Annotated in this window: 423 protein-coding genes, 3 tRNA genes, 3 rRNA genes, 2 pseudogenes, 1 riboswitch and 1 other annotated feature (1 of these 433 running past the window's edge); of the genes and pseudogenes, 239 read left to right on the forward strand and 192 right to left on the reverse strand. The window is 65.9% G+C overall.

The genetic code is table 11. The features are described 5' to 3' along the window. Positions 1 to 435, reverse strand: a pseudogene (locus GWK50_RS00005) (excinuclease ABC subunit UvrA); the annotation flags it as partial. A gap of 241 nt (positions 436 to 676) precedes the next feature. Here GWK50_RS00005 and GWK50_RS00010 point away from each other — a divergent pair. Both GWK50_RS00010 and ssb read left to right on the forward strand, forming a co-directional pair. Further along, positions 677 to 1,855, forward strand: a complete 1,179-nt coding sequence (locus GWK50_RS00010; protein WP_162017949.1) for an MFS transporter — start codon at positions 677 to 679, stop codon at positions 1,853 to 1,855. A gap of 92 nt (positions 1,856 to 1,947) precedes the next feature. Then, a complete protein-coding gene (gene ssb, locus GWK50_RS00015; protein ID WP_162014700.1) occupies positions 1,948 to 2,490 on the forward strand; it encodes a single-stranded DNA-binding protein in 543 nt (180 codons plus the stop codon). A gap of 101 nt (positions 2,491 to 2,591) precedes the next feature. Here the strand turns inward: ssb and mnmA are convergent, their stop codons facing one another. Then, positions 2,592 to 3,707 carry a tRNA 2-thiouridine(34) synthase MnmA gene (mnmA, locus tag GWK50_RS00020; protein WP_162014701.1) on the reverse strand — a complete coding sequence of 372 codons (1,116 nt, stop codon included), beginning with the start codon at positions 3,705 to 3,707 and terminating at the stop codon, positions 2,592 to 2,594. A 151-nt stretch (positions 3,708 to 3,858) separates the two neighbouring features. Here mnmA and GWK50_RS00025 point away from each other — a divergent pair, with 151 nt between their 5' ends. Continuing rightward, positions 3,859 to 5,349, forward strand: a complete 1,491-nt coding sequence (locus GWK50_RS00025; RefSeq protein ID WP_162014702.1) for a M20 family peptidase — start codon at positions 3,859 to 3,861, stop codon at positions 5,347 to 5,349. Here GWK50_RS00025 and GWK50_RS00030 read toward each other — a convergent pair whose 3' ends face one another. Beyond that, positions 5,350 to 5,835 carry an NUDIX hydrolase gene (locus tag GWK50_RS00030; protein ID WP_162014703.1) on the reverse strand — a complete coding sequence of 162 codons (486 nt, stop codon included), beginning with the start codon at positions 5,833 to 5,835 and terminating at the stop codon, positions 5,350 to 5,352. Positions 5,836 to 5,858: 23 nt separating this feature from the next. Here GWK50_RS00030 and GWK50_RS00035 point away from each other — a divergent pair, with 23 nt between their 5' ends. Further along, positions 5,859 to 6,947, forward strand: a complete 1,089-nt coding sequence (locus GWK50_RS00035) for a DUF533 domain-containing protein (RefSeq protein ID WP_162014704.1) — start codon at positions 5,859 to 5,861, stop codon at positions 6,945 to 6,947. Position 6,948: 1 nt separating this feature from the next. Here the strand turns inward: GWK50_RS00035 and GWK50_RS00040 are convergent, their stop codons facing one another. From GWK50_RS00040 to GWK50_RS00055, 4 genes are all read right to left on the reverse strand, one after another. Further along, entirely contained in the window at positions 6,949 to 7,485 is a 537-nt protein-coding gene (locus GWK50_RS00040; protein WP_242455242.1) for a GNAT family N-acetyltransferase, read from the reverse strand. A gap of 79 nt (positions 7,486 to 7,564) precedes the next feature. After that, positions 7,565 to 8,926: a sensor histidine kinase gene (locus GWK50_RS00045; RefSeq protein WP_162014705.1), complete on the reverse strand. Its 1,362-nt coding sequence runs from the start codon at positions 8,924 to 8,926 to the stop codon at positions 7,565 to 7,567. Then, positions 8,923 to 9,594 carry a response regulator transcription factor gene (locus tag GWK50_RS00050; RefSeq protein ID WP_162014706.1) on the reverse strand — a complete coding sequence of 224 codons (672 nt, stop codon included), beginning with the start codon at positions 9,592 to 9,594 and terminating at the stop codon, positions 8,923 to 8,925. Before GWK50_RS00050 ends, GWK50_RS00045 begins: the two co-directional genes overlap by 4 nt. Continuing rightward, the gene (locus tag GWK50_RS00055) at positions 9,575 to 9,934 is read right to left on the reverse strand and encodes a PepSY domain-containing protein (protein WP_162014707.1); all 360 of its coding nucleotides are present in this window, start codon (positions 9,932 to 9,934) and stop codon (positions 9,575 to 9,577) included. The genes GWK50_RS00050 and GWK50_RS00055 overlap by 20 nt, the downstream gene beginning before the upstream one ends. A 107-nt stretch (positions 9,935 to 10,041) precedes the next feature. On the opposite strand from GWK50_RS00055, the gene GWK50_RS00060 reads away from it, so the two are divergent. From GWK50_RS00060 to GWK50_RS00080, 5 genes are read left to right on the forward strand one after another with little or no spacing between them, the layout of a single operon-like run. Continuing rightward, positions 10,042 to 11,412 carry a ferric reductase-like transmembrane domain-containing protein gene (locus GWK50_RS00060; protein ID WP_162014708.1) on the forward strand — a complete coding sequence of 457 codons (1,371 nt, stop codon included), beginning with the start codon at positions 10,042 to 10,044 and terminating at the stop codon, positions 11,410 to 11,412. Between the two features lie 22 nt (positions 11,413 to 11,434). Further along, a complete protein-coding gene (locus GWK50_RS00065) occupies positions 11,435 to 11,863 on the forward strand; it encodes a PepSY domain-containing protein (RefSeq protein ID WP_162014709.1) in 429 nt (142 codons plus the stop codon). A gap of 47 nt (positions 11,864 to 11,910) precedes the next feature. Next, entirely contained in the window at positions 11,911 to 12,387 is a 477-nt protein-coding gene (locus tag GWK50_RS00070; protein WP_162014710.1) for a DUF2271 domain-containing protein, read from the forward strand. A 9-nt stretch (positions 12,388 to 12,396) separates the two neighbouring features. Further along, on the forward strand, positions 12,397 to 14,580 hold the full coding sequence (locus GWK50_RS00075) for a PepSY domain-containing protein (protein ID WP_162014711.1): 2,184 nt from the start codon (positions 12,397 to 12,399) through the stop codon (positions 14,578 to 14,580). Further along, on the forward strand, positions 14,561 to 15,526 hold the full coding sequence (locus GWK50_RS00080) for an FAD:protein FMN transferase (protein WP_162014712.1): 966 nt from the start codon (positions 14,561 to 14,563) through the stop codon (positions 15,524 to 15,526). Before GWK50_RS00075 ends, GWK50_RS00080 begins: the two co-directional genes overlap by 20 nt. A gap of 21 nt (positions 15,527 to 15,547) precedes the next feature. Here the strand turns inward: GWK50_RS00080 and GWK50_RS00085 are convergent, their stop codons facing one another. The 4 genes from GWK50_RS00085 to GWK50_RS00100 form a co-directional block, all read right to left on the reverse strand. Continuing rightward, complete coding sequence (locus GWK50_RS00085; protein WP_162014713.1) at positions 15,548 to 15,832, reverse strand: hypothetical protein; 285 nt, start codon at positions 15,830 to 15,832, stop codon at positions 15,548 to 15,550. 152 nt (positions 15,833 to 15,984) lie between these two features. Then, positions 15,985 to 17,985: an LTA synthase family protein gene (locus tag GWK50_RS00090; protein ID WP_162014714.1), complete on the reverse strand. Its 2,001-nt coding sequence runs from the start codon at positions 17,983 to 17,985 to the stop codon at positions 15,985 to 15,987. A 12-nt stretch (positions 17,986 to 17,997) separates the two neighbouring features. Then, entirely contained in the window at positions 17,998 to 18,480 is a 483-nt protein-coding gene (locus GWK50_RS00095; RefSeq protein WP_162017951.1) for a diacylglycerol kinase, read from the reverse strand. After that, positions 18,470 to 20,236: a phosphoethanolamine--lipid A transferase gene (locus GWK50_RS00100; protein WP_162014715.1), complete on the reverse strand. Its 1,767-nt coding sequence runs from the start codon at positions 20,234 to 20,236 to the stop codon at positions 18,470 to 18,472. The genes GWK50_RS00095 and GWK50_RS00100 overlap by 11 nt, the downstream gene beginning before the upstream one ends. A gap of 123 nt (positions 20,237 to 20,359) precedes the next feature. On the opposite strand from GWK50_RS00100, the gene GWK50_RS00105 reads away from it, so the two are divergent. Further along, positions 20,360 to 21,031, forward strand: a complete 672-nt coding sequence (locus tag GWK50_RS00105; RefSeq protein ID WP_162014716.1) for a response regulator transcription factor — start codon at positions 20,360 to 20,362, stop codon at positions 21,029 to 21,031. Beyond that, the gene (locus GWK50_RS00110; protein ID WP_162014717.1) at positions 21,028 to 22,470 is read left to right on the forward strand and encodes a HAMP domain-containing sensor histidine kinase; all 1,443 of its coding nucleotides are present in this window, start codon (positions 21,028 to 21,030) and stop codon (positions 22,468 to 22,470) included. Before GWK50_RS00105 ends, GWK50_RS00110 begins: the two co-directional genes overlap by 4 nt. A gap of 33 nt (positions 22,471 to 22,503) precedes the next feature. On the opposite strand, the gene GWK50_RS00115 is transcribed toward GWK50_RS00110, so the two are convergent. The 6 genes from GWK50_RS00115 to GWK50_RS00140 form a co-directional block, all read right to left on the reverse strand. Further along, positions 22,504 to 22,989, reverse strand: a complete 486-nt coding sequence (locus tag GWK50_RS00115) for a hypothetical protein (RefSeq protein ID WP_162014718.1) — start codon at positions 22,987 to 22,989, stop codon at positions 22,504 to 22,506. 35 nt (positions 22,990 to 23,024) lie between these two features. Continuing rightward, positions 23,025 to 24,716: an FAD-dependent oxidoreductase gene (locus tag GWK50_RS00120; RefSeq protein ID WP_162014719.1), complete on the reverse strand. Its 1,692-nt coding sequence runs from the start codon at positions 24,714 to 24,716 to the stop codon at positions 23,025 to 23,027. Between the two features lie 186 nt (positions 24,717 to 24,902). Continuing rightward, complete coding sequence (locus GWK50_RS00125; protein WP_162014720.1) at positions 24,903 to 26,450, reverse strand: polyamine aminopropyltransferase; 1,548 nt, start codon at positions 26,448 to 26,450, stop codon at positions 24,903 to 24,905. 59 nt (positions 26,451 to 26,509) lie between these two features. After that, entirely contained in the window at positions 26,510 to 26,731 is a 222-nt protein-coding gene (locus GWK50_RS00130; protein WP_162014721.1) for a DUF350 domain-containing protein, read from the reverse strand. A gap of 21 nt (positions 26,732 to 26,752) precedes the next feature. Then, positions 26,753 to 28,246: a DUF4178 domain-containing protein gene (locus GWK50_RS00135; RefSeq protein ID WP_162014722.1), complete on the reverse strand. Its 1,494-nt coding sequence runs from the start codon at positions 28,244 to 28,246 to the stop codon at positions 26,753 to 26,755. A 103-nt stretch (positions 28,247 to 28,349) separates the two neighbouring features. After that, on the reverse strand, positions 28,350 to 29,411 hold the full coding sequence (locus tag GWK50_RS00140) for an SPFH domain-containing protein (protein WP_162014723.1): 1,062 nt from the start codon (positions 29,409 to 29,411) through the stop codon (positions 28,350 to 28,352). A 217-nt stretch (positions 29,412 to 29,628) separates the two neighbouring features. Between GWK50_RS00140 and GWK50_RS00145 the strand changes: the two genes are divergently transcribed. After that, positions 29,629 to 29,892: a DUF2061 domain-containing protein gene (locus tag GWK50_RS00145; RefSeq protein WP_162014724.1), complete on the forward strand. Its 264-nt coding sequence runs from the start codon at positions 29,629 to 29,631 to the stop codon at positions 29,890 to 29,892. Here GWK50_RS00145 and GWK50_RS00150 read toward each other — a convergent pair. From GWK50_RS00150 to GWK50_RS00160, 3 genes are all read right to left on the reverse strand, one after another. Next, positions 29,876 to 30,178, reverse strand: a complete 303-nt coding sequence (locus GWK50_RS00150; RefSeq protein ID WP_162014725.1) for a flagellar basal body protein — start codon at positions 30,176 to 30,178, stop codon at positions 29,876 to 29,878. The two genes, GWK50_RS00145 and GWK50_RS00150, sit on opposite strands and share 17 nt — an antisense overlap. A gap of 61 nt (positions 30,179 to 30,239) precedes the next feature. Beyond that, entirely contained in the window at positions 30,240 to 31,049 is an 810-nt protein-coding gene (locus GWK50_RS00155) for a hypothetical protein (protein ID WP_162014726.1), read from the reverse strand. Between the two features lie 456 nt (positions 31,050 to 31,505). Further along, the gene (locus GWK50_RS00160; protein ID WP_197904951.1) at positions 31,506 to 32,444 is read right to left on the reverse strand and encodes a LysR family transcriptional regulator; all 939 of its coding nucleotides are present in this window, start codon (positions 32,442 to 32,444) and stop codon (positions 31,506 to 31,508) included. A 109-nt stretch (positions 32,445 to 32,553) separates the two neighbouring features. On the opposite strand from GWK50_RS00160, the pseudogene GWK50_RS00165 reads away from it, so the two are divergent. The 11 genes and pseudogenes from GWK50_RS00165 to GWK50_RS00215 all read left to right on the forward strand — a co-directional run bounded on the left by GWK50_RS00165 (position 32,554) and on the right by GWK50_RS00215 (position 44,520). After that, positions 32,554 to 33,914 (forward strand): annotated as a pseudogene (locus GWK50_RS00165) (aspartate aminotransferase family protein). A 69-nt stretch (positions 33,915 to 33,983) separates the two neighbouring features. Beyond that, positions 33,984 to 35,501: a CoA-acylating methylmalonate-semialdehyde dehydrogenase gene (locus GWK50_RS00170; RefSeq protein WP_162014727.1), complete on the forward strand. Its 1,518-nt coding sequence runs from the start codon at positions 33,984 to 33,986 to the stop codon at positions 35,499 to 35,501. A 242-nt stretch (positions 35,502 to 35,743) separates the two neighbouring features. Then, the gene (locus GWK50_RS00175) at positions 35,744 to 38,059 is read left to right on the forward strand and encodes an NADP-dependent malic enzyme (RefSeq protein ID WP_162014728.1); all 2,316 of its coding nucleotides are present in this window, start codon (positions 35,744 to 35,746) and stop codon (positions 38,057 to 38,059) included. A gap of 155 nt (positions 38,060 to 38,214) precedes the next feature. Next, positions 38,215 to 38,622: a ribonuclease gene (locus tag GWK50_RS00180; RefSeq protein ID WP_162014729.1), complete on the forward strand. Its 408-nt coding sequence runs from the start codon at positions 38,215 to 38,217 to the stop codon at positions 38,620 to 38,622. 126 nt (positions 38,623 to 38,748) lie between these two features. Then, positions 38,749 to 39,174, forward strand: coding sequence for a barstar family protein (locus GWK50_RS00185; protein ID WP_162014730.1), 426 nt, complete (start codon positions 38,749 to 38,751; stop codon positions 39,172 to 39,174). After that, positions 39,153 to 39,365, forward strand: a complete 213-nt coding sequence (locus tag GWK50_RS00190; RefSeq protein ID WP_162014695.1) for a hypothetical protein — start codon at positions 39,153 to 39,155, stop codon at positions 39,363 to 39,365. Before GWK50_RS00185 ends, GWK50_RS00190 begins: the two co-directional genes overlap by 22 nt. A 119-nt stretch (positions 39,366 to 39,484) precedes the next feature. Further along, positions 39,485 to 40,858 (forward strand): DNA repair protein RadA, encoded by a 1,374-nt coding sequence (gene radA, locus GWK50_RS00195; RefSeq protein ID WP_162014731.1) that lies wholly within the window; start codon positions 39,485 to 39,487, stop codon positions 40,856 to 40,858. Positions 40,859 to 40,957: 99 nt separating this feature from the next. Further along, positions 40,958 to 41,896, forward strand: a complete 939-nt coding sequence (locus tag GWK50_RS00200) for a branched-chain amino acid transaminase (protein ID WP_162014732.1) — start codon at positions 40,958 to 40,960, stop codon at positions 41,894 to 41,896. Between the two features lie 14 nt (positions 41,897 to 41,910). Further along, positions 41,911 to 42,939: a glycosyltransferase gene (locus tag GWK50_RS00205; RefSeq protein ID WP_162014733.1), complete on the forward strand. Its 1,029-nt coding sequence runs from the start codon at positions 41,911 to 41,913 to the stop codon at positions 42,937 to 42,939. Between the two features lie 62 nt (positions 42,940 to 43,001). Continuing rightward, positions 43,002 to 43,208 carry a zinc-finger domain-containing protein gene (locus GWK50_RS00210; protein ID WP_162014734.1) on the forward strand — a complete coding sequence of 69 codons (207 nt, stop codon included), beginning with the start codon at positions 43,002 to 43,004 and terminating at the stop codon, positions 43,206 to 43,208. Between the two features lie 73 nt (positions 43,209 to 43,281). Continuing rightward, the gene (locus GWK50_RS00215; RefSeq protein WP_162014735.1) at positions 43,282 to 44,520 is read left to right on the forward strand and encodes an O-antigen ligase family protein; all 1,239 of its coding nucleotides are present in this window, start codon (positions 43,282 to 43,284) and stop codon (positions 44,518 to 44,520) included. On the opposite strand, the gene GWK50_RS00220 is transcribed toward GWK50_RS00215, so the two are convergent. The 3 genes from GWK50_RS00220 to GWK50_RS00230 form a co-directional block, all read right to left on the reverse strand. Beyond that, positions 44,517 to 45,785: an ATP-binding protein gene (locus GWK50_RS00220; protein ID WP_162017953.1), complete on the reverse strand. Its 1,269-nt coding sequence runs from the start codon at positions 45,783 to 45,785 to the stop codon at positions 44,517 to 44,519. The two genes, GWK50_RS00215 and GWK50_RS00220, sit on opposite strands and share 4 nt — an antisense overlap. Before the next feature lie 165 nt (positions 45,786 to 45,950). Next, complete coding sequence (locus GWK50_RS00225; protein ID WP_162014736.1) at positions 45,951 to 46,667, reverse strand: response regulator transcription factor; 717 nt, start codon at positions 46,665 to 46,667, stop codon at positions 45,951 to 45,953. A gap of 154 nt (positions 46,668 to 46,821) precedes the next feature. Then, complete coding sequence (locus GWK50_RS00230) at positions 46,822 to 48,150, reverse strand: MFS transporter (protein ID WP_242455243.1); 1,329 nt, start codon at positions 48,148 to 48,150, stop codon at positions 46,822 to 46,824. A 69-nt stretch (positions 48,151 to 48,219) separates the two neighbouring features. On the opposite strand from GWK50_RS00230, the gene GWK50_RS00235 reads away from it, so the two are divergent. After that, positions 48,220 to 49,068 (forward strand): M48 family metallopeptidase, encoded by an 849-nt coding sequence (locus GWK50_RS00235; RefSeq protein ID WP_162014738.1) that lies wholly within the window; start codon positions 48,220 to 48,222, stop codon positions 49,066 to 49,068. 67 nt (positions 49,069 to 49,135) lie between these two features. On the opposite strand, the gene GWK50_RS00240 is transcribed toward GWK50_RS00235, so the two are convergent. Together GWK50_RS00240 and GWK50_RS00245 are read right to left on the reverse strand one after the other, a co-directional pair. Continuing rightward, positions 49,136 to 49,774 (reverse strand): MBL fold metallo-hydrolase, encoded by a 639-nt coding sequence (locus GWK50_RS00240; protein WP_162014739.1) that lies wholly within the window; start codon positions 49,772 to 49,774, stop codon positions 49,136 to 49,138. A gap of 40 nt (positions 49,775 to 49,814) precedes the next feature. Continuing rightward, positions 49,815 to 50,726, reverse strand: coding sequence for an EamA family transporter (locus GWK50_RS00245; protein WP_162014740.1), 912 nt, complete (start codon positions 50,724 to 50,726; stop codon positions 49,815 to 49,817). A 73-nt stretch (positions 50,727 to 50,799) separates the two neighbouring features. Between GWK50_RS00245 and GWK50_RS00250 the strand changes: the two genes are divergently transcribed. Beyond that, positions 50,800 to 51,297 (forward strand): Lrp/AsnC family transcriptional regulator, encoded by a 498-nt coding sequence (locus GWK50_RS00250; RefSeq protein ID WP_162014741.1) that lies wholly within the window; start codon positions 50,800 to 50,802, stop codon positions 51,295 to 51,297. An 18-nt stretch (positions 51,298 to 51,315) separates the two neighbouring features. Here GWK50_RS00250 and GWK50_RS00255 read toward each other — a convergent pair whose 3' ends face one another. Together GWK50_RS00255 and GWK50_RS00260 are read right to left on the reverse strand one after the other, a co-directional pair. Beyond that, positions 51,316 to 53,265, reverse strand: coding sequence for a type II/IV secretion system protein (locus GWK50_RS00255; protein WP_162014742.1), 1,950 nt, complete (start codon positions 53,263 to 53,265; stop codon positions 51,316 to 51,318). 83 nt (positions 53,266 to 53,348) lie between these two features. Beyond that, positions 53,349 to 54,152 carry an exodeoxyribonuclease III gene (locus GWK50_RS00260; RefSeq protein ID WP_162014743.1) on the reverse strand — a complete coding sequence of 268 codons (804 nt, stop codon included), beginning with the start codon at positions 54,150 to 54,152 and terminating at the stop codon, positions 53,349 to 53,351. Between the two features lie 12 nt (positions 54,153 to 54,164). Here GWK50_RS00260 and pyrE point away from each other — a divergent pair, with 12 nt between their 5' ends. Both pyrE and GWK50_RS00270 read left to right on the forward strand, forming a co-directional pair. Further along, complete coding sequence (gene pyrE, locus GWK50_RS00265; RefSeq protein WP_162014744.1) at positions 54,165 to 54,863, forward strand: orotate phosphoribosyltransferase; 699 nt, start codon at positions 54,165 to 54,167, stop codon at positions 54,861 to 54,863. Between the two features lie 40 nt (positions 54,864 to 54,903). After that, the gene (locus GWK50_RS00270) at positions 54,904 to 55,557 is read left to right on the forward strand and encodes a DUF4124 domain-containing protein (protein WP_242455437.1); all 654 of its coding nucleotides are present in this window, start codon (positions 54,904 to 54,906) and stop codon (positions 55,555 to 55,557) included. Positions 55,558 to 55,608: 51 nt separating this feature from the next. Here the strand turns inward: GWK50_RS00270 and gatB are convergent, their stop codons facing one another. From gatB to gatC, 3 genes are all read right to left on the reverse strand, one after another. Then, complete coding sequence (gene gatB / locus GWK50_RS00275; RefSeq protein WP_162014746.1) at positions 55,609 to 57,057, reverse strand: Asp-tRNA(Asn)/Glu-tRNA(Gln) amidotransferase subunit GatB; 1,449 nt, start codon at positions 57,055 to 57,057, stop codon at positions 55,609 to 55,611. A 113-nt stretch (positions 57,058 to 57,170) separates the two neighbouring features. After that, the gene (gatA, locus tag GWK50_RS00280) at positions 57,171 to 58,658 is read right to left on the reverse strand and encodes an Asp-tRNA(Asn)/Glu-tRNA(Gln) amidotransferase subunit GatA (protein WP_162014747.1); all 1,488 of its coding nucleotides are present in this window, start codon (positions 58,656 to 58,658) and stop codon (positions 57,171 to 57,173) included. A gap of 7 nt (positions 58,659 to 58,665) precedes the next feature. Beyond that, entirely contained in the window at positions 58,666 to 58,965 is a 300-nt protein-coding gene (gene gatC, locus GWK50_RS00285; RefSeq protein WP_162014748.1) for an Asp-tRNA(Asn)/Glu-tRNA(Gln) amidotransferase subunit GatC, read from the reverse strand. Positions 58,966 to 59,181: 216 nt separating this feature from the next. Here gatC and GWK50_RS00290 point away from each other — a divergent pair, with 216 nt between their 5' ends. The 4 genes from GWK50_RS00290 (at position 59,182) to mrdA (ending at position 63,770) form a co-directional block, all read left to right on the forward strand. Further along, positions 59,182 to 60,225: a rod shape-determining protein gene (locus GWK50_RS00290; RefSeq protein WP_162014749.1), complete on the forward strand. Its 1,044-nt coding sequence runs from the start codon at positions 59,182 to 59,184 to the stop codon at positions 60,223 to 60,225. A gap of 72 nt (positions 60,226 to 60,297) precedes the next feature. Then, positions 60,298 to 61,221, forward strand: coding sequence for a rod shape-determining protein MreC (mreC, locus tag GWK50_RS00295; protein WP_162014750.1), 924 nt, complete (start codon positions 60,298 to 60,300; stop codon positions 61,219 to 61,221). Positions 61,222 to 61,279: 58 nt separating this feature from the next. Beyond that, positions 61,280 to 61,795: a rod shape-determining protein MreD gene (mreD, locus tag GWK50_RS00300; RefSeq protein WP_162014751.1), complete on the forward strand. Its 516-nt coding sequence runs from the start codon at positions 61,280 to 61,282 to the stop codon at positions 61,793 to 61,795. Positions 61,796 to 61,826: 31 nt separating this feature from the next. Continuing rightward, a complete protein-coding gene (gene mrdA / locus GWK50_RS00305; protein ID WP_162014752.1) occupies positions 61,827 to 63,770 on the forward strand; it encodes a penicillin-binding protein 2 in 1,944 nt (647 codons plus the stop codon). Here the strand turns inward: mrdA and GWK50_RS00310 are convergent. The 7 genes from GWK50_RS00310 to GWK50_RS00340 form a co-directional block, all read right to left on the reverse strand. After that, complete coding sequence (locus GWK50_RS00310) at positions 63,757 to 64,647, reverse strand: DMT family transporter (RefSeq protein ID WP_162014753.1); 891 nt, start codon at positions 64,645 to 64,647, stop codon at positions 63,757 to 63,759. The two genes, mrdA and GWK50_RS00310, sit on opposite strands and share 14 nt — an antisense overlap. A gap of 64 nt (positions 64,648 to 64,711) precedes the next feature. Beyond that, positions 64,712 to 65,998 carry a DcaP family trimeric outer membrane transporter gene (locus GWK50_RS00315; protein WP_162014754.1) on the reverse strand — a complete coding sequence of 429 codons (1,287 nt, stop codon included), beginning with the start codon at positions 65,996 to 65,998 and terminating at the stop codon, positions 64,712 to 64,714. A gap of 54 nt (positions 65,999 to 66,052) precedes the next feature. Beyond that, entirely contained in the window at positions 66,053 to 66,802 is a 750-nt protein-coding gene (locus tag GWK50_RS00320; protein WP_162014755.1) for an amino acid ABC transporter ATP-binding protein, read from the reverse strand. Continuing rightward, positions 66,799 to 67,581 carry an amino acid ABC transporter permease gene (locus GWK50_RS00325; RefSeq protein ID WP_162014756.1) on the reverse strand — a complete coding sequence of 261 codons (783 nt, stop codon included), beginning with the start codon at positions 67,579 to 67,581 and terminating at the stop codon, positions 66,799 to 66,801. The genes GWK50_RS00320 and GWK50_RS00325 overlap by 4 nt, the downstream gene beginning before the upstream one ends. 41 nt (positions 67,582 to 67,622) lie before the next feature. Next, the gene (locus GWK50_RS00330) at positions 67,623 to 68,384 is read right to left on the reverse strand and encodes an ABC transporter substrate-binding protein (protein WP_162014757.1); all 762 of its coding nucleotides are present in this window, start codon (positions 68,382 to 68,384) and stop codon (positions 67,623 to 67,625) included. Between the two features lie 205 nt (positions 68,385 to 68,589). Continuing rightward, positions 68,590 to 69,348, reverse strand: coding sequence for a TSUP family transporter (locus GWK50_RS00335; protein WP_162014758.1), 759 nt, complete (start codon positions 69,346 to 69,348; stop codon positions 68,590 to 68,592). Positions 69,349 to 69,596: 248 nt separating this feature from the next. After that, positions 69,597 to 71,270 (reverse strand): GMC family oxidoreductase N-terminal domain-containing protein, encoded by a 1,674-nt coding sequence (locus GWK50_RS00340; protein WP_162014759.1) that lies wholly within the window; start codon positions 71,268 to 71,270, stop codon positions 69,597 to 69,599. A 211-nt stretch (positions 71,271 to 71,481) separates the two neighbouring features. Between GWK50_RS00340 and GWK50_RS00345 the strand changes: the two genes are divergently transcribed. Genes GWK50_RS00345 through GWK50_RS00360 form a run of 4 tightly spaced genes read left to right on the forward strand, consistent with a single transcriptional unit; the run spans position 71,482 to position 75,070 of the window. Beyond that, entirely contained in the window at positions 71,482 to 72,606 is a 1,125-nt protein-coding gene (locus tag GWK50_RS00345) for an ABC transporter permease (protein ID WP_162017954.1), read from the forward strand. A gap of 3 nt (positions 72,607 to 72,609) precedes the next feature. Beyond that, on the forward strand, positions 72,610 to 73,425 hold the full coding sequence (locus tag GWK50_RS00350) for an ATP-binding cassette domain-containing protein (protein WP_162014760.1): 816 nt from the start codon (positions 72,610 to 72,612) through the stop codon (positions 73,423 to 73,425). Continuing rightward, positions 73,425 to 74,411: an MlaD family protein gene (locus tag GWK50_RS00355; RefSeq protein ID WP_162014761.1), complete on the forward strand. Its 987-nt coding sequence runs from the start codon at positions 73,425 to 73,427 to the stop codon at positions 74,409 to 74,411. The genes GWK50_RS00350 and GWK50_RS00355 overlap by 1 nt, the downstream gene beginning before the upstream one ends. Continuing rightward, positions 74,408 to 75,070, forward strand: coding sequence for an ABC-type transport auxiliary lipoprotein family protein (locus GWK50_RS00360; RefSeq protein ID WP_162014762.1), 663 nt, complete (start codon positions 74,408 to 74,410; stop codon positions 75,068 to 75,070). The genes GWK50_RS00355 and GWK50_RS00360 overlap by 4 nt, the downstream gene beginning before the upstream one ends. Before the next feature lie 11 nt (positions 75,071 to 75,081). On the opposite strand, the gene GWK50_RS00365 is transcribed toward GWK50_RS00360, so the two are convergent. Then, positions 75,082 to 76,479, reverse strand: coding sequence for an aminopeptidase P N-terminal domain-containing protein (locus GWK50_RS00365; protein WP_162014763.1), 1,398 nt, complete (start codon positions 76,477 to 76,479; stop codon positions 75,082 to 75,084). Beyond that, entirely contained in the window at positions 76,476 to 77,279 is an 804-nt protein-coding gene (locus GWK50_RS00370) for a nucleotidyltransferase family protein (RefSeq protein WP_277950285.1), read from the reverse strand. The genes GWK50_RS00365 and GWK50_RS00370 overlap by 4 nt, the downstream gene beginning before the upstream one ends. An 88-nt stretch (positions 77,280 to 77,367) precedes the next feature. Here GWK50_RS00370 and tkt point away from each other — a divergent pair, with 88 nt between their 5' ends. Both tkt and gap read left to right on the forward strand, forming a co-directional pair. Next, positions 77,368 to 79,404, forward strand: coding sequence for a transketolase (gene tkt, locus GWK50_RS00375; protein ID WP_162014764.1), 2,037 nt, complete (start codon positions 77,368 to 77,370; stop codon positions 79,402 to 79,404). 36 nt (positions 79,405 to 79,440) lie between these two features. After that, on the forward strand, positions 79,441 to 80,439 hold the full coding sequence (gap, locus tag GWK50_RS00380; RefSeq protein WP_162014765.1) for a type I glyceraldehyde-3-phosphate dehydrogenase: 999 nt from the start codon (positions 79,441 to 79,443) through the stop codon (positions 80,437 to 80,439). Between the two features lie 233 nt (positions 80,440 to 80,672). Here the strand turns inward: gap and GWK50_RS00385 are convergent, their stop codons facing one another. The 4 genes from GWK50_RS00385 to GWK50_RS00400 form a co-directional block, all read right to left on the reverse strand. Beyond that, on the reverse strand, positions 80,673 to 80,891 hold the full coding sequence (locus tag GWK50_RS00385; protein ID WP_162014766.1) for a SlyX family protein: 219 nt from the start codon (positions 80,889 to 80,891) through the stop codon (positions 80,673 to 80,675). Continuing rightward, on the reverse strand, positions 80,888 to 81,235 hold the full coding sequence (locus GWK50_RS00390) for an HPF/RaiA family ribosome-associated protein (protein ID WP_162014767.1): 348 nt from the start codon (positions 81,233 to 81,235) through the stop codon (positions 80,888 to 80,890). The genes GWK50_RS00385 and GWK50_RS00390 overlap by 4 nt, the downstream gene beginning before the upstream one ends. A gap of 118 nt (positions 81,236 to 81,353) precedes the next feature. Beyond that, positions 81,354 to 83,330, reverse strand: coding sequence for an adenylate/guanylate cyclase domain-containing protein (locus GWK50_RS00395; RefSeq protein WP_162014768.1), 1,977 nt, complete (start codon positions 83,328 to 83,330; stop codon positions 81,354 to 81,356). Beyond that, a complete protein-coding gene (locus GWK50_RS00400; protein ID WP_162014769.1) occupies positions 83,311 to 86,847 on the reverse strand; it encodes a TonB-dependent receptor in 3,537 nt (1,178 codons plus the stop codon). The genes GWK50_RS00395 and GWK50_RS00400 overlap by 20 nt, the downstream gene beginning before the upstream one ends. A 187-nt stretch (positions 86,848 to 87,034) precedes the next feature. Here GWK50_RS00400 and GWK50_RS00405 point away from each other — a divergent pair, with 187 nt between their 5' ends. Next, positions 87,035 to 87,949 (forward strand): type 1 glutamine amidotransferase, encoded by a 915-nt coding sequence (locus GWK50_RS00405; RefSeq protein ID WP_162014770.1) that lies wholly within the window; start codon positions 87,035 to 87,037, stop codon positions 87,947 to 87,949. A 111-nt stretch (positions 87,950 to 88,060) separates the two neighbouring features. After that, positions 88,061 to 89,218, forward strand: coding sequence for an iron-containing alcohol dehydrogenase (locus GWK50_RS00410; RefSeq protein ID WP_162014771.1), 1,158 nt, complete (start codon positions 88,061 to 88,063; stop codon positions 89,216 to 89,218). Positions 89,219 to 89,277: 59 nt separating this feature from the next. Here the strand turns inward: GWK50_RS00410 and GWK50_RS00415 are convergent, their stop codons facing one another. From GWK50_RS00415 to GWK50_RS00425, 3 genes are all read right to left on the reverse strand, one after another. After that, complete coding sequence (locus GWK50_RS00415; protein WP_162014772.1) at positions 89,278 to 89,748, reverse strand: peptidylprolyl isomerase; 471 nt, start codon at positions 89,746 to 89,748, stop codon at positions 89,278 to 89,280. Positions 89,749 to 89,781: 33 nt separating this feature from the next. Next, positions 89,782 to 90,822 (reverse strand): pirin family protein, encoded by a 1,041-nt coding sequence (locus tag GWK50_RS00420; RefSeq protein WP_162014773.1) that lies wholly within the window; start codon positions 90,820 to 90,822, stop codon positions 89,782 to 89,784. Between the two features lie 150 nt (positions 90,823 to 90,972). Beyond that, on the reverse strand, positions 90,973 to 91,857 hold the full coding sequence (locus tag GWK50_RS00425) for a LysR family transcriptional regulator (protein ID WP_162014774.1): 885 nt from the start codon (positions 91,855 to 91,857) through the stop codon (positions 90,973 to 90,975). A gap of 46 nt (positions 91,858 to 91,903) precedes the next feature. Between GWK50_RS00425 and GWK50_RS00430 the strand changes: the two genes are divergently transcribed. Together GWK50_RS00430 and GWK50_RS00435 are read left to right on the forward strand one after the other, a co-directional pair. Then, positions 91,904 to 92,950: an NAD-dependent epimerase/dehydratase family protein gene (locus tag GWK50_RS00430; RefSeq protein WP_242455244.1), complete on the forward strand. Its 1,047-nt coding sequence runs from the start codon at positions 91,904 to 91,906 to the stop codon at positions 92,948 to 92,950. Positions 92,951 to 92,952: 2 nt separating this feature from the next. After that, positions 92,953 to 94,128, forward strand: coding sequence for a twin-arginine translocation pathway signal protein (locus GWK50_RS00435; RefSeq protein WP_162014775.1), 1,176 nt, complete (start codon positions 92,953 to 92,955; stop codon positions 94,126 to 94,128). A 110-nt stretch (positions 94,129 to 94,238) separates the two neighbouring features. On the opposite strand, the gene GWK50_RS00440 is transcribed toward GWK50_RS00435, so the two are convergent. The 6 genes from GWK50_RS00440 to GWK50_RS00465 form a co-directional block, all read right to left on the reverse strand. After that, positions 94,239 to 94,490 (reverse strand): hypothetical protein, encoded by a 252-nt coding sequence (locus GWK50_RS00440; protein WP_162014776.1) that lies wholly within the window; start codon positions 94,488 to 94,490, stop codon positions 94,239 to 94,241. 37 nt (positions 94,491 to 94,527) lie between these two features. Then, the gene (locus tag GWK50_RS00445) at positions 94,528 to 95,283 is read right to left on the reverse strand and encodes a tRNA-uridine aminocarboxypropyltransferase (protein ID WP_162014777.1); all 756 of its coding nucleotides are present in this window, start codon (positions 95,281 to 95,283) and stop codon (positions 94,528 to 94,530) included. Continuing rightward, positions 95,280 to 95,906, reverse strand: coding sequence for a class I SAM-dependent methyltransferase (locus GWK50_RS00450; protein ID WP_242455245.1), 627 nt, complete (start codon positions 95,904 to 95,906; stop codon positions 95,280 to 95,282). The genes GWK50_RS00445 and GWK50_RS00450 overlap by 4 nt, the downstream gene beginning before the upstream one ends. 66 nt (positions 95,907 to 95,972) lie before the next feature. Beyond that, entirely contained in the window at positions 95,973 to 96,719 is a 747-nt protein-coding gene (locus tag GWK50_RS00455) for a tyrosine-protein phosphatase (protein ID WP_162014778.1), read from the reverse strand. Between the two features lie 90 nt (positions 96,720 to 96,809). Further along, on the reverse strand, positions 96,810 to 97,157 hold the full coding sequence (locus tag GWK50_RS00460) for a DUF4124 domain-containing protein (RefSeq protein ID WP_162014779.1): 348 nt from the start codon (positions 97,155 to 97,157) through the stop codon (positions 96,810 to 96,812). A 3-nt stretch (positions 97,158 to 97,160) separates the two neighbouring features. After that, a complete protein-coding gene (locus GWK50_RS00465) occupies positions 97,161 to 100,106 on the reverse strand; it encodes a DNA topoisomerase III (RefSeq protein ID WP_162014780.1) in 2,946 nt (981 codons plus the stop codon). A 119-nt stretch (positions 100,107 to 100,225) separates the two neighbouring features. Between GWK50_RS00465 and GWK50_RS00470 the strand changes: the two genes are divergently transcribed. From GWK50_RS00470 to GWK50_RS00480, 3 genes are read left to right on the forward strand one after another with little or no spacing between them, the layout of a single operon-like run. Beyond that, a complete protein-coding gene (locus tag GWK50_RS00470; RefSeq protein ID WP_162014781.1) occupies positions 100,226 to 100,765 on the forward strand; it encodes an SET domain-containing protein-lysine N-methyltransferase in 540 nt (179 codons plus the stop codon). Beyond that, positions 100,762 to 101,604 carry a biotin--[acetyl-CoA-carboxylase] ligase gene (locus GWK50_RS00475; RefSeq protein ID WP_162014782.1) on the forward strand — a complete coding sequence of 281 codons (843 nt, stop codon included), beginning with the start codon at positions 100,762 to 100,764 and terminating at the stop codon, positions 101,602 to 101,604. The genes GWK50_RS00470 and GWK50_RS00475 overlap by 4 nt, the downstream gene beginning before the upstream one ends. A 13-nt stretch (positions 101,605 to 101,617) precedes the next feature. Next, on the forward strand, positions 101,618 to 102,355 hold the full coding sequence (locus GWK50_RS00480) for an SPOR domain-containing protein (RefSeq protein WP_162014783.1): 738 nt from the start codon (positions 101,618 to 101,620) through the stop codon (positions 102,353 to 102,355). Here GWK50_RS00480 and GWK50_RS00485 read toward each other — a convergent pair whose 3' ends face one another. From GWK50_RS00485 to GWK50_RS00495, 3 genes are all read right to left on the reverse strand, one after another. Continuing rightward, positions 102,356 to 103,804: a sensor histidine kinase gene (locus GWK50_RS00485; RefSeq protein ID WP_162014784.1), complete on the reverse strand. Its 1,449-nt coding sequence runs from the start codon at positions 103,802 to 103,804 to the stop codon at positions 102,356 to 102,358. It abuts the gene before it with no gap. Positions 103,805 to 103,886: 82 nt separating this feature from the next. Further along, a complete protein-coding gene (locus GWK50_RS00490) occupies positions 103,887 to 104,561 on the reverse strand; it encodes a response regulator transcription factor (RefSeq protein ID WP_162014785.1) in 675 nt (224 codons plus the stop codon). A 54-nt stretch (positions 104,562 to 104,615) separates the two neighbouring features. Next, positions 104,616 to 105,125 carry a MarR family winged helix-turn-helix transcriptional regulator gene (locus GWK50_RS00495; protein ID WP_197904952.1) on the reverse strand — a complete coding sequence of 170 codons (510 nt, stop codon included), beginning with the start codon at positions 105,123 to 105,125 and terminating at the stop codon, positions 104,616 to 104,618. Positions 105,126 to 105,254: 129 nt separating this feature from the next. On the opposite strand from GWK50_RS00495, the gene recA reads away from it, so the two are divergent. Together recA and recX are read left to right on the forward strand one after the other, a co-directional pair. Next, positions 105,255 to 106,337, forward strand: a complete 1,083-nt coding sequence (gene recA / locus GWK50_RS00500) for a recombinase RecA (protein ID WP_162014786.1) — start codon at positions 105,255 to 105,257, stop codon at positions 106,335 to 106,337. Positions 106,338 to 106,343: 6 nt separating this feature from the next. Further along, complete coding sequence (gene recX, locus GWK50_RS00505; RefSeq protein ID WP_162014787.1) at positions 106,344 to 106,796, forward strand: recombination regulator RecX; 453 nt, start codon at positions 106,344 to 106,346, stop codon at positions 106,794 to 106,796. A 58-nt stretch (positions 106,797 to 106,854) separates the two neighbouring features. Here the strand turns inward: recX and argC are convergent, their stop codons facing one another. Then, positions 106,855 to 107,787, reverse strand: coding sequence for an N-acetyl-gamma-glutamyl-phosphate reductase (gene argC / locus GWK50_RS00510; protein WP_162014788.1), 933 nt, complete (start codon positions 107,785 to 107,787; stop codon positions 106,855 to 106,857). A 168-nt stretch (positions 107,788 to 107,955) separates the two neighbouring features. Between argC and sucC the strand changes: the two genes are divergently transcribed. The 10 genes from sucC to GWK50_RS00560 all read left to right on the forward strand — a co-directional run bounded on the left by sucC (position 107,956) and on the right by GWK50_RS00560 (position 119,890). Further along, positions 107,956 to 109,116, forward strand: coding sequence for an ADP-forming succinate--CoA ligase subunit beta (gene sucC, locus GWK50_RS00515; RefSeq protein ID WP_162014789.1), 1,161 nt, complete (start codon positions 107,956 to 107,958; stop codon positions 109,114 to 109,116). Positions 109,117 to 109,131: 15 nt separating this feature from the next. Continuing rightward, positions 109,132 to 110,028, forward strand: a complete 897-nt coding sequence (sucD, locus tag GWK50_RS00520) for a succinate--CoA ligase subunit alpha (RefSeq protein ID WP_162014790.1) — start codon at positions 109,132 to 109,134, stop codon at positions 110,026 to 110,028. Positions 110,029 to 110,274: 246 nt separating this feature from the next. After that, entirely contained in the window at positions 110,275 to 111,978 is a 1,704-nt protein-coding gene (locus tag GWK50_RS00525) for a serine/threonine-protein kinase (RefSeq protein WP_242455246.1), read from the forward strand. Continuing rightward, positions 111,975 to 112,778: a Stp1/IreP family PP2C-type Ser/Thr phosphatase gene (locus GWK50_RS00530; protein WP_162014792.1), complete on the forward strand. Its 804-nt coding sequence runs from the start codon at positions 111,975 to 111,977 to the stop codon at positions 112,776 to 112,778. Before GWK50_RS00525 ends, GWK50_RS00530 begins: the two co-directional genes overlap by 4 nt. Positions 112,779 to 112,826: 48 nt before the next feature. Then, positions 112,827 to 113,483 (forward strand): FHA domain-containing protein, encoded by a 657-nt coding sequence (locus GWK50_RS00535; RefSeq protein WP_162014793.1) that lies wholly within the window; start codon positions 112,827 to 112,829, stop codon positions 113,481 to 113,483. A 20-nt stretch (positions 113,484 to 113,503) separates the two neighbouring features. After that, positions 113,504 to 115,786, forward strand: coding sequence for an adenylate/guanylate cyclase domain-containing protein (locus GWK50_RS00540; protein WP_162014794.1), 2,283 nt, complete (start codon positions 113,504 to 113,506; stop codon positions 115,784 to 115,786). A 24-nt stretch (positions 115,787 to 115,810) separates the two neighbouring features. Further along, positions 115,811 to 116,602, forward strand: a complete 792-nt coding sequence (locus GWK50_RS00545) for a 3',5'-cyclic-nucleotide phosphodiesterase (RefSeq protein WP_042421678.1) — start codon at positions 115,811 to 115,813, stop codon at positions 116,600 to 116,602. A gap of 180 nt (positions 116,603 to 116,782) precedes the next feature. Further along, on the forward strand, positions 116,783 to 117,316 hold the full coding sequence (locus tag GWK50_RS00550; RefSeq protein ID WP_162014795.1) for a pilin: 534 nt from the start codon (positions 116,783 to 116,785) through the stop codon (positions 117,314 to 117,316). A 62-nt stretch (positions 117,317 to 117,378) separates the two neighbouring features. Beyond that, positions 117,379 to 118,161, forward strand: a complete 783-nt coding sequence (locus tag GWK50_RS00555; protein WP_162014796.1) for a fimb protein — start codon at positions 117,379 to 117,381, stop codon at positions 118,159 to 118,161. 136 nt (positions 118,162 to 118,297) lie between these two features. Continuing rightward, positions 118,298 to 119,890: a Wzy polymerase domain-containing protein gene (locus GWK50_RS00560; protein ID WP_162014797.1), complete on the forward strand. Its 1,593-nt coding sequence runs from the start codon at positions 118,298 to 118,300 to the stop codon at positions 119,888 to 119,890. Here GWK50_RS00560 and GWK50_RS00565 read toward each other — a convergent pair. Continuing rightward, entirely contained in the window at positions 119,841 to 120,449 is a 609-nt protein-coding gene (locus tag GWK50_RS00565) for a Uma2 family endonuclease (RefSeq protein WP_162014798.1), read from the reverse strand. The two genes, GWK50_RS00560 and GWK50_RS00565, sit on opposite strands and share 50 nt — an antisense overlap. A gap of 60 nt (positions 120,450 to 120,509) precedes the next feature. Beyond that, positions 120,510 to 120,998, reverse strand: coding sequence for a cyclic pyranopterin monophosphate synthase MoaC (moaC, locus tag GWK50_RS00570; protein WP_162014799.1), 489 nt, complete (start codon positions 120,996 to 120,998; stop codon positions 120,510 to 120,512). 180 nt (positions 120,999 to 121,178) lie between these two features. Between moaC and GWK50_RS00575 the strand changes: the two genes are divergently transcribed. Beyond that, positions 121,179 to 122,660 (forward strand): M48 family metalloprotease, encoded by a 1,482-nt coding sequence (locus GWK50_RS00575; RefSeq protein ID WP_162014800.1) that lies wholly within the window; start codon positions 121,179 to 121,181, stop codon positions 122,658 to 122,660. Here the strand turns inward: GWK50_RS00575 and GWK50_RS00580 are convergent. The 4 genes from GWK50_RS00580 to purB form a co-directional block, all read right to left on the reverse strand. Continuing rightward, positions 122,628 to 122,981, reverse strand: a complete 354-nt coding sequence (locus GWK50_RS00580; protein ID WP_162014801.1) for a phage holin family protein — start codon at positions 122,979 to 122,981, stop codon at positions 122,628 to 122,630. The genes GWK50_RS00575 and GWK50_RS00580 overlap by 33 nt on opposite strands. Positions 122,982 to 123,176: 195 nt before the next feature. After that, on the reverse strand, positions 123,177 to 123,905 hold the full coding sequence (locus GWK50_RS00585; RefSeq protein WP_162014802.1) for a TerC family protein: 729 nt from the start codon (positions 123,903 to 123,905) through the stop codon (positions 123,177 to 123,179). Positions 123,906 to 123,933: 28 nt separating this feature from the next. After that, the gene (locus GWK50_RS00590; protein ID WP_162014803.1) at positions 123,934 to 124,494 is read right to left on the reverse strand and encodes a YaeQ family protein; all 561 of its coding nucleotides are present in this window, start codon (positions 124,492 to 124,494) and stop codon (positions 123,934 to 123,936) included. Between the two features lie 68 nt (positions 124,495 to 124,562). Continuing rightward, positions 124,563 to 125,942 carry an adenylosuccinate lyase gene (gene purB, locus GWK50_RS00595; protein ID WP_162014804.1) on the reverse strand — a complete coding sequence of 460 codons (1,380 nt, stop codon included), beginning with the start codon at positions 125,940 to 125,942 and terminating at the stop codon, positions 124,563 to 124,565. Positions 125,943 to 126,069: 127 nt separating this feature from the next. On the opposite strand from purB, the gene GWK50_RS00600 reads away from it, so the two are divergent. Then, positions 126,070 to 126,684 (forward strand): glutathione S-transferase N-terminal domain-containing protein, encoded by a 615-nt coding sequence (locus tag GWK50_RS00600; RefSeq protein ID WP_162014805.1) that lies wholly within the window; start codon positions 126,070 to 126,072, stop codon positions 126,682 to 126,684. A 10-nt stretch (positions 126,685 to 126,694) separates the two neighbouring features. On the opposite strand, the gene GWK50_RS00605 is transcribed toward GWK50_RS00600, so the two are convergent. From GWK50_RS00605 to GWK50_RS00645, 10 genes are all read right to left on the reverse strand, one after another. Further along, positions 126,695 to 127,312, reverse strand: a complete 618-nt coding sequence (locus GWK50_RS00605) for a MipA/OmpV family protein (protein WP_162014806.1) — start codon at positions 127,310 to 127,312, stop codon at positions 126,695 to 126,697. A gap of 12 nt (positions 127,313 to 127,324) precedes the next feature. Next, the gene (locus GWK50_RS19995; RefSeq protein WP_277950286.1) at positions 127,325 to 127,450 is read right to left on the reverse strand and encodes a hypothetical protein; all 126 of its coding nucleotides are present in this window, start codon (positions 127,448 to 127,450) and stop codon (positions 127,325 to 127,327) included. A gap of 42 nt (positions 127,451 to 127,492) precedes the next feature. Then, positions 127,493 to 127,945, reverse strand: coding sequence for a nuclear transport factor 2 family protein (locus GWK50_RS00610; protein ID WP_162014807.1), 453 nt, complete (start codon positions 127,943 to 127,945; stop codon positions 127,493 to 127,495). Further along, positions 127,945 to 128,727, reverse strand: coding sequence for an SDR family NAD(P)-dependent oxidoreductase (locus GWK50_RS00615; protein WP_162017959.1), 783 nt, complete (start codon positions 128,725 to 128,727; stop codon positions 127,945 to 127,947). The genes GWK50_RS00610 and GWK50_RS00615 overlap by 1 nt, the downstream gene beginning before the upstream one ends. 2 nt (positions 128,728 to 128,729) lie before the next feature. Continuing rightward, a complete protein-coding gene (locus GWK50_RS00620; protein WP_162014808.1) occupies positions 128,730 to 129,269 on the reverse strand; it encodes a DUF3833 domain-containing protein in 540 nt (179 codons plus the stop codon). Then, positions 129,269 to 130,567: an MFS transporter gene (locus GWK50_RS00625; RefSeq protein WP_162014809.1), complete on the reverse strand. Its 1,299-nt coding sequence runs from the start codon at positions 130,565 to 130,567 to the stop codon at positions 129,269 to 129,271. Before GWK50_RS00625 ends, GWK50_RS00620 begins: the two co-directional genes overlap by 1 nt. Positions 130,568 to 130,588: 21 nt before the next feature. After that, the gene (locus GWK50_RS00630; protein ID WP_242455247.1) at positions 130,589 to 131,089 is read right to left on the reverse strand and encodes a chalcone isomerase family protein; all 501 of its coding nucleotides are present in this window, start codon (positions 131,087 to 131,089) and stop codon (positions 130,589 to 130,591) included. 68 nt (positions 131,090 to 131,157) lie between these two features. Next, positions 131,158 to 132,378, reverse strand: coding sequence for a cyclopropane-fatty-acyl-phospholipid synthase family protein (locus GWK50_RS00635; protein ID WP_162014811.1), 1,221 nt, complete (start codon positions 132,376 to 132,378; stop codon positions 131,158 to 131,160). Between the two features lie 24 nt (positions 132,379 to 132,402). Next, complete coding sequence (locus tag GWK50_RS00640; protein ID WP_162014812.1) at positions 132,403 to 133,182, reverse strand: DUF1365 domain-containing protein; 780 nt, start codon at positions 133,180 to 133,182, stop codon at positions 132,403 to 132,405. After that, positions 133,179 to 134,483 carry an FAD-dependent oxidoreductase gene (locus GWK50_RS00645; RefSeq protein WP_162014813.1) on the reverse strand — a complete coding sequence of 435 codons (1,305 nt, stop codon included), beginning with the start codon at positions 134,481 to 134,483 and terminating at the stop codon, positions 133,179 to 133,181. Before GWK50_RS00645 ends, GWK50_RS00640 begins: the two co-directional genes overlap by 4 nt. Before the next feature lie 423 nt (positions 134,484 to 134,906). Here GWK50_RS00645 and GWK50_RS00650 point away from each other — a divergent pair, with 423 nt between their 5' ends. Beyond that, positions 134,907 to 135,860, forward strand: coding sequence for a MerR family transcriptional regulator (locus GWK50_RS00650; protein WP_197904953.1), 954 nt, complete (start codon positions 134,907 to 134,909; stop codon positions 135,858 to 135,860). Positions 135,861 to 135,879: 19 nt separating this feature from the next. Here the strand turns inward: GWK50_RS00650 and GWK50_RS00655 are convergent, their stop codons facing one another. The 7 genes from GWK50_RS00655 to GWK50_RS00685 form a co-directional block, all read right to left on the reverse strand. After that, complete coding sequence (locus GWK50_RS00655) at positions 135,880 to 137,082, reverse strand: phosphohydrolase (protein WP_162014814.1); 1,203 nt, start codon at positions 137,080 to 137,082, stop codon at positions 135,880 to 135,882. A 109-nt stretch (positions 137,083 to 137,191) separates the two neighbouring features. Further along, positions 137,192 to 140,269 (reverse strand): efflux RND transporter permease subunit, encoded by a 3,078-nt coding sequence (locus tag GWK50_RS00660; protein WP_162014815.1) that lies wholly within the window; start codon positions 140,267 to 140,269, stop codon positions 137,192 to 137,194. A 12-nt stretch (positions 140,270 to 140,281) separates the two neighbouring features. Continuing rightward, entirely contained in the window at positions 140,282 to 141,376 is a 1,095-nt protein-coding gene (locus tag GWK50_RS00665; RefSeq protein WP_242455438.1) for an efflux RND transporter periplasmic adaptor subunit, read from the reverse strand. A gap of 117 nt (positions 141,377 to 141,493) precedes the next feature. Beyond that, positions 141,494 to 142,912 carry an efflux transporter outer membrane subunit gene (locus GWK50_RS00670; RefSeq protein ID WP_162014817.1) on the reverse strand — a complete coding sequence of 473 codons (1,419 nt, stop codon included), beginning with the start codon at positions 142,910 to 142,912 and terminating at the stop codon, positions 141,494 to 141,496. Continuing rightward, positions 142,905 to 143,621: a CerR family C-terminal domain-containing protein gene (locus GWK50_RS00675; protein WP_162014818.1), complete on the reverse strand. Its 717-nt coding sequence runs from the start codon at positions 143,619 to 143,621 to the stop codon at positions 142,905 to 142,907. The genes GWK50_RS00670 and GWK50_RS00675 overlap by 8 nt, the downstream gene beginning before the upstream one ends. A gap of 49 nt (positions 143,622 to 143,670) precedes the next feature. Continuing rightward, complete coding sequence (locus GWK50_RS00680; RefSeq protein ID WP_197905041.1) at positions 143,671 to 144,090, reverse strand: divergent PAP2 family protein; 420 nt, start codon at positions 144,088 to 144,090, stop codon at positions 143,671 to 143,673. A 2-nt stretch (positions 144,091 to 144,092) separates the two neighbouring features. Beyond that, positions 144,093 to 145,007, reverse strand: coding sequence for a decaprenyl-phosphate phosphoribosyltransferase (locus tag GWK50_RS00685; protein WP_242455248.1), 915 nt, complete (start codon positions 145,005 to 145,007; stop codon positions 144,093 to 144,095). On the opposite strand from GWK50_RS00685, the gene GWK50_RS00690 reads away from it, so the two are divergent. The 4 genes from GWK50_RS00690 to GWK50_RS00705 all read left to right on the forward strand — a co-directional run bounded on the left by GWK50_RS00690 (position 145,007) and on the right by GWK50_RS00705 (position 149,006). After that, the gene (locus tag GWK50_RS00690; RefSeq protein WP_162014819.1) at positions 145,007 to 145,420 is read left to right on the forward strand and encodes a GtrA family protein; all 414 of its coding nucleotides are present in this window, start codon (positions 145,007 to 145,009) and stop codon (positions 145,418 to 145,420) included. The two genes, GWK50_RS00685 and GWK50_RS00690, sit on opposite strands and share 1 nt — an antisense overlap. Positions 145,421 to 145,443: 23 nt before the next feature. Then, on the forward strand, positions 145,444 to 146,718 hold the full coding sequence (locus GWK50_RS00695) for an FAD-binding oxidoreductase (protein WP_242455249.1): 1,275 nt from the start codon (positions 145,444 to 145,446) through the stop codon (positions 146,716 to 146,718). Next, positions 146,719 to 147,471, forward strand: coding sequence for an SDR family NAD(P)-dependent oxidoreductase (locus GWK50_RS00700; protein WP_162014821.1), 753 nt, complete (start codon positions 146,719 to 146,721; stop codon positions 147,469 to 147,471). A 110-nt stretch (positions 147,472 to 147,581) separates the two neighbouring features. Further along, entirely contained in the window at positions 147,582 to 149,006 is a 1,425-nt protein-coding gene (locus tag GWK50_RS00705) for a hypothetical protein (protein ID WP_162014822.1), read from the forward strand. On the opposite strand, the gene glnE is transcribed toward GWK50_RS00705, so the two are convergent. Beyond that, a complete protein-coding gene (gene glnE, locus GWK50_RS00710) occupies positions 148,974 to 151,742 on the reverse strand; it encodes a bifunctional [glutamate--ammonia ligase]-adenylyl-L-tyrosine phosphorylase/[glutamate--ammonia-ligase] adenylyltransferase (protein WP_242455250.1) in 2,769 nt (922 codons plus the stop codon). The two genes, GWK50_RS00705 and glnE, sit on opposite strands and share 33 nt — an antisense overlap. 82 nt (positions 151,743 to 151,824) lie before the next feature. On the opposite strand from glnE, the gene GWK50_RS00715 reads away from it, so the two are divergent. The 3 genes from GWK50_RS00715 to GWK50_RS00725 all read left to right on the forward strand — a co-directional run bounded on the left by GWK50_RS00715 (position 151,825) and on the right by GWK50_RS00725 (position 158,202). Continuing rightward, positions 151,825 to 155,952: a YhdP family protein gene (locus tag GWK50_RS00715; protein ID WP_242455251.1), complete on the forward strand. Its 4,128-nt coding sequence runs from the start codon at positions 151,825 to 151,827 to the stop codon at positions 155,950 to 155,952. Next, complete coding sequence (locus GWK50_RS00720) at positions 155,952 to 156,770, forward strand: carbon-nitrogen hydrolase family protein (protein WP_162014824.1); 819 nt, start codon at positions 155,952 to 155,954, stop codon at positions 156,768 to 156,770. The genes GWK50_RS00715 and GWK50_RS00720 overlap by 1 nt, the downstream gene beginning before the upstream one ends. A 283-nt stretch (positions 156,771 to 157,053) precedes the next feature. Continuing rightward, positions 157,054 to 158,202, forward strand: coding sequence for an MltA domain-containing protein (locus GWK50_RS00725; RefSeq protein ID WP_242455252.1), 1,149 nt, complete (start codon positions 157,054 to 157,056; stop codon positions 158,200 to 158,202). Between the two features lie 65 nt (positions 158,203 to 158,267). Here GWK50_RS00725 and GWK50_RS00730 read toward each other — a convergent pair whose 3' ends face one another. From GWK50_RS00730 to GWK50_RS00760, 7 genes are all read right to left on the reverse strand, one after another. Then, on the reverse strand, positions 158,268 to 158,657 hold the full coding sequence (locus GWK50_RS00730) for a hypothetical protein (protein ID WP_162014826.1): 390 nt from the start codon (positions 158,655 to 158,657) through the stop codon (positions 158,268 to 158,270). Further along, entirely contained in the window at positions 158,654 to 159,112 is a 459-nt protein-coding gene (locus GWK50_RS00735; RefSeq protein WP_162014827.1) for a lysozyme inhibitor LprI family protein, read from the reverse strand. Before GWK50_RS00735 ends, GWK50_RS00730 begins: the two co-directional genes overlap by 4 nt. 5 nt (positions 159,113 to 159,117) lie before the next feature. Further along, positions 159,118 to 159,480, reverse strand: coding sequence for a hypothetical protein (locus tag GWK50_RS00740; RefSeq protein WP_162014828.1), 363 nt, complete (start codon positions 159,478 to 159,480; stop codon positions 159,118 to 159,120). Then, complete coding sequence (locus GWK50_RS00745; protein ID WP_162014829.1) at positions 159,477 to 161,153, reverse strand: TPM domain-containing protein; 1,677 nt, start codon at positions 161,151 to 161,153, stop codon at positions 159,477 to 159,479. Before GWK50_RS00745 ends, GWK50_RS00740 begins: the two co-directional genes overlap by 4 nt. Before the next feature lie 153 nt (positions 161,154 to 161,306). After that, positions 161,307 to 162,473 (reverse strand): helix-turn-helix transcriptional regulator, encoded by a 1,167-nt coding sequence (locus GWK50_RS00750; protein WP_162014830.1) that lies wholly within the window; start codon positions 162,471 to 162,473, stop codon positions 161,307 to 161,309. A 115-nt stretch (positions 162,474 to 162,588) separates the two neighbouring features. Beyond that, entirely contained in the window at positions 162,589 to 163,368 is a 780-nt protein-coding gene (locus GWK50_RS00755) for a DUF3667 domain-containing protein (RefSeq protein WP_162014831.1), read from the reverse strand. Between the two features lie 209 nt (positions 163,369 to 163,577). Continuing rightward, positions 163,578 to 164,063 (reverse strand): Lrp/AsnC family transcriptional regulator, encoded by a 486-nt coding sequence (locus GWK50_RS00760; RefSeq protein WP_162014832.1) that lies wholly within the window; start codon positions 164,061 to 164,063, stop codon positions 163,578 to 163,580. A gap of 183 nt (positions 164,064 to 164,246) precedes the next feature. On the opposite strand from GWK50_RS00760, the gene GWK50_RS00765 reads away from it, so the two are divergent. From GWK50_RS00765 to GWK50_RS00785, 5 genes are all read left to right on the forward strand, one after another. Next, entirely contained in the window at positions 164,247 to 167,807 is a 3,561-nt protein-coding gene (locus tag GWK50_RS00765; protein ID WP_162014833.1) for an indolepyruvate ferredoxin oxidoreductase family protein, read from the forward strand. A gap of 275 nt (positions 167,808 to 168,082) precedes the next feature. After that, positions 168,083 to 168,415, forward strand: coding sequence for a preprotein translocase subunit YajC (yajC, locus tag GWK50_RS00770; protein WP_162014834.1), 333 nt, complete (start codon positions 168,083 to 168,085; stop codon positions 168,413 to 168,415). 134 nt (positions 168,416 to 168,549) lie between these two features. Further along, positions 168,550 to 170,436 carry a protein translocase subunit SecD gene (secD, locus tag GWK50_RS00775; RefSeq protein WP_162014835.1) on the forward strand — a complete coding sequence of 629 codons (1,887 nt, stop codon included), beginning with the start codon at positions 168,550 to 168,552 and terminating at the stop codon, positions 170,434 to 170,436. Between the two features lie 12 nt (positions 170,437 to 170,448). After that, the gene (gene secF / locus GWK50_RS00780) at positions 170,449 to 171,402 is read left to right on the forward strand and encodes a protein translocase subunit SecF (RefSeq protein WP_162014836.1); all 954 of its coding nucleotides are present in this window, start codon (positions 170,449 to 170,451) and stop codon (positions 171,400 to 171,402) included. Between the two features lie 33 nt (positions 171,403 to 171,435). Continuing rightward, a complete protein-coding gene (locus GWK50_RS00785; protein WP_162014837.1) occupies positions 171,436 to 173,778 on the forward strand; it encodes a DUF1631 domain-containing protein in 2,343 nt (780 codons plus the stop codon). 19 nt (positions 173,779 to 173,797) lie between these two features. Here the strand turns inward: GWK50_RS00785 and dprA are convergent, their stop codons facing one another. Then, positions 173,798 to 174,952, reverse strand: a complete 1,155-nt coding sequence (dprA, locus tag GWK50_RS00790) for a DNA-processing protein DprA (protein ID WP_162014838.1) — start codon at positions 174,950 to 174,952, stop codon at positions 173,798 to 173,800. Between the two features lie 54 nt (positions 174,953 to 175,006). Continuing rightward, positions 175,007 to 176,233, reverse strand: coding sequence for a LysM domain-containing protein (locus GWK50_RS00795; RefSeq protein WP_242455253.1), 1,227 nt, complete (start codon positions 176,231 to 176,233; stop codon positions 175,007 to 175,009). A gap of 181 nt (positions 176,234 to 176,414) precedes the next feature. On the opposite strand from GWK50_RS00795, the gene def reads away from it, so the two are divergent. The 14 genes from def (at position 176,415) to GWK50_RS00865 (ending at position 190,877) form a co-directional block, all read left to right on the forward strand. After that, entirely contained in the window at positions 176,415 to 176,924 is a 510-nt protein-coding gene (def, locus tag GWK50_RS00800) for a peptide deformylase (RefSeq protein WP_162014839.1), read from the forward strand. Next, on the forward strand, positions 176,921 to 177,406 hold the full coding sequence (locus tag GWK50_RS00805; RefSeq protein WP_162014840.1) for a hypothetical protein: 486 nt from the start codon (positions 176,921 to 176,923) through the stop codon (positions 177,404 to 177,406). The genes def and GWK50_RS00805 overlap by 4 nt, the downstream gene beginning before the upstream one ends. Positions 177,407 to 177,423: 17 nt before the next feature. After that, positions 177,424 to 178,413, forward strand: a complete 990-nt coding sequence (gene fmt, locus GWK50_RS00810) for a methionyl-tRNA formyltransferase (RefSeq protein ID WP_162014841.1) — start codon at positions 177,424 to 177,426, stop codon at positions 178,411 to 178,413. A gap of 59 nt (positions 178,414 to 178,472) precedes the next feature. After that, positions 178,473 to 179,153: an AzlC family ABC transporter permease gene (locus GWK50_RS00815; protein WP_162014842.1), complete on the forward strand. Its 681-nt coding sequence runs from the start codon at positions 178,473 to 178,475 to the stop codon at positions 179,151 to 179,153. Further along, positions 179,150 to 179,485 carry an AzlD domain-containing protein gene (locus tag GWK50_RS00820; RefSeq protein WP_162014843.1) on the forward strand — a complete coding sequence of 112 codons (336 nt, stop codon included), beginning with the start codon at positions 179,150 to 179,152 and terminating at the stop codon, positions 179,483 to 179,485. Before GWK50_RS00815 ends, GWK50_RS00820 begins: the two co-directional genes overlap by 4 nt. Before the next feature lie 109 nt (positions 179,486 to 179,594). Next, the gene (locus tag GWK50_RS00825; RefSeq protein ID WP_162014844.1) at positions 179,595 to 180,788 is read left to right on the forward strand and encodes a phosphoglycerate kinase; all 1,194 of its coding nucleotides are present in this window, start codon (positions 179,595 to 179,597) and stop codon (positions 180,786 to 180,788) included. Positions 180,789 to 180,969: 181 nt separating this feature from the next. Beyond that, the gene (locus tag GWK50_RS00830) at positions 180,970 to 181,653 is read left to right on the forward strand and encodes a hypothetical protein (protein ID WP_162014845.1); all 684 of its coding nucleotides are present in this window, start codon (positions 180,970 to 180,972) and stop codon (positions 181,651 to 181,653) included. Further along, positions 181,650 to 182,210: a FlgO family outer membrane protein gene (locus tag GWK50_RS00835; RefSeq protein ID WP_162014846.1), complete on the forward strand. Its 561-nt coding sequence runs from the start codon at positions 181,650 to 181,652 to the stop codon at positions 182,208 to 182,210. Before GWK50_RS00830 ends, GWK50_RS00835 begins: the two co-directional genes overlap by 4 nt. Positions 182,211 to 182,354: 144 nt before the next feature. Next, positions 182,355 to 183,797, forward strand: a complete 1,443-nt coding sequence (gene pyk / locus GWK50_RS00840) for a pyruvate kinase (RefSeq protein WP_162014847.1) — start codon at positions 182,355 to 182,357, stop codon at positions 183,795 to 183,797. A 120-nt stretch (positions 183,798 to 183,917) separates the two neighbouring features. After that, positions 183,918 to 184,982 carry a class II fructose-bisphosphate aldolase gene (fba, locus tag GWK50_RS00845; protein ID WP_162014848.1) on the forward strand — a complete coding sequence of 355 codons (1,065 nt, stop codon included), beginning with the start codon at positions 183,918 to 183,920 and terminating at the stop codon, positions 184,980 to 184,982. Between the two features lie 239 nt (positions 184,983 to 185,221). Further along, positions 185,222 to 186,829, forward strand: coding sequence for a Re/Si-specific NAD(P)(+) transhydrogenase subunit alpha (locus tag GWK50_RS00850; RefSeq protein WP_162014849.1), 1,608 nt, complete (start codon positions 185,222 to 185,224; stop codon positions 186,827 to 186,829). Between the two features lie 30 nt (positions 186,830 to 186,859). After that, positions 186,860 to 188,272 (forward strand): Re/Si-specific NAD(P)(+) transhydrogenase subunit beta, encoded by a 1,413-nt coding sequence (pntB, locus tag GWK50_RS00855; protein ID WP_162014850.1) that lies wholly within the window; start codon positions 186,860 to 186,862, stop codon positions 188,270 to 188,272. A 96-nt stretch (positions 188,273 to 188,368) separates the two neighbouring features. Then, positions 188,369 to 190,048: a long-chain-fatty-acid--CoA ligase gene (locus tag GWK50_RS00860; protein ID WP_162014851.1), complete on the forward strand. Its 1,680-nt coding sequence runs from the start codon at positions 188,369 to 188,371 to the stop codon at positions 190,046 to 190,048. A gap of 79 nt (positions 190,049 to 190,127) precedes the next feature. Then, a complete protein-coding gene (locus GWK50_RS00865; RefSeq protein WP_162014852.1) occupies positions 190,128 to 190,877 on the forward strand; it encodes a 5'-methylthioadenosine/adenosylhomocysteine nucleosidase in 750 nt (249 codons plus the stop codon). A gap of 47 nt (positions 190,878 to 190,924) precedes the next feature. On the opposite strand, the gene corA is transcribed toward GWK50_RS00865, so the two are convergent. The 4 genes from corA to tsaB all read right to left on the reverse strand — a co-directional run bounded on the left by corA (position 190,925) and on the right by tsaB (position 194,033). Next, positions 190,925 to 191,911, reverse strand: a complete 987-nt coding sequence (gene corA, locus GWK50_RS00870) for a magnesium/cobalt transporter CorA (RefSeq protein WP_162014853.1) — start codon at positions 191,909 to 191,911, stop codon at positions 190,925 to 190,927. Positions 191,912 to 192,085: 174 nt separating this feature from the next. Further along, positions 192,086 to 192,856 (reverse strand): hypothetical protein, encoded by a 771-nt coding sequence (locus tag GWK50_RS00875; protein ID WP_242455254.1) that lies wholly within the window; start codon positions 192,854 to 192,856, stop codon positions 192,086 to 192,088. Continuing rightward, complete coding sequence (gene rimI, locus GWK50_RS00880; protein ID WP_197904954.1) at positions 192,856 to 193,338, reverse strand: ribosomal protein S18-alanine N-acetyltransferase; 483 nt, start codon at positions 193,336 to 193,338, stop codon at positions 192,856 to 192,858. Before rimI ends, GWK50_RS00875 begins: the two co-directional genes overlap by 1 nt. Then, positions 193,335 to 194,033: a tRNA (adenosine(37)-N6)-threonylcarbamoyltransferase complex dimerization subunit type 1 TsaB gene (tsaB, locus tag GWK50_RS00885; protein WP_162014854.1), complete on the reverse strand. Its 699-nt coding sequence runs from the start codon at positions 194,031 to 194,033 to the stop codon at positions 193,335 to 193,337. Before tsaB ends, rimI begins: the two co-directional genes overlap by 4 nt. Before the next feature lie 267 nt (positions 194,034 to 194,300). Here tsaB and GWK50_RS00890 point away from each other — a divergent pair, with 267 nt between their 5' ends. The 7 genes from GWK50_RS00890 to GWK50_RS00920 all read left to right on the forward strand — a co-directional run bounded on the left by GWK50_RS00890 (position 194,301) and on the right by GWK50_RS00920 (position 201,823). Further along, complete coding sequence (locus tag GWK50_RS00890) at positions 194,301 to 195,854, forward strand: prolyl oligopeptidase family serine peptidase (protein WP_162014855.1); 1,554 nt, start codon at positions 194,301 to 194,303, stop codon at positions 195,852 to 195,854. A gap of 21 nt (positions 195,855 to 195,875) precedes the next feature. Next, positions 195,876 to 196,571, forward strand: a complete 696-nt coding sequence (locus GWK50_RS00895; RefSeq protein ID WP_162014856.1) for an OmpW family outer membrane protein — start codon at positions 195,876 to 195,878, stop codon at positions 196,569 to 196,571. Then, entirely contained in the window at positions 196,561 to 197,040 is a 480-nt protein-coding gene (locus GWK50_RS00900; RefSeq protein ID WP_162014857.1) for a hypothetical protein, read from the forward strand. Before GWK50_RS00895 ends, GWK50_RS00900 begins: the two co-directional genes overlap by 11 nt. Then, entirely contained in the window at positions 197,037 to 198,629 is a 1,593-nt protein-coding gene (locus GWK50_RS00905) for a GMC family oxidoreductase (RefSeq protein ID WP_162014858.1), read from the forward strand. Before GWK50_RS00900 ends, GWK50_RS00905 begins: the two co-directional genes overlap by 4 nt. Positions 198,630 to 198,674: 45 nt before the next feature. Beyond that, positions 198,675 to 200,114, forward strand: coding sequence for a D-alanyl-D-alanine carboxypeptidase/D-alanyl-D-alanine-endopeptidase (dacB, locus tag GWK50_RS00910; protein WP_162014859.1), 1,440 nt, complete (start codon positions 198,675 to 198,677; stop codon positions 200,112 to 200,114). Between the two features lie 23 nt (positions 200,115 to 200,137). Further along, positions 200,138 to 200,401 (forward strand): SemiSWEET transporter, encoded by a 264-nt coding sequence (locus GWK50_RS00915; protein WP_162014860.1) that lies wholly within the window; start codon positions 200,138 to 200,140, stop codon positions 200,399 to 200,401. 120 nt (positions 200,402 to 200,521) lie between these two features. After that, positions 200,522 to 201,823 carry a lipase family protein gene (locus GWK50_RS00920; RefSeq protein ID WP_162014861.1) on the forward strand — a complete coding sequence of 434 codons (1,302 nt, stop codon included), beginning with the start codon at positions 200,522 to 200,524 and terminating at the stop codon, positions 201,821 to 201,823. Positions 201,824 to 201,919: 96 nt separating this feature from the next. On the opposite strand, the gene GWK50_RS00925 is transcribed toward GWK50_RS00920, so the two are convergent. From GWK50_RS00925 to purE, 4 genes are read right to left on the reverse strand one after another with little or no spacing between them, the layout of a single operon-like run. Beyond that, positions 201,920 to 202,873, reverse strand: coding sequence for an SGNH/GDSL hydrolase family protein (locus tag GWK50_RS00925; RefSeq protein ID WP_162014862.1), 954 nt, complete (start codon positions 202,871 to 202,873; stop codon positions 201,920 to 201,922). Positions 202,874 to 202,927: 54 nt separating this feature from the next. Continuing rightward, the gene (locus GWK50_RS00930; protein WP_162014863.1) at positions 202,928 to 203,944 is read right to left on the reverse strand and encodes an L-threonylcarbamoyladenylate synthase; all 1,017 of its coding nucleotides are present in this window, start codon (positions 203,942 to 203,944) and stop codon (positions 202,928 to 202,930) included. Positions 203,945 to 203,952: 8 nt separating this feature from the next. Continuing rightward, positions 203,953 to 205,125 carry a 5-(carboxyamino)imidazole ribonucleotide synthase gene (locus tag GWK50_RS00935; RefSeq protein WP_162014864.1) on the reverse strand — a complete coding sequence of 391 codons (1,173 nt, stop codon included), beginning with the start codon at positions 205,123 to 205,125 and terminating at the stop codon, positions 203,953 to 203,955. Further along, positions 205,122 to 205,619, reverse strand: a complete 498-nt coding sequence (gene purE / locus GWK50_RS00940) for a 5-(carboxyamino)imidazole ribonucleotide mutase (protein WP_162014865.1) — start codon at positions 205,617 to 205,619, stop codon at positions 205,122 to 205,124. Before purE ends, GWK50_RS00935 begins: the two co-directional genes overlap by 4 nt. Positions 205,620 to 205,717: 98 nt before the next feature. On the opposite strand from purE, the gene trxA reads away from it, so the two are divergent. After that, positions 205,718 to 206,626 (forward strand): thioredoxin, encoded by a 909-nt coding sequence (gene trxA, locus GWK50_RS00945; protein ID WP_162014866.1) that lies wholly within the window; start codon positions 205,718 to 205,720, stop codon positions 206,624 to 206,626. A 13-nt stretch (positions 206,627 to 206,639) separates the two neighbouring features. Here trxA and GWK50_RS00950 read toward each other — a convergent pair whose 3' ends face one another. The 3 genes from GWK50_RS00950 to GWK50_RS00960 form a co-directional block, all read right to left on the reverse strand. Continuing rightward, positions 206,640 to 207,020, reverse strand: a complete 381-nt coding sequence (locus GWK50_RS00950) for a ribbon-helix-helix domain-containing protein (RefSeq protein ID WP_162014867.1) — start codon at positions 207,018 to 207,020, stop codon at positions 206,640 to 206,642. A gap of 82 nt (positions 207,021 to 207,102) precedes the next feature. After that, positions 207,103 to 207,684, reverse strand: a complete 582-nt coding sequence (locus GWK50_RS00955; RefSeq protein WP_162014868.1) for a DJ-1/PfpI family protein — start codon at positions 207,682 to 207,684, stop codon at positions 207,103 to 207,105. 106 nt (positions 207,685 to 207,790) lie between these two features. Beyond that, on the reverse strand, positions 207,791 to 208,714 hold the full coding sequence (locus GWK50_RS00960; RefSeq protein ID WP_162014869.1) for a phosphoribosylaminoimidazolesuccinocarboxamide synthase: 924 nt from the start codon (positions 208,712 to 208,714) through the stop codon (positions 207,791 to 207,793). A 324-nt stretch (positions 208,715 to 209,038) separates the two neighbouring features. Here GWK50_RS00960 and raiA point away from each other — a divergent pair, with 324 nt between their 5' ends. The 3 genes from raiA to hprK all read left to right on the forward strand — a co-directional run bounded on the left by raiA (position 209,039) and on the right by hprK (position 210,981). Then, positions 209,039 to 209,371 (forward strand): ribosome-associated translation inhibitor RaiA, encoded by a 333-nt coding sequence (gene raiA / locus GWK50_RS00965; protein ID WP_162014870.1) that lies wholly within the window; start codon positions 209,039 to 209,041, stop codon positions 209,369 to 209,371. 160 nt (positions 209,372 to 209,531) lie between these two features. After that, positions 209,532 to 209,999: a PTS sugar transporter subunit IIA gene (locus GWK50_RS00970; protein ID WP_162014871.1), complete on the forward strand. Its 468-nt coding sequence runs from the start codon at positions 209,532 to 209,534 to the stop codon at positions 209,997 to 209,999. A gap of 31 nt (positions 210,000 to 210,030) precedes the next feature. Continuing rightward, a complete protein-coding gene (gene hprK / locus GWK50_RS00975) occupies positions 210,031 to 210,981 on the forward strand; it encodes an HPr(Ser) kinase/phosphatase (RefSeq protein ID WP_162014872.1) in 951 nt (316 codons plus the stop codon). On the opposite strand, the gene fur is transcribed toward hprK, so the two are convergent. Beyond that, positions 210,982 to 211,410: a ferric iron uptake transcriptional regulator gene (gene fur, locus GWK50_RS00980; RefSeq protein ID WP_162014873.1), complete on the reverse strand. Its 429-nt coding sequence runs from the start codon at positions 211,408 to 211,410 to the stop codon at positions 210,982 to 210,984. Between the two features lie 87 nt (positions 211,411 to 211,497). Between fur and bamE the strand changes: the two genes are divergently transcribed. The 6 genes from bamE (at position 211,498) to lptE (ending at position 217,521) form a co-directional block, all read left to right on the forward strand. Next, positions 211,498 to 212,052: an outer membrane protein assembly factor BamE gene (gene bamE / locus GWK50_RS00985; RefSeq protein WP_162014874.1), complete on the forward strand. Its 555-nt coding sequence runs from the start codon at positions 211,498 to 211,500 to the stop codon at positions 212,050 to 212,052. A gap of 35 nt (positions 212,053 to 212,087) precedes the next feature. Then, complete coding sequence (gene dapB / locus GWK50_RS00990; protein ID WP_162014875.1) at positions 212,088 to 212,924, forward strand: 4-hydroxy-tetrahydrodipicolinate reductase; 837 nt, start codon at positions 212,088 to 212,090, stop codon at positions 212,922 to 212,924. 186 nt (positions 212,925 to 213,110) lie between these two features. Then, positions 213,111 to 213,788 (forward strand): MotA/TolQ/ExbB proton channel family protein, encoded by a 678-nt coding sequence (locus GWK50_RS00995; RefSeq protein WP_162014876.1) that lies wholly within the window; start codon positions 213,111 to 213,113, stop codon positions 213,786 to 213,788. A 16-nt stretch (positions 213,789 to 213,804) separates the two neighbouring features. Beyond that, entirely contained in the window at positions 213,805 to 214,251 is a 447-nt protein-coding gene (locus tag GWK50_RS01000) for a biopolymer transporter ExbD (RefSeq protein ID WP_162014877.1), read from the forward strand. Between the two features lie 74 nt (positions 214,252 to 214,325). Beyond that, positions 214,326 to 217,019: a leucine--tRNA ligase gene (gene leuS, locus GWK50_RS01005; RefSeq protein WP_162014878.1), complete on the forward strand. Its 2,694-nt coding sequence runs from the start codon at positions 214,326 to 214,328 to the stop codon at positions 217,017 to 217,019. A 1-nt stretch (position 217,020) separates the two neighbouring features. Continuing rightward, positions 217,021 to 217,521 carry an LPS assembly lipoprotein LptE gene (gene lptE / locus GWK50_RS01010; protein ID WP_162014879.1) on the forward strand — a complete coding sequence of 167 codons (501 nt, stop codon included), beginning with the start codon at positions 217,021 to 217,023 and terminating at the stop codon, positions 217,519 to 217,521. Here lptE and GWK50_RS01015 read toward each other — a convergent pair. The 4 genes from GWK50_RS01015 to GWK50_RS01030 form a co-directional block, all read right to left on the reverse strand. Continuing rightward, a complete protein-coding gene (locus GWK50_RS01015; RefSeq protein WP_162014880.1) occupies positions 217,508 to 218,656 on the reverse strand; it encodes a GGDEF domain-containing protein in 1,149 nt (382 codons plus the stop codon). The genes lptE and GWK50_RS01015 overlap by 14 nt on opposite strands. Beyond that, positions 218,653 to 219,792 carry a GGDEF domain-containing protein gene (locus tag GWK50_RS01020; protein WP_162014881.1) on the reverse strand — a complete coding sequence of 380 codons (1,140 nt, stop codon included), beginning with the start codon at positions 219,790 to 219,792 and terminating at the stop codon, positions 218,653 to 218,655. Before GWK50_RS01020 ends, GWK50_RS01015 begins: the two co-directional genes overlap by 4 nt. A gap of 76 nt (positions 219,793 to 219,868) precedes the next feature. Then, complete coding sequence (gene rocF / locus GWK50_RS01025; protein WP_162014882.1) at positions 219,869 to 220,807, reverse strand: arginase; 939 nt, start codon at positions 220,805 to 220,807, stop codon at positions 219,869 to 219,871. Further along, positions 220,804 to 221,883 carry an ornithine cyclodeaminase gene (locus tag GWK50_RS01030; RefSeq protein WP_162014883.1) on the reverse strand — a complete coding sequence of 360 codons (1,080 nt, stop codon included), beginning with the start codon at positions 221,881 to 221,883 and terminating at the stop codon, positions 220,804 to 220,806. Before GWK50_RS01030 ends, rocF begins: the two co-directional genes overlap by 4 nt. 167 nt (positions 221,884 to 222,050) lie before the next feature. Here GWK50_RS01030 and holA point away from each other — a divergent pair, with 167 nt between their 5' ends. Further along, positions 222,051 to 223,130: a DNA polymerase III subunit delta gene (gene holA / locus GWK50_RS01035; RefSeq protein ID WP_162014884.1), complete on the forward strand. Its 1,080-nt coding sequence runs from the start codon at positions 222,051 to 222,053 to the stop codon at positions 223,128 to 223,130. 75 nt (positions 223,131 to 223,205) lie between these two features. Here holA and GWK50_RS01040 read toward each other — a convergent pair whose 3' ends face one another. Next, positions 223,206 to 223,490: a hypothetical protein gene (locus GWK50_RS01040; protein WP_162014885.1), complete on the reverse strand. Its 285-nt coding sequence runs from the start codon at positions 223,488 to 223,490 to the stop codon at positions 223,206 to 223,208. A gap of 67 nt (positions 223,491 to 223,557) precedes the next feature. On the opposite strand from GWK50_RS01040, the gene GWK50_RS01045 reads away from it, so the two are divergent. The 12 genes from GWK50_RS01045 (at position 223,558) to rrf (ending at position 239,310) form a co-directional block, all read left to right on the forward strand. Next, positions 223,558 to 224,838, forward strand: a complete 1,281-nt coding sequence (locus GWK50_RS01045) for a glutamate-5-semialdehyde dehydrogenase (RefSeq protein WP_162014886.1) — start codon at positions 223,558 to 223,560, stop codon at positions 224,836 to 224,838. 66 nt (positions 224,839 to 224,904) lie between these two features. Beyond that, on the forward strand, positions 224,905 to 226,356 hold the full coding sequence (gene trkA, locus GWK50_RS01050; RefSeq protein WP_162014887.1) for a Trk system potassium transporter TrkA: 1,452 nt from the start codon (positions 224,905 to 224,907) through the stop codon (positions 226,354 to 226,356). Positions 226,357 to 226,374: 18 nt separating this feature from the next. Continuing rightward, positions 226,375 to 227,841: a potassium transporter TrkG gene (locus GWK50_RS01055; RefSeq protein WP_162014888.1), complete on the forward strand. Its 1,467-nt coding sequence runs from the start codon at positions 226,375 to 226,377 to the stop codon at positions 227,839 to 227,841. Positions 227,842 to 227,918: 77 nt separating this feature from the next. After that, on the forward strand, positions 227,919 to 229,214 hold the full coding sequence (gene gshA / locus GWK50_RS01060) for a glutamate--cysteine ligase (RefSeq protein ID WP_162014889.1): 1,296 nt from the start codon (positions 227,919 to 227,921) through the stop codon (positions 229,212 to 229,214). Between the two features lie 154 nt (positions 229,215 to 229,368). Beyond that, positions 229,369 to 231,237 carry a potassium transporter Kup gene (locus GWK50_RS01065; RefSeq protein ID WP_162014890.1) on the forward strand — a complete coding sequence of 623 codons (1,869 nt, stop codon included), beginning with the start codon at positions 229,369 to 229,371 and terminating at the stop codon, positions 231,235 to 231,237. Between the two features lie 149 nt (positions 231,238 to 231,386). After that, entirely contained in the window at positions 231,387 to 232,577 is a 1,191-nt protein-coding gene (locus GWK50_RS01070; protein ID WP_162014891.1) for a benzoate/H(+) symporter BenE family transporter, read from the forward strand. Between the two features lie 52 nt (positions 232,578 to 232,629). Further along, positions 232,630 to 233,583, forward strand: coding sequence for a glutathione synthase (gshB, locus tag GWK50_RS01075; protein WP_162014892.1), 954 nt, complete (start codon positions 232,630 to 232,632; stop codon positions 233,581 to 233,583). Between the two features lie 473 nt (positions 233,584 to 234,056). Further along, positions 234,057 to 235,585, forward strand: a 16S ribosomal RNA gene (locus GWK50_RS01080). 97 nt (positions 235,586 to 235,682) lie between these two features. After that, positions 235,683 to 235,759 (forward strand) — tRNA-Ile (locus tag GWK50_RS01085). A 40-nt stretch (positions 235,760 to 235,799) separates the two neighbouring features. Next, positions 235,800 to 235,875 (forward strand) — tRNA-Ala (locus tag GWK50_RS01090). A gap of 329 nt (positions 235,876 to 236,204) precedes the next feature. Beyond that, positions 236,205 to 239,084, forward strand: a 23S ribosomal RNA gene (locus GWK50_RS01095). Positions 239,085 to 239,197: 113 nt separating this feature from the next. After that, positions 239,198 to 239,310: ribosomal RNA gene (rrf, locus tag GWK50_RS01100) — 5S ribosomal RNA — on the forward strand. Together the 16S, 23S and 5S rRNA genes with 2 tRNA genes alongside form the textbook arrangement of a ribosomal RNA operon. Positions 239,311 to 239,416: 106 nt before the next feature. Here the strand turns inward: rrf and GWK50_RS01105 are convergent. After that, positions 239,417 to 240,184, reverse strand: a complete 768-nt coding sequence (locus GWK50_RS01105; protein WP_162014893.1) for a class II glutamine amidotransferase — start codon at positions 240,182 to 240,184, stop codon at positions 239,417 to 239,419. A 164-nt stretch (positions 240,185 to 240,348) separates the two neighbouring features. Here GWK50_RS01105 and GWK50_RS01110 point away from each other — a divergent pair. Beyond that, a protein-coding gene (locus GWK50_RS01110) for an IS3 family transposase (protein ID WP_162014894.1) occupies positions 240,349 to 241,583 on the forward strand; the annotation gives its coding sequence in 2 pieces (ribosomal slippage) (positions 240,349 to 240,637 and positions 240,637 to 241,583; 1,236 coding nt in all). After that, positions 240,627 to 240,743, forward strand: a sequence feature (AL1L pseudoknot). Its footprint overlaps the gene before it by 117 nt. Here the strand turns inward: GWK50_RS01110 and GWK50_RS01115 are convergent. Then, positions 241,580 to 241,861, reverse strand: coding sequence for a cysteine-rich CWC family protein (locus GWK50_RS01115; RefSeq protein WP_347339479.1), 282 nt, complete (start codon positions 241,859 to 241,861; stop codon positions 241,580 to 241,582). The genes GWK50_RS01110 and GWK50_RS01115 overlap by 4 nt on opposite strands. Positions 241,862 to 241,964: 103 nt before the next feature. Continuing rightward, the gene (locus GWK50_RS01120; RefSeq protein WP_162014896.1) at positions 241,965 to 244,166 is read right to left on the reverse strand and encodes a malate synthase G; all 2,202 of its coding nucleotides are present in this window, start codon (positions 244,164 to 244,166) and stop codon (positions 241,965 to 241,967) included. A gap of 264 nt (positions 244,167 to 244,430) precedes the next feature. Between GWK50_RS01120 and GWK50_RS01125 the strand changes: the two genes are divergently transcribed. Continuing rightward, positions 244,431 to 245,075 (forward strand): response regulator transcription factor, encoded by a 645-nt coding sequence (locus GWK50_RS01125; RefSeq protein WP_162014897.1) that lies wholly within the window; start codon positions 244,431 to 244,433, stop codon positions 245,073 to 245,075. Positions 245,076 to 245,181: 106 nt separating this feature from the next. Here the strand turns inward: GWK50_RS01125 and GWK50_RS01130 are convergent, their stop codons facing one another. Continuing rightward, entirely contained in the window at positions 245,182 to 247,860 is a 2,679-nt protein-coding gene (locus GWK50_RS01130; RefSeq protein ID WP_162014898.1) for a PAS-domain containing protein, read from the reverse strand. Positions 247,861 to 248,091: 231 nt separating this feature from the next. Between GWK50_RS01130 and GWK50_RS01135 the strand changes: the two genes are divergently transcribed. The 3 genes from GWK50_RS01135 (at position 248,092) to GWK50_RS01145 (ending at position 251,121) form a co-directional block, all read left to right on the forward strand. Further along, complete coding sequence (locus GWK50_RS01135) at positions 248,092 to 249,453, forward strand: dicarboxylate/amino acid:cation symporter (protein WP_162014899.1); 1,362 nt, start codon at positions 248,092 to 248,094, stop codon at positions 249,451 to 249,453. A 235-nt stretch (positions 249,454 to 249,688) separates the two neighbouring features. Further along, a complete protein-coding gene (locus GWK50_RS01140; RefSeq protein WP_162014900.1) occupies positions 249,689 to 250,645 on the forward strand; it encodes a LysR family transcriptional regulator in 957 nt (318 codons plus the stop codon). A 20-nt stretch (positions 250,646 to 250,665) separates the two neighbouring features. Further along, positions 250,666 to 251,121, forward strand: coding sequence for a DUF2214 family protein (locus tag GWK50_RS01145; protein WP_162014901.1), 456 nt, complete (start codon positions 250,666 to 250,668; stop codon positions 251,119 to 251,121). A gap of 66 nt (positions 251,122 to 251,187) precedes the next feature. Here the strand turns inward: GWK50_RS01145 and GWK50_RS01150 are convergent, their stop codons facing one another. Further along, a complete protein-coding gene (locus GWK50_RS01150) occupies positions 251,188 to 251,481 on the reverse strand; it encodes a PsiF family protein (protein WP_162014902.1) in 294 nt (97 codons plus the stop codon). 113 nt (positions 251,482 to 251,594) lie between these two features. On the opposite strand from GWK50_RS01150, the gene argS reads away from it, so the two are divergent. From argS to GWK50_RS01220, 14 genes are all read left to right on the forward strand, one after another. Further along, complete coding sequence (argS, locus tag GWK50_RS01155; RefSeq protein ID WP_162014903.1) at positions 251,595 to 253,292, forward strand: arginine--tRNA ligase; 1,698 nt, start codon at positions 251,595 to 251,597, stop codon at positions 253,290 to 253,292. Positions 253,293 to 253,306: 14 nt separating this feature from the next. Beyond that, on the forward strand, positions 253,307 to 253,939 hold the full coding sequence (locus GWK50_RS01160) for an SPOR domain-containing protein (RefSeq protein WP_162014904.1): 633 nt from the start codon (positions 253,307 to 253,309) through the stop codon (positions 253,937 to 253,939). 54 nt (positions 253,940 to 253,993) lie between these two features. Beyond that, positions 253,994 to 254,641, forward strand: coding sequence for a thiol:disulfide interchange protein DsbA/DsbL (locus GWK50_RS01165; RefSeq protein WP_162017967.1), 648 nt, complete (start codon positions 253,994 to 253,996; stop codon positions 254,639 to 254,641). A gap of 220 nt (positions 254,642 to 254,861) precedes the next feature. Then, positions 254,862 to 255,485, forward strand: a complete 624-nt coding sequence (lptA, locus tag GWK50_RS01170) for a lipopolysaccharide transport periplasmic protein LptA (RefSeq protein ID WP_162017968.1) — start codon at positions 254,862 to 254,864, stop codon at positions 255,483 to 255,485. 11 nt (positions 255,486 to 255,496) lie between these two features. Next, positions 255,497 to 256,264: an LPS export ABC transporter ATP-binding protein gene (lptB, locus tag GWK50_RS01175; protein WP_162014905.1), complete on the forward strand. Its 768-nt coding sequence runs from the start codon at positions 255,497 to 255,499 to the stop codon at positions 256,262 to 256,264. After that, positions 256,264 to 257,829 carry an RNA polymerase factor sigma-54 gene (locus tag GWK50_RS01180; protein WP_162014906.1) on the forward strand — a complete coding sequence of 522 codons (1,566 nt, stop codon included), beginning with the start codon at positions 256,264 to 256,266 and terminating at the stop codon, positions 257,827 to 257,829. The genes lptB and GWK50_RS01180 overlap by 1 nt, the downstream gene beginning before the upstream one ends. A 269-nt stretch (positions 257,830 to 258,098) precedes the next feature. Next, on the forward strand, positions 258,099 to 259,178 hold the full coding sequence (locus GWK50_RS01185; protein ID WP_162014907.1) for a hydrogenase small subunit: 1,080 nt from the start codon (positions 258,099 to 258,101) through the stop codon (positions 259,176 to 259,178). A 23-nt stretch (positions 259,179 to 259,201) separates the two neighbouring features. Beyond that, positions 259,202 to 261,058, forward strand: a complete 1,857-nt coding sequence (locus GWK50_RS01190) for a nickel-dependent hydrogenase large subunit (RefSeq protein WP_162014908.1) — start codon at positions 259,202 to 259,204, stop codon at positions 261,056 to 261,058. A gap of 34 nt (positions 261,059 to 261,092) precedes the next feature. Then, a complete protein-coding gene (locus GWK50_RS01195) occupies positions 261,093 to 261,695 on the forward strand; it encodes a HupE/UreJ family protein (RefSeq protein WP_162014909.1) in 603 nt (200 codons plus the stop codon). 42 nt (positions 261,696 to 261,737) lie between these two features. Beyond that, entirely contained in the window at positions 261,738 to 262,469 is a 732-nt protein-coding gene (cybH, locus tag GWK50_RS01200; protein WP_162014910.1) for a Ni/Fe-hydrogenase, b-type cytochrome subunit, read from the forward strand. 8 nt (positions 262,470 to 262,477) lie between these two features. Next, positions 262,478 to 262,813 carry a HigA family addiction module antitoxin gene (locus GWK50_RS01205; protein ID WP_162014911.1) on the forward strand — a complete coding sequence of 112 codons (336 nt, stop codon included), beginning with the start codon at positions 262,478 to 262,480 and terminating at the stop codon, positions 262,811 to 262,813. A gap of 341 nt (positions 262,814 to 263,154) precedes the next feature. After that, a complete protein-coding gene (locus GWK50_RS01210) occupies positions 263,155 to 263,781 on the forward strand; it encodes a HyaD/HybD family hydrogenase maturation endopeptidase (protein ID WP_162014912.1) in 627 nt (208 codons plus the stop codon). Positions 263,782 to 263,795: 14 nt separating this feature from the next. Continuing rightward, complete coding sequence (locus GWK50_RS01215) at positions 263,796 to 264,149, forward strand: HypC/HybG/HupF family hydrogenase formation chaperone (RefSeq protein WP_162014913.1); 354 nt, start codon at positions 263,796 to 263,798, stop codon at positions 264,147 to 264,149. Further along, positions 264,139 to 264,588 carry a hydrogenase gene (locus GWK50_RS01220; RefSeq protein WP_242455256.1) on the forward strand — a complete coding sequence of 150 codons (450 nt, stop codon included), beginning with the start codon at positions 264,139 to 264,141 and terminating at the stop codon, positions 264,586 to 264,588. The genes GWK50_RS01215 and GWK50_RS01220 overlap by 11 nt, the downstream gene beginning before the upstream one ends. 16 nt (positions 264,589 to 264,604) lie before the next feature. On the opposite strand, the gene GWK50_RS01225 is transcribed toward GWK50_RS01220, so the two are convergent. After that, positions 264,605 to 265,828, reverse strand: a complete 1,224-nt coding sequence (locus GWK50_RS01225; protein ID WP_162014914.1) for an IS110 family transposase — start codon at positions 265,826 to 265,828, stop codon at positions 264,605 to 264,607. Positions 265,829 to 266,249: 421 nt separating this feature from the next. On the opposite strand from GWK50_RS01225, the gene GWK50_RS01230 reads away from it, so the two are divergent. The 20 genes from GWK50_RS01230 (at position 266,250) to GWK50_RS01325 (ending at position 286,222) form a co-directional block, all read left to right on the forward strand. Continuing rightward, a complete protein-coding gene (locus tag GWK50_RS01230) occupies positions 266,250 to 267,131 on the forward strand; it encodes a hydrogenase expression/formation protein (protein WP_162014915.1) in 882 nt (293 codons plus the stop codon). Continuing rightward, positions 267,113 to 267,340, forward strand: a complete 228-nt coding sequence (locus tag GWK50_RS01235) for a rubredoxin (protein ID WP_162014916.1) — start codon at positions 267,113 to 267,115, stop codon at positions 267,338 to 267,340. The genes GWK50_RS01230 and GWK50_RS01235 overlap by 19 nt, the downstream gene beginning before the upstream one ends. Before the next feature lie 8 nt (positions 267,341 to 267,348). Beyond that, positions 267,349 to 267,831, forward strand: coding sequence for a [NiFe]-hydrogenase assembly chaperone HybE (gene hybE, locus GWK50_RS01240; RefSeq protein WP_197904955.1), 483 nt, complete (start codon positions 267,349 to 267,351; stop codon positions 267,829 to 267,831). Next, entirely contained in the window at positions 267,828 to 268,928 is a 1,101-nt protein-coding gene (locus GWK50_RS01245) for a nickel-dependent hydrogenase large subunit (RefSeq protein ID WP_162014917.1), read from the forward strand. The genes hybE and GWK50_RS01245 overlap by 4 nt, the downstream gene beginning before the upstream one ends. Next, positions 268,921 to 269,262, forward strand: coding sequence for a hydrogenase maturation nickel metallochaperone HypA (locus GWK50_RS01250; RefSeq protein ID WP_162014918.1), 342 nt, complete (start codon positions 268,921 to 268,923; stop codon positions 269,260 to 269,262). Before GWK50_RS01245 ends, GWK50_RS01250 begins: the two co-directional genes overlap by 8 nt. A 14-nt stretch (positions 269,263 to 269,276) precedes the next feature. Beyond that, positions 269,277 to 270,248 (forward strand): hydrogenase nickel incorporation protein HypB, encoded by a 972-nt coding sequence (hypB, locus tag GWK50_RS01255; RefSeq protein WP_162014919.1) that lies wholly within the window; start codon positions 269,277 to 269,279, stop codon positions 270,246 to 270,248. A 13-nt stretch (positions 270,249 to 270,261) separates the two neighbouring features. Then, a complete protein-coding gene (locus tag GWK50_RS01260; protein WP_162014920.1) occupies positions 270,262 to 271,425 on the forward strand; it encodes a carbamoyltransferase HypF in 1,164 nt (387 codons plus the stop codon). Continuing rightward, a complete protein-coding gene (locus GWK50_RS01265; RefSeq protein ID WP_162014921.1) occupies positions 271,416 to 271,646 on the forward strand; it encodes a HypC/HybG/HupF family hydrogenase formation chaperone in 231 nt (76 codons plus the stop codon). The genes GWK50_RS01260 and GWK50_RS01265 overlap by 10 nt, the downstream gene beginning before the upstream one ends. Next, positions 271,643 to 272,782: a hydrogenase formation protein HypD gene (gene hypD / locus GWK50_RS01270; RefSeq protein WP_162014922.1), complete on the forward strand. Its 1,140-nt coding sequence runs from the start codon at positions 271,643 to 271,645 to the stop codon at positions 272,780 to 272,782. The genes GWK50_RS01265 and hypD overlap by 4 nt, the downstream gene beginning before the upstream one ends. Further along, a complete protein-coding gene (gene hypE / locus GWK50_RS01275; RefSeq protein ID WP_162014923.1) occupies positions 272,779 to 273,837 on the forward strand; it encodes a hydrogenase expression/formation protein HypE in 1,059 nt (352 codons plus the stop codon). Before hypD ends, hypE begins: the two co-directional genes overlap by 4 nt. A 7-nt stretch (positions 273,838 to 273,844) precedes the next feature. After that, positions 273,845 to 275,644 (forward strand): enoyl-CoA hydratase-related protein, encoded by a 1,800-nt coding sequence (locus tag GWK50_RS01280; RefSeq protein WP_162014924.1) that lies wholly within the window; start codon positions 273,845 to 273,847, stop codon positions 275,642 to 275,644. Beyond that, a complete protein-coding gene (locus tag GWK50_RS01285) occupies positions 275,641 to 277,122 on the forward strand; it encodes a sigma-54 dependent transcriptional regulator (protein WP_162014925.1) in 1,482 nt (493 codons plus the stop codon). The genes GWK50_RS01280 and GWK50_RS01285 overlap by 4 nt, the downstream gene beginning before the upstream one ends. Further along, the gene (locus tag GWK50_RS01290; protein ID WP_162014926.1) at positions 277,115 to 278,131 is read left to right on the forward strand and encodes a HupU protein; all 1,017 of its coding nucleotides are present in this window, start codon (positions 277,115 to 277,117) and stop codon (positions 278,129 to 278,131) included. The genes GWK50_RS01285 and GWK50_RS01290 overlap by 8 nt, the downstream gene beginning before the upstream one ends. Positions 278,132 to 278,300: 169 nt before the next feature. Then, positions 278,301 to 279,752, forward strand: coding sequence for a nickel-dependent hydrogenase large subunit (locus GWK50_RS01295; RefSeq protein WP_162014927.1), 1,452 nt, complete (start codon positions 278,301 to 278,303; stop codon positions 279,750 to 279,752). A 4-nt stretch (positions 279,753 to 279,756) separates the two neighbouring features. Next, complete coding sequence (locus GWK50_RS01300; protein ID WP_162014928.1) at positions 279,757 to 281,106, forward strand: ATP-binding protein; 1,350 nt, start codon at positions 279,757 to 279,759, stop codon at positions 281,104 to 281,106. 126 nt (positions 281,107 to 281,232) lie between these two features. Next, on the forward strand, positions 281,233 to 281,637 hold the full coding sequence (locus GWK50_RS01305; protein WP_162014929.1) for a DUF2946 family protein: 405 nt from the start codon (positions 281,233 to 281,235) through the stop codon (positions 281,635 to 281,637). A 69-nt stretch (positions 281,638 to 281,706) separates the two neighbouring features. After that, complete coding sequence (locus GWK50_RS01310; RefSeq protein ID WP_162014930.1) at positions 281,707 to 284,031, forward strand: TonB-dependent receptor; 2,325 nt, start codon at positions 281,707 to 281,709, stop codon at positions 284,029 to 284,031. 77 nt (positions 284,032 to 284,108) lie between these two features. Continuing rightward, positions 284,109 to 285,386, forward strand: coding sequence for a sialidase family protein (locus GWK50_RS01315; protein WP_197904956.1), 1,278 nt, complete (start codon positions 284,109 to 284,111; stop codon positions 285,384 to 285,386). Further along, a complete protein-coding gene (locus tag GWK50_RS01320; RefSeq protein WP_162014932.1) occupies positions 285,370 to 285,894 on the forward strand; it encodes a hypothetical protein in 525 nt (174 codons plus the stop codon). The genes GWK50_RS01315 and GWK50_RS01320 overlap by 17 nt, the downstream gene beginning before the upstream one ends. Positions 285,895 to 286,003: 109 nt before the next feature. Further along, positions 286,004 to 286,222, forward strand: coding sequence for a YdcH family protein (locus GWK50_RS01325; RefSeq protein ID WP_162014933.1), 219 nt, complete (start codon positions 286,004 to 286,006; stop codon positions 286,220 to 286,222). A gap of 159 nt (positions 286,223 to 286,381) precedes the next feature. Here GWK50_RS01325 and GWK50_RS01330 read toward each other — a convergent pair whose 3' ends face one another. From GWK50_RS01330 to GWK50_RS01350, 5 genes are all read right to left on the reverse strand, one after another. Further along, positions 286,382 to 286,969, reverse strand: coding sequence for a response regulator (locus tag GWK50_RS01330; RefSeq protein ID WP_162014934.1), 588 nt, complete (start codon positions 286,967 to 286,969; stop codon positions 286,382 to 286,384). A 109-nt stretch (positions 286,970 to 287,078) separates the two neighbouring features. Next, positions 287,079 to 287,519 carry a CBS domain-containing protein gene (locus tag GWK50_RS01335; RefSeq protein WP_162014935.1) on the reverse strand — a complete coding sequence of 147 codons (441 nt, stop codon included), beginning with the start codon at positions 287,517 to 287,519 and terminating at the stop codon, positions 287,079 to 287,081. A gap of 22 nt (positions 287,520 to 287,541) precedes the next feature. After that, on the reverse strand, positions 287,542 to 288,597 hold the full coding sequence (locus GWK50_RS01340) for a 2-oxoacid:ferredoxin oxidoreductase subunit beta (protein WP_162014936.1): 1,056 nt from the start codon (positions 288,595 to 288,597) through the stop codon (positions 287,542 to 287,544). Continuing rightward, positions 288,594 to 290,426, reverse strand: coding sequence for a 2-oxoacid:acceptor oxidoreductase subunit alpha (locus tag GWK50_RS01345; RefSeq protein ID WP_162014937.1), 1,833 nt, complete (start codon positions 290,424 to 290,426; stop codon positions 288,594 to 288,596). The genes GWK50_RS01340 and GWK50_RS01345 overlap by 4 nt, the downstream gene beginning before the upstream one ends. Further along, a complete protein-coding gene (locus GWK50_RS01350; RefSeq protein WP_162014938.1) occupies positions 290,423 to 292,255 on the reverse strand; it encodes an FAD-dependent oxidoreductase in 1,833 nt (610 codons plus the stop codon). The genes GWK50_RS01345 and GWK50_RS01350 overlap by 4 nt, the downstream gene beginning before the upstream one ends. A gap of 292 nt (positions 292,256 to 292,547) precedes the next feature. Between GWK50_RS01350 and GWK50_RS01355 the strand changes: the two genes are divergently transcribed. The 3 genes from GWK50_RS01355 to GWK50_RS01365 are packed head-to-tail and all read left to right on the forward strand — an operon-like array spanning position 292,548 to position 298,197. Further along, on the forward strand, positions 292,548 to 295,097 hold the full coding sequence (locus GWK50_RS01355; protein ID WP_162014939.1) for a transporter substrate-binding domain-containing protein: 2,550 nt from the start codon (positions 292,548 to 292,550) through the stop codon (positions 295,095 to 295,097). Then, complete coding sequence (locus GWK50_RS01360; RefSeq protein WP_162014940.1) at positions 295,094 to 295,468, forward strand: response regulator; 375 nt, start codon at positions 295,094 to 295,096, stop codon at positions 295,466 to 295,468. Before GWK50_RS01355 ends, GWK50_RS01360 begins: the two co-directional genes overlap by 4 nt. Beyond that, the gene (locus GWK50_RS01365) at positions 295,468 to 298,197 is read left to right on the forward strand and encodes an EAL domain-containing protein (RefSeq protein WP_162014941.1); all 2,730 of its coding nucleotides are present in this window, start codon (positions 295,468 to 295,470) and stop codon (positions 298,195 to 298,197) included. The genes GWK50_RS01360 and GWK50_RS01365 overlap by 1 nt, the downstream gene beginning before the upstream one ends. Here GWK50_RS01365 and GWK50_RS01370 read toward each other — a convergent pair. From GWK50_RS01370 to GWK50_RS01390, 5 genes are read right to left on the reverse strand one after another with little or no spacing between them, the layout of a single operon-like run. After that, entirely contained in the window at positions 298,172 to 298,675 is a 504-nt protein-coding gene (locus GWK50_RS01370) for a hydrogenase maturation protease (RefSeq protein ID WP_162014942.1), read from the reverse strand. The genes GWK50_RS01365 and GWK50_RS01370 overlap by 26 nt on opposite strands. Then, positions 298,672 to 300,171: a Ni/Fe hydrogenase subunit alpha gene (locus GWK50_RS01375; RefSeq protein ID WP_162014943.1), complete on the reverse strand. Its 1,500-nt coding sequence runs from the start codon at positions 300,169 to 300,171 to the stop codon at positions 298,672 to 298,674. The genes GWK50_RS01370 and GWK50_RS01375 overlap by 4 nt, the downstream gene beginning before the upstream one ends. Continuing rightward, positions 300,171 to 300,746, reverse strand: a complete 576-nt coding sequence (locus tag GWK50_RS01380) for an NADP oxidoreductase (protein ID WP_162014944.1) — start codon at positions 300,744 to 300,746, stop codon at positions 300,171 to 300,173. The genes GWK50_RS01375 and GWK50_RS01380 overlap by 1 nt, the downstream gene beginning before the upstream one ends. Beyond that, complete coding sequence (locus GWK50_RS01385; protein ID WP_162014945.1) at positions 300,733 to 301,443, reverse strand: 2Fe-2S iron-sulfur cluster-binding protein; 711 nt, start codon at positions 301,441 to 301,443, stop codon at positions 300,733 to 300,735. The genes GWK50_RS01380 and GWK50_RS01385 overlap by 14 nt, the downstream gene beginning before the upstream one ends. Beyond that, on the reverse strand, positions 301,440 to 303,245 hold the full coding sequence (locus GWK50_RS01390; RefSeq protein WP_162014946.1) for an NAD(P)H-dependent oxidoreductase subunit E: 1,806 nt from the start codon (positions 303,243 to 303,245) through the stop codon (positions 301,440 to 301,442). Before GWK50_RS01390 ends, GWK50_RS01385 begins: the two co-directional genes overlap by 4 nt. 280 nt (positions 303,246 to 303,525) lie before the next feature. Between GWK50_RS01390 and GWK50_RS01395 the strand changes: the two genes are divergently transcribed. Genes GWK50_RS01395 through GWK50_RS01405 form a run of 3 tightly spaced genes read left to right on the forward strand, consistent with a single transcriptional unit; the run spans position 303,526 to position 308,524 of the window. Continuing rightward, entirely contained in the window at positions 303,526 to 306,747 is a 3,222-nt protein-coding gene (locus GWK50_RS01395) for an EAL domain-containing protein (protein ID WP_162014947.1), read from the forward strand. A gap of 42 nt (positions 306,748 to 306,789) precedes the next feature. Next, positions 306,790 to 308,079 (forward strand): THUMP domain-containing protein, encoded by a 1,290-nt coding sequence (locus tag GWK50_RS01400; RefSeq protein ID WP_162014948.1) that lies wholly within the window; start codon positions 306,790 to 306,792, stop codon positions 308,077 to 308,079. Beyond that, the gene (locus GWK50_RS01405) at positions 308,066 to 308,524 is read left to right on the forward strand and encodes a putative toxin-antitoxin system toxin component, PIN family (protein WP_162014949.1); all 459 of its coding nucleotides are present in this window, start codon (positions 308,066 to 308,068) and stop codon (positions 308,522 to 308,524) included. Before GWK50_RS01400 ends, GWK50_RS01405 begins: the two co-directional genes overlap by 14 nt. A gap of 32 nt (positions 308,525 to 308,556) precedes the next feature. On the opposite strand, the gene GWK50_RS01410 is transcribed toward GWK50_RS01405, so the two are convergent. From GWK50_RS01410 to GWK50_RS01420, 3 genes are read right to left on the reverse strand one after another with little or no spacing between them, the layout of a single operon-like run. Next, entirely contained in the window at positions 308,557 to 310,638 is a 2,082-nt protein-coding gene (locus GWK50_RS01410; RefSeq protein WP_197904958.1) for an acyltransferase family protein, read from the reverse strand. Positions 310,639 to 310,669: 31 nt separating this feature from the next. Beyond that, positions 310,670 to 311,341 (reverse strand): nitroreductase, encoded by a 672-nt coding sequence (locus GWK50_RS01415; RefSeq protein ID WP_162014950.1) that lies wholly within the window; start codon positions 311,339 to 311,341, stop codon positions 310,670 to 310,672. Beyond that, a complete protein-coding gene (locus tag GWK50_RS01420) occupies positions 311,338 to 312,174 on the reverse strand; it encodes a hypothetical protein (protein WP_162014951.1) in 837 nt (278 codons plus the stop codon). Before GWK50_RS01420 ends, GWK50_RS01415 begins: the two co-directional genes overlap by 4 nt. Before the next feature lie 95 nt (positions 312,175 to 312,269). Between GWK50_RS01420 and GWK50_RS01425 the strand changes: the two genes are divergently transcribed. Beyond that, positions 312,270 to 313,085 (forward strand): UPF0149 family protein, encoded by an 816-nt coding sequence (locus tag GWK50_RS01425; RefSeq protein ID WP_162014952.1) that lies wholly within the window; start codon positions 312,270 to 312,272, stop codon positions 313,083 to 313,085. A 48-nt stretch (positions 313,086 to 313,133) separates the two neighbouring features. Here GWK50_RS01425 and GWK50_RS01430 read toward each other — a convergent pair whose 3' ends face one another. The 6 genes from GWK50_RS01430 to GWK50_RS01455 all read right to left on the reverse strand — a co-directional run bounded on the left by GWK50_RS01430 (position 313,134) and on the right by GWK50_RS01455 (position 318,960). Then, on the reverse strand, positions 313,134 to 314,822 hold the full coding sequence (locus tag GWK50_RS01430) for a diguanylate cyclase (protein ID WP_162014953.1): 1,689 nt from the start codon (positions 314,820 to 314,822) through the stop codon (positions 313,134 to 313,136). Between the two features lie 81 nt (positions 314,823 to 314,903). After that, on the reverse strand, positions 314,904 to 315,326 hold the full coding sequence (locus GWK50_RS01435; protein WP_242455441.1) for a CinA family protein: 423 nt from the start codon (positions 315,324 to 315,326) through the stop codon (positions 314,904 to 314,906). A 113-nt stretch (positions 315,327 to 315,439) separates the two neighbouring features. Continuing rightward, positions 315,440 to 315,952, reverse strand: coding sequence for a phosphatidylglycerophosphatase A (locus tag GWK50_RS01440; protein ID WP_162014955.1), 513 nt, complete (start codon positions 315,950 to 315,952; stop codon positions 315,440 to 315,442). Between the two features lie 61 nt (positions 315,953 to 316,013). Beyond that, on the reverse strand, positions 316,014 to 317,681 hold the full coding sequence (locus tag GWK50_RS01445) for a DUF4139 domain-containing protein (RefSeq protein ID WP_347339480.1): 1,668 nt from the start codon (positions 317,679 to 317,681) through the stop codon (positions 316,014 to 316,016). A gap of 103 nt (positions 317,682 to 317,784) precedes the next feature. Further along, complete coding sequence (locus GWK50_RS01450; RefSeq protein WP_162014956.1) at positions 317,785 to 318,255, reverse strand: ABC transporter substrate-binding protein; 471 nt, start codon at positions 318,253 to 318,255, stop codon at positions 317,785 to 317,787. A 27-nt stretch (positions 318,256 to 318,282) separates the two neighbouring features. Next, positions 318,283 to 318,960, reverse strand: coding sequence for a Bax inhibitor-1/YccA family protein (locus tag GWK50_RS01455; RefSeq protein WP_162014957.1), 678 nt, complete (start codon positions 318,958 to 318,960; stop codon positions 318,283 to 318,285). A gap of 102 nt (positions 318,961 to 319,062) precedes the next feature. On the opposite strand from GWK50_RS01455, the gene GWK50_RS01460 reads away from it, so the two are divergent. From GWK50_RS01460 to GWK50_RS01480, 5 genes are all read left to right on the forward strand, one after another. After that, the gene (locus tag GWK50_RS01460; protein ID WP_162014958.1) at positions 319,063 to 319,956 is read left to right on the forward strand and encodes a LysR family transcriptional regulator; all 894 of its coding nucleotides are present in this window, start codon (positions 319,063 to 319,065) and stop codon (positions 319,954 to 319,956) included. A gap of 28 nt (positions 319,957 to 319,984) precedes the next feature. After that, positions 319,985 to 320,791, forward strand: a complete 807-nt coding sequence (locus tag GWK50_RS01465; protein WP_197904959.1) for a transporter substrate-binding domain-containing protein — start codon at positions 319,985 to 319,987, stop codon at positions 320,789 to 320,791. 228 nt (positions 320,792 to 321,019) lie between these two features. Further along, positions 321,020 to 321,715: a transporter substrate-binding domain-containing protein gene (locus tag GWK50_RS01470; RefSeq protein ID WP_197904960.1), complete on the forward strand. Its 696-nt coding sequence runs from the start codon at positions 321,020 to 321,022 to the stop codon at positions 321,713 to 321,715. Beyond that, positions 321,706 to 323,103 (forward strand): GGDEF domain-containing protein, encoded by a 1,398-nt coding sequence (locus GWK50_RS01475; RefSeq protein WP_162014959.1) that lies wholly within the window; start codon positions 321,706 to 321,708, stop codon positions 323,101 to 323,103. Before GWK50_RS01470 ends, GWK50_RS01475 begins: the two co-directional genes overlap by 10 nt. After that, positions 323,100 to 323,834 (forward strand): transporter substrate-binding domain-containing protein, encoded by a 735-nt coding sequence (locus GWK50_RS01480; protein ID WP_162014960.1) that lies wholly within the window; start codon positions 323,100 to 323,102, stop codon positions 323,832 to 323,834. The genes GWK50_RS01475 and GWK50_RS01480 overlap by 4 nt, the downstream gene beginning before the upstream one ends. Positions 323,835 to 323,848: 14 nt before the next feature. Here the strand turns inward: GWK50_RS01480 and thiL are convergent, their stop codons facing one another. The 5 genes from thiL to apaG all read right to left on the reverse strand — a co-directional run bounded on the left by thiL (position 323,849) and on the right by apaG (position 329,789). Next, positions 323,849 to 324,832, reverse strand: a complete 984-nt coding sequence (thiL, locus tag GWK50_RS01485; protein ID WP_162014961.1) for a thiamine-phosphate kinase — start codon at positions 324,830 to 324,832, stop codon at positions 323,849 to 323,851. A gap of 32 nt (positions 324,833 to 324,864) precedes the next feature. Then, entirely contained in the window at positions 324,865 to 325,986 is a 1,122-nt protein-coding gene (locus GWK50_RS01490) for a YbdK family carboxylate-amine ligase (RefSeq protein WP_162014962.1), read from the reverse strand. After that, positions 325,976 to 327,238 carry a cation:proton antiporter gene (locus GWK50_RS01495; RefSeq protein WP_162014963.1) on the reverse strand — a complete coding sequence of 421 codons (1,263 nt, stop codon included), beginning with the start codon at positions 327,236 to 327,238 and terminating at the stop codon, positions 325,976 to 325,978. The genes GWK50_RS01490 and GWK50_RS01495 overlap by 11 nt, the downstream gene beginning before the upstream one ends. A gap of 161 nt (positions 327,239 to 327,399) precedes the next feature. Further along, entirely contained in the window at positions 327,400 to 329,370 is a 1,971-nt protein-coding gene (locus GWK50_RS01500) for a site-specific recombinase (protein WP_162017975.1), read from the reverse strand. 8 nt (positions 329,371 to 329,378) lie between these two features. Continuing rightward, entirely contained in the window at positions 329,379 to 329,789 is a 411-nt protein-coding gene (gene apaG, locus GWK50_RS01505; protein WP_162014964.1) for a Co2+/Mg2+ efflux protein ApaG, read from the reverse strand. Positions 329,790 to 329,819: 30 nt separating this feature from the next. Here apaG and rpe point away from each other — a divergent pair, with 30 nt between their 5' ends. Both rpe and gph read left to right on the forward strand, forming a co-directional pair. Beyond that, entirely contained in the window at positions 329,820 to 330,500 is a 681-nt protein-coding gene (gene rpe, locus GWK50_RS01510) for a ribulose-phosphate 3-epimerase (RefSeq protein ID WP_162014965.1), read from the forward strand. Then, positions 330,500 to 331,192: a phosphoglycolate phosphatase gene (gene gph, locus GWK50_RS01515; RefSeq protein ID WP_162014966.1), complete on the forward strand. Its 693-nt coding sequence runs from the start codon at positions 330,500 to 330,502 to the stop codon at positions 331,190 to 331,192. Before rpe ends, gph begins: the two co-directional genes overlap by 1 nt. A gap of 1 nt (position 331,193) precedes the next feature. Here gph and GWK50_RS01520 read toward each other — a convergent pair whose 3' ends face one another. Both GWK50_RS01520 and GWK50_RS01525 read right to left on the reverse strand, forming a co-directional pair. Then, positions 331,194 to 332,846, reverse strand: coding sequence for a methyl-accepting chemotaxis protein (locus tag GWK50_RS01520; RefSeq protein WP_162014967.1), 1,653 nt, complete (start codon positions 332,844 to 332,846; stop codon positions 331,194 to 331,196). 251 nt (positions 332,847 to 333,097) lie between these two features. After that, positions 333,098 to 333,679 (reverse strand): chalcone isomerase family protein, encoded by a 582-nt coding sequence (locus GWK50_RS01525; RefSeq protein WP_162014968.1) that lies wholly within the window; start codon positions 333,677 to 333,679, stop codon positions 333,098 to 333,100. 356 nt (positions 333,680 to 334,035) lie between these two features. Between GWK50_RS01525 and trpE the strand changes: the two genes are divergently transcribed. From trpE to GWK50_RS01565, 9 genes are all read left to right on the forward strand, one after another. Next, complete coding sequence (trpE, locus tag GWK50_RS01530) at positions 334,036 to 335,535, forward strand: anthranilate synthase component I (protein ID WP_162014969.1); 1,500 nt, start codon at positions 334,036 to 334,038, stop codon at positions 335,533 to 335,535. After that, on the forward strand, positions 335,532 to 335,864 hold the full coding sequence (locus tag GWK50_RS01535) for a chorismate mutase (RefSeq protein ID WP_162014970.1): 333 nt from the start codon (positions 335,532 to 335,534) through the stop codon (positions 335,862 to 335,864). Before trpE ends, GWK50_RS01535 begins: the two co-directional genes overlap by 4 nt. Next, positions 335,861 to 336,433 carry an aminodeoxychorismate/anthranilate synthase component II gene (locus GWK50_RS01540; RefSeq protein ID WP_162014971.1) on the forward strand — a complete coding sequence of 191 codons (573 nt, stop codon included), beginning with the start codon at positions 335,861 to 335,863 and terminating at the stop codon, positions 336,431 to 336,433. Before GWK50_RS01535 ends, GWK50_RS01540 begins: the two co-directional genes overlap by 4 nt. Beyond that, positions 336,430 to 337,098, forward strand: coding sequence for a LysE family translocator (locus GWK50_RS01545; protein WP_162014972.1), 669 nt, complete (start codon positions 336,430 to 336,432; stop codon positions 337,096 to 337,098). The genes GWK50_RS01540 and GWK50_RS01545 overlap by 4 nt, the downstream gene beginning before the upstream one ends. Positions 337,099 to 337,120: 22 nt before the next feature. Further along, complete coding sequence (trpD, locus tag GWK50_RS01550) at positions 337,121 to 338,155, forward strand: anthranilate phosphoribosyltransferase (protein ID WP_162014973.1); 1,035 nt, start codon at positions 337,121 to 337,123, stop codon at positions 338,153 to 338,155. Between the two features lie 170 nt (positions 338,156 to 338,325). Then, positions 338,326 to 338,466: a hypothetical protein gene (locus GWK50_RS19605; RefSeq protein ID WP_242455257.1), complete on the forward strand. Its 141-nt coding sequence runs from the start codon at positions 338,326 to 338,328 to the stop codon at positions 338,464 to 338,466. Further along, positions 338,459 to 339,259, forward strand: coding sequence for an indole-3-glycerol phosphate synthase TrpC (gene trpC / locus GWK50_RS01555; RefSeq protein ID WP_162014974.1), 801 nt, complete (start codon positions 338,459 to 338,461; stop codon positions 339,257 to 339,259). Before GWK50_RS19605 ends, trpC begins: the two co-directional genes overlap by 8 nt. A gap of 58 nt (positions 339,260 to 339,317) precedes the next feature. After that, a complete protein-coding gene (locus GWK50_RS01560) occupies positions 339,318 to 340,040 on the forward strand; it encodes a uracil-DNA glycosylase (RefSeq protein ID WP_162014975.1) in 723 nt (240 codons plus the stop codon). Positions 340,041 to 340,093: 53 nt separating this feature from the next. Then, positions 340,094 to 341,101 (forward strand): sensor domain-containing diguanylate cyclase, encoded by a 1,008-nt coding sequence (locus GWK50_RS01565; protein WP_162014976.1) that lies wholly within the window; start codon positions 340,094 to 340,096, stop codon positions 341,099 to 341,101. Positions 341,102 to 341,122: 21 nt separating this feature from the next. Here GWK50_RS01565 and GWK50_RS01570 read toward each other — a convergent pair whose 3' ends face one another. Beyond that, on the reverse strand, positions 341,123 to 341,755 hold the full coding sequence (locus tag GWK50_RS01570) for a hypothetical protein (RefSeq protein WP_162014977.1): 633 nt from the start codon (positions 341,753 to 341,755) through the stop codon (positions 341,123 to 341,125). A 138-nt stretch (positions 341,756 to 341,893) separates the two neighbouring features. On the opposite strand from GWK50_RS01570, the gene GWK50_RS01575 reads away from it, so the two are divergent. The 3 genes from GWK50_RS01575 to GWK50_RS01585 all read left to right on the forward strand — a co-directional run bounded on the left by GWK50_RS01575 (position 341,894) and on the right by GWK50_RS01585 (position 343,415). Then, a complete protein-coding gene (locus tag GWK50_RS01575) occupies positions 341,894 to 342,493 on the forward strand; it encodes a DUF2975 domain-containing protein (RefSeq protein WP_242455258.1) in 600 nt (199 codons plus the stop codon). An 11-nt stretch (positions 342,494 to 342,504) separates the two neighbouring features. After that, entirely contained in the window at positions 342,505 to 342,732 is a 228-nt protein-coding gene (locus GWK50_RS01580) for a helix-turn-helix transcriptional regulator (protein ID WP_162014978.1), read from the forward strand. A gap of 257 nt (positions 342,733 to 342,989) precedes the next feature. Continuing rightward, a complete protein-coding gene (locus GWK50_RS01585) occupies positions 342,990 to 343,415 on the forward strand; it encodes a hypothetical protein (RefSeq protein ID WP_162014979.1) in 426 nt (141 codons plus the stop codon). Between the two features lie 71 nt (positions 343,416 to 343,486). On the opposite strand, the gene queA is transcribed toward GWK50_RS01585, so the two are convergent. Both queA and GWK50_RS01595 read right to left on the reverse strand, forming a co-directional pair. Further along, entirely contained in the window at positions 343,487 to 344,599 is a 1,113-nt protein-coding gene (gene queA, locus GWK50_RS01590; protein ID WP_162014980.1) for a tRNA preQ1(34) S-adenosylmethionine ribosyltransferase-isomerase QueA, read from the reverse strand. A 63-nt stretch (positions 344,600 to 344,662) separates the two neighbouring features. Beyond that, complete coding sequence (locus GWK50_RS01595) at positions 344,663 to 345,943, reverse strand: HD-GYP domain-containing protein (protein ID WP_162014981.1); 1,281 nt, start codon at positions 345,941 to 345,943, stop codon at positions 344,663 to 344,665. A 98-nt stretch (positions 345,944 to 346,041) separates the two neighbouring features. On the opposite strand from GWK50_RS01595, the gene recG reads away from it, so the two are divergent. Further along, positions 346,042 to 348,222 (forward strand): ATP-dependent DNA helicase RecG, encoded by a 2,181-nt coding sequence (gene recG, locus GWK50_RS01600; protein WP_162014982.1) that lies wholly within the window; start codon positions 346,042 to 346,044, stop codon positions 348,220 to 348,222. On the opposite strand, the gene GWK50_RS01605 is transcribed toward recG, so the two are convergent. Next, positions 348,212 to 350,989, reverse strand: coding sequence for an EAL domain-containing protein (locus GWK50_RS01605; RefSeq protein ID WP_162014983.1), 2,778 nt, complete (start codon positions 350,987 to 350,989; stop codon positions 348,212 to 348,214). The two genes, recG and GWK50_RS01605, sit on opposite strands and share 11 nt — an antisense overlap. A 118-nt stretch (positions 350,990 to 351,107) precedes the next feature. Between GWK50_RS01605 and GWK50_RS01610 the strand changes: the two genes are divergently transcribed. From GWK50_RS01610 to ubiA, 4 genes are all read left to right on the forward strand, one after another. Beyond that, positions 351,108 to 352,073: a LysR substrate-binding domain-containing protein gene (locus GWK50_RS01610; protein ID WP_162014984.1), complete on the forward strand. Its 966-nt coding sequence runs from the start codon at positions 351,108 to 351,110 to the stop codon at positions 352,071 to 352,073. Between the two features lie 287 nt (positions 352,074 to 352,360). Then, a complete protein-coding gene (locus tag GWK50_RS01615) occupies positions 352,361 to 352,861 on the forward strand; it encodes a Dps family protein (RefSeq protein WP_162014985.1) in 501 nt (166 codons plus the stop codon). Positions 352,862 to 352,877: 16 nt separating this feature from the next. Further along, positions 352,878 to 354,401: a CYTH and CHAD domain-containing protein gene (locus tag GWK50_RS01620; RefSeq protein WP_162014986.1), complete on the forward strand. Its 1,524-nt coding sequence runs from the start codon at positions 352,878 to 352,880 to the stop codon at positions 354,399 to 354,401. 103 nt (positions 354,402 to 354,504) lie between these two features. Continuing rightward, complete coding sequence (ubiA, locus tag GWK50_RS01625) at positions 354,505 to 355,374, forward strand: 4-hydroxybenzoate octaprenyltransferase (RefSeq protein WP_162014987.1); 870 nt, start codon at positions 354,505 to 354,507, stop codon at positions 355,372 to 355,374. 60 nt (positions 355,375 to 355,434) lie between these two features. On the opposite strand, the gene proC is transcribed toward ubiA, so the two are convergent. From proC to GWK50_RS01640, 3 genes are all read right to left on the reverse strand, one after another. Then, entirely contained in the window at positions 355,435 to 356,271 is an 837-nt protein-coding gene (gene proC, locus GWK50_RS01630; protein WP_162014988.1) for a pyrroline-5-carboxylate reductase, read from the reverse strand. Positions 356,272 to 356,340: 69 nt separating this feature from the next. Further along, positions 356,341 to 357,834: a glycerol kinase GlpK gene (gene glpK, locus GWK50_RS01635; protein WP_162014989.1), complete on the reverse strand. Its 1,494-nt coding sequence runs from the start codon at positions 357,832 to 357,834 to the stop codon at positions 356,341 to 356,343. A gap of 17 nt (positions 357,835 to 357,851) precedes the next feature. Then, positions 357,852 to 358,619: a DeoR/GlpR family DNA-binding transcription regulator gene (locus tag GWK50_RS01640; protein WP_162014990.1), complete on the reverse strand. Its 768-nt coding sequence runs from the start codon at positions 358,617 to 358,619 to the stop codon at positions 357,852 to 357,854. Positions 358,620 to 358,802: 183 nt separating this feature from the next. Here GWK50_RS01640 and GWK50_RS01645 point away from each other — a divergent pair, with 183 nt between their 5' ends. The 28 genes from GWK50_RS01645 (at position 358,803) to recD (ending at position 385,190) form a co-directional block, all read left to right on the forward strand. Beyond that, a complete protein-coding gene (locus GWK50_RS01645; RefSeq protein WP_162014991.1) occupies positions 358,803 to 359,882 on the forward strand; it encodes an ABC transporter ATP-binding protein in 1,080 nt (359 codons plus the stop codon). A gap of 2 nt (positions 359,883 to 359,884) precedes the next feature. Further along, positions 359,885 to 360,961 (forward strand): ABC transporter ATP-binding protein, encoded by a 1,077-nt coding sequence (locus GWK50_RS01650; protein WP_162014992.1) that lies wholly within the window; start codon positions 359,885 to 359,887, stop codon positions 360,959 to 360,961. A 148-nt stretch (positions 360,962 to 361,109) separates the two neighbouring features. Then, the gene (locus GWK50_RS01655; RefSeq protein ID WP_162014993.1) at positions 361,110 to 362,006 is read left to right on the forward strand and encodes a sugar ABC transporter permease; all 897 of its coding nucleotides are present in this window, start codon (positions 361,110 to 361,112) and stop codon (positions 362,004 to 362,006) included. Next, positions 361,999 to 362,811: a carbohydrate ABC transporter permease gene (locus GWK50_RS01660; protein WP_162014994.1), complete on the forward strand. Its 813-nt coding sequence runs from the start codon at positions 361,999 to 362,001 to the stop codon at positions 362,809 to 362,811. The genes GWK50_RS01655 and GWK50_RS01660 overlap by 8 nt, the downstream gene beginning before the upstream one ends. Positions 362,812 to 362,824: 13 nt before the next feature. Next, positions 362,825 to 363,133 carry a DUF2160 domain-containing protein gene (locus tag GWK50_RS01665; RefSeq protein WP_162014995.1) on the forward strand — a complete coding sequence of 103 codons (309 nt, stop codon included), beginning with the start codon at positions 362,825 to 362,827 and terminating at the stop codon, positions 363,131 to 363,133. Positions 363,134 to 363,221: 88 nt separating this feature from the next. Next, positions 363,222 to 364,955, forward strand: a complete 1,734-nt coding sequence (locus tag GWK50_RS01670) for an ABC transporter substrate-binding protein (protein WP_162014996.1) — start codon at positions 363,222 to 363,224, stop codon at positions 364,953 to 364,955. 101 nt (positions 364,956 to 365,056) lie between these two features. Beyond that, the gene (locus GWK50_RS01675) at positions 365,057 to 366,652 is read left to right on the forward strand and encodes a glycerol-3-phosphate dehydrogenase/oxidase (protein WP_162014997.1); all 1,596 of its coding nucleotides are present in this window, start codon (positions 365,057 to 365,059) and stop codon (positions 366,650 to 366,652) included. Positions 366,653 to 366,835: 183 nt separating this feature from the next. Further along, on the forward strand, positions 366,836 to 367,204 hold the full coding sequence (gene rplN / locus GWK50_RS01680) for a 50S ribosomal protein L14 (RefSeq protein ID WP_162014998.1): 369 nt from the start codon (positions 366,836 to 366,838) through the stop codon (positions 367,202 to 367,204). Positions 367,205 to 367,214: 10 nt separating this feature from the next. Next, positions 367,215 to 367,535: a 50S ribosomal protein L24 gene (gene rplX, locus GWK50_RS01685; RefSeq protein WP_162014999.1), complete on the forward strand. Its 321-nt coding sequence runs from the start codon at positions 367,215 to 367,217 to the stop codon at positions 367,533 to 367,535. Positions 367,536 to 367,545: 10 nt separating this feature from the next. Continuing rightward, the gene (gene rplE / locus GWK50_RS01690) at positions 367,546 to 368,085 is read left to right on the forward strand and encodes a 50S ribosomal protein L5 (RefSeq protein WP_162015000.1); all 540 of its coding nucleotides are present in this window, start codon (positions 367,546 to 367,548) and stop codon (positions 368,083 to 368,085) included. 8 nt (positions 368,086 to 368,093) lie between these two features. Then, positions 368,094 to 368,399 carry a 30S ribosomal protein S14 gene (gene rpsN, locus GWK50_RS01695; protein ID WP_162015001.1) on the forward strand — a complete coding sequence of 102 codons (306 nt, stop codon included), beginning with the start codon at positions 368,094 to 368,096 and terminating at the stop codon, positions 368,397 to 368,399. 20 nt (positions 368,400 to 368,419) lie between these two features. Beyond that, on the forward strand, positions 368,420 to 368,815 hold the full coding sequence (rpsH, locus tag GWK50_RS01700; protein WP_162015002.1) for a 30S ribosomal protein S8: 396 nt from the start codon (positions 368,420 to 368,422) through the stop codon (positions 368,813 to 368,815). A gap of 24 nt (positions 368,816 to 368,839) precedes the next feature. Further along, on the forward strand, positions 368,840 to 369,373 hold the full coding sequence (gene rplF, locus GWK50_RS01705; RefSeq protein ID WP_162015003.1) for a 50S ribosomal protein L6: 534 nt from the start codon (positions 368,840 to 368,842) through the stop codon (positions 369,371 to 369,373). Between the two features lie 11 nt (positions 369,374 to 369,384). Next, a complete protein-coding gene (gene rplR / locus GWK50_RS01710) occupies positions 369,385 to 369,750 on the forward strand; it encodes a 50S ribosomal protein L18 (protein ID WP_162015004.1) in 366 nt (121 codons plus the stop codon). A 17-nt stretch (positions 369,751 to 369,767) separates the two neighbouring features. Beyond that, positions 369,768 to 370,286 carry a 30S ribosomal protein S5 gene (rpsE, locus tag GWK50_RS01715; protein WP_162015005.1) on the forward strand — a complete coding sequence of 173 codons (519 nt, stop codon included), beginning with the start codon at positions 369,768 to 369,770 and terminating at the stop codon, positions 370,284 to 370,286. A 13-nt stretch (positions 370,287 to 370,299) separates the two neighbouring features. After that, positions 370,300 to 370,482, forward strand: coding sequence for a 50S ribosomal protein L30 (gene rpmD, locus GWK50_RS01720; RefSeq protein ID WP_162015006.1), 183 nt, complete (start codon positions 370,300 to 370,302; stop codon positions 370,480 to 370,482). A gap of 10 nt (positions 370,483 to 370,492) precedes the next feature. Next, on the forward strand, positions 370,493 to 370,924 hold the full coding sequence (gene rplO / locus GWK50_RS01725) for a 50S ribosomal protein L15 (RefSeq protein ID WP_162017977.1): 432 nt from the start codon (positions 370,493 to 370,495) through the stop codon (positions 370,922 to 370,924). 16 nt (positions 370,925 to 370,940) lie between these two features. Then, positions 370,941 to 372,254: a preprotein translocase subunit SecY gene (secY, locus tag GWK50_RS01730; protein ID WP_162015007.1), complete on the forward strand. Its 1,314-nt coding sequence runs from the start codon at positions 370,941 to 370,943 to the stop codon at positions 372,252 to 372,254. 140 nt (positions 372,255 to 372,394) lie between these two features. Next, complete coding sequence (rpmJ, locus tag GWK50_RS01735; protein WP_005793651.1) at positions 372,395 to 372,508, forward strand: 50S ribosomal protein L36; 114 nt, start codon at positions 372,395 to 372,397, stop codon at positions 372,506 to 372,508. A 24-nt stretch (positions 372,509 to 372,532) separates the two neighbouring features. Continuing rightward, entirely contained in the window at positions 372,533 to 372,898 is a 366-nt protein-coding gene (rpsM, locus tag GWK50_RS01740) for a 30S ribosomal protein S13 (RefSeq protein ID WP_162015008.1), read from the forward strand. 16 nt (positions 372,899 to 372,914) lie between these two features. Beyond that, entirely contained in the window at positions 372,915 to 373,319 is a 405-nt protein-coding gene (rpsK, locus tag GWK50_RS01745) for a 30S ribosomal protein S11 (protein ID WP_042427966.1), read from the forward strand. A gap of 92 nt (positions 373,320 to 373,411) precedes the next feature. Next, a complete protein-coding gene (gene rpsD, locus GWK50_RS01750; RefSeq protein WP_162015009.1) occupies positions 373,412 to 374,035 on the forward strand; it encodes a 30S ribosomal protein S4 in 624 nt (207 codons plus the stop codon). Positions 374,036 to 374,147: 112 nt separating this feature from the next. After that, the gene (gene rpoA, locus GWK50_RS01755) at positions 374,148 to 375,140 is read left to right on the forward strand and encodes a DNA-directed RNA polymerase subunit alpha (protein ID WP_162015010.1); all 993 of its coding nucleotides are present in this window, start codon (positions 374,148 to 374,150) and stop codon (positions 375,138 to 375,140) included. A gap of 88 nt (positions 375,141 to 375,228) precedes the next feature. Further along, complete coding sequence (gene rplQ, locus GWK50_RS01760) at positions 375,229 to 375,627, forward strand: 50S ribosomal protein L17 (protein WP_162015011.1); 399 nt, start codon at positions 375,229 to 375,231, stop codon at positions 375,625 to 375,627. A gap of 25 nt (positions 375,628 to 375,652) precedes the next feature. Then, positions 375,653 to 375,729: transfer RNA gene (locus GWK50_RS01765), tRNA-Met, on the forward strand. Between the two features lie 124 nt (positions 375,730 to 375,853). Further along, the gene (gene recC, locus GWK50_RS01770; RefSeq protein WP_162015012.1) at positions 375,854 to 379,432 is read left to right on the forward strand and encodes an exodeoxyribonuclease V subunit gamma; all 3,579 of its coding nucleotides are present in this window, start codon (positions 375,854 to 375,856) and stop codon (positions 379,430 to 379,432) included. Next, positions 379,429 to 383,193, forward strand: a complete 3,765-nt coding sequence (recB, locus tag GWK50_RS01775) for an exodeoxyribonuclease V subunit beta (protein ID WP_347339482.1) — start codon at positions 379,429 to 379,431, stop codon at positions 383,191 to 383,193. The genes recC and recB overlap by 4 nt, the downstream gene beginning before the upstream one ends. Next, positions 383,190 to 385,190 (forward strand): exodeoxyribonuclease V subunit alpha, encoded by a 2,001-nt coding sequence (recD, locus tag GWK50_RS01780; protein ID WP_162015013.1) that lies wholly within the window; start codon positions 383,190 to 383,192, stop codon positions 385,188 to 385,190. The genes recB and recD overlap by 4 nt, the downstream gene beginning before the upstream one ends. Positions 385,191 to 385,391: 201 nt before the next feature. On the opposite strand, the gene GWK50_RS01785 is transcribed toward recD, so the two are convergent. Next, a complete protein-coding gene (locus GWK50_RS01785; protein ID WP_162015014.1) occupies positions 385,392 to 385,748 on the reverse strand; it encodes a TraR/DksA family transcriptional regulator in 357 nt (118 codons plus the stop codon). 126 nt (positions 385,749 to 385,874) lie between these two features. Here GWK50_RS01785 and GWK50_RS01790 point away from each other — a divergent pair, with 126 nt between their 5' ends. The 4 genes from GWK50_RS01790 (at position 385,875) to GWK50_RS01805 (ending at position 389,138) form a co-directional block, all read left to right on the forward strand. Further along, on the forward strand, positions 385,875 to 386,234 hold the full coding sequence (locus GWK50_RS01790) for a hypothetical protein (protein WP_162015015.1): 360 nt from the start codon (positions 385,875 to 385,877) through the stop codon (positions 386,232 to 386,234). Positions 386,235 to 386,329: 95 nt separating this feature from the next. Then, positions 386,330 to 386,821 carry a copper chaperone PCu(A)C gene (locus GWK50_RS01795; protein ID WP_162015016.1) on the forward strand — a complete coding sequence of 164 codons (492 nt, stop codon included), beginning with the start codon at positions 386,330 to 386,332 and terminating at the stop codon, positions 386,819 to 386,821. Positions 386,822 to 386,956: 135 nt separating this feature from the next. Beyond that, positions 386,957 to 387,802, forward strand: coding sequence for a PhaM family polyhydroxyalkanoate granule multifunctional regulatory protein (locus GWK50_RS01800; RefSeq protein WP_162015017.1), 846 nt, complete (start codon positions 386,957 to 386,959; stop codon positions 387,800 to 387,802). Between the two features lie 43 nt (positions 387,803 to 387,845). After that, positions 387,846 to 389,138, forward strand: a complete 1,293-nt coding sequence (locus GWK50_RS01805; RefSeq protein WP_162015018.1) for an FIST N-terminal domain-containing protein — start codon at positions 387,846 to 387,848, stop codon at positions 389,136 to 389,138. 10 nt (positions 389,139 to 389,148) lie between these two features. On the opposite strand, the gene GWK50_RS01810 is transcribed toward GWK50_RS01805, so the two are convergent. The 5 genes from GWK50_RS01810 to GWK50_RS01830 form a co-directional block, all read right to left on the reverse strand. After that, entirely contained in the window at positions 389,149 to 390,075 is a 927-nt protein-coding gene (locus GWK50_RS01810; RefSeq protein ID WP_162015019.1) for a rhodanese-like domain-containing protein, read from the reverse strand. 94 nt (positions 390,076 to 390,169) lie between these two features. Next, the gene (locus GWK50_RS01815) at positions 390,170 to 390,823 is read right to left on the reverse strand and encodes a hypothetical protein (protein ID WP_162015020.1); all 654 of its coding nucleotides are present in this window, start codon (positions 390,821 to 390,823) and stop codon (positions 390,170 to 390,172) included. Positions 390,824 to 390,837: 14 nt separating this feature from the next. Beyond that, a complete protein-coding gene (locus GWK50_RS01820; RefSeq protein WP_162015021.1) occupies positions 390,838 to 392,466 on the reverse strand; it encodes a carboxypeptidase-like regulatory domain-containing protein in 1,629 nt (542 codons plus the stop codon). After that, positions 392,463 to 395,633 (reverse strand): hypothetical protein, encoded by a 3,171-nt coding sequence (locus GWK50_RS01825; protein WP_162015022.1) that lies wholly within the window; start codon positions 395,631 to 395,633, stop codon positions 392,463 to 392,465. The genes GWK50_RS01820 and GWK50_RS01825 overlap by 4 nt, the downstream gene beginning before the upstream one ends. Positions 395,634 to 395,678: 45 nt before the next feature. Then, positions 395,679 to 399,758 carry a tape measure protein gene (locus GWK50_RS01830; protein ID WP_162015023.1) on the reverse strand — a complete coding sequence of 1,360 codons (4,080 nt, stop codon included), beginning with the start codon at positions 399,756 to 399,758 and terminating at the stop codon, positions 395,679 to 395,681. A gap of 31 nt (positions 399,759 to 399,789) precedes the next feature. Here GWK50_RS01830 and GWK50_RS01835 point away from each other — a divergent pair, with 31 nt between their 5' ends. Then, positions 399,790 to 400,059: a hypothetical protein gene (locus GWK50_RS01835; RefSeq protein WP_162015024.1), complete on the forward strand. Its 270-nt coding sequence runs from the start codon at positions 399,790 to 399,792 to the stop codon at positions 400,057 to 400,059. Between the two features lie 77 nt (positions 400,060 to 400,136). On the opposite strand, the gene GWK50_RS01840 is transcribed toward GWK50_RS01835, so the two are convergent. The 30 genes from GWK50_RS01840 to GWK50_RS01985 form a co-directional block, all read right to left on the reverse strand. Further along, positions 400,137 to 400,937 carry a hypothetical protein gene (locus GWK50_RS01840; RefSeq protein WP_162015025.1) on the reverse strand — a complete coding sequence of 267 codons (801 nt, stop codon included), beginning with the start codon at positions 400,935 to 400,937 and terminating at the stop codon, positions 400,137 to 400,139. Between the two features lie 6 nt (positions 400,938 to 400,943). Then, positions 400,944 to 401,150 carry a hypothetical protein gene (locus GWK50_RS01845; protein ID WP_242455259.1) on the reverse strand — a complete coding sequence of 69 codons (207 nt, stop codon included), beginning with the start codon at positions 401,148 to 401,150 and terminating at the stop codon, positions 400,944 to 400,946. Between the two features lie 260 nt (positions 401,151 to 401,410). Beyond that, complete coding sequence (locus tag GWK50_RS01850) at positions 401,411 to 402,229, reverse strand: hypothetical protein (RefSeq protein ID WP_162015026.1); 819 nt, start codon at positions 402,227 to 402,229, stop codon at positions 401,411 to 401,413. After that, a complete protein-coding gene (locus GWK50_RS01855) occupies positions 402,226 to 402,840 on the reverse strand; it encodes a hypothetical protein (RefSeq protein WP_162015027.1) in 615 nt (204 codons plus the stop codon). Before GWK50_RS01855 ends, GWK50_RS01850 begins: the two co-directional genes overlap by 4 nt. A gap of 3 nt (positions 402,841 to 402,843) precedes the next feature. Then, positions 402,844 to 403,356, reverse strand: coding sequence for a hypothetical protein (locus tag GWK50_RS01860; RefSeq protein ID WP_162015028.1), 513 nt, complete (start codon positions 403,354 to 403,356; stop codon positions 402,844 to 402,846). A gap of 15 nt (positions 403,357 to 403,371) precedes the next feature. Continuing rightward, the gene (locus tag GWK50_RS01865) at positions 403,372 to 403,620 is read right to left on the reverse strand and encodes a hypothetical protein (RefSeq protein WP_162015029.1); all 249 of its coding nucleotides are present in this window, start codon (positions 403,618 to 403,620) and stop codon (positions 403,372 to 403,374) included. Next, positions 403,613 to 403,945 carry a hypothetical protein gene (locus GWK50_RS01870; protein ID WP_162015030.1) on the reverse strand — a complete coding sequence of 111 codons (333 nt, stop codon included), beginning with the start codon at positions 403,943 to 403,945 and terminating at the stop codon, positions 403,613 to 403,615. The genes GWK50_RS01865 and GWK50_RS01870 overlap by 8 nt, the downstream gene beginning before the upstream one ends. A gap of 3 nt (positions 403,946 to 403,948) precedes the next feature. Further along, positions 403,949 to 404,398: a hypothetical protein gene (locus tag GWK50_RS01875; protein WP_162015031.1), complete on the reverse strand. Its 450-nt coding sequence runs from the start codon at positions 404,396 to 404,398 to the stop codon at positions 403,949 to 403,951. Next, positions 404,395 to 404,907, reverse strand: a complete 513-nt coding sequence (locus GWK50_RS01880; protein WP_162015032.1) for a DUF1320 domain-containing protein — start codon at positions 404,905 to 404,907, stop codon at positions 404,395 to 404,397. Before GWK50_RS01880 ends, GWK50_RS01875 begins: the two co-directional genes overlap by 4 nt. 15 nt (positions 404,908 to 404,922) lie before the next feature. Further along, a complete protein-coding gene (locus tag GWK50_RS01885; protein WP_162015033.1) occupies positions 404,923 to 405,828 on the reverse strand; it encodes a Mu-like prophage major head subunit gpT family protein in 906 nt (301 codons plus the stop codon). Positions 405,829 to 406,071: 243 nt separating this feature from the next. Then, positions 406,072 to 406,284 (reverse strand): hypothetical protein, encoded by a 213-nt coding sequence (locus GWK50_RS19610; RefSeq protein WP_197904962.1) that lies wholly within the window; start codon positions 406,282 to 406,284, stop codon positions 406,072 to 406,074. A gap of 28 nt (positions 406,285 to 406,312) precedes the next feature. Continuing rightward, positions 406,313 to 407,422, reverse strand: a complete 1,110-nt coding sequence (locus GWK50_RS01895) for a phage protease (RefSeq protein ID WP_162015034.1) — start codon at positions 407,420 to 407,422, stop codon at positions 406,313 to 406,315. Positions 407,423 to 407,531: 109 nt separating this feature from the next. Then, positions 407,532 to 407,975 carry a Mor transcription activator family protein gene (locus tag GWK50_RS01900; protein ID WP_162015035.1) on the reverse strand — a complete coding sequence of 148 codons (444 nt, stop codon included), beginning with the start codon at positions 407,973 to 407,975 and terminating at the stop codon, positions 407,532 to 407,534. 3 nt (positions 407,976 to 407,978) lie between these two features. Further along, on the reverse strand, positions 407,979 to 408,422 hold the full coding sequence (locus tag GWK50_RS01905) for a regulatory protein GemA (RefSeq protein ID WP_162015036.1): 444 nt from the start codon (positions 408,420 to 408,422) through the stop codon (positions 407,979 to 407,981). Between the two features lie 14 nt (positions 408,423 to 408,436). Further along, complete coding sequence (locus GWK50_RS01910; protein ID WP_162015037.1) at positions 408,437 to 408,676, reverse strand: hypothetical protein; 240 nt, start codon at positions 408,674 to 408,676, stop codon at positions 408,437 to 408,439. Beyond that, positions 408,676 to 409,161 carry a hypothetical protein gene (locus GWK50_RS01915; protein WP_162015038.1) on the reverse strand — a complete coding sequence of 162 codons (486 nt, stop codon included), beginning with the start codon at positions 409,159 to 409,161 and terminating at the stop codon, positions 408,676 to 408,678. Before GWK50_RS01915 ends, GWK50_RS01910 begins: the two co-directional genes overlap by 1 nt. After that, positions 409,158 to 409,838 carry a phage antirepressor N-terminal domain-containing protein gene (locus tag GWK50_RS01920; protein WP_162015039.1) on the reverse strand — a complete coding sequence of 227 codons (681 nt, stop codon included), beginning with the start codon at positions 409,836 to 409,838 and terminating at the stop codon, positions 409,158 to 409,160. Before GWK50_RS01920 ends, GWK50_RS01915 begins: the two co-directional genes overlap by 4 nt. Then, positions 409,835 to 410,128 (reverse strand): hypothetical protein, encoded by a 294-nt coding sequence (locus GWK50_RS01925; RefSeq protein ID WP_162015040.1) that lies wholly within the window; start codon positions 410,126 to 410,128, stop codon positions 409,835 to 409,837. The genes GWK50_RS01920 and GWK50_RS01925 overlap by 4 nt, the downstream gene beginning before the upstream one ends. A 287-nt stretch (positions 410,129 to 410,415) precedes the next feature. After that, positions 410,416 to 411,033, reverse strand: a complete 618-nt coding sequence (locus GWK50_RS01930; protein WP_162015041.1) for a DUF3164 family protein — start codon at positions 411,031 to 411,033, stop codon at positions 410,416 to 410,418. Positions 411,034 to 411,065: 32 nt separating this feature from the next. After that, on the reverse strand, positions 411,066 to 411,461 hold the full coding sequence (locus GWK50_RS01935) for a hypothetical protein (protein ID WP_162015042.1): 396 nt from the start codon (positions 411,459 to 411,461) through the stop codon (positions 411,066 to 411,068). Further along, positions 411,458 to 412,051: a hypothetical protein gene (locus GWK50_RS01940; protein WP_162015043.1), complete on the reverse strand. Its 594-nt coding sequence runs from the start codon at positions 412,049 to 412,051 to the stop codon at positions 411,458 to 411,460. Before GWK50_RS01940 ends, GWK50_RS01935 begins: the two co-directional genes overlap by 4 nt. Continuing rightward, entirely contained in the window at positions 412,048 to 412,347 is a 300-nt protein-coding gene (locus GWK50_RS01945) for a hypothetical protein (RefSeq protein ID WP_162015044.1), read from the reverse strand. The genes GWK50_RS01940 and GWK50_RS01945 overlap by 4 nt, the downstream gene beginning before the upstream one ends. After that, positions 412,344 to 412,502 (reverse strand): hypothetical protein, encoded by a 159-nt coding sequence (locus GWK50_RS01950; RefSeq protein ID WP_162015045.1) that lies wholly within the window; start codon positions 412,500 to 412,502, stop codon positions 412,344 to 412,346. Before GWK50_RS01950 ends, GWK50_RS01945 begins: the two co-directional genes overlap by 4 nt. Before the next feature lie 3 nt (positions 412,503 to 412,505). Then, positions 412,506 to 413,399 carry an AAA family ATPase gene (locus tag GWK50_RS01955; protein WP_242455260.1) on the reverse strand — a complete coding sequence of 298 codons (894 nt, stop codon included), beginning with the start codon at positions 413,397 to 413,399 and terminating at the stop codon, positions 412,506 to 412,508. A 107-nt stretch (positions 413,400 to 413,506) separates the two neighbouring features. Beyond that, positions 413,507 to 415,279 carry a DDE-type integrase/transposase/recombinase gene (locus tag GWK50_RS01960; RefSeq protein WP_162015047.1) on the reverse strand — a complete coding sequence of 591 codons (1,773 nt, stop codon included), beginning with the start codon at positions 415,277 to 415,279 and terminating at the stop codon, positions 413,507 to 413,509. A 9-nt stretch (positions 415,280 to 415,288) separates the two neighbouring features. Next, the gene (locus GWK50_RS01965) at positions 415,289 to 415,624 is read right to left on the reverse strand and encodes a hypothetical protein (protein ID WP_162015048.1); all 336 of its coding nucleotides are present in this window, start codon (positions 415,622 to 415,624) and stop codon (positions 415,289 to 415,291) included. A 9-nt stretch (positions 415,625 to 415,633) separates the two neighbouring features. Beyond that, positions 415,634 to 416,533, reverse strand: a complete 900-nt coding sequence (locus tag GWK50_RS01970) for a hypothetical protein (protein WP_162015049.1) — start codon at positions 416,531 to 416,533, stop codon at positions 415,634 to 415,636. Between the two features lie 18 nt (positions 416,534 to 416,551). Continuing rightward, positions 416,552 to 416,866, reverse strand: coding sequence for a transcriptional regulator (locus GWK50_RS01975; protein WP_162015050.1), 315 nt, complete (start codon positions 416,864 to 416,866; stop codon positions 416,552 to 416,554). After that, positions 416,863 to 417,141 carry a hypothetical protein gene (locus tag GWK50_RS01980; protein ID WP_162015051.1) on the reverse strand — a complete coding sequence of 93 codons (279 nt, stop codon included), beginning with the start codon at positions 417,139 to 417,141 and terminating at the stop codon, positions 416,863 to 416,865. Before GWK50_RS01980 ends, GWK50_RS01975 begins: the two co-directional genes overlap by 4 nt. A gap of 3 nt (positions 417,142 to 417,144) precedes the next feature. Continuing rightward, the gene (locus GWK50_RS01985; RefSeq protein WP_162015052.1) at positions 417,145 to 417,606 is read right to left on the reverse strand and encodes a hypothetical protein; all 462 of its coding nucleotides are present in this window, start codon (positions 417,604 to 417,606) and stop codon (positions 417,145 to 417,147) included. Positions 417,607 to 417,720: 114 nt separating this feature from the next. Between GWK50_RS01985 and GWK50_RS01990 the strand changes: the two genes are divergently transcribed. After that, positions 417,721 to 417,999, forward strand: a complete 279-nt coding sequence (locus GWK50_RS01990) for a hypothetical protein (protein ID WP_162015053.1) — start codon at positions 417,721 to 417,723, stop codon at positions 417,997 to 417,999. A 177-nt stretch (positions 418,000 to 418,176) separates the two neighbouring features. On the opposite strand, the gene GWK50_RS01995 is transcribed toward GWK50_RS01990, so the two are convergent. Together GWK50_RS01995 and GWK50_RS02000 are read right to left on the reverse strand one after the other, a co-directional pair. Beyond that, a complete protein-coding gene (locus GWK50_RS01995; RefSeq protein ID WP_162015054.1) occupies positions 418,177 to 418,440 on the reverse strand; it encodes a helix-turn-helix domain-containing protein in 264 nt (87 codons plus the stop codon). 467 nt (positions 418,441 to 418,907) lie between these two features. Then, positions 418,908 to 419,105 (reverse strand): hypothetical protein, encoded by a 198-nt coding sequence (locus GWK50_RS02000; RefSeq protein ID WP_162015055.1) that lies wholly within the window; start codon positions 419,103 to 419,105, stop codon positions 418,908 to 418,910. 120 nt (positions 419,106 to 419,225) lie between these two features. On the opposite strand from GWK50_RS02000, the gene GWK50_RS02005 reads away from it, so the two are divergent. The 14 genes from GWK50_RS02005 to GWK50_RS02070 all read left to right on the forward strand — a co-directional run bounded on the left by GWK50_RS02005 (position 419,226) and on the right by GWK50_RS02070 (position 428,859). Continuing rightward, the gene (locus GWK50_RS02005; RefSeq protein ID WP_162015056.1) at positions 419,226 to 419,597 is read left to right on the forward strand and encodes a helix-turn-helix transcriptional regulator; all 372 of its coding nucleotides are present in this window, start codon (positions 419,226 to 419,228) and stop codon (positions 419,595 to 419,597) included. Between the two features lie 42 nt (positions 419,598 to 419,639). Further along, positions 419,640 to 420,698 (forward strand): hypothetical protein, encoded by a 1,059-nt coding sequence (locus GWK50_RS02010; RefSeq protein ID WP_162015057.1) that lies wholly within the window; start codon positions 419,640 to 419,642, stop codon positions 420,696 to 420,698. After that, positions 420,695 to 421,237: a hypothetical protein gene (locus GWK50_RS02015; protein ID WP_162015058.1), complete on the forward strand. Its 543-nt coding sequence runs from the start codon at positions 420,695 to 420,697 to the stop codon at positions 421,235 to 421,237. Before GWK50_RS02010 ends, GWK50_RS02015 begins: the two co-directional genes overlap by 4 nt. Before the next feature lie 129 nt (positions 421,238 to 421,366). Next, positions 421,367 to 421,735: a putative holin gene (locus tag GWK50_RS02020; protein ID WP_162015059.1), complete on the forward strand. Its 369-nt coding sequence runs from the start codon at positions 421,367 to 421,369 to the stop codon at positions 421,733 to 421,735. Next, positions 421,735 to 422,358: a transglycosylase SLT domain-containing protein gene (locus GWK50_RS02025; RefSeq protein WP_162015060.1), complete on the forward strand. Its 624-nt coding sequence runs from the start codon at positions 421,735 to 421,737 to the stop codon at positions 422,356 to 422,358. Before GWK50_RS02020 ends, GWK50_RS02025 begins: the two co-directional genes overlap by 1 nt. Then, positions 422,358 to 422,870: a hypothetical protein gene (locus GWK50_RS02030; RefSeq protein ID WP_162015061.1), complete on the forward strand. Its 513-nt coding sequence runs from the start codon at positions 422,358 to 422,360 to the stop codon at positions 422,868 to 422,870. Before GWK50_RS02025 ends, GWK50_RS02030 begins: the two co-directional genes overlap by 1 nt. Then, entirely contained in the window at positions 422,863 to 423,099 is a 237-nt protein-coding gene (locus GWK50_RS02035; protein WP_162015062.1) for a TraR/DksA C4-type zinc finger protein, read from the forward strand. Before GWK50_RS02030 ends, GWK50_RS02035 begins: the two co-directional genes overlap by 8 nt. Further along, positions 423,096 to 423,443, forward strand: coding sequence for a hypothetical protein (locus tag GWK50_RS02040; RefSeq protein WP_162015063.1), 348 nt, complete (start codon positions 423,096 to 423,098; stop codon positions 423,441 to 423,443). Before GWK50_RS02035 ends, GWK50_RS02040 begins: the two co-directional genes overlap by 4 nt. Continuing rightward, entirely contained in the window at positions 423,436 to 423,777 is a 342-nt protein-coding gene (locus GWK50_RS02045) for a hypothetical protein (RefSeq protein WP_242455261.1), read from the forward strand. The genes GWK50_RS02040 and GWK50_RS02045 overlap by 8 nt, the downstream gene beginning before the upstream one ends. 3 nt (positions 423,778 to 423,780) lie before the next feature. Continuing rightward, the gene (locus tag GWK50_RS02050) at positions 423,781 to 424,368 is read left to right on the forward strand and encodes a DUF3486 family protein (RefSeq protein WP_162015064.1); all 588 of its coding nucleotides are present in this window, start codon (positions 423,781 to 423,783) and stop codon (positions 424,366 to 424,368) included. A 2-nt stretch (positions 424,369 to 424,370) separates the two neighbouring features. After that, a complete protein-coding gene (locus GWK50_RS02055) occupies positions 424,371 to 426,026 on the forward strand; it encodes a hypothetical protein (RefSeq protein ID WP_162015065.1) in 1,656 nt (551 codons plus the stop codon). Between the two features lie 11 nt (positions 426,027 to 426,037). Then, positions 426,038 to 427,660, forward strand: a complete 1,623-nt coding sequence (locus GWK50_RS02060; RefSeq protein WP_162015066.1) for a DUF935 domain-containing protein — start codon at positions 426,038 to 426,040, stop codon at positions 427,658 to 427,660. Beyond that, on the forward strand, positions 427,653 to 428,351 hold the full coding sequence (locus GWK50_RS02065) for a phage minor head protein (protein ID WP_162015067.1): 699 nt from the start codon (positions 427,653 to 427,655) through the stop codon (positions 428,349 to 428,351). The genes GWK50_RS02060 and GWK50_RS02065 overlap by 8 nt, the downstream gene beginning before the upstream one ends. 4 nt (positions 428,352 to 428,355) lie before the next feature. Next, positions 428,356 to 428,859, forward strand: coding sequence for a phage virion morphogenesis protein (locus GWK50_RS02070; RefSeq protein WP_162015068.1), 504 nt, complete (start codon positions 428,356 to 428,358; stop codon positions 428,857 to 428,859). Positions 428,860 to 428,980: 121 nt separating this feature from the next. Here GWK50_RS02070 and GWK50_RS02075 read toward each other — a convergent pair whose 3' ends face one another. Further along, positions 428,981 to 429,259, reverse strand: a complete 279-nt coding sequence (locus GWK50_RS02075; protein WP_197904963.1) for a hypothetical protein — start codon at positions 429,257 to 429,259, stop codon at positions 428,981 to 428,983. Between the two features lie 243 nt (positions 429,260 to 429,502). Between GWK50_RS02075 and GWK50_RS02080 the strand changes: the two genes are divergently transcribed. The 6 genes from GWK50_RS02080 (at position 429,503) to GWK50_RS02105 (ending at position 440,548) form a co-directional block, all read left to right on the forward strand. Then, positions 429,503 to 430,717 carry a sulfite oxidase gene (locus GWK50_RS02080; RefSeq protein WP_242455262.1) on the forward strand — a complete coding sequence of 405 codons (1,215 nt, stop codon included), beginning with the start codon at positions 429,503 to 429,505 and terminating at the stop codon, positions 430,715 to 430,717. Positions 430,718 to 430,725: 8 nt separating this feature from the next. Then, the gene (locus GWK50_RS02085; protein WP_242455263.1) at positions 430,726 to 431,061 is read left to right on the forward strand and encodes a cytochrome c; all 336 of its coding nucleotides are present in this window, start codon (positions 430,726 to 430,728) and stop codon (positions 431,059 to 431,061) included. Positions 431,062 to 431,163: 102 nt separating this feature from the next. Next, positions 431,164 to 433,284: an ATP-binding protein gene (locus tag GWK50_RS02090; RefSeq protein WP_162015070.1), complete on the forward strand. Its 2,121-nt coding sequence runs from the start codon at positions 431,164 to 431,166 to the stop codon at positions 433,282 to 433,284. A gap of 28 nt (positions 433,285 to 433,312) precedes the next feature. After that, entirely contained in the window at positions 433,313 to 433,954 is a 642-nt protein-coding gene (locus tag GWK50_RS02095) for a response regulator transcription factor (RefSeq protein WP_162015071.1), read from the forward strand. A 124-nt stretch (positions 433,955 to 434,078) separates the two neighbouring features. Next, on the forward strand, positions 434,079 to 436,079 hold the full coding sequence (locus tag GWK50_RS20000) for a methyl-accepting chemotaxis protein (RefSeq protein WP_162015072.1): 2,001 nt from the start codon (positions 434,079 to 434,081) through the stop codon (positions 436,077 to 436,079). After that, positions 436,076 to 440,548 carry an EAL domain-containing protein gene (locus GWK50_RS02105; RefSeq protein WP_162015073.1) on the forward strand — a complete coding sequence of 1,491 codons (4,473 nt, stop codon included), beginning with the start codon at positions 436,076 to 436,078 and terminating at the stop codon, positions 440,546 to 440,548. The genes GWK50_RS20000 and GWK50_RS02105 overlap by 4 nt, the downstream gene beginning before the upstream one ends. Before the next feature lie 32 nt (positions 440,549 to 440,580). Here the strand turns inward: GWK50_RS02105 and GWK50_RS02110 are convergent, their stop codons facing one another. From GWK50_RS02110 to GWK50_RS02145, 8 genes are all read right to left on the reverse strand, one after another. Further along, complete coding sequence (locus GWK50_RS02110) at positions 440,581 to 441,885, reverse strand: D-amino acid dehydrogenase (RefSeq protein WP_162015074.1); 1,305 nt, start codon at positions 441,883 to 441,885, stop codon at positions 440,581 to 440,583. Positions 441,886 to 441,974: 89 nt separating this feature from the next. Then, positions 441,975 to 442,082: riboswitch (glycine riboswitch) on the reverse strand. A 162-nt stretch (positions 442,083 to 442,244) separates the two neighbouring features. Continuing rightward, a complete protein-coding gene (locus GWK50_RS02115; RefSeq protein ID WP_162015075.1) occupies positions 442,245 to 442,805 on the reverse strand; it encodes a YXWGXW repeat-containing protein in 561 nt (186 codons plus the stop codon). A 152-nt stretch (positions 442,806 to 442,957) separates the two neighbouring features. After that, complete coding sequence (locus tag GWK50_RS02120) at positions 442,958 to 443,338, reverse strand: hypothetical protein (RefSeq protein WP_162015076.1); 381 nt, start codon at positions 443,336 to 443,338, stop codon at positions 442,958 to 442,960. Continuing rightward, complete coding sequence (locus GWK50_RS02125; protein ID WP_162015077.1) at positions 443,335 to 444,675, reverse strand: AarF/ABC1/UbiB kinase family protein; 1,341 nt, start codon at positions 444,673 to 444,675, stop codon at positions 443,335 to 443,337. The genes GWK50_RS02120 and GWK50_RS02125 overlap by 4 nt, the downstream gene beginning before the upstream one ends. Beyond that, entirely contained in the window at positions 444,662 to 445,216 is a 555-nt protein-coding gene (locus tag GWK50_RS02130) for a DUF2867 domain-containing protein (RefSeq protein WP_162015078.1), read from the reverse strand. Before GWK50_RS02130 ends, GWK50_RS02125 begins: the two co-directional genes overlap by 14 nt. Continuing rightward, positions 445,213 to 446,061 (reverse strand): TetR/AcrR family transcriptional regulator, encoded by an 849-nt coding sequence (locus GWK50_RS02135; RefSeq protein WP_162015079.1) that lies wholly within the window; start codon positions 446,059 to 446,061, stop codon positions 445,213 to 445,215. Before GWK50_RS02135 ends, GWK50_RS02130 begins: the two co-directional genes overlap by 4 nt. Positions 446,062 to 446,252: 191 nt before the next feature. Continuing rightward, positions 446,253 to 446,984, reverse strand: coding sequence for a helix-turn-helix transcriptional regulator (locus GWK50_RS02140; RefSeq protein ID WP_162015080.1), 732 nt, complete (start codon positions 446,982 to 446,984; stop codon positions 446,253 to 446,255). A 42-nt stretch (positions 446,985 to 447,026) separates the two neighbouring features. Next, positions 447,027 to 447,359, reverse strand: partial view of a hypothetical protein gene (locus GWK50_RS02145; protein ID WP_162015081.1) — the 3' portion only. The gene runs 147 nt beyond the window's last position; only the last 333 of its 480 coding nucleotides appear in the window; its start codon lies off the right edge, out of view — the gene reads right to left on this strand; the stop codon is at positions 447,027 to 447,029.

Consider the following 447,359-nt stretch of genomic DNA (forward strand, 5'->3'; position numbering starts at 1 on the left):
GCAGTAGGGCGTACCGGCGCGCGCAAACAGCAGGCGCAGGTAGTCGTGGATCTCGGTCACCGTGCCCACGGTGGAGCGCGGGTTGTGGCTGGTGGCCTTTTGCTCGATGCTGATGGCCGGCGAGAGGCCCTCGATCAGGTCCACATCGGGCTTGTCCAGCCGCCCCAGGAACTGGCGTGCATAGCTGGACAGGCTCTCCACATACCGGCGCTGGCCCTCGGCGTACAGCGTGTCGAACGCCAGGCTGGACTTGCCCGAGCCCGACAGCCCGGTGATCACCACCAGTGCGTTGCGCGGAATGTCCAGGTCGATGTTCTTGAGGTTGTGCGTGCGCGCCCCGCGGATGCAGATGTGCGCCTGGGCGCGCAGCACCTGGGCCAGCGGCCGCCCGGTCTCCGGCGTGGCGGTGTCTTGCGGTGGGGATGGGGGGGGCAACGGGGTCACGGCAGAGGGCGCGGTGCGCCAGAAGGGGAACTCTCCATGATAGCCAAAAGGGCTCTGGACGGTAGCCGCCCTCCTGGCCGCGCCGGATCGCGGACAATCAGGGTTTTTACCAGCGCCGCCAGGCCTGCCCTGGCGGCCCATTCTCTGCGTGCCCGAATCCACCGTGTCCTCGCCCGCTTCTCCGACCGCTGCCCCGGCCGCACCGGGGCGCCCGCATGACAGTGCCAGCGCCATGACTGCGCAGGAGCGCCGCTCCAGCGTCAGCCTGGCGCTGATCTTTGCGCTGCGCATGTTTGGCTTGTTCCTGGTGTTGCCCGTTTTTGCGCTGGAGGCACGCAAGTACCCCGGTGGCGACGACCCGGCCCTGGTGGGCCTGGCCATGGGCATGTACGGGCTCACGCAGGCCTTCTTCCAGTTGCCGCTGGGCATGGCGTCCGACCGCTTCGGGCGCAAGCGCGTCATCGTCGCCGGGCTGCTGGTGTTTGCCGTGGGCAGCCTGTGGGCCGCACTGGCCAACGATGTGATGGGCCTGCTGCTGGGCCGGGCGCTGCAGGGCGCGGGTGCCGTGTCCGCCGCCGTCACGGCGCTGCTGGCCGACCAGACGCGCGAGAGCGTGCGCACCAAGGCCATGGCGCTGGTGGGCATCAGCATCGGGCTCATGTTTGCGCTGGCCCTGGTGGCAGCGCCGCTGCTGGCGGCGCAGTTCGGCCTGGCGGGGCTGTTCTGGCTGACCTTCGGGCTCACCGTGGCGGGCATTGCCACCGTGCTGTGGGTGGTGCCGCCCGAGCAGCCCCGCAGCACGCACGGGCAGCCCGGCCGCCTGGCCGACGTGCTGCGCAATGCCGACCTGATGCGGGTGAACTTTGGCGTGTTCGTGCTGCACACCGTGCAGATGGCCATGTGGGTGGCCGTGCCCGCCATGCTGGTGCAGGCCGGTTTGCTCAAGGGGGCGCACTGGCAGGCCTATCTTCCCGCGCTGGTGCTGTCCATCATCGCCATGGGCGGCCTGCTGGCCATGGAGCGGCGCGGTCGCCTGCGCGCGGCCATGCTGCTGTCCATCGGCCTGATCCTGCTGGTGCAGGTGGGTCTGGGCGTGGTGGCGCTGGGTGGCGGCATGCCATCGCTGTGGGGCCTGGGGGCGCTGCTGTTCGTGTTCTTCTGCGGCTTCAACATGCTGGAGGCCACGCAGCCCAGCCTGGTCTCGCGCATGGCGCCCGGCAGCCTGCGCGGCGCAGCCCTGGGGGCCTACAACACCCTGCAGTCGCTGGGCCTGTTTGCGGGCGGTGCCCTGGGCGGTGCGCTGGCCAAATGGGCGGGCGCCCCTGGCCTGTTCGCCGCCACGGCCCTGCTGGCGGCTCTTTGGCTGGCACTGACCTGGCCCCTGCGGCCCGTGGCCAAGGCGGGTTCTTAGCTGCGACGGGCAGCCCGGGCGCTTGCGGCACAATCGGGCGTTTGGCGCCGTGAGATACAGGCGGCGCCCATCCAACTTCGAGGTAGAGCAGCATGGCATCCGTGAACAAAGTCATCATCGTCGGCAACCTGGGGCGTGACCCCGAGATGCGCACCTTCCCCAGCGGCGACCAGGTGGCCAACGTGACCATTGCCACCACCGACAAGTGGAAGGACAAGCAAAGCGGCGAGATGCGCGAGGCCACCGAATGGCACCGCGTGGTCTTCAACGGCCGCCTGGCCGAGATCGTGGGCCAGTACCTGCGCAAAGGCTCCCAGGTCTATGTGGAAGGCAGCCTGCGCACGCGCAAGTGGACCGACCAGCAAACCGGCCAGGAGCGTTACGCCACCGAAATCCGCGCCGACACCATGCAGATGCTGGGCAGCCGCCAGGGCATGGGCGGCGGACAGGCGGGTGGTTATGACGACGGCGGCTACGGCGGCGATGCCGGCGGCTACGACCAGGCGCCGCGCCGCGCTGCTGCACCCCAGCGTCCGGCCCCCGCGCCGGCAGCACGCCCGGCCCCGGCCCCCGCGGCCCAGGCGCCGCGCGCGTCCTCGGGCTTTGAGGATATGGACGACGACATTCCGTTCTGATGCCCAGGCCCTGACCGCACGGCCGGCGGTCAGGACATCATATTGCTATTAAAATAATAGCTATCAGCGCTTAATTGGCGAGCGCTGGAGGCCAAAAAGACTCAAAGCGACGTATCAACTGCTGCAATCACCCCGCCCCCCAGGCAGACCTCGCCGTCGTACAGCACCGCGCTCTGGCCCGGGGTCACGGCCCATTGGGCTTCGGGGAATTGCAGGGCCACCCCGTCGGGGGAGGTCTCCAGCGTGCAGGCGGCGTCCTGCTGGCGGTAGCGCGTCTTGGCGGCGTAGGCGCCGGGCGCGGGGGCGTGGCCCGCGCACCAGCTCAGGTCCTGCGCCACCAGCCGGTGCGACAGCAGCCAGGGGTGGTCATGCCCCTGCACCACGCGCAGCGTGTTTTTCTCCAGGTCCTTGCGCGCCACGAACCAGGGCTCGTGTGAGCCGCCGCCGCGCTGGGCGCCCTTTTCCTTCACGCCGCCAATGCCCAGGCCCTGGCGCTGGCCCAGGGTGTAGAACGACAGGCCCACATGCTGGCCCAGCTTGCGCCCCCGGTCGTCCAGGATGGGGCCTGGCGCGTGGCTGATGTAGCGGTTGAGGAATTCGCGGAACGGCCGCTCGCCGATGAAGCAGATGCCGGTCGAATCCTTTTTCTTCGCGTTGGGCAGGCCAATTTCAGCGGCAATGCGACGCACCTCGGTCTTGTGCAGTTCGCCCACGGGGAACAGCGTTTTCGAAAGCTGGGCCTGGTTCAGGCGGTGCAGAAAGTAGCTTTGGTCCTTGGAGGGGTCCAGGCCCTTGAGCAGTTCGAACAATCCGGTCGTGGCGTTCTGGCGCACGCGCGCGTAATGCCCGGTGGCAATCTTCTCGGCGCCCAGGCGCATGGCGTGGTCGAGGAAGGCCTTGAACTTGATTTCGGCGTTGCACAGCACGTCGGGGTTGGGCGTGCGCCCGGCCTGGTATTCGCGCAGGAACTCGGCGAACACGCGGTCCTTGTACTCGGCGGCGAAGTTGACGTGCTCGATCTCGATGCCGATCACGTCGGCCACGGCGGCGGCGTCCACGAAATCGACGTTGGACGAGCAGTATTCGCTGTCGTCGTCATCTTCCCAGTTCTTCATGAAGATGCCGACCACCTCGTGGCCCTGTTGCTTGAGAAGGTGGGCGGTGACGGCGGAATCCACCCCGCCGGAGAGGCCCACCACGACGCGGTGCTTGTTCATGGTGCCAATTATCGCCAGGGTGGCCGCCATGGCGATTTCGCCCCGGTTGCTGGCGGTATTGCCATTGCGCGAGTGCGCCGGTGCCGCGTAGCATTCGGTAGCACCTGTGGTGGGGCACGCACATCTGCCGCAGACGATAGGAGACGCACCCATGACCAAGAAGATTCTCGGGGCACTGCTGGCCCTGTTCCTGCTGCTGGCCGCTGTGCTGGCCGTCAACACGCTGCGCAAGGGCTCGCGCCAGTTGCCGGTGGAGCCGCTGGCGCCGGTGGCGGTGGACGAGGTTGCGGCCGCCCAGCGCCTGGGTGCGGCGGTGCGTTTGCCCACCATTTCCGCGCGCGACGATGCACAGCTCAGCGCCGACCAGTTCCAGGCCCTGCATGCCTTGCTGGCGCAGCAATTTCCCAGGGTGCATGCCCAACTGCAGCGCGAGGTGGTCGGGGGCTTGAGCCTGCTCTACACCTGGAAGGGCACCGACCCGCAGGCCAAGCCCGTGGCGCTGCTGGCGCACCAGGACGTGGTGCCCATCGCCCCTGGCACCGAGGGTGACTGGGCGGTGCCGCCGTTCTCGGGCGCGGTGAAGGATGGCCACATCTGGGGCCGGGGCGCCTGGGACGACAAGGGCAACCTGCTGTCGCAACTGGAGGCGGTGGAGATGCTGCTGGCCCAGGGCTACCAGCCGCCGCGCACGCTGTACCTGGCCTATGGCGCCGACGAGGAGGTGGGCGGCCAGCGCGGTGCGGCGCAGATCGCGGCGCTGCTGCAGTCGCGTGGCGTGCAGCTCGACTTTGTGCTCGACGAGGGCCTGCTCGTGCTCGACGGCGTGATGCCCGGGCTGGCGCGGCCCGCCGCGCTGATCGGCGTGGCCGAGAAAGGCTACATGTCGGTGGTGCTGCGCCTGTCGGCCACACCGGGGCATTCGTCCATGCCACCGCCGAAGGGTACCAGTGCCATTGCCATGCTCAGCGCGGCGCTCAAGCGGCTGGAAGACGAGCAACTGCCCGGCGGCATCCGGGGCGTGGCGGCCGAGATGTTCGACACCCTGGCGCCCGAAATGGGTGGCTTCTCCAGGGTGGCGCTGTCCAACCTGTGGCTGTTTGGCCCGTTGGTACAAAAGCAGCTCGAAGGCGCTGCCAGCACCAATGCGCTGCTGCGCACCACCACGGCGCTCACCATCGTCAACGCGGGCAACAAGGAGAACGTGCTGCCCGGCCGCGCCGAGGCCACGGTGAATTTCCGCCTGTTGCCCGGCGACACCAAGGATGGCGTGCTCCAGCACATGCGCAACCAGGTATCGCAGGCCGCACCGCAGGACCGCTTCGAGCTGTTTGCCCTGCCTGGCGCCGTGGAGGCGTCCAAGGTGGCGCCCACCGATTCGGCCCAGTACCGGGCGCTGCAACAGACCATCCGCGAGGTCTTTCCCGACGCCCTGGTGGCGCCGGGCCTGATGGTGGCGGGCACGGACTCCATCCACTACGGCGCCATCAGCGACCATGTCTTCAAGTTCTCGCCCATCCGGGCCAACGCGGAAGACCTCAAGCGCTTTCACGGCACCAACGAGCGCCTGAGCGTGCAGAACTACGCCGAGGCCATCCGCTTTTACCACCGGCTCATCCCGCAGGTGGCAAAGGGGGCGCAGTAATCAGCCGTTGGGCTGCAGCACGCTGTCGTCGGTGTGCACCAGGTTCAGCGAAAAGCGCTGGCCCGCCAGGTAGTCGTCCAGGCAGCGCAGCAGCAGCGGGCTGCGGTGGCGCTCGCGTGTGGCACGGATTTCCTCGGGTGTCATCCACACGGTGCGCACAATGCCCTCGTCCAGCGCGCGCCAGCCGTGGTGTGTGCCCAACTGCCCCGCAAACGCAAAGCGCAGGTAGGTGATGTCGTCGCCCGTGCGCGTGCGCCGAAAGCGGTTGAGGTACACCCCCACCACGGCCGTGGGCGTAAAGTCGTGCGCGGTTTCTTCCAGCACCTCGCGGATGCAGGCCTGGATGGGCGATTCGCCCGGGTCCAGGTGCCCGGCCGGGTTGTTCAGGCGCAGGCCGTCGGCGGTGTCTTCCTCCACCAGCAGAAAATGCCCGTCGCGTTCGATCAGGGCGGCCACGGTGACGTTGGGTTTCCAGCGGTTTGGCATGGCGGCGATTATCGCCAGCATCGATGACAGGGAACTGCCATGCCCTGTGTGCACTCCGAGCACAGGAATCGCGCTGCGCTTCGGTGCTGTTGCGCAGCGCCGCTGATTTCACCACCGCCCAAAGGACTGGCATGCAACAAGACTCCCGCAACGCCCTGCTCACCCTGGCCCTGTTCGCCGCATTTGCCGATGGCCACAAGGCCGACAGCGAGCGCGAAGCCATCCGGCGCATCGCCGAATCGTTGAGCGACGACCAGGGAGGGCACCCCCTGGCCACCTTGTACCAGGACGTGTTGCTCCAGCGTGTGACGGTGCCGGGTGCCGTGGCCGCGCTCACCGACCCCGCGCACCGCCAGCTGGCCTACGAAATGGCCGTCTGCGTGTGCGATGCAGACGGCAGCCAGAGCGCCGCAGAGCAGCGCTTTCTGGCCGATCTGCGCAGCGCGCTGGGCTTGGCGCAGGACGCCGGGCTGCGCGACTTCGAGGCCCAGGCCGATGCGGTGGCCGCGCAGACCATGGCGGCGCCCCCGTCCTGGCGCGCCGGTGCAGCGGCAGCGGCCGCAGCCCCCACGGCTGCCGCTGGCACGTCCACCACACAGGATGCCGAACTGGACAAGACCATCCTCAACGCTGCCATCCTCAACGGCGCGCTCGAGCTGCTGCCGCAGTCGTGGGCTTCCATGGCCATCATTCCGCTACAGATCCGGCTGGTGTACCGCATTGGCCAGGCCCATGGCGTGGAGCTGGACCAGGGCCACATCAAGGAATTCATCGCTGCCGCCGGCATCGGCATGACCTCGCAGTACATCGAGCAGTTCGGCCGCAAGCTCCTGGGCGGCCTGGTGGGCAAGGCGCTGGGCAAGACCATGGGCAAGGTCGGTGGCGCGGCCACGGGCATGGCCTTCTCGTTTGCCACCACCTATGCGCTGGGCCAGTTGGCCAAGCGCTACTACGCCGGGGGCCGCGTGATGGATGCGGCCCTGCTGCGCTCGACCTACGAAGACCTGCTGGCACCCGCACGCCAGATGCAGACCCAGTACCTGCCGCAAATCCGCGAGCGTGCGGCCACGCTGGACGCAGGCAAGGTCATGGCGCTGGTGCGCGGCGGCTGAGCTACAGGGGCGCGCTGTCCAGGCGCCGCATCATGTACACCGCGTCGCGCCCATAGGCCGCCAGGCGCTCGCGCTGGGCGGTGTCCTGCAAGGTGTAGGCGACATAACCGTGGTGCTGCCAGAAGCCCTGCGAGCCCTGTACCGACACCAGGGCTGCACGCTGCAGCCCCCGGCGTTGCGCGCCCTGCCACAGCGTGTGCAGCAGGCGCGCGGCCATGCCCTGGCCCCCAAGCTCGGGCAGCACGGCCAGGTCGTGCAGGTACAGGGTGTCGGGGTGGGGGGCGGGTTCAAACTCGCCGTGCAGCTGTGTGACCTTGCCCATCATGGAGTCGTAGGCCGCCAGGTAGGCCATGACGCGGCCCTGCACCTCAAGCACCAGCGAGCACTGCGTCGGGCAGGCAATGCGCTGCGCAAACACCTCGGCGCTCTCCACGTATCCGCCGCCATAGCAGGAGCGCTGCACGTCCAGCAGACCGGGCAGGTCGGCCAGGGCCAGGGGGCGGATCAGCAGGCCGACGGGCAGGGGTGGGAAAGACACGGTGGTTCAGTGAAAAGGCGGGGAAACTGCCCGATTGTGCGTCAGTTTTCCGACGTGCCCACCGGTTGGGGTAACGTGCTCAGTCGGCGCCCGGCAGGCACAGCTGCAGGCGTGCGCCGCCCAGGGGCGAATCCAGCGCTTCCACGCTGCCGCCGTAGGTGTGGGCCAGGGTCTGCACGATGTTCAGGCCCAGGCCCGACCCTGGGTGCTGTTCGTCGAGTTGCACGCCGCGTTCAAACATGCGTTCGCGTTGGTCCGGCGCAATGCCGGGGCCGTCGTCGTCCACGGTGATGCACAGTGCGCTGCCTTGCGGCTGGATGTCCACCACCACGCGCTGGCGCGCCCACTTGCCGGCGTTGTCGATCAGGTTGCCCAGCATCTCGAACAAGTCCTGTTCTTCGCCCTTGAACGCCAGGTTCTGGGCCTGGGGTGCCAGCTCGAAACAGATCGCGCGCTCGGCGTGCAGGCGCTGCATGGTGCGCAGCAGGGCCTGCACCGGGGCCAGCGCAGGCGTGTGCAGGCCGGTCGCGCGCACGGCGGCCGCGGCACGGGCGTGGGCCAGGTGGTAGTCCACCTGCCGCTTGGCCAGGGCCACCTGCTCCTGCACCAATTGGGCCAGGGCGCCCTGTTCCTGGGCCGACGCATTGGCCAATATGGCCAGGGGCGTGTGCACGGCGTGGGCCAGGTTGCCCGCCTGCGTGCGTGCGCGCTGCACCATGTCGGCGTTCTGGGTCAGCACATGGTTGAACTCGTTGACCAGAGGTTGCAGCTCCTGGGGGTAGCGTCCTTCCAGGCGCTGGGTCTGGCCGCGGTGCACTGCGGCCAAGCCCTGGCGCAGCAGCGCCAGGGGCCGCAGGGCCAGGTGCAGTTGCACCGCAACGGCTGCCGCCAGGCACAGCGCCAAAATGCCCAGCGCGATGAGCAGCATCTGGGTGAAGCGATGCAGGGGCTCGGCCAGCAGCGCGCGGTCGCCCGCCACCACCAGGCGCAGTGGTGGTGCCTCCTCGTCGGGCAATTGCAGGCTGCGCTCCACGGCCAGCAGGGCATGGCCCTGGCTGTCCTGCAAGGCAAGGGGCCGGAAGCCTGTGCCTGGTGGGGGCGCTGCATCGGGCAGCTGCAGCACCTGGTCCCACAGCGAGCGCGAGCGCGCCAGCGCGGCCTGGGGCTGGGGCCCCAGCCGGTCGATCTGCCAATACAGGCCCGACAGGGGTTGCGACAAGCGTGGATCGGCGGCCATGCCGCCCACGCTGACGCGGTCAGGGGCCTGCCAGTCCACGGCGGCGCTCAACTGATCGAGCTGCACCGTCAGTTGGGCCTGCAGTTGCTGCGTGATGTGGTCCTGGAACAAGGTGCGCAGGCCCCACCCGACCAATGCGATGGTCAGCAGCATCCAGGCCAGCATGCCCGCCAGCAGGCGCAGGCGCAGGGAGCCGGCGTTCATTCCGCGCAGCCCGGTTCCACCAGGCGGTAGCCCAGACCGCGCACGGTTTCGATACAGCCGGCAGGGAGCTTTCTGCGCAGGCGCCCCACGAAGACCTCGATGGTGTTGGAGTCGCGGTCGCCATCCTGCGGGTAGATGTGCTCGGACAGCTCGGTGCGCGAGAGCACCTCGCCCTTGCGCTGCATGAGCAGGGACAGCAGCTTGAACTCGTGGCTGGTGAGCTGCAGCGGCATGCCGTCCACCAGCACGCGGGCCTGGCGTGTGTCCAGCAGAATCGGCCCGCATTGCCACTGTGCGCTGGCATGTTCGCCCAGGCGGCGCAGCAGGGCGCGCAGCCGGGCCAGCAGTTCTTCCATGTGGAAGGGTTTGGCCAGGTAGTCATCGGCACCGGCGTCCATGCCCGCGACCTTTTCGTGCCAGGCGCTGCGCGCCGTCAGGATCAACACCGGCATGTTGCGGTGGGCCGCGCGCCAGCGCCGCAGCACCGACAGGCCATCGAGTGCGGGCAGGCCCAGGTCCAGCACCACCGCGTCGAAGTCTTCCACGTCGCCCAGATGGTGGGCGGTGATCCCGTCGCTGGCGCATTCCACCGTGTGCCCGGCGGCGGTGATGGCGCGCTCCAACTGGTCGCACAGCGTGGGCTCGTCTTCAACGATGAGGATGCGCATCCCGGTCCTTTGTTTTTTCCTTGCGCCGCACTTCCAGCACTTTGCCGTCCACGGCATCCACCTTCAGCTTGGCCATGCGCCCGTCGTTCTGCAACAGGCGTATCTCGTAAATGTAGCGGCCGTCGTCCTCGTCGAAATCGACCTTCACTGCCTGGCCCTGGTAGTCGCGCTCCACCTTTTCGAGCACGGTGCGCAGGGGTTGCACCTTGCCCTGCACCAGGGCCTGTCGGGCCTTGTCGTGGTCGCCGTCGGCATGCAGCAGGGGGGTGGCGCCCGCCAGACACAGCGCCAAGGCGCGCGCCAGCAGGCGGCGATGGAAGGAAGTGGTGGACAGGTGCATGGACTGGTTTGTATCGCGCTGCCGATGAACCGCAGATGAACGCAGGTTTCAGCAAGCGTTCAAGCGGTATTTCCAACAATGGTCTGCAACAGGAAAGGAAGCATCGTATGCGGATCAAACTGGTCTTGGGTTTCTGGTTGCTGGGCATCACCCTGGCATGGTGGGCAGTGGCCCCTTCGGGGGCAGGCCTGGCGCCCGCGGCAGGTGCCGTGGGCGGGGGCGCTGCCTGGTGGGCAGCGCGCCAACAAATGATTTACCTCAGTGGCCTGTGGAGCGTGGGCCTGATGGTGCTGGCCATGCTGCTGGCGTTGCGCCTGCCCTGGATGGATCGGGCGCTCGGCGGCATGGACAAGGTGTACCGCTTGCACAAGTGGACCGGAATTGCCGCAGCGCTGACCGCCGTGCTCCACTGGGGAGCCAAGGAGTCGGGGGGCATTCTCAAGGCGCTGTGGGGCCGTGGCAGCAAGCCTGCCCGCGATGCCGTGCTGCCCTGGCTGACCGATGCGCGGGATTTCGCCAAGGACCTGGGGGAGTGGGCTTTTTACCTGCTGCTGGCCATGATCGCCCTCACGCTCCTGTCGCGCCTGCTGAACTACAAGCACTGGCGCCTGTTGCACCGTGCCATGCCGGTGCTGTTTCTGGCACTGGTGTTCCATTCGGTAGCTCTGATGCCCCTGGCTTATTGGTCCCAACCGTTGGGCCAGCTCATGGGTGCTCTGATGGCTGTGGGCAGCGGCGCAGCACTGTGGTCCCTGGCGGGCCGGGTGGGGCGCGCGCGCACCCATGCTGCACGCATCCAGTCGATAGAGCTGCTGGGCGAGGAGCGCACGCTGGCCCCCATCGAGGTGGTGTGCGCCTTGCCGTCCAGCTGGCCGGGCCACCGTGCGGGGCAGTTCGCCTTTGTGCGCTTTGACCAGGCCGAAGGCGCCCATCCCTTCACCATTGCCAGTGCGCCGGACGCCCTGGGCAGCAGCCTCCAGGGGGAGCCGCTCGTGCGCCTGGTGATCAAGCCCCTGGGTGACTACACGCGCACCCTGCACCAGCGGCTGCGCGTGGGGCAGCCGGTGGACATCGAAGGCCCCTACGGCCGCTTTGACGGCCAGGGCTCCGCCCACCGCACCCAGGTGTGGGTGGCCGCCGGTGTGGGGGTCACGCCCTTCCTGGCGCTGCTGGAGGCGCGGCAAAAAGAGTCTGCCGCCAGCGCGCCCGCCCACATGCATTACTGCACCCGCGACGCTGCGAGCGACCCGCTGCTGCCCCGCCTGCGCACTTTGTGCGCCCAGGCGCAGCCCGCGGTGCCGCTCACCGTGCACAGCGCGGCCCAGGGCCAGCTCCTGCGCCCGCAGGACTTGCAGGGCCTCGCTGGCCCCCTGGACATCTGGTACTGCGGCCCCCAGGGCCTGGGTGACACCTTGCATGCCCATGCCAGCACCCAGCGCTCCTGGCGGCTGCACCGCGAGTCGTTTGCCATGCGTTAACCCACCCCGAAGGAGAAGCACGATGAAACACACCTCCCCCCTGCGCACTGCACTGCTGGCCTTGGCCATGGGCCTTGCCACGCTGCCCACCTGGGCCGATGACGACTGCGATGCGCCGGTGGCCCGCTGGCAATCGCGCGAAGCCGTGCGCCAGATGGCCACCCAGCAAGGCTGGGACGTCCAGCGCCTGAAGATCGACGACGGCTGCTACGAGGTCTATGGCAAGGATGCACAAGGCCGGTCCTTCAAGGCCAAGGTGGACCCGGAGACGCTTCGGGTCGTCAAGATGAAGCGCCGCGACAAAGACCGGGACGGCGAGCGTTCCCGTGACCGCGACCGCCGCGCCGAGCGTGCCGCGCAGCCTGCTTCCGATGGCGCGGCTCCCGCAGCCGCTCCTGCCGCTTCACCTGTTTTCACCCCTGGCACCGCTGTGCGCGGCCAGGTCGAGTGAGGCCCGGCGCCTTGCTCTGTAACCCCCTCTGAACCGGAAAGAACACCATGTCCAAACCCCTTCTCACGGCCCTGGCCGCTGCCTGCGCGCTGTCCGTGCCTGCCTTGGCACAAGCGCGCCAGGTCACTCTGACCACCCAACTCAAGAACTATGGCGGCGACGGTGCTTATCTCGCCGTGTACCTGACCGATGCCAAGGGCGCCTACGCGGGCACGCTGTGGGTGGCGGGCGGCAAGGCCAAGTACTACAAGCACCTGTCCGACTGGAACCGTCTGTCGGCCGGCGACACCAAGCGCCTGGTGGGCGTGACGGGCGCCAGCGTGGGTGCGGGGCGCACGCTCAAGGTCACGCTCGATCTGGCGGACGCCCTGATCGATGCGGGCTACGAAATCCGCGTGGACGCCTCGGTGGAAAACATGCGTGACAGCCCCAGCGAAGTGCGCGTGCCGTTGTCGGCCAGCCAGGCAGGCAAGCCACAGGCGGGCAAGCAGTACATCCAGGCAGTGAGCTTCCAGCTTCAATAAAGGACAGGCATGAACTGGAAGACCCTCCACCGCTGGGTGGGGCTGCTGCTGGGTGCCCTGGTCCTGGTGCTGGGCATGACTGGCGCACTGCTGGCGTTCGACCCGGTGCAGCATGCCTGGCGTGCCCGACCGGCAGACCCTGGACTGACCGTGGCCACGCTGGCCGAGCGTGTGGCGCGTGGCGTGCCCGGCGCAGAGGAAATTCGCCGCCTGCCCTCGGGCGCCATCGTGGTGTTTGGTTTTGATGGCGAACAGGCGCAGGCATCGTATGTGGACCCGGCCGATGGCCGTGTTCTGGGCGCCTACCAGGCTTCCGCGCTGCCACGCTGGGTGAAGAACCTGCACCGCGCGTTCTTGCTGGGCGACGCTGGGCGCTGGGGTGCCGCAGGCGTTGCGCTGGGTCTGGGGCTGCTGTGCGCCTCGGGCCTGGTGTTGCTGCTGCGCCGCATGGGCGGCTGGCGTCACATGGCAGGGCGTGTGCGTGGCACGCTGGCGCAGCGCATCCATACCGTCACGGGCCGGGTGTTGCTGGCCGTGTTGTTCCTGACATCGGTCACGGCGCTCACCATGAGCGCCTCCACCCTGGGCCTGGTGGTGCTGGATGCCGGCGTCGAGCCCGAGGTGGCCTCCGTGCCCACCGGTCAGGCCGCTTTGCCCGTGGGTCAACTGGCGCCCTTGCAGGGCCTGGCGGTGCAGGACCTGCGGCGCCTCAACTTCCCGGACGCCGCCGACCCGCAGGACACCTGGAAGCTCGCCACGCGCCAGGGCGCTGGCTGGCTGGATCGCTACACCGGCCAGCGCTTGGCTTGGCAGGACGCCACCCTGGCGCAGCAGGCGGTGGACTGGGCTGTGGTGCTGCACACGGGCGAAGCCGCCTGGCCCTGGGCCGTGGTGCTGGGGCTGGCAGGTGCGAGCGTGCCGCTGTTCTGGCTCTCGGGCCTGCTCATCTGGTGGCAGGCACGCCGCCAGGCGCCGCGCACGGCCCACAACAGCACACTGGCGCAGGCCGATGTGCTGGTCTTTGTCGCCAGTGAAGGCGGCAGCACCTGGGGCTTTGCGCAGTCGCTGCACGAAGCGCTGGTGCAGCAAGGCCACCGGGTACACACGTCGTCGCTGGAGCAGTTTCAGACCACGCCCGCCACGCGCCAGGTATTCATCCTGGCTGCCACCTACGGCGATGGCCAGGCACCTACGCATGCACGCCTGGCCCTGCAGCGCATTGCCGCCGCACCGGTGGCCGCCACACCTGTGACCGTGTTGGGTTTTGGCGACCGCCAGTACCCTGGCTTTTGCGCCTACGCGCAGGCCCTGGATGAGGCCCTGCGCGCGCGGGGCTGGCCCACGTTGCTGCCGCTGGAGTGCATCCACCAGCAGTCCAGCCAGCAGTTCGCCCGCTGGGGCCAGGCGCTGGAGCAAGCGCTGGGGGCGCCCCTGCCCCTGCACTATGTGCCGCGTCTGCCACCCACCACGGCGCTCGCGCTGCAGGCGCGCCAGGACTACCCCGGGCGGCCCGGTCAGCCGACGGCCATTTTGCGTTTCGCCTTGCCCGCGCAAGGTGGGCTGGCGCACTTCGACGCAGGCGATCTGCTGGGTATCGTGCCGCCGGGCAGCAGCGTGCCGCGCTACTACTCGCTGGCCTCGGGCTGGCAGGATGGCTTTGTGGAAATCTGTGTGCGCCAGATGCCTGGCGGCCTGTGCTCCACGCACCTGCTGGGCCTGGTGCCAGGCGGCAGCGTGCAGGCCTTCGTCCGACCCAATCCTGGTTTTGCGCTGGGGCGCTCGCGGCGCAGCGTGGTGCTCATTGGTGCGGGCACCGGCGTGGCGCCGCTGGCCGGTTTCATCCGACGCAACGAGGGGCACAAGCCCATGTTCCTGTACTTTGGCGGGCGCGATCCGGCGTGCGACGACTACTTCGGGCCCGAGATCGCGCAGTGGCAACAGCAAGGGCGCGTGGCGGGTGTAGCCAAGGTGTTTTCGCGCATCCCGGGGGGCGGCGGCTATGTGCAGGACGCCCTGCGCCGTGACGCCGAACATTTGCGCGGCCTGCTGGCGCACGGTGCCCTGGTGCGCGTGTGCGGCAGCCAGGCCATGGCAAGCGGAGTGGCCCAGGCGCTGGATGAGCTGCTGGCCCCGCTGCACCTGAGCGTGCAGCAGCTCAAAGCGGAGGAGCGCTATGCCGAAGATGTGTTCTGAATCCGCAGTCGCTGGGCATGCCACGCTGCACGGGCCCACCATGGGTACGCGCTGGTCCGTCACCTGTGCACCTCTACCCGAGGCGCAGTGGCACACCCTGCGCCAGGACCTGGCCGCTGCCGTGGAGCAGGTGGATGCGCAGATGTCTCCCTGGAAGCCCGACAGCGACCTGGTGCGCCTGAACCACGCGCCGGTGGGTGCTTGGGTGAAACTGCCGAGCGAGATGCTGGAAGTCCTGACCTGCGCACTGGACATCGGCTGCCTGAGCCAGGGCGCCTTCGACATCGGCGTGGGTGCGCTGGTGGACGCCTGGGGCTTTGGCGCGGCGCGCACCGCGCCCGATGCCGCCGCCATCGGCAGCGCACGCAGTGCCGCCCATCCACCCACTCATACCTGCCTGGAGCTGGACGCCACCCAGGGCCGCGCACGCAAGCACGCGGCGGTGCAGATCGACCTGTGCGGCATCGCCAAGGGCTACGCGGTGGACCGCATGGCGGCGGTGCTGCAACAGCAGGGGGTGCGCCATGCGCTGGTGGCACTGGACGGTGAACTGCGCGCCGTGGGGGGGCAGCCGGGCGGTGGTGCCTGGCCCGTGGCGCTGGAGCAGCCCGAGGCCGGACGTCGCGCAGTGCGCGGGGTCATCGAGCTGCAGGATCTTGCCGTGGCCACCTCGGGCGACTACCGGCATTTCTGGGACGTACAGGGCCAGCGCCTGGCCCACACCATGGATGCGCGCAGCGGCGCACCCGTGCACAACGGGGTTGCTTCGGTCACGGTGCTGGCACGCAGTTGCATGCATGCCGATGCCTGGGCCACCGCGCTGCTGGTGGCCGGCCCTGGTGCTGGCCTGGCCCTGGCGCAGCGCATGGGGCTGGAAGCCCTGTGGCTGCTGCACCGTGAAGGCGCTCTGGTGGAGGTGGGGCTGGGGCGCTTTGCCCCAGCGTAGCCCCGCCCTCGGGAGCGCAGCTCAGGCGCCGGACTGCGCCGAAGCCACCCAGTGCAGCCCCTTGCCGCGGCTGAAGTAGTAGTCCCCTTGGGGGCTGATGACCACCGCGTGGTGGGTGGCCGGGTCGCTGAAATACTGCCATCCATAGCCCGGCTCCTGGGCGCTCACGCTGGTGGGCACCGGGCGCATGTCTTGCAGATTGCGTTCGGCCGTCGGGGTGCGGCGGTGGTCATGTTCGCCCGCCAGCAGCGGGGTGGACACCAGCGAGGCCAGCACGAAGGCGGAGATAAAGGGGATGGGGTTCATGGCGATCTCCTCGCAAGAAAGGCCAGTCGAAAGTGACTGTGCCTAAAGTCTGCGCCGGAGGGCATGAATCGCTGCTGAACGGCTTGTTGCACTGGCGTTCAGCAAGGGGGCGGCGCCGCCATCCATTCGGCGGGGCGTGCCCCGCCGTGCGGTCAAGGCAGACGGTAGAGCTGCGACCGATACAGCCATGCCCCCAGCTGGACATGCGCGAGCGCGCGCTCCTCCATGGCCTTGCCGTTCTCTGGTGGCTGCGCAGCGGTGGTCAGGTGCTTGCGCGCCGGGTCGTAGTCAGCGTGCGATGCTTCCTTGCCCGGACGCAGGATCACCACCTTCTGTCCCTCCATCCAGGCATAGTTCTGCTCGTACTGCATCATCGCCCGGCCTGGGAGGCTGTCCGGCTCACGGGTCAGGTCGCGTCCGATCATTGGGTGCTTGGCATCGACCCCCATCAAGGACAGCAGTGTGGGCGCAAGATCGATCTGGCTGGCCACCGTTTTGACCTTGCGCTGCGGAATGTCCGCGCCAAAGATCAGCCCTGGAATATGGAAGCGCTCGATGGGAACCAGGCTGTCGCCGCGCACGCGGATGTCATGGTCGGCGACGACGACGAAAACCGTGTCTTTCCAGTAATCGCTGGAGCGGGCCTTTTTCACAAACTGGCCGAGTGCGTAGTCGGTGTACTTGACCGCGTTGTTGTCCGTGCCCTTGGGCTGCTCGTACAGCTCGATGCGGCCGTCCGGAAACTCGAAAGGCGTGTGGTTCGACGAAGTGAACACGAGCGTGAACGAGCGCTTGCCTTCGGCGTGCTTGGCCAGCAGCCGTTCGTGTGTCTTGTTCAGGAGATCCTCGTCCGAAACACCCCAGCTTCCCTTGAAGACCGGGGATTCGTAGTCGTTCTGGTCCGTGACGCGGGAGAAGCCGTTGGCCATGAAGAAGCCGCGCATGTTGTCGAAATGGGATTCGCCACCGTAGATGAACTCCGACTCGTAGCCCTGCTTTCCGAGAATCTGTGCCAGCGTGGAGAAGTTGTTCTGCGCCAGCGACAGCTTCACCACCGACTGCGCCGGCGTGGGCGGGAATCCTGTGACCACCGCCTCGATGCCGCGCACCGAGCGGGTGCCGGTGGCATAGAGTTGTTCAAACCACCAGCCCTGTTCCTTGAGCTTCTCGATTTCCGGTGTCACGGGGACGCCCCCCAAGGATTCGACAAAGGTGGCGCCCAGGCTTTCTTCCAGAATGATCACCAGGTTGAGCGGCCGCTCGCGCCGGATGCTTGCTTTCTGATCGGTCAGCGTCGGGATGTCCTGGTCTCCGATCAAGGGCCGCGTGTCTTGCAGGAGTTGGCGTGTGGCCTGCACCTGCTGCAGGATGTCGCGCTCTTTCATCGACCCGTAGATTTCGCTGGAGCGTGCCTCATGCTTCATGCCGTAGATGGCGTGTGCCACCGACCAGGTCGAATTGAGGATCAGCGTGTTCACCATGGCATCGTTGGTGAGCGCGAACAGCGCGGGGTTGGCCGGGCGGTGGTCAAAGCTCGACCGGATGGCCACCAAGGCCAACAGCGCCAGCAGCGGCCAGGTCAGCCACAGTTTCAGGCGGGACCAGGACGGCGCCACCGTCAGCCACGCTCGGGTCAGCCGCACCATGGCCCACACGACGAAGATTGTGGCAAGCGTTCCGCCCACCAGGTGGAGGCGAAAGCCGTTCCACAGCATGGGGAACACTTCGGCGGGGTATTTCAGGTATTCGACGAACAGGCGGTTGGGGCGCGAGTCGTATTCGTTGATGAACGCAGGCGATGCCATCTCCAGCAGGGCCAGGAGCGCGACCGACAGAACCACCCAGTACCTGCTCAGCACACGCCAGAACCGCCAGGTCCGGTGCATGGCCAGCACCGGTGCCAGAAGCAGCAGCGGCAAGCCGAGCAGACTCAACTGGATGATGTCCACGCGAACGCCCTGGAGCAGCATGTCGGGCCAGATGCCGGTGGCGGCCACGCGATCCCACTGCCACAGCATCAGCGCGATGCGCGAGAGCGACAGCATCGGCAGGCCGACAAGGAACAACAGGCCGATCGGCGCGTAGGCGCCCAAAGGACTCAAGAGGGACCACAGGCGCGCAGTGGGCGCCTGGTGATTGCGGGGTTCAAACATGGGAGTGCGTCTTCATCCGGAATGGACCGGGCTCCAGAGCCGTGACCACAAGGCCCAGCCCCAGGTGCCTGCGCACAGCAGGAGCGCCAGCAGCACAGCGGCACTCCCCAGATCCTTGGCCTGCTTGGCCAGCGCGTGCCATTCCAGGCCCACCCGGTCCACGGTGGCCTCAACGGCGCTGTTGAGCAGTTCGGTGACCATCACGAACACCACGACAAAAACCAGCGCAAAAACCTCCAGCCAGGTCTGGCCCAGCCAGAAGGCCGCGGGCAGCAGCACGGCAGCCAGGCAGGCCTCCTGCCGAAAGGCGGTTTGTTGCCACCCTGCCTGCAAGCCTTGCAGCGAATAGCCGGTGGCGTACCACAGGCGTGTCAGGCCGGAGCGTAGCTTTTGGGGGTTGGCCGGGGTTGTGGGTGTGTCGTTCTTGGGGGAGGCTTGCACAGGCTGCGTTCCATGCTCGGGCGATGGTCTCGAAACCGCGATGTTACGCGGCATCTTGACGCGTTGCAGGGCGGCAGCTGGCAAAGGCATCCAACTGGGTCCGGTAGGTGCTGCTGCGCACGTCCAGCAGGCCCAGCACCGAGTGGTAGAAATGGTCGTGCGTCAGGGCTGCGTCGGTGCCTGCGCGCAGGCAGCGCTCGGCCACTTGCGTGCGGGCCAGCAACGTGCCGGGCCACAGAACCCAGGGCACATGCTTTTGCACATCGGGTGCAATCACATAGGGCAGGCCGTGCAGGTACAGGCCGTTCTCACCCAGGGATTCGCCGTGGTCGGACAGGTAGATCAGCCCGGTCTCAAAGCGATCCTGCTGCGTCTGGAGCCAGTCGATGGTGCGGCTGACAAAATGGTCGGTCTCGACGATGCTGTTGTCGTACACGTTGACCAATTGACCGCGGCTGCAGTCCGAGGTGACATGGGTCGCGCACTCCGGCAAGAAGCGCTTGTTGGCTGGGGACGAACGGCGGTGGTAGGCCGGGCCATGGCTGCCCATCTGGTGCAGCACCAGGACCGTGCCCTGGGGTTCGCCCGCAGCCTGGAGCGCCTTCAGGCGCTGGTCGAGCTGCTCCACCATGATCTGGTCCAGGCATTCGTCGTCCTTGCACCATTGGCTCAGGGCTGCAGCACTGGCGATCTTGTCCGCCTGGGCGTTCGAAATGCGGTTGCACACCCCTTTGCACCCGGCCTGGTTGTCCAGCCAGTCCACGCGCAGGCCGGCTTGCTGCAGCACGTCGAGCAGGTTCTCGTATTCAAACTTGCGGCCCTCGAAGCCCTCCTTGCCCAGGTGCGAGAACATGCAGGGCACCGAAGCCAGCGTGTTCGTTCCGCAGGAGCGCACATTGCGCCAGCTGATGACATGGCGTGCCTCCATCTCCGGCGTGGTGTTGCGTGGGTAGCCGTTGAGGCCAAAGTGGTCCGAGCGCGCGGTCTCTCCCACCACCAGCACCAGCAGGGGCGGTTTGTGGCCCGCTGCGACGCCAGCCGCCGTGGCGCGCTTCAGGGGTGGGGTGTAGCTGGCGCCCAGGGCGGCGTCTTCGCTGATGCGCTGGAACGGACGCTTGGACTTGAACAGCGGCTTGAGCGTGACGTTGCCCACGGACACCAACGTGGACAGCGGGTTGATCAGGAAGCGGATTTCCGTGTGGTTGCGCACCAGGGGCGCCATGGGCTTGTACAGCAGCTTGGCCCCCAGCCCGACCACGCCGAAGCCAGCCAGCACCAGCAGGGCAGAGCGCCACAGATCGCGGCGCCAGGCGCCGGGCTGCAGCCGCACGCCCGCCCACAGCACGGCCATGGGCAGCCCCGCATACAGCAGCACATGCAGCAGCAGGCCGCTGCCCATCAGTGCCATGGTCTCGCTGGTGTTGGTTTGCAGGGCGTTGCGCACCATGCTGGGGTCCACCACGATGCCGTAGTGCAGCATGAAGTACTGCACGGCGGCTGCGGTGACCAGCGTCACGCTCCAGCCGATGCGGCGCAAGCCCGGCCACGACAGCAGCATGAACCACAGGAAGGTGGCAGCGGTGAGCACCAGGGCGGTCCACAGTTGCTCGGTGCCGCTCAGGCTTTGTTCCTGTGCCAGTTGCGACAGCCTGGCCCACCAGGCCTGGTTCAGGCCCACGGTGCACCAGATGGCCAGCGCCAGCGCAGCCCAGCGCGGGGCGACGGTGGGGCGCGAAAAGGGGGGCAGCATGCGCTTTCGCTGCGCAGGGGCGGCAGGGGCCGCTGGGGAGGGCAGAACCAGTTCTTTCATGGTTGCGCAATGTAGAAAGCGCGCCTGAATATCCAGTGAAGCGGTCGTTCAGACTCCGTTCAGCTTTGCACGCATGCGCTGGAGCCCCATACACTGGCTACTTGTCACGCGTGGAGTCGTCAATTGCGCATCTTGTTGGTGGAGGATGATCGCCCCCTGGCCCAGGCCGTGCTGGGGTACTTGCAGGCCAAGCAGTTCAGCGTGGACTGGGCAGAGAACCTGCAGCAGGCGCGCGCCCTGGTGGCCGTGACGCACTATTCCGCCGTGCTGCTGGATCTGAACCTGCCCGACGGTGAGGGCCTGCAACTGCTGCCCGCGCTGGCCAGCACCGCCGCCGCGCAGGAGTCGCGTCCCACGGTCATTGTGGTCACGGCGCGGGACCAGGTCAGCGACCGCATCCGGGGGCTCGATGCAGGTGCCGATGACTACCTGGTCAAGCCCTATGACCCCGAGGAGCTGCTGGCGCGGCTGCGCGCGGTGGAGCGTCGGCGCGGTGCGCAAAGCAGCTCCACCGTGACCCGCGGCGAGGTGCAGATCGACCTGGCGCGCGAGGTGGTGCGCAATGGCATGGTGCCGGTGGTGCTCACCCCCAAGGAATGGGCCTTGCTGCGCGTGCTGGCCAGTCGCCCCGGCCAGACCTTTACGCGTGAGCGTTTGCTGGAGGCGCTGTACCAATGGGATGGCGCCAGCGACAGCAACACCCTGGAGGTCTTCATCAGCCGCCTGCGGCGCAAGCTGGGCAGCGATCTGATCGAAACCGTGCGCGGCACGGGCTACCGATTGATGGCGCAATGAACCGCACCCGTCCTCCTGCGCGCGCGCAGAGCCTGGCCCAGCACCTGAGCCGCACGCTCATCCTGGCGGTGGTGGCGGTGTGGCTGGTCAGCACCGGGTTGGTCGCCTGGTTTGTGGACCGCCAGATCCAGCACAACTTTGACGTGGAACTGGTGGAAAGCACACACCGCCAGCTCTACCCCGCGTTGCTGGATCTGAAGCTGGTGCGTCGCGCCGATTCTGCAGGTGCCTATGTCGCCGTCGATGAGCGCGGCGAGCCCCTGGAGCCGCAGGTCACGGGCGAGGTGCCCGGCGACTACCGCGAAGAGCCCTTGCTGCTGCAATTGCGCGACGCACAGGGTGGGGTGCTGCTGCGTTCCCCGGCCGCGCCGGGGGCGCCGTTTGCGGCGCCCTTGCAGGCCGGATTCTTCGATACCCCCGAGTACCGGGTGTACAGCCTATTTGATGCGCCGCACCGTGTCTGGTTGCAACTGGCCGACCCGCTGGAAGAGCGCAACGAGGCCAGCGAGCGCACGCTGCTGGGCCTGGTGGCTGTGTTGCTGGTCATGCTGCCGGTGCTGGCCTGGCTGATCCACTGGATCGCGCGGCGCGAACTGCACAGCGTCAGGCGCCTGCAGCAGCAGATCACCGCCCGCAGCGGCAGCAACCTGCAGGCGCTGGACCTGGCCCACATGCCGCAGGAGCTGCGCGCGGTGGGCGACGGCGTCAACCAGTTGCTCGGGCGCCTGGGCGAAGCGCTGAATGTGGAGCGTTCCCTGGCCGCCAATGCGGCGCACGAATTGCGCACCCCCCTGGCCCAGGTGCGCCTGCGCCTGCACACGGCCCTGGACCAGGCGCAGTCCCACCACAACAGCCCCGGTGCGACCGACGGCTGCGTGCCCGAGACCGAAGTGCGCGCTGCCTTGCAGTCGCTGGAGACCCTGAGCCATCGCACCGAGCGGCTGTTGCAACTCTCGCGCGCCGAAGGCGCAGATCTGGCCCATTTCGGCCGCGTGAACCTGGTGCAGTTGGCCGAACAGGTGGCGCAATCGTTCTGGCAGCAGCCCCAGGCGCAAAAGCGCCTGGACTGGTTGGCGCCCGACACCGACACGCCGGTCTGGGTGCAGGGTGACATCGACGGCCTGGCCATTGTGCTGCGCAACCTCATCGACAACGCGCTGCACCACACCGATGCCCAGGTGGAGCTGGAAGTCCAGCCCGGCGAGCGCCCCGCGCTGGTGGTGCGCGACCACGGCAGGGGGCTCACTGCGGCGCAGCTGGAGCAAATCCAGTTGCGCCATGCACGCATCGGCAGCCAGCACATCGGTTACGGCCTGGGCATGTCCATCGTGCGCACCCTGGCCGACAAGCATGGCGCCGAACTGGTGTTCAGCTCCCCGCCTGCGGGCTGTGCGCAGGGCCTGGAGGTGCGGCTCGTTTTCCCCGCCGCCGCTGGGTGAGAGCTGCGTACCCCGCGCGGGGCCCAGCGTGGACTATGGCAACGCTGAACAAGTCCCTCGCACGTCGCCCACGCCACGCCAGGCGGCCTCCTGCACCTCCAGGGGCAGTTCGTGGGCCAGGGCGGTGTGCTCGCGCTCGTGGTGGTGCTCCAGCACGTGGCGCAGTGCGTGCGCGGCGTCCAGCAGCATCAGCACCGCGTGGCGGCGTCCGGACTCGTCCTGCGGTGGCTGCTGCGCGACGGCTTGCACACGCTCCCGGTATTCCTCGGCCAGCAGGGCGATGCGCTCATGCTCCAGCAGGTACACGCGCGCCGCCCAGCGCGCACCCGCGGGCACATGGGGCAGCAGGCGGGTGTTCTCGATGGCGATGTGTTCCTGCAGGCCACCATGCCATTGCTGCAGGTGCTGTAGTGCGCTGGTGAAGTCCGCGCCCGCCACGTCGAGCAGGTGGGCGTGCAGCAGGGCATCCAGCCGTTCATGCTGGCGCTCGAAGTGACCGGGGCTGGGGGCGTGGGACATGGTGCGCTGGGTGGGGCTGTGGTGCACGCATTTTCTCAGCCCGCAGCCACCCCACCCGCCGCATGCCCGCGTGTGAAGGCTTCCTCGAACACCGAGTAGCCGGACCAGTCGCTGTGCGCAAACGCCAGCCGGTCTGTGGTGGGCGTGGGTAGCCAGGGCGTTTGCTCACCATTCGATAGCGCCTTGCGATGGGTGGATGGGCGCTGGAGGCCAATTTGGCTCATGAATTGCAGTGTTCCCGGCACCGGGATGGACATGGCGTGGCCATAGCGCGTGATCTCCACGCGCGTGGCGCGGCGTGCCAGGTCCGGGTGGGGCGCGCCCAGGGTGGCCAGTGCGGCGTCGGCCCAGTGCGTCCAGGGCTGGGTGGCCAGTTGTTCACGGGCCTGTGGCTGGTCGCCCAGCGCCTGGTAGTAGCTCAGCACGGTGGGTCCGGCCAGCAGGGCGCCGGTGTTCAGGCGTTGGTGGCCGGCATCCACATAGCCCAGGCCGCCGGGGTTGGCGTCCTGGTAGAGCACGTTGTCCCATGCGGGGGCGGCGCCGGGGCGGTCTTGCAGCGGCGCGTCGAGGTGTATGTTGGCCACCAGCCAGGGGGCCCATTGCAGGCGCTGGGCGGCGGCCTGCAGGAAGGCGGGTGCGGGCTGCACCACGCGTGCCGCCACGAACACGGGCAGCGCCACTACGCAGCGCGGCGCCTGCCAACGCTCGACCTGGCCGCTGGCGTGGTGCAGCGCGTCCACCTCCACACCGTGGCGTCCTTCGGCAATGCGCAGCACGCTGCAGCCGGTGCGCAACTGACCACCGGCGCGCAGCGGTGCGGCCAGGCGCTGGGTGAGCCAGCCGTTGCCCTCGGGCCAGGTGAGCACGGCTTCGCGCGCTTCGTCCACCGGCTCGCCAGGGGCATGGAACCCGTGGCGGCTGGCAAAGTAGTGGATGCCCGCCCAGGCCGACACGCGCGCCGTGCTGGCGCCGTAGTCGTCGCGGCAGCAGTAGTCCAGGTACCAGCGCAGGTGCGGGTCGTCGTAGCCGTGGGTGCCCAGCCAAGCTTCAAAAGTAATAGCATCCAGCGCTTGATGGATGGGCGCTAGAGGCCTTTTTTGCCCCAATGTCTTGAGCATGGGCATGGCAAAGCGGGCCGACTGCATGAGCGTCTGCACCTGCCGTGCAAAGCGCTGGTACTGCGCCAGCGTGCTGGGGGCCACGCCCTGTACGGGCAGCAGGCCTTCGTGCCATTGGCCCTGGAAGTACAGCCGCTCCTGCGGGCTGTGGCACAGGTGGCGCTCGTCGTACTGCCAGCGCCCGGCCACGCGCTGGCGCAGGCCCAGTTCTTCCAGTAGGTCCTGCACCTCGCGGGCGTCGTCGCCCGGTACGGGCAGGTAGTGCGCGCCCATGGGGCAGGGCACGCCGTTCACCGCACTGCCCCGGCTGTTGCCGCCGGCTTGGTCTTCCAGCTCCAGCAGCACAAAGTCGTTCACCCCTGCCAGGCGCAGCGCCCGCGCCGCGGCCAACCCTGCCACACCGCCCCCCGCAATCACCACCTGCGCACGCCGCACCAGCCCCGGCGCAGGCAGCGCGCCACGCGCCAGCAGGTCGCGCACCTGGTGCCCGCGCTCTAGGTCGATGCCCGCAAAGCCCCCTTGCAGCGCCCGCGGTGCCGGTTCACACCCCGCTGACAGCAGCGCGCCAGCGGCCGATGTGGCTGCGGTAAGGAACTGGCGGCGCTGCATGGCTTCAGCAGCCCAAGCCCAAGCCCAAGTGCCGGTGGCAGTGCCCCTGCTGCACAAAACCGGCGCGACCCAGCCCAGGGCTCCCGCGCAAGGGCCGCCCCGCCGCGCCGGGAGCGTCCCCCCTCCCGAATCGCGCAGCGATTCGAGAGAGGGGGGAAGGCGCGCAGCGCCACAGGGGGGTGTTCACTAGTGCTTTCCCCACTCGCGCTCAAAGGTATGCACCAGCGCCTGGTTGGACAGGCGGTTGACCTCGGTGGGCACGCGCGCCATGTCCAGCGGGAAGTCCAGCAGCAGCGGCAGCGTGCCCAGGGTCAGGAACTTCAGGCCGTCCGGCAGCGCCTCGGGCAGACGCCAGGGCCTGCGGCTGGCGATGATGAAGCCCCATTCGCCAAAGCTGGGCACATGCGCGTGGTAGGGCGTGGTGCGCAGCCCCACCGATTCGATGGTGTGCGCCACGGTCCAGAAGCTTGCGCGCGCCACCAGGGGCGAGGTGGTCTGCACCACGGCGTAGCCGCTGGCGGCCAGGCGCTGGTCCAACAGGGCGTAGAAGCTGTTGGTGTAGAGCTTGCCGATGGCAAAGTTGGTCGGGTCCGGAAAGTCCACCACGATCACATCGAACGTGTCCGTGCCCTGCTGCAGCCAGCCAAAGGCGTCGGCGTTGACGATGTGCACCCGCGCATCGCGCAGCGCATCGCCGTTGAGCCGGGCCAGCCGGGGGTTGTCGCGAAACTGTGCGGTCATGGCGGGGTCCAGCTCCACCAGCGTGACCGACTCGACCGTGGGGTACTTGAGCACTTCGCGCACCGCCATGCCGTCGCCGCCGCCCAGCACGGCCACCTTGCGCGGCCCGCCATGGGCGGCCATGGCGGGGTGCACCAGCGCCTCGTGGTAGCGGTACTCGTCGCGCTGGGCAAACTGCAGGTTGCCGTTGAGGTACAGCCGGTGCCCCGCCAGGCCCTGCGTCACCACAATGCGCTGGTAGGGCGAGGTGGTCGAGAACACGATGCGGTCCTGGTAGAACCGGTCCTCGGCCAGCGTGGTGATCTGGTCGGCGCCCACCATGCCTGCCGCGAGCAGCCCCACCACCAAGGCGCAAGCGGCAATGTGCTCGCCCAGGCGGTGCAGCTCTTGGCGGAAGAGCCACAGCGCCCACACAGCCACGGCGGCATTCATCAACCCGAACAGCAGGCCGGTGCGGATCAGCCCCAGTTGCGGCACCAGCAGCAACGGGAAAGCCAGCGACACTGCGAGTGCGCCCAGGTAGTCGAAGGTGAGCACCTTGGACACCAGGTCCTTGAGCACCACGTTGCGCTTGAGGATGCGCATGACCAGCGGGATCTCCAGCCCCACCAGCGTGCCCACCAGGAACACCATGCCGTACAGCAGCAGCCGGAACGACCCCGGCACATAAGCGTTGGCAAGAAACAGCGTGGCCGGCAGTGCACCGCCCACCAGCGCCACGAGCAGCTCGATGCGCAGGAAATGGGCAGGCAACTGCCGCTCGAAATAGCGCGACAGCCACGAACCCACGCCCATGGCAAACAGGTAGGTGCCGATGATGGTGGAGAACTGCAGCACCGAGTCGCCCAGCACATAGGAGGCCAGGGCGCCCGCCGCCAGTTCGTAGATCAGCCCGCAGGCCGCCACCACGAAGACGCTGGCCAGCAGCGCGATTTCGATGGGGCGGGGGCCGGTGGCAGTCTGTGGTGTTGAGGAGGGTGCGGAAGCGTTCAAGGAGCGCGCGGTTCAAGGCCGTGCTGCGCCGAGGTAGCGCGACACGGTAGGCAGGGCCGTCAGTGGATCGCCGCCGCCACGATGATGCTGATCCCCAGGCACATGGCGGCGACCACCATGGCCAGGGCCTTGTTCTGGTTCTCCACGATCTCGCGCCACAGGTCGTAGGGCGTGATCTTGTCCACCAGGATGAAGCACAGCCAGAAGATGACGACGCCGATCAGCGCGTAGAGCATGGACCCGAGAAAGGCTGCGGGCCGGAGCCATTCGATTCCCATCATGTGGTGTTTCTCCTCTTGAAGTTACTTGTGGCTGCCGCCGCTGGAGTAGCCGCCCCACGAGCCGCCGGAGCTGCGCGAGTAGCTGCTGCCTGATGAACCCGAGCAGTCGCTCAGGATGATGAGCACGATGAGTAGGATGACCGCGATCAGGATCACCGTGCCGCAGCCCGCGCCCTTGGCCGCCACAAAGGGGCCCACGTCGTCGCGCTGGAGCAGGTCTTTCTTGTTCTCCAGCCCGAAGGCCTTGGCCACGGTGTCTGCCGAGAGCTTGTCGCCGCTGGACCAGGTGACCTCGTTGGCGCCTTGCTCCATGGACAGCAGGCCCTTGCTGCTGGCGAAGTCGCGGTTGCTGGTTTTCTGCCCGCGCGTGACCTGCCAGTAGAACTCGCCCAGCACGTAGGTGGTTTCGGCCTCGTAGTTGTACTTCAGGTCGTACTTGGTGCCCATGTAGGTGGCACTGCGCCCGTTGCCCGACAGTTGCGGTGCGCCGGTGGTGGGGCGTACAAAGCTCCAGCCGTCTTCGGCGTCCACCAGGAAGGCGAAGCCGCGCTTCTGGTTGTAGAGCAGGTATTCGTTCCAGCCAAAGTGCTCGTCGTCGCCGGGCTCCACGCCCATGCGGTGCTGGAAACCCACCACCTGCCAGTGCACGCCCTTCAACTGGCCCTTGGTGCCCAGCGCGATGAGGGGCTGCACGGGCTCGTCCTGCTCGGCCGAGCGCAGTTCGCCGCCCACGCCGCTGTCCAGGCTGATGATGCTGGCGCAGGAGCCGCAGGTCAGGCTCTTGGTGCTGGCGAGCTGCACCTGCACGGGTGCGCCGCAGTGCGGGCAGTTGAACTGGCGGCCTTTTTCGTCCTTGGCCGATTCGTCCTTCAGGCCTTGCAGCTGGAGGTCTTCGAGCAGCACCGCGCGGCCGCGCTCCACCTGCGGCGGCTGGCGGCTGTAGTCGATGGAGAGCACCTCGCCGTCGCTGCTGCGCAGCTCGACCATGCCGAAGGGCTCGCCCAGCGGGGGCAGCTTGGGCAGTTCGCCCTGGGCCGAGATCAGGCTCGCCTGGCCGCTGAAGGCCACGCTGTAGGGCTTGCCGTTGATGGCGGTGGTGCTGCCCACGCGAAAGCGCGCGGCCTCGGGCAGCTCGCGTCCGGGATCGATGGGGCGGGTGAAGACATAGGCGCCGTTGTCCTCGCCCAGGCTGGCCATGGTGCCGTCTTCGAGGAAGGCGATCCATTCGGTCCAGGTACCCGCCTCGTTCTTGAACTGCAGGCGTCCGATCAGTGTGAAGGGCTGTTCCTTGCCGTCCAGCTGGACGCGCCCGCTGGCCATGAGCTGCAGCGGGCTGTGGTCGTCGAACAGCTCGGCCATCTTGCCGATGCGCGAGAGCACCTCGCCCTGGCGCACCACGGTGCTCTGGCAGTAGCCGCAAACGGCGTGGGTGGACTGCGCGCTGCGGAATTCAACCGGCGCGCCGCAGCCTGGGCAGGGCGCCCGGTAGCTGCGTTGGGTGGGGCTGGTGGCCATGCTGGGGGCTGCTGCTGGCGCCGCGCGCTGCGGTTTTATGAGGTTTTTGGCCTCTGGCGCTCATCCCTCCTGCGCCAACAGCTATTGTTTTTATAGCGTTTGCCTACACCAGCTTTTTGAGCAGTTCGGCCTTCTTGGCGTCGAACTCTTCCTGCGTGAGGATGCCCTTGGACTTGAGATCGCCCAGCTTCTCCAGCGTGGCCATCACGTCCTCGGGCTTGACGCCCAAGGCGGCTGCGGCGGCCGCCGGGGCTGCCGCAGCGGCTTGTGCGGCCTGGGCTGCGCCGCCCTGCAGGCCGGCCTGCAGGTTCTGCGCCAGCACCTGGCCCAGGGCCACACCGGCGCCCAGGCCCATGGCATCGCCCGCGATGCCGCTGCCGCCGCCACTGGCTTCGGCAAATTTGGGGATGGCCTGCGCGGTCTGGTACTGCATGAACTTGGCCATGTCGTTGCCGACCATGCCCATGCCGATCTTCTGGTCGAGGATCTTCTGCAGCTCCTCGGGCAGCGAGACGTTCTGCACCGTCAGGCTCTCGATGACGAGACCGATCTTGGCAAAGTGGGGCGCCAGCTCCTTGGCCAGTGCGTCGGCAAACATCACCTGGTTGGCCGCAAGGTCCAGGAAAGGCAGGCCGCTGCCGGCGATGGCGTTGCTGATGTTCTGCAGCACCATGCCGCGCAACTGGCCTTCCAGGTCGCCCACGGGGTAGATGTCGCGCGTGCCGGAGATCTCGGTGTGGAACAGCTTGGGGTCGGCAATGCGGTAGGCGTAGTTGCCGAACGCACGCAGGCGCACCGCGCCGAAGTCCTTGTCGCGGATCGTGATGGGCTGGGGCGTGCCCCACTTCTGGTCGATCTGCTGGCGCGTGCTGAAGAAGTACACGTCGCTCTTGAAGGGCGACTGGAACAGCTTGTCCCAGTTCTTCAGGTACGTGAGCACCGGCAGGGTCTGCGTGGTCAGCTTGTAGGTGCCGGGGCCGAACACGTCGGCCACCTGGCCTTCGTTGACGAACACCGCCATCTGCGACTCGCGCACCACCAACGTGCCGCCGTTCTGGATTTCCATGCCCTCCATCGGGAAGCGCCAGGCCAGCGTGCCGTCGCCGTCCTCGGTCCACTGGAGGATGTCAATGAACTGTTTCTTGATGAAGTCCATGAGGGCCATGTGTGCTCCCGTTCGCAAAGAAAGAGGGTGTAGAGGGACTGGCCATCATAGCAACCGCCCGCGGCATTGGAACAGCGGGCTTGCGCGATCTTTCGTGACGGATTGCACAGCATCCAGGGTATCGCCGCCATAGGCAGATTCGATAGCGCATGCAGATGATAATCGTTATCATTGAGTCATGCCGCTACGGCAGAACCCAACGCCACAGGAGGCCGCCATGACCCGCATCCGCCGCGCAGCCCGCGAAAACAAGACCATGCTGATGAAGACCGGCAGCTACTACGTCGTGCACGTTTGCGTGGCTGCGATGGTGGCCTACGCCGTGACGGGCAACCTGTGGGCAGCGCTCACGCTCAGCCTGCTGGAGCCCACGGTACAGGCCGTGGCCTTCTTCTTTCACGAAAAAGCCTGGGACCGCGCCGGGCGCAAGGCCCAGGCCGAAGCCTTGGCGGCGCAGGCCGCGCTCACGCCTTCACATTGAGCAAGCTGCCGAGCGTGCGTTCCTGGGTGCGCAGCACCTGCACGCTGGCCTTGAAGGCATAGGTGGCGGACATCTGATCCACCACCTCCTGCTCCAGTGCCACCCCCGTGCCGGGCGCGCGCTGCACGCTGGCGTCCACGCCGCCCTGCTCCGCCCGCGCCGCCTGGCTGACCACGCTGCGCCGGAAATTGGGCGTGTTCATGTTCGCCACGTTGTGCGCAGAGGCGTCCAGCCGCATTTGGGCGGCCGACAGACCTGAGGATGCGATGGAGAGCAAGGAGGACATGGTGTCAGCTTATCGGCATACCGGTGGAAAAATCAAGCGGATATTCGATGTTCAGCCTGGATCATCGGATTTCTGCCAGCCGCAGGCGATTGCCCGCCTTCCAGGCAATCCAGGCGCCTTGTTCCGTTGCTGCCGTGGTAGCCGGGCCTTGGTCAAGCTCCAGCCCAGCGGGGCTGACCGAAAGCCAGTGGCTTGCGCCGCTGCGCGAGAACAGCACACCCAAGCGCCGAGATGCCGTGCGGTCGTTGGCCTCCTGCTTGCTTGGCCAGTCGCCCCAAGATGCCAAGACGATGGAACCTGCGCAAGCCACAGAGACAAACTTGCCACTCTCGTCCAAGGGTTGGATTCCCGGTGAGGTGATTTGCGTGTCCACCTCGGTCCAGCCGGTGCCATCCTGGTTGTACGACAGGTGTGCATCGTTGGTGGTGCTGTGGTGGCCCAGCCAGCGCGTGCCCCCGCTGCGGCAAAAGCTGGGATCGAAAGCGTTGGACATCGCAGACCCTGCACCTTCCAACGTGCCTGCCGGGGTCACCTGGGCTGACCAGAGCGCGACCGCCATGCCTTGTGCGCCAGCACGATGGTCACGCCAGACAATTTCTGCGCCTGTGCTGGCGCTGCAGTGCAGACTGGCGCCCGAACTGCGGATGTCGCTGCGTATCACCGGGGGCAACCATTGCGTGCCATCAAACAGCACCAGCACCAATGGACCATCGCTTTCAGAGGGCTGCGCTGACCAGGCGACCACGCGCCGCAACTGCCCCTGGACGCTGTACACGCAGGCTGTGGGCAGGGGAGGCCCCGCAGGCCGGTCGCCCAGACGCACGGGGTCGCCCCATTGCTGCCCGCCATCCGTACTCACGCGGGCGCGCATGGCGTTGCCTGCCAGATCTGCGTAAACGACCAGTAGCTGCTGCCCTTCGCCTGCAAGGGTGGCACCGCCGGCGCCTGTGGCCAGCGGAGTTTTTTGGGTTCCAGAACTGCTCCATCGCGTAGCGAAAAGTGTGCCGTCTTCCGCGTGCAAGGTGACGGGCACATCCGCAATGGTCAAGCCACGGCCATTGGTCAGCGGAACCGAGATGCTTTGGGCAGTAGTGATCAGCTCACGCATGCTGACCTGGGGCGGATCAAAGGGTGCGGGGCCTGAAGGCGTTGTTGGCCCTCCTGGTCCTGTAGGGCTAGGTGGCTCAGGCGCCGGGGCAGACCCCCCACCACACGCATGCAACAGCAGACTCAGCGCCAAAACGAAAACACGCAGCATGGCAACCTCCGCAGTGGAGGCCAGTGTAGAGCCGCCTCTGCTGGTCGTGCAATAGCCTCTGCGCCGATTTCAGGAGTGTGCCGCCAGCAAACACTGCGCAAAGGCCTGCGCCGCGCGCGGCGGCTGGGGTGAGCGGCGCAGCACGCTGACGAACTGGCAGCGGTAGAAGAACTGCGCCGGCTGCACGGCCTGCATCAGGCCCTGGCGCTCGAAGGCCTCGGCGTAGTGGTCGGGCAGGAAGCCCAGGTAGCGCCCCGAGAGGATCAGCGTGGCGATCGACTCCTGGTCGAAACCCGTGGCCTTGCGCGGCAGGCGCGCGCCGTGGCTCAACTCCATGTTGGGCGAGTGGTAGCCCAGGCCCGCGAACTGCCAGGCGCGCAGGCTGTCCCAGTCCAGGCCGGCGTGGTCCTGGCCGAACAGTGGATGGCGTGCGCCGCAGTAGAGCAGCATGGTTTCGGTGAACAGGTTGGCGTACACCAGGCTCTGCGAGCTGCGGTGCGCCGGGATGATGCCGAGGTGGAAGCTCCCGTCGATCAGCCCGCGCTCGATGGCGGGGATGGCGGCCACATGCATCTGCAGGCTCACGTCGGGGGCCTTTTCGGAAAACAGCGCGATGGCCTCGCCGATGTGCGCCGCCGGGTTGCTGGCCGTCTTGTCGAACACGGCCACCTCCAGCCGCCCACCCATGCGGCGGTGGATGTCGTCGATGCTGCTGCGGAACGCATCGACCGCGCTGAGCAGGCGCAGGGTTTCGTCGTACACGCGCTGGCCCTCGGGCGTGAGGGCAAAGCCCGCACGGCCGCGCCGGCACAGCGTCAGCCCCAGGCGCGTCTCCAGGTCTTTCATGTGGCGGCTCACGGTGCTGGTGCCGATGTTCAGCTCCAGCTCGGCGGCCGACAGGCCGCCGCACTCGGCCACGCTCTTGAACACCTGCAGCAGGCGCAGGTCCATGTCGCTGAGCTGGCCGAGCACGGCGCGCTCGCGGGTGGGGGGTGGTTTTACTTGCATAAATCGTCAAGTAAACATTGATATTTGAGTATTTGAGAGATTAACACTTGTCGGAACAATGGCGGATTGCAAGCCATCCGGCTGCCGCACCCGAACCAGGAGACCCCCCATGAGCTTCGTCCACATCGAACAACCCGCCACCGACGCGCCGCGCCTCGATGCCGCCTGGCTCGACGCCCACTGGATGCCCTTCACCGGCAACCGCAATTTCAAGGCGAATCCGCGCATGGTGGTGGGCGCCAGCGGCGCCTACTACACCGACAGCGAAGGCCGCAAGATCTTCGACGGCCTTTCGGGCCTGTGGTGTTCGGGTCTGGGCCATGGCCGCCGCGAGATCGCCGAGGCCGTGGGCCAGGCCGCGGCGCGGCTGGACTACGCGCCGGCTTTCCAGTTCGGCCACCCGGCCTCGTTCGAGCTGGCCAACCGGATCAAGGACCTCACGCCCGCCGGGCTGGACTACGTGTTCTTCACCGGTTCGGGTTCCGAGTCGGCCGACACCTCGCTCAAGATGGCCCGCGCCTACTGGCGCGCCAAGGGCCAGGGCACCAAGACGCGCCTGATCGGCCGCGAAAAGGGTTACCACGGCGTGAACTACGGCGGCATCTCGGTGGGTGGCATCGTGGGCAACCGCAAGCTGTTCGGCCAGGGCGTGGAGGCGGACCACATTCCCCACACCCAGCCGCCGGCAGGCACCTTCCAGAAGGGCATGGCCGAGGACGGCGGCCGCGCGCTGGCCGACAAACTGCTGGACGTGATCGCGCTGCACGACGCGAGCAACATCGCTGCGGTGATCGTCGAGCCCTTCTCGGGCTCGGCCGGCGTGGTGATCCCGCCGGTCGGTTACCTTGCGCGCATCCGCGAGATCTGCACGCAGAACAACATCCTGCTGATTTTTGACGAGGTCATCACCGGCTTTGGCCGCTGCGGCACCTGGACCGGGGCCGAGGCCTTTGGCGTGACGCCCGACATCCTGAACTTCGCCAAGCAGGTCACCAATGGCGCCCAGCCGCTGGGCGGCGTGGTGGCCAGCAAGGAGATCTACGACACCTTCATGGCCGCAGGGGCGGCCCCGAGTACATGCTGGAGTTCCCGCACGGCTACACCTACTCGGCCCACCCCGTGGCCTGCGCGGCGGGCAACGCGGTGCTCGACATCCTGCAGAAGGAAGACATGCCGGGCCGCGTGAAGGCGCTGGCGCCCTATTTCGAGAATGCCGTGCACGGCCTGAAAGGGGCCAAGCATGTGGCCGACATCCGCAACTATGGCCTGGCCGCCGGCATCACCATCAGCGCCGTGCCCGGTGAGCCCGCCCGCCGGCCCTACGAGATCGCCATGAAGTGCTGGGACAAGGGCTTCTACGTGCGCTACGGTGGCGACACCATCCAGCTCGCGCCGCCCTTCATCAGCACCCAGGCCGAGATCGACCGCCTGGTCAGCGCGCTGGGCGATGCCCTGCACGAAACCGCCTGAACTCCTGTTTTGATAGCTGCTGGCGCCTGATAAATAAGCGCTAGAGGCACTTTTTGCTTGAAAATCATCATGAACCACGACAAGAACGTCACCACCACCATCGGCCACCTGATCGACGGCCAGATCGTTGCCGACACCGAGCGCACGCAGCCCGTCTTCAACCCCGCCACCGGCCAGTCGGCCACCAGCGTGGCGCTGGCGAGCCAGGCCACCGTCGAGGCGGCCATCGCCTCCGCCGAGGCCGCCTTTCCCGCCTGGCGCAACACGCCGCCGCTCAAGCGCGCGCGGGTGATGAGCAAGCTGAAGGTGTTGCTCGAAGAAAACGCCGACAAGATCGCCGCCATGATCACCGCCGAACATGGCAAGGTGCTGGCCGACGCGCACGGCGAGCTGCAGCGCGGCATCGAGAACGTGGAATACGCGAGCTACGCCCCCGAGCTGCTCAAGGGCGAGCACAGCCGCAATGTGGGACCCAGCATCGATTCGTGGAGCGAATTCCAGGCGCTGGGCGTCACGGCGGGCATCACGCCCTTCAACTTTCCGGCCATGGTGCCGCTGTGGATGTGGCCCATGGCCGTGGCCTGCGGCAACACCTTCGTGCTCAAGCCCTCCGAGCGCGATCCGACCAGCGCCCTGTTCATTGCTCAGCTGGCGTTGGAAGCGGGCCTGCCGCCCGGCGTGCTGAACGTGGTCAACGGCGACAAGCTGGCCGTGGACACGCTGCTGCAGGACCCGCGCGTGAAGGCGGTGAGTTTCGTCGGGTCCACGCCCATCGCTGAATACATCTACGCCGAAGGCTGCAAGCACGGCAAGCGCGTGCAGGCCCTGGGCGGCGCCAAGAACCACGCCGTGCTCATGCCCGACGCCGACGTCGGCAACGCCGTCAGCGCGCTCATGGGCGCGGCCTATGGGTCGTGCGGCGAGCGCTGCATGGCCATCCCGCTGCTCGTGGCCGTGGGCGACGAGGTGGGCGATGCCGTGGTGGCGGGCCTGAAGGCCGAGATCGCCAAGATGAAGGTCGGCCCGGGCACCGACAACGGCAACGACATGGGCCCGCTGGTGACGAAGCAGCACTTCGAGAAGGTGAAGGCCTATGTGGACAGCGGCGTGGCCGAGGGCGCCACGCTGGTGGTCGATGGCCGGGGCGTGCAGGTGGCCGGCCATGAGGAAGGCTACTTCCTGGGCGCCTGCCTGTTCGACCACGTCAAGCCCGGCATGAAGATTTACCAGGAAGAAATCTTCGGCCCCGTGCTCGGCGTGGTGCGCGTGAAGACGCTGCAGGAAGCCATGCAGCTCATCAACGACCATGAATACGGCAACGGCACCTGCATCTTCACGCGCGACGGCGAGGCCGCGCGCTACTTCACCGACCACATCCAGGTCGGCATGGTGGGCGTGAACGTGCCCCTGCCCGTGCCGGTGGCCTACCACTCGTTCGGCGGCTGGAAGCGCAGCTTGTTCGGCGACCTGCACGCCTATGGGCCGGATGCCGTGCGCTTCTACACCAAGCGCAAGACCATCACCCAGCGCTGGCCTTCGGCCGGCGTGCGAGAAGGGGTGGTGTTCAGCTTCCCGAGCAGCCGCTGACGGTGCGGCCCCGTGCGGGCCGCTTCCAGGCCCCTTGCCCTGCAGTCTTTCGGTCTGCAGGGCATTTTGTTATGTGAAATCGATTTTCACGAAAATGCGTCACAATGGCGACGCCCGGGTCCGCAAAGCTGCTTACCAGGGTATTTACTGAACGCCACCTACAATCAGACCCCCCCGGACCCTGGGGTCCGGCCGCGCAAAGCCCGCCGCAGGGCGCGCGGTTCCGCCAACTGGAGACTTCCATGCCCGAGAACGCACCGGCCCCGATCCCCCACCTCGACAAGCGCGCGCTGCTGCGCAAGGCCGCCCTCGAGTACCACGAGTTTCCGAAGCCCGGCAAAGTGGCCATCGCCGCCACCAAGCAGCTTGTGAACCAGCACGACCTGGCGCTGGCCTACTCTCCCGGCGTCGCCGCGCCCTGCGAGGAAATCGTGAAGGACCCGGCCGCCGCGTTCCGCTACACCAGCCGGGGCAACTTGGTCGGCGTAGTCACCAACGGTACGGCCGTGCTGGGCCTGGGCGACATCGGGCCGCTGGCGGGCAAGCCGGTGATGGAAGGCAAGGGCGTGCTGTTCAAGAAGTTCTCGGGCATTGATGTGTTCGACATCGAGATCAACGAGAAGGACCCGGACAAGCTGGTCGAGATCATTGCGGCGCTCGAACCCACCTTCGGCGGCATCAACCTCGAAGACATCAAGGCGCCCGATTGCTTCTACGTTGAGCGCAAGCTGCGCGAGCGCATGAAGATCCCGGTCTTCCACGACGACCAGCACGGAACGGCCATCGTGGTCGGCGCCGCCATCCTGAACGGACTGAAGGTGGCGGGCAAGGACCCGTCGAAGGTGAAGCTGGTCGCTTCGGGCGCGGGCGCGGCGGCACTGGCCTGCCTGGGTCTGCTGGTCAAGCTGGGCATCCAGCGCGAGAACATCTGGGTGACCGATCTGGCCGGCGTGGTCTACGAGGGTCGCACCGAGCTGATGGACGAGGACAAGCAGTTCTTCGCGCAGAAGACCGACCAGCGCACGCTCAGTGAAGTGATCGCGGGCGCCGACGTGTTCCTCGGCCTGTCGGCTGGTGGCGTGCTCAAGAAGGACATGGTGGCCAAGATGGCCGAGCGTCCGCTGATCTTCGCGCTGGCCAATCCGAACCCCGAGATCCAGCCCGAGGATGTGCAGGCCGTGCGCGACGACGCCATCATGGCCACGGGCCGTTCAGACTACCCGAACCAGGTCAACAATGTCCTGTGCTTCCCCTACATCTTCCGTGGTGCCCTCGATTGCGGAGCGACGACCATCACGCTGGAAATGGAAATCGCCGCGGTGCATGCCATCGCCGACCTGGCCCAGGCCGAACAGAGTGAGGTGGTGGCAGCGGCCTATGTGGGTGAGAAACTGGCCTTTGGCCCCGAATACCTGATCCCCAAGCCGTTCGACCCGCGCCTGATGATGAAGATCGCGCCGGCCGTGGCGCAGGCGGCTGCCGACAGTGGCGTGGCGCAGCGTCCCATCGCCGACATGGATGCCTACCGCGAGCAGTTGCAGACCTTCGTCTATGCCTCGGGCACGATGATGAAGCCCATCTTCCTGGCCGCCAAAACCGCCGCGAAGAAGCGCGTGGCCTATGCCGAGGGCGAGGAAGAGCGCGTGCTGCGCGCCGCGCAGATCGTGGTGGACGAGCGTGTCGCCCGTCCTACGCTGATCGGACGCCCGTCCGTGATCGCCCAGCGCATCGAGAAGTTCGGCCTGCGCCTGCAGGAAGGGCGCGACTACGATGTGGTGAACGTCGAACAGGACCACCGCTACCGCGATTTCTGGCAGACCTACCACCAGATGACGGCGCGCAAGGGCATCACCGCGCCGATCGCCAAGATCGAGATGCGTCGGCGTCTGACGCTGATCGGCGCCATGATGCTGCACAAAGGCGAGGTCGATGGGCTGATCGTGGGCACCTGGGGGCACACATCGCACCACCTCAATTACATCGATCAGGTCATCGGCCGCCGCGCAGGCGTGGCGACCTACGCCTGCATGAATGGTCTGATGTTGCCCGACCGCCAGGTGTTCCTGGTGGACACGCACGTCAACTACGACCCGACCGCCGAGCAGCTCGCCGAGATCACCATGATGGCGGCCGAGGAAATGCTGCGCTTTGGCATCAAACCCAAGGCCGCGCTGCTGTCGCACTCCAACTTTGGCTCCAGCGACCAGCCCAGCGCCGTGAAGATGCGCCAGACGCTGGAACTGCTGCGCGTGCAGGCGCCCTGGCTGGAGGTGGATGGCGAGATGCACGGCGACGTGGCGCTCAACGGCGCTTCGCGCGCGGCGCTTATGCCGCACAGCAGCCTCATTGGTGATGCCAACCTGCTGGTGATGCCGAACATTGATGCGGCCAACATCTCCTACAACCTGCTCAAGACGGCAGCAGGCGGCAACATCGCCATCGGCCCGGTGCTGCTGGGTGCGGCGCAGCCGGTGCATATTCTGACAGCCAGCGCCACCGTGCGCCGCATCGTCAACATGACGGCGCTGACCGTGGCAGACGCAAACGCCCAAAGATAAGCACAAAGAGAAAAGCAAGCGCTAACTTTCAGGGGCTGTCAAGCCCCGTATTCCTGCCTAAAGATTGGGCAAATGCTTGCTTTTTTCGGGGGGTTCAGTCACACTTACGGCTCGAAATTTCGGGTTAACCCGTAGTTTCTGAAAGGTGTCGATTGATGCTGAAGGCTTGGTCCAGCGGGGCGCACAAGGCTGTCGCTGCATTGATGTTGGGTGTTGTCTGTGCGTTGCTGCCCCAGCCGGGCATGGCGCGCAACCAGCCGTCCACCGGCGGCCTGGACACCATCCGTATTGAACAGTTGCCGCTCCAGGGGCGCCAGACCTATGCGCTGATCCGCCAGGGTGGCCCCTTCCCTTACGACAAGGATGGCACCGTCTTTGGCAATCGCGAAAGGCTGCTGCCTCAGCACAAGCGCGGCTACTACCGCGAGTACACCGTCAGAACGCCAGGTGCGCGCAACCGGGGTGCCCGGCGCATTGTGTGTGGAGGCCTGCAGCCCCGGACGCCGGATGCCTGCTACTACACCAGCGACCACTACGCCAGTTTTCGCGAAATTGTCGAATGAACCCCTGCACCCAGCGAGCCTGCCTGCTCTGTGCTTGGGGATCCATGACCGAGCCACAGCCTCCCGGGGACTTGCATTGATTGCCCCGGGTGTTATTTTTTGGACTTGAAAGAAAGAGAAGCGGAGATGGATACACCACTTCGTAAAGACCAGGAAAATCCTCTGCGCGGTGTTCGCCCCAACATCGTGCAGTCGATCCGCGCCTTCCGGGTGCACGATCTGCAGGACGCAGCCGCACGGCTGGGTCAGCATTTCCTGTACGCCAATCTGGCGCACGCACAGTCCAAGCAGGATGTGCTGGACCTGATCGCGCAGCAGTTCACCTTCCCCGCGCATTTCGGGAAGAATTTCGATGCGCTGTCCGACTGCCTGACCGATCCGCTGCACAAGTCCGGCCCGCAGCCTGGCTTCATCGTGGTGCTGGAGCAGATCCCTGCCACCGCCAAGTTCGACAAGGAAGCCCGCGAGCAGCTTCTGGACGTGTTCCGCGACGCAGCCGACTACTGGGCCGATCGCAAGATACCGTTCCGGTGTTTCTATTCTTTTCTGTAGCCCGTTCTGCAACCACCGGCCAAGCAGAACGGGCCAGCGAGGCCCAGGCGAACCCCGCCGCCGTACAGGGAATCGACATCGGCGGCGATTGCGCCGAGAAAATGCCCACCGACAAGCTGGTGGACATCTCTCCTCTGGCACTGCGCATGAGCAGTCCATTCAACTCGGGATACTGGCTCACCGCTGCCTGAGTGCGTTGGCGCCGACCCTTCGCAGCCCGTCCTCGTGACGGGCTGTGTCGTTCATGGAGCCGCATCAAGGTAGCGCACCTGCAGCCGCTATAGTCGCAAGCCAACGCCGACCTGTGCCCATGTCCCGAGACAAAACCCTCTACTCCTGCGCTGAATGCGGCGGAACCACGCCCAAATGGCTGGGCCAGTGCCCCCACTGCCGGGCGTGGAACACCTTGACAGAAGCCCTGGCCGAGCCCGCCACGGCACGCAACCGCTACGGGCAAGGCCATGCGCTGAATGCAGCGCAACCCGTGGCGCCGCTATCGGCCATCGAGGCTTCGGAAGTGGCGCGTGCGGCCAGCGGGATCGAGGAGCTCGATCGGGTGCTGGGTGGCGGCATCGTCGAGGGGGGCGTGGTGCTCATCGGCGGCGACCCGGGCATTGGGAAATCCACGCTGTTGCTGCAGGCGCTCGATGCCCTGCAGCGTGCAGGCCTGCCCACGCTGTATGTCACGGGCGAGGAAAGTGGTGCCCAGGTCGCTCTGCGCTCGCGCCGCTTGGGTTTGGAGCACAGCCAAGTGCAGGTGCTGGCCGAAACCCAGCTGGAGAAAATTCTGGCCACCGTGGAGGCCACACAACCGGCGGTCGCTGTGATCGACTCGATCCAGACCATCTATTCCGACCAGTTGGCCTCGGCCCCCGGTTCGGTGGCACAGGTGCGCGAATGTGCGGCGCATCTCACGCGTGCGGCCAAGGGCACCGGAGTGGCCATGGTGTTGGTTGGCCATGTGACCAAGGAGGGGGCGTTGGCCGGTCCACGCGTGCTGGAGCACATGGTGGACACGGTGCTGTACTTCGAAGGTGACACGCATTCCAACTTCCGTCTGGTGCGCGCCATCAAGAACCGTTTTGGCGCCGTCAACGAAATTGGTGTGTTCGCCATGACGGAACGCGGGTTGCGCGGCGTCAGCAACCCCAGTGCGATCTTTCTGAGTCAGCACAGCGAGCCGGTTCCAGGAAGCTGCGTGCTGGTCACGCTGGAGGGCACGCGACCCATGCTGGTGGAAATCCAGGCGCTTGTCGATGGTGGCGGTCCCTCGCCCCGGCGCCTGTCGGTGGGGCTGGAGCGCGACCGCCTGGCCATGTTGCTGGCGGTGCTGAACCGCCATGCAGGTGTGGCCTGTGGCGACCAGGACGTGTTCGTCAACGCCGTGGGCGGGGTGCGCATCAGTGAGCCGGCGGCCGATCTGGCGGTGATGCTGTCCATCACCTCCAGCCTGCGCAGCCGGGCGCTGCCCAAGGGCTTCATCGCTTTTGGCGAAGTCGGGCTGGCAGGGGAAGTACGGCCCGCGCCCCGTGGGCAGGAGCGCTTGCGCGAAGCCGCCAAGCTGGGTTTTACGGTGGCCGTGATTCCCAAGGCCAACGCACCGCGCCAGCCCATCGAAGGGCTGGAGATCCATGCGGTGGAGCGCATCGAGGAAGCCATGTCCGTGGTGAGAGGCCTGGGCTGATCCGTCACGCAAGCAGCCTGTCAGTCCCCTGCGGTCTGATGCCGGGGCGCCGCCGTAAAATCCCACGATTCGCGAAACCGCAAGCAAAGGACACCTCCCATGAGCCCCGTAGTTCCCTCGATGGCCGACCGTGACGGCAAGATCTGGATGGACGGCCAGATGGTCGATTGGCGCGACGCCAAGATCCACGTGCTGACCCACACGCTGCACTACGGCTGCGGCGCCTTTGAGGGCGTGCGGGCCTACAACACGGTGAACGGCACCGCCATCTTCCGCCTGCAGGAGCACACCGAACGCCTGTTCAACAGCGCCAAGATCCTGCGCATGAAGATCCCGTTCACCATGGACGAGGTCAACGAAGCGCAAAAGGCCGTGGTGCGTGCCAACAACCTGGAGTCCTGCTACCTGCGCCCCCTGACTTGGATCGGCGACAAGAAGCTGGGTGTCTCGCCCAAGGGCAACACCATCCACTTGATGGTGGCCGCCTGGGCCTGGGGCGCCTACCTGGGCGAGGAAGGCATGAAGCGCGGCATCCGCGTCAAGACCAGCAGCTACACGCGCCACCACGTCAACATCACCATGACGCAGGCCAAGGCGGTGAGCAACTACACCAACTCCATCCTGGCCAACATGGAAGCCACGGACGAGGGCTATGACGAAGCGCTGCTGCTCGACAGCGCAGGCTTCGTGTCCGAAGGCGCTGGCGAGAACCTGTTTGTCATCAAGAACGGTGTGATCTACACGCCCGACCTGTCGGCCGGTGCGCTCAACGGCATCACGCGCAACACGGTGTTTCACATCGCCAAGGACCTGGGCCTAGAGATCGTGCAAAAGCGCATCACGCGCGACGAAGTGTACATCGCCGACGAGGCCTTCTTCACCGGCACGGCGGCCGAGGTCACGCCCATCCGTGAACTCGATCGCATCGAAATCGGCGCGGGCAGCCGCGGCCCCATCACCGAAAAAATCCAGAGCGCGTTCTTTGACATCGTCAACGGACGCAATCCGAAATACGCCCACTGGCTCACCAAGGTATAGAGCCGTTGTAGGGTATGCGTATCGTCCACGTCATCCTGACCAACCGATTTGCCGGGAGCGAGCGTTACGCCATTGAGCTGGCCAATGCACAGTCTGCAAGCCACGATGTCACCCTCATCCTGCGCAGGACGGCGCACCGCGATCGTCCCACGGGCTATTCCCACAAGGTCGATCCGCGGGTGAAGATCCTCTGGGTGGGGCGGTGGCTGGGGCGTTGGCAGGCGCGCCGTTGGATACGTCGCTTGAGGCCCGATGTGGCGCATGCCCATTTGAGCGATGGTTGCAAGGCCCTCGGGGGCCTTCAGGATCTGCGTGGAACGGTTTTGCGTGTGGCTACATTGCACATGCGGTACAAGCCACAGCAGCACCAGAACCTCGACGCGCTGGTCGCCATCGCGCCCTGGCAGCTGAAGGAAGTGCCATCGCAACTGCGCGCCCATACGGTCCATATCAACAACTGGACGCTGCCGTATGCACCCAGCCCTGGCGCGCGCGCGCTCATGCGGGCGCGCCACGGCATTGCGGAGGATGCCTGGGTTCTGGGCTCTGTGGGGCGTGTGGAGCACACCAAGGGCCTGGACGTACTTTTGGATGCCTTCGAGATGGCTGCGTTGCCTGGGGCTTGTCTGGTGATTGTGGGACAGGGGGCCGAGGTCGAAGCCTTGAAACAGCGCAAGGTACCCGGCGTGTTGTTTGTGGGTTTTGCTGAAAAGCCTCAGGACTGGCTTGCCGCATTTGATGTGTTTGTGAGCTCCGCCCGCGAGGAGTCCTTTGGGTTGGTGATGCTGGAGGCCGCTGCGGCGGGCCTGCCTATCATTGCGACCGCGACCGAGGGCGCCCGGCATCTGGCCGATGACGTGGTGGAGACCATCGTGCCCGTGGAAGACCCGGCTGCATTGGCCAAGGCTTTGCGGGATGCGTTTGAGGAAAGGCCGCTCCGCCGGCAAAAGGACCTGCGCAAGTACGCTGTGGAAACGAGCGTTGCCGAGATCTTTTCCTTTTACCAGCGTGAGCGGTCCGTGGTGGTGAAGGCGGGTGCGTGATGTGCCTGCGGGCCTTGATACGGGCCGAATCTTGAAATCATAGTGAAATGGTGATGTGAATCATGAGCGAGAACAAAGCGATTCAATTGAATGCCGAGGACCTGGATGGGCAAGGCAATTTCCCTTGCCCCAACCCCAAGGCGGCCGTCAAGCAGTGGAGTGGTCATCCAAAGGTGTACCTGAGCGCGAAACCCGGACAAGTGGTTGCCTGCCCCTATTGCGGCACCCAATACGCGCTTGCGGCGGGAGTGAAGACGGGCGGTCATTGATACCGATGATCGGCCGGGAATATCCGTGCTTCCAGTCCGCGCGACAACGCTTCTTACTTCCCAACTGGCTTCGGTGTCGGCATTCTTGCTGGGCGCCTTGACCTTGCTGCTGCCCTCGGGCTACGCCTATGGGGCGGCTATCTTCATTGTTTTCGCGATGGCATCCTTTCCCCTATGGGCCAAGGAGCGTTTGAGCGATAGATCGGCCGTCTGGCTGGCCTTGGTGTTTGCGGTGATGGGTGCCGTGTGGATTTTTGGCGCCGACCTTGACCGTGGGCTGTCGGCGCTGAACAAGCCGTTCCGCTATGTGCTGGCGCTGGCATGCATTCCTGTTGCCTTTTTGTACCCCCCCAAGGGGCGATGGCTGCTTTGGGGCATTGCGGTGGGTGCTGCCTTCGGTGGGCTGAGGGCCTCCTACGATATCTTTGTCCTGGGGTACGAAAGAGCCTGGTACGACGCGGCCCACCAAAGCAGCAGTGGTGTCATTCAGTACGGAAACATGTCCGGGCTGTTTGGGCTCATCTGCTGGGTTCAGTGGGCGGTTTTCCATGAGCGCTGGAGCTGGCGCCGCTCGGCGCTGATGCTGGCCTGCGTCTTCCTGGGCGTCCTGGGCTCCTTGCTTTCTCAGACGCGTGGCGGCTGGGTCGCCCTGGTCTTGTGCATGGTTCCGCTGCTGTGGTTGATTTATCGCTATGTGGCGAACCATCGATTCATCTATGCCGTACTTGGCTTGCTGGCCGTGGTGATGGCCTTGCTGTGGCACCAGTCCTCGTACCTGCAGGAGCGCTGGAGCCTGGCGCGTGACGAGGTGGCGGGGTTTGTCAAGAACGGTGAGGCCGACAACTCCGTGGGCCACCGGCTGGCCCATTGGAAACTGGCCTGGGACATGGGGCTGGAAAAGCCGCTGACGGGCTGGGGCGAGGCGGGATACGCCGAGCAAAAGCGTCTGCGTGTGGAAAAAGGGGAGGCTCCCCCTTCGGTCCTGTACTACGGCCATGCGCACAACGAGTGGTTTGATATGTTTGTCAAACGCGGTGTGATTGGGCTGGTGGGCCTGCTGCTGTTCTATGCCGTCCCTCTGGCCTTGTTCTGGCCCACGCAGGCCCGGGTGCAGCGCCCCGATGGAACGATAGACCCCGAGGCATTGTGCCTGCGTTTGGCGGGCATGCTTTTTCCGCTGGCGTACCTGGGTTTCGGATTGACACAGGTGTACCTCGCGCATTTCAACGGCAACATGATCTATCTGTTCATGGTCCTGTTCTTCATGGCGGCCATCCGCGGCCATCAGCGCGGCCACGGGGGGAGCGTCTAGGCAAGCGGGGTGATGGGCAGGCGCAGCACAAAACAGGCGCCCTGGCCCTGCGGGTTGCCCTCGCAGTGCACGGTGCCTTGGTGGCGCCCTGCGATGGAGCGCACCAGGGCCAGGCCCAGGCCCACGCCACCGGCGCGCTCGCTGGCGCCGGGCAGGCGGTAGAAGGGTTCGAAGATGCGTTCGCGCAACTCTGCGGGCACGCCCGGCCCCTGATCGCACACCCGCACTTCTGCCATGCCCCCTTGCAGGTGCAGGCTGACGCTCACGGTGCCATCGCTGTAGCGGCGGGCGTTTTCCAACAGGTTGCGCAGCGCGCGGCGCAGCAGCTTGGCCACGGCATGCACTTCCAGCGGCTGGTTGCCTGCATCCAGCTCCGCGCCGGAGCGTGCGCATTCCTCTGCGGCCAACCCCACCAGATCCACCGCCTCGAACGAGCCCACATCGGCCTCGCGCGCGTCCAGGCGGCTGGCCAGCAGGATTTCGTCCACGAGCTGGTCGAGCTCGGCGATGTTGCGCAGGATCTCGGCCCGCGCACTGGCCGATGGCGCACCGTCCTGCATCAGTTCCATGCCCATGCGGATGCGTGCCAGCGGTGAGCGCAGCTCGTGCGATGCGTTGGCCAGCAGCGACTTGTGCGAACGCAGCAGCGCTTCGATGCGCCCCGCCGCAGCATTGAACTGGCGTGACAGATCGGCCACCTCATCGTGGCCCTGCACGGGCACGCGGGCTGCCAGATCGCCTTCGCCAAAGCGCTGCACTCCGCGCTGCAGTACCTCCAGGCGCGACATCAGGCGACGGATGATGGGAAACACCCCCAACGCCACAGCCAGCCCCACCAGCACCAGCATCCACAGGAAGCCAAACGGTGGCCGCGTCCAGAAGGCCAGGCTCTGCGGAGGGGGCGGTGCGCGCAGGGCGGCTGCGCGCTCATGGCGCTCGCGGCGATCCATGCGCTCGCGCCCTTGAAAACGGGGCTCCAACTCCAGCTCGAAGGTTCGACCGTCGGTGGTCTGCAACTGGTAGAGCACCCCTTCCGATGGATGTTGCGGCTGGCGTGTGGCCGTGCCTTGCAGCACCACGCGGCCCTGCAGATCGCGCAGCACCACCTCCCGCGCAGGGGGAGCAATGCGCAGCGCGTTCTGCTCTGCCGCCGTGCGCCAGGCCCAGCCCACCACCAACGTGAGCACCGCCACGCCCCCGACCACGGCCAGCCAGATGCGCAGGTACAGGCGCTGCGAAAAGGTGCGGGAGATGGAGCGGAGCATCGACATATCGATCACCGTGTGCGCGGTGCCCAGTCACGGGGGCAAGATACTGGCGCTGCCCAGGCCAGCAGACGCCGTGGAACTGGCTTTGCCAGGCCACTGGCGTCGTCCCCCCTCCCGCAGGAGAGGGGGGAAGGCGCGAAGCGACGCAGGGGGGTGTTCACATCACTCCTGCTGCTTGGCAAACACATAGCCCACGCCGCGCACCGTGAGAATGCGGCGCGGGTTTTTGGGGTCTTGCTCGATGGCGGCGCGGATGCGGCCCATGTGCACGTCGATGGATCGGTCAAAGGCCTCCAGCTCGCGCCCGCGCACGGCTTCCATGATCTGGTCGCGCGTGAGCACGCGGCCGGCACGCTCGGCCAGGGCCACCAGCAGGTCGAACTGGTAGGAGGTCAGATCGGCCGCCTGGCCCGCCACCGAGACACTGCGCGCATCGCGGTCGATCTCCAGCGTGCCAAAGCGCAGTACGTGGGCGACGGGCGCCGCGCCTGCGTTGCGCCGCCGCAGCAGGGCGCGGATGCGTGCCAGCAGCTCGCGCGGCTCGAAGGGCTTGGGCAGGTAGTCGTCGGCGCCGATCTCCAGGCCGATGACACGGTCCATGGGGTCGCCCTTGGCCGTGAGCATCAGCACCGGCATCTGCGCCACCGGCCCGGGCAGCGCGCGGATGCGGCGGCAGACTTCCAGCCCGTCCATGTCGGGCAGCATGAGGTCGAGGATGACCAGCTCGGGCAGTGTGCCGCCGTCCTGTCCCTGCAGGCGCGCCAGGCCGCTGGCGGCGTCGGGGCAGTGCGCGAGCTGCATGCCCGACTGGCCCAGGTACTCCCCCACCATCTGGGCCAAGCGCAGGTCGTCTTCGATCATCAGCAAGGAGGTGCTCATGGCGTCAGCAAAGGGGGTGCTCAGAGTGGGAGGATGGGGGCATCATGCCTGCTACCTGTCATGTCCCCTTGTCCTTGGCGTAAAGCACAGGTAAACGTGGCGCAGCTTCACGGTTACTTTTGCTATGTATTTTATAGCTGCTTGTGCTTATGTATTAGGCGCTGGAGGCCGATTTGGCCTTGGATGCTATCCACACCAGTCCCAGCACCGGCAGGCCCAGCAATGCGGTGGACGCAAAGAACTGTGCGTAGCCAAAGGCGTTGACGTAGTCGCCCGAAAAGCCCGCCACGAACTTGGGCAGCAGCAGCATCATCGAGCTGAACAGCGCGTATTGTGTGGCCGAATAGCTGACGTTGGTCAGGCTGGAGAGGTAGGCAATGAAGGCCGCCGACGCAATGCCGCTGGCCAGGTTGTCGGCAGAGACCACGGCGATGAGCGCCGTTACATCGTGCCCATGGCCCGCCAGCCAGGCAAACAGCAGGTTGGTGCAGGCGCTCAGCAGGGCGCCCAGCATCAGGATGCGCATCACGCCAAAGCGCATGGCGAGCGAGCCGCCCACAAAGGCGCCGACCAGCGTCATCACCACGCCGTACACCTTGGTCACAGCGGCCACCTCGTCCTTGGTGTAGCCCATGTCCACGTAGAAGGGGTTGGCCATGATGCCCATCACCACATCGCTGATGCGGTACACGGCGATCAACGCCAGGATCAGCGCCGCCTGCCAGCGGTAGCGGCGCACAAAGTCGGCAAACGGCTCCAGCAGGGCGCCGCGCAGCCATTCGGCCGCGTTGCGTGCCGGGGGCAGCTCCACAGGCCGGGGCTCGCGCGAGAACAGCACCGTGACCATGCCCACAGCCATGGAGGCCGCCATCACCAGGTAGGCCGTCTGCCAGGCGCCGTTCTGGTAGGCCGCGGCGCCCGTTGCAGCGGCGGCCGCGCCTGCCAGTGCGGGGGCTTCGGCACGCGCGGCAATCCACAGCACCCCGGCACCGGCCCAGATCATCGCCAGCCGGTAGCCCGTTTGGTAGGCGGCAGCCAGGGCCGCCTGGTGGTTGGCGTCGGCCGATTCGATGCGGAAGGCGTCCAGCGCAATGTCCTGCGTGGCCGAGGCGAAGGCCACCATCAACGCACAGGCCACCACGGGGCCCAGCGCCTGGCGCGGGTCGGTCAGCGCCATGCCCACCAGCCCCACCACCACCAGGCACTGCGACAGCAGCAGCCAGCTGCGCCGCCGCCCCAGCGTGTGGGTGAGCAGTGGCAGCGGCAGCCGGTCCACCAGCGGCGCCCAGGCCCACTTGAAGCCATAGGCCAGGCCCACCCAGCTCAGGTGCCCGATGGTGCTGCGGTCGATGCCTGCCTCGCGCAGGCGAAAGCTCAGCGTGCCCAGCACCAGCAGCAACGGCAGGCCAGCCGAAAAGCCGAGCGTCAGCATGCGCAGGCTGGCGGGTTCGAGGTACACGCGCAGCGTCTGGAGCCAGGACATGCGCGGTGCGGTGGGAGAAGGCGTGGTGGTGGGCGGCATGGGGTGTGGTGTTTTGACTATTATTCCCGCATGTGCTTTCTTTGCCCCGCTCCTTCCGTAGCCTCATCGTCCCCCTGGCAGGCGCGGCGCGCCTTTGTGCTGGCCGCCGCCGCCGGGGCTGCTGCGCCTGCGCTGGCCCAGGTGGAGGTGGGTTCGGCCTCGGGCATGCGCCGCCTGGTGCCGGCCGAAACGCTGGAGTCCTCGGCCACCCAGCAGTACAGCCAGTTGCTGGCCCAGGCCCGGGCGCAGGGGGCGCTGGTGCCGTCCGGTCATCCGCAGCTTGCGCGCCTGCACGCCATCGCACGGCGCCTCATCCCTTTCACCACGCCATGGAATGACCGGGCGCGCCACTGGCGCTGGGAGGTCAACCTCATTGCCAGCAAGCAGATCAATGCGTTCTGCATGCCAGGCGGCAAGATTGCGTTTTTCACCGGCATCCTGGATCAGTTGCGCCTGACCGACGACGAGGCCGCCATGATCATGGGCCACGAGATGGCCCACGCACTGCGCGAGCACGCCCGCGAGCGCCTGGCTAAGACCCAGGCCACAAACCTGGGCCTGCGCCTGGGCGCGCAGTTGCTGGGCCTGGGCGACGTGGGGCAGCTGGCCGCCAACCTGGGCGGGCAGTTGCTCACGCTCAAGTTCAGCCGCGGTGACGAGAGCGAGGCCGACCTGGTGGGCCTGGAGCTGGCTGCCCGTGCGGCCTTCCAGCCCGCCGCCAGCGTGAGCCTGTGGCAGAAGATGGGCCAGGCCACGGGCGGCAAGGACGGCCTGGCCTTCCTCTCCACCCACCCCAGCGGGCCCGACCGCATCCGTGAGCTGCAGCAGAACGTGCCCAAGGTCCAGGGCCTGTACGAAGCCGCGCGCCAGAATGGCTGAATGCTATTGAATTGATAGCTGTCAGCGCTTTATCCACGGGCGCTAGAGGCCAAAAACCATTGAAGTTTCAAGTGCCACCCACATAGGGGTTGCTCTGGCGCTCGCGGCCGAAGCTGCTCTCAGGCCCATGGCCGGGAATGAATACCGTTTGGTTCCCCATGGGCCACAGGCGCTGCGTGATGCTGTCGATCAACTGCTGGTGGTTGCCCTGGGGAAAATCGGTGCGGCCAATGCTGCCAGCGAACAGCACGTCGCCCACAAAGCAGCGCTCGATCTGTGGTGCGTGGAACACCACATGGCCCGGCGTGTGACCTGGGCAGTGGCGCACGGCCAGCGTCTCGTTGCCGATCTGCACCGTGTCGCCATCGGCCAGCCAGCGCGTGGGCGTGAAGTGCTGCGCGGGCGGAAAGCCAAACATCGCGCTCTGCTGCGGCAGGCCATCGATCCAGAACTGATCGCCCGGATGTGGCCCGACGATGGGCAGTTGCAGTCGCTCGGCCAGCTCGCCCGTGCCGCCGGCGTGGTCGATGTGCGCGTGCGTGAGCCAGATCTGGCTGAGCGTGAGCCCCAGGCGCTGGATTTCTGCCAGCAGCAGGTCGAGATCGCCGCCCGGGTCGATGACGGCAGCCTGGCCGGTGGCATCGCACCAGACGATGGAACAGTTTTGCTGGAAGGGCGTGACGGGAACGGTGAGGTAGCGCAGCATGGGGACGGAAAGCGGGGTTGCAGGATGCCGGGTGACCGGCTCAGGGCGCAAGTGTAGGCGCGGAGGCTGCACCGCTGCGCCGACTCTCCTGGGGCGCCGTGCGTGCCGTGGCGGCGCAACCCACCGAGGCCATCACGATGAGCCCGATGGCAAGCCACTGCATGACGCTCAGGCGCTCGTCCAGCAGCCCCAGTGCCAGCACGGCGGCCACGGCGGGCTCCATGCTGATCATGATGCCGAAGGCCTGCGGCGGCAGGCGCTTGAGCGCCACCATCTCCAGCGAGATCGGCACCGCGCTGGAGATGGCGGCCACGCCCAGCCCCACCGCCAGCACTTGCCAGGACAACAATGCCATGCCGGAATGCGCCAAGCCCACGGGCAGCACCACCAGCGCAGCCACTGTCAGGCCCAGCGAGACCGACAGGCCTGCATGCAAATGCCCGACCCGCTTGCCGAACAGGATGTAGGTCGCCCAGCACACGGCTGCCACCAGCGAGTACGCCACGCCCAGTGGGTCCAGCGTGCTCACGTCGTGCCCCAGCGGCAGCAGCAGGCCCAGCCCGGCCACGGCCAGCAGCACCCAGACGAAGTCCAGCGCCCGGCGCGACGACAGCACAGCCACCGCCAGCGGCCCGGAGAACTCAATGGCCACGGCCACGCCGAAGGGCAGCGTCTGCAGCGACAGGTAGAACATGAGGTTCATCCCACCCAGCGCGGCGCCGTAGCAGGCGATGGCGCGCAGGTCCGCGCGTGTGAGGCGCCAGCGCCAGGGGCGCCACAGCAGCAGGAGCAGCAGTGCCGAAAAGCCCACGCGCACGGCCGTGGTGCCCTGCGCGCCGACCAGCGGAAACAGCGTGTGCTTGGCCCACGAGGTGCCCAGGCCGAGGAAGGTGACCGAGCCGAAAATGGCCAGCAGCGGAATGAACGCAGAGGTACGCAAAGAAGACGACATGCGGAAAATATATTGCGCTACCCTTGCGTCTTCTGCTCTATTTCTGGGTTTTTCACGCAACTTTCGCTCCCATATGCCCGCCGCCGATCCTTTGAAGCTCGACGCCTTCGACCTCGCCATCCTCGACATCCTGCAGCGTGACAACACCACGCCGCAGCGCGAGATCGCGCAGGCCGTGCATCTGTCGGCTCCGGCTGTGCAGCGGCGCATCCGGCGCCTGCGCGAGAGCGGGGTGGTGCGGGCCGAGGCAGCCCAACTCGACGCCAGCCTGTTGGGGCGCCCGCTCACGTTGCTGGTGGAGGTGCATGTGCACGACGAACACCCGCTGCGCACGGCTGGCCTGCGCCAGCGCATTGCAGGCGAACCGGCGGTGCAGCAGTGCTACGCCATCACCGGCGAGGCGGACTACCTGCTGGTCATCACCGCCTCCACCATGGCCGACTACGAGGCGCTGACCGGGCGTCTGTTCGGTGGCGACGACAACGTGCGGCGCTTTCGCACCTCGGTCGCGCTGGGCTGCCTCAAGGTGGGCTTGCAGGTGCCGTTGGACCGCTGCGGCCCGGTCGCATAGCGCGCCCCGGCGCGCGGCTCACAGGTTGGTGGCCGCCGTCACTTCGGACATGTCGGTCAGGCCTTGCAGCACTTTCTCGATTCCGTCCTGGCGCAGTGTCTTCATGCCTGCGGCGAGCGCCGAGAGGCGGATTTCGGTGGCCGAGGAGCGGTGGCGGATGTGCTGGCGGATGGGCTCGTCGCTCAGCATCAGCTCGTGGATGCCCATGCGGCCCTTGTAGCCGTGCGATTCGCACTGAGGGCAGCCCTGGCGGCGCCACAGCGTGATGCTGCCGTCGTCCTTGCCGTAGGCCTTGCGCCAGCGTGCGATGAGCGCATCGCGCGCTTCGGCGCTGTTGGCGGCGCTGCTCTCCAGGTACTGCGAAGCCATGGCTTGCAGCGTGTCGTGGTGGGCGGCATGGGGTTCGCGGCACTGGGTGCACAGGCGGCGCACCAGGCGCTGGGCCAGGATGGCCAGCAGCGAGTCCGAGAAGTTGAACGGGTCCAGCCCGATCTCCAGCAGGCGTGCAATGCTCTCGGGCGCCGAGTTGGTGTGCAGGGTGGACAGCACCAGGTGGCCCGTGAGCGAGGCCTCGATGGCGATGCGCGCGGTCTCCTCGTCGCGCATTTCGCCGATCATGATCACGTCGGGGTCGGCGCGCAGAAAGGTGCGCATGGCCGCCGCGAAGGTCCAGCCGATGCGCGCGTTCATCTGCACCTGGCGCAGACCGCTCTGGGTGATTTCGATCGGGTCTTCGGCCGTCCAGATCTTGCGGTTGGAGGTGTTGAGATCGCGGATCACCGAATGCAGCGTGGTCGTCTTGCCGCAGCCCGTGGGGCCCACCACCAGCACCAGACCGTAGGGCTTCTTCACCATCTCGCGCAGCGCCTGCAGGTTGGTCGGGCTCAGGCCAATGTTCTCCAGCGGCAGCGGCTTGGCACCGGCCAGCAGGCGCAGCACCACGTCCTCCAGGCCGCGCGAGGTGGGCACCGTGACGACGCGCAGCTCCACCGGCGGCCCGCCAAAGCGCGAGAAGTCGATCTTGCCGTCCTGCGGTTTGCGGTGCTCGGAAATGTCCATGGTGGCCATGATCTTGATGCGCGCCACCATGGCATAGCGAAAACGTGCGGGCAGCTCCAGGTAGGGCACCAGGTCGCCATCGATGCGCAGGCGCACACGCACGTTGCCGGGCGCGGGTTCGGTCTCGATGTGGATGTCCGACGCACGGTGCGCAATGGCTTCGTCGATGATGGAGTTGATCAGCCGCACCAGCGTGTTGTCCGATTCGGTCACCACATCCGTCGCCACGGCGTCGGAGTCCGGCGCCATGCTGTTGAGGTTGCTGACCAGCTCTTGCGAGCTGGGGCGCGCCGCCGCGCTGGCGTTGCCTGTCGCGCCGTTGCGTGCGGCCCCATTGGCGTTGCCCTCCTTGGGGGCGTCGGTATGCACGCTGTAGGCCTTGGCAATGGCGGGCATCAGCGTGCCGGGGGCGGCCTGCAGCGGCACCAGGCGGCGCTGGCTCAGGAAGCGCAGTTCGTCGAGCAAGGCGCGGTCGTAGGGGTCGGCCATCAGTACCACCAGCGCGTCATCGCGCGCCAGCAGCGGCAGTACCGACTCGCGCTCGGCCACGGAGCGCGGCACCAGCGCCACGGCCACCGGGTCGGGCTGCAAGTGGCCGGGGTGCACCACATACTCGCCCAGCCAGGCGGCAATCGCCTGGCGCAACTGATCCTGCGATACCAGCCCCAGTTCCGTCAGGATCTGACCGATGGGCCGCTGGCGCCCGCGGTCGCGCTCGCTCTGCTGCATGCGCAGGCTCTGCATCAAATCGGTGGGCTGGAGCATGCCCGCGTTGATCAGCGCTTCGCCCAAATGCCGTGCCCTGCCCACCACGGGGTGCGGCGAAGTCACCAGGTCCCACAGCTCGTCGGTGTTGCGGGGCTCGAAATACTGGCTGGAGGCGGTGTCCTGCGTGGTGGTGTCTGCCATGGCGTGGGGCCGTCGGTGGATACAGCCCTACAGGTTACAACATGCAACCAGGAGGGGGTGGCTGGCGCCCTGCCGTCCCGGCGTTACAGAGCAAAGTCGTAGTCGATGGTCAGCGGCGCATGGTCGCTGAAGCGCTGCGCCTTGTACACCTGGGCCGTGCGGGCTGTAGTGGCCAGGCTGGGGGATGCCAGGTGGTAATCCAGCCGCCAGCCCACGTTCTTGGCCCAGGCCTGGCCCCGGTTGCTCCACCAAGTGTAGGCCTCGTCGGTGGTGTGGGGGTGGAGCTGGCGGTAAACGTCCACCAGACCGCCGTCTGGGTCAGTTGTGTGCAACAACTTTGTCATCCAGGCGCGCTCTTCGGGCAAAAAGCCGCTGTTTTTCTGGTTGCTGCGCCAGTTTTTCAGGTCGATCTGCTGGTGCGCGATGTTCACGTCGCCGCACAGGATGAATTCCCGTTGCGCCTTGGCGCGCATGAGGTGTGGGTGGAACTGCTCCAGAAAGCGGAACTTGGCCTCCTGCCGCTCTTCGCCCGAGGAGCCGCTGGGAAAGTACGCGCTGATGATGGACAGCTTGCGCTGGGGTGTGTCAAAGCGCAGTTCCAGGTAGCGGCCTTCGGCGTCGAACTCGGGGCTGCCAAAGCCGGCGATCACATCGCTGGGTTCGTGCCGGGTATAAACACCCACGCCCGAGTAGCCCTTCTTCTCGGCAAAATGGAAATGGCCTTGCAGGCCCGCCAACTGCTCGAAGCGCCCCTGGACATCGGCCGCCTGGGCCTTGACTTCCTGCACGCAAATACAATCCGGGACGGTGGCGGCGATCCAGGGCTCCACGCCCTTGGTGGCGGCGGAGCGGATGCCGTTGAGGTTGAGGCTGGTTAAACGGAACAAGGGAATCACTCCATGGTCGATCAAGGCACGCCCACCGGTTCGCAAGACGGTCTGGCGCAGGATTTTGTGCGGTTTGCCGTGGAGTCCGGCGTGCTGCGGTTTGGCGAGTTCAAAACCAAGGCGGGCCGCATGAGCCCGTATTTTTTCAACGCCGGGCTGTTCGATGATGGCGCCAAGCTGGGCCGCCTCGCGCAATTCTATGCAAAAGCCCTGCTGGCCAGCGGTATCGAATTCGACATGGTGTTCGGCCCGGCGTACAAGGGCATTCCCCTGGCCGCCACCGTGGCGGTGGAACTGGCGCGCCTGGGCCGCAATGTGCCCTTTGCCTACAACCGCAAGGAAGCCAAGGACCACGGCGAGGGCGGCACGCTGGTGGGTGCGCCATTGCGCGGGCGCGTGCTGATCGTGGACGATGTGATGTCCGCAGGAACGGCAGCGCGCGAATCCATTGCCCTGATCCGCAGCGCAGGCGCCACGCCCCATGCTGTGGCCATTGCGCTGGACCGCCAGGAAAAAGCCACCGAGAATGGCCAGGATGTGCCGTACAGTGCCGTGCAGTACGTGCGCGAGCAATTGGGGCTGAAGGTCTGCGCTATCGCTACACTGGCAGACTTATTGCTTTATCTATCGCACCATGGCGACGGCGAAATGGCGCCCCACCATGAAAGGGTGTTGGCCTACCGCCAGCGTTACGGTGTCCACCAAGGATGATGCATTGAACCATCTTCGCGGATGTCCTGCGGTTTTGGGCCTGCTGCTGGCGGCTCTGGGTTCTGCTGCCTGCGCGCAGGCGGTGGTGCCTGGGTCGGGCATCTACTCCTGTGTGGACAAAAATGGCCGGCGCCTGACCTCAGACCGCCCCATACCCGAGTGCATAGACCGTGAGCAGCGCGAACTGGGCCCCACGGGCACCGTCCGACGCGTGATCGGCCCCACGCTCACCGAGCACGAGCGTGAAGCCCTGGAAGTCCAGCGGCGCAAGGACCTGGAGGAGCGCAACCGCATTGCCGAGGAGCGCCGCCGCGAGCGTGTGCTGCTGGCGCGCTACCCCGACAAGGCCGCCCACGACGCCGAGCGCGCCACCGCCATCGCGCATGTCGATGAAGTCACGGCCACCGCAAAGAAGCGCATTGCCGAGTTGCAGGAGCGGCGCAAGAAGATCGACGTGGAGATGGAGTTCTACCGCAAGGACCCCGCCAAGGCCCCCATGCACTTGCAGCGCCAGTTGCTCGAAAACACCGAAGAAATGGCCGAGCAGCAGCGCTTCATTTCGGGGCAGGACCAGGAAAAACGCCGCGTGCACCAGCGCTTTGATGCCGAGCTGGCACAGCTCAAGGAGCTGTGGGCAGCGCGCGTGGTTCCGCCACAGGCCGCCACAGCCACGGTGCCTGCGGCCTCACGCTGAGCCTTCTGGCGGCCTGCGTGGCGCGGCCGCCCGCCTGCCACTTCCCTCGTTTCAGCCTTCCAGGCGTTTGCGCAGCAGTTCGTTGACCTGTGCCGGGTTGGCCTTGCCCTTGCTGGCTTTCATGGCCTGGCCTACCAGGGCGTTGAAGGCCTTGTCCTTGCCCGCCTTGAACTGCGCCACGTTGTCGGGGTTGGCTGCGATCACCTCGTCGATGATTTTTTCCAGGGCGCCGCTGTCATTCATCTGCTTGAGGCCCTTGGCCTCGATGACGGCATCGACCTCGCTGGCCTCGCCGCTCCACAACGCATCGAATACTTGGCGTGCAGCATTGTTGCTGATCGTACCGTCGCTGATGCGCTGGATGAGCGTGGCCAGCTTTGCGCTGTCAACCTTGGCATCCTCGATGCCGATTTCTTCGCTGTTGAGGCGGCGTGACACTTCGCCCATGATCCAGTTGCTGGCCAGCTTGGCTTGGCCACTGGCCTGTGCTGCCGCTTCGAAATAGCTGGCCATGGCCTTGCTCTGCGTGAGCGTGGTGGCGTCGTATTCGGGCAGGCCGTAGTCCTGCACGAAGCGCGCTGCCATGGTGCGGGGCAGCTCGGTCATCTGCGCGCGCGTGGCTTCCACCCATTCGGGCGCGATCACCAGCGGCGGCAGGTCCGGGTCGGGGAAGTAGCGGTAGTCGGCCGCGTCTTCCTTGGTGCGCATGGCGCGCGTCTCGCCCGTGTCGGGGTTGAACAGCACGGTGGCCTGCTCGATGGCGCGGCCGTCCTCCAGCTCCTCGATCTGCCAGCGGATCTCGTAGTCGATCGCCTGCTGCATGAACTTGAAGCTGTTGAGGTTCTTGATCTCGCGGCGTGTGCCCAGCGGCTGGCCGGGCTTGCGCACGGACACGTTGGCGTCGCAGCGGAACGAGCCTTCCTGCATGTTGCCGTCGCAGATGCCGATCCAGGTGACGATCTTGTGCAGTTCCTTGGCGTAGGCCACGGCCTCTTCGGTCGAGCGGATGTCGGGCTCGGTCACGATCTCCAGCAGCGGCGTGCCGGCGCGGTTGAGATCGATGCCGCTCATGCCGTGGAATTCTTCGTGCAACGACTTGCCGGCGTCTTCCTCCAGGTGGGCGCGCACCAGGCGCACGGTCTTCTTCTCGTCGCCGAGGAAGAAGCTCACCTCGCCGCCCTGCACCACCGGGATCTCGAACTGGCTGATCTGGTAGCCCTTGGGCAGGTCGGGGTAGAAGTAGTTCTTGCGCGCGAAGATGCTCCGGGGCGCGATATGCGAGCCCAGGGCCAGGCCCAGCTTGATGGCGCAGGCCACGGCCTCGCGGTTCATCACGGGCAGGGTGCCGGGCAGGGCCAGGTCCACGGCGCAGGCCTGGGTGTTGGGCTCGGCGCCGAAGGCGGTGCTGGCGCGGCTGAAGATCTTGCTGTGCGTGGCCAGCTGGGTGTGGGTCTCGAAGCCGATGACGACTTCGTACCCGTGGATCAGTTTCGCAGACATGGGGAGCTGTCCTTGGCTATCAAAAAGAGGAGCTGCCAGCGCTTGATTTAATTGGGTTTCAGCATGATTTGATGCTGAATTTGTTTGCTATCAAGCGCTGGTAGCTATGGTTTTCAGAGCGGACTGCGCAGGTGGAAATCCGTGGCCTGCTGCAGGCGGTGGGCTGCGTTGAGCAGGCGCGCCTCTTGAAAGTAGTTGCCGATCAGCTGCAGGCCCACGGGCATGCCGCCCTCGCCAAAACCTGCGGGCACGCTCATGCCGGGCAGGCCGGCCAGCGAGCCCGGCAGCGTGAAGATGTCGGCCAGGTAGTCGGCCAGCGGGTCGCTGCCATGCTCGCCGAGTTTCCAGGCCACACTGGGCGCCACGGGGCCGGCGATCAGGTCGCAGTCCTTGAAGGCGTTCTGGAAGTCGTCGGCGATCATGCGGCGGATCTTCTGCGCCTGCAGGTAGTAGGCGTCGTAGTAGCCGTGCGAGAGCACGTAGGCGCCGATCATGATGCGGCGCTTGACCTCGTCGCCAAAGCCTTCGGCGCGGGTCTTCTTGTACATGTCGAGCAGGTCGCCGTAGTCCTTGGCACGGTGCCCGAACTTCACGCCGTCGAAGCGCGAGAGGTTGGACGAGGCCTCGGCCGGGGCGATGATGTAGTACACCGGGATCGACAGCTCGGTGCGCGGCAGGCTGATGGGCACCAGCTTCGCGCCGAGCTTCTCGTATTCCTTCAGCGCGCCATCGACGGCGGCGCGCACGTCGGGCGCCAGGCCCTCGCCGAAGAATTCGGCCGGGATGCCGATGCGCAGGCCGTCGAGGCTCTCATGAAGCTTGGCGCTGAAGTTCTCGACGGGCAGGTCCAGCGAGGTCGAATCGCGGTCCGGATCCGGGCCGCACATGGCGGAGAGCAGCAGTGCGCAGTCCTCGGCTGAGCGGGCCATGGGGCCGGCCTGGTCCAGGCTGGAGGCGAAGGCGATCATGCCGTAGCGGCTGGCGCGGCCATAGGTGGGCTTGATGCCGGTGATGCCGCAGAACGAGGCCGGTTGGCGGATCGAGCCGCCGGTGTCGGTGCCGGTCACGGCGGGCGCCAGGCGCGCGGCCACGGCCACGGCGCTGCCGCCCGACGAGCCGCCAGGGATGCGGCTGGTGTCCCAGGGGTTGCGCACGGGGGCCGGGGCGTCAAAGCCCACCGGGGCGACGGCGGAGTTTTCGTTGGCCGAGCCCATGGCGAACTCGTCGCAGTTGAGCTTGCCCAGCGTCACGCAGCCCGCCTGTGCCAGGCGGGTGACGACGGTGGCGTCAAACGGCGAGCGATAGCCCGCCAGCATCCTGGAGCCTGCGGTGCTGGGGAAGTCGCGCGTGACGAAAATGTCCTTGTGCGCCAGCGGCACGCCTTCCAGGGCGCCAGCCGTGCCGGCGGCAAGGCGCGCGTCGGCGGCGCGTGCCTGGGCCAGGGTGGCTTCTTCGTTCAGGGCCACGAAGGCGCCCAGGTGCTGGTGCGTTTGGGCGCGATCCAGGAAGTGCTGGGCGGCCTCGACGGCGGAGACGCGGCGTTCGCGCAGTTCGGTGGCGAGCTGGGCCACGCCCAGGTCGTGCAATGCGGGTTGGGTCATGCGGGGCTCACTCGATCACTTTGGGCACCAGGAACAGGCCGCGTTCGACGGCCGGTGCGCTTTGCTGGTTGGCTTCGCGTTGGTTGGGCTCGCTGGCCACGTCTTCGCGCAGGCGCAGCTGCACATCCTGGATGGCGGCCACCGGGTGGGCCAGCGGCTCCACGCCCTGGGTATCCACAGCCCGCATCCGTTCCACGATGTCAAAAAAACCATTCAGCTGGGTAAGCATGCGCTCACTTTCCTGGGGTGCGAGTTCGAGCCGTGCCAAATGGGCGATGCGGCCAATGTCCTGGGGTGTCAGTGCCATAGAGAGGGGTACCTACAGAAACCGGATGTAAAGCTTGAACAACGGGATTTCCGGGGTGAGTTATTCACAGGGGATGCGGTATTATCCCGCCTTTGCCGCACGAGGCTGCACAAGGCTGTCTGTTAGCAGGCAGTTGCGCGCAATAGAGTCAATTTGAATGCCACAAAACCGGCGATGGCAAGCCGAAGCGCCTGCCCTGCCCGAGAGGATTTTTGAATGTTCGGAGCTTTCCGTCGGTATCTCTCCACCGATCTTGCCATTGACCTTGGCACCGCCAACACCCTGATCTTCGCCCGCGACAAAGGCATCGTGCTGGACGAGCCTTCCGTGGTCGCGATCCGCCACGAAACCGGCCCGCACGGCAAGAAGGTGATCCAGGCCGTGGGCCACGAGGCCAAGGCCATGCTGGGCAAGGTGCCCGGCAACATCGAGGCCATCCGCCCGATGAAGGACGGCGTGATCGCCGACTTCGTGATCACCGAGCAGATGATCAAGCAGTTCATCAAGATGGTGCATCCGCGTTCGCTGCTCACGCCCAGCCCGCGCATCATCATCTGCGTGCCCTGTGGCTCGACCCAGGTCGAGCGCCGCGCCATCAAGGATGCGGCCGAGGCCGCAGGCGCCACGGCGGTGTACCTGATCGAGGAACCGATGGCCGCCGGCATTGGCGCCGGCCTGCCGGTGTCCGAGGCCTCCGGCTCCATGGTCGTGGACATCGGCGGCGGTACCACCGAGGTGGGCGTGATCTCGCTCGGCGGCATGGTTTACAAGGGCAGCGTGCGCGTGGGTGGCGACAAGTTCGACGAGGCCATCATCAGCTACATCCGCCGCAACTACGGCATGCTGATCGGCGAGCCCACGGCCGAAGCCATCAAGAAGCAGATCGGCAGCGCCTTCCCGGGCTCCGAAGTGCGCGAGATGGAAGTGCGTGGGCGCAACCTCAGCGAAGGCGTGCCGCGCAGCTTCACGATTTCTTCCAACGAAGTGCTGGAAGCCCTGACCGAACCGCTCAACCAGATCGTCTCGGCCGTCAAGAACGCCCTGGAGCAGACGCCGCCTGAACTCGGCGCCGACATCGCCGAGCGCGGCATGATGCTGACCGGCGGTGGTGCACTCCTGCGCGACCTGGACCGCCTGCTGGCCGAGGAAACCGGCCTGCCGGTGCTGGTGGCCGAAGACCCGCTGACCTGCGTGGTGCGCGGTTGCGGCATCGCGCTGGAGCGCATGGACCGCGCGGGCAGCATCTTCACCAGCGAATAAGGCCCTTGGCCCCCACCCATCCAGCGCGCTGGTGGGGTCGGGCGCCCAAGCCACCGCACCGCCAGAACGCCCATGCCGCTCGGAACCCTGGAACGCAGCGCCCCTTCCTTGTTCCGGCAGGGGCCTTCGGCCCTGTCCCAATTGGTGCTCTACAGCGCGTTGGCGCTGTTTTTGATGGTGGCAGACACCCGGTTGCGCATCACCGACCCGCTGCGCAAGACGGTGGCTGCCATCCTGTATCCCGCCCAGTGGCTCATGCTCCAGCCAGTGGAGTGGGCCAGCCATGGAACCGGGTACGTCCAGTCCCTGCAGGATGCCAAGGCCCAGGCCGAGGCGGCGCGTGCGCAGATGGCACGGCAGGCCTTGCAGGCCCACCAATCGGACACCCTGGCCCAGGAGAACGAGGCGCTGCGCAAACTGCTGGGCCTGCGCGAGCGGCTGGCAGTGCCCTCGCTGGCAGCGCAGATCCTCTATGAAACGGCCGATCCCTACACCCGCCGGGTCATGCTGGACCGGGGGCAGGATGCTGGTGTGCAGCCGGGCTCTCCCGTGCTGGATGGCGTGGGGGTGCTGGGCCAGGTCACGCGGGTCTTTCCGTTTGTGAGCGAGGTCACGCTGGTCACCGACCGGGACCAGGCGATTCCCGTGCTCAATGCGCGCACGGGTGCGCGGGGGGTGGCGTATGGCGACCCGGTGGCCAGCCACGGCGGTGGCATGGAGCTGCGCTTTGTCTCGGCCAATGCCGATGTACAAGACGGGGATGTGCTGGCAACCAATGGCCTCGATGGTGTCTATCCTGCAGGCCTGCCCGTAGCCCGTGTGGTGCGTGTGGAACGCCGGGCGGACTCGGCGTTTGCGCGCATCTACTGTGAGCCGGTTGCCGCCACCCAAGGGGCGCGCCATGTGCTGGTGCTGCAACCGGAAGCTTTGCGGCTGCCCCAGCGCCCGGAGCCCACGGTCGAGGAAGCCCCTGTTCGCAAGAAGGGGCGTAAATGATGTGCAGGCGCTCGCGGTGGACGTCAGGCGGCACAGCTTGTGCTGATGGAGGCTGCGCATGATCATGCCCCGTGGGCAGCAACTGCTGCTGCCCGTCAACCCAGGCTTCATCACGGCCAGTCTGCTGTTGGCCTTGGCCATCAACCTGCTGCCTTTGGGGCCCATGGTCTGGATGCCCGATGCGCTGATTCTTGCCCTGGCTTTCTGGGGCGTGCACCAGCCATGGCGCGTGGGCATGGGCATCGGTTTTGTGCTGGGCTTGTGCATGGATGTGCACCAGTCTTCCCTGCTGGGCCAGCACGCTCTGGCCTACACCGTGCTGATGTACGGGACCCGCGTGTTCCATCGGCGGGTGTTGTGGCTGCGTCCGTTGCAGCAGCCCTGGCAGATGGTGGGTCTGTTCGCGGCCGCCCACACGGCCTACGTGTTGGCAGGCCTTCTGGCGGCGCGGGGCATGCCGGGTTGGGGTGTCGTGCTGGCGCCTTTGTTGGAGGCCCTCTTGTGGCCCGTGGTCAGTTGGATGCTGCTGGCGCCGCAGCGCCGCTCGGTCGATGGGCAGGACAAGCTTCCGTGATCGCCGTGCTTTCCAGGAGCGGGGCTGAGCGATGACTGAACTGCGCAACGTCGAAGCCGAAGCGCGCCGCTTTCGCGTCCGGGTGGTGGTGCTGGGCCTGGTGGTGCTGCTGGCGCTGGGCTTGTTGGTGGTGCGGTTGGTGTTCCTGCAGGTGCATCGCCACGACGACCTGGCAGACCAGGCCGAAAGCAACCGCACGGCGGTGGTGCCCATCGTGCCCAACCGCGGTCTCATTCTGGACCGCAACGGTGTGGTGCTGGCCACCAACTATTCGGCCTACACGCTGGAGATCACGCCTTCCAAGGTGGATCATCTGGAGCAAACCATCGACGGCCTGGCCGAGATCATCGAAATCCAGCAGCGGGATCGGCGCCGCTTCAAGCGGCTCATGGAAGAGACCAAGGGCTTCGAATCCTTGCCCATCCGTACCCGCCTGAGCGATGAGGAGGTGGCCCGCTTCACGGCGCAGCGCTACCGTTTCCCGGGTGTGGATGTGAAGGCACGCCTGTTCCGCAACTATCCCTTGGGCGAGGTGGGCAGCCACGCCATCGGCTACATCGGCCGCATCAACCAGGCGGAGAAAGCGCGAATTCAGGATTCCGAGGACGAAGCCAACTACCGTGGCACCGAGTACATCGGCAAGCTGGGCATCGAGCAGAGCTTTGAGGGGCCGTTGCACGGCACCACGGGGGTGGAGCAGATGGAGACCTCGGCGGGTGGGCGTGCCGTGCGAAAGCTCAACAGCTTTCCTGCCACACCAGGCAAGACCGTGGTGCTGTCGCTGGACATCAAGCTCCAGAAAATGGTGGAGGAGCTCTATGGTGAGCGCCGGGGCGCCCTGGTGGCCATCGATCCGCGCAACGGCGAGGTGCTGGCGCTGGTGAGCAAGCCCACCTTCGATCCCAACCTGTTTGTGGAGGGCATCGACGTGGACAACTGGAATGCCCTGAACACGTCGATCGACAAGCCGCTGCTCAACCGGGCGCTGCGTGGTACCTACCCGCCGGGCTCTACCTACAAGCCCTTCATGGCCATGGCGGCACTGGAAACGGGCAAGCGCACACCGTCTGCCATCACGCACGATGGCGGTTCCTGGACCTTTGGCGGCCATGTGTTCCGCAGTCATGGGGACCATGGGCTGGGCGCTGTGGACATGCACCGCAGCATCGTGCAATCGAGCAACGTGTACTACTACCAGCTTGCCAATGACATGGGCGTGGATGCCATGCACGACTTCATGAAGCCCTTGGGCTTTGGTCAGATCACGGGCATCGACTTGCAGGGCGAACTGCGCGGCGTCTTGCCCAGCCAGGCCTGGAAGCGCGAGGCCTACCGGCGCCCCGAGCAGAGGAAGTGGTACGCCGGAGAGACGATCTCACTGGGCATTGGGCAGGGCTACAACAACTTCACCATGCTGCAACTGGCCCTGGCCACTGCCACGCTGGCCAATGGGGGGACGCGCTACCAGCCCCACCTGGGCAAGGCCATGGTGGATGCGGTCTCGCGCGAGACCACGGCCCTGCCCCAGGTGCCCGGGGTGGATCTGGGCTACCGGCCCGCCCATGTCGATGTAGTGCGCAAGGCCATGGTGGGGGTGACGCAAAGCGGCACCTCCACACGTGTTTTTGCCGGGGCGCGTTACCTTTCGGGGGGCAAGACCGGCACGGCGCAGGCCGTCACCATTGGCCAGAAGGACCGCTACAACGCGGCCCGGATGGAAGAGCGCCAACGCGATCATTCGCTCTACATTGCCTTTGCACCGGCCGATGCACCGCGCATCGCGGTGGCCGCGATTGTCGAAAACGCCGGTTTTGGCGCGGCCCATGCAGCGCCCATCGTGCGCCGGGTGTTCGACTACTGGTTGCTGGGCGAATACCCCAGTGAAGAAGACATGGCCGCCGTGCGCAAGGGCCTGGCGTCGGCGCCGCTGGGCAAGCCGCGCCCCGTGGCCGACGTGCCACTCACTGCGCCTTGATGACGACCCTGGGGGCCGGTTGGGACTGGCTGAACACCAGGGCGGTGACGATCATGGCGGCACCTCCCCAGCCGGCCCAACCCAGGTGTTCGCCCAGCAGCGCCCAGGCCGTGAGTGCGGCAAACACTGGTTCCAATCCAAAGACGATGGCACTGCGCATGGCATCCACGCGCTGTTGACCCCAGGCCTGCAACGTCACCACCACCACACTCGCCAGCAGACCCAGGTACAACAGTGCCATCAGGGCCTCTGCGTCCAGCGACGGCAGCCTTGCCAGCGGCAGTTCGCCACCACGCAGCAACAGCAGCGCCGTCGAGGCGGCCAGCATCACGCTGGCCTGTGCCGCTGCCATGCGCGTGGCGCGCAGGGGTTGCAGCAGCGTGCGACGCGCACTTTCCTCCAGCGTCAGGATGTAGATCGCATAAAACACCGTGCTGGCCAGCGTGAGCGAGTCGCCCAGGTTCCAGGGCTCGTTTTCATGGAACATCAAGGCCATGCCCGCGCAGGCCAGGGCGCAGGCCGCCCACAACCGCCATCCGTAGCGCCGCCCCAGTGCCGCCATGGCAATGATGGGCACCACCAGCACGTTCAGGCCGGTCACAAAGGCATTGCGGTTGCTGCTGGTGCGCGCCAGTCCCTCGATCTGCAGCCAGAACGCCAGGAACAGCAGCGCCCCCAACAGCAGTCCCCAGCGCCGCTCGCTGCGCCGCATGCCCCACCACAAGGGTGCCAGCACCAGCAGCGCAATCGCAAAGCGGCCCCAGATGATCTGCAGCGCATCCAGTTGCGCTGAGAGCAGCTTCATGGCGGGAAAGGTGGTGCCCCAGACCAGGGTCACCACCAGCAAGGCCGTCAGGCCCCATCGTTCAGAACGCATGGCGGTCAAAAAAGAAAAGGCTGGCCGGTTGCCCGGCCAGCCTGGTGAATGGCCCAGGGCCGGATCAGTTGAACAGGTAGCGCGCCTGCAGGTTCAGGCGCGTCATGTTGCCCGTGGCGCCGCCGAAGGTGGTGCGGCGGCCGCCCAGCAGTTCGGTGCCGAGTTCGACGTTCTTGATTGGGGTGTAGTACATGCCGGCATGCCATTGGAACAGGCGCAGGTTGCCGGTGTCGCCGTAGGCGCTCACGTAGACATCACCCAGGCGGTTGCGCGAACGCACCCAGCCCATGGACAGCGTGCCACGCAGCTGTTCGCTGAACACATTGGCCAGCCCCAGCACCACGCCCTGGGCGCGGTCCAGGCGCAGGGTGGTGCCATCGACCACCGGGTAGTTGGCGCCCACGAGGTAGGCACCATCGTTGTCACCGTCCATCAGCGTGTACTGGCCCATCAGGGTGGTGGTGCCCGTGAGCTTGTACGAACCCGACAGGCCCAGGCCCATGCCGCGCTTGCTCACGCCGCTGATGCGCTGTTCGTGCGACAGAATCCGAGCGCTCAGGCTACCCCAGTCAAACGCCTTGTCCATGCGGGCCACCAGGTTGGGCGCGTGTGCGCCGTCAGAGGGTTCTTCCAGCGCGAACTGGAACTTGGCCAGCTGGGGGTTGTTGTAGGTGTAGCGTGCCTGGGTGGGCCGGCGGAAGGTGGCGCCCGGCGGGCCGTTGAAGTCCACCGTCTCGGGCAGGTTGTCGGTGTCCATGAAGGTGGACCAGGTCTGGCCGATCAGCCAGCCAGCGTATTCGCCATAGGCGTGGCGCAGGCGCAGGCGGTTGCGGTTGCACTCCGAACCGCAGTAGCCGTAGAAGTCGGCTTCGATTTTGGTGTTGAACGCGCCGTTGCCCATCGGGGTGGAGGTCTCGAAGCCGAAGCGCGAGGTCTGGCCCGTGAGCACGGTCTTGCCGTTGTCGCTCTTGCCCAGCGGCTGCTCGGCAAGGTTGGAGAAGTTGTCGCCCGGTGCCGTGCCCTTGAAGTCCTTGATCAGGTTGGCCTCGGCAAAACCGTACACGCGGATCGAGGTTTCGCTGCCCGGCAGGCGGAAGCTCCCGGGAATGTCGCCCAGCACCACGGCATCCTTCTGCTTGAGCTCCACGGCATCGATACGGTCATTCCAGGCCGATGCCGAGGCGGCAGGTGCCTGTGCCTGCTGGGCCTTGAGCTGGTTGAGCTCGGCGCGCAGGGCCTTGAGCTCGTTGCGCAGTTCTTCCAGCTCTTTGGCGGACTGCGCCAGGGCGCCCGCAGGCAGGCTGCACAGGCCGGCGGCCAGCAGGGTCACGAAGGTGTGGGTCAGTTTCATGGTCACTCCGTTGGGTTGTGTGGGAGGTAGCGAAGGAACGGTGGGCTCTGGATCTCAGGCGCCCATGCGGCCGATGAAGGCACGGATGCGGTCATTGCCGGGGTTGTCGAAGAACGAAGCGGGCGGTGCATCGTGCGCAATGCGGCCCTGGTCGAAGAACAGAACGCGGTCGGACACCTCACGGGCAAAGCCCATTTCGTGGGTCACCACGATCATGGTCATGCCGCCGCGCGCCAGCTCGCGCATCACGTCCAGCACTTCCTGCACCATCTCGGGATCGAGCGCCGAGGTGGGTTCGTCGAACAGCATCACCTTGGGCTGCATGGCCAGCGCCCGGGCGATGGCCACACGCTGCTGCTGCCCGCCCGAGAGCTGCCACGGGTATTTGTGCGCGTGCTCGTGCAGGCCCACGCGGCGCAGCAGCACCATGGCCTGCTCATTCGCCTGGGCCCGTGGGGTGCGCCGAATGCGCCGGGGCGCCAGCGTGATGTTGTCCAGCACGCTCAGGTGGCCAAACAGGTTGAACTGCTGGAACACCATGCCCACCTCGCAGCGTTGCTGCTGCAGCGTGTGCGGGTCGTCGGTCACGGGCACGCCACCGATGGAAATGGTGCCGCTGTCGTGCGGCTCCAGCCGGTTGATGGCGCGCAGCAGCGTGCTCTTGCCTGAGCCCGAGGCGCCGATGATCACCGTGACTTCACCCGTGTTGAAGTGCGTGGAGACGTCGCGCAGCACCTGGTGTGTGCCGAACGACTTGCACACATGCTCTGCCACGATGTAGGGGGTGGGTTGGGGGCGGCTCATCGTGCGCGCCCTTCCACATCGAAGCGGTACTCGATGGCGTTGGAAATCTGCGTGACCAGCGTGGTCAACAGCAGGTAGGTGACAGCCACCGTGGTCAGCGTGGCAATGGGCTGGAAGGTGGCCGACTGGATGCGGTTGCCCACGTTGGTCAACTCCACCACGCCGATGGCATAGGCCAGGGACGAATCCTTGAGCAGTGCCACAAAGTTGCTCACCAGCGGTGGCAGGGCAATCTTGAAGGCCTGCGGAAACACCACGTCGAAGAACACATGCATGCGCCCCAGGCCCAGGGCGCGAGCCGCCTCGGTCTGGCCACGTGGCACGGCCAGCAGGCCGGCACGGATGGCTTCGGCGTTGTAGGCGCCCACGTTGAGCGACAGCGCCAGCACGGCGGCGGCAAAGTCCGGCAGGTTCAGGCCTGGGACCAGCACCGGGAGTGCAAAGTAAACGAAAAGAATCTGCACCAGCAGCGGCGTGCCGCGGATGACCCAGATGTAGAAGCTGGCCACATAGCGCAGCGCGGCCCAGCGGGCCGTGCGCGCCAGCGCCGCCGCCGTGCCCAGCACCAAACCGATGCTGCCGCTGATCAGTGTCAGCCACAGCGTGGTGCGGGCGCCGTCGGAGAAGGCCTGCGCATTCGGGCCAATGGGTTCAGGAAGGAAGGACAGCACCTTGCCCAGCAGAATCAGGGCAAGCACCATCAGGGCCACGGCGCTCACCAGCGTCGCATTGCTGCGTTGCTGGCGGCTCCAGTGGCTGGGCCAAAGGGCAGTAAGCATGAAAGATCAGACCGGTGAGGGCGCGAGGAGCGCCCGCGTGCTTACTGGCAGCGCACGTCTTCGTTGAAGTATTTCTTGGACAGCTGCGCGTAGCTGCCGTCGGCCATGGTTTCGGCCAGGGCCTTGGACCAGCCCTGTGCGAGCGACTGGTTGCCCTTGGCCACGGCAGCGGCGATGCGCTCGATGAACAGCATGTCGCCCAGCTTGAAGCCCGCGCCGGGGTTCTTCTCGGCCACGGCCTTGGCGACGAAGCGGTCCGTGACCCAGGCGTCCACGCGGCGCGAAGCCAGGGCGCTGCGGGCGTCCACGTCGGTGGGGAAGTTCTTCATCTCCTTGATGGCGGAGACTTTCTGGACGTTTTCCAGGTAGCTGGTGCCGGTCTGCACTGCCACCACCTTGCCTGCCAGGTCCTTGGCGTTCTTGATGGCCGGGTCCATGGCGATGATCATGCCGCCCGAGCAGTAGTGCGGTTCGGTGAAGGTCACGGCCTTGGCGCGCTCCTCGGTGATCCCGTGCGAGGCAATCACCAGATCCCAGCGGTCCTGGCGCAGGCCGGTGAGCAGGGCGTCAAAGCCCAGCGTCTTCCATTGCACGGTCACGCCCATCTTTTTGGCCACCAACTCGGCCAGTTCGACCTCGAAACCGGTGAGCGTCGTGCCGTTGAAGAAGTTGAAGGGAGCGAACTGGCCTTCGGTGGCAATCAGGATCTTGCCGTCTTTCTTGACCTCGTCAAAGGTGCGGGCCTGGGCGCCGAATACGGCGCAAAGCGCCACGGCGGAAGCGACAAACTTGAGAAACTTCATCGTATGTCCTGTCGGGGTGTTCAGGTACAAAAAAATCCGGCCTGCGGATAGCGGGGCCGGAGCCAGGGAAAACGGCGTGGCCCGAGGGATGTCGGGCCACGGTGTCATCAAAATGTTGCAATTATAGGGGTCGCCCTTTTGCGCCTCGCCATCATGGAGAACCCCAATGGCCGAGTCTGAACGAGAGGTTTAGGGCGGCGAAAGATCAGCGCAAGAAGCCGTCGTACCCGGTCTTGAGGATGAGTGCACTGACCACCACGATGAAGATCCAGCGCACAAACCCCGCGCCGTGCTTGAGGGCCATGTGTGTGCCAAGCAGACTGCCCACCACGTTGGCCACAGCCAGCGGCAACGCAAAGTGCCACCACACATGGCCCTTGGCGGTAAACAGGATGAGTGCAGCGATGTTGGTCGAGACGTTCAGCAGCTTGGCCGAGGCCGAGGCGTTGAGGAAGTCGTAACCCAGCAGGCGCACGAACAGGAACACGAAGAAGCTGCCCGTGCCGGGACCGAAGAAGCCGTCGTAGAACCCCACGCTCAGGCCGATGGCGCAGGCGGCGGCGGCTTCGGCGCGCTCCGTCAGGTGGGGGGTGTGGTGGCGCCCCAGATCCTTTTTGGCCAGGGTGTAGAGCAGCACGGCCAGCAGCACCAGGGGCAGCAACTTGCGCAGGAAGTCGGGCGACACCACGGTGACGGCCCAGGCACCGGCAAAGGCACCGGCAAAGCCTGCAGCGGTGGCGGGCAGCATGGCGCGCCAGCGCATCTGCACGCGGCGGCTGTACTGCCAGGTGGCCATGGTGGTGCCCCACACCGAGGCGCTCTTGTTGGTGCCCAGCAGCGTGGCGGGGGGCGCGCTGGGAAAGGTGGCAAACAGCGCGGGCAGCAAGATCAGGCCGCCGCCTCCCACGATCGCATCGACAAAGCCGGCAAGCAGGGAGGCCAGCGAAACCAGTATCCATTCCATCGGCGCGATTGTCGCATCGCGTGCTGCGGCGCGTGCAGCAGGCAAAAAAAACGCCAGCAGGGCTGGCGGTTGGAAAGAAGATGGCACCTCACCGGGTGCTTGAAAAAGGCTTGTGGTTGTGGTGGTGGCGGTTTGTCTCCCCGGCCCCCCGTCCAGCGCACTGGGTGCGCGTTCGAGTGGTGCTAATGTAAAGGCCCAGTCGCCCGCGGCCCATAGGGGATTTCCCGGTCTGGCTCCATAGAGTTTGGCTATGGTGCGTGGTCCTCCAGAATCCATTGGGCGGCCTTCTCGGCCAGCATCAGCGTGGGGGAGTTGGTGTTGCCGCTGGTGATCAAGGGCATGGCGCCGGCATCGACCACGCGCAGTGCCTCGATGCCGCGCACGCGCAGGCGTGGGTCGAGCACGGCCAGGGGGTCATCGGCGCGGCCCATGCGCGTGGTGCCCACGGGGTGGAAGATGGTGGTGGCAATGTCGCCCGCCAGACGCGCGAGCTCCTCATCGCTTTGGTACTGCACACCAGGCTTGAACTCCTCGGGCTGGTAGCGTGCCATGGCGGGCTGTGCAACGATGCGCCGGGTCACGCGCAGGCTGTCGGCCGCCACCTGGCGGTCTTCGGGGGTGCTGAGGTAGTTGGGGGCGATGGCCGGAGGCTGGTGGAAGTCGGCGCTCTGGATCTGCACCGTGCCCCGGCTGGTGGGGTTGAGGTTGCACACGCTGGCGGTGAACGCGGGGAAGCCGTGCAGCGGCTCGCCAAAGGCGTCGAGCGAGAGCGGCTGCACGTGGTATTCGATGTTGGGCCAGGGCTGGTCGGGGCTGCTGCGCGTGAAGGCGCCCAGCTGCGAGGGCGCCATGCTCATGGGGCCGCTGCGGTTGAGCGCGTACTCCAACCCGATCTTGGCCTTGCCGACCAGCGAGCTGGCCAGGGTGTTGAGCGTCTTGACGTTCTGCACCTTGTACACCGAGCGGATCTGCAGGTGGTCCTGCAGGTTGGCGCCCACACCGGGCAGATCGTGCAGCACGTCGATGCCGTGCTGGCGCAGCAGCTCGCCCGGGCCGATGCCCGAGAGCTGCAGCAACTGGGGTGAGTTGACTGCGCCCGCGCACAGCAGCACCTCGCGCGTGGCGCGCACGGTGACCATGGACTTGCCTGTCCAGACCTGCACGCCGGTGCAGCGCAGCGGACCATGGGGCTGGCGCTCGACCAGCAGCTTGGCGGCCTGCGCGCCGGTCCACATCTCGAAGTTGTCGCGCCCGTAGCAGGTGGGGCGCAAAAAGGCCTTGGCTGTGTTCCAGCGCCAGCCCTTCTTCTGGTTGACCTCGAAATAGCCCACGCCTTCGTTGTTGCCGCTGTTGAAGTCGTCGGTGGCTGGAATGCCGGCCTGCTGCGCCGCGTGGGCAAAGGCGTCCAGCACGTCCCAGCGCAGGCGCTGCTTTTCCACACGCCATTCGCCCGTGCTGCCGGTGGCCTTGTTGCCGTGCAGGCGTTTGAAGTTTTCGTTCACATCGCCGGGCTGGTCCAGCCGCCAGTGGTCTTCATGGCGGCGGAACGCGGGCAGCACCTGGTCCCAGCGCCAGGTGTCGTCGCCAGTGATCTGGGCCCATTGGTCGTAGTCGCGCGCCTGGCCGCGCATGTAGATCATGCCGTTGATGCTGCTGCAGCCCCCCAGCGTCTTGCCCCGGGGGTAGCGCAGGCGCCTGCCGTTGAGGCCCGCGTCGGGCTCGGTCTGGTAGAGCCAGTCGGTGCGCGGGTTGCCGATGCAGTAGAGGTAGCCCACGGGGATGTGGATCCAGTGGTAGTCGTCCCGGGGGCCGGCCTCCAGCAGCAGCACGCGGTGGCGGGCGTCGGCGCTCAGGCGGTTGCACAGCAGGGCGCCGGCCGTGCCGCCGCCGATGATGATGTAGTCGTAGGTTGCGTCGCTCATGGCAGCATGGTAGGGCAAGAGGCGGGTTTGCAGGACAGGGTGAATGCTATAAAAATAATAGCTATCGGCGCTTGTTCTCAGGGCCTGAGTGGCCAGTTTTCATCATACCCCTGCTGCCCGCGCCGCCCCATAGGCGACAGTGTGGCGCCTGTGCCACTGCCAGCCGCTACCATGTGCGCTTTGTGTTCGCACCGTCCGTCGCCCCATGGCCATGACCGATCCGCAACCGCGCATTGCCTGCTCCGACACGCCCGAAGGGCCGTGCGCGCTGCTGCATGGCCGCTGGGGTGCGGCGGAGTTGGGCCAGCGTGTGCTGTGGCTCCCTTTGGCCGAACAACTGGCAAAGGTACCGCACCAGCCCGCGCTGGGCTGGGACCTGCGGGGCATGCTATGGCTGGACCATGTGGGTGCCCAGGTGCTGTGGAACCACTGGGGCCGCGCCTGGCCTGCACGGCTGTGGCTCAGCGACGCGCAGCGCGACATGCTGGAGCGCGTGGCGCGCTACACCGTCCCCGCGCCCGCACCGGAGCCCTGGCGCCTGGCCGACCAGGTGGACCACCTGGGCGTGCTGGTGCTGCATGGCGTGGACCACGCACGCCACCTGTTGCAAATGGTGGGCCAGATGCTGCTGGACACCGGCCGCCTGCTGCGTGCGCCGCGCCGCGCGCCCTGGCGCGACGTGTCGGGCCACCTCTACCGCATGGGGGCCACGGCACTGCCGATCACGGCCCTGGTGGGCTTTCTCATCGGGGTGGTGCTGGCCTACCTCACCTCGCTGCAACTGCGTCAGTTCGGGGCCGAGACCTTCATCGTCAACATCCTGGGCGTGTCGCTGATCCGCGAGCTCGGGCCGCTGCTGGCGGCCATCCTGGTGGCGGGGCGCTCGGGTTCGGCCATTACCGCGCAGATCGGTGTGATGCGCGTGAACGAGGAGCTGGACGCCATGCGCGTGATGGGCATCCCGCACGGCTTTCGCCTGGTGCTGCCGCGCGCGCTGGCCCTGGCGCTGGCCATGCCGCTGGTGAGCGTCTGGACCACGCTGTGCGCCCTGGCGGGCGGCATGCTGGCGGCCGACCTGTCGCTGGGCATATCGCCTGCGTACTTCTACCATGCCTTGCCCGCGGCGGTGGGCTTTGGCAACCTCACGCTGGCACTGTCCAAGTCGGTGGTGTTCGGCACGTTGATCGCGCTGATCGGTTGCCATTGGGGCCTGCGCGTCAAGCCCAACACCCAAAGCCTGGGTGAGGGCACGACGGCCTCGGTGGTCACGTCGATCACCGTGGTCATCATCGTGGACGCGCTGTTTGCCGTCGTCTTCAAAAACGTCGGGTTCTGAGCCATGGCAGACCAGAGCGCCCCCCCACCAGAGCCGTCGCCGGAAGTCGTCCGCATCCAGGGGCTGTGGTCGGTGTTTGGCAAGGGGTCCGAGGCCTTTGCCGTGCACCAGGACCTGGACCTGAGCGTGCGCCAGGGCGAGATGCTGGCGCTGGTGGGCGGATCGGGCACCGGCAAGACCGTGCTGCTGCGCCAGATGCTGGGCCTGCTGCACCCCGCGCGCGGCAGCGTCACGGTGCTGGGCCGCCCGGCCGAGGACATGGGCGGTGATGGCGCCGCCAGCCGCGTGGGCATGCTGTTCCAGCACGGCGCGCTGTATTCGGCCTTCAATGTGCTCGAGAACGTGGCCTTTGCCCTCAACGAACTGGGCACGCTGCCGCCGGATGTGGTGCGCGACGCCGCTATCGTCAAGCTGCAGATGGTGGGCCTCAAGCCCGAGCACGCCACGCGCATGCCCGCGGATCTGTCGGGCGGCATGATCAAGCGCGTGGCGCTGGCGCGTGCGCTCATCATGGACCCGCCGCTGTTGCTGCTGGACGAGCCCACCGCAGGCCTGGACCCCAACGGCGCCGACGAGTTCTGCGCCCTGGTGCGCGAGCTGCATGCCGAGCTGGGCCTGACCATGGTGATGGTCACGCACGACCTGGACACCTTGTTCTCCCTGGCCACGCGCGTGGCCGTGCTGGCCGACAAGCGCGTCATCGTGACCGACACACCGCAAAAAGTGGTGCAATTCGAGCACCCCTTCATCCGCCAATTCTTTCAGGGCGAGCGCGGCTTGCGCGCCATGGCTCCGCCCGCCATTGCCAAGGACCGCTGATGGAAAACAAGTCCCATGCCTTTGCCGCAGGCCTGTTCGTGCTGGTCGTCACCGCGCTGGTGGTGGGCCTGGGCGTCTGGCTCACGCGCGACCGGGGCAACTACCAGTCCTACGAACTCTCCAGCGGCGAAGGCGTCGCTGGCCTGCAGCCGCAGGCGGCCGTGCGCTACAAGGGCGTGTCCGTGGGGCGCGTCACGCACATCGGCTTTGACAGCCAGGCCAGCGGCAACGTGCTCATCCGCATCGCCGTGAGCGTGGACGCCCCCATCACCCCCACCACCTTTGCCGTGCTGGGCTACCAGGGCGTGACCGGTCTGGCCTACGTGCTGCTGGACGACGCGGGCGAGCCTTACCCTGCCATCGCTCCCGGCCCCAGCGGCCTGCCGCGCCTGCCGCTGCGCACCTCGCCGTTCACCCAGTTGTTCGACCAGGGCCCTGCCATCCTCAGCCGCGTGCAGGAGGCCACCGAGCGCATCAACCAGGTGCTCTCCGACGACAACCAGCGCCTGCTGCGTGAGCTGCTGGCCAACACCGGCCAGGCCGCAGGCAGCGTGCACACCCTGAGCCAGCGGCTCGATGCCACCGTGCAGCAGCGCCTGGACCCGGCACTGGCCGCCCTCCCACCGCTGGCGCGCGAGGCCACGGGCGCGCTGCAGTCCATGCGCCAGGCGGGCGAGCAGGTGTCGGGCATGGCCGCGGAAATCGGGCAGACGGCCAAGCGCATCAACGCCCCCGGCGGTACGCTGGAACAGACCGAGCGCGGCGCCCAGGCACTGGCCCAGGCGGTGGAGCGCTTTGGCACCACCACCCTGCCGCGCATGGAGCGCGCCGCCGACGAAACCGCCCGCGCCGCGCGCCTGACAGGCCGCGCCGCCTCCAGCCTGGGCGAGAACCCCCAAGGCATCCTCTATGGCCCAGGCCGGGGCCAGCCCGGCCCGGGCGAACCGGGCTTCACCGCCCCGCAGCGCACCGGAGTGCAACCATGAATGCTATTAAAACAATAGCTGCTCGCGCTTGTAAATCGGGCGCTACAGCCATTTTTGTGCTTGTTTCTGTGGCGGGTTGCTCGGCCCTGCCAGAGCCCCCGGTGCGGCCGGTGCTCTACGACTTTGGCCCTGCATCCTTGCCCGCCACAGCACCGGCCAAGGCCCTGCCGGCCCTGGCGCTGGCCACGCTGGACAACGCCGGCCAGCCCGACGGCAGCACTGCCGTGCATTACCGCCTGGCCTATGCCGACGCGCGCGAATTGCGCCCCTACCAGCAGGCACGCTGGAGCCAGCCCCCCATCCAGCTCATGCGCCAGCGCCTCCAGGCGCACCTGGGCCAGCAGCGGGCTGTCATCGGCACCCTGGGTGCCCAGGCATCGGTGCGGGTCGATGGACAGCCCCCGGCGCTTCTGCGCGTGGAGCTGGAGGAATTCAGCCAGGTGTTCGACAGCCCCGAGCGCAGCGTGGGCCTGGTGCGCCTGCGCGCCACACTGACCCGGCCCGGTTCTCTGGGCGAGAGCCTGCTGGCCCAGCGCCTGTTCGAGGCCCAGGCCCCCGCCCCCAGCCCAGACGCCACCGGTGGCACCCGCGCCCTGGCCCAGGGTGCCGACCAGGTGGCCGCGGCACTGGCGCAGTGGTTGGAGGCCTCCGGGTATTGAGGGCTGCTGTCTTACCCGCGCATCAGCGCTTCAATCTCGTCAGCTTGAACGGGCACCCCGCGCGTGATCAGCTCGCAGCCGTGGGCATGCACCACGGCGTCGTCCTCGATGCGAATGCCCAGGCCGTGGAAGGCTTCGGGCACGTCGGCTGCGGCGCGCACGTACAGGCCCGGCTCGATGGTCAGCACCATGCCGGGGCGCAGGATGCGGCTGGGGCGATCCTTGATGGTCTCGCCCGAGAGCGGGTCCTTGCGTTCCTGCACCGCGCCGATCTCGCCCGGCTCCACGTAGCTGCCGCAGTCGTGCACGTCCATGCCCAGCCAGTGGCCGGTGCGGTGCATGTAGAAGCGGAAGTAGGCGCGGCGCTCGATCACGTCCTGGGCGCTGCCATGCTGGTTCTTGTCCAGCAGGCCCAGGTCCAGCAGCCCCTGCGCCAGCACCGCCACGGTGGCGTCGTGGGGGGCATTGAAGCGTGCCCCTGCTTTGGTTGCGGCCACGGCGGCCTCCTGGCTGGTCAGCACCAGCTCGTACAGCGCACGCTGCGCACCTGAGAAGCGCCCACCGGCGGGGAAGGTGCGCGTGATGTCGCTGGCGTAGCCGTCGTATTCGCAGCCCGCGTCGATGAGCACCAGGTCGTTGCTGCCCACCGGCGCGCGGTCGGCGCGGTAGTGCAGCACGCAGGCGTTCGCGCCGGCCGCGACGATGGAGTTGTACGCCGGCGCCTGCGCACCGTAGCGGCGAAATTCGTGCAGCAGCTCGGCTTCCAGGTGGTATTCGCGCACTTCCTGCCCGGCACGCAGCGCCTGTGCGCAGTGCTGCATGGCACGCACATGGGCGCGGGCGCTGATCTGGGCCGCGTGTCGCATCAGGGCCAGTTCATGCGCGTCTTTCACCAGGCGCATTTCGTCCAGCAGCAAGCACAGGTCGGCCTGGCGCGCGGGGCACAGCGCGCCGTAGCGCACACGGGCACGCACGGGGGCCAGCCAGCCCTCCACGCGTGCCGCCAGCCCGCTGTGCGTGGCAAAGGGGTACCACACGCAGGCGCGGTTCTCCAGCAGGCGCGGCAGGCGCTGGTCCAGCTCGGCCACGGAGTAGGCTTCGTCCACCCCCAGTGCGGCCACGGCGGCCTCGGGGCCCAGGCGGTAGCCGTCCCAGATTTCGCGCTCCATGTCCTTGGGCTGGCACCACAGCGTGCTGCGGCCATCTGCCGTGAGCACCAGCCAGGCGTTGGGTTCGGTAAAGCCGGTGAGGTAGTGGAAGTAGCTGTCGTGGCGGTAGGCGTAGTCGCTGTCGCGGTTGCGCATGCGCTCGGGCGCCGTGGGCACGATGGCAATGCCGCCATCGCCCAGTTGCGCGGCCAGGTGCGCGCGGCGTTGCGCGTACACAGAAAGGGGAACAGTCAGGGTCATGGCGTGCTTGCGTTGAGTTCTTCCAGGCGCTGCGGTGTGCCTACGTCGGTCCAGGGGCCGGTGTAGAGCGTGGCGCTGACCCGGCCATTGTCCATGGCCCGACGCAGCAAGGGCGCCAGCGGGGCGGCAAGCCCCTGCGGGTTGCCGGGGGGAATATCGCACCACGGCGGCGCAAACAGCGCGGCGCGCAGCAGGGCGATGGTGCTGTAGGTGTAGCGCGGCTGGGTGGATTCGGGCGGCAGGTTCAGCGCCAGCCCTTCGGGCGACAGGCCGAAGTCGCCGCGCGGGTTGTGCGCCGGGTTGGGCACCAGCCACAGGTGGGCCAGCATGGGGCTGGCCGCAAAGGCCTGTGCGGCAGCGGCGTCAAAACCAAAACCGGGCACGAACACATCGCCCGCCGCGAGCCAGAACACATCGCCCAACTGCGGCAGCGCGCGCGCAATGCCGCCCGCGGTTTCCAGTGCGCCGCCAAAGTCACGGCCCTCGTGCGAGTAGAAAATAGATAGCGTATTGCGCTTGTCTGGTGAGCCCTGGAGGCTGAAAGCGTCTAGAAAATGCGCGCTGATCTGCTCGCCCAGCCAGGCCGTGTTGATGACCGCGCGGCGCACCCCGGCCGCGTGCAGCGCCTGCAAATGCCATTGCAGCAGCGGCTGGCCGCGCACGCGCAGCAGGGGCTTGGGGCAGGTGTCGGTCAAGGGCCGCATGCGCTCGCCCCGGCCTGCGGCCAGGAGCAGGGCGGGGGGCTGCGCAAGCGGGGGGCTAGAGGGTGCGGTGGCGAGCATGGTGGCACTGTAGTGCATGGTTTGGCGGGGTCGGGCGGTGCGCTCTGGGGCAGGCCGCTAAAATCAGGGGTTTTCCCCCACCTCACTCCCGACCGGAGCCGCCCTGATGGCCAACACTCAACAAATGGCGAATGCGATCCGCGCACTCGCAATGGATGCCGTTCAACAAGCCAATTCCGGGCACCCCGGCGCCCCCATGGGCATGGCGGACATGGCCGTCGGGCTGTGGGCGCGGCACCTCAAGCACAACCCGGCCAACCCCCAGTGGTTCGACCGCGACCGCTTTGTGCTGTCCAACGGCCACGCCTCCATGCTGATCTACGCGCTCCTGCACCTCACGGGCTACGACTTGCCCATGCAGGAGCTGCAGAACTTCCGCCAGATGGGCAGCCGCACCGCAGGCCACCCCGAGGTGGGCCACACCCCCGGCGTGGAAACCACCACCGGCCCGCTGGGCCAGGGCATCACCAACGCCGTGGGCATGGCCCTGGCCGAGAAGCTCCTGGCGGCCGAGTTCAACCGCGAAGGCCACACCGTGGTGGACCACCACACCTACGCCTTCCTGGGCGACGGTTGCCTGATGGAGGGCATCAGCCAGGAGGCCATTTCGCTGGCCGGCGCCTGGAAGCTGAACAAGCTCGTCGCGCTGTACGACGACAACGGCATCAGCATCGACGGCTCCGTGCAGCCCTGGTTCATCGACAACACGGCGCTGCGCTTCGTGGCCAGCGGCTGGAACGTGATCGGCCCCATCGACGGGCATGACGCCGACAAGGTGGCTGCCGCCATCGCCGAGGCGCACAAGCAGACCGAGCGCCCCTCGCTCGTCATTTGCAAGACGCACATCGGCAAGGGCTCGCCCAACCGCGCCAACACCGCCAAGGCCCACGGCGAGCCGCTGGGTGCCGAGGAAATTGCGCTCTCGCGCGAATCGCTGGGCTGGAGCCATGCACCCTTCGTCATCCCCGACGAGGTGTACGCCGACTGGAACGCCCGCGCCACCGGCCACGCCGCCGAGCAGGCCTGGAACGATCGCTTTGCCGCCTACCAGGCCGCCTTCCCCGAGCTGGCCGCCGAGTTCACGCGCCGCATGAACGGCGACCTGCCCGCGCACTTTGCCCAGACGGCGGTGGACACCGTGGTGGGTGCCCACACCAAGGCCGAGACCGTGGCCAGCCGCAAGGCCAGCCAACTGGCGCTCGAAGCCTTCACCGCTGCCCTGCCCGAACTGCTGGGTGGCAGCGCCGACCTGACCGGCTCCAACCTCACCAACACCAAGAGCACGCCCAACCTGCGCTTTGACCTGCAGGGCAACGTGGTCAAGAACGAGCACGGCGTGGGTGGCCGCCACATCAACTACGGCGTGCGCGAATTCGGCATGGCCGCCATCATGAACGGCGTGGCGCTGCATGGCGGCTTCATCCCCTACGGCGGCACCTTCCTCACCTTCAGCGACTACAGCCGCAACGCCATCCGCATGGCCGCGCTGATGAAGCAGCGCGTGATCCATGTCTTCACGCACGATTCCATCGGCCTGGGCGAAGACGGCCCCACGCACCAGTCGGTGGAGCACGCTGCAGCCCTGCGCATCATCCCTGGTCTGGACGTCTGGCGCCCCGCCGACACTGCCGAAACCGCCGTGGCCTGGAGCGTGGCCCTGTCCAACCGCGAGCAGCCCACCGCGCTGCTGCTGAGCCGCCAGAACCTGCCCTACCTGTCCAAGCGCGACCTGGGCGACATCTCGCGTGGTGCCTACGTGCTCTCCGAGCCCAAGGACGTGGGCCTGAAGAAGAAAGCCCAGGCCGTCATCATTGCCACCGGCTCTGAGGTCCAATTGGTCCTGGCCGCGCAAAAGCAACTGGCCGAGAAAAAGATCGCCGTGCGCGTGGTCTCCATGCCCAGCACCACGAGCTTCGACCGCGAGGACGTCAAGTACAAGAAGTCCGTGCTGCCCGCAGGGCTGCCGCGCATCGCCGTGGAAATGGGCGTGACCGATTTCTGGTGGAAGTACGGCTGCGCCGCCGTGGTCGGCATCGACCGCTACGGCGAATCGGCCCCTGCAGGCGTGCTGTTCAAGCACTTCGGCTTCACGGCCGAGAACGTGGCGGCCACCGTGCGCGCCGTGCTGGCAGGCAAGAAGTGATTGGGTTGTTTTTAACTTTGCAAGGAAGAGACTGACATGGCTATCAAGGTTGGCATCAATGGTTTCGGCCGCATCGGCCGCATGGTGTTTCGCGCTGCGGTGCAAAACTTCTCGGACATCGAGATCGTGGGCATCAACGACCTGCTCGAACCCGACTACCTGGCCTACATGCTGAAATACGACAGCGTGCACGGCCGTTTCAAGGGTGAAGTCTCGGTCGAGGGCAACACCCTGGTCGTGAACGGCAAGAAGATTCGCCTGACGCAAGAGCGCGACCCCGCCAACCTGAAGTGGAACGAAGTCGGCGCCGACGTGGTGATCGAGGCCACCGGCCTGTTTCTGGACAAGGCCAGCGCCGAGAAGCACCTGGCCGCCGGCGCCAAGAAGGTGCTGATGTCCGCGCCCTCCAAGGACGACACGCCCATGTTCGTGTTCGGCGTGAACCACGAGAAATACGCTGGCCAGGCCATCGTCTCCAACGCCTCGTGCACCACCAACTGCCTGGCCCCCGTGGCCAAGGTGCTGAACGACAACTGGGGCATCAAGCGCGGCCTGATGACCACCGTGCACGCCGCCACCGCCACGCAAAAGACCGTGGACGGCCCGAGCAACAAGGACTGGCGCGGTGGCCGCGGCATCCTGGAAAACATCATCCCCAGCTCCACCGGCGCCGCCAAGGCCGTGGGCGTGGTGATCCCCGAGCTGAACAAGAAGCTCACCGGCATGTCGTTCCGCGTGCCCACCTCTGATGTGTCGGTGGTGGACCTGACCGTCGAGCTGGAAAAGGAAGCCGACTACAAGGACATCTGCGCCGCCATGAAGGCCGCCTCGCAAGGCGCCATGAAGGGCGTGCTGGGTTACACCGAAGACAAGGTGGTGGCCACCGACTTCCGTGGCGAGCCCTGCACCTCGGTGTTCGACGCCGAAGCCGGTATCGCGCTGGACAAGACCTTCATCAAGGTCGTGAGCTGGTACGACAACGAGTGGGGCTACTCGAACAAGTGCCTGGAAATGGTGCGCGTGATCGCCAAGTGATCGGCGCCTGAGCTGCGCTCAGGAATCCAACCGGCCGGCCCGCGAGGGCGGCCGGTTTTTTTATGCCGCGATCCATGGTGATTGCACTATCCGCGGCCCATGAAGCGGGCATGCCCCTAGGCCAGCGGCCACCGCGCAAGGGCCGCCCCGCCGCGCGGGTGGCGTCCCCCTTCCGCAGCGCGCAGCGATGCCAGAGAAGGGGGAAGGCGCGCAGCGCCGCAGGGGGATGTTCTCTAGTAATGCGGCGGAATCTCGTCGCGCAGGTTGCGCGGCGCGCCGCCACCGGGCTCGGGCATCTGCTGGCGCAGATGGGTCAGCTCCTGCACCAGCCGGTCGATCTGCTGCTGTTGTCGGTACAGGGCCAGGTTCATCTGGTCCAGCAGATCCTCGGTGTAGCTGGCCTTGATCTCCAGCTCGGTCAGGCGCTGATCGGTGGCGTGCGGGTCGCTCATTCCTCCGCCGTGCGGATGGTGTCGCGGCCGTTGCGGTCTTTCACGCGGCCCAGGTCGTTGTCGAGGGCGCGGGCCAGCTTCTCCATGGCGCCGGTGAAGGCATCGGCCAGCTTGTCGGCATCGGCCGTCACACCCACGGGTTGGCGCCCTGCGGGGCGCGCCTCCATGCGGCAGCGCTTGTCGTTGGCGCCGGATTTGCCTGCGTCCACGTCGGACAGGAAAACTTCGATGCGGGTGACCTGGTCCTTGAAGCGCGCCAGGCGAGACACGGCCTCTTGCTGTACCCACTGGGCCAGCGACTCTCCGCCCTGGATCTTGTTGTCGGTATGGACTTGTACTTGCATGGGTTCTCCTTTCTGAGCGATGGGTCGGTGCGGCGACCGGGATGATGCGGTCCCCACGCCTACATCATGCCCGGATTTGCGGCGAGATTTCTGTAGTGGAGGGGGAAGTTCGTCTGGATCAGAGCTTGTCCAGTGCCACTGCAGGCGACCAAGCTGCCCCAGGCGGCAGCGTTCGTGCGGCCTGGAGGCGTTCCAGCAGCCGCTGCGCGGTGGTGTCGCCCGGCAGGCGCTGTAACAGGGCGTGCAGGTGGGTGCTGGCCTCATCCCAGGCGCGGGCATGGAAGGCCTGCAGCGCGGCGTGCGACAACTGGCACACCTGCGCGTCATCGCAGGGCGTGAACACGCGCACGGGTTCGGACTTGCCTTTGACGATCACATCGTCCAGCGGGCGCAGTGCGATGTCGTCGGGCAGTTGGGCCGCCGTGGCCCCCGACACCAGAATGCCGGTGCCAAAGGCCTTGTTGGCGCCTTCCAGGCGCGCCGCCAGGTTCACCGCGTCGCCAATGGCGGTGTACGAGAAGCGCTGCTCCGAGCCCACATTGCCCACCACCACGCGGCCCGTGTGCAGGCCGATGCGCATGTGGATGCTGGGCAGGCCGCGCGAGCGCAGCGCGGCCACCAGCGGCACCATGGCCTGCTGCATGGCGATGGCCGCGCGCACGGCATGCTCGGCGTGCTGGGCATCGGGCAGGGGCGCGCCCCAGAAGGCCATCACCGCGTCGCCGATGAACTTGTCCACGGTGCCGCCCGTGGCGTGGATGAGCGGCGTCATGGCGTTGAAGTAGCCCGTGAGCACCTCCACCGTCTGCTCGGCGCTGAGTTGTTCCGACAGGGTGGTGAAGTTCGCCAGGTCGGTGAACAACAGCGTGACTTCGCGCGTCTCGCCGCCCAGGCGCAACAGTTCGGGCTGGGCAATCAGGCGCTGGACCACTTCGGGGGGCACATACTGTGCAAACATGGCGCGCACCTGGCGCGCGTGCCGGCGCGCCGTGGCGTAGGCCACCAGGGCCGTGGCACCGTAGATGGCCACCACGGCGGCCAACGGCAGCAGCGGCGGCAGCCACAGCCGCGCCTGGGCAAACAGCCACCACGACAGCAGCAGCACCGCGCCAGACAGCCCTGCAGCCAGCCCTGCCACCGTACCAGGGTGCCAGCGCACGCTGGCTGGCACCAGCACGGCCAGGGCCAGCAGCACCAGCGCCAGGCTCCAGCCCTCGGGCACGGGGCGCAGGGCGGCACCGGTCACATGGTTGTCCAGCAGGGTGGCCTGCAGTTCCACGCCGGGGAACAGGCGTTCGCCGCCCAGCGCGGCAAAGGGGGCGTTGAAGAGGTCGGCCTGGCTGTGTTGCAGTTCGCTGGCCGTCAAGGCCGAGCGCCCCACCAGCACCACCTTGCCGCGAAAGTACCCCGCAGGCAGCAGGTCGGGCTCCAGGGCCTGGTAGTACGAGCGTGTGTCGAAGCTGCCGCGCGGGCCCCGGTAGGCCACCAGGCGGTCGGCGTCTGCGGAGGGCGCGGGCGCTGGGCGGACGCCCAGGTGCTGCGCGAGAGTGGCCGCAAAGCGGCCCGCGCTGGGGGGCATGCGGCGCACCACGAAGTCGTCGTCCGGCTCCACACCGGCGTCGCCATGCTGGGCTCCGGCATCGCGCAGGGTCTGCAGGGGCAGCACCTCGGTCCACAGCGTGGCGCTGGCGCTGTCCACCTTCTCGCGGCTGGAGGCCAGCACCACGGGAATGCCGGCGGCCACCGCGCGGCCCACCGCCTGGGCCAGGGCAGCGTCCTGCGCCGGGTCGGCGGCGGGGTCGGCAAACACCACGTCAAAGCCAATGGCGCGCGCGCCGTCTTCGCGCAGGCGGTCGATCAGCCGCGCGTGCAGGCTGCGCGGAAAAGGCCAGCCCTGGCCCAGTTGCTGAAAGCTGGGTTCGTCGATCGCCAGGATGGCCACGGGCACGCTGCTGCGCCCCGGCGCGGCGAGCGTGGTCCACAGGTCAAAGCTGCGGAACTCCAGCGCATGCCAGGGGCGGCTGTGCGCGGCGGCCCACACCAACAGCAGGGCCAGTAGCGCCGCGCCGAGCGGCTTAAAAACGGTAGCGCGCATCCAGCACGAAGCGGGCCTTCTGGCGCGCAGACTTGGGACCCCACAGGTTGAGCGCTGCCATGCCTACCACCCAGCGCTTGTCGGTGGATTCCCAGAAGCCCATCAGGTCCAGGTTCCAGCCCGGTGGGCGGCGGGTGAGGTTTTCCTTGTCTTCAAACCGTTCGGATCGGTACACCGCGCGGCCGCTGAGGTACCAGCGCGCACTGCTGGCCCAGGTGGCGCCCAGCACGGCGGTGTGGCGCGGAATATAGGGAATCATGCGCCCGGTCACGCGCTCGTCGCCTTCACCAAACGCACTGTGGCTGTGCTGGTACAGGTACTTGGCGTAGCCCGACCACTGGCGGCTGAACATGTGGTTGACGCTGCCTGCCAGCACCTTGAGGGTGCCGCCCTCGTAGCTGGGCGTGTCTTCGAGCAGGTCGGTGCTGGAGAGGTTGGTCAACTGGGCGTTGCGCAGCTCCTCCAGGAACGGCAGGCTGGGGGTGCGCAGATCCACGCCGATGGTGCCGGGGTTGGTCAGGCGCAGGTGGTCGGCGCGCAGCTTGATGAAGGTGGAAGCGCCCCATTCCTGGCTCCATTGCAGCACGGCGCGCTTGTGGCGGCCACCGGCTTCGAGCAACTGGTCTTCCACGGGGATGCCGGCTGTCTCGATGCCCGCGAGGGTCGAAGTGCTCAGCGGCCGCATCCAGTCCTGATAGGCCAGGCGCAGCGTGTGGCCGGGGGCGGGCTGCAGCACCAGGCCTGCGCGCGGGGTGAAGACGCGTTCGGTGTCGTGGCGTTGGGCGATGTCGCCGTCGATCTGATTCGACGCTACTAACCAGAAATTGTTTGCGCCATCGACCCGATGCCGGATCTGCTGCAACCCCAGCGCACCATCGACATTCAACATCGGGTTGTAGCGGTGGCTGCCCGCCAGGGTGAAGGCGGTGTAGCGCCGATCGATGGCATTCGTGCCACCAAATATCAACACATCGGTGGTCGCTGCGGCGACGACCCCGCCTGCGCTGGACTCGCTGGCCTGCTTTTCAACTACATGCTCCAAAGTGGCAGTCCAGCGCGTGCCTGGCGTGGGGTCAAAGGTGTGGTGCAACTGAAGGTCGGTGAACTGCTTGCGTGGCATCGAGTTCAAACTCAGAATGCCTCCAAGATTCGAGAGATTGAAGAGTGCGGGGTAGCCATTGATCTTTGCCTTGTCCACGCTTCGCCCCAGCTTGAGCGATGTCTGTTCGGTGGGGCTGAAGCGGTATGACAAGCCGATTGCACCTTGCCCCAGGCTTTTGTCGATAGATGTTTCCAGACCATCTGCGCCGCGCACATTGAAGTTGAACCAATTGGCATACGCAAACAGGTTCAATCGCTCGGTCGGTTGTATTCCTCCACCCAGACTCAGAACCTGAGCATCCAAAGCAGCGGTTCCAGCGTTAAAAGCCGGAAAGTTGACCACCCCCACATCCACCGGAAAGCGCAGCGCCCGCGCCGTCTGCGCCTTCACAAACCACGACACTGGCACATGGCGGTTGTCCATGCCGTTGAGCGTGAGGGCGGGCGATGCCAGGCGGTAGAACTCGCGGTCCAGCGTCAGCCCCACGGCGCCGTGGCTGCCAGGACGCTGCAACAGCGAGGCGTAGCGCTGGCTGGCGCCAAAGGCCATGGGGTCGGTGAGAAAGCCCTGGTACAGGGCCGAGTTCTTGTTGAACTCACCCGCGTAGCGGTCGGCCAGGAACAGGTGGCTGCCGCCCCAGTAGGGGTAGAAGCTCTGCTGCGCCAGCTCCAGCGCCCAGTCTTCCATGCCGAAGAAGGCCAGCGCCGCGCCCAGGTTGGCGCTGCCCTTCTGGTCGTTGGCCAACTGGTTGAGCGAGCGCAGGTAGGGCATGCGCTGTGCCCCGGCCCGCGCAGCCGCCACGGCCTCGCCGGGCTGGAACAGGTCGGTGTGGATCTGCGCCAGCAGCATGTGGGGCACGGGGTCCTTGTCGTCCAGTGCGGCAGCCTGGTACAGCGTGGTGATGGCGTCCTGGTGGCGCCCGAGCTGGTAGTAGGCGACGGCAGTCCAGGTCTTGGCACGGGCGTAGCGCGGCTCCATCACGCCAGCGCGCAAAAAGGCGTCGAGCGCCGCTTCGGGCTGGCCTTGCTTGAGCCGCAGCAGGCCCAGGCCGGTGAGGGCGACGTAGTCGGCGCTGTGGTCCTGCAGCGCAGCCTGGAAGGCGCTTTCGGCGTCGGTAAATCGGTTGGCAAAGGTCTCCAGCGTGCCGCGTTCGCCCTGGGCCTGCGCCAGGTGCGGTGCCAGTGCAAGCGCCTGCTGCAGGTGCTGGCGCGCGGGGCCGGTGTCCTCGCGCTCGGTGTGCGCGCTGCCCAGGCCCAGCCAGCCGCGTGCGTCCTGCGGGGCCAGTTGGGTGGCTTCGGTGTAGGCGGCCAGTGTGCTCGGCGCATCGCCCTGGCGGCGGGCCAGGGCGCCACGGGCGAGCGCCAGTTCGGGGTGGGGTGCCTGGCCCTGGGCGAGCGTGGCAGCGGCTTCGCCCGAGCGGTCCTGCAGCAACTGCGCGCGGGCCAGTTGGGCCAGCAGTGCGGGGTGGGCGGGCCACTGTTGCAGCGCGTCCTGCAGGGTGGCCACTGCGGCCTGGCCTTCGCCGCCCATCAGCAGCAGGTCGGACTGCATGAGCCACACCGGCAAGGGGGGGCGCTGGGGCATTTGCTGCTGCGCCAGTGCGCGTGCTTCCGGCCATTGGCCGGCCTGCAGGGCAATGGCCAATTCCAGGGCGGCGCCCCAGGCGGCAGGCGCCTGGGTGCGCGTCTGGGCCAGGGCGCTGCGCGCGCGGTCGATCTGGCCTGCCGCCAGCGCGGCGCGCACCGGCTCCAGCGCCGCAGGCAGGGGCTCGGCGGCCAGGTGGGGCAGTGGGTCGGGCTGCAGGGCGTTGACCCACTGCACGCTCTCGCGCGGCTGCACCAGCATGAGCTTGACCGGGGCCTTGCCCACTTCGGCATAGGCGGCTTCGTTGGCGTTCAGTGTCAGTGTGCCCTGGGGGTTGCCAAACTCCACCGTGCCCGACAGCACGGTGAGCAGTGTGCGCCCGTCGGGCTCCACGCTGATGTGCCAGTCGGTGCCACGGATGGCAGCGGTGGCGGCGGGGGTTTGCAGCTCCAGCGGGCTGCCGGGCGGGCGGCGTGTTTGCGTCCAGGCGCGCCCGGCCTCCAGGCGCAGCGTGGTGGTGCCCTGCCCGGCCGCCGCCAGCGCCTTGACCTGCAGCACCGTGTTCTGGTGCAGGCGCACCTGGGTCTGGTCGGCAAACAACAGGGCCATGCGCGCGGCCTCGCGTGTACGCACAAAGTCGCCAGCAGCCAGGGCTTGTGCGGTGCGCGCTGGGCTCCAGGCCGTGGCGCTGGCCGGGCGCTGGTCACCCGCGCCTTGCAGGTCCACGATCTCAGCGGCGGCGCCTGCGGGCAGGGCGGCCAGGGTGTGCGGGGGCCACGCCAGGGCCAGTGCGCAGAGCAGGGGGCGGGCGCGAAGGGGCGGCAAGGGCATGGAGCTTCCTTGGTGTGGGCAGGCCGCAGGGCCAGGTGGGGGATGGCGGAAATTATGCGACCGGCCGGTGACACCTGGATACAGGGGTGGCACGTAAAAGCAACAGCACCGTGAAGTCCGCCCGGTACAGGCCGCCCGACGGATTGCGCCTACAGACGCAGCGCCCGCGCAGTGCTACAACAGCCGCATGTTTGCACCGCGCCGCCTCAAGATCGGGCTGTCGGCCTGCTTTCAGCATGCCGACCCCTCGCGTTCGCTGTTCACCGGCAAGACGCTGCAGTACGTCGAACAGTCGATCGCGCACTGGATCATGTCGGCCGGCGCCATGGTGGTGATGGTGCCCTGCCCCACGGGCGAGACGGCGCGTGGCGACGTGACGCTGGCGCACTATGCCGAGTGGCTCGATGGTGTGGTGATGCACGGCGGCGCCGACGTGTGGCCGGGCAGCTACGGCGAGGAGCCGCTGCGCGAGGAATGGCTGGGCGACCGCGTGCGCGACCTGTACGACCTGGCCGTGGTCGAGGCCTTTGCGCAGGCAGGCAAACCCATTTTTGGCGTGTGCCGGGGGCTGCAGCTCATCAACGTGGCGTTTGGCGGCGCGCTGTACCAGGACATCGAGACCCAACACCCCGGTGCCCAGCAGCACCGCAACGCGCGCACCTACGACCAGCATTTCCACGAGATCGACCTGGTGCCCGGCTCGCGCCTGGCGCACCTGTACCCCGGCCAGCGGCGGGTGACGGTCAACAGCATCCACCACCAGGGTATCAAGCGGTTGGCACCCGGTTTTGTGGTCGAGGCCGTCAGCCACCCCGACGGCATCCCCGAGGCCATTCGCCGCAGCCCCTTGCGCGGGCAGGGCTACATCGCGGCCACGCAGTGGCACCCCGAGTTCCATGTGCAGGGCTCGCACACGCTGGACGATACGGCGCTCCTGCACGACTTTCTGGGTGCCTGCAGCGCGGCGCGCTTCCGGCCCTTCCCGGCCGTGAGCCCGCTGCACATCCGCGACCGGGCCGCACGCCTGCTGCGCCAGGCTTTGCTGCGCGACGTGTTCACGACAGAAAACACCATCGGGCGCTTGATGGGTAAGCGCAAGTAGCTATGGATTTCGTAGCAAATTATCCAGGTGACCTGCCGGGGCTGTCCGCCCAGCGACTGCCACCCGGCGGCCTCCCGCGCTAGCATGGCTGCCCCACAAGGAGCCCGACCCATGCTGAACTTTGAATTCCACAACCCCACCCGCATCGTCTTTGGCCAAGGCAAGGTGGCCGACCTGGCGCGCCTGGTGCCTGCGCAGGCCCGGGTGCTGGTGCTGTACGGCGGCGAGAGCGCGCGGCGCACCGGAACGCTGGACGAAGTGCGCGCCGCATTGGGCGAGCGCAGCGTGAGCGAGTTTGGCGGCATCGAACCCAACCCCAGCTACGAAACGCTGATGCGCGCCGTGGCGCAGGTGCGCGCCGAGCACATCGACTACCTGCTCGCCGTGGGTGGCGGCTCCGTCATCGACGGCACCAAGTTCGTGGCTGCCGCCGCCTGTTTTGACGGCGAACCCTGGGACATCCTGCTGCAGCGCGGGCGCAATGTGCAGCGCGCACTGCCGCTGGCCAGCGTGCTCACGCTGCCCGCCACGGGCTCGGAGATGAACAACGGCGGCGTGGTCACGCGCAAGGCCACGCAGGCCAAGCTGTCGTTCTCCAGCGTGCACTGCTTTCCGCAGTTCTCGGTGCTCGACCCGACCAAGACCTACACCCTGCCGCCCGCGCAAATTGCCAACGGCCTGGTGGACGCCTACGTGCACGTCATGGAGCAGTACCTGACCTACCCCGTGCAGGCACGCCCGCAGGACCGCTTTGCCGAAGGCCTGCTGCAGACCCTGGTGGAAATTGCCCCCGGCGCGCTGGCCGAGCCGCCCGACTACCACCACCGCGCCAACCTGATGTGGACGGCCACGCTGGCGCTCAACGGCCTGATCGGTGCGGGCGTGCCGCAGGACTGGGCCACGCACATGATCGGCCACGAGCTGACCGCGCTGTATGGCATAGACCACGCGCGCACGCTGGCCATCGTGCTGCCCTCGCTCATGCAGTCGCAACGCGCAGCCAAGCGCGACAAGCTCCTGCAGTACGCCGAGCGCGTCTGGCATGTCAGCGGCGGCACCGAGGACGAGCGCATCGACGCCGCCATCACGCACACCCGCGCATTTTTCGAGAGCGTGGGCATCCCCACGCGCCTGTCCGCCTACGGCCTGGGGCGCGAGGCCGTGGACGCCGTGGTGGCGCAGCTCACGGCGCACGGCATGCTCAAGCTGGGCGAGCACCGTAGCATCACGCCCGAGGTCAGCCGCGCCATCCTGGAAGCGGCGCTTTAAGGGTTTTATGGCTCTGGCGCTTGAATATCAAGCGCCAGCAGCTATCAAAACAATAGCAATCAGTGGTGGTGCCCGTGGGCGCCATGCACATGGCGGTGGGCGATTTCCTCGGCCGAGGCGGCACGCACATCCGTCACCTTGCAGGAAAAACGCAGCGCCTGGCCGGCCAGCGGGTGGTTGCCGTCCAGGTGCACCTCGGGGCCCTTGATCTTCACCACGTTGTACACCTGGGGCTGGCCGTCGTTGCCCACGCCCTGCAGCTGGCCGCCCACCTTCACGCCGGGCGGAAACTCACTCTTGGGGATGGTGCGCACGAGTGATTCGTCGCGCGCGCCGAAGGCGTCTTCCACCGCCAGGTCGATGGTGGTGGCAAAGCCCGTGGCCTGGCCTTCGAGCGCGGCCTCGACCTTGGGGAAGATGTTCTCGTAGCCGCCATGCAGGTAGGCCAGGTGGCCCGCGTCAAGCGGCTTGCCCTGGGGCGTGGTCACTTTGTAGCTGAGGGTGACGGCGGTGTCTTTGCTGATGTTCATGCGGCGCTTTCGGAAGGCAAAGCGGGGATTTTCTCACTCACCCGGCAGCGTGTCGGCCTGCGCGCCGGGGTAGCGCGCAAAGCGCCGTGGCATGCCGCCATGCACCGGGGCGCTGTCGGGCCAGGGCCAGCCGCCAAACTCCGTGCGGCGGTAATCCTGCATGGCCTGCATGATCTCCTCGCGCGTGTTCATCACGAACGGGCCGTACTGCGCCACCGGCTCGCCGATGGGGCGGCCCTGCAGCAGCAGGCATTCCACGGCTTGGGTGCCGGTGTTTTCCAGCGCCCAGTCCTGGCCCGCCACCAGCTCCAGTGCGGCGTGCTCGCCGAGGTGATGCGGCCCGATGCGCAGGCCATCGCCCGCAAAGAAGTACAGCATGCGCCGCGTGCCTTGGCCGCGCGCGGCGGGCAGCACCCAGCGGGCGCCCGGCGCCAGGTGCAGCGTCCAGATGGCCACGTCGGCGTCCGGCTGCGCGGCCCAGGATTCGGGCGGCGGCGCCAGCGGCGCGGCGGCACCTGGCAGGGCACCAGCCACCACGGTGACGGTGGTCAGGCGGCCGGCATCGTCGCGGTGCGCCAGGCGCGGAATGCGCTCGTTCCACAGCATGGTGAAGTGCGGCGCCACCATCTTCTGGCGCGCGGGCAGGTTCAGCCAAATCTGGAACAGCTCCAGCGGATTCGGGCCGTCGGTGCGCAGCAAGGGGAACATCTCGGAATGCTGGATGCCCCGCCCTGCCGTGACCCACTGCACGTCGCCGCCGCCAAAGCGCGCGGCCGCGCCGAGCGAATCGGCATGGTCGATCAGGCCCTTGCGCACCAGCGTCACCGTCTCGAAGCCCCGGTGCGGGTGCGCCGGAAAGCCAGGCACCGTCTCACCGTGGTACATGCTCCAGCCGTCCTGGCGGCTGAAATCGCTGCCGATCTGGCGGCCGCCCAGCAGGTGGGGCGCCGGGCCGAAGGCCCCGTTGCCCGCCGGGTAGGCGTCATCGTGATGGGCGCAGAACAGAAACGGGTCCAGCGTGGGCCACAGCGGGCCGAGGGGCTGGGCGTTCAGGATGGGCGAGGATGTGGTCATGGCAATGCTCCTGGGTGTATTGGAGCGGTCTTGGCTGCGCAGGACTAGGCCCTGGCTGCGCAACACTGCGTTCCATGGGTGTATTCAGAGAAAAAACAGCATTGGGGCCAATACAGATAAGCGCTATCAGCTATTAAAAGAGGAGCATTTCTACAGCGCCTGTGGCACCGCCTCCGCCAGAAAGTCATACACCGCCCGGATGCGCGCGCTGGTGCGGATCTCGCGGTGCACCGTGAGCCAGATGGGCAGCGTTGGCAGCGCGAGCTGGGGCAGCACCGGCTGCACCTCGGGGTCGGTGCGCGCCATGTAGTGCGCCACGAAGCCGATGCCCAGGCCCGCGCGCACCGCCTGCCAGTAGGCGATGAAATCGTCGGTGCGGAATGCGAACTGCTCGCGCCCCACCGGGTGCCCCAGGGCGGCAAAGCCGCGCAGGATGTCCTCGTAGCGGTCGTTGCCCACCAGCTCGTGCGCCAGCAGGTCGGTGGGTTGGCGCGGCGTGCCCCGGCGGCGCAGGTAGTCGCGGTGCGCGTAGGCGCCCAGCGCCACGCTGCCGATGCGCCGCGCCACCAGGCTGGACTGGTCGGGCTGCACCATGCGCAGGGCGATGTCGGCCTCGCGGCGCAGCAGGTTGCTGACCTCGTTGCTGGCAACCAGCTCCACCTGGATGTCGGGCAGCTGCTGGCGCATGCGCAGCAGCAGCGGCGGCAGCAGCAAGCAGGCCACGGGCTGGCTGGCGCTGATGCGTACCGTGCCGCTGGCGCCGGCCTGCGCACCCGAGACACCGCGTGCCAGCGCATGCGCGCCGGCCTCCATGGCGTGCGCCGACTCGGCCAGCCGCAGCGCCGTGGCGGTGGGCTGCAGGCCCCGGCCGGTGCGCTCGAACAGCACCGTGCCCAGTTGCGCCTCCAGCTCGGCGATGTGGCGGCCCATGGTGGGCTGGCTGGACTGCAAGGCGCGCGCCGCGCCCAGCAGGCTGCCGTGCTCCAGCACGGCCAGGAAAGAGCGCACCAGGTTCCAGTCGAACGGGGTATTCATGGATGAAATCCTGCTATGGGCATTTATGCAATTGTGTAACGTCGCGATGGTTCCCACAATCCAGCCCATCACAGAGCACATGGAGATGAGCATGGCCAAGACGGTATGGGTGCTGGGCGCCAACGGGCGCCTGGGGCGGGCGGTGGCGCTGGCCTTCGCGGCGGCAGGCTGGCGGGTGCGCGCGCCCTGGCGGCATGGCGCGGTGGCGCAGGCTCCGGCGTTGCCCGGCGTGCAATGGCTGGCGCCGGGCGCAGACCTGCAGGCGGCGCTGGACGAGGGGGCCGACGCCGTGGTCCACGCCATGAACCCCGCGCGCTACACCGCCAGCGCATGGCGCGCCGAGGCCCCGGTGCTGCTGCACCAGGCCATCACTACCGCGCTGGCGCTGCGTGCCGTGCTGCTGTTCCCCGGCAACGTGTACAACTTTGGCGCGGGCATGCCCGCCGTGCTGGATGCCCGCACGCCCCAGCGCCCCAGCACGCCGCTGGGCGCGGTGCGCGTGGCGCTGGAGCAGCAGCTCGCCCAGGCCGTGGCCACCCAGGGGCTGCGCGCCGTCATCGTGCGGGCGGGCGACTTTTTTGGCGCGGGCCAGGGCACCTGGCTGGATTTGGTGATCGCGCGCAAGCTGCGCCAGGGCGTGATGACCTGGCCCGGCCCGCTGGATGTGCCGCACGCCTGGGCCTACCTGCCCGACCTGGCCCAGGCCTTTGTGCGCGTGGCCGCCGCGCCAGCCCCCGCGCCGGGGCAGTTGCCCTGCCTGCCGTTTGCCGGTCACACCACTGCCGGCCACGACTGGCAGACGGTGTTGTCCGAATGGGCGCAGGAGCAAGGTGGGCTGCGCGGTGGCGCGCTACGGGTGCAATCCCTGCCCTGGGGCTGGATGCGCCTGGCCACTCCGGTGGTGCCCATGCTGCGCTCGTTGCAGGCCATGCGCTACCTCTGGCAGGTGCCGCATGCGCTCGACGGCACCGCGCTGGCGCAATACGCCGGCCCCGTGCCCCAGACGCCGCTGCGCGAGGCGCTGCGTGCCAGCCTGGCCTTGCTGGATGGCGCCGCGCAGCCCACCATCACCCCTATCGCCACAGGAGCCTGACCATGCAACGCCGCCCCTTTCTGCGCATCCTCGGCGGCGCCGCCGTGCTCGCCGCTACGCCCGCGCTGCCGGGCTGTTCGTCCGCCCTGCCCGCCGAGGCGCTGGCCGCGTGGCAGCCGCCCGCGCCCGTGCCGCCGGGGGGTGATGTGCGCCGCTGGCTGCTGGCGCACGCCATCCTGGCGCCGCATTCGCACAACCTGCAATCGTGGCTGGTGGACTTGCACACGCCGGGCGAGATCTGGCTTTACTGCGACCGCACGCGCCTGTTGCCCGAGACCGACCCGCACTCGCGCCAGATCCTCATGAGCCAGGGCACCTTCCTCGAACTGCTGCACCTGGCCGCGCTGCAGCAGGGGCTGCGTGCCGAGGTGGAGCTGTTTCCGCACGGCGTGTTCGACCCGGCCACGCCACCCGCGCCGCCGCACACCCACCACGCCACGGCCCGCGTGCGGCTGCTGCCCGACGCCAGCGTGCGGCCCGACCCGCTGTTCGCGCAGATTTTCCGGCGCCACACCAACCGCTCGGCCTACGAACCGCGAGCGCCCGAGGCGCAGGCGGTGCAGGCCATCGCGGCGGCCTGTGTGGCGCCCGGCCTGCGCGTGGACTTTGCCCTGCCGGGCAATGCGCGCCTGCCCGAGCATCGCGCCATCGCGCGCGATGCCTGGCGCGTGGAGCTGATCACGCCGCGCACCATGCTCGAATCGTTGAAGGTGCTGCGCGTGGGCCCGCGCGAGATCGCCCAGCACCGTGACGGCCTGAGCGTGAACGAGCCGCTGCCGCGCCTGCTGGCCGCCCTGGGCCTGTTCGACCGCAGCCGCGCGCCCGGCCCCGACGACATGGCGGTGACCCAGCAGGTGCAGGACTTCAACGCCAAGATCGAGGCCACGCCGGCCTTCTTCGCGATGGTGACCGACGGCAACGACCGCGCCACGCAGGTGCGGGCCGGCCGCGCCTACGCGCGTGCGCAGCTCGCCGCCACGGCGCACGGCCTGTCCATGCACCCGCTGCAGCAAGCCTTGCAGGAATACCCCGAGCAGGCGCCCCATTACGCGGCCATCCACGCGCTGCTGGGCGCAGGCGGTAGCCGTGGCACGGTGCAGATGTGGGCGCGCCTGGGCTACGCGCCGCCCGTGGAGCCCGCGCCGCGCCGGGGCGTGCAGGCGCACCTGTTGGGCTGAGGGAGTCTTTCAGCCTCTGCTGCGGCCCGCCCGCCTGGGTTTTGAAGAAAATCGGCCTGTGGCGCTCTGCCATCAAGCGCCAGCAGCTATTGAATCAATAGCAAACTCGATCAGCGCCCCACCACCGACCAGCCCGCCTGCTGGTTGTTCTTGTCGTTCTCGTACTCCCAGGCCGTGCCGCAGCGGTCGCATTGGTAGCGGGTGATGGTGACGGTGCCCGTCTCGCGGTCTTCCTTGCGGTTGCCGCGCTGCACCAGCTCGGCATGGCCGGGCGCCTTGCGCCAGTTGCGCTGGATGCCCTTGCAGGACTCGCACAGTTCCATCGGGTTCAGTTCGCGCTGTCGGGCCAGTTCTTTGCTCATGGGAGGGTGCCTAGGTGGTGTGCGGGGTGCAGGGGCGCTACTGTAAGCCACACAGGCCGTGCAGGCGCTGGTGCAGGGCATCTCCGGGGTCCACCGGCCGCTGGTTCTTGGCCTGCAGGTAGTGGTGGGTGAAGACCTCGAGGTAGGCCTCCATCACCTGGGCGGCCCGCTCCTCGCCCGCCAGCGCCAGGCACAGCGCCGCCACCTCCAGCGTGCACAGGTGCACCGCGTCGGCCGACTGGCGCAGCCGGTAGCGCGACGACTGTTCGGGCTGCAGGCTGAGCACCGGCAGGGTATCGAGGTAAGGGCTCTTGCGGAACATGCGGCGCGCCTCGGCCCAGGTGGCGTCGAGCAGCACGAACAGCGGCTTGCGATCGGGCGCCTCGCCCGAGGGTGCCGGGGGCGCCACCTGGGTCACCACCCGCTGCGGCTCGGCATAGTCGCCTGGAAACACCAGGTACGGCTGCCACTGCGGATCGGCCAGCAGGGCCAGCAGGCCGGGGGGCACCTCGGTGCGCGCCCAGCCGAAGGCAAAGGTGTCGGCCACCACATCGGCCACCAGCCAGCCGGTGTTGCTGGGCTTGAGCGCTTCGGTGTCGGCCATCAGCAGGCAGACGCCCGCGCGCGTGGGCACCTGCGGCCGCAGGGCGCACAGGCAGTGGCTGGGCCGCAGGCGGCAGCCCGGGCAGCGCGCGCCGCTGGGGCCGCCACGGGCCAGGAAGGGCTTGGCGCTGCGCGCCAGACGCTCGCTGCGCAGGCGCGCTACGGCGTGGGGCGATGAGGTGAGGGTCACGGCGCGCCCGCGTGTTCCAGCGCGAACAGCGGCACCTCGGCCCGGTGGCTCAGCCACAGGCCGCCGCCCATCTGGGTAAAGCCCTCGGACAGCGTGCGGCGGTACATCTGCGCGCGGTGGCGGAACTGGCGCGCATCGGTCAGCGTCTTGTCCACGATGTCCTGCTCCCAGTCCTCGCGCGTGACGGCCTCCAGGTACAGCGCGCCCCGGCACAGCCGGGCCAGGTTGCGCATGGCCGCCTGCGCGTCGGCCGCGTTCAGGTAGGGCAGCACGCCCTGGCAGATCACGAGATCGAAGGGCTCGCTGGCCTGGTAGTCGAGCACCGAGCCGCGCTCCCAGCCGAAGCGCTCGCACAGGTAGGCGCTGTACTCCACGCCGTGGAACGATGCCTGCGGAAAATGCCGCGCCACCACGTCGCGCCACAGGCCGATGCCGCAGCCCACGTCCAGCACGCGCCGCACCGGCACGCGCAGGTACTGCAGGTAGCTGCACACGAAGGCGCCCAGCCGCTCGATGTGCTGCGGGTCGGCCACGCTGGTCTTGGGGTCGAAGTAGTAGCGCTGGTAGTAGGCCTCGTCGAAGGCGATGGCCGGCTCGGGGCGGGGAATGTGGGGTGGGTGCACGTCGGGTTCCGGTGGGGTGGGGGCAGAGTATCGCCGCCAGCGCCCTGGTGCAGGGGCGGTGGCAGATCACTCCGCCTGCAGATATCGCTGGGCCAGTGCGCTGCGCGCTGCCGCATCCAGCCCCAGCACGTCCTCCAGGTAGGGCGTGATGCCGCCGTACTGGGCGTCCACCATGTGCAGTGCGGCGTCCAGAAAATCTTCTTGCACGCCGCACAGCACCTGCATGACCTCGGGCGGTGTGTGGCTGGCCAGGCTGGCGGGCGGGCGGTAGAGGGCGTTGGTGAGCAGGTAGTCCTGCATCACCACCTCGCGCGGCACGCCCAGGGCCAGCAGGATGAGTGCGGCGGCGAAGCCCGTGCGGTCCTTGCCTGCGGTGCAGTGGAAGACCAGCGGGTCGTCGCGCTCCACCAACATCCGCAGCAGCGCGGCAAAGCGCGGGGCGTTGTCGTGCACGAAGCCGCGGTAGGTGTCCTGCATCAGGCCAGCGGCGTCCTGGGGTGACAGGCTTGCGCCGCTGCGCAGTACCTCCTGGATGCGTTGCACCACCGTGGGCTCGATGGTGAGCGGGTGGTACTGCACCCCCGGCAGGGCATAGGCCAGGGCGTTGCGCTCGGCCTCGCCGCGCAGGTCCACGGCACGGGCAATGCCCAGCCCGGCCAGCGCCTGCTGGTCCTGCGCGCTGAGCCGGGCCAGATGGTCGGAGCGGAACAGCCGCCGCCAGCGCACCGTGCGCCCACCCAGGCCGGGGTAGCCCCCCAGGTCGCGGAAGTTGCTGGCGCCTTGCAGCGCGATGGAACGGGTGGGGCGGGTCATGGGGTCAGGCGTCCAGGGAATGCATCACCAAGCATAGTGGCCTCGGATGAAGCCTGCATGTCGCGCAGGCGCGATTCCCCACGCGCTGCACTACTTCTGCGGTGGCAGCACCGTCAGTGCCCCTTCGAGCGGTTTTTCGGCACTGCCGCTGGGGCAGGGCTGGTCGGTATAGACGGTGCGGCCGTTGACCAGGCATTTGCGCGCCTGCGTGGCGGGGGTCGAGGCGGCGTCGGCGCTGGGGTTTGCGGTGGCTGCGGCAGACCGGTGCTGCGGCGGCAGGCTGTCGGGGCCGGGGCGGGTGGTGCTGCGCCAGGCGCGCTCCAGCCAGGGGCCGGCGTGGGGGAGCCACTGGTCGGCGGTCCACCACGCAGCCCCGGCCGCAGCGGCCAGGGCCACGGCCAAGGCGGTCCACAGGGCGCGTTCACGCGGGCTGCGCATGGGTCAGCCCAGGTGCGGCCCCAGCAGACCGGCCAGCTCGAACATGCCGACCTCGGGCTTGCCCAGCACGGCCTGGAGCTTGGCGTCGGGGCGGATGGTGCGCTTGTCCTTGGGGTCTTGCAGGCCCTGGGCCTTGATGTAGTCCCACAGCTTCTTGACCGCCTCGGGGCGCGACACCGGTTCGGCCCCAATCACCGCCGCCAGGGCTGCGCTGGGCGCCTTGCCTGGCGCGCTCTTGCGCGGGGCCTTGGGGGCCGTGGCTTTGGGCTCTTTCGGGGATTTTTTGGCTGCGGCGCTCTTCTTTGCTGCGCCGGCAGCTATGGTTTTGGTAGCGGTGCGGGCAGCGGTCTTGCGCGGGGGGTACTTGCTTTCGCGCTGCTCGAACTCGAAGTTGACCTTGCCGGCGTCCTTGTCCCAGACCAGGAAGGCCTTGAATGCGCGGCGCGTGCGCATGCTCACAAACTTGTCGAGCAGGTCGGTCTTGCCGGTGGCAAGGAGCTTTTCCATCTGCGCGCGCTCCACGGGCTGCTGCAGGATGACCTTGCCGCTTTTGAAGGTGCAGGACGGCGTGGGCTGCGCCGCCGTGGGCACGGCGCGCGTGCAGACGTAGTTGCTGCCGTGCTCGTGCACGGCCGAGCCGCAGATGGGGCAGGCGCCCAGGGACGCGTCGGCAAACTCCACCAGTTCGCCGGTGTCCTCTGCGTTCTTGTCGTCGCCGAAGTCGAATTCGAGCTTGTAGTTGTTCGACTCCTCGTCGAAGCTGATGGTGATCTCGGCCGTGAACGGCCAACCCGCCTTGGAGCGGAAGCCCTCCAGCGGCCCGATGCGCTTGTGCGCCAGCAACTGCTCGGCCTCTGCCGTTTCAAACGTGCGCCCGGCAGGCGATTTGCCGAACGAGAAGCCGCAGCCCTGGCCGGAGTTGCCGCCCGCGCCAGCACCTGAAGCGTCGTCCGACCGGCCGACGCAGGCGTAGCGGCGGTAGTTTTCCTTCACCACGCCGCCGCAGTTGGGGCAGGGGTGGGAAAGCGTGGCGTAGTCGCCGGGGATGGTGTCGCGGTCGTACTCCTTGGCCTTTTTCACCATGCGCTCGGTCATGGCGGCGATCTCGCGCATAAAGGCCTCGCGCGAGAGCTGGCCCTTTTCCATCTGCGCGAGCTTGTATTCCCACTCGCCCGTGAGGTCGGCGCGGCACAGTTCCTCCACCTCCAGGCCGCGCAGCAGCGTCATGAGCTGGAAGGCCTTGGCCGTGGGGATGAGCTCGCGGCCTTCGCGCAGCATGTATTTTTCGGTCAGCAGGCCTTCGATGATGGCCGCGCGCGTGGCCGGGGTACCCAGGCCTTTTTCCTGCATGGCCTCGCGCAGCTCGTCGTCGTCGATCTGCTTGCCCGCGCTCTCCATGGCGCCCAGCAGCGTGGCTTCGGAGTAGCGTGCCGGGGGCTTGGTCTTGAGGCCCTTGGGCTCGGCCTGTTCCGTGCGCACCATCTCGCCGGGCTGGACGGGCACGAGGTTCTGGCCCTTGTCGCCGTCCTTGGCACCTTCCACTTCGTCGGCCGCTTCCTTGCCGTAAATGGCCAGCCAGCCGGGCTTGACCAGCACCTTGCCCTCGGTCTTGAAGTGGTGCTGCTGCACCTTGGAGATGCGCGTGGTCACCTGGTATTCGGCGCTCGGGAAGAACACCGCCATGAAGCGGCGCACCACCAGGTCGTAGAGCTTTTGCTCCGCCTCGGACAGGCCGTGCGGCGCCTGCGTGGTGGGGATGATGGCGAAGTGGTCGCTGACCTTGCTGTTGTCGAAGATGCGTTTGCTGGGGCGCACGTAGTGGCCTTCCAGCGCCTGGCGCGCAAAGGGTGCCAGGTGGGCCATGCCCGAGTCGGCCAGCACTTCAAAGGTCTGGCGTGCCACGCCCAGGTAGTCCTCGGGCAGGGCGCGCGAATCGGTACGCGGGTAGGTCAGGGCCTTGTGGCGCTCGTACAGGCTTTGCGCCAGGGCGAGCGTGGTCTTGGCGGAGAAGCCAAACTTGCCGTTGGCCTCGCGCTGCAGGCTGGTCAGGTCGAACAGCAGGGGCGATGCCTGCGTGGTGGGCTTGCTTTCCTCGGTGACGCTGGCGGGTTGGCCGCGCACCGCGTCGGCAATGGACTGGGCTTGGGCCTGCGACCACACGCGGTCGGCCTTGGCCTCGGGGTCTTCGCCCTTCTTCCACTGGGGGTCGAACCATTTGCCGGGGTAGTCGCCCGCCTGGGCGCCGAAGCTGGCGTGGATTTCCCAGTAATCGCGGCTCACGAACTTGCGGATCTTTTCCTCGCGCTCGACCACCAGCGACAGTGTGGGCGTCTGCACCCGGCCCACGGTGGTGAGGAAGAAGCCCCCGCCCTGCGAGTTGAACGCCGTCATGGCGCGCGTGCCGTTGATACCCACCAGCCAGTCGGCCTCGCTGCGGCTGCGCGCGGCGTCGGCCAGGCCTTGCATCTGCGCGTCGCTGCGCAGGTGTTCAAAGCCGTCGCGGATGGCCTGCGGCGTCATGCTCTGCAGCCACAGGCGCTGCACGGGCTTGCCAAGTGCCCCCTTGGCGCCGCCCGCGTACTGCTCGATCAGGCGGAAGATCAGCTCGCCCTCTCGGCCCGCGTCGCAGGCGTTGATGAGCTGGGTCACGTCCTTGCGCTTGGCCTGTTTGACGACGGCGGACAGGCGGCTCTTGGTCTTGTCCACGGGCTTCAAGTCAAAGTGCGGCGGAATCACCGGCAGGTGGGCAAAGCTCCACTTGCCGCGCTTGACGTCGTACTGCTCGGGGGCCTGGATCTCGACCAGGTGGCCCACGGCACTGGTGACCACGTACTGGTCGTTCTCGAAATGGTCTTCGTGCTTGTCGAACTTGCCCGCAACCGGCGTAAGGGCGCGCACGATGTCTTGCGCGACCGAGGGTTTTTCTGCGATGACCAGGGTTTTGCTCATGGATGGTTTCTCGAAACGGACGCCGCCCGGCACGCTGCCGGGCGCTTCTACAATCGGTGCTCTCACGCGCGTGCACGCGCACGCACACGTGTGCACCATCAAGTTAACAGAGTTTTGCCATGCCCCGCACCCGCACCGCCCTTGCCCCTGGTCGCCGCATCCAGACCCGCCGCTCGGGCGTGCATGGCAAGGGCGTGTTTGCGGTGCAGGATATTGCCGAGGGCGAGGTGCTGATCGAGTACACCGGCGAGATCATCACCTGGCAGGAAGCGCAGGACCGCCATCCGCACGACCCCGCGCAGCCCAACCACACGTTCTATTTCCACGTGGACGAGGACCGCGTGATCGACGCCAAATACGGCGGCAACGCCGCGCGCTGGATCAACCACAGCTGCAACCCCAACTGCTATGCCGATGAGCGCGACGGCCGCGTCTTCATCACCGCGCTGCGCAACATCGCGGCCGGCGAAGAGCTGAACTACGACTACGGCCTCATCATCGACGAGCGCTACACCAAGAAACTCAAGGCCGAGTACCCCTGCTGGTGCGGCAGCCCCAACTGTCGCGGCACCCTGCTGGCACCCAAGCGCGGCTGGGCGCCGCCGCACCCCGACAACCCGGTGCAGCCCGGTGGGGCACGTACCAAGGGGCGCTCATGAGCGCCGCCGCGCTGCGTTGGCCCGCCGAGGCCCTGTGGGAAGCTGTGGTGCCGCTGCTGCCCAGTTTCACGGTCGAGGTGCTGCCCGAAATCGACTCCACCAACACCGAGCTCATGCGCCGCGCCCGCGCGGGCCAGTGCGACCCGGTACTGCTGGTGGCCGAGCAGCAGACCGCTGGCAAGGGCCGCATGGGCCGGCCCTGGCGCAGTGCGGCGGGCGCTTCGCTGACTTTCTCGCTGGGTCTGCCGCTGGCGCCGCAGGACTGGTCGGGCCTGTCGCTGGCCGTGGGCGTGAGCGTGGCCGAAAGCCTGCAACCCACCTTGCCCGCTGCGGGCAGCAGCACGCCGCGGGTGGCGCTCAAGTGGCCCAACGATCTGTGGCTGGGCGGTGCCCAGGGCGACCGCAAGCTGGGCGGCATTCTGGTGGAAACGGCCAGCTTTGTGGGGGGTGCGTCCGCCGGTTCGCCTGCCACGGCCGCCCACAGTGGCCGCTACGTGGTCATCGGCGTGGGGCTGAACGTGCTGCCGCAGGACGCTGCGGGCCTGTCGCTGCCGCCGGGCAGCCTGCAAGAGGTGGAGCCCGGCCTGGATGCGCCCACGGCGCTGCTGCGGGTGGTGCCGCCTTTGGTGTCCATGCTGCAGGCTTTTGCCCAGTATGGCTTTGCGCCCCTGCAGCCGCGCTTTGGCCTGCGCGATGCGCTGGCGGGCCGCAGCGTGCAGCTCAGCGACGGCACGCAAGGCGAGGCCCATGGCGTGGGCGAGGATGGCGCACTGCTCGTGCATACTGCGCGGGGCATGCAGGCCGTGACCAGCGCTGAAATCAGCGTGCGGCCTTCCTGAACCGCTTTTTTACATGTTGCGTCTGACCGTTATCGTGCTTCTGCTGGCCAATGCTGGCTATTACGCCTGGTCCCAGGGCCATCTGGCCGAGTGGGGCCTGGCGCCTGCGCCCCAGGGCGAACCGCAGCGCCTGCAGCAGCAGATCCGCCCCGAGGCCGTGCGCCTGGCGGGGGAGCCTGCCACCCCGCCCGTGCGCCCGGCCCCGGCCGCTGTGCCCGCCCCAGAGCACAGTGCCGTCCAGGCCAGCGCCGAGGCGCCTGCCGCGTCGGTCCCAGTGGCGGCCACCGAGCCCGCCCGCCCTGCGGGCGAATGCCTGCAGGCCGGGGTGTTCGACGAAGAACAGGCCAACGCCCTGCGCCGCGTGGCTGGTGCGCTGCCCCAGGGCAGCTGGAGCCTGCAGCGCACCACCATCCCGGGCCGCTGGATGGTGTACATGGGCAAGTTCGCCGATGCCGACGCCCTGGCCAAGAAGCGCGCTGAACTGCGCGAGCTGGGCATTTCCTTTGATCGGCCCAGCACCGCGTCGCTGGAGCCGGGGCTGTCGCTGGGGCGCTTCTCCACCGAAGAGGCGGCCCAGCGTGGCATGGGCAATCTGGTGGCCAAGGGCGTGCGCACGGCCAAGGTGGTGCAGGAGCGCCCCGACACCCCTGGCTACCAGTTGCGCCTGCCCAGTGTGGACGATGCCTTGCGCCCCCAGCTGGACGTGCTGCGCCCGGCCATGGCGGGCAAGACGCTCAAGCCCTGTTCCTGATCAATCGTTCTGGTCGTCCCGTGCCGGGAAGCGCACGGTGAACCGCGCCCCGGGCGGTGTCTGGCCGGGCCGGGCGTCTTCCACGCTGATTTCGGCCTGGTGCTGGCGGGCGATCTCCTGCACGATGGGCAGGCCCAGTCCGGAGCCGTCGGCCTCGCTGCCCAGCGCGCGGTAGAAGGGCTGGAAGATCAGCTCACGCTCAGACGCGGGCACGCCGGGGCCGGTGTCCTCCACCTGCAGCAGCAGCACGCGGCCGAAGGTGTCTGCCAGCACGCGCACGGTCACCACGCCGGGTCTGTCGTCCGAGGAGGGGGTGTAGTTGATGGCGTTGTCCACCAGGTTGCGCACCAGTTCCTTGAGCAGGGTGGGGTTGCCGTCCAGCCACACGCCGGGGGCGCCGGGCTCGGCACCGTCGTAGCCCAGGTCGATGCGCTTGTCCATGGCGCGGGGCACCGAGTCGCGCACCACGTCCATGGTCAGGCGTGCCAGGTCGCAGCGCTGCTGGGTCATCTGCGCGCCGCTGGCTTCGGCCCGGGCCAGGGCCAGCAACTGGTTGACGGTGTGCGTGGCGCGGATGCTGGAGCGCCCGATCTGTTTGAGCGATTGCTTGAGCTCGTCGGTGTTGGTGCCCTCGCGCTGGGCCAGGTCGGCCTGCATGCGCAGGCCCGCCAGCGGGGTCTTGAGCTGGTGCGCGGCGTCGGCCAGGAAGCGCTTTTGCGTGGCCAGCGAATCGTTCAGGCGCGTGAGCAGGTCGTTCACCGAGTCCACCAGCGGCGCCACTTCCAGCGGCACGGTCTTGTGGTCCAGCGGCGAGAGGTCGTCGGGGCTGCGTGCGCGGATGCGCTCTTCGAGCTGGTTGAGCGGCTTGATGCCGCGCGCCAACGCCAGCCAGACCAGCAGCACGGCCAGGGGCAGCAGCACGAACTGGGGCACCATCACGCCCTTGATGATCTCGGTGGCCAGCACGCTGCGCTTCTCGCGCGTTTCGGCCACCTGCACCAGGGCCAGCGGGTTGCCCTCCACCGGCACGCGCACCCAGATGTAGGCCACGCGGATGTCCACGCCGCGCAGTTCGGCGTCGCGCAAGCGCACATCACCGGGCTGGGGGGTTTCTTCCTCCGGCGGGGGCGGCAGGTCGCGCTCACCCGAGAGCCATTCCCCGCGCGGCCCCAGCACTTGGTAATAGACCGAGTCGGAATCGTCGGCGCGCAGGATTTCGCTGGCGGACTGCGGCAGGTTGAATTGCGGCCTGCCGCGCTGCACCGTCACCAGTTGTGCGAGGGCGTGCGCGTTGTAGATCAGGGCGCGGTCAAACGGTTTGTTGGCAATGCCCTGTGCCACCAGCCAGGTCAGTGCCAGGCCCACAGGCCAGAGCAGCAGCAGCGGGGTGAGCATCCAGTCCAGGATCTCGCCGAACAGGGAGCGTTGCTCGCGCTGAAAGAGTTTCAAGGTGGCGGCCCTGGATTTGAATCAAATTGGCTTGTAAGGCAATGAAATCAAGCGTCACTAGCTATCAAAAACATAGCAACCTTCAGCCTGGAATTTTTTCAAGACAGTAGCCCAGACCGCGCACGGTGGCAATGCGGATCGGGCCTTTCTCGATCTTCTTGCGCAGGCGGTGGATGTACACCTCGATGGCGTTGTTGCTCACCTCTTCGCCCCACTCGCACAGGCGTTCCACGAGCTGGTCCTTGCTGACCAGGCGCCCGGCGCGCTGCAGCAGCACCTCCAGCAGGCCCAGCTCGCGCGCCGACAGCTCGATCATCTTGCCGTCGATGGTGGCCACGCGCCCGGCCTGGTCGTACACCAGCGGGCCGTGCTTGATGGTGCTGCTGGTGGCGCCCATGCCCCGGCGGGTGAGGGCGCGCACGCGCGCCTCCAGCTCCTGCAGCGAAAACGGTTTGGCCATGTAGTCGTCGGCGCCGTAGTCCAGACCCTTGACGCGCTCCTCCACGCTGTCGGCCGCGGTGAGGATGAGCACCGGCAGCGCCGTGCCGCGCGCGCGCAGGCGCTTGAGCACCTCCAGCCCGTGCATGCGCGGCAGGCCCAGGTCCAGGATCAGCAGATCAAATTCGTTGTTGGTCATCAGCGCGGCGTCGGCCTCGGCGCCGTTGGCCACATGGTCCACGACGGCGCCCGAACTGCGCAGCGTGCGCAGCAACCCGTCGGCCAGCACCTGGTCGTCTTCGGCTATGAGGATGCGCATGGGGGAGTCTCCTGGTTATGCAAGGATTTTAGGGCGTTGCCTCAGAGCACGTTCTCAGTACGAGGCGCCGCTGGCATAGGTCTCCAGCCCGATGGACACCACCGTGGCCACGGCGTCGCCCACCTCGGCACGCCATTCGGCCTCGGCCTGCGCCACGGCCGCCTCGAAGGCACGCAACCAGTCCAGCCCCGTGGGGGTGAAGCACACGCGCCGCGCGCGTGCGTCGTGCGGGTCAGGCAGGCGCTGCACCAGGCCCCAGGCCTCGCACTGGTCCACCAGCGTGCCCATGGCCTGCTTGGTCATGCCCGCCTTGGCGGCCAGGTCGCTGAGCCGGTTGCCGCGCAGCGACAGGTGGCGCGTGATGTGCACATGCGCCGCACTTACTTGCTGGCGCGCCGCCAGGTTGGACAGCGCCAGCGGCACCTCCACATTGCGCGCCATGAGCTGCAGCACCCGCGCATCAAAGCGGCGCAGGGCGTGGCCCATCAGGCGGCCCAGGTGCGTCTGGCGCCAGGCATCGTGGTGTGCGGCATCCATAGGCGTGGCGGCGAGGGTGTCAGTCATGCGGAAATGGTAAATCAAACTGACCAAATATTTAGCGATGTTTGATTTATTGCTGGATAAACTACTGTTCAAGCATCCAGCCTGTGATGAAAAACAGGCGACACCATCCCACCTTCCAAGGAGTCCACCGTGAACGCTACCGCCACCCGTACCTCTCCCGCTGACAACGACAAGGCCAAGGACGAAAAAGCCAAGGCCCTGCAGGCCGCGCTGGCGCAGATCGAAAAGCAGTTCGGCAAGGGCACCATCATGCGCCTGGGTGAGGGCGAGGTGATCGAGGACATCCAGGTCGTTTCCACCGGCTCGCTGGGCCTGGACATTGCCCTGGGCGTGGGTGGCCTGCCGCGCGGCCGTGTGATCGAAATCTACGGCCCCGAATCCTCCGGCAAGACCACGCTCACGCTGCAGGTGGTGGCCGAAATGCAGAAGCTCGGCGGGCAGTGCGCGTTCGTGGACGCCGAGCACGCGCTCGACATCCAGTACGCGCAAAAGCTGGGCGTCAACCTGCAGGATCTGCTGATCTCCCAGCCCGACACGGGTGAGCAGGCGCTGGAGATTGTGGACAGCCTGGTGCGCTCGGGCGCTGTGGACCTGATCATCGTGGACTCGGTCGCCGCCCTCACGCCCAAGGCCGAAATCGAAGGCGAAATGGGCGATGCCCTGCCCGGCCTGCAGGCGCGCCTGATGAGCCAGGCGCTGCGCAAGCTCACCGCCACCATCAAGAAGACCAACTGCACGGTCATCTTCATCAACCAGATCCGCATGAAGATCGGCGTGATGTTCGGCAGCCCCGAAACCACCACGGGCGGCAATGCGCTGAAGTTCTACGCCTCGGTGCGCCTCGATATCCGCCGCACCGGCACCATCAAGAAGGGCGAAGAGGCCATCGGCAACGAAACCAAGGTCAAGGTGGTCAAGAACAAGGTCAGCCCCCCGTTCAAGACAGCGGAGTTCGACATTCTGTTCGGCGAGGGCATTTCGCGTGAGGGCGAGATCATCGACATGGGCGTGAACGCACGCATCATCGAAAAGAGCGGCGCCTGGTACGCCTACAACGGCGAAAAAATCGGCCAGGGCCGCGACAACGCGCGCGAGTTCCTGCGCGAAAACCCCGAATTGGCGCTTGAAATCGAGAACCGCGTTCGCGAACAGTTGGGTATTGCGCTGCAGCCGTCTGTCGCTGGCGCGTCTGCTTCGGAAAACGCCGCGTAAGCGGGCATGGCACAGCCCGCCCTTTCGCTCAGGGCCCGCGCACTGCGCAGCCTGGCGCGGCGCGAGCACACGCGCTCGGAGCTGCGGCGCAAGCTGGCGCCGCACGAGGAAACCGAGGGGCAGCTCGATGCCCTGCTCGATGCCCTGCAGGCCCAGGGCTTTCTCAGCGACGAGCGCGCCGCCGCGTCGCTGGTGCACCGCCGCGCTGCCCGCTTGGGTACGCAGCGTTTGCGCCAGGAACTGCAGGCCAAGGGGCTGGATGCCTCCACGGTGGATGCGGCCCTGGAAGGCCTGGGCGGCACCGAACTGGAGCGTGCCCGGGTGCTGTGGGAGCGCAAGTTTGGCGCGCCCGCGCCCGACGCTGCGGGCCGCGCCCGCCAGGTGCGCTTTCTGCTGGCACGTGGATTTGCCTCCGACACCGTGCGCCGCGTGGTGCGGGGTGTGGAAGACGATTTTTAGTGTTTTTAGCTGCTGGCGCTTGATGATCAAGCGCCAGCAGCTATTAAAACAATAGCAATCAAAGCCCCAGCATCAGGCGCAGGTTCTGCACGGCGGCCCCGCTGGCGCCCTTGCCCAGGTTGTCCAGCCGGGCCACCAGCACGGCCTGGCGGTAGGTTTCGTTGGCAAATACGCGCAGCTCCAGCTGGTTGGTGTTGGCCAGGGTATCGGCAGCGAGTTTCAGGTCGTCGGTGGGAGGCAGGACCTTCACATACTGCTCTGGCGTGTTGGTGCGGGCGTAGTGGGCGGCCAGTGCATCGTGCAGGTCGGCGGCCTTGGGTGCGCCGGGCAGCAGGTCCAGGTGCAGCGGGCATTGCACCAGCATGCCCTGCGCAAAATTGCCCACGGCCGGAATGAACACCGGGCGCCGGGTCAGGCCGGTGCAATGCAGGATCTCGGGGATGTGCTTGTGTGCCAGGCCCAGGGCGTAGGCCTCGTAAGGCGCGGCCTGGCCGGCTTCATAGGCTTCGATCATGCTGCGTCCGCCGCCGCTGTAGCCCGACACCGAGGGCAGCGACAGCGCTGCGTCTTGCGGCAGCAGGCCTGCATCGACCAGCGGGCGCAGCAGGGCGATGGCGCCGGTGGCGTAGCAGCCGGGGTTGGCCACGCGCGTCGCCTGGCGCACGGCATCTGCCTGCCCTGCGCACAGCTCCGGGAAGCCATAGACCCAGCCTGCCGTGGTGCGGTGGGCGGTACTGGCGTCGATGATCTTGATGGCCTTGCCGGTCTCCTGGGTGATGGCGTCCACCAGCGCCACGCTCTCGCGCGCTGCGTCGTCGTGCAGGCACAGCACCACCAGATCGGCCTGCGCAATGAGTGCGCGCTTGGCCAGTGGGTCCTTGCGCTTTTCGGGCGCGATGCTCAGCAGTTGCACGCCCGCCATGCCTTGCAGGCGTTCTCGGATCTGCAGGCCGGTGGTACCGGCTTCGCCATCGATGAATAGGGTGGGCATGGTCTCTCCAGGGCCATGTGCGGCACGGGGGTGTCGCAGCATGTAAGTTTGCAAAAAGGTATGGTGCGCCGCACCATGATACATTTACCGGCTGCCATGTCCCAAGCCCGCCGCCAGAACAATCAGCCATGGTAGACGGGTGAAATCCCTTCCCTGAGAGAGACCCTCATGAAGATTCACGAATACCAAGGCAAGGAAATCTTGCGTAATTTTGGCGTGCCCGTACCCCGGGGCATTCCGGCATTCACCGTCCAGGAGGCCGTGGAAGCGGCCCAGAAGCTGGGTGGCCCCGTCTGGGTGGTCAAGGCCCAGATCCATGCGGGCGGCCGTGGCAAGGGTGGCGGCGTGAAGGTGGCCAAGAGCATTGACGACGTCAAGAAGCTGGCCGAGCAGATCCTGGGCATGCAGCTGGTCACGCACCAGACCGGCCCCGAAGGCCAGAAGGTTCGCCGCCTCTACATCGAAGACGGCGCCGACATCAAGAATGAACTGTACATCTCGCTGGTGACCGACCGCGCCACACAGAAGGTGGCCCTGATCGCCTCGAGCGAAGGCGGCATGGACATCGAGGAAGTGGCCCACTCCACGCCCGAGAAGATCATCACCGAGATGATCGATCCGCTGACCGGCATCACCGCCGACCAGTCCAAGAAAATCGCAGCGGCCATCGGCCTGACCGGCGGCTCGGTGGACCAGGCCGTGGATCTGTTCGCCAAGCTCTACAAGTGCTACATGGACACCGACGCGTCGCTGGTGGAAATCAACCCTCTGAACTGCGATTCCAAGGGCAACCTGATCGCCCTGGACGCCAAGTTCAACTTCGACGCCAACGCGCTGTTCCGCCACCCCGAGATCGTGGCCCTGCGCGACCTGGACGAAGAAGACCCCGCTGAGGTCGAGGCCTCCAAGTTCGACCTGGCCTACATCAGCTTGGACGGCAACATCGGCTGCCTGGTGAACGGCGCCGGTCTGGCCATGGCCACCATGGACACCATCAAGCTGTTCGGCGGCGAGCCGGCCAACTTCCTGGACGTGGGCGGCGGAGCCACCGCCGAGAAGGTCACCGAAGCCTTCAAGATCATGCTCAAGAACAAGAACGTCAAGGGCATTCTGGTCAACATCTTCGGCGGCATCATGAAGTGCGACACCATCGCCACTGGCGTGATCACCGCCTGCAAGGCCGTGAACCTGTCCGTGCCGCTGGTGGTGCGCATGAAGGGCACCAACGAAGAGCTGGGCAAGAAGCTGCTGGCCGAGTCCGGTCTGCCCATCATCGCTGCAGACACCATGGCCGAAGCCGCGACCAAGATCGTTGCTGCCGTCAAGTAAGCCCGGAGAACACACATGTCGATCTACATCAACAAAGACACCAAGGTCATCACCCAGGGCATCACGGGCAAGACCGGCCAGTTCCACACCGAAAAGTGCCAGGAATACGCGAACGGCAAGAACTGCTTCGTTGCAGGCGTGAACCCCAAGAAGGCCGGTGAGTCGATCTTCAACATCCCGATCTACGCCTCCGTCAAGGAAGCCGCAACGCAGACCGGCGCCACCGTGTCGGTGATCTACGTGCCGCCCGCAGGTGCCGCCGCTGCCATCTGGGAGGCCGTGGAAGCAGACCTGGACATGGCCATCTGCATCACCGAAGGCATCCCTGTGCGCGACATGCTCGAAGTGCGCAACAAGATGAAGGCCAAGGAAGCCGCTGGCGGCAAGAAGACGCTGCTGCTGGGTCCCAACTGCCCCGGCATCATCACGCCCGACGAAATCAAGATCGGCATCATGCCCGGCCACATCCACCGCAAGGGCCGTATCGGCGTGGTTTCGCGCTCCGGCACGCTGACCTATGAAGCCGTGGCCATGCTGACCGAAGTGGGCCTGGGCCAGTCCACCGCCGTGGGCATCGGCGGCGACCCGATCAACGGTCTCAAGCACATCGACGTGATGCGCGCCTTCAACGACGACCCCGACACCGACGCCGTGATCATGATCGGCGAAATCGGCGGTCCCGATGAAGCCGAGGCCGCACAGTGGTGCAAGGCCAACATGAAGAAGCCCATCGTCGGCTTCATCGCTGGCGTGACCGCGCCTCCCGGCAAGCGCATGGGCCACGCTGGCGCGCTGATCTCCGGCGGCGCCGACACGGCCGATGCCAAGCTCGCCATCATGGAAGAGTGCGGTTTCGTCGTGACGCGCAACCCCTCGGAGCTGGGCAAGCTGCTCAAGGCGCAGCTCAAGTGAGTGCAGCGCCTGTGGGCGCGCCCGACCGAAGCGCCTGTGGCCTGTGCCCAGGCGCTTTTTGTTTCTGGTGCTGACAATTTTGTCGGGTCAGGCGCGGGCAAACCCTGTCGCTATGGCTGGGTAACTGGTCATAGCCTCATGGCGTGGCCCCGGATGTCGGGGCGCAATTCTTGCTTGCCTAGAGTACGAACAACAGGGGTGCAAACAGTGGGTGGTCACCGAGGAGGGCGTCAGACATGGCAGCACGTGCTACGGCACGGGGCTGGGGCCGTGCTGGTGGCGCTGGTGCTGGGGCTGATGCATCTCTTGTCTGGCGGTGCGCTGGATCGCCATCTGTTCGACGCTGCAGCGACAGGTGTGCATTCTGCGGAGCAACTGCATGCTGTGCCAGCGTGGGTAGTGGCTCTGCCTTGGCTGGGTGTGCAGGCGGCTCTGCTGGTGCTCGTCGGGGTCTTGCCGGTGTTGAGCGCGGTTGCCGGGGCAGGACTGGCCCTCGGTCTGGCGGGCGCGCTGCTGGCTTTGCAGTGGGGCGCCATGCAAGCGGCTTCTGTGGCGCTGCCGCTCACTCTGCCGGCGGCGGTGCTGGTGCTGGGTGGGTTGGTGCAGGTCCTGCTGGTGCGGGTCGATCCGGAGCACAAGGCGGTGGCTGCGCCGTCGGCCGCAGAGGTCGAATCCGAGCGCATGATGGGCTTGGCCTTGATGGGCCAGGGTCAATTGGATATGGCTTTTGAGCGCCTGCGCCGTGCGCGCGGCTTGCCGCAGGTGCAGGGCGATTTGCTGAACCTGGCCCATGAGTTCGAACAGAAGCATCGCTACGACCAGGCCGTGGCGGTGTATGAACACCTCCTGCGTCACGACCGCCAGCATGCCGAAGCGCGCAAGCGGCGCAAGCGTGCACGTCACCTGGCCGAAATAGCAGCCCAGGCCAGCAAGCCCCAGGAACTGCCATCTGATTCTGCGGCGCACCCTGCCACGCTGGGGCGCTATCAGATTGAAAAGGAGCTGGGGCGTGGCGCCATGGGCGTGGTCTATCAGGGGCGCGATCCCAAGATCGGCCGGATCGTGGCCATCAAGGCGCTGGCGCTGGGGCAGGAGTTCGATGGTGCGGCCCTTGTGGATGCGCGGGCGCGCTTTTTCCGTGAGGCCGAATCCGCAGGGCGGCTGCAGCACCAGAACATCGTCACCATCTATGACGCGGGTGAGGACCAGGGCCTGGCCTGGATCGCCATGGAACTGCTCAAGGGCCAGGACCTGAGCGGCGCTACCCAGCCGGGCAAGTTGCTGCCGGTGGAGCAGGTGGTGTCGATTGCGGCGCGGGTGGCCGATGCGTTGGACTATGCGCACCAGCAAAATGTGGTGCACCGTGACATCAAGCCCGCCAACATCATGTATGACCCGCGCGCCGACGCGGTCAAGGTATCGGACTTTGGCATCGCCCGCATCACCGACAGCAGCAAGACGCGCACCGGTCTTGTGCTGGGCACGCCCAGCTTCATGGCGCCCGAGCAGCTCGCGGGCCAGCGCGTGGATGGGCGATGCGATCTGTACGCCTTGGGCGTCACACTGTTCCAGCTGCTGAGCGGCCAGTTGCCCCTGCGCGGCAACTCCATGAGCGAGCTGATGCACCACATCGCCCATACGCCTGCCCCTGATCTGCGCACGCTGCGGCCAGAACTGCCGGCGGACCTGGCGCAGGTGGTGGAACAGGCCTTGCGCAAGAGCCCGCGCGAGCGCTTTCAGACCGGACGGCAGTTTGCTTCCGCCCTGCGTGGCGTGCACGCCACCCTCGGGGGGGCAGGCACCCCCGCGAACGTGTCGCCAGGGCAGGCGCTCGTCTATGATGCGCTCAGCAATCCCCCTGGGCACAATATGTCGGATTTCCAAGAAACCGTGATGGACGCGGCTGCGCCGCGCACGCCCGCAACGGGCCGGGACAAGGCCACGCCATGACGGGTTTGTCCATCAGTTACCAGTTCTGCGCGCTCACCGACCCGGGCCGTGTGCGCGCCAACAACGAAGACGCGGTCACGGTCGATCCTGTGGCGCAGCTCGCCGTGCTGGCTGACGGCATGGGGGGCTACAACGCTGGGGAGGTGGCCAGCGGCATGGCCACCACGTTCATTCAGGCCGAGCTCTCCCGTTGGATTGCGCAGGCAGGCACGCACCTCAAGGCGCAGGATTTGCGGCGTGCCATCGAGATCTGTGTGGACAACGCCAACCAGGCCATCCTGGGCGCTTCGGAGGCCAACCCGCAGTACATGGGCATGGGCACCACGTTGGTGGTGGGCGTGTTCCAGGGCACTCGTCTCATGCTGGGGCATATTGGCGATTCGCGCTGCTACCGTTTGCGTGAAGGGGTGCTGGAGCAGATCACGCGTGACCATTCCTGGTTGCAGGAACAGATCGACGCAGGCCTCATCACGCCGCAGCAGGCGGCGCTGTCGAGCAGCCGCAATCTCGTGACCCGCGCGCTGGGCGTGGAAGAAGACGTGCTGGTCGAAATCAATGAATTCCTTGTGGAGCCGCAGGACTTGTACCTGATGTGCTCCGACGGCCTGAGTGAGATGGTCGGGCACAAGGAGTTGACCGATCTGGCTGCTGCCAGCGTGCCTCTGGCTGACAAGGCGCGCCAGCTCATCGACGCCGCCAACGCCGCCGGTGGGCGGGACAACATCAGCGTGGTGCTGGTGCAGGCGGCGGCAGACAGTCCCAAACGAGGTTTCATGTCGCGCCTGTTGGGTGCGGCATAACCAGCCACAGAGTCATTACACAAGCTTAGAGAACTACAGGAGTTGGTCATGCCCAAAATGATCGTGTCGATCGACGGTGTCGTCATCAAGGAAGTGCAGCTCACCAAGGAGCGCACCACCCTCGGGCGTCGTCCCTACAACGACATCGTGATCGACAACTTGGCCGTCAGTGGAGAGCACGCGGTGTTCCACATGCATGGCGAGGAAGTCGAGGTCGAAGACCTGGGCAGCACGAATGGCACCTATGTCAATGGCAAGGCCGCCAAGCGCCAACCTTTGCGCAACGGCGACACCATAGAGGTGGGCAAGTACAAGATCCGCTTCCATGGCGACGAAGAGGCGGGCGGGTTCGAAAAGACCATGATCTTCAAGCCCGGCATGGTGCTGCCCCCGGCCATGCCACGGCCCGCTCCAGCTGCGGCTCCTGCCGCCGCCGCAGCGCCGCTCCATGCGGTCATCAAGGTCATGAGTGGCGCGGCGGCCGGCCGCGAGGTGGCGCTCACCAAAGTAGTGACGACCATCGGCAAGCCTGGGCTGGCGGTGGCGTCCATCACGCGCAGAAACAACGGATTCGTGCTGGCCCACGTCGAAGGGCCAGATATGCCGTTGCACAATGGCCAGCGCATTGGTGGTACACCCGTGCCACTGCACAACGGTGACCGACTGGAGCTTGCTGGCACCGAAATGCAGTTCGTCCAGAGCTGACCAGTCCCTGGCCTGAGGCCATGACGCACCAGGCGCCTTCGGTCAAGGCCAGAAGCTGGGGCGCGGCATTGCGCCGCCGCGGGCTGCGCCTTCTGGTTGCTTTTTTGCCCATGCTGCTGGCGTTGCTGCACGCCAGTGGTGCATGGCGCATGCCGGTGCTCGATCGGCTGGACCAGATCATTTACGACATCCGCTTGCGCGCCACCATGCCGCGCACCCTGGACGAGCGTGTGATGATCGTCGATATTGACGAGCGCAGCCTGGAAGAAGTAGGCCATTGGCCCTGGGGGCGTGACAAACTGGCGCAATTGACCCAGGAGCTGTTGGAGCGCCAACAGGCGGCTGTCTTGGGTTTCGATGTCGTTTTTTCCGAGCCCGATGGCAGCTCAGGGCTGCGCCATCTGCAGCACCTGGCCCAGGGGGCATTGCGCGACGTGCCCGGCTATGGGCAGGCCCTGCAGAAGCTGGCCCCGGAACTCGACTTTGACCAACGCTTCGCTGAAGTGCTGCGAGGGCAGAGCGTGGTGCTGGGGTACTACTTCACCAGCGACCGCGACGGTGGCGCGCGTGGCCAGCTCCCCCAGCCTGTGGTGACCCGCCAGCAATTGATGGGCCAGGCATTGCGCGCCACGGCCTGGAACGGGCATGGCAGCAACATCCCCTCGCTGGCCCAGGCGGCGCCCGTGGCGGGTTTTTTCAATGCCATGTCCGATGTTGATGGCGTGGTGCGTTCATTGCCACTGCTGGCGCAGTACCAGGGGCAGTACTATGAATCCCTGGCGTTGGCCGTGTTTCGTACCCTGTTGGGCTTGCCGGAGGTGCGGCCCAGCTTTGCGGCGGGCGGCACGCAGGAATGGGCTGCCGTTCAGGGCATCGAACTGCACCAGGATGGGCGCAGCCAACTCATCCCCACCGACGATCGGTTGGCAGTGCTGGTGCCCTACCGAGGGCCCGGGGGACAGCGGGGCGGCTCGTTCAGCTATGTCTCTGCATCCGACGTGCTGCGGGGCAAGCTCCCGGCCGCGCAATTGCGGGACAAGGTGGTGTTGGTGGGCTCCACGGCGCCGGGGCTGCAGGATTTGCGCGCTACGCCTGTGGGGGGCGCCTATCCGGGCGTGGAGGCACACGCCAACCTCATCGCCCGCTTTCTGGATGGGCAGGGCCCAGTGCAGCCGGATTACGCTCTGGGCTTTGACCTGGCGCAGATTGCCATCGCCGGCTTGTTGCTGGGGCTGCTGTTGCCGTGGATGGGGGCTGGCCTCGCATTGGCGCTGAGCGTCTCGGTGTTTGCGGCCTTGGTCGGGTTGAATCTGTGGCTGTTTCTGTCCCACAGCCTGGTGTTTCCCTTGGCCACCGTCTTGGTGATGGTGCTGCTGGCCTTTGCCCTGAACATGAGCTACGGCTATTTTGTGGAAAGCCGCACCAAGCGCGGACTGGCCCATTTGTTTGGTACCTACGTGCCGCCCGAGCTGGTGGATGAAATGGTGCGCGAGCCCGAGCGCTACAGCATGCAAGCGGCCATGCGTGAGCTGACGGTGATGTTCTGCGACATCCGCGGTTTCACCACCCTGTCCGAGCGCATGGAGCCGGTGCAGTTGCAGGCCTTGCTCAACACCTTGTTCAGCAGACTCACCCATGTCATCCGCCAGCAGCGCGGAACCATCGACAAATACATGGGCGACTGCGTCATGGCCTTCTGGGGCGCCCCCGTGACCGCTCCCGACCATGCACACCTGGCGGTGCAGGCGGCGCTTGACATGGTGCAGGCTGTGCACGCGGTCAATACCGAACACCAGGCGCAAGGCCTGCCCGCCATCGGCGTGGGGGTGGGGCTCAACACCGGCCCCATGTGCGTGGGCGACATGGGCTCCGACGTGCGCCGTAGCTACACCGTCATCGGCGATGCGGTGAACCTGGGCTCGCGCCTGGAGGGTCTGTGCAAGGCCTACGGCGTGGAAATCGTGGCCAGCGAAAGCACGCGCGCGCAGGCCCCCGGCTTCGTCTGGCAGGAGCTCGACCGCGTGCGCGTCAAAGGCAAGGAGCAGGCCGTGGCCATCTACCGCCCCCTGGGACCGCGAGACGCCATCGGCGCGGCGGAGCACGAGGCCCTGGAGCGCTGGCACAGCTGGCTGGCCGCGTTCCGTGCGCAGGACTGGCTGCGCTGCGACGCACTCTGGCCCCTGCTGCCCACCGGCCCCGGGTGGGACGGACTGCGCAGCTTCTACGCCCAGCGCATCCAGGAGCGCAGGGTGTTACCCTACGACCCTGGCTGGGACGCCGCCACCCAGTTCGACACCAAATAACCTAGACACAAGGCCCTCACCACCATGCAAGTGCGCGTGCTCGGCTGCTCGGGCGCCATTGCCCGGGAATGCCGCACCACCTCCTTCCTCGTCGATGGGCATATCCTCATCGACGCGGGTACCGGCGTGGGCGACCTCACGCTGGAGGAAATGCAGGCCATCGACGACGTCTTCCTCACGCACTCGCACCTGGACCACATCGCCGCCCTGCCGCTGATGCTCGACGCCGTGGCGGCGTTGCGTCACCAGCCGCTGTGCGTGCACGCCCTGCCCGAGACCATCGCAGCATTGCAGCAGCATGTGTTCAACGGCGTCATCTGGCCCGACTTCGGGCGCATACCCAGCCAGGCGCAGCCCTTTGTGCGCTACGCGCCGCTGCGCGCCGGGGAGATCCTGCGGGTGGCAGGCACCACCATCGAAGTGCTGCCCGCCCGGCACACCGTGCCTGCCGTGGGTTACGCGCTGCAAGGCAGCCGTGGCTGGTGGGCCTTCAGCGGCGACACCGGCGGCTGCCCGGAATTCTGGCAGCGCGTGAACCAACTGCCCTTGTCTGCGCTGGTGATCGAAACCGCCTTCAGCAACCGCGAAAGCGCCCTGGCCCGCCGCGCCCAGCACCTGGCCCCTGAAACCCTGGCCCGCGAACTGGCCCAATTGAGCCCGGCACGCGCCTGCCCCATCTACATCGCGCACACCAAACCGTCGGAGACGGAACTGATCATGCAGGAGGTCCGGGAGTTCGACGCCATCACCCCGCATGGCTTTGATGCGCCGCATGACATCCGGTGGCTGAGTGCGGGAGATGTGCTGCAGGTGTGATGCCCCGCGCACAAATGGAGCTACAGGTTTGGCATGTTGCGCGACAAAAATGTCACCCAATCTATTGCCGCGCTGGGCCGAGGCAAGTACCGCAAGTGAGGTAGGCCCAAAGCAGCCTGGCACGATATCTGCTAATCAAATGTCGTCGATTGACTCTCTTAACTCTCCAAGGAGTGATATATGAAGCGTACTCTGCAACAAGGCTTTACCCTGATCGAACTGATGATCGTGGTGGCCATCATCGGTATTCTGGCTGCCGTGGCTCTGCCTGCGTACCAAGACTACACCATCCGTGCACGCGTAACGGAGGGCCTGGGCTTGGCAGAACCGGCCAAAGTCATGCTGTCAACCGAAGTGGCATCACCAGGTGACCTGACCGTGCAAGCCAACGAGTGGAATGCTCGGGCTGGTGGTGTGGGCGCTACGTCCAAATTTGTGACGTCGGTGCGGGTCAACAATGCCTCTGGCGTCATTACGATTACCTACAACGCAGGTGCAGTGGGTGTGGGTGCTGCAGCCAACACCTTGCTGCTGACCCCTTGGACGCGTGATACGGCAACCGGTCAAGCTTTTGCTACTGCACTTGCTGCGGGTGCTACGGGGTCGGTGGACTTTGCCTGCACTTCCGCGGGCACAGCGACTGCTGCCCAGCAGGGCATTACGGCCGCAGCAGGCACCTTGTTGGCAAAGTATGCACCGGCTCAGTGCCGCTAATTGACTAGCAGGTTCAAAAAGAGCGCCTCGGCGCTCTTTTTTATTGGTAAATTCTTTGATCCATGATGATGGAAACCGGCATACGAATTCGAGCAGCATTAAAAGCAACTCTGATACATACCAGCATCAGCATTGCAGTCTCTGCATCTGTCGCCATCCTGGTCTTTGGAGTCTGGTACCCATTTCCATATCGGGATCTCATGGGCGGATTTCAATTGGTTGGCTTGATTATTGCGATCGATGCAGTGTGCGGCCCATTTCTGACTCTATTGTTGTATTCACCATACAAACGACGCGCGACATTGATTTTTGATTTATCCGTAGTGGGCCTGCTGCAACTTGCGGCGCTGCTATACGGTTTGTATATTATTGCGCAAGCTAGGCCAGTAGCGTTGGTATTCGAGGTGGATCGCTTTGTTGTTGTGAGTGCCGCCCAGGTTGTAGGTCGAGTAGAAAGACAGCTAACAGCAATAAATCAGGTATCCTGGTGGGGGCCAAAGACCCTAAGCGTACGTGAACCCCGCAACACACAAGAAAGAATCAACAGCCTTGAGCTATCTCTGCAGGGTGTTGAACCCAGCGCGCTTTCGACTTGGTGGCAACCGTATGAGAGCAGCCTGGATTCGATTCAAAAGAGAATGAAGCCTCTGCGCAATTTATATGAAAACCGGGGGAATCCAGACCAAACAAAAATAATGACATCATTAAAAGAATTAGGACTATTGCTGGATTTAGTCTACTATCTTCCATTGGTAACTCAAAAATCTCTGGAGAGCTGCATCGTTCTATTAGATCGACAAGGCAAAATTCTTGGATTCACATTCGTGAATGGTTTTGATGATTAGGTAGCTTCAAATGCCAAACGCAACACATATTTAATGAGTTGCTTGATCATCTCATCGCCCAGGCTTTCGAATACATCCGCATAAAAGTCTCCCCCGTCGGTGGCAGGTCCATAACCGAATCGAACTGATCCGTCGAATGCATTTCTTGACCGGCCTGGGGCCCGCGCTGGCGCTGGCAGTGCCGTTTTTGTTCTCCAGCACCCGTGCGCCTCTGACCAATTTCTGGCCGCTGATGTGCGCCTGGCTGTGTGCCGGGGTGCTGGCGTTGCTGCTGGTGTGGCAGGCGCGGCGGCCCGATGCGCCGGGCCGGCACGCACTGGCGCGGCAATGCGCGGCGGGTGTGCTGCTGGCGGCTTTGCTGGGCAGTGCCGTAGGCCTGCTGCAGTACTTTGGCCAGACCGATGGCTGGTGGGGCTGGCTGCATCCCGCGCAACCGGGCGTGGCCATGGGCCAGTTGCGCCAGCGCAACCAGCAGGCGTCGCTCCTGAGCCTGGGCCTGTGGACGCTGTGGTGGCTGGTGGCGCAGGTGCCCCGGACCGGGCCGGACGGCGCGCGGGGCCATTCGGTGCTGGCGGTGGGGCTGGGTCTGCTGCTGGCCTGGGCGCTGGCCTTGCTGGTCGTGGGCAGCGCGGCCACGGCCTCACGCACCGGGCTGGCCCAGTGGCTGGTGCTGCTGGTGCTGCTGGCATGGTGGCGCAAGTCCCTGGGGGCGCTGCCGCTGGCACTGGCGCTGGCGGGCCTGCTGCTGTACGCCTGGGCCGCCTGGCTGCTGCCCGACCTGCTGCTGCGCTGGACGGGCGTGCAGGCCGAGGGCCTGTTCCAGCGGTTCGGCGAGGCCCCGGGCTGCACCAGCCGCCGCGTGCTGTGGGCGAATGTCTGGCATCTGATCCTGCAGCGGCCCTGGACGGGCTGGGGCTGGGGCGAGCTGGACTATGCCCACTACATCACCTTGTTCCCGGGGACGCGCTTTTGCGTGCTGCTGGACAACGCCCACAACCTGCCCCTGCACCTGGCCGTGGAGCTGGGCTTGCCTGTGGCGGCTCTGGCATGCGCGGCGGTGGCCTGGTGGGTCTGGCGCGCCAGGCCCTGGGCCGAAACGGACCCGGTGCGCCAGTGGGCCTGGGGCATTCTGGCCGTGGTGGGCCTGCACAGCATGCTGGAGTTTCCGCTGTGGTACGGGCCGTTCCAGTTGGTCACGCTGTGGGCCCTGGCGCTGCTTTGGCGCGGGCGTGGGCTGGATGCAGCCGTACAAGTCGTGCGGCGTGTGCCCTTGGGTCTGTGGGCGGTGGTTGCGGTGGCGGGTCTGGTGCTCTGGGGGGCGCTGGGGTGGCAGTACCACCGCATCAGCCAGATCTACACGCCTGTGGCGCAGCGCATGTCTTCCATGCGCGACAACCCCTTGGCGCAGGTGCAAGGCAGTTGGGTGTTCAAGGACGCCATTGCCTTTGCCGAACTGACCACCATGCCGGTCAACCGCGACACTGCCGAGCGGGCGCATGCGCTGGCCCTGCGCATGCTGCACTATTCACCCGAGCCCCGCGTGATCGAGCGCCTGATCGAAAGCGCCACCCTGCTGGGCCTGGACGACGAAGCCGCGTTCCATTTGCAGCGCTACCGGGTGGCGTACCCCAAAGACCATGCACGCTGGCAGAAGAAGAACGGGATGTCGGGCGAGCCGCTCATGCCTGGTCGGGCGCCGGGTGTGGTTGTGGCCCCGTCGTCGTCATAGGCACGTCTTCGTACAGGGCCTCCAGCGGCACTTGCAGGCCCACACTGGCCCATTCGACGTGGCCCCCAGCCTCGATGGGGTGCAGCACCCAACGCTTGCTGTCGCCTTCGCGGCGAAACAAATCGAGGCTCGGGCGCTCGGGGTCGATCAGGGCGTATTCGCGCAGTGTGGGCAGCTTGCGGTAGGCAGCAAACTTGGCGCCGCGGTCGTAGGCGCTGGTGGCGGGGGACAGCACTTCCACTACCAGCACGGGGGCACTCTTGCTGTGGCTTTGCCCACGGTCGCTCTCGGCGCAGGTGACGAAGACATCGGGGTAAAAAAATGCGTTGTCTTCTTCCACGCGCAGCTTCATGTCAGAGATGAACACGCTGCAGGGGCTGCCGCGCAGGTGGTTGCGCAGGGCCATGGCAATGTTCAGCGCTACAGTCACATGGGCATCAGAAGCGCCCGCCATCGCAAACACTTCCCCGTCGTGGTACTCGTGCTTGGTGCTTTGCTCGGCCTCCCAGGCAAGGTAGGCTTGGGCATCAAAAAACGGCTGTGGTGCGGGTAGGGACATGGCTCGCTCCGGGGTAGGTGGTCATGGTAGCAGTCTGCGCCTGGCAAGGAGCATCGCGCATCAGTCCGCCACATAACTCCCCGACTTGCCCCCGTGCTTTTCCAGCACGCGCACTTCGTGGATGGACATGCCGCGATCGGCCGCCTTGCACATGTCGTAGATGGTGAGCAGGGCCACCTGTACGGCGGTGAGGGCCTCCATCTCCACGCCCGTGGGGCCCACGGTTTCCACCGTGGCGGTGCAGGCAATGCCGGTGGCGCCTGGGTACTGTGCGCTGGCGGGGGCAAAGTCCAGCGCCACGCGGGTCAGTGCCAAGGGGTGGCACAGGGGGATGAGGTCGCTGGTCTTCTTGGCGCCCTGGATGCCTGCGATGCGGGCAATGCCCAGCACATCCCCCTTCTTGGCGTTGCCGGCCTCGATGAGCGCCAGCGTGGCGGGCAACATTTCAATGCGGCCGCTGGCCACGGCCACGCGGTGGGTGGCCGCCTTGGCAGCCACATCCACCATGTGGGCCTGGCCCTGGGCGTCAAAGTGCGTGAGGGGGTTCATAGGTAAAGCTGTGACTTGGGCGGAAACTTTGGCAAGACAGGGCATCATACGGGCATGCGCATCCCATCGCTCTCTTGCACTGGTCCCCAAGCCCTGCTGGCGGCACCACCCAAAAGATCAAAGCAAAAATGGCCTCTGAGGCAATGTGCGCAAGCGCTGGCAGCTATTGGTTTTATAGCGATGGGGCTGCTTGCGCCCGTATCGGCACAGGCGCAGAACCGACTCCCCACCCTGGGCGACGGCGCTGAACTGACCACCAGTGCCGAACGGCGGCTGGGCGATGGCATTGCCCGCCAGCTCTACCGCGACCCCGACTACCTGGACGACCCGGTGCTCGTGGAGTACGTGCAGACCCAGTGGCAGGCCCTGCTGGCGGCGGCACGGGCGCAGGGTGAGGTGTCGCCCGAGCTGGACGAGCGCTTTGCCTGGGAGGTACTGCTGGGCCGCGACCGCAGCGTCAATGCCTTTGCTCTGCCGGGGGGCTACCTGGGCGTGCACCTGGGCCTGATTGGCGTGACTGCCAGCCGTGACGAGCTGGCCTCGGTGCTGGCGCACGAACTCAGCCACGTCACGCAGCGCCACATTGCCCGTCTGGTGGCGCAGCAAGGCAAGCAGGCGCCGCTGTTGCTGGGCAGCATGATTCTGGCGGTGCTGGCGGCGAGCAAGAACCCCGAAGCTGCGCAGGCGCTGGCGGTGGGCGGGCAGGCGCTGGCGGTGCAAAACCAGCTCAACTTTTCGCGCGACATGGAGCGCGAAGCCGACCGCGTGGGCTTTGGTCTGATGGACAGCGCAGGCTTTGCGCCCCAGGGTTTTGTCGCCATGTTCGACAAACTCCAGCAGGCCAACCGGCTCAATGACAACGGCTCCTGGCCCTACCTGCGCAGCCACCCGCTGACCACGCAGCGCCAGGCGGACATGCAGGCGCGCCTGCCCGCCGGGGGCGCACAGGCGCAGCCCACGCTGGAGCATGCGCTGATGGCAGCGCGTGCGCGTGTGCAATCGCGCCCCGGCACCGACGTGCTGCGCCAATGGATGGCCGAGCCCCAGGGCAGCGGCTTTGCTGAACTGCCTGCGCCCCGCAGGGCAGCGGCCTTGTATGCAGCGGCGTTGGCAGCCAGCCATCTGCGCGATGTTGCGCTGGCGCGCAAGCTGCTTCCCCGCCTGCAGCAAACCGTGCAAGGCGATGCCGTGGCGCAGCGCCAGGCCGGGCTGCTGGCTGCGGAGGTGGAACTTGCGGGTGGCGACGCCAGCGCCGCCCTGCGCCACCTGCCGCCCCATCCGCGCACCCGGCCCGAACTGCTGCTGCGGGGTCAGGCCCTGCTGCAGGCGGCCACCAAGGCGCCGCAGCCCGATACAGCGGCCCTGGCGGCCCAGACCGAGTCCCTGCAGACCTGGCTGGCCTTGCACCCGCGCGATGCCGGTGCCTGGCTGCAGCTGGCCCAACTATGGCAGGCCCAAGGTGTGCCACTGCGTGCCGTGCGCGCCGAAGCCGAAGCCCATGCCGCCCGCTACGACTACGCTGCGGCGGTGGACCGTTTCAAGGCCGGGCAAGACCTGGCGCGCCGCAGCACCACGGCCGCCGACCATGTGGAGGCCTCCATCATCGACACGCGGCTGCGTGCCGTGGAGTCACTGCTTCGAGAACAGGCCGCCGAGCGCTGACTCGATGACCAGCCCCAGCACCGAATAGATCAGCGAGCCCAGCAGGGCCGCGCCGAAGCCGGTGACGTGGAAGCCGTCGAGCACGCTCGCAGCAGCCCAGAACATGAGCGCGTTGATGACGAACAGGAACAGCCCCAGCGTGACGATGGTGACCGGCAGCGTCAGCAGCACCAGCAGGGGCCGCAGCACCACGTTGAACAGCCCGATGACAAAGGCCGCGAGCAGGGCCGACGGGAAGCTCTGTACCTGCACGCCACCGTAGATGTAGGCCACAAACAGCAGCGCGCAGGCGCTGAGCAGCCATTTGGCAAGGAGTTTCATAGATTCAGCATAACGCAAACCCATGTCAGTTATCCATGGCGGCTCGCGCCGCCACCCGTGACGCAGGAAACCGGCGCTGCCCAGGCCAGGGCTCCCGCGCAAGGGCCGCCCCGCCGCGCCGGGAGCGTCCCCCTGCCCGCATTGCGCAGCAATGCGAGAGCGGGGGGAAGGCCCGCAGGGCCACAGGGGGGCTCTTCAGGCGGCTGCGCTTTGCTGGCGCGCCAGCATCCACTTGCCCAGTGCCAGCACCAGCAGGGCACCGGCCGCGCCCGCGCCGTACTTCAGGGCATCGCCCACGGGGGCGATCTTGGGCATCCAGGCCAGCGTGTCGGGGCTGACCAGGGCGGGGTCGGACAAGACCATGGTGCCCGCGATCCAGCCCAGCAACATGCCCCCCAGGGTGATGATCATGGGGAAGCGGTCCATCAGCTTGATGACGAGCTGGCTGCCCCACACGATGATGGGAATGCTCACCAGCAGGCCGAAGATGACCAGGGGCATCTGGTGGTGGCCCGAAGCACCCTGGGCCGCGCCAGCGATGGCGATGACGTTGTCGATGCTCATCACCAGGTCGGCCACGATGATGGTCTTGACGGCTGCCAGCAGCTTGTCGCTGGCCTGGATGTTGCCGTGGTCATCTTCCGGGTCGGGCGCCAGCAGCTTGACGCCGATCCATACCAGCAAGGCCGCGCCTGCCAGTTTGAGGAACGGAATCGCCAGCAGCGTGAGCGCAAAGAAGATCAGCACCACACGCAGCGCGATGGCGCCCGCCGTGCCCCACAGAATGCCCTTGGTGCGCTGGTGCGCAGGCAGCTTGCGGCAGGCCAGGGCAATGACGACGGCGTTGTCGCCGCCCAGAAGAATGTCGATCATGATGATCTGACCGACGGCGACCCAGAACTCGGGGGTCAAAAACTGTTCCATGCCATCTCCAGTGAAAAGGCCGAAGGGTTCACTTCCAGCGCACCGGCTCCAGGTGCACGCTGCCCATGGTGCTGCTGAGCGTGAGCGCGCCTTCCTGCACCGTGGCCTGCAACTGCATGCTGCGCTCGGCGAGCTGTGCCAGGGCCTGCGCGGACTCGGCGGGAATGCGCCAGACCTGCAACCGATCCAGGCGCGAGAGCTTGGTTTCAATGCCTTTCCACCACACCTCGGCCGCATGGTGGAAGCAATAGACGATCACGGCGTCGGCCTTGCTGCAGGCCTTGGCCAGGGGTTTGTCCTCGGGCTGGCCGACTTCGATCCAGACGCGCTTGCGGCCCGTGAAGTCGGTGAGCGAGGCGTCCGGGTCGTCCGGGTCCGACAGGCCTGCACCAAAGGCCAAGGTGCCATCGCCGTTGCACAGGTCGTTGAGCTGGTGCGCGGCCAGGGCCAGCGCCGCCAGCCGCACCATCATGCGCTCGTCGGTCTCGCTGGGGTGGCGTGCCAGGGTGAGCGCATGGTCGGCGTAGTAGCCGTGGTCGATGTCGGCGATCGCAAGGTTCGCCTTGAAGATGGTGGATTTGAGGGCCATGTGCTATAGAAAAGGTAGCTGCAAGCGCTTGTTGGATAAGCGCTGGAGGCCAAAATCATTCAAAAAAATCAGACGCGCCGTGCCAGCTCTGCCGCCTTGCCCACGTAGCTGGCGGGCGTCATGGCGAGCAGGCGGTCCTTGTCGGCCTGGGGAATGTCCAGGCCCTGGATCAGGCCGTGCAGCGCCTGGGCTGTCACGCTCTTGCCGCGCGTCACTTCCTTGAGCTTTTCGTAGGCGCCGGGCACGCCGTAGCGGCGCATCACGGTCTGGATGGGCTCGGCCAGCACTTCCCAGGCGGCGTCCAGGTCGGCGGCCAGGGCTTCCTCGTTGAGTTCGAGCTTGTTCAGCCCGGTCATCAGCGAGGAGTAGGCCAGCACGCTGTAGCCCATGGCCACGCCGATGTTGCGCAGCACGGTGCTGTCGGTCAGGTCGCGCTGCCAGCGGCTGACGGGGAGCTTCTCCGACAGGTGGCGCAAAAGCGCGTTGGCCAGGCCCAGGTTGCCCTCGGCGTTTTCAAAGTCGATGGGGTTGACCTTGTGCGGCATGGTCGAGGAGCCGATCTCGCCCGCCTTGAGCTTTTGCTTGAAGTAGCCCAGGCTCACATAGCCCCAGATGTCGCGCGACAGGTCCACCAGGATGGTGTTGGCGCGCGCCGTGGCGTCGAACAGCTGCGCCATGTAGTCGTGCGGCTCGATCTGGATGCTGTAGGGCTGGAAGGTCAGGCCCAGGCCCAGCGGCTCGGGCGTCTCCACGACCTTGCGGCTGAAGGCCTCCCAGTCGAAGTCGGGCCAGGCCGACAGGTGGGCGTTGTAGTTGCCCACGGCGCCGTTCATCTTGCCCAGGATCTTGACCTCGGCGATGGCGGTGCAGGCGGCGCTCAGGCGCACCACCACGTTGGCCAGCTCCTTGCCCACGGTGGTGGGGCTGGCGGTCTGGCCGTGCGTGCGGCTGAGCATGGGCACGTCGGCGTACTGGTGCGCCATCTCGCGCAGGCGCTGCACGATGCGCTCCAGCGCGGGCAGCAGCACCTGGTCGCGCCCGGCACGCAGTTGCAGCGCGTGGCTGGTGTTGTTGATATCTTCGCTGGTGCAGGCAAAGTGCACGAACTCGGCGGCCTTTTCCAGCTCGGGGCGGGCCTCGAACTTGGACTTGATCCAGTACTCCACCGCCTTGACGTCGTGGTTGGTGGTTTTTTCGATGTCCTTGATGGCGGCCGAATCCTGCTCGGAAAAATTCTTGACCAGACTCAGCAAGTAAGCACGTGCTCCGGTGGAAAGGGGCTTGAATTCAGCAAAACCGGCGTCCGACAGCGCAATGAACCAAGCGATTTCGACCTGAACGCGGCGGTGCATGTAGCCGTGCTCGCTCATGATGGGGCGCAGCGGGGCAAGCTTGGCGGCGTAGCGGCCGTCCAGCGGAGAAAGGGCGGTGATGGTGGTCTGGCTCATGGCGTGACATTGTAGGCGGGGCGCATCATTGGGTGCTTTGGGCGTCAGGCGGGCGTGGGCGGCTGTCGATAGAATCAGCGGCCCGGCGTCCCCCCGACGCCTCGACGCCCCTTGGGGAAGCAGAACCATGAAACTGATCGGATCCACCACCAGCCCCTATGTGCGCAAAGTGCGCATCGTGATGGCGGAAAAGAAGCTCGACTACCAGTTCCTGCTGGACAACGTCTGGTCTGCCGACACCCGGATCGCCGCCTCCAACCCGCTGGGCAAGGTGCCCTGCCTGGTCATGGAAGGGGGCGAAGCCGTGTTCGACTCGCGCGTGATCGTGGAATACCTCGACACCCTTTCCCCCGTGGGCAAGCTGATTCCATCCACCGGCCGCGAGCGCGCCGAGGTCAAGACCTGGGAAGCGCTGGCCGACGGCCTGCTCGACGCCGCCATCCTGGTGCGCCTGGAAAACACCTTTGAAGGCCGCAAGCCCAGCGAGCGCAGCCAGGCCTGGATCGACCGGCAGATGGACAAGGTGCACGCCAGCCTCAAGGCCATGGCGCAGGGCCTGGGCGACAAGCCCTTTTGCAGCGGCATCCACCTGAGCCTGTCCGACATTGCCGTGGGTTGCGCGCTGGGCTGGCTGGAGTTCCGCTTCCCAGACATCGGCTGGCGCGCCGAATACCCCAACCTGGCCAAGCTCATGGACAAGCTCGCGCAGCGCGCGAGCTTTGCCGACACCAAGCCCGCCTGACCCGCCGGTTTCAGAACCGGTACAGGTACCCCAGGCGCAGCGCCGACTCGGTGCTGCCGTCCACCAGCGGGCTGTGGCGCGCGCCGCTGCCCAACCGGGTGGCGCTCAGGTCCAGATAGACGCTGTGCTGCGGCGCCCAGGTGTAGGTGCTGCGCAGCCCCAGTTCGACATGGGTGGCCGCGCCCGCGCGGTAGGCGGGCCTGCCGGGCAGGGCCTCGCTGGCGCGCACACCGTAGTAGTAATCCATGGTCTTGCGGTCGTTCCACTGCACGGCCAGGCGCGGTGTCATGCCCACCGAACCCATGCGCCAGGTCCGTTCGGCGGACAGGCGCAAGCGCTGGCCCTTGCTGTGGCCCGAGGCGTCGGCCAGCCATTCGGCACCCAGGTCGGCCAGGCTGCCGCGCCACAGCACATGGGCGCCCAGCCACACCCCCGACTTGCGCTCGGCCATACCGTTGAGTACGGGCGCATCGTCGGGCTCATAGCCGTCCTCAAAGGCGTAGCGTGCGCGCAAGGCCATCACCATCGGGCCGTGCGCTGGGAGCTTGAGGTCCAGCACCGGCTCGGCCACCCGGACCCAGCGGTTTTCGTAGCTCAGCAAGGGAATCACCGTGGTGCGGGTGCCCATGCCGGCATAAGCCTATTGCTTGAGGTTGACGCCCAGCCCCACGCCCCAGGCGGATTCGGTGGCGGGCTGGGCCAGGGCGGCACCGGCGCCCAGCAGCGCGGCGGTGCACAGAAAAAGACGCGTTGGCAGCAAGAACATGGCTTCACACTCCTGGATGAACAAGAAACGAAAGGGGACGCGTCACTGGCTGGCACGCTTTTTCAGCCAGCGCATCAGCACGCGCAGGCCCGGCAGCTTTTCGTACAGCTCCTCGGCCGCGTCCCAGTAGTCGCGGTGCAGCGTGATGCGTTGCGCGTCGTCGAGCACCAGGTGCGTGGCGCCGTGGATGGTCTGTTCCACGCCCTGGGCGTAGGACCGGAAGGCGAAGCGGAACTCCCAGGTCAGAAAGCACTGTGGCCCCTGCTCCACGCGGCCGGTGATGACGAAGTGCGGGTGCTCCAGTGCCGCAAACATGTGGCGGAAGATGCCCTCGATTGCGGCCAGGCCCTGCACCTCGTTGAACGGGTCCTTGAAGCGGGCATTGCTGGCGTAAAACTGGCCCAGTTGCGCCAGATCGGCGGGCTGCAGGTGCTCGAAGAAATCCACCACGCGGGTGATGGCTTCGGAGGTGGGTGTGGGGCTGGAAGAAGTCATCACAGGCCTGTGAAACGGCGCACCGCCGCAAAGTACGCACGGTAGGGCAGCAGGCGCAGGCCCAGCAGTACGTTGGTGAAGCGGCGCGGAAAGTGGATGTGAAAGCGCCCCTGCTCCCAGCCGCGCACCACGGCAGCGGCGGCGGCTTCGGGCTCCAGCAGGGCGGGCATGCGAAAGTCGTTGCCTGCGGTCAGCGGTGTTTCGACAAAGCCGGGGTTCACGATGCTCACCCCCAGCCCCAGCGGGCGCAGGTCCAGGTACAGCACTTCGGCCAGGTGGATCAGCGCCGCCTTGGTCGGCCCGTAGGCCAGGCCCTGCGGCAGGCCGCGAAAACCCGCCACGCTGCCCACCAGGCTGATGTGTGCTGCCTGGCCCTGCGCTGCCGCGGTGCGCAGCGCAGGCAGCACAGCGTCCAGCAGGTGCAGGGCGCCGATGTAGTTCACGGCCAGGTGCTGTTGCATCACGCCCAGGTTCCAGGCGTTGGCGCGCAGCGGCTGGTAGGTGCCCGCGCAGTAGCACACCAGGGTGGGCGTGCCAGCGGCCAGCACCTGGGCCGCGCAGCGCTGCACCTGGGCAGGGTCGGTAGCGTCGCAGGGCAACGCCTGGCTGCCGGGGTGGGCGGCCACAAAGTCCTGCAGTGCTTGGGCGTTGCGTGCCGACACGATCACCTGCGCCCCGCGCGCATGCAGCAGGGAGGCCGTGGCGCGGCCAATGCCGCTGGAGGCCCCCACGATCCACACGCGGCGGCCCTGCCAGTGGCGCAGGGGCGGGTTCAGGGCCAGGGTCATGGGCTGCGCCGGGAGAACGACAGGGTGACTTCGCCCAGCGTGACGCCGAACTTGCGCATGGTGGCGCGGTTGAGCATCACGCGCTCGTCGATCAGGTACATCCAGTCGTCGAACTGCACCTCGATCACGCGCCCGTCCACCGGCAGCGCCAGCGTGTACTGCCAGCGGAAGGCGTTGCCCACGGTGCGCCCCTCGGCGGTGCCCACCACATCGTCGGCGCGGCCGGTGTAGCGCCCGTCGGCGTGGCGCGTGAGCCGCCACACGCGGCGCTGGGTGCTGCCGTCGGAATAGGTGAAGGCCTCGTCCAGCACGCCCTGGTCGCCCTCCCAGCGGCAGTCCATCACCACCGTGAAGCGGCGCACGATCTGGCCGCTGCGGTCCTGGAAGATGCCGTGTGCATCCACCACGCCGTTGAAGTAGCGCGCCAGGTCCAGCACCGGGCGCTCCTGGGCATAGCCCTCCAGCGACTGGCTGGCACAGGCACTCAGCCACAGGGAGGTGCTGGCCGTGGCGGCAATGAAAAGGCGGCGTCGCATCACAAACTCCTTGGGGCCACCAGGGCCGTGGGCGCGGCACGTGGCCGCAGGATCAGCAGGTACAGGCAGGCGGCGGCCAGCAGCTTGAGCGCGCAGGGCAGCACGGCGTAGGCCAGGGTCAGCGGCAGCAGCGCGTCTTCGCTGCGCGCACCGGGGGCATAGCCCCACAGGCCCAGCAGCGGCAGCGCCAGCCCGGCGGCCAGCGCCAGGTTGAGCTTGGCCGCCAGGTTCCACCAGCCGAAGTAGGCGCCGCCGTGGCGCGCATCGCCGCCGTCCTGCGCAATCACTCCGGCCAGCAGCGCGCCGGGCAGGGCCAGGTCGGCGCCCAGGGCCAGGCCCGAGAGCACGCACACCAGCGCAAAGGGCCAGGCATCGCCCGCGCCCAGCGTGGCCGCGCCGATGAACACCGCCACCGACAGCAGCATGCCTGCCAGCCAGGTGCGCGCCAGCCCCCAGCGCGGTACGGCGCGCAGCCACAGCGGCATGGACAGCGCCGCGCTCAGAAAATACGCACCCAGAAAGGCGCCTTGCACGTTGGCGGGCAATTGCAGCCGGTCATCGATGAAGAACAGCACCAGCGTGGCCGGTATGGCACTGGCAATGCCGCTGGGCACGAACACCGCCATCAGGCGCCGAAACGCCGCCTGGCGCCAGGGTTGCCAGAGGGCGGACCAGGGCATGGCCGCACCCGCACTCGGGGTCAGCGCCGGGCGTGGTGCCCGCGCCCAGGCCAGCCACCCGGCTGCCAGCAGCACGGCCAACACGGCCACCAGTGCGCCTACCCCTGCCAGCGATGACAGCACGGAGGCGAGTACCACGCCCACCAGCGCAGCCGCCTCGCGCCAGGCGACGATGCGGCTGCGCTGCGCCTCGTTGCCGCCCAGCAGTGCGCCCCAGGCCTGGTGCGCGATGCTGACCAGGCTGTAGGCCAGGCTGGTGACGAGCAGTGCCGCCAGCGCCCAGGCCGCCAGCGCCTGCACACCGCGCACGGGCGGCAGGAACAGTGCGGCCAGGCCCAGCGCCAGCACCGCGCAGGCCAGCGCAGCAGCAGTCAGCAGTGCGCCGTGGGAGCGTGCCAGCAGCCGGTCGCTCCAGCGCCCCAGCAGCGGGTCGGTGAAGGCGTCGAACAGCCGCGCCGCCAGCAGCACAGCGCCCAGCGTGGCCAGCGGCATGCCGTACTGGCTGGCGTAGTGGTGCGGCAGCAGCACGTACAGCGGCAGCGCCACAAAGGCCAGCGGCATGCCCAGCAGGCCGTAGTGCAGGCCCTGGGCGGTGCTGAGCGAGGTGGTGGCGGTCATGGGGGGACTCTCAGCCTGGCCTCAGCGCGGCAGGGCCAGCAGTGCCTCGCGCAGTGCGGGCTCCGAGGTTTGCGGCGCCAGCCAGATGCCCATGAAGCGCGCGCCAAAGGCGGCATCGGCCACGCTGCCATGGGGCTTGCCGTTGTGCAGAAACTGCACGCCTGCGCCGGGCCGGTACAGGCCCACCACGCGGTCGCCCGGCTGCACCTGCGGCAGTGCGGCGCGCAACTGCTGCTCCCAGCGCTGGGCCAGCGCCTCGTCCAGCGGCCCCTGGCGGCGCATTTCTTCGAGCGAGCGTCGGGCGATGGCAGCGGCGTCGAAGCCGCGCCGGTAGGTCAGCTCCAGCGCCAGCGGGTGGGCGGCCCAGTCCTGTGCATCAAACGCGGGTGGCACCCACAGGCGGGCGTGGTAGATCTCCAGGCCCCAAAAGCGCAGCACCCCTTCGCCCGCAGGCACTGCACCGGCCAGTGGTGCGCTGGCCTGCACCGGCGCACTGTGTCCGCTGGCATGGGCGGTTTGCATGCAAAAAAAGGCTGTAGCGCTTATGGATAAAGCGGCAATAGCTATGAATTTCATAGCATTCTGGGGTATCAGGGCTTGACCAGTGTGTACTGCACCACGTCGATGTCGCCCATGGCGAAGGCGGCCTCGCAGTACGCCAGGTAGAACTCCCAGATGTGGGCAAAGCGCTCGTCGTAGCCTTGCTGCAGCACCTGGGCGCGTTCGGCCACAAAGCGCTCGCGCCAGCGGCGCAGGGTCTCGGCGTAGTCGGCGCCAAAGGCAAACGCGTCTTCCACCTGCAGGCCTGCGGCCTGTGCCGCGCGGCGGAACTCGGCCGGGCAGGGCAGGCAGCCGCCGGGGAAGATGTACTGCTGGATGAAATCGGTCGAGCGGATGTAGCGCGGGAACAGCGCGTCGTCGATCACGATGCTCTGGATGCACGCCCGGCCACCGGAACGCAGCAGGCGCGCCACGGTCTCGAAGTAGGTCGGCCAGTAGTCCTGGCCCACGGCCTCGACCATTTCGATGGAGCAGATGGCATCAAAGGGCGCGTCGTCGATGTCGCGGTAGTCCTGCAGGCGCAGGTCGCCCTGCAGGCCCTGGCGTTGCAGACGCTCGCGCCCAAAGGCGAGCTGCTCGGTGGACAGGGTCACGCCGGTCACTTGTGCGCCGAATTCATCCGCGGCCTTTTCCGCCAGTGCACCCCAGCCGCAGCCAATCTCCAGCAGGCGCTGGCCCGGTTGCAGGCGCACCTGCTGCAGGGCGCGGCGCACCTTGGCGTGCTGGGCCTGGGTCAGGTCGCCTGCCAGGTCGCCCTGGAACCAGGCGGACGAGTAGTTCATGCTCGGGTCCAGCCAGCGCTGGTAGAAAGCATTGCCCAGGTCGTAGTGCGCCTGGATGTTGCTGCGGCTGCCGCGGCGCGTGTTGCGGTGGAGCAGGTGGCGCAGCCGGTACAGCAGCCGCCCGGCCCAGTGGCCATAGACCATGTCCTGCACGGCGTGGCGGTTGGCGATCAGCAGCTTGAGCAGGTCGGTGAGCTGCGGCGTGGTCCAGTCGCCCGCAAAGTAGCTTTCGGCAAAGCCGATGTCGCCCGAGCGCAGCGCCGCCGCAAACACGTTCCAGTTGTGCAGCGTGAGCGCAGCGCTCGGGCCGCCGCCGGGGCCGAAGTGTTGCAGGCTGCCGTCGGGCAGGCGCAGCGTGAGGCTGCCGTGCTGCAGGCGTTGCAGCAGGCGCAGGGCGGTGCGGGCGCTGGCCGGAATGCCTGGGGGCAGGCACAGGGGTGCGGTGGTGGAGGCAGAAGGGCTGTGCATGGCGGTTCTCCTGGGGCTGCGCGTTCAGCGCGTCACGGATTCGGTGGGGGCGGGCGGCTTGGTGTGGAAACCCACACGCAACAGCCACAGGCGCAGCGCCTGCCAGTGGATGCGTGCGATCACCGCCAGTGTCATGACCGGGTAGCGCCACAGCGCGCGGCGCAGGGTTTGGGGCGTCACGGGTTCGAGCCGACCGCTCACGCTGGTGTGCAGCAGCAGGCCCTGCTCGTCGTTCAAATCAATGTGTACCTGGCTGCGCGGCAGGCCGTCGCGGGTGCTGTGGGTCTGAAAGCGAAAGGCGTAGTTGCCACGCACCTCACAAAAAGGCGACACATGAAAGACCTTGCGTGCCGTCAGCGTGGCGCCGGTTGGGGGGTCTTCCAGCAGGTAGCAGTGGCGCTCGCCAAAGGTGTTGTTGACCTCGACCACGATGGCGCGCAGCGTGCCGTCAGCGCGGTGGCAGTACCAGAAGCTCACGGGCTTGAAGGTGTAGCCCCACACGCGCGGGTAGCAGTGCAGCCAGATGTCGCCGTCGGCATCGTCAATGCCTTCGCGGCGCAGCAGTTCCAGCAGCCAGGCCAGCGCGCCGCCTTGCTGTGGGCTGCGCCCGTCGCCATGGTCGCGGTCGTAAAAGCTGATGGGTGCGGGCCGGTTGCATGCCAGCGCAGTCTGCTGCGCCAGGGCGCGCATGGGCAGCAGCAAAAAGAAGGTGCGGTAGGTGAAGGCGTGGGTGCGCGGCCGCAGGCGGCGGTGGTGCACATGGCCAAAGCCCAGGTGCGGCAGTGCGGGCAGTGGGCGGTTCATGCGGCCTCCGCCAGGGGCTGCTGGGCGTGGGCCAGCAGAGAACGGGCGGCTTCCTGGCCGGCCTTGAGCCCGTCTTCGTGGAAGCCATAGCCCATCCAGGCACCGCAGAACCAGGTGTGCTGGCGCCCCTGCAACTGCGGCAGCAGCGCCTGGGCGCGGATGGCGGCCCCGTCGAACACGGGGTGGGCGTAGGTGTAGCGCCCCAGCACTTGCTCCTGCGCAATGGGCCGCACCGGGTTGAGCGACACGATCACCGGCTGCGTGAACGGCAAGGGCTGCAGGCGGTTGATGAGGTAGTGCAGGCACACGCGGGCCGACTCCTGGCCGGGATCGGCGGCGCGTTCGTAGTTCCAGGCGGCCCAGGCGCTGCGTGCGCGTGGCAGTACCTGCGTGTCGGTGTGCAGCACGGCTTCGTTGTCCTGGTAGCGGATGGCACCCAGCAAGGCGCGCTCCTTCGGGCTGGGCTGGGCGAGCAGGGCGAGGGCCTGGTCGGGATGGGTGGCCAGTACCACGTGGTCAAAATGCTCGGCATGGCCATCGGTGTGCACGCGCACGCCGCTGGCGTCGCGCTCGATGCGGCGCACGGGGGTGTTCAGGCGCTTGTCGGCAATGCCGCTCACGATCTTTTCCACATAGCGGCGCGAGCCCCCGGCCACGGTCCACCACTGCGGGCGGTCGGTGATCTGGATGAGCCCGTGGTTGTGGCAGAAGCGGATCATGGTGGCCACCGGAAAGCGCAGCATCTGGTCCGTGGGGCAGCTCCAGATGCAGCCCAGCATGGGCAGCAGGTACCAGTCGCGGAAGGCATCGCCAAAGCGGTGCGCCTGCAGAAAGTCGCCCAGCGGCTGCATCAGCGCGCTGTCCATGGGGCGCTCGGCCAGGCGTGTGCACAGGCGGTTGAAGCGCAGCAGGTCCGCCAGCATGCCCCAGAAGCGCGGGCGTGCCAGGTTGCCGCGCTGGGCAAACACGGTGGAGAGGCTGGTGCCGCTCCACTCCAGCGGCCCGCCCCCGCGCACGCCGGGCACCTGCACCGAGAACGACATGTCCGAGCGCGCCTGCGCCACGCCCAGATCGGCAAACAGCTTCAGGAGCTGGGGGTAGGTGCGTTCGTTGAAGACCAGAAAGCCCGTGTCCACCCCGTGGGTGACCGGGCCGTGGGCGCCGGGCAGCGTGACATCGACCGTGTGGGCATGGCCGCCGAAGTAGGCGCCCGCCTCGAACAGGGTGACCTGTGCCCGGCCGCGCAACTGGTGCGCGGCGCCCAGACCGGCAACGCCGGAACCAATGATGGCGACTCTCATGGCCGACCCCCGGTGCCGGGGGTCGGCAGGAAGAAAAAGGTTGCGAAGCGTCCCGAAACGAAGAAGAGAGGGAGGGAGGAGAAGCGCTCCAGGGTTTCAGTCACTGCCCTCAGGCAGGAAAGGCTTCGCAACACCAAAACCTGTGCTGCATAGAGTGGGGCCGGGTTGTCAAAGTTCCAGACCCTGTTGTGCAAATTTTTGCAAGGCGCGCCACCGACGCGCCGTGCTCCGGGGGCGTGCCACCCTGGAACCTGGGCGCCAGGGCAGGAGTGGGAGGTCAGGGTTCGCATTGGACAAATCCTTTTTTGTCTAGGACAGTGATAGAATTTAAGCACAGTTTGTCCAACTCTGCAGGGCCTGTGAATTTCCCCTGACAATGCGCAGTTCCGCAGCCGGACCTCCGACCCCTTGAGCACCTCACCTATGCAACACGACCCTGCCGGTATGGCGCCTGTGCTCTATTCCATTGCTGCGGTGGAGCGTGACACCGGCCTGTCCAAGGACACTTTGCGCGTCTGGGAGCGGCGCTACGGCTTTCCGCGCCCTGAGCGCGATGCGGCGGGCGACCGCTGCTATCCGGCAGACCAGGTCGAGCGCCTGCGCACCATCCGCCGCCTGATGGACGCGGGGCACCGGCCTGGCCGCATCGTGGGCCTGGCGCCGCAGGAGTTGCAGAACCTGGGGGGAGCCGAATCACCGCCAGAACCACCGGCCATGGTGCCGGCCCCCGAAGGCGTGGCCGAACAGGTGCTGGAGGGCTTGCGCGCCGTGGAGCAGCACGACATGTACGCGCTGCGCCACATGCTGGGCCAGGCGGCCTTGCGCATGGGGCTGGTGCGCTTTGTCACCACGCTGGTGGCGCCCTTGACCACCGCCGTGGGCGAGGCCTGGGTGCAAGGACGCATCCAGGTGTACGAGGAGCACCTCTACACCGAATGCATGACCGGGGTGCTGCGCAACGCCATTGCCGCCGTACCGGCACCGGCGCCCGACGCGGCCCCCCGCGTGCTGCTGACCACGCTGCCGCAGGAGGCGCATGGCCTGGGCCTGCTGATGGCACAGGCGTTGCTGGCGCTGGAGGGCTGCCACTGCCTGTCGCTGGGCCCGCAGACGCCGATTGCCGACATCGTGCGGGCCGTGCAGGCGGAGCGCACGGACATCGTGGCGCTGAGCTTTTCCTCGGTGATGGGGCCGCAGGCGGTACACGCCGGACTCAAGACCCTGCGGGCCCAGCTGGCGCCCAAGGTGCAGGTCTGGGCGGGTGGCCGGGGTGCTGCGCAGGGCGTGCGCGGATTGGCGGGGGTGCGCGCGTTGCCGGTGCTGGGCGAGTTGCACTCCGAGGTGGCGCGCTGGCGCGCCCAGCACGCCACCGCCTGACGCGGCCCGGAACCGGGCCTCAGACCATGGCGATCAGGCGGGTGACCGGAATCTGCACGCGCACATCCTTGTGCGCCACCGGGCCGGTGATCTTGCACGAGGGCTGCGCCGTGTTGCGCGGGATGAGTTCGCCCGTGGGCATGCCCGAGCGGTTCATCACCACTGCCACGCGCGGCGTGGTGGCCGACGGCCCGCGTTTGAGCACCACGGCGATCTCTTGCGTGGCCAGGCGCACGAACGCGCCGGGCGGGTAGATGCCCAGGGCCTTGACGATGGCGGCGCCTGCGGCGTCCACATGCTGCTCCTCGTCGTAGTAGCTGGCTTGCATTGCGGCGGTCACGGGCATGGGCCAGCGTGTCGCGCGCGGTGCCAGGCGGGCGGCAAAGATGTCGGCACGCTGTATCAGGCGTGCCATCTGCTGGGCTTCGGTCTTGTCGTTCAGCGGGCCAGGCAGGCGGTGGTGGTGGCTGCGCACGGCCTCCAGCCAGACCGGGTCGGCCACACCCAGCTGGCGCAGCAAGGCCTCGGAGCGGGTGGCGTGGTTCTCCACGATGGCGATCTGGGTGGCCGTCAGGGGGTGCGCCTGTTGCACCAGCTGGTCCTGCAGCTCGGTCATGGCCAGGTTCATGCTCAGGGCCGCGCGGCCCAGCGTCAGCACCTTGGCTTCGGGCCAGTTGAGCACCTCGCGCGCCGTCAGCATGCACACGCAGGACACCAGCATGGCGTGCGTGGCACTGTAGAGCCGGGTTTCCTGGGCCGACAGGTAGATCAGCGCCAGCACCGTGGCGTCCGGGGTCTGGGTCGTGTGGCGCAGCAGCTCCTCGTGCAGCGCCTGAAAGCGCGACCCGAAGTCACCCCCCTGAGGAAAGCGCAGCAGCTTGGTCGCGCGTTCCTGGAGCTCGGGCCAGTCGGCCGGGCCGGTGTTCGGGCGGTTGCGCTCCACGGGCTCCACCGCGCTGATCTTCATGCTGGCGATTTCACCGATGTTGGTGTCGGCGATCAGCATGCGCTGCAAGCCCGCGACATAGGCGCGGTGGCTTTCGCCGGACTCATCCGTGTCCACATACAGCTGCACCCCGCGTGCCAGCAGCAGCTTCAGGTCGTCGCGGTTGCGGATGATGTAGCCCTTTTGCGCCAGCAGCGTTCCATCGGCGCCGCGCAGCACAAAGGGCAGCGGCTGGCCGAAGTGGATGGAGTCGATGCTGAGCGGTACGAGGTTCATGGTGTGGCCGCATTATCGGCCGCCCCCCTGGGGGGCAAAAGCACGCAAACCCCAGGTTTCAGGCGCCATTTCCATGGACACCTGATTTACCGCAAGGTTCACGTCGCCTTCAGTGGCTTGCCGGGGGCGATCGGCGCAGCCTGCGTGCCATGCGGCCGAACCATTGGCCCAGGTCGTCCACACCGGTGAACACGGCCGGAATCACCAGCAGGCTCAGGAACGTGGAAGTGATCAGACCGCCAATCACCGCCACCGCCATGGGCGAGCGGAACGTGGGGTCTGCCGCACCAAAGCCGATGGCGATGGGCAGCATGCCTGCGCCCATGGCCAGCGTGGTCATGATGATGGGGCGTGCGCGCTTGTGGCAGGCGTCCATCAGTGCGTCAAAGCGCGAGAGGCCGTGTTCGCGCCGTGCCAGGATGGCGTACTCGACCAGCAGGATGGAGTTCTTCGTGGCAATGCCCATGAGCATGATGAGCCCGATGAGCGAGGGCATGGAGAAGCTCTTCTGCGCGATCAGCAGGCCCACGAAGGCCCCGCCCAGCGACAGTGGCAGTGCCGCCAGGATGGTGACCGGGTGCAGGAAGTCCTTGAACAGCAGCACCAGCACGATGTAGATGCACAGCACGCCGGTGAGCATGGCCAGGCCGAAGCTGGCGAACAGTTCGCCCATCACCTCGGCGTCGCCCACCGTCACCTGGCGCACGCCGGGCGGCAGGTTGCGCAGTGAGGGCAGTTGCTGCACTTCCTGCGTCACGTCGCCCAGCGGCCGGCCCGAGAGTTCCACCTCCAGGTTGACGTTGCGCGCGCGGTCGTAGCGGTCCACCACGGCCGGGCCGCCACTGAACTCCAGCTGCGCCACCTGGCCCAGCAGCACCGGCCCCTTGCTGCCCGGCACCGCCAGGCGTTCGAGCAGGGCCAGGTCCTGGCGCGCACCATCTTGCAGCTTGACGACGATGGGCACCTGGCGCGAGGCCAGGTTGAGTTTGGGCAGTGCCACATCGTAGTCGCCCAGGGTGGCGATACGCAGCGTCTCGCCGATCGCGCTGCTGGTCACGCCCAGGTCGGCAGCGCGCGCAAAGTCAGGGCGCACGGCAATCTCGGTGCGCACCAGGCTGGCGGTGGACGCAATGTTGCCCAGGCCGGGAATGGTGCGCAGGTCTTTCTCCACGGCCAGCGCGGCGCTGTTGAGCGCCTGCGGATCGTCGCCCGTGAGCACCAGAATGAACTTCTCGCCCGAGCCGCCCAAGCCTACCTTGTAGCGCACGCCGGGCAGGCTTTCCAGCGCGGTGCGGATGCCCTGCTCAATGCCTTGCTTGCGCGGGCGCTCGCCACGCGGTGCGAGCTGGATGGTCAGCGTGGCCTTGCGTGTTTCGGTGTTGCCGCTGCCCATGAAGGGGTCGGCCCCGGCCGTGCCGCCACCAATGGTGGTGTACACGCTCTTCACATGCGCCACACCCATCACGCGCTGGCGTGCGTCCTCGGCCACCGCGCGCGTTTGCGCCAGCGTGGCGCCGGGCGGCAGCTCCAGGTACACCTGGGTCTGCGAGTTGTCGTCGGGCGGGATGAAGCCCGTGGGAAGCAGTGGGATGAGCGCGAGCGAGCCGATGAAGAAGGCGATGGTGGCCGCGAACGTGGTCCAGCGGTGGCGCACGCACCAGGCGGCCCAGCGCAGGTACACGCCCATCCAGCGCGGTTCGTGGTGCGTGCCCACGATGGGCTTGAGGAGGTAGGCGGCCATCATGGGCGTGAGCAGGCGCGCCACCACCAGGCTGGCGAACACCGCGAGCGAGGCCGTCCAGCCGAACTGCTTGAAGAACTTGCCCGCAATGCCGCTCATGAAGGCCGTGGGCAGGAACACCGCGATCAGCGTGAAGGTGGTGGCGATCACCGCCAGGCCGATCTCGTCGGCCGCCTCCATGGCCGCCTGGTAAGGGGACTTGCCCATGCGCAGGTGGCGCACGATGTTCTCCACCTCCACGATGGCGTCGTCCACCAAAATGCCCACCACCAGCGACAGCGCCAGCAGCGTGATGACGTTGATGGAAAAGCCCAGCAGGTACATGCCGATGAACGCCGGAATGACCGACAGCGGCAGAGCCACGGCCGAAACGAAGGTGGCCCGCGCATCGCGCAGGAACAGCCACACCACCAGCACCGCCAGCAGTGCGCCCTCATACAGCAGGTGCATGGAGCCGTCGTATTCCTCCTGCACCGGGGCGACGAAGTTGAAGGCCTCGGTGATTTCCAGGCCGGGGTGCTGTGCGCGCAGCTCTGCCAGTGCGGCCTGCACGGCGGCGCCGACCTCGACCTCGCTCGCGCCCTTGCTGCGCGCTACTTCGAAGCCCACCACCGGCTGGCCGTCGAGCAGCGCCAGCGCGCGCGGCTCGGCAAAGGTGTCGCGCACCGTGGCGAGCTGGTCCAGGCGCACCGCGCGCCCGTCGGGCAGCGCCAGCGACAGGCCGGCCAGCTCCTGTGCCGTCTGCACCGTGGCCAGGGTGCGCACGGGCTGCTCGCTGCCGCCCAGGTCGGTGCGGCCGCCCGCGCTCTCCTGCTGCACCTGGCGCAGCTGGCGCGAGATGTCGGCCGCCGTGGTGCCCAGGGCCTGCAGCTTGAGCGGGTCGAGTGCCACATGCACTTGGCGCTCCACACCGCCCACGCGGTTGACGGCGCCCACGCCGCGCACGGTGAGCAGCTTCTTTGCCACGTCGTTGTCCACAAACCAGGACAGCGCCTCGTCGTCCATGCGGCTCGATGCAATGGTGAAGGCCAGCACCGGCTGCGCGGCCAGGTCCATCTTGGTGACGATGGGGTCGCGCACATCGCCGGGCAGGTCGCCGCGCACGCGCGCCACGGCCGAGCGCACATCGTCCAGCGCCTCCTGCGTGGGTTTCTCCAGGCGGAATTCGGCCGTCACCGTGGCGCCGCCGTCCTGGATCTTGGTGTAGATGTGCTTGAGGCCTTGCAGCGTGGCGATGCTGTTCTCGATCTTGCGCGCCACGTCGTTTTCGAGCTGCGCCGGCGCGGCGCCGGGCAGCGCCACGGTGACCGAGATGGTGGGCAGGTCGATGTCGGGGAAGTTCTGCACCTTCATGGCGTTGAAGGACAGCAGGCCGCCAAAGCACAGCAGCACAAACAGCATCAGTGCCGGGATGGGGTTCTTGATCGACCAGGTGGATACATTCATGCTGAATGCTCCTTATTTGATAGCTGGTTGCGCTTGATTGGCAGGCGCTGCAGCCGGTTTTTCTTCGGATTTCTCGGGGCCCGAGGCCACGCGCACCAGGTCCCCATCGTTGAGGAAGCCCGCGCCACGCACCACCACCGGCGCACCGGCGTCCAGGCCCGAAAGAATCTCTACCCGCTCGCCCGAGCGCCGTCCGGGCTGCACCTTGAGCCGTTGCACGCGCTGGTCTGCGCCCAGCACGAAGAGGTAGGTGAAGCCCTCACGCACCACCAGCGCATCTTGCGGAACGGTCAGCGCGTCGCTCTGGCCGAGCAGGAATTCACCGCGCGCAAACATGCCCGCGCGCAGGTCGGGGTGCGCGGGCAGGTCCACATAGACCAGGGCGTTGCGCGTTTGCGGGTCCACCGTGGGGGCCACCATGCGCAGCTGGCCCTGCACGCTGGCGCCGCTGGCCGCCGTGACCTGGGCTGCCGTGCCGGGACGCAGGCGGCCCAGCTCGGTGGCGGTGACTTCGGCGCGCCATTCCAGCCGCCCCTTGCGCACCATGCGGAACAGCTCGGTGCCTGCACCCACCACGGCGCCCACGGTGGCGCTGCGGGCGCTGATGACGCCGTGGTCCGGTGCGCGCACCAGGGTGTGCTGCAAGCGCAGCTGCTGCGCCTGCAGCAAGGCCTGGGCCGCCTCGACCCGGGCCTGCGCGGCCTGGGCGGCAGTGGTGTATTGCTCGATCTGCTGCGCGCTCAAGGCGCCGCTGGCCTGTAGCGTGCGTGCGCGCTCGGCGTTGGACGCCGCCTCGGCCGCATGGGCCTTGGCCTCCAGCAGGCTGGCGCGTGCCTGGGCAACGTCGGCCTGCACCATCTCGGCGGCAAAGGTGGCCAGCACCTGCCCGGCCTTGACGCTGTCTCCCACGTTCACGCGCACTTCGGTCAGGCGCAGGCCGTTGCTCTCGGCGCCGATGCTGGCTTCCTGCCACGCGGCCACATTGCCGTTGGCGGCCAGGCGCTGGGTCATGGCGGTGCGTTGCGGCGGCGCGGTCTGCACCGTGAGTGCGGGGCGTGGGGACTTGGCGCTGTCTTGCGCATGGGTGGCGCTGGAGTAGGTCCACAGGCCCGCGCTGGCCAGCAGGAAGACGGCCAGCGCCAGGGTGGCAGGGTGGGAGGTCAAGGTGTTGCGCATGAAGAATGCTCCGTGGATGGGGTGCAACCCAACAAGGGGGTAGGTGCGTCAGTGCTGAGCCGTGGTGATGGCGACGGGGGCCTGCCATCCGCCGCCAGCGGCGCGGTACAGGGCGACCCAGGCGCCAGCGCGCTCGTGGGCCAGCAGTGCCAACGACTGGTCGGCCGCCAGGGCGGTGCGACGTGCGTCTTCCAGCTCCAGTTGGCTGGCCAGTCCGGCGCGCCAGCGTGCCTCAGTGGCGCGGAAGGCGGTGCGGTAGCCCTCGGCGGCGGCCTGGGCGCTGGCCGTGCGGCCCACGCTGGCGTCCAGTCGGACCAGGGCCTGCTCCACCTCGCTCACGGCCAGGCGCACGCGGGCCCGGTACAGGGCCACAGCTTCGTCGTAGCGGGCGCGGGCAGCGTCTTCCTGCGCCGCGCGGCGGCCACCGTCGAGCAGCGGCAGGCTCAGGGCCAGTGGGCCGAGGGACCAGGTGTTCAGGTCGGTTTGCAGACCCTGCGTGCGCACCTGGGCGGCACCAATGGTGCCACTGAGCGCCAGGCGTGGGTAGCGCTGGGCCTGGGCCTGGCCCACGTCGGCGCTGGCGGCGGCCACCTCGCGCTCGGCGGCGTACACGTCGGGGCGTTGGGCAATCACCTGGGCGGGCAGCGTGGCAATGCGCAGCAGCGCGTCGGTCGGTGGCTGCAGCGGCGTGGGTGCCAGCCGGGTACGCAGCGTGGCTTCATCGCGGCCCGTGAGCGCCACCAGCGCCTTGAGTTCCAGCGCGCACTGCATGCGCTGCTGGGCGCTGCGCACCACGGCTTCGGCGGCGCTGGCCTGGGCCAGTGCGTGGGTCGCCGGGGCGGTAAAGCCGGCGCGCTCGCTCTGCTGCGACAGGCGCGCGGTCTGCGCGCGCGAGCGTTCATCGTCCTCGGCAATGGCCTGCTGTTGCAGGCAGGTGCGCAGGCTGCTGTACTGCAGCGCCACCTCGGCCGCCACGCTCACGCGGGCGGCATGCCATTGCGCCTGTGCGCCCTGCAGCCGCTCGCTGGCGGCGCGCTCGGCGGCGGCATTGCCGCCCCACAGGTCGATCTCCCATTGCGCCTGCAGGCCTGCCTGGGCTGTGCTGGCCACGGCGCGGACGGACTCGTTGAAGCCCCGGCTGGCGCTGGCTTGCGCATCCACCGAGGGTGTCAGCGCGGCGCGGCTGCCCGTCAGTGCAGCACGCGCCTGCACGATGCGCGACTGCGCCTGTGCCAGATCCGGACTCAGCGCTTGTGCGTCCTGTACCAACTCCACCAGCAGCGGGTCGCCCCACTGTGCCCACCAGTCGCCCAGGGCTTGCACCGATCCCTGGTGCGGCAGCGGGGCCTGCCAGGCGGTGGGGGTGGGTGCATCCACCTGTGGTGGCGGGGCCTGGGTGGCGCAGGCGGTCAGCACCAGGGGCAGGCAGATCGCCCGCCACAGGCGGCGGGGGGTGTGGTCAGGCATGGGGCGGGGCCTTTCGAGAGGAAGGTGCTGGGGATGCCAGTGCGCGGCGGCGTTCGGCCTCGCTGTGCACCATGGCCAGGGCGTAGCCGGTCAGGCGCTGCGCCCAGGCGGAAAGGGCCTGCGGCCGCGTCAGCCGGGGTGCCACGGCCTGCAGCACGTCGTGCTGGGTCCACATCTGCATCACCAGCGCGGCAATGGAAAAGGTCAGGCGGTGCATGTCGTCGTCCGCCCGGGTCACGCCCAGGTGCTGGCACAGCAGGCGCAGCAGGGCCATGTGTGGGGTGCGGCATTCGCGTTCGATCAGCTCGGGCCACACATGCGTGGGGTCCAGCAGCTCGCGCATGTGCAGCCGCAGCGACTGGCGCATCAGGTCGTCGTGGCGCAGCGGCTCCAGGTAGCTTTCAAAGTAGCGCTGCAGTGCCGTCTCCAGCGCTATGCCCGGTTCGCTGAAGTAGGCAATCGGCTCCTGGCTGCTGCCCAGGGGTTCGTAGAACGTGGCGGTGTAGAGCGCCGCCTTGTCGCCAAAGTGGTAGGCAATCGCGGCCACGTTGGCGTCGGCCTCCTGGGCAATGGCACGCACCGAGGTGCGGGCATAGCCCTGCTGCGAAAACAGCCGCAGCGCCGCCAGCAACAGCCGCTCGCGCGTGGGCTCGCTGTCGCTGCGCGGATCGCGTGGTGTGAATGCTTGGATGGGTTCACGGACGGCCATGGGGCCGCATTAGAACACCAAATTCAAACAGTTGTTTGAAAGTGCTGTGTCAACTGACCAAAGTCGCGTTGACCATTGCAGCGACAGCGATGCCTACGGCGATGCCGGCCGCAATCTCCCATCGGGTGTGGCCTATGCGTTCGCGCAGGGCTTGGTGATCTGCCGTATCGGCTGCCAGCTTGTTGATGGCGGTGGCGTGCTTCCCGACCTGTTGGCGCAAGCTGTTGGCGTCAAGCATCACGACAAAGGCCAAGGTGACGGCAACGCCGAAGGCGGGTGTTCCCATGCCATCCTTGAGTGCAATGAGCGCGGCCATGCTGCTGACGATGGCGCTGTGGTTGCTGGGAAACCCTCCATAGCCAATCAGGCCGAACGCGAGCTTTTTGGCCTTGAAGCTGTTGATGGCGAACTTGGAGACGCCAGCGACGAGCCAGGCAAGAAATGGAGTCAAGGCGTAAGAGAAGTCCAAGATCACCCCCGCACCGGCCAAAGCGCCCAACTGCAAGCGGCAATCCAAATCAGTATGGTGAGCAGCAACTGCCAGTCCACGAACAATGCGTCTGTGGGCGACTCTCCCGCATCCAGCGCCTCGACCACGAACCAGTAGCGGAACAGGCCGAACAGCACCAACGGCACCGTGATCACCAACTCGGGCTTGGTGGACATCACAAACATGCTGTAGAAGAGCAGTGCCCCGGTTGCAGACATCTCGGCATAGCGATCCACCAGTGCGACAGTGTATTTTTCGAGCACTTGGCGGCCCTCTGTGCCGCTCTGGCTGAGCTCCTGGCGCCGCTTGACGGCTGCCAGATACAGTGCCAGACACAGGGTCGTGATGAACATCCAGGAAGACACTGGAACCTCCAGGGCCATGGCTCCTGCGTAGACGCGCAGGACAAAACCGATGGCGATGGTGAAAATGTCAACCACTGGTTGGTGCTTGAGAACGAAGGTGTACGCCAAATTCAAAGCCAGATAGGCCGCGATGATCAGCCCTACCTTGGGGGCTGTGAACCAGCCCCATGCCAGTACTGCGTAAAGAATTGCCAGCAGAATCAATGCGCTGGGCAGCGCGACGACGCCAGAGGCCAGTGGGCGTGTCTTGGACTTCTTGGGGTGGCGACGATCGCGCTCAATGTCGTGCAGATCATTGACGACATAAGCGGCCGATGATGCGATGCAAAACAACAGCATGGCCAGCAGCGCATGACTGACAGCCCTGCCGTCCATGAAGGCACCGGAAAACATCAACGGAGCCAATACAAAGCCGTTTTTGACCCACTGCTTTGGACGCATGAGCTGGATGAGGCCCATCATGTGCATGCGAGATGAGTGGGTGGTTGCGGTACCATTCATTGATTTTTGAGCCTCGGCGGTGTCATCCAATGTTTGCCTTGTCCAAACTGGCAATTAACTATGCCATTTTTGCACTCATTGCAACCGCAGCAAACATCAGCGCTCAGGATCTGCTTATTCGTGCCTACAGTGGCGAATTTTCCGTTATTGCTTCGGTGGCACTTGGCACGGGAGTCGGGCTTGTCGTTAAGTACATTCTGGACAAGCACTATATCTTTCGTTTCCAGGCACGCAGCGTCGGGCATGACACCCGGATTTTTGCACTTTACACCGTCATGGGAATGGCTACGACCTTGATTTTCTGGGGTTTTGAATTTGGTTTTCACCATGTTTTCGAAACCAAAGAAATGCGTTACCTTGGCGGTGTGTTAGGTCTGGCAATCGGCTACTTGGCCAAGTACCACCTCGACAAGCGCTACGTTTTTCGGGCGGGGCTCGGATGAGGCCGGTGGGCTCGTGGGGGCGTTTGAGTGCCGATCCTCACCATGTTGTAGGTCTTTCGGATCTGCACAGTGTCAGGGATGTTGTTGCTCAAGGGCCTCATCCAGGTGTGGCCCATGGCATGGGCCGCAGTTATGGTGACGTCTGTCTGAATCCGGGAGGCACGCTTTGGGCCACGACCTCCCTCGATCATTTCATCGCTTTCGATAGCAGTACCGGGCGTCTCGTGTGCGAGGCCGGAGTCCTGCTCAAGGACATTCAGCGCTTGTTTATTCCTCGTGGCTGGATTCTTCCCGTCACTCCAGGGACACAATTGGTGACCGTGGGCGGTGCTATTGCGAACGACGTACACGGCAAGAACCACCACGTGGTGGGGTCATTTGGAGACCATGTCCAAAGTCTCACCATGGCACGTACGGATGGAGAAATCATCCAGTGCGGACCGGACCAGCGCGCAGAGTGGTTCCGCGCAACTGTGGGTGGGATCGGTCTCACAGGGGTGATCACTCAGGCGGAGATCCAGTTGCGTCCTGTGCGTGGCCCATGGTTGGATACGGAGACCATTCCCTTTGCGGGCCTGGATGAGTTTTTTCGGCTTGCGGATGATTCCGAGGCTGCTTGGGAGCACACCGTCTCATGGATTGACTGTCTGGCTCCGGGCCGTGGACGGGGGCTGTTCATGCGCGGCAATCACACCCATACCGAACACGGCCCGGCGCCCAAGGCACGCAGTTTCGGTGTTCCTGTGGCTCCCCCTGTTTCCATGGTCAACCAGCTGTCCTCGCGTCCCCTGAATGCAGCGTATTACCACCTCCAGCGGTGGAAGGCGGGGTGCTCTGTCGCTCACCACGAGTCATTTTTCTACCCTCTCGACCATCTGCACGATTGGAATCGAATGTACGGCCCCAAGGGTTTTTTCCAGTACCAAAGTGTGGTGCCGCGCGATGTGGGGCAAGACGCAGTTCAAGCCATGCTGAGAGAGATATCCCGATCAAGGGATGGCTCGTTTCTCGCCGTGCTCAAGACGTTCGGCAACCGCCAGCCCTTGGGGATGCTGAGTTTCCCGCAACCTGGAGTGACACTTGCGCTGGACTTTCCAAACCGGGGCGCGCGCATCCAAAAGCTGTTCGAGCGTCTGGATGCGATCGTCCGTGAGGCGAGAGGGCGTCTGTATCCGGCCAAAGATGCGCGAATGCCCAGAGATCTTTTCGAGGCTGGTTATCCGCGCTTGGCAGAATTCATGAAATACCGGGATCCGGGGATCAGTTCCGGTTTTTCGCGTCGCTTGCTGGGGAGTTGAATGCAGATAATCAAGAAGATCGTCATCGTTGGCGCCACATCTGCGATTGCGGAACGATGCGCCCGGCGTTGGTTGGAGCAAATGCCTATCGATCTGACATTGGTAGGACGCGATGCACAGCGCGTTGAACGGGTGGCGGCGGATCTCAGAGTTCGCAGTCCCCAATCAGAGATTCGGGTTGTTGAGGCAGACTTTTTGGACCCAGTAGCCATAGATGCGCTGGTCGGAGCAATTGCCCAATCAGGTCACATTGATGTCGCACTGATAGCCCATGGATCGTTGCCTGAACAAACCGAGTGTCAGTCCGACCTGACATCTTGTCGCGATGCACTGGAAATCAACGGTGTGTCGCCGGTTCTCTTTGCAGAGGCCTTCGCCAAGCAAATGGAGATGGCCCAACGTGGCACCCTGGCATTGATTGGGTCTGTGGCAGGAGACCGAGGGCGGAAATCCAATTATGTGTATGGCGCCGCCAAGGGGATGGTCGCACGTTATGCCCAAGGGCTGCAGCACCGTTTTTCAGGGACGGGTGTCAAGGTCGTGTTGGTAAAGCCTGGCCCGACCGACACCCCCATGACGGCTCACCTCAAGGCCAAGGGAGCCAGGCTGGCGAAGGTTGACGATGTTGCAAAGGCAATTGTCGATGCGGTCATGGTGGGAAAGCCCATGCTTTACACGCCAGGAAAATGGGTGGTTATCATGAAAATAATACAACACATCCCCAACAAAATATTCAATAAATTGAATATATAGCGCTGCTCAATTTTAATGGGGTGGCATCTTGTCTTTTTAATTATCAATATCCTGTGAAATATCGTGCTTCCATTAAAATCAAGGCGTAACCTGATATTTTTAATCGCTTCATGTGTCCAGAATTTCCTCAGTGGTTCCGCCTGTTTTCTAAAAAAACCTGGTTTGGCGCCAGTTTATGGGTCGTCATTGCGGTCGTATTGTGGTCCAGTGAAGGGCCCTCTATCAATACGGGTGACTGGGATCGCGTGACTGTGCCTGCCGGATTTTTGGCGCCCTCTTGGGAACCCATGCAAGCACAGTATTCGCTGGGTGCTTCGGCGCAAATTACCAATAACAGCAGCATGGGCGTTTTGCTCAGCACCATGGGTTGGATCATACAGCGCGTGGGACAAACTACTTTGCTGACAGCACCCATCTTTTTGGCCTTGGCATCGGCAATGGCGGTCGGGGTTTTTTTTCTCGCCCACCAAAAGCGGGAACCTTCCGGTCTTCTGGCGTTGAGCATTTTTTTTCTGGCTCTGCTGTGCTATGCGGTTTATCTCAAATCATTCTATGGTGAGGCGTTGGTCTTGGCTTTGGTGCCGGTGCTATGTGTTGGCATAAGGCAGTTGGTGTTGGAGAACAAGGCCTTGCTTTTTACGTTGAGCGCGGTGGTTGTTCTTTATGCAAAGCAGCAAATGATTTTTGTTGCTCCTGTTATTTTGATTCTGTTGCTCAGAAACATGTGGCTGCATGGGGCGGCCAATCCAAGGCTCTGGGCCTCCTTGTTTTGCATTATTTCTGTTTGTGCCATGCTTTTGAGGGCACATCCTGAAAACAAGGCGCCAAATCAATACAACCGCTATTTCAACGGTGTGGGTTGGAGTCTTTTGCAGTCGTCCAACTGGCCTGCACAGCGGTTTGAAGAGCGACACCCATATTTCTACCAGCACCAACAGCAGCTCAAAACCCTGTTCCCTGACGCATTGCCACATTACAACTACCTGGGGACTTCGTACTTGCCCACAGCCAGCACCTTGTTGGATACGGCCCGGCGCTCAGACAGCACCGACGCGCAGAAGACGCAGGCGCAGGACCTTTTTGATCAGCTTGTCGTCCAAGGCCGTCCGGATGTCTATCTGTTGACCTTGGTGCAACACCCGGTGATTTTGTGGCGGCTGGTAAAAAATACCTATCTGACCTTGGTGCGCTCAAACTATGCTGTCGACTACACCCGCTCAGGATTACGTCTGGCTCCAGCAGTAGCACAGGTTCTGATCAATGCACAAACCCTGCTCGCCCGTATGTTTGGCTGGGTATTTGTCGTGACGCTCCTGATGGCGCTGGTGTACCGTAGATCGCTGTTCTCCGCTGCGATTGCTGTATGGATGCTGCTCGCGCCTTTGGCGGTAGTGGCGGGCGACGGGTACTTTGAGTTCGAAAAGCATATGACAGCTTTTTTCGTATTTTTACCCTGCGCTGTGATGGCCGTCATATTGAGATCGCCCCAGGCATCCGCTGCCTCACCTTCCGAAAACGGCCTCCCACAAGGCTAGCACCGCTGCTTGTTCCGTTTGTAGTTCTGCCTGCGGCCGCTGCGTAGGCACTTCGTCCAGCCGCGCACGGTGTTGTACGCGGCGCAGTTCGCGGTAGGCGCTGGCAGCTGCCTGGCCTACGCCGGGGGGCAGCAGGCCTGCGGCCTCTGCGCGCTGCAGCAGGGCGATGTTGCCCACGTTGTCCACCAGCTCGGGGTGGGCTGCGGATTGCGACAGCACCAGGTACTGCACGGCGAATTCGGCGTCCACCATGCCGCCGGGGCTGTGCTTGACGTCGAACTGTCCCTCGGGTGCGGGGTGCGCTGCGCGCACGCGCTCGCGCATGGCGTGGATTTCCTGGCGCAGTGCTGCTGGATCGCGTTCTGCCGTGATCACTGCCTTGCGCACGGCGTCAAAGCGTTCGCGCAACGGGGGCTGGGTGGCTGCGGCGTCGCTGGGCAGGTCTTCGCTGCCCAGCACAAAGCGGGCGCGTGTCATGGCCTGGTGTTCCCAGGTCCAGGCGGTGTTGCTGCCGCGCTGTTGCTGGTACTTGGCATAGGCCTCGAAGCTGGTGACCAGCAGGCCGGAGTTGCCGTTGGGGCGGAGTTGGGTATCGATCTCGAACAGGTCGCCTTCGCCCGTCTTGACGGTGAGCCAGTTGATGAGCTTGCGCACGAAGGCGGCGTAGATCTCGGGTGCGCGTTCGTCGTCATCGTCGAACACGAACACGATATCGAGGTCGCTGCCGTAGCCCAGCTCTTTGCCGCCGAGCTTGCCGTAGCCAATGATGCCGAACTGCGGCGTGTCGCGGTGGCGTTGCTTGAGGCGGCTCCAGCACCATTGGGCGGTGATGCGCAGCACGCTGTCGGCCAGCAGCGAGAGGTCGTCGGCCACCTGTTCCACGGTGATGCGGCCCTCCACGTCGCGCGCCAGGGTGCGGAAGGTTTCCGCATGGTGCGCGCGGCGCAGCAGGTTGAGCAGGGCCTCGTCGTCGTCTTCCTGGGTCGAGCGCAGGGAGGCCAGGCGCAGTTGCAGGTCACGCTCGAAGTCGGCGGCCACAAAGCGTTCCGACAGCAACTGGCTGCCGGCCAGCTCGTCGATGACGCCGGGGTGCTGCAGCAGGTAGCGTGCGGGCCAGCGGGCGGCGCCCAGCAGGTGCAGCAGTTGTTCGTGTACGGCGGGGCGCTCCAGCAGCAGGGCCAGGTAGCTTTCGCGGCGCATCAGTGGCTCCAGCCAGTTGACCAGGCGCACGGCGGCTTCTTCGCCCACGCGGCCTTCGCGCACCCATTGGGCCGTGCGCTGCACCAGGCGCAGCAATCGCCCCCGGGCCTCTTCGCGCAGAGCGGCCACGCGGGGGTGGTTGCGCCACTCGGCCACGCGTTCGTGCAGCAGGGGGGGGAGCTGTTCGAGCAGGCTTTCCAGCTCGGGTGTGCTGGCTGCACCGTTGGCGGAGCCGCCGTTGCAGCCATTGCATTTCTTGGGTTCTTCGGCGCCCAGCAGCGTGTCGAACTCCTGCGCCACCAGTTCGCGGTGCAGGTTCAGTTCGTGCAGGAATGCAGGGCAGTCGGGGTAACCCATGGTCTGGGCGATCCAGGTCAGGTCGTCATCGCGCGTGGGCAGGACATGGGTCTGCTGGTCGTCCAGGTACTGGATGCGGTGCTCCACCTGGCGCAGGAAGGTGTAGGCGCGCGCCAGGGCCTGTGCAGACTGCGGTGGCATGAGGCCTGCGGTCGCCAGGCGTTGCAAGGCGTCCAGCGTGGGGCGGCGGCGCAGCTCTGGGAACTGCCCGCCGCGCACCACCTGCAACAGTTGCACGGTGAACTCGATTTCGCGGATGCCCCCGCGCGAGAGTTTGACGTCGTTGGCGCGCTCGGGGTGGCCTGCGCTGCGCTTGGTGGCGTGTTCGCGGATCTGGCGGTGCAGGCTGCGCAGGGACTCGAACACGTTGTAGTCCAGGTAGCGCCGGAACACAAAGGGCAGCACCACACCGCGCAAGGCCTGCACGGCCGTACCGGCAATGCTGTCGCTGGGCGCAACCACGCGGCTCTTGAGCCAGGCAAAGCGTTCCCATTCGCGGCCTTGCACCTGCAGGTATTCCTCCAGCGCTGCCAGCGATACGGCGGGCGGCCCCGAGTTGCCGTTGGGCCGCAGCGCCAGGTCCATGCGGAAGACGCAGCCATGCTCGGTGGTGTCGCCCACCGTGGTGTGGATGAGCCGGGCCACGCGGGCAAAGTATTCGGGGTTGGAGATGCGCCCGCGCCCGTCGGGGGTGCCGCTGGTTTCGCCGTCGTGCTCGTACACGTAGATCAGGTCGATGTCACTGGACACGTTGAGTTCGCGTGCGCCCAGCTTGCCCATGCCGATGATCCAGAACTCGACCGGCTGGCCTTCGGGGCCGCAGGGGTGGCCGTGGCGGCTGTCCAGTTCGGCGCGGGCCTGGCGGCAGGCCTGGTCGAGCGCGATCTCTGCCAGCTCGGTCGTTGCCTGGGTGATGGTGGCCAGCGGCGCCTGGGCGCAGCAGTCCAGCTCGATGAGGCGCGCCATGACCAGTTGGCGCAGGATGCGCAGTGCTGCGGGCAGGGGCTGGCCGCGCTCCTGCAGCGCCGCCAATGTCTGCAGCATGCTGGCGCGCACCGGTGCGCCCGGCGGCAGCAGGGACCATTCGTCGGCATAGCGGCGCTGCAGGCGTTGGTAAAAGCGCGAGTGCAGGGCCGGGTCGAGGGTGGGGGCGGCGGTGGTCACAGTGGTGGGCGACAAGACGGCTGGAAAACAAGTGCCAGGGAGAAGGAACCGGCACCGGGGGTGCGGGTCATAATCCCGGCCACATCCAATGCCTGCCATGAACGTGCCTGTTGCCCATCCGACGCGCCTGCTCCGAACGATGGCATGGCTCGCCCGTTGGTCGCTGGGGCTGTTGCTGGGTGTGGCATTGCTGATGGCGGTGGCCTGGGGGGCGCTGCATGGCTGGATTGTGCCGCGTATCGGAAATTACCGTGCGCAGCTGCAAGAGCAGGCCACGCAGGTGCTGGGGGTACCGGTGCGACTGGGCACGGTGACGGCGCGCACCGAAGGCTTGATCCCGACTGTGGAGCTCGGAGATGTGGCCTTGCTCGACCCCCAGGGGCGTGAGGCACTGCGCCTGCCGCGGGTGGTGCTGGCGCTCTCGCCCCGGTCGCTGTGGAAATTCGGTTTCGAGCAGCTGTACATCGACAGCCCCGAGCTGGACATCCGGCGCACGCCCGAAGGGCGCATCCTGCTGGCCGGGTTGGAGTTGCCCGACCAGGGGCCGAACGACGGGGCGGCCGCCGACTGGTTTTTCTCGCAACCGGAACTCGTCATCCGCGGAGGTACGCTGCGCTGGACCGATGAGCTGCGCGGCGCGCCGCCCTTGGCGCTGCGGGATGTGGACATCGTGGTGCGCAACGGCAACTGGCGCCACAGCCTGCGCATCGACGCTACGCCGCCGCCCGAATGGGGCGATCGATTCACGCTGGTGGGGCGGTTCCGCCAGCCACTGCTGAGCACCCACAGCGGGCGCTGGCAGGACTGGAGTGGGCAGTTGTACGCCCAGTTTGCGCGGGTCGATGTCTCGCGCCTGCACCGCCATGTCGACCTGGGCATTGCCGTGGCACAGGGGCGCGGGGCGGTGCGTGCCTGGGTGGATGTCGAGCGCGGCCAGTGGATGGGCGGCACTGTGGACCTGGCGCTGGCCGATGTGAACACCACCCTGGCCGAGACACTCCAGCCCCTGGTGCTGCCCTCGGTGCAGGGCCGCCTGGGGGCGCGGCGTCTGGCGGGGGGCATGGAGGTTTCGACCCAGGACCTGCAGTTCACCGCCGACGACGGGCTGCGCTGGCCCGGTGGCAATGCCCGCATCAAGCACACCGAGGCGCGCAAGGGCCACCCCGAGCAGGGGGAGTTCCAGGCCGACCGGCTGGACCTGGCCCTGCTGGCGCGCATCGCCGACCGCCTGCCACTGGACGCCCAGGCACACCAGGCACTGCGCACCTACGTGCCCCAGGGCCTGGTGGAAGCCATCGAAGCGCGCTGGCAGGGGCCGCTGACCGCCCCCCGCAGCTACCAGGCACGTGGGCGTGTGTCGGGCCTGTCGCTGGCGGGCAGGCCGCAGCCCACCGAGGTGAATGGTGCGCAGGCCCAGGCGATCGGGTTGCGTGGCGCGACCATGGACTTCGACCTGACGCAGCAGGGCGGCTCGGCCACGGTGTCCATGGAGCAGGGTGCCCTGGTGTTGCCGGGGGTGTTTGAAGAGCCAGTGCTGCCGCTGGACCAGTTCCACGCCAGCGTGCAATGGCAGATCGACGGCGAGCGCATCGGCCTGCAGATCAGCGACGCACGCTTTGCCAATGCCGATGCCCAGGGCGTGGCCCGCGCCAGTTGGCAGACCAGCGATCCGGCGCGTTCGGGCAGCCGCTCTCGCTTTCCGGGGGTGTTGGACCTCAGCGGCACACTCGAACGCGCCGACGGTACGCGCGTGCACCGCTACCTGCCACTGTCCATCCCGCCCGATGCACGCCACTATGTGCGCGACGCGGTGCTGGCAGGCAATGCCAGCGATGTGCAGTTCCGCGTGCGCGGCGACCTGTACGACATGCCCTTCAACGACCCGCGCCAGGGCGAGTTTCGCATCGCGGCCAAGGTGCGCGATGTGACCTTTGGTTTCGTGCCGCCGCGCCTGCAGCCCGCAGGCGAGTCGCCCTGGCCCGTGCTGGTGCAGTTGGGCGGGGAGCTGATCTTTGAGCGCTCGTCCATGCGCGTGCGCGACGCCAGCGGGCGCTTTGAGGGCCGCCCCGGCCTGCAGGCCAGCAAGGTGCAGGCCGAGATTCCCGACCTGGCCCACACCGTGGTGGGCGTGAGCGCCGATGCGCGCGGTCCCCTGCCTGAACTGCTGGCGCTGATGAAGGCCTCACCCCTGTCGGCCATGACCGGCCACGCCCTGGACGATGCCCAGGGCAGTGGCAATGCCGACCTTCGGCTGAAGCTGGAGCTGCCGATCAGCGATATGCACAAGTCGCGCGTGCAGGGAGCGCTCACCCTGGCAGGCAACGACCTGCGCATCACGCCCGACACCCCGGCGCTGGCGCGCACGCGTGGTACGGTGCAGTTCAGTGAGACCGGCTTTGCCCTTGCGGGCGTGCAGGCCCGTGCGCTGGGGGGCGATGTGCGCCTGGAAGGCGGCATGCGCCCGCCCCCCGCAGGCCCTGCGGCGCTGGAGGCGCCCCTGCTGCAATTGCGCGCCCAGGGCACCGCCAGTGCCGAAGGGCTGCGCCAGGCACGCGAGCTCGGCGTACTGGCCCAACTGGCCCAGAAGGCCACGGGAACCACCCCCTACAGCCTGGGGTTTGCCGTGCGCAGGGGTGTGCCCGAGCTGCAGGTCAGCACCAGCCTGCAAGGCATGGCGCTGGCCTTGCCCGCACCGCTGGGCAAGGCGGCCGAGTCGGCCTTGCCGGTGCGCTTCGAGAACCAGGTCACACGCGCGTCGCTGGCGCCTGCGCCCAACGGCGCGGCGGTGCCCTTGCAGGACCGACTGGTGTTGCGTGTGGAAGGCGTGGGCGCGGTGGACTACTTGCGTGACTGGGTGGGCGGAACGTCCCAGGTGGTCAATGGCTCCGTCACGCTCGGCCTGGGCTCTCAGGAGGGAACCCCCACGCCGGAGCGCGGCGTGGCCGCCAACCTCCAGCTGGGCGATGTGGATGTGGATACCTGGCAGGCATTGCTGGCGGGCACCCCGGCGCAGGGCGGAAAGGACGCCGCCAGCACGCTGCAGGACTATCTGCCCAACGTGCTGGCCCTGCGTGCCCGCTCGGTGACCGCGCAGGGGCGCACCCTGCACGACGTGGTGGTGGGCGGATCGCGCCAGGGCCTGGTCTGGCGCGCCAACCTCGACGCCCGTGAACTCGGCGGCTACGTGGAGTACCGCCAGGCGCAGGCGCCCGATGCAGGCAGTGCCCGCCTGCACGCCCGCCTGGCGCGCATGTCCATGCCGCAAAGCGCTGCCACGCAGGTGGAGGCCATGCTGGACGCGCAGCCGTCCAGCCTGCCCGCGCTGGACATCGTGGTGGACGACTTCGAGCTGCGCGGGCGCCGCCTGGGGCGCCTGGAAGTCGAGGCCCAGAACCGGGCACTTGATGGCGGCCAGCGCGAGTGGCGGCTGGCCAAGTTCAACCTGATCACTCCCGAGGCCCAGTTCCAGGCCAGCGGGAACTGGGCTTCGCTCCAGGCACCGGGGCTGGCAACGGGCGCGGCCGCCCCCCGGCGCACGGTGCTCAATTTCCGGCTCGACATCCAGGACGCCGGGCAACTGTTGGAGCGCCTGGGTCAGAGCGGTGCGCTGCGCCGCGGCAAGGGACGCATGGAAGGCATGGTGGCCTGGCGCGGCGCGCCCGTCAGCCCCGACTACGCGACCATGACCGGCCAGGTGCAGCTGGCCATTGAAGCAGGCCAGTTCCTCAAGGCCGACCCCGGTCTGGCCAAGCTCCTGGGCGTGCTCAGCCTGCAGGCGCTGCCCCGGCGGCTGACGCTGGACTTCCGCGACGTGTTCAGCGAGGGCTTCAGCTTTGACTTTGTGCGTGGTGACGTGCGCATCGACCAGGGGGTGGCCATGACCAACAACCTGCAAATGAAGGGCGTGAACGCCGCCGTGCTGATGGAGGGCCGCGCCGACATCGAACGCGAAACCCAGGATCTGCATGTGGTGGTGGTGCCCGAGATCAACGCCATGACCGCCTCGCTCGTGGCCACGGCCATCAACCCCCTGATCGGGCTGGGCAGCTTTCTGGCGCAAATGGCCTTGCGTGGCCCGCTGATCGAGGCGGCCACGCAGGAATTCCGTATCGACGGCACCTGGACCGACCCGCGCGTCACGCGCCTGCCACGCCGCGCCCGAGGCGCAGCCACCGAGCCGGGGGCCACCACGCCGGCCTCGGACGCCTTACCCGGAGAACGCTGATGAAGATCGCTGCCGTGCAAATGGTCTCCACCCCGCGCTGGGCCGACAACCAGGCCAGCGCCCGCGCCCTGCTGGAGCAGGCTGCCGCCCAGGGGGTGGAACTGGCGGTGCTGCCCGAGTACTTTGGCGCCATCGGCGCGCGCGACACCGACAAGCTCGCCCTGCGCGAGGCGCCGGGCGAAGGCCCCATGCAGGCTTTCCTGGCCGAAAGCGCCCGTGCGCTGGGCCTGTGGATCGTGGGCGGCACCGTGCCGCTGGCCACGCCAGACCCGCACAAGGTGCGCAACACTGTGCTGGCGTATGCGCCAAGCGGCGATTGCGTGGCGCGCTACGACAAGATCCATCTGTTCCGCTTTGACAACGGCAGCGAACGCTACGACGAAGGCAGCGTCATAGAACCGGGCAACGCACCCGTGCAGTTCAGCCTGCACAGCCGCGCGGGCCAGCGCTGGTGCGTGGGGCTGAGCGTGTGCTACGACCTGCGCTTTCCCGAGCTGTACCGCCAGCACGCCCAGGCAGGCGCCGACCTGCTGCTGGTGCCCAGCGCCTTCACCTACACCACCGGCCAGGCGCACTGGGAGGTGCTGCTGCGCGCCCGCGCCATCGAGAACCAGGCCTATGTGCTGGCCCCGGCCCAGGGCGGGCGGCACGAAACCGGGCGCCGCACCTGGGGACACAGCATGCTGGTCGATGCCTGGGGCAGCGTCCAGGCGCTGCAGACGCAAGGCCCGGGACTGGTGGTGGGCACGCTGGACGCACAGCACCTGCAGCAGGTGCGCGCGCAACTGCCTGCGCTCACGCACCGGGTGTTGAAGTGAAGCATCCCCCTGAGGTGCTGCGCACCTTCCCCCCTCTCTCCAATCGCTGCGCGATTGGGGAGGGGGGACGCTCCCAGCGCGGCGGGGCGGCCCTTGCGCGGGAGCCCTGGCCTGGGGCGTGCCAGTTTCATGCGTCGCGGGTGGTGCAAGCACCCTGAAAACTTGGATGGCCTACTTGTCTTCGTCCGGCGGCTCACCTCCGGGCCGCCCCGAAAACATGGTCCACCACACGATCAGCACCAGGATCAGCAGCGCTGCCAGGGCTTCAAGCAAAATCAGAACCATGACATGGAATCTCCTGCGCCTTGGGGCGATGGCACTGATTGTAGGAACGCTGGCGGCCTGCTCTTCGGCACCCGATGTGGACACCGCGCCCGAACCACCGCTGTCCACCCGAGCGCCCGTCGCACTGCCCGGTGATGCGGGGCCCCTGCCCCCGGCGCGCATGCAGCCCAAGAGCCGCTGGGTGCCGGTGCGCTGGGCCGAGCTGCCCGGCTTTTCCGACGATGCGCTGCACGAGGCCTGGAACGCCTGGGTGCGCAGTTGCGAGCGCCCCGCGCCCGCCTTCCAGGCGCTGTGTGGCGAGGTGCGCCAGCTCAGCATTGCGAGCAGCGACGAGCAACGCGCTTGGATGGTGGCGCGCCTGCAACCCTACCGCATTGAAACGCACGACGGCCAGGCCGAGGGCCTGCTCACCGCCTACTACGAACCCCTGCTGGACGCGGCCCGCACCAGCGGCAACGGCTACCAGGTGCCGCTGTACCGCCCCCCCGCCACGCTGGGTCAGCGCAAGCCCTGGTACTCGCGCCAGGACATCGACACCCTGCCCGAGGCGCAGGCGCAACTGGCCGGGCGCGCCATTGCCTGGCTGCGCGACCCGGTGGACGCCATGGTGTTGCACATCCAGGGCTCGGGCCGCCTGCGCGTGCAAGAGCCTGACGGCAGCGTGCGCATGGTGCGCGTGGCCTACGCAGGCAGCAACGACCAGCCCTACCAGAGCGTGGGCCGCTGGTTGCTGGACCAGGGGCTCACGCGCGACGCCACCTGGCCCGGCATCAAGGCCTGGATCGCCGCCAACCCGCAGCGCGTGAACGAGCTGCTGTGGAGCAACCCGCGCTACGTGTTCTTCAAGGAGGAGCCGCTCGATGCGCTCGACGCCGGCTTCGGCCCGCGCGGTGCGCAGGGCGTGCCGCTGACGCCGGGCCGCTCCATCGCCGTGGACCGCCAGAGCATTCCGTACGGCACGCCCGTGTGGCTGGCCTCCAGCGGGCCACAGGTGCAACTGGGCCGCCTGGTGCTGGCGCAGGACACGGGCAGCGCCATCCTGGGTGCGGTGCGGGCCGACTACTTCACCGGTTGGGGCCAGGAGGCCGGGGAGATCGCCGGGCGGCTCAAGCAGGGGCTGCGGCTGTGGGCGCTCTGGCCGCGCTGAATTTTATGCCAAATTGGCCTCTGGCGCTTATTTTATAAGCGCTGGCAGCTATCAAAATAATAGCATCAGTCGGTGCTTTCAGGCGCTTCTTTGACCACCGTCAGTTGCAGCGCCCCGCCCTCGATCCGGTAGGCAAAGGTGTAGCGGCCCGGCGCCAGCGCGGTGTGGCCGTGTGGGTAGGCCGTGTCGTTGACATGCACGAGCTGGCGCGCGGCCAGTTGCACGCGGGTCTTGCGGTAGTGTGGCGGCGCGGCCGGAAAGGCGTGCCAGCGGCTGGTCTGGCCCGGCGGTACAGGCCCCAGGTCCACATCGGTGCCTTGGCGCGGCAGGCCCAGCCAGACATGCTCAAAGGGCTGCGGGCTGTCGTTGCGGATGCGCAGCCGCACCGCCTCGCGGGCCTGCGCGAGCGCGGGGACCAGCAGGCCCGCCAGTTGCAATAGCGTGCGGCGCATCATCGCGTGGCCTGCAAGCCTTCCAGGTCGTTCAGCAGCTCGCACACGCGCGCACGGCGCCGCTCCAGCGCTGCGCCGCCGATGTTCAGTGCTGCTGACGTGCCTTCGTCGGCGTGCTGGACGGTCACCCAATGGCCCTGCGCCTTGTCGAACGCCAGCCATGCGCGTTGCGCGGCGCGCAGGGCCTCGCGCTGTGCAGGATCGGTGGCCTTGAGCAGTGCGGCGTACAGGCGGTTGAGTTCCTTGTCCCAGGCCTCATAGGCTGCGCTCTGGGCGTCGCTCAGGTCCACCGTGACTCCGCCGCTGCGCTGCGCAGCCGCCGCCAGCGTCTTGTCGATGGGGTGGGCCGCGCTGCGACCGCAGAAATGTGCGGTGGCTTGGGCGGGCAGGGTGGCCAGTGCCGCCAGTGCGGCGCAGACCAGTGCGCGGTGGCTGGGTGGTGTGTGGGGGGTGGGCATGGTGATCAGGGATTCTGGAGGATTTGCAGGAGCTGCAACCCATGGCATTGCAGTGCCTGGGCCTGCGGGGCGATGCCCCAGCCGCTCCAGGCGCCGTCGTCCATTGTGGGGCGGCGCTGCATCGATAGACCCAGGCGCGTCAGCAGTGGCTCGCTGGCGTGCCAAGGCCCGTTGCCGTGGCGCAGTTCGATGAAGACCTGACCGCGCTCGCGCGTGATGCACAGCGCAAAGGGCGCGCGTTCATACCGTGCCACGAAGTTGTCGAAGGCCTGGGGCTGGTCGGTGAATTCGACCAAGGCAAAGCCCCAGTCGGCTTCCACGAAACCGAAGTGGCGGCGCAGGTCTTGCAGGCCTGGGGGTGGGGTCATTCGGCCACGCTGTAGCTCAGCAGGTCGAGCGACTGCGTGTCCTTGGGGTTCCACGACAGGCCCGATGCACGCGCGATCACGGTGTAGGTCTTGCCTTGTTCCATCTTGCCGCCGGGCATCAGCGATTCGGTGCGCGGGTCGATGTAGAGCATGGCCGTCAGGCCTTCGCTGCTGCGCATCAGCACGGCCTTCTGGCCGTTCTTGACTTTCACATCGTTGACCCATGCCGCCTTGTTGCCGGGCGGCGGGTTCAGGCTCTCTACCGTGCCCGACAGGCGCACAATCTTGCGCCAGACCTTGCTGTCCTGCGGTGGCACGGCCTTGCCGTTCTCGGCGGCGTCGGCCTTCTGGATGTCGCCCAAGGTGTTGTAGGCGATGGTCCAGTCGGAGTGGCGGGTGTCGCGGCGGATGTGGTCGGCCGCGAGCATCAGGTTTTCCGTCCAGCCGCCGCAGGCGCTCTTCTTCTTGCACAGGGGCCAGGCGGTCTTGATCCAGCGCTCCAGTTGCGCGGCCTTGTCGTGGCTGCCCATGTCCAGCCGCACGCCCGCGCCCAGCACGGCAGCGGCCTGGTTCTGCTCGGGCGCCACCACCAGCACCGCACCGTTGCCCACATCGAGCTTGCCCACGCGCAACTGGCGCATCATGGCGTGGGCGTAGTCCTCGGCGCTCTTGCCGCCCAGGTCCTTGACCAGCAGGGTCACGATTTCCACGCCCGTGGCCTGCGCGTGCTCGTACATCTGCTTTTCAAACTGGGCACGGATGGCCGGGTCCAGGACGCTGAATTCGTCGTAAACGAATTGCCCGCCCTTGGAGGGCAGGGCGCTGGCGTCGGCCTTGGGCAAGACCTGCGCTGTGGCGGTGGCGACCACCGGGGCCGGTGCAGCGGGCGCTGCCATGACTGGGGCCACGGCCGGTTGGGTGGCAGGCTTGGCGGTGGGTACGGGGGCCACAGGCGCCTGGGCCGTGGCGACCGGCTTGCCGCCCTGGCATTGCGCGCCGCCGCCCTGCAGCTCGCAGGCTTCGATCCAGCCGCTGGCGATGGCCGCCAGGCGCTTGCGGCGGCCGGGATGGGTCTGGCCGTCGGCCTCGGGGATGAGCGTGGCGATGGCGTTCTGCGCGTCCTTCAGCGGTGCGCCCATCTTGTAGAGCACGAAGCCGCTGAACTTGTCCGACTCCAGTTCGATGGGCGGCTGGCTGCCGCCGGGGACGATGGTGTGGCCCGAGAGGTGGTGACCGATCTCGTGCGCCATGATGCTCACGGGCGCCCAGTTGTTGGCCTGGGTCGCGCGGATCACTTCGCCCATGAAGGCCGGGTTGTAGGCGATGACGCGGCGCGGCACCTTGTCCGGCCCGGCCATGATGACGGCCGCCGCGTTGGGCACTTGGCCCTCCACCACCACGAAGTTGGCGGGCAGGCCGGTGTAACGCATGATTTCCGCCACCACCTGCTTGCCGCTGCTGCCGCCCTTGGACAGGTCGGGCGGCGAAAAGGCCAGCGGGCTGCCGTCGTAGGAGCAGGCCTGCAGCGTGGCGGCCAGCTCGGCGGCCAGTTGCGCACGCTGGGGCTTGGCACCGGCAACGGTGGCTTTTTGCGCCAGGGCCAGACCTGTGCTGGCGAGCCCGATCAGGGCGGCGCAGGCCCATGCCACGGGACGAAGGTAGGGTTGCTTCATGGGTGCAGGTTCCTCAGATTGGATCGGTGAATTCAGTGGGCCGTTGCGTCGATACGGGCGCGCCCCAGGTCAGTGCTCCCGCGCAAGGGCCGCCCCGCAGCGCTGCGAGAGCGGGGGAAGGCGCCAAAGGCGACTCAGGGGGGTGTCCCATCGTCAAGCCACCAGGGCCGCCACGCGCAGCACGCGCTGGGCCAGCTCGGCCTGGCCCCGGGTGCCGGTCTTGGCGTACAGGCTGGCGAGCTGGGTGCGCACGGTGGGCAGCTTCACGCCCTGGGTGTCGGCCATTTCGCGCGGCGTCATGCCCTGCAGCAGCAGGGGCAGCAGGGCCGCCTCGGCGGGTGTCAGGCCGTAGAGCGCTCCGCACACGGGCATGGCAGCGTGGGCCTGGGGCAGGGTTTCGGGCACCAGGACGAATTGGGTGATCGGCTCCTGCGCTGCCGGGCCGCCGCGCAGCGGCGTGGCCAGCGCCACCAGGGCCAGGCCCTGCGGCGTGTGCAGTCGGGCCGAAACGGGCGTGCGCGCGCTCTGACTGGCCGCATGCAGCGGGGGGAGCGCGGTATGGAGGTCGGCCAGTTGCATGGGGGCGCGCGCCTGCCAGCCGGTGGCGTGGCGCAGCAGAATGCGGCCCTCGTCCTCCACGCCCAGCCAGGTGCGCGCATGGTTGTTGAGGTAGCGCAGCGTGCCCTGCCGGTCCACGTGCAACAGGCCCAGCGGGAGCTGGTCCAGCGTGCGCTCCAGCGCCTGCGTGTGGCGCTGGGCCTGCTGCAGGCGGCGCTGGGCGCGCATGAGGCTGCGCACCCAGGGTGTGACGGCGCGCAACTGGGCGAACTGCGCGGGCGTGAATTCGGGCTGGCCCAGCTCGTTGTACAGCGCCAGCACATGCACGCCCACCTCGGGCGAGGCTTCGACGATGCTGTTGACCATGGCGTCGATGCCCAGGGGGCGCAGGTAGTCGGCGTAGAAGCCACTTCGTTTCAGTGCACTGGTGGCGATGAGCTGCTGGCTCAGGGAGCCGCCGCGTGCCAGGGCCTGTTCGTGCTGGCGTTCCAGCGCTTCGCTCCAGGCGTCCTGCCCTTGGATCAGCCGGGCGTAGCGCTCCAGGAAGTCATCGGGCATGCCCCACTGGTGGGCTGCCAGCGGGTCGCCCTCGCCAGGCAGGGGACAGAACAGCACCACCTTGTGGCTGCCCAGTGCCTGGCCCAGATGGCGCAACAGGCGCGGCACCATGCCGGGCTCGCCCACGGCCTCCAGGCTCTCGGCGATGAGGGCCTCGAAACGGGGGATCGCCAGGTGCTGTGCGTGCCAGTTCTTGTTGCTCACTGCGGCCCTTCTGCGTTGGTTGCGTGGAATGGGCTGGATGGTAGGGGTGCGCTACCGAGGGGGCATCATCCAGGTGGATGATGGGGCGGACTTTTCGCACGCCATTTGCGGTTTCTTACATCCCCATCTGCCACAGCACCAGCTCCACCACCGCCCGGGCATAGAGCGCGGTGGCTTGCCACTTGAGCACGGCGAACAGCCCACCGGCCAGCAGCAGCCGCAGGCCATCGCGCCGCAGGTCCAGCACGAAGAACTGGCGCAGTGCCAGCATGAACCACAGCGCCTGCAGCGCCGTCATGTACCAGGGGGACCAGGCCTTGTGCCACTGCATCAGGCCGGGGGACGGCACCAGCACCAGGGGTAGCTGGTTGGCCATCTGCAGTGCGATGAACACGGCCTGGCAGTACAGCGCCAAGGCCAGCAGCTCGGTGGCGTTGTAGCCCATGCGGCGACGGAACAGCAGCCAGGCGCTGACGAAGGCGGCCAGCGCGCCCAGGGAAAACGACCACTTGGAATACGCGGCGACCAGCGCATACATGCGCGCTGCGGCCTCGCTGGGAAAGGCGGGCCGGAGGTAGTCGGTGTGGCCCAGCACGATCAGCAGGCAGCCAATGGCCAGGCACAGCAATGTGAGGGGGTGCGGGTGGTCCTTGCGCCGGCCGCGCACGTATTCACGCGCCACGGTGCCGGGCTGGGGCAGCACGCGCAGCGCGTTGCGCACCATGTCCCATTCGAACCAGCGAAAGCGCGCCCAGGCCTCCTTGCGCACGGTGGCAGCGCCCATGCGGCCCGCCTTCTTCTGCCCGCACTGGGCGCAGTAGGGGCCGGTGAGCGGGGTGGTGCAGTTCAGGCAATGCGCGGTGTCGAACAGGTTGTCGATGGCGGGGAGCGTCACAGGGCGGCGGGGCGGCAGGCAGGGGCTGCGCATGGTACGCCCGCGGGCCGGGGCCTGGCATCGTTCAGGTGGATGAAGCGGAGTCGGTTTGGGGGAGCTGGATTGCTATGAATTTTATAGCTTATGGCGCTTGTCGAATATGGCTTTCAAGCGCAAATCCATCTGGAGTTGCTCATTGATAAGCGCTGTATGCTATGAAAACAATAGCTTCACATGGCTCCCTGCCGCAGGTGGCTGAGCGGCAGCGCACCGCTGGCCTTGACCTCGCCGAGCGAGAAGCTGGTGTGCATGTCCTTCACGTTGGGCAGGTGCAGCAGCACATCGCGCGCAAACTGCGAAAAGCTGTCGAGGTCGCGCGCCACCACCTGCAGCTCGAAGGTGCCGGTGCCGCTGATGTAGTGGCACGACACCACCTCGGGGATCTGGCGGATGGCCTCCTCCATGGCCTGCGTGAGGCCGCCGGTGTTGCGGTCGGCATCCAGGCGCACGAAGGCGAGCACGCCCAGGCCGATCTTGCGCCGGTCGATTTCGGCGCGGTAGCCCTTGATGAAGCCCGCCTCCTCCAGTGCGCGCACGCGGCGCCAGCAGGGCGCGGCCGAGAGGCCCACGCGCTGCGCCAGTTCGGCGTTGGTCAGGCGCGCGTCGGATTGCAGTTCCTGCAGGATGGCCAGGTCGAATTTGTCCAGGTTGTTCAAAATATCCACCAAGTGAGAAAGGATCTTTCGCAAGATAGCGCAAATGCGGCATCAAAAGCAAACACCTATCGGCGACAAGGGCATACACTCCTCTGCACACTGGAGCCGCCACCCTAACTGGCAGGCGCCCACGTTCCGCCCCACAAGACGCGGCCCCCACGAACCCGCGAAGGAGACAACACGATGAACGCACCCTTGCCCGAATCCGTCCGCAAGGCCCTCGAAACCGTCACGCTGGAAGACAAATACACCCTGGGCGAAGGCCGTGCCTTCATGAGCGGCGTGCAGGCCTTGGTGCGCCTGCCCATGCTGCAGCGCCAGCGCGACGCCGTGGCGGGGCTGAACACCGCCGGTTTCATCAGCGGCTACCGTGGCAGCCCGCTGGGCACCTACGACCAGGCGCTGTGGGCCGCGAAGAAGCACCTGGCCGAGAACCACATCGTCTTCCAGCCCGGCGTGAACGAAGAACTGGGCGCCACCGCTGTGTGGGGCACGCAGCAGCTCGATCTGTACCCCGAGAAGAAGAAATACGACGGCGTGTTCGGCATCTGGTACGGCAAGGGCCCGGGCGTGGATCGCTGCTCGGACGTGTTCAAGCACGCCAACATGGCGGGCACGGCCAAGCACGGCGGCGTGATCGCCATCGCCGGCGACGACCACATCAGCAAGAGCAGCACGGCGCCGCACCAGAGCGACCACATCTTCAAGGCCTGCGGCACGCCGGTGTTCTTCCCGAGCAATGTGCAGGACATCCTCGACATGGGCCTGCACGCCTTCGCCATGAGCCGTTTCTCGGGCGTGTGGTCGGGCATGAAGACCATCCAGGAGGTGGTGGAGTCGTCGGCCAGCGTGTCGGTGGACCCGGACCGCGTGAAGATCATCCTGCCCGAGGACTTTGCCATGCCGCCGGGCGGCCTGCATATCCGCTGGCCCGATGTGCCGCTGGAGCAGGAGGCGCGCCTCATGGACTACAAGTGGTACGCCGCCCTGGCCTACGTGCGCGCCAACAAGCTCAACTACAACGTGATCGAAGGCCCGCACGACCGCTTCGGCATCATCGCCAGCGGCAAGGCCTACAACGACACGCGCCAGGCGCTGATGGACCTGGGCCTGGACGACGACACCTGCCGCCAGCTCGGCATCCGCGTGCACAAGGTCAACGTGGTGTGGCCGCTGGAGGCCACCATCACGCGCAGCTTTGCTGAGGGGCTGCAGGAGATCCTGGTGGTGGAGGAAAAGCGCCAGGTCATCGAATACCAGCTCAAGGAAGAGCTGTACAACTGGCGCGCCGACGTGCGCCCCCATGTGCTGGGCAAGTTCGACGAGCCCGGCGGCGACGCCTCGGGCGGCGAATGGAGCATGCCCAACCCGAGCCAGAACTGGCTGCTGCGCGCCAAGGCCGACCTCACGCCGGCCATCATCGCCAAGGCCATTGCCAAGCGCCTCAAGAAACTGGGCGTGCCCGACGACATCATCGCGCGCATGGACGCGCGCATCGCCACCATCGAGGCGCGCGAGCGCGCCATGCTGGAGCTCAAGACCGACACCGGTGAACGCACGCCCTGGTTCTGCAGCGGCTGTCCGCACAACACCAGCACGCGCGTTCCCGAAGGCTCGCGCGCCGTGGCCGGCATCGGCTGCCACTACATGACGGTGTGGATGGACCGCAGCACCTCGACCTTCACGCAGATGGGCGGCGAGGGCGTGTCGTGGGTGGGGCAGTTCCCGTTCACCCAGGACAAGCATGTGTTCGCCAACCTCGGTGACGGCACCTACTTCCACAGCGGCCTGCTGGCCATCCGCCAGAGCATCGCCGCGGGCGTGAACATCACCTACAAGATCCTCTACAACGACGCCGTGGCCATGACTGGCGGCCAGCAGGTGGGCGAGCGCCCCGAGGGCCACTCGGTGCTGCAGATCATGAACAGCCTCAAGGCCGAGGGCGTGGCCAAGCTGGTCATAGTGACCGACGAGCCGCAGAAGTACGACGGCGTGCCGCTGGCCGCCGGCGTGACGGTGCATCACCGCGACGAGCTCGACCGCATCCAGCGCGAGCTGCGCGAGATCCCGGGCTGCACCGCGCTGATCTACGACCAGACCTGCGCCACCGAGAAGCGCCGCCGCCGCAAGCGCGGCAAGCTCGCCACGCCCGACAAGACGGTGATCATCAACGAGCTGGTGTGCGAGGGCTGCGGTGACTGCTCGGTCAAGTCCAACTGTCTGAGCGTCGAACCCGTGGAGACACCGTTCGGCCGCAAGCGCCGCATCAACCAGAGCACCTGCAACAAGGACTACTCCTGTGTCAACGGCTTCTGCCCGAGCTTCGTCACCATCGAGGGCGGCCAGCTGAAGAAGCCCAAGAAGGAAAAGAAGGGCGACCTCTCCAGTCTGCCCGCCCTCCCCGAGCCGGTGCTGCCGGTGGCCGAGGAGGCCTGGGGAATCGTGGTGGGCGGCGTGGGCGGCACGGGGGTGATCACCATCGGCTCGCTGCTGGGCATGGCCGCGCACCTGGACGGCAAGGGCGTGGTCACGCAGGACGCCGGCGGTCTGGCGCAAAAGGGCGGCGCGACCTGGAGCCATATCCAGATCGCCAACCGGCCCGAGGCCATCTACACCACCAAGGTCGACACCGCCAAGGCAGACCTGGTGATCGGCTGCGACTCCATCGTCGCCGCGAACAAGTACACCCTGGCCGTGATGCAGCCGGGCCGCACCTTCGTGGCGCTGAACACCCACGGCACGCCGACGGCCTCGTTCGTCACCAACCCCAACTGGCAGTTCCCCGGCGGCAACTGCGAGAGCGCCGTCATCGCGGCTGTGGGCGCGGAGCTGGTGGGGCACTTCGACGCCGAGCAGGTGGCGGTGCAGCTGCTCGGCGACAGCATCTACACCAACCCGCTGCTGCTGGGCTACGCCTGGCAGAAGGGCCGCGTGCCGCTGTCCTACGCGGCGCTGATGCGTGCCATGGAACTCAACGGCGTGCAGATCGACAACAACAAGGCGGCCTTCGAGTGGGGCCGGCGCTGCGCGCACGACCTGGCGGCCGTGCAGGCGCTGTTCCAGGCGGCCCAGGTGATCGAGTTCGTGAAGAAGCCCGCGCTGGCCGAAATCGTGGCGCAGCGTGTGGAGTTCCTCACGGGCTACCAGGATGCGGCCTACGCGGCCCAGTACCAGGCCTTCGTCGAGAAGGTGCAAGCCGCTGAAGCCAAGCTTGGCAGCAGCACGCGCCTGGCCGAGGCCGTGGCGCGCTACCTGTTCAAGCTCATGGCCTACAAGGATGAATACGAGGTGGCCCGCTTGCACACCGACAAGGCCTTCACCGACAAGATCGCCGCCCTGTTCGAGGGCGACTACAAGATCGTGCACCACATGGCGCCGCCGATGCTGGCCAAGCGCAACGACAAGGGCGAGCTGGTCAAGCAATCGTTCGGCCCGTGGATGCGCCGCGCCCTGGGCGTGCTCAGTGGCCTCAAGGGGCTGCGCGGTGGCGCGCTCGACATCTTCGGCAAGTCCGAAGAGCGCCGCATGGAGCGCGCCCTGATCCAGGAATACCGTGCCTGCATCGAGGAGCTGCTCGCCGGCCTGACGCCCGAGCGGCTGGCGCTGGCGGCCGAGATCGCGCGCATCCCCGAGGACATCCGGGGCTACGGCCATGTGAAGGAGCGCCACCTCAAGGCCGCGCGCGCCAAGTGGGACGGCCTGATGGCCCAATGGCGCAGCCCAGCGCAGCGCCAGGCGGCCTGAGCGTCAGGACTGCGGGAGCAACCAGGGCCTGCACTGCGGTGCGGGCCCTTTTTTTGTCGGTATCGTCCTGTGCTTGCTCGCCTGATGTGCCATGGCCGCACCCCTGGTCTTGTGGGGCGGTGCATGGAGGCAGCAGCTGATGTGGGTTTTGAGGGCATTTCCCGCCTGGATTGGGGGCTGTGGGCGCCCGCATACAATGTTCTGTTGGCCGCCATGCATCCTTGGGGTGCTGTAGCGGCGTGTCTCGAGAAACCTCTCGTTTGGAGTTGATTCCTGTGTTTATTTCTTCTGCTATTGCCCAGACGGCACCGGCCCCCGCTGCAGGTGGCGACATCATGAGTTCCCTGACAGGCATGTTGCCGCTGGTGCTGATGTTCGTGGTGCTGTACTTCGTCATGATCCGACCCCAGATGAAGCGCCAAAAGGAGCACCGCGCCATGATCGACGCGTTGACCAAGGGGGATGAAGTGGTCATTGCCGGGGGCATGCTCGGCAAAGTGGCGCGCATGAGCGAGCAGTATCTGGGGGTGGAGATCGCCGCTGGTGTGGAGGTGCAGGTCCAGCGTGCCTCGGTCGTGCAAGTGTTGCCCAAGGGCACTATCAAGTAACTGATGAGCATTTCCCTGAGTCGCTGGGGCGCTTCTTCCTTCTCTCGCGTTGTTGGCGAGAGGGGAGGAAAGGCCGGCGCGGCGGGGTGGCCCTGGTGCGGCGTTTGCCGGCAGGGCGTGGAAAAGGCGTAAACATGAACCGTTATCCGATCTGGAAGTACGCGATCCTGGTGGTCGCGCTGCTGATCGGGGTGCTCTACACCCTGCCCAATTTTTTTGGTGAGGCACCTGCCGTGCAGGTGTCTTCTGCCAAGGCCACTGTGAAAGTGGACGCTGCTGTGCTGCAGCGGGTGGAGGAAGCCTTGCGTGCGGCAGGTTTGTCGCCTGACTATGTGAGCCTGGAAGGCAATTCGGTGCGTGCGCGCTTCGATACGCCCGACAACCAGCTCAAGGCCAAGGACGCGATCCAGAAGGCGCTGATACCCGATCCGGCCGATCCGGCCTACATCGTGGCGCTGAACCTTGTGTCGCGCTCGCCCACCTGGCTCACGGCGTTGCACGCCCAGCCCATGTACCTGGGCCTGGACCTGCGCGGTGGCGTGCACTTCATGCTGCAGGTGGACATGCAGGCGGCTCTGACCAAGAAGGCCGAATCGTATGCCGGTGACATCCGTACCACGCTGCGCGACAAGAACATCCGCCATGGCGGCATCAGCCGCGACGGCCAGGCCGTCGAGATCAAGGTGCGCGACGAAGCCACGCGCACGGCCGCGAACAACCTGATCGCCGACCAGTTTCCCGACCTGCAGGTGGCCGTCACGCCGGACGGCACTGAGTTCAAGCTGCGCGCCACCATCAAGCCCGAGGCCACGCGCCGTGTGCAGGAGCAGGCACTCAAGCAGAACATCACCACGCTCCACAACCGGATCAACGAGCTGGGCGTGGCCGAGCCCGTGATCCAGCAGCAGGGACTGGACCGCATCGTCGTGCAGTTGCCCGGCGTGCAGGACACGGCCAAGGCCAAGGACATCCTGGGCCGCACGGCCACGCTGGAGGTGCGCTTGGTGGATGAATCCACCGAGGCGCGCGCGGCGGAACGCGGTCAGGGCGCCGTGCCTTTCGGTTCTGAGCGCTATCTGGAGCGCAACGGTCAGCCAGTGATCGTGAAGAAGCAGGTCATCCTGACCGGTGAGAACCTCACCGATGCGCAGCCTGGTTTCGACGGGCAGACGCAGGAGCCGACCGTCAACCTGACGCTTGATGCCAAGGGTGCGCGCATCTTCAAGGATGTGACGCGCGAGAACATCAACAAGCGCATGGCCATCATCCTGTTCGAGAAGGGCAAGGGCGAGGTCGTGACAGCGCCGGTCATCCGCTCCGAGATCGGTGGTGGCCGCGTGCAGATTTCCGGCCGCATGACCACCATGGAAGCCAACGACACCGCGCTGCTGTTGCGCGCTGGCTCGCTGGCCGCGCCCATGGAGATCATTGAGGAATTTACCATCGGCCCGAGCCTGGGGGCCGATAACATCGCGCGTGGCATCAACAGCGTGGTCTGGGGCATGCTGGCCATCGCGGCCTTCATGTGCGTGTACTACATGCTGTTCGGTGTGTTCTCGAGCATCGCGCTGGGGGTGAATGTGCTGATGCTGGTGGCGGTGCTGTCCATGCTGCAGGCCACGCTGACCCTGCCAGGCATCGCCGCCATGGCGCTGGCCCTGGGCGTGGCCATCGACTCGAACGTGCTCATCAACGAGCGCATTCGCGAGGAACTGCGTGAGGGTGTGTCACCCCAGATGGCCATCCATGGCGGATACGAGCGTGCCTGGGCCACCATCCTGGATTCGAACGTCACCACCTTGATCGCTGGTCTGGCGCTGCTGGCCTTCGGCTCGGGTCCGGTGCGCGGTTTTGCCGTGGTGCACTGCATCGGCATCCTGACCAGCATGTTCTCCGCCGTGTTTTTCTCGCGTGGACTGGTCAATTTCTGGTACGGCGGCAAGAAGAAGCTCAAGAGCCTGTCCATCGGCCAGATCTGGAAACCCGAGACCGACGGCGCCATTGCCGCCAAGCCGGAATAAAGGAGGAAGACCATGGAGTTCTTCCGCATCAAAAAAGACATTCCCTTCATGAAGCACGCGTTGGTCTTCAACGCGATCTCCTTCATCACCTTTGCGCTGGCGGTTTTCTTCCTCTTCAGCCGTGGTTTGCATCTGTCGGTGGAGTTCACCGGCGGTACGGTGATGGAGGTGGCCTACAGCCAGCCAGCGGACTTGGCCAAGGTGCGCAGCACGGTGTCAGGCCTGGGCTATGGCGATGACGTGCAGGTGCAGAACTTCGGTACGGCGCGTGATGTGATGATCCGCCTGCCGGTGCAAAAGGGCGTTTCCTCGGCGCAGCAGAGCGAGCAGGTGATCGGTGCGCTCAAGGCAGCCGACCCTGAAGTCACGCTGCGCCGCACAGAGTTTGTGGGTCCGCAGGTGGGCGAGGAACTGGTCCATGGCGGGCTCATGGCCTTGGCCATGGTGGTCGTGGGCATCGTGATCTATCTGGCCTTCCGCTTCGAATGGAAGTTCGGTGTCGCTGCCATCATTGCCAACCTTCACGATGTGGTCATCATCCTGGGCTTCTTTGCCTTCTTCCAGTGGGAGTTCTCGCTGTCGGTGTTGGCGGCGGTGTTGGCGGTGCTGGGCTATTCGGTCAACGAGTCGGTCGTGATCTTCGACCGGATCCGTGAGGCGTTCCGGCGTTACCGCAAGATGACGACCACCGAGGTCATCGACCACGCCATCACCAGCACGATGAGCCGGACCATCATCACCCACGCATCGACGGAGGCCATGGTGCTGTCGATGTTCTTCTTTGGCGGTCCCAGCCTGCACAATTTTGCGCTGGCACTGACCATCGGCATTTTGTTCGGCATCTATTCCTCGGTGTTCGTGGCGGCTGCTATCGCCATGTGGCTGGGTGTCAAGCGTGAGGATTTGGTCAAGGCGCAGCGCAAGGAAGGTGACCCCAACGATCCCAATGCGGGCGCGGTGGTCTGACCACAAAACAGTGTTCCCGTATAACATTGTGTGATGCACGCTTCTTCCGCTCCTCATCAGCCGCAGCGCAGGCTTGCGCGGCAGGTGCGTGAGCGGCTGGTGGAGGGGCTGTGTCGGGGACAGGTTGATATCGACAAGGTGCTGCTGGAGTTTTTCAGCAACCTGATGGCGCAGACCGGGACCCAACGGGAGATGCAGCAGCGCCGTGATGCCTGGCAGTCGTTCCAGCAGCACAGTGGTGATTGGATGCGCAATGTGGCCGAGGCCTGGCGCTCGGCGCTGACCGAAACCCCCAGTTCCCAGCGCGGCAGTGGCTTTAACGCTTCGGAGTTGAGCTTTGAGCTGGTGGACGACGATGTGGTGGAGAACAAGATCGTCGCCTCGCGCATTGCCCTGACGGTCATGGAGGCCGTGAGTGCTGGCTTTGAGTCATTGCGTTTGCGCGTCCAGTCGGTGGAGGGGCGTGAGCTTCCCAAGGACGACATTCTTCGTCCCGAAACCGTGGCCCTCCATCTGGTGGAACAGTGGGTAAAGTCGGGCATGGCCCGTGATGACCTGCAGACGGTGCTGGATCCATTGCAGCGTGAGCTGGCTGCCGTTTTGTTGAAGGTGTACCAGGCCTGCAACGATCTCTTGCAATCCCAGGGCGTGGTGGCGCAGCAGGATTTGCGCGTGCGCGTGAATCGCTCGCCCGCTGGATCGGGCGCAGCGCCTCTGCAGAACAGCCCTGCCTCGCAGGCGCTGGCGCAGACCCAGCAAGCCATGGCCTCCGCGCGCGAAATGGCTGCGCAGGCCAGCCGGTTTGGTGCCTCACGCATGGCGCCGACCAGCATGCACCCCATGCAGCAGGCCATGCCATCGATGTATGCCGGGGCGTCTCCCCTGGCCCGTGCGCGACAGCGTGCGCAAGGCGTCATGGTTCAGCTCAAGCGCCTGCTCACCCAGCCCGCCACTGGCTTTGACATGGTGAATGCGCCCCCTGCATCGGCGGCACTGGCCCATGCATTGGCCGCCCATCGCGTGCAGGCGGAGAGCTACTACGGCACAGTGGGGGCTCCCATAGAGGATTACAGTCCGGCGGCCGTGGTACAAGTGACCAACGTGGTGCGCAATCGGTCCGCGGAGTTCAAGAAGAAGGCTGACAGCGAGGGTGAAAAGGCCATCATCGAGGTGGTGGCCTTGATGTTCCAGAGCATCCTGACGGAGGACCGCATTCCACCCGCGGTGCGAATCTGGTTTGCGCGCTTGCAGGTGCCGGTGCTGCGTGTGGCGCTGGCTGAGCCCGAGTTCTTCAGCAACATGGAGCACCCGGCGCGCAAGCTCATTGACCGGATGGGTTCGGTCGCACTGGGTTTTGACTCCACGGCACTTTCGGGCAGTGCGCTGGAGGCAGAAATCAAGCGCATCGTGCAGGTGATCGAGCAGTATCCTGAAACCGGCAGGCGGGTTTTTCAGCTGGTGTTCGATGAGTTTGAGGCCTTTCTGGCCAAGTTCCTCACGGCCAAGCAATCCACGGCCAAGCTCGTCAGCGTGGCACAGCAGGTGGAGCAGAAAGAGACACTGACCATCCAGTACACCATCGAGTTGCGCACCATGCTCAAGGACATGCCGGTGCGGGACGAGATTCGTGAGTTTCTTTTCAAGAACTGGGCAGAAGTGCTGGCCATGTCGGCCGTGCGTGACGGTCCGCAGCATGCCGATACGGTGGCCTACAAGCGCACGGCAGCCGACCTGGTCTGGGCGGCCAGCGCCAAGCCCAATCGCACGGAGCGGGCGCAAGTGATCCAAAGCCTGCCCGGGCTGTTGCAGCGTTTGCGCCAGGGGTTGACCTTGATGGGAATGACGGGGCAGGTACAGGACGCCCAGATCAAGGCATTGACAGACACCCTGGCAGAGGCGTTTCTGTCGAAGACGGCGGCCATTCCTGTGGAGCACATTCAAGCGCTGGCCAAGCGCCTGGCCAACCTGGAAGACTTCATCAGCGATGCCGACATGGGCGACATGCCGCTGGATGCCGAGAGCATCGAGATGATGACTGGCATAGACGCTTCGGCCATCCACGTGATTGCCGACAACGGCGCGCCGGTGGAGGAGGCCATGGTGGCCTGGGCGCTGGAGTTACCCAAGGGCAACTGGTTTACCCTGGACCACAATGGTGCCAGCCTGCAGGTGCAGTATTCGTGGCACAGCCAGCGCAAGCAATTGCACCTTTTCGCCGCCACTGACGGCACTTGCTACCTGATCCAGTTGCGGCGCTTGGCGGCTTATCTGCAGGCCGGGTTGTTGGTTGCGCGTGAAGAAGAGGGTCTCACGGTGCGAGCGACCCGCGATGCGCTGGCCAAGTTGCAGGCCAATCCGGAGCGCCTCCTGGGGTGATCATGGTGTGTGGCCGCCTTTAGGCTTGGGCCATGCGCTGGAACATCCCCCCAGGCAGTCGCATGACCAGGCCCTCGATTTCCAGTTCCAGCAATTGAACCTGCAGTGTCGGGGTGTCCATGCCCGTGCGTGCCTGCAGCGCGTCCAGTCCTGTGGGGTCGAAGCCCATTGCTTCCAGCACCGCAGAGTGCTTGTGGGGCTTGCAGGGGGATGCGGGAGCCGAACCGGCAGCAGAAAGGGGGGTGCAGAACCCAGGCAGCTCCTCCAATATGTCCTGCACGGTTTCCACCAGCTTGGCGCCTTGTCGGATCAAGGCATGGCAACCGCGCGATTGGATCGCATGGATGGAACCGGGAATGGCAAACACCTCCCGCCCTTGCTCCGAAGCCATGCGTGCAGTGATGAGTGATCCGGATGCGGGTGCTGCTTCCACCACCAGGGTACCCTGGGACAGGCCTGAGATGATGCGGTTGCGTTTGGGAAAGTTGGCCGCCAGGGGCGGCGTTCCCAGAGGGTATTCACTCAGCAGCAGCCCGTGCTGCGCGATTCTGTGTGCCAGTTCAAGGTTTTTTCGGGGGTAGACACGGTCCAATCCGGTTCCGACCACGGCGATGGTGGCAGGGGAATTGTTGTTGTCCTTCGAAGCAGACAGGGCGCCCTCATGGGCGGAGGCGTCCACCCCCAGAGCCAGCCCTGACACCACGGTCCAGCCTGCGCTGCACAGTGTCGACGCGAAAGAGCGGGCGTTTTCCGTGCCCTGGGGCGTGGGGTTGCGGCTGCCCACCACCGCAAGGCACTGAGGGGCCGCAAAGCTGTGCGACTGCAGAAAACGGGCCGGTCCCAATGCATAGAGCAGCAGGGGCGGATCTTCGGTTTGCAGCAAGGCTGGCGGATAGCGCGGATCGCCCAGTGTGATGATGCTGCGCTGCTCGCCATGTGGGCCGTTGGTCTCCAGCCATTGGGTAGTTGCGCGGTACTGGGCATCCAGTGCCTCAGGTACGCAAGCCAAGGCACCGGCCTGGGCTGCCGTGGTGTGATCCTTCAAGGCCTGCGTGCTTTGAAGGAACACCTGCTGTGGCAACCCGAACGCCGCCAGCAAGCGCCGGCCCGTCAAAGAGCCTACGCCCGGTGTCAGGCCAAGGCGTAGCCAAGCACGCAGCTCATCGCCATCCATGGTTTCTTCCGTGCAAGTAGAAGGCAATTTCCGCTTGCACGGTACCTGAGCATATCAATCCGGATTGACCAGCCGATCGCCCACGCTCACGGGCAGACGGGCTTCAAGGATCAAGGCATACGAAACCCGCTCAAAAGTCCTGAACACCATGGCCAGCCCATTGGATTCGCTGGGCAGCTTGATCGTCTGTTTGCCGTTTTCTGTCTTGTCCGTGATGCGGCTGCCTTTGGTCAGCAGACTCAGTACCAATCCGGGCTGCATGCCGTCTTCGGTGCCGAGGTTGATGGCTACCACATTGTTCTGGGCTGCGTTGGACATGCCAAAGCTGCCGTAGATGGAGACCACGCGTGCATCCACAGGCAGCTGGGGTGCGTGCGGAGCAAAGCTGACATAGGAGCGCGGCGGTGCTGGCAGCAGCCGATCGCCAGCACGCACTTCTTCCTTGCTGGATGCCAGGTCCAGCGTGGCGGGCACGTATTCAGAGATGTAGCCCCCCTTGCCGTTGCTGCTCTCTTCAAAACTCTCACCACGGACCAGATCGGCCTTGCCCAGGTAGTGGGCCTCGTAGCCGAGGATGGCGCCACTGGCCGGATCCTTGAGGGCCACGGCATCGCGGAAGATGCGGTACTGGCGCGGCTCACCAGGCTCTGCACGCAGCGGGTTGGCCGCATCGCCCCGGGCATAAATACGGTCTGTGGGGCCCATCAGCACCCGGTCTTCCATGGTGGCTACCACGCGCGCAGCGCGCAGCAGCGTTTGCTCGTCCACCACCAGAGGCTCAGCCAGGAAGGGTTCGATCAAGTGCTGCTTGAGGGTCGGCAGCGCTGTGGCGGACAGGCTGTCGGTGCGGGTGCGCGGAGAGACGCGTACGGTCTCGGGTTCGCCGCTGGCCATGGCACGGGTGCTCAGACGTGCGTAGCCATCTTTCTTTTCCAGGTACAGGGTCTGTCCAGGAAAGATCAGGTGGGGGTTGGCAATGGCCTGCATGTTCATACCCCACAGCTCGGGCCAACGCCATGGGCGCTTGAGGTACATGCCCGATATTCCCCAGAGGGTGTCGCCACGCTTGATGACGTAGGTGTCGGGCGCGTCGGCGGCAAGCTCTGCCAGGGGGATGCCTTGTTGGGCCACCTGTTCAGCGGTGGCCCGCTGTGCCGTGCTGACGGGTGCGGTCTGTGCCATGGCCGCCTGGCTGGTCAGCATGGCACAGACGAAGCCCACTGCGCCCAAGGCCACCCGCGGCATACCGGCCATTGCTCCCATGTCGTTCCTGTTCTGCATGTTTAAACGCCCCTCGCTGTAGCCATGTGCAGATCCGTGCAAGGGCTGCCATGGCAAAAATACGTCATAAATCGTCTGAGATTCTCTGCTCAAGCCCTTGATTCGGCAATGATTATTGTCCTCGGCGGGTGCGCAGAATGGAAAAAGTGGCGAAAATAACGACATTCTTCTGTGCGCAGCCATGGCCATTCTCCCTATTCTTTGTTATCCCGACCCTCGGTTGCATACTGTTGCAAAACCGGTTCGTGAGGTCGATGCGCGCATCCGCGGCCTGGTGGCGGACATGTTCGAGACCATGTACGACGCCCACGGCATCGGTTTGGCAGCCACACAGGTGGATGTCCATGAGCGCCTGGTGGTGATCGACGTTTCTGAAGAGCGCAATCAGCCTCTGGTGCTCATCAACCCTGAAATTGTCTGGGCCAGCCCGGAAAAGCAATTGGGCGATGAAGGTTGCCTGTCGGTGCCTGGCATTTACGACGGCGTGGAGCGCTCCACGGCGGTGCGCGTGCGTGCACTCGACGCGCAAGGCCAGGAGCAAACCCTGGAGGCCGAAGGCCTGCTCTCCATCTGCATCCAGCATGAACTGGACCATCTGCTGGGCAAGGTGTTTGTCGAGTATCTGTCGCCACTCAAGCGGACCCGGATCAAATCCAAGCTGGTCAAGCGCCAGCGCGAGGCACGCGCATGAGGGCCGCTGCACAAGGAATCGGCTGGCTGTTGGTTTGCGCCGTGCTGGCGGGGTGTGCCAGCGGCGGCGGCCAAGCCGTGCGCCCCGGTGTGCTGCTGGACGACGTGCAGGCGCAGTGGGGTGCGCCCAAGGCCGTGTACCAGCATGCGCAAGGCCAGCGGGTGTTTTACAGTCCGCAACCCTGGCAGGTTCGCCGACTGGATTTCGATGCCCTGGGCAGGTTGCAGCAGATCCACGAGCAGGTGCTCTCGGTGGCGCAGTTTGCTGCCATCGAGGCGGGCAAGTGGCGTGCGGCCGATGTGCAGCAGACCTTTGGCCCGCCCGCGCGTCGTGCGACCGATGCGGACAAGGGCAGCGTCTGGAGCTACTTTTTCCTGGAATATGGCGTGCACCGGCGCGCGCGCATCCATTTCGACGCTGGCGGCAACGTGGCGCGGGTGGATGTGGCCGAAGACCCGGCGGCCGACGACCGTTACCGCTGATCGTCAGCCTTCAGGTCATGAAAGTCATTTTTGCCGGTACGCCGGATTTTGCGCGCGTTGCCTTGCAGGCTTTGCTCGACGCCGGTTTCTCGGTGCCGCTGGTACTCACCCAGCCTGACCGACCTGCCGGACGGGGCATGAAGCTCCAGGCATCTCCGGTCAAACAGCTGGCGCAGGCACATGGCATTGCCCTGGCACAGCCGCGCAGCCTGCGATTGGATGGCAAGTATGCCGAGGAGGCTGCTGGCGCGCAGGCAGCCATCATGGCTGCGCAGGGCGATGTGATGGTGGTGGCGGCCTATGGCCTGATTCTTCCGCAGTGGGTGCTGGACGCGCCGCGCTGGGGTTGCCTCAACATCCATGCCAGCCTGCTGCCTCGCTGGCGAGGGGCGGCACCCATTCACCGGGCGATTGAGTCAGGTGATGCGCAGACCGGCATCACCATCATGCAAATGGATGCGGGCCTGGACACTGGCGACATGCTGTTGCGCGAGGCGATGGATATCCTGCCCCAGGACACCACAGCCACCCTGCACGACCGCCTGGCCGTTCAGGGTGGGCGGCTCATCGTTCAGGCGCTGCACCAACTGGACGCCGGGGGGCTGGTGCCGGTGCCGCAGCCGGAGGCGGGGGTGTGTTATGCCCACAAGATCGAGAGATCCGAGAGCACCGTGGATTGGTCTCTTTCGGCCGAGGCCATCGATCGGCGCATCCGTGCCTTCGACCCCTTTCCTGGTGCCAGCACCACGGTGCAGGGGGAGGTCATCAAGCTGTGGTCGTGCAAAATTGATAGCGCCTTGCGCCCGTCTGGCGTGCCCTGCGGCCATATTTTGGCCTTGAATGCTGATGCGGTGTTGGTGGCGTGTGGGCACGGCGTGCTGGCCATCACGGCCTTGCAGCGTGCTGGGGGCAAGCGCTTGGGGGCGGCAGATTTCGTGCGTGGATTTGGCTTGCAGCCGGGCATGGTACTGGGTGCGCACGGTGCGTCCGGCGAGGCCGGTGCGTGAGCGCCGTTGCGCAGCGCAGGACTTGGCGCCATCCCTTGTTCCGCCAGGGGGTGGCAGACATGCTGGGCACCTCCCTGGGCATCGCCGCCTGGGGCCTGGTCACCGGGGTCGCCATGGTCAAGAGCGGCATGTCGGTGCCTGTGGCCGTCGTCATGTCGCTCCTGGTCTACGCAGGCAGCGCCCAGCTGGCGGTGATTCCGCTGCTGGCGGCCGGAGCCCCGCTGTGGGTGGTTTGGCTCACGGCGTGTTGTGTGAATCTGCGCTTTGTGATCTTCAGCAGCCTTTGGCGCTCCTATTTTCAGCACTTGCCTTTGCGCCAGCGCTTGGCCATTGGGTATTTCAGCGGGGATGTCATCTTCGTGGCCTTCATGAAGCGCTTCCCCGAGCCGCGCCCTGGCAAGGGGCAGGTGCCTTTCTTCTGGGGGGCAGCCACCGTCAATTGGGTGGCTTGGCAAGTGCCTTCGTTGCTGGGCATCGCACTGGCCCACGCCATTCCCTTGTCTTGGGGGCTGGGTTTTGCCGGGGTGCTGGCCTTGTTGGGTGTGTTGTTGTCGCTGCTGGTGGACCGCGCCACCTGGACGGCGACGGGTGTGGCGGCCACGGCGGCCGTTGCAGCCTTCGCGCTTCCGCTCAAGCTCAATATCCTGGTGGCCATTGCCGCAGCCGTGGCTGTGGGCCTATTGGTGGAGGCTGTGCAGACGCAACGCACGCTGGCTGTGGACCAAGAGGGTGCGCCGTGAACAGCGATGACCTGCAGGCCATGCTGGCCATTGGGGGCCTGGCGCTCATTACCGTGCTGACGCGGGCCTTTTTCATGATTCCCCGGCGTGAGATCCCCATGCCGGGCTGGTTGCGCCGGGGCCTCAAGTACGCTCCGCTGGCGGCGCTGACGGCGGTGATCGCCCCGGAGGTGTTCATGACACAGGGGATGCTGCTGACCACCTGGCAGGACGCCAGGCTGCCCGCGGTGCTGTGTGCATGCGCCTACTACTTCTATCGGCGCGGCATTCTGGGCACCATCGTCGTGGGCATGCTGGTGTACCTGCCGCTGCATGTGGGGCTGGGCTGGTAGGTGCGGCATCGGGCTGCTGGTGCGCTTGCCTACAATGCGGTTCAGCCGCCGTTGGAATGGGTGACCACCGCTTCCAAGGGCGATCCGTCAGTCCCCTTTCTTCACACCGATGAACATCCTTCGCTTCTCCGATCTGTGCGCCAGCGGCCAAGTGGCCGGCAAGCGCGTCTTCATCCGCGCCGACCTCAATGTTCCGCAGGACGATGCAGGGCGCATCACCGAAGACACACGCATCCGCGCCTCGGTGCCCGCCATCGAGATGGCACTCCAGGCCGGCGCTGCGGTCATGGTGACCAGCCACCTGGGTCGTCCGACGGAAGGTGAGTTCAAACCGGAAGACTCTCTGGCTCCCGTCGCACAACGTCTGGGCGAGTTGCTGGGGCGCGAGGTCCCCCTGGTGAGCGACTGGGTGGATGGTGTGAGCGTCGCGCCCGGCCAGTTGGTGCTGCTGGAAAACTGCCGTTTGAACGTGGGTGAGAAGAAGAACAAGGAAGACCTGGCGCGCAAATTGGCTGCGTTGTGCGACATCTTTGTGAATGACGCCTTTGGCACCGCCCACCGCGCCGAGGGCACCACCTACGGCATTGCTCAGTTTGCGCCTGTGGCGTGCGCAGGCCCGCTGCTGGCGGCCGAGATCGACGCCATCAGCAAGGCGCTGGCTTCGCCCAAGCGCCCCTTGGCCGCCATCGTGGCGGGCTCCAAGGTGTCCACCAAGCTCACCATCCTGCAAAGCCTGGCCAAGAATGTGGATCAGCTCATCGTTGGCGGTGGCATTGCCAACACCTTTATGTTGGCGGCGGGTCTGAACATCGGCAAGAGTCTGGCAGAAGCCGACCTGGTGGGCGAGGCCAAGGCGGTGATCGAGGCCATGAAGGCGCGCGGCGCCGAAGTGCCCATTCCCACCGACGTCGTCGTTGCCAAGACCTTTGCCGCCGACGCCGCAGCCACGGTCAAGAAGGCCTCGGAGGTTGCCGATGACGACCTGATCCTGGACATCGGGCCCGAAACAGCGGCCAGGCTTGCTGCGCAACTCAAGGCAGCGGGCACCATCGTCTGGAACGGGCCTGTGGGTGTGTTCGAATTTGCGGCCTTTGAGAATGGCACCAAGGCCATCGCACAGGCGATTGCCGAGTCGCCCGCTTTCTCGATTGCCGGTGGTGGCGACACGCTTGCCGCCATTGCCAAATACGGCATTGAAGAGAAAGTGGGCTATATCTCCACTGGCGGCGGAGCGTTCCTTGAAGTTCTGGAAGGGAAAACCCTCCCGGCCTTCGAGATACTGGAAAAGCGGGCTGCAGCTTGATTTGAAACCGCCTGTTACAGGCGAGGTGGGTACTGTGACAAAAACAACAAAGCGTCTGCTGCAAAGCGCAGTTAGCGCATCTTTTTCTTGTTTTTGTTGAGGCCTGCACCCAAAATCAATTTCAATCGTGTAGTGGCTCGTTTTCTTGGCTTTCTACCGTCCAAGTCCGTAGGAGGGAATCATGGTGTTTTCAAGGGCAATCAGCCTGGCTGTTTTGGCTGGCGCTGTGGCTACGATGGTGGGTTGTGCAAACCGTGCGCCCATTCCCCTGGCCGAAAATTTTGAGTTGACCGTTCAGCCCAAGGTTCGCTCTGCCGGGCATTGGGAACTGGTGTCGCGCGATGTCGTGGCCCAGACGCTGGCAACGCTCGACAAGGCGGGTGTGGCACCCGGCACGCCTCTGCATGTGGCGCTGCCTCCCAACCCCAGCGCTTTTGACGTCGGCTTTCGCGATTTCCTGATCACCAAGCTGGTTCAGAGTGGTGCCACGGTGCAACAAATGCCCGGTCAAACCCTGGATGTGACCTACCACGCACAAGTGGTGCGTCACAACAGCGAGCGGCCTCATTTCATTCCCGGTCAGTTCACCATGATCACTGCAGGTCTGATGGCTGCTTATGGTTTGCGCCACGAGCACCTCGATGCCCAGATGCTGGGTGCGCTGGGCTTGGCCGTGGCGGCTGATTACGGTGCCAGCGTCAATTCCGGTGGTCCTACCAATACTGAAATGATCTTGACCACGACGGTGGCGCGTGGTGGCCAGTACCTCGCTCGCAAGACCGACGTGTATTACCTGGAAAACGCAGACACGCCGTTGTTTATGCGTCCTTCCAAGAGCGTCAACATGAAGGTGGTGTCGCAATGAGCTTCAAAACTACCGCACTCTTGACCGCGTTGGCTGCCGCGCTGATGGCAGGCTGCGCATCCAACACCGCTCCGGTGCGTACCGAGCCCACTTACCAGGAAGCCGCCAGCAGCCAGTTCTTGCAGGCCAACGCAGATGCCGTGGGCAAGCTGGTCACTGGTTTTGATGTCTCGACACTCGGTGGCGGCCCCGTGCTGGTGGCGACCGTGGTCAACGTCAACGACATGAGCCGTGCAGCCCCCTTGGGTCGTACCTTGTCGGAGCAATACGCTTCCGTGATGTCCGCCAAGGGCTTCAACGTGAAGGAAATCAAGCTGCGTGGTGATGTCTTCGTCAAGGAAGGCGCTGGCGAACTGTTGCTGTCCCGTGAAATCAAGGACATCGCACGCAGCCAGAACGCTACGCTGGTGCTGGTTGGAACGTACTCCGCTGCGGCCAACTTCACTTACGTCAGCCTCAAGCTGGTGCGTACCGAAGACAGCCGCATTGTGCGCGGTCACGACTACGCATTGCCCAATGACCGTGACGTTCAGCGCATGCTGACCGTGCCCCGCTGAGTGGCGAGGTTCTCCAAAAAAAAACCGCCTTTGGGCGGTTTTTTCTTGGGCGCCGTTTCAGCGTTCAGTACGTATCGTTGATGCAGTTCTGTAACTGATTCTGTGTGAAAATAGAAACCCGATTACATCGTTCAAAGGGCATCCATGTCTCTCTCCCCTCGCCGCGCCACGAAGATCGTAGCCACCTTGGGTCCTGCCTCGAGTGAGGTGGGGTTGCTGGAGCGAATGATCCAGGCGGGTGTCAACGTGGTGCGGTTGAACTTCAGCCATGGCAGTGCCCAGGACCATGTGGACAGGGCGCAGATGGTGCGCGAGGCAGCCCAGCGTGCGGGCAGGGAAGTGGCCATCATGGCCGACCTGCAGGGCCCCAAGATTCGGGTAGGCAAGTTTGCCCAGGGGCGCATCATGCTGGAAGCCGGGGCCTCGTTCGTGCTGGATGCATCGCGCACTGAACTTGGCGATCAGGAGGGTGTGGGCCTGGATTACAAGGAGCTCCCGCGCGATACCCGCCCCGGGGACGTGTTGTTGCTGAACGATGGTCTGATTGTCCTGACCGTGGAAGCCGTCCGTGGCGAGGCGGTTCATACCAAGGTGCGTATTGGTGGCGAGCTTTCCAATAACAAAGGCATCAACAAACAAGGCGGCGGACTGACGGCGCCCGCGCTCACGGCCAAGGACATGGAGGACATCCGCACAGCCATGCAGTTCCAGGCGGACTATGTCGCGGTGAGCTTTCCCAAGAATGCGACCGACATGGAAATGGCGCGACAGCTGTGCAATGTGGCCGCGGCGGAGTACCGCCACAAGCCCGGGCTGATCGCGAAAATCGAGCGCGCTGAAGCCATTCCGCACCTGGAATCCATCTTGCGTGCCAGCGACGGCATCATGGTGGCGCGGGGCGATCTGGCCGTGGAGGTGGGCAATGCCGCTGTGCCTGCCCTGCAAAAGAAGATGATCCGCATGGCGCGTGACATGGACAAGGTCGTGATCACGGCCACCCAGATGATGGAAAGCATGATCACCAATCCGGTCCCCACGCGCGCGGAGGTGAGCGACGTGGCCAATGCCGTGCTGGATGGAACAGACGCCGTCATGCTCAGTGCAGAAACGGCGGCCGGCAAGTACCCACTGGAAACCGTGCAAGAAATGGCCAAGATCTGCGCCGCAGCAGAGGCGGCAGAGGATCCGCAGCTCGACGCGGATTTCTCCGGTCGTACATTCACGAGCATTGACCAATCCATCGCCATGGGCGCCTTGTTCACCGCCTATCACCTGGGAGCCAAGGCCATTGTGGCCATGACGGACAGTGGATCCACGGCACTGTGGATGAGCCGTTATCGCATCCACATTCCCATCTACGCACTCACGCCCAAGGTGGCCACGCAGCGGCGTATGGCGCTTTTTCGCAACGTGCGCCCCTTGCTGATGGATACCAGTGCAGACCGCGATACCGCACTGGAGCAGGCCGAGAGCCATCTCAAGATGCGCAACATCGTGGGCAGCGGGGATGTGTACGCCATCACCTGCGGCGAGCCCATGGGGGCGCCTGGGGGAACCAACATGCTGAAGATCTGCCGAGCATCTTGAGCGCCAGGCATATGCCGGTAAGTTCGGCGCGCGGTTGGGGTCGGTAGAATTGCGGGTTACAAGGCGGTTACGGCCACTGGTCTGCCGCTCCCGTTTTTCAACCTTTACGGATCCACCACCATGCCTCTCGTCTCGATGCGCGAACTGCTCGACCATGCCGCTGAAAACGGTTATGGCATTCCCGCTTTCAACGTCAACAACCTGGAGCAGGTCCAGGCTGTGATGGCGGCCGCCGATGAGGTGGGTGCGCCTGTGATCCTGCAGGCCAGTGCTGGCGCGCGCAAATATGCGGGCGAGTCCTTCATCAAACATCTGATCCAGGCCGCCTGCGAAGCCTATCCCCACATCCCGCTGGTCATGCACCAGGACCATGGCACCAGCCCCAAGGTGTGCGCAGGCGCCATCGACCTGGGCTTCGGTTCGGTCATGATGGATGGCTCGCTCATGGAGGACGGCAAGACGCCTGCTTCCTTCGACTACAACGTGGACGTGACCCGGAAGGTTGTGGACATGGCACACAAGGTTGGTGTCACTGTCGAGGGTGAGCTGGGCTGCCTGGGGTCGCTGGAAACCGGCGAAGCCGGTGAGGAAGACGGCATTGGCGCTGTGGGCAAGCTGGACCACAGCCAGATGCTGACGGACCCCGAAGAAGCGGCCCGTTTTGTCCAGGCCACGCAACTGGATGCCTTGGCTATCGCCATTGGTACCAGCCACGGTGCCTACAAGTTCACACGTCCGCCCACGGGCGACGTGCTGGCGATCAGCCGCGTCAAGGAGATCAACGCCCGTATTCCCAATACGCACCTCGTGATGCACGGCTCCTCGTCGGTACCGCAAGAGCTGCTGGCCATCATCAACCAGTACGGCGGCAAGATGAAAGAGACGTACGGCGTGCCGATCAAGGAAATCCAGGAAGCCATCAAGTACGGCGTGCGCAAGATCAACATCGACACCGACATCCGCTTGGCCATGACCGGCGCGGTGCGCAAGTTCATGGCCGAGAACCCCGACAAGTTCGATGCGCGCGAATGGCTCAAGCCCGCCCGAGAGGCCGCCAAGGCCGTGTGCAAGCAGCGCTACCTGGAATTCGGCTGCGAAGGCCAGGGCGGCAAGATCAAAGGGTTCACCTTGACCGTGATGGCACAGAAGTATGTGGCGGGCGAGTTGGCGCAAGTGGTCAACTGAGTATCTGTCCCTTTCCTCAGACAAGACGGCAGCCAGAGCGCTGCCGTTTTTTCTATTGGAGGATGCACTCTATTGGATGCTGTCCTGTGCGAGATAGGAGCGCCTCGTTCTTCATGTAAGCTCACGGTCAGCAAAAAAACGCGGGCAAAGGGAGGACGGCAGCAAGCAAGTTCCTTCTCATAGCCCACGCAAGCGCCTCGGCGCTTGTGCCCCGGCCATGAACCTGGAGGAGATAACCCATGCAAACCAGCCCCACAGCAACGATGCAACGCATCGGTGTGCCCAGGGAGACCTATCCCGGCGAAAAACGTGTGGCCACCGTGCCCGACGTGGTGGAAAAGCTCATCAAGCTCGGATTCAAAGTTGCTGTTGAGTCGGGCGCCGGAGACGCTGCGAATTTCAGTGATGAGTCCTATCGTGCAGTCGGTGCCGAAGTGCTGCCCGATGCGGTCGCGCTGTGGTCGGCGTCGGACATCGTGCTCAAGGTTCGCCCACCGAGCAGCGATGAGGTGGCGCTGATGCGCGAGGGTGGGACGCTTATCGGCTTTGTCTGGCCTGCCCAAAACCCTGAACTGATGCAGCAGCTCGCCGCACGCAAGGTCACGGTGCTGGCCATCGACTGCCTGCCGCGCACCCTGAGCCGCGCGCAGAAAATGGACGCGTTGACATCCACCGCCGGCGTGAGCGGCTACCGCGCCGTTATTGAGGCGGCCAATGCCTTCGGCCGTTATTTCAACGGCCAGATCACGGCGGCGGGCAAGGTGCCTCCGGCCAAGGTCTTCATCGCCGGGGCCGGTGTGGCGGGCCTGGCGGCCATCGGCACGGCGGCCAACCTGGGCGCCATCGTGCGCGCCAACGACACGCGTGCCGAAGTCGCTGACCAGGTCAAGTCGCTGGGTGGCGAGTTCGTGAAGGTGGACTATGAGGAGGATGGCTCTGGCGGCGGCGGCTACGCCAAGGTCATGAGCGAAGGATTCCAGGCCGCCCAGCGCCAGATGTACGCCACCCAGGCCAAGGATGCGGACATCATCATCACCACCGCCCTGATCCCCGGCAAGCCGGCGCCCAAGCTCATCACTGCCGAGATGGTGCAGAGCATGAAGCCCGGCAGCGTGATCGTGGACATGGCCGCCGAACAGGGCGGCAATTGCGAACTGACCGTGCCCGGCGAGGCCGTGGTGCGCCATGGCGTGACCATCATCGGCTACACCGACCTGGCCTCGCGCCTGGCCAAGCAATCGTCCACGCTCTATGCCACCAACCTGCTGCGGCTGGTAGAGGAACTGTGCAAGGCCAAGGACGGCGTGGCCGTGGTCAACATGGAGGATGATGCGATCCGCGGCCTCACCGTCATCAAGGACGGCGCCGTTACCTGGCCCGCACCGCCCCTCAAGCAGGCCCCGGCGCCCGCGCCCAAGCCTGCGGCGGCCCCCGTGGAGCAGAAGAAGGGCGGCCATGGGCATGGCAGCAGCGGCCCCTTGCCCGCCAAGACCCTGGGCATCATCTTTGCCGTGGCGGCGGTGGCTTTCTGGTTCATTGGTGCCTACGCGCCGGCGGCCTTCCTGGGGCACTTCACGGTGTTCGTGCTGGCCTGTTTCATCGGCTACATGGTGGTGTGGAACGTTACGCCCGCGCTGCACACGCCGTTGATGAGCGTGACCAACGCTATCTCCAGCATCATTGCCATCGGGGCCCTGGTGCAGATTGCCCCGCCCGAAGCCGGGGTGAACGGGAGGCCTGACGGGCTGATCCTCTGGCTGGCCTTTGCCGCCATCGTGCTCACGGCCATCAACATGTTCGGCGGCTTTGCCGTGACGCGCCGCATGCTCGCCATGTTCCGCAAATAAGAACGAGACCCACAGCAAGGAAACAAACCCATGTCCCAAAGTCTCGCTACTGTCGCCTACCTCGGCGCTGCCATCCTCTTCATCCTCAGCCTCGGAGGCTTGTCCAACCCCGAAACATCCCGCCGCGGCAATCTGTTCGGCATGATCGGCATGGCCCTGGCTGTGCTGGCCACGGTGTTCGGCCCGCGCGTCAGCCCCTCGGGCATCGTGTGGATCGTTGGTGCCCTGGTCGTTGGCGGCAGCATCGGCCTGTATGCCGCCAAGGTCGTGAAAATGACCCAGATGCCCGAACTGGTCGCGCTCATGCACAGCCTGGTCGGTCTGGCGGCCTGTCTTGTGGGCTTTGCCAGCTATGTCGATACCTCGATCCAACTGCAAGGTGCGGAAAAGGCCATCCATGAGGTGGAGATCTACGTCGGCATCCTGATCGGCGCTGTGACGTTCTCGGGTTCTCTGATTGCGTTCGGCAAGCTCAACGGCAAGATCGGCGGCAAGCCCCTGCTGCTGCCTGGGCGCCACTGGCTCAACCTGGTCGCGCTGCTGGTGGTGATCTGGTTCGGCAAGGAGTTCCTGGCCGCGCACGATGTGCAGTCGGGCATGCTGCCCCTGGTGGTGATGACCGTGATCGCGCTGCTCTTCGGCATCCACATGGTCATGGCCATCGGTGGCGCAGACATGCCGGTGGTGGTATCCATGCTCAACAGCTATTCCGGCTGGGCCGCGGCGGCCACGGGCTTCATGCTGAGCAACGACCTGCTGATCGTGACCGGCGCGCTGGTCGGCTCCTCGGGCGCAATCCTGTCCTACATCATGTGCAACGCGATGAACCGCAACTTCATCAGCGTGATCGCGGGTGGTTTTGGTTCCGGCGGTGGAGCCCCGGCCAAGACGGGTGATGCGGCCGCGCCCCAGGGCGAGGTGGTCCCTGTGAGCTCCGCCGAGACGGCAGAGATGCTGCGCGAGGCCAAGAGCGTCATCATCGTGCCCGGCTACGGTATGGCCGTGGCCCAGGCACAGCACACCGTCAACGACATCACCAAGACCCTGCGCGACAAGGGCGTGCAGGTGCGTTTTGCCATCCACCCCGTGGCGGGCCGCATGCCCGGTCACATGAACGTGCTGCTGGCCGAGGCCAAGGTTCCCTACGACATCGTGATGGAGATGGACGAAATCAACGAGGACTTCCCGGACACCGATGTGGCCATCGTCATTGGCGCCAATGACATCGTCAACCCGGCTGCGCAGGACGACCCGACCAGCCCCATCGCAGGCATGCCCGTGCTTGAGGTGTGGAAAGCCAAGACCTCGATCGTGATGAAGCGCTCCATGGCATCGGGTTACGCCGGCGTGGACAACCCGCTCTTCTACAAGGAAAACAACCGCATGCTGTTCGGTGACGCCAAAAAGATGCTGGACGAAGTGCTGGGCGCGCTCAAAGGCTGACAGGGCATAATTCCCACAGGAAAAAAGCACGACCGTGCGGAGTTTTGGGCACGGTTTTCACACACAACAGAGATTGAACCATCAGGAGACTTGGAGATGACCGACCGCATTTGGCTCAAGAGCTATCCCTCTGGCGTGCCTGCAGACATCGACCCGGGGCAGTACCCTTCCCTCGTGGCGCTGATGGAAGAGGCCTTTCAGAAGTACGCAGACCGCGTGGCCTACAGCTTCATGGGCAAGGATGTCAGCTATGCGCAGACCGATTCTCTGAGCAAGGCCTTTGCGACATACCTGCAGGGCCTGGGCCTGGTCAAGGGCGACCGCGTGGCCATCATGATGCCCAATGTGCCGCAATACCCGGTCGCGGTTGCGGCCATCCTGCGCGCCGGCTTCGTGGTGGTCAACGTCAACCCGCTGTACACGCCGCGCGAACTGGAGCACCAGCTCAAGGACTCGGGCTCCAAGGCGATTGTCATCATCGAAAACTTCGCCACCACGCTGCAGCAGTGCATCACGCACACGCCGGTCAAGCATGTGGTGCTGTGCGCCATGGGTGACCAGTTGGGCTTGCTCAAGGGCGCGCTGGTCAACTACGTGGTGCGCAACGTCAAGAAGATGGTTCCCGCCTACGACCTGCCGGGGGCCGTGCGCTTCAACGAGGCCATTGCCCAGGGCACCCGTGGAACGCTCAAGAAGCCGGACATCAAGCCCGACGACATCGCCCTGCTGCAATACACCGGCGGCACCACGGGCGTGAGCAAGGGCGCAGTGCTGCTGCATCGCAACATCATTGCCAACGTGCTGCAGTCCGAGGCCTGGAATGCACCGGTGATGAACAAGGTGCCCGCAGGCGAACAGCCCACGGCCGTGTGCGCGCTGCCGCTGTACCACATCTTCGCGTTCACCGTGAACATGATGCTGTCCATGCGCACCGGTGGCAAGACCATCCTGATTCCCAACCCGCGCGATCTGCCCGCAGTGTTGAAGGAACTGTCCAAGCACACCTTCCACAGCTTCCCGGCCGTCAACACGCTGTTCAACGGTCTGGCCAATCATCCTGACTTCAACACCGTCAACTGGAAGAACCTCAAGGTGTCCGTGGGCGGTGGCATGGCGGTGCAGGGCGCCGTAGCCAAGCTGTGGCTGGACAAGACAGGCTGCCCGATCTGCGAAGGCTACGGTTTGTCGGAAACCAGCCCCTCGGCCAGTTGCAACCCGGTGACGGCCACCGAGTTCACCGGCACCATCGGTCTGCCCTTGCCCGGCACCAGCATGAAGCTGCTCGATGACGAGGGCAATCAGGTCACCGAACTGGGCCAGCCCGGAGAAATCGCCATCAAGGGCCCGCAGGTGATGGCGGGCTACTGGCAGCGCCCGGACGAAACCGCCAAGGTCATGACGGCGGATGGCTACTTCAAGACTGGTGACGTGGGTGTGATGGACGAGCGCGGCTTCTTCAAGATCGTGGACCGCAAGAAGGACATGATTCTGGTCAGCGGCTTCAACGTCTATCCCAACGAGGTGGAAGAGGTGGTCGCCAACTGCCCTGGCGTGATGGAATGTGCCGCCGTGGGCGTGCCCGATGACAAGTCTGGCGAGGCGGTCAAGCTCGTCATCGTCAAGAAAGACCCTGACCTGACCGAGGCCCAGGTGCGCGAATACTGCCGCCACGAACTGACGGGCTACAAGCAGCCCAAGGTGATCGAGTTCCGCACCGAGCTGCCCAAGACCCCGGTGGGCAAGATCCTGCGGCGCGAGCTGCGCGACAAGAAGTAAGCCGACGCTGAAGCCGTCGCGCATTCTTTGCGCCACAATGCCGAGCGGCCACCAGGGCCGCTCTTTTTTTCTCTTTCCCATGACTACAGCCATCCTCAGTGCCCTTCCCGAAGAACAATCCGGTTTGGTGGAAAGCCTGGAGCAAGCCCGGCGCGTGATGCACGCTGGGCGCTCCTTCTGGACGGGGGCGTTGCATGGCAAGCCGGTGGTGCTGGCGCTCTCGGGCATTGGCAAGGTGGCTGCGGCCACCACCGCCACGGTGCTGATTGAGCGTTTTGCATCCCAGCGCATCGTGTTCACGGGCGTGGCAGGCGGGGTGGGCGATGGCGTGCAGGTGGGCGATGTGGTGGTGGCGCACGACTATGTGCAGCACGACATGGATGTGTCGCCCCTGTTCGAGCGCTGGCTGGTGCCTGGCTACCCCGGTGTGCGCCTGGCCTGCGATGCGGAACTCTCGGCGCAGTTGGCGCAGGCAGTGCGCCACTGCCTGACCACCGAAGGGGCACTTCTGCACACGGGCCCAGCGGGCCGTGCGCCCCGTCTGCACCAGGGCCTGATGGCCAGTGGCGACCGCTTCATCACCTGTGCCCAGGTCTCGCGCGCGCTGCGCGAGCCGCTGCTGGCTGCAGGCCACGATGTGCTGGCCGTGGAAATGGAGGGCGCCGCGGTGGCCCAGGTGTGCCTGGACTACGCTGTACCCTTTGCCGCCGTGCGCACCATTTCGGACCGGGCAGACGACGACGCCCATGTCGATTTCCCGGTATTCATCCAGAACGTGGCCAGCCGCTATGCCGACCACATCGTGCGGCAATTGATGAATTTGCTATAAAAATGATAGCTGTCAGCGCTTTATTTATAAGCGCTGGTGCCATTTTTTTACTTCAACCAGCCTCGCTTGCGGAAATACCACATGGGGCCCAGCGCGCTGGCCAGCATGAGTGCCAGCGCAAACGGATAGCCCCATTTCTGGCCCAACTCGGGCATGTACTGAAAGTTCATGCCGTACACGCTGGCGATCAAGGTAGGGGGCAACAGCGCCACGCTGGCCACCGAGAAGATCTTGATGATCTTGTTCTGGTTGATATTGATGAAACCGACCGTGGCGTCCATCAGGAAGTTGATCTTGTCGAACAGAAAGGCCGTGTGGCTGTCCAGCGACTCGATGTCGCGCAGGATCTGGCGCGCCTCCTCGAACTGCTCGGCGTTGAGCATCTTGCTGCGCATCATGAAGCTCACCGCGCGGCGCGTGTCCATCACGTTGCGGCGGATGCGGCCGTTCAAGTCTTCCTGGCGTGCAATGGCGGCCAGCACCTCACCAGCGCGCGCGTCGGTCACATCGCCTGCCAGCACCTGGGTGCTGACCTTTTCCAGGTCGTCGTAAATGCCTTCGAGCGTGTCGGCCGAGTACTCGGCGTCGGCGTCGAACAGCTTGAGCAACACGTCGCGTGCATCCTCGATCAGCCCCGGTGCGCGTCGCGCACGCAGGCGCAGGAGGCGAAACACCGGAATGTCCTCGTCGTGCAGCGAGAACAGCACGCCCTTGCTGCGCAGACTGGGGTTGATGAGGTTCAGGATGAAGGCCACGCGCACCGAACGTGGCTGCTCGTGGTCGTCGATCAGGAAGTCGCTGCGGATGTGCAGTTCGCCGTTGTCTTCCTCGTAGAAGCGGGCCGATTCCTCGATGTCCTCGTCCATCGCATCCTCGGGGATGGACAGGCCGTAGTACTGCGAAACCCAGCGCTTTTCGTCCAGCGTGGGGGATTCCAGATCGACCCAGATGGGCTGGAAGCGAGACAGCTCTTCCAGCGATTCGATTTCTTCCTGGACGAGGCGCCCATTGGCGAGCGTGAAGATATTGAGCATGCGATTGCTCCCTGAAGGGGGTGGCCGGGGGCTGGGTTGGGGGCGCTTTCAGCCCCGGCACGAACCAGGGAGCTGAAAGCTATCGACTGGGATAGGCTTCCATGGCAAAGGCTCCAAATTGCAAGCTGGGAATTATCGCACCGGCTTTGTTGCAGTGCACGCTGTGTGGCGCGCTTACTGCGCTGCAGCGGCAGCCAGTGCACGGGCGCGGCACAGGTCTTCCCAGGACGCAGGTTTGAGGTGCGGTGAGCGCAACAGCACCGGTGCATCGAACGTGACCACTGCAGGCACCCCGGCCAGTGTAAAAGGCTGGCCGCGCAATTGCCCCAGGGGTTCGCTGCGGCCCAGGCAGTGGCGCACGGCGACGCGGCCCATCACCAGCACGACGGCGGGAGCCAGCCGTGCCACCACCTCGGCCAGCGCGTTGTCCACGCCGGTGCCTTCGGCGCCAGAGGGGGCCTGGTCGAGCGTGCACAGAGCCACCCGGGGGTGCTGGTGCAGGCCCAGTGCGCGCAGCATGTTGTCGAGCAGGCGTCCGGCCTGCTCCGCCAGGGCGGCGCTGCCGTGCACGCCTTCGGCCACCAGCAGCCAGGCCGCGCCCAGTGCGGGTGGGCACAGTGCGGGGTTGGCATCGGGGTACAGCGTGCGTGGTTCCTGCAGTACCGCTTGTGCCGTGGTGGCGTGCGTGGAGGGCGCAGGGCTTGCCGGTGTGGGTACTGCCGCGCTGGGTGCCGCAGTGGGGCGGGCTGGCGTCGGCGCAGCGGTGCTGCGGTGTAGGTTGCTCGCCGCGGGGCCGGGCACTGTGGTACCTGCGCTCCCGGTGCGCTGTGCCGAGGGAGCCTGCGCGTTCGCGCCTGCCTCCGGCAGCCACAGCCGCACGCCCATTTCCTGCAGCATGGCGCGCTGGCGGGGGTCGAGTGGCAGGCTGGGGGCCATAGTGCCCATCACAGTGCGCGGCTCATCACAATGGCGTCTTCGCGCGCATCGCCGGCCGCCGGGTAGTAGCGCTTGCGCAGGCCGACCTGCTGAAAACCGTTGGAATGGTACACCGCACGGGCCCGCTCGTTGCTGACGCGCACTTCCAGCCACAGCCATTGCAAGCCCTGCCCACGCGCCCACAGGGCCAGTGCGTCCAGCAGGATCTGCCCCCAACCCTGGCGCTGGAAGGCGGGTGCCACGGTCAAATTCAGCAGGTGGGCCTCTTCCACGCCGCGCATGGCCACAAAGTAGCCCAGCATCTGGTCGCCGCCCAGGAGGATGTCGATGCGGTAGCCGCTGGCCAGGGCGTCGGTGAAATGGCGGCGCGACCAGGGGTGGGGGTGGGCCAGGGCTTCGATGGCCAGCACCTCGTCCAGGCGTGCCAGGCTCAGGGGCTCCAGGCGCGCCTCCAGTGCCTGGGTGTCTGCGGGCATGGCAGCGGTGTTCATGCCGGCTTCCCCATGCGCAGGGCTTCGCGTTCGGCCGTGGTCTGCGCCACCTTGTCGCGCAGGTACAGAGGCATGGCGCCGTTGGCGTCCACATCCTGGCCTGCGGCCAGCAGGGCCGGGGCCAGTCGCAACAGGGCTGCGGCCGTGGGCAGGGCCCTCACATGTTCGGCAGTGGGTGCCAGCCGGGTGGGATAGGCTGCCTGGGCGTTGCCCGCTACTGTCCAGCCTGCGGGAGCGTGGATGTGCTCGGGGGCTGCCAACACCGGGCCGGATTCGGTGTGCCAGCGGTCCTGTTCCCAATGCAGGTGGGCGGCATAGACCTCGTCCATGCGGGCGTCCAGTACCGCTACCACCTGCTGGGCACCATGCTGGTGGCGCGCTTGTTCGGCCACGGCATGGAGCGTATCGATGGGCAGCACACGCAGGCCGCGCCCGCCACCCGCACCAAACGCCAGGCCCTGTGCCACCGCGCAGGCGGTGCGCAATCCAGTGAAGGAGCCTGGCCCCCGGCCGAAGGCCAGTGCGTCCAACGCTCCCAGCTCCAGCCCCGCCTGGGCCAGCAGACTCTGGATGGACGCCAGCAGCCCGTGTGAAGCCTGTGCGCCGCCCGGGCCGGTGTGCTCCCACACCGAGCTGCCGCGCTGCACGGCGACGGACAGGGTTTCGGTGCTGGTATCGAAGGCGAGCAGGTTCATGGGCCGGTCAGAAGGGGAAGCGGGCATTATCGCCAGACTTTCCGCAGACTTGAAAGCTGACCGAACGCGAAATCACCGTCAGGCCGTGGCGATGGTCCCTTTGGCGAGTCATGCGACGACACCAATCGAAAGAGGGTGCTGATCGCTGACGCAGATAATTTTTAGGTATCGGTACTTGTCCCTCGATAGAAAAACAACCGCTCCCCGTAGCATCTTCTCCAATTCACAACGGTGGTGCTGAGGCACCCAATAGAAGGAGACTGGCTTATGCGGCGGTTGTTTGGAGGGTTGGGTTTGGGCGCGGCGTTGGTGCTGGCGGCCTGCGGCGGTTCGGACATGGGGGCGCCCAGCACCCATGATACGAGCGGCGCGCGCGGTTCGCTGGTGTACAGCCCGCCATTGCGCATCACCGGCATGGATGCTGCCGAGTTCACGGCCCGGCTGCAGGGCAGTGCGGCTGGGCAGGGCTTGCTCCAGGTGACCGGCGCTCCGCGGTGCGGCGTGCTCTTCCATTACATCGAATACGGCACGGTCGGCGGCGCGGCAGAGCCCACCCGCGCCAGCGGTGCCCTTATGCTGCCCACCGGCAGTGATCCGGCCTGTACCGGTGCCCGCCCCATCGTGCTCTATGCGCATGGCACCAGCCCGGAAAAGGCCTACAACATCGCTGACATCACCGACCTCTCGCGCCCTGGCGCGAGCGAGGGGTTGTTGATTGCAGCCATGTATGCCGCGCAGGGCTTCGCGGTCGTGGCGCCCAACTATGCGGGTTACGACACCTCACCGCTTCCCTACCACCCCTACCTGAATGCAGAGCAGCAGTCGTCCGAAATGGTGGATGCGCTCACGGCGGCGCGCAAGGCCATGAAGAATCTGGGGGCGGGAGATTCGGGCCGTCTGTTCATCACCGGTTATTCGCAGGGCGGGCATGTGGCCATGGCCACGCACCGCGCGTTGCAGGCTGCCGGGCAAACCGTGACGGCCTCGGCCCCCATGTCTGGCCCCTACGCGCTGGCAGCCTTTGCTGACGCGGTGTACTACGGCAATGTCAACCTGGGTGCCACGCTGTTCACGCCTCTTTTGTCCACCAGCTACCAAAAGGCCTACGGAAACATCTACGGCAAGACGACCGATCTGTACGAAGCGGCCTATGCCGAAGGCATCGAGACGCTGCTGCCCAGCAAGATGGGCGCGGCGGAACTTTTCAGACAAGGCAAGCTGCCGCAGACGGCCGTGTTCAGCAGCACGCCTCCGGTGCCATCGATGGCGACCATCACGCCCCCCACGTCGCCTGCGGACCAGGCGGCACTGTTTGCGCTGGGCTTCGGCACCCCACACCTGGTCACCAACGCCGCCCGCCTGGCGTACCTGCAGGATGCCATGGCCCATCCGGATGGCGCTGTCCCTGTGCCGACCACTGGCGCTCCGGCCGCAGCGCCCGGCCACCCGATGCGTCAGGCCTTGCGCAAGAACGACATGCGCAGCTGGACGCCCAAGCGCCCCATGCTGCTGTGTGGCGGGCGCGCAGACCCGACGGTGTTCTATGGGCTCAACACCCAGGTCATGCAGGGCTACTGGTCCGCGCCGTCTCCGGCGGCGGCACCGGCAGGTCTGTTGAATGTGCTGGATGTGGACTCGGCGCCAGGCGTCAACGATCCATTCGCTGCCGTCAAGCTGGGTTTCGCCAGCGCCAAGGCGTCGGTCGCCGCAGCGGGGGGGGCCAGTGCCGTGGCGCAGGCCTACCACGGCACGTTGGTCCCACCGTTCTGCAACGCCGCAGCGCGTGCGTACTTTCAGCAGGTCCTCGCATCGGGCATGTGATATTTCGGAGGAGACAAAACCATGAAAAAAATGCTTTCCCTGGTGGGTGCCGCCATGCTGCTGGTGCCTTGCAGCGCGGTGATGGCGCAGCAGTATTTTGTGCGTGTGGGAGGGGCGCATATTTCGCCCCATTCCACGGCCTCCGATGTGGCGGGGCCCATGCTGCCACCGCCGCCTTCCGGTATCGGCCTGGAGGTGCAGTCGGCCAGCACGCTGTACTTCACTGTGGCGCGCTCGATCAACGACAACCTGGAAGTCGAGTTTGCGGCAGGCTACCCCCCCACCCACGCTTCGACCGCCAAGCTCTCGCCCGCACTGCCAGCGCATGTGCTGGCGTACCAGGGGCAGGTGCTGGCCCGGGTTCGGCAGATTGCGCCCACCGTGTTCCTGAACTACAAGTTCGGCGAGCCCACGAGCCGGTGGCGTCCCTCGGTGGGCTTGGGCATCAACTACACCAACTTTGACAAGCGCACTTCGACGGCGGCGGGCAATGCGCTGAACGGCGGGCCGACCCATATCTCGATGGGCGACTCCTGGGGCCTGGCCGCGCAGGTGGGGCTGAGCTATCGCATCGATGAACGCTGGTCGATCCAGGGCGCTCTGATGACGGCGCGGGTGAAGAGCCGCCTGACCGCCACCACCGCTGGCGTGCCGCGAACCATGGACATCCGGTTCCGGCCGGCCGTCTTCACCTTGACCGCGGGCTATGCCTTCTGAGCCGCTTTCGGCCCACGCGGCAGTGCCTGCGAGCCTGTCGTTGAACGAGCTGCGCCGTTTGTTTCAGGATCTGCCGGCGCCTGCGCCAGCCATGCGGGCAGGCTTCTACCAGGCGCGGTTCATCGGCCCCTGGTGGCTGCGTTGGTCGGGGCCTGTGGGTGTGGCGTTGGGTGGGCTGCCGGGTTGGCAGGGCAAACGCTTTCTGTCACCAGATCGCGCCACCAATGTGCTTGCGCGCCGCGGGGTGCAGACCGAGTGCCTGCACATGCAATGCTCGGAGGGGCCATCGCCCATGGATGGCCGACCGAGCGTCCTGCTGCACTACGGCGCCCAGGCGCCGCGACCTTGGCGCTGGGTGCGCGATGAGCTGCGCGCGCTGGATGCCAGCCATCTGCTGGGCATGACGGTGATCCACCTGCCAGGATTGCGCGGGCAGGCCTTTCCCTTCTTGCTGGAACGCCAGGCATGACGCCTTCTGCGGATGACTTCGACCACGATGTGGTGGTGGTGGGCTCCGGCTTCGGTGGCAGCGTCAGCGCCTTGCGTCTGGCAGAAAAGGGCTGGAAGGTGGCCTTGCTGGAGCAGGGGCGCCGCCTGTCGCCCGAAGACCTGGAACGCGCTGGAACCGATGCCCGCGCCCTGGCCTGGATGCCCAGCCTGGGCCGTAGCGGCCCGTTGGCGCAGGAGGTCTTTCAGCATGTGGGCATCGTGCGTGGCATTGGGTTGGGCGGTGGCAGCCTGGTCTATGCGGCCGTGCTGCTGCGTCCGCAGGAAGCGTTTTTCACCGACCCCGCCTGGCCCGACGCCGAGGGCGGCTGGCAGGCCGAGCTGGCGCCGCATTACGCCACCGCAGAGCGCATGTTGGGTTTGGCCACCAATCCCTACCCAGGACTGCAGGATGAATGGCTGCGCGAAACGGCCCGCCGGATGGGGGCGGAGCCCAGCTTCGGCCCTGTGCCACAGGGCATTTTCTTTGGTGCACCGGGCCGCGCACATGCCGATCCCTTTTTTGCCGGGCAAGGTCCGGCGCGCAAGGGGTGCGAGCGTTGTGGCCGCTGCATCACCGGCTGTGCGGTGGGCGCCAAAAACTCGTTGGACAAGAACTACCTTCACCTGGCTGAGAAGGCCGGAGTGGCGGTTCGGGTGGAATGCCAGGTCACCCATCTGGAGAAACTGCCGGGAGAGGGCTACCGGTTGCACCTGCGCCACCCTTGGCAGCGCAGCGTGAGCCTGCCGCCACTCCGTGCTCGCCGGGTGGTGCTGTCTGCCGGGGTGCTGGGGACGCTGGATATTTTGTTCGCATCGCGCGACCGCTATCGCACCCTGCCGGATGTGCCTGCTTCCCTGGGCCAGCATGTGCGCACCAACAGCGAGGCCGTGGTGGGCATCCTGGCGCAGGATGCACAAACCGACATCTCGCAGGGCACCACCATCTCGACCCACTTCCACCCGGATGCGCACACCCACATCACGCAGAACCGCTTTCCCCCGAGCTATGGCTTCATGCGCATGTACATGGGGCCCTTGGTCGATGGAGCGCGGCCCTGGCGGCGGGGGGCGCAGGTGCTGTGGGCCTTTGTGGCGCGGCCCGTGCGCTCCACGCGCTCCTTCTTTGCGCGCCACTGGTATCGGCGCATGTCGGTGCTGACCGTGATGCAGCATGCAGACAATGCCATGGCCTTCGGCTATGGGCGCACCTTGCTGCGCGGTGGGCGCTGGGGTTTGCGCTCACAGGTGCCCGGCGGGGCACGGCCGCCGTCCTACCTGCCGCAGGCCAACGCCGCCGCGCGGCATTTTGCGCAGGCCTGCGGTGGCCAGGCCATGAATGTGCTGTTCGAGAGCCTGGGAAATCTGTCGGTGACGGCGCATGTGCTGGGCGGTGCTGTCATTGCCAGCCGTCCGGAGCAGGGCGTGGTCGATGCACACCACCAGGTTTTTGGGTGTCCCGGTCTGTATGTGGTGGACGCCAGCGCCATCCCGGCCAACGTGGGGGTCAATCCAAGCCTCACGGTCACAGCCCTGGCCGAGCGCTTTGCCATGCGTTTTCCGCACCGGTGATCCAGGGCTGTCGAGGGTCGCTTGGCAAGCCCTTAGACTCGCCGCATGCTGTTTCCTGCTTTCGACCTGCGGTGCCTGCGCCGCATGCTCGGTGCGGTGCTGGCCGTTGGTGCCACCGCCGCCTGGGCGAATCCGGGCATGTCCTGGCCCGCTGAAGTGGAGGCGGCGCTGGCGCGCGCCAAGCTGCCGCGCGAGGCGCTGTCGGTGTATGTGGCCGATGCACAGGACGCCCGTGCGAACGCGCGCCTGGCTTACCGGGCCCAGGAGCCGGTCAACCCCGCATCGGTGATGAAACTGGTCACCACCTACGCCGCGCTGGATCTGCTGGGGCCTGCCTACACCTGGAGCACGCCGGTGTATATCGATGGCGTGGTGCAGGGCGGCAGCCTCAAGGGCAATGTGTACATCCAGGGCCAGGGCGACCCCAAGCTGGTGCTGGAGCGCCTGTGGCTGTTGCTGCGGCGCCTTCAGGCGCAGGGTGTCCAGGTCATCGTGGGCGATATCGTGCTGGACCGCAGTGCGTTCACCGTGCCTGCACACGACCCCGGACGCTTTGACGGCGAGCCGCTGCGCCCCTACAACGCGGCGCCGGATGCGCTGCTGCTCAACTACAAGTCGGTGGTCATGACTTTTGTGCCAGACCCTGTGGCGGGCGTGGCGCGCGTGCAGTACGACCCGCCGTTGGCTGGCGTGCAGTTGCAGCCCACCGTGCCGCTGGCCCCTGCGACGGCAGAGTGTGGTGATTGGCGGGCAGGTTTGCGCGCCGACCTGGGCAACCCCGAGCGCACGGTGTTCCAAGGCAGCTATTCCGCCCGCTGCGCAGAGCGTGTCTGGGCCGTCGCCTATGCCGACCCGGCAGGCTTTGCCGCGCGTGCCGTGGAGGGCATGTGGCGCGAGCTGGGCGGCAAGCTCACCGGGCGCGTGCGCGATGGCCAGGTGCCTGCGGGGCTGCGCCCCGCGTTCCAGTCCACCTCCCCTGCGCTGGCCGAGGTGGTGCGCGACGTGAACAAGTACAGCAACAACGTCATGGCGCAGCATGTGTTCTTGTCCTTGGCCTTGCAGAAAAACCCGGTGGCCAGCTTCGAGGGCGCGCAAGAGGTGCTGCTGCAATGGTGGCGCGCGCGCCTGGGCGATCAGGCGCCCCCGGTGGTCGATAACGGTGCGGGCCTCAGCCGCGAGGCGCGGGTCAGCGCGCTGGGCCTGGGGCGGATGCTGCAACAGGCCTGGGTGTCGCCCGTGATGCCTGAGCTGGTGTCCTCGCTGCCCATTGTCGGCATCGACGGCACCTTGCGCCGCAGCAAGAGCAGGGCGGGTGCGGCCCACCTCAAGAGCGGCAGTCTGCGCGATGTGCTGGCCGTGGCCGGGTATGTGCATGCCGCCAGCGGGCGCCGCTATGTGCTGGTGGCCATCGTCAACCACCCGTCGGCTGCGGCGGCACGGCCAGTGCTCGATGCGCTGGTGGACTGGACTGGACGCGACCAATAACACCACCAAGCTGCATTCTGACCATGCCCTGGATTGACTGGATCGGCTACCTGGCCGCTTGCCTGACCACCTTGAGCTTTGTGCCGCAGGCACTGCACACCTTCCGTACGCGCGACGTGCGCGGCATCTCCCTGGGTATGTACAGCGCATTCACGCTGGGGGTGGCCTTGTGGCTGGCCTATGGCGTGGCGCTGCGGGCCTGGCCCATTGTGGTGGCCAACGCGGTCACCCTGTGCCTGGCGGCGGCCATTCTGGCCATGAAGCTGCGTTACGGGCGCAGCCGTTGAGGTTTGGGTCAAAAATGTGTCGCAGACGCGTCTTTGGTGAGACCGGGTTCGCGTAATTCCCGATGTCCGAGTTCCTGCGGCTGGGCACCATCGGGCTTTTGTGACCAGAGGTATCAATCCATGAATGCTTTCCGTCTCTCCTGTGTGGCTGGTGCGGCCTTGTTGCTGGTGGCCTGTGGCGGGTCCGACGATCCTGTGCGGGGCTCGCTCATCGATACGCCCGTTGTGGTGACCACGCTGAGTGCCGCACAGATCAATGCAGCGACGGCCGCCAGTGGCCTGCAGGCGCTCAGTGGCCAGGCCAAGTGCGACGTCAAGGTGGTGGCACTCAACTACAACACCGTGGGCGCCAAGGGCAACGACAGCAGCAACGCCTCAGGCGTGATGCTGGTGCCTGCCGGAGCGGCCTGTACGGCGCCCGCTGCACTCGTGGCCTATGCCAAGGGAACCGATCTGGAGAAGCCCCGCACCCTGGCCAACCCGCAGGACAAGGAAACCTTCCTGCTGGCGGCCATGTACGCGGCCCAGGGCTATGCCGTGGTGGCTTCCGACTACCTGGGTTTCGCCAAGTCGCAGTACACCTACCACCCCTATCTGCATGCCGATTCCGAAGCCACTACCGTCATCGACTCGGTGCGTGCCGCGCGCAACGCTGCGGGCGCGGTCGGCGCCACGTTGTCGGGCAAGGTCATGTTCACGGGGTATTCGCAGGGGGGGCATGCGTCCATGGCGGCGCAACGTGCCGCCGAGCGCGACCACCCCACGGAATTCAACGTGGTTGCTGGCGCCCACCTGTCGGGTCCTTACAACCTGTCGGGATCGCTCAAATTGCCCGATGCGATCGCGGGCTTCCAGTTCTTTGTGCCCTATCTCGTCACCGCGTGGCAAAAGGTCTATGGCACGGTGTACACGGACGTCAAGGCCGTGTTCAAGGCGCCTTATTCGAACTACATCGAGAACCTGCTGCCCAACCCCACGCTCAACTACACCACCTTGGTGACCAGCGGCATGCTGCCGGGCGGCACGCCCAACCAGGCGCGCGATGCACTGTTCCAATCCGAGTTTCTGGAAGGTGCGCGCACCAGCAGCACCCATCCTCTGGCGGTAGCCGCCAAGAAGAACGACCTGCTGGGCTGGAACCCCAAGGCGCAGGTGCTGCTGTGTGGCGGTGCGGGCGATCCGACCGTACCTCCTGCCGTACACCAGGTGGTGATGAAGGCAGATTTCGATAGCCGTGGCTTGAAGAACGTCAGCTCGGTGGATGTGGATCCCATGATCCAGGCCACTTATGGCCCCGGCGGCAAGGCCCCGACCGATCCCACCTCGGCCGCCTTTGCCACGTATTACGGCTCGTACCACGGCACGTACACGCCGCCGTTCTGCCATGCCCAGGCGCGAGGCCTGTTCGATGCAGTGAAGTGACTGCGGACACGCAGGCACCATGAAAAACGCCCCGGCCTTGGCCGGGGCGTTTTGTTTGGGAGTCTGTCTCCGCCGGTGGAGCGGAGGGTCGCCGGGCTACCAGCGGGCGCGCAACTTGTCGTAGGCGTAATTGCCAAACTGGCGATGGGCCGATGGGCTGAGATACACCTTGTCGGCAAACACATAGGCGTCCACGTTGGCGCCGGACACCAGGGTGGAAGCGGTGCACAGTGCCGAGTTCACCTGGCCGGTACCGATGCCAATGCCATTGCCTGCGTCCACCGATGTGCACACCGGGTCGGCGGCGTTGGTGAAAAAATAGGCCCCCGGCACCGACGTGTAGAGGTTGACGTAGTACGCCGCATCCACGTACAGCACCTTGTTGCCCAGGTCGTTGAGGGCAATCAGCAGCCCTTCATTGAAGCGCAGGCTGGCATCGGCCAGCAGCGATTCCTGCTTGATGCTGACCGCCCAAGGCGTTTTGCTCAGATCGTAGGTGCCGGCCACCACCACGTGGGGGGCTCCGGCATTCACGAGCCTGCGCACCTGTGCCGCCAGGGCCTGGCCGCTCTGTTTGGCCTGCGCCACGAAATCGGCGCTGCTGAGCGTGCCCGCCTGCACGGCGGCCATGCCGACGATCAGGTCGCTGATGCCGCCGTTGACCACGGCGATGTCGTTGGGCTCAAAAGCCTTGCTTGCCAGAAAGCTGTCGATTTGCTCGGTGATGGTCGGGGTGCTCGCGTTGCCCGCGGCATCGGGCTTGCTGGAGACGCGTGCATTGCCCTGGGCATAGCTCAGGCCGCCTGTGGAAACCGGGGCAACGGTCTTGCCGTAGCGCGAAGCGAGCTGGACCGTCCAGTTGTTCACCGTGCCGTTGTTGACGGTGTAGCGCGAGCCCGTTTGCCCCGCATCGCTGAAGGCGTCGCCAAAGGCAATGAAACGGTTGGGCGTGATCGCCGACTCCGTGGTGCTGGAGCCGCAGGCCGCCAGAAGCATTGCCGACGCACATGCGGCGACCAAGGCGGTGCGGCGCATCCAATTTGCTGCCATGTTGTGTTCTCCGGTAAGGGTTCGGTAGTTTAACGAGTGGCGTGGCGCCGGGCCTCAGGCCGCGGCGGCACGTTGCAGGCGGTCGCGCACACCTTCCCAGTCGGGGGTGTCGGGCGGTGTCTCGATCCAGATGAGCCGTGCACCGGCGTCGTCGAAACTGCGCAGCGCGGCAAACAGCTGCTGGGCCGTGGCCTCGGCGTCGTCGGGCATGCGCCGCAGCAGCACCTGCGGCGACGCGCTGCGCAGCGGAGCGCGCGCATACACCGCCAGGTGCGCGGCCTCGGCGCCGAGCAGGTCCAGACCCGTCTGCAGCGCCTTGGCATCCATGAGGCGCACCTTGGCGTTCGGCGCGTAATGGGCTTCCAACGTGCCTGAGGCCCGTGGTGTCAGCGCGGGGAGCTCTTCTTTTGATAGCGGTTCGATGCCGCAGGCGGCCGCGATCTGGGTGCGCGTGATGGCGCCGGGGCGCAGCAGCACGGGCACGCCGCGCGTGCAATCGACGATGGTCGATTCGATGCCCACGCCGCAGGGGCCGCCGTCGAGCACCAGCAGCGATGCGCCGAACTCGTCCTGCACATGCAGTGCCGTGGTGGGGCTGACGCGGCCGAACCGGTTGGCGCTGGGTGCGGCCAGGCCCCACACGGGCGGGCCGCCGAACTCGGGGCCGTCGCCGGGCGCGGCGCAGGCCTGCAGCACGGCATGGGCCACGGGGTGGGCCGGGCAGCGCAGGCCCACGCTGTCCTGGCCGCCGGTGGCGGCCGTTGCCACGCCACTTAAGCGCGGCAGGATGAGCGTCAGCGGGCCGGGCCAGAACGCATCGACCAGGGCCTGGGCGAAGGCCGGCACCTCGCGCGCGAAGTGCGTGATGCCCGATGCGTCGGCCACGTGCACGATCAGCGGGTGGTCGCTGGGCCTACCCTTGGCGGCGAAGATCTGCGCCACGGCGGCGTCGCTGCTGGCGTCGGCCGCCAGTCCGTACACCGTTTCGGTGGGCAGGCCCAGCAACGCGCCGCCGCGCAGCGCGCGTGCCGCAGCGGCGATGGCCGAGGGATCGTTGCCGTCGAGGATCATGGGGCGGCTCAGAAAGGCGCGATGCCCAGGATGGCGGCCGCCTGCAGCGCCGTGGCGCGCGCCTGCGGTGCCGTGGGGGCGGTGATATTCAGGTGCCCCATCTTGCGGCCATGCTTGGCCAGCGTCTTGCCGTACAGGTGCAGGTGCGTGCCGGGCAAGGCCAGCACCTCGGCCCAGGGCGGCGTTTGCGCCGTCTCGCCGCGGGCGAACCACAGGTCGCCCAGCAGGTTGAGCATGACGGCGGCGCTGTGCTGGCGCGGCTGCGTCAGTGGAAGGCCGGCCATGGTGCGCACCTGCAGCTCGAACTGCGAGACGTCGCAGGCATTCTGGCTGTAATGGCCGCTGTTGTGCGGGCGCGGCGCGATCTCGTTGACGACCAGGCTGCCGTCCTGCAGAACGAAAAACTCCACACACAGCACGCCCACGTAGTCGAGGCCTTGTGCTATGGAAATCGCAGCGCTTACCGCTTGACTGGCAAGCGCTGGCGGCAGATTTTCTTCATGCACCTCGGTCACGGCCAGGATGCCGTCGCGGTGCAGGTTGCGCTGCACCGGCAGATGCACGGTGGCGCCGTCGGCGCCGCGCGCCACGATCACCGAGCATTCGAGCTGCAGCGGCAGCATCTTCTCTAACACGCAGGGCACCTGGCCGACCGAGCCCCAAGCGGCGGCCAGCTCGGCGGCGGTTTTCACGCGCACCTGGCCCTTGCCGTCGTAGCCCAAGCGGGCGGTTTTCAGAATCCCGGGCAGCAGATCGGCGGGCACGGCGGCCAGCTGTTCGGCCGTCTCGATCACGGCATAGGGTGCGCAGGGCACGCCGCAGCGCACGAAATGCGCCTTCTCCTGGGCGCGGTCCTGCGCCACGGCCACGGCGCGTGCGGCCGGCGCCACGGGGCACTGCCCGGCCAGCGCGGCCAGGGAGACGGCGGGCACGTTCTCGAACTCGGTGGTGACGGCGTCGCTGAGCGCCGCCAGCCGCGCCAGGCCGTCGGGGTCTTCGTAGCCGGTCTGGATGTGGTGGTGGCTCACCCGTCCGGCGGGGCTCTCCACGTCGGCATCGAGCACGGCGGTGAAATAGCCCATGGCCTGCGCCGCGTGCGCGAACATGCGGCCGAGCTGGCCACCACCCAACACGCCGAGCGTGCTGCCGGGGGGCAAATAGCGGATGGGGTGGGCGCTCATCGGGCAGCGGGGGGCAAGGTCATGTTGCGCGCCACCTCGGTCTGGGCGGCGCGGAAGGCTTCGAGCCGCTGGCGCAGCGTGGGGTTCTCGTTGGCCAGCAGCGCGACGGCGAACAGCGCCGCGTTGGCCGCGCCCGCCGTTCCGATGGCGAAGGTGGCCACGGGGATGCCCTTGGGCATCTGCACGATGCTGTGCAGCGAATCCACGCCCTGCAGGTGGCGGCTGGCCACCGGCACGCCCAGCACGGGCACGGTGGTCTTGGCCGCGATCATGCCCGGCAGGTGGGCCGCGCCGCCTGCGCCCGCGATGATGGCCTTGAGCCCGCGGCTGGCGGCGGCCTCGGCGTAGGCGAACATATCGTCGGGCATGCGGTGGGCCGAGACCACGCGGGCCTCATGCGCGATGCCAAATTGCTGGAGAATCTCGACTGCGTGCTGCATGGTGTCCCAGTCGCTGCTGGAGCCCATGACCACACCGATCTGGATGGGTGTCATAGTGTGAGGTGCGGAGCGCCGCGCTGGCCGCCTGTTGCAGAGTGTGAACCCGAGATTTTACTTTTTGCCACCCGGTGCCGGGGAAGGGCCATTGCCACATGATCGACATCACCGTAGAAAACTTTGAAGCCGAGGTCATCGCTGCCTCCATGAATGTGCCCGTGCTGGTGGATTTCTGGGCGCCCTGGTGCGGCCCGTGCAAGACCCTGGGGCCCGTGCTCGAAAAGCTGGAAACCGAGTACGCAGGCCGTTTTGTGCTGGCCAAGATCAACTCCGATACCGAGCAGCAAATTGCCGCCATGTTCGGCATTCGCAGCATCCCCACCTGCGTGCTGCTGATGAACGGTCAGCCCGTGGATGGCTTCACGGGCGCGCTGCCCGAGGGCAAGGTGCGCGAGTTTCTGGATCGCCACGTGCCCAGCGCCGAAGAAGCCCTCGCTGAAGCCGAGGAAGAGGAAGCCCAGGATGCTCTGGCCAGCGGCGACACCGATGCTGCACTCGAAAAGCTCCAGCACGCGGTGGCCACCGACCCGGCCAATGACGATGCGCGCTTCGACTACGTCAAGCTGCTGCTGCAACTGGGTCGCGACGATGATGCCAAGGTGGCCTTCGCTCCGGTCATCGCCAAGGCCGCTGGCTCGCGCCGCCTGGGGGCGCTCAAGGTGTGGATGGATGCTATAGATTTTGTAGCTATTGGCGCAAATCCAGAAGGCGCCATTGCCGAATTTGATGCAAAGATTGCTGCCAACCGGCGTGACTTTGAAGCGCGCTTCGGCCGCGCGCGCTGGCTGATGGCCCACCAGCGCTGGACGGAGGCCATGGACGAGTTGCTCGAAATCCTCATGCGCGACAAGGGCTGGAACGACGAGGCTGCGCGCAAGACGTATGTCTCCATCCTGGAAATCATCGAGCCGCCCAAGCCCAAGGTCGCCGAAGGCCAGATCCCGCCCGAAGACCCCGTGGTGGCCAGCTACCGCCGGCGCTTGAGTTCGGTGGTGCTGAGCTGAACGCCTGCCGCCTTCACGCAGCCCGGCGTGACTGCACCACAGGCTGCGCGGCGGGCACGCCCTCCGTAGCCAGCACCCGGCTGGGGTTGAGGCTGCGAATGGGAATCGAGCGGTCTTGCGGAATGCCGCCCGAGAGCTGCAGCGCCAGGTAGCGCCCGCAGCACACGCGCAGAAACGACGCAAAGTTGTCCACGCTGCCGCGCTCGGCCAGCAGTTCGTCGTGCAGCCGCGCGCACAACTGGGGTACACCCATGCCGTCGCGCGCGGCAATCTCCTCCAGCACCTGCCAGAACAGGTTCTCCAGCCGGATGCTGGTGGCCACCCCATGCAGCCGCACCGAACGGGCGCGGCAGCTGTACAGGGCGGGGTCGGCACTGATAAAGACCTGGCACATGGCGGGTATCTCCAGGGGGCTGAAAGCAGCCGCCATCTTGCGCGCCCGTACAGGGGCGTGCAAGCGGGCAAGCCCGGAGGACTCAGTGCGTGATGCGCGTACCCAGCACGGCCAGGAACTGCGCAATCCAGTCCGGATGTGCGGGCCAGGCCGGGGCAGTCACGAGCTTGCCGTCGGTGTGGGCCTTGTCCACCGCGATGTCGGCATACCGGCCGCCGGCCAGTTCCACCTCGGCACGGCAGGCCGGGTAGGCCGAGCAACTGCGGCCCTGGAGCACGCCCGCGCCCGCCAGGAGCTGCGCCGCGTGGCAGATGGCCGCCACGGGCTTGTCGGCCTCGAAAAAGTGGCGCACGGCAGCCACCACGGCGGGGTAGGTGCGCAGGTACTCTGGTCCGCGCCCGCCGGGCAGCACCAAGGCATCGTAGTCCTGGGGCCGCACTTCGGCAAAGCTGGCGTTGAGCGTGAAATGGTGCCCCGGCTTCTCGCTGTAGGTCTGGGCACCCTCGAAGTCGTGGATGGCGGTCTTGATCTGCTCGCCCGCCTTCTTGTCGGGGCACACGGCGTGCACCTGGTGGCCTACGGCCAGCAGCGCCTGGAAGGGCACCATGGTCTCGTAGTCCTCGCAGTAATCGCCACAGATCATCAGAATCTTTTTTCCGGCCATGCGTGTCTCCTGGGGTTGGATAGAGGAGTCCGCATTCTTGCGGCGCAGGCGCGATCTGTGGTGTTAGCCGGTTACTACATCGCCCGGCCGGGCGGTGCCAGGGGCATCAGCCCGTCAGGCGTTGCAGGGCTTCGCGGTACTTGGCCGCGGTTTTTTCGATGACCTCCTGCGGCAGGCGTGGCGCGGGGGCGGTCTTGTCCCAGGGCTTGCCGTTGACCTTGGCCTGCTCCAGCCAGTCGCGCAGGAACTGCTTGTCGTAGCTGGGTGGGTTTTCGCCCTTGGCCAGGGCCTCTGCGTAGCCTTCCACGGGCCAGTAGCGGGAGCTGTCGGGGGTCAGCACTTCATCCATCAGCACCAGGCGGCCCTGTGGGTCCAGGCCGAACTCGAACTTGGTGTCGGCAATGATCATGCCCTTGGTCCGCGCGATGTCTGCGGCGGCCTGGTAGATGGCAATGCTCACGTCGCGGATCTTGGCGGCCAGTTCGGGGCCGATCATCTCCACCGTGCGCTCGAAGGTGATGTTCTCGTCGTGCTCACCCACGGCGGCCTTGGCCGCTGGGGTATAGATGGGGCTGGGCAGCTTGGCTGCGTTGGTCAGGCCTGCGGGCAGGGGCACGCCGCACACGGACTGGCTCTCCTGGTACTCCTTCCAGCCGCTGCCGGCCAGGTAGCCGCGCACCACGGCTTCCACCGGAATGGGCTGCAGGCGCTGCACCAGCATGGAGCGGCCACGCACCTGCGCTGCCTCGGCTGGGCTGACCACGCTCTCGGGGGCTTCGCCGGTCAGGTGGTTGGGGCACAGGTGGCCCAGCTTGTCGAACCAGAACAGCGCCATCTGGGTCAGCAGCTCACCCTTGCCCGGAATGGGCTCACCCATGATCACATCGAACGCCGAAATGCGGTCGCTGGCCACCATCAGGATGCGGTCGGTGCCCACGGCGTAGTTGTCGCGCACCTTGCCGCGTGCCAGCAGGGGCAGGGAGCTGAGGGCAGAGGTGTGCAGGGCGGTGGGGTTGGACGGGAGGTTCATGGAAAAACGCTGTCAGGGGAGTGTGCGCGAATGGATGCCGCCGTGCGGCGGTCTGGGCCCAGGGGGCCTGCGCATTGTATGCGGCGTGCCTTTCCGTCCACGAGGTGGAGGCGGCGCAGGAGAGGAACCCAACCATTGTGCGCCGTTTTGGGGCGTTTGGCACCTGTTGCGGGAAAACCCGCTGCTCTGCACCGGAATGGGATTGCTTTTGGTACTTGGCGGGCGCATAGTGAAAGCACGGCGGGCGGTTGGAGCCGACTGCCGGGTCGCCACAGGGTGTGCTGTGGCGGCGCCTATCTTCCGAGTGCCACAGGAGACCTGTTTATGAACCTGACGATCAGCGGTCATCATCTCGAAGTCACCCCCGCCCTGCGCAGTTATGTCACCTCCAAGCTGGATCGGATCACCCGGCATTTCGACCAGGTGGTCGATGTCAAGGTCCTGCTCACCGTTGAAAAGCAAAAGGAAAAGGAAAAGCGCCAGCGCGCCGAATGCAATATCCACGTCAAAGGGACCGACCTGTTCGCCGAATGCTCCCATGCCGATCTGTACGCTGCAGTCGATGAACTCGTGGACAAGATGGACCGGCAAGTGATGCGCCACAAGGATCGCATCCAGGACCACCATTCCGATGCACGTCGCCGGATGGCCGCGTGATCTTCACGCAGTGCGACGGGCGGGCAGGCAGCCCCGCCGCCTCTCCAACCGCCCGATGGGGCGGTTTTTTCACAGGGGGTGCCGCAAGCCCGAACCGGCTTTGCGGCGCCAATTGTGAGCGTTTGTTCCAAGCGGTGCATAATCGCGCCCAGAAACTGCCATGAACCGCCTCGCCTCCATCCTGCCTGCCGATCAAGTGCTCGTGAGCGTTGATGCCACCAGCAAGAAACGTGCTTTTGAAGAAGCAGGCCTCTTGTTCGAGAGTCTGCACGGCCTGTCGCGGGCGCTGATCACCGACAGTCTGTTTGCCCGCGAACGCCTGGGTTCCACCGGCCTGGGGCATGGCGTGGCCATTCCACACGGACGCATCAAGGGGCTCAAGGCTCCGATGGCGGCCGTGTTCCAACTGGCGCAACCCATCGGGTTCGACGCGCCGGACGAGCAGCCTGTGGGCCTGCTCATCTTTCTGCTGGTGCCCGAAGCGGCCACGCAGAAACACCTGGAGATTCTTTCCGAAATTGCCGAGCTGCTCAGCGACGGGCCCTTGCGCGAGAGAATCAAGGGCTGCGCCGATGCGGTCGAACTGCATCGCATGATCGCTGGTTGGCAGTCCACGCAGACGGCCTGAGTTCTTCGCCCCTCCGCAGCGCTCCTTCCCCGTGAAACCCAACGTCGTCAGCGCCGATGTCCTGTTCGAGGAGTTTCGCGGCCTGCTCAAGTGGGAATGGGTCGCGGGCCTGGGGGCCTCGGAGCGCCGCTTTGACGAGGTGGCTGTGCGCTCGGCGCGCTCTGGCGCTGACCTGGTGGGCTACCTCAACTACATCCATCCCTACCGGGCGCAGATCCTGGGTGAGCGCGAAATCGCTTACCTGGCCAATGCCACGGTGGAGGACTGCAAGCGCAGGATTTCGCGCATCGTCACGCTGGAGCCTCCGGTGCTGGTGCTGGCCGACGATCAGGTGGCGCCCGACGAACTGGTGTCGATGTGCGAACGCGCCCAGATTCCCATGTTCGCCACGCGCGAGTCGGCGGCCTTCGTCATCGATGTGCTGCGCGCCTACCTGTCCAAGCATTTCGCCGATCGCACCACCATGCACGGCGTGTTCATGGACATTCTGGGTCTTGGCGTGCTCATCACGGGGGAATCGGGCCTTGGCAAGAGCGAGCTGGGGCTGGAGCTGATCTCGCGCGGCAACGGGCTGGTGGCCGACGATGCGGTCGATCTGTTCCGCATCAACCAGAACACGATTGAAGGCAAGTGCCCGGAGCTGCTGCAGAACCTGCTGGAGGTGCGCGGCATCGGTCTGCTGGACATTCGCGCCATTTTTGGCGAGACAGCAGTACGCCGCAAGATGCGCCTCAAGCTCATCGTGCACCTGGTGCGCAAGGAAACGCTGGAACGCAACTACGAGCGGCTACCCTACGAACCGTTGACGCAAGACGTGCTGGGCGTTCCGGTGCTCAAGGTGGTGATTCAGGTGGTGGCGGGGCGCAACATTGCCGTGCTGGTGGAGGCTGCCGTGCGCAACACAATCTTGCAGCTGCGCGGGATTGATACCTACCAGGAATTTGTCGAGCGCCACCGCCGCGCCATGGACAAGGGCGGCTGATTATTTGCCGCGTTGCTGCGCGGCACACTGCGCGCACTGCCCATACAGGGCCATGGAGTGGTCCTGAACGACCCAGCCCTTGGACTTGGCAACACTCTGCTGGCGCTTCTCGATCTCGGCGTCGAAGAACTCTTCCACCTTGCCGCAGGCGGTGCAGATGAAGTGATCGTGGTGCTTGCCTTCGTTCAGTTCGTAAACGGCCTTGCCGCTCTCGAAGTTGCTGCGGCTCAGAATGCCGGCCTGCTCAAACTGCGTCAGCACGCGGTACACCGTGGCCAGGCCGATGTCTGAATGCTCTTGCAGCAGCACCCGGAACACATCTTCAGCCGTCATGTGGCGCTGTGCGCCTTTCTGAAAGATTTCCAGGATCTTGAGCCGGGGAAGCGTGGCCTTGAGGCCGGTGCTCTTGAGTTCTTCGATGTTGGACATGGCAAGGGTTTGGGGTTGGGTGGTGCGCCGCGCTTGGGCGGGGCCTGCCGCTACAATGGCTTGCATCATATCCTCTGGCCTTTTCCCATGTCCGCCAACGCTTTTCACAGTGCCCGCCTGGGGGCGATCCTGCTGCTCGGTGCCAGCCTGGCTGCCTGTGGCAGCTTCGACGGTGCGAGTGCGCGCATTGCCAGCGTCGTGACACCCTACAAAGTGGATGTGGTGCAGGGCAATTTCATTTCGCGTGAGCAGGTCGAGGCCTTGCAGGCCGGTATGGGCCGCCAGCAGGTGCGCGACATCCTGGGCACCCCGCTGGTCACCAGCCTGTTCCATGCCGATCGCTGGGAGTATGTTTTTTCCCTCCAGCGGCCCGGGCAGCCGGTACAGTCGCGCAAGCTGACGGTGTTCTTCAAGGGCGATGTCCTGGAGCGTTTCGAGGGCGATGAAATGCCCACCGAGAGCGAATTCGTCGCTTCGCTCGACGCACGCAAGGGCAAGCGCAAGGTGCCGCAACTCGAAGCCACCGAGGAGCAGCTCGCCAAGTTCCCCGCACCCCAGGCCCCCGCCAAGGCAACCGAGCAGCAGCCTGCTCCCGCCCCCACGGCCACCCGCTACCCACCGCTCGAATCCAGCACCCGCTGAATGCGGCGCCGGTGCAACCGCATTCAAGGAACGCTATGACAGGGACTTCCTCCCCCGCTACTTCCCATGCCCCCTACCGCGTGGCGGTGGCCGGGGCTTCCGGCCGCATGGGCCGCATGTTGATCGAGGCCGTGCGTGCCAGCGGCGACTGTGTGCTGGCCGGTGCGCTGGACGTGCCTTCCAGCCCTGCCATCGGCTCGGACGCCACGGCGTTCCTGGGCGTGGCCAGCGGTGTGCCCATCACGGCCGACCTGCGCCAGGGGCTGCAGAACGCCGAGGTGCTGATCGACTTCACCCGCCCTGAGGGTACGCTGGCCCACTTGGCCATCTGCCGCGAGCTGGGCGTACAGGCCGTCATTGGCACCACGGGCTTTACCGACGCGCAGAAGGCCGAGATCGCCGCCCATGCACAGCGCACCGCCATCGTCATGGCGCCCAACATGAGCGTGGGCGTGAACGTCACGCTCAAGCTGCTGGAGATGGCGGCCAAGGCCCTGTCCACTGGCTACGACATCGAGATCATCGAGGCACACCACCGCCACAAGGTGGACGCGCCCTCGGGCACTGCGCTCAAGATGGGCGAGGTCATCGCAGGCGCGCTGGGCCGTGACCTCAAGGACTGCGCTGTCTATGCCCGCGAGGGCGTCACCGGCGAGCGCGATCCATCGAGCATCGGCTTTGCCACCATCCGTGGCGGCGACATCGTCGGCGACCACACGGTGCTGTTCGCGGGCACGGGCGAGCGCATCGAGATCACGCACAAGTCCTCCAGCCGCGCCACCTACGCCCAGGGCAGCCTGCGCGCAGTGCGCTTCCTGCGCGGCAAGCCCCATGGCATGTTCGACATGTTCGACGTGCTGGGTTTGGCGTGAACGTGAACACCCCCCTGAGCGGCTGCGCCGCTTCCCCCCGCTCTCGCAGCGCTGTGCGCTGCGGGCAGGGGGACGACGCCAGCTCCTGGATGCCGAGTTGCTGGCGGCCCTTGCGCGGGAGCACTGGCGTGGGCCGCGCCAGTTCCATGCGTCGCTGGGTTCGCGTTCGCGGAATGGATCACTGACATGGATTGGCTGCACTGGTGGCGCCAGGGCGACGCCGTGACCCAGGCCACGGCGCTGGCGCTGCTGGCCATGTCGGTGGCAAGCTGGGTGGTCATTGCCTGGAAGGCCCGCTTGCTGCACCGTGGCCGCACCGATGTGGCGCGCTGCCTGGCGGCCTTCTGGCAGGCGCCAGGCATGGACGCTGCCCGTCGAACGCTGGCCGCGTTCGACCGCGAAGCCCTGGTGCTGCCCTTGGTCGATGCCGCTGGATCCGTAGCCACTGCGCAAAGCGCGGGCACGTTGGCCCAGGCGGGAAGCCGCAGCCAGCAGCTCACGAGGGTGTTGCGTGATGCGCTGCACATTGTGTTGGCCAAGCTGCAATTTGGCCAGGTGCTGCTGGCCACCGTGGGCTCTACGGCGCCTTTTGTGGGCTTGCTGGGCACGGTCTGGGGCATCTACCATGCGCTGACCGAAATTGCCGGTGCGGGGCAGATCAGCATCGACCGCGTGGCCGGGCCGGTGGGAGAGGCCCTGATCATGACCGCCGCAGGCCTGGCCGTGGCGATTCCGGCGGTGCTGGCCTACAACGGCTTCGGCCGTGCCGTGGCCCGCATCGAGGCCGACCTGGAAGGCTTTGCCCTGGACTTGCGCGAACTGCTGCTGGGTACGGCGGCACAGGCCCCAGCCGAGGACGCCTGAGAAGGCGGGGTGCACCATGGCATTTGGCCGCCTTGAACGCACCCGTGGGGCCGAACCCATGAGCGACATCAACATGACGCCCCTGGTCGATGTGATGCTGGTGCTGGTGGTCATCTTCATCCTGACCGCGCCTTTGCTGGCCAGCGCCATCCGGCTCGATCTGCCACGCGCCGAGGGTACGGCGCCCGCTGCAGCGCCGCGTGCGCTCACCCTGGTGCTGGACCGCCAGGGCCAGTTGTTCGTGGACGACCAACCTGTGCCGTCGGCGGCTGCGTTGGCCCGCCGCCTGGGCGAGGTGGCGCAGGCGGCCCCCGACACCGAACTGCAGTTGCGTGCCGACGCTGCTGTGCCCTATGGCCGGGTGGTGGAGGTCATGGGCGCGGCACATGCTGCCGGGCTGCAGCGCATCGGTTTTGTAGCCGACCCGGCGGCTGCGCCCGCGCCCTCGGCGCCTGCACGCTGAGACGTCTTTCTCCAGCGCCTAAAATCCGGGCAGGGCCGCAGGCTGCGGTCATTCATCATCTGTTGCAGGCATCCATGCAAGACAAATACCAACACACCGAGGTCGAGCGCGCCGCGCAGGCCCATTGGACGGCCAACGACGCCTACCGCGTGACCGAGGACGCGGGTAAGAAGAAGTTCTATGCCTGCTCCATGCTGCCCTACCCCAGCGGCAAGCTGCACATGGGCCATGTGCGCAACTACACCATCAACGACATGCTCACGCGCCAGCTGCGCATGAGCGGCTACAACGTGCTCATGCCCATGGGCTGGGACGCCTTCGGCCTGCCGGCCGAGAACGCTGCGCTGAAGAATGGCGTGCCACCCGCGAAGTGGACCTACGAAAACATCGCCTACATGAAGAAGCAGATGCAGGCGATGGGGCTGGCCATCGACTGGAGCCGCGAGGTCGCCACCTGCGACCCCGACTACTACCACTGGAACCAGTGGCTGTTCCTCAAGATGCTGGAAAAGGGCATCGCCTACCGCAAGACCCAGGTGGTGAACTGGGACCCGGTGGACCAGACCGTGCTGGCCAACGAGCAGGTGATCGACGGCAAGGGCTGGCGCACCGGCGCCGTGGTGGAAAAGCGCGAGATCCCCGGCTACTACCTGAAGATCTCCGACTACGCCCAGGAGCTGCTGGACCATGTCCAGATCGGCAACGACAAGGCCACGCTGACCGGCTGGCCCGACAAGGTGCGGCTGATGCAGGAAAACTGGATCGGCAAGAGCGAGGGCGTGCGCTTCGCCTTCACGCACGACATCCGGGGTGAGGACGGCACGCTGATCCAGGACGGGAAGATGTACGTCTTCACGACCCGTGCCGACACCATCATGGGCGTGACCTTCTGCGCCGTGGCGCCCGAACACCCGCTGGCCCAGCATGCCGCGCGCGGCAACCCGCAGCTCGCCGCCTTCATCGAGGAATGCAAGAAGGGCGGCACCACCGAGGCCGAACTGGCCCTGAAGGAAAAAGAGGGCATGCGCACGGGCCTGAACGTGACGCACCCGCTCACCGGCCTGCCGGTCGAGGTGTGGGTGGGCAACTACGTGCTCATGTCCTATGGCGACGGCGCCGTGATGGGCGTGCCTGCGCACGATGAGCGCGACTTCGCCTTCGCGCTGAAGTACGGCATCGAGATCAAGCAGGTGGTGCTGGTCGATGGTGAGACCTTCAACTACCACCAGTGGCAGGACTGGTACGCCGACAAGCAGCGCGGCGTGACGGTCAACTCCGACAGCTTCAGCGGCCTGTCCTACGGCGATGCTGTCAACGCCGTGGCCCACGCGCTGAGCGAAAAGGGCCTGGGTGAGAAGAAGACCACCTGGCGCCTGCGCGACTGGGGCATCTCGCGCCAGCGCTACTGGGGCACGCCCATCCCCATCATCCACTGCGCAGACTGCGGCCCGCAGCCCGTGCCCGAAAAGGACCTGCCGGTGGTGCTGCCGCAGGATCTGGTGCCCGACGGCTCGGGCAACCCGCTGGTGAAAATCGAGGCCTTCCACGCCGGCGTGGTCTGCCCCTGCTGCGGCAAGGCCGCGCGCCGCGAGACCGACACCATGGACACCTTCGTGGACAGCTCGTGGTATTTCATGCGCTACTGCGACCCGAAGAACAGCGAAAAGATGGTGGCCGGCGGCGCCGACTACTGGATGCCGATGGACCAGTACATCGGCGGCATCGAGCACGCCATCCTGCACCTGCTGTACGCGCGCTTCTGGACCAAGGTCATGCGCGACCTGGGGCTGGTCAAGGTCGATGAGCCCTTCACCAAGCTGCTCACGCAGGGCATGGTGCTGAACCACATCTACTCGCGCAAGGGCGAGAAGGGCGGCAAGGAGTACTTCTGGCCGCACGACGTGGAGCATGTGCTCGACGAGGGCGGCAAGGTCATCGGCGCCCGGCTGAAGAACGCCGTCGGCGACTTGCCCGTGGGCACGGCCATTGACTACGAGGGCGTGGGCACCATGTCCAAGTCCAAGAACAACGGCGTGGATCCTCAGGACCTGATCGAGAGGTATGGCGCCGACACCGCGCGCCTCTACACCATGTTCACCGCACCGCCCGAGGCCACGCTGGAGTGGAACGACGCAGCGGTGGAGGGCAGCTACCGCTTCCTGCGCCGCGTGTGGAACTTTGGCGTCAAGCTGTCTGCTATGGATAGCGTAGCTGCCAACGCAAGTGTGGCGGGCGCTGCAAGCCTGAATGATGTGAAGTTCGGCAAGGAGGCCAAGGCCCTGCGGCTGGAGATCCACACCGTGCTCAAGCAGGTGGACTACGACTACCAGCGCATGCAGTACAACACCGTGGTCTCGGGCGCGATGAAGATGCTCAACGCGCTGGAGGACTTCAAGGCCTGGGACAGCGAGGGCGCCAGCGTCGCGCTGATCGAGGGCTTCGGCATCCTGCTGCGCTGCCTGTACCCGGCCACACCGCACATCACGCACCAGCTCTGGAGCGAACTGGGCTACGCCGCCCACCTGGGCGATTTGCTCGACGCCCCCTGGCCGCAGGTGGATGCGGGTGCGCTGGTGCAGGACGAAGTCGAGCTCATGCTCCAGGTCAACGGCAAGCTGCGCGGCTCCATCCATGTGCCCGCGGCAGCCGACAAGGCCGAGATCGAGCGCATCGCCCTGGCCAGTGAGGCCTTCGCAGCGCATTCGGGCGGAGCCCAGCCCAAGCGCGTGGTGGTGGTGCCCGGCCGCCTGGTCAACGTCGTCGTCTGACATGGACCGGCGTGCCCTGTTGACCTTCGCCACCGCCGCACTGCTGGCGGGCTGTGGCTTTCGCCTGCGCGGTGCGCCGGAATTTGCGTTCGACTCGCTGTTCCTCAATGCTCCCGCAGGCTCGCCGCTGGCGCGTGAACTGCAGCGCACGCTCGAAGCCTCGGGTGGGCGCCTGAAAGTGTTGCGCGAGCCCGCGACCCTGCCCAGCGCGCAGGCCGTGTTCGACCTGCTGGCCGAACAACAGGAGCGCGCCGTGGTCGGCCTCACGACCTCGGGCCAGGTGCGTGAGTTGCAGTTGCGTCTGCGCGTGCGCATCCGTTTGCGTGGTGCTGATGGCAGCGAGTGGATTCCCGACACCGAGCTGCTGCAGTCCCGCGACATCAGCTACAGCGAAACGATTGCGCTGGCCAAGGAGGCCGAAGAGGCGCTGCTCTACCGCAACATGCAGACCGACATCGTGCAGCAGATCGTGCGCCGCCTGGCCTCGGTCAGATCGCGCTGAACGCCGCTTCCACGCGGTTGCGCCCGGCCTGCTTGGCACGGTAGAGGGCCGCATCGGCCTCGCGCAGTGTGGCCTCGAACTCGCCCACCGAGCCCAGTGCCAGTCCGGCGCTGAGCGTGGCCCCGGGCTGGGGGGCAGTGTCGGCAAATTGCTGGCGTAGCCGTTCCAGCATCTGCCGCAGGTCGGGGCCGCGGCCCGAGCCCAGTGCTACGACGACAAATTCCTCGCCACCAAGGCGCGCGGCACGGCAGTGCTCCGACCCACAGGCCTGCAGCAGCCTCGCCAGGTGGCGGATCACCTGGTCCCCTATGCCATGGCCATGCAGGTCGTTGATTTGCTTGAAGTGGTCCAGATCGACCATGCCCAGGACCACGGGTTCCTCGGCTGACTGCGATGCCACCCAGTGGCGCAGCCCCTGCCGGTTGAGCAGGCCGGTCAGTGGATCGTGCGTGCGCTGTTGCTCCACCAAGGCCAGCAGGTCGCCCGACAGCACCAGTACCAAACCCACCACGCCACCAATGAGTGACATGCCTGCGGCCAGCACCGACGCAGCATTGACCAGCGTGGGCGTCACGGTGGTCTCGATCTGGCCCAGTGCCGCTGCCACGCCGCGCAAACCCATGAGCACCGCAAACACCATTCCCAGCAAGGCCATCAGGCGCATGCCAGCACGTAGCTGTGGGCGGGCTTCGTCCCAAGCTGTGCGGGCCAGCAGCAGGGCCAAAGCAGCGAGCAGCAGAGACAGCAGACCAATGCGCCAGCGCGCATCAGGCATCCAGACACCAAACCACAGTGCGATGGCCAGACTCGCCAGGCAGCTTGCCGCCAAGGGGCCTGGCCGTACGGGCAGGCCACGCAGTTGCCGGGTGCCGCCCAGCACCAGGGCCACGCCGCTCACCATGCACACCACCGCTAGCACCAGCCCCATCACAGGCAGCAGCCAGCTTTGCAGCATGTTCAGTGCAAAGCCCGCCGAAGCCAGCAGCAGGCCGAAAGCAGCGGGCTGCATGCCCGGCAGACGGCGGCCCAAGGCCCGGTGGGTGATCAACAGCACCAGTGCCAGTAGTGCAGCCGACAGCGACAGCGTGATGCCCATGCCCCGGGGGTCGAGAAAAGCCCAGGCGGTGGGCATCATGGTGTGCCCTCCGGTGCTTCGGTGCACTCCACACGGTTGCGGCCCAGGGTCTTGGCACGGTAGAGCGCACCATCGGCCTGGCTCCACAGCGCTGCAAAGTCAATACCCGGTGTGGCCAGGGCCACCCCCAGGCTGGCAGTGATGGGCAGGCCTGCACCCTGTGCAGCCAGGCGCTCCAGGTCGCAGCGAAGGCGCTCGGCCACGGCCTGCGCTGCGCTGGGGTGCAAGCCTTGCAGCAGTACAGCAAATTCTTCACCGCCCATACGCACTGCCAGGTCGCCCTCGCGCAGGTGGCGGCGCAACACTTCACCCACAAAGGCCAGCACCCGGTCCCCGGCGGCATGGCCATGCTGGTCGTTGACCTCTTTGAAGTGGTCCACGTCCACAGCCACCAGGGCCCACCCGGCCAGAGACAGCGGCAGGCGCGAGGCCAGCGCGTGGCGGTTGAGCACGCCAGTCAGCGGATCGCGCTCCGCTTCGAGGCGCAGGTCTTCGATCACCAGCAATTGGTGCACCAGCAGCAGCCCGGTCTGAATGGCTACAAAGGACATGGCGCCCACCAGGTACACCACCATATTGAAAGGCGTGCCCAGCGCGTACACCGGCTGGATCAGGCCCTGCAAGGCCCATACGGCCCGCACCACCATCAGCAAGGACAGCAGCAGCGCTGCGATGGCGACGAAGGCCAACCCCACCCCAATACCGCGCTGGCGCAGCGGCCACAGGGCCCGTCCCAGGCCTGCCATGAGCCACACCACCACTGCCGTGAATACCACGACCCGGTAGGGAAGGTGGGGGTACCACACCCCCCACCACAACGAGGTGCCCGCGAGGCACAGGGCTGGGATGGCCCACCACCACCGCTGCGAAGGACGGCCAGCCAGGCGGTGCGTGCCGTCGATCAGCAGGCCCACGCCGACCGCCATCAACGGGTTGCCCACGACGAGTGCCCAGTGCGACGCCACCAAGCCCTGCGACACATTCAACAGGGCAGCGGCCGACGCACACACCGAGCCTGCTGCCCACCACCGCAGCGCAGGGGCATAACGCGAGCGCGATGCCAGCCAGCCCGCCAAAGCGGCCAGCGTCAGCGAGGCCATGAAGGCCGCCATGGTGATGGCGCGAGGTTCCGGCAAAACCCGACTCCCGTTGCTGGCGATGGTCACCAGTATAGAAGTCGCCAAAGGCTTTGGGTGGCAGAAAATCGAGGCGCTACCGCCGCATCAGCGTGCTCTTGCCAAAGAGCGACTCCACCAGGTCCACGGCCAGCAGGGCCGTCTTGTTGCGAACGTCCAGCGCGGGGTTGAGTTCGACGATGTCGAGCGAGGCCAGGCAGCCGCTGTCGGCGATCATCTCCATGCACAGCTGCGCCTCGCGGTAGGTCGGCCCGCCGGGCACGGTGGTGCCCACGCCGGGGGCGATGTCGGGGTCGAGGAAGTCCACGTCGAAGCTCACATGCAGGTGGGTATGCTCGTCCAGGCCGCTGAGTGCCTGCAGCATGGTCTGGCGCATGCCCACCTCGTCGATGAAGCGCATGTCGAACACCTCCAGCCCCTGCTCGTGCACGAAGCGTTTTTCGCCTGCGTCCACGCTGCGGATGCCGATCTGGTGGATCTGCTGCGGCCGCAGCGCAGGCGCGCCGCCGGGCATGCCGGCGAGCTGGGTGAGCGCCTCGGGCCCGAAGCCGCACAGGCAGGCCACGGGCATGCCGTGCACGTTGCCGCTGGGCGTGAGCATGCTGGTGTTGAAGTCGGCGTGCGCATCGAGCCACAGCACGCGCAGCTGGCGGCCGGTGTCCTGGCAATGGCGCGCCACGGCGCTGATGCTGCCCAGGCCCAGGCTGTGGTCGCCGCCCAGCAGGATGGGCAGGCGGCCCTGGCGCAGTTCGTCCCGCACGGCGTCGAACACAGCGCGGTTCCATTCCACCACCTGGGGCAGGTGGCGGTAGCCGTCCACGGGCGGCAGCCAGGGGTTGGCCGGGCCGGCAAGGTTGCCCCGGTCCGCCACCTGCAGGCCCCGGCCTTCGAGCGCCGCCTGCAGCCCGGCCACGCGCAGGGCCTCGGGGCCCATGGAGGCGCCGCGCGCGCCCGCGCCGATGTCGGTGGGGGCGCCGATCAGGCTGACGGCGGGGGCGGGGCGGTTCGGGTTCATGCGGTTTGCGGCTCCGGTTGCAGGGCGGTGCGGGCCTGAGGCGCGGGGGTGTGCAGCAGGCCGAACAGGTCCTTGGGGTCGTTCATCTGCGGCACCAGGTCGATGGGTGTGCCCAGGTGCGGGTATTGTTGCAGCAGCGCGTGCAGCGTGCGCAGGGCGGAGAAGTCCTCCAGTGCGAAGCCCACGGAGTCGAACACCGTCACCTCCTGCGCCGTGCGGCGGCCCGGCGCCTGGCCGGTGAGGATGCGGTGGAACTCGGTCACGGGGAAGTCGGCGGGCATCTGCTGGATCTCGCCCTCGATGCGCGACTGCGGCTCGAACTCCACCACCACGCGCGCGTCGGCGCGGCGCAGGATGTCGGCGTGCAGTTCGGTCTTGCCGGGGCAGTCGCCGCCCACGGCGTTGAGGTGCATGCCGGGCTCGATCATCTCCGGTCGCAGAATGGTGGCGTTGCGCTTGTCGGCCGTGGCCGTGGTCACGATGTCGCAGCCGCGCACCGCCTCTTGCGAGCTCGCGCAGCGCTCAATGTGCAGATCCGGCAGCGCCAGGCGCGCCAGGTTGCGTTCCAGCTTGAGGCTGGCGCCGGGGTCGGTGTCGAACAGGCGCAGCGCGCGGATGCCCAGCAGGTGGTAGAAGGCCAGCGCCTGGAACTCGCTCTGCGCGCCGTTGCCGATCAGCGCCATGCGGCGGCTGTCGGGCCGGGCCAGGTGCCGAGCGGCCAGCACCGACATGGCGGCCGTGCGCAGCGCGGTGGTGAGCGTCAGCTCGGACACCAGCAGCGGGTAGCCCGTGTCCACATCGGCCAGCACGCCGAAGGCGGTGACGGTGAGCAGCCCTTCGGCCGTGTTCTTGGGGTGGCCGTTGACGTACTTGAAGCAGTACAGCCGCCCGTCGCTGGTGGGCATGAGTTCGATCACGCCCACGGGCGAATGGATGGCGTGCCGCGCCGACTTGTCGAACTGCTCCCAGCGGCGGTAATCGCTGTCCATGGCGTCCACCAGCTGCTGCAGGAAGCGGGCCAGCCCCACCTGCCGCACCAGTTCGCGCACGCTGTTCACGCCGAGGTAATTCACCATGACCATCTCCTTGACTTGTGTTCTGGGAGGAATTCTCCGCAGGGGCACGGCCAAAGAAAAGTGAGAAACCTGCGCAGTTAATGCAGCTTGCAGAGCAAATCGCCAATTAAAAATGGCGGTATGTCTAATTTCTGGGTCTGGATGGGCGCGGCGATACACTGCCGGGCATGCAAGTCGCCCTGGCCCAACTCTCTTCGCAACTGCAGCGCGGCCTCGCGCCGCTGTATGTGCTGCACGGCGACGAACCCCTGCTGCAGCAGGAGGCGGCCGACGCCATCCGCGCCGCGGCGCGCGCCCAGGGCTACACCGAGCGCAGCAGCTTCACCGTGGCGGGCGCGCATTTCGACTGGAGCGCGGTGCTGGCGGCGGGCGGCAGTCTGAGTCTGTTTGCCGACCGGCAGATCATTGAAATCCGCATCCCCTCGGGCAAGCCCGGCAAGGACGGCAGCGTGGCGCTGCAGCAGCTGGCCGAAGGCGCACGCGGCAACGACAGCACGCTCACGCTGGTGCAACTGCCGCGCCTGGACAAGGCCACCAAGACCGGCAGCTGGTTCACCGCGCTCGACGGCGCGGGCCAGTCCGTGCAGATCGACCCCATCGAGCGCGCCCAGCTCCCGCAGTGGATCGCCCAGCGCCTGGCCGCGCAGGGCCAGCGCGTGGCGGCGGGCGAGGAGGGACAGCGCACGCTGCAGTTCTTCGCCGACCGGGTGGAGGGCAACCTGCTGGCCGCGCACCAGGAAATCCAGAAACTGGGCCTGCTGCACCCCGTGCGGCAAGGTGACGCAAGCGTCACGGGCGAGCTGTCGTGGGCGCAGGTGGAGGCCGCCGTGCTCAACGTGGCGCGCTACGACGTGTTCAAGCTCTCCGAGGCGGTGCTCGGCGGCCAGGTGCTGCGCGTGCAACGCATGCTCGACGGCCTGGAGGCCGAGGGCGAGGCGCCCGTGCTGGTGCACTGGGCGCTGGCCGAGGACATCCGCGCCTTGAAGCGTGTGAAGGACGCCATGAACGCCGGCAAGCCCCTGCCCCTGGCGCTGCGCGAGAACCGCGTCTGGGGCGTGAAGGAGCGCCTGTACGAGCGCATCCTGCCGCGCGCGAACGACGCGCAGCTCGCGCGCCTGCTGCAGGCGGCGCACCAGGTGGACGGCATCGTCAAGGGCCTGAAGGTGGCCGACTGGCCCGCACCGCCCTGGCAGGCGCTGCAGCGGCTGGCCTTCCAGCTCGCGCGCCTGGGCATGGCGGCGCGCTGAGTGCGAGAAATTTTAAGAAAAATTGGCCTCTAGCGCACGTGCAATAAGCGCGAGTAGCTATTAAAACAATAGCAGTCAAGCGCCGGGCAACGCACTGCGCGCCTTGTCCACCCAGGCCTGTAGGTGGTCCAGCAGGTCCTTGTGGCTGAAGGAGCAGCTCTCCTCGGTGAACAGCGCGCTGGCTTCCAGCCGGTCGATCAGGTTCAGCAGCACTTCGCCATAGCGGGGCGGCAGGGCGGCCAGCAGGGCTTGCTGGGCACGCGCCGTATCGCCCAGGGCGGCGGCGCTCAGGCTGCCTTGGCCGTGGGCCGCCAGGGCGGATTGCAGGGTGGCGAGCTGGGTGGCGGGGTGGTCGGTCATGTCGGGTCTCCTGGCGGGATTACAGCCTGGGCCGCCGTCTTGTGTGCAACTGCGGCAAAATCCCCCCATGAACGCGCTCAACGTGGCTGAAACCACGCACACCCTCGGTTTACAGGCAAAAACGGCCTCCGCGCTGATGGCCAAAGCGCCAGCAGCTATCAAAAACAAAGCGCTGCGGGCGCTGGCACGCCTGCTGCGCGAGCAGACCGCGGCGCTGCAGGTGGACAACGCGCACGACCTGGAGCGCGCCCGCGCCGCCGGTTTGGCCGAGCCCATGGTGGACCGACTCAAGCTGACCCCCCAGGTGCTGGAGACCTGCGCCCAGGGCTGCGAGCAGCTCGCCGCCATGCCCGACGTGATTGGCGAGATTCTCGGCATGAAGCAGCAGCCCAGCGGCATCCGCGTGGGCCAGATGCGTGTGCCGATCGGCGTGTTCGGCATGATCTTCGAGAGCCGACCGAACGTGACCATCGAGGCCGCCAGCCTGTCCATCAAGAGCGGCAATGCCTGCATCCTGCGCGGCGGCTCCGAGGCCATAGCCTCCAACAAGGCGCTGGCGCGGCTGGTGCAGCAGGCGCTGGAAGAGGCCGGTCTGCCCCAGGACGCCGTGCAACTGGTGCAAACCACCGACCGCGCCGCCGTGGGCCACCTCATCGCCATGCCCGAGTTTGTGGACGTGATCATCCCGCGCGGCGGCAAGGGCCTGATCGAGCGCATCAGCCGCGAGGCCAAGGTGCCCGTCATCAAGCACCTGGACGGCAACTGCCACACCTATGTGGACGACCCCTGCGATCTGGAACTGGCGCTCAAGGTCACCGAGAACGCCAAGACGCAGAAGTACAGCCCCTGCAACGCCACCGAAAGCCTGCTGGTGGCGCGCGGCGTGGCGGGCGCTTTCCTGCCACGCATCGGCGCGGTGTTCGCGGCCAAGGGCGTGGAAATGCGGGTGTGCCCTGAAAGCAAGGCTCTGCTGGCCGCGGTGCCGGGCGCGAAAGTGCAGGACGCCACGGAACAGGACTGGAGCGAGGAGTACCTCGCGCCCATCATCAGCGTCAAGGTGGTGGCGGGGCTGGACGAGGCCATCGCCCACATCAACCGCTATTCCAGCCACCACACCGAGGCCATCCTCACCACGAACCATGTGCACGCCCAGCGCTTCCTGCGCGAGGTGGATTCGAGCAGCGTGATGGTGAACGCCAGCACGCGCTTCGCCGACGGCTTCGAGTACGGCCTGGGCGCCGAGATCGGCATCAGCACCGACAAATTCCACGCGCGCGGCCCGGTGGGCATCGAGGGGCTCACCTCGCTCAAGTGGGTGGTGCTGGGCGAGGGCGAAGTGCGCCACTGACGGCTCGGCGCCACACACAGGCCTGCCTGCATTGACGCCGGGCAGGCCGCAGTCGATCATTCCATTGTGAAAATCATCATCATCGGCGCAGGGCGGGTGGGCGAAAGCGTGGCGGACAGCCTGGTGTCCGAGCACAACGACATCACCGTCATCGACACCAGTGCGGCACGCCTGCGCGACCTGGAATCCCGTTTTGACCTGCGTGGCGTGGTGGGCAGCGGCATCGATCCGGCGGTGCTCGCCGAAGCCGGTGCGCGGGACACCGATTTGCTCATTGCCTGTGCGGCCGAGGATGAAACCAACCTCGTGTGCTGCAAGGTGGCGCAGCGGCTGTACGGAATACCCACCCGCATCGCACGCGTGCGCACCTCCGGGTTTGTCGATCAGGACCTGCTGCTGGGCCCCGATGGCTTTGCGGTGGACCGCATCATCTGTCCCGAAGAGTCGCTCACGCGCTACATCGTGCGCCTGGTCGAATACCCCGAGGCCATGCAGGTACGCGATTTTGCCGGGGGGCGTGCCAGTCTGGTGTCGGTGCGTGCACGTGCGGGGGCTCCGCTGGTGAGCCACAGCATCGGCGAGCTGCGCCAGATTCTTCCCGGTGTGGACATGCGCCTGGTGGCCATTTACCGGCGCTTTCAGGATGAGCCCGATCGCTTCATTGCCTGCGACGGCTCCACCCGGGTGGAGCCGGGCGACGAAGTGTTCGTGCTCGCCGCCAGCGAACACATTGCCCAGGTACTGACCGCGCTGCACCGGCGCCAGGGCCAGCCCGAGAGGCCCGTGCGCCGCATCATGATTGCCGGAGGCGAGGAGGTGGGCCTGCGGCTGGCCCGCCAGCTCGCACGCGAGAAGGGGCGCTTTCACCTCAAGGTCATCGAAGAGCTGCCTGAGCGCTGCGTGGCCCTGGCGTCGGAACTGCCTTCGGAGGTGCTGGTGTTGCAGGGCGACACCACCGATGAAGACCTGCTGGCAGGCGAAAGCGTGGAAGAGACGGACCTGTTTCTGGCATTGACCGAGGACGATGAGGACAACATCATGTCCTGCCTGCTGGCCAAGCGCATGGGCGCACGCCGCGTGTTGGCGCTCATCAACCGGCGCAGCTATGCCGACCTGATGCATGGCACGCAGATCGACATTGCGCTCTCGCCCGCGCAGGCCATGCTGGGTGAGCTGCTGGCCCATGTGCGCCAGGGCGACGTGCAGGCCGTGCACAGCCTGCGCCGCGGAGTGGCCGAGGCACTCGAGATCGTGGCGCGTGGCGATCGCAAGAGCTCGCGCGTGGTGGGGCGCAAGGTGAGTGAGCTGTCCTTGCCGCCCGAGGTGCACATGGGCTTGATCGTGCGTGGTCTGCCTGTGCCTGGCGAGGAAATGACCGAGGCGGTCGAGCCGCAGGTCATCATCCCGCACAGCACCACGGTCATCGAGACCAACGACCATGTGGTGTTCTTCGTGCCGCACAAGCGGCTGGTGCGCGAGGTGGAAAAGCTCTTCCGCGTCAGCGCCATGTTCTTCTAACGCACTGCGCCGCCACCCATGCTGGATCTGCTTCCCGTTCTGCGCGTGCTGGGCATTCTGCTCATGGTGTTTGCGCTGACCATGGGGCTGCCCTTGGGTGTGTCCTGGGTGCAGGGCGATGGTGTCTGGCGCGTGTACCCTGTGTCCATGGCAGTGACCATGGGGGTGGGGCTTGCGCTGTGGGTCGGGCTGCGACGTCATCAGCGTGAGCTGCTGCCGCGCCACGGTGTGATGCTGGTCACGCTGGTATGGGTGCTGCTGCCGCTGTGCGCCGTGCTGCCGCTGATGCTGGCCTTGCACCAGGTGGGGCGTCCGGTCTCGTTCACGCATGCGTATTTCGAGGCGGTTTCGGGCTTGACCACCACCGGCTCCACCGTGCTCAGTGGGCTCGACAGCCTGCCCGTATCGGTCAACGTGTGGCGCACCTTCCTGCAGTGGGTGGGGGGCATGGGCATTCTGATCCTGGCGGTGGCGGTGCTGCCGCTGCTGGGGGTGGGCGGCAGCCAGTTGTTCCGAGCCGAGGCCGCAGGGCCGGTCAAGGACACCAAGCTGACCCCGCGCATGACGGAAACAGCCAAGGGGCTGTGGGGCGTGTATGCCTTTTTTTCAGTGGCATGCGCGCTGGCCTATTGGTGGGGAGGCATGCGCCCGCTGGATGCACTCATGCACATGTTCACTACCGTGAGCCTGGGGGGGCTGTCTTCGTACGACGCAAGTTTCGGCCACTTCCAGTCGCCGCTGCTGGAAGCCATCGCGGTGCTCTTCATGCTGGTGGCCAGCTGCAACTTTGCCCTGTATTTTGTGGCGGTGCGCAAGCGTTCCACGGCGGGTCTGTGGCGTGACCCGGAGCTGCGCGCCACCCTGGGCGTGCTGGTGGGCAGCGGCCTGTTGGTGTCGGTGCTGTTGTGGGCCAAGGGCACCTATGCCCCTCTGGATGCCTTGCGCTACGGGGTGTTCAATGTGGTGTCCGTGGCCACCACCACCGGCTATGCCACGGCTGACTACCTGGTGTGGCCGGTGTTTGCGCCCGTCAGCATGCTGCTGCTGTCGGGGGTGGCGACCAGCGCAGGGTCCACGGGGTGCGGGATCAAGATGGTGCGGGTGCTCATCCTCCTCAAACAGGCGCGGCGCGAGATGACACGCCTGGTGCACACGCGCGCCGTGCAGCCCGTGCGCTTGGGAGATACGGTGGTGGACCACACGGTGATTTTCTCGGTCCTGGCTTTCATGCTGGTGTACGGGGGCACCGTGATTGGTCTGAGCATGGTGCTGCTGTTGACCGACCTGGACCCTGTCACCGCCTTTACGGCCGTGCTGGCCAGCGTCCACTGCACGGGGCCAGGCCTGGGGGCCGTGGGGCCGTCCTCCAACTTTGCGGTGTTGACCGACTTTCAGGTCTGGGTCTGTACGTTGGCCATGCTGCTGGGGCGTTTGGAGTTTCTCAGCGTGATGGCGCTACTGGCTCCTTCGTTCTGGCGGCGCTGAGGCAGCAGTCATCGCAGCGCCCAGGGCTGCCATGCGACGCCCCTACAATGGGCCGCACCCGACCCAAACGCACAGCCATGGTTCCGCACCTCATCACGGCCCTCACGGGGCCCATCAACGAGCTTGAACAGCGCATCATCGATTCCATGCCCGCCACGGAGCGATGGTTCCGGCTGGAATGGATGGAGCACACGCCACCGTTCTATACCTCGGTGGATATCCGCAACGCGGGCTTCAAGCTGGCGCCGGTGGATACCAACCTGTTCCCCGGTGGCTGGAACAACCTCACGCCCGAGATGCTGCCGTTGGCGGTGCAGGCGGCCATGGCGGCGATTGAAAAGATCTGCCCCGAGGCGCGCAACCTGCTGATCATTCCCGAGAACCACACGCGCAACAGCTATTACCTGAGCAACCTGGTGCAGTTGCAGCGCATCTTCAACATGGCGGGCCTGAACGTGCGCATCGGCTCGGTCAGCCCCGAGATCAAGAAGGACACCGTGGTGGAACTGCCCACGGGCGAAACCATCACGCTGGAGCCCGTGGTGCGCACGCGCAGGCGCCTGGGACTCAAGAATTTTGACCCCTGCACCATCCTGCTGAACAACGACCTGTCGGCGGGGGCGCCTGGCATCCTTGAAGACATCCATGAGCAGTACCTGCTGCCGCCGCTGCACGCAGGCTGGACGGTGCGGCGCAAGAGCCAGCACTTCCGCAACTACGAAGAAGTGGCCAAGCGCTTTGGCAAGCTGCTGGGCATTGACCCCTGGCTGATCAATCCGCTGTACGGCAAATGTGCCGGGGTGGACTTTGCGGCCGAGACGGGCCTGGAGGAGTTGCAGACGCAGGTGGATGCGCTGCTGACCAAGGTACGCCGCAAGTACAAGGAATACGGCATCCACGAGAAGCCCTTTGCCGTGGTCAAGGCCGACAACGGCACCTATGGCATGGGCGTCATGACCGTGCACGACGCCAAGGAACTGCAGGCGCTCAACCGCCGCACGCGCAACAAGATGGCGGTGGTCAAGGATGGGCAACCCGTGCACGATCTCATCATCCAGGAGGGCGTGCTCACGCAGGAGCGCATGAACGACGCCGTGGCCGAGCCCGTGGTGTACATGATGGACCGCTACGTGGTAGGCGGTTTTTACCGCATCCATGCCGAGCGGGGCGTGGACGAAAACCTCAACGCGCCCGGCGCGGGCTTTGTGCCCCTGGCCTTTGCGCATGGCGCACAGTTGCCCCAGTTGGGCGCACGCCCTGGCGCGAGCGCGCCCAACCGCTTCTACATGTATGGCGTGATCGCACGCCTGGCCATGTTGGCGGCCAGCTATGAGCTGGAAGCCACCAATCCGGACGCCGAAACCTACGACTGATCGGTCGATATTCGCTGTCGTTGCTGCATTGCAACAAGTTGTGTGATTTTTCTGCGGGCGGGCTTTCGGGCCTCTGCGCGCAGGCGCAGAATTCGCCTTCCCAAGACCACAGAACTCGTGTGGCGGGCCATGGCCCACCGCGCGGTGCATTGCAGTGAGCACCACCAAGTCCTCCACGGCTGCGTTGACGCTGGCAGCCATCGGCGTCGTCTATGGCGATATCGGCACGAGCGTGTTGTATGCCGTGAAAGAGGTTTTTGGCTCCGGTCACGTTCCCTTCACCCAGGCCAACGTGTACGGCATCCTGTCCATCCTTTTTTGGACGCTGACGGTCATTGTCTCGCTCAAGTACGTGGTGCTGGTGCTGCGCGCCGACAACCATGGCGAGGGTGGTCTGGTGGCCATGCTGGCACTGGCGTCCCAGTCGGTGAAAGACCGGCCCCAGTTGCGCGCAGGTCTGCTCGCGGCGGGAATTTTCGGCACCTCGCTGTTCTATGGCGACGGCGTCATCACGCCGGCGATTTCGGTGCTGTCGGCGGTGGAGGGGCTGGAGGTGGTGTCGCCGCACTTCAAGCGGTTTGTGCTTCCACTGACCTTGCTGGTCTTGTTCTGCCTGTTTGTCGTGCAGAAACGGGGCACGGCCGGTATCGGCCGTTTTTTTGGCCCCATCACGCTGGTGTGGATGCTCTCGATTGCCCTGCTGGGGGTCGCGCAGATCGTGCACCACCCGGAGATTCTGGCCGCGCTCAGCCCGCACTACGCCCTGGGCTTTCTGTGGACCCAGCCGGGCACCAGCTTCATCATCCTGGGGGCCGTGGTGCTGTGCGTGACGGGCGCCGAAGCGCTGTACGCAGACCTGGGACATTTCGGCAAGCGGCCCATCCGTATCGCGTGGTTCACGGTGGTCATGCCTGCGCTGGTGCTCAATTATTTTGGCCAGGGGGCGCTGCTGCTGGCTGAACCCGAGGCGGTCAAGAATCCCTTCTTCATGATGGCCCCGGACTGGGCCTTGCTGCCGCTGGTGGGCCTGGCCACCCTGGCCACGGTGATCGCCTCACAGGCGCTCATCACCGGGGCGTTCAGTGTCACCAAGCAGGTCATCCAGCTCGGCTATCTGCCGCGCCTGAACATCCTGCACACCAGCGTGCATGACAAGGGCCAGATCTACATTCCGTTCGTCAACTGGGGGCTGTTCGTGGCCATTGTGCTGGCGGTGGGTATGTTCCGCTCCTCGAGCAATCTGGCGGCAGCCTACGGCATTGCGGTCACGCTGGACATGCTCATCACCACGGTGCTGACTTTCTTTGTGTTGCGTTACGGCTGGCGCTATCCCCTGGTGTTGTGCGTGGCGTCCACAGGCTGCTTTTTTGTCATTGACCTGGCCTTCTTCAGCTCCAATCTGCTCAAGCTGTTCCAGGGGGGATGGTTTCCGCTGCTCATCGGTGGTGCGGTGTTCACGCTGATGATGACCTGGAAGCGGGGGCGCCAGTTGCTCAACGACAAGCTGCTTTCCGATGCCATCGATTTGCGCTCTTTTTTGGATGCAGTGTTTGTGAGCCCCCCCACCCGGGTGGAGGGTACGGCGGTGTTTCTCAGTGCCGAACAGGGAGTGGTGCCCAATGCACTGCTGCACAACCTCAAGCACAACAAGGTGCTGCATGCGCAGAACCTGTTCGTCACCGTGTGCAACCACGAGGAGCCTTGGGTGGGCCTGGACCGCCGTCTGCAGATCGAGGCCTTGGGGCACGACTGCTGGCAGGTCACCATCCACTACGGCTTCAAGAACGATCCGGACGTGCCGCGCGCGTTGCAGTTGTTGCGTGGGCATGGTTGTGCCGTCGAGCCCATGACGACCAGCTACTTTCTTTCGCGCGATACGGTCATCCCCTCGTTTGGTGGCGGCATGGCGCCTTGGCGCGAGAAGCTGTTTGCCCAGATGCACCGCAACGCCAGTGCGGCGGCAGACTTCTTGCATCTGCCCAACAATGCGGTGGTGGAGTTGGGCTCCAAGATCGAGCTGTGATTGGTTGGGTGCACAGAGGGGGTAATGCTCGGAAAATAAATTTGGCCAAATTGGCCTTTTGCGCCCGTCAATAAAGCGCAATCAGCTATGAAAACAGTAGCGACCTTGCAAAGCCTGTGCACGGAGCCTGGCAATGCCAGAATCGGCACATGCAGTTTTTCAAAGACCTGAGCCTTTCTGCCGTGACGGCAGGCTTCGTGGCCGTGCTGGTGGGCTTCACCAGTTCCGTCGCCCTCGTCTTCCAGGCAGCGCAGGCCTTTCAGGCCACGCCAGCGCAGATCACTTCATGGATGTGGGCGCTCGGGCTGGGCATGGGCCTGTGTACCTTGCTGCCATCGCTGTGGCTGCGCAAGCCGGTCATGGTCGCCTGGTCCACGCCGGGCGCGGCGGTGCTGGCCACGGCCGGGCTGGCGGGCGGATTCAGCATGGCCGAGGCGGTGGGTGCCTTCATGGTCTGCGCGGCGCTGATCACGGTGGCGGGAGCCACGCGCTGGTTCGAGCGTGCCATGAGCCGCATTCCCATGGAAATCGCCTCGGCGCTGCTGGCCGGAGTGCTGGCGCGTTTTGGGCTGCAGGCCTTTGCGGCAGCCCAGACGGCCTTGACGTTGGTGTTGCTGATGCTGGGGTGCTACCTGGTGGCGCGCCGCTTTGCACCGCGCTATGCCGTGGTGCTGACGTTGGCGGCGGCCATTGTGTATGCGGCCCTGGGTGGGCAGATGGAATGGTCGGTGGTCTCTTTTGAACTGGCCATGCCGCAATGGGTGGCGCCCCAGTTCAGTTGGAGTGCCATCGTCAGCCTGGCGCTGCCGTTGTTTGTGGTAACCATGGCGTCACAGAACCTGCCCGGTGTGGCGGTCATGCGTGCCACGGGGTACCAGATGCCAGTCTCCGCGCTGGTCACCATGACGGGGCTGGCCACCCTGGTGTTGGCACCGTTTGGCGCGTTTGCGCTCAACTTCAGTGCCATCACGGCCGCCATCTGCATGGGGCCGGAGGCCCACGAAGACCCGAACCGCCGCTACACCGCCGCCGCGTCCTGTGGTGCGTTCTATATTGCCATCGGCATCTTTGGTGCGGTGGTCACAGGCTTGCTCACGGCTTTCCCCAAGGAATTGGTGGTGGCCATCGCCGGTTTGGCGCTGCTGGGCACCATTGGCAATGGTCTGGCGACCGCCTTGCGCGACGAACCCCACCGCGAAGCGGCGCTGATCACTTTCCTGGTCACGCTCAGTGGCGTGGTGATTGGCGGAGTGGGCTCGGCGTTCTGGGGCGTGGTGGCCGGCAGTGTGGCGCTGTTTGTGCAACAGTACGCCAGACGAAACGCGCCGCGCAAGCACTGAGCGCGATGGCCTGCACATCGGTGCAGGCGCCTATTCATATTGGACATCCACCATGCAACTGTTGTTCATCGCCGATCCGCTGGAATCCTTCAAGACCTACAAGGACACCACCTTTGCCATGATGCGCGAGGCCCAGCGCCGTGGCCACACCATCAGCGCCTGCGTGCCGCAGGACATCATGTGGCAGCGGGGTGCGCCGGTGCAGGCCCATGTGCTGGACATTGAACTCACCGGCGACGCCAATGATTGGTTCCGTGTGCGCCGGCAGCGCGCGGCGCCGCTGGCGGACTTCGGTGCAGTGCTCATGCGCAAGGACCCGCCCTTTGACAGCGAATATTTCTACGCCACCCACCTGCTGGAGCAGGCGGAACGCGACGGCGCGCGGGTCTTCAACAAGCCGCGCGCCCTGCGTGACCACCCGGAAAAGCTGGCGATCATGGAGTTTCCGCAGTTCATCGGCCCCACGCTGGTGACGCGCGACGCGCGCGACATCCAGCGCTTTCACGCCGAGCACCGCGACATCATCCTCAAACCGCTCGATGGCATGGGTGGCATGGGCATCTTCCGTGTGGGGCCGGACGGGCTCAACCTGGGCAGCATCACAGAGACCCTCAACCGCGGAGGCGCCCAAAGTCTTATGGTGCAGAAGTTTCTGCCCGAAATCGCCCTGGGTGACAAAAGGGTGCTCATCATTGGTGGCCAACCGGTGCCTTACTGCCTTGCACGCATACCGCAGGGCTCTGAAGTACGCGGCAACCTTGCTGCAGGTGGCAAAGGAGTGGCACAGGCGCTGTCCGAGCGCGACTGGGAAATCGCCAAGGCGCTCGGTCCCATTTTGAGCCAACGCGGTCTGTTGCTGGCCGGGGTGGACGTGATTGGGGATTGCGTCACCGAGATCAACGTCACCAGCCCCACCTGTTTCCAGGAAATCCAGCAGCAAACCGGATTCGATGTGGCGGCCATGTTTGTCGATGCGCTGGAGGCCAGCTGCACGAAAACGCGTTAATGTCGGTCCGCAAGGGAAAACCCGTATTGGCTGTGATACACTAGCGGGCTTCGCTGCTTGGAGCTGACGGTTTTGTCGGATTTGGGTGGTGGGGCAAAAAAGTTCCTTGTGACTTGAAAGTTGGTTAAAAACCGATGTACAATGCAAGGCTTCGCTGAACAGAAGGTTGCTGCTTGCGGTGGTTCTGGTTGGTGGGGGTGCTGAAGAGACGAAAGACCTTCAGTGTTGACGGGAAATAAAAAATCCTGTTATAATTTGAGGCTCTGCTGATCGCAGCGGGGTTTGCAAAGAGAGAGATACTTTTTGCGGTGTACGTTAAAAACATACAGCCGATAAGCGTGGGCGTTTGAGGCGAGTGACCAAGTTCGAAAGAACAAAAGTCGCAAGACTGAAACGCTCATGGAAATAGAAGTGAAGTTCACTTCAATTCCGTTTTTATGAGTAATAGCCGAAAGGCTTTAAATTTTAAGATCGAACTGAAGAGTTTGATCCTGGCTCAGATTGAACGCTGGCGGCATGCCTTACACATGCAAGTCGAACGGTAACAGGTCTTCGGATGCTGACGAGTGGCGAACGGGTGAGTAATACATCGGAACGTGCCCGATCGTGGGGGATAACGCAGCGAAAGCTGTGCTAATACCGCATACGATCTACGGATGAAAGCGGGGGATCGCAAGACCTCGCGCGGACGGAGCGGCCGATGGCAGATTAGGTAGTTGGTGGGATAAAAGCTTACCAAGCCGACGATCTGTAGCTGGTCTGAGAGGACGACCAGCCACACTGGGACTGAGACACGGCCCAGACTCCTACGGGAGGCAGCAGTGGGGAATTTTGGACAATGGGCGCAAGCCTGATCCAGCCATGCCGCGTGCAGGATGAAGGCCTTCGGGTTGTAAACTGCTTTTGTACGGAACGAAAAAGCTCTCTCTAATACAGGGGGTGAATGACGGTACCGTAAGAATAAGCACCGGCTAACTACGTGCCAGCAGCCGCGGTAATACGTAGGGTGCAAGCGTTAATCGGAATTACTGGGCGTAAAGCGTGCGCAGGCGGTTATGTAAGACAGAGGTGAAATCCCCGGGCTCAACCTGGGAACTGCCTTTGTGACTGCATAGCTGGAGTGCGGCAGAGGGGGATGGAATTCCGCGTGTAGCAGTGAAATGCGTAGATATGCGGAGGAACACCGATGGCGAAGGCAATCCCCTGGGCCTGCACTGACGCTCATGCACGAAAGCGTGGGGAGCAAACAGGATTAGATACCCTGGTAGTCCACGCCCTAAACGATGTCAACTGGTTGTTGGGTCTTCACTGACTCAGTAACGAAGCTAACGCGTGAAGTTGACCGCCTGGGGAGTACGGCCGCAAGGTTAAAACTCAAAGGAATTGACGGGGACCCGCACAAGCGGTGGATGATGTGGTTTAATTCGATGCAACGCGAAAAACCTTACCCACCTTTGACATGTACGGAATCCTTTAGAGATAGAGGAGTGCTCGAAAGAGAGCCGTAACACAGGTGCTGCATGGCTGTCGTCAGCTCGTGTCGTGAGATGTTGGGTTAAGTCCCGCAACGAGCGCAACCCTTGCCATTAGTTGCTACGAAAGGGCACTCTAATGGGACTGCCGGTGACAAACCGGAGGAAGGTGGGGATGACGTCAAGTCCTCATGGCCCTTATAGGTGGGGCTACACACGTCATACAATGGCTGGTACAAAGGGTTGCCAACCCGCGAGGGGGAGCCAATCCCACAAAGCCAGTCGTAGTCCGGATCGCAGTCTGCAACTCGACTGCGTGAAGTCGGAATCGCTAGTAATCGTGGATCAGAATGTCACGGTGAATACGTTCCCGGGTCTTGTACACACCGCCCGTCACACCATGGGAGCGGGTTCTGCCAGAAGTAGGTAGCCTAACCGTAAGGAGGGCGCTTACCACGGCAGGGTTCGTGACTGGGGTGAAGTCGTAACAAGGTAGCCGTATCGGAAGGTGCGGCTGGATCACCTCCTTTCTGGAAAACTGTCACACAAATTGAACGCCCACACTTATCGGTTGTTGGAAGAAGTCGCTGCGAAGGCGGGAAACTGCCCTGAGGCGGTGGCCGGCTTGGGTCTGTAGCTCAGTTGGTTAGAGCACCGTCTTGATAAGGCGGGGGTCGTTGGTTCGAGACCAACCAGACCCACCAAGTGCGGTGCCATGCGAAGCGACACGACAATGCGATTCCTGGGGGATTAGCTCAGCTGGGAGAGCACCTGCTTTGCAAGCAGGGGGTCGTCGGTTCGATCCCGTCATCCTCCACCAACCCAAAAAAATGCTTCAACACCAAAGCGGCTTTGCAAAAGGCTGCTTTGTTGTTGATCGAGATAGAGCGATCAAACGGCTGTTCTTTAAAAATTCATAGAGTCGAATCAGCGTTGCCGGCGGAAAGCAGGAAACTGCACCGTGCCGCCGGTGACAAAAATTTGATTGCGTCAAAACGAACGAACTTTGTTTGTTCAAGTAATGACGAATAGTTCTCCAGGTAGAAATACCGAAGAAAGATTCACATTACGGCATAACGCGCGAGGTGAAAGACCTCGCAAGTCAAGACAGATGGCGGAGATGTTTCGAAAGAGACGTCAAAGTTATAGGGTCAAGTGACTAAGAGCATGTGGTGGATGCCTTGGCGATGATAGGCGACGAAAGACGTGATAGCCTGCGAAAAGCTTCGGGGAGCTGGCAAATAAGCTTTGATCCGGAGGTATCTGAATGGGGAAACCCACCTAGCGATAGGTATCGTTGACTGAATACATAGGTCAACGAAGCGAACCGGGTGAACTGAAACATCTCAGTAGCTCGAGGAAAAGACATCAACCGAGATTCCGAAAGTAGTGGCGAGCGAAATTGGAAAAGCCTTGCAGTGATAGCGCGCTGGTTAGCAAAACGGGATGGAAAGCCCGGCCATAGCAGGTGATAGCCCTGTATGCGAAAGCCAACGTGTGGTACTAGGCTGCAGACAAGTAGGGCGGGGCACGAGAAACCCTGTCTGAACATGGGGGGACCATCCTCCAAGGCTAAATACTCATCATCGACCGATAGTGAACCAGTACCGTGAGGGAAAGGCGAAAAGAACCCCGGGAGGGGAGTGAAATAGATCCTGAAACCGCATGCTTACAAAAAGTAGGAGCCCGCAAGGGTGACTGCGTACCTTTTGTATAATGGGTCAGCGACTTACATTCAGTGGCAAGGTTAACCGAATAGGGAAGCCGTAGAGAAATCGAGTCCGAATAGGGCGAATTTAGTCGCTGGGTGTAGACCCGAAACCAAGTGATCTACCCATGGCCAGGATGAAGGTGCCGTAACAGGTACTGGAGGTCCGAACCGACTAGTGTTGCAAAACTAGCGGATGAGCTGTGGATAGGGGCGAAAGGCTAAACAAACTTGGAAATAGCTGGTTCTCTCCGAAAACTATTTAGGTAGTGCCTCAAGTATTACCGTCGGGGGTAGAGCACTGTTTAGGCTAGGGGGTCATGGCGACTTACCAAACCTATGCAAACTCCGAATACCGATGAGTACAGCTTGGGAGACAGAGCACCGGGTGCTAACGTCCGGACTCAAGAGGGAAACAACCCAGACCGCCAGCTAAGGTCCCTAAAATTGGCTAAGTGGGAAACGAAGTGGGAAGGCTAAAACAGTCAGGATGTTGGCTTAGAAGCAGCCATCATTTAAAGAAAGCGTAATAGCTCACTGATCGAGTCGTCCTGCGCGGAAGATGTAACGGGGCTAAGCCAGTTACCGAAGCTGCGGATGCACAGTTTACTGTGCGTGGTAGGAGAGCGTTCTGTAGGCCTGTGAAGGTGTGTTGTAAAGCATGCTGGAGGTATCAGAAGTGCGAATGCTGACATGAGTAGCGTTAAAGGGGGTGAAAAGCCCCCTCGCCGTAAGCGCAAGGTTTCCTACGCAACGTTCATCGGCGTAGGGTGAGTCGGCCCCTAAGGTGAGGCAGAGATGCGTAGCTGATGGGAAACAGGTCAATATTCCTGTACCGATGTGTAGTGCGATGTGGGGACGGAGAAGGTTAGCTCAGCCAACTGTTGGACATGTTGGTTCAAGCCTGTAGTCGTGCCTGGTAGGCAAATCCGCCGGGCTAAGATGAGGGGTGATAACGAGGAAGCTTGCTTCCGAAGTGAGTGATACCCTGCTTCCAGGAAAAGCCACTAAGCTTCAGCTGCACACGACCGTACCGCAAACCGACACTGGTGCGCGAGATGAGTATTCTAAGGCGCTTGAGAGAACTGCGGAGAAGGAACTCGGCAAATTGATACCGTAACTTCGGGAGAAGGTATGCCCTAAGTAAGTGAAGTTGTACAAACGGAGCTGAACAGGGTTGCAAAAAATCGGTGGCTGCGACTGTTTAATAAAAACACAGCACTCTGCAAACACGAAAGTGGACGTATAGGGTGTGACGCCTGCCCGGTGCTGGAAGATTAAATGATGGGGTGCAAGCTCTTGATTGAAGTCCCAGTAAACGGCGGCCGTAACTATAACGGTCCTAAGGTAGCGAAATTCCTTGTCGGGTAAGTTCCGACCTGCACGAATGGCGTAACGATGGCCACACTGTCTCCTCCGCAGACTCAGCGAAGTTGAAATGTTTGTGATGATGCAATCTCCCCGCGGAAAGACGGAAAGACCCCATGAACCTTTACTGTAGCTTTGTATTGGACTTTGAACGGATCTGTGTAGGATAGGTGGGAGGCTTTGAAGTGAGGTCGCTAGATCTCATGGAGCCAACGTTGAAATACCACCCTGGTGCGTTTGAGGTTCTAACCTGGGTCCCTTATCGGGATCGGGGACAGTGCATGGTAGGCAGTTTGACTGGGGCGGTCTCCTCCCAAAGCGTAACGGAGGAGTTCGAAGGTACGCTAGGTACGGTCGGACATCGTGCTAATAGTGCAATGGCATAAGCGTGCTTAACTGCGAGACTGACAAGTCGAGCAGATGCGAAAGCAGGACATAGTGATCCGGTGGTTCTGTATGGAAGGGCCATCGCTCAACGGATAAAAGGTACTCTGGGGATAACAGGCTGATACCGCCCAAGAGTTCATATCGACGGCGGTGTTTGGCACCTCGATGTCGGCTCATCTCATCCTGGGGCTGTAGCCGGTCCCAAGGGTATGGCTGTTCGCCATTTAAAGAGGTACGTGAGCTGGGTTTAAAACGTCGTGAGACAGTTTGGTCCCTATCTTCCGTGGGCGCTGCAGATTTGAGGAAGCCTGCTCCTAGTACGAGAGGACCGGAGTGGACACACCTCTGGTGTACCTGTTGTCACGCCAGTGGCATCGCAGGGTAGCTAAGTGTGGAAGAGATAACCGCTGAAAGCATCTAAGCGGGAAACTCGTTCCAAGATGAGATCTGCCGGGGGCTCGACCCCCCTGAAGGGTCGTTCTAGACCAGGACGTTGATAGGCTGGGTGTGCAAGAGCAGCAATGCTTTGAGCTAACCAGTACTAATTGCCCGTGCGGCTTGACCCTATAACTTTGACTTAACCGTCAATCTGTTATGCCAAGCACGCAATCAAATTCAATCTGACAAGACTCTATGAATTCGCCAGCCAGACCAACCATCTGGCCAGCAACAAGTTATGCCTGACGACCATAGCAAGTTGGTACCACTCCTTCCCATCCCGAACAGGACAGTGAAACGACTTTGCGCCAATGATAGTGCGGATCCCCGTGTGAAAGTAGGTCATCGTCAGGCTCCTATTCCAGCCCAGCAGCGCCCCGCACTAATACAGTGCGGGGCGCTTCTGCTTGGGGAAACGACTTTCATCAACGGGGTGCCCCTCGTGGGGTATCTGCGGGATTCAGATGGCCAATGCTGCGCCGTCCACGAAGACCTTCAGCTCGTTGTGAGCAAAGGGCGTCCAGGGCTCGTCGCGTGTCAGCGGCGCTGTGACGATGACTGCCACCCGATCGGCCGGTGTCGTGTGTTGCGAGAAGTCGATACTCAAGTCTTCATCAGACAAATGCGCCTGTGCAAACGGATGCCTGCGTTCCGTGTAGCAAAGATTTGTGGATGCATGGGCCCAGAGGGCCTGGCCATTGGAGAGCAGGAAATTGAAGGTGCCATGGGGTGCGATGACTCCCGCCAGTTCCCGCAGCGTGCGCGTCAGTTCTTCGACGCAGGGCACGGTCGCATGGGATTTCGCCAGCTCCTGCATGATCCAGCAAAAGGCGTGTTCGCTGTCCGTTGAGCCTACCGGTCTGAACTGAGCGTGCAGACGGGGGCGAAAATCCTTCAAATCGCCATTGTGTGCAAATACCCAGTACCGTCCCCAGAGCTCACGCACGAAGGGATGACAGTTCTGCAGGCTCACGGGCCCCTGCGTGGCTTTGCGGATATGTGCAATGACGTTTTGGCTCTTGAGGGGATAGTTGCGGATGAGATCTGCGATGGGTGAATCGACCGCGCGGGCATGATCGACAAACAAGCGGACGCCTCGATCCTCAAAAAAAGCAATGCCCCAGCCATCGCAGTGATCGCCTGTGCGTCCGGCACGTTGGGAGAAGCCGGTGAAGCTGAAGGTGACATCGGTGGGCGTGTTGCAGTTCATTCCGAGCAACTGGCACATGGCAGAACGGCTCCCGATTGAAAAAAATTGGGGTGCGATGAATTGCCTGGAGCAACCAGCCGTTGGACTGGTCGAGGATCACGCGTGACTAATTGCCATTGTGCACAGGCGGGTTGAACCGCCCCGGGTTTTGAGGAGGCTCCAACACTTGAGAAGATGGAGCTATGAACAAGTCACCGAAGTTCTCCCCGGAAGTGCGCGAGCGCGCCGTGCGCATGGTGCAGGAGCACCGAGCCGACTACCCGTCGCTGTGGGCAGCGATTGAATCGATTGCCCCCAAGATTGGCTGCGTGCCACAGACCTTGAACGACTGGGTCAAGAAGGCCGAGGTCGACAGCGGCCAGCGCCCCGGCACCACCACCTCGGATGCGCAGCGCATCAAGGAACTGGAGCGTGAGGTCAAAGAATTGCGCCGGGCCAACGACATCCTGAAGACGGCCAGCGCGTTTTTCGCGCAGGCGGAGCTCGACCGCCGACTCAAGTCGTGAAGGCCTACATCGACCGCCACCGTGATGACTACGGGGTCGAGCCCATCTGCCGGGCGCTGCAGATGGCCCCGTCGTGTTACTGGCGCCACGCAGCCCGGCAACGCAACGCGCAACTGCGCAGTGCACGCGCCCAGCGTGACGAGGGTTTGAAGGCCGACATTCAGCGCGTGTGGCACGCCAACTGGCAGGTCTACGGAGCCGACAAGGTCTGGCTGCAGATGAACCGCGAGGGCATCGTGGTGGCGCGCTGCACGGTCGAGCGTCTGATGCGTGCCATGGGCTTGCAAGGGGCACGCCGTGGCAGGGCGGTGCGCACCACCACGCCGGATACCTCGGCCCCGTGCCCGCTGGACCACGTCAACCGGCACTTCCATGCCAGCCGTCCCAACGAGCTATGGGTGTCGGACTTCACCTATGTCTCCACCTGGCAAGGCTGGTTGTATGTGGCCTTTGTGGTGGATGTGTACGCTCGGCGCATCGTGGGCTGGCGCGTCAGTCGCAGCATGCAGACGGACTTCGTGCTCGATGCCCTGGAGCAGGCTCTGTACGAACGCCAGCCAGCGGCCCATGTCTTGACGCACCATTCCGACAGGGGCAGTCAGTACGTCAGCATCCGCTACACCGAACGCTTGGACCAGGCGGGCATACAACCTTCGGTGGGCAGCAGGGGAGACAGCTATGACAACGCGCTGGCCGAGACCATCAACGGTCTGTACAAGGCCGAGTTGATTCACCGCCGGGGACCTTGGAAGACCAGGGAATCCGTGGAACTGGCCACCCTGCAATGGGTGCACTGGTTCAACCACGTCCGACTGCTCACGCCGATTGGGGGCATCCCTCCGGCAGAAGCTGAGGCAAACTACTGGAGGCAACTCGCCGCCAGCGACACCTCGACAAAGGTGTCAACTTAAACCAACCGGCCTCCTCGATACCCGGGGCGGTTCAGGTTGCCTTGTGCGCAGGAGGGGCAGAGGCAGCGCAGTCCCCGCTCGGTGGCGGGCAGGGATGCCAGCACTGTAGGCGAGATCTCAGTGTGCATGCACCAACAATCGAACCCAGCGGCTTCGCTTGAAGGCGTGGCCATGCCGCACTGATTGGCATGCCCGCAGCTTGGGCAGATGCCGTCGTCGGGGGGATGTGGTGTATTCATCGTTTCGCAGCCGTTCCGGTTCACCGAGTGTAGGCCCATGAAAGAACGACGGCACCCGCAGGTGCCGTCGTATTTTTTGGAAGAACGAGCCTTTAGCGCCTATAAATAGTGCGCAAACCGCTACAGATTCAATAGCGTTTGATCAGGCAGATGCCTTGAGCTTGAGGCGCCAGGCGTGCAACAGGGGCTCGGTGTAGCCGCTGGGTTGCTGTAGGCCCTTGAAGACCAGATCGCAGGCAGCCTGATAGGCCATGCTGGTATCGAAGTGACCGGCCATGGGGCGGTACAGCGGGTCGCCAGCGTTCTGGCCATCCACCACAGCGGCCATGCGTTCGAAGGTCTCGCGCACCTGGGCCTCGGTCACCACGCCGTGGTGCAGCCAGTTGGCCATGTGCTGGCTGCTGATGCGCAGCGTGGCACGGTCTTCCATCAATCCAATGTTGTGGATGTCCGGCACCTTGGAGCAGCCAACCCCCTGGTCCACCCAGCGCACCACGTAGCCGAGGATGCCCTGGGCGTTGTTGTCCAGTTCCTGCTGCTTCTCGGCATCGCTCCAGCTGGGCGCAGCCGCCACGGGCACCGTGAGCAGCCCGGTCAGCAAGTTGTCGCGTTCGGCATTGGCGTCGATCTTTTCCAGTTCGATCTGGATATCGCTCACCTTCACCTGGTGGTAGTGCAGCGCGTGCAGCGTGGCGCCCGTGGGGCTGGGCACCCAGGCGGTGTTGGCGCCCGCCTTGGGGTGGGCGATCTTCTGCTTGAGCATCTCGGCCATCAGGTCGGGCATGGCCCACATGCCCTTGCCGATCTGCGCCTTGCCGCGCAGGCCGCAGGACAGGCCGACGAGCACGTTGTTGCGCTCATAGGACTGGATCCAGGCGCTGGTCTTCATGTCGCCCTTGCGGATCATCGGGCCGGCCAGCATGGCGGTGTGCATCTCGTCGCCGGTGCGATCCAGGAAGCCGGTGTTGATGAAGGCCACTCGGCTCGATGCGGCGGCAATGCAGGCCTTCAGGTTGACGGAGGTGCGGCGCTCCTCGTCCATGATGCCGAGCTTGACCGTGCTGTCGGGCAGGCCCAGGAGCTTTTCCACGCGGCCGAACAGTTCTGCGGCGAAAGCCACTTCCGTGGGGCCGTGCATCTTGGGCTTGACGATGTAGACCGAGCCCTTGCGCGAGTTGCGCAGACCGCCTGCGCCATGGCCCTGCAGGTCGTGCAGCGCGATGGTGGTGGTGACCACGGCGTCCATGATGCCTTCGGGGATCTCGCGCTGCTGGCCCTGCGCGTCCGTCCAGAGGATGGCCGGGTTGGTCATCAGGTGGCCGACGTTGCGCACGAACATCAGGCTGCGGCCATGCAGGCGCACTTCGCCGCCGTTGGGGCCGGTGTAGACGCGGTCGGGGTTGAGGCCGCGCGTCAGGGTCTTGCCGCCCTTCTCGAACGACTCGGTCAGCGTGCCCTTGAGGATGCCCAGCCAGTTGCTGTAGCCCAGCACCTTGTCCTCGGCGTCCACGGCGGCCACGGAGTCCTCCAGGTCGAGGATGGTGGAGAGCGCGGCCTCGAGCACCACGTCACTCACGCCAGCGGCGTCCGACTGGCCGATGGGCGTAGTGCGGTTGATCTGGATGTCCAGGTGCAGGCCGTTGTGCTGCAGCAGCACCGACGAGGGGTTGGCCGCATCACCCTGGTAACCCTGGAACTGGCCGGGGTTCTTCAGGCCGGTGCTGGCGCCGCCCAGCTGCACCACGAGCTGGCCGCCTTCCACACGGTAGCCGGTGGCATCCTTGTGCGAACCGCTGGCCAGCGGCGCGTTGTCGTCCAGCACCTGGCGGGCGAAGGCGATCACCTTGGCGCCGCGCACAGGGTTGTAGCCCTTGCCCTTCTCGGCGCCGCCCTCTTCGCTGATGGCGTCGGTGCCGTACAGCGCGTCGTACAGGCTGCCCCAGCGCGCGTTGGCGGCGTTCAGGGCGTAGCGCGCGTTCAGGATGGGCACCACCAGCTGCGGGCCGGCCTGCGTGGCCAGTTCATCGTCCACATTGGCCGTGGTGATCTTCACGTCGGCCGGCTGGGGCACGAGGTAGCCAATTTTTTCCAGGAAGCCACGGTAGGCCACCATGTCCTTGATCGGGCCGGGGTTGGCTTTGTGCCAGGTGTCCAGCTCGGTCTGCAGGCGGTCGCGCTCGGCCAGCAGGGCGATGTTGCGCGGAGCCAGGTCGGACACGATGGCGTCTAAGCCCTTCCAGAACGTGGCAGCGTCGATGCCGGTGCCGGGCAGCACCTGGTCTTCAATGAAGCGGTGCAGGTTGGTGGCCACTTGCAGGCCGTGGACGGTGGTGCGGTCGGTCATGGTGTAAGCCTCGGACGAAGTCGATGAAAACAATGGAGCCACTGGGGCATGACAACACTGTATTGCAGATACAGGGCGGCATAAATAGCCTCAATATCTCAAAACCAATGACTTTTTCGCAAAAATCGGCCGAGCTCAGAGCTGCAGTGCTCCCCAGCAATACCCATCGCCCCCAGCCCGGAAAAGGAGGGGCCACCACGAACGCCCGTTGCATCCCGATAACTCCCCCAGCAAATGCTCCCGGCGTCGTGGCAGACTCGGCCCATGTCCGAGCCCACGCTCCTTGTCGCTGACGACCACCCTCTGTTCCGCGCTGCCGTGTTGCATGTGCTGCGCGAACGCCTGCCCCAGTACCGCACGCTGGAGGCTGCCAGCGCCGCCACGCTGGGGCAGGCCTTGCAGGAACACCCGGAGGTGGAGCTGGTGTTGCTGGATCTGAGCATGCCCGGTACGCGCGGCTTTTCGGCCTTGCTGCATGTGCGCGGCGAGTACCCGGAGCTGCCTGTGGTCATCATCTCGTCCAACGACCACCCGCGTGTGATTCGCCGTGCACAGCAGTTTGGCGCCGCCGGTTTCATCCCCAAGTCTGCGCCCGCGGAGGCCATGGGCGAAGCCATTGCCGCGGTACTGGACGGCGGCAGCTGGTTTCCACCCATGGCGTCCGAGCGCTCTGAAGCCGACGCTGAGCTCGCAGCACGCCTGGCGCAGCTCACGCCCCAGCAGTTCCGCGTGCTGCTGTGCCTGGCCGATGGCCTGCTCAACAAACAGATCGCCGCAGAACTGGGCCTGGCCGAAAACACCGTGAAAGTGCACGTCACCGCCATTCTGAAAAAGCTGGAGTGCTACAGCCGCACCCAGGCTGCGGTGCTGGTCAAGAGCCTGGAGGCGGAGGACGGTGCGACGGGTTGATGGTGGGGTGGTTGAGAATGTCTTTTTATAAAAAGATGCTCTAGCGCTTATCAATAAAGCGCTAGTAGCTATAAAAATAATAGCATTTGTACGCTTCGAAAGCGCCTTAGCGCATCCGCAGCAAGGTTTGGCTGACCAGGGCCCGCAGCGCGGGCGCACGCACCGGCTTGGCCAGAAAGCCCCAGCCGCGCTCGGCGGCCTGGCGGCGCAGGGTGGCGTCGCGTTCGGCGGTGACCAGGATCACGGCGGGGCTCTGGCCCCAGCGCTGGCACAGCTCAGCGAAAACATCCGGGCCGAGGTGGCCTGCGCCCAGATGCACATCCAGCAGCACCAACTGGGGCGCCTGGCCTGGGCGGGCGTGCTCCAGCGCCTGTCGTGCACCACCGGCCAGCGGTACCGCGCAGCCCCAACGCTGCAGCAAGGCCTGGGTGGCAGCGCAGGTGGGGCCATCGTCTTCGATCACCCAGGCGCTGTGGCCCTGCAGCGGGGCGTCGTCGGGCGAATGGAGTGCGTTCGTCGCGGGCGCAGCCGGCTGTACCGCGGCGGCGTCACCCAGCGGCACGCAGACCCAGAACACGCTGCCGCGCCCCAGCTGCGAGCGCAGGCCGATTTCATGCCCCAGCAGGCGGCCCAGCCGCTCCACGATGGCCAAGCCCAGGCCGGCGCCCCGGTCATCGGCGCGGCCCTCGTCCAGGCGGCGGAATTCTTCGAAGATCTCGCGCTGCAGCGCCTCGGGGATGCCGGGGCCCTGGTCGTGCACCTCGATGCGCAGGTGCTCCCCCTCTGGGCGGCAGACCCGACGGCAGCCCACCACGATGCGGCCCCGGCGGCTGTAGCGGATGGCGTTGGAGACGAAGTTCTGCAGGATGCGGCGCAGAAGGTTTTCATCGGTGCGCACCACGGCGCGCGTGGGCACGCAGCGCAGGCTCAGGCCCTGGCTTTCGGCCAGCACGCCGAAGTTGTGGCTCAAGACCTGCAACAGCGGCCCCAGCGGCACGTCGCGGATGTGCACGTCGAGCTGGCCCGATTCCATGCGCGAAATGTCGAGCAGACTGTTGAGGATGGCGTCCTGCGCGGCCAGCGCGCCTTCAATGCTGTCGGCGGTGTGCCGCCCGGCCTCGTCGTGCAAATGGCTGCGCAGCAGCGAGGTGAACATGCGCGCCGCGTTCAGGGGCTGCAACAGGTCGTGCACGGCGGCCGCCACAAAGCGGGTCTTGGAGCGGTTGGCGCGCTCGGCCTCGCGCCGGGCGGCGTCCAGATCGCGCGTTCGGTCCGACACGCGCTGCTCCAGTGCATCGGCCAGTGAGCGCAGTTCGCGCGCCGCGTTCTTGTAGCTCGTGATGTCAGCATAGCTGGTGACGAACCCGCCTTCGGGCAGCGGGTTCCCCCGGATCTCCAGCACGGTGCCGTCGTCCTTGGCGCTTTCGTGCAGGTGGGGTGTGCCGCTGCGCAGGTGGGCCAGGCGTCGCTCGATGGCGTCCTCCACCGGGCCGGGGCCCAGCAGCCCCCGGCGTGCGTTGTGGCGCAGCAGGTCGGCGATGGGGCGGCCCACCTGCATCAGGTCGGCCGGAAAGCGGAACAGCTGCACATAGCGCGAGTTCCAGGCCACCAGCCGGAGGTCGGCGTCGATGATGACCACCCCCTGGGGCAGATGCTCCAGGCTGCGCGAGAGGCCCTTGTCCGTCTGCTCGGCGGCCTGTTGCGCTGCCTGAACGATGCCGTCCTGCGCGGTGCGCAGTTCCTGGGCGTGTTGCTGCAGCACGGTCTCCAGCTCCTGGCGGCTGCGTTGGCGCAAGCGATCCAGGCGCTGGCGCTGGCGCACAAAGAGCACCAGCAGCGAGAGCGCCAGCCAGCCGCCAGCGCCCGAGGCTGCGGCCCAGCGACTGTCGGTCAGGCTGCTGTGCGTTGCATGCACCAGGTGCAGTTGCCACGGGGTGCCGGGCAAGGGCTGGGTTTGCCACAGCACGCGGCCTGCGGGCGTGGGCATGTCGGAGGTCGGCTGCAGGCGCACCAGGCGGCCGCCGTTGTCCATATGGTCGTCCACGCGCAGGTCCAGGGGGCGCAAAGGCTGATCGGAATACTGGCGGGTGGCGTTCAGTTCGCGCCGCTGGTCGTCGTCCAGCGGCTCCAGCAGTCGGTACCGCCAGGCATCCTGGCTGGCAAGAAAGACAACGCCATAGGCGTCAGAGGCGAGCACGATATCGGGTGTCTGCAACCATTCGCGCTCCAGCTCCTGCAGCGCAATCTTGATGGCCACCAGTCCCAGGATCTGGCCGCTGTCGTCGCGGATGGCCTGCGACAGAAAGTAGCCTGGCTCCCCGGTGGTCACGCCAATGCCGTAAAAACTGCCACGCCCCTGGGCCAGTGCCTGCTGCACATAGGGGCGAAAACTGTAGTCCTGCCCCACGTTGCTGGTCGTGGAGCGCCAGTTGCTGGCGGCCACGGCCATGCCGCGGCGGTCGAGCAGGGTGAGGGTGGAGGACTGGCTGGCGCCGTTGGCCTGCTCCAGTTTGCGGTTGAGCTGCTCCACCTCTGCCGGGCGCAAGGGGCGGCGCAGGGCGTCTTGCAGCTGCGCGTCCAAGGCCAGCACTTCGGGCAGCGTGCGGTAGCGGTCAATGCGCTGGGCCAGCGTTTGTCCATACAGGGCCAGCTGGCGCTGCACGCTTTCGCTCTCGTCATGCAAAGACCTTTGCCAGGCCCACTGACTGGCCGCCCACATGCTGAGCACCGTGCCCACAAGCAGGGTGAACAGCGTCCAGAACTGGCGAAGGCGGGGCATGGGCATGGCAGGAAGGCAGGCTTGTCACACGGTGGTGGGGCCACGCGGGTGCGGTGGCGAGTGTGCCGGATTCATCTGGAAACTAGGGGATTACCCTGATTGGGCGCGCGTGATCTCCTCTGACGCCCTGTCGGACTAATACCAATAGGTTATCGGCACAAACGCATCGCAGCGGTACAAACGGCACCCTTGATGCACCACCGGCGGTGCAGCCCCGCGAATCCTGGAGATCTACCCATGCACACCCATTCCGCCCCCGCAGCGTCCACCTTGAAGCTGCCTTTTTACCGGCAGCTGTACTTTCAGGTGGTACTGGCCATTGTCCTGGGCGTCTTGCTGGGCCATTTTGAGCCTGCCTACGGCGAGGCGCTCAAGCCTCTGGGCGATGCCTTCATCAAGCTGGTGAAGATGATCATCGCCCCGGTGATCTTCCTGACCATTGTGACCGGCATTGCAGGCATGTCGCAGTTGAGCACCGTGGGCCGTGTGTTTGGCAAGGCCATGGCGTATTTCCTGTTCTTCTCCACGCTGGCATTGGTGGTGGGGCTGGTGGTGGCCAACGTGGTGCAGCCCGGCGCGGGCATGAACATCAACCCGGCCGACCTGGACCAGACTGCCGTGAAGGGCTACGTGGCCAAGTCGCACGAGATGACGCTGACCGGCTTTGCGTTGGACATCATTCCCAAGACGCTGGTCAGCCCCTTCGTGGGCGACAACATCCTGCAGGTGTTGCTGGTGGCGGTGCTGTTCGGCATTGGCCTGGCCATGGTGGGTGAGCCGGGCCGCCCCGTGCTGAACTTTCTTGAAGCCCTGACCACCCCGGTGTTCAAGGTGGTGGGCCTGGTCATGAAGGCGGCGCCCCTGGGCGCGTTTGGTGCCATGGCCTTCACCATCGGCAAGTTCGGCCTGGGTTCGCTGGTCAACCTGGCGTGGCTCGTGGGCTCGTTCTACATCACCTCGCTGCTGTTTGTGGTTGTCATCCTGGGCTTTGTCAGCCGCCTGTGCGGTTTCTCGGTGCTCAAGCTGTGTCGCTACCTCAAGGCCGAGCTGATGCTGGTGCTGGGCACCTCGTCGTCGGAGTCGGCCCTGCCTTCGCTGATGGAGAAGATGGAAAAGGCCGGTTGCAGCAAGTCGGTGGTGGGCCTGGTGGTCCCCACGGGCTATTCGTTCAACCTGGACGGCACCAACATCTACATGACGCTGGCGGCGTTGTTCATCGCCCAGGCCACCAATACCGAACTGACGCTGGGCCACCAGATCATGTTGCTGCTGGTGGCGATGCTGTCGTCCAAGGGCGCTGCGGGCGTGACGGGCGCGGGCTTCATCACCCTCGCTGCCACCCTGGCCGTGGTGCCCGAAGTGCCGGTGGCCGGCATGGCGCTGATTCTGGGCGTGGACCGCTTCATGAGCGAATGCCGTTCGCTGACCAATTTCATCGGCAATGCGGTCGCCACGGTGGTGGTTTCGCGCTGGGAAAACGCGCTGGACCCTGCGTGCCTGGAAGCTGCGCTCAACGGCCACCTGTCGCCCGTGCCCGCAGTGGCCGAGGCTGCCCCTGCCGAAGTACCCGCAGTCGCCGCAGCTCGCGCGGCGGTCTGATCCCCTGGCCGCCCAGGCTCTCATGGGCGGCCAAGACCTTCGGGTCTGCGCCGCAGTGCGGTGTTGCGGCACCGTGGAATTCCTCAGGATTTGTAGAGCAAAATGCTATACAAATCATAGCTACTGGCGCTTGTTGTACAGGCGCTGGATGCTGATTTTTCTTGAAAAATCTGGCCATCGGCAGCGTGGGGGCTCCACGGCGTGGGGGCGCACTTTGTCCCGATAATTCCCCCCCATGGACAAGCTCAAGGCCTTCGAGTCTTTCGTGTCGGTGGCCACGCGCGGCAGCCTGACGGCAGCGGCGCGCGCCGAGGGCGTGGCGCCCGCCATCATGGGGCGGCGGCTCGATGCGCTGGAGGAGCACCTGGGCGTCAAGCTCCTGGTGCGCACCACGCGGCGCATCAGCCTCACGCACGAAGGCGCCGCCTTCCTCGAAGACTGCCAGCGCCTGCTGGCCGACGTGGCCAACGCCGAGGCCAGCGTGTCGGCCGGGGGCGTGCGGGCCAACGGCCATTTGCGCGTCACGGCCCCGGCAGGCTTTGGGCGCCGCCATGTGGCGCCCCTGGTGCCCCGGTTCCTGGCCGAGCAGCCTGCGGTGACGCTCTCGCTCAATCTCAGCGACCGTGTGGTGGACCTGGCAGCCGAGGGCTTTGACTGCGCCGTGCGCGTGGGCGACCTGCCCGACTCGTCGCTGGTGAGCGTGCGCGTGGCCGACAACCGGCGCCTGTGCGTGGCCACGCCCGAATACCTGCAGCGCAACGGCACGCCGCGCCACCCCAGCGAACTGGTGCAGCACGATTGCCTGACGCTGTCCAGCGAAGCCTCGCAGACCCGGGGCTGGGCGTTTCGCATGCCCACGTCGGCGGGCGGCTCCGAGGTCGTGCACCTCAAGCCCGCAGGCCCCATGGATTGTTCGGATGGCCAGGTGCTGTACGACTGGTGCCTGGCGGGCCATGGCATCGCCTGGCGCAGCACCTGGGAGGTGGAGGGCGACATCGCCGCCGGTCGGCTGGTGGCGGTGCTGGAGGATTTCGCCGCGCCGCCCAATGGCATTTACGTGCTGTTCCCGCAGCGCAAGCATCTGCCGCTGCGGGTGCGCCTGTGGATTGATTTTCTGCGCCACCATTTCGCCCAACCGGCGTTCTGGTCGCGGTCTGCCGCCGCCGCAGACCCGTCAGCGCCACCTCATTGAAACCCCAAGGATCCCGTACCGTGATACTCGAAAGTCTGCTGGCCTACGCCCACATCATGGCCTTTTTGATGCTGGCCACCTTCATGACCAGCGAAACCGCGCTGTGCCGTGCCGAGTGGGTGAACCCGGCCGTGGTCCGGCGCCTGGTGTGGGTCAATGTGCTGAGCCTGGTGTCGGGCGCCCTGGTGCTGCTCACCGGGCTGGCACGCACCTACTGGGGCGTCAAGGGCGTGGCCTGGTATTGGGCGCAGCCTTTGCTGCACACCAAGATCACCCTGCTGGTAGCCATGCTCGCGCTGCTGGTCCTGGCCGCGCGGCAATACCGTGCGTGGCGCCGTGAACTCGACGCCCAAGGCAGCCTGCCATCGCCCGAGGCCCTGCGGCGCACGCGCAAGCTGGTGATGTGGTCCGCGCACCTGATGGTGGTGGTGGCCCTGCTCGCTGTCTTTTTGGCGCGGGGCGTTGGCACGCGCTGATGGGCCGATCCACAAGAAAGCCCCGTGGCAGAGCCAGCGGGGCTTTGTGACGCAGGGAGCAGAGTCTTACTTCTTCAGGCATTCGCTCATGAAGGCCTTGCGCTCGTCGCCCTTGAGGTCCTTGGCCTTGGCGTCGGCATTGCAGGTCTTCATCTTGTCCTGCTGTGTAGCGGGTTTGTTGCTGAGGCATTCCTTCATGAAGGCCTTGCGCTCGTCGCCCTTGAGGTCTTTGGTCTTGGCGTCTGCGTTGCAGGTGGCCATCTTGGTCTGTTGCTTGGTGGGGGCTTTCTCTTCGGCGGCGTGGGCGCTGCCCAGGGCCAGGGACAGGGCCAGTGCACTGAACGTAACAAGCTGCTTCATGGTTTCTCCAGGGTGGTGAAAAGGCTGGTGAAATTCCAACACACAAGCGCTCTGCGCACAACGCATGGCGAGGCGGGCGTGGGCTGGGCGCCACGGCCCCGTAAAATCCCGCGATGCTTTCCGTCAAGACCGAATTGCTCGCCGCCCTGGCGGCCGAGCTGGAACAACTTTCCCCCGGCGCAGGCGCCAAGGCGGCGTTCGAGTCGCCCAAGGTCGCCGCGCATGGCGACTTTGCCTGCACTGCGGCCATGCAACTGGCCAAGCCGCTCAAGCTCAACCCCCGTGCGCTGGGCGAACAGCTCAAGGCCGCGCTGGAGGCCACACCCGCCTACCAGCGCTGGGTGGACGCCATCGAGATCGCCGGCCCTGGGTTCCTGAACATCCGCCTCAAGCCTGCTGCCAAGCAGGAGGTGGTGCGTGAGGTGCTGGCCGCTGGCGATGGTTACGGCTGCCAGCCTGCGCGCGGTGAGCGCGTGCTGGTGGAATTCGTCTCCGCCAACCCCACGGGCCCGCTGCACGTGGGCCATGGCCGCCAGGCCGCCATTGGCGACGCCATCAGCAACCTGTTCGCCACGCAGGGCTGGAGCGTGCACCGCGAGTTCTATTACAACGACGCAGGCGTGCAGATCGACACCCTCACCAAGAGCACGCAACTGCGCGCCAAGGGCTTCAAGCCCGGCGACGACTGCTGGCCCACCGACAGCGACAACCCGCTGGCCAAGAACTTCTACAACGGCGACTACATCGCCGACATCGCCGAGGCCTTCAAGGCCAAGGCCACCGTGAAGGCCGACGACCGCGAGTTCACCGCCAATGGCGATGTGGAGGACTACGACAACATCCGTCAGTTTGCCGTGGCCTACCTGCGCAACGAGCAGGACAAGGACCTGCAGGCCTTCAATCTGCACTTCGACGAGTACTACCTGGAGTCCAGCCTGTACACCAGCGGCCGCGTCGAGGCCACGGTGAACAAGCTGGTGGCCAACGGCAAGACCTACGAGCAGGACGGCGCCCTGTGGCTCAAGAGCACGGACTATGGCGACGACAAGGACCGCGTCATGCGCAAGCAGGACGGCACGTACACCTACTTCGTGCCCGACGTGGCCTACCACATCGCCAAGTGGGAGCGCGGCTTTACCAAGGTCGTCAACATCCAGGGCACGGACCACCACGGCACCATTGCCCGCGTGCGCGCGGGCCTGCAGGCGGCCGACGTGGGCATCCCGCAGGGCTACCCCGACTATGTGCTGCACACCATGGTGCGCGTGGTCAAGGGCGGCGAAGAGGTCAAGATCAGCAAGCGCGCGGGCAGCTACGTCACGCTGCGCGACCTGATCGAGTGGACCAGCAAGGACGCGGTGCGCTTCTTCCTGCTCAGCCGCAAGCCCGACACCGAGTACACCTTTGACGTGGACCTGGCCGTGGCGCAGAACAACGACAACCCCGTGTACTACGTGCAGTACGCGCATGCGCGCATCTGCTCGGTGCTCACGGCCTGGGGTGGCGACGTGGCCGGTCTGCAGGGCGCGGACCTGTCGGCGCTCGACGGCCCGCAGGCCCAGGCGCTGATGCTGCAACTGGCCAAGTACCCGGCCATGCTCACGGCCGCCACCGAGGGCGAGGCGCCGCACGACGTGACTTTCTACCTGCGTGACCTGGCGGCCAGCTACCACAGCTACTACGACGCCGAGCGCATCCTGGTGGACGACGAAACCGTCAAGCGCGCGCGCCTGGCGCTCATCGCAGCCACCGCGCAGGTATTGCACAATGGACTGGCGGTGCTGGGCGTATCGGCCCCCCGCAGAATGTGAGTGGTAACTGACTTATGAAATCCCAACACCGGGGCGGAACCATTGTCGGCTTCATCGTCGGCCTGATCGTGGGCCTGGGCGCTGCCCTGGCGGTGGCCGTGTACGTGACCAAGGTGCCCGTGCCCTTCATGAACAAGGGCGCGGTGCGCAACGGCGACAACGACGAGGCCGAGGCGCGCAAGAACCGCGACTGGAATGTCAACGCCCCCCTGGCCGGCAAGACGCCTGCCAAGGTGACCGCGCCGCCCGCTTCGGCTGCGGCCTCCGGTGCTGTGGGGGCGGCGCCCGATGCGCGGCAGGCTGCCGCTTCTGCCGCCAAGCCCGCCGCCAGCAAAGCCGAGGGCAAGCCCGGTGCCGATCCGCTGGGGGATCTGGCCAGCGCCCGCGCGGCTGCCGCCGGGCAGGTGGATCCCTTTGATTACTACGTGCAGGCAGGTGCTTTCCGCAACCAGCAGGACGCCGATGCACAGCGTGCCAAACTGGCCATGCTGGGCTGGGAGGCGCGTGTGAGTGAACGCGAGCAGAATGGCCGCAATGTGTACCGCGTGCGCATCGGGCCGTTTGCCAAGCGCGACGATGCCGATCAGCTCAAGGAAAAACTGGCGGGCGCGGGGGTCGAGTCGGCCCTGGTGCGGGTGCAGCGCTGAACTTTTGCCTGCCCCCTTGCTCCCACCCCCACCTGTCATTGGAGAACCATGGATATGAAACGACGCAGCTTCACCCTTTCTGCCGCATCGGCACTGGCCGCTTCCAGCCTGGCCTTGCCCGTGTGGGCCCAGGCCCAGCCGAAGGAAGGCAAGGACTACACCCGCCTGGGCAAGCCCGTGGCCACCGACGCGCCCGCAGGCAAGGTCGAGGTGATCGAGTTCTTCTGGTACAACTGCGGCCACTGCAACACCTTTGAGCCGGTGTTCGAGTCCTGGGCCAAGGGTGCCGAGGCCAAGGGCGTGGTCGCGCGCCGTGTGCCCGTGGCATTCAATGCCAGCTTTGTACCGCAGCAAAAGCTCTTCTATGCGCTGCAGGGCATGGGCAAGGTGGCGGAGATCCATCCGCGCGTGTTCCGTGCCATTCACGTCGAGAAAATCAATCTCTCCAAGGAAGATGCCATCATGGCCTGGATGGCCAAGCAGCCCGGCATCGACATGGCCAAGTTCAAGGAAATGTACGCTTCCTTCAACGTCGCCAGCCAGGCACAGCGGGCCGCGCAATTGCAGGAGGCCTACGGGGTCGAAGGCACGCCGTCCATGGGCGTGGCGGGTCGGTTCTATACCGATGGCACCATGGCAGGCAGTCTGAATGCGGTGCTGCAGGTGGTGGACCACCTGGTGGCCGTGTCCCGCAAGGGCTGACGCGCTACCCCCCCGGTTTCCAGCGCCGGATTCCGCGGGTTCTGCGTCCCGGCCCCACGGGCCGGGGCTACAATGCTTGCAAGATTCGTGCCCTGCACAATATTTGCATGCCCCTGCGCGGCATGTCTGACAGGAAAGCCGCATGGACATTCGTTTTTTGACCCGCCCCGGCCGTACGACCACGGTACGGGCCCGGCGTGCATGGGCCGCAGCCCTGCTGATGGCTGCCGCCTTGGGCGGCTCCGTGCCTGCCCTGGCCGAAAAGGCCGATCGCAACAAGCCCATGAACATCGAGGCCGATGCGCTGCGCCACGACGACCTCAAGCAAACCAGCGTGTTCACCGGCCGGGTGGTCATGACCAAGGGCAGCATAGTGCTGCGTGGTGCGCGCCTGGAAGTGCGCCAGGACGCCCAGGGCTTCCAGTTCGGTACCGTCAGCGCCGAGCCCGGGCAGCGCGCCTTTTTCCGCCAGCGGCGTGACGTGGCGCCGGGCGCTCCCGAGGAGTACATCGAGGGCGAGGGCGAAGTCATCGAATACGACGGCCGCAACGACGCAGTGCGTTTCGTGCGCCGCGCCGAACTGCGTCGCCTGCGCGGCACGGCGGTCAGCGATGAGATCACGGGCGCCGTCATCGTCTATAACAACCTGACCGACGTGTTCACCGTCGATGGCCAGAAGGCCGCGCCCAGCGCGGCAGGCGACGGCCCGGCACCGGGCGGGCGTGTGCGTGCCGTGCTCTCGCCCAAGGAGCCACCTGCCGGGGCCGCGTCGGCCCCGGTGCAGGAACCTGCCGACGCCAGCCCGGCCCTGCGGCCCAGCAGCACGCTGGGCGGCACGCGGTGAACGGGGGCGGCATGGAGCACAACGAACCCGCAGCGGCGAACAGCCGGCTGGAAGTGCTGCACCTGGCCAAGGCCTACGGCAGCCGCAAGGTGGTCAAGGATGTCTCGCTCACCGTGCAAAAGGGCGAGGTCGTCGGTCTGCTCGGCCCCAACGGTGCGGGCAAGACCACCTCGTTCTACATGATCGTCGGCCTGGTGCGCAGCGACGCCGGCGACATCCGCATCGACGGCCAGTCGGTTGCACACATGCCCATCCACCGGCGCTCGCGCCTGGGGCTGTCGTATCTGCCGCAGGAGGCGTCGATCTTTCGCAAGCTCAGCGTGCAAGAGAACGTGCGCGCCGTGCTGGAGCTCCAGCGCGACGCCCAGGGCCAACCACTCAGCAATGCGGTGATCGAGGAACGCCTCACGGCGCTGCTGCAGGAGCTGCGCGTGGATCACCTGCGCGAATCGCCCGCCATGGCCCTGTCGGGCGGAGAGCGGCGCCGCGTGGAGATCGCACGCGCCCTGGCCACGCAGCCGCGTTTCATTCTGTTGGACGAGCCCTTTGCCGGCATCGACCCGATCGCGGTGATCGAGATCCAGCGCATCATCGGCTTTCTCAAGGAGCGCGGCATCGGCGTGCTCATCACCGACCACAACGTGCGCGAGACGCTGGGCATTTGTGACCACGCCTTCATCATCAGCGACGGGCATGTGCTGGCCCAGGGCACACCGTCCGAGATCGTGGACAACGCCGAGGTGCGCCGCGTGTACCTTGGCGAACACTTCAGGATGTGATGAAGCCAGGGCTCTCGCTCCGCGTATCGCAGCACCTGGCGCTGACGCCGCAATTGCAGCAGTCCATCCGGCTGCTGCAACTGTCCACCCAGGAGCTGTCGCAAGAGATCGAGCAGATGCTCGACGAGAACCCATTCCTGGAGCGCTCCAGCGACGAGGCCGAGCGCGAGGCCTTTGGCCTGAGTCAGGCCGACATGCCTGCGCAACGGGACGATGCCACCGCTGACGCCGCTATCATTTCAGGAGCTTCTGGCGCAGATGCAGCAAGCGTAGAGGGCCAAAATGATGCCGAAACTTCCGTCCTGGGTGAAGAACCCGGCTGGGAGGGCGACGGCACCACCGAGATCGCTCCCGACGACAGCGAATGGGGCGGTGACGCGCCCGCGCGCCAGCAAGGCGCTGCTGCCGATGAGGACACCGACGCCACGGAATGGGTGCACACCCAGGAATCCCTCACCGAGCATCTGCACCGCCAGGCCCTGGCGCTGCGCCTGTCCGACGTGGACAGGGCGGCGCTGCGCTTTCTCATCGAATCGCTGACCGAAGACGGCTACCTTGAAGACCCGATCGAGACCCTGGCCCAGGGGCTGGCGGGCACGGACGACCCGGAGCAACTGGATGAACTGGTGCACCACTTCACGGTGGCGCTGCGTCTGTTGCAAAGCCTGGAGCCCACCGGCGTGGGCGCGCGCAACCTGGCCGAATGCCTGGGCCTGCAACTGCGCGCGCTGTTGCAGGAGGGCGCGGCCGACGCCGAGACCGTGCAGGCGGCCCTGTGCATCTGCGGCCAGTCGCTGGACCTGCTGGCGCGGCGCGACGTGCGCCGCCTGGTGCAGCTGTGCGGCTGCAGCGAGGAACGCACCCGTGCCGCGATGGCGCTGATCACCCGGCTGGAGCCGCGCCCAGGCCGGCGCTTTGCCGATGTGGAGCGCAACGCCGTGGTGCCCGACGTGCTTGTCACGCGCAGCGGTCGCAGTGGGCAGAACTTTGTGGTGCAGCTCAACCCCGAGGTCATGCCCAAGCTGCGCGTGCACGACGTGTACGCGGGCGCCTTGCGCGGCCACCGCGGGGGCGAAGGCCACCAGGCGCTGCAACAGCGCTTGCAGGAGGCGCGCTGGTTCATCAAGAACATCCAGCAGCGCTTTGACACCATCCTGCGCGTTTCGCGCGCCATCGTCGAGCGGCAGAAGAACTTCTTCGTGCATGGCGAGCTGGCCATGCGCCCGCTGGTGCTGCGCGACATTGCCGACGAGCTGGGTCTGCACGAATCGACCATCTCACGCGTGACCACGGCCAAGTACATGGCCACGCCGCAGGGCACGTTCGAACTGAAATATTTCTTCGGCTCGGGCCTGGGCACCGACACGGGCGGCAACGCCTCCAGCACGGCGGTGCGCGCACTCATCAAGCAGTTCATCGCCGCCGAGAGCCCCGCCAAGCCCCTGTCCGACAGCCAACTGGCCGACATGCTCAAGGAGCAGGGCATCGAGTGCGCGCGCCGCACTGTGGCCAAGTACCGCGAGGCGTTGCGCATCCCCACCGCCACGCTGCGCAAGGCACTCTAGCCATCTGCGGCCGCTGCCAGCGGCCTTTCCACTTCGGCCCTTCCGCTGCCAAGCCGCTAGCCAGTGCGCAGGCGCAGCCGGGTGTGGCCGCGTGCGCGGCGGTTCGGCAGCGCCAATGCTGGCGCGGGTTTGCCACGTCCGCTCAGGGTATTCCCGAGGGTGTATCCGTTCTGGCACACAACTTGAGAAGTCTTGTGGGCACAGGACGGGTGCGCCGCTGCGCGCGCCCGCCTGCCCACAACAAAGACACCCTCACGAGGAGACCGACCGTGGAAACGTTTTACGAGGTGATGCGCCGCCAGGGCATCTCGCGGCGCAGCCTGCTGAAGTTCTGCTCGCTCACGGCGACTTCTCTGGGCCTGGGCCCGGCGTTCGTGCCGCAGATTGCCCATGCCATGGAAAACAAGCCGCGCACGCCCGTGCTGTGGCTGCACGGGCTGGAGTGCACCTGCTGCTCCGAGTCCTTCATCCGCTCGGCGCACCCGCTGGCCAAGGACGTGGTGCTGTCCATGATCTCGCTGGACTACGACGACCTGCTCATGGCCGCCGCAGGCCACCAGGCCGAGGCCGCGCTCGACGAGGTGATCGAAAAGTACAAGGGCCAGTACATCCTGGCGGTGGAGGGCAACCCGCCGCTCAACGAGGACGGCATGTACTGCATCCAGGGCGGCAAGCCCTTTGTGGAAAAGCTGCGCCGCGTGGCCAAGGACTGCAAGGCCATCATCTCCTGGGGCTCGTGTGCGTCCTGGGGCTGCGTGCAGGCGGCCCATCCCAACCCCACGCGCGCCACGCCGGTGCACAAGGTCATTCTGGACAAGCCCATCATCAAGGTGCCGGGCTGCCCGCCCATCGCCGAGGTGATGACGGGTGTGATCACCTACATGCTCACCTTCGACCGCATCCCCGAGCTCGACCGCCAGGGGCGGCCCAAGATGTTCTACAGCCAGCGCATCCACGACAAGTGCTACCGCCGTCCGCACTTTGACGCAGGCCAGTTTGTCGAATCGTTCGACGACGAGAACGCGCGCAAGGGCTACTGCCTCTACAAGGTGGGCTGCAAGGGCCCCACCACCTACAACGCCTGCTCCACGGTGCGCTGGAATGATGGGACGAGCTGGCCCGTGCAGTCGGGCCATGGCTGCCTGGGCTGCTCGGAAGAGGGCTTCTGGGACAAAGGCTCGTTCTACGACCGGCTCACCAACATCAACGCCTTCGGTGTCGAGTCCAACGCCGACAAGGTGGGCGTGGCTGCGGCCGGGGCCGTGGGCGCGGCCGTGGCGGCGCATGCGGCGGTGTCCATGCTCAAGCGCGCCTCCGACAAGAACGAGCCGGCCAAGGCCGACCACTGATCCAGCACAAGGAGCCACGCACCATGGGCGCCAACGACCAGACCCCCTTCGCACTCGACAACAGCGGCAAGCGCATCGTCGTCGATCCTGTCACGCGCATCGAGGGGCATATGCGCTGCGAGGTCAACCTCGACAGCAACAATGTGATCCGCAACGCGGTATCCACCGGCACGCTCTGGCGCGGGCTGGAGGTCATCCTCAAGGGGCGCGACCCGCGCGACGCCTGGGCCTTCGTCGAGCGCATCTGCGGCGTGTGCACCAGCAGCCACGCGCTGACCTCGGTGCGCGCCGTGGAGGATGCGCTGGGCATCAAGATTCCCAAGAACGCGCACCTGATCCGCGAAATCATGGCCAAGGCCCAGATGGTGCAGGACCATGTGGTGCACTTCTACCACCTGCACGCGCTGGACTGGGTGGACGTGGTCGCCTGCCTCAAGGCCGACCCCAAGAAGACCTCCGAGCTGCAGCAACTGGTGTCGCCCGCGCACCCGCTGTCCTCGCCGGGCTACTTCCGCGACATCCAGAACCGCATCAAGAAGTTTGTCGAGAGTGGCCAGCTTGGGCCGTTCAAGAACGGCTACTGGGGCTCCAAGGCCTACATCCTGCCCGCCGAGGCCAACCTCATGGCCGTGGCGCACTACCTGGAGGCGTTGGATCTGCAGAAGGAATGGATCAAGATCCACGCCATCTTCGGCGGCAAGAACCCGCACCCCAACTACCTGGTGGGCGGCATGCCCTGCGCCATCAACATTGACCGCGACGGCGCGGCGGGGGCGCCCATCAACATGGAGCGGCTCAACTTCGTCAAGGCGCGCATCGACGAGGGCAACGCGTTCTATCGCAACGTCTATCTGCCCGACGTGCTGGCCATCGGAACGCTGTACAAGCAGGCGGGCTGGCTCTACGGCGGCGGTTTGGCGGGCCTCAACGTCATGGACTACGGCGAGCACGCCAAGGTCAGCTACGACAAGAGCACCGACCAGTTGCCCGGCGGTGCCATCATCAATGGCGACTGGAGCAAGATCCATCCGGTCGATCTGCGTGACCCCGAGCAGATCCAGGAATTCGTCACCCACTCCTGGTACAAGTACGCCGACGAAACCAAGGGCCTGCACCCCTGGGACGGCGTCACCGAACCCAACTACGTGCTGGGCGCCAAGACCAAGGGCACGCGCACCGACATCCACGAAATCGACGAAAGCGCCAAGTACTCCTGGCTCAAGGCCCCGCGCTGGCGCGGCCATGCCATGGAGGTGGGGCCGCTGGCGCGCTACATCCTGGCCTATGTGCACGCGTCGCAAGGCAACAAGTATTGCCAGCGCGCCAAGGAGCAGGTGGACTTCCTGGCCAGCATGGTCAACAGCGGCATTCCCAAGGCGCTGGGCTTGCCCGAAACGCAGTACACCCTCAAGCAATTGCTGCCCACCACCATCGGCCGCACGGCAGCCCGCTGCCTGGAAGGCCAGTACCTGGGCGAGTTGCTGCTCGAAGACTGGCACTCGCTCGTGGCCAACATCAAGGCAGGCGACACCGCCACGGCCAACGTCGAGAAGTGGGACCCGTCCACCTGGCCCAAGGAGGCCAAGGGCGTGGGCACATCGGCCGCACCGCGCGGAGGCCTGGCGCACTGGATCCGCATCAAGGACGGCAAGATCGACAACTACCAGTGCGTGGTGCCCACCACCTGGAACGGCAGCCCGCGCGACGCCAAGGGCCAGATCGGCGCCTTCGAAGCCGCGCTGCTGGGCACACCCATGGTCAACCCGGAGCAGCCGCTGGAGATCCTGCGCACCCTGCACTCGTTCGATCCCTGCCTGGCGTGCTCCACGCACGTCATGGGACCGGACGGGCAGGAACTCACCTCGGTCAAGGTACGCTGAAGGCCTCGGAACGACATAGGAGACAAACATGCGAATGAACACTGTTGCAGTCAAGGGCCTGCTGACCATTGCCCTGTGTGCCCTGGGCGGAGCGGCCCAGGCCCATGTGGGCCACGAGGGCGGCCATGCCGCCACTTTTGTCAGCGGACTGGCACACCCCGTGTCGGGACTGGACCACCTGCTGGCCATGGTGGCCGTGGGTCTGTGGTCTGCCGTGACCCTGCCGCAGCGCCGCTGGCAGGCGCCCGCGGTGTTCGTGGCCGCCATGGCCCTGGGGGCCTTGCTGGCGCACCTTGGGGCTGCACTGCCCTTGGGCGGCGCGCTGGAAGTGATGATTGCCGCCAGCGTGGTGCTGCTGGGCGCGCTGCTGGTCAGTGGCGCGGCACTGCCCGCCGGGCTGGGCCTGGGGCTGGTGGGCGCGTCGGCCCTGTTGCATGGCACGGCCCACGGGCTGGAAATGGCTGCGGGTGCTTCCTTCCTGGCCTATGGCGCGGGTTTTGTGTTGTCCACGGCAGCGCTGCACTTTGGCGGCATGGGTCTGGGCGTGCTGCTGCAGCGTGTGCGGGCGGTGCTGCCGCGCGCGGCGGGAGCCCTGATCGGCGGCGCGGGCCTGGCATTGCTGCTGGCCCGCATTTGAGCGCACTGGCAGCGCACGGTCCCACCCCCCCAGGAGGCGCGCATGAACCCCTCGACCCCCCAGAACCTGGCCGACATCACCGGCATCGACGAACGTACCGTGGCGAATGCGCCGCAGGTGCGCTCGGTCTATGTGTACGAGGCGCCGGTGCGCGTGTGGCATTGGATCAACGCATTGGCCATCACCGTGCTGTGCGTCACGGGCTACCTCATCGGGTCCCCCCTGCCCAGCGTGAGCGGCGAGGCCAGTGACCATTTCCTCATGGGCTACATCCGGTTTGCCCATTTCGCGGCAGGCTATGTGTTCGCCATCGGCCTGGCCGGGCGCGTGTACTGGGCCTTCGTGGGCAACCACCATGCCCGCGAGATGGTCACGCTGCCCGTGCTGCGCCTGGCCTACTGGCGTGAGGTGTGGGCCATGTTCACCTGGTACCTGTTCCTGCGTCCGCGCCCCAACCAATACGTGGGCCACAACCCGCTGGCACGGCTGATGATGTTCGTGGGCTACTTCCTGCTCTCGCTGTTCATGCTGGCCACCGGTTTTGCACTGTATGGCGAAGGCCTGCAGGCCGGGTCCTGGGTCGACCGCATGTTTGGCTGGCTCATCCCTCTGCTGGGCCAATCGCACGGCGTGCACACCTGGCACCACCTGGGCATGTGGGCCATGGTGATCTTCGTGATTGCGCACATCTACGCCGCCGTGCGCGAGGACATCATGGGCCGCCAGAGCATCGTCAGCACCATGGTCTCCGGCTACCGCACCTTCAAGGATTGATTGCCGCCATGCCCGGCACCGCCCGTCGCCATGCCCCTGGGGCCCAGCGCCTGCCGCACCCGGCGGGTGTGCCCCTGCGCTGCCCACCCCATCCGGGGCGGTTTCTGGCGCGGCATTTCCTGCGTCCGCTCTCCCTGAGTCAGACCGAAGCAGCGCGCCTGCTGGGCGTGTCGCGGCGCAGGCTCAATGAAATCATCCAGGGCCACCGCGGCATCACCCCCGACACCGCCATCCGCTGCGCCATGGTGTTTGGCACCGATGCCCTGTTCTGGTTGGCCCTGCAGTCCCGCTGGGACAGCTTCCACGCCTGGAAGCACCTGCGCAGCATGGCGTGGGTTCACTGAGTCGTTCTTCCTCCCCTTTTTGAGTTCATTGCACACCATGGCCTCTCGCTCGCCTGAAAACGCCTGTAACCCACCCCGTGACAGCGCTAGGGCGTGTCATCATTCAATTCCCCCGCGCGCTGGCCCCGCAATGCGGATGGATGCGCGAAGGGCGGCTTGCCCATGGTCATCCATGGGCAAGCCGCCCGACAAAGCAGACGCCGCATTGCGGGGCCAGCCCGAAGGGAAAGCCAGCCAGGCCGCGCATTGCGTCGTTGCCCTTCGCTTGTGCAGCGCGGCTGCATGGCACTCAGGGCGCCTAGCACTGCACGGCCTGGTTGGCTTTCGCGTGGGGGAATTGAATGATGACACGCCCTAGCCTGCAGCGCATCGTCGTGCTGGGCATCGGCAACATGCTCTGGGCCGACGAGGGCTTTGGCGTGCGCTGCGTCGAGGCGCTGCAGCAGCGCTTTGAGTTCGCGCCCCATGTGGAACTGGTGGATGGCGGCACGCAAGGGCTGGCGCTGCTGCAGTACGTGCAGGAGGCCGATGCGCTGCTGATCCTCGACGCTATCGACTACGGGCTGGCGCCCGGCACGCTCAAGGTGGTGCAGGGCGATGAGGTGCCCTGCTTTCTGGGCGCCAAGAAAATGAGCCTGCACCAAACGGGTTTTCAGGAAGTGCTGATGGTGGCGCAGCTCACTGGGCACTATCCGCAGCGCATCGTGCTCATCGGCTGCCAGCCCGAGGAGCTGGAGGACTACGGCGGCAGCCTGCGTCCGCGCACCTTGCAGGCGCTGGAAGAAGCCCTGCCGCTGGCGCTGGAGCACTTGCAGCAGTGGGGCGCCTGCCCCGTGCCGCGCAGCCGCCCGCTGGAGCCCGCCCAGGCCACCACGGCGGCGCACCTGAGGCTGAACGCCTACGAAGCAGGCCGGCCCAGCGCCGAAGAGGCCTGCCGCATTGGCGATGCGCGCTTCATCCCGCGCTGAACAAAGGCCGAACCATGTGCATCGGAATCCCCATGCAAGTGCGCACCCTGCTGGAGGGCCATGTACTGGCCGAAGGCCCGCAGGGCCTGGAGCGGGTGAACACCGCGCTGGTGGGCGACTGCCTGCCCGGCGAATGGGTGCTGGTCTTTCTGGGCTCTGCGCGCGAACGCCTGAGTCCCGAGCGCGCCGCCGAGGTGCGCTCCCTGCTGGCGCTGGTCGAAGACACGCTGGCCGGGCGCTACGACCCCCAGTCCCCCGAGGCCCAGGCCGCTTTTGCACTGCCATCGGCCATGGGGGCCGAACAACTGGCGGCGCTGCTGGGCGCCGGTGCCGATCTCTCATCCCAAGGAAGCTCTCATGAACACTGAAGCAATGCAGGCCCCCGCGCTGGTGCAGCGGCTGGTCCAGTCCCACGGCGCCCAATGGGTTGGGCAGGACGACGCCGAGGCCTTCACCGCCGGGCCCGGTGTGCGCGTGCTGTTTTTCTGTGGCGACCCGGTGCGCTTTCCCGAGGGGCTGGATGTGGCTGTGGTGCTGCCCGAGCTGCACGCCGCCCTGGGCCGGTCTTTCACCATCGGCGCCGTGCCCGCGGACTGCGAAGACCTGCTGGCCCGACGCCTGGGCGTGCAGCGCTGGCCCGCGCTGGTGTTCTTCCGCGACGGCCAGTACCTCACCACCCTGTCGGGCATGTTCGACTGGACGGATTTTGTCCAGCGCGTGCAGCAGGCGCTGCACATGCCGCCCTCGCGCCGCCCTGGCATCGGCATTCCCGTCGTCACCGTCGGTGGTGAAAGCCACTGCCACTGAAATGAAACGCCCCCATTCAAGCCGGCACGGCGCTGACCTGGTAGCCGATCTGTTGCAAGCGTCGGATGAGGCGGTTGGCGGTCTTGGAGGCGTCTTGGCGGTCGAAGTGGGCCGCGCCCAGATCGTGCCATTCGGTGCCGTCCTTGAGCATGTGCCATGCGGCTGTGAGCATGGAGGCGGCCACGGCGATGATGGCCTTCTTGGCACCTCGTCTCGCTCGGATGCGATGGAACTGCGCTTGCAGGTAGCCTCCCTTGACTCGTACGGCCGCCCAGGCGGCCTGCACCAGCGTGGCCTTGAGCCACTTGCCGCCGCGGCGCAACCGGGTGCTGCGGCGCTTGCCGGCGCTCTCGTCGTTGCGCGGGCACAGGCAGGCCCAGGACAGCAGGTGGCCAGGCGTGGCAAAGCGGCCCATGTCGATGCCGACCTCGGCGATCAGTGCGTCGGCGGCCACGGTACTGATGCCCGGCATCGTGGTCAGCAGCTTGGCCGCTGCGCGAAAGGGCTCGAGCCCTTGGCCCACCTCCTTCTCGATGTCGCCAATGGCCTTGTCCAGCGCGTCGATGTGGCCCAGGTGCAGCTTGAGCATGAAGCGGTGGTGCCTTCGGATGCGCCCACGCAAGGCTTCGAGCAGTTCCTCGGGGCTGGCCTTCACGCGGGTGGTCACGCAAGCGGCCAATTCCTCGGGCTTGCTGTGTCCATCGATGATGGCCTGCAGCACGGCGCGCCCGGCCTTGCCCAGGATGTCGCTGAGCACCACCGACAGCTTCAGGTTGGCGTCCTCCAGCACCTTCTCGATGCGCTGCACGTGCGAGGCGCGCTCGCGCACGAACTGCTTGCGCGTGCGGGTGAGCGTGCGCAGTTCCTGCACCGCAGTGGGCGGCACGAAGCTGGCGCGGATCAGGCCGTGGGCCAGCAGGTCGGCCAGCCACATGGCGTCGTTCACATCGGTCTTGCGCCCTGGCACGTTCTTGACATGAGCGGCGTTGGCCAGCATCAGCTCGAAGTGGCCCTCCAGGATGTGCCACACCGGCTTCCAGTACACGCCGGTGGCCTCCATCGCCACGTGCTCGATACCCAGCGACTCCAGCCAGTCGGCCAGGGCCAGCAGGCCCGAAGTGGTGGTCTCAAACGTTCGCACTCCCTGACTCGCCGGTCCATCACCGGCAATGCGGGCACAGGCCACCACCGTCTGCTTGTGCACGTCCAGTCCCGCGCAGCGCGGATGAATCACGTCCATGACAGCCTCCTGTTCACGGTGGCATCGGCGTGCAGTCCACGTCGTCGGAGTCTGAAATGCGTGCTCGAGGGTCAAGAACCCAGGGCCACAGTATGGGGTGCTCGTGGGACTGCGGGTCCAACTGAGATTCGGGTTCGAAGCACCAAGTACAAACCGACCTCTGTGCCAGCCACCGCGTCCAACATTGGACACCCGTTTCATGCGATGCGGGTGGCGCACAGCGCTATGGATAACTGAGATGAAACAACACCCCCCTGAGTCGCCTTCGGCGCCTTCCCCCCGCTCTCGCAGCGCTGCGCGCTGCGGGCAGGGGGACGCTCCCGGCGCAGCGGGGCGGCCCTTGCGCGGGAGCTCTGGCCTTGGCCTTGCGGGCACCACGATTGTGGAACGTACCACTGACATGAGAGTTTGAGGAATCACCATGAGCACTTCATCGGGCCAGCGCCCTTTCCCCATTCCCCTGGTCAGCGCCATGGGGCCGGGCAGCCAGATCGAGGACGAGGAACTTGACTACCTGCCCATGCCCCAGGGCATGTCCACCTACCAGCCGCCGCGCCTGCCCGAACCCGATGCGCTGGACGGCCACGGCGCGGCCATTGCGGTGCTCGACCAGGTGCTGGCCGTGCTGCAAGCGGCCATTCGGGGCGAGTCCGTGGCGCCCGTGGACCTGTCGGGTCTGGGCGCGGCCGATCGGGAGATCGTCAACCAAGCCCTGGGCGAGGGGGAGGTAGGTGCGCAGGTGGCCGACGGCCAGGGCAGCGCCTTGGTGCAGGTGCAGGAATCGGTGTTTGCCGGTGTCTGGCGCGTCATTGAACGCCTGCCCGATGGCGGCCTGCAGGACCGCATCGAAGTCGGCGCCATCCCCGAGGTGCTCAAGACCTGCGCGCGCCAGGACGGCGCCAGCGGCCACCGGCCGGCCGCCCGCCTGCCCGAGGGCGTGATGAACGCCCCCACGCTGCTGCAGGAACTGCACGACCACCGCCAGCAGTGGCGCGTGGGCCAGAGCGCACACCTGGTCAACCTCTCGCTGCTGCCCCTGAGTCCGGCCGACATGGCCTGCCTGGAAGAGCAGTTGGGCACGGGCCGGGTGGTCATCCTCTCGCGCGGCTACGGTAACTGCCGCATCAGCAGCACCCGCGTGCCCAACACCTGGCGCGTGGTGTACTACAACTCGCAGGACGCGATGATCCTCAACTCCATCGAAGTGGTGGACATGCCCGAGGTGGCCTGCGCCGCCCCCGAGGACCTGGTCGATTCGGAACAACGCCTGCGCGAGGTGATGGCATGGGTGAACCGGATCTGACCCCCGGCAGCCCGGCCTGGGGCGACCGCTCGCAGGTGCCGCCAGACGCGCGGCTCGAATGCAAGATCTGCTGGTGGGTGTACGACCCTGCCGAGGGCGACGCCGTCTGGCAGATACCGCCGGGCACCGCGTTTGCCGACCTCCCCGGCCACTGGCGCTGCCCGCAGTGCGACGCTGAGGCCAGCAAGTTTCTGTTGCTCACGGAGTGAGGTCCACGGTGCACCAGGCTTTGCAGACCCAGGTGGCGCGGCTCGAAACCGTGTTCCGCGACATTGCCGCCACGCGCATGGAGGGCGTGCCCTTGCTGCACGCCGGTCTTCAGGTGCAGGCCGTGGACTTTGCGCCCGAGCCCGAGGGGGACTTTGCCCTGGGGGTGCTGGTCACACCCTGGTTCATGAACCTCATGCGCCTGCCCTTGGGCACCGCCGAGGTACTGGCCCTTGGGCAGGTGGGGCCCCAGCGCCTGGGGGAACACCGGCTGCGCTTCATTGGCGCGCACGAGGCGGCGTTTGGCGCCTACGAAATGTGCTCGCTCGCCTCGCCCATGTTCGATTTTGCCGACCAGCAAGCCGCCGTGGCCACGGCACGCGAGGTGCTGGTGCGCCTGCGCTCCAGTGCCACCACGCCGAGTGCACCTGATCCGCGCCGCCGTGGTTTCTTGTTGGGGCGCGGCAGCGCCCAGGGAGCGCCCCGCCCATGAGCCTGGAATTTGCCACCCAGCGTCTGCGCCTGGTTCCCGGTGCCGCCACCCCGGTGCAGGGTCTGCGCGAGCCCCTGGCCGAGCGCCTGTTGCATGGGCGTGCGGCGGCGCTGGCCCCCGCCTTGTTGGGCCGCTTGTACGCGCTGTGCGGGCAGGCGCACCGCATCTGCGCAGAAATGGCCTTGCAGGCCCTGCAGACGCCCGAGACCCCCATCCCCATGGATGCGCCGCAGCGCCAAGCGCTGTGGCGCGAAACCCTGCGCGAGCATGTGCGCCGCCTGTTCCTGGACTGGCCGCGCCTGCTGGCCAGTCCCGCCCACGAGGGCCAGGCGCTGGCCGCCAGCCCGGCGCTGGGCCACTCCGTGCTGCCGGGCGATGCGGCTCTGGTGGAGTGGGTGGAGCGCCAGGTGCTGGGCATGCCCTGGGCGCGCTGGCAGCAGGCCTGTCAGCAAAACCCGGCCCAAGGCCTGCTCCAATGGGCACATGCCGTACACAACCCCCTCACCCAGGCCCTGGTGCAGGCCCACCGCTGGGCGGGTGCCTGGCAGGTGCCGCTGCAGGCACTGCACACCCCGCAGCTGGGGGCGCAGGTGCTGACCGAACTGGCCGGCGCTCTGTGCGCCGATGGCGACTTTGCGCGCCAGCCCCGGTTGCGTGGGCAATGCCGCGAAACCGGCTGCTGGACGCGCGCCGACGATGCCTGGCTGCCCGTGCCCGATGTCTGGACCCGGCTGGCCGCGCGCGTGTGGGACCTGGCCCAACTGGCACAGGCCCAGGGTGCGCAGCGCCTGCACGCCGGGGCCTGTGCGCTGGGTGCGGGCGAGGCCATCGCCTGGTGTGAAATGGCGCGCGGCCTGCTGGTGCACTGGCTGTGCGTGGATGCGCAGGGTCGGGTCGAGCGCTACGGCGTGCTGGCACCCACGGAATGGAACTTCCACCCCCAGGGCGCTGCGGCCCAGGTGCTCCGCGGTCTGGACGCACAGCAGCCCGCGCCACAACTTGCTGCTGCTGTGGCCGTGCTGGTGGCAGCGTTCGATCCGTGTGTGGACTATGAATTGGCCCCGGCCTGCGGTGCGGAGGAGGTCTCTTGTGCATGAATTGAGCCTGGCCGGTGGCATCCTGCAGGTGGTGGAAGATGCGGCAGCGCGCGAGGCCTTTGCGCGCGTGCTGCAATTGCGCCTGGAAGTGGGCAAGCTCGCCGGGGTGGAGCTGCAGGCACTGCGTTTTGCGCTGGAGGCCATCGCCCCCGGCACCCTGCTCGAAGGGGCGGAAGTTCTCATCGATGAGCCGCCCGGCCGTGCCTGGTGCCTGGGCTGCAGCACGGCGGTGGAGATCGCGCAGCGCGGCGACGCCTGCCCGTCCTGTGGCGGGCACTGGCTCACGCCCCAGGGCGGTGACGCGTTGCGTGTGGTGGATATGCAGGTGGCCTAGAAAGGAAAAAACCTATGTGTGTCGTGTGTGGATGCAACAGCAAGGGGGAGGCAGCGCCCGTCCATCCAACGCCTGCAGCGGGCGGCGCGGTGGTCGATGCGCGCACCGGGGACCTGCACTTTGGCGCGGGCGCGGCGCGGGTGTCGGTGCCAGGGCTGAGCGAATCGCGCGCCATCCGTATCGAGCAGGACGTGCTGGGCGCCAACAACCAGGTGGCGCAGCACAACCGCGCGCATTTCCATGCCCATGGCGTGCGTGCGCTCAACCTGGTCTCCAGCCCCGGCTCGGGCAAGACCACACTGCTGTGCGCCACCATACGTGCCTTGCAGCAGCAACACCCCGAGCTGCCGCTGGCCGTGATCGAGGGCGACCAGCAGACCACGCACGACGCCGACCGCATCCGCGCCACCGGCGCGCCGGCCATCCAGGTCAACACCGGCAAGGGTTGCCACCTGGACGCCCCCATGGTGGCCCAGGCCTTCGCCCGCCTGGCGCTGCACGACCATGCGCATGAACACGGGCACCATCATCACGACCACGACCACGACCACGACCACGACCACGACCACGGGCACGGGCGCCACCACCATCTGCAGTCGCTGCTGTTCATCGAAAACGTGGGCAACCTGGTCTGCCCCGCGCTGTGGGATCTGGGGGAGGATGCCAAGGTGGTCATCCTCTCGGTCACCGAGGGCGAGGACAAGCCGCTCAAGTACCCCGACATGTTCGCCGCGGCGCAGCTCATGGTCCTAACCAAGACCGACTTGCTGCCGCACCTGAGCTTCGACGTGCAGCGCTGCATGGACTATGCGCGCCGCGTCAACCCCGGCATCCGCATCCTGCAACTGTCGGCCACCACAGGCGAGGGCATGAGCGCCTGGCTCGACTGGCTGCTGCACCCCGATGCCATCGAACCCACCAGCGTGCAGACACGCATCGCGCAGCTCGAAGCCGAGCTGGCGCGGCTCAAAGCAGGGCAGGGTTGAGGAGGTCTGCGCCATGGCACGCATCCTGGCCTGCGGGGCCTTCCTGAAAAACAGCGCCTGCCTGTTCGATACCCAGACGCCCCAGGCGCCGCTGTGGTCCGCCGTGCATGGCGACCTGTCCGACCCGGCCGCCTGCGCGGCGCTGGAGCAGTCGGTGCAGGACCTGCTGGCGCGCCCCGGCGCGCCGCTGGACGCCGTGGCGCACGACCTGCACCCGGACTTCTTCAGCACCCGCCTGGCGTTGCGCCTGGCGGGGGAGCGTGGCCTGCCCGCCGTGGCGGTGCAGCACCATCATGCCCACGCGGCGGCGGTGCTGGCCGAACACGGCGTGCTGGAGCCCGTCATCGCTCTCACGCTCGACGGCGTGGGCCTGGGGTGGGACGGTACGGCCTGGGGCGGCGAACTGCTGTGGGTGCACGGCGCGCGCTGTGAGCGCGTGGGGCATCTGGCGCCGCTCGCGCTGCCCGGCGGCGATGTGGCGGCGCGCGAACCCTGGCGCATGGCGGCGGCCCTGCTGCACGCCAGCGGCCAGGCCGAGCAGATCGAGCCGCGCTTCGCGCCCGTGGTGGGTGAAACGGCGGCGCGTACCGTGCAGGCCATGCTGGCACGCGGGCTGAACTGCCCGCAAACCACGGCGGCCGGGCGCTGGTTCGATGCCGTGGCGGGCCTGCTGGGCCTGTCGGTGCGCCAGGACATGGAGGCCCAGGCCGCCATCGCGCTGGAGCAGGCGGCCGCGCGCCACCTGCAGGCCCATGGCGGCATGCTGGCGCAGCGCACCGAACCGGCGCTGGCGCCGGTGGATGCCGCTGGATGCATCGATCTGCGTCCGCTGTGCCTGCCGTGGGTGCAGTGGTCTTCACCCAGCCCGGCGCAGGTCGAGGCCGCCGCCGCGCAGTTCCACCTCACGCTGGCCGATGCCCTGGTGGCGCGGGCCACGCAGGTGGCCAGCGAGCGCGGGGTGCGCAGCGTGGTGCTGGGCGGGGGCTGTTTCTTCAACCGCATCCTGGCCGAGCGTTGCGTGGCGGGCCTGCAGGCGCAGGGCCTGCGGGTGCATACGGCGCAGGCCTTGTCCTGCGGCGATGCCGGGCTCGCGCTGGGCCAGGCCTGGGTGGCCGCGCAGCAACTGGCGCAGGCCCAGCAATCCATGGATTCAGAGGAGACGGCCGCATGTGCCTAGCCATACCCGCCCGCGTGGTGGAACTGTTGCCCGGTCAGCAGGCCGTGGTGGACCTGTCCGGTGTGCGCAAGCAGGTCTCCATCGCCCTGGTGGACGATGCGCAACTGGGTGACTACGTGATCGTGCACGTGGGCTATGCCATCGGCAAGATCGACCCCGAGGAAGCCGAGCGCACGCTGGCGTTGTTCGCCGAACTCGCCAGTGCGCAGGGGGGTGCATGAAGTACATCGACGAGTACCGCGACGGCGAACAGGCGCGCCACATCGCGGCGAATATTGCCGCCGAGGTGCGGCCGGGGCACAGCTACCGCTTCATGGAGTTTTGCGGCGGCCACACGCACGCCATCGCGCGCTATGGCATTGCGGGCCTGCTGCCCGAGAGCGTGCGCATGATCCACGGACCTGGCTGCCCGGTGTGCGTGCTGCCCATCGGCCGCATCGACCTGGCGATCCGCCTGGCGCTGGAGCGCGGTGTGATGCTGTGCACCTACGGCGACACCATGCGCGTGCCCGCGTCGGAAGGGCTTTCGCTCATCAAGGCCAAGGCGCGCGGGGCCGATGTGCGCATGGTCTATTCGGCGGCCGACGCCCTGGCCCTGGCCGACAAGCACCCCGAGCGCGAGGTCGTATTCCTGGCCATTGGCTTTGAAACCACTACGCCGCCCACCGCCCTGGTGCTGCGCGAGGCGCGCGAGCGGGCGGTGCCCAATTTCAGCGTGCTGTGCTGCCATGTGCTCACGCCCGCAGCCATCACGCACATCCTGGAGTCGGCGGAGGTCCGGCAATTGGGTACTGTGCCCATCGACGGCTTCATCGGCCCGGCGCATGTGAGCATCGTGATCGGCTCGCAGCCCTACGAGCACTTTGCAGAGGAATACCGCAAGCCCGTGGTGATCTCGGGCTTCGAGCCGCTCGATGTGATGCAGGGCATCCTCATGCTGGTGCGCCAGGTGAACGCGGGCCGCGCCGAGGTCGAGAACGAGTTTTCCCGCGCCGTCACGCCCGAGGGCAACCTGGCCGCGCAGAACCTGGTGTCGCAGGTGTTCGAGCTGCGCGAGAGCTTCGAGTGGCGTGGCCTGGGCGAGGTGCCCTACAGCGCGCTCCAGATCCGTCCGGCCTATGCCGCGTGGGACGCCGAGCGCAAGTTCGCCTTGCAGTACAGCAGCGTGCCCGACCACAGGCAGTGCGAGTGCGGCGCCATCCTGCGTGGCGTCAAGCGCCCCACCGACTGCAAGTTGTTCGGCACCGTGTGCACGCCCGAGAGCCCCATGGGTTCGTGCATGGTGTCCAACGAAGGGGCCTGCGCCGCGCACTACGCCTACGGGCGGTTCAAAGACATTCCGGTGGTGTCCGCATGAGCATCCGCAAAGACTACGTCCGTCCCATCGACTTCAAGCAGGGCCGCGTGGACATGACGCACGGCGCCGGGGGGCGCGCCAGCGCGCAGCTCATCGACGAGCTGTTCGCCCGTGCCTTCGACAACGACTACCTGCGCCAGGGCCACGACGGCGCCCTCTTGCCGCTGCCCGGCAGCGGGCGCCTGGTGGTGGCGACCGACGGGCATGTGATCTCGCCGCTGTTCTTCCCCGGTGGCGACATCGGGGCGCTGGCGGTGCACGGCACGGTCAACGACGTGGCCATGTCGGGCGCCATGCCGCTCTACCTGACGGCCAGCTTCATCATCGAGGAAGGCTTTGCTCTGGCCGATCTGCGCCGCATCGTCGAATCCATGGCGGCGGCCGCGCGCGCGGCGGGTGTTCCCATCGTCACCGGCGACACCAAGGTGGTGGAGCAGGGCAAGGGCGACGGCGTATTCATCAGCACCACGGGCATTGGCTTGGCACCGCCGGGTCTGACCATCGATGGGCGGCAGGCGCGCGTGGGCGATGCGGTGCTGGTCTCGGGCACGCTGGGCGAGCATGGCGTGGCGGTGATGTCGCTGCGCGAGTCGCTGGAGTTCGAGACCGCCATCGTCTCCGACAGCGCTGCCCTGCACACCCTGGTGCAGGCCATGCTGCAGGCGCTGCCCGACCCCGCGCTGCTGCATGTGCTGCGCGACCCCACGCGTGGCGGCCTGGCGAGCACGCTCAACGAAATCACGCGCCAGTCGCAGGTAGGCATGCTGCTGCGCGAGGCCGACATCCCCGTGCTGCCCCAGGTGGCCGCCGCCTGCGAACTGCTGGGGTTGGACCCGCTGTACGTGGCCAACGAGGGCAAGCTGGTGGCCATTTGCGCGCCCGAGGCCGCCGAGCCCCTGCTGGCCGCGATGCGCGCGCACCCGCTGGGCCAGGGGGCGCAGCGCATCGGCACTGTCATCGAGGATGCCAACGGCTTTGTGCAGATGGACACGCGCTTTGGCGGCCGCCGCGTGGTGGACTGGCTCAGCGGCGAACAGTTGCCGCGCATCTGCTGAGATGGCCATGCGTGTTCTTTTGCTCACCCACAGTTTCAACAGCCTGAGCCAGCGGCTCTTCGGCCTGCTGCGCGCGCAGGGGCACGAGGTGTCGGTGGAACTGGACATCGCCGACTCCGTGACCGAGGAGGCCGTGGCGCTGTTCCGGCCTGACCTGGTGCTCGCGCCCTTCCTCAAGCGACGCATACCGGCATCGGTCTGGTCGCGCACCGTGTGCCTGGTGGTGCACCCCGGCGTGCCGGGCGACCAGGGGCCCAGCGCGCTGGACTGGATGCTCATGCGTGGCGACACGCACTGGGGCGTGACCGTGCTGCAGGCCGTGCAGGACTACGACGCGGGCGAGGTCTGGGCCTGGGAACCGTTTGCCGTGCGCCCCGGGGCCAGCAAGTCCAGCGTGTACCGGCGTGAAGTTACCCAGGCCGCCGTGGTGGCGGTGCAGCGGGCGTTGCAGCGCTTCGTGCCCGGCCAGTGGCAGCCCGCGCCCGAGGGCGCCGTGGCGCCGCACGGGCCGGGCCGGTGGCTGCCGCTGATGCCCCAAGCCGAGCGGCGCATCGATTGGCAGCATGACGACACTGCCACCGTGCTGCGCAAGATCGCGGCCGCCGATGGCTTTCCGGGCGTGCTCGATGCCTTCTGGGGCCAGCCTAGCCGCCTGTTCGACGCCCACGCTGCCAGCGGCGCCGTGGTGGCGCGCTGCGCAGTGGCGGCGCCGGGCGAACTGGTGGCCCGGCGCGGCCCGGCGCTGCTGCGTCGCACTGTGGATGGCGCGGTGTGGATCGGCCATGTGCGGCCGGACGACGGCCAGGCTGCGCGGGCCGATGGGGCCAGTGCGCTCAAGCTCGCCGCCACGCGCGTGTTTGTCACGCAGGCTGCCGCGCTGCCCCTGTGGGAGGTGCCGCTGCTGCGTGACGATGGCGAGTGGGACGAGCTGCGCTACCACGAGTTCGGGCCCGAGGGGGCGCGCGTGGGCTGGCTGGACTTCGACTTCCACAACGGCGCCATGTCCGAGCGCCAGTGCCTGCGCCTGCGCGATGCGCTGCGCTGGGTGCGCGCGCGGGCCACCCAGGTGCTGGTGCTGGCCGGTGGGCAGGAGTTCTTTTCCAACGGCATCCACCTGCACGACATCGAGGCGGCGCAGCGCATCGACGGCGACAGCGCAGCCGATGCCTCGTGGCGCGCTATCAACGCCATCGACGACGTGGCGCTGGAGATCCTCACGCTCACCGACCGCATCACCGTCGCCGCGCTGCAGGGCAATGCGGGCGCGGGCGGCTGCTTTCTGGCGCTGGCGGCCGACGAGGTCTGGGCGCACGAGGGCGTGGTGCTCAACCCGCACTACAAGAACATGGGCAACCTCTACGGCAGCGAGTACTGGACTTATTCGCTGCCCCGGCGCATCGGCGAGGCCGCCAGCCGCGCCGTCATGCAGCAGCGCCTGCCCCTGGTGGCGCCACTCGCGGTGCAGCGCGGCCTGCTCGACGCCTGCTTTGCCGTTGGTGGCCATGCCTTTGTGGAGCAGGCGCGCGAGCGCGCGCTGGCCTTGGCCGCCGCGTATGATTTGCCGCTGCGCCTGCAGGACAAGGCCCGGCGCCGTGCCGAGGACGAGGCACGCAAGCCCCTGGCACGCTACCGCGAAGAGGAGTTGCAACGCATGCAGCGCAATTTCTACGGTTTTGACCCCAGCTACCACGTGGCACGGCACCATTTTGTGTACCGCAAGCCGCACGCCTGGACGCCGCGCCACCTGGCGCCGCACCGCGACATCGCGCCCCGGCCGGTGCCACAGCCCGCGCCCCACACCGCATGAACGCCCCGGACCCTTCCCTGCTGCGCGACAGCCTGCCGCTGGTGCTGGTGGTGGACGACGAGGCGCGTTCGCTCGACGCCATCCGCCGCAACCTGGAGGAAGACTTCCGCGTGCTCACGGCGGCCAGCGCAGACGAGGCACGCGGCCTGCTGGAGCAGCACGAGGTCAGCGTGATCCTGTGCGACCAGCGCATGCCCGGCACCACGGGCGTGCGCTTCCTCAAGGAGGTGCGCGAGCTCTGGCCCGACACCGTGCGCATCATCATCTCGGGCTACACCGACTCGCAGGACATCATTGCGGGCATCAACGACGCGGGCATCTACCAGTACGTGCTCAAACCCTGGATGCCCGAGCATCTGCTTTCCACCGTGGCCCGCGCCGCCGAGGCACGCCGCCTGCAGATGCAGACCCAGCGCCTGAACCTGGAGCTGCGCACCAGCACCCCCGTGCTGCGCCAGCGCACCAGCGCCACGCTGGCCACGGCGCGGGCGGCCTTCGGTTTTGACCGCCTGGTGCGCGCGCCGGGCAGTCCGCTCGATGCCGTGTGCGAAATGGCGGCGCGCGTGGCGCGCTACGACCTGGCGGTGCTTATTACCGGCGAATCCGGCACCGGCAAGGAATTGCTGGCGCGTGCCATCCACTACGCCAGCCCGCGCGCCGAGCGCGCCTTCGTGCTGGAGAACTGCGCTGCCATGTCCGAGACGCTGCTCGAATCCGAGCTCTTCGGCCACAAGCGCGGCGCGTTCACCGGGGCCTTCGAGGACCATGTGGGCCTGTTCCAGCGCGCCGACGGCGGCACCATCTTTCTGGACGAAATTGGCGACACCTCGCCCGCGTTCCAGGTCAAGCTGCTGCGCGTGCTGCAGGAAGGCGAGGTCCGCCCGGTGGGCGCCAGCCGCCCCGTGGCGGTGGACGTGCGCGTGATCGCCGCCACGCACCGCGACCTGGAACAGGACGTGCGCAGCGGGCGCTTCCGCGAAGACCTGTACTACCGCATTGCCAGCATGACGCTCACCGTGCCGCCGCTGCGCGAGCGCAGCGCCGACGTGCTGCCCATCGCCGACATGCTGCTGGGACAGGCCTGCCAGGAGCTGGCGCGGCCTGCGCTGGGGTTCTCGCCCGAGGTGCGCGCCAGCCTGCTGGCCTACCCCTGGCCGGGCAACATCCGTGAGCTCAAGAACGAGGTGTACCGCGCGGTCGCGCTGTCCGAGGGGCCTCAGGTCTCGGCGGCGGCGCTGTCCTGCCGCGTGCTGCACGGCCAGCAGGGTGCCAGCGCTGCTGCGCAACCGGGTCTGCAGATTCCGGGCAGCGGCAGCCTGCAGGAGCGGCTGGACGCGATCGAGGCTGCCATTCTGCGCGAAACCCTGCTGCGCCACCGCTGGAACAAGACGCACGCTGCCAAGGAGCTGGGCCTTTCGCGCATGGGCCTGCGCCAAAAGCTTGCCCGCTTCGGGCTGGAGGGCCAGGCCGATGGCTGAACCTGCTTTCAATGTGCTGTGGCTGCAATCGGGCGGTTGCGGCGGGTGCAGCATGTCGCTGCTTTGCGCCGACACGGCCGACTTCGCCGCCCAGTTGCGCCAGCTGGGCATCCACCTGCTGTGGCACCCCTCGCTGTCGCTGGCCAGCGGGCAGGGGGCCTTGCAGGTGTTCCAGGACTGCCTGGAGGGCCGCACCCCTTTGCACGCACTGTGCATCGAGGGCGCCGTGCTGCGCGGGCCGGGCGGCACCGGGCGCTTTCACCTGCTGGCAGGCACGCAGCAGCCCATGATGGACTGGGTGCGCAGGCTCAGCGGCGTGGCGCGCCATGTGGTGGCCGTGGGCAGTTGCGCGGCCTATGGCGGCATCAGCGCGGGCGGCAGCAACCCCACCGACGCTTGCGGCCTGCAGTACGAGGGCGACCAGTGCGGCGGCCTGCTGGGCGCCGCCTGGCGCGACCCGCAGGGCCTGCCGGTGGTCAACGTGGCGGGCTGCCCCACCCACCCCGGCTGGGTGCTCGAAACCCTGGCCGCGCTGGCCGATGGCGCCCAGCCCTACGGCGCCGAGCAGCTCGACAGCCTGGGCCGCCCGCGCGCCTACTGCGACCAGCTGGCCCACCATGGCTGCGCGCGCAACGAGTTTTACGAATACAAGGCCAGCGCCGAAAAACCTTCGGACCTGGGCTGCCTCATGGAGCACATGGGTTGCAAGGGCACGCAGGCGCACGCCGACTGCAACATCCGCCTGTGGAACGGCGAAGGCTCCTGCGCACGCGGCGGCTATGCCTGCATCAGTTGCACCGAGCCCGGTTTCGAGGAGCCGGGCCATCCGTTCCACCAGACACCCAAGGTCGCTGGCATTCCCATCGGGCTGCCCACCGACATGCACAAGGCCTGGTTCGTGGCGCTGGCCTCGCTGTCCAAGTCGGCCACGCCGGGGCGCGTCAAGCGCAATGCCACGGCGGACCATGTGGTTGTGGCCCCCATGGTGCGAAAGACAAGGCTAAAGTGAAGCACCCCCCTGTGTCGCTTCGCTCCTTCCCCCCGCTCTCGCAGCGCTGTGCGCTGCGGGCAGGGGGACGCCGCCAGCGCGGCGGGGCGGCCCTAGCGCGGCGGCCCTGGCCTGGGGCGTGCCAGTTTCATGCTTCGCGGGTGCCGAGTTCGCGGAATGGGTCACTGAAATGAAGCGGTTACTGGTAGGTCCGTTCAACCGTGTGGAAGGCGACCTGGAGGTGCGCCTGGAGGTGGACGCAGGCCGCGTGCGCGAGGCCTGGGTGAATGCGCCCATGTACCGGGGCTTTGAGCAGATCCTGCAGGGCAAGCACCCGTTGGACGCGCTGGTGGTGGTTCCGCGCATCTGCGGCATCTGCTCGGTCACGCAGTCGGTGGCGGCGGCGCGTGCGCTCGCGGCGGCCTGCGGCGTGCAGGCGCCGCCCAACGGCGTGTGGCTCACCAACCTGATGCTGGCCTGCGAGAACGCGGCAGACCACCTCACGCACTTCTACCTGTTCTTCATGCCCGACTTCACGCGCGAGGTGTATGCGGGCCGCGCCTGGCATGCCCAGGCCGTGCAGCGCTTTGCGCCGCTGGCGGGAGAGCACGCGCGCGAGGCCCTGGCCGTGCGCCAGCGCTGGCTGCAGCTCATGGGCACGCTGGGCGGCAAGTGGCCGCACACCCATTCCATCGCCCCCGGCGGCAGCACGCGCAACCTGTCGGCGCCCGAGCGCTTGCGCCTGGGCGCGCGCGTGGCCGAGCTGCGCGGTTTTCTGGAGCGCGTGCTGTACGGCGCGCCGCTCGAAGAGGTCGCCTCCTGGCACAGCGAGGCGGCCCTGGCCGAGTGGCTGGAGCGCGATCCGCAGATGGGCGATCTGCGCCTGTTCCTGCACATCGCCGCCGACCTGGACCTGCAGGCCCTGGGCCGCGGCCCGGACCGCACGCTCAGCTACGGTGCCTTTGCAGACCCCGAGGGTCGCCACGCCATGGCGCCCGGTGTGTGGGATGGGCAGCAACTGCACGCCGTGGATCTGGCCCACATCACCGAAGACGCCCGCCACGCCTGGCTGGCCGAGGGCGCGGGGCCGCTGCACCCCGCGCAGGGCCTGACCGAGCCCGATGCCGACAAGCCCGGCGCCTACACCTGGAACAAGGCCCCGCGCCTGGACGGCCAGGTGCTGGAGACCGGCGCCCTGGCACGCCAGCTGGCTCAGGGCCAGCCGCTGCTGCGCGCGTTGTGGCAGCGTAGCCGGGGCAATGTGTTCACGCGCGTGCTGGCGCGCGCCATGGAGCTGGCGCAGCTCGTACTGCTGGCGCAGGACTGCCTGCGCGCCATTGTCCCCGGCGCTCCCTGCTGCGAGGAGGCGCACCTGCCCGAAGCGGCCGATGCCGTGGGCCTGTGCGAGGCAGCGCGTGGCAGCCTGGGGCATTGGCTCTCGATCCGCGGCGGGCGCATTGCCAGCTACCAGATCGTTGCGCCCACCGGCTGGAATTTCTCGCCGCGCGACCATGCTGGCACGCCCGGCGCACTGGAGGCCGCGCTGGTGGGGGCACCCGTGCTGGCGGGCGAGCGCTCGCCGGTGGCGGTGCAGCACATCGTGCGCTCTTTTGATCCCTGCATGGTGTGCACCGTCCATTGATGCCATGACCGACCGCACGCAGCCCCAGCCACCCAGCCACCCCGAGGGCGTGGGCGACGACACCTGGCTGGACGTCATCCACAAGATGGACGAGGTGTACTCGCAGTTGCTGCGCGACGAGGTGGCGCTGGAGCAGAAGAACGCGCAGCTCGAAGCCTCGCAGCAGTTCATCTACGGCCTGCTGTCGTCCATGTCCGATGTGTTGGTGGCGGCCGATGCGCAGGGGCTGATCGAGCAGACCAACCAGGCCTTGTGCGAACTGGCGGGCCGCAGCGAAGACGCCTTGCTGGGCGCGCCCATGCAATCGCTGTTGCACCCCAGCCAGGACGGCGCGGCCCTGCAGAACATGATGCACCGCGCCCTCATGCTGCGCCAGGGCCACAGTGTGGAGCTGATGCTAAGCGATGCCGCTGGGCAGCCCGTGCCGGTGGACTTCACCGCCACACCGCGTTACGACAGCCGCAGGCGCTGCATTGGCTATGTGTTCGTGGGCCGCCCCACCGCCGAGATCCAGCGTGCCTACCGCCAGCTGCACGAGGCGCACGAGGCACTCAAGCGCACCCAGCAGCAGCTGCTGCATGCCGAAAAAATGTCCTCGCTGGGCCGCCTGGTGGCGGGTGTGGCGCACGAACTCAACAACCCCATCAGCTTTGTGCTGGGCAACGTGCATGCGCTCAACCGCTATACCCAGCGCCTGCGCCAGTACCTGGAGGCCGTGCACGCCGCGCTGGGTGACCAGGAGCTGCCGGAGTTGCGCAAGCTGGCGCGGCAGTTGCGCATCGAGCACATCCTGAACGACCTGCCTTCGCTGATGGACGGCACCATCGAAGGCGCGCAGCGCACGGCCAGCATCGTCGATGGGCTCAAGGGCTTTTCGGCGCTCGACGGTGAGGAGCGCGAGACCGTGGCCATGGATGCGGTCGTCGAGCGCGCCATCCATTGGGTCAAGAAGGGCATGAAGCTGGACTTCGACGTGCAGTTCCAGCGCTGCCCCGGCTGTACCGTGCTGGGCAATGCGGGCCAGTTGCTGCAGGTGTTGATGAACCTGATCCAGAACGCCTACGACGCCGCCAGCAGCCAGGGCGGTGTGCTGCCGGTGCTGCGCATCACCGCGCGCCAGGAGCCGGGCTGGGTGGCCATCACGCTGCACGACAACGGGCCGGGCATTGCGCCCGAGGTGCTGTCGCACGTGTTCGAGCCCTTTTTCACCACCAAGCCCGTGGGCAAGGGCACAGGGCTGGGCCTGTCCATCAGCTACGGCATAGTGGAGCGCCACGGCGGCCAGCTCCTGGCCCGCAACCATCCCCAGGGCGGGGCCGAGTTTGCATTGCGGCTGCCTGCGCCAGGGGGCTGAGGCGCGTTGCATCACCGCAAGCAGGCCTGCGCCTGGGTGATCGATACAATCCGGGCCTGCTACCGCGCGGGTCTGTGCCTGCCATTCGGTGGCACCCCCCCACCTGCGCCTGAAGCTGTTTTCTCCATGACCGCGTTCCGCCCGTCAGCACTGCTCCGCCACCGGCTGGGTGTGTGGCTGCTCGCGGCGCTCACGCTGTGGGGCGCTTGCGCTCCCGTGCTGGTGCGCGCCCAGGCAGCGGGTGCGGGCATGGTGGGCATGGAGGTCTGCAGCGCCATGGTGGGGGGCATGCACGCCGACGCTGCGGTGCCGGGCGAAGACCCGGCGTCCCAGGCGGATCTGGCGATGCAATGTCCCTGGTGCCTGATGGCCCTGAGCCTGGCCCTGGCATTGCCCGCACAGGGCATGGTGACCTTGTTGGCCGACCCGGTGCAGGCCCCGCCCACCGCTGACCGCTGCGCCAACGGAGCGCGCAGCGCCTGGGTGGTGCTGCCGCCGCCCAGGGGGCCTCCCGCAACACAAACGCTATAAAAAACATAGCATTCAGCGCTTGATGGATCGGCGCCGCATGCCATTTTCATTTGTTTTTTGGAGTCGCTTGTGCGAAACCCCCGTTCGTCTTCCGGCGCAGCGTTGCTGCGCCTGTGCCCCCTGTCTGCCGCCCTGGCACTGATCCCTGCGGCAGCCCTGGCCCAGGGCGTAGCCACCGAGGCCCAGTTGCAACCCATCAGCGTGACCGAGTCGCGTGCGCAGCTCGATCCCAACCTGCCCAGCAGCACGGCCAGCAAAACCGCCGAGCAACTGCGTGAGCAGAACATCTTCAACCCCGAGGACGCTGCCGCCCTGCTGCCCAGCACCAGCATCCGCAAGCGCTACTTTGGCGACCGCAATTCCAACGTGAGTGGCCGCAGCCATGGCGTGCTGCAACCGGGCCGCGCGCTGGTCTATCTGGATGGCTACCTGATCTCCAACTTTCTGGGCCGCTTCGATGCGCCGCGCTGGAACATGGTCAATGTGGAGGCCATCGAGCGCATCGACGCGCTGTACGGCCCGTTTTCAGCCATCTATCCCGGCAACTCCATCGGCACCACCGTGGTGCTCACCGAGCGCAAGCCCAAGGGGTTCGAGGCCTCGGCCAGCGTCAAGTACAACCACCAGGGCTTTGACGAGTACGGCACGCACGAGAGCTATGGCAGCAAGCAACTGTCGGCCCGCCTGGCCTCGCGCCTGGACAGCGGCCTGTGGTACGTGCTGGGCGTGCAGCACCAGGACAGCCAGGGCCACCCCATGGGCTATGGCAATGCGGTGCGCGGCTCCACCAGCGGTGCCTTTGGCAACGGGTCCCTGGGTACACGGGTGAGCGGCATCCAGTACGACCTGGATCCCCAGGGCCGCGAGCGCGCCATCTTTGGTGCCACGGGTGCCGACCACAGCGTGCAGGACACGGTCAACCTGCGTCTGGGCTACGACCTGTCGGCCACCCAGGAGATCGAGGGCCGCATCTCGATGTGGCGCAGCGACAGCACCGTGACCAACACCACCTACCTGCGCGACGCCACGGGCAAACCCATCTGGAGCGGGGTGGTGAACGACGGGCGCTACAGCTTCAACATCCCGGCCAGCACCTTTGCGCCCAGCGAGCGCGACGAACTGCACCGCCAACTGGGCGCCACCTGGAAGACGCGCCACGCCACGGGCTGGAACGCTTCGGCCATGTTCACCCACTACCAAATGCTGCGCGATGCCAGCCGCCAGGCCAATCTGGCGCCGCCCCAGGGCGACCTGGGCGGTGCGGGCACGGTGACGCGGCGCGACGGCACGGGCTGGAACACGCTGGAGCTGCAGACCACCTACACCCCCACGGCCAACGATTTTGGCGGTGGCCGCCATGCGCTGGTGTTTGGTCTGCACCGCAACAGCTACCAGCTCGACAACGTGGTGAACAAGTCCACGGACTGGCGCCGTTCCGAATCCACGATGGACCAGAGCTACTACGGCAAGACCACCATCACGGCGTTGTATGGGCAAGACGCCTGGCGTTTCGCGCCCGACTGGATGCTCACCTCGGGTCTTCGTCTGGAGTCCTTCGAGGCCTCTGACGGCTCGCAGTATTTTGCCGGCCCCCCCGTGGCGCAGCAGGCCTTTGCCAAGCGCAGCCTGCATGCGGCCAGCCCCAAGCTGTCGCTGGCCTGGACGGCCGCTGACGACCTGCTGCTGCGCGCCAGTTTTGGGCGCGGCGTGCGCTTCCCCAATGTGGACGAGCTGTTCAACGGCACCAAGACGGGCAGCAACATCACCACCAGCGACCCCAACCTGCGCCCCGAGGTGTCGCGCTCCTTCGAGCTGGCAGCCGAGAAGTTCTGGGGTGAGCATTGGTTGCGCGCCAGCCTGTTCCGCGACGATGTGAAGGACACCATCCTGCGCCAGACGGACAGCACCGTCACGCCATCGGTCACCCGCGTGAGCAACGTGGACCGCGTGCTGACCAACGGTCTGGAACTCGCCTGGCAACTGCGCGACGCGGGCATCAAAAACCTGGACATTGGCGGCAGCGCCACCTGGGTCGATGCCGTGGTCAAGGCCAACGCCGCCAACCCGGCCCAGGTGGGCAAGCAATGGTTGCGCATTCCCAAGCAGCGCTACAGCTTGCAGGCCAGCTATCGCCCCAACGCCCAGTGGTTGCTGGGTGCGGCCTGGCGCTGGAGTGGCCGCATGTACAACACCGAGTTGAACATCGACACCCACCCCGACACCTACGGCGGAACCTCGCGCGTGAACCAGCTCGACCTCAAGGCCGCCTGGAAATTTGCCAAGCACTGGGAGTGGTCGCTGGGTATCAATAACGTGACCAACCAGAAGTCCTGGCAGGCACACACCATGCCGCAGCGCTCGGTGCAGACCGAACTGCGCTACGCCATGCAGTAAGGGCAGTCCGCCATCATGCGCCGGTAGTGGCGTGTGGTGGCGCGCTTCCCTGGTTTTGCCATATGGATGGGACTCTCATGAAGAACACCGCAATCTCTTTCGCACGCGCCGGCCTGCGCAGCGCACGCGCCCTGGGCGTGGCGGCCCTGGCGCTGGGTCTGCATGCCGCGCAGGCGCAGCATGCAGGCCATGGCGCACCCGCGCAGGCGGCTGCGCCCAAGCAGACCAAGGAGCGTGCCCCACGCCCGCAACTGGGCACCGGTGCTGCCTTTGCGCCCGATGGCAGCCTGTGGATGGCGGCGCTTGATGACCAGGGGCGTTTGTTCGTCCAGACCTCCCATGCCCAGGACAAGGGCTGGCAATGGGGTGCGCCGCGCACGCTGGACACCGGCACCGACAGGATTTCTGCCGACGGCGAGAACCGCCCCAAGTTGTTGTTTGGACCCAAGGGCCTGGTGCTGGTGTCCTACACGCAGGTGCTGGACAAGCCTTTCACCGGTTTCATTCGCATGCTGCGTTCCACCGATGGGGGCAAGACCTTTGGGCCGCCAGCCACGGTGCATGCGGATCGCCAGATCATCACCCACCGATTCGAGTCCATCGCCTTTGACGCCCAGGGCGCGCTGCACACCGTGTGGATCGACAAGCGCGACCTGGAGACGGCGCCGCGCGTGGGCAGCAAATCGACCTACCGGGGTGCGGCCATCTACCGCAACGTGTCGCTCGACGGCGGCGTCACGTTCGGTCCCGACATCAAGGTGGCCGACCACAGTTGCGAATGCTGCCGCATTGCCCTGGCGCAGGGGCCGGACGGACGCGTTCGCGCGTTGTGGCGCCACGTGTTCGAGCCCAATGTGCGCGACCATGCCCTGGCCGTGCTGGACGTGCAGGGCAAGAGTGCCGACATCGTTCGCGCCACCGAAGATGGCTGGCGCATCGACGGTTGCCCGCACCATGGCCCGGCGCTGGTGGCAGCGCAGGAGGGTTCTCATGCGGTGTGGTTTGGCATTCGCCAGGAAGGAGACGCTACAGTGGCGGGTGTGCGCTACGCGCGACTGGCGACCGATGGGCGCCCGGAGCCTGGCAGCGTGCAGCGCATCCCCGATGCCAGAGCAGAGCATGCCGATCTCCAGGCACAAGGCTCCAAGGTGGCTGTGGTCTGGCGCAGCACCGACGGCGCGACCAGTACGCTCAAGGCCTGGACGTCCACGGATGCCGGAAAGACCTTCCGTGCGCAGGTGCTGGGCCAGGCCGAGGGGGACAATGACTTTCCCCGGCTCGTTCGGCACGGTGAGCGCATGGTGGTGGTGTGGCGCAATTCCAAAGAGGTGAAGATTCATGACATTGGTTTCTGAGGTTTCAAGTCGTCCGCCCAATCGGCGCGCCGTGCTGGCCGCTGCGGCGGTCATGGCCACAGGCGGCTGGGCGCAGCAGGCGCTGGCCGCCCCGGAGCGCAAGCGGGTCACGCTCAACTCGGTGTTGCCGTTCGACACCAGCACCTGGCAGCGCCTGGTGGACAAGGGCCCACGCCCGGCGGCCTACATCTTTACGACCACGTATTGCCCCAGCTGCCCCGAGGCGTTCGACAGGCTTTTTGCCCACATCCAGGCCACCCGCAAGATGGCTGAACTGGTCGTGGTGCTGATGGATGTGCAGGGCGCCAAGGCGTTGGAGCATGCTGGGCACTATGTGGGTGCCACGCGCATGTACACCTTCAATGGTTTCGAGTCCGCCATCCGCCAGAGCGTGGACCCGCAGTGGCCCAACGTCACGCCCTATGTGGTGCTGCTGGGCAAGGACGGCTCGGTGCGCCGCAGCATCGGTGTGCCTGATCCAGAGTTGCTCGGCAAGTGGCTGTCTTGAACCAGGGGGTTTTGGAGACACCGGCCTGGGGCTGGAGTAAAGTGAAACAAGGACAAGCTCTGCTCTTTGGAGTGGGGCCTGGGATTGTTGTCACCTTTGGAGGCTTTGAATGTTCCCTGAATACCGCGACCTGATCACCCAGCTCAAGACCACTGACCGCCACTTCCTGCGCTTGTTCGACCAGCACAACGAACTGGACCAAAAGATCAAGAACATGGAAGCAGCCATCAGCTCGGCCTCGCACGAAGAGATCGAACGGCTCAAGAAGGAGAAGCTCTCGCTCAAAGACCAGCTTTACTCCGTGCTCAAGAAGGCCGCGGCCGCCTGAGTGCGTTGTTGAAGAAACAGCCCTGCGTTCGGGTGCCGCACCGCAGGGTGCGCGCGCACGCAGGCCGGCAGATACCGATGCTGCTCAACACATGCGCAGTGTCGGTGTCTTGGGCATTGCGCCATGCCTGCGCGGCACATGCAATTTACCGACAAGTTCTCAAGGCACGGGTGAAATGTGCCCTGTGGAGTGCGAAGCGGCCTCGGCACCATCCATCTTGCGGCGCGGCACCAACTCGGGGTCCAGCAAATTCTCGATGCGGGCAAAGATCTCGTAGCGCGAGAACGGCTTTTTCATGAAGTCGTCCGCCCCGATGCGGTTGGCGTAGAACTGCTCGGTGGCGTGTTCGTTGCCGCTGATCATGATCACCGGCACATGCTGCGTGGATGGGTTCTTGCGGATGGCGCGCAACGCGCCGAAGCCGTTCATGCCGGGCAGGATGATGTCCAGAAACACCAGATCCGGCACCTCTTGCTCCATCAGCGTCAGGCCATGCTCTGCGTCCAGCGCCTCGCGCGTCTGATAGCCCGCAGAGCGCAGCACCTTGCGCAGTGCTGCCACCACGGTGGGCGAGTCATCGATGATCAGTGCCTTGGTGCCCTTGCAGGCATTCTTGCGCGGTCGGACGCGGCGATCCACGGAGCCCGGCGCATCGGAGTCTTCCGCGCTGAGTGCGGCAGGGGTGGTCGCCTTGGGTTGGGGGGCTGTCTTGCGCCCACCACCCCACAGCCTGTCAAAGATGCTCATGGTGCTGCCTTGTCTGGATGCAGGTTCGTCCGATTACAGGGGGGCAGTATCCCAGATCAGACCGTTCATAAATGTCGCCGTGTGACTAATTTGTTGACATTTCAGGGTTCTACCCCAATGCGTCATTCACTTGGTCGTTGAACTCCGCCAGGCTCACGGCATCCCCAATCTCACGGGGCAGGGCATCGCGTACCGAAAAAACACCGAGGATTTTGTTCGCCGGAGTGACGATGGGCAGGTGGCGGAAACCCCGCTCGATCATGATGAGCACGGCCTCGGAGACTTTGGTGTGGGGCTCCACACAGTGCGGGTTGGGCGTCATCACCTCGGATGTCAGGGTGGTCTGGGGGTTGAGGGCCTTGGCCAGGACGCGCGTCATCAGGTCGCGCTCGGTCAGGATGCCCAGCAACACGCCAGCGCTGTCCAGGATCAGCACGCTGCCGCAATTGGCGCGGGTCATCACACAGGCGGCCTCCCAGACGCTGGCCTGGGGCCCCAGGCTGACGACATGGCGCTGGGAGAGGGACTGGAAAACGGTGCGTTCGGCCATGGGGTGCTCCTTGTGCAGCGGCTCAGCGCAGGGACGCGTTGATCTTTTCCAGGGCCCGTGGGCCGGGGCACAACTGCGCGGCACCCAAGGCGTTGAGCGGCGTGTCGCTGGTGTTGAGCGACAGGTGCAGGTCGGTGGCCACCGGGTCCAGGTACAACAGGCCTGTGACGACTTCGCCGCGCGCATGGTGGGCATTCATGTAGCTGAGCGCGGCATAGCGGTCGGTGGGGTCGTAGCCCTCATGGAGCTTGCGCAGGCGCAGCACACTGCCGTCGTGCTGCTGCACATCGATGGTTTCGCCGGGCGCGTACTGGGCGGTGATCTCACTGTGTTGCGGCATGAAGTCGATGCGGCTCACCGCCTCGTTGTGCTGGCGCACATAGTCGTAGCTCTTGGTGCTGCCTGCGTGGTTGTTGAAGGTCACACAGGGGCTGATCACATCGATGAACGCCGCGCCGCCGTGACCTATGGCGCCTTTGATGAGCGGCACCAGTTGTTCCTTGTCGCCGGAGAAGCTGCGCGCCACGTAGGTGGCGCCCAGTTGCAGCGCCAGACCCACCAGATCCACCGGGCTGTCGTTGTTGATGACGCCCTTCTTGCTGCGCGATCCTCGGTCGGCCGTGGCGGAAAACTGGCCTTTGGTGAGGCCATACACGCCATTGTTTTCGACGATGTAGGCCATGTTCACGCCGCGCCGCATGGCATTGGCAAACTGCCCCAGGCCGATGGAGGCCGAATCGCCGTCGCCCGACACGCCCAGGTAGAGCAGGTCGCGGTTGGCCAGGTTGGCGCCCGTCAGCACCGAGGGCATGCGTCCGTGCACGGTGTTGAAGCCGTGCGAGGCGCCAAGGAAGTAGTCCGGCGTCTTGGAGCTGCAGCCGATGCCCGAGAGCTTGGCCACGCGGTGCGGCTCGATGTCGAGCTCCCAGCAGGCCTGGATGATGGCGGCCGAAATGGAGTCGTGCCCGCAGCCCGCGCACAGCGTGGAGATGCGGCCTTCGTAGTCGCGCCGTGTGTAGCCGACCTTGTTCTTGGTCAGCGTGGGGTGGTGCAGCCGGGGTTTGGCCAGGTAGGTCATGCGGCCTCCTTGAGCGATGCCTGGGCGCCCTGCAGATGCTTCTGGATGGCCTGGGCAATGAAACGCGCGGTGATGGGTGTGCCGTCGTAGTGCAGCACCTTGATGAGGCGTGCCGGGATCACCTGCAGCTCGTTGACCAGCAGGGCGTGCATCTGGGCATCGCGGTTCTGTTCCACCACGAACACCTGTTCATGGGCAGCGATGAACTGGTCCACCACCTCGGGGAAGGGGAAGGCGCGCAGGCGCATGGCGTCCAGATGGACCCCTTCAGCCTCCAGCACGTCCAGTGCCTCCTGCATGGCCGGACTGGTGGAGCCGAAATAGATCACGCCCAGGGCCGTGGGCCGCGCCGCAGGGCGCAGCACCGGCTGGGGCACCAGGTCCGCTGCCGTGCAGAATTTGCGCAGCAGGCGCTCCATGTTGTAGATGTAATCCGGCCCGCGCTCGGAGTAGCGGGCATAGGGGTCGCGCGTGGTGCCGCGTGTGAAGAAGCTGCCCTTGGTGGGGTGGGTGCCAGGGTAGGTGCGCCAGGGAATGCCGTCCCCGTCCACGTCCTTGTAGCGGCCGAAATCCTTGCCGGCTTCCAGCTCTTCGGCGGTCATGACCTTGCCACGGTCGTATTGGCGCGCATCGTCCCAGGCGAAGGGCTTGCACAGGCGCTGGTTCATGCCGATGTCGAGATCGGTCATCACGAAAATGGGTGTCTGCAGCCGGTCCGCCAGGTCCAGCGCGGCGGCAGCGTGCTCGAAGCACTCGTGCGGGTCCTCCGGCAACAGCAGCACATGCTTGGTGTCGCCGTGCGAGGCGTAGGCGCAGGCGAGCAGGTCGGACTGCTGCGTGCGCGTGGGCATGCCGGTGGACGGTCCCCCGCGCTGCACGTTGATGATGGTGACCGGAATCTCGGCGAAGTAGGCCAGGCCGATGAACTCCGTCATCAGCGAAATGCCCGGCCCCGAAGTGGCCGTGAAGGCACGTGCGCCGTTCCACCCCGCACCCACCACCATGCCAATGGAAGCCAGCTCGTCCTCCGCCTGCACGATGGCATATTTGCTGCGGCCGGTATCGGGGTCCACGCGGAACTTGTCGCAGTATTTCTGGAAGGCCTCGGGCACCGAGGAGGACGGCGTGATCGGGTACCAGGCCGCCACGGTGGCGCCGCCGTACACGCAGCCCAGCGCAGCGGCGCTGTTGCCGTCGGTGAAGATGCGGTCGCCCACTTGGTCGGCGCGCTGCACGCGGATGCCCAGCGGCGCCTGCAGGTGCTCGCGGGCGTAGTCGCGCCCCAGGTGCAGGGCACGCACGTTGGAGTCGAGCAGCATTTCCTTGCCCCGGTACTGTTCGGCAAAGAGCTTTTCGAAGACTTCGGCCTCCACGTCGAGCAAGACCGACAGCGCGCCCACGTAGATGATGTTCTTGAACAGCTGGCGCTGGCGGGGGTCGGAGTAGGTGTTGTTGCTAATCTCGGTCAGCGGCATGCCGATGACTTCGATGTCCTGGCGGAACTTTGCGGCAGGGATGGGGCGCGTGCTGTCATAGAACAGGTAGCCGCCCGGCGTGATCTCGGCCACGTCGGCGTCCCAGGTCTGCGGGTTCATGGCCACCATCATGTCCACGCCGCCGCGCCGCCCCAGATAGCCTTTTTCGCACACGCGGGCTTCGTACCAGGTGGGCATGCCCTGGATGTTGCTGGGAAAGATGTTGCGCGGGCTCACCGGCACCCCCATGCGCAGGATGGCCTTGGCGAACAGTTCGTTGGCCGAGGCCGAGCCCGAGCCGTTGACGTTGGCGAACTTGATGACAAAGTCGTTGATGGCTTCGATGCGCTTCATGCGGCCTCCGGCATGCGTGGGGTGGCGCGGGTGTCCCGGCACAACGGCCCGGCCTGCGTGGTGTCGAGCCGGAACTTCTGCATGTCCCAGGCGCCGGTGGGGCAGCGCTCGGCGCACAGGCCGCAGTGCAGGCAGACGTCCTCGTCCTTGACCATCACGCGCCCGGTCTTTAGGGGTGCCGACACCAACAGGTCTTGCGCCAGATTGCGCGCCGGGGCCTTGAGGCGGCCGCGCAGGTCGGTCTCCTCACCGTTGCTGGTGAAGGTGATGCAGTCCATCGGGCAGATGTCGGCGCAGGCATCGCATTCGATACAGGTGGCGCGGTTGAACACGGTCTGCACGTCGCAGTTCAGGCAGCGGCTGGCCTCCTTGAAGGCGGTGGCCGCATCGAAGCCGAGCTCGACTTCGACGCGGATGCTGGCCAGTGCCACCTCGGCCTGTGCCCAGGGCACCTTGAAGCGGGCATCGTTGGAGACATCGTTGTCATAGCTCCATTCATGGATGCCCATCTTGGTGGAGCGCAGCAGGGTGCGTGGCGCAGGGCGCTGGCGCACATCCTCGCCGTGCAGGAAGCGGTCGATCGAGACCGCCGCCTCATGCCCCTGGGCCACGGCGGTGATGATGTTCTTGGGGCCGTAGGCCGCATCGCCGCCGAAGAACACCTGTGGCAGCGTGGACTGGAACGTGCCTTCGGTCAGTTGCGGCAGGCCCCAGCGGTCGAAGGCGATGCCCAGGTCGGGCTCGATCCAGGGAAAGGCGTTTTCCTGGCCCACGGCGATCAGCACCACGTCGCAGGGCACCAGCACATCGGGTTCGCCGGTGGGCAACAAGTGGCGACGCCCTTGTGCGTCGTATTCGGCGCGTACGACCTCGAAGGTCATGCCCGTGAGCTTGCCGTTGTTGTGCTCGAAGGTCTTGGGCAGGTGGAAGTTCAGGATCGGGATGCCCTCATGCAGGGCATCCTCTTTTTCCCAGGGCGAGGCCTTCATCTCGTCAAAGCCGCTGCGCACGATGACCTTGACGTTGGTGCCGCCCAGGCGCCGTGCCGAGCGGCAGCAGTCCACGGCGGTGTTGCCACCGCCAAGCACGATGACGCGCGGCGCAATCTGCGAAACATGCCCGAAGGACACCGATGCCAGCCAGTCGATGCCGATGTGGATGTTGTCCTGGATCTCGCGCCGCCCAGGAATGTCCAGGTCGCGCCCGCGCGGCGCGCCGCTGCCCACGAACACGGCGTCGTAGCCTTGTGCCAGCAGTGAACGCAGGGAATCCACGCGCTGGCCGCTGCGAAAGTGCACCCCCATGTCGAGGATGTAGCCGGTTTCCTCGTCGATCACCGACTCGGGCAGGCGAAAGCGCGGGATCTGACTGCGGATGAAGCCGCCCGCCTGGGTCTCGCCATCGAACACCGTGATCTCGTAGCCCAGCGGCGCCAGGTCGCGTGCCACGGTCAGGGATGACGGCCCGGCGCCCACGCAGGCCACGCGCTTGCCGTTGGGCGGCGCGATGGCAGGCATGCGCAGTTTCACGCCGGACTTGTGGTCTGCCGCCACGCGTTTGAGGCGGCAGATAGCCACGGGCTCGGGGTGCGCGCCATTGCTTTCTTCCACCCGGCCGCGCCGGCAGGCGGGTTCGCAGGGCCGATCGCAGGTGCGGCCCAGCACGCCGGGGAACACGTTGGAAACCCAGTTGACCATGTAGGCATCGTCGTAGCGGCCCTGGCCGATCAGGCGGATGTATTCGGGTACGGGGGTGTGGGCAGGACAGGCCCACTGGCAATCGACAACTTTGTGGAAGTAGTCTGGAGGGTCCGTGTGGGTAGGCTGCAAGGCGAGCTCCTGTCCTCGGGCCTGCAGCCACGATGGTGCAGGATGCCAAAGTCTAGGCGTGTGGGCAGGGCGGTGGCTCTCGGGTAAATCCCTGGGTTCGGCGTGCGCAGGGCGGGGTCTTTGATGCGGATCAGTGAAACGGTGCATGGACCCGGCATGCTGGGGCGAATCACCAACGCGTTCCCGCCAGGCACCGTGGATACATTTTTGCCATTGTTGTCCGACACGGTGCGCGCGTATCATGTTTTCGATGCAAGCGTGGGCGTCGAATGCCCGCAGGGAGGATCGTTCCATGTCGCATCAACGCCGGGCTCGTGGGTTGGATGGCGTCTGCCTGGGCGTCGTGAGGGGGGTGTTGGTCAGCCTTTGCCTGTGTTGGGTGCTGGCGCCTGCCTGGGGTGCAGACAAGCTGCGCATCGGGGTGTACCAGAACAGTCCCAAGGTCGCCTTCACTGACGGGAAGGCCGAAGGCATTTTTGTGGATCTCTTGCAAGGCATAGCGCGGCAAGAGGGCTGGGAGTTGGAGTTTGTGCCCGGAACCTGGGCCGAAGGCCTGCAGCGTCTGGAGCGGGGCGAGATTGACCTCATGCCCGATGTGGCTCGCAATCCGGAGCGTGAAGGGCGCTACGCCTTCCATGATGAGCCGGTGCTGTCGAGCTGGAACCAGGTCTATACACGCAAGGACAGTCCGATCCGCTCCATTCTGGATATGCAGGGTCAGCGGGTGGCCGTGCTGGGCGGTTCCGTACAGGAGCGCCAGCTGGACGACATGGCACGCAGCTTCAGCCTGCAGGTGCAATGGGTGGTTCGGCCCGATTACGACGCCGCCTTTGGCGCCGTGGCCAAGGGGCAGGCCGATGCGGTGGTGACCAACCGTTTCTATGGGGTGCGCAACGCCCCGCGCTATGGCCTGCAGGACACGGCCATCATCTTCAGTCCCTCACAGTTGTTCTTTGCGGCGCCGCGCAACGGTGACCCCGCATTGCTGCAGACCCTGGATCGCCATCTGCGGGCGCTCAAACAGGATTCTGACTCGCTCTATTTCCGCTCCTTGCGGCGTTGGGCCGTGGATGAGGTGCGCACTGCCACCCCGTCCTGGCTGCTGCCTGTGGGCTCGGCTGCTGGTGCCCTGCTCTTGGCCAGCGTGGTGGGTCTGTGGGTATTGCGCAGGCAGGTGGCTGTCCGCACGGCGCAGCTGCGCAAGAACAACGGGGAGATTCAGGCGCTGGCCACGGAGAACGCCCGTCTGTACGAAGAGGCGCATGCCCACGCCAAGGGGCTGGAGGTGCGCGTGCAGGAGCGCACGGCCGAATTGGCCGCATTGGGGTCGTTCCTGCAGGCCATCATCGATCACATTCCAAATCCCATTTTCTACAAGGGGCCAGACCTGCGTTTTCGCGGATGCAACAAGGCCTACGAAGAGGCGTTTGGCGTCCTGCGTGCGTCGTTTGTGGGCAAGACCGTGCTGGAGCTGGACTACCTGCCCTTGTCCGATCGGCATGCCTACCAGGTTGAAGACGCGCGCGTTCTGGCCGAAAGCAGCCGCATTGCGCGCGAGGCCGCCATGCCTTTTGTGGACGGGCAGGTGCACCAGACCTTGTACGCCGTCAGTGGATTTCAGGACGCGGAGGGTCAGCCCCTGGGCCTGGTGGGAGTGATCGTGGACATCACCCCGATCCGGGAGGCGCAGGCAGCGCTCAAGGCTGCGCACGATGAGCAGGCGGCCATCTTCGAAGCCGTCCATTCGGGCATCGTGCTGTTGCAGGATCGGGTGGTGCGCCGCTGCAATGGCAAACTGGAGCAGATGCTGGGTTACAGCGCTGGCGAGTTGCTGGGCACGACACCGCAGGCTTGGTACACCTCCGAAGAGGCCTACCAGCAGGCGGGGGACATCATCTACTCGCTGGCGGGGCAGGGTGCGACGCACCAGCGCGAGGAACAGATGCGTCGCAAGGATGGAAGTCTGTTCTGGAGTCGCATCTATGTCCGCGCGCTCGATCCCTCCGATCTCTCGCGTGGCTTGGTGGGTGTGATGGAGGACGTGACGGCCGAGCGTGCCGCCAAGGAGGCGATGCGCCAGGCCAAGGAGGCGGCCGAGGCGGCAGACCGTATCAAGTCGGCCTTCCTGGCCACCATGAGCCATGAACTGCGCACGCCGCTCAACTCCATCATCGGGTTCACCGGCATCATTCTCCAGGGTCTGGCGGGCCCGTTGACGGCAGAGCAAAGCAAACAATTGGGCATGGTGCGCGACAGCTCACGTCACCTGCTGGCGCTCATCAACGACGTGCTCGACATTTCCAAGATCGAGGCGGGTGAGCTCAAGGTTTCGCGTGAGCCCTTCGATCTGGTGCAGTCGGTCCGCAAGGTGCTGGACATCGTGCGTCCGCTGGCCGACAAAAAACACCTGCAACTGCGGGTGGAGGTGCCCCAGGGATTGGATCGCATGCTCAGCGACGCGCGGCGGGTGGAGCAGGTAATGCTGAACTTGCTGAGCAATGCCATAAAGTTCACTGAGACCGGTCATGTGGCATTGCGCGTGTCGTGCTTTGACGAACCCTCGGCAAAGGATGGCGACGTACGCACTATGGTGCGCCTGGATATCAGCGACACCGGCATGGGCATTAGGGAGGAAGACATCGCGCGCTTGTTTGTACCCTTCCACCAGATTGACTCCGCGCTGTCACGCAAGCACGATGGGACCGGGTTGGGCCTGGCCATCTGCCGTCGTCTGGCCGACCTGATGGGTGGGCGTGTCGAGGTGGCCAGCACCTGGGGTCAGGGCAGTACCTTCACCATCGTGCTGCCCTTGCAAGCGCCTGAGCAGGGGGAAACCGCATGAACCGCCGCATTTTGATGATCGAGGACAACGCGCAAAACCGCTACCTCGCGGGTTTTCTTCTGGAAGCCAGTGGTTGGGAAATGGTTCATGCCGAAGATGGACCCAGCGGGCTGGCGTTGGCGCGTACGGTCGATCCGGTGCTGATCCTGCTGGACATCCAGCTCCCCGGCATGGACGGCTATGCGGTGGCCCAGGCATTGCGCGCGGATCCGCGCAGCGCTGCAGTACCCATCGTTGCGGTCACCTCTTACGCCATGGCTGGTGACCGTGAGCGCTGTCTGGCGTCCGGTTGCGACGGCTATATCGAGAAGCCCATTGACCCGCAGACGTTTGTGGCGTTGGTCGAGCGCTTCGTGCCGGAGGCCCGGTGATGCGTGCCCTGGTGGTGGACGACCGCGAAGAGAACCGCTACTTGCTGTGCCAATTGCTGCGCGGCCATGGCTATGCGGTGCAAGAAGCTGACCAGGGCGCCCAGGCCCTGGAGCTGGCGCGCGCGCAGCCCCCCGACCTCGTGGTCAGCGACCTGCTGATGCCCGTCATGGACGGCTACACCTTGCTGCGAAACTGGAAGGCGGACGACACCTTGTGCCGTATTCCTTTCATCGTCTATACCGCTACCTACACCGAACCCAAGGACGAACAACTGGCCCTCGACATGGGTGCCGATGCCTTCATCGTCAAACCCGCCGAGCCGGATGTTTTCATGCAGCGTGTGCAGGCGGTGATGGATGCGGCGTGGAAGCGCCAGTTGGCGCCGCGTGCCTCCACGTTGCCCGAGTCGGACATGCTCAGCATGTACAACGCCGTGCTGGTGCGCAAGCTGGAGCAGCGCAGCCTGGAGCTGGAGCAACGCCTGTCTGAGCTGAACCTTGCGCACCAGCGCATCGTGCGGCTCAATCGCCTGTATGCCGCGCTGAGTGAAACCAACCAAGCCATCGTACATACCAGCGACCGCAACACGCTGTTCAACCAGCTGTGCCGCATTGCCGTGGAGCGCGGTGGCTTGCGCATGGCATGGGTGGGGGTCGTGCACGACGAAACTGGTGAGGTGACGCCGGTGGCACGATGCGGCGAGGAACCGGCGTGGTTTGCACGTATGGCGCCGCTGGGTATGCGCGGACCATCACGCACGCTGGTGGAATGGTCGCTGGCGCGAGGGGAACCGTATCTCTGCAATGACTTGCAGGCTGATCCGGTGCTGGCGCCCTTGCGCGAAGACTACCTGCGCCACGGTTTTGCCGCAGGCGCATGCTATCCGTTGCGCATTGATGGGCGCGTCGTCGGAAGTCTGACGCTGTACGCCGCCGAGAGGGGGTTTTTCGATGACGAGCTGCGCAATCTGGTTCAGGAGATGGTCACGGATGTGTGCTTTGCCCTGACCAACTTAGAGAAGGAGGCGCGTCGCAGATCCGCCGAGGAAGCGAACCGGCTCAGCAGCAGTGCTGTGCAGGCCTCGGCCAACGGCATCATGCTGCTGGCACGGAAGTCCGATGCGCTGGTGCTGGAGTATGTGAACCCCGCCTTTGAGCGCATCACAGGCTACAGTGCTGCGGATGTGCTGGGGCGCGACCCAGAGTTTCTGCTGAAGGGCGACGAGGGCCAGCCCGGTATGCGTGAGGTGGCTGCCGCGATCCGGGATCGCGGCGAAGCGCAGGTTGAGTTGAGCAACCAGCGCAAGGATGGCACCCTGTTCTGGTGCGATCTGTCTCTGGCCCCGGTGCCCGATGACGCAGGACAGGTCACGCATTTCGTGGGCATCATCAACGACATCACCGATCGCAAGCGCTACGAGGAGCAGCTCGAGCGCCAGAACAATCTGGACGAACTCACTGGCCTGGCCAATCGCAACCGGCTCAAGGAGCGCACAGATCTGGCCGTCGCGCTGGCGCACAAGCAGCGTGGCAATGTGGCCTTGTTGTACCTGGATCTGGACAACTTCAAGCGCATCAACGACAGCCTGGGCCATGCCAGCGGCGATGCCCTTCTGCGTGCCGTGGCCGGGCGCATTGCCGCGCAACTGCGCGATTGCGACACGGCAGCGCGCGTGGGGGGCGATGATTTCGTCATCGTGCTGCCCGACTTGGCCGACGCACAGCAGGCCGCTATGGTGGCTCACCGCATCTTGCAAGACATTGCACAGCCGCTGCAACTGCAGGAGCACGAGCTGACGCTCTCGGCCAGCATCGGTCTCAGCCTGTTTCCGCAGGACGGTGCCAACTACGACACCTTGCTGCGCAACGCCGACGCGGCCATGTACCGCGCCAAGGAGTCGGGGCGCAACACCCTGTGCTTTTACACCGCTGACCTCAATACCCAGGCACTGCAGAAGCTGGAACTCGAAGCCCGCCTGCGCCGTGCGCTGGAGCGAGGCGAGCTGCGCCTGCACTACCAGCCGCTGATGCATCTGACCACCCAGGCAGTCAACGATGTGGAGGCGCTGGTGCGCTGGCAGACGCAGGACGGCAAGCTGGTGTCGCCGGCCGAGTTCATCCCATTGGCCGAAGAAACGGGGCTTATTGTTCCCATTGGGCAGTGGGTGCTGGAGAACGCCTGCCAGCAGGTGCGCCAGTGGCAGGCCCAAGGGCTGGAACTGCGCGTGGCGGTCAACCTGTCGGCGCGCCAGTTCCAGGACGAGGGATTGGTCGATAGCGTGCGCCAGGCGCTGCGCCAGGCAGGCCTGGGGGGGCGCCAGCTCAAACTGGAAATCACGGAGAGCGTGGTCATGCACAACGCCGAGCGGGCAAGCCAAACCCTGGCAGAGCTCAAGGCGCTGGGCGTGGGTGTGGCGGTGGATGACTTCGGCACCGGGTATTCCTCACTGGCCTACCTGCGGCGCTTTCCGATCGACCAGCTCAAGATCGACCGCTCGTTTGTACAGGACGCGACGGTGCACCCTGACAGTGCAGCCATCGTGCACAGCATCATCGGGCTGGCGCGCAACCTTCGCATGCAGACGGTGGCCGAAGGGGTGGAAACGGAGGAGCAGCGCGCGTTTTTGCAGGCTGCCGGTTGTGATCTGATGCAGGGCTACCTGTTCAGCAGGCCCTTGCCCGCGCAGGAGCTTTACGGCAAGCTCATGCAGCCCCGGCAGGGCTTGTGAGCGCTGCGCATCCTGCGCACGCCAGCTGCTCGCTCACCCACGCCTGCGTCAGACGGTGCGCTTGATCCAGGTGTTGCTGGGCCTGGAGACTCAGGCCTTCGCCCAGGCCAAAGGCTGCGCCTTCGATGGCCAGCATCCATGCCGGTGGAGCGGTGCCCTGTAGCGCCAGCGCCAGGCCCAGCAGGGTGCGTGCGTCCAGCGCGTGGCTGGCAGGCGCCGGGCGCTCTGGACAGGGCTGCAGGCTGGACAGCTGCGCGCCCTGCACCACGCCGGGCCGCGCGGCATCGACCAGCAGCACGGCGCTGCGGCCCAGCAGGTCCAGTGTGTGCTCCACCTGGAGCTGAAAATCGCACAGCAATTCCACCTGGCCGCCCGCGTCCCATCCGTCGGCTTGCAGGCGCTCCAGCAGCATGGGGCCGAGGGCGTCGTCCCCCCGGCTGGGGTTGCCTACCGCCAGGACGAGCAGCGGTGCGCTCATGTGCGGCTGTCTTTGCGTTCGATGCGTCCATCGCCATGGCGCAGCACGCTGTCGCGCACCTGGCCTGCAGCGTCCACCAGCTGCACCTGCAGCGGCATGCTGCCCAGGGCATGCGTGGCGCAGCTCAGGCAGGGGTCGTAGGCACGCACGGCCACTTCCATGCGGTTGAGCAGGCCCTCGGTGATGCTGTGCCCATCGAAATATTCCTGAGCCACCGCGCGCACCGAGGCGTTCATGGCATGGTTGTTGTGCGTGGTGCTGACGATCAGGTTGCACCAGCGGATCAGGTCGTCGTCACCGATCTCGTAATGGTGAATCAGCGTTCCGCGTGGCGCTTCGATCACGCCCACACCGGAGCGGTGTGTGGGCCTTTCGGCGGGCAGTGGAGCGGTGAGCGGGCCGCCCAGCAAAGCCTCGTCCTGCAGCAGCTCGGCGATCACCTCCATGGCGTGCAGCATCTCGATCATGCGTGCCCAGTGGTAGGCCAGCGTGCCCTGCACCGGCCCGTGTGCGACAAAGCGCTGGCGCTGTGCCTCGGCGCGCGGGCTGGGGATGTGGCTGCAGTTGTTCACCCGCGCCAGCGGACCCACGCGGTACCAGCCGGCCTCGCGCCCTTGGGCGCGCAGGTAGGGGAACTTCATGTAGGTCCAGGGCTCGACGGCTTCTTCGATCAGATCCAGGTAGTTGTGCACCGGCACGCCATCGTGCAGCAGCGTGCCCTGGGCGTCGCGCACGCGCAGGGGGCCGTCGTACAGCTCCATTGCGCCTCCTGGCCCCACCAACGACATCCAGCCCGAATGGATGGCACCAAAGTGCCCGTACAGCCCGGGCGCTTGGGCGTGCAACGTGGCCGCCAGCTCCACGGAACGCTCGCACCAATCCAGCATCTGCGGCACCTGTGCGGTCAGTGCATCGCGCTCCTCGCGCGTGGGTTGGCGGTTCACGCCACCAGGCACCGAACCGGTGCCGTGCACGCGCTTGCCGCTGGTCACGCGGATCACCTCCTGGCCAAATTTGCGCAACAACACGCCCTGGCGCGCAATGTCGGGGTGCGCTGCGGCCACGCCCAGGATGTTGCGCTGCGTGGCCTCGCTGTCAAATCCCAGCAGCAGGTCGGGCGAGGACAGGTGGAAGAAATGCAGCGCATGGGACTGCATGACCTGCCCGTAGTGCATGAGCCGACGCACCACCTCGGCCGTGCGCGGAAGGCTGTGGATGCCCAGGGCCTGGTCCAGCGCCTTGCTGGCGGCCAGATGGTGCGACACGGGGCAGATGCCGCACAGACGCTGCACCATCACCGGCACTTCCCAGTACGGGCGCCCCACGATGAACGCCTCGAAGCCGCGGAACTCCACGATGTGCAGTCGTGCCTGCTCCACACGGCCTTGGGCGTCCAGCAGCAGCGTGATCTTGCCGTGCCCTTCCACGCGCGAAACGGGATCGATCACCACGCGGCGCGGTGCAGTGCTGGGGGTAGTTGGGGTGGTGGTGGACATCAGTCGTAGCGGATCAATGCGGGGTCGGCCTGCGGTATGTGGCCTTGCACCACGGCGTGCAGGAAATCCCAGATCACCTCGGCGCTGGGTGGGCAGCCGGGCAGAAAGTGATCGATGTGCACCACTTCGTGCAGCGGGTGCACGCGTGCCAGCGGCAGGGGCAGCTCGGGGTCGTTGGGAATGGCGCTGCCGGGCGCCAGGCCGGGGCGGTTGTTTGCGTACACCTCGGTCATCAGCGTGCCCACGTCCAACCCGTTGCGCAGCGCAGGCAGGCCGCCGTTGATGGCGCAGGCCCCCACGGCCACCAGCAGCGTGCACTGGGCGCGGAAGGCGCGCAGCACTTCCACGTTTTCGGTGTTGCACAGGCCGCCTTCGATCAGCCCGACGTCGCAGGGGCCGCAGCGTTTGATGTCGGTGAGCGGGGAGCGGTCCAGCTGCACCTGGCCCGCCAGGGTGAACAGGCGCTCGTCGATGTCCAGCAGCGACATGTGGCAGCCAAAGCACCCGGCCAGCGACACGGTGGCCACGCGCAGCGGGCGGCCCGCAGGGGATGGGGAGGGCTCAGGTGGGACCATGGTCGGCGTCCTGGGGCAAGGGCGGTGGCGGTGTGGTGTCGCAGTGGCGCTGGCCAATGGGGATGGCAAAGCCGCGCCGCTTGGGCAGCAGCGCGCCCACCGGGCAGATGTGGGCAGCGTGGTCGTCTGCCTGCAGCGCACTGGCACCCAGGCGGCCATCGGGGGCGTTGACCAGCAGTTGCGTGTGCGCGCCGTAGCCGCCGATGGCGAACACGTCCTTGCCATCAAGCTCGCGGCTGGCCCGTAGGCACAGTTTGCACAGGATGCAGCGGTTGTGGTCCAGCCACAGGTCGGGGTGGCTGGCGTCCACCGGACGCTGGGGCATCAGCAGTTCGTGGCGCATGTCGGCCATGCCCAGGGCGTAGGCGGTGGATTGCAGCTCGCAGTTGCCGCTTTTCTCGCAGCCGGGGCAGTAGTGGTTGCCCTCGACAAACAGCATTTGCGTGAGCTGGCGGCGCAGGGCGGTGAGTTCGGGCGTGTGGTTGTGCACCTCCAGCCCCTCGCTGGCGCGCGTGGTGCAGGCGGCGGTCATGCGCCCATCGACCTGCACCGTGCACAGGCGGCAGGCGCCGCTGGGCGCCAGTTGCGGGTGCCAGCACAGGTGTGGCACTTGGTGGCCTGCGCGGGTGGCGGCGGCCATGAGCGTGTCACCGTCCTCGAAAGGCACGGGGGCTCCGTCCAGGAAAAACTGCTTCATTCCAGCGTATCCAAATGGGCTTGTGCGTCGTTGCGGCCAGTGGCGCGGCGTGCGGGGGCGAGTTCGGCGTCCAGGTCGAAACCGGGCACCAGGTGGGCCTGCGGGCTGCGCGCGGCAAAGGCGGGGCCAAAGCGCTGCAGTGTGTCGCGCAGCGCATGGGTGGCCGTGGCGCCCAGGCCGCAGTGGGTGGTGCCGTGCATCAACTGCTCCAACGCATGCAGCTCGTGCAGGTCCCAGGGGGAACCGTGGCCCAGGGCGAGCTTGTCCATGCGGCGCAGCACCAACTGCGTGCCCACGCGGCAGGGGGTGCAAAAGCCGCAGCTCTCGTGGGCAAAAAACTGGGCAAAGTGGTGCGCCACCTCGAACATGTCGCGCTGTGCGCCAAACACCATGAAGGCGCCCGCCGTCGGTACATCCTCAAAGCCCAATCGGCGCTTGAATTCTGGTGCGGCCAGGCAGATGCCCGAGGGGCCGCCCACCTGCACGGCCTGCGGCTCGTGTGCCCCGCAGTCGTGCAGCACCTGTGCCACGCTCACGCCCAGCGGGTATTCGTACACGCCGGGCCGGGCGCAGTCGCCGCTCACCGAGTGGAGCTTGGTGCCCGTGCTCTGGGTGGTGCCACGGCCCTTCCACCAGGCGCTGCCCTGCAGGGCGATGTGTGCAGCGGCGCAAAAGGTCTCCACGTTGTTGACGCAGGTGGGCTGGCCAAGGTAGCCCTGTTCCACCGGAAATGGCGGACGGATGCGCGGGGTGCCGCGCTTGCCTTCGAGCGACTCGATCAGCGCGCTTTCCTCGCCACACACGTAGGCGCCGGCCCCGACATGGATGTCGATGTCGAAGTCAAAGTCCTCGATGCCCAGGATGCGCGGACCCAGCAGGCCATGTTTGCGGCGGCGCGCCAGCACGGCCCGCAGCGAAGGCAGCAGGTAGCGGTATTCGCCGCGCAGGTACAGAAACCCCGTACGCGCTCCCAGCACGCGGGCGGCCACGGTCATGCCTTCAAACACGGTATCGGCCTGGCGGCTGAGCAGTACGCGGTCCTTGAAGGTGCCGGGCTCGCCCTCGTCGGCGTTGCACACCACCACGCGGGTGTGGCCGGGGGCGAGCGGTGCATCGCGGCAGGCCTGCCATTTGCGCGCCGTGGGAAAGCCCGCACCGCCCCGCCCGCGCAGGTTGGATGCGGCCAGCTCGTCCAGTGTGGCCTGCGCTCCGCGTCCACGCACGGCACGCAGGGCGCCGCCCTCCAGCGCCGGGCTGCCCAGCAGCACGTCGGCTCGGCGGACATGGTCTTCCACCTGCATCCACTCTGCTGGCCAGGCGCTGGGGGGCTCCTGCGCCAGGATGCGCTGGGCGAGTTCCTGCACGCGGGTTCCGTCCATGCGGGTGAGTACCTGCTGCTGGTTCAGCAGCAATGCGGGGCCCTGGTCGCCCAGGCCGGTGCATGAGGTATAGCCCACGCTGGCCAAGGCACCGGTCGCGGCGGCAGCACCGGCCTGCACACCCAGGGCCTTGCACAGTTGCTCGGCCAGGGAGCGGCTGCCCAGCATGCGGTCGGTGGTGTTGTCGCTCCACAGCAGGTGGTAGCGGCCCACGGGCTGCAAATGGAAGAAGCGGTAAAAGCTGGCCACCCCGCGCACGGTGGCGCTGCCCAGGCCCACGCCCTGGGCCACCTGCTCCAGCACGGGTGCGGGCAGCCAGTGTGTGTGTTCCTGCACTTCGCGCAGGATCTGCACCAGCCGGTGGGCCTGGCCTGCGTGTCTGTGCAGCACCTGGGCCACGGTGTCTTGCTGCGATGGTTCCATAGCGGCCTTTGCGTGGGAAAGAGGGGCGTGCCCTCATGCCTGCGGACAGCGAGCGGGGCGGTGCCTGTGCGAATGCTGTGACTGGAACCGCCTGTCCAAGCCAGTGTAGCGCCAGGAAACGTGCTGCGCGCGGAACCAAGTGGTGGGGGCTTCAGGGCCAAAGGCGCCGCTGTCGCGCAGTGGCGCACGCTGCCGTGAGTCAGCCCGCATAATGGACATCCCGAGCAAACGTGGAACTTGCGAAACGGCGCCGCGTTTTCTGCTAACCGACCCTGCTGAGATGTTTTCCCGACTGCAGAACTCCCCCATTGGCCAGCGCATGATGCTGGCGCTGGCATTGCCGATTGCGGGTTTTCTGATGTTGGCCCTGTGGGGGGTGATGGACCAGCAGCGCGTGGCGGATGACATGCGCCATTTGCATGCCATGACGCATCTGGCCACCAAGGTCAGCGGACTGGTGCACGAAATCCAGCGCGAGCGCGGCCTGTCGGCGGCGTTTCTGGGGTCGAAAGGCCTGGACTTTGGCGCAATGCAGGCGCAGCGCCATGCCGCTACCGATGCGCAGGCAGAGCTGTTTTCTCAGGCACTTGCGCAGCTTCCCACGGAAAGGTTTGCACCGCGCCTGAAAAAACGCATTGCCGAAGTCCGGGATGATCTGGCCAACCTGTCGGCCTGGCGTCTGGAGGCCACGCAGCTTCAGGTGGCGACGGAAGTGCAGTCCGCACGCTACAGCGCGTTGATCGATGCCCTGCTTGGCATCGTGCGCGAAATGCATCTGATGGGCAACGGTGCGGAACTGTCGCGTGCCATTTACGCATATGTCAATTTAATGCAGGCCAAGGAAATGGCGGGCATGGAGCGGGCCTTGGGGGCCACTTATTTCTCGGCGCCTCGAGAGGACGCAAGTGCTCGGCAGGTGTTTGTCGGATTGACGGAGCGGCAGTCCCATTTTCTGGAGCAGTTCCGTTTCTATGCTGACCGCGAGCAGACGGAGTTCCTGGAGCAGGCGCTGTCCAACGACAATCTGGCAGAAATAGAGCAGATGCGGGCCGGGGTATTTCTGGGTACATCGGGAAAGGCGTCACGCTCCACCAGAATCGTGGCCCGCTGGATCGATCTGGCCTCCTGGAAGATTGACCAGATGAAGCGGGTGGAAGACCGCGTTTCGCAGGATCTGCTGGACGCCACCCTCAGCGCCCAAAGGGGTGCGGAAAAAGTCGTCTTGTGGAGCGGCGGCGCAGCCTTGGTGGCGATGGCGCTGACCCTGTTGATCGCCGGAGCCCTGGCGCGCGGCATCATCCACCCGATACGGCGTATCACTGCCGCCATGAACCGCTTGGCGGCGCCGGATGCACGCGTGGATGCCGTGCAGGTGACGGACCAGGAGCGAGGTGACGAGATTGGCGATATGGCGCGCGCTTCGGTCGTCTTCCGTGACAACCTGATCCGGATTGCGCAAACCGAAGAGCGCTTGAAACACGCTGTCATTCAACGCCTGCACCACAAGGCGCTGGGGGCTATTTCGCAGGGCGTTCTGATCGTCGATGCGCAAGACAAGACCACGTTTGTCAATGCGGCCATGTGCGCCATCACGGGGTACCTGGAGGCCGATGTTCTTGGCCGTCCGCCCGGTTTTCTGTGGACTGACCTCCAGGGCCGCAACACGCTGTGGGACAGCGCCGGTGCGCCCTGCACGTTGCAGGGCAAGCGCAGCGACGGCCAACTGTTCTGGTACGAAGCCACGGTCAACCCGGTGGCAGGCAGCCAGGGCGAAGCGACGCACCGCGTGGTGGTGCTGCGCGACATCACCGAGAGCCGCCGTATCGAGCAGGAAATGCGGATCGCCGCCACGGCCTTTGAATCGCTGCACGGCATGATCGTGACCGATGCACACGGCATCATTCTTCGGGTGAATCGTGCGTTCACCCGGATGACGGGCTACATGCCCGAAGAGGTGATCGGGCGTACGCCGGCCATGTTCAAGTCCGGCCATCACGATGACGACTTCTATGTCGGCATGTGGCAGTCGCTGGCCGACAGGGGCGCGTGGTTCGGCGAAATCTGGGACCGGCGCAAGAATGGCGAGGTGTACCCTCTGCTGCAGAGCATTTCCGCTGTGCGCGGCGACGATGGGCAGGTCACACACTATGTGGCGGCGTTCTCGGACATCAGCGAGCGCAAGGAGGCCGAGGAAAAGATCCGCCATCTCGCGTTCTATGACCCGCTCACCCGCCTGCCCAACCGGCGACTGTTGCTCGACCGCCTGCAGCAGGCCATGGTGCTGGGTGAGCGCACGGGCAACCACGGGGCGCTGCTGTTCATTGATCTGGATGAGTTCAAGTCGCTCAACGACACCCTGGGCCACGATGTGGGCGACCTGCTGCTGATGGAGGTGGCCCGTCGGCTCCAGGAAGCCATCCGGGCCAGCGATACGGCCGCCCGACTGGGAGGCGACGAGTTCGTGGTCATGCTCGAAGAGCTGTCGGCCGACGCAAGCGAGGCCGCCGAGCAGGCGCGTCGTGTGGGTGAAAAGGTGCTCGTCACACTCAACCAGCCCTACCATCTGGCGGGCCATGAGTTGCGCAGCACGCCCAGCATCGGGTTGACGCTGTTCGAAGGGCGGAAGGCGACCATCGATGAACTGATGCGCCAGGCCGATCTGGCGATGTACCAGTCCAAATCGGCGGGACGCAACGCGCTGCACTTCTTCGATCCGCAGATGCAGGCGGCCGTATTCCAGCGTGTGCAGCTCGACAATGATTTGCGCAGCAGCCTGGAGCAGGGCGATTTTCGCCTGCACTACCAGCCGCAGGTCGATATCCACGGCAAGGTGGTCGGTGCGGAGGCCCTGCTGCGCTGGCATCACCCACGGCGGGGCATGGTGCTTCCGGGCGAATTCATTGCCCTGGCCGAGGAAACGGGATTCATCCTGCCCTTGGGGCAATGGGTGCTGGAAACGGCATGCCAGCAATTGGTCGAATGGTCCGAAGACGAGACCACGGCAGCGTGGACCTTGTCGGTCAATGTCAGCGCCCGCCAGTTCCATGAGCCCGAGTTTGTCGAGTCGGTTCTGAAGCGTCTGCGTACCACTGGGGCCCAGCCCTCGCGCCTGCGGCTGGAGCTGACGGAAAGCCTGATGCTTCGGGACGTCGAGGAGGTGATCGCCAAGATGGAGCAGCTCAAGGCACATGGCATCGGTTTTGCGCTGGACGACTTTGGCACCGGCTATTCCTCGCTGACCTACCTGCGAAGGCTGCCTTTGGACTCGCTCAAGATCGACCGATCCTTTGTGCGCGATATCCTGACCGACCCGAACGTTGCGGCGATTGCCCGCAGCATTGTTGTCCTGGCCCGTGATCTGGGTCTGACCGTGGTGGCCGAAGGGGTGGAGCAGACGGGGCAGTTCGAATTCCTGGTCGGGCAGGGCTGTGGCGGCTACCAGGGCTACCTGTTCGGCCGACCCGTGCCCGCCCAGGAATTGCGGGCGTCTGCATCGTCTTGATCCTGCCTCCACAGGCGCAGGCCTTATCCTTGGGGGCTGCCTATGAACCAACTCCAAATTTTTCTGCCCTGCGCCGCTGGCGTCGAGGGCTTTCTGGCCGATGAGGCCCACCGTACCACCGGCCTGGCGGGTGAGGACCTGCTCACCGGGCGCGGTGGCGTGCTGCTGCGCGCCTCCTGGCGCGATGCGCTGCTGCTCAACCTGCATAGCCGCCTTGCGCAGCGCGTGCTGGTACAACTGGCGCACCGGCCCTATCGCAGCGAAAACGACCTTTACGAACTGGCCAGCAGCGTGGCCTGGGAAATCTGGTTCACCCCACGCCAGAGCTTCAAGGTCGAAGTCACAGCCCAGCACAGCCCGCTCAAGAGCCTGAACTTCGCCGCCCTGCGCGTGAAGGATGCCGTGGCCGACCGCTTCCGCGCCAAAAGCGGTGTGCGTCCCGACGTCAACACCCAGTGGCCTGATGTGCGCATCCACCTGCATCTGACGACCGATGAGGCCACGGTCTATATCGATACCTCGGGCGAGCCGCTGTTCAAGCGCGGCTGGCGCGAGGACAAGGGCGACGCACCGCTCAAGGAAACGCTGGCCGCTGCCATGATCGCCGCCAGCGGTTGGGACCCGCATGGCCAGGCCCCCGTGCCGCTGTACGACCCCTGCTGCGGCAGCGGCACCGTGGTCATCGAGGCGGCGCAGATGGCCTGCCGCATTGCGCCCGGCCTGCGTCGGCGTTTTGCCTTTGAAAAGCTCCTGCCCTACCAGGCCCATGTCTGGAATGCTATAAAAAACGAAGCTACTGACGCAATGCAGGCAAGCCCTGTCGGCATATTTGGCAGTGATGTTTCGCACCGCATGGTCGATTTCGCCCAGCGCAACGCCGAGCGCGCTGGTGTGGCGCAGGCCGTGCAACTGCGGGGTGGCGACGCGCTGCAGCGCATGCCGCCGTGCGAGACACCGGGCGTGATGCTGCTGAACCCGCCCTACGGCGAGCGCATTGCCGCCGCCGGTACCGCGGGGCAGAACGCCACGCAGCGCGCATCGCTGCGCGCCCAAGGGGCCGCACAGGGGCGTGAAACCGCGCACACCGACGATGGTGGCGAGTTCTTCAGCCAGTTGGCGGCGCACTGGAAGAAGCACTACCCCGGCTGGTCCGCCTGGATGCTCACGCCCGACCTCAAGCTGCCCGGCAAGATGCGTCTGAAGGAGTCGCGCCGCGTACCGCTGTGGAACGGCCCCATCGAATGCCGCCTGTTCCGCTTCGACATGGTGCGCGGTGCAGTGCGCGCGCGGCCCCAGGGCAGTGCGCCGGAGTCCGCCGATGGTGGCACCTGAGCCCGGCGCGGCGGCAGCACGCGCGCTGGTGCTGGACACCAACATCGTGCTCGACCTGCTGGTCTTCGCCGATGCCGCCGTGCAACCCCTCAAGCCCCTGCTGGCCAGCGGCGCCCTGCGCTGGATCGCCGCGCCCGCCATGCGCGTGGAGCTGGAGCGCGTGCTGGGCTATCCCCAGATTGCGCCGCGCCTGGACTACTACGGCCTCAGCGCCGCGCAGGTGCTGCAAGCGTTTGACGCGCAGACCCATACCGTAGCGCCCGCACCGCGCGCCAGCGCCGTGTGCAAGGACCCGGACGACCAGCAGTTCATCGACCTGGCCGTGCAGTACCGCGCGATCCTGCTGAGCAAGGATCAGGCGGTACTGCGCCTGCGCAAGCGGCTCATGGCGCACGGGGTGGAGGTGTCTTCGTTATGCCTAACTATTGAGAGTTCGAACATATGATGCTCTTGGGCGCTTGCTGTGCCCCTTGGTAATTAGGGTATAAGCGCTTTCTGGCGCATATCGTTCAAGATTAGTAGACTTGCTTCTATGCTGATGTGGTCATCGTCCCAATATAGCAGCCTGCCATTTTTTTTGCCGTGACAAACAGTGCTGTCGCAAAATATGTCTATAGGATCGTAGATTTTCATTTGTGGATTATCATTGCTAATCTTTTTTATCAAATCACGATATATGGATTGGCGGGAAATGACTTTTTCTTTCTCTTGAATGCAAAGCGAAAGTGGTTTGTCTGAGATGAATACAGGTCGCCTGACAATGCATCCTTTGGGATTTTCTCCCAACTCTGGGGGGTCAATGATGAATACTACGTTTTTATTGAGCCGCAATAAATCTTTGGCGAGTTGTGAATAGCCGTGGTGAAACATGTCCTCTTGGCTCGAGTTTTGTCCGTTCAAGGCAATTATTGAGTAATTGCTGGTGCCCTCGATGCCATAACCGGATCCGGAAAAATATACAGGTCCGCGAGTGTTGAGAAGAACGGTTTTGATGGATGGATGACTGCCAAGCACAGCGAACAATTGATCCACAAGAGCATTGCATCCTTTGTCCAATTTTCCGTCTAATACGGAATAATTTTTGAAAGGTAAGCAACCGTGGAGACCAATTAGCATGGATTTGATTGGTATTTTTCCTAGATGGGCTGCGCTGTTGATGGACATGGCATGACTGTCGCCTACGAATAATACTTCGGGTGCGGAATTATTTGTGAGGCACACGGCGCCGGGACCAATGGCAAAGTCCAGCAAATTTTCACATGAGCCATCGGAGAGGCGTGTATTGAGTGGTTCGCGAATCTGATCCAATAAATGATGGTCGATCTGGGAAAGCATGGGGAATCCAAGCCCATCCTGTCTAAAAGTGAAAAAACCCAGCGCACCTGCACTCACCATCAGCGAGCACAAAACTCCGGTTGTCCATTGGCTCGATGCGCGGAATCGAATGGGTTTTTCGATCAGGCGGTAAGTCAGCCAAGCGAATATTATTGCTAATAAGACGGCAGCTGCCCGAATATATGCATCTGGAGGTCCTTCTTCCATGATGCGTGCAAAGGAAAGAAAGGGCCAGTGCCATAAATACAATGGAAAACTGATGAGGCCGAACCATACGACCAGTCTATTTGATAGAATTAGCCGATTGAACCAAGATTGCTCTCCTGCGGCAATTATAAAAATGGTGCCCAATACAGGAACTATAGCCCATTTTCCTGGAAATCCAAGATTGGGTTCGATTTTGAGAAGGCCAAATACAAGCAACGCTACGCCAAATACGGAAAGTGTATTTGATAATGTTTTGCCATCGCCTTTGGGGTTGTTTGTGTATAGGGCGCGGTGAAGCCAGTTATCTAGTGTATTTTTGAGGTTGCCCAGTTTTGAATGGGTGTGCAAATTCATCCAAGCTAATAGGCTTCCTGCCACCAATTCCCAGATTCGTGTTTGAGGGGAGTAAAATGTGGCCGTCGCATTGTTTTTTATGCCCTTGAGGTTAAGCGCCAAAGATATTGCGCCCACTGCAACTATTGTTGTCAGTAAGTTGTATTTTCTTTTCCGGGCTAGTAGCAGCAATGCTGGCCAAAGTATATAAAATTGCTCTTCAATACCTAGGCTCCATAAGTGAAGCAATGGTTTTGTCTCTGCGGCAGCATCAAAGTATCCTGCTTCGCTCCAGAGCACTAAGTTTGAAACGAAAAACACCCCTGCGGTGATGTGTTTGCCAAGTTGAGCGAATTCGTCGGGTAATAGCACCCACCAACCGAATGCAAATGTTGTTGTCAACATTAAAATCAGGGCTGGAAAGATCCGCTTGACGCGACGAACATAAAATTCTTGAAGACTGAATGTGTTGCTTTCCAGATTGCTGAAAATAATGGTTGAAATTAAAAAACCAGATATTACGAAAAAAATATCTACGCCAATAAATCCACCGCGCAACCAGTTCGGCGCCGCATGAAAAATGACGACTGATAGGACGGCAATCGCGCGCAATCCATCAATGTCTGCACGATATTTAGGATGGGATAAAGTATTGGCTGGCATCGTTTGGTTAGTGGATCCCATAGTGTTCGTCAGAGTGAGTCACTGTTAACGCCTAATTGTCATTTGAAAACCCCCGCATCTCCCCCCAGGCCTCGAACGGATCGCGCTCGCTGCGCCACTGGTTGATGGCTGCGCCCTCGTCGGGCCAGCCCAGTGCCAGACCGGCAAACAGCAGGCGTTCGGGCGGCAGGCCCAGAAATGCGCGCACGGGTTGGGAGCGGAACGCCCAATACTCCTGCGCACAGGTGCCCAGCCCTTGCTCGGTGGCCAGCAGCATCACGGTCTGCAGGTAGATGCCCAGATCGGCCCATTGCGGTGGGCCCATGCGCCGGTCCATGCTGATGAAAACCCCCACGGGGGCGCCAAAGAACTCAGCGTTCTTCTGCATCTGCTGCAGGCGCGCCACCCGCTCTTCCCGTGGAATGCCGATGGCGGCGTAGAGCTGCTCTGCATTGCGCCAGCGTCGCGTGCGGTAGGGCTCCCACAGGTCGGGCGGATAGACGGCGTACTCGGGCTCCTCCTGCATGGGTGCGGTGGTCACGAGGTGCAGCAACTGCGCCAGCGGCTCGCCCGCCAGGGCGTGCACATGCCAGGGTTGCAGGTTGCCACCCGAAGGCGCGCGCGCGGCCTGTTCCAGAATGCTGCGCACCATGGCAGCCGGTGGTTGCTCGGGCTTGAAGGCGCGCACCGAGTGGCGCTGTCGTACGGCGTCGGAAACGTTCATGGTGTCGCAGCAGCGTGGGAGGAGGGGTTCAGCAGATCGTAGGCGGCGCGGGCGCGCTGCAGGTCGCGCCCCCAGCGCCGGTCTTGCGGGAGGTGGCGCAGCCAGGCCAGGCGTTGGGCCGTGGTGACCAGCAGGGCGCCCAGTGCAGCAGGCTGCTCGGCCAGCCAGTGCGCCCAGACTGCCCGCGCTTCGGGCAATGCCCCGGCCTCGCGCAGATACAGTGCCGTGGAATGCACATAGCACAGCGCGTCGCGCGCCTGGCACAGCGCCAGCGGCAGGCTGGCCAGGGGGTCGTCCTCGAAGTCGATAAAGCCCAGCACACCGTCGGGGCAACGCACCAGGTTGCGGGCAAAGGCCTGGCTCAGGCAAGCGCCGCGAGCATGCACGGCCTGCAGCGCGGCCAGCCCTTCTTGCCACCGGGCCAGTACGGCCTGCGGGCCTGCGGCGCTGGCGGCCTGCATTTCGCCATCAAATGACGGGGTGGCCTCGCCGGGGCGGCCCAGGTGGCGCAGCAGCAGGCCTTCGGGCTGCTGGGCCAGCACCTCGGGCACACGCAAGCCAAGGGCGGCCAGGCTGTGCAGGCGCCGCGCCTCGGTCGCGATGGCGGTGCTGCCACCCAGGTTAGGCACCGGGCGCAGCACCTGCAGCCGGGTCAGCCAGGCCAGCAGCCCCAGCACGCGGTAGCGCGCCATGCTGTGGCGTGGGCCGGCCTTCTTGAGCCAGACCTGCTCTGATCCCAGGCGGTAACTGGCCACGTTGGGGGTTTGCAGTGCGTACTGGTCGCGCAGGAAGGCGGCGTAGTCGGGCGGGGAGGTGGCGGCGGTCAGGGTCATCGGTGCATGGGTGGGCGGCTACACTTGCCGCCGTGCGCACGCCGCACCCCGCGGCTTTGCATCCGGCAGCGCCCCGGGCATCATAAAGTGCACCGATGAACGCTGAATCCCCTGCCCACAGCCCGGCCCTGGGCCCCGACGAGCTGGACGAGCTCGACACCCTGCTTGACGACCTGCGCACACGCGCCGAAGAAATCCCCCAATGGGAGTTCTGCGACGGCTTTCTGGCCGCGCTGGCCTGCATGCGCCGCCCCGTGCCACCGGCCGAGTTCCTGCCCATGCTGCTGGGCGACGGCCTGCCGCTGGAGGTGGCCGAGGGCGAGCCTCTGCCCGTGCTGGAGGTGTTTGCCGACGCTGCGCAGCAATCGCGTTTTCTGGAGCTGTGGACACACCGCTGGGACGAGGTGCAGCGCCAGCTCGATGCGCAGGTGCAAAGCCTGGACGAAGACGAAGCCTACGCCCCCGAAGCCATGGACATGCGCGGTGCCATCGCCAGCCTGCCCGAGGCCGAGCGCGCCGAAATGCAGGGCCAGGAGATCCCCTCGTTTGGCCAGATCTGGGCGCTGGGCTTCATGTTCGCCGTGGAAAACTGGCCCGAGGAATGGGCTGCGCCGCGCGACAAGGAAGCCGCACAGTGGCTGGACGATGCCATGGAGCACATCGTTGCGCTGACCGAGGACGACACCGGCAAGCCCGAGGTCTGCATGTACAGCGACGACGGCCCGCCCAGCACAAGCATGGCGCGCGTGGAGGCTTTCGGCGAGGCCATCTGGGCCGTGTACGACCTGCGCCAGCTCTGGCGCAGCCTGGGCCCGCGCCAGGAACCCGTGGTCAAGCCCGCCGAGCCCGGTCGCAATGACCCCTGCTGGTGCGGCAGCGGCAAGAAGTTCAAGAAGTGCCATGGGGCCTGAGGAGCGCCAGAGCTGGAGGAGCCTCAAGCCATTTGCTTCGTGCGGGAATCAGCCCAGAACGACGCGGTTGCGCCCGGCCGCTTTGGCTTGGTAGAGGGCCGCATCGGCGCGCTCGATGGTGGCCGCAGCACTGGGATCGTCTGCCTGCCAGACGCTGATGCCAACGCTGACCGTGATATGCCCAGGCCCCGGAAATCCGGCATGGGCGATGGCCCAGCGGGCTTTCTCGGCCACTGCCATGGCGCTTGCGCCTTCGGGGGTGTGCGGCAGCAGGATGACGAATTCTTCGCCGCCGTAGCGTGCCACGAAGTCCACGGACCGGATGGTTCCGGTCAGCAAACGCGCCAGCTCCTGCAAAACGGTGTCACCCGTGGGGTGGCCATAGGTGTCGTTGACTTTCTTGAAGTGGTCAGCGTCAAGCAACAGCACGGCGAAGCCTTGGGAGGTTCGACGGGCAGCGTCAAAGCATTCCCTCAGCTTGTCATCAAAGCGGCGGCGGTTGTACACGCCGGTCAGTGGGTCGTGCGTGGCCAGGTGTTCGAGCGCGCGGTTGGCTTCTTCCAGCGCCTCGGTGCGTTGTTGTACCAGGGCTTCGAGCGACTGGTTGACGGCTTCCAGCTCACGCTCGTGCGCCAGCAGTGTCCGGGTCATCGAGCGGAGGGATTGGCCCAGTTGGTCTACTTCGATCAGTTGCCCTTTCTCCGGGAAATCCGCCTGACTGTCTCCGCTTTCGATGCGGTGCGCGGCCTCGGCCAGTTGTTCGATGGGGCGGCTGAACGACAGTGCCAGACGCAGGGCCACCGCACCGAACGCCAGGGCGGCCAGAAAACCCAGCGCCAGCAACCGGTTGCGCATGGCGTGAGCGGGTTCCAGGGCCTGATGCAGGGGCTGACGCACCACGATACTCCAGCCCAGATTCCTGGAAGTGCGTGAATCCACGGCAACCATGCTCGTCAGGTAGTCCAGGCCGTCGTCCCAGCGCACTTCGGTGGTGCGTTGGTTGCGGTCGGTGTGCAGCTCGGCCGGAAGCTGAACCTGGTGGGCCAACTTCTGGGGGTAAAGCACGATCCCTTGTGCGTTGGTGATCAGGATTTCGGCGCCACTGTCCCGCGCACTTTGGTCGAACGCCGTCTGCACTGTCTGGGTAACCCAGCGCCAATGGATGTGGGCGCCCACCACGCCGACCAATTCACCGCTGTAGTCACGTATCGGGGCGGCAAAATCGATGAAGCGCAGCGGTTCCCCGTCGAGTGGTTTGGGCAGCATCTTTTCCAGAAGCAGGGCTTCGTGCACATCCCCTGCATAAACCCCTGAGCGGGCAGCGATGAACCAAGGCCGTTGGGCCACGGACTGCCCTTGCAGCAGACCATCAACGGCCTGGATGACCTTGCCCTGGGGATCGACCACGCCCAGCCATGCGAATTCCTCACTCAACGCGCGCCGTCGCAAGAGAGACGGCAACAGGTCGGGGTGTGTCAGGTCGCCGCGCGTGAAATGTGGCGCCTGGCTGAGCAGGATAATGTCCTGTTCACGTTCGCGCAGGCCTGCTCCGAGCAGGTCGGCGGCCGTCAAGGCCATGGCGTGGACGGCCGCCCCGGCAGAGGCCGCCATTTGCTGCGTGGCCAGCCGACCCACATACAGTCCGACGCACAGCAGGGTGAGCAGCGACAGACCGCTGAACCAGAGGGTGAGTTGGCCCCGCAGGCTGCGGAGGGAGAACGTGCGCGTCTGGGCCATGGGCAGATTGGAATGCAGGGCTGCTTCAGTGTAGATGGAGCGCGGCGTCAAGGTGCATGCTGCGCGGAGTCGGGTATTGCGTCAAGACCTCAGCAGGTGGGCCAGTTGGGCCAGTGCGTTCCACACGGTGGCGCCGCGTACGGCGGCGCGGTCCCCCGCAAACTGGCAGCGCTCGCTGTGCGTGTGCCCGTCCACATGCCAGGCCAGCCAGACGGTGCCCACGGGTTTGTCGGCGCTGCCACCCGTGGGGCCGGCCACACCGGTGACGGCCACGCTGACCTGGGCGTGTGAGCGGTCGATGGCGCCCTCGGCCATGGCGCGGGCCACGGGTTCGCTCACGGCGCCATGCTGCGCGATCAGCGCGGCGGGCACGCCCAGCAGTTCGGTCTTGGCGGCGTTGGAGTAGGTCACAAAGCCGCGCTCGAACCATTGGCTCGACCCCGCCAGGTCGGTGCAGGCGGCGGCGATCATGCCGCCCGTGCAGCTCTCGGCCGTGGCCAGCATCTGGCCGCGCGCCAGCAGGCGGGTAGAAATATCAATCAAAATGGCCTCCGGCGCTTTACCATCAAGCGCCAGTAGCTCCTGATTTGATAGCAAATGTGGTGCGGCAGGCTGGCTCACCAGAACCTCCACAGCGCAATCACCAGCAGCGTGCAGAAGGCGGCCACGAAGTCGTCGAACAGAATGCCCCAGCCGCCGCGCCATCCAAAGCCCTTGAACAGGCTGTCGGCCCAGGCCACGGGGCCGGGCTTGGCGGCGTCAAAAAAGCGGAACAGCGCAAAGGCCGCGAACTGCCCCCAGAACCCCATGGGCATGGCCAGCCACAGCACCAGCCAGAAAGCCACCACCTCGTCCCAGACGATGGCGCCGGGGTCGGCCACGCCCATGTGGCGTGCGGTCACGGTGCAGGCCCACCAGCCGCCCAGGGTACTGAAGGCGATGAGCAGGCCCATTTGTAGGGGGGTGGCAAACCAGGCCTGCAACACCAAAAAGGCCAGCCAGGCCCACAGCGTGCCCACCGTGCCCGGCGCCTTGGGCGAGAGGCCTGCGCCAAAGCCCAGGGCGATGCAGTGGGCCGGGTGGGCGAGCAGGAAGCGCGGGCCAGGGCGCAGCGAGGGAATGGCGCTCATTGGACTACCTTCGTGCTTCGCACTGCGGTGCGAGCTTGCTTGGGAGCGGCCCGGCGCGCGCTCATGGACGCTCCTGCAACTGGATGTCCTTGGGATAGCGCACCCAGTGCTCGGCGGCAAAGCTGGCGCTGGCGCCTGCGCCCAGGTTTTGGCGCCAGGCGATGGTGCCGGGGGTGCCGTTCCAGGCCAGTTCGGCGGGCTGGGGGGTGTAGCGCGATTCGACCTCGATCTTCTCGTTGCGCGAAACAGGCGCCGCGTGCAGCACCTGCAGGTCGATGGCGGACTTGTGGCGGTTCTCGACCTGGTAGCTGCGCCGCGTTTGGCGCTCGGTGCGCGCGCCGGTCAGGCCGGTACTGCCGGTCATTTGCTGTGGGGCTTCAGCGCGCACCTGCACCAGCTCGTCGCGCCCGAACGAGAGGCTGGTGCGTGGCCCGTCGCCCGGTGCGGTGGATGGGAGTGCCGCAAAGTCCAGGCGACCGGTGCCCACGTAGGCGCCGTCGCGGTACAGGCCCACGCTGCCCGCGGGCCACACGCCGGGGGGCGGGGCCATGTCGGCCACCAGGTAGGCGGCTTCTTCCACGCCAGGCGCGGCGCGCACCAGCAGGCGCGCCGGGGCCTGGTGGGTGCCCAGCGCCAGGGTGATGCGCTGGCCGTTGGATGGCACGGAAATGCGCTGGGGCACCGCAAATTCGGTGGCAAAGCCCTTGTCCACGGTGCTCACGTCGAAGCTGGGCATCTCCTCGGCCTGGCGGCGTTCCATGGCCTTGGGTGCGGGTGCGGCGGGAGCAGGAGCCATGGCCGCCATGGGCATGGCGGCGGCTGGTGGGGGTGGCGGTGCCACGTCCAGAGTCCACGGCCGGGGCAGGCGGCCCTGGGTGGCGCGCTGGGGCTGGCCGGTGGAGAGCAGGAGTTGCACGTTGCCCCAGTCTTCGCCACTGTTCTGGGCCACCAAGGCCAGGCGCTCGATCTGCACGCTGGCCTTGGTTGTGTCCAGCGTGGCGCGGTAGCTGGGTTGCCAGCCGGGGCCGCGCACCTGGTAGTTCAGGCGCAGTTCGCCGTCGCGTTCGGCGGCCAGGTTCACGGTGACCGACACCACGCGCGTGCGCTGGCTGGCCACGCGCTCGCGCTCGGCCAGCAGGGGTTTGAGGGACAGTTCCAGCGCTTCCTGCCTGCGCTGCAGCTGGTGGCTGCGTGCCTTGGTGTCCTGGCCGGTCTTGCGCAGCACGTCGGCGGTGCTGCCAATTTGCGCTGGGGGTGGGGAGGCGGTGCGGGCGGCAGGCGTGCCATCGTCGGCCGCAGGGCCTGCCGCCACGGATTTGAGGTACTGGTCCACCAACTGCAGGCCACCCGCCTCGGCCTTGAGGGCAGCGATCTGGTCTTCCAGCTCGCGGATGCGGCCGTCCAGCGGGCTGGCGCAGGCCGTGGCCACATCGCGATCCTCGGTCAGCACATGGAATTCGCCCACGCGCACGCCACTGTCGGCCTGGATCTGCAGGCTTTGCGCGTCCAGCGATGCGGGCAGGCAGGCGATGGTGAGGCTGCGGGCACCTGCGGCCACCTTGGCCACGCGCTCCACGGCCGCCACGCCGGGATACACCGTCACGCGGGCAATACGCGACATGGCGTCCTGGGCCAGTGCGCCTGTGCTGCACAGCAGCAATGCGGCGCAGGCCCAGGGGGTGGGCGTCAGAAGAAAGCGGGTGTGTGAAGGGGCAGGGGACTGGGGCACGGCGGGGGTCTCCTATGCGGAATCAGCAGTGCGTGGCGCACTGCCGACCATGCTAGCACCCGCCAGCGCCCGCCAGCGCCCGCCAGCCACAGAACGCCTGGGTTTACTGCGCCGCAGCGCGTGCGGCGGCGGCCTTGGCCTTGGCTTCGTCGGCCTTGTGCTGCAGCTCCTGGGCTTCCTTTTCGGCGGTCTGGGCTTCGGCTTCCTTCTTGGCCTTGGCATCCTTGTCGCTGGCACTGCCTGCCAAGGCATTGCCCGCCATGGTGCCCGCGACAGCGCCTACGGCGGCGGCGCCCATGGTGCCCATCATGCTGGGTCCGCGTGCGGCCGGTGCGGCCGGTGCTGCCGCCGCAGCGGGCGCAGGGGCCGCTGCTGCCGCTGGCGCTGCTGGTGCTGCAGGGGCCTGGGGTGCTGCTGGGGGCGTAGGCTTCGCCGGGGCCTTGCCAATGCTGGAGGGTGGGATGCTGCGCGCGCCACCACCCAGGCGCTTGGCATGGGCCGTGGTGGGCAACACGAACGCGGCCATGCTCAGGGCGATGACGGCGGCAGCGGTACGAGAGATGGAAGTGGTCATGGCAAACAATCCTTGCAAAGGGGGCGATCAGTCGTTGCCGCCCAGGCCAAACAGGCTCAGCAGGCTGGTGAACAGGTTGAACAGCGAAACGAACAAGCCCACCGTGGCGAGCACGTAGTTGGTTTCACCGCCGTTGACGATGCGGCTGGTCTCAAACAGGATCAGACCGGCCGACAACAGCGCCACCATGGCCGACACCGCCAGACCCAGCGCGGGCATCTGGAAGAACATGGCCGCCAGCCCGGCGAGGATGGCAATCACCATGCCCGCGAACAGGAAGCCGCCCATGAAGCTGAAGTCACGGCGCGTGGCCAGCACCCAGCCCGACAGCGCCAGGAAGGTGGCACCGGTGGCGCCCAGCGCCATGGCAATGGTCTGTGCGCCGCCAGGCAGGGCCAGTTGCGCCGCCAGCACCGGGCCCAGCGTGTAGCCCATGAAGCCGGTCAGGGCGAACACACCGCCCACGGCCCAACCGCTGTTCTGCTTTTTGTGGATGAAGAACAGCAGGCCGAAGTAGCCGGCCAGCGTGAGCAGCAGGCCCGGATGCGGCAGGCGCAGGGCTGCCGACAGGCTGGCCACGGCGGCGCTGAACAGCAGCGTGAGCGACAGCAGCGCATAGGTGTTGCGCAGCACACGGTGCGTGCCCAGGGTGGCGGCGATGCCGGTGTGTGCAGCACCGGAGCGGTAAAGCGAGGGTGAGTTCATGGTGTGGTCTCCAGTGAAAAAAACAGGTGCTCCAAAGGTAGGGGGATTGATGCTTAGAAAAAAGCAGAAGAAATGAGAAGTTGATTCCTGTAATATCTGAATATGAGTATGCCATTCAACTACCGGCACCTGTATTACTTCTGGATGGTGGCCAAGGAAGGCAGCATGTCCCACGCGGCGGCGCGGCTGGACATGGCCGTGCAGACCGTGAGCGCCCAGGTGCGTGAACTGGAGCGCGACCTGGGCTGCCAGTTGCTGCGGCCCGCAGGCCGGGGCCTGGCGCTGACCGAAGCCGGCGTGGCAGCGCTGCGCCAGGCGGAGCAGATCTTTCAGCTGGGCGAGGCCTTGCCCGAGCTGGTGCGCGCCCAGGCGCAGCAACCCGCCGTGCGCCTGGTGGTGGGCATTGCCGATGGTCTGCCCAAGTTGGAAGTGCAGCGCCTGTTGCGCCCGGTGCTGGCGGTTCCGGGCCTGCGCCTGGTGTGCCACGAAGGCGAAATGGCCGAGTTGCTCGCCGACCTGGCGCTGCACCGGCTGGATGTGGTGCTGGCCGACCACCCCGCGCCCTTGCGTCCGCACCTGCGGGTGCACAACCACCCGCTGGGCCGCTCGGCCATGGGCTGGTACGCGGCGCCGCAGTGGTGGGAGCAGGCCGCGCAGGGCTTTCCGGCGTCGCTGCAGGAGGTGCCGGTGCTTTTGCCCACGCAGCACGTCATCGTGCGCGGCCAGATCGACCAATGGCTGGCCCAGCAGGGCCTGCGCCCGCGCGTGGTGGGCGAGTTCGAGGACAACGCCTTGCTGGAGGCCTTTGGTGGCACGGGGCTGGGTGTGTTTCCTGGCGCGGTGGCCGCGCAGGCCGAACTGGAGCGGCGCATTCAGGTGCGCCTGCTGGGTGCGTGCGAGGGGGTGGAGGAGCAGTACTACGCCATCAGCACCGAGCGCCGCGTGGCCCATCCGCTGGTGCAGCAGCTGCTGGGAGCGCGTGCCGTGCTATCGTGACGGTGCGCTCAATATGGAAAGGGTATTCATGCAGCCCATTCGCATGCACCTGGGACTTCAAGCTCTTGCGGTCATGGCCATGTGCCTGCGCCGTGCACGCTGGATGGTCGCGCTGTGCATCGCCGTGTGGACAGGTATGGCCGCCAGAGCAGCCGAGCCCGTGCGAGTGCTGACAGAGGAATTTCCTCCCTACAACTACACCGAGAACGGCCGTATCACGGGGCTGAGCACCGAGGTGGTGGAGGCGGTGTTCAAGGAGCTGGGTTGGCAGGGGCAGTTTCAATCCATGCCTTGGGCGCGTGCCTACGAAACGGCACGCACCACCCCCGGTGTGTTGATCTACAGCATCGGACGCACGCCGGAGCGCGACAAGTCTTTCAAGTGGGTGGGTGTGATTGCGCCGACGGTCTATTACCTCTACGGACGCCCGGGATACCACTACCGGGTGGATTCTCTGGAGGCCGCGAAGAACTATCAGATTGGTACCGTGAACGAGGACGTAGGCGAGCAATTCTTGGTCAAGCGTGGGTTTGAAAAAGGGAAGCACCTTCAATCGAGCGTGAAGTACGAGCACAACTACCAAAAACTGAAGGCCGGGCGGGTGGATCTTTGGATCATGAGTGAGCTGACAGCCTCCTATCTTGCGCGCCAGGCGGGCGATGACCCGCAGCAGACCTTGTTGAAGGTCTATCGGATTCCGGAACTCAGCAGCGAGGGCTACTACATGGCATTTGGCGCGCAGACGCCTGATGTCACGGTCGAATCCTTTCGCAAGGCGCTGGATGCGCTGCGCAGCAACGGCACCTACGACCGGTTGCAGCGCAAATGGCAGTGAGCATGGCTGTAGTGTTGGGAGAAGAGGCATAGCCATGTGGCCATGGTGCCGGTGGAGCTTGACCCTTGGCTGAGGGGCGTCGATACTTCCCGCCACCCTCTGCCGATTGCCATGACAACTGCTTCCCGTTCCGTCAATGTGCCGCCTACTATGGCACGCGCATCACCGCCCTGGGGCTGGCCGCGTTGGGTGGCAGTGCTGTGCTGTGTGTGTTCGGGATTTGGTGCGGTGTCAGCCGCCGAACCGGTGCGCGTTTTGACCGAGGAGTTTCCGCCTTACAACTACACCGAGCGCGGGCGGATCACAGGACTGGGCACCGAAGTTGTCGAGGCAGTGCTCAAGGAACTGGGCCTGCAGGGGCAGTTCCAGTCCGTGCCCTGGGCGCGTGCCTACGAAACGGCCATTAGCACCCCTGGAGTGCTGATCTACTCCATTTTGCGGACGCCCGAGCGGGAAAAGAGCTTCAAATGGGTCGGGGTGATTGCTCCAGCGGACTACCACCTGTATGCCCTCACGGGGCGAGAGATCCGGCTGGCTTCGCTCGAAGACGCCAAGCGCTGGCAGATCGGTACGGTGCAGCAAACAGTGGGCGAGGAGTATTTGTTGACGCAGGGCTTCCATAAAGGGAAGAACCTGCAGTCGAGTGTCCGCAACGAGCTCAACTTCGACAAGCTGCAGCAAGGCCGCATCGACCTGTGGATCATGAACCGCTTGACGGCGTACCAGTTGGTGCGCCAGGCGGGCCATGCGCCGGACAAGACCTTGCAGGACGTCCTGCGCATCGACGCCTTGAGCGGCCAGGGCGGCTATTACATGGCGTTTGGCGCGCAGACTCCCGATGCCATGGTGGAGCAGTTCCGCAAGGGCTTGCAAGCGATCGTGCGCAACGGCACCTATGACCGGATTCAGCGCAAATGGCAGTAGTCCCACCGACAGACCGTGAGGCTGCCCCGTCGGAGGACTCGCACACCGGGCTGCGACGCCGGTCACTAGGTGTGCGGCTGGCATGGGCGACCATGGTGTTCTGTGGGCTCTTCATTGTGCTGAGCGTCGCGGTGTTCACAGGGTTGGCCTGGACCGAGGGGCGCGAGCGCATGCAGGCCGAGCTGGTGCAGATCGAGCAGGCCTCGGCGGCCACCTTGTCCAAGGCGATCTGGGAGTTGGACCGCGACGCCTTGCAGGCGCATGTGCAAAGTGCGATCCGCGTGCCATCGGTGGGGCGGGTGGCCGTCAAGGTGGCCCTGGCCAACCAGGCCCCCGAGGTCATTGAGCAGGCGCGCACGGGATGGTCTGGGCCGGGTTGGGCGCCTGCGCGCACTGTGGAACTCGCCTATGAGCCATTCCCCGGAGGGCGCCAGGTGGTGGGCGAGCTGCAACTGGCGGGTGATGAAAGTGTGTTGTGGCAACGGCTTCGGGGCGCCTTGTCGTCCATTGTGCTGGTGCAGTTGCTGCAGTCCGTGCTGCTGGCCGCTTTGATCATGGGGGTCTTCAATCGCATGGTGACCGCGCATGTGCAGCGCGTCGCATTGCATCTGGCGCGTGTGCGGCCAGGCAATCTGCATGGCTTGCTTCGCCTGCAGCGGGTGGAACACGCACAGGATGAATTGAGCGACCTGGTGGAAGGGGTCAACCAGCTGCAGCACAGTTTGTCGGCCTACCTGGAACAGCAGCAGCGATACGAACAGGAGCTCGCTTCCCACCGAGACCATTTGGCGATGCTGGTGCAAGAGCGAACCGCCGAGCTGGAAACGGCCAACCAGCGCCTTCAGAACCTTGCGCGCACCGATGCCTTGACGGGGTTGCCGAATCGCCGGCATTTCGATGAGTTGCAGACCATCGAGATGCGGCGGACACGCAGAGAAAAGATGCCGCTGGCGCTGCTGATCTGCGATGTCGATTTCTTCAAGGCATACAACGATCGTCTGGGGCATGTCGCTGGGGATGAATGCCTGCAGACCGTCGCACATGCCCTGCAAGCGGGCTTGATCCGTGCCGGAGACATGGTGGCGCGCATCGGCGGTGAGGAGTTTGCCGTGCTGCTGCCCGGGGCCGACCAGGAGGGTGCAACCAGGGTCGCCGAGCGCCTGCGGGCGAAGGTCCAGGACTGCGCCATCGCACATCCCCAGTCGGCGGCAGCGTCGGTGGTGACCGTGAGCATTGGACTGGCGGTCAGCCGTCCGGATGCGCCGGTGGAGTTTGACGCGCTGTACCACCTCGCCGATGAGGCCCTCTATCGTGCCAAGGGAGCAGGGCGCAACAGGGTCGCAGGCCCTATCGTTCCATCTGTCGATTCTGCGGGAGCAACGCCATGAGCTTTGTCACCAAGGTACTGTGGGGCCTGTCATGGGCCTGTGCGCTCCCTTCATTGTCGGCACAGACCATCCAGGCGGTGACCGAAGATGCTCCGCCCTACACCTACGTGCAGCATGGCCGGGTGGTGGGGCCGGTGACCGAGGTGGTCGAACAATCACTGCAGCGCGCGGGCTTCAAGGACTACCGGGTGAACCTGTACCCCTGGGCGCGGGCCTACGATCTGGCGCTCAAGCAGCCCCATGCGCTGATCTTTCTGATTGCACGCACCCCCGCGCGTGAAGCTCTGTTCCACTGGACGGGCGAGATCATGAAGATCGAATACCACCTGTACCGCTGGCGTGGACGGGCGGTGGAGGTGCCCCACCTGGATGCTGCGCGCGCCTACCGCATCGGCGTGATGCGCGACGACGTGCGCCAGCAGTACCTGCAGTCCAAGGGCTTTACCAAGCTGGTGGTGTCGGCCCAGCCGCTGGACAACTTCCGCAAGCTGGTCAATGGCCAGGTCGATCTGGTGCCGCTCACGGCTGGGGAGGTTCAGCCGCTGTGTGAGGAGGCTGCGGTGGACTGCTCCCAACTGGAGCGGGTGTTCACGCTCCAAGAGGCCTCGACCGGTCTGTACATGGCCTACAGCCTCTCAACGCCGTCCGAGGTGGTCGAGCGCACGCGCCAGGCCTTTGAGCAGCTCAAAGCCGATGGAACGGTCAAGCGCCTGCTGGACAAGATTCCTTGAGGAAGGCGCGCGCGTCAGCCGAAATGGTCGAACGAGGCGTAGCGTTGCGCATCCAGCGCCTGGCCCTGGGCGTCCACGAGGCGCAGGCCGGGTTCGGCCTCGATGCGCCCTATGCGCGTGACCGCCGTGCCGCAGGCCTGCGCCGCCTGGGCCACGGCAGAGCGCAGCGCCGCCGGGGCGGTGAACAGCAGTTCGTAGTCGTCGCCCCCGGCCAGCGCACATTGCCGCAAAAAATCAAGGTCAAATTGGCACTTTGCGCTTTCTGAATCAGCGCAAGCAGCTATCAAAGTAATAGCAATTGACGCATCCACCGTGGCCCCTGTGCCCGAGGCGCGCAGCACATGGCCCAGGTCGCCCAGCAGCCCGTCGCTCACGTCGATGGCACTGCTGGCAATGCCGCGCAGCGCCAGGCCCAGGGCCACGCGCGGCGTGGGCTGTTCCAGCCGCTGTTGTGCGCCTTGCAGCAGGGCCTGGGGCAGGCGGAGGCGGCCCCGCAGGGCTTCCAGCGCCAGTCGGGCATCGCCCAGGTGGCCACTCACGTACAGGTCGTCGCCTGCCCGCGCACCGCTGCGCAGCAGCGCCTGGCCGGTGGGCACTTCGCCAAACACGGTGACGCACAGGTTCAGTGGCCCGCGCGTGGTGTCGCCGCCCACCAGCGGGCAGTCGTGCGCGTCGGCCAGCTGCAGCAGGCCCTGGGCGAAGGCTTGCAGCCAGGCCTCGTTGGCCTCGGGCAGGGCCAGCGCCAGGGTGAAGCCGCGCGGCCGGGCGCCGCAGGCGGCCAGGTCCGAGAGGTTGACCGCCAGGGCCTTGTGGCCCAGGCGCTGGGGGTCGGTGCCCGCAAAAAAATGCCGTCCCTCGACCAGCATGTCGCTGGAAATGGCCCATTGCATGCCGGGGGTGGGCTGCAGCAGTGCGCAGTCGTCGCCCACACCCAGCGCCACACCGGGCGCGGGGGCTGGCCGTGTGAAGAAGCGGCGGATCAGGTCGAATTCACCCATGGGTGCGCATTGTGCGCTGGATTGCCTGGGGCTCAGCCACCGCCCCGAAAGCGCAGCGCCGCCTGGCGGCTGACCTCGGCCAAGAGCTGCTCCTGGCGCTGGCGCTCGCGCAGCCAGCGGGCATCGTTCTGGCCCGCCTGTGCCTCGCTGCGCAGCAGGTGCAGCGCAGCGGTGGCGCCGTGGGTGGCGGCGTGTCCGGCAATGCGATCCAGCGTTTGCACCAAGTGCTCGCGCAGCGGCATGTGCTGTCCCGTGGCCGGTTCCACGTACACCGCGTCCAGCCCGAAGCGGCAGGCCTGGAAGCGGTTGTAGGTATAGACGAGGTAGTCGTCCTCTTCGGGCATAAAGGGCTGCTCGGCCAGGAACCAGGCGGCCAGCGATTGCACGAAGCCCGAGAGCGCCGCCGCGCGCTCGATGGTCAGCGGCGTGTCGAACACGCGGATCTCTATGGTGCCGTACTCGGGCTTGGGGCGGATGTCCCAGTAAAAATCCTTCATGCTCTTGACCACGCCGGTGCGCGTCATCTTGTCGAAGAACTGGCCGAAGGCCTCCCAGGTCAGCACAAAGGGCGCGCGGCCCGAGAGCGGGAAGGCGAACACCGAGTTGAGCCGTGCCGAATCGAACTGCGTGTCGTGCCCCTGCACAAAGGGGCTGGAGGCCGACAGCGCAATGCAGTGCGGGATGTAGCGGCTCATGCGGTGCAGCATGAGGAGTGCAGAGTCGGCGTCGGGGCAGCCGATGTGCACATGCTGGCCGAAGATGGTGAACTGCTTGGACAGGTAGCCATACAGCTCGGACAGCTCGCGAAAGCGCGGCTTGTCGTAGATGCGCCGCTCGTGCCATTGCTGGAATGGGTGCGTGCCACCGCCGACCACGGCAATGTTGAGCTTGTCCGCGCACTTGACCAGCGCATCACGGATGGGCATGAGCTGGCCCAGCACCTCGCTGCTGCTGTGGCATACGCCGGTGGAGATCTCGATCATGCTGTTCGTCATCTCGGGCACCACGCTGCCGGGCAGCGGGATCTTCTTCATGAGGCGCAGCATGTCCTCGGCGTAGGGGGCCAGGTCGTAGTCGTGCGTGTTGACGAGCTGCAGCTCCAGCTCCACACCCAGCGTCAGGGGTTCGGAATGGTGGAAGGCCTCAAGCGCCATTGCTGTCTCCTCCTTGGCGATTGCGTGCCAGAGCTGCCCACCAGGGCTTGGAGCTCTCGCCCGTGCGGTAGATGGCCACGGTGGCCAGGATGGCGCCCAGCACCTCCATGAGCAAAATGGCCGGCAGGGCCACACCGGCAATCAGGTGGCCCGTGGAAGGCGATGCCATGGCGAACTGCGAGGCAATCAGCAGCGCAATGGCCGACATGGGCGTCATCGCCATGCCTACCCACAGCGCCTGGCGCCAACTGGCACCGCTGCCCACGTTGCCCAGGCCCACGCCCACGGCCTTGGCCAGCAGGCGCACGAGAATCAGGGCCAGCACCACACCGACCACCGGCGCATTCCAGTCGGCCTGTGCGGCCACGGTGGACACCAGCACAAACATCAGCATGGTCAGCATGGACGAGGCGCTGCCCAACTGCCGAGGCCAGGCCCAGGGGCGCGGGTGCATCTGCTTGATCAGCATGCCCGCCAGCAATGCCGCCAGCGGGGCAGAACCGCCCATATGGGCGGCCACCGTGGTGGCCGCCGCCACCAGGGCGAGCAGCAGCATGGAGGTGTTCTCGCTCGTGGGGCTCATGATGCGCAGCGCCGAGCGCAGCACCAGCGCCAGCACGGCCGCCACGAGGATGGACACGCCCAGCACCACCAGCACGGGGGACAGGCGATCCACCAGCGTGACGCTGCTGCGGTTGATGAGTTCGGCATGTGCGCTGCCCAGCGTCAAGGCATACAGGGTGGACAGCGTGGCCAGCACGATGGCGCGCTCGGTCACCGGGCCTGCGGCCTGGGTATCGGCCACCACGCGCGTGAGCACGGCGGGCGATGCGGCCAGGGCGACGAGCGCCAGCGGTATGGCGGCGCGCTCAGGCACGTCCAGCCACAGCAGCACCCAGTACACGGCAAAGTAGGTCAGTGCCGACTCGGCAATGCTCTGCACCAGCACCATGGGGTTGTGGCGGAACCAGCGCAGCGGTGTGCGGCCCCCGCATTCGAACAGCACGATGGCCATGCCCAGCTCCAGCAGAAACAGGCCGATGCCCTGCAGCGGCCAAACCGCGCCGCTAAAGCCCGCCAGCCCGGCCACGGTGCCCACGAGCGAGTAGCCAACCACCTTGGGCAAGCCCACATGGCGTTGGAACAGATAGCCGGTGAGCGCAGCAACGGCCAGCAGCAGCGACCATTGCACCGTGGGCAGTCCGGCCGAGGGGCGCAGCCACTGCGCCCAGAAGGTAAGGATTTCGTTCATGTCATTGTGTCTCCGCGTCGATCGGGGGTGGCCCAAAGGGGGCGGTCAGGCAATGGGCATCGCCGCCTGCGGTGGCAGGGGCGGGCGGTGGCAGGAAACCTGCCAAGGAATTTACATGCCAAACACCGGCCAGGGTGTAGGACAGAGGGCTTTGTACGCCACTACGGGCGCACTGGCCAGAAAAACCCTATGGGTGCGCTGCGCAGGCGTGAACGGATCGCGTGGTAGATCCGCGAGCGATCCACGCCACTGACGTTTTGCGCGCGCAGCGCCAGCCGGAAAGCCAGCACAAAGCTGACGCCCACGTTCAGTGCGCCATTGAGGGGAATCAACGCCACAGCCCACCAGAACGCAGGCATGTGTAGGCTTTGCAGGCCCAGGCTGGCGGTGGCCGCGCCCAACTGCCCGGAGGACAGCGTCACGTGGCGCACGTCCAGCCCCAGGCCGAAAAAACCCGCCACCGCAGGTGTCAACCCCAGCATGAAGCCCAGCGAGATGTTGGCCGCAAAGCCAGAAATGTTGTCACGCAGAAAGCCTGCCCAGCGCGCGGCCCGTTGTGCGCCCAGCCAGTGTGTGATGCGCGGGTTGTAGCGCAGGGCCGAATCCAAGCGGTGCAGGACGAACCAGTTTTCCGTCCACCCGGCGACGATGCTGGACGCAAACAGCAGCACCCCGGTGAATGCCGCAAACAGCACCGAGGGGCCGAGCAGGTGCAGCGAGTCGAGCACATGCAGTGCCTTGTCCTCGCTGAGGAAGGGAGCCCCCAGGACGGACGCCAGCCCCAGGGCCAGCAGCAGCGCCGCGGGATACACCACCAGCACGTTGCCCAGCACGGCTGCCACCTGCGAGCGCACCAGGTGCATGACCTCGTCCACGAAGGACTGCACGGCGCTGTCGGAGTCAAGCTCCTTGAGCTTGGCGGCCATGGCCGGTGCCGTCATGGCGGGCTGCTTGGTCGCCACGGTGAAATGCAGCAACTGGATCAGCACAAAGCTCAGGGCATAGTTCACGCCCGCCAGAAAGCCACCCCAGAAGGCCGACAGCGCCAGCGCATACAGCCCAAACTTGACCAGCGTGGTGAAGGCCATCACCGCGCCGCCCCCGGCGGCCTTGCCCACCATGGCGCGGTATTCGGCCGGGGTGCGGGTGATGTAGTGCTCGCCGGTCTCGGCGCTGCGCTCGGCCACCTTGGCCGCCAGCAAGGATGAATTGGCACGCAGCAGCGCGCGCAGGCTGCGCCGCTCCTGCCCCACCTTGACGAGCTGTGCCAGCAACTGTGCGGCGCTCAGGGCCAGGGTGGGCGAGAGCACGCAATCGAGCAGCGCACGCACGCGCAGGATGCGCTCGCGCAACTGGCGCACACGAAACACCAGGCCCACCGAGATGCCGCTGTCCTCGAAGTGCTGGTACACCGTGGCGGCAGCGGCGCGGCAGGCTTCGAGCCGCTCGCGCAGGCGCTGCGCCGCCTCGTCCAGCCGCTCGGGCGTGCGCAGGCCGTGCAACACCTCCACGCGCAGACTCTCCACGTCGCGGATCAGCGCGTGGAACGGTTGGGACTCGCGCGCCTGCTCGCTCATGCGCAGGCGCAGGTCAGGGGCAAAGCCGGTGGACAGGATCTGCCCGGCGCAGTAGGTGATGGCGTCCAGCAGCGCGGTCTTCCACTGCAGCCCTTGGTTGTCCGGGCCGGCCAACAGGCGCACCAGCCGGTTGAGCTGCGGCTCGGGTACCGCGGCCAGCCACTGGGCGTCAAAGGCCGTGGGTAGTGCCAGACTGAACAGCTCCGAGGCGTCCAGCGTCTCGGGGCTGCCGGGCAGCAGCTTGTGGCGCAGGCGTGCAGCCATTTCGCTGACCATGGCGTTGCGCGGCGCAAAGCCAAAATCGGCCAGCAAGGTGGTGATGTCCACCGTCTCCACCAGCACCTGCCACCAGGCCTGCAGGCGCGATTGCAGCTCCGGGCGCGCATCCACCGCATCGATGAAGGCCTGCACCCGGTCAAGTGTGGCCGGGACGGACGCCTGGTCCCCGCGTACCCAGCCCGTCAGCTCCAGCAGCCACAGGTGGCGCTCGGCCAGGCCTGCGCCGGGGTCCAGCCGGGCCAGCAGCTGTTCCAGCTCGGCCGTTGCGGTGGTCAGGGGCGCATTCAATGCAGCACCCTCGCACCCAGGGGAGCGCTGGTGGGGCCCGTACCTGTGGCTTCCAGCAGGAACAGCGGGATGGGCACTTCGAACGCTTCGCCGTCCTCCCCCACGCAGTGGTAATGGCCGTGCATGGTGCCCGTGGGCGTACGCAGGGGGCAGCCGCTGGTGTACTGGAAGGATTCGCCCGGTTGGAGCAGGGGCTGTCGGCCCACCACCCCCAGGCCCTTGACCTCCTGGGTATGCCCCAGGGCGTCGCTGATGACCCAGTGCCGAGAGATCAGTTGCGCTGCCACCGTGCCCTGGTTGATCACCGTGACCGTGTAGGCAAACTGGTAGTCGTCCTGGGCCGGGTCGGATTGGCCGGCCAGGTATTCGGGTTGGACTTCGACGCTGAAAGCATGCTTGGGGCTCATGTCGCGAATGGTAACTGCGACAATGGCGCCATGAGCCCCACCTACCGCATTGCCCCCTCGATCCTGTCCGCCGACTTTGCCCGCCTGGGCGAGGAAGTGCGCAGCGTCATCGCCGCCGGTGCCGACTGGATCCATTTCGACGTGATGGACAACCATTACGTGCCCAACCTGACCTTTGGCCCCATGGTGTGCCAGGCGCTCAAGCCCCATGCCGTCACGCCCGCAGGTCAGGCCGTGCCCATCGACGTGCACCTGATGATTCAGCCCGTGGACGCACTGGCCGCCGCCTTTGCCGAGGCCGGTGCCGACTACATCAGCTTCCACCCTGACGCCTCGGGCCATGTGCACCGCAGCATCCAGGCCATCCGCTCCAAGGGCGTCAAGCCGGGGCTGGTGTTCAACCCCGCGCAGCCGCTGGACGTGCTGGACTGGGTGATCGATGACATCGACCTCATCCTCATCATGAGCGTCAACCCCGGCTTTGGCGGCCAGAGCTTCATCGACTCGGCACTGCGCAAGATCGAGGCCGTGCGCAAGCGCATCGACGCCAGTGGCAAGGACATCCGGCTGGAGGTGGACGGCGGCATCAAGCAGGAGAACATCCGCCGCGTGGCCGACGCTGGGGCCGACACCTTCGTGGCGGGCAGCGCTATTTTTGGCAAGCCCGACTACCGCAGCGTGATCGACGCCATGCGGGCGCAGCTGGCGTGATGCAAGTCCCCTTGCAATTAGGGGCGCTGGACGCCGCGATCATCGACCTTGACGGCACCTTGGTGGACACCCTGGGCGACTTTGCCGGGGCCCTGGGCCGCATGCTGCATGACCTGGCCTTGCCGCCGATCGACGCGACGCAGATCGAACGCATGGTGGGCAAGGGATCGGAGCATTTGCTGCGTTCAGTGCTCAATCATGTGCTGGCGCCCATGGATGAAGCGCAACGTGCTATTAAAATCGAAGCATTGTTTGCGCAGGCCTGGGCCAGTTACCAGGCACACTACCGCGCCATCAACGGCCAGTGTGCCCAGGTGTACCCCGGTGCGGACCAGGGTTTGCAAGCGCTGCGTGCGCGTGGCCTGCGCCTGGCCTGTCTGACCAACAAGCCGCACGCGTTTGCGGTGGACTTGTTGCACGCCAAGGGGCTGGCGGGGCATTTCGAGCATGTGTTCGGCGGCGACAGCTTTGAGCGCAAGAAACCCGACCCGCTGCCCCTGCGCAAAACCTGCGAGGCCCTGGGCACCCAGCCTGCGCGCACCCTGATGGTGGGCGACTCCAGCAACGATGCCCAGGCCGCCCGCGCGGCCGGCTGCCCGGTGGTGCTGGTGACCTACGGTTACAACCACGGCCAAGACGCCCGCAGCGTGGATGCGGACGGCTGGGTGGATTCGCTCGCGCAGCTGGCGTAGGTCAGGCCGCCAGGCGGCGCTGCGCACCGTGGCCCGGCAGTGTGGTTGGCGCAGGCGTGGGCGCAGGCGCCGCTGCTTGCTCCATGCGGCTGCGTGCCGCAGCGCTGCTGCCCGTGCCCGTGTGGAACACGGACATGGCCTGTACCAGTTGCGCCGCCTGGTTGCGCAGGCTGTCTGCGGCGGCAGCGCTTTCCTCGACCAGCGCAGCGTTCTGCTGGGTGGCCTGGTCCATCTGCGTGATGGCTTCGCCCACCTGGGCCACGCCCTGGCTTTGCTCGGTGCTGGCGGCGCTGATCTCGCCCATGATGTCGGTCACGCGGCGAATGGCGCCCACTACCTCCTGCATGGTGGCGCCTGCGCGGTCCACCTGCGCCGAGCCCGCTTCTACGCGTTCGGCGCTGGCACTGATGAGTTGTTTGATTTCCTTGGCCGCCTCGGCGCTGCGTCCGGCCAGCGAGCGCACCTCGCTGGCTACCACGGCAAAGCCCCGGCCCTGCTCGCCGGCGCGGGCCGCTTCCACGGCGGCGTTGAGCGCCAGGATGTTGGTCTGGAAGGCGATGCCGTCGATTACGCTGATGATGTCGGCGATCTTGCTGCTGGCTGCGCTGATGCCCTTCATGGTCTGCACCACCTCGGCAACCACTTCGCCGCCCTGCTGCGCCACGCTGGAGGCGTTGACTGCCAACTGGTTGGCCTGGCGTGCGTTGTCGGCGTTCTGGCGCACGGTGGAGCCCAGTTGCTCCATGGATGCGGAGGTTTGCTCCAGCGCGCTGGCCTGCTGCTCGGTGCGTGCGGACAGGTCGTTGTTGCCCTGGGCAATTTCGTTGCTGGCGGTGGCCACGCCTTCGGCGTTGCGGCGCACGTCGCACACGATGGATGCGAGCTTGGCCTGCATGTGGGCCAGGGCCTGCAGCAGTTGACCGGTCTCGTCACGGGCCGTGGTGGCCAGCGGTTGGGTCAGGTCTCCGTCGGCGATCTTCTCGGCGGCGCGCATGCCCTGGCGCAGCGGGGTGACGATGGAGCGCGTGACCATCCAGGCCATGAAGGTGCCCAGCGCAATGGCCGCCAGGGCGCCCACGCCCAGCAGCGTCTGGCTGGCGCCGGCCATGGCGGCGGTGTCCTGCTGGCTGGCGTCCAACTGGCTGGCCATGAAGGAGCGCAGCGCGTCCAGCGCCTGCAGGTACTTGTTGGCCAGGGGGCGCAGTTGCTGGTCCACCATGGCGGGGATGGTGGGCTCGCCGCCGCGGTGCAGTTCGCGGATCTCGGCCAGCTTGGCGAGGTAGGTGTCACGCGCCGTGGCGATGTCGGCCAACAGTGCCTTGCCGCGGCTGTCCTGCACCAGTTCCTCGATGCGCTTGACCTTGCCCTCGGTGGCCGTGGCGGTGGCCTTCATCTCGTTGGTGAGTTGTTCCATGTAGGCCGTGTCGATGGCCTTGAGGAAGGCTTCGGTACGCACCCAGTTCAGCCGGATGTCCGAGGCCCAGTCTTCCACCAGCGTGCGCTGTTCGATCTCGCGCGTGGCCACGCGTTCGCTGGCGTCCTTGAGCACGCCGATGCGCCACATGCCGCCCAAGGCAATGATGGCAGTGATCAACAGGATGACGCCAAAACCCAGGCCCAGACGGGGGCCGACGCGGAGGTTGCTGAAATTCATGGTGGTCTCGGATATCGGGTATTGGGTAACGATGGAGCAGACAGGCGTGGGCGGCTGGAGCATGTGTCTCCTGCCTGGAACCTCGCTGGCGCTGGGGCTGGGCGTCTGAGGGTCAGCTTATCGGGGCGAGGAGGTGCGTGCTATTCGCGCAATCCTCTATAAAGTGTCGACCAGGCGACACCTCGGCCACGCACCAATGAAAAGACCTGCCGCATGGACAGGTCTTGGTGCTCAGGACTGTGGCTGGAGCATCACTTGGCGCCCAGCATGGCGTCCTTGAGCTTCCAGTCGGCAGGGTTCTGGCCAAACCAGATCGACATCAGCGCCTTGAAGAAGGCAGGGTCCTTGAAGGGCTCGGACTGCAGCTTGCCTTTGGCCCAGATGCTCAGGCCCTTGGCCGGATCCCATTCCAGCGCGCACACATCGCCGGGGGCAAAGGACTTGTTGGCGGCAAAGATCTCGCCCATCTTGATCATTCCCGGAATGATCTTGGACATCTCCGCCTTGCTGGTGTTGTCCTCAATGCCCCGGGTGAGCAACTTGCCGAAGTCGGCAGAGTTGATCTCGCGCAGGAAGGTCATCGTCAGGCGTTTGGGACCAGGGGCCGCGAGCAGTTCGTCCAGCGACTTCACGGGTTGCGTGGTGTACAGGTCGCCCACATACACCTTGAACGGCCCTTTGTAGCGGATGCCTGCGCCATTGAGCTGGAGCTTGGTGTCCGCGATGGTGATGCTGTCTTCCAGCTTGATGCCGGAAATCTCCACGGCTGCCAGCGACGCCGAGGCCCAGCATAGGCCGGTGGCAAGAAAAAGGGCGTGCAGTGCTTTGCGCATAAAGATCCTCACGAAAAAGAACGAGCGTTCGCTTAATGAAACAAATTGTGCCCATCTGGGGGAGGGCGCGCATCAGGGTTTCCATGGGGGAGCGGCTCCTGACCTTGCGCTCTGGGGGGGCGACTGGACGCAACCGCATTTGCTACACTGCACGCATGTTCATCCACCGCGTGTTCATCACAGGTCGCAGCGACCGGGGAGCCTGGCCCTGGCGCAAGCCTGTCTGCCTGAACACCTGACCGGCACCCGGGAGCCTCCCGGCGTGCACCCTGGGCCCCGCAGCGGGCCTGACCCATGAACTGCGGTGCGCTCCCATCCAACGGGAAGCCGCCCCGCCCGAGCAGGGAGCCTCCCCCGTGATCACCGAACTTGAATTTCAAAGCCTTGCGCGCGAAGGCTACAACCGCATTCCGCTGATCGCGGAAGCCTTCGCCGACCTGGAAACCCCCTTGTCCCTGTACCTCAAGCTGGCGCACACGCGTGACGGCGGCAAGTACAGTTTTTTGCTCGAATCCGTGGTGGGCGGCGAGCGTTTTGGCCGCTACAGCTTCATCGGCCTGCCCGCACGCACCTTGCTGCGCTCGCGTGGCTTTGGCGCCGATGCCGTCACCGAGGTGGTGACCGACGGTCAGGTGGTGGAGAGCGCGCCTGGCAACCCGCTGGACTTTGTGCAGGCCTACCAAAAGCGCTTCAAGGTCGCCCTGCGTCCCGGCCTGCCGCGCTTTTGCGGCGGCCTGGCGGGCTACTTCGGCTACGACGCGGTGCGCCATATCGAAAAGAAGCTGGAGCACACCTGCCCGCCCGACACCCTGGGCATGCCCGACATCCTGCTGCTGCAATGCGAGGAGTTGGCCGTCATCGACAACCTCTCGGGCAAGCTCTATCTCATCGTCTATGCCGACCCAGGCCAGACCGAGGCCTATGCCCGCGGAAAAAAGCGCCTGCGCGAACTCAAGGACCAGCTCAAATACTCGGTGAGCGCCCCGGTGGTCAAACCCACGGAAAGCCACCCCGCCCAGCGCAGCTTTGCCAAGCAGGACTACCTGGCTGCCGTGGAGCGCGCCAAGGAACTGATCGCGGCAGGTGACTTCATGCAGGTGCAGGTGGGCCAGCGCATCCACAAGCGCTTTGAGGCCTCGCCGCTGTCGCTCTACCGCGCACTGCGCTCGCTCAACCCCTCGCCCTACATGTATTACTACCACCTGGGCGACAGCCATGTGGTGGGCGCCAGCCCCGAGATTTTGGTGCGTCAGGAAAGTACGCCCGAGGGCCAGAAGGTCACCATCCGGCCCCTGGCAGGCACGCGCCCGCGCGGTGCCACGCCCGAACTGGACAAGGCCGCCGAGATCGAACTGGTGAACGACCCCAAGGAACGCGCCGAGCATGTGATGCTGATCGACCTGGCGCGCAACGACATCGGGCGCATCGCCAAGACCGGCAGCGTGAAGGTGACGGAGGCTTTCGTGGTGGAGCGCTACAGCCATGTGATGCACATCGTGAGCAACGTCGAAGGCTTGCTGCACGATGGCATGACCAGCATGGACGTGCTCAAGGCCACCTTCCCCGCAGGTACGCTCACTGGTGCGCCCAAGGTACATGCCATGGAGCTGATCGACCAGCTCGAACCCGTCAAGCGCGGCGTGTATGGCGGCGCCTGCGGCTACCTGAGCTACGCGGGCGACATGGACCTGGCCATCGCCATCCGCACCGCCATCGTCAAGGATGGGCAGCTTTATGTGCAGGCCGCCGCAGGCGTGGTGGCCGATTCCGTGCCCGAGATGGAGTGGCGCGAAACAGAACACAAGGCCCGCGCCCTGCTGCGCGCCGCAGAACTGGTAGAGGAAGGACTGGAATGAACCGCGCGATCGACAACACCCAGCACTGCACCACCATGGAAGACGTGCGCCGTCACATCGACGCCCTCGACGACGTGCTGGTGCCCCTGTTGGTGACCCGTGGTGGCTACATGACGCAGGCCGCGCGCATCAAGATCGACGCCAACCAGGTGCGCGACGAGGAGCGCATCGAGGCCATCGTGGCGCGCGTGCGCGCCCGTGCGGCCCAGGAAGGCGGCCAGCCCGACGTCATCGAGGCCATCTACCGCAGCATGATGGAGGCCTACATCGCCTTCGAACACCGCGAATTCGCGCGCCTGCGTGCGCCTTCGCAAGGGAGCCAGCCATGAAGCTCTTGATGATCGACAACTACGACAGCTTCACCTACAACATCGTCCAGTACTTCGGCGAACTGGGCGCGGACGTGGAGGTGTTCCGCAACGACGAGATCACCATCGAAGGCGTGGCCGCGCGCGCGCCCGACCGCCTGGTGGTCTCGCCCGGCCCCTGCTCGCCCGCCGAGGCCGGCATCTCGGTGGCGGCCATCCAGCACTTCGCCGGCAAGCTGCCCATCCTGGGCGTGTGCCTGGGGCACCAGAGCATCGGCGCGGCCTTCGGCGGCAAGATCGTGCGGGCCCGCGAACTGATGCACGGCAAGACCAGCGTCATCACCACCACGCAAAAGGGCGTGTTCGCCGGGCTGCCCGCGCAGTTCACGGTGAACCGCTACCACTCGCTGGCCATCGAGCGCGCGAGCTGCCCCGAGGTGTTGGAGATCACCGCCTGGACCGAGGACGGCGAGATCATGGGCGTGCGCCACAAGGAGCTGCCCATCGAGGGCGTGCAGTTCCACCCCGAGAGCATCCTCACCGAGCACGGCCACGCCATGCTGCGCAACTTCCTGGAGCAGCGGGCGTGAGCATCGAGACGCACCAGCTGCTCGTGTTCATCGCCGCCGGCTGGCTGCTCAACCTCACGCCCGGGCCGGACGTGCTCTACATCGTCTCGAACGCGCTGCGCTCGGGCACGCGCGCGGGCATCGTGGCGGGGCTGGGCATCACGGCGGGGTGCTTCGTGCACATCTTCGCCGCCGCCGTGGGCGTGGGCGCGCTGCTGGCCACTTCGGCCACGGCGTTCACCGTGCTCAAGTGGCTGGGCGCCGCCTACCTGCTGTGGATGGGGGTGCGCATGCTGTTCTCCCGTGCGTCGGGCGACAGCGCCAGCAGCGCCGCCATCGCGGCGGCGCAGGCCGCACCGCAGCAGGCGGTATCGCTGCGCGGCGTGTTCCTGGGCGGCTTCTGGACCAATGTGCTCAACCCCAAGGTCGCCATCTTTTTCCTGGCGTTCGTGCCGCAGTTCATCGCCCCCGCCACCGAGAACAAGGCCCTGGCCTTCGTATTGCTCGGGGTGCTGTTCAACGTGAACGCCATTCCCGTCAACGCGGGCTGGGCGCTCGCGGCCACTTGGATGGCGCGCCGCGTGGGCGCCGTGCAGCGAGGCATGCACTGGCTCGATCGCGTGGCGGGCGCCATGTTCATCGGCTTCGGACTCAAGCTGGCCTTCACCGAGCAGCCCAGCGCTTAATCGACAGAGGAGACTTACCGCCATGTCCATCACCCCCCAGGAAGCGCTGCAGCGCACCATCGAGCACCGTGAAATCTTCCATGACGAGATGCTGCACCTCATGCGCCTGATCATGGGCGGCGAGATGTCGCCCGTGATGATGGCGGCCATCATCACCGGCCTGCGCGTGAAGAAGGAGACCATCGGCGAGATCACCGCTGCAGCTCAGGTGATGCGTGATTTTTCCACCAAGGTGCATGTGCAGGACACCACGCACATGGTGGACATCGTGGGCACGGGCGGCGACGGCGCCAACACCTTCAACATCTCTACCTGTGCCATGTTCGTGGCCGCTGCAGCCGGGGCCAAGGTCAGCAAGCACGGTGGGCGCAGCGTCTCCAGCAAGAGTGGCAGCGCCGACGCCCTGGAAGCGCTGGGCGTGCACATCAACCTGAAACCCGAGCAGATCGCGCAGTGCATTGCCGAGATCGGCATCGGCTTCATGTTCGCGCCCAACCACCACCCGGCCATGAAGAACGTGGCGCCCGTGCGCAAGGAGCTGGGCGTGCGCACCATCTTCAACATCCTGGGGCCGCTGACCAACCCGGCGGGCGCGCCCAACATCCTCATGGGCGTGTTCCATCCCGACCTGGTGGGCATCCAGGTGCGCGCGCTGCAACGCCTGGGCGCCGAGCATGCCTTGGTCGTCTATGGCCGCGACGGCATGGACGAAGTGAGCCTGGGCGCCGCCACGCTGGTGGGTGAGCTCAAGAACGGCGAGATCACAGAGTACGAGATCCACCCCGAAGACTTCGGCCTGCAGATGGCCAGCAACCGCGCACTCAAGGTCGAAACGCCCGAGCAGTCGCGCGACATGCTGCTGGGCGTGCTGGCGGGCGATGCGGGTCCCGCGCGCGAAATCGTGTGCCTCAACGCCGGTGTCGCGCTGTACGCCGCCAACGTGGTGCCCACCATGGCCGAGGGCATTGCCCAGGCGCGCGCCGCCATCGACACGGGCGCGGCAAAAGCCAAGCTCGATCAGCTCGTCACGCGCACGCACGCGCTGGCGGTGGCCTGAGATGGAGAACAACCCCCTGCGCCGCTGCGCGGCTTCCCCCTTCTCTCACGCTTCGCGTGGTAAGGGGGACGACGCCAGCGCGGCGGGGCGGCCCTTGCGCGGCGTCTGCTGGTCTCGGCCGCGCCGGTCTCATGGGCCACGAATGGCGCACAACGCCATGGAGCACTGAGGTGTGGCAAGACCCTGGCCTGTGGATTGCGCTGGGTGTCTCGGCGCTGTTCATCGTCGTGGGCGTCGCCATGCACCGCGTGTTCGTCAAGATTCTGAAACAGCCCCCCGCCGGGGCCGACAAGGCAGATCCCCATGAGTGACATCCTGAACAAAATCGTCGCCGTCAAGCACGAAGAAGTGGCCGCCGCGCAAAAGCGTCTGTCCCTGGCCACCATCCGCCAGGACGCCGAGAGCCGCGTGCTCACGCGCGACTTCGAGGGCGCGCTGCGCGCGAAGATCGCCCAGGGCCAGGCGGCCGTGATCGCCGAGATCAAGAAGGCCAGCCCGAGCAAGGGCGTGATCCGCGCCGACTTCATTCCCGCCGACATCGCCCAGAGCTACGCCGAGGGCGACGGCCAGGTCAGCGCGGCCTGCCTGTCGGTGCTGACCGACAAGCAGTTCTTCCAGGGCAGTGTGGACTACCTCAAACAGGCGCGCGCGAGCTGCCAGCTCCCCGTGCTGCGCAAGGACTTCCTGGTGGACGCCTACCAGGTGTACGAGGCCCGCGCCATGGGCGCCGACGCCATCCTGCTGATCGCCGCCTGTCTGAATGATGCGCAGATGGCCGACTTCGAGGCCATCGCGCGCGGCCTGGACATGGCCGTGCTGGTGGAGGTGCACGACCGCGCCGAGCTGGAGCGTGCGCTCAAGCTCAAGACCCCGCTGGTCGGCATCAACAACCGCAACCTGCGTAGCTTCGAAGTCACGCTCGACACCACGCTGGGCATGCTCAAGGATGTGCCCTCCGACCGCCTGCTGGTCACCGAATCGGGCATCCTGACGCCCGCGGACGTGAAGACCATGCGCGACGCCGGCGTGCATGCCTTCCTCGTCGGCGAGGCCTTCATGCGCGCGCCCGAGCCGGGCCTCGAACTGGCCAAGCTCTTTGCTTGATATTCAAAATTGATAGCTGCTCGCGCTTTATGGATAAGCGCTGGAGGCCATTTTGACCATGAATGATCCGCAGAGCGCCCCCACGCAGCTGCTCAGCGCAGACCCGGCCGACTGGCCCGTGGCGCCGGGCTGGCAGCCGCTGGTGCAAGATTTCTTCGCCAGTACGGCTGGCCATAGGCTGCTGGGCTTTCTGCAGGCGCGACTCGATGCTGGGGCCACCATTTTTCCGCCGCGCCCTTTGCGTGCGCTGGAGCTGACTCCGCCCGAAGACGTGCGTGTGGTCATCCTGGGGCAAGACCCCTACCATGGTCGGGGCCAGGCCGAGGGGCTGGCGTTTTCGGTGGCGCCCGGCGTGGCGCTGCCGCCTTCGCTGCGCAACATCTTCAAGGAACTGCAGCGCGACCTGGGCACACCAGCGCCCGCCTGGCCGCAGCCCGGCGGCAGTTTGGTGCAATGGGCGCGCAACGGCGTGCTGTTGCTCAACACCACGCTCACGGTGGAAGAGGGCCGCCCCGCCAGCCACGCGGGACAGGGCTGGGAGCTGCTGACCGACGCCGTCATCCGCCACGTGGCCCAGGGGCCGCGGCCGGTGGTCTTCATGTTGTGGGGCTCGCACGCGCAAGGCAAGCGCGCCGTCATTCCACAGGACCGAGGTCACCTGGTGCTGTGCGCCAACCACCCCTCACCGCTGTCGGCGCTGCGCCCACCCGTGCCTTTCATCGGTTGTGGGCACTTTGGTAAGGCGCGGACGTTTCGGTTGCAACAAGAGGGCGGCCGGTAGTATCGTTTCTCCGCGCCGGGACGGTTCTCGGCGCAGATTCTTCAGGTGACGACATGGACCCGCTGCTTTCGCGCCTTTCCGATTCGCTGGCCAGCGCCCGGTCGCTCGAAGATCTGACGCGGCCCTTGCTGGAAATGCTGGAAGAAGTCACCCGCATGGAGTCCACCTACCTCACGCGGATCGACTTCCAGCAGTCCTTGCAACATGTGCTTTATGCGCGCAACTCCAGGCAATTGGAGATACCGGAAGGCCTGGCCGTGCCCTGGGGAGACACCCTGTGCCGCCGAGCGCTGCAGGAAGGACGCTTCTTCACACAGGATGTACCAGCGTGCTGGGGCGATTCGGAAGCGGCGGCCAGCCTGGGCATCCAGACCTATGTGAGCGTTCCTGTCAACCTGTCGGATGGCGTGGTGTTCGGAACGCTGTGTGCTGCCAGTTCTAAAGCGGCGCATCTGCCGCAGCACGCTGAGAAGGTGTTGCGCCTGTTTGCCAAGCTCATTGCCCAGCAGGTGGAGCGCGAGCAGTTGCTCCAGGCCCTGCAGCAGCGCAATGCGCAGCTTACCGAGATGGCCTTGGTCGATTCCTTGACCGGCGTGCCCAACCGCCGCGCCCTGTACCAGGAGCTGGAGCGCCTGCTGGCCTGGGCGCGGCGCTCGGGGCGCAGCGTGATGGTGGCGTATGTGGATCTGGATGGGTTCAAGCAGATCAACGACCAGCACGGCCATGAAGCGGGCGATGCGCTGCTGTGCGCAGTGGCCCGCCAGCTGCAGGCCGTGCGCCGCGAGAGCGACTATCTGGCCCGCATGGGGGGCGACGAATTCGTGTTCATCGGGCTGGGCCCGGCCAGCGGTCAGGACGGCACCGAGGCCATTGCAGGCCTGCACCAGAGGCTGGAACGCGCGACAGCCTGCCATGTGGTGCTGCCATCGGCCGCCAAGCTGGACTACCCCGGCGCCAGCATCGGCGTGGTGTGCCTGGATCCCACCAGTTGCACTGTAGATACGGCGCTGCGGCGCGCCGATGCGGCGATGTACGCGGTCAAGAAGCTGCGGCGCAAATGACCCCGCTGAACGGCGGAAATGTCAACCGGGCTGTTGCCCAGAAAGTTCCCCCGCTGCGCCGCACACGGGAAACCGCTGCTTCAGCTCGGCGGCCGACATGGTCTCGGCCAAATCGATGTTGCGCACGATGGGGATGTACTCGCCCGGCTCCGCAAAGCGCATCAGCGTGGTGATGGCCTGCCGGGTGCTGCCACTCTTTTGGCACCCCGTCAGCTCGACCCCCAGGGTCAGTTCGCGCTTGCCGTCGTCCGTGCCCTTCCAGGCCATGGCGCGTGTACGCAACGCCTGGAGTCGGGGCAGGGCGGCGGGGTCGATGCGCCACAGGTGCACGGCGGACTGGGGGCTTTCGTGCTCGATGAGAGGGCGCATGTCCGCACTGCTGTGCAAGGCCTGCAGCGGGAGCTTTTCTTCCAGCCGCTCGGTGGTGTGGGCGCCGTTGGCAAGCCGCAGTTGACGCGATACCGCGACGGTCAGGACGGCACCATTGGGTGCCAGTTGCAGGCTGGGGCTGTGCACCACGGCGGCGCGCAGGGCGGCGGGCTCCAGCGTTTCCAGCGAGAGCTTGCGCAGCTTCCATAGCGACGAAACGGGCACGCTGCCGCAGCCTGCCAACAAGACGGTGCAGGCCAGGGCCATGGCGCAAAGCCGATGCATGCAGCGCTGAGGAGAACGGGCAGGGCATGTGGGTGGTTCGCTGTGGGCCGGTGGGTGAGGTACGTGTGGCATGGTAAAAATTTCTGCTTTGCGATATATTATTATTGTTTTACAGAAATTATCTATGTACTTGTTGCCATGACCTCTTCAAGCTCCATCGCGGTTTCCCCGGTGCACACACGGGGTTTTCAACGCCTGGTCTGGGCTTTGCTGGTGACCAGTTGGGGCATTGCCCTGCTGTCCCTGGGATTGTCCTTGTCACGCTGGGCGGCCATCGGCCATGCCGGGGGCTGGGTGGACTGGTTGCCCATGCCGGTGCTGCCGGTGCCCGCTGTGCTGGCTGGATTGGAGCCGCCCCTTGCCATGGCGACGCACTGGCGCTGGCTGGGCGCCGCGCTGGAGTGCATTCCTGGCCTGGCACTGTTCTATACCGTGGGCTGTGTGCACCGTATCTGCCGTGCCTTTTTGGCGGGGGCCGTGTTCGGTCCGGAGGTGGTGCGCGGGTTCCGGGGGCTGGGCTGGGGCTTTCTGGCCCTGCTGGCAAGCTCGCTGGTGTACCAGGCGTCGGTCACGGCCTTGCTTTCCTGGCTGGCTTCGGGCCAGAGCGGCGGCCTGGTGGTGCTGGGCCTGGGGTCGTTTGAAATCAGTGTGCTGGTGGTGGGGCTGATGATGCTGTTGCTGGCCCGCGTGCTGGCTGAGGGCGGCCGCCTTCAGGCCGAGGCCGATGCCTTTGTGTGACGGAGCAGCGCATGGGCATTGTTGTCAAGCTGGACCAGATGCTGGTGTTGCGCAAGGTGAAGTCGCGTGACCTGGCGGCGCATGTGGGCATCACCGAGGCCAACCTGTCCTTGCTCAAAAGCGGCAAAGTCAAGGGGGTGCGCTTTGAAACCCTGGCCGCCATTTGCGAATACCTGCAGTGCCAGCCGGGCGACCTGCTGGAGTGGGTGCCCGGTGGCGAGGACGGTGCGGCACTGTGAGGCCGGAGGCCAGCACCCGCCGGTGGGGCGCTGCTGTGGGCTTGTCCTTGCTGCTGCATGCGTTGGCGCTGTCGTGGTGGTGGGGGGCGGCGCGCAGGCCCTTGCATGCGATGCCCGGTGCGGCCTTCCAAGCACCGGCAGGCCGGGCGCCTGCCATGGTGTGGATTGCCACGTCGCCGCCGTTGGCGTCCGCGGCGGCATCAGCCACGCCGCTTGCGCAGCTTGCAGGCCCGCAGCCTGCAACCAGCGTGCGCACCGTGCCAGTACACAAAAAGCAGGCCGTTGCCGTGCCCGCCTTGGCCGCCACGGACACGGCGCCGCCTGCCGCCGCACCGCAAGCCGCGGCCCCACTGGCCGCGCCCGCGCCGCAGGCCACGGCTTCCGAGCCTGCCAGGCCCTTGCGTTGGGGGGCGGAAGACCTGCGCCGCGCAGCAGGCGGCACCAGTGCGCAGGAGCGCCAGCAGGCGCGCATTGTTCCGCACCAACGCTGGACAGCCGACGCCGCAAGCAACGGCGCAGCGGGCGGGGACATGCGCCTGACCGAGCAGTACGGCGCCGGGGGCGTGCGGGTCACGCGGGTGCAACGCGGTGCGGCGGTGTATTGCGTGGAGGTGCCTTCCGCCAACCAGCCGCCTGCCATGGGTGCGGCGCCGCGCATCGTGTTGCCGCGCAACTGCTCCTGAGCAGCACAGGCACGGCCTGCACCGTCCAAGGGCTCTTGATGCTATAGATTTGATAGCTATTTGCGCTTGTTTTATGAGCCACAGCGGCGCAAAAGCATTGCATCCCCATAGCTGAAGAAGCGATACTCCTGCGCAATGGCGTGGCGGTACAGGGCCATCACCTGTTCATAGCCTGCAAAGGCACTTACCAGCATCATCAGCGTGCTTTTGGGCAGGTGGAAGTTGGTCACCAGCAGGTCCACCACCCGGAATCCGAAGCCGGGGGTGATGAAGATGTCCGTCTCGCCCGTGGTCTGGCCGCTGCGCGCCCAGGATTCGAGCGTGCGCACGGTGGTGGTGCCCACGGCCACCACGCGGCCGCCGCGCTGGCGGCAGCGTTCCAGCGCGGCCAGGGTGGCCAGCGGGACGTCGTACCACTCGTGGTGCATGCGGTGTTCGGCCAGGTTCTCAGTCTTGACGGGCTGGAAGGTGCCTGCGCCCACGTGCAGGGTGACGCTGGCCGTTTCGATGCCGCGCGCGGCCAGTGCGGCCAGCACGGTGTCGTCGAAATGCAGCGCCGCTGTGGGCGCGGCCACGGCGCCGGGCGCGCGGGCAAAAACGGTCTGGTAGCGCTGGCTGTCCTGGTCGGCGTTGGGGTCGGCGCCGGTGTGCTGCTGGCGTTCGATGTAGGGCGGCAGCGGCAGGTGGCCGTGGCGCTCCATCAGTTCCCAGGGGCTTTCGCCCGCCGGGCCGTGCAGCGCAAAGCGAAACAGCGGGCCGTTGTCGTCGGGCCAGCGCGAGAGCAGCGTCGCGTCAAACCCGCCCCTCTTGCGCCCGCCGGCCATGTGGATGGTGCTGCCGCTCTGCGGCTTCTTGCTCACCTTCATGTGGGCCACGACCTCGTTGCCCTGGCCGCTGGGGAGCACGCGTTCGATCAGCAGTTCCAACTTGCCGCCGCTGGCCTTCTCGCCAAAGATGCGCGCCTTGACGACGCGGGTGTCATTGAAGACCAGCAGGTCGCCCGGCTGCAGCAGGCCGGGCAGGTCCTTGAAGATGCGGTCCACCGGGGGCAGGCTGCGCCCATCCAGCAGGCGCGAGGCGCTGCGCTCGGTGGCCGGGTGCTGGGCAATGCGTTCGGGGGGGAGTGCGAAATCGAAGTCGCTGAGGGTGAAGGCGCGCGGGGCGCTGAAGGGCAGTTCGGTCATCGGGCTTGAGGGCCGGACAGGCCCGTTCCAAGATTGAAAGGGTGCGCAGTGTAACTGCCGGAGCTACCAGGGCTGGCCCTGGATGCCGCTCCACAAAGTGTGGAGGTCGGGGAAGCGCCACTTGTCGGGGTCTTCCCGCGCCACGATCTTGTCGGTGGTGCCCGCGACAGACAGGTCGATGACTTCGGGCGGAATGCGCAGGTCGGACTTGGTGGAGAAAAACACCTTGACCTTGGGGGTGACGAGCGACGCCACGTTCTGCTCCATCACCACGGCGATGCGGCCCGATTCGAGCCGTACGAGTGAGCCGACGGGGTAGATACCAATGCTCTTGACGAAGGCCTGGAACAGGCGCGGGTCCAGGTGGCCCTTGGTCCATTCGGCCATGCGGCGGATGGATTCGGCTGGATCCCATCCGCGTTTGTAGGGCCGGTCGGACGTGACGGCGTCGTACACGTCGCAGATGGCGGCCATGCGGGCAATGGTGCTGAGCTTGTCGTGGCCCAGGCGGTCGGGGTAACCTGTGCCGTCCATTTTTTCGTGGTGGTGCAGGCAGGCGTCGAGCACAGCGGTCTCGACGCCGGAACCCTCCTTGAGCATCTTCCAGCCCTCCAAGGGGTGGCTCTTGACCAAGTCGAACTCTTCGTCGGTGAGCTTGCCCGGCTTGTTGAGCACGGCCAGCGGAATGGCGGCCTTGCCCAGGTCGTGCACCAGTCCGGCCAAGCCAGCGGTGCGGGTCTGGGCGTCGTTCAGACCGATCTGGCGGGCCAGCGCCACCATCAACGCGCACACGGCCACCGAGTGCATGTAGGTGTACTCATCGGCGGTCTTCAGGCGCGCCAGGCTGATGAGGGCACCGGGGTTGCGCGTGACCGAGTCCGAAATCTCCTGCACCAGGCTGGAGGCCGACTCGGCGTCCACCGCCTTGCCCATGCGGGCCTCCTGGAACATGGACACCACGGCCTCCTTGGCCTGGCCGCAGATCTGGGCGGCGCGGTGCAGTTCGGCCTGTGTGGAGGTGGGGCGCAGGTCGCGCATGGGTGGTAGGGGCTTCTCGGGCTCCACCACCTTCAGGGGCGGCATGGCCACCAGTTCGCCAAAGTCCGTCGCTCTGCGGATCTCGTCCTCTTCCTGGCTCACCGAGGGCCGACCTTGGGCGACGTCCTTGCCGCGCGAGATGTCGATCCAGACTTCCTCCACCGCTGTGGCGCGAATGCGCTCCAGGTCCTTGGGATCGGTCAGCACGAACTTGGTGCGCCAGAAAGGGTGATCCATCCAGGAGCCGCAGAACTCCTGCAGGTACATGCCCAGGGTCAGGTCTTCGACTCGGATGCGCTTGAGCATGGTTCGGACAAAGGGGCGAAGAGGAAACAGAAAGACACAGGTCTGCGTCCATGGTAGCCTTTTTCCCCCCCACTGTGTTGATGCACTGCCGTAATCCGATGCCTGCCACCCCCAGTCCCGCCCAGCAAGCCCTGCGCAAGCTGGGGCTGTTACGCGACATCGATCTGGCCCTGCACCTGCCGCTGCGCTATGAGGACGAGACCCGCATCACCCCGCTGCGCAATGCGCGCGACGGCGACACGGTGCAGATCGAGGCCACGGTGACCCACAGCGAGGTGCAGTTGCGTCCGCGCCGCATGCTCAAGGTGATGGTGGACGACGCCACGGGCACCTGCGAGCTCACGTTCTTCAGCTTCTACCCCTCGCACCTCAAGACCCTGGCCGTGGGCGCGCGCCTGCGCATCCGGGGCGAGGTGCGCGGTGGGTTCTGGGGGCGGCAGATGCTGCACCCGGCATTTCGCGTGGCGGGCGGGGAACTGCCCACTGCGCTGACGCCGGTGTACCCCAGCACTGCAGGCCTGCCCCAGCCGTACCTGCGCCGCGCCATTGCCACGGCCCTGCAGCGCGCCGACCTGTCGGAAACGCTGCCCCCCGGCGCCCAGCCGCCCTTGGCGCGATTCATGGGTCAAAATGGCCTGCAACGCCCGTATAGTCTGCGCGAGGCGCTATTCTTTTTGCACCACCCTGCGCCCGATGTGGCCCTGGCCACGCTCGAAGACCACAGCCACCCGGCCTGGCAGCGCCTCAAGGCCGAGGAGCTGCTGGCCCAGCAGCTCACCCAATGGCAGGCCCGGCGCGAGCGCGACCGGCTGCGCGCGCCGGTGTTGCGTGCGGCAGACGCAGGCGCTGCCGCGCCGCCGCTGCACGCGCAACTGCTGGCCCAACTGCCTTTTGCGCTCACGGCCGCACAGCAGCGCGTGGGGGAAGAAATCGCCGCCGACCTGGCCCGCCCCGTGCCCATGCACCGCCTGTTGCAGGGCGATGTGGGCGCCGGCAAGACCGTGGTGGCCGCGCTGGCGGCCTGCCGCGCCATCGAGGCCGGTTGGCAATGCGCGCTGATGGCGCCCACCGAGATCCTGGCCGGGCAGCACTTTGCCAAGCTTGTGGGCTGGCTGGAGCCGCTGCTGGCTGCGCGCGGCCAGCGTGTGGCCTGGCTGGCAGGCGGCCAGAAGAAGAAGGAGCGCGCCACCATGCTGGAACAGGTGCACAGCGGCGAAGCCGCCCTGGTGGTGGGCACGCACGCTGTCATCCAGGAGCAGGTACGGTTCAAGAACCTGGCGCTGGCCATCGTGGACGAGCAGCACCGCTTTGGCGTGCTGCAGCGCCTGGCGCTGCGCCGCAAGCTCGCGGAGGGCATCGACGCCGGGCCGCCCCAAGGCGATGCAGCCCCCTCGGGGGGCAGCGACCCGCGCAGCGGCGGAGCGTGGGGGGCCTTGGTGCCTATGGAGCCCCACATGCTGATGATGAGCGCCACACCCATACCGCGCACGCTGGCCATGAGCTACTACGCCGACCTGGATGTGTCGGTGATCGATGAACTGCCGCCCGGGCGCACGCCCGTGGTCACCAAGCTCATCGCCGACAGCCGCAAGGACGAGGTGATCGAGCGCATCGGCGCCCAGGTGGCGGCCGGGCGCCAGGTGTACTGGGTGTGTCCGCTGATCGAGGAGAGCGAGGCGCTGGACCTGTCGAACGCCACGGCCACGCACCAGGAGCTGAGCGAGTCCCTGCCCGGCGTGCTGGTGGGCTTGCTGCATTCGCGCATGCCAGCGGCCGAGAAGAAGGCTGTCATGGCGCAGTTCAGCGCCGGGCAGATGGGCGTGCTGGTCAGCACCACCGTCATCGAGGTGGGGGTGGACGTGCCCAATGCGTCGCTCATGGTCATCGAGCACGCCGAGCGCTTTGGCCTGTCGCAACTGCACCAGTTGCGGGGGCGCGTGGGGCGCGGCGCTGTGGCCTCGGCATGCGTGCTGCTCTACGCCACCAACGACAGTGGCCGCGTGGGCGAGACCGCCAAGGAGCGCCTGCGCGCCATGCAGGAGACCAACGACGGTTTCGAGATCGCCCGGCGCGATCTGGAGATCCGCGGTCCCGGCGAATTCCTGGGCGCACGCCAATCGGGCGATGCGCTGCTGCGCTTTGCCGACCTGGCCACCGACACCGCCCTGCTCGAATGGGCCCGCGCCCTGGCGCCCGCCATGCTGGACCACCACCCTGACCTGGCGCGCCAGCATGTGGCGCGCTGGCTGGGCGGGCGGCAGGACTACCTCAAGGCGTAGGGGTGTCGCCAGGCGCCGGGCCGACCGCCAGGTGGGCTTCTTCCCAGGCCTCGATGGGCATGGGCCGGCCCAGCAGATAGCCCTGGCAGAACTGGCAGCCGTGCTGGACGAGGAAGGCGCGGTGGTCCGCCGTTTCCACGCCCTCGGCCACGATCTCCAGTCCCAGCGCGTCGCTCATCACCAGGATGGCGCGCACGATGGCGTTGCTGGTGTTGTCGGTCAGCATGTCGTGGATGAATGACTGGTCGATCTTGAGCTGGTCGAAGGGCAGGCGCTTGAGGTAGGACAGCGAGGAGTACCCCGTGCCGAAATCGTCCAGCGCAAAGCGGATGCCCAGCTCGCGCAGCTGGTGCATGCGTTCGATGGTGGTATCGATGTCGCCCAGGATCGCACTTTCGGTCAGCTCCAGTTTCAGCCCGCTGGCGTCGAGGTGGTGGCGCTCCAGTGCCGAGCGCAGCTGGGCTGCAAAATCGGCCTGGTGGAACTGCCGCGCGCTCACGTTGATGGCCAGGGTCAGGTGGCGTGTGGCGGGGCTGCGCTGCCAGCGGGCGAGCTGCCGGCAGGCGGTGTCCAGCACCCACTGGCCCATGGGCACGATCAGGCCGGTGTCCTCGGCCAGCGGGATGAACTCGGCCGGGGAGACCACCTTGCCATCGGCGCCGATCCATCGGATCAGAGCTTCCGCGCCCACCACGGTGCCATGCTGGTCCACCTGCACCTGGTAGAACATCCGGAACGCCTGGATCTCGATGGCGTCGCGCAGCGCCATCTCCAGGGCGGCGCGTGCATCGACGGCGGCCTGCATCGGTGCGTCGAAGAAAAGCACGGCGTTGCCGCCCTCGTCCTTGGCGCGGTAGAGCGCCACCTCGGCCTGCTTAAGCAGGATGTCGGGTGCGGGCATGCCGGCGCAGAAATAGGCGATGCCCATGCTGGTGGTGGCATAGAGGCGTTTGGCGTCCCCCAGGTCGTAGGGGGCGGCAAGTGTCTGGTGCACGTTCCGGGCGATGGCCTGGGCCAGGTCGGAGGGCCCCCCGATGTCGGGCACGATGATGCCGAAGGTGTTGCTGCCCAGGCGCGCCACGGTGTCGGCGGCGCCCGTGCAGCCCTGGATGCGCCGCGCCATCTCGCGCAGCAGCCAGTCGCCCGTGGCGTGTCCGCGTGTGTCGTTGATCTGCTTGAACCGGTCGATGTCGATCAGCAGCAACAGTCCCTGGGCGGTGCCCTGTGCGCTGGCCTCGACGGCCTGCTGCAGATGCTCGTGCAGCAGGGCGCGGTTGGGCAGGCCGGTCAGCGCATCGTAGTAGGCCAGTTGATGGACCAGCGCTTCCGACTGCTTGCGCTGCGTGATGTCTTCCTTGGTGGACACGTAGTGCGTGACCTGGCCGTCCTCGTCGAAGATGGGGGCGATGGTGGCCATCTCCACATAGGTGCTGCCGTCCTTGCGGGTGTTGATGAGCTCCCCGCTCCACACCTTGCCCGCCTTCAGGGCACCCCACATGGTCGCATAGGTGGCGGGCGGGGTGAGGCCACGGTTGAGGATGCGCGGGTTCTGGCCCAGCACCTCCTCGCGCGTGTAGCCGGTGGAACGCAGGAAGGCGTCGTTCACATACTGGATGCGGGCCTCGGTGTCGGTGATGATGATGGCCTCGGGGCTTTGCTCCACAGCGGTGGACAGGCGGCGCAGATCGACCTCACGTTTTTCCAGCTCGCTGGCCATGTGGTTGATGCCCTGTTCCACTGCCCGCAGCTCGCTCACGTGCGAGAGGCGCCGGATGCGGGTCTGCAGTCGGCCGGCGGCCACGCTGTCGATGGCGGCCGTGATCTGGCCGGTCCAGGCCTCGATCAGGCCGTAGATGTAAAAGCGCGCCGTCAGCACCGACACCAGTGCAATGCCTGCCAGCAGCAGGATGCGCCACCAGAAACCCTGGTCGATGCGCGCCACCGTGCGGTCCAGCGGTGCGCCGATGGCCACCAGCAGGGGCGTGCGGGAAAAGCGCGGCGACCCGACGCCGTACATGCGGCGGTTGCCATCCAGGCCCTCAATCTCGCTGATGCGACGCCCCTCCTGCAGTGCCCGGAGGAACGGGGCCGCGCCTGCGGGCGCCTGCGCCGTCTGGGGTGGGCGGCTGGCCGCGGGGTGGTAGGAGAGCACCGTGCCGGTGTCACTCAGCAAGAAGGCGTTCCAGCCCTGCGGCAGCTTGAATTCGGCGATCAGCTTGTCGAACCAGCCCAACTGGATGGAAGCAAACAGCACGGCCTTGAGTGTGCCGTCGGCATCGCGCACCGGGTAGCCGAACACCATGCTCGGTTTGCCAGAAATGCGCCCTGTGACGAATTCGCCCGAAGTGATGCCCTCGCCGCTCTGGGCCTCCTGGAACCAGTTGCGGTCCGTCACCGACACCCGCGTTTGCCCAGGACTGGCGCTGCAGAACACTGTGCCGTCGGGCAGGGCCGCGCCGAGGTTGGCGAAGTCCTCCATCGATTGCAGCAGGCGCTGGGCCAGGCCGGAGCAGTCCTGGGGGTCGAGTGACTGCAGGTTGTCTGCGCGCGCCATGATCTGGAAGGTCTGGCGCATGCTGCCCAGGGCGGCGTCTTCGGTCAGCCGCGCTGCCGTCAGCATGCGTGACACCTCGTTTTCGAGGGCCACAATGGCATCCTGACGCCGTTCGCGGTAGTCGAAAAAGGCCATCAGGAAGACGGGGAGGCAGGCCATTCCGATGACACCCCACAGGCGCAGGTGCAGTGAGCGGGGTGTACGCAAGGGCATGATGGGTGCATCATAGGAGAAGATGCCTATGGTTTGAAGCGCGCTTTTCCCTGGCGCGTGAGGGCATGCAGGCCCGGGCGTGGCCGCGAAAGGCCTGGTTCTTTACACTGTCATCCTCATGACCCTCACCGAACTCAAATACATCGTTGCCGTGGCCCGGGAGAAGCACTTCGGCCGCGCGGCCGAGGCATGCTATGTGTCGCAGCCCACGCTGTCGGTGGCCGTCAAGAAGCTGGAAGAAGAACTCGACGTCAAGCTCTTTGAGCGCAGCGCCAGCGAGGTCAGCGTGACGTCGCTGGGCGAGGAGATCGTGCGCCAGGCGCAAAGCGTGCTGGAGCAGGCCGCCGCGATCAAGGAGATTGCCAAGCGCGGCAAGGACCCGCTGGCGGGCGTGCTCACGCTGGGCGTGATCTACACCATTGGCCCTTACCTGCTGCCCGATCTGGTGCGCCATGCCATCAAGCGCACGCCACAAATGCCGCTGATGCTGCAAGAAAACTTCACCGTCAAGCTGCTGGAGATGCTGCGCACCGGTGAGATCGATTGCGCCATCCTGGCCGAGCCGTTCCCCGACACCGGGCTGGCCATTGCCCCGCTGTACGACGAGCCCTTCATGGCGGCCGTGCCCAGCTCTCACCCGCTGGCGCAGCACAATAGCGTGTCGGCCCATGAACTCAAGGCCGAAAACATGCTGCTGCTGGGGGCTGGGCATTGCTTTCGCGACCACGTGCTGGAGGTCTGCCCCGAGTTTGCGCGCTTTGCCAGCAATGCCGAGGGCATCCGCAAGACCTTTGAAGGATCGTCGCTGGAGACCATCAAGCACATGGTGGCCGCGGGCATGGGCGTGACCCTCGTGCCGCGCCTGGCGGTGCCGCGTGACGCGCTGCAATCCACGGCCCGCCGCCGCAAGAGCGACGAGCCGCACATCTGCTACCTGCCCATCCGTGAATCCGACGGCAGTGCGCCGCCCATGCGCCGCGTGGTGCTGGCATGGCGGCGCAGCTTCACGCGCTACGAGGCCATCGCCGCGCTGCGCAATGCCATCTACGCCTGCGAGCTGCCGGGCGTTTCGCGCTTGTCTTGATACCAACACCTCCCTGAGTCGCTGCGCGCCTTCCCCCCTCTCTCTCGAATCGCTGCGCGATTCGGGTGGGGGAACGCTCCCAGCGCGGCGGGGCGGCCCTTGCGCGGGAGCCCTGGCTTGGGCCGCGCCCGTTTCATCCGCTGTGGGTGGCGCGCATGCGCTATGGACAACTGAAGGGTCAGCTCCCGGCGCAGGGTTTTTGGCACTGGGCGCAGGGCGCCTGCGCTACAGTGTTCCCATGCCTGCGTGGCAAGCCTTTTCTGCACCACCACCTCAGAGGAGAAACCATGGCCAAAGCCCCCAAGACCACTGCGCCCAGCATTCACATCGGCATCAGCGACAAGGACCGCGCCGCCATTGCCCAGGGGTTGTCGCGCCTGCTGGCCGACACCTACACCCTGTACCTGACCACGCACAACTTTCACTGGAACGTGACCGGGCCCATGTTCAACTCGCTGCACGCCATGTTCATGGCGCAGTACACCGAGCTGTGGAACGCAGTGGACCCGATCGCCGAGCGTATCCGCTCGCTGGGCCATGTGGCGCCGGGCTCCTACGCCGAGTTCGGCAAGCTCGCCAGCGTGCCCGACGCGCCCACCAAGCCGCCCAAGGCGCTGGACATGGTGCGCATCCTGGTCGAGGGCCACGAGGCCGTGGCGCGCACCGCGCGCAGCCTGTTCGCGGTGGTGGACAAGGCCAGCGACGAGCCCACGGCCGACCTGTTGACCCAGCGCCTGACCGTGCACGAGCAGACAGCCTGGATGCTGCGCTCGTTGCTGGAAGACTGAGACCCCCCGGCCGCGCATGAGCCCCCTCCGCACCCCGGTGGCAGCGGCGCCCGCTGCGGGCGCCGAAATCGAGCTCAAGCTCGCCCTGCCTGCAGGCGGCGGTGCGGCCCTGCTGCGCAAGCTGGCTGTTGTGCCTGCCCTGGCACGCGTGGCGCCGGTGCGCCAGCAACTGCACAACCAGTATTTCGATACCCCGGCGCAGGACCTGCGCGCGCGCCGCGCGGCCCTGCGCCTGCGGCGTGTGCAGGGCGCTGGTGCGGGGGAGCAGTGGCTGCAAACCCTCAAGACCGCTGATGCCGAGCTGTCGGCCCTGAGCCAGCGCGGCGAATGGGAAACGCCCGTGCCCGGCCCCGCATTGCAGCCCAAGGCCCTGCGCGCTGCGCCCCCGTGGCGGCGGCTCGACCCCGACGGCACCCTGCTGGCAGCCCTGCAGCCCTGCTTTGCCACCGACTTCGAGCGCACCTGCTGGACGCTGCACCAGCGCGGTGGCGTGGTCATCGAGCTGGCACTGGACCAAGGCCTCATCCACGCGGGCGGGTGCAGTGCGCCCATCGCCGAGCTGGAGCTGGAACTGCTGGCCGGCCCGCCCGAGGCCCTGTTCCGCCTGGCGGCGCAGATCGCGCGGCGCGTGCCCGTGCTGCCGCTGTCGGCCAGCAAGGCGCAGCGCGGATTTGCCTTGGCGCAGGGCCTGCTGGATGCACCGCGCCGCGCCCGCCCGCCCGTGCTGGGTGCGCGGCCCCTGCTGCAAGACCTGGCGGCCGCGCTGTTGGGTGAAACCTTTGACCAGTTCTGCACCAACCTGCACGGACTGCTGGATGCTGACCATCCCGAGCTGGTGCACCAGGCGCGGGTCGGCTGGCGTCGCTGGCGCTCGGCGCTGCGGCTGTGTCTGCCAGACCTGTCACTGCCGCAGCCCACATGGCCCGGTCTGGCGCCCCTGCTGGGCCTGCTGGGCGAGCTGCGCGATCTGGACGTGGCCTGCACCCAGACCTTGCCCGCAGCGCAAGGGGCCTACGTGGACGGCTCCCCCACCCGCGCCGCCGACTGGGAGCGCACGGCGCAAGCCTTCCAGCAGGCTGCTGCCGTGCAGCGCAAGGCGGTGCGCCTGGCGCTGCAGGAGCCCATGACCGGCCAGGCCCTGCTGGGCCTGGTGCAATGGATTGCGGCACTGCCACAGGCCGCGCCCGCCACACCCCGGCCCGCCAGGCGCTGGGCGCGCCAGCGCACCGAGCGCCTGCACCAGCGCTGGAAGAAGGCCCAGCGCAAGGCCAGCGACCCCGCCAGCCTGCACCGCGCCCGCCTGCTGGCCAAGCGCCTGCGCTACACCATCGAAGCCTTGCAGCCCCTGCTGCCGGGCGCCACCCAGCGCTGGCACGCCCAGGCCTTGCAAGCCCAGGAACAGGTGGGCCGTCTGCGCGATGTGCACATGGCCGCGCTGCTGGCAGCGCGTCTGCAGGCACCGGCCGAGGTGGTGGCGTTCCTGCGCGGCATGGCTGCCGCCTGGGAGCAGACCGTGCTGCCGGAAGAGGCCGTGGATTGAGCCGCTGGGGTCTTTTGCCCCTGCGCCGCTGAAGCCGCAGGCCATTCGGCGGTATAAACCGGGGCGCGCGTCCAGCGGCGCTGTCTTCCCTTTTCCCTTGCCCATGACCACCTTGCCCCGCAGCCGCTTCGCTCTGTACCTCGACCTGATCCGCTGGGATCGCCCTGCGGGTTGGCTGCTGCTGCTGTGGCCCACGCTCAGCGCCCTGTGGGTGGCGGCGGACGGATTCCCCGGCTGGCACCTGCTGGCGGTGTTCACGCTGGGCACCATCCTCATGCGCAGCGCGGGTTGCTGCGTCAACGACGTGGCTGACCGCGACTTCGACCGCCATGTCAAGCGCACGGCCCAGCGCCCCATCACCAGCGGTGCGGTGTCGGTGCGCGAGGCGCTGGGCGTGGGCGCGGCGCTGGCGCTGGTGGCCTTTGTCCTGGTGCTGACCACCAACGCGCCCACGGTGGCCTGGTCGCTGCCTGCGTTGGGGGTAACCATCCTCTACCCGTACACCAAGCGCTTCTTTTCCATGCCGCAGGCGGTGCTGGGTGTGGCGTTCAGCATGGGCATTCCCATGGCCTTCACCGCCGTGCGCGGCGAGGTACCTTGGCTGGCGCTGTGGCTGGTGCTGGGCAACCTGCTGTGGGTGTTGGCCTACGACACCGAATACGCCATGGTGGACCGCGACGACGACCTGAAGATCGGCATGAAGACCTCGGCCATCACCCTGGGCCGCTTCGATGTGGCGGCCATCCTGGCGTTCTACCTGGGTTTTGTGCTGATTTGGGCTGTAGCGCTTGCCCCGCTTGCGCTGGGCGCTCTGTTTTATGTAGCACTTGCCGCTGTGCTGATGCAGGTGGCCTGGCACTGGCACCTGATCCGGGGGCGCACGCGCGAGGGGTGCTTCCGCGCGTTCCGCGAGAACCATTGGATCGGGTTCACCGTGTTCCTGGGGATCGTGGGCAGCTACACCCTGCGCTAAGCGATATAAAAATCATAGCTGCCAGCGCTTATTGGATAATCGCTGGAGGCCAAAAACACCTCAAGCCCCGAACTCGTTTCCAAGCGCATGGGCGCGCTGCTCGGCGGCGTGCATGGCGCGCTCGAAGCTGGCGCCCACACCGTCTTTTTCGAGTGACTGCAGGGCCGCGTAGGTGGTGCCGCCCTTGGAGGTGACGCGCTGGCGCAGCACTTCGGGCGGCTCGTCGGAGCGGCGCGCCAGTTCGGAGGCGCCCACAAACGTGCCCACGGCGAGCTGGTGCGCCTGCGCTGGGCTCAGGCCCATGGCCGTGCCCGCACGGGTCATGGCTTCCAGGAAATAGAACACATAGGCCGGGCCCGAGCCGGAAAGGGCGGTCACGGCATCGAGTTGCTTTTCGTTCTCCACCCACAAATATTCGCCCGTGGTGGCCATGATGGCTTCCACGCTCTGGCGCTGTGCATTGCTCACCCCTGCGCGGGCATACAGCGCGCTCATGCCCTTGCCCACCAGCGCGGGGGTGTTGGGCATGCTGCGCACGATGCAGTCGCTGCCCAGCCACTGGGCAATGCTGTCCGAACGGATGCCGGCGGCCACGCTCAGGTGCAGGGCGCCCTGGGTGTGCTCGCGCGCCTGCGCGGCGGCGTCCTTGAAGGTCTGGGGCTTGACGGCCCAGACCACGATGCCCGCGCGTGCCAGCGCGGGGCCGGGGGCGGGCAGGGCTTCGATGGCAAAGCTCTTGCGCAGCGCCGTGCGGGCCTCTTCCCAGGGCTCCACCACCTCGATCTGGCTTGCCGGTTGGCCTTGGCGGATCAGCCCACCGATGATGGCGCTGGCCATGTTGCCACCGCCGATGAAGGCGATCACGGGGAGTTGTGAGGATGTGGGGCTGGGACTCATGGTGCGGTACGAAGTGGCAACGACAAGGGCCACGATGGTAGCGCCAACGGGGCTACCCGAATGGGCGGCCTATTCGAGCGTCGCTTGGCGCACCGCATGTTCCCAGCGCGCCATCAGCTCCTGGGCCCGGGCGGCGGGGAGGGTGGGCACGAAGCGGCGCTCGGCGCGCCACAGGCGCGAAAGCTCTTCGGTGCTGCCGTATACGCCGCTGGACAGTCCGGCCAGGTAGGCGGCGCCCAGCGCCGTGGTCTCGATGACGGCCGGGCGCACCACGGGGATGCCCAGGAGGTCGGCCTGGAACTGCATCAGCAGGTCGTTGATGCAGGCGCCACCGTCCACGCGCAGCTCGCTCACCGGCTGGCCGCCCGCGGCCACGGCGTCGCGGCTCATGGCCAGCAGCAGGGCGGCACTCTGGTAGGCAATGGATTCGAGCGCGGCGCGCGCGATGTGCGCCAGCGTGGTGCCGCGCGTGAGGCCGGTGATGGTGCCGCGCGCGTCGGGCTTCCAGTAGGGGGCGCCCAGGCCGGTGAAGGCGGGCACCATCATCACGCCGCCCGAGTCGGGCACGGTCAGCGCGAGCGACTCGACCTCGCTGCTGCTGGAGATGGCGCGCAGACCGTCGCGCAGCCACTGCACCACGGCGCCGCCGACAAACACGCTGCCTTCGAGCGCGAATTCGGGTTGCTGCCCGGGCTGTGCAGCGCTGGTTGTGAGCAGGCCGTTGCGGCTGGTCTGGAAGGTCTGGCCGGTGTGCATGAGCATGAAGCAGCCCGTGCCGTAGGTGTTCTTGGCCATGCCGGCGCTGAAGCAGGCCTGGCCGAACAGCGCGCTTTGCTGGTCGCCCGCCACGCCGCCGATGCGGATGGGGTGGCCCAGCAGATCGGCGGCGATGTCGCCGAAATGGCTGCTCGACGGCAGCACCTCGGGCAGCAGCGCCTTGGGGATGCGCAGCAGCGCAAGCAGCTCGTCGTCCCACTGGTTGGTGCGTACGTTGAAGAGCATGGTGCGCGCGGCGTTGCTCACGTCGGTCACATGCACTGCGCCATGGGTGAGCTTCCACATCAGCCAGCTGTCCACCGTGCCGAAGGCCAGTTCGCCGCGCTCTGCTGCCTCGCGCGCGCCGGGCACGTGGTCCAGCATCCACTGCAGCTTGGTGCCTGAAAAATAGGCATCGACCAGCAGCCCGGTCTTGGCCTGGATGGTGTCGGCATGGCCCTGCTCGCGCAATTGTGCGCAGGCGGGCTCGGCGCGCCGGTCCTGCCAGACGATGGCGTGGTGCAAGGGCTGGCCGGTCTTGCGGTTCCACAGAACGGTGGTTTCGCGCTGGTTGGTGATGCCCACGGCGCGCACGTCGCGGGCCGTGATACCGGCCTGGGCCAGCGCCTCGCGCGCGGTGGCGAGCTGGGTACGCCAGATCTCCAGTGGATCGTGCTCCACCCAGCCGGGACGGGGGTAGATCTGGGGCAGTTCGAGCTGCGCTTGGGACACGATGTGGCCCAGTTCGTCGAACACGATGCTGCGCGAACTGGAGGTGCCCTGGTCGAGTGCAAGCAGGTAGGTCATGGGGGAGTCGGGAGAGATCAGTCGGTAGCCACCACCAGCTGTACGTCGGCGTTGGCCAGCAGGGTGGGGAAGGGTTCGGGCGGGGTTTCGTCGGTGAACAGGCGGTCGATCTGGTCCAGCGAGGCAAGCTGCACCATGGCCGGGCGGTTGAACTTGCTGTGGTCGGCGGCAAGCCAGACCTCGCGCGCGTGCTCCACGATGGTCTGCGCCACCTTCACCTCGCGGTAATCGAAGTCACGTAGTGTGCCGTCGTCCTCGATGCCCGAGATGCCGATGATGGCGATATCCACGCGAAATTGGCGGATGAAGTCCACCGCCGCCTCGCCCACGATGCCGCGGTCCCGTGTGCGCACCACGCCCCCGGCCACGATGACCTCGCAGTCCGGGTTGCCGCACAGGATGGCGGCTACGTTGAGGTTGTTGGTAATGACGCGCAGTCCCTGGTGGCGCAGCAGCGCCTTGGCGATGGCCTCGGTGGTGGTGCCGATGTTGAGGATCAGCGAACAGTGGTTGGGCACGGCCTGCGCCACGGCGTGGGCAATGCGTGCCTTGCCCGCGGAGTTCAGGCTTTCACGCTGGTTGTGCGCGATGTTTTCCACCGTGGAGCTGGGCAGGCGCACCCCGCCATGGAAACGGCTGAGCAGCCCTTGCTCGGCCAGGCGCTGCACATCGCGGCGCACGGTCTGCAAGGTCACGCCCAGGGTTTCCGCCAGCTGCTCGACAGTGGCCGATTTGCGGTTGCGCAGCTCTTCCAGCAGCAGGATTTGGCGGGGATTGGTGTTCACGCTCATGGCCTCGGTGTAGCGGTGGCAATACTGTAAAGCGAAAAAAAAGGAAAAATTTAAGGGTTAACCTTAGGTCTATTCGCGCAAAAAAGAACAAAAATGAAAAAATACGAAAATCAACGCGCCGCAACCGGTTCGCAATTAGCGGGCCTGGCAGTGTGGGTTGTTGCAAAGGGTGAGCACATGGAGCTGGTTTTGGAGTGCATCCACAAGAAAGTGGGCGCACAGACCTGGTTGTACGACATGGACATGGCATTGCACAGCAATGCGGTGACCGTGCTGCTGGGCGCCACCCAGGCGGGCAAGACCAGCCTGATGCGCATCATGGCCGGGCTGGACGAGCCCACGGGCGGCAAGGTGCGCGTGGACGGGCGCGATGTGACCGGCATGCCGGTGCGTGAGCGCAATGTGGCCATGGTCTATCAGCAGTTCATCAACTATCCCTCGCTCACCGTTGCCGACAACATCGCCTCACCGCTCAAGCTGCGCGGCGAATCGAACATTGCCGGGCGCGTGCGCGAACTGGCCGAGCGCCTGCACATCGACATGTTCCTGGACCGTTTGCCGGCCGAACTGTCGGGGGGGCAGCAGCAACGCGTGGCGCTGGCGCGTGCGCTGGCCAAGGGAGCGCCGCTGATGCTGCTGGACGAGCCGCTGGTGAACCTGGACTACAAGCTGCGCGAGGAGTTGCGCGAGGAGTTGTCGCAACTGTTTGCGGCGGGCCAATCCACCGTGGTCTATGCCACCACGGAGCCGGCAGAGGCGTTGCTGCTAGGCGGCTACACCGCTGTGCTGGACGAGGGGCGGCTGCTGCAATACGGCCCCACGGCCGATGTGTTCCACGAGCCGTGCTCGCTGCGTGTGGCACGCGCCTTCAGCGATCCCCCCATCAACTTGGTGCCCGCCGTGGCCATGAGCACGGGCCTGCGCCTGCAGGGTGGGCTGGAGCTGGCGCCGCGCCAGCCATTGCCGATCGCCAGTGCGCCGGACCTGACCGTGGGGCTGCGCGCCAGCGCGCTGCGCGTGCACCAGCGCCCCGGCGATGTGGCCTTGCAGGGTGAGGTGGAGCTGGCCGAGATTTCGGGCTCCGACACCTTTGTGCATGCCGCCACGCCGCTGGGCGAGGTGGTGGCACAACTCACGGGCGTGCACTACTTTGAACTGGGGTCTGCTGTGACACTGTATTTCGACCCGTCGCAGATCTACGTGTTTGCCAGCCACGGCGCGCTGATGCTGGCTCCGCAGCGCACGGGAGGCTGCTGACCATGGCGCACATCACGCTGGATCTGGCCCATTCCTACCGGCCCAACCCGCAGCAGGACAGCGACTATGCGCTGCTGCCGCTGAAGATGGAGTTTGAGGATGGTGGCGCGTATGCGTTGCTCGGCCCTTCGGGCTGCGGCAAGACCACCATGCTCAACATCATGTCGGGCCTGCTCGTCCCTTCGCACGGCAAGGTGCTGTTCGATGGTCGCGATGTCACGCGCGCCACACCGCAGGACCGCAACATCGCGCAGGTGTTCCAGTTCCCGGTGATCTACGACACCATGACGGTGGCCGAGAACCTGGCCTTCCCGCTCAAGAACCGCAAGGTACCCGAGGCGCAGATCCAGCAGCGCGTGGGCCAGATCGCCGAGATGCTGGAGATGAGCCACCAGCTGGGCATGCGCGCGGCAGGCCTGTCGGCCGACCAGAAACAGAAGATCTCGCTGGGCCGCGGCCTGGTGCGCTCGGACGTGGCGGCCGTGTTGTTTGACGAGCCGCTCACCGTCATCGACCCCCACCTCAAATGGCAATTGCGCCGCAAGCTCAAGCAGATCCACCATGAGCTCAAGCTCACGCTGATCTACGTGACGCACGACCAGGTGGAAGCGCTCACCTTTGCCGATCAGGTGGTGGTAATGAGCCGCGGCAAGGTCATGCAGCTGGGCACGCCCGACGCGTTGTTCGAGCGCCCGCAGCATGTGTTTGTGGGGCACTTCATCGGTTCGCCAGGGATGAATTTCCTGCCCGCGCAGGTGGATGGTGCCCAGCTGCGGGTGGCCGACCTTGCGCTGGAACTGCCGGTGCCGCGCCACCTGCCCCAAGGCGCCTTGCAGGTGGGTGTGCGGCCGGAATACCTGGCGCTGGCCCAGCCGGGGCAGGCCGGTGCGCTGCACTGCTCCGTGCAGCGCGTGCAGGACATCGGCACCTATTTCATGCTGACCGCGAAGGTGGGTGAACACCTGTTGCGCGCGCGCTTCGCGCCCGAGCAACGCCTGCCGTCGCCTGGCGATGCGGTGTGGCTGCAGGTGCTGGGTGAGCACACCTGCTTCTATCAGAACGAGGAGCTGTTGCCATGAAACACTACCCCCTGAGCCGCTGCGCGGCTTCCCCCTGGAAGGGGGACGACGCCCTTTGCTGCGGGGCGGCCCTTGCTGGGCATCCCGCCGATCACGCTGCGCCAGTTGCATCCGCCGCGTGGAATGCACAGTGCCGTGGAGAGCAGGCATGAGCGGAACTACCAAACCGGTGAATCAGAAAGCCTGGTTCCTGATCCTGCCGGTGCTGTTGTGCGTGGCGTTTTCGGCCATCGTGCCGCTGATGACGGTGGTCAACTATTCGGTGCAGGACATCATCTCGCCCGAGCGCCGCGTGTTCGTGGGCACCGAGTGGTTTGCCGCCGTGATGCGGGACGAAGATCTGCATTCAGCCCTGTGGCGTCAGCTCACTTTTTCGTTGGCGGTGCTGCTGGTGGAAATTCCGTTGGGCATTCTGCTGGCGCTGTCCATGCCGGCGCAGGGCTGGAAGGCGTCTGCCGTGCTCGTGACCGTGGCTCTGTCGTTGCTGATTCCGTGGAACGTGGTGGGCACCATCTGGCAGATCTATGGCCGCACCGACATCGGTTTGCTGGGCGCCGCGTTGCAATGGATGGGCGTTGACTACAACTACACCGGCAATGCGACCGATGCCTGGGTGACGGTGCTTGTGATGGATGTGTGGCATTGGACGCCGCTGGTGGCGCTGCTCTGCTACGCGGGTCTGCGCTCCATTCCTGACGCCTATTACCAGGCCGCACGCATCGATGGTGCGAGCAAGCTGGCCGTGTTCCGCTACATCCAGCTGCCCAAGATGCGCGGCGTGCTGATGATCGCGGTGCTGCTGCGCTTCATGGACAGCTTCATGATCTACACGGAGCCCTTTGTGCTCACGGGCGGTGGCCCCGGCAATGCCACCACGTTCCTGTCGCAGTACCTCACGCAAAAGGCGGTCGGCCAGTTCGACCTGGGTCCTGCGGCAGCGTTCTCGCTCATCTACTTCCTCATCATCCTGCTGCTGTGCTTCATCCTCTACAACTGGATGCAGCGCATGGGTACCGCTGACGCCAAGGAGGGCGGCCATGACTGAACCCCGCTTCCAGAAGCGCACGCTGTTCCTGATCGCCTACCTGGTCTTTGCCGTGCTGCCCATCTATTGGATGGTCAACATGAGCTTCAAGACCAATGAGGAGATCCTGTCGAGCTTCTCGTTCTGGCCCCAGCACTTCACCTGGGACAACTACAAGACCATCTTCACCGATCCGTCCTGGTACTCGGGCTACATCAACAGCCTGATCTACGTGGCCATCAACATGGTGATCTCGCTCACGGTGGCGCTGCCTGCGGCCTATGCCTTCAGCCGCTATCAGTTCCTCGGTGACAAGCATGTGTTCTTCTGGCTGCTGACCAACCGCATGACGCCGCCGGCCGTTTTCCTGCTGCCGTTCTTCCAGCTTTACACCACGGTGGGGCTGATGGACACGCACATCGCCGTGGCGTTGGCGCACTTGCTGTTCAACGTGCCGCTGGCGGTGTGGATTCTGGAAGGTTTCATGAGCGGTATCCCGCGCGAGATCGACGAGACAGCCTACATCGATGGATACAGCTTCCCGCGCTTTTTCCTCACCATCTTCCTGCCACTCATCAAGGCGGGTGTGGGTGTGGCGGCGTTCTTTTGCTTCATGTTCAGTTGGGTGGAGTTGTTGCTGGCCCGCACGCTGACCAGCGTGAACGCCAAGCCCATCGTTGCGACGATGACCCGCACGGTGAGCGCAAGCGGCATGGATTGGGCCACGCTGGCCGCAGCCGGGGTGCTTACCATCGTGCCGGGGGCCATCGTCATCTGGTTTGTGCGCCACTACATCGCAAAAGGTTTTGCGATGGGCCGGGTTTGATCAAGGAGTCGCCATGTTCGAGTGGATGGCCTGGACCACGCCGGTGGCCGTTTTCTTCACCTGCATCGTGCTCATGCTCATCGGCATGACGGTGTGGGAAATCAAGTGTCCTACGACCGAGCGCAAGGGTTTTCTGCCCATTGCCACGACGCGTGGTGACCGGCTTTTCATTGGTCTTTTGACCGCCGCCTACATCAACCTGGTCTGGGTGGGGTTGGGCGAAAAGATGGTGCAGTGGTTCTCGCTGGAGGCGGAGCCCACCGTGTGGATCAGCTTTGTGCTGTCCATGCTGGTGCTGGGGTTCATTCTGCGCAAAGGCTGAGTCCGTTTTTCGTGGAATGCCGGCCCGAACCTCCCCCGTGGCCGGGGTTCATGGTTGTCAACGGGGAGTCCCATTCAGGAGACAAGTAATGAAAGTGCAATTGAAGGCCGTGGCGTTTGCCGCAACGGCGCTGGTCCTGGGCCAGGCGGCCTGGGCGGGGGAGGCCGAGGCGAAGAAGTGGATCGACAGCGAGTTCCAGCCCTCGACGCTGAGCAAGGATCAGCAGATGGCGGAAATGAAGTGGTTTATTGACGCTGCCAAGAAACTGCAGGCCAAGGGCGTGAAGGAAATCTCGGTGGTGTCCGAAACCATCACCACCCATGAATATGAGTCCAAGACGCTGGCCAAGGCCTTCGAGGAAATCACGGGCATCAAGGTCAAGCACGACCTGATCCAGGAAGGTGACGTGGTTGAGAAACTGCAGACGTCCATGCAATCGGGCAAATCCATCTACGACGGCTGGATTTCGGATTCGGACCTGATCGGGACGCATTACCGCTACGGCAAGATCATGAACCTGACCGACTACATGTCTGGCGCAGGCAAGGAGTTCACCAACCCCGGTATCGACATCAAAGACTACATCGGCACCAAGTTCACCACTGGGCCCGATGGCAAGCTTTATCAACTGCCCGATCAGCAGTTCGCCAACCTGTACTGGTTCCGCGCCGACCTGTTCGAGCGCAAAGACATCAAGGACAAGTTCAAGGCCAAGTACGGCTACGACCTGGGCGTACCGCTGAACTGGTCTGCCTACGAGGACATCGCCGAGTTCTTCACCAACGACGTGAAGACCATCGACGGCAAGCCTATCTACGGCCACATGGACTACGGCAAGAAGGACCCGTCCCTGGGCTGGCGTTTCACCGATGCCTGGCTGTCGATGGCGGGTACGGCCGACATCGGCGCACCCAACGGCCTGCCGATCGATGAATGGGGTATCCGCGTGGCCGACGACAAGTGCACCCCCGTGGGTGCTTCGGTGGCCCGCGGCGGCGCGACCAACTCCCCTGCAGCCGTCTATGCACTGACCAAGTATGTGGACTGGATGAAAAAGTACGCGCCCAAGGAAGCCACGGGCATGACCTTTGGCGAAGCCGGGCCCGTGCCTGCGCAGGGCCAGATTGCGCAGCAGATTTTCTGGTACACCGCTTTCACGGCCGACATGACCAAGCCCGGTTTGCCTGTGGTAAATGCCGATGGCACACCCAAGTGGCGCATGGCCCCTGGCCCCAATGGCCCCTATTGGAAGCAAGGTATGCAGAACGGCTATCAGGACGTGGGTAGCTGGACCTTCTTCAAGGACCATGATGCCAACCGCACTGCGGCTGCCTGGCTGTACGCCCAGTTCGTGACTGCGAAAACGACCTCTCTGAAGAAGACGGTCGTTGGTCTGACTCCGATCCGCGAATCGGACATCCAGAGCAAGGCCATGACCGACATGGCGCCCAAGCTGGGCGGCCTGGTCGAGTTCTACCGCAGCCCTGCGCGTGTGGCCTGGTCGCCTACCGGTACCAATGTGCCCGACTATCCCAAGCTGGCCCAGTTGTGGTGGAAGAACGTCGCGCAGGCGGTCACAGGCGAAAAGACCCCGCAAGGCGCCATGGACACGCTGGCCGACGAAATGGATCAGGTGATGGCACGCCTGGAGCGTGCGGGCATGGAGCGCTGCGCGCCCAAGCTCAACAAGAAGGAAGACCCCAAGAAGTGGCTGAGCGACAAGCAAGCGCCGTGGGCCAAGCTGGCCAACGAAAAGCCCAAGGGTGAAACCATCAACTACAACACCTTGCTCCAGGCCTGGAAGGACGGCAAGGTGCGCTGATACCAGCACGGCGGCAGGGGCGGCTTCGGCCAGACCTCTGCCGCCTGCGGGTTGATGTGCAAAGTCCCACAACGGCATCCAGGCGCAATACGGTTTTTTCCATGACGCAAGACCACACCCCCCTGAACACTTCGCGTGCCGATCTCTTGGCGCGGCTGGAGGAGGAGCGCACCTACGATCTGGCAGTCATTGGTGGCGGCGCCACGGGTTTGGGCGTGGCGCTGGATGCCGCGGTGCGTGGGTTCAGTGTGGTGCTGGTGGAGTCGCATGACTTTGCCAAGGGCACTTCTTCCCGCGCCACCAAGCTGGTGCATGGTGGGGTGCGCTATCTTGCGCAGGGGAACATTGCGCTGGTGCGCGAAGCCTTGCACGAGCGCACCACCTTGTTGCGCAATGCCCCCCACCTGGCGCAGCCTTTGGCGTTTGTGATGCCCTCGTACCGGTGTTGGGAGTCCCCGTTTTACGGGGTGGGACTGAAGATGTACGACGCCCTGGCCGGCAGCGCCGGGCTGGGCGCAACCGAATTTCTTGGGGTGCAGCGCACCCTGCAATGTCTGCCCACGGCGCGGCCTGATGGGCTCAAAGGCGGTGTCAAGTACTGGGACGGTCAGTTCGATGACGCCCGTTTGGCCTTGGCGTTGGCGCGCACGGCCGCTCGCCATGGGGCGTTGTTGGTCAACTATTGCGCCGCGCGTTCGCTGGTGCACGATGCGGGCAAGGTCAGCGGTGTGCTGTGTGAAGACACTGAAACCGGGAAGGCGTACAAGATCCGTGCCCGCTGTGTGGTCAACGCTACCGGTGTGTGGGTCGATGCCCTGCGCCAGCAAGACAGCGAGGCCACGCATCGCCCAGTCCGTCCCATCGTGGCACCCAGCCAGGGGGTGCATGTGGTGGTGGATCGGGAATTTCTGCCCAGCGATCATGCGCTGATGGTTCCAAAGACTGCCGACGGACGGGTGCTGTTTGCCGTTCCGTGGTTGGGCAAGGTCATCCTCGGAACTACCGACAGTCCGCGCAATGACCTTGACCGTGAGCCTGAGCCTTTTGCGCAGGAGCTGCAGTTCATATTGGGTGAGTCGGCGCGCTACCTGCGGCGGGCTCCAAGGCCATCCGACATCCGCAGCATCTGGGTGGGCCTGCGTCCCTTGGTGAAACCTGAAGACGATGATGGCAACAACACCAAGAGCCTGAGCCGCGAGCACACCGTGCTGGTCAGCCGCAGTGGCTTGGTCACGGTCACCGGAGGCAAGTGGACAACCTACCGGGCCATGGCCGAGGATGTGCTGGACAAGTGCTTCGAAAAGGGCCTGTTGCCTGGGCGTCCTGCCGGCGGCACCGTGCGCTTGCCCTTGGTGGGTACTCCGAGCGGCCCCGTGCAGCACCGCATGTGTGACCCGCAAGGGTGGCATTCCTACGGCAGCGAAGAAGCGTTTGTCCGGGATTTGCCCGGTGCAGCGGCGTCGCTCGGTGGGGAGGTGGTAGAGGCCATGGTGCGTTTTGCCGCACGGTTTGAATACGCACGGACGGTGGAGGACGTGCTTGCGCGCCGCAGGCGGGTTTTGTTTCTAGATGCGCGGCAGGCCGCCGCCGCCGCCCCAGACGTGGCACGCATTCTTCAGGAGGAAACGGGTGTGGACCCTGGCCTGGAAGCCTTCCTTCGGTTGACGGAGCGCTATGTCGCCCTTCCTGGCGCATAAAGGTGTTGACACCTCTGGCGGACTCTGCCACAATGCCAGGCTTCGCTGAGAAAAAGGCGAAATTTCTGCCCATGAAAAGCCCTGCAAATGGTTTGCAGGGTGGACGACGGGCCCAAGACTGACTGGTGGGTGGGTGTCGCAAAGCGGCGCTTGGCCTCACCGGTGCAAGTTGGGAATATTGAAATGATCCAGACAGAAACTCGGTTAGACGTTGCCGACAATACCGGCGCGAAGTCCGTCCTGTGCATCAAGGTGCTGGGTGGTTCCAAGCGTCGCTATGCCAGCGTGGGTGACATCATCAAGGTCAGCATCAAAGAGGCTGCTCCTCGTGGTCGCGTCAAAAAAGGCGAAATTTACAGTGCCGTGGTGGTTCGTACCGCCAAGGGCATTCGCCGTGGCGACGGTTCGCTCGTCAAGTTCGACGGCAATGCGGCAGTGCTGCTCAACAACAAGCTGGAGCCCATTGGCACCCGCATCTTCGGCCCCGTGACGCGTGAATTGCGTAGCGAGCGCTTCATGAAGATCGTGTCCCTGGCTCCTGAAGTTCTCTAAAGGACGCGCCATGAACAAGATTCGCAAGGGCGATGAAGTGATCGTGCTGACTGGGCGCGACAAAGGCAAGCGTGGCACCGTCACGCTGCGCAAGGATGACTCCCATCTGGTGGTGGAGGGCATCAACCTGGTCAAGAAGCACGTCAAGCCCAACCCCATGAAGGGTACGACCGGCGGCATCGTGGAAAAAGCCATGCCGATTCACCAGTCGAACGTGGCGATCTACAACGCCGCAACGGGCAAGGCAGACCGCGTGGGTATCAAGCTGCAGGCTGACGGTTCGCGCGTGCGCGTGTTCAAGTCCAGCGGTGCTGAAATCAAGACGGCCTAAGGGGTAAGAAATGGCACGACTCCAACAACATTACCGCGAAAAAGTCGCACCCGAACTGATGAAGCAGTTCGGTTACACCTCGCCCATGCAGGTGCCCCGCCTGACCAAGATCACGCTCAACATGGGTGTGAGCGAGGCTGTCGCTGACAAGAAGGTCATGGACAACGCAGTGGCGGACCTGACCAAGATCGCTGGTCAGAAGCCTGTGGTGACCAAGGCCAAGAAGGCTATCGCTGGTTTCAAGATCCGCGAAGGCCAGGCCATCGGTTGCATGGTGACCCTGCGCGGTGTGCGCATGTATGAATTCCTGGATCGTTTCGTCACCGTGGCTCTGCCCCGTGTGCGTGACTTCCGTGGCGTGTCTGGTCGCGCATTCGACGGCCGTGGCAACTACAACATCGGTGTCAAGGAACAGATCATTTTCCCTGAGATCGAGTACGACAAGGTTGATGCACTGCGTGGTCTCAACATCAGCATCACCACGACGGCCAAGACCGACGACGAGTGCAAGGCACTGCTCGCCGGCTTCCGTTTCCCGTTCAAGAACTGAGGCGGCGTATGGCAAAAGCAGCTCTGATCCAGCGCGAACTCAAGCGCGCAAAACTGGCGGCAAAGTATGCAGCGAAATACGCTGAACTCAAGGCCGCAGCATCCGATGCAAAGCGCACCGATGAGGAGCGTGAGGCAGCCCGTCTGGGTCTGCAAAAACTCCCGCGCAACTCCAATCCCACGCGCCAACGCAACCGTTGCGAGATCACCGGTCGTCCGCGCGGCACGTTCCGCCAGTTCGGCCTGGGTCGCGCCAAGATCCGTGAACTGGCGTTTGCCGGTGACATCCCCGGTGTCACCAAGGCCAGCTGGTAAGCAGTCAGGAGAGATTGAACATGAGCATGAGTGATCCCATCGCTGACCTGCTGACCCGCATCCGCAACGCGCAGATGGTGTCCAAGGCCACAGTGTCGGTGCCCTCTTCCAAAGTGAAGGTGGCCATCGCCCAAGTGTTGAAGGACGAGGGTTACATCGACGGCTTCCAGGTGAAGACCGAAGGTGGCAAGTCTGAAATTGAAATTGCCCTGAAGTATTACGCTGGCCGTCCGGTCATTGAGCGTATTGAGCGCGTGAGCCGTCCTGGCCTGCGTGTGTACAAGGGCCATGACTCGATTCCGCAAGTCATGAACGGTCTGGGTGTGGCCATTGTGACCACCCCGAAGGGCGTGATGACTGATCGTAAGGCGCGCGCAACCGGTGTTGGTGGCGAAGTGCTTTGCTACGTGGCCTAACACGAGGCATGGAGGAAAACTGAAATGTCCCGAGTAGGTAAGCAACCAGTGGCCATCCCCGCAGGTGTGGATGTGTCCATCAAAGAAGACCAGATCTCTGTGAAGGGTTCTGGCGGCACCTTGTCGCTGGCGCAGAACGTGCTGGTCAAGGTGTCCAACAGTGAAGGCAAGCTGACTTTCGCGCCGATCAATGAATCGCGCGAAGCCGATGCCATGAGTGGCACGTTCCGCCAGTTGGTGAACAACATGGTGGTGGGTGTGAGCAAGGGTTTCGAAAAGAAGCTCAGCCTGGTGGGTGTGGGTTACAAGGCCTCCGCTGCAGGTAACAAGCTCAATTTGGCAGTGGGTTTTTCCCATCCCGTCAACATTGAAATGCCCGCCGGCATCACCGTTGCCACTCCGACGCCAACAGAAATCCTGATCAAGGGTGCCGATCGCCAGCGCGTGGGCCAAGTGGCCGCCGAGATTCGCGCGATCCGTCCTCCCGAGCCTTACAAGGGCAAGGGCATTCGCTATGCGGATGAAAAGATCACGATCAAAGAGACCAAGAAGAAGTAAGGAGCTGCAACATGCTGAACAAAAAAGAGCAGCGTCTCCGCCGTGCACGCCAGACACGCATCCGCATTGCGCAGCAGGGCGTGGCGCGTCTGACGGTCAATCGCACGAATCTTCATATCTACGCTGCAGTCATCTCTGGCGACGGCAGCAAGGTGCTGGCCAGTGCTTCCACCGCCGAAGCCGAAATCCGCTCCTCCTTGGGTGGTTCGGGCAAGGGTGGCAACACGGCTGCAGCCCAGGTCATTGGCAAGCGTATTGCCGAGAAGGCCAAGGCAGCAGGCGTCGAGAAGGTGGCATTTGACCGTGCGGGCTTCGCCTACCACGGCCGCGTCAAGGCTTTGGCCGACGCTGCCCGCGAAGCAGGCCTGCAGTTCTAAGCGGATCGGAATACAAAATGGCTAAATTTCAACCCCGAGTGCAAGACGAAGGTCGCGATGACGGCTTGCGCGAAAAGATGATTGCGGTCAACCGCGTCACCAAAGTCGTCAAGGGCGGTCGCATTCTTGGTTTCGCTGCACTGACGGTTGTTGGTGATGGCGATGGTCGCGTGGGCATGGGCAAGGGCAAATCCAAGGAAGTGCCTGCAGCCGTGCAGAAGGCGATGGAAGAAGCGCGTCGTAACATGGTCAAGGTGTCGCTGAAGAACGGCACGATCCACCACCAAGTGACTGGAAGCCACGGTGCAGCCTCGGTGATGATGGCGCCTGCCCCCAAGGGTACCGGCATCATCGCTGGTGGCCCCATGCGCGCCGTGTTCGAAGTGATGGGTATGACCGACATCGTGGCAAAGAGCCATGGCTCGTCGAATCCCTACAACATGGTTCGCGCCACTTTTGACGCGTTGACCAAGTCCACCACGGCAGCAGAAGTGGCAGCCAAGCGCGGCAAGTCGGTCGAAGACCTTTTTGCCTGACAGGAGAACCTAGATGTCTACACAACAAACCATCAAGGTCCAACTGGTTCGCAGCCCCATCGGTACCAAAGAGTCCCACCGTGCCACTGTGCGTGGTCTGGGTCTGCGCAAGCTCAACAGTACCAGCGAACTGCAGGATACCCCTGCGGTGCGCGGCATGATCAACAAGATCAGCTACCTGGTCAAGATCCTCTGAAAGGTTCATGATGGAACTCAATAGCATCAAGCCTGCAGAAGGTGCCAAGCACGCGAAGCGTCGCGTCGGTCGCGGTATCGGCTCGGGTCTGGGCAAGACCGCAGGTCGCGGTCACAAGGGCCAGAAATCCCGCGCTGGCGGTTATCACAAGGTGGGTTTCGAAGGCGGTCAAATGCCTTTGCAGCGCCGTCTGCCCAAGCGCGGCTTCAAGTCGCAGTCTCTGCGTTACAACGCAGAAGTGACGCTGGCAGACTTGTCCAAGCTGGGTCTGCCGGAAGTGGATCTGCTGGCTCTCAAGCAAGCCGGTCTGGTTGGCCAACTCGCGAAGACCGTGAAAGTCATCAAGACGGGCACGATCTCGACACCGGTCAAGCTCAGTGGCATCGGTGCCACTGCGGGAGCCAAGGCAGCCATTGAGGCGGCCGGCGGTTCTCTGGCCTGATTTGGGGTAGCAATCCGTGGCAACGAGCGCAGCCTCCATTGCAAAAACGGGCAAGTACGGCGACCTGCGTCGCCGACTGGTCTTTTTGCTGCTGGCACTGGTCGTCTATCGCATCGGGGCGCATATCCCTGTGCCGGGCATCGATCCTGAACAGCTGAAACAGCTGTTCAGTGGCCAGCAGGGCATTTTGAACCTGTTCAACATGTTCTCTGGTGGTGCGCTTTCGCGGTTTACCGTGTTTGCGCTGGGGATCATGCCGTACATCTCGGCATCGATCATCATTCAATTGATGACCTATGCTGTTCCCACCTTCGAGCAATTGAAAAAAGAGGGTGAGGCAGGACGTCGCAAGATCACCCAGTACACCCGTTACGGCACCCTGGGCTTGGCCATCTTCCAGTCGCTGGGAATTGCAGTGGCGCTGGAAAGCACGGCTGGTTTGGTGTTGTCGCCTGGTTTTGGTTTCCGTCTGACGACCGTAGTCAGTCTGACTGCGGGCACCATGTTCCTGATGTGGCTCGGCGAGCAGATCACTGAGCGCGGTTTGGGTAACGGTATCTCTATCCTGATTTTTGCAGGTATTGCTGCCGGACTTCCCAGTGCAATCGGTGGTTTGCTGGAGTTGGTGCGCACGGGTGCCATGAGCATCGTTGCATCCATCTTCATCGTGCTCCTGGTGGGTTTGGTGACCTACTTCGTGGTGTTCGTGGAGCGTGGTCAGCGCAAGATTCTGGTGAATTACGCCAGACGCCAGGTAGGCAACAAGGTGTATGGTGGACAGTCGTCTCACCTGCCCCTGAAGTTGAACATGGCTGGTGTGATTCCTCCGATCTTTGCCTCGTCCATCATTCTGTTGCCCGCCACGGTGGTGAACTGGTTCAGTTCCGGTGACTCGATGCGCTGGCTCAAGGATATTTCCGGGGCACTGACGCCAGGACAGCCGGTGTATGTGATGTTCTATGCGGCTGCCATCATCTTCTTCTGCTTTTTCTATACGGCGCTGGTTTTCAACAGCCGGGAGACTGCAGACAACCTGAAGAAGAGCGGTGCATTCATCCCAGGCATTCGGCCAGGCGATCAGACGGCCAAGTACATTGATAGAATCCTGCTCCGGCTGACCCTGATTGGTGCGATCTATATCACCCTGGTCTGTCTTCTGCCCGAGTTCTTGATCATCAAGTACAACGTGCCGTTCTATTTCGGTGGTACGTCGCTGCTGATCTTGGTGGTGGTGACCATGGATTTCATGGCGCAGGTACAGAACTACATGATGTCCCAGCAATATGAGTCCTTGCTGAAGAAGGCAAACTTCAAGCCTGGTGGCTTGTGAGGGGTCCACTCAGCAATGACGGAGTGGTTTGGAGCACTTGGCAATCACCAGTGCAAGTTGGTTTAGGCCCAGTAATCAATGGGTCAAAGTGTTTCAGGCAGAGCTTGCCCGAGCGCTAGATCTGGTTTTAGGAGAATGAAATGAGAGTTTCGGCTTCGGTCAAAAAAATCTGCCGCAACTGCAAGATCATCCGCCGCAAGGGTGTGGTGCGCGTGATCTGCACGGACCTGCGTCACAAGCAGCGTCAAGGTTGATCAGGAAAGTATTAGAGGACGCAAATGGCACGTATCGCTGGTATCAATATTCCGCCGCATCAGCACGCTGAGATCGGTCTGACCGCTATCTATGGCATCGGTCGCACCCGCGCACGCAAGATCTGCGAAGCTTGCGACATCGCATATTCGAAAAAGGTCAAGGATCTGACGGACGGCGATCTCGAAAAAATCCGCGACCAGATCGCTCAGTTCACCATTGAAGGTGACCTGCGCCGCGAAACCACCATGAACATTAAGCGACTGATGGACATCGGTTGCTACCGTGGTTTCCGTCATCGTCGTGGTCTGCCGGTGCGCGGACAGCGCACGCGCACCAACGCCCGCACCCGCAAGGGCCCGCGCAAGGGTGCTGCTGCTCTGAAGAAATAAAGACTGAAAGAACGCTATGGCTAAGTCTCCTGCCAATAACGCCGCACAGCGCGTGCGCAAGAAGGTTCGCAAGAACGTTTCGGACGGCATCGCCCACGTGCATGCATCGTTCAACAACACCATCATCACCATCACGGATCGCCAGGGCAATGCATTGTCTTGGGCTTCTTCCGGTGGTCAGGGCTTCAAGGGCTCGCGCAAGTCGACGCCTTTTGCTGCCCAGGTGGCCTCTGAGATGGCTGGCCGTGCCGCCATGGAGCAGGGCATCAAGAACCTGGATGTCGAAATCAAGGGTCCCGGTCCCGGCCGTGAATCCTCGGTGCGCGCTCTGGGCGCGCTGGGTATCCGCATCACCTCGATCTCCGATGTGACGCCGGTTCCCCACAATGGCTGCCGCCCCCAAAAGCGTCGCCGTATCTGATTTTTTCGAAGCCCACCGCCGCCTGCGAACGCTCACGCGACCCAGGCGGCTCCCGCAATGGTTTGCGGTAGTTGATATCAAAGGACACTCAAGTGGCACGTTACCTCGGCCCCAAGGCCAAACTCTCCCGCCGTGAAGGCACCGACCTGTTCCTCAAGAGCGCACGCCGCTCCATTGCAGACAAGTGCAAGTTCGACTCCAAGCCCGGTCAACATGGCCGCACTTCGGGTGCGCGCACTTCCGACTACGGTCTGCAACTGCGTGAAAAGCAGAAGGTCAAGCGCATGTACGGCATCATGGAAAAGCAGTTCCGCCGTTACTTCGAAGAAGCTGACCGCCGCAAGGGCAACACCGGTGCCAACCTGCTCTCCCTGCTGGAGTGCCGCCTGGACAACGTCGTGTATCGCATGGGCTTCGGTTCTACCCGCGCCGAGGCGCGCCAGCTCGTGTCCCACAAGGCCATCACGGTCAATGGCGTGGCTGTCAACATTCCTTCCTACCTCGTGAAGGTGGGCGATGTGGTTGCCGTGCGCGAAAAGTCCAAGAAGCAGGCTCGCATCGTCGAAGCCTTGCAGCTGGCACAGCAAGTGGGTATGCCTGCTTGGGTGGATGTCAATGCCGACAAGGCCGAGGGTGTGTTCAAGAAGGTACCGGATCGTGATGAATTCGGTTCCGACATCAACGAATCGCTGATCGTCGAACTGTACTCTCGCTAATTGGCGGGCAGTCACAGCACGTAAATCGTTCCTGTACCGCGAAGCATCGCGGTACAGGCGCTTCACCAGCCTTACCGGTGTAACGAGCTGGGGGTATTGAGAGGAAGTCTGAATGCAAACAAATCTGCTGAAACCCAAGACGATCAATGTCGAGCAGCTCGGCCCCAACAAGGCCAAAGTGGAACTCGAGCCCTTCGAGCGTGGCTATGGCCATACGCTGGGCAACGCCATTCGCCGCGTGCTGCTCTCGTCCATGGTGGGTTATGCAGCGACGGAAGTCACGATTGCAGGTGTGCTGCATGAGTACTCGTCGATTGATGGCGTGCAGGAGGATGTGGTCAACATTCTGCTGAACCTCAAGGGTGTGGTATTCAAGCTGCACAACCGCGATGAAGTCACCCTGAGCCTTCGCAAGGATGGCGAGGGCGTGGTCACCGCACGCGACATCCAGACTCCGCACGATGTGGAAATCATCAACCCGGACCATGTGATTGCCCACCTCTCCCAAGGCGGCAAGCTGGACATGCAGATCAAGGTGGAGAAGGGCCGCGGTTACATCCCCGGCAATCAGCGCCGCTACGCCGACGAGGCGACCAAGACCATTGGCCGCATTGTGCTGGATGCCTCTTTCTCGCCTGTGCGTCGCGTGAGCTACACCGTCGAAAGCGCCCGTGTGGAGCAACGCACCGATCTGGACAAGCTGGTGCTGGAGATCGAGACCAACGGTGCCATCGTTGCAGAAGAAGCCGTCCGTGCGTCGGCCAAGATCCTGGTCGAGCAACTCGCCGTGTTTGCGCAGCTGGACGGCGGCGACATCTTCGAAGCACCTGTTTCCGGTACCCGTACCTCTGGCGCAAGTTTCGATCCGATCCTGCTGCGCCCTGTGGACGAGCTCGAACTCACCGTTCGTTCGGCCAACTGCCTCAAGGCTGAGAACATTTACTACATCGGTGACCTCATCCAGCGCACCGAGAACGAGTTGCTCAAGACCCCCAACCTGGGTCGCAAGTCGCTCAACGAGATCAAGGAAGTCCTGGCTTCGCGCGGTCTCACGCTGGGTATGAAGCTTGAGAACTGGCCTCCCGCCGGGCTCGACAAGCGTTGAAGTTATAATTTTGGGTTCCCTCGCGGGACAGTGCCTTGGGCAGTACCTGATACGGCTGCCCAATTGAACAACATACAAGGAAAGCACCATGCGCCACGGAAACGGCCTTCGCAAACTCAACCGTACCAGCGCGCATCGCCAAGCGATGCTGCGCAACATGATGAATTCGCTCATCGAGCACGAAGCCATCAAGACCACGCTGCCCAAGTCCAAGGAACTGCGCCGCGTGATCGAGCCCATGATCACCCTGGCCAAGGTGGACTCCGTGGCCAATCGCCGCCTCGCGTTCAACCGCCTGCGTGACCGCGACAGCGTCACCAAGCTGTTCAACGACCTCGGCCCCCGCTTCAAGACCCGTCCTGGCGGTTACACCCGCATCCTGAAGATGGGCTTCCGCGTGGGTGACAACGCTCCCATGGCGCTGGTGGAACTGGTCGAGCGCGCAGAAGTTGCTGCTCCCGCCGCAGATTCTGCAACAGCAGCCTAAAAGTACGCTATAATCTATGTCTTGCCGCGCGATGGAGCAGTCTGGTAGCTCGTTGGGCTCATAACCCAAAGGTCGGAGGTTCAAATCCTTCTCGCGCAACCAAATTTGAAGCGGTTTCCGCTACAAGCAAACGCCCACTCACCAGTGGGCGTTTTTGTTTCTGGCGCGATTTGTTTCACCCAGGCAAGCCCATGCCATACTGCTTTTTTGGACACTGAAAAGCACAATGGTGGAGCGAGCGCAGACCCTGATCCGTACCCTGCAACCGGGATGGCTGGCGCTGCATGGCAACCGCATGGAGGATCTGGCCCAGACCGTGGCCGAGTGGTTGCACCGCCACCCGCTCGAACCTCTGGAGGCTGAGGTGGTGCTGGTGCAGAGCAATGCCATGGCCGAGTGGTTCAAGATGACTATGGCCGTGCGCAGCGGGGTCAGTGCCGCATTGCGCGTGGAGCTGCCCTCGCGCTTCCTGTGGCGCAGCTACCGGCAGGTGCTCGGCGCCCAGGTGGGGGCTGACGCGCCCACAGACAAGGCTGCGCTGACGTGGCGGCTGTTGAAGCTGCTGCCTGCGCTGACCGAGCGGCCCGACTATGCACCGCTGGCGCACACGCTGCGCAGCGCCAGCCCCCATGCTCATTACCTGCTGGCCCGGCGCCTGGCCGACCTGTGGGATCAGTACCAGGTCTATCGCCCCGATTGGCTGGACGACTGGGCCCACGGACGCGACGGCTTGCGCGGGCCGGGCGGCGCACTGTCGGCCTTGCCCGAGAGCGAACGCTGGCAGCCTGCGCTGTGGCGTGAAGTGCTGCAGAGCCTGACCGATGCCGAGCGCGCCGCAGCGCGACCCCAGGTCCACCGGCGTGCGCTGGATGCATTGGTGCAAGGGCATCTCCCAGCGCAAGGTGCCCAACTGCCGCGCCGCGTCATCCTGTTCGGCATGGCGCATGTGCCTCAGCCGGTGCTGGACTGGTTGGCCGCCATGGCGCGGCACTGCCAGGTGTTGCTGGCCATTCCCAATCCCTGCCGCTACCACTGGGCTGACATCATGGATGGCCGCGAATGGCTGCGCATGCACCAGCGCCGTCTTCCGGCACGGGCAGGGCGGGACCTGGCCGATGTGCCGCTGGAACAGATGCACCTGCATGCCCATCCGCTGTTGGCCGCCTGGGGGCGACAAAGCCGCGATTTCGTGCGCCAGCTCGATGCGTATGAGGATGCTGCCGCCGAGCCCTCGCTGTGGGGCATGCCGCGCCTGGACCTGTTCGATGACGGTGAGGCGCAGGACGCGCCCCTGCTGCAGCAGGTACAGCACCGCATCCGTGACCTGGTGCCCTTGTCCGATCACCCGCAGCGCACCCTCGCGCCGGACGACCGATCGATCCAGTTCCACGCGGCACATGGTGCCTTGCGCGAGGTCGAGGTGCTGCACGACCAGCTCCTGGAGCTGCTGGCACACCCGCCGCAGGGCCGGGCGCTGCACACGCGTGACATTGTGGTCATGGTGCCGGACATCGACGCCATGGCGCCCGCCATCCGTGCAGTGTTTGCGCAGTACCCATCGGACGACGCGCGCCACATCCCCTTCGACATTGCTGACCAGAGCCCGCGCACCAGCCAGCCGCTGATGGCCGCCGTGGAGTGGCTCTGGGGCCTGCCCGCGCGGCGTTGCACGCTGAGCGAGCTGCATGGACTGCTGGACGTGCCTGCCCTGGCGGCGCGTTTCGGCGTGCAGCCCCAGGATCGGGGCACCCTGGTGCACTGGATGGCGCAGGCCGGTATCCGCTGGGGCCTGACGCAAGACCACCGCAATGCCCTGGATCTGCCGCTCTGCGGTGCCACCAACAGCGCGCACTTTGGCTTGCAGCGCATGCTCCTGGGCTATGCCGGCGGGGCCACCCGGTTTGAAGACATCGAACCCTGTACCGAGGTGGGCGGCCTGGATGCCGCGCTGGCGGGTGCCCTGGCCGCCTTGCTCGAACGCCTGGAAGCCTGGCGCTGCGCGGCCAGCCAGCCCGCCACGCCCGAACAGTGGGCGCAGCGCCTGCGTGCACTCTGGGCGGCGTGCTTTGCGGCCACCGACGACAGCGACCGCCAAGTGCTCGAATCCCTGGAGGCCGCGTTGGAGGCCTGGCTCCAGGCCTGCGATGGGGCAGATTTTGCGCAGCCGCTGCCCCTGGAGACGGCGCACGACGCCGTCCTGCAATGCCTGGAGCTGCCCAGCACGCAGCAGCGCTTCCGCGCCGGGGGGGTGACCTTCTGCACACTCATGCCCATGCGGGCCATCCCCTTTGACGTGGTCTGCCTGCTGGGCATGAACGACGGCGACTACCCGCGCCGCACGCCGCGCAACGATTTCGACCTCATGGTCCAGCCCGGCCAGGCAAGGCCTGGGGACCGTTCGCGCCAGACCGATGACCGCCAGCTCATGCTCGACGCATTGCTGGCGGCGCGCCGCGTGTTCTATGTGAGCTGGACCGGCCGCAACGTGCGCGACAACACCGAGCAGCCGCCCTCCGTGCTGGTTGCGCAACTGCGGGACTACCTGCAGGCCGCCTGGGGGCCGCAGGTATTGGCCGAGCGCACCACCGAGCACCCGCTGCAGCCCTTCAGTGCGCGCTACTTCCAGGGTGAGGTCGACCTGTTCACCCATGCCCGCGAATGGCGCGAAGCCCATGCCCCGGTGCCCGAGCATGCACCGGTCGCACTGCAGCCCCTGCCCGCGCGCGAGGCCGCCGCGCCGTTGGCCTTGCGCGACCTGGCCAATTGGATGCGCCACCCCGCCCGCTACTTCTTGCGCAAGCGCCTGGGCGTGGTGTTCGACCGCGACGACGATGCGCCCGAGGACTCCGAACCCTTCCACCTGGCGGGTCTGGAGCGCCACACCGTAGCGCGCCAGTTGCTCGATTTCCTGCCCACCGACTGGGCCGCGCTGCCCGACAGCGCCCCCCAGCACCACCTGGGCCAGGCCCTGCAGCGCCTGCGCCGTGCGGGCCTGTTGCCTCTGGGCACGCCGGGCGACCACATCGTTGCCCAGTGGGGCGAGGAATGGCTGCCCCCGCTGCAGACCTGGCAAGGCCTGCAGCGTGACCATGCCCAGCCTGGTGCGCGGGTGCAGCTGATACGAACCGCTGACCTGCAGAATGCTATTAATTTGATAGCTACCAGCGCTTATCCAGCAAGCGATGGATGCCAAAATGACCTTGAACCTGATACCCTGCCCAGCCTGCAGGACTGGCTGGACGGCCTGCGTTGCAATGCCGCAGGACAGGCGGTGTGGATGCAACTCACCCCCTCGCGCCTGTTGCAGGACGCCAAAAAACGCAGCCTGCGCGCCGACCTGATGATCCAGCCTTGGCTGTGCAGCCTGGCCGCCGCTGCCAGCGGTACCGAACTGCGGGGGCTGCTGGTGGCACGCGACGTCTGGCTGGAATGGGAGCCGCTGGAGCCCAAGGCCGCACGCACCCAGCTCGACCGCTGGCTGTACGCCTGCCACCAGGGCCAGCGTGCCCCGCTGCCGCTGCCGCGCCGCACGGCATGGGCGCTGCTGGAGAGCGACGCGGCCGCCCACATCGCCTACGAAGGCAACAGCCAGATGGACGGCGAGGCGCAAGACCCGGCATGGGCACGCTTTTACCCCGACTACGACGCCCTGGCCGCTGACGGCAGCCTGGCCGAGGCCGCCCAGGCCCTGTGGGCCCCGCTGGAGCAGTGGACCCGCGATGCGGTGCGCGTGCATGACCATGGCGCTGCCACCGCCACCGCCACCGCCACCCCCGCAGCAAGCAGCACGGAGGCATCGCTGTGAGCACGCACGATATGCTGCCGCAGGCGCTGGAGCCGCTGTCCTTTCCGCTGCACGGCAGCCGCCTCATCGAGGCCAGCGCGGGCACGGGCAAGACCTGGACCATTGCTGCCCTGGTGCTGCGCCTGGTGCTGGGCCATGGCGGGGGGGCGCCGCTGATGCCCGCGCAGATCCTGGTGATGACCTTCACCCGCGCCGCCACGCGCGAGCTTTCGAGCCGTATCCGTGCACGGCTGGCCCAGGCCGCACAGTGCTTTCGTGGCCTGGCCCCCGTGCCTGCGGACGACCCCTTTCTCGCCGCGCTGCTGCAGCACTATGCCCCCGGCCCGCAGCGCGAGCATGCCGCCTGGCGCCTAGCGCTCGCCGCCGAAGCCATGGACGAAGCGGCCGTGTTCACCATTGATGCCTGGTGCCAGCGCATGCTGCGCGAGCACGCCGTGGACAGCGGCCAACTCGACGAAGAAGAACTCAGCACCGACGAGCACAGCCTGCAGGCCCAGGCCGTGCAGGACTACTGGCGCCAGCAATGCTATGGGCTGACCCCTGCGCAGTTCGAGGCTGTGTCCCGCATCTGGCCCCATGTCGATGCGCTGCATGCCGACCTGCACAAGCTGCTGGACGCCGACCTGCCCGCGCTGGCGCAGCCCGCCACGCTGGTGCAGTGCCTGCAAGCGCATGCAGAGCAGGAACAAACCCTGCGTGCGGGTTGGCCGCAGCATGTGCAGGCCCTGCGCGACTGGCTGGAGGTGCACCTGCAGCAGCACAAGGCCCACTGGGACGGGCGCAAGATCCAGATCGGTCGCTGTACCACCTGGCTTGACGCGCTGCAACAGTGGCTGGACGGCGACTTGTGGCAGTCGCTGGAGTGGCCTGAGGCGGCCTGGCGCCGCCTTACGCCCCAGGGCCTGATGGACGCGCGCCTTGCCAGCGCGCCGCCGCTCGATCTGCCCGAAGCCTCTACCGCGCTGGAGCACCTGCAGCAGGCGCTGCTCGCGTCCACACCACTGGCTGCCCGGCTGCGCCTGCACGCCGCCACCCAGGTGCAGCAGCGCGTGGCCCTGCTCAAGCGCCAGGGCCGCGTGCTCGGCTTTCGCGACCTGCTGCAGCGCCTGGTGCAGGCCTTGCAGGCACCGCAGGGCGCACGCCTGCGCGCGCGCATCACGGCCCAGTACCCGGTGGCGCTGATCGACGAATTCCAGGATACCTCTCCCCTGCAGTACCGTTTGTTCGATCTGCTGTACGCGCCCCGCGCGCCCCAGCCCGACACCGCGCTGCTGCTCATTGGCGACCCCAAGCAATCCATCTACGGATTTCGCGGGGCCGACATCTACAGCTACCTGGAGGCGCGCCGCGCCACCCAGGGGCGCCACTACCTGCTGGTCATCAACCACCGCTCCACGCAGGCGCTGGTGGGTGCGGTCAACCACCTGTTCGCCCGTGCCGAGGCACGCGGGGGTGAGGGCGCGTTTCTGCTGCGTGATCCCGAGGGTGGTGAAAACCCCTTGCCTTTCGTGCCCGTGCAGGCGCGCGGGCGGCCCGAGCAGTTCCAGACTGCCGACGGACCTGTGCCTGCGCTGGACATTCACCACGACCTGGAACTGGCGGGGATCCCCGAGCACCGCGAACGCTTTGCCGCGCGCTGCGCCGCCCAGATCGTGCAGTGGCTGGCCGATGCGAAAACCGGCTTTGCGCAGGCCGACGCCCCGTTGCGCCGCCTGCGCCCGGCAGACATTGCGGTGCTGGTGCGCTCGCGCACCGAGGCCGCCGCCGTGCGGCGCCAATTGCAACAACGGGGCGTGGCCTCGGTGTATCTGTCCGACCGCGACTCGGTGTTCGACAGCGACGAGGCACACGACCTCGTCTGGTGGCTGCAGGCCGTGGCCGATCCGCAGGACGCCAGCCTGCTGCGCACCGGCATGGCCACCCGCCTCATCGGCCTGGGCCTGGACGAGTTGGCCGCGCTGGCCGACGACGACCAGGTCTTCGAGCAGCGCAGCGCCCAGCTGCGCGCGCTGCACGCCATCTGGCACAGCCAGGGCGTGCTCACCATGCTGCGCCAGACCCTGCACCAGTTCGATTTGCCCGCGCGCTGGCTGCGCGATCACGGCGGCGAGCGGCGCCTGACCAACGTGCTGCACCTGGCCGAACTGCTGCAAGAGGCCAGCACCCACCTGGAGGGCGAACACGCCCTGCTGCGCTGGCTGCACACCCAGGTGCACGAAGACCGCCTGGCCGGGGATGAACAAATCCTGCGCCTGGAGAGCGACGCCGACCTGGTGCAGGTCGTCACCGTGCACAAGAGCAAGGGCCTGGAATACCCCGTGGTCTGCCTGCCCTTTGCCTGGAGCGTGCCCGGCGGGCGCACGCGCGCGGGCGACTACCCCGTGCTCCCCGATGCCCAGGGCCAGCGCCACCAGCACCTGCACTGGACCGACGAGCTCAAGGCGCAGACCGCCCAGGAGCGCCTGCGCGAAGACCTGCGCCTGCTGTACGTGGCCCTCACCCGCGCGCGCCACAGCGTATGGATGGGCTTTGCCGCCGTGCGCGTGGGCAACGGCAAGCAGTGCCGCACGCACGACAGCGCCCTGGGCTGCCTGCTGGCCGGGCCCCAGGCCGAGCTGGAGCCGCACGACTGGCACACGCAACTGCAGGCCCTGGCCGAGGCCCAGCCCGCGCTGCTGCGCGTGCAGCCGGCCACCCCCTTGCCCGTGCCACTGCAGGCCCTGGCCCCGGTGGCCGATGCACCGGTGCTGGCCCCCAGCGTGCCCTATGCCGCGCAGTTCGACCGGCGCTGGGGCATCGGCAGTTTTTCGCAGCTGGTGCGCGCCAGTGCCCCAAGTTCGGTGCCCCTGGCCGCCCTGGCGCTCCAGCGTCCGGCCGACGATGAGCTTGCGCCCCTGGTGCCGCTGGCCGCGCCAGCCGCCGGGGTTGCAACGCCCGACCCCTGGGCCACTACTCCCCGGGGCCGCACGCTGGACCTGTTTGACGACACCCCGCCCGCAGCCCAGGGCCTGCCGCTTTCCCCGGCAGCGCAGGCAGCGCCCTGGCACCAGTTCGTGCGCGGCAGCGCCGCTGGCAACTTCCTGCACCAGCAGCTCGAATGGCTGGCGGCCGAAGGCTTTGCGCTGGAGCCCGAAGGCCCCCTGGCCGATCGCCTGCGCAGGCGCTGCGAGCGCGCGGGCCATGGCGAGCGTGCCGCCGAGCTGATGCACTGGCTCAGCACCGTGGTGCACCTGCCCTTGCCGCCGGTGGGTGCGTCGCTGCGCGGCCTGCAGCGCGTGCTGCCCGAAATGGAGTTCTGGTTGCCCGTGCACCGTTTGCCTGCTGCCGAGGTCGATGCACTGTGCCGCACCCACCTGCTGGCGGGGCGCGAGCGCCCGGCACTGCCCGAGCGTGAGCTGCGCGGCATGCTCATGGGCTTTGCCGACCTGGTGTTCGAGCAGGGCGGGCGCTACTGGGTGCTGGACTACAAATCCAACCACCTGGGCGACAGCGGCGCCGCCTACACCGCAGACACGCTGGACGCCGCCCTGGCTGCGCACCGCTACGACGTGCAGGCCGCGCTCTACCTGCTGGCCCTGCACCGCCTGCTGCGCGCGCGCCTGGGGGCAGCCTACACACCGCAGCAGCACCTGGGCGGTGCGCTGTTCTGGTTCCTGCGCGGGATCGACGGGCCCCAGGCGGGCCTGTGCCACCTGACGCCGCCCACGGCCCTGCTCGACGCGCTCGACGCCATGCTGGACCCTGCCGAGAACGCCGCATGAACAAGCCCCTCGAACTCTTGCAGCAGTGGGTGGACGCCGGTTGGCTGCGCCACCTGGACCGCGCACTGGCCCGCTGGGTGGCCGAGCTCGACCCCCAGGCCCGCCCCGAGTTGCTGATGGCCACCGCGCTGCTGGCGCACCTGGAAGGGCGCGGCCACACCTGCCTTCCGCTGGAGGCCTTGGTGCGCGAACCGGCAGCCCTGCTGGCCTGGCCCGCCCCGGCGCCCCAGGCCCTCGCGCAGGCCTGGCACGCGCTGCCGCAGGGTCTGGATGATTGGCTGGAGTCCCTGCGCCGCAGCCCGGTGGTGCACGAGGAGGGCGTGGCGCCAGACCAGGGCCAGCCGCTGGTGCTGGGGGGCAGCGCCACGGGGCCCTTGCTGTACCTGCGCCGCTACTGGGGTTACGAAACCCGCGTGGCGCAGGCGCTGCGTGAGCGGGCCAGTGCGCCGCTGCCGGTCGATGAAGCCCTGGCAAGACAGTGGCTGGCCCGCCTGTTTGCGCCCGCGCAGCCAGGCCAGGTGCCGGATGCCCCAGCCCGTACCGAGGGCGATGCCGAGGTCGATTGGCAGCAACTGGCCTGTGCCGTGGCGCTGCGCTCGCGCGTGGCGGTGCTCACCGGGGGGCCGGGCACCGGCAAGACCTACACCGCCGCCCGCCTGTTGGCCCTGCTGGCCGCCATGGAACCACCGGGCAGGCCTTGGCGCGTGGCCCTTGCCGCACCCACGGGCAAGGCGGCTGCGCGGCTGCGCCAGTCCATCGACGGTGCACTGCAAGACCTGCAAACGCCGCTGCAGGGTGTGCTGGACGTGCAGGCCCTGGCCCAGCGCCTGGGCCCGGCGCGCACCCTGCACGCACTGCTGGGCGCCCAGCCGCACACGCGCCAGATGCGCCACCACGCGGGTCACCCGCTGGATGTGGATGTGCTGCTGGTGGACGAAGCCTCCATGGTGCACCTGGAAATGATGGCGGCGCTGCTCGACGCGCTGCCCCCCAGCGCACGCCTGGTGCTGCTGGGCGACAAGGACCAGCTCGCCTCGGTCGAGGCCGGTGCCGTGCTGGGCGACCTGTGCCGCGACGCCGCGGCAGGCCGCTACAGCACAGAGACCCGCCGCTACCTGCAGGCCACCACGGGCCAGACCCTGCCCGATGCCTTGCTCGAAAGCGGCGCCCAGGCGCCAGCCCTGGCACAGCACATGGTCATGCTGCGCAAAAGCCGTCGCTTTGGCGGCCCCATCGGCGCGCTGGCGCTGGCCGTGAACCAGGGCGATGCGCCCCAGGCCCGCCGTGTGCTGGACGCCGACCCCCAGGGTGCCGTGCACCTGCTGGCCAGCAGCGATCCGGCGGCGGCCGTGCAACTGGCCCTGCGCGGCCGCTTGGGTGCGGTCGGCTGCTACCGCGACTACCTGCGCGCGATGGCCGTGCCCGTGCCTGCCCAGGAAGACGCCCACACGGCCTGGGTGCAAGGCGTGCTGCGGGCCTTCGACGGGTTTCGGCTGCTGTGCGCTGTGCGCGAAGGCCCGTGGGGAGCTGCCGGGCTCAACCGTGCGGTCGAAACGGCCTTGCGCGGCGCGGGCCTCCTGCACGGGCGGGGTGAATGGTATGCAGGCCGCCCGGTAATGGTCACGCGCAACGACGCAGGCTTGGGCGTCTTCAACGGCGACATCGGCATCGTGCTGCAGGCGCCGGGCGGTGGCCTGCGTGCCTACTTTGCCGACGGGCCGCAACTGCGCTCGGTGGGTGTGGCCCGGCTGGCGCATGTGGAAACCGCCTTTGCCATGACGGTGCACAAAAGCCAGGGCTCGGAGTTCGGGCACACCGCCCTGGTGCTGCCGCCCCAGGCCGCCGGGGCCTTGCTCAGTCGGGAGCTGGTGTACACCGGCATCACCCGCGCGCGCGACGCCTTCACCCTGGTGGCCGCGCAGCCCGCAGTGCTGGAGCAGGCGCTGCGCCAGCGCACACAGCGCAGCAGCGGCCTGCCTGCGCGGCTGCAGGCTTGACCTCTCAGCGATCCATTGCGCGAACGCGGCACCCCCAACGTATGCCACCGGCGCGCCCCAGGTCAGGGCCGCCCGCGATGCATGAAACTGGCGCGCCCCATGCCAGGGCTCCCGCGCAAGGGCCGCCCCGCCGCGCCGGGAGCGTCCCCCCTCCCGAATCGCGCGGCGATTCGAGAGCGGGGGAAGGCGCTTCAGGGGGGCTTACTTCTCGGCCTTTTCCTGGCAACCCAGGCAGCGTGCCGCCTCGGGGGCAACATGCAGGCGGGCCGTGCCAATGTCGGCGCCGCAGTCCGTGCATTCGCCGTAGCTGCCGACCGCGATGCGTTCCAGCGCTGCGTCGATGGCCGCAAGGTGGGCGATTTCGTGTTCGCCCAGAGCGAACTCGATGTCGCGCTCAGTGTTGACCTGCGCGCGGGAGTCCTCGGGGTGACCAAAATGCTCCGCAGCCACATCCGCACGGCCCACGGTGCCGCCGCGTTGCGCTGCCAGTTGTGCCAGCACCTGGGCACGCAGTGCGAGCAACTGTTGTTGGAAAGGGCTGGCTTGTTCGGTATTCATGGGTTCTGCGTGGTTTGTAGAGGATGCCTTCATCTTGCGCCGTGCGCGGCGTTCAGGGGTTGACCGGAGTCAAGAGATTCCGACGTGCGGGAGGCCACCAGCCATGCTGCCTCCTACAATCGCCACATGTTGACCACGCGCTGCCGCCATCGGTTTGCCGGTTTCCTGCTGGCGTGCTGGGCCGTGGTCCAGGCGGTGGCCGGGGCACCCGTTCCCGGCGCGCTGGAAGTGCAGCGCATCTGCTCCGCGCAGGCGCCCGGTCAGTGGCGGCTGGTGTTGCCGCTGGACGCGCCCGAAGCGCCTTCGTCCGTGCATGCCCCGGACTGTCTTTTGTGCCTGCCCCCCTTGTGGCTCGGGCCGCCAGCGGCCCACGCCATGGTGCTGGCGCCTGCCAGCGCTGTACCCGCAGCGCCCAGGCGTGAACCGTGGGCTCTGGCCATGGTGGGCGCCCTGCCGCAGGCACGGGCGCCCCCTCAAATGCTATAAAAATTACAGCTATCAGCGCTTGATGATAGGGCGCTAGAGTCGATTTTTGCTTGTATTTTTTGCCTCCATGGCAATGTCTTGATTTGGAGAAAACCATGAACTTCCCCCGCATCACTTCCTCTCTGCTCGTCGCTGCCGCTCTGGCCTCGGGTCTGGCCCAGGCCCAGACGGCAGCCCCCGTCACCGTGGATGGTGCCTGGGTGCGTGCCAGCGTGCAGGGGCAAAAGGCCACGGGTGCCTTCATGCGCCTGACCGCCAGCGAGGCCACTCGCCTGGTGGGCGCCGCCTCGCCAGCGGCCGGCGTGACCGAAGTGCACGAAATGAAGATGGAAGGCGACGTGATGAAGATGCGCGCCGTCACCGGCCTGGACCTTCCCGCAGGCCAGGCGGTGGAGCTCAAGCCCGGTGGCTACCACGTCATGCTGATGGACCTGAAGGCGCCCCTGGCCAAGGGCAGCACCGTGCCGGTGACGCTGACGTTCAAGAACGCCCAGGGCGCCGAGAGCAAGCTGGAGCTGCAGGTGCCTGTGCAGGCGCAGATGCCCGCCATGCAGGGCGGCCATGGCAGCCACGGAATGCACAAGTAATCCCCCCGCGCACCGGCCCTGGCCTGTCGTGCAGGCACAGGGCGGGTGCGCAGGGCAGGGTGGTGCCCATGGCGCACAGGGGCCGCGTTGGGGTAAGCTGTTCGTATCCTCGACTTTCCATCCATTGGAGCGGCTATGAGCGACTCATCCCCCCTCGGTTTCGGCAAATACGTGCCGGGTTTCGAATTCCTCCAGAACCTGGCCAAGGGTGCTTCCAACAGCATTCCGCAGTTGCCCAACCTGTCCCATTGGGTGGCTCCCACCATCAGCGTGGAAGAACTGGAAAAGCGCATCGAAGAACTCAAGGCAGTGCAGTTCTGGCTGGAGCAGAACTCGCGTGCGTTGGCCGCCACCATCCAGGCGCTGGAGGTACAGAAGATGACGCTGGCCACCCTCAAGGGCATGAATTTCAGCGTGGGTGATGTGGCCAACGCCTTCAAGCTCAAGACCGCAGACACCGTGATGGAGGGCGTGCACAAGGCCAGCGACACGCTGGCCCATGCAGCGCAGGCCGTCTCCGGTGCGGCCAGCCGCGTGGCAGACATTGCAGCCCCTGAGGAGCCCGCAGCTGCCCCTGCTGCGCGCAAGACGGCCAAGCCCAAGGCCAAGGCAGGCGCCAAGGCCGATGCCGGGGCGGGCGCAGGCTTGATCGATCCCATGCAATGGTGGGGCGCACTGACGCAGCAGTTCCAGCAGATTGCCGCCAGCGCCATGAAGGATGCCGCCAAGCAGACAGCGCTGGACACCACACGCAACATGGCCACAGGTCTGGCCAAGGAGGCCCTGAAGACCGCTACCGGCATGGCTGCACGGGGCGTGCAGTCGGTGCAGGGTGCCGCGCGGCGTGCGGCAGCCCCTGCCGCGTCCGCGCCAGCCGCCCCCCGCGCGGCCGCCAAGGCCCCGGCACGCAAGGCGGCCGCCCGCAAGGCACCGGCCAAGCGCAGCCCGGCCAAGAAGGCAGTGCGCAAGACGACCGGTTGAGGGTGCTGCCGAGCACACAGCGCCCAGCGCCGCAGGACGGTCCATGAAGCGATTTCCCACCGCCCATGCCACCCATCCGCAGTGGCGCATGGCCGTGGCCCTGGTGCTGGCGCAACTGCGCGCGCAGATGGCTTTGCCGGGGTACGCCGCCGCGCCCACCCTGGGCCTGCTCTATATCACCGACCACTACGCGGCCGAAGCGGCGGCGCTGCTGGATGTGCTCTCCGCCGAGCTGCCCGAGGTCACCGACTGGAGTGGCACCGTGGGCGTGGGGGTGTGTGCCGCCGGGGCCGAGTACCTGGACGAGCCCGCCCTGTCCGTGATGCTGCTGGACCTTCCGCCAGACCAGTACCGCGTGTTTTCCGGCGTGGCGCCGCTGCCGCGCGGCGGCAGCGGTGCGTTTGCTGCGCACACGGCGCTGGTCCATGCCGATGGGCACACCCCTGACCTTCCGGGGCTGATCGATGAAATGGCGCAGCGCACCCGCACGGGCTACCTGTTCGGGGGGGTGTGTGCCAGCCGTGGCGCGGGCGTGCAGTTTGCCGTGGCGGGCAACGGCAACCTGGCCGGACATGGCGCGGCGGGTGGTGTCTTCAGCGGCGGCCTCTCAGGCGTGGCTTTTGGCGCGGGGGTGGAACTGGTTTCGCGTGTCACCCAGGGGTGTCAGCCCGTGGGGCCCACGCAGCGCATCACCGCCGCCGATGGCAACGTGGTGCTGGAGCTGGATGGCAAGCCGGCCCTGGGCGAGCTGCTGCAAACGCTGGATGTTTCCCTGCAGGACGATCCACAGGAAGCGGTGCGCCGCATCCGGTCCACCCTGGCCGGTTTGACCAACGCCGACAGCGCGGTGGCTTCTGGGCGCACCGGGCATTTCGGGCACGACACGCGGGTGCGGCACATCCTCGGGCTGGATGGAGCGCGCCAGGGCGTGGCCTTGGCCGATACGGTGGAGCCGGGCATGCTACTGGCCTTTTGCCAGCGCAATGCCGGGGCTGCGCGGGCCGACCTGGTGCGCATTTGCACCGAGATCCGCGAGGAGTTGACCCCTGAGGAAACCGAGCCTTCGGCGGTTGGCGTGCAGACTTCGCGGCCAGTGCCGGGTGCAGCGCCAACGCTGGCGCCCGGTCGCCAGCGAGAGGTGGCGGGGGCCATTTACGTGAGCTGCTCGGGCCGGGGCGGGCCGCATTTTGGCGCGCCGGGTGCCGAGCTGCAGATCGTGCGCCACGCCTTGGGTGATGTGCCCTTGGTCGGGTTTTTCGCAGCCGGCGAAATCGCGCGCAATCAGCTTTACGGTTACACCGGCGTGCTGACGGTTTTCTGCACCACGCCCGACTGAAGCACCGGGATCAGTCCTTCTCGGTGGGCAGGCCCTCGGCCGCCCATTCCGGCAGACCGCCGCGCAGCCAGTACACATTCTTGTGGCCTTTGGTGGCTGCCAGCTTGGCGGCCTTGTAGGACTTCCAGCATTCGGCTCCATTGCAGGCAAACACCATGGGCTTGGCAGGCAGCTTGTCCAGCGCACTGAAGTCATCGGTGGCAGGGTCGAAGGCCACGTCCTTCAGGCTCTTTTCGATGTAGGGCGCCCACACGGCACCCTTCATGCGTTTGGCACGGAATTCCTTCTCGGTGCGCGTATCCACCAGCAACGCGCCCTGGCCCTGGAGCTGCTGCGCCTCCTTGGCATTCACGCGTTGCACGCCGGGCAGGGCCACCGGGGTGAACAGGCCCAGTTCGGCCACGCGCTTGTATTGCACGGCTTCCGGCTTGAGTGTGGCCGGGGCCAGGCCAGAGGGTTCGCTGGCGGTGGCGAACCACTGTGCCACGCGGCTGCGCAACTCGGGCGGAAGGTCTTTCTTCACCACCACCGTGAATCCACCGGGCACAGGCTGGCTGGATGCCAGCACCTTGGCCGCCTTGGGTTGTGCGGCAGACCATTCGGCCCAGTCGTCCTCACGTACCACGGTGGCGTCGGTGGAGCCCAGCAACAGCGCCGTGAGGCCTGCTTGCGGGTACTTCTCGTACTGAACCTGTTTCAGGTCCTTGAACGACAGGCCGGCCTCGTTGAGCATGCCGCGCGCCATGTAGGTGTAGATGGAATCCTGCTGGGGCAGGTACAACCGCCCCCCTTTCAATGCGCCCACGGCAGCGGTGGTGGGCGCTGCGACCAGCACGTACTTTTGCGACTTGTGGTTGGCGCCCACCAGTTCGTAACCCCGGTCCAGGGCGGACGCCGCTACCTGTGCTGGTGAAGCGGCGCGCGATAAATGCGCCATTGTGTGTGCGATAAGTTGGTGATCGATGGATTGCCTGTGGTGGAATGAAATTGCACCACAGGCAACAAGTGTCGGCGCAAAAGAGGTCGCCAAGTCAAAAGCCCACGCGGCGAGCCTCGAACGTCATCTCCAGCAGAACCTCGCCAGTGCTGATACTCACAGCCTTAGCCGACAGGGTTTCGGTCAATGAAATAGATCCGCCCGTTGGGTTCGTGACAACGCGCAAAACCGAGCCAAGAACATGAGCGCGGTGGTGGCTCTCGGATGAGTACTCAGGGTCCTCGATAAAGGGGCTATCCCAGGCAACAACCCATTGCGCATCGCCAGTGAGTGCGGCGGTGAAAACGTGGCCAGGCCATTCATAGAAGTAGGTGGTGTCGATCTGAAGCTCTGTACAAAAGAACTCAGGGCCTGGCCATGGGCGGGCATTGCCCAGGTAGTCGAATGCTGCCGGGGTTCCTTTCCACATTGAATACCGGAGAGCACGATAGTCCAAGACGCCCTCCAGTTCTCCACCTTCGATGAGTGTGTCACCACCTGGCAGGGCCGACACCATAAGGCCATCCGGCTCCGCGACGAGAAGCGAATCGCACATCCAGCCCGTACATCCCCACTGCGCAGTCGCACCACTGATGGCTGCAGGCTCCGCCTCTGAAGCAACAGGCCGAAGCTGCATCTCCAGCTCCACGGTCTGGCCAGGAACGTGCTGAACCTTCGCGGTTGGGAAAAAACGGCGGCGCGTAGTCATGTGGGCAGGGGGTGTCAAACCACAACCACTGCCTCGGCGGCAGGGTAGCCCACGGCTTCAATGAGCAGCACATGACGGCCACGCTTGACCGGAAACGACACCCGCCCAGCGCTGTCTGCGATTCGTGAGGCCCCGCCGTTGAGGGTGATTTTTGCGCCAGCAAGGGGGCGCCCCCGCTCGTCGCGGGCCGTAAAGATGATCTCGCCATTGGCGACATCCACCGTGATGCCCGGCTGGATCAAAGGATCAAAGGCCGTTGAAAGGCGCACTGTTTCAATCGCAGGCGGTGCACCCACAGGGGCTTCAATGGTGCATGCAAGACTGGCCGCGGACAAATCCAACTCCGCGCTCACCAGCCTGTGGCGGCCAGCCAAGGGCGACAAAGGGTGCGCAACATCCACCCAGGCACCAGTAGGCACATCATCAAATGACTGGCGCCATGTGACACGCCAGCGAGGCCGCGCCAGCCATGAAAGCACGCGCTGTCCAAGCTCCTCTGCCTGCCGGGGAGTGCGCAGCCAGGGGGCGGGCCACTCCTTTTCCAGCAGTCCATACTCCTTCACGGCATCTGGCGCCTGCAGCTGAATGGCCCTGCGATAGCTGCCCAACGCATGGTCATAGTCGTAGAGCACACGAAGGCTCGTGCAAAGGCCGGTTGCGTTGGTCGTGGCCTTCAGATCCTCTGCCGTCAGCGCATCCACCCTCTTGGCAGGCGCCGCATCGTCGCTTTGGGGGGGCCAGGCGATCGCAATGCCTGGCATTGCAGCCGCCCATGCGCCGCCACACGACTGCAGCAGCCCATCCACCGCCGCGCGGATGGAGACTTCGTTGTCTGCCAGCAGGCCGCCCAGCGCCACATGCGCGGTCTCGGTGCGGTAGTCATCGAGCTCAGCCCAGGTGATTTGCGCACCTGCCAGATTGGCAAGTATGTCGAAAAGAATCTCTGCCGGGGTTTGCAGCAAGCGCCCTGTGTCTGGGTGCATTCGCCCGCGAAGCGTCACCGCAAGCCGCTCGCCTTCGGACAAAGGCATGGCCAACTCCAGGAACGCTACGGCCTGACCCGTACTGTCCACGCCGTTGTAGAACGCCCAGGCGGGTGTGGAGACATCATCGCGCTTGACCTCATCCACCCCCTGGATCGGGTGGTCTGCCAGGAGAAAGACGCGCTGATCATCGCTGTACTGGATGGGTGCAAGTGTGACCTGCCCCCAGGCCCAAGGCAGCACGCGCACCTCACGCCACCCACCCCACACAGCGCTTGTGCGCAACGGCATGCTGTCGGACAACGGCCTATCCGCCCCGGCCTCCAAACCCAAGCGCACCTGGCTGCCCAGCTCAATGCCTACAGCAATGCCATCAAAAAGCACGCCACCCGCGGTGCGCACACGCACGGCCCGCCGCATCGGCGCACGCTGCCCCCACAGCACCGTCAGAGCCCCGCCAGCGTTGTCCAGCACCGCGTCCATGTTGCTGATGGGCGCACTGGCAATGCCTGGAATCGACAACGGTCGCTGAATGCTCGACAAACCCGCCAACACGGGCATCGACAGACCATCAGGCAAAGGCGCAGAAATGCCACCAGGCGGCAACAGATTGACCTGGCAGCCATCGGCCCCAGCATCGATTTCCAACCACGGCGTCATGCGAACACCGGCTCCAGATCCAGGGTTGCCGACATCAAGCGCAACGCGGCCACATCGGGCTGGTATTCGTGGATGTCATTGACCTGCAGCGCATCGGCACCCCAGCGCACCAGCGAAGCGTCCCCCTCATGCACGTGATGAGGAACGAACAGCAGGGGCTCATCGTGCGCCTGCGCCCAATCACCCAGCTGCAACAATGCAGCCACATCGGGCTCCAACAAAGCGTTTTCCCAGGATAGCTTCCAGCCGTCGCCGACACCTGCATAGAGTGCAGCCGCGTTCAGTCCACCGCCACGCGTAGAAGCCCAGCGACGCATGCGAGCACAGGAGCTGGCATGGTGCTCTGTCGCCAACGGCTCTCCACACCACACCCAGCCAATATGCCCACCTGGTGCGCCAGTAATCGAGAACCGCACAAACTGCGCCGCCATGGCGAGGTGAAACACGCAAACGCTCACCGACCGGGAGACATCCAATACCAGCGGCGCAGACCAGGCAATGCCATCCAATGAGAACTCAGCCGACACAGCCGCCCCCTCAGGCAGCTTGTAGCGCGCCAATGCAATGGCGCCAAGCGGTTGGACGGCCCCCAGATCCAGCACCATGCTGGCACTGGAGCCATCCCAGCCCCAGACACTGGCCAACGCATCCTGCACGTGGCTCGCTGCCCACGGCTGGTGCACGGCAAAAGAATACGCATCGCCCGGCACGAACGACGGCGCCGCCCCTGCATCGAACCACACCTGCAAGCCATCCGGGAGCGCGGCGGGCCCACTGGGCGGGATATCGGCCAACGCAGACCATGCTCCGCCCTCCTTGCGCCACTGGTACTGCCCAGCCTCAACGGCAAAGCTGAAAGAGTCCCCCAGCGCAAACGGGATACCCCCCAGGCCAAGGCGAACATCCACCCCCGCGTGGCTGTACAGCGGCGCCGGGGTTCCATCGGTGGGCAGCAAATAGTCTGGCAGCGCACCGCTCACGCTGCCCTGCACAAGCCAGGTCTGCACATCCGTGCCATCCACACCCCCAGCCAGCCAGGCCTCGCCAGCGCCAATGGTCTGGATACTGGCTTCGTCTCCCACGTTGTAGGGGCGATCCTGATCCACCTGGTCAATGCGAATGGTGATGGAGTCATCCACCTTCAGCCTGTCCGGGCACGCCACCACCAGACCAAAACCAAACTCCATGGTGCTGTAGGGCACACCGGTTTCGGTGTTGCGCCGTGCACTCACATAGGCCTGGTTCGTAAATGCGGGCAAATAGTACCCATCGGCGTCCACCCACCAAAAGGCGTCGCCATGGTCAACCCAGCAGCCGCCCGCGTCACCGCCACCGGGGTTAGATTTTGGGACGATGCCCGCCAGCGTGCGCACGTAGTCCATTCGGGCTGCGTACTTGCGCACAAGATCGGCGACAGTTACGGAGATTTCGCCCACCATGGAATCGGACGGATTGAATACCATTGATGGCACCGCTGTAGCACCCCCCATACCTCCCGACAATGTATATACGGCATCGCTATCTACTGGGTTACTTTGCGGCCTGCTCCACAAATTCCCCGCGCTGAAATCCGCCGAGAACTGCGGCGACCCCAACGGCACCAAGTCCGCTTGCATCGCCGTCAACGCAGCATCCCACTCGGTTTTTGCAGGGGTGGATTCGTAGATCTCGGCCAGACAGTCTGCAAAGGTCCGCACGATGGCGTCTGCAAAGTCCAAGTCCTTTGCCGCCACGTAGTACTTGACCCAGTTGGCCGCGTGGAAATCACGCCGCCACGCATACAAACCCTCCAGCCGCGTCTGATACGCAGCATCAAGCGCCATATCGTCATCCTCCGTAATACCCAGGCACTTCAGCGACACCTTGGGCGTAGGCATGTCGCTGCACTTGCAATCAGGCGGTGGGCGGCGCTTATAGACAAACGTCACCGTCAGCGGACGCGCATTGGCGCCGAATCGGAACGGGCGCACGCACACACTGGGAAGGCCTTCCGTCTCCTTGCGCTCCACCGGTGCAAATTTGAAGCTCCAGCGCCCACTATTGCCCCCAGCCGGCACCTTGCGCGGCACCGTAAAAGCGCAGGCCGGGCTGCTGTAAGGCACGCCAGTGGTGGCGCCATCCAGTGCGCCAGACACATCGCCCACCACGCTCCAGCGCTCCTGGCCCACCACATCCGCATTCAGGCAACGCACCGTCACCGTCTGAGTGGGCGCACTGGGCGGCACCCCCACGGCATCGAGTTGCACCTTGCCAGAGAGCGCAAAAAGCCAGGCACTGGTGCGCAACGGCACATCGATCGCAGCCTGCCCACCCACCGTGCGGTCTGCGGCCACGACACCGCCAACTTCCACCAGGCTGGACGTTGCCAGCGCCTGCAGCAAGTCGTAGAACGACACCAGCAGCGGCTGCCCAGCGCCCACATCGCCGAACGTCTCCGTAGCCACGCCATCACTCACCGTGACCACATAGCCACCCGTCACAGCCCACACAGGCGTACCCGCAGGCACATCGCGCACCAACTGGGGCGACAAACCATACTGCCAGGCACCATCCTTGAAGCGCCGCCAAGGCCGGTACACCTGCGGATCAAAGCCAAACTGAATACGCGGGCTGGCCGCGTCCAGCTCATCCTGGGCAGACAGAGGCAGCCCACCAAAATCCCACTGCGGGCCGCTCTGCGTAGGCTGGCCTGCACTCCATGGCGCCAGCAGCGCCCAAGGCGTGGCAGCACGCACCAGCGCAGGCGCAACCGTCAATCGAATGGAGTTACCGCTACTGCCAGGCGTGCGCGCACGAATGCGCAACTCACGCACATCCAGCCCTGCCGTGGCCGTCTGCACTCCCAAATCGTGCAAGGTGAACGACAGCAACTGCAGCGGCGCCGCCGCATCCACAGCCTCCACCGTGAGCTGCCCATTGCCGACACCGGCAAACTGCGGCACGCTTGCGCGCGGCACACCGCCACCCGCTGCAAGCATCACCTCTACATTTGTCGCCTCATGCCCCGTGTAGCTGCCGCCCAGCCGCACCCGGCCAGATCCCGCGCGCTGCGCAGCCACCCGCTCCATGGCCGTGCTGGCACGCACACTGCTGGCCAGCACAGAAGCAGTGCGCGCCGCGTTGGCATGGCCTGAAAGAAACCTCTGAACCGATGGCATGGCCCGCATGGTGGATCCAGCGGGCCATGCGCACCGAGTAAAACGCTTTACAAATCACCGCGCCAACCTGGCCAGGCGAGCCAACTCCGGCTCAATCATCCGCGCCAGCCGCACCGGATCATTGATGCCATTGGCATTCAAAGTAATGCTGATCGGCCCAGGCACCACGGTGGGTGCAGGCGCAGTAACAACCCCACCCCCATCTCCGCCGCTGCGGCCACCCTTGCTACCGCCGCGCTCACCACCGCCATCACGCTCACGGGCCTTGCGCTGCTTTTCCTCTTCGCGGTAGATCTGATCCAGCAGCTTGAGCTGCTCGGCCAACAGATCCAACTCCGCTTGCAACCGCGTGGCGTCCTCGGTCTTGTTGCTCACCTGGGCCCGCTGCAAGTCGATCTGCATCAGCGCCATCTTGCGCTGCACCTCCGCCTTGTCGCGCTCATTGCGCGCGCGGGCAATCTCCTCCTCGGTGCCATTGAGCTCCAACAGCCGCAGACGCAAATCATCCACCCCCTTGGCCGCATCGTTGCCCCGGCCTTCAAGCTGCTCCTGCTGCTGGGCCAACGCCTCCATCTGGGCCACCAGCAACGCATGCTCGCGCGTCATCGCCTCGATGTTCTTGTTCGCGCCCCACACCACGGCAGCCATCTCCTGCGAATACTTGCTCGCAGCCACCGAGGCATCAATCCAGCTCGTCTCCACCTTGGCCAGGGCGGCGTTGTGCGCCCGTGCCTGCGCAACCATGTCCTTGCTCGCGTCCCACCCGGCCTCAGAAAGCTCCTTGATCGAGTCTGCCGTGGCTACCGCCGCCTTGCCCACATTCTGGGTAGCACCCTCGGCCTCCTTCATGCTCTTGACGATGGCCTTACCCGCCTTGTCCGTCTCGATCACCATGCCGTACTGCTGCGCCTGCGACTTGAGCGAAGCATCTGCAACGCCATTGTTGGCTTCAATGGCCGCTTCAGCCATGGCCTTCCAGGCTTCACTCAGCTCTCGCGGTGTCGCTGTGCCACTGGCTTTGACCGCATCAAACGCCTGTTTTGCCGACGCAGCCAGAGCGGCCAGTTCCTTCTGCGGCTTCACACCCAGGTTGCGCAAACCCTCCTCAAGGCTCTGGATTCCTGGGATTTGGGCCTCAATGGTTGCACGCTGCTTATCCAATGCAGCCTGCGTGCGCTGGATGCCTTCAGCACTGATCTTGCCCGCCTCACCCATTGCCTTGAGCTGCTTCTCAAGTGCGTCTATGGCCTCAAGGCTGTCCGCCTTTGGAATGGCAGCAGCAAAGGCCATTTCGATGGCACGGGCCGACTCTTGCACACCCACACCAGCATCCTTGGCACTCTCGGCCACCAAATCAACCGCGTTGATGGCCTCTTGCGCCCCCGTGCTGATCTTGCCCAGCGCCTGGGCTGCATTCACTCCCAGCTTGTCGAAACTGGCCGCCAGAATTTGTTCATTGGCCTGCCCCCATTGCTGGGCGGAAATAATCCCCTGGCGCGCAGCCTCTTCAAGGTTGGCACGCAAAGCGCCAATCTCTCCTGCGCTCAGCTTCCCAAGCGCCTGTTGCCAAGCCTCCCCCACCTCTTTTGCCGACAGCTTGCCGCGCGCGGCCAGCTCATCCAAGGCCAAGGCAAACGCACTGGCCCCTTGCACATCGTCAAATTTCAGACCATCGGCCAGCTTGGTGATCGCCTCCTTCGTCTTGTCCGCCCCCTGGGCCATCTTTTCGAATTCGGCCACCAAGGAGCTTGCGTCCTGCGCCGCCAGTTCCTGGGTGGTTTTTTTCACAGACGCCGCCAGCTTTTCCTGCGCCTGCTGCGCAGACAGGTACTTGCCGGTCGCCTCGTCAAACACCAGCCGCCCCTCTGCCTGTGCCGCATTGAGCTCCTGCATTGATGTGACGACAACGCCCGTGGAGTCAGATATCGCCTTCAACCGCTGCGCCACTTCGGTCTGCCCCTGCTGCACCCGTGCATTGATGGCGTCATGCTTTTTCAGCTCGGCCTGGTAGGCACCATAGTCCTTGGCGATCTTGAGCCAGGCCTGGCCCACCTCCAGCACGCCGATCGCTACCAGTGCCATAGAGGCCTTGGACACCGACGCAAACAGTCGTGACTGCTCCGCCGCCTTGCCCATCTCAATGCCCGCCCCCCTGGCAGCAAGGCCCACACCCCGCAGTCCCTCGGCGAACGAAGCCACCTTGCTGACCGCCCACACCTTCAGCAGCGACTCAAACGCGGGGGCAAGCAATTGCACAAGCCCCATCAACCCCTGCGCCGTGTTGGCCACATCGATGAAGCCCTGGGCAATGGATTTGGCCCACTGGTCCAGCTCTCCGCTGGCCTTGAGCTCATCGAACTTCGCCAGCAACCCCTGCAACTGCGCGGTGAGGTACTCCAGCACGCCCGACTGGGCGATCATGTTGAAAAACTCTTTCAAAGCATCCTGCGCGCGCTGCACGGCGCCCGCGTAGGAGTTCATCAAGTCAGCACCGGCCCCTGCGCTCTTTTGCCCCATGGCATCGATCAACTGCAATATCGCCTCACGTCCCAGCTTGCCAGCCTCCGACAACTTTTGCAGTTCAGTCACACTCTTGCCCGTGGCCTTGGCCAGCAAATCCCAAGCCGGGATCCCGCGCTCGGCAAGCTGCAGCATCTCCTCGCCCTGCAGCTTGTTCTTTGTCCAGGCCTGCCCCAGCGCCAGCGCGACTCCCTGCAGCATCTCGGTGCCCCCCCCCAGCTCGGCAGCAGCGTCTGCCAGGGAGAGCATTTGCTCTCGTGTGGGCTTGAGGCCAAAGGCCGCCAGCTTGGCATAGGTATCCGTGAGGCCCTGCACATCAAATGGAGTCTGCTGTGCCAGATCCTTGAGCATTCCAAACGCCGCCTGCGCCTTCTCGGTGCTCCCCAAAATACTGGTCAGGCGCCGCTCAAGCTGCTCAAATGAGCTGCCCGTTTCAATGACGGCGCCCGTCACGCGCTTGATCTCGCCCAACCCCACCATGGCGCTGGCCCAGGCCACAGCCTTGTGCGCTGCCGCACCCAACTTACCGCCCGCACCCGTTGCGCTACCCCCCAGCGACTCTATGGAACCAGCAGCCCCCTTGGCCGCACCCTGAGCCCCACGCATCTCGGCGCGCAAATCTGTAATGCGCGACTGCAGCTCGGCAGTAGCCCGCGCCGCATCCTGCGGCAACATGTTCTGCCCCCGCAGGCCGCGCATGGTCGCCTGCAGCTTCTCAATCTCGGCGGTGATCTGCTGTACACCGCGCATGCCCAATTGCTTGAAGGTCGCCTCCAGCGTTGGCCCGAGGGTCTGCGCCTCACCACGCATCTGCGCCATCACCTGTGTGTACTGCTGCGCCTGCTGCTGTGCTTGCAGCAGCCGCGTTTTCAGTGCCAGCTGCTGATCAGAAAGACCCTGGGTGTCGATGCCAGCCGCCTGCAGTGCGGCGCGCGAGTCCTGCAGCGCCTGCCTGGTTTGCGCCAGCGTGCCGCTCAACTGGCCCGCGCTCTTGACCGTGCGCTCATAGTCCTGACCCAACTGCTTTTGGGCATTCACAGCGTTACGGCTAGCCGCCTCGCTTTCCTTGTGCGCGGCCACGAGCAACCGCACACTCGCAGCCGCGTTGCGCTCCTCGGCCTGCAACACCTTGAGCTGCGCGGCGCTGTCGCGCACACGCTCTGCGTATTGGGCGCTGGCCTCCCCCCCCTGCGCCACGGCATCACGGCTCAACCTGAGCTCGGCGCGGGCCTGAGCAATCGCATCGCGCAACTGGGTTTGGTGGCTCCGTGCCGCCTCAAGCTCCCTGGCTGCGCTGGCCTGCGCCTGCGCGGCGAGCTTTGCGGCCTGCCCCGACTGCTCCAGCGCGGCGGCCATCTGATCCACCTGGGCAGTGGCCGCATCCATCGCATCGCCGGCGGCTTTGGCCTCGCGCTTGAGCTGCGCAAAATCATCAATCAGGCGCTCCTGCCCGGCCAACGTCTTCAGGCTCTGTGCCAGCTCGGCAAACTTGGGTGCCGCCTCGCCCCCTTGCTGCGCCAGATCCTCCAGGCCCGCCACCAGAGCCTGCACCTCATCCTGACCCTCGGTCTGTGCATCAATAACCAGCTTTGCCTTCAAATCCTTGGTAGCCATTTCAACCTCGCTTGTATTAACATCCGCAGCCATGAAGCTGCTCTTGCTATCCATCCTTGGGGGCGTTGCCATCGCGGTGCTCGCGCTGGCTCAGCCGACATCGCGTAACCTCGCCGCCATCAAGATCGGTGCGGTGACCTGCGTAGCTGTCGTGGTCGGTGCCCTCCAATGGCCTGAGCACGCAGCCGCTATCGGGGTCGGTGTGGTAACGGCTGCACTGATCGGCGCGCTGTGGCACGGGGTGACTTGGCCCATCCGGTACATCGCATCGGTTTTCGCCACAGCGTTTCGCCGCCAGTAAAGCGTTCTCACCCCCCAAAAAAAACCGCGCCCAAGGCTCACGCCCGGCGCGGTTTTTCTTTGCCCGGTGCCAGGGCGTCAGATCGGCAGATCTGGCATCAGGTCGATGCGCATGAACGGGCCAAAGTCCGCATCGCTTTGCAGCTCTGGCACATACAGCGCCTGGCCACCCAACGTCAGCTCGCTGGCCTCATCGGCAATCCAGCCAAAGTCGCCACTCATGGCAAGGCTGATGCGCGGAATGATCATTCGGCCCTTTTGGCCGTCGCCGTTCATGCCGCTGAAAATGATCCCGCGTTCCACGTTGGTCTTGCTGAATGCAGCGATGTTCAGGTACCCGGCATAGGCATAGTCCACCTTGAGTGGCTCCACGTGCGCGGCCGGGTGCGCCAGCAGGCGGTAGCGGCTGTGGTCTGCGTCACTGATCTCGTAGTGGGTGCCTTCCACGTACACCAGCGGCGTGCCCCCGGTGCTGTCTTCGATCACCACGCTGGAGCTGCGGGGGTTCTTCAAAAAGAAGTAGTCCCCCGGCTGCAGCTCGGTCAGGATTTCATCGGTCACCGTGCCCGCAGCCTTGACCACCGCAGCGCCAAAGAACGCCTGTGCCAGCGTGCGCCCGTCAAACTGCACCATCGAGAGGCTCACCGCCAGGCTCTTGCTGGTCTCCAGCTCCTTGAGCGCCAGGCGCTGCCCGGAGCAGCTTTCCGGGATGGTGGTGGTCTCGCGCGAGGGCGTTGCCGTCAGCGTGCGGTTGCCGCAGCCCACGCTGTAGAGGTTTGTGAGGAAGCCCATCTCGGGGCGGCCCTTCACCGGGTCGTAGGTACCGATCATCACCGGCCCTTGGCCGTTCCAGATCATGCTGGTAGATGCAAGAGTCATAGTGCTTTACTCCTTGTTTTTGGAAGATGCAGCAGGCTTTGCCGCAGGTGGGTCAACCGCAGCGGGTGCGTCTTTGGCGACGCCTTCTGCCTTGAGCCATTCGGCCTTGTCCTCCGCCAGGCGCAGAACGGCGCCAGGCTTGTAGTCACGGCCAGCGTGGCGGTGGGGTTTGATCAGTTCGATGCTGATGGTCTTTCGTTCAGGCTTGGACATGCTGTGCTCCTGTGGTTTGAAAGTGAGTTGCTGGGGGTGAAATCAATGAGGTGAAGGCACTGGCTCACAGCGTCACAGCAAGCCGAAAAAGGTCGTCAAGCTGCTCCGCTGTGCCGATGGTTTCGAGTGTTTCAGTCTTCATGGTGAATCAAAGCCCATACGCAGCCCCATGCGCGGCGGGGCGTGATGTTTGGCATGGTGGGGGTCTGCATGACGCGGGTGCGGGTGCGGGTGAGTTCTTGGGCCATGGTTTCTCCGGGCTACCACCAGGGCGCGATACCGAGGTCATTGGCGATCCAGCGCTCGACTGCTGAAATCGCGGCGTCGGTCTGGGGGGTGTTGACGGTCGCCAAGTGGGCCAACTCCATACCAAGCGCCGCGCTGGACGTGCTTGCGATAGTTGCGATGCCCGTAACATCACTGGTGGTGCCGCTGGCCGTGGAGGCCCATGTACCCCCATTGACGCGACACCGCAATTGCCCGGACTGGTGTGACATGGTGACCACGGCCCAGGTGTCCGCATCGAAAGTCCGTACCACCTCCTGCGCTGCGCCCGCGTAGTTGTACGCTCGCGCACTGACCACAGCGCCAGACTTCGATAGGTGGAGCCCGACATAACCGCGGTTGTCGTTCAGGATTGCGTCGTTTGCCCAGGGCGACCCTGAGTCAGCACCTGCGCCAGTAACTTTGACGCCGCAGATGACCAGCTTGGTCGTCGAAGTAACCAGGGAACTGATTGGCATCCAACCGCCCCCGGCCGTCGCATACATTTGCGGATAACTGGATGCGGGGAACAAACCTGCGCTGCGTCCGTTGGCTGCGGCCAACTTCAGTTTTGGTTTGTCGGCATAGACGCTGTCGAAGTACTCCGTCTCGACGACTTTGCTGCGAACACTACCGATTGTTGCCCCGTCTGAAGTAACGTTACCGCCCGATACGCCGTTCGCTGCGAACAAGGTTGTGCTGTCTGTGAAGTCAACCCACATCGTCGCGCCCGCCACCATTTCGGGCGGTATTTCATCCGTCCAGATACTGTCGCGACGGGAGAGGCCCAGCTGGCCGGCTTGCAGCAGCATCATGCGTCGTTCTCCGCGTCAGTCGTGATGAACAAATCGACGCCGTGCAGGCGCGCGACGATCGCCAGCGTGTCCGCAGCATCGGCGGCTTTGCGGTAGACCCGGAAGAAAATTGTGTCGCCGTCCGCAGGGGTGTTCGCGACAGTGAATGCAGCAGTCTCGCCGCTGACGTACAGCCGGTTGGTGGTACCGCCGGTGTCGGTCACCTCCACGGCTGTGCCATAGGCCTGGTTGATCGCTTCGTCGTCGCCCACCGCCACTGCCTGGATGCCCCACACCACGCCAAAGTTCGTCGTGGTCGCTGCATGCGACCAGCGAAAACGCGCCGTGATCGTGCCCCGGTTCCAGCGCTTGGGTAGCGGGATGGCGAATTGGCAGTGCTGCTGCGTGTTCTGGTGAAAGTTCAGCGTCTGCACGTCGGGCTGGTTGGCCGACGTGGCGATGTTGGTCAGAACGCCGCTCCCTCCCGATGCGCTAGGCTGCATCGAACCGGCCATGATGGGGATCATCATGCGGCCGGCCGTACTACCACCGCCGCCAGCACCCGCGTACAGCGCCTTGATGTCGGCCGCGATGGCTTCGGCCAGTGCGGTAATGCGCTGTTCCAGCGTCATGGCTTATGCCTTGGCGGCGGTGTAGTCGGCCACAAAGTCGTGGTCGGTGTCGCCCACGGCCGCAGCCGCCTGGGCGCCGATGTTGTCGCGGGCCTGCGCCTGCTGCGGCGCGCTCAATGCCTGGGCAGCGTCGTAGCGCACGCGGGTGGCCACTTCGGCGGCGATGGTCGCGGCGAAGCTCGGATCATTGCCCAGCGCCGCCGCCAGCTCGTTCAGGGTATCCAGCGCAGCGCCCGCGCCGTTGATGAGGTCGTTTTTGACAGCCGCCTTTGCAGCCTCGATGCTGTCGAAAATCTTGTCCGCGCTCCAGGTCACGCCGGTATTTCCGTTGCCCGCGCCGTCGTCAATGACCGCGCCCGCGCCACCGATGAGCGTGAGCAGCTCATTGATGGCCGCCACAAGGCTGGTCTTGGTGGTGGTGTTGAGCGCGCTCAGGCTACCCTGGGCAGCGGTCAGTGTTTTAACGTCAGCGCCCACGGCCTGTGCCAGGGCGATGATGCGTGTTTCAAGAGACATGGGGTTTCCTTTTTTTCAGGCCTTGGCCAGGATGTAGTAGGCGAGCGGATCAATGGCGCCCAAGCCAATGTTCTGCTGGGCGTCGAGCTGTGCGGTTGGGTCGGCGGCCATCTCGGACAAGCGGTTGGCGATCAAGAACGCCCCAGGTGCTGGCTTGCCCGCAATCAGCACGCCCATGTCGGCCGGCAGCTCGCTGGGCGTGCGCACCATGCGCAGCTCCATCGCGGGCGGCGCCTCGAACTCCAGCTCGATCACGTCAGACATCGGTGGCCCCCTGCACCACGTTGAAAGTGGCCGTGCTCGAAGGCCAGCGAAACCCGCTGGGCGAGACAAACACCACATCAAACTGTGCCTCGCCCACCGGCCAGGCCCTGGTATCCAGGCACTGCAGGTGCACATGCCGCGCAGACACCGGATCCACCCACTCTGCCAAGAGCGCGGCGATCAGGCCGCCTTTGGGTGTGCGCACTTGCGAATGCAAGGCCCAGCCCGCAAAGTGCCCGTCGGCAAACCGGCTGGGGATGCGCACCGTCAGGTCAAAGCTGGCGCCGCGCTTGAGTTCCCAAGGCTTCTTGGTGTCGCACGACATACGTCAGCACCCATCCTTCGTCATCGTGTACTGCACCCGGTACAGGTCGGCAAACAAGAGCGTCTGCGCGTCGTAGTCCAGCACCTTGCCGCTCTCCCAACCAATCACGCGGGCGCCTTTGCAGGGCTTGTGCCCGATGAGCGCTGTGCGCACTTGGCCGATCAGCTTGCGTGCATCCTCGCCAATGTGTTCACCGCGCTGGTCTGCGTAGTTGCGCAGCGCCAGCACCACGCCAAACCGCACCAAGGATTCCTGCGCCAGCACGCCCACCGAATCCGGCACCTTGTTGGTGTTCTCATCCTCTGCAAACACCACGTAGGCACTGGGCGTGCGAAAACTGCGCAGCTCCTTGACGGCCGCAAAATCAGCGGCACCGCCCACAAGCTGCAAGTCACGCACATGCCCCTCCAGGCGCTTGACGACCAGCCCGGTATCGAACGGCTCGAAGCTCATCGAAACCCCTTCAACTGGTCGCGTCCGAAGACCTTGGGCGCGTGAACGAACCGCGCGTCCGTCTGGTCGATGGCCACCGTGTCCTGAATGCCCAAACTGAACTTGCCGTCCGCCGTCTGCTGCAGCAGGCGCACGGCATCGTTGTAGCCCCGCGCGATCGGGTCTTTGCTCTCCATGGCCGTGCGGTTCTTGTGCAGCAGGTAGCGCGCAATGGCGCGGCACCAGGCGCTCACAAGCGGGTTCACCGGGTTCAGCGGCAGCGCATAGCCGCGCTTGGCCAGGTACCCATCAATGAGCGAACAGGCATCGCGCACCGCTGTGTCGATGCGTGCAGCGGCACGCTGCGCCGCCTGCACGTCATCCGTCCCCCATGCGCTCACATCTGCAGCGCGCAGCACGGCGTCCAGCAGCTCGGCAGGCACCGGCCTGCGGTGCTCGTCGCTGGCCACCTCGGACAGCTCCAGCGCGCCGGGGCTGTCTGCCAGGTCTGCATGCGTGATGTAAGGCATGGGCTCGGGCCTCGCTTACAGCCAGTCGGCCACCAGCAAATCCAGCGTTCCGGCCAGATCGTTGCTGACCTGCACGCCGCCTTCGTTGACCAGATCGGCCGTCAGCAGGCGGTTTGCCGTGAACTTGAGCGCCTTGGGAACCACCAGCAGGTTGGGCGAAATACCCAGCGGGCGGCCATAGTCGCCGGTCTGCGTGTCCATGGCCGTGATGGCCGCCTTGAGGTTCTCGGCAGTCAGCGCCTTGTTGCTGGCATGGGCCAGTTGCCAGAAGCCGAAGCCCGCATTGCGGCGCGCATCCACGCCATAGACGAACTGCCCGGCATTGAAGACGTTGTCGTCGGTCTCGGCCGTCTTCGCCACAAAGTTCGGTTTCTTGCGGTCCTGGAAGATCAGCGGCTTGAGCGCACGGCGCGTTTCCAGCACGTACCAGCTCGGCCCCGCGCCGCCGTCGTCGGACAGGTTGGAGACGTTGACTTCCTTGCCCTTCTCGTTCAGCACCTTGTGGCTGGTGGAGAAGAACGGTTGGCCGTCGTAACACAGAGCCGTGCGGCCATCCTTGAGCAGACGGAACACCAGCTCGTCGGGGTGGGCCTCTGCAGCGCGCCCCATCTCGGTCATCAGGGGCGTATAGACGCCGTACTGATCGTCCTCGATGGCGCTGCGCGGCACGCCCACCGTCAGCTCGAACGGCTTATTCTTGATGGTGTAGCCGTGGTTGCCAATGGCGTGCACCACACGGTCGCCCAGCCACTCGCGCAGGCCGGGCAGCTGGCCCAGCCAGCCGTATTCCTCGCTGCCGGTCGTGCTGGGCACCACCGTGGCAATCTGGAGGTACTGGCTGGCGGCCTGGCCCAGGCCCGCCTTGAAGGCCGCGTTGAACGCTACATGCAGCGCCTTCAGGTTGGCGTTGTTGATATCCATGGTGGAAGTTCCTCAGTGAAATGGGTTTTCAGGTCAGGGCGCTGGGGGGTCAGGCAACGCGGGTGCCAATGCGCACCCACACGCCGCCTTCGTCCACATCCAGGATCTCGCCCGCAATGCAGGTGCCAGCGTTGGCCACTGTCTGGTCGTCCACGGCGAAGGCGTTGGCGCCAATGTCCGCACGGGTGATCTCGGTGCCGCCAGTGCTGTTGGCAAAGCAGAAGACGCCACGCGCACCATCCGTCAGCTCATCGCCCTGCCCTGGGCCTGCACGGCGCGCTTGCGAGCCACCGCACGCACAGGGGTGGTGGCTGCGGCCGTGGCGGGCGTTGCATTGCCCGAGCCGTCCAGCACATACATGGCACCGGCATAGATCGTCACAGCAGCGGCAAGGGGGTCGGCCACCAGGTCGCCAGCGCGCTGGGCGGTGGGTCGGTCTTTGGTCAAAGCAGTCATGTCAGCTCCGGTAGTTGGAAAGGGGCGGTTACGCCTTGCCCTTGGCGTAGGCCTCAGGCGTCAGGCCGCAGGCGGCGGCCACGGCCAGCTCGTCCTTGGTGAGGCCGTGGTTGGCGTCGCCAGGGGGCGGCGGCTCCTTGCCGCCGGTCTGGGTGCCGGTCAGCGCGGCGATGGGCTTGGCGGTGTCGAGGTACTGCGACAGCGCGGCCACGTTGGTCTTGCCCAGGTCGCGCGCCCAGGCCTCTTGGGCGGGCAGCAGGCGACCATCCTTCAGCGCAGGGGCGATCAGGTCTTCGACCTTGCGCTCGGTGTTCTGCGCCGTCAGCGCGGCCACGCTGGTCTTGAGCTCTTCCACCACGGCCACCGGCACATACTTGGCCGGGTCCGGGGTGGCGGCCGTGCGCAGGCTGGTGCACGCGGCCGTCACGGTTTCCGCCGTGGCGTTGCCGTCCAGCTTCAGCGCGGCGCGGGCGGCATCGGCCTGGGCCTTGATCGAGGTGCAGGCCGCAATGGCCGCGTCTTCAGTGGTGGTGGCAGGCAGGCCGATGGCCGCCAGCAGTTTTTCCAGCAGGGTCACTGTGGTCTCCGGTGGGTTGGGGATCGTGAAGCGGGCACTGGCGGCGGCCATCAGGTTGACGCCCTCCATGCCCGCGATGGCGGGGTGATTGGTGAACGCACCCATCAAGATGCGCGTGATCTCGCCCGTGGCGCGGGCGTACTCGAACACGGGGGAGAAGTAGCGGTACTCGCCAGCGGCCACCAGGTCGCGGGCGCGCTGGGTCAGCTCCACCTCGGCAAACAGGCCACGGCCCTCGATCCAGCGCAGGCCGTGCATCCACCCGGCGGCGGGCGCGGGCTGGCCGTTCGCCTCCTTGTGCAGGGTCTGGTGCTCGTAGTCGATGACCGGGGGCTGCTGCGCGTTGAAGGCAGCGATCACGCGGCCAGCAATGGCCTGGTTGATGCGCCAGGCTGGCACATCCATCTCGCGCCCGTCGGCGGGGGTGAAGTCCTGCGCCGGGGTGACCTGCAGCAGCACGCGGCCTGTGGGCATGCCGGGCGCAGACACGTCTGCGCTGACCGCCGCAAACGAGCAAGCTGCAATGGCGATGGATGAAAGTGGGAGTGCTGTGCGAGGCATGCCGCCATGGTGTCGGCGGCAGCGCTTGGGTGAGAAGTAAAGCGCTTTACTTTTTCAGCACAGGGCTGAACGCTGGCGCATTGCACGCCAGCGCAGGGTTCCAAACAGGCTATGCGCCGTCGCCGTCCAGGCCCGGCAGGCGGCCTTGGCGGCGCCGAAACTGCTCATCCTGCCATGCGCCCACGATCTGGCGCACGCGCATGGGCGTGAGGTCGTACTTGTCGGCCAACACCTCGTAGTCGCCCCGGAACTCCTCACACATCTTGCGGTCGCGGGCCGACAGGTGCACCGCGACACCCTTGGCGAGGTAGATCGCGCGGCCGCCTTTTTCGTTGGCCAGGTGCTGCAACTGTATGACGGCCACGCGGGCCATGGCCCCCAGCACCTGCAGCCAGGCCGGGTCAGGCCGGTCCTGGCCCACGCGGGCATCGGTGAACGCCATGGCTTGAAACAGGCACAGTGCAACGTCGCGCATGTCTTCCGTCAGGCCTGCAGGCAGTTGTGCGTCCAGCACGCAGGCCTCGGCCGCAGTCATGTGTTTGGCAGGGAGCATTGTTTACCTCACTTCCTTGCGTTGGTTCCAGGATTTGAGCGCCTCGATCACCGTGTCGAGCTGGGCGCTGGTGGCAAAGCGCAGCGCACTCACGTGCACCGTGCGCTCCACAAAGGCATTGAGCGCGGCGCGGCTGGGGTTGTGCAGCACGCCGTCGCGGGCCAACTGATTCCACAGCGCCCACACCTTGCGCTCGCGCGGGCTGGCTGCCTTCTTGACCTGGTCGAACTGCTCGCGCGTGAGCGGGCGGCGGCGGGTGGTGGGCTGGGCTACGCCCAGGCGTTCGGCCAGGCGCTGCATGTGGGCGCGCACGTGCTGCTGCTCTGTGGCCGTCATGCCCTTGCTGCTGGCCTTGCCCGTGAGCTGGACCAGGAGCGCGCGGTAGTCGTCGTCCGAAAGCTGCAGCTTGGACTTGAGCACATGGATGGCGGCGGTGTGGTTTGCCATGGCGCAAATTCCTTTCAGGCAAACAGGGGCGCAAGCCACCAGTTCCACAGCCCGACGATGCTGGTGACCAGGAACACGCACTGCTGCGCAAACAGGCGCCAGTGGCCGTGCCCGGCGCTGAACACCAGCCAGCCCACATTGCTGACCAGGAACGCGGCGAAACCCAGGCCCGGATGCACAGCACTGGCCAGCAGCGCCGCGCCCAGCATGCCGAATACGGCGGCGGTGGTTTCGATGGCGAGGGCGGCGCGCATCAGGCGGCGCCCCCTGGCTGAATCGAAACGGCCACCGGTCCGTCGGCCAGCCGCACCAGCAGCACGCCAGCGGCGCTCAGCGCCACCAGCACCTGGGCGCGCTGGGGCACCAGCGACGCGGGAAGGCACCAGCGCACCCCCGCCAGCACCACCACGCCGCCCCGGCCCACACGGCGCAGCTGCCACGGGGTGGCGGGCACATGGGGCTTGTGGGCCTCCCAGCGCGCCAGCAGCGCGGGCGAAATGCGCAGACAATCGCCCCGGCGCAATTGCCGGATGCGGCCGCCGTCCACCCCCAAAACACGGGCGGCCTCTTGGGTGCCTGTGGCGGCCACCCACGCCAGCAAATCAGAAGGCGCAGCCACAGCGCGCTGTGCGGGGCGCAGGGGCGGCTCACCCACCACACCCAAGCCCACCCCCCTCCTTGACGCCGAACCAACCGGAACGGCGCGGAGCGGTGGGTTACACGGGATTTGCGGGGTCATTGCTCGACCTCCAGGAACAGCGAAAGCTGCCCCGCCGGTTTGCCCCACTGCGCCGCCACAGGTTTTTGCACTGCCCAGCGCGCGGCGGTGGCGGGCTTAAGCCGCGCCATGTACACCTGCACCGGGTTGGTGTAGCCCACGTCCATCTGGCGGCGCAGGGCGCGGCCCACGCTGCCAGGGCTGCGCGGGCGGCCATCGGGGTAAGGCACCAGCGGGGCAATGTGCAGGTTCAGCAGGCCCGCCAGCGCATGGGCCTTGATGGGTGCCCAGTGCGGGTGCCTGGCGTCCCAATACTTCTGGCTCTGGACCATGGGCGCGGCCTGCTGGCCGTGCCAGTGCTCGTACAGCACGCGGTAGCACTCACGCTTGTAGTGCAGTATGGATTCGCGCAGTTCGGGGTGAACCTTGTTGACCGACACGCCGAACAGCCATCCGTTCAGGAAGTCGATGGGCAGGGCCAGCATTTCGTAGCGCTTGCCGTCCGCCGAGGCAAATTCAGTTGTTTCCATAATGGACACAACTGAAAGCACCTCGTCGCGGTGCAGCCGCTTGTACTGCGCCTCCCATTGCAGCCCCAATGCCTCCACGATCGGGCGCATCACCACGTAATACACCCCGTCCTTCTCAAAGGTATGCAGCGGGTGGCCGTGAAAGTCCAAAGTAGTGATCGCGCTCATTGCCCGCCCTCCCGCGCAGCCAGCAATGCCGCCTCAGCCTGCCCACGGGCGGCCACAAGGCACTGGCGCATATCGACATTGAGAATGGTCAGCAGCCAGCCCAGGCCCACACGGTTGACGTGATCCAGGTCTTCGGTGCCGCCCGCTTTCTGGGGGCTGACAAGCGCCTCGACGGCTTCGAGCGCCTGCAAGCGGCATTCGATGTCGCCCAGCGCGTCGATGACGCGGCCTGCGGCCAGTTGATGAATGGTGGGGGTGCCGCGTGCATGCGGCGGCGTGAGGTGTGCCATGAATGGCCTCCAGGGACTGCGGTTTGCAACAACCGCCGACCCCACTGCAAATTGGAGGCGGCGGCTCGAACGGGTTTGCAGACCGGGCAGCCCCTGCGGGAACCGGCAGGCCCTTGCGGGCCTCCCATCCGAGCCGCCAAAACTGGAGGCACAGACAAAGAAGCCGCAGGTCTCTGCGGAGAGATGCCCACGGCTTTCGTCGTGGGGCTGCGACGGGCTGCAAATCCCGGCTGCGCTTTTTTTGCGCAGCGGGCGCACTGTACCCGAATTGGAACCCCGCATCAATTTCATACCGCCGCCACATCCAGGCTGATGGCCCGGTACTCACCCGTATCGTCACGCTCGTAGAAGCGCACATAGGGCGTGGTGCTGGCCGTCTTGGTGCTGTCGGCAATGGCCTGCATGGCTTGCTTCCAGGCTTCGTCCTGAATATCCAAGGAGCGCAGGCCCAGCACGCGGCCGGTGTTGATCTTGCCCTCCTTGTCGGTCTGGAAGGCGTGGTTCACCAGCGCACGGATGTTGTCGTTTGCATCCTTGCTCCAGGCCTGCACGCATTCGTCGATGAGGGCCTTTGCGGCCAGGAGCTGCTCGCCAAAGACCAGGCGGTCTTGCATCTGGCGCACCAGCTTGTATTTGCCGTCGAAGCTGGTGAGCGTGACGTTGCCCTTTTCGCCGCCGGTCTTGACGCCGTACTGCTCCATGCTGGTGGCCACCAGCGCGGCCACTTCCTGCATGGCCTTGGCCTTGAACTCGGCCAGGCCGTCACGGCGCTGCTTGGCCATGTGGCACAGGTCGGTCACCACCTGGTGGCGCAGCTTGTCGATGTCTTTGACCTTGGACTCGGGGATGAGGTTGCCGCTGGCGTCTTGCCAGTAGCCGGGGGGGATGGTGCTTGGGGTTGCCATGGGAAGGCTCCTTTGAGTGAATGTGTGTGCGGTCAGCACCGAAAGCCACGGCTTGCGTAGCGCTGGAAGTCCAGCGCGCCAGGGCGGGCGGGCGTCATGGGCGGGGGCACGTAGGTGCCTTGCATCACGTTGATGCGCCGGGGCGGCACCAGTACGGGCGGGGCGCTGGGGACGCTGGGGGCGGCCTGGGGCAGCGTGGGCAGGGCTGTGCGCGCACGGGGCGCCACAAGCCACAGCATGGCGCCACGGGCGTCCCAGGCAATGTCGAGCCAGTTGCCGTCCACCAGGTTGGACAGGCGCTTGCGCAGCTTGCTGCGGCCTTCATCGGCAAAGTGCGGCAGCAGCTCGTCCAGCGTGGCCGCGCCATGTTGTTTGAGGTGTGCCACCACGGCGGCGCTTTGTTTGCACAGGGTTGGTTTGCGGCTCATTGCTGGCCTTTCGTTTTGGCGATGTGCTCGCGCATGGCGCGCACGGTGGGGGATGTGCCCGGCTGCGCCGCTGCAGGCGCGGGCCGGGTGGCGGCTGCAGGCTGGGCCTGTTGCACCAGCGCGGCCACGCTGGCCGGGCCGTTGGTGGTGGCGGCGCGGGGGCCGGTGCGCAACTGCTGCTCGCGCTGCTGCTCTGCGCTGGCCTCGTGCTTGTCGGCCATGCCCGCAAGGATGGCGAACAGGTAGCCGTGGCCCTTCATGGGCAGCTCCAGGCGCTGTGCATCACGGGCGGCCAGCATCTGATCGATGGCCTGCGCCCAGGCGGCCAGGGGCGCCTCCCAGTCGCGGCCCTTGTGGGTGATGGCCTGGCGCTCCAGGTCTGGCAGCAGTTGCAGGATCAGCTTGATCTTCTTGGCAGAAGTCAGCCGCTGCTTCGGGGGCGTGAACAGCGCCAGGTACTGCAGCACCCTGGCGCCCAGCGGGATGCTCACGCTGGCCAGGCGCGCCAGGGCGCGCTGGTCCTGCTCGTGGGCAAACAGCACGGCCAAGTCCAGCTCGGTGCCGCAGGTGGGGCAAGAGAGGTCGCTCACAGAGGCCAGCCTTTCGCGTGCAGCACGCCTGCGGCAAAGCCCAGCAGGCCGGACGCCAGCAGCACTGCCATGGCCCGCAGCACCAGGCGCTGCCAGGGCGCCAGGCGCACGGCCCTGCGGCGCGGACCCTGCTCAATGGCGCCGGGGGCAAAGTAGTAGCCGCCCGCAGCAGGCTTGCCCTGCGCTTTGCTGGTGCTGGGCAGGGTGTCGGTATCGTGCGTGCAGGTGCAGCCTGGGCCGGGGCGGCCCTGGCACACGCCCAGCGCGTCGCAAGTGCGGGGGGTGTGGATGTTCATGCGCCAGCCCTCCGGATGAACATGGCGGCCACGCTGCGCGCCTCGGGGAAGTCGGCCAGGGTTTGCAGCACGGCTTCAAAGCCGTCGGCAAACAGGCCGGTGTAGCGGCCCCTGCTGCCGTCGCCCATGGTGATCTTGATGCGGTAGATGGCCATGGCTCAGCACCCCGCAATGACCTGGGCGTCCACCTTCGGGAAGCCTACGGCGGCAGCGGCATTGAGGGCGCGGCACACCAGGTTGTTGACGACCAGCGGGTAACACACGCTGACGGCGTCGCTGATGCGGCCGCCACGGGGCACGCTGATCAGACGGGCGCGGATGGCGTCTATGGCGTCAGCGTCCAGCACGTCGGCCACGTTGATGCCTGCGCGGTCGAACTTGTGGGTGAGGTAGCCCGAAAGATCGTTGTCCAGCGGCTCCATGACGATTTGCTCGCAGCGCTGCACGATTTCGCGCACCTCGGGGTTGCGCTCGTCCAGCAGGTTGCGCAGTTCTGGCTGGCCGATCAGGGCTACGCCCAGCAGTCGGCGCATGCCGTGCTTCATCTCCATGAAGTTCTTGAGCTGCTTGAGCGTGTCCACCGGCAGGCGGTGGGCTTCTTCAATGAGCAGCAGGTGGGTGTAGCCCGCCGTGAGGCTGCCCGCCAGCAGCGCGTTGATTTGCGCGCTGCGGTCGTCGGGGTTGCTTTTGCGCGGCACACCTGCGCCCAAGGCGCGGAACATGGCAGCCTCAATATGGGTGGGCTGCATGGGGTTGCCCGTGGCCCGCGCCCGTGCCCGTGCGTAGGGCTGGATCAGCACCACCGGCTTGCGCTCTTCGCGGATGCGCTCCTGCAGGTCTTCGCGCAGCGTGGTTTTGCCGCTGCCGCTCTCGCCAATGATGGCCACAAAGCCGTGGCGCTGGGCGCATTCCCACAGCGCTGCGCGCACGTAGCGCCCGCTTTGGCTGGCAAACACGTCGGCGCGGCTTTGTATGTCATCCACAAAGGGGTTGCGCTTGAGCTTGAAGTGCTCGCGCGCTGCGGGGGTCAGGGTTTCGTTTTTGAGTAACATGCTGTCTTCCTCCTGGGTTTCGGTTGCCGGGTTGGCATTGGGGTTCACGGGGGCGGCCTCGGCGTGTTGCAAGCACGCCGGGGCCAACTTGTTTTGAGGGGCGCCGGTCACTGGCCGCCCCCCACTACGCGCAGGCCAGCACGCACCGTCAGGCGGGCGGCCAGGGCGTCGATTTCGGGCTCCGGCACGCCGTCTGGGTGCAGGTTCTTGAGCGTGCCCAACAGCTCAGGCGACATGGCCACGCCCTTGGCCACCAGGGCCTTGGCCGCTTCGAAGTGGGTGAGCAGCTCGGGCGCGGCCTGGGCCACGCGGGTGGTGGTGCTCAGCTCGGTGCCACGGCGTGGCAAGAACGTGGGAAGGGTGGCTTCCACGATGTGTTTTTCGGGGTCAATGCGGCCGCCCAGCGGCAAGGCCTTGGCCTTGCGTTTTGCGGCGGCTTCTTCCAGCGTGGTGGCGCCCATGGCCAGCAGCTCCAGCTCTTTGCGGTGCAGGTCGGCCTGTGTGTCTGCGTGGCGCCGGTAGTCTTCGTCAATGACGTTGCTGTGTTCGCCCAGGCTGAAGCCGTCCTCGCCCTTGGCCACCAGTGGAGCTGTGTGCAGCAGCTCATTGCCTTCGGCGTCCTGGTCCACCACCAGGACGGCGTTGTCCTGGTAGGGGCTGAAGGTGACCATGAGCTTTTCGCCCACCATGACGCGGGGCACGCCGCTTACGTCATACTGCGCGCCCTTGAACTCGACGCGCAGGTGGTCAGACACCTTGCGTGAGATGGGGGTGTGCGTGAGCAGCTCGCGGCACAGCTCTGGCGACGGCGCAATGCGCAGCTGCTCGGGCTGGATGGTCATCCACTGCTCAGCGCGGGTTTTTCTGTGGCGGCTGTGCGCCTGGGTGGCGTTGAACCAGCGCAGCCAGCGGGCCACACGGGCATTGAGGTCGGCCAGGCTTTGCACGGGCTTGAGGCGCAGGCCGCTTTCAAACTCGCGCTCCAGGATGTTGCGGGCGTTTTCCACCTGCCCGGTGGCGCGGGCATTCTCCGGGGCATGGGCGATGGGCTTGACCTGCAGGCGCCGCAGCAGGTTCTTGAACATGCCACTGGTGTTGGCGCTGCCCATGTCCATCATCAAAATGAAGGGCACGCCGTAGAACGGGTCTTCGCCCCGTTGCTGAATGGCAGCAATGAAGCTCTCGGCAATGTTGGCCGCGCTCTCGCCGTCGAACACATAGCAGGCAAACAGGGAGCCGCTGTTGTGGTCGGTGACCTCGTAGCTCCACACCCGGCGGTCTTCAATGCGCTTGAGGTTCTTGGGCTTGTTCTTGTTGAACTTTTTGGCCTCCATCACCTGTAGGCCCATCTCCTGCGGGTTGGTGGTTTCCAGGTAGTACAGCACGCACAGGCTGGCGTCGATCTGCCAGACGTGGTTGGGGTGCAAGCTGCGCAGCTCGCGGGCGGGGGCAGGCTGGAGCATCTGGTCGGGGTGCAGGCCATACACACGCATGGCACGGGCAATGGCGCTGGTGGACAGGGGCTTGCATTCACCGGTTTCAGGGTCGATGCGCTCGGCCCGGATGGCGCCGTTGGCGCGCAACGCATCCACGGCGTGGCCGATGGTGTACAGGCGCTTGTTGTTTTTGCGCATGCTCTCCATCACCATCACGGCGATGAGCTTGGCTTCGTCCCGTGTAAGGGCAACCTCCCCGGCGTCGCTGCGCTTGCGGCGCTGCGGGCGCACGGTGGCAATTTGCAACTTCCGGTACACGGTGGCGCGTGACTTGCCCGTGGCGGAGCACAGCTGGGCCACCAGCGCGCCTTTTTGGCCGTGCTTGGCCTCGGGCACGCGGGCTTGCACCAGCGCTTCGTTGATGGCAGGGGTTGCGGGGGCCATGGCGCAGCCTTACCCCTGCCGGGCGGCCATGGCCGCATAAACGTAGCGTTCGCCCAGATGTTCATTGAGCGGCGCACACAGTTCGTCCATCACGCCTTTGGCAATAGCGCCGCCGTCGGCATGTGCCGCCAGGAGGGGCAACAGTTCGGTCAGCGCTGCATCGGCTCCTACCGCCCATGTGGCAACAAGTTCACAGGCATTGCGAAGGTGTGCCATGCGGCAGTCGAACGCCGCGCAGTCCTCTTGTGGGCTGGTTGCTGCAACCCTGTCGATCTGGGTGCGCACCAGCAAAAGCAGCGTTTCGAGTTGCGTTACCAAATGGCCGGAGTGGTCGTGCAAGTTCATGGCCAGTCCTTATTCCTTGTCCCACTCGGCCATATCTGCGGCGAGCTTCTGGTCAGCCGCGTTGCTGACGTCGGGCAGATTGAACTCTTGTCGCAGGGCGTTGAGCTGCGCCTGCACCTGGCCTACCAGGCCAGACATGTACACGTTGTGCAGGCCGCGCTCTTCACCGTGGTTGTTGAGGGCGATGAGCGCCTGGCGCAGGCCGCCCATAATGGCGCCCTCGGCATCGGCGGCGATGCTGGCCGCCTCCTTCTTCAGCTTGGCCAGGGCCTCATTGGGGGGCAGGCGCTTGACCAGGCGCGCCTCTTCGTGCAGCTCGGTATTGACTGCCGTGAGGCGCTCCACCTGGTTTTTTTGCTTGGCGGCCTCGGCGCGCTCTTTGCGCACGGCGGCGCGCAGTTCCTTGACGGACATGCGGGTCACGTCGTCCAGCGACAGCTCGCCCGTCTGGCCTTCTTCCACCAGATCGTCCACCTGGTCATCGTCCAGGGGCAAAAGTTCGGCCATTTTGCTGAAGCCCAGCTTTTCCAAATGCGACGACGTCGTCGCATTTGAGAACCGCTGGCACATGGCCATGTAGCGCTGAGCAGACCTGGGGGCGATGGCCAACCGATCCAGTGCGGCCAGGAATTCGCCGTGCCCGGCGCGCTCTTTGAGCAGCAGCAGGTAAGCGCCCAGCTCAAAGATGGCCATGCCAATGCGCTTGAGCGCGTCGCGCGCCGAGTTCTCCAGCACGGCCGGGTCGGTGCTGCCCTGGTAGTTGAGTTGCACGGCCAGCGCGCTGACGCGCTCGTTTTGCTCCAGTGTGGCCACAGCCAGCTGGTTGGCGGCGGCAATTTCGCTGCGCGCGGCTTCTTCGATGAAAGGGGCTTCTTTGCTTGCGGGGGCCGGGGTAGGGTTGCGTGCCATGGTTTGCATTTGGTTGGGTTACAGGGGAACGGAATAGCGGGCGCTGATGTCATCGAGCTGGCGCTTGGCGGCATTGAGGTTGGTGGCCACCGTGGTGGCAATGCGCACCAGGGGCACGCCCAGGCGCCAGCGGTTGGTGCCCTCCACGCGCTCGACAAAGCCGGTTTCGGCCTCCAGCGCGGGCAGGTTCTGGCTCACCCAGCTGGGCGGCACGCCCAGGCCCTTGGCAATCTCGCCCGGCGCCAGGCCCAGCACCTCATGGCCCGCCAGCAGGCGCAGCAGGTCGCAGGTTTTGCGGATGGGCGCGGCCAGGGTGTAGGTTTTCTCGGTCATGCCTGCTCCCCCCAGCCAGGTTGGCCTGGCAGTTGGCCGCGCTCGGCGCGCCACTTCCATTCGGCTGCGCCCACCAGGTTGCCGCTGCCCCAGGCGTCGTCTTGCGCGGTGCCGCTGGCGTAGGGGCTGGCCGCGGGCGCCAGCCCGGCGGCCAGGCGCAGGCCACGCAGGGCACCGGCTTTCCATTCGGGGCTGCGCTGGCAATGGGCAAATTCGCGCTCGTACACCTGCTGCGCCGTGCGCAGGCTGCACAGCTGTTTGTCTGGTGTGGGCATGGCTCAAAACTCCAATTCGGGTTGGGAATGCTTTTCAACGTTGCCGCGATGCCAGGCCAGGGCTTCCATGGCTTGTTGCACTGCGCCCAAGGTGGCGTCGGCGTCGGCCTGGCCTGCGTAGAAGCGCAAAAGCGCGCCGGTGGTTTCGGCCAGCACTTGCTGCAGTTCGGCCATCTCCATGGGGTTGGGCTTGCGGCCGGTGGGCACCGGCACAAACAGGCCCCCGGCCTGCGCGGCCAGGTAGCGAATGACGGCGCGGCCGTTGGTGTTGTGAAACCACGCAGCCAGCCGGTTGGCGGGCAGGTCGGCGTCTTCCATCCACTTGTACAGGCGCGAGGCCGACACGGCGTGAAGCTCGGCATGCCGCTCCACCGAGAGGCCGCGGGTGCGCAGGCCCTGCTCTTTGTCGGCCTCGAAGGCAGCTTTCAGGCTGCTGGGCACGCGCTTGCAATGGCTGCGGCTCATTGGAATGCCCTCCGGCAGGGGGCTTCCAAACAAATACTGCGTTTGCATGGGGCGCAAACGTGTTGCATGGTGCAAAGTACGGCCATCACTTCACCCCCTGAGAGGAGACGGGCCATGAACCCAAGCGACGACGAGATGAAAGCGATGCGCCAGCAATTCGCAGCGCAGCAGCTTGAAGGGCACGGCACGCAGCTTGCCGTGCTCGAGCAGATGTGGCTGGAGCTGGCGCGCGCGCTGGCTGCGCAAGGCGTGCTGAACGCCGAGGCGTTGGCGCAGCGGCTGGAAGCGCATGCCCTGCGCTCGCAGCGTTGGGATGGCTGGTTTTTTGGGCTAACCGAGGCTGCGCGGATGTTGCGCCAGCCTTCAGGTGATCCAGATAGCCTGGTTCAGTGAGGGCGCGGCGGCGCATGTCGGCTGCGATGGCGCGCGCCATGGCGGGCGAGCGGTCGCCCGGCAGGTAGCTGCCCCAGGCGTCGCGCTGGGCCTCGGGGGTGAGGCGGTGCACGTTGTTGGCCGCACTGCCCTGGACAGGCGGGTTGGCCGGGCAACCCATGGAGCTGTGGGTGGTGCTCATGCTGCTGCCCCTGCACCAGCAGCCTGCACGGCGCGCTGCGCCGGAAAGGGCTGGCGCTTGGCCACGGCCTGGCCGCGTTTCAAGCCCAGGTACACGGCAATGTTGTGGCTGGCGCCGCGCTTGCAGGGCTTGGTGCCGCGCAGGATGGCATCGACCAGGCTGGACGAGACGCCGAACTGGCGCGCCAGCTCGGCCTGCGAGAGGCCCTGCTCGTCCATCCACTGGCGGGCCTGCGCTTGGGTGCGAAGGGGTGTAGTCATGGCTTTTTGGTGGTGGTTGGTTGCGTGTCGGTGGTAAATTGCTGGGTCAATGCGGAGGGCTTATGGAGCAAGAGCAGGCAAACCCATTCATTCACGACCAGGAGCTGATGAAGCGACTGGAGGCTGCCGGACATAAAGCTGTCTCGACCCTAGGGCAGTGGCGAGCCCTGGACGGTCTTGCGTGGGATGCGCTGGGTGAATCTCTAGTAGTGCGGTTTCACGCTGGCCCTCCGGATCGGCCGGCCATCCGGGTGAATTGGGAGATACCGCACGCACTAGCCAAAGACCTGCTAGTTCAGCTTGCCCAAGCTGTCGCGGAAAGAGACTGCGCAGCACCCACCAGGCAATAAAGCGGCGCACCACAGCCCAGGAGCCTTCAGGGCGGGCGGGGTGACTAGGGAGGTTGTTGATCATGGCGTCCTCTTGCGTCTGTATGGGTTGCGGTTGTTGCGGTTTCGCTGCTGGGTTTAAGCACGGCAGCCGTGCATGACGACCAGGGCTGCCAGTTGCTCCAGGAGCTGGCACATCAGCGGCGTTGGCTTTTTGCCCGCGCCCACGAAGGCGGTGACCTGGGCGTAGTGCTGGGCATAGGCAGGCGCGGCGTGGTAGGCCGCCAGCAGGTCGCGTTCGTCTTGGGTGAGTGATCGGTGGGCGGTGGCGGGCATGGCGTCCTCTTGCGTCTGTATGGGTTGCGGTTGTTGCGGTTTCGCTGCTGGGTTTCTGGCGGTTGGTGTGTGGATTATGGTGCAACTTCTTTCACCTTGCAATAGGTGTTGGTGAAAAACATGGATATTTCGACGCGACTGCAAGAAGAGCGCAAACGGTTGGGCCTGACACAGGAAGCTGTGGCGGCGCAGCTCGGCGCCACGAAGCGGTCGGTGATCAACTGGGAAGGTGGCGCTGCGCTGCCTGGCGCAGAGGTGCTGGCGCGGTATGCAGCTGCGGGCGCAGACGTGCTCTACATCCTCACCGGCCAGCGCCAGGGCGGCGCGTCAGCCCCACCCCCGCCGCGCGCTGTGAGCGAGGGCGATCGCATCCTGCTGGACAACTTCCACGCCGCACCAGCGCAGGTGCAGGCCGGCGTCAAGACGGCGCTTGGCGCTTTCGCGCCTGGGGCTGGCAGCGCCCGGCGCGGCAAGCAGGACAAGGCCGCGTGATGCGGGCAATGACGATCACGCTGAATAAGGGAGAGGACGTAAATGCCAGAAAACGTTGAAAGTGGGGACCTGCCTTCAGAACCTGCTGTGCCTCGGTTGATTGTTCGGTCTGAAGAGGATGCATTCACCCTTCTGCAGCAAGCACTGACCAGCGAGCTTGAAGAACAGCCCTATGTGCTTGAGTTTGAAAACTGGCCGATCCTGAAGCTTCGCTTTGTCGGAGAGGGGTACGACAGTACGATCACCCCTCACATTGCGGAGGCACTGGTCGAGTTACAGCATGCGATGAATCGTAGCTATGCTCGGTTGGTTCGCCATTCAGGCAGTGCCAACGTTCTTACCAAAGAAGAGCGCAAGGCCATCGAGTTCAAGGCCAAGGTCGATGAAGGCAGTTCCCTTATCACCGTTGACCTGGGAGAATACGCGGAGACGTTGACCACAGCGTTGGTAGGAAAAATGAGCGGAACAGAGCTTGTCATCACGATTTTGGGAGTCGCCATTTCCGGCGGTGCCTTGCTCGCCTACAAGGCGTTTTTGGCTGCGCGCTCAGAAGACAAGAAGGTTGATCAGGCGACGAAGCAAACGGTGCAGTTGTCAGAGCAGGAAACCAAGCGCCTAGAGATCTTCGCCAACGCGCTGACATCGAACCCGGCGCTGAAGTCTTCTCATGAGGACTTTGACAACGTCCGACATGACATTCTGAAAAGCGTCGGTGACGCTGATCAACTCGACATACAAGGCATTCCGCTTAGCCAGGATCAGGCACGAAAGATTGCATCTACGCCTCGCACAAAAGCAGAAGAGGTGCAGCTCAACGGCATCTATCGAATCGTCAAGTTGGACTGGTCTAGAGAAGATGAAGTGCGCATCTCGCTCTACGGAACAGGATCAACCAAACAGGAATTCATCGCTTCGATGCGCGCGCACAACCTGACGCCGCAGAACATTGAGAAGCTCAAGGCTTGCGAGTGGGAGCGTAGGCCTGTTCACCTCTCGATCAACGCCACTGTACTTCGAGGGGACGTCACTACTGCAACGATTGTTGGCGTGGAATGGCCCAGCGATGGAGAAACAAGCGCGGCCAGCGCTGAGCTTCCATGAAGTGGCTGTTTTTTCTGTGTGCCGCGTTGTTTGCGGCTTCACCTGCATGGGCAGTTAATAAGTGCACTTTGCCGAGCGGCGAAGTGGTGTACCAGGATGCGATGTGCGCGGCCAGCAGCAGCAATACCCAGCGTGTGCAACTGTGGACGAACAGCGGCTACCAAGGCAGTGGGCGGGCCCCTGACAAGAACATTCAGCCCAACAAAAAGCTCGAAGGCCCAGAGCAGGCGGCACCGCTTTTGGATTTGTACCGTCGCTGGATTGATGCCGAGCGCCTGGCCATGGCAACCAGCCGTATCGCGCTGGCTGGTCCGGCCTCTGCGTTGCAGGGGTTGCAGCGCGAGGCGCAAGCGCTCAAGTCACCCGCGTGCCTACAAATGGCGCAGTTGTCGCTTCAAACGCTTATAGGGAAAAGCGCCGAGTCCATCCTGCAGTTCATGGGCAAGGAAGAGGTCACCGGCATGCTGTATCAGCTTGTCGAGAGGCCAAAGCTGATTCCGCAGTTTGAGCGCGAGGTGGCGAATGCGGTTTGCGAGTGACAACGGATTCGCTGCAAGAGCAGACAGCGCCATCGATAAGTAAAGCGCTTTACTCAGCGCACAGGCCCCCACCGGCCAACACTCAAGGCTCTCTCTCAAGAGCCTTTTTTGTTGCCTACAGGAGCCTGTATGTCGCTCAAATCCTCCATTCCCCTGTGGCTGCGCGCACCGCGTAGCAGCCTGTTCCTGTTGATCGCAATCACCCTGCTGGCGGTGATTGCAATGGTGTCACCGGCGCAGTTGCCGGTGGTGCTGTACAAGGCTGCGCTGATCTCGCTGGCAGCCGTGCTGGGCTACTGGATTGACCGCTCGCTTTTCCCCTACGCGCGGCCTGACTCCTACCTGTGGCGCGACTGGCGCAAAGGCACTGATGAGCCAGAGGGCGAGGCGGATTTTCCCGTGGCCGATGAGGCCTACATGGCCGCCTTTTGCGCTGCACAGCTGCGGCGCGCTGTGCTGGTGGGCTGTGTGGTGCTGGGCACCGCTGCGGGGCTGTGATGCGCGAGGCCATCAAAGACTTTGCCCTGGCTGTGCTGTTGGTTGCGCTGTGCGCGCTGGCTGCGCTGCTGCCGCCCATGGCCCATGCACAGGTGCCGCAGGCCGCGCAGAAGCACCGCGCGCTGCTGGTGCGCACCGCTCATGCTGCCTGGGGCCTTGATGCGCCCGTGGCTGTGTTCGCGGCCCAGGTGCACCAGGAGAGCGCCTGGCGGCCTGACGCCGTCTCGCATGTAGGCGCCCAGGGTCTGGCGCAGTTCATGCCCGCCACCACACGCTGGATTGCCACGCAGAGCCCCGACCTGGCGGCTCAGCAGCCCTACAACCCAGCCTGGGCGCTGCGCGCCCTGGTCACTTACGACCGCTGGCTGTACGACCGCACGCCAGCCCACTACCTTCCGCGCGACCGCATGTGGGTTGCGCTGCGTGCCTACAACGGCGGGCTTGGCCACTGGCAACGAGAGGCGGCGAGTACCGGGCTCGCGCAGCCGACCCGAGCCCAGGTGGACGCGGCCTGCGGTAAAGCCCGCCGCGCGGCCGTGCATTGCAAAGAGAACCTGGGCTACCCCAACCGCATCCTGGTGGTGATCCAACCGCGCTATCTGCAGTGGGGGCCTGGTTTGTGATGCCCAGCATTCGCACCATCGCCATTGGCCTGACCATTGCGGCGGCCATCGTGGGCGTCAAGCTCTGGCAATCCCACCTGATCAGCCAGGGCGATGCCCAGGGCGCGGCCCGCGTGCAGGCCGCGTGGGACGCCCAGGAGAACGCGCGCAACGCCGCCACGGCGCGCGACAACGCCACCCGTTTCCGCAACCTTGAGAGGACCGCCCATGAAGACGCCAAACGCGAGGCTGCGCGCCGCGTGCGTGCTGCTGCTGCCGCTGATGCTGTGCGCGGCCTGCATGCCGAGATTGCCCGCCAGGGCAGCCGCCCCCATCCCTACCAGGCAGGAGATGCCGGCCTTGCCGCCTGCGCTGGCGAAGCCGCCACCGCCCGAGAGCTACTCGGAGAAAGCGCTGGCGCGTATCAAGAGCTGGCAGGAGCGGCTGACGAGCTCCGCGACCAAGTAGTGGGGCTGCAGGACTTTGCCGCCCGCGTGTGCCGTGCAGGCACGGGGGGAGCCGCTGTTGACTGACGACATCGACCGCGCCCAGGCGCGTGAGGCCGAGATCCTTGCGGACGCGCTGCGCGACCAGGCCCTGCGCGCCGGGCTGGCGGGCAAGACGGTGGCCGATTCGGCGCAGGTCTGCCAAGCACGTGGCTGCGGCCGACCAATCCCCGACACCCGACGCATTGCTGTACCGGGTGTCCAACTGTGTGTGGCGTGCCAGGCGCGTCGTGAAATGAGGAAGGGAGCGCCATGACGCTGCAAATCGATGTTTGGCAATTGCTGGGCTTGTTGATCAGTGGCCTGGGCGCACTGTGGGGCGTGGTCAAGATGGCTGCCGCCCAAGCGCAGCGACATCAAGACGCTGCGCATGCCCAGCTCGTGTCCAGGTTGGAGTCCATCGAACAGGCGAGCCGGGCCGAGGCGGGCAATTGGCAGCGCGTGGAGCGAGAAATCCTGCAGCTCAAGGCCGAGCTGCCATTGAACTATGTGCGCCGTGAGGACTACGTGCAGTCCACGGCAACCATCATGGCGAAGCTGGACGCGATCTCGCTGCGCTTTGAGAACGTGCTTTTGCAGAGGGGAAAGAACCATGAATGAAGACACCCTGCGCCAGCGTATTGAGCTGGAGCGTGCCCAGTCCGCACGAGACCGCAGCGCTTTCATGCGCTGGATCGTGTTGTTGGCGATGAACATCAACCGCCCCACGCATTCCACGCTGCGCTTTTTGTTGCAGGTGGTGCGTGGGGAGTATGCCGACGCCACCGAGCTGCAGTTGCGCCGCGAGCTGGACTACCTGGAGAGCCGCGACCTGGTCAAAGTTTTCACAGACCCGCTGGGCCAGGTCAGTGCCGACCTGACGCGCTTTGGTATTGACATTGTCGAGTACACGGTGGACGTGGAGCCCGGAATTGCCCGCCCACCGAAGGTGTGACCCATGGGCCGCAAGAGCAGCATCGACCGGCTCGACCCGGAGATCAAGGCCTATCTGCTGGCGATGATCGCCACGGGCAGCATGACGCTCAACGAGCTGATCGCCGACCTTCAGGAGCGCTTCCCCGCTGCGGCAGCGTCCGGTGATCTGCCCAGCCGGTCGGCCGTGGGCCGGTACGGCCAAAAGCTGGAGCGGCGCTTGGCTGCCATCCGCGCCAGCACCGAGGCGGCGAAGTTGATCCAGGCGCACGCTGGCGACGACAAGGATGCCCGCAGCGAGGCCCTCACAGCCATGGTGCAGACCGAGCTTTTCGAGGCCATCCTGGAGCTGCAGGAAGCCGACGCCGAAGGCGACGATGCTGCTGACCCTGGTGAGCGCGTAGCACTGCTCAGCAAGGCAGCGAAGAACATCGCCACGCTGACCCGATCGAGCATCAACCTCAAGGAGTTCCAGGCCAAGGTCGAGGAAGCCACGCGCAAGAAGCTGCTGGCCGAACAGGAGGCCAACCTGCAGGAGGTCGCCAAGGCCCAGGGTATGGATGAAGCCCAGGTGGATTTCTGGCGCCGCAAGTTCCTGGGCATCGTGGCCTGAGCATGCACGTCATCAAGCCGCTGGCCTCCACCCTGCGCACGCTGGAATGGGACGACCTCCCCCCCAGCGTTCGGTCCATTCCTGAGGGCTTTGACCCGCTGGCCGATGGCGTCTTGATGCTGCACCAGCGACAGGTGGCCGCCATCGAAGCGGCCATCATCGCCGTGCCCAAGGGGCGCCGCACCGGGATCACTTTCGGCACCATGCTCAACAAGACGCTGGTGGCCGCCGCGCGCAAGAGCGCCGGGGGCGACAACGTCTTCTACATCGGCGACACCAAGGAAAAGGGCCTCGAAGCCATCGGCTACTGCGCCAAGTTCGCCCGCGTGATCGCCCAGGCCCAGGGCCAGGGCGTCTCGGGCATCGAAGAATTCCTGTTCGAGGACCAGGACGACAGCGGCAAGACCAAGCACATCACGGCCTACCGCATCCGCTTTGCCTCGGGCTTCCAGGTGTGCGCGCTCTCCAGCCGCCCGGCCAACATCCGGGGCCTGCAGGGCCATGTGGTGATCGACGAGGCCGCCTTCCACCCGGACGTGCAGGGCGTGCTCGACGCCGCCACCGCTCTGCTGATCTGGGGCGGCCAGATCACGGTCATCAGCTCGCACAACGGCAAGAACAACCCGTTCGCGCAGTTCTGCCGCGACATCGAGGCCGGCCGCTATGGCACGGACGCGCAGGTGGTCACCGTCACCTTCGACGACGCGGTGGCCAACGGCCTGTACGAGCGGGTCTGCATGATGAAGGGCACCAAGGCCACGCTGGAGGGCAAGAAGGCCTGGTACAGCAAGATTCGCAACGGCTACGGCGTGCGCAAGGCCGCCATGCGCGAGGAGCTGGACGCCATCCCGCGCGATGGCAACGGCGTGTGCCTGCCGGGCGTGTGGATCGAGCAGGCCATGGTGCTGCCCGAGACCTGCGTGCTGCGCCTGACGCTGGACGAGGACTTTGTGCTCAAGAGCCCGGCCGAGCGTGAAGCCTGGGTGGCCGATTGGATCGAGCGCTACCTCGCACCCGCCTTGGCCAGCCTGGACAAGAACGTGCGGCATGTCTTCAGCCACGACTATGCCCGCCACCGGGACTTTTCGAGCTGGGGGGCGACGGCGCTCACCACGGGCATGCGCCGCCAGGTTCCGCTCGTCATCGAAATGCACAAGGTGCCCTACGCCCAGCAGCGGCAGATCACCTGGTACGCGATCGAGCGCCTGCCGCGCCGCTGCGGTGGTGCCATGGACGCCACCGGCTCCGGCGAAGCCCTGGCCGAAGAGACGGCCGACAAGTTTGGCCATGGCCACGTGCACCAGGTCAAGCTCAACCGCGCCTGGTACGGCACCTGGATGCCCAAGCTGGTGCAGGGCTTCGAGGACGGGATGATCGATATCCCGGCCGACCCCAACGCCGCACAGGACCTGCGCGCCATCGAAGAGGTGGACGGCGTGGCCATGGTCACCAAGGCGCGCCGCGCCGACGTGAAAGACCCGGATCTGTTCCGCCACGGCGACAGCGCCGTGATGCTGTGCCTGGGCTGGTTCGCCACGCTCAACCTGAGCGCGGCCATTGAGTACATCCCCGTGCCGTCGCATGCGCGCGGGTTCGACAACGCTACCGCGTCGCACGCTGACCTGGACTTTCGCATGCCGGAGCCTGGAGGCTGGTGAGGAGCACTGCCATGACAAAAATTCTTGGGCCCGACGGCCAACCCATCTCCATGGAGGCTGTCAGCCAGCCTCAAACGGCGCACTACTCGCACCTGCAGCGTGAGCTGCAGACCCACCCGACACGCGGGCTCACGCCGTCCAAGCTGGCCGCCATCCTGGAACAAGCCGAGCAGGGCGACCTGCTGGCCCAGTTCGACCTTTTCGAGGACATGGAGGAGAAAGACGGCCACATTGCTGCCGAGCTGGGCAAGCGCCGCCGCGCGCTGCTGGTGGACTGGAGCGTTGTGCCGCCGGACAACCCGACGCCTGCGGAGAAACGCAACGCCGAGCAGCTCGCGGAACTGGTGGGCGAGATTGCCGACCTGGAGGACGTGCTGTTCGATGTGACGGACGCCATCGGCAAAGGCTTTTCCTGCTGCGAAAACGAATGGCACAAGCCCGGCAAGTTCTGGCTGCCCAGGACGATCACGCACCGGCCGCAGAGCTGGTTCACGGTGCACCGGGGCTATCGGCAGGAGCTGCGCTTGCGCAGCAACACGACTGTCGATGGCATCGTGGGCGAGCCGCTGCAGCCGTTCGGCTGGATCACGCATGTGCACAAGGCCAAGAGCGGCTACTTGGAACGCACGGCGCTGTTCCGCCAGCTGGTGTGGCCGTACCTGTTCAAAAACTACAGCGTGGGCGACCTGGCTGAGTTCCTGGAGATTTACGGCATTCCAGTGCGCATTGGCAAGTATCCGAGCGGCGCGAGCGAGAAGGAGAAGATGACGCTGCTGCGCGCGCTGGTGGGCATCGGCCACAACGCGGCGGGCATCATCCCCAGCGGCATGGATCTGGACTTTCTGGATGCGGCCACGGGCGACCCGAAGGCGTTTGAGCTGATGATGACCTGGTGCGAGCGAACGCAGTCCAAGGTGATTCTGGGCGGCACGCTGACCAGTGGCGCGGACGGCAAGAGCAGCACCAACGCGCTGGGCAACGTGCACAACGAGGTGCGCAAAGACCTGCGCGACAGCGATATCCGGCAGGTCTGCAGCACGCTGACGCGGGACTTGCTGTACCCGCTGGCCGTGCTCAACGGCCTGGCGCCCGATGGCATGCGCCGTTGCCCTGTTTTCCGCCTGGACGCTGGCGAGACCGAGGACATGACGGCCTATGCCGAGGCCCTGCCGAAGCTGGTGGACATTGGTGTGCAGATTCCTGTGCAGTGGGCGCAGGAGAAGCTGGGCATTCCGCAGCCGGAGGATGGCGAGCCGGTGCTGCAGGCGACTTTGCCCGCTGTTTTCCGGCAGGGCGTGGCGGCAGCAGGTGGCCGTGTGCCGCTGCCCGCAGGCGCCTGGGGCGTTGCTGCGGCTGCGGGGCAGGCTCCAGCAAGCCCGCAGCCTCCAAGCCCCCAAACGGCCATGTTGCCCCAGCTTGCGGCCAATGTGCGCGCCCCGGCGGCGGCGTGGGTGGAGCAGATCCGCGCGCTGGTGTCTCGATCCAACAGCCTGGAGGAAATCCGCGACGGCTTGGCGAAGTTGGACCCGAATATGAGCCTGGACGACTACGCGGCGGCCATGGCGGAGGCTCTGGCAGCCGCTCAACTGGCGGGGCGCTACGAGGTGCTGCAGGAGGCCGGTGCAAATGGCTGATGTGGCCTACGGGAGCTTGCCGTTCCGGGAAATGATCGAGTTTTTCCGGCGCAAGCTGAACCTCACCACCGAGGCCTGGACCGACGTGTACGCGGCCGAGCACGAATGGTCGTTCGTGGTGGCAGGGGCGAACCGTGACGCCATCGTGCGTGACTTCCGGGAGGCCGTGGACAAGGCGATCGCCGATGGAACGACGCTGGAGGAGTTTCGTCGGGACTTTGATCGCATCGTGGCGCGGTACGGCTGGGACTACAACGGCGGGCGGGACTGGCGTACCCGTGTGATTTATGAGACCAACCTGAACACCAGCTATGCGGCAGGCCGATGGGAGCAGTTGCAAGCGGCGCCGTTCTGGCAATACGAGCACGCAGACTGGGTTCAGAACCCCCGGCATCAGCATTTGACATGGGACGGCCTGGTGCTGGCGCGCGATGACCCTTGGTGGAGGACGCACTACCCGCCGAATGGCTGGGGATGCCAGTGCAAGGTGATCGGCCTGTGGCCGCGTGATCTGGCGCAGCTTGGCAAAACGGAACCAGACCAGGCGCCCAAGGTGGAGTGGATGGATCGACTGATCGGCCAGAACAGCCCAGGCGGCCCGCGCCAAGTGAGTGTGCCTGAGGGCATTGACCCTGGCTTTGAATACGCGCCAGGTAGTGATCGGTGGCGTTCGTACCGTTTCAAGGATTGATGCCATGGCTGGCAACCGCATGGGTGTGACATTCGACGGCAAGGCGGCTACGGCAAGCCTGCGCGGGCTGCTGGCGGGGATCGAGAACCCTGCGCCGCTGCTCGCTCAACTGGGCGAATACACGCTGCGCACCACCCGCGCCCGCTTCAAAAGTCAGACTGCACCGGACGGCACGGCATGGGCCGCTCTACAACCTTGGTACAAGAAGGAAAAGTCCCAGAACAAGAACCGCGTGCTCACCTTGCGCGGCTATTTGCGCGGTCAGTTGGTGTCGCAGGTGGTTGGTGGCAAGTCCGTCGAGGTTGGTAGTAACCTGATCTATGCGGCCGTGCATCAGTTCGGCGGCACGATCCGGCCCCAGAATGCAAAACTACTCGCCTTCCGGGGCCATGTCGCCAAATCAGTGACGATCCCGGCCCGCCCCTACTTGGGATTGTCTGATGCCGATAGGAATGAGCTGGTGGAACGAACGTTGGACTGGCTTGGCTCCTCGGGGCGGCTGAAGTGAGTTCGCCGCGCGATTACATGTGGTGAAACTGAATTGCAATCGGCCGTCCCACTTTTATGCGGCGAGTCCCCCAAAATCCCGATTTATCGCGCCTCTCACTCTTTCTTTATCTCACTCCGTTTCATGCTGGGCCAATGAAGACGTCGTACCCGGCACTGCGCGTGGCCCGCATCACGTCGGCAAGGTCTTCGCTGACGGTGACCGATGTGGTTTGCCCGGCCGCCTTGCCCAGGCCGGCTTCCATCTGACTGCGCAAGATGGTGTGCGCAGCCTTTTTGGCCGTCGGCTCCACCGCGACGATGGCGGTGATATCCGCCAGACTGGTGGCGCAGGCGCACACCAAGCCCAGTGCTACCAGGCCAGTGCGCAACAGAGAGAAGGATGTAGGCGCTGTAGTCATGGCATCTCGCAGTGTCATGGTGAGGGCGGCGTTTGGGAGCGTCGAATATGCATCAGCTTGGCATGCGCAGGAACGAATGTTTCCAATAAATACGAATGTTTTACATTTGCTGACAATGAGAAAGCCTCGCAACACGGGGGTGTGCCGTGAGAATGCCCATGTTCGTCTGGTGCGGGGGGTGTTCGGCGGTTGCCCGTGCACGGCACCGGGCGTGACCAACATTCTTGATGGAGGGGAGACACCGTGAAACCAGCAAACACATTGCAACGTCGCCAGATGCTTGCCGCCAGTGCGGCGGGCCTGGGTGCTCTGGGCTTGGGGGGCTTGGGAACGCAGGCCCATGCCCAATCGAGCGCCGCTGCGGGTGCCAAGCCGCTGCCTGCCGTGGCTGCCTGGAAAGACCCCAAGGCCATGATCGTGCACAGCAGTAATACGCTGGAAACGCGGCGTGCGGCGTTTGGCACCAGTGTCGTCACGCCGACCAATCGCTTGTTTGTGCGCAACAACCTGCCGGCTCCCGATGCCTCCATCCTGGAGCATCGTGATGCCTGGACGGTGGCGTTTGAAGGCGTCAAGGGTCCCCGCTCCCTGACCTTGGCCGATCTCAAGACCCTGGGCGTCGAAACCGTGGCCACCGTGCTGCAATGTTCGGGCAACGGTCGGGGCTTCTTCCCGAGCAAGCCCAGCGGCACGCCCTGGCAAGTGGGCGCCGCTGGTTGCGTGCTGTGGAGTGGCGTGCCACTGCGCACGGTGATCCATGTGCTGGGCGGTGCGGAAGAAGGCATGGCCTACCTCACCGGCACCGGTGGCGAGAAGTTGCCCGAGGGCGTGGATCCGTTGACGGTCATGGTGGAGCGCTCGGTCCCCATCAAGGCCCTGGACGATGCGCTGCTGGCCTGGGAGATGAACGGCGAGCCTTTGCCCCTGGCGCATGGGGGCCCCCTGCGCCTCATCGTGCCGGGGTACCAGGGCGTCAACAACGTCAAATACGTCAAGCGGGTGGCCCTGACCCGCGAGCAGTCCCGCGCGGGCATCATGGCCAACCGTTACCGCATGGTTCCGCCGGGGGGCAAGGGCAATCCTGGTCTGCCCTCCGTGTGGGAAATGGTGGTGAAATCCTGGATCAATGGCCCCTTGTCCGAGGAGGGCGCCTTGCGTGCGGGATGGACACAGATCCATGGAGTGGCCTTTGCGGGAACCCGAGAAGTGCGTGGCGTGGAGGTGTCCATCGATGGCGGCATGAGCTGGCATCAGGCACAACTGGTCGGGCCGAACCTGGGGCGTTTTGCCTGGCGCCAGTTCGTTTTGCCAGTACAGCTTTCTGCAGGAACACATGTGCTTGTGAGCCGTGCCACCGATGCAGCAGGAAATGCGCAGCCCAGAGAGCGTGTAGAAAACAATTCTGGTTACAACAACAATAGTTGGTTGGACCACGCCGTCACCGTCACTGTGGCATGAGGGCTCCTGTGCTCGGGTGGGTTCGCGGCGCTGGCGTGCTGGGGACTTTGCTGCTGGGGCTTGCGGGCCCTGCAAACGCCGCCGATCCGCAGGTGCTGGCGCGCGGCAAGGCGTTGTTTTCCACCGTCCAGCCCGCCTGCGCCTTGTGCCACACCCTCAAGGCAGCCGCTTCCAGCGGTCAGGTGGGGCCGAACCTGGATGAGCTGCAGCCCGACGCTGACCGCGTGCTGCGCGCCGTGCGCGAAGGCTTGGGTGTGATGCCTTCGTTTGAAGGGCAACTCACCGAGCAGGACATGCGCGCGCTGGCTGCGTTTGTGGCGCACTCCAGCGGCGCTGCGCGCTGACACGACATACACTGCGGCGCTCAGGGCGGCAGTGGGCATTGCAACGCATCGGCAAGGGGTTTGCCGATGGTCCTGCCATCGCGCCGCATCCATGGAGTGTGCATGCCGTTGTGGAGCCTCTATCGTCAGTCTGTACGGACGCAGCTCCTGTGGCTGCTGGGTGCAGCCATGCTGCCGTTGCTGGGGCTGCTTTTTCGCCAGATCTACCTGGAGCGCCTGGAAGCCAGGGAGCGCGCCAACGATCAGGTGCGCATCCTGGCGCAGCAAACCGCGCAGAATCTGAACCTGGTGCTGCGCGACTATGAAGCGGTGTTGCAACGCATTGGGCTGCGTCCTTCAGTACGGGCGTTGGACGCTCGTGCATGCGATCCGTTGATTGCGGAGTTCGTGCGCCTGTACCCTGGGTTCACCAATTTGGTGGTGCAAGACCTGAAGGGAGGCAACGATTGTTCATTTTTGGACAGCAAGATCACGCCCGAACAATTGGCGCTGGTGCCTGGCTACGTTCAGGCGCGCACCGCCGAGGGCATGACCGTGGGGGGGGTCTCGGTGGGGCCTTTGTCAGGTCGATGGGTGGTGGTCTTGTTCCATCCGGTGCGCAATGTGCAGGGGGAGGTGGCGGGACTCGTGAGCCTGTCGATCGATTTGGAAGTTCTGGGCGAGCGCTTGCTGGCCGCCGTACCCAGCAATGCCCTGGTGGCGGTGTCTGACGCGCAGGGACGCATGTTGTTGCGCTCCAAGGATGCAAGCTTCTGGATGGGCCTGCCTTTGCCCGATGCCTTGCGGGCCATGGTCGGTGACGACCAGGCAGATGCGTCCCAAGTACTGAGTGCCGATGGCGTGGAGCGGCTTTTTGCCGTGGCCGATGTGCCGCTGGCGGGATGGAGGGTGCTGGCGGGAGTGCCTACCGCCGAAGTGTTTGCCGAGGCCGATCGCTCCTTCCGCTGGGGGGCGATGTCGGCGCTGGGTTTGGTGCTACTCGCGCTGTTGCTGGTCTGGCGCATCAGTCAGCGCATTGTGCGACCGATCGATGCGCTGCACTCGGCGGCTGCGAAAGTGTCTGCAGGGCAGACCCAGGCCCGCGTGATGCTGGAGGTCGGCCCGCGCGAGTTGCAGGCGGTGGCGGTGGAGTTCAATCGGATGCTGGACAGCCGCGAACGGTTCCTGACCCATCTGGCCGGGAGCGAAGAGCGATTTCGTACGCTCGCGAGCCTCTCCGCCGATTGGTACTGGGAGCAGGATGCACAGTACCGGTTTGTTCGCCTGGAAGGCGGGATTGAGCAAAACATGGGGATGTCCGAACAGGCGTTTCTGGGCAAGACGGGCTGGGAGCTATCGACACTCAACATGACCCCGGAGGACTGGCGTGCACACCAGGCCGTGCTCCAGGCGCGGATGCCGTTTCGGGACCTTGTGGTTGCACACCAGGATCCTCGCGGTCACGTGCATTGGGGTGCGGTAAGCGGTACGCCGGTCTGGGATGCGCAAGGGCGGTTTGTCGGCTATCGGGGCGTGGGGCGCAACATCACCGATGCCAAGCGCCAGGAGCAGGAACGCCTGCGCATGTCCCTGCACATCGAAGAGCTCTCGCGCAGGCTGGTGCAGTCGCAGGAAGAAGCGCGCAGGCGCTTTTCGCGCGAACTGCACGACCGCACCAGCCCCAATCTCGCGGCCCTGCGCATCAACCTGGACATGCTGAGCCAGGCACCGCCGCAGCAGCGCAGTGCACCGGAGTACGAGGAACGCCTGGAGGACATGCGCGCACTCATCGAAGACACCACGCTCAGTGTGCGTGAGATCTGTGCCGAGTTACATCCCCCCGTGCTGGACCGGGGAGGCTTGCTGGCCGTGGTGCGCAGCTATGCCGAGCCGTTTGCTCGCCGTACGGGTGTGCAGGTGCAGGTGCTGTGCGAGCATGCAGAAGTGCGCTTGGCTCCGGACCTCGAATTGGCGCTGTTCCGTGTCGTCCAGGAAGCGCTGACCAATGCAGCCAAGCACGCCCATGCCCGGAGCATCACCGTGCAGCTGCAATTGCAGGATCGGCCGCTGCGGATTTGCATCGCTGACGATGGGGTAGGGTTTGATGTGGAGCAGGTCATGCGTGAGCGACGCACCGCAGGTCTGGGCCTCATCAACATGCGCGAAACCACTGAGTTTGCGGGTGGGCGGTTCAGCCTGGAGAGTGCTCCCGGCCAAGGGACGCGCATCTGTGTTGAAATCTGATGCCCGCGCCAACCCCCAGGCGATACCCATGAAAACACGGATTCTCTTGGCCGATGATCACCAGCTGTTCCGTGAGGCTTTGTGCCATCTGCTGGATTCGCAGTCTGACCTCGAAGTGGCTGGGCAGGTGGGCAATGGCCTGGAGGTGGTGGAACAAGCCCGCCGCACGGGAGCGCAGATCGTCTGCATGGATATCAGCATGCCGGGCATGCATGGTGCCGAGGTCACACGCAGCCTATTGACGGCGCTGCCCCTGGTCAAGGTGGTGGCGCTCTCGGCCTACTCCGATCGGCAGTATGTGCTGGACATGCTGCAGGCCGGAGCGATGGCGTATGTCACCAAGGCCGAGGCGAGTGAGGAGTTGTTGCGAGCCATCCGCGCGGTTCTGCAGGGGCGCAGTTACCTGTGTCCGGACGTAGCCGCCGTGGTGACAGGGGCTGCCGTGGCCCAGTCCGGTGGTGCGCCTGGTTCTGTGCGCTTGGGCGTGCGTGAACGGCAGGTGCTCAAACTGGTGGCCGAAGGCTGTACCTCCAACCAGATTGCAGAAGTGCTCCACATTGCATCCTCCACCGTGGATGTGCACCGCCGCAACATCATGCGCAAGCTCAACCTGCACAGCGTCGCAGAGCTGACACGCTACGTGATCAACCACGAGCGCGGCATCAGCTAGTGGCGTGAGTCTCCACCGAATTTCATTCGGTGAAATTTTGGCGGTGCACTACCTATTTTTAGGTAGTCTGACTACCAGCGCGGGGGAATTGTTTCAAATTGTGTATCTCTTTACAGTGCCGACCATGTCCTCCTTTCTGCACCGACTGGGCTTGGCCCAGAAGTTCCTGATCCTGGGTCTGCTGGCCTTGTTGATGGTGGCTCTGCCCACCGCCCTGTATTTGCAGCGTGCCTTTGCCGATGTGGCACTGGCCCAGCGCCAACTGGAGGGTGGCAAGGCGATGGTGGAGGTGAACCGGGTGATCCAGTTCAGTCAGATCCACCGGGGGTTGTCGGCCGGCATGCTGAGCGGCAACGAGGCGCTGGCACAGCGCCGTCCGGGGGTGGGTGCTTCCCTGGGGCAAACCATGGAGCGCGTGGATGGCCTGTTGAAGTCCATCCAGGCCAGTGCATCGTTGCAGGCTTTGTGGGCGCAGCGTCGGCAGGTCTGGGCGGTGTTGGAGCCCAGTGTTGCCGGGCGCCAGTTGACGGCGCTGGAGAGCACCCGATTGCACACGGAGTTCATCACGGGACATTTCGCATTCTCGGATGCATTGATGGATGAGTTTGGTCTTTCGCTCGATCAGAACCTCTCCACCCACATGCTGTCCCGTTCCAGCCTCGTGGACGCCATGATGCTGACCGAAATGATGGGCCAGATGCGCGCGAGGGGAACCAGTATGCTGAGCCAGGGCGAGATTTCCCCGCAGGGCCGCGCTGCGCTGGAGTCCCTTGCCAGACAGGCCAAGCAATTCAGTGACGATTGGAACCGCAACCTTGGCAAGGCCTTGGGCGCGGATGCAGCCATGCGCAATGCTTTGGAAGCGCCAGCCAGGCAGCAGCGTGAGGTGACTGCAGCGACACTGCTGCTGGCGCAGAAAGAAGTGATCGAGGCGCAGCAGGCAGGCATCTCGCCGGAGGTGTACTTTGACACCTTCACCAAGACCATTGACGGCTTGTATGCCTTCAATACCGATGCGGTGGGGCAACTCGCGCGGGTGCTCCAGGAGCGTGCTGCGCAGGCCAGTCGTTTGGCGTATGGCATGTGTGCGTTGCTGGCGGTTGGCATCGGGGTGGCGTTCTTGCTGGCGCTGATGTTCGTGCGCAGCATTACCCAGCCTGTGCGTCAGGCCGTGGTTCTGGCGCAGGCCGTTGCTGCTGGAAACCTGGCCACACGTGTGGAGGTGGCCCAGGGGAGCAATGAAGTGAGTGTGCTCACGCGGTCGCTCTCGGACATGCAGGAGCGCCTGGCGGCGCTGGTGTATCAGGTGCGCGCTGGTTCGCACCAGGTTGCCACGGCGAGCGCCCAGATTGCCACGGGCAACCATGACCTCGCTGCACGCACCGAAAGCCAGGCCAGCGCCCTGGAACAAACGGCTGCATCCATGGAGCAGCTCAACTCTACGGTTCAGCAGAACGCAGACAACGCGCGCCAGGCGAACAACCTCGCCCACAGCGCCAGTACGGTGGCGACCAAGGGCGGCGATGTGGTGGCGCAGGTCGTGGAAACCATGAAGGGTATCAACGAGAGTTCGCGCAAGATCGCCGACATCATCCAGGTGATCGATAGCATTGCCTTCCAGACCAACATCCTGGCGCTCAATGCAGCGGTCGAAGCCGCAAGGGCGGGCGAACAAGGCCGCGGATTTGCGGTGGTGGCGGGAGAGGTGCGCAGCCTGGCGCAACGTTCTGCCGAAGCGGCCAAGGAAATCAAGCAGCTCATCACCGCCAGCGTCGAGCGTGTGGAGCAAGGTACCGCACAGGCGGACGAGGCTGGTGCCACCATGAACGAGGTGGTGAGCGCCATCCAGCGCGTGACGGATCTGATGAGCCAGATCAGCGCAGCGAGCCACGAGCAAAGCCTGGGAGTCTCGCAAGTGGGCGAAGCCGTGACCCAGCTGGATCAGGTGACCCAGCAAAACGCTGCCCTGGTGGAAGAAATGGCTTCGGCTGCGGACAGCCTCAAGACGCAGGCGCAGGAGCTGGTCGCCGAGGTGGATGTTTTCAGGCTCGGTGAAGCAAAGGGAGATGCACAGCCCCTTGGAGTGACCACCGACAGGCGTACCGCGATGCCTTTGCTCCAATGACGCATCGTTCTGGGGCGGGCTCGGTTCAGGATGTGGCGACGCCGCCGCAGGGTTCCTCCCGCCCTTTCATTGCGCTGCTGTTGGCGGTGGCGATGGTGCTGCCGTTGACGGGGTGGCTGGTGGTGCGTATCCAGGGGCCCATGGCCGAGAAGGATGCCTTCGCCAACCTGGCGGCCATCGCACGGCTCAAGACCGATCAGATCGAGAACTGGCTGGGGGAGCGCCAGAAGAACGCCGAATTGCTGGCCGCCGACGCACATTTCGCGGTGGAAGTCGCGCGGTTGATTGAGCATCCGGCGACCGGGCATGAGGCGCAGCAGGCCATTCTGGAGCGGTTTTCGCTCTTGAGGTCAGCCTTCGACTATGACCAGATCGAGCTCATCACGCCCCAGGGGGAGGTGGTGACATCCATCGTAGAGGCATGGGATTTGCCAGGCCGGGTCGAGGGACTGCCACAAGACCAGCGCTGGGGCGGCAGCGTGGTTCGCCTATCCATGCAGGAGGCCGGGGGGGGCGGCGCCTTGTTGCAGTGGTTGGTTCCGGTGTACCAGCTGTCAGCGGCAGAGCCCAGGCTCTTGTCCTGGGTGAGATTGAGCATTTCGCCGCAGCGCTTCCTGTTCCCCGTGATCCAGACCTGGCCCACCTCCAGCCCCAGCGGTGAGACGCTGCTGGTCGTTCGCGATGGTGATCAGGCGGTGTTCATGAACGAACTGCGCCACCGCAGCGGCACAGCCATGAAGCTCCGGTTTCCGGTATCACGCAAGGATCTCCCGGCCGCCGTGGCCCTGCGCTCCGACGTTCCGGGGCAGGTGATCGGCCGGGACCACCGCGATGTTCCTGTCGTTGCCGCGTACCGTGGCGTGGCCGGCACCGATTGGCGCGTGGTGGCCAAGATCGACAGGGAGGAGGTGCTTGCACCAGTGCATGTGCTGGCATGGTGGGTGGCGGGTGTGATCACACTGGCCATGCTGGCATTGGGCGTGGTGCTGGCATTGTTCTGGAGGCACATCCGTCAGACGCACCAATGGCGTGAATGGGTGCAGCGCCAGCGTACAGACCGGCTGATGGAGCAGTTTTTTTCCTTGCCCTTTGTAGGCATTGCGACCATTGATCTGGACAAGCGCGAGTGGGGGCGCATCAACCAGCAGTTTGTGGACATTGTGGGCCTGACCTTTGAGCGCATGCGAACCATGACGTGGGCGTCACTGGTGTCCGAGAAAGACAAACTGCGGGACCTGCGCGGCCTTGCGCGGGTCATCCAGGGGCGCCAGAGTGCGTATGCGGTGGATCGCAGCATCAAAAGGGGTGATGGATCCAGCGCCTGGGTCAACCTGCAGATCCGGCGGCTGACGGCGGCGCAGGAGGGCGACAGTGCGCAGTGCGTGGTGGTGATGCAGGACATCACTTCCAGGGTGCTTTCCGAGGCGCGCATCCAACGCCAGAAACGCCTGTATGCAACGCTGAGCGCTTGCAATCAAGCGATCGTGCAGAGTCCGGATGAGTCCGTGCTCTTCGCTCACGTCTGTGAGGCGGCTGTGTGCCTGGGAGGGATGCAGTCCGCGTGGATCGGTCGGTACTCCCGAGACACGGGAGAAATGGTGGCGCTGGCCACCAGTGGCGTGCGTGGGCAGGACCTGCCCGGCCAGGGCACGGCGCGCACGGCATTGCGCGAAGACAGAGCGGTTTGGATCGACGGAATGTCTGGCTCTGCCCCCACAGTGGCCATCGCCTTGCACTGCGATGGGGCGGTGGATGCGGTGTTTGTCCTGGTGGCAGAGCCTGGACAGGCCTTTGATGACGAGGCCAAGCGCCTGCTCCTCGCCATGGCGGCGGACGTTGACTTTGCCCTGGGGTACTTTGCCAACGAGCGCCAGCGCAAACATGCCGAAAACAAGCTGCGGCAATCGCAGCAGCAACTGGAACTGGTGCTCAAGGGATCAACCGATGCGCCATGGGACTGGGATCTGTCTCGGCAGAGGCTGGAGTTCTCGGCCCAGGGATGGCACATGCTGGGCTATGGCATGGCGGACATGCCCTCGGGCCCTGTGCAGTGGAAGTCGCATGTCCATCGGTCCGATGTGTCGGTGTTGCTCAAGCTGCACGAGGAATTGCGCCACTCGGACGCCACGGTGGTAGTGCAAGAGCTGCGCTTGCAACACAAAAATGGTCACCATGTGCCTATCCTCGCGCGCGGCTATGTCACGCGCGACGCGCAAGGCAAGGCGGTGCGGGTGACCGGCACGGTCATGGATCTGACCTTGCAGCACCAGACCCGCCGCTTGGAAGCCTTGCGCGCCTATGCGCTGGAGCTGATCGCCAACGAACGGGATGTGGGTCGCATCGTGACGCGGTTGCTCGCAAAGCTGGAGTCCGATCTGCCTGGCGCCCGTGCCACGGTCTGGCTGCTGGAGCACCAATCGGGCGTCTGGGCGCCGCGCACGGCTGCCATGGGCGGCATGCTTGAGGATGCCCGCAGTGCCCTGGCGTTGCGGCCCGGCTCCGATGCCTGGGGTGCGGTGGAGTGGGCTGCGGGCGTCGAGGAGCCGCCCGAACTGACCAACCCCGCGCTGCGCGGCGCCTTGCACTCGGTGGCCTTCGCCAGTGGCTGGACCCACTGCACGGCACTGCCCATACGTTCGGACAATGGTGTGGTGTTGGGCGTGCTGGACGTATTCAGCAAGCCCAAGGCAGCGTTGCGTGAGCATGACCGCACGCTGATCGATCGCGTATGCCATTTTCTGGGCAGTGCGTTGCAGCGCAAGGCCTTCGAGGCTCAGCAGCGCCTGGCCGCCGAGGTCTTCTCGCACAGCAACGACGGCATCACGGTGACGGATGCGCACCAAAAAATCCTGCTCACCAACCCGGCGTTCACCGCCATCACGGGCTACTCACTGGCGGAGGTCGCCGGGCGCAACCCCCGGGTATTGGCCTCGGGCAGGCATGACGGCGGTTTTTACGGCGAGATGTGGCGCCACATCCAGGCACACGGCCTGTGGCAGGGCGAAATCTGGAATCGGCGCAAGAACGGCGAGGTGTATCCCCAGTGGCTCACCGTCAGCCGCATCCAGGACGCCGAGGGGCAGACCACGCATTACATCGGCATTTTCTCGGACGTGAGCCAACGCAAGGCCGACGAGCAGCGCATCCGCTGGATGGCGCATTTCGACCTGCTCACCGGGTTGCCCAACCGCGCCCTGCTGGCCGACCGCTTTGCGCACGATGTCAGCATGGCCCAGCGCGCCAGCGAGCCGTTGGCGGTGCTGTTCATGGATCTGGACCATTTCAAGCACATCAACGATTCGCTGGGGCACGGCGTGGGCGATGAACTCCTGGTGGCTGTGGCGCGGCGCATGCATGAACAGGTGCGTGAACAGGACACCGTGGCCCGCATGGGGGGCGATGAGTTTGTGCTGGTGCTTCCGGGTACCGACAAGGACGGCGCCGCCCATCTGGCTGGCAAGCTGCTCGAGGCGGTGGCGGCGCCCTTGGTGGTGCGCGGCCATGAGCTCATGGTGACGCCGTCGCTGGGCATTGCCATGTATCCCGAGGACGGCGAAGACCTGGAGACCCTCTCGCAGCATGCCGACGTGGCCATGTACCGTGCCAAGCAGGAAGGGCGCAACGCCTACCACTTCTATTCCCCCGACATGCAGGCACAGGCAGCACGCACCCTGCAGCTGGAGGGTGCATTGCGCCGTGCGCTGGAACGTGGGCAACTGCTGCTGCACTACCAGCCCCAGCGCCGCCTGAGCGATGACCGCATCGTCGGCGTCGAGGCCCTGATCCGCTGGGAGCACCCCGAATGGGGCATGGTGTCTCCGGCCGAGTTCATTCCCCTTGCCGAAAAAACCGGGCTGATCGTTCCTGTCGGCGAATGGGTGCTGCGCACGGCCGTGGCGCAAGTGGCGCGCTGGCGGGATGCCGGCCTGCCTGCGCTGACCATGTCCGTCAACATTTCTGCCCTGCAGTTCAGGCACCCGGATCTGCCCGACCTGGTCAGCCAGGTGCTGAGCGAGGTGGGGGTCGATCCGGCCTGCCTGGAGCTGGAGCTGACCGAGGGCGTGGCCAGCGACGATCCCGAGCGCGCCGTGGAGATCATGGCTGACCTGCATGCGCGCGGCGTGCGCATGTCCATCGACGACTTCGGCACGGGGTATTCGTCGCTGAGCTACCTCAAGCGCTTCCAGGTGTACAAGCTCAAGATCGACCAGTCTTTCGTGCGCGACATCAGCGTCGATGCCGAGGACAAGGCCCTGGTCAGCGCCATCATCCACATGGCGTCCAGCCTGGGGCTGCAAACGATTGCCGAAGGCGTGGAGACCGAGGACCAGCGGCGTTTCCTGCAGGCGCAGGGCTGCGATGAGATCCAGGGCTACCTCTGCAGTCGCCCGCTGCCCGCCGCGGAGTGCGAACGCTTCTTGCGCACCCAACTGCGCCTGCCTTCCGCCGCAGCCACGACCATGGGGTGAGTGGCTGAACGGCGGCGTGCGGCGCTGCGGGATCAGACCGCAGGCAGCAACCGGGGCTGGGGCGTTTGCGGCATGCCGGTGAAGGCGAAATCCACCTCGGGCACGCGACCGCTCACGATGTCGGCCAGCGCCTTGCCCGAGCCGCAGGAATGCGTCCAGCCCAGCGTGCCGTGCCCGGTGTTGAGGAACAGGTTGGGCAGCTGGGTGCGGCCGATCAGTGGCACATTGCTGGGCGTGGCAGGGCGCAGGCCGGTCCAGAACTCGGCGCGCGTGGTATCGCCCGCGCCGGGGAAGAGCTGCTCGACGCGGCGCACGATGGCCTCGCAGCGTACCTGGTTCAGGTTGCGGTCGTAACCGTTGAGTTCGGCCGTGCCGGCAATGCGCAGGCGGTCGCCTTGTGCGCTGGTGTAGCGCGAGAACACCAGCTTGTACTCGTCGTCCGTCAGGCTCACCTGGTGCGCCAGGCGCGCATCCTTCACCGGCAGCGTGACCGAATAGCCCTTGGCCGGGTAGATGGGCAGGCGGATGCCCAGCGGCTGGGCCAACAGCGGGCTGAACGAGCCCATGGCGAGCACATAGGCGTCGCCGCGCATGCGCTCAAAGCGCCCCTCGGCGTTGGTCAGCTCCACATGGTCGATTTCGCCGCCCGCCGTGCGCAGCGCCGTGATGTGCGCGCCCATCTGGAAACGCACGCCGGCCTGCTTGCAGAGCTTGGCCAGCTCGCGCACGAACAGGTTGGCATCGCCCGATTCGTCCTCGGCCGTGTAGGTGGCCCCCGCCAGTTGCGGGCGGATGTGGCGCAGCGCAGGTTCGATGCGCACCGCCTCGTCGGCGCTGATGACCTGGCGCTCGCAGCCCAGCTGGCGCATCTGTTCGGCCGGGCCGAGCGCGCCGTCGAATTCCTTGGGGTCGGTATAGAAATGCAGGATGCCCTGCGTGCGCTGGTCGTACTGGATGCCGGTGTCGCGGCGCAACTGCTGCAGCGCGCTGCGGCTGTAGGTGCCCAGGCTGACGATCTGCCGGATGTTGTGGCGCGTGCGCTCGGGCGTGCAGTTGCGCAGGAAGGACAGCCCCCAGAGCCACTGGCGCATATCGGCACGCAGGCGGAACAGCAGAGGTGCGTCCTCCTGGCCCAGCCACTGCAGCACCTTGAGCGGTGCGCTCGGGTTGGCCCAGGGCTCGGCGTGGCTGACCGAGATCTGGCCGCCGTTGGCGAAGCTGGTTTCCGCGCCGGGCGTGGCCTGGCGGTCGATGACGGTCACTTCGTGACCCTGTTGCTGGAGGTAGTAGGCCGAGGTCACGCCGAGCAAGCCGGCGCCGAGGACGATCACGCGCATTTTGAGAGCCTTTTAAGGTTCTGGCGCTTGTCAGGCGTGCGCGAGCAGCTATATTTTTGATAGCGTGCAGTTGGCGCGTCTGCCAAGCTGCCGCTCCCCCTGTCCCTGTTACCTGAGAGATTCACGCCGTGCCAACGCGGCACGGGGCTTGCTCCTTCGGTGCGCCACGGCTGTGGCGGCTCTCCAGACGGCTTTGATGATGGTGCAGTACGGAACCTGAGCGTGTATGGGAGTTTGCGCCTTCGGTGAGGCGGCATGGGCCGCCTGCTCTCCTGCATGGACCATTCTAGGCGCGCGTGCTGGCTAATGCATCACAACAGATGCTTATGGGGCATCGGCCGCGCGCGGCGCGCGAGGCGTCAGTTGCGGTAGGGATTGCCCGGCTGCCGATCGTAGCGGTTGGGCACGCCATCGCGGTCCCGGTCGCCACGGGGATGGCCTCGGCCTCGGCCATCGGGTGTCGGGTCGTGGCGGTTGGAAATACCGTCGCCATCACGGTCCCGATCCCGATGGTCGGGTACACCGTCGCGGTCACGGTCCGCGTAGGGGCGGTGGGGCATGGGGCGGCCATCGGGCGTCGGGTCGTAGCGGTTGGGGATGCCGTCATGGTCGCGATCCCAGCCGCCCGGTTGCATGTGCCACCGGCCGCCGCGTTCCACCCACTCGGGCGCACGGTAGCGGTAGCCGGGGCGTGCCTTGATCCAATAGCCTTCTACCCACACATGATGGTGGCCGCGCCACTCCCAGTGGCCGGGCACCCAGACCATGTTGCGTCGGGGGGGCGGCATTACCTCGTAGCGTGGTGGCGGCGGGGCCGTCTGGATGACGATGGTGGCCGTGGTGCGGGCCTGCACGGGGGCTGTGAATGCGCAGAGCGCCAGCAGGGCAATGGAAGCAGCGGCCAGGGTGGTGCGTGCCATGGGGGTCTCCTCACAAAGGATTCCTTGCGGAACCGGAAGCTCTATCGTGCGGGAATTGCGTAAAGCCAATGTAGCTGTCCGGCGAAGAGTTGTGTAGGCATGTTTCCCGAAACGCTATTGGGCGGCGTTGCCGTGATATTTCGCACACGGCGTCAGCGCCAGCCCACCAGGGCACTGACCACCAGCAAGGCGCACCAGGCCGGGTGTCGGCCCTTGGTGGCGAAGCCCACCAGCAGCGCGCAGGCCAGCAGGGCGAGCGTAGTGGTGTGGGCGACCCATGCCGCAAGATCTATCTCCCAGGGGTCGCTACCCAGGCGCCAGAGCAGTGCGCTCAGGGCCCAGCCCAGCACGGTCACCAGATGCCAGGAAGCCCACAGGATGCGCACCTGCCGCTCGCGCAAAACCGGGTACCCGGCCGTGGGAACAAGCCCGTGTGTGCGTAGCGTGCGAAAGACCAGGACTTCGCCAAGCACGGAATGGATCAGGCCGACCAGGGCGAGGCCTGCGGCTGCCAGGAGGAGCGGGTTGTTCATGGCAAGGAGCTTTCAATGGCGGTTTCAGGAATACCAGCGGCGCGGGTGTGCACCCGTGCCCCGAGCCGGGTGAGCAGGTGCATCAGGCCCATCCACATGCGATCGAACGCGGGCATCTCGCCCGGCACCTGCGCCAGATGGCGCCCCAGCACGCGCTGGTGCTCCGGGGGCGTGATGGGGGGCGGTTGCTTGGTGCTGAAATCGAAGACGGCCTGGGTGAAGGGCTCCAGCTGCCAGGCCTGCATGTCGGCCAAGGCCGGGGCCAGCTCGGCGCTGTAGGTTGCCAGCGCCAGGTCGGGCCCGGCCAGCCCCAGCGCCTGGTAGGCCTGCAGCACCAGGGCGTCACGCTGCGGGTCGGCGGCGGGTCGCAGCAGCGCCGACCAGGCGCGTGTCATCTGTGTCCGAAAGCCTTCCGAGAGCTCCCGCGTGCAGCCGAAATCGAGCACGCCCACCGTGCCATCGGCGTCGAACAGGAAGTTGCCGGGGTGCGGGTCGGCATGCACCCGGCCCAGCACGAAGATGCAGTGCATGAACCAGTCCCACAGGTGTTGCCCGGCCCGGTCGCGCAGCGCCTGCGTCGGTTCGGTCGCCAGCCAGGCGTCCAGGTGCAGCCCCGGCAGGTACTGCTGCGTGAGCACCTGGGCCCTGGTGTGCGACAGGAGGGGCCGCGCCATCGCCACGCCGGGCAGCGCGGCATGCTCGGCGAACCATTGCAGTTGCTCGGCCTCCTGCAGGTAGTCCACCTCCCGCAGCAGCGTGGCCTCGATCTCGTCCATCACGCTGTCCATCACCGGATCGGTGGGCAGCGGCAGATCGGTGTGGGCCAGTGCACGCAGTGCCGCGCGCGCCAGTTGCATGTCGCTGGCGATGGTGGCGGCGATGCCGGGGTACTGCACCTTCACGGCCACCAGGCCCTCGCCAGGCAACTGTGCGCGGTGCACCTGGCCCAGGCTGGCGGCGGCAAAGGCAGTGGGCTCGAAATGCGCGAACAGCGCCTCGGGCTCCTGCCCGAAGGCCTGGCGGAACACCCGCCCCACCAGGGCGCGGTTGAGCGGCAGCGCCTGGTGCTGGGCGCGCGCCAGCTCGCGGCGCACACCCTCGGGCAGCAGCGTGGGGTGCATGCTCAGCAACTGTGACACCTTGAGCGCCGTGCCACGCAACTGCCCCAGCGCACCAAAGAGGATGCGGCCCACGGCGGCCTCGTGTTCGGCCTGCGCCTGGGGCGACGGCGTGCGCAGGCGCTGGCCCAGGCGGGCGGCGCCAATGCGTGCCGCCGCCACGCCCGTGATGGCGCCGCGCGCGAGCCGGCTGGTGCGCGGCGCGTCAGCGCTGTCCATGGTCCGCCAGCCGCTGCAGCATGGCGCGCACGATGCGGCGATGGAAGGGCGTGACGACCGTCATGTAGGCCTGCCCCAGCGCGTTGTGGATGTGCACCACGGTGCTGACCGCGAGCGTGGCGGGCGCATCGCCCGGGCGGTGCTTGCTCAGCGACACCTGCACGTCGAGGTGGCTGTCGTCCTGCCCCAGCACCACTTCGGTGTCGCTGAGGTGGCGGATCAGGAAGATGCCCACGCGGTCGCCCACGCGGTAGCTGCCCGCGTCGCCCGGGGCTTGGCCGCTGGCGAGCGGGTGCGCGTCGTGCAACTGGCCCAGGTCCTTCAGGCCCACCAGGCGCACCAGCCGGTTGCGCAGGGCCATGAGCTGCTGCGTCCAGCGCGGCGTGCGGGCCACCACGTCCAGCCAGGTCTGCAGCGCCGTGCGGGCGGGGTGGGGGTCGGCCACCTCGTAGGCGTCGAAGAAATGCGCGCCGGGCAAGGCGGCGTGGATGGCCGTGCCGGGTGGGATGCCGATGGAGCGCACGGTGGCGGGGGGCGTCATGCGGCCTTCTTTCTGCGCGGGGTGGCAGGGGTGGCTGCCGCGGTCGTGGCGCGCGGCTTGCGCGGCGCACGGGTGGCGTTGGACTTGGGCGGTGCGGCGGGAGCCGTGGCTGTGCGGGGGGGGCTGCCCATCGCCCGCTGTGTCATCTGCAGCGCACCCAGCAGGCTGCCCCCGTGCTGGGCCAGGCGCGCCATCTGGCTGCGCAGCACAAAGCCACCCAGTTGCAGCGCTCGGTTGACGAGGCCGCTGCGCAGGGTTTGCACCAGCAGGCCCAGCGACAAATCCACCAACTGCGCGGTGTCGGCGAATTCGTCGGAAGTGTCGGCCAGCCAATAGCTCACCACCCCGGCAAGGTAGTCGGTGTAAAGCCCGCCAGCCATGCCCTTGAAGTCGCAGGGCTCGATCTCGCCCGCCGCTTCGGCGGCTTCCAGAAAGCTGGTCACCGCCTCGCGCAAAGCCTGGCGTGCCGCCAGGGGCTCGGCCAGCAGGGTCAAGGGGGAGCGCCGGGCCAGCGCGCGCACTTGGGTCACGAACTCGCGGTCGGGCAGCAGACCTTCGAGCACAGCGTCCGTCAGGCGCTGGAGCTTCTCCTGCAACTGGTAATCGGCGAAGCAGGGCGTCTGCAGGGTGTCGGCCAGCGCTTGCTGCACCACCGCGTCGAGGTAGCCCAGCACGATGCGGTCCTTGGTGGGAAAGTACTTGTAGATCGTGGCGTCGCCAATGCCGGCAGAGCGTGCGATGTCCTTCATCGTCGTGCCGTCGAAGCCCTGGCGGGTCATCAGATCCACCGCGCTGGCCAGGATCTGCCGGCGCGTGGCGTCTTGCTGTTGGCGGGTGGTTTTCATGCTGCTATTCTTTAAATTGCAAATTGCTGTATTTAAAGAATAGTAATTTCTGTTTATGGTGTCAAGCAGTGCCAAGCCGACGCGAGTAAGCGGCCAGGGTGCGCAGAATATGGAAGTGTTTTTGCCCCTGGCGCCCGTCAAACAAGCGCCATGTGCTATCAAAAAATGAGTAATTGGCGCCGCAGGAGCGCTCAGCGCCGCATGTGGGCAAAAGCCTCGAACTCCCAGCTGCGCAGGGCCAGCAGCAGGGTGTAGCCCTCGCGCTGGGGCTGCGGCAGGCGCTGGTCGGCCAGGTGTTGCTGGGCAAAGTCCTGGGCCACGCGCTGCATGCGTTCCATGAAGGCGGGCGCCAGGGCGCGGCTGATGCTGCCGTGTACCAGCAACACGCCTTCACCGGGGCCGTCGAAGCCGCCCGCGAAGTAGTCGAGCAGCGCGTGCTCGCGGAAGTAGTTCATCACCGGGCCGTGCGCTCGCCAGCGGAAGGTCTTGGCCAGCTTGAGGCGGTAGCGGTTCAGCGGCCGCAGTTCGATGATGCCGATGCGGTCGAGCTGGGCCAGGTACTTGATGCCCTCGGCCTCGCTCAGGCGGTAGGTGGCCACGATCTGCTCCAGCGTCCACTGGCTGAGCACCGAGATGGCCACCAGCAGCAGCTTCTTGTCGCTGACCACGGCCTTTTCCTGCTCCTGGGTCAGTTCCTGGAGCAGCGGCTGGTTGTCGGCCACGCGCCGCGCCAGGTCGGCGAAGTCCAGCGCCAGGGCGCGGCAGATCGCGTCGATGCGCGACAGCGGCATGTCGCCCTTGGCCAGCATGCGCTTGACGCTGGACTCGGCCATGCCGAGCTGCTGCGCCAGGTCGGCATAGGTCATCTGGGCGGCCTTGAGTTCCTTCTTCAGGGCCGTGACGAGGTCGGCGGTGGTGCTCATGGGCACCGATTATGGAGACCCGCTGTCGGCGTCGTCAGTCTTTCATTCGCACACGGCCTGGCACTGGGCCGGATCGCTGGCGCAGGAGGCCGGCACGGTGCAGGCCTTGCGCGTGCGGTGCGTGAGCTGCACGTCCGGGCCGTAGTGGCAGACCACGGCGGTGATGGAGCCCTTCTTGGTCACGCGCATCGACGTCAGGCTTGATTTCGCGATGACCGGGGCGGGGGTCTCGCACGACAGGTAGCCGTCGAAGGCGCCATCGGCAGATTCCCACAGCGCGGTGTTCTTCATGCGGCGAAATACTTCGTAGTCGGCGCACGGGCCGGTCTGGCCCTGGTAGGCCTTGCTGTCGTCGCCGCAGAAGCCGTGGAAGCT

It is taken from the genome of Acidovorax sp. 210-6 (assembly GCF_010020825.1).
GTDB lineage: Bacteria > Pseudomonadota > Gammaproteobacteria > Burkholderiales > Burkholderiaceae_C > Simplicispira > Simplicispira sedimenti.

Bases quoted from the DNA above. Each gene is read 5' to 3' on its own strand.
- GWK50_RS00010 (WP_162017949.1), top strand. From the start codon at position 677: ATGACTGCGCAGGAGCGCCGCTCCAGCGTCAGCCTGGCGCTGATCTTT.
- ssb (WP_162014700.1), top strand. From the start codon at position 1,948: ATGGCATCCGTGAACAAAGTCATCATCGTCGGCAACCTGGGGCGTGAC.
- mnmA (WP_162014701.1), bottom strand. From the start codon at position 3,707: ATGAACAAGCACCGCGTCGTGGTGGGCCTCTCCGGCGGGGTGGATTCC.
- GWK50_RS00025 (WP_162014702.1), top strand. From the start codon at position 3,859: ATGACCAAGAAGATTCTCGGGGCACTGCTGGCCCTGTTCCTGCTGCTG.
- GWK50_RS00030 (WP_162014703.1), bottom strand. From the start codon at position 5,835: ATGCCAAACCGCTGGAAACCCAACGTCACCGTGGCCGCCCTGATCGAA.
- GWK50_RS00035 (WP_162014704.1), top strand. From the start codon at position 5,859: ATGACAGGGAACTGCCATGCCCTGTGTGCACTCCGAGCACAGGAATCG.
- GWK50_RS00045 (WP_162014705.1), bottom strand. From the start codon at position 8,926: ATGAACGCCGGCTCCCTGCGCCTGCGCCTGCTGGCGGGCATGCTGGCC.
- GWK50_RS00050 (WP_162014706.1), bottom strand. From the start codon at position 9,594: ATGCGCATCCTCATCGTTGAAGACGAGCCCACGCTGTGCGACCAGTTG.
- GWK50_RS00055 (WP_162014707.1), bottom strand. From the start codon at position 9,934: ATGCACCTGTCCACCACTTCCTTCCATCGCCGCCTGCTGGCGCGCGCC.
- GWK50_RS00060 (WP_162014708.1), top strand. From the start codon at position 10,042: ATGCGGATCAAACTGGTCTTGGGTTTCTGGTTGCTGGGCATCACCCTG.
- GWK50_RS00065 (WP_162014709.1), top strand. From the start codon at position 11,435: ATGAAACACACCTCCCCCCTGCGCACTGCACTGCTGGCCTTGGCCATG.
- GWK50_RS00070 (WP_162014710.1), top strand. From the start codon at position 11,911: ATGTCCAAACCCCTTCTCACGGCCCTGGCCGCTGCCTGCGCGCTGTCC.
- GWK50_RS00075 (WP_162014711.1), top strand. From the start codon at position 12,397: ATGAACTGGAAGACCCTCCACCGCTGGGTGGGGCTGCTGCTGGGTGCC.
- GWK50_RS00080 (WP_162014712.1), top strand. From the start codon at position 14,561: ATGCCGAAGATGTGTTCTGAATCCGCAGTCGCTGGGCATGCCACGCTG.
- GWK50_RS00085 (WP_162014713.1), bottom strand. From the start codon at position 15,832: ATGAACCCCATCCCCTTTATCTCCGCCTTCGTGCTGGCCTCGCTGGTG.
- GWK50_RS00090 (WP_162014714.1), bottom strand. From the start codon at position 17,985: ATGTTTGAACCCCGCAATCACCAGGCGCCCACTGCGCGCCTGTGGTCC.
- GWK50_RS00095 (WP_162017951.1), bottom strand. From the start codon at position 18,480: ATGCCGCGTAACATCGCGGTTTCGAGACCATCGCCCGAGCATGGAACG.
- GWK50_RS00100 (WP_162014715.1), bottom strand. From the start codon at position 20,236: ATGAAAGAACTGGTTCTGCCCTCCCCAGCGGCCCCTGCCGCCCCTGCG.
- GWK50_RS00110 (WP_162014717.1), top strand. From the start codon at position 21,028: ATGAACCGCACCCGTCCTCCTGCGCGCGCGCAGAGCCTGGCCCAGCAC.
- GWK50_RS00115 (WP_162014718.1), bottom strand. From the start codon at position 22,989: ATGTCCCACGCCCCCAGCCCCGGTCACTTCGAGCGCCAGCATGAACGG.
- GWK50_RS00120 (WP_162014719.1), bottom strand. From the start codon at position 24,716: ATGCAGCGCCGCCAGTTCCTTACCGCAGCCACATCGGCCGCTGGCGCG.
- GWK50_RS00130 (WP_162014721.1), bottom strand. From the start codon at position 26,731: ATGATGGGAATCGAATGGCTCCGGCCCGCAGCCTTTCTCGGGTCCATG.
- GWK50_RS00135 (WP_162014722.1), bottom strand. From the start codon at position 28,246: ATGGCCACCAGCCCCACCCAACGCAGCTACCGGGCGCCCTGCCCAGGC.
- GWK50_RS00140 (WP_162014723.1), bottom strand. From the start codon at position 29,411: ATGGCCCTCATGGACTTCATCAAGAAACAGTTCATTGACATCCTCCAG.
- GWK50_RS00145 (WP_162014724.1), top strand. From the start codon at position 29,629: ATGACCCGCATCCGCCGCGCAGCCCGCGAAAACAAGACCATGCTGATG.
- GWK50_RS00150 (WP_162014725.1), bottom strand. From the start codon at position 30,178: ATGTCCTCCTTGCTCTCCATCGCATCCTCAGGTCTGTCGGCCGCCCAA.
- GWK50_RS00155 (WP_162014726.1), bottom strand. From the start codon at position 31,049: ATGCGCGCCCGCGTGAGTACGGATGGCGGGCAGCAATGGGGCGACCCC.
- GWK50_RS00160 (WP_197904951.1), bottom strand. From the start codon at position 32,444: ATGCAAGTAAAACCACCCCCCACCCGCGAGCGCGCCGTGCTCGGCCAG.
- GWK50_RS00170 (WP_162014727.1), top strand. From the start codon at position 33,984: ATGAACCACGACAAGAACGTCACCACCACCATCGGCCACCTGATCGAC.
- GWK50_RS00175 (WP_162014728.1), top strand. From the start codon at position 35,744: ATGCCCGAGAACGCACCGGCCCCGATCCCCCACCTCGACAAGCGCGCG.
- GWK50_RS00180 (WP_162014729.1), top strand. From the start codon at position 38,215: ATGCTGAAGGCTTGGTCCAGCGGGGCGCACAAGGCTGTCGCTGCATTG.
- GWK50_RS00185 (WP_162014730.1), top strand. From the start codon at position 38,749: ATGGATACACCACTTCGTAAAGACCAGGAAAATCCTCTGCGCGGTGTT.
- radA (WP_162014731.1), top strand. From the start codon at position 39,485: ATGTCCCGAGACAAAACCCTCTACTCCTGCGCTGAATGCGGCGGAACC.
- GWK50_RS00200 (WP_162014732.1), top strand. From the start codon at position 40,958: ATGAGCCCCGTAGTTCCCTCGATGGCCGACCGTGACGGCAAGATCTGG.
- GWK50_RS00205 (WP_162014733.1), top strand. From the start codon at position 41,911: ATGCGTATCGTCCACGTCATCCTGACCAACCGATTTGCCGGGAGCGAG.
- GWK50_RS00210 (WP_162014734.1), top strand. From the start codon at position 43,002: ATGAGCGAGAACAAAGCGATTCAATTGAATGCCGAGGACCTGGATGGG.
- GWK50_RS00220 (WP_162017953.1), bottom strand. From the start codon at position 45,785: ATGCTCCGCTCCATCTCCCGCACCTTTTCGCAGCGCCTGTACCTGCGC.
- GWK50_RS00225 (WP_162014736.1), bottom strand. From the start codon at position 46,667: ATGAGCACCTCCTTGCTGATGATCGAAGACGACCTGCGCTTGGCCCAG.
- GWK50_RS00230 (WP_242455243.1), bottom strand. From the start codon at position 48,150: ATGTCCTGGCTCCAGACGCTGCGCGTGTACCTCGAACCCGCCAGCCTG.
- GWK50_RS00235 (WP_162014738.1), top strand. From the start codon at position 48,220: ATGTGCTTTCTTTGCCCCGCTCCTTCCGTAGCCTCATCGTCCCCCTGG.
- GWK50_RS00240 (WP_162014739.1), bottom strand. From the start codon at position 49,774: ATGCTGCGCTACCTCACCGTTCCCGTCACGCCCTTCCAGCAAAACTGT.
- GWK50_RS00245 (WP_162014740.1), bottom strand. From the start codon at position 50,726: ATGTCGTCTTCTTTGCGTACCTCTGCGTTCATTCCGCTGCTGGCCATT.
- GWK50_RS00250 (WP_162014741.1), top strand. From the start codon at position 50,800: ATGCCCGCCGCCGATCCTTTGAAGCTCGACGCCTTCGACCTCGCCATC.
- GWK50_RS00255 (WP_162014742.1), bottom strand. From the start codon at position 53,265: ATGGCAGACACCACCACGCAGGACACCGCCTCCAGCCAGTATTTCGAG.
- pyrE (WP_162014744.1), top strand. From the start codon at position 54,165: ATGGTCGATCAAGGCACGCCCACCGGTTCGCAAGACGGTCTGGCGCAG.
- gatB (WP_162014746.1), bottom strand. From the start codon at position 57,057: ATGTCTGCGAAACTGATCCACGGGTACGAAGTCGTCATCGGCTTCGAG.
- gatA (WP_162014747.1), bottom strand. From the start codon at position 58,658: ATGACCCAACCCGCATTGCACGACCTGGGCGTGGCCCAGCTCGCCACC.
- gatC (WP_162014748.1), bottom strand. From the start codon at position 58,965: ATGGCACTGACACCCCAGGACATTGGCCGCATCGCCCATTTGGCACGG.
- GWK50_RS00290 (WP_162014749.1), top strand. From the start codon at position 59,182: ATGTTCGGAGCTTTCCGTCGGTATCTCTCCACCGATCTTGCCATTGAC.
- mreC (WP_162014750.1), top strand. From the start codon at position 60,298: ATGCCGCTCGGAACCCTGGAACGCAGCGCCCCTTCCTTGTTCCGGCAG.
- mreD (WP_162014751.1), top strand. From the start codon at position 61,280: ATGATCATGCCCCGTGGGCAGCAACTGCTGCTGCCCGTCAACCCAGGC.
- mrdA (WP_162014752.1), top strand. From the start codon at position 61,827: ATGACTGAACTGCGCAACGTCGAAGCCGAAGCGCGCCGCTTTCGCGTC.
- GWK50_RS00310 (WP_162014753.1), bottom strand. From the start codon at position 64,647: ATGCGTTCTGAACGATGGGGCCTGACGGCCTTGCTGGTGGTGACCCTG.
- GWK50_RS00315 (WP_162014754.1), bottom strand. From the start codon at position 65,998: ATGAAACTGACCCACACCTTCGTGACCCTGCTGGCCGCCGGCCTGTGC.
- GWK50_RS00320 (WP_162014755.1), bottom strand. From the start codon at position 66,802: ATGAGCCGCCCCCAACCCACCCCCTACATCGTGGCAGAGCATGTGTGC.
- GWK50_RS00325 (WP_162014756.1), bottom strand. From the start codon at position 67,581: ATGCTTACTGCCCTTTGGCCCAGCCACTGGAGCCGCCAGCAACGCAGC.
- GWK50_RS00330 (WP_162014757.1), bottom strand. From the start codon at position 68,384: ATGAAGTTTCTCAAGTTTGTCGCTTCCGCCGTGGCGCTTTGCGCCGTA.
- GWK50_RS00335 (WP_162014758.1), bottom strand. From the start codon at position 69,348: ATGGAATGGATACTGGTTTCGCTGGCCTCCCTGCTTGCCGGCTTTGTC.
- GWK50_RS00340 (WP_162014759.1), bottom strand. From the start codon at position 71,270: ATGAGCGACGCAACCTACGACTACATCATCATCGGCGGCGGCACGGCC.
- GWK50_RS00345 (WP_162017954.1), top strand. From the start codon at position 71,482: ATGACCGATCCGCAACCGCGCATTGCCTGCTCCGACACGCCCGAAGGG.
- GWK50_RS00350 (WP_162014760.1), top strand. From the start codon at position 72,610: ATGGCAGACCAGAGCGCCCCCCCACCAGAGCCGTCGCCGGAAGTCGTC.
- GWK50_RS00355 (WP_162014761.1), top strand. From the start codon at position 73,425: ATGGAAAACAAGTCCCATGCCTTTGCCGCAGGCCTGTTCGTGCTGGTC.
- GWK50_RS00360 (WP_162014762.1), top strand. From the start codon at position 74,408: ATGAATGCTATTAAAACAATAGCTGCTCGCGCTTGTAAATCGGGCGCT.
- GWK50_RS00365 (WP_162014763.1), bottom strand. From the start codon at position 76,479: ATGACCCTGACTGTTCCCCTTTCTGTGTACGCGCAACGCCGCGCGCAC.
- GWK50_RS00370 (WP_277950285.1), bottom strand. From the start codon at position 77,279: ATGCACTACAGTGCCACCATGCTCGCCACCGCACCCTCTAGCCCCCCG.
- tkt (WP_162014764.1), top strand. From the start codon at position 77,368: ATGGCCAACACTCAACAAATGGCGAATGCGATCCGCGCACTCGCAATG.
- gap (WP_162014765.1), top strand. From the start codon at position 79,441: ATGGCTATCAAGGTTGGCATCAATGGTTTCGGCCGCATCGGCCGCATG.
- GWK50_RS00385 (WP_162014766.1), bottom strand. From the start codon at position 80,891: ATGAGCGACCCGCACGCCACCGATCAGCGCCTGACCGAGCTGGAGATC.
- GWK50_RS00390 (WP_162014767.1), bottom strand. From the start codon at position 81,235: ATGCAAGTACAAGTCCATACCGACAACAAGATCCAGGGCGGAGAGTCG.
- GWK50_RS00395 (WP_162014768.1), bottom strand. From the start codon at position 83,330: ATGCGCGCTACCGTTTTTAAGCCGCTCGGCGCGGCGCTACTGGCCCTG.
- GWK50_RS00400 (WP_162014769.1), bottom strand. From the start codon at position 86,847: ATGCCCTTGCCGCCCCTTCGCGCCCGCCCCCTGCTCTGCGCACTGGCC.
- GWK50_RS00405 (WP_162014770.1), top strand. From the start codon at position 87,035: ATGTTTGCACCGCGCCGCCTCAAGATCGGGCTGTCGGCCTGCTTTCAG.
- GWK50_RS00410 (WP_162014771.1), top strand. From the start codon at position 88,061: ATGCTGAACTTTGAATTCCACAACCCCACCCGCATCGTCTTTGGCCAA.
- GWK50_RS00415 (WP_162014772.1), bottom strand. From the start codon at position 89,748: ATGAACATCAGCAAAGACACCGCCGTCACCCTCAGCTACAAAGTGACC.
- GWK50_RS00420 (WP_162014773.1), bottom strand. From the start codon at position 90,822: ATGACCACATCCTCGCCCATCCTGAACGCCCAGCCCCTCGGCCCGCTG.
- GWK50_RS00425 (WP_162014774.1), bottom strand. From the start codon at position 91,857: ATGAATACCCCGTTCGACTGGAACCTGGTGCGCTCTTTCCTGGCCGTG.
- GWK50_RS00430 (WP_242455244.1), top strand. From the start codon at position 91,904: ATGGTTCCCACAATCCAGCCCATCACAGAGCACATGGAGATGAGCATG.
- GWK50_RS00435 (WP_162014775.1), top strand. From the start codon at position 92,953: ATGCAACGCCGCCCCTTTCTGCGCATCCTCGGCGGCGCCGCCGTGCTC.
- GWK50_RS00440 (WP_162014776.1), bottom strand. From the start codon at position 94,490: ATGAGCAAAGAACTGGCCCGACAGCGCGAACTGAACCCGATGGAACTG.
- GWK50_RS00455 (WP_162014778.1), bottom strand. From the start codon at position 96,719: ATGACCCGCCCCACCCGTTCCATCGCGCTGCAAGGCGCCAGCAACTTC.
- GWK50_RS00460 (WP_162014779.1), bottom strand. From the start codon at position 97,157: ATGCGCAGCCCGCGTGAACGCGCCCTGTGGACCGCCTTGGCCGTGGCC.
- GWK50_RS00465 (WP_162014780.1), bottom strand. From the start codon at position 100,106: ATGAGCAAAACCCTGGTCATCGCAGAAAAACCCTCGGTCGCGCAAGAC.
- GWK50_RS00470 (WP_162014781.1), top strand. From the start codon at position 100,226: ATGCCCCGCACCCGCACCGCCCTTGCCCCTGGTCGCCGCATCCAGACC.
- GWK50_RS00475 (WP_162014782.1), top strand. From the start codon at position 100,762: ATGAGCGCCGCCGCGCTGCGTTGGCCCGCCGAGGCCCTGTGGGAAGCT.
- GWK50_RS00480 (WP_162014783.1), top strand. From the start codon at position 101,618: ATGTTGCGTCTGACCGTTATCGTGCTTCTGCTGGCCAATGCTGGCTAT.
- GWK50_RS00490 (WP_162014785.1), bottom strand. From the start codon at position 104,561: ATGCGCATCCTCATAGCCGAAGACGACCAGGTGCTGGCCGACGGGTTG.
- GWK50_RS00495 (WP_197904952.1), bottom strand. From the start codon at position 105,125: ATGACTGACACCCTCGCCGCCACGCCTATGGATGCCGCACACCACGAT.
- recX (WP_162014787.1), top strand. From the start codon at position 106,344: ATGGCACAGCCCGCCCTTTCGCTCAGGGCCCGCGCACTGCGCAGCCTG.
- argC (WP_162014788.1), bottom strand. From the start codon at position 107,787: ATGCCCACCCTATTCATCGATGGCGAAGCCGGTACCACCGGCCTGCAG.
- sucC (WP_162014789.1), top strand. From the start codon at position 107,956: ATGAAGATTCACGAATACCAAGGCAAGGAAATCTTGCGTAATTTTGGC.
- sucD (WP_162014790.1), top strand. From the start codon at position 109,132: ATGTCGATCTACATCAACAAAGACACCAAGGTCATCACCCAGGGCATC.
- GWK50_RS00530 (WP_162014792.1), top strand. From the start codon at position 111,975: ATGACGGGTTTGTCCATCAGTTACCAGTTCTGCGCGCTCACCGACCCG.
- GWK50_RS00535 (WP_162014793.1), top strand. From the start codon at position 112,827: ATGCCCAAAATGATCGTGTCGATCGACGGTGTCGTCATCAAGGAAGTG.
- GWK50_RS00540 (WP_162014794.1), top strand. From the start codon at position 113,504: ATGACGCACCAGGCGCCTTCGGTCAAGGCCAGAAGCTGGGGCGCGGCA.
- GWK50_RS00545 (WP_042421678.1), top strand. From the start codon at position 115,811: ATGCAAGTGCGCGTGCTCGGCTGCTCGGGCGCCATTGCCCGGGAATGC.
- GWK50_RS00550 (WP_162014795.1), top strand. From the start codon at position 116,783: ATGAAGCGTACTCTGCAACAAGGCTTTACCCTGATCGAACTGATGATC.
- GWK50_RS00555 (WP_162014796.1), top strand. From the start codon at position 117,379: ATGATGATGGAAACCGGCATACGAATTCGAGCAGCATTAAAAGCAACT.
- GWK50_RS00560 (WP_162014797.1), top strand. From the start codon at position 118,298: ATGCATTTCTTGACCGGCCTGGGGCCCGCGCTGGCGCTGGCAGTGCCG.
- GWK50_RS00565 (WP_162014798.1), bottom strand. From the start codon at position 120,449: ATGTCCCTACCCGCACCACAGCCGTTTTTTGATGCCCAAGCCTACCTT.
- moaC (WP_162014799.1), bottom strand. From the start codon at position 120,998: ATGAACCCCCTCACGCACTTTGACGCCCAGGGCCAGGCCCACATGGTG.
- GWK50_RS00575 (WP_162014800.1), top strand. From the start codon at position 121,179: ATGGGGCTGCTTGCGCCCGTATCGGCACAGGCGCAGAACCGACTCCCC.
- GWK50_RS00580 (WP_162014801.1), bottom strand. From the start codon at position 122,981: ATGAAACTCCTTGCCAAATGGCTGCTCAGCGCCTGCGCGCTGCTGTTT.
- GWK50_RS00585 (WP_162014802.1), bottom strand. From the start codon at position 123,905: ATGGAACAGTTTTTGACCCCCGAGTTCTGGGTCGCCGTCGGTCAGATC.
- GWK50_RS00590 (WP_162014803.1), bottom strand. From the start codon at position 124,494: ATGGCCCTCAAATCCACCATCTTCAAGGCGAACCTTGCGATCGCCGAC.
- purB (WP_162014804.1), bottom strand. From the start codon at position 125,942: ATGAGCCAGACCACCATCACCGCCCTTTCTCCGCTGGACGGCCGCTAC.
- GWK50_RS00600 (WP_162014805.1), top strand. From the start codon at position 126,070: ATGAAACTGATCGGATCCACCACCAGCCCCTATGTGCGCAAAGTGCGC.
- GWK50_RS00605 (WP_162014806.1), bottom strand. From the start codon at position 127,312: ATGGGCACCCGCACCACGGTGATTCCCTTGCTGAGCTACGAAAACCGC.
- GWK50_RS19995 (WP_277950286.1), bottom strand. From the start codon at position 127,450: ATGTTCTTGCTGCCAACGCGTCTTTTTCTGTGCACCGCCGCGCTGCTG.
- GWK50_RS00610 (WP_162014807.1), bottom strand. From the start codon at position 127,945: ATGACTTCTTCCAGCCCCACACCCACCTCCGAAGCCATCACCCGCGTG.
- GWK50_RS00620 (WP_162014808.1), bottom strand. From the start codon at position 129,269: ATGCGACGCCGCCTTTTCATTGCCGCCACGGCCAGCACCTCCCTGTGG.
- GWK50_RS00625 (WP_162014809.1), bottom strand. From the start codon at position 130,567: ATGACCGCCACCACCTCGCTCAGCACCGCCCAGGGCCTGCACTACGGC.
- GWK50_RS00630 (WP_242455247.1), bottom strand. From the start codon at position 131,089: ATGCAAACCGCCCATGCCAGCGGACACAGTGCGCCGGTGCAGGCCAGC.
- GWK50_RS00635 (WP_162014811.1), bottom strand. From the start codon at position 132,378: ATGCACAGCCCTTCTGCCTCCACCACCGCACCCCTGTGCCTGCCCCCA.
- GWK50_RS00640 (WP_162014812.1), bottom strand. From the start codon at position 133,182: ATGAACCGCCCACTGCCCGCACTGCCGCACCTGGGCTTTGGCCATGTG.
- GWK50_RS00645 (WP_162014813.1), bottom strand. From the start codon at position 134,483: ATGAGAGTCGCCATCATTGGTTCCGGCGTTGCCGGTCTGGGCGCCGCG.
- GWK50_RS00650 (WP_197904953.1), top strand. From the start codon at position 134,907: ATGCAACACGACCCTGCCGGTATGGCGCCTGTGCTCTATTCCATTGCT.
- GWK50_RS00655 (WP_162014814.1), bottom strand. From the start codon at position 137,082: ATGAACCTCGTACCGCTCAGCATCGACTCCATCCACTTCGGCCAGCCG.
- GWK50_RS00660 (WP_162014815.1), bottom strand. From the start codon at position 140,269: ATGAATGTATCCACCTGGTCGATCAAGAACCCCATCCCGGCACTGATG.
- GWK50_RS00670 (WP_162014817.1), bottom strand. From the start codon at position 142,912: ATGCCTGACCACACCCCCCGCCGCCTGTGGCGGGCGATCTGCCTGCCC.
- GWK50_RS00675 (WP_162014818.1), bottom strand. From the start codon at position 143,621: ATGGCCGTCCGTGAACCCATCCAAGCATTCACACCACGCGATCCGCGC.
- GWK50_RS00690 (WP_162014819.1), top strand. From the start codon at position 145,007: ATGTTTGCCTTGTCCAAACTGGCAATTAACTATGCCATTTTTGCACTC.
- GWK50_RS00700 (WP_162014821.1), top strand. From the start codon at position 146,719: ATGCAGATAATCAAGAAGATCGTCATCGTTGGCGCCACATCTGCGATT.
- GWK50_RS00705 (WP_162014822.1), top strand. From the start codon at position 147,582: ATGTGTCCAGAATTTCCTCAGTGGTTCCGCCTGTTTTCTAAAAAAACC.
- GWK50_RS00715 (WP_242455251.1), top strand. From the start codon at position 151,825: ATGAACGTGCCTGTTGCCCATCCGACGCGCCTGCTCCGAACGATGGCA.
- GWK50_RS00720 (WP_162014824.1), top strand. From the start codon at position 155,952: ATGAAGATCGCTGCCGTGCAAATGGTCTCCACCCCGCGCTGGGCCGAC.
- GWK50_RS00725 (WP_242455252.1), top strand. From the start codon at position 157,054: ATGACATGGAATCTCCTGCGCCTTGGGGCGATGGCACTGATTGTAGGA.
- GWK50_RS00730 (WP_162014826.1), bottom strand. From the start codon at position 158,657: ATGATGCGCCGCACGCTATTGCAACTGGCGGGCCTGCTGGTCCCCGCG.
- GWK50_RS00735 (WP_162014827.1), bottom strand. From the start codon at position 159,112: ATGCCCACCCCCCACACACCACCCAGCCACCGCGCACTGGTCTGCGCC.
- GWK50_RS00740 (WP_162014828.1), bottom strand. From the start codon at position 159,480: ATGACCCCACCCCCAGGCCTGCAAGACCTGCGCCGCCACTTCGGTTTC.
- GWK50_RS00745 (WP_162014829.1), bottom strand. From the start codon at position 161,153: ATGAAGCAACCCTACCTTCGTCCCGTGGCATGGGCCTGCGCCGCCCTG.
- GWK50_RS00765 (WP_162014833.1), top strand. From the start codon at position 164,247: ATGAACGCACCCTTGCCCGAATCCGTCCGCAAGGCCCTCGAAACCGTC.
- secD (WP_162014835.1), top strand. From the start codon at position 168,550: ATGAACCGTTATCCGATCTGGAAGTACGCGATCCTGGTGGTCGCGCTG.
- secF (WP_162014836.1), top strand. From the start codon at position 170,449: ATGGAGTTCTTCCGCATCAAAAAAGACATTCCCTTCATGAAGCACGCG.
- GWK50_RS00785 (WP_162014837.1), top strand. From the start codon at position 171,436: ATGCACGCTTCTTCCGCTCCTCATCAGCCGCAGCGCAGGCTTGCGCGG.
- dprA (WP_162014838.1), bottom strand. From the start codon at position 174,952: ATGGATGGCGATGAGCTGCGTGCTTGGCTACGCCTTGGCCTGACACCG.
- GWK50_RS00795 (WP_242455253.1), bottom strand. From the start codon at position 176,233: ATGCAGAACAGGAACGACATGGGAGCAATGGCCGGTATGCCGCGGGTG.
- def (WP_162014839.1), top strand. From the start codon at position 176,415: ATGGCCATTCTCCCTATTCTTTGTTATCCCGACCCTCGGTTGCATACT.
- GWK50_RS00805 (WP_162014840.1), top strand. From the start codon at position 176,921: ATGAGGGCCGCTGCACAAGGAATCGGCTGGCTGTTGGTTTGCGCCGTG.
- fmt (WP_162014841.1), top strand. From the start codon at position 177,424: ATGAAAGTCATTTTTGCCGGTACGCCGGATTTTGCGCGCGTTGCCTTG.
- GWK50_RS00815 (WP_162014842.1), top strand. From the start codon at position 178,473: ATGCTGGGCACCTCCCTGGGCATCGCCGCCTGGGGCCTGGTCACCGGG.
- GWK50_RS00825 (WP_162014844.1), top strand. From the start codon at position 179,595: ATGAACATCCTTCGCTTCTCCGATCTGTGCGCCAGCGGCCAAGTGGCC.
- GWK50_RS00830 (WP_162014845.1), top strand. From the start codon at position 180,970: ATGGTGTTTTCAAGGGCAATCAGCCTGGCTGTTTTGGCTGGCGCTGTG.
- GWK50_RS00835 (WP_162014846.1), top strand. From the start codon at position 181,650: ATGAGCTTCAAAACTACCGCACTCTTGACCGCGTTGGCTGCCGCGCTG.
- pyk (WP_162014847.1), top strand. From the start codon at position 182,355: ATGTCTCTCTCCCCTCGCCGCGCCACGAAGATCGTAGCCACCTTGGGT.
- fba (WP_162014848.1), top strand. From the start codon at position 183,918: ATGCCTCTCGTCTCGATGCGCGAACTGCTCGACCATGCCGCTGAAAAC.
- GWK50_RS00850 (WP_162014849.1), top strand. From the start codon at position 185,222: ATGCAAACCAGCCCCACAGCAACGATGCAACGCATCGGTGTGCCCAGG.
- pntB (WP_162014850.1), top strand. From the start codon at position 186,860: ATGTCCCAAAGTCTCGCTACTGTCGCCTACCTCGGCGCTGCCATCCTC.
- GWK50_RS00860 (WP_162014851.1), top strand. From the start codon at position 188,369: ATGACCGACCGCATTTGGCTCAAGAGCTATCCCTCTGGCGTGCCTGCA.
- GWK50_RS00865 (WP_162014852.1), top strand. From the start codon at position 190,128: ATGACTACAGCCATCCTCAGTGCCCTTCCCGAAGAACAATCCGGTTTG.
- corA (WP_162014853.1), bottom strand. From the start codon at position 191,911: ATGCTCAATATCTTCACGCTCGCCAATGGGCGCCTCGTCCAGGAAGAA.
- GWK50_RS00875 (WP_242455254.1), bottom strand. From the start codon at position 192,856: ATGGGCACTATGGCCCCCAGCCTGCCACTCGACCCCCGCCAGCGCGCC.
- rimI (WP_197904954.1), bottom strand. From the start codon at position 193,338: ATGAACACCGCTGCCATGCCCGCAGACACCCAGGCACTGGAGGCGCGC.
- tsaB (WP_162014854.1), bottom strand. From the start codon at position 194,033: ATGAACCTGCTCGCCTTCGATACCAGCACCGAAACCCTGTCCGTCGCC.
- GWK50_RS00890 (WP_162014855.1), top strand. From the start codon at position 194,301: ATGCGGCGGTTGTTTGGAGGGTTGGGTTTGGGCGCGGCGTTGGTGCTG.
- GWK50_RS00895 (WP_162014856.1), top strand. From the start codon at position 195,876: ATGAAAAAAATGCTTTCCCTGGTGGGTGCCGCCATGCTGCTGGTGCCT.
- GWK50_RS00900 (WP_162014857.1), top strand. From the start codon at position 196,561: ATGCCTTCTGAGCCGCTTTCGGCCCACGCGGCAGTGCCTGCGAGCCTG.
- GWK50_RS00905 (WP_162014858.1), top strand. From the start codon at position 197,037: ATGACGCCTTCTGCGGATGACTTCGACCACGATGTGGTGGTGGTGGGC.
- dacB (WP_162014859.1), top strand. From the start codon at position 198,675: ATGCTGTTTCCTGCTTTCGACCTGCGGTGCCTGCGCCGCATGCTCGGT.
- GWK50_RS00915 (WP_162014860.1), top strand. From the start codon at position 200,138: ATGCCCTGGATTGACTGGATCGGCTACCTGGCCGCTTGCCTGACCACC.
- GWK50_RS00920 (WP_162014861.1), top strand. From the start codon at position 200,522: ATGAATGCTTTCCGTCTCTCCTGTGTGGCTGGTGCGGCCTTGTTGCTG.
- GWK50_RS00925 (WP_162014862.1), bottom strand. From the start codon at position 202,873: ATGGCAGCAAATTGGATGCGCCGCACCGCCTTGGTCGCCGCATGTGCG.
- GWK50_RS00930 (WP_162014863.1), bottom strand. From the start codon at position 203,944: ATGATCCTCGACGGCAACGATCCCTCGGCCATCGCCGCTGCGGCACGC.
- GWK50_RS00935 (WP_162014864.1), bottom strand. From the start codon at position 205,125: ATGAGCGCCCACCCCATCCGCTATTTGCCCCCCGGCAGCACGCTCGGC.
- purE (WP_162014865.1), bottom strand. From the start codon at position 205,619: ATGACACCCATCCAGATCGGTGTGGTCATGGGCTCCAGCAGCGACTGG.
- trxA (WP_162014866.1), top strand. From the start codon at position 205,718: ATGATCGACATCACCGTAGAAAACTTTGAAGCCGAGGTCATCGCTGCC.
- GWK50_RS00950 (WP_162014867.1), bottom strand. From the start codon at position 207,020: ATGTGCCAGGTCTTTATCAGTGCCGACCCCGCCCTGTACAGCTGCCGC.
- GWK50_RS00955 (WP_162014868.1), bottom strand. From the start codon at position 207,684: ATGGCCGGAAAAAAGATTCTGATGATCTGTGGCGATTACTGCGAGGAC.
- GWK50_RS00960 (WP_162014869.1), bottom strand. From the start codon at position 208,714: ATGAACCTCCCGTCCAACCCCACCGCCCTGCACACCTCTGCCCTCAGC.
- raiA (WP_162014870.1), top strand. From the start codon at position 209,039: ATGAACCTGACGATCAGCGGTCATCATCTCGAAGTCACCCCCGCCCTG.
- GWK50_RS00970 (WP_162014871.1), top strand. From the start codon at position 209,532: ATGAACCGCCTCGCCTCCATCCTGCCTGCCGATCAAGTGCTCGTGAGC.
- fur (WP_162014873.1), bottom strand. From the start codon at position 211,410: ATGTCCAACATCGAAGAACTCAAGAGCACCGGCCTCAAGGCCACGCTT.
- bamE (WP_162014874.1), top strand. From the start codon at position 211,498: ATGTCCGCCAACGCTTTTCACAGTGCCCGCCTGGGGGCGATCCTGCTG.
- dapB (WP_162014875.1), top strand. From the start codon at position 212,088: ATGACAGGGACTTCCTCCCCCGCTACTTCCCATGCCCCCTACCGCGTG.
- GWK50_RS00995 (WP_162014876.1), top strand. From the start codon at position 213,111: ATGGATTGGCTGCACTGGTGGCGCCAGGGCGACGCCGTGACCCAGGCC.
- GWK50_RS01000 (WP_162014877.1), top strand. From the start codon at position 213,805: ATGGCATTTGGCCGCCTTGAACGCACCCGTGGGGCCGAACCCATGAGC.
- leuS (WP_162014878.1), top strand. From the start codon at position 214,326: ATGCAAGACAAATACCAACACACCGAGGTCGAGCGCGCCGCGCAGGCC.
- lptE (WP_162014879.1), top strand. From the start codon at position 217,021: ATGGACCGGCGTGCCCTGTTGACCTTCGCCACCGCCGCACTGCTGGCG.
- GWK50_RS01015 (WP_162014880.1), bottom strand. From the start codon at position 218,656: ATGATGCCCACCGCCTGGGCTTTTCTCGACCCCCGGGGCATGGGCATC.
- rocF (WP_162014882.1), bottom strand. From the start codon at position 220,807: ATGAACCCGAACCGCCCCGCCCCCGCCGTCAGCCTGATCGGCGCCCCC.
- GWK50_RS01030 (WP_162014883.1), bottom strand. From the start codon at position 221,883: ATGGTGAATTACCTCGGCGTGAACAGCGTGCGCGAACTGGTGCGGCAG.
- holA (WP_162014884.1), top strand. From the start codon at position 222,051: ATGCAAGTCGCCCTGGCCCAACTCTCTTCGCAACTGCAGCGCGGCCTC.
- GWK50_RS01040 (WP_162014885.1), bottom strand. From the start codon at position 223,490: ATGACCGACCACCCCGCCACCCAGCTCGCCACCCTGCAATCCGCCCTG.
- GWK50_RS01045 (WP_162014886.1), top strand. From the start codon at position 223,558: ATGAACGCGCTCAACGTGGCTGAAACCACGCACACCCTCGGTTTACAG.
- GWK50_RS01055 (WP_162014888.1), top strand. From the start codon at position 226,375: ATGCTGGATCTGCTTCCCGTTCTGCGCGTGCTGGGCATTCTGCTCATG.
- gshA (WP_162014889.1), top strand. From the start codon at position 227,919: ATGGTTCCGCACCTCATCACGGCCCTCACGGGGCCCATCAACGAGCTT.
- GWK50_RS01070 (WP_162014891.1), top strand. From the start codon at position 231,387: ATGCAGTTTTTCAAAGACCTGAGCCTTTCTGCCGTGACGGCAGGCTTC.
- gshB (WP_162014892.1), top strand. From the start codon at position 232,630: ATGCAACTGTTGTTCATCGCCGATCCGCTGGAATCCTTCAAGACCTAC.
- GWK50_RS01105 (WP_162014893.1), bottom strand. From the start codon at position 240,184: ATGTGCCAGTTGCTCGGAATGAACTGCAACACGCCCACCGATGTCACC.
- GWK50_RS01115 (WP_347339479.1), bottom strand. From the start codon at position 241,861: ATGGGCCTACACTCGGTGAACCGGAACGGCTGCGAAACGATGAATACA.
- GWK50_RS01120 (WP_162014896.1), bottom strand. From the start codon at position 244,166: ATGACCGACCGCACCACCGTCCACGGCCTGCAAGTGGCCACCAACCTG.
- GWK50_RS01125 (WP_162014897.1), top strand. From the start codon at position 244,431: ATGTCCGAGCCCACGCTCCTTGTCGCTGACGACCACCCTCTGTTCCGC.
- GWK50_RS01130 (WP_162014898.1), bottom strand. From the start codon at position 247,860: ATGCCCATGCCCCGCCTTCGCCAGTTCTGGACGCTGTTCACCCTGCTT.
- GWK50_RS01135 (WP_162014899.1), top strand. From the start codon at position 248,092: ATGCACACCCATTCCGCCCCCGCAGCGTCCACCTTGAAGCTGCCTTTT.
- GWK50_RS01140 (WP_162014900.1), top strand. From the start codon at position 249,689: ATGGACAAGCTCAAGGCCTTCGAGTCTTTCGTGTCGGTGGCCACGCGC.
- GWK50_RS01150 (WP_162014902.1), bottom strand. From the start codon at position 251,481: ATGAAGCAGCTTGTTACGTTCAGTGCACTGGCCCTGTCCCTGGCCCTG.
- argS (WP_162014903.1), top strand. From the start codon at position 251,595: ATGCTTTCCGTCAAGACCGAATTGCTCGCCGCCCTGGCGGCCGAGCTG.
- GWK50_RS01160 (WP_162014904.1), top strand. From the start codon at position 253,307: ATGAAATCCCAACACCGGGGCGGAACCATTGTCGGCTTCATCGTCGGC.
- GWK50_RS01165 (WP_162017967.1), top strand. From the start codon at position 253,994: ATGAAACGACGCAGCTTCACCCTTTCTGCCGCATCGGCACTGGCCGCT.
- lptA (WP_162017968.1), top strand. From the start codon at position 254,862: ATGGCTGCCGCCTTGGGCGGCTCCGTGCCTGCCCTGGCCGAAAAGGCC.
- lptB (WP_162014905.1), top strand. From the start codon at position 255,497: ATGGAGCACAACGAACCCGCAGCGGCGAACAGCCGGCTGGAAGTGCTG.
- GWK50_RS01180 (WP_162014906.1), top strand. From the start codon at position 256,264: ATGAAGCCAGGGCTCTCGCTCCGCGTATCGCAGCACCTGGCGCTGACG.
- GWK50_RS01190 (WP_162014908.1), top strand. From the start codon at position 259,202: ATGGGCGCCAACGACCAGACCCCCTTCGCACTCGACAACAGCGGCAAG.
- GWK50_RS01195 (WP_162014909.1), top strand. From the start codon at position 261,093: ATGAACACTGTTGCAGTCAAGGGCCTGCTGACCATTGCCCTGTGTGCC.
- cybH (WP_162014910.1), top strand. From the start codon at position 261,738: ATGAACCCCTCGACCCCCCAGAACCTGGCCGACATCACCGGCATCGAC.
- GWK50_RS01205 (WP_162014911.1), top strand. From the start codon at position 262,478: ATGCCCGGCACCGCCCGTCGCCATGCCCCTGGGGCCCAGCGCCTGCCG.
- GWK50_RS01210 (WP_162014912.1), top strand. From the start codon at position 263,155: ATGATGACACGCCCTAGCCTGCAGCGCATCGTCGTGCTGGGCATCGGC.
- GWK50_RS01215 (WP_162014913.1), top strand. From the start codon at position 263,796: ATGTGCATCGGAATCCCCATGCAAGTGCGCACCCTGCTGGAGGGCCAT.
- GWK50_RS01220 (WP_242455256.1), top strand. From the start codon at position 264,139: ATGAACACTGAAGCAATGCAGGCCCCCGCGCTGGTGCAGCGGCTGGTC.
- GWK50_RS01225 (WP_162014914.1), bottom strand. From the start codon at position 265,828: ATGGACGTGATTCATCCGCGCTGCGCGGGACTGGACGTGCACAAGCAG.
- GWK50_RS01230 (WP_162014915.1), top strand. From the start codon at position 266,250: ATGAGCACTTCATCGGGCCAGCGCCCTTTCCCCATTCCCCTGGTCAGC.
- GWK50_RS01235 (WP_162014916.1), top strand. From the start codon at position 267,113: ATGGGTGAACCGGATCTGACCCCCGGCAGCCCGGCCTGGGGCGACCGC.
- GWK50_RS01245 (WP_162014917.1), top strand. From the start codon at position 267,828: ATGAGCCTGGAATTTGCCACCCAGCGTCTGCGCCTGGTTCCCGGTGCC.
- hypB (WP_162014919.1), top strand. From the start codon at position 269,277: ATGTGTGTCGTGTGTGGATGCAACAGCAAGGGGGAGGCAGCGCCCGTC.
- GWK50_RS01260 (WP_162014920.1), top strand. From the start codon at position 270,262: ATGGCACGCATCCTGGCCTGCGGGGCCTTCCTGAAAAACAGCGCCTGC.
- GWK50_RS01265 (WP_162014921.1), top strand. From the start codon at position 271,416: ATGTGCCTAGCCATACCCGCCCGCGTGGTGGAACTGTTGCCCGGTCAG.
- hypD (WP_162014922.1), top strand. From the start codon at position 271,643: ATGAAGTACATCGACGAGTACCGCGACGGCGAACAGGCGCGCCACATC.
- hypE (WP_162014923.1), top strand. From the start codon at position 272,779: ATGAGCATCCGCAAAGACTACGTCCGTCCCATCGACTTCAAGCAGGGC.
- GWK50_RS01280 (WP_162014924.1), top strand. From the start codon at position 273,845: ATGCGTGTTCTTTTGCTCACCCACAGTTTCAACAGCCTGAGCCAGCGG.
- GWK50_RS01285 (WP_162014925.1), top strand. From the start codon at position 275,641: ATGAACGCCCCGGACCCTTCCCTGCTGCGCGACAGCCTGCCGCTGGTG.
- GWK50_RS01290 (WP_162014926.1), top strand. From the start codon at position 277,115: ATGGCTGAACCTGCTTTCAATGTGCTGTGGCTGCAATCGGGCGGTTGC.
- GWK50_RS01295 (WP_162014927.1), top strand. From the start codon at position 278,301: ATGAAGCGGTTACTGGTAGGTCCGTTCAACCGTGTGGAAGGCGACCTG.
- GWK50_RS01300 (WP_162014928.1), top strand. From the start codon at position 279,757: ATGACCGACCGCACGCAGCCCCAGCCACCCAGCCACCCCGAGGGCGTG.
- GWK50_RS01305 (WP_162014929.1), top strand. From the start codon at position 281,233: ATGACCGCGTTCCGCCCGTCAGCACTGCTCCGCCACCGGCTGGGTGTG.
- GWK50_RS01315 (WP_197904956.1), top strand. From the start codon at position 284,109: ATGAAGAACACCGCAATCTCTTTCGCACGCGCCGGCCTGCGCAGCGCA.
- GWK50_RS01320 (WP_162014932.1), top strand. From the start codon at position 285,370: ATGACATTGGTTTCTGAGGTTTCAAGTCGTCCGCCCAATCGGCGCGCC.
- GWK50_RS01325 (WP_162014933.1), top strand. From the start codon at position 286,004: ATGTTCCCTGAATACCGCGACCTGATCACCCAGCTCAAGACCACTGAC.
- GWK50_RS01330 (WP_162014934.1), bottom strand. From the start codon at position 286,969: ATGAGCATCTTTGACAGGCTGTGGGGTGGTGGGCGCAAGACAGCCCCC.
- GWK50_RS01335 (WP_162014935.1), bottom strand. From the start codon at position 287,519: ATGGCCGAACGCACCGTTTTCCAGTCCCTCTCCCAGCGCCATGTCGTC.
- GWK50_RS01340 (WP_162014936.1), bottom strand. From the start codon at position 288,597: ATGACCTACCTGGCCAAACCCCGGCTGCACCACCCCACGCTGACCAAG.
- GWK50_RS01345 (WP_162014937.1), bottom strand. From the start codon at position 290,426: ATGAAGCGCATCGAAGCCATCAACGACTTTGTCATCAAGTTCGCCAAC.
- GWK50_RS01355 (WP_162014939.1), top strand. From the start codon at position 292,548: ATGTCGCATCAACGCCGGGCTCGTGGGTTGGATGGCGTCTGCCTGGGC.
- GWK50_RS01360 (WP_162014940.1), top strand. From the start codon at position 295,094: ATGAACCGCCGCATTTTGATGATCGAGGACAACGCGCAAAACCGCTAC.
- GWK50_RS01365 (WP_162014941.1), top strand. From the start codon at position 295,468: ATGCGTGCCCTGGTGGTGGACGACCGCGAAGAGAACCGCTACTTGCTG.
- GWK50_RS01370 (WP_162014942.1), bottom strand. From the start codon at position 298,675: ATGAGCGCACCGCTGCTCGTCCTGGCGGTAGGCAACCCCAGCCGGGGG.
- GWK50_RS01375 (WP_162014943.1), bottom strand. From the start codon at position 300,171: ATGTCCACCACCACCCCAACTACCCCCAGCACTGCACCGCGCCGCGTG.
- GWK50_RS01380 (WP_162014944.1), bottom strand. From the start codon at position 300,746: ATGGTCCCACCTGAGCCCTCCCCATCCCCTGCGGGCCGCCCGCTGCGC.
- GWK50_RS01385 (WP_162014945.1), bottom strand. From the start codon at position 301,443: ATGAAGCAGTTTTTCCTGGACGGAGCCCCCGTGCCTTTCGAGGACGGT.
- GWK50_RS01390 (WP_162014946.1), bottom strand. From the start codon at position 303,245: ATGGAACCATCGCAGCAAGACACCGTGGCCCAGGTGCTGCACAGACAC.
- GWK50_RS01395 (WP_162014947.1), top strand. From the start codon at position 303,526: ATGTTTTCCCGACTGCAGAACTCCCCCATTGGCCAGCGCATGATGCTG.
- GWK50_RS01400 (WP_162014948.1), top strand. From the start codon at position 306,790: ATGAACCAACTCCAAATTTTTCTGCCCTGCGCCGCTGGCGTCGAGGGC.
- GWK50_RS01405 (WP_162014949.1), top strand. From the start codon at position 308,066: ATGGTGGCACCTGAGCCCGGCGCGGCGGCAGCACGCGCGCTGGTGCTG.
- GWK50_RS01410 (WP_197904958.1), bottom strand. From the start codon at position 310,638: ATGGGATCCACTAACCAAACGATGCCAGCCAATACTTTATCCCATCCT.
- GWK50_RS01415 (WP_162014950.1), bottom strand. From the start codon at position 311,341: ATGAACGTTTCCGACGCCGTACGACAGCGCCACTCGGTGCGCGCCTTC.
- GWK50_RS01420 (WP_162014951.1), bottom strand. From the start codon at position 312,174: ATGACCCTGACCGCCGCCACCTCCCCGCCCGACTACGCCGCCTTCCTG.
- GWK50_RS01425 (WP_162014952.1), top strand. From the start codon at position 312,270: ATGAACGCTGAATCCCCTGCCCACAGCCCGGCCCTGGGCCCCGACGAG.
- GWK50_RS01430 (WP_162014953.1), bottom strand. From the start codon at position 314,822: ATGGCCCAGACGCGCACGTTCTCCCTCCGCAGCCTGCGGGGCCAACTC.
- GWK50_RS01435 (WP_242455441.1), bottom strand. From the start codon at position 315,326: ATGCTGGCCACGGCCGAGAGCTGCACGGGCGGCATGATCGCCGCCGCC.
- GWK50_RS01440 (WP_162014955.1), bottom strand. From the start codon at position 315,952: ATGAGCGCCATTCCCTCGCTGCGCCCTGGCCCGCGCTTCCTGCTCGCC.
- GWK50_RS01450 (WP_162014956.1), bottom strand. From the start codon at position 318,255: ATGACCACTTCCATCTCTCGTACCGCTGCCGCCGTCATCGCCCTGAGC.
- GWK50_RS01455 (WP_162014957.1), bottom strand. From the start codon at position 318,960: ATGAACTCACCCTCGCTTTACCGCTCCGGTGCTGCACACACCGGCATC.
- GWK50_RS01460 (WP_162014958.1), top strand. From the start codon at position 319,063: ATGAGTATGCCATTCAACTACCGGCACCTGTATTACTTCTGGATGGTG.
- GWK50_RS01465 (WP_197904959.1), top strand. From the start codon at position 319,985: ATGCAGCCCATTCGCATGCACCTGGGACTTCAAGCTCTTGCGGTCATG.
- GWK50_RS01475 (WP_162014959.1), top strand. From the start codon at position 321,706: ATGGCAGTAGTCCCACCGACAGACCGTGAGGCTGCCCCGTCGGAGGAC.
- GWK50_RS01480 (WP_162014960.1), top strand. From the start codon at position 323,100: ATGAGCTTTGTCACCAAGGTACTGTGGGGCCTGTCATGGGCCTGTGCG.
- thiL (WP_162014961.1), bottom strand. From the start codon at position 324,832: ATGGGTGAATTCGACCTGATCCGCCGCTTCTTCACACGGCCAGCCCCC.
- GWK50_RS01490 (WP_162014962.1), bottom strand. From the start codon at position 325,986: ATGGCGCTTGAGGCCTTCCACCATTCCGAACCCCTGACGCTGGGTGTG.
- GWK50_RS01495 (WP_162014963.1), bottom strand. From the start codon at position 327,238: ATGAACGAAATCCTTACCTTCTGGGCGCAGTGGCTGCGCCCCTCGGCC.
- apaG (WP_162014964.1), bottom strand. From the start codon at position 329,789: ATGAGCCCCAAGCATGCTTTCAGCGTCGAAGTCCAACCCGAATACCTG.
- rpe (WP_162014965.1), top strand. From the start codon at position 329,820: ATGAGCCCCACCTACCGCATTGCCCCCTCGATCCTGTCCGCCGACTTT.
- gph (WP_162014966.1), top strand. From the start codon at position 330,500: ATGCAAGTCCCCTTGCAATTAGGGGCGCTGGACGCCGCGATCATCGAC.
- GWK50_RS01520 (WP_162014967.1), bottom strand. From the start codon at position 332,846: ATGAATTTCAGCAACCTCCGCGTCGGCCCCCGTCTGGGCCTGGGTTTT.
- GWK50_RS01525 (WP_162014968.1), bottom strand. From the start codon at position 333,679: ATGCGCAAAGCACTGCACGCCCTTTTTCTTGCCACCGGCCTATGCTGG.
- GWK50_RS01535 (WP_162014970.1), top strand. From the start codon at position 335,532: ATGAACCGCGCGATCGACAACACCCAGCACTGCACCACCATGGAAGAC.
- GWK50_RS01540 (WP_162014971.1), top strand. From the start codon at position 335,861: ATGAAGCTCTTGATGATCGACAACTACGACAGCTTCACCTACAACATC.
- trpD (WP_162014973.1), top strand. From the start codon at position 337,121: ATGTCCATCACCCCCCAGGAAGCGCTGCAGCGCACCATCGAGCACCGT.
- trpC (WP_162014974.1), top strand. From the start codon at position 338,459: ATGAGTGACATCCTGAACAAAATCGTCGCCGTCAAGCACGAAGAAGTG.
- GWK50_RS01560 (WP_162014975.1), top strand. From the start codon at position 339,318: ATGAATGATCCGCAGAGCGCCCCCACGCAGCTGCTCAGCGCAGACCCG.
- GWK50_RS01565 (WP_162014976.1), top strand. From the start codon at position 340,094: ATGGACCCGCTGCTTTCGCGCCTTTCCGATTCGCTGGCCAGCGCCCGG.
- GWK50_RS01570 (WP_162014977.1), bottom strand. From the start codon at position 341,755: ATGCATCGGCTTTGCGCCATGGCCCTGGCCTGCACCGTCTTGTTGGCA.
- GWK50_RS01575 (WP_242455258.1), top strand. From the start codon at position 341,894: ATGACCTCTTCAAGCTCCATCGCGGTTTCCCCGGTGCACACACGGGGT.
- GWK50_RS01580 (WP_162014978.1), top strand. From the start codon at position 342,505: ATGGGCATTGTTGTCAAGCTGGACCAGATGCTGGTGTTGCGCAAGGTG.
- queA (WP_162014980.1), bottom strand. From the start codon at position 344,599: ATGACCGAACTGCCCTTCAGCGCCCCGCGCGCCTTCACCCTCAGCGAC.
- GWK50_RS01595 (WP_162014981.1), bottom strand. From the start codon at position 345,943: ATGCTCAAGCGCATCCGAGTCGAAGACCTGACCCTGGGCATGTACCTG.
- recG (WP_162014982.1), top strand. From the start codon at position 346,042: ATGCCTGCCACCCCCAGTCCCGCCCAGCAAGCCCTGCGCAAGCTGGGG.
- GWK50_RS01605 (WP_162014983.1), bottom strand. From the start codon at position 350,989: ATGCCCTTGCGTACACCCCGCTCACTGCACCTGCGCCTGTGGGGTGTC.
- GWK50_RS01610 (WP_162014984.1), top strand. From the start codon at position 351,108: ATGACCCTCACCGAACTCAAATACATCGTTGCCGTGGCCCGGGAGAAG.
- GWK50_RS01615 (WP_162014985.1), top strand. From the start codon at position 352,361: ATGGCCAAAGCCCCCAAGACCACTGCGCCCAGCATTCACATCGGCATC.
- GWK50_RS01620 (WP_162014986.1), top strand. From the start codon at position 352,878: ATGAGCCCCCTCCGCACCCCGGTGGCAGCGGCGCCCGCTGCGGGCGCC.
- ubiA (WP_162014987.1), top strand. From the start codon at position 354,505: ATGACCACCTTGCCCCGCAGCCGCTTCGCTCTGTACCTCGACCTGATC.
- proC (WP_162014988.1), bottom strand. From the start codon at position 356,271: ATGAGTCCCAGCCCCACATCCTCACAACTCCCCGTGATCGCCTTCATC.
- glpK (WP_162014989.1), bottom strand. From the start codon at position 357,834: ATGACCTACCTGCTTGCACTCGACCAGGGCACCTCCAGTTCGCGCAGC.
- GWK50_RS01645 (WP_162014991.1), top strand. From the start codon at position 358,803: ATGGAGCTGGTTTTGGAGTGCATCCACAAGAAAGTGGGCGCACAGACC.
- GWK50_RS01650 (WP_162014992.1), top strand. From the start codon at position 359,885: ATGGCGCACATCACGCTGGATCTGGCCCATTCCTACCGGCCCAACCCG.
- GWK50_RS01655 (WP_162014993.1), top strand. From the start codon at position 361,110: ATGAGCGGAACTACCAAACCGGTGAATCAGAAAGCCTGGTTCCTGATC.
- GWK50_RS01660 (WP_162014994.1), top strand. From the start codon at position 361,999: ATGACTGAACCCCGCTTCCAGAAGCGCACGCTGTTCCTGATCGCCTAC.
- GWK50_RS01665 (WP_162014995.1), top strand. From the start codon at position 362,825: ATGTTCGAGTGGATGGCCTGGACCACGCCGGTGGCCGTTTTCTTCACC.
- GWK50_RS01670 (WP_162014996.1), top strand. From the start codon at position 363,222: ATGAAAGTGCAATTGAAGGCCGTGGCGTTTGCCGCAACGGCGCTGGTC.
- GWK50_RS01675 (WP_162014997.1), top strand. From the start codon at position 365,057: ATGACGCAAGACCACACCCCCCTGAACACTTCGCGTGCCGATCTCTTG.
- rplN (WP_162014998.1), top strand. From the start codon at position 366,836: ATGATCCAGACAGAAACTCGGTTAGACGTTGCCGACAATACCGGCGCG.
- rplX (WP_162014999.1), top strand. From the start codon at position 367,215: ATGAACAAGATTCGCAAGGGCGATGAAGTGATCGTGCTGACTGGGCGC.
- rplE (WP_162015000.1), top strand. From the start codon at position 367,546: ATGGCACGACTCCAACAACATTACCGCGAAAAAGTCGCACCCGAACTG.
- rpsN (WP_162015001.1), top strand. From the start codon at position 368,094: ATGGCAAAAGCAGCTCTGATCCAGCGCGAACTCAAGCGCGCAAAACTG.
- rpsH (WP_162015002.1), top strand. From the start codon at position 368,420: ATGAGCATGAGTGATCCCATCGCTGACCTGCTGACCCGCATCCGCAAC.
- rplF (WP_162015003.1), top strand. From the start codon at position 368,840: ATGTCCCGAGTAGGTAAGCAACCAGTGGCCATCCCCGCAGGTGTGGAT.
- rplR (WP_162015004.1), top strand. From the start codon at position 369,385: ATGCTGAACAAAAAAGAGCAGCGTCTCCGCCGTGCACGCCAGACACGC.
- rpsE (WP_162015005.1), top strand. From the start codon at position 369,768: ATGGCTAAATTTCAACCCCGAGTGCAAGACGAAGGTCGCGATGACGGC.
- rpmD (WP_162015006.1), top strand. From the start codon at position 370,300: ATGTCTACACAACAAACCATCAAGGTCCAACTGGTTCGCAGCCCCATC.
- rplO (WP_162017977.1), top strand. From the start codon at position 370,493: ATGGAACTCAATAGCATCAAGCCTGCAGAAGGTGCCAAGCACGCGAAG.
- rpmJ (WP_005793651.1), top strand. From the start codon at position 372,395: ATGAGAGTTTCGGCTTCGGTCAAAAAAATCTGCCGCAACTGCAAGATC.
- rpsM (WP_162015008.1), top strand. From the start codon at position 372,533: ATGGCACGTATCGCTGGTATCAATATTCCGCCGCATCAGCACGCTGAG.
- rpsK (WP_042427966.1), top strand. From the start codon at position 372,915: ATGGCTAAGTCTCCTGCCAATAACGCCGCACAGCGCGTGCGCAAGAAG.
- rpoA (WP_162015010.1), top strand. From the start codon at position 374,148: ATGCAAACAAATCTGCTGAAACCCAAGACGATCAATGTCGAGCAGCTC.
- rplQ (WP_162015011.1), top strand. From the start codon at position 375,229: ATGCGCCACGGAAACGGCCTTCGCAAACTCAACCGTACCAGCGCGCAT.
- recC (WP_162015012.1), top strand. From the start codon at position 375,854: ATGGTGGAGCGAGCGCAGACCCTGATCCGTACCCTGCAACCGGGATGG.
- recD (WP_162015013.1), top strand. From the start codon at position 383,190: ATGAACAAGCCCCTCGAACTCTTGCAGCAGTGGGTGGACGCCGGTTGG.
- GWK50_RS01785 (WP_162015014.1), bottom strand. From the start codon at position 385,748: ATGAATACCGAACAAGCCAGCCCTTTCCAACAACAGTTGCTCGCACTG.
- GWK50_RS01790 (WP_162015015.1), top strand. From the start codon at position 385,875: ATGTTGACCACGCGCTGCCGCCATCGGTTTGCCGGTTTCCTGCTGGCG.
- GWK50_RS01795 (WP_162015016.1), top strand. From the start codon at position 386,330: ATGAACTTCCCCCGCATCACTTCCTCTCTGCTCGTCGCTGCCGCTCTG.
- GWK50_RS01800 (WP_162015017.1), top strand. From the start codon at position 386,957: ATGAGCGACTCATCCCCCCTCGGTTTCGGCAAATACGTGCCGGGTTTC.
- GWK50_RS01805 (WP_162015018.1), top strand. From the start codon at position 387,846: ATGAAGCGATTTCCCACCGCCCATGCCACCCATCCGCAGTGGCGCATG.
- GWK50_RS01810 (WP_162015019.1), bottom strand. From the start codon at position 390,075: ATGGCGCATTTATCGCGCGCCGCTTCACCAGCACAGGTAGCGGCGTCC.
- GWK50_RS01815 (WP_162015020.1), bottom strand. From the start codon at position 390,823: ATGACTACGCGCCGCCGTTTTTTCCCAACCGCGAAGGTTCAGCACGTT.
- GWK50_RS01820 (WP_162015021.1), bottom strand. From the start codon at position 392,466: ATGACGCCGTGGTTGGAAATCGATGCTGGGGCCGATGGCTGCCAGGTC.
- GWK50_RS01825 (WP_162015022.1), bottom strand. From the start codon at position 395,633: ATGCGGGCCATGCCATCGGTTCAGAGGTTTCTTTCAGGCCATGCCAAC.
- GWK50_RS01830 (WP_162015023.1), bottom strand. From the start codon at position 399,758: ATGGCTACCAAGGATTTGAAGGCAAAGCTGGTTATTGATGCACAGACC.
- GWK50_RS01835 (WP_162015024.1), top strand. From the start codon at position 399,790: ATGAAGCTGCTCTTGCTATCCATCCTTGGGGGCGTTGCCATCGCGGTG.
- GWK50_RS01840 (WP_162015025.1), bottom strand. From the start codon at position 400,937: ATGACTCTTGCATCTACCAGCATGATCTGGAACGGCCAAGGGCCGGTG.
- GWK50_RS01845 (WP_242455259.1), bottom strand. From the start codon at position 401,150: ATGTCCAAGCCTGAACGAAAGACCATCAGCATCGAACTGATCAAACCC.
- GWK50_RS01850 (WP_162015026.1), bottom strand. From the start codon at position 402,229: ATGATGCTGCTGCAAGCCGGCCAGCTGGGCCTCTCCCGTCGCGACAGT.
- GWK50_RS01855 (WP_162015027.1), bottom strand. From the start codon at position 402,840: ATGACGCTGGAACAGCGCATTACCGCACTGGCCGAAGCCATCGCGGCC.
- GWK50_RS01860 (WP_162015028.1), bottom strand. From the start codon at position 403,356: ATGTCTCTTGAAACACGCATCATCGCCCTGGCACAGGCCGTGGGCGCT.
- GWK50_RS01865 (WP_162015029.1), bottom strand. From the start codon at position 403,620: ATGTCTGACGTGATCGAGCTGGAGTTCGAGGCGCCGCCCGCGATGGAG.
- GWK50_RS01870 (WP_162015030.1), bottom strand. From the start codon at position 403,945: ATGTCGTGCGACACCAAGAAGCCTTGGGAACTCAAGCGCGGCGCCAGC.
- GWK50_RS01875 (WP_162015031.1), bottom strand. From the start codon at position 404,398: ATGAGCTTCGAGCCGTTCGATACCGGGCTGGTCGTCAAGCGCCTGGAG.
- GWK50_RS01880 (WP_162015032.1), bottom strand. From the start codon at position 404,907: ATGCCTTACATCACGCATGCAGACCTGGCAGACAGCCCCGGCGCGCTG.
- GWK50_RS01885 (WP_162015033.1), bottom strand. From the start codon at position 405,828: ATGGATATCAACAACGCCAACCTGAAGGCGCTGCATGTAGCGTTCAAC.
- GWK50_RS19610 (WP_197904962.1), bottom strand. From the start codon at position 406,284: ATGACTGCTTTGACCAAAGACCGACCCACCGCCCAGCGCGCTGGCGAC.
- GWK50_RS01895 (WP_162015034.1), bottom strand. From the start codon at position 407,422: ATGCCTCGCACAGCACTCCCACTTTCATCCATCGCCATTGCAGCTTGC.
- GWK50_RS01900 (WP_162015035.1), bottom strand. From the start codon at position 407,975: ATGCTCCCTGCCAAACACATGACTGCGGCCGAGGCCTGCGTGCTGGAC.
- GWK50_RS01905 (WP_162015036.1), bottom strand. From the start codon at position 408,422: ATGGCAAACCACACCGCCGCCATCCATGTGCTCAAGTCCAAGCTGCAG.
- GWK50_RS01910 (WP_162015037.1), bottom strand. From the start codon at position 408,676: ATGCGCGCCGCCCTCGCCATCGAAACCACCGCCGCCGTATTCGGCATG.
- GWK50_RS01915 (WP_162015038.1), bottom strand. From the start codon at position 409,161: ATGACCCCGCAAATCCCGTGTAACCCACCGCTCCGCGCCGTTCCGGTT.
- GWK50_RS01920 (WP_162015039.1), bottom strand. From the start codon at position 409,838: ATGAGCGCGATCACTACTTTGGACTTTCACGGCCACCCGCTGCATACC.
- GWK50_RS01925 (WP_162015040.1), bottom strand. From the start codon at position 410,128: ATGGCACACCTCACGCCGCCGCATGCACGCGGCACCCCCACCATTCAT.
- GWK50_RS01930 (WP_162015041.1), bottom strand. From the start codon at position 411,033: ATGGCAACCCCAAGCACCATCCCCCCCGGCTACTGGCAAGACGCCAGC.
- GWK50_RS01935 (WP_162015042.1), bottom strand. From the start codon at position 411,461: ATGAGCCGCAAACCAACCCTGTGCAAACAAAGCGCCGCCGTGGTGGCA.
- GWK50_RS01945 (WP_162015044.1), bottom strand. From the start codon at position 412,347: ATGAACATCCACACCCCCCGCACTTGCGACGCGCTGGGCGTGTGCCAG.
- GWK50_RS01950 (WP_162015045.1), bottom strand. From the start codon at position 412,502: ATGGCCATCTACCGCATCAAGATCACCATGGGCGACGGCAGCAGGGGC.
- GWK50_RS01955 (WP_242455260.1), bottom strand. From the start codon at position 413,399: ATGTTACTCAAAAACGAAACCCTGACCCCCGCAGCGCGCGAGCACTTC.
- GWK50_RS01960 (WP_162015047.1), bottom strand. From the start codon at position 415,279: ATGGCCCCCGCAACCCCTGCCATCAACGAAGCGCTGGTGCAAGCCCGC.
- GWK50_RS01965 (WP_162015048.1), bottom strand. From the start codon at position 415,624: ATGAACTTGCACGACCACTCCGGCCATTTGGTAACGCAACTCGAAACG.
- GWK50_RS01970 (WP_162015049.1), bottom strand. From the start codon at position 416,533: ATGGCACGCAACCCTACCCCGGCCCCCGCAAGCAAAGAAGCCCCTTTC.
- GWK50_RS01975 (WP_162015050.1), bottom strand. From the start codon at position 416,866: ATGACCGAGAAAACCTACACCCTGGCCGCGCCCATCCGCAAAACCTGC.
- GWK50_RS01980 (WP_162015051.1), bottom strand. From the start codon at position 417,141: ATGCCCACACCAGACAAACAGCTGTGCAGCCTGCGCACGGCGCAGCAG.
- GWK50_RS01985 (WP_162015052.1), bottom strand. From the start codon at position 417,606: ATGAGCCGCAGCCATTGCAAGCGCGTGCCCAGCAGCCTGAAAGCTGCC.
- GWK50_RS01990 (WP_162015053.1), top strand. From the start codon at position 417,721: ATGAACCCAAGCGACGACGAGATGAAAGCGATGCGCCAGCAATTCGCA.
- GWK50_RS01995 (WP_162015054.1), bottom strand. From the start codon at position 418,440: ATGACTACACCCCTTCGCACCCAAGCGCAGGCCCGCCAGTGGATGGAC.
- GWK50_RS02000 (WP_162015055.1), bottom strand. From the start codon at position 419,105: ATGCCCGCCACCGCCCACCGATCACTCACCCAAGACGAACGCGACCTG.
- GWK50_RS02005 (WP_162015056.1), top strand. From the start codon at position 419,226: ATGGATATTTCGACGCGACTGCAAGAAGAGCGCAAACGGTTGGGCCTG.
- GWK50_RS02010 (WP_162015057.1), top strand. From the start codon at position 419,640: ATGCCAGAAAACGTTGAAAGTGGGGACCTGCCTTCAGAACCTGCTGTG.
- GWK50_RS02015 (WP_162015058.1), top strand. From the start codon at position 420,695: ATGAAGTGGCTGTTTTTTCTGTGTGCCGCGTTGTTTGCGGCTTCACCT.
- GWK50_RS02020 (WP_162015059.1), top strand. From the start codon at position 421,367: ATGTCGCTCAAATCCTCCATTCCCCTGTGGCTGCGCGCACCGCGTAGC.
- GWK50_RS02025 (WP_162015060.1), top strand. From the start codon at position 421,735: ATGCGCGAGGCCATCAAAGACTTTGCCCTGGCTGTGCTGTTGGTTGCG.
- GWK50_RS02030 (WP_162015061.1), top strand. From the start codon at position 422,358: ATGCCCAGCATTCGCACCATCGCCATTGGCCTGACCATTGCGGCGGCC.
- GWK50_RS02040 (WP_162015063.1), top strand. From the start codon at position 423,096: ATGACGCTGCAAATCGATGTTTGGCAATTGCTGGGCTTGTTGATCAGT.
- GWK50_RS02045 (WP_242455261.1), top strand. From the start codon at position 423,436: ATGAATGAAGACACCCTGCGCCAGCGTATTGAGCTGGAGCGTGCCCAG.
- GWK50_RS02050 (WP_162015064.1), top strand. From the start codon at position 423,781: ATGGGCCGCAAGAGCAGCATCGACCGGCTCGACCCGGAGATCAAGGCC.
- GWK50_RS02055 (WP_162015065.1), top strand. From the start codon at position 424,371: ATGCACGTCATCAAGCCGCTGGCCTCCACCCTGCGCACGCTGGAATGG.
- GWK50_RS02060 (WP_162015066.1), top strand. From the start codon at position 426,038: ATGACAAAAATTCTTGGGCCCGACGGCCAACCCATCTCCATGGAGGCT.
- GWK50_RS02065 (WP_162015067.1), top strand. From the start codon at position 427,653: ATGGCTGATGTGGCCTACGGGAGCTTGCCGTTCCGGGAAATGATCGAG.
- GWK50_RS02070 (WP_162015068.1), top strand. From the start codon at position 428,356: ATGGCTGGCAACCGCATGGGTGTGACATTCGACGGCAAGGCGGCTACG.
- GWK50_RS02075 (WP_197904963.1), bottom strand. From the start codon at position 429,259: ATGACTACAGCGCCTACATCCTTCTCTCTGTTGCGCACTGGCCTGGTA.
- GWK50_RS02090 (WP_162015070.1), top strand. From the start codon at position 431,164: ATGCCGTTGTGGAGCCTCTATCGTCAGTCTGTACGGACGCAGCTCCTG.
- GWK50_RS02095 (WP_162015071.1), top strand. From the start codon at position 433,313: ATGAAAACACGGATTCTCTTGGCCGATGATCACCAGCTGTTCCGTGAG.
- GWK50_RS20000 (WP_162015072.1), top strand. From the start codon at position 434,079: ATGTCCTCCTTTCTGCACCGACTGGGCTTGGCCCAGAAGTTCCTGATC.
- GWK50_RS02105 (WP_162015073.1), top strand. From the start codon at position 436,076: ATGACGCATCGTTCTGGGGCGGGCTCGGTTCAGGATGTGGCGACGCCG.
- GWK50_RS02110 (WP_162015074.1), bottom strand. From the start codon at position 441,885: ATGCGCGTGATCGTCCTCGGCGCCGGCTTGCTCGGCGTGACCTCGGCC.
- GWK50_RS02115 (WP_162015075.1), bottom strand. From the start codon at position 442,805: ATGGCACGCACCACCCTGGCCGCTGCTTCCATTGCCCTGCTGGCGCTC.
- GWK50_RS02120 (WP_162015076.1), bottom strand. From the start codon at position 443,338: ATGAACAACCCGCTCCTCCTGGCAGCCGCAGGCCTCGCCCTGGTCGGC.
- GWK50_RS02125 (WP_162015077.1), bottom strand. From the start codon at position 444,675: ATGGACAGCGCTGACGCGCCGCGCACCAGCCGGCTCGCGCGCGGCGCC.
- GWK50_RS02130 (WP_162015078.1), bottom strand. From the start codon at position 445,216: ATGACGCCCCCCGCCACCGTGCGCTCCATCGGCATCCCACCCGGCACG.
- GWK50_RS02135 (WP_162015079.1), bottom strand. From the start codon at position 446,061: ATGAAAACCACCCGCCAACAGCAAGACGCCACGCGCCGGCAGATCCTG.
- GWK50_RS02140 (WP_162015080.1), bottom strand. From the start codon at position 446,984: ATGAGCACCACCGCCGACCTCGTCACGGCCCTGAAGAAGGAACTCAAG.